Annotated in this window: 389 protein-coding genes, 3 tRNA genes, 13 pseudogenes, 2 riboswitches and 1 other annotated feature (1 of these 408 running past the window's edge); of the genes and pseudogenes, 188 read left to right on the forward strand and 217 right to left on the reverse strand. The window is 68.9% G+C overall.

The features are described 5' to 3' along the window. Positions 1 to 112 precede the first annotated feature (112 nt). Genes pdeM through bpln_RS28185 form a run of 4 tightly spaced genes read right to left on the reverse strand, consistent with a single transcriptional unit; the run spans position 113 to position 6456 of the window. The gene (gene pdeM / locus bpln_RS28170; RefSeq protein WP_055140656.1) at positions 113 to 787 is read right to left on the reverse strand and encodes a ligase-associated DNA damage response endonuclease PdeM; all 675 of its coding nucleotides are present in this window, start codon (positions 785 to 787) and stop codon (positions 113 to 115) included. Beyond that, entirely contained in the window at positions 774 to 3695 is a 2922-nt protein-coding gene (locus bpln_RS28175) for a ligase-associated DNA damage response DEXH box helicase (protein WP_063891347.1), read from the reverse strand. Before bpln_RS28175 ends, pdeM begins: the two co-directional genes overlap by 14 nt. Then, positions 3692 to 5359, reverse strand: coding sequence for an ATP-dependent DNA ligase (locus bpln_RS28180; RefSeq protein WP_055140657.1), 1668 nt, complete (start codon positions 5357 to 5359; stop codon positions 3692 to 3694). Before bpln_RS28180 ends, bpln_RS28175 begins: the two co-directional genes overlap by 4 nt. After that, positions 5356 to 6456, reverse strand: coding sequence for a ligase-associated DNA damage response exonuclease (locus bpln_RS28185; RefSeq protein WP_042628450.1), 1101 nt, complete (start codon positions 6454 to 6456; stop codon positions 5356 to 5358). The genes bpln_RS28180 and bpln_RS28185 overlap by 4 nt, the downstream gene beginning before the upstream one ends. Positions 6457 to 6871: 415 nt before the next feature. Between bpln_RS28185 and bpln_RS28190 the strand changes: the two genes are divergently transcribed. Then, a complete protein-coding gene (locus bpln_RS28190; RefSeq protein WP_055140658.1) occupies positions 6872 to 8353 on the forward strand; it encodes an aminotransferase class V-fold PLP-dependent enzyme in 1482 nt (493 codons plus the stop codon). A 32-nt stretch (positions 8354 to 8385) separates the two neighbouring features. On the opposite strand, the pseudogene bpln_RS38030 reads toward bpln_RS28190, so the two are convergent. Both bpln_RS38030 and bpln_RS28195 read right to left on the reverse strand, forming a co-directional pair. Continuing rightward, positions 8386 to 8517, reverse strand: a pseudogene (locus bpln_RS38030) (IS5/IS1182 family transposase); the annotation flags it as partial. 174 nt (positions 8518 to 8691) lie between these two features. Continuing rightward, entirely contained in the window at positions 8692 to 9396 is a 705-nt protein-coding gene (locus tag bpln_RS28195) for a TetR/AcrR family transcriptional regulator (protein WP_055140659.1), read from the reverse strand. A 142-nt stretch (positions 9397 to 9538) separates the two neighbouring features. On the opposite strand from bpln_RS28195, the gene bpln_RS28200 reads away from it, so the two are divergent. Continuing rightward, on the forward strand, positions 9539 to 10831 hold the full coding sequence (locus bpln_RS28200) for an NAD(P)/FAD-dependent oxidoreductase (RefSeq protein ID WP_042628453.1): 1293 nt from the start codon (positions 9539 to 9541) through the stop codon (positions 10829 to 10831). 333 nt (positions 10832 to 11164) lie between these two features. Here bpln_RS28200 and bpln_RS28205 read toward each other — a convergent pair whose 3' ends face one another. Then, positions 11165 to 12358 carry an NnrS family protein gene (locus tag bpln_RS28205; RefSeq protein WP_055140660.1) on the reverse strand — a complete coding sequence of 398 codons (1194 nt, stop codon included), beginning with the start codon at positions 12356 to 12358 and terminating at the stop codon, positions 11165 to 11167. Next, positions 12355 to 12645, reverse strand: a complete 291-nt coding sequence (locus bpln_RS36270) for a hypothetical protein (RefSeq protein ID WP_123863816.1) — start codon at positions 12643 to 12645, stop codon at positions 12355 to 12357. The genes bpln_RS28205 and bpln_RS36270 overlap by 4 nt, the downstream gene beginning before the upstream one ends. Here bpln_RS36270 and bpln_RS28210 point away from each other — a divergent pair. Continuing rightward, on the forward strand, positions 12644 to 13201 hold the full coding sequence (locus tag bpln_RS28210) for a chlorite dismutase family protein (protein WP_055140661.1): 558 nt from the start codon (positions 12644 to 12646) through the stop codon (positions 13199 to 13201). The two genes, bpln_RS36270 and bpln_RS28210, sit on opposite strands and share 2 nt — an antisense overlap. A gap of 47 nt (positions 13202 to 13248) precedes the next feature. Here the strand turns inward: bpln_RS28210 and bpln_RS28215 are convergent, their stop codons facing one another. The 6 genes from bpln_RS28215 to bpln_RS28235 form a co-directional block, all read right to left on the reverse strand. Continuing rightward, a complete protein-coding gene (locus tag bpln_RS28215; protein ID WP_055140662.1) occupies positions 13249 to 14145 on the reverse strand; it encodes a LysR family transcriptional regulator in 897 nt (298 codons plus the stop codon). A 225-nt stretch (positions 14146 to 14370) separates the two neighbouring features. Continuing rightward, positions 14371 to 14742, reverse strand: a complete 372-nt coding sequence (locus bpln_RS28220) for a YciI family protein (protein WP_244132027.1) — start codon at positions 14740 to 14742, stop codon at positions 14371 to 14373. Continuing rightward, entirely contained in the window at positions 14739 to 15800 is a 1062-nt protein-coding gene (locus bpln_RS28225) for an aldo/keto reductase (RefSeq protein WP_055140664.1), read from the reverse strand. The genes bpln_RS28220 and bpln_RS28225 overlap by 4 nt, the downstream gene beginning before the upstream one ends. Before the next feature lie 77 nt (positions 15801 to 15877). Next, positions 15878 to 16042 carry a hypothetical protein gene (locus bpln_RS36880; RefSeq protein ID WP_158512083.1) on the reverse strand — a complete coding sequence of 55 codons (165 nt, stop codon included), beginning with the start codon at positions 16040 to 16042 and terminating at the stop codon, positions 15878 to 15880. Between the two features lie 221 nt (positions 16043 to 16263). Beyond that, positions 16264 to 22194, reverse strand: a complete 5931-nt coding sequence (gene uvrA, locus bpln_RS28230) for an excinuclease ABC subunit UvrA (RefSeq protein ID WP_055140665.1) — start codon at positions 22192 to 22194, stop codon at positions 16264 to 16266. Between the two features lie 206 nt (positions 22195 to 22400). After that, positions 22401 to 22787 carry a MerR family transcriptional regulator gene (locus bpln_RS28235; RefSeq protein ID WP_055140666.1) on the reverse strand — a complete coding sequence of 129 codons (387 nt, stop codon included), beginning with the start codon at positions 22785 to 22787 and terminating at the stop codon, positions 22401 to 22403. An 86-nt stretch (positions 22788 to 22873) separates the two neighbouring features. Here bpln_RS28235 and bpln_RS28240 point away from each other — a divergent pair, with 86 nt between their 5' ends. The 4 genes from bpln_RS28240 to bpln_RS28255 all read left to right on the forward strand — a co-directional run bounded on the left by bpln_RS28240 (position 22874) and on the right by bpln_RS28255 (position 27317). Further along, positions 22874 to 23806: an alpha/beta fold hydrolase gene (locus bpln_RS28240; RefSeq protein ID WP_055140667.1), complete on the forward strand. Its 933-nt coding sequence runs from the start codon at positions 22874 to 22876 to the stop codon at positions 23804 to 23806. A 32-nt stretch (positions 23807 to 23838) separates the two neighbouring features. Next, a complete protein-coding gene (locus tag bpln_RS28245) occupies positions 23839 to 24588 on the forward strand; it encodes an alpha/beta fold hydrolase (protein ID WP_055140668.1) in 750 nt (249 codons plus the stop codon). 110 nt (positions 24589 to 24698) lie between these two features. Beyond that, positions 24699 to 25097 carry an FKBP-type peptidyl-prolyl cis-trans isomerase gene (locus tag bpln_RS28250; protein WP_055140669.1) on the forward strand — a complete coding sequence of 133 codons (399 nt, stop codon included), beginning with the start codon at positions 24699 to 24701 and terminating at the stop codon, positions 25095 to 25097. 438 nt (positions 25098 to 25535) lie between these two features. After that, on the forward strand, positions 25536 to 27317 hold the full coding sequence (locus bpln_RS28255; RefSeq protein WP_055140670.1) for a sensor domain-containing diguanylate cyclase: 1782 nt from the start codon (positions 25536 to 25538) through the stop codon (positions 27315 to 27317). 45 nt (positions 27318 to 27362) lie between these two features. Here bpln_RS28255 and bpln_RS28260 read toward each other — a convergent pair whose 3' ends face one another. Next, positions 27363 to 28907 (reverse strand): methyl-accepting chemotaxis protein, encoded by a 1545-nt coding sequence (locus tag bpln_RS28260; protein WP_055140671.1) that lies wholly within the window; start codon positions 28905 to 28907, stop codon positions 27363 to 27365. Positions 28908 to 29408: 501 nt separating this feature from the next. On the opposite strand from bpln_RS28260, the gene bpln_RS28265 reads away from it, so the two are divergent. After that, positions 29409 to 31370, forward strand: coding sequence for a glycoside hydrolase family 28 protein (locus tag bpln_RS28265; RefSeq protein ID WP_042629552.1), 1962 nt, complete (start codon positions 29409 to 29411; stop codon positions 31368 to 31370). A 271-nt stretch (positions 31371 to 31641) separates the two neighbouring features. Next, complete coding sequence (gene glgX / locus bpln_RS28270; RefSeq protein ID WP_244132028.1) at positions 31642 to 33897, forward strand: glycogen debranching protein GlgX; 2256 nt, start codon at positions 31642 to 31644, stop codon at positions 33895 to 33897. A 485-nt stretch (positions 33898 to 34382) separates the two neighbouring features. Here glgX and bpln_RS28275 read toward each other — a convergent pair whose 3' ends face one another. Continuing rightward, the gene (locus bpln_RS28275) at positions 34383 to 35855 is read right to left on the reverse strand and encodes an amidase (RefSeq protein WP_055140672.1); all 1473 of its coding nucleotides are present in this window, start codon (positions 35853 to 35855) and stop codon (positions 34383 to 34385) included. A gap of 143 nt (positions 35856 to 35998) precedes the next feature. Here bpln_RS28275 and bpln_RS28280 point away from each other — a divergent pair, with 143 nt between their 5' ends. Continuing rightward, the gene (locus tag bpln_RS28280; protein ID WP_055140673.1) at positions 35999 to 36907 is read left to right on the forward strand and encodes a LysR family transcriptional regulator; all 909 of its coding nucleotides are present in this window, start codon (positions 35999 to 36001) and stop codon (positions 36905 to 36907) included. A gap of 9 nt (positions 36908 to 36916) precedes the next feature. On the opposite strand, the gene bpln_RS28285 is transcribed toward bpln_RS28280, so the two are convergent. The 5 genes from bpln_RS28285 to bpln_RS28305 all read right to left on the reverse strand — a co-directional run bounded on the left by bpln_RS28285 (position 36917) and on the right by bpln_RS28305 (position 43710). Next, entirely contained in the window at positions 36917 to 39310 is a 2394-nt protein-coding gene (locus tag bpln_RS28285) for a PAS domain S-box protein (RefSeq protein WP_055140674.1), read from the reverse strand. A 544-nt stretch (positions 39311 to 39854) separates the two neighbouring features. Next, positions 39855 to 40568, reverse strand: a complete 714-nt coding sequence (locus bpln_RS28290; protein WP_055140675.1) for a substrate-binding domain-containing protein — start codon at positions 40566 to 40568, stop codon at positions 39855 to 39857. 15 nt (positions 40569 to 40583) lie between these two features. Further along, positions 40584 to 41267, reverse strand: coding sequence for a 4-carboxy-4-hydroxy-2-oxoadipate aldolase/oxaloacetate decarboxylase (ligK, locus tag bpln_RS28295; RefSeq protein WP_042628470.1), 684 nt, complete (start codon positions 41265 to 41267; stop codon positions 40584 to 40586). A 2-nt stretch (positions 41268 to 41269) separates the two neighbouring features. Next, positions 41270 to 42295 carry an amidohydrolase family protein gene (locus tag bpln_RS28300; protein WP_055140676.1) on the reverse strand — a complete coding sequence of 342 codons (1026 nt, stop codon included), beginning with the start codon at positions 42293 to 42295 and terminating at the stop codon, positions 41270 to 41272. 92 nt (positions 42296 to 42387) lie between these two features. After that, entirely contained in the window at positions 42388 to 43710 is a 1323-nt protein-coding gene (locus bpln_RS28305; protein WP_055140677.1) for a gallate dioxygenase, read from the reverse strand. Positions 43711 to 44027: 317 nt separating this feature from the next. Here bpln_RS28305 and bpln_RS28310 point away from each other — a divergent pair, with 317 nt between their 5' ends. Both bpln_RS28310 and bpln_RS28315 read left to right on the forward strand, forming a co-directional pair. Further along, on the forward strand, positions 44028 to 44927 hold the full coding sequence (locus tag bpln_RS28310; protein WP_042628472.1) for an NAD(P)-dependent oxidoreductase: 900 nt from the start codon (positions 44028 to 44030) through the stop codon (positions 44925 to 44927). A 133-nt stretch (positions 44928 to 45060) separates the two neighbouring features. Further along, the gene (locus bpln_RS28315; RefSeq protein WP_055140678.1) at positions 45061 to 46299 is read left to right on the forward strand and encodes an MFS transporter; all 1239 of its coding nucleotides are present in this window, start codon (positions 45061 to 45063) and stop codon (positions 46297 to 46299) included. A gap of 48 nt (positions 46300 to 46347) precedes the next feature. Here bpln_RS28315 and bpln_RS28320 read toward each other — a convergent pair whose 3' ends face one another. From bpln_RS28320 to bpln_RS28340, 5 genes are all read right to left on the reverse strand, one after another. After that, entirely contained in the window at positions 46348 to 48012 is a 1665-nt protein-coding gene (locus bpln_RS28320) for a GTPase (protein ID WP_055141260.1), read from the reverse strand. After that, positions 48009 to 49265, reverse strand: coding sequence for a GTPase (locus tag bpln_RS28325; protein WP_055140679.1), 1257 nt, complete (start codon positions 49263 to 49265; stop codon positions 48009 to 48011). The genes bpln_RS28320 and bpln_RS28325 overlap by 4 nt, the downstream gene beginning before the upstream one ends. Before the next feature lie 111 nt (positions 49266 to 49376). Then, on the reverse strand, positions 49377 to 50312 hold the full coding sequence (gene catA / locus bpln_RS28330; RefSeq protein ID WP_055140680.1) for a catechol 1,2-dioxygenase: 936 nt from the start codon (positions 50310 to 50312) through the stop codon (positions 49377 to 49379). Positions 50313 to 50356: 44 nt separating this feature from the next. After that, positions 50357 to 50647: a muconolactone Delta-isomerase gene (catC, locus tag bpln_RS28335; RefSeq protein ID WP_055140681.1), complete on the reverse strand. Its 291-nt coding sequence runs from the start codon at positions 50645 to 50647 to the stop codon at positions 50357 to 50359. 27 nt (positions 50648 to 50674) lie between these two features. Next, a complete protein-coding gene (locus bpln_RS28340; protein WP_055140682.1) occupies positions 50675 to 51811 on the reverse strand; it encodes a muconate/chloromuconate family cycloisomerase in 1137 nt (378 codons plus the stop codon). Positions 51812 to 51958: 147 nt separating this feature from the next. Between bpln_RS28340 and bpln_RS28345 the strand changes: the two genes are divergently transcribed. Both bpln_RS28345 and bpln_RS28350 read left to right on the forward strand, forming a co-directional pair. Beyond that, positions 51959 to 52840, forward strand: coding sequence for a LysR family transcriptional regulator (locus bpln_RS28345; RefSeq protein ID WP_055140683.1), 882 nt, complete (start codon positions 51959 to 51961; stop codon positions 52838 to 52840). Between the two features lie 43 nt (positions 52841 to 52883). Continuing rightward, a pseudogene (locus bpln_RS28350) lies at positions 52884 to 53176 on the forward strand (glutathione-dependent formaldehyde dehydrogenase); the annotation flags it as partial. Between the two features lie 9 nt (positions 53177 to 53185). Here bpln_RS28350 and bpln_RS28355 read toward each other — a convergent pair. After that, positions 53186 to 53383: a hypothetical protein gene (locus bpln_RS28355; RefSeq protein ID WP_055141261.1), complete on the reverse strand. Its 198-nt coding sequence runs from the start codon at positions 53381 to 53383 to the stop codon at positions 53186 to 53188. Positions 53384 to 53574: 191 nt separating this feature from the next. Between bpln_RS28355 and bpln_RS28360 the strand changes: the two genes are divergently transcribed. The 6 genes and pseudogenes from bpln_RS28360 (at position 53575) to bpln_RS28380 (ending at position 60332) form a co-directional block, all read left to right on the forward strand. Further along, the gene (locus bpln_RS28360) at positions 53575 to 54798 is read left to right on the forward strand and encodes a lytic transglycosylase domain-containing protein (RefSeq protein ID WP_055140685.1); all 1224 of its coding nucleotides are present in this window, start codon (positions 53575 to 53577) and stop codon (positions 54796 to 54798) included. Between the two features lie 436 nt (positions 54799 to 55234). Continuing rightward, positions 55235 to 56623 carry a glycoside hydrolase family 28 protein gene (locus bpln_RS28365; RefSeq protein WP_055140686.1) on the forward strand — a complete coding sequence of 463 codons (1389 nt, stop codon included), beginning with the start codon at positions 55235 to 55237 and terminating at the stop codon, positions 56621 to 56623. Between the two features lie 220 nt (positions 56624 to 56843). After that, entirely contained in the window at positions 56844 to 58016 is a 1173-nt protein-coding gene (gene mdh / locus bpln_RS28370; RefSeq protein WP_042628480.1) for an iron-dependent methanol dehydrogenase, read from the forward strand. A 240-nt stretch (positions 58017 to 58256) separates the two neighbouring features. Then, a pseudogene (locus bpln_RS38335) lies at positions 58257 to 58346 on the forward strand (GntR family transcriptional regulator); the annotation flags it as partial. 107 nt (positions 58347 to 58453) lie between these two features. After that, positions 58454 to 59698 (forward strand): LysR family transcriptional regulator, encoded by a 1245-nt coding sequence (locus tag bpln_RS28375; RefSeq protein ID WP_042628481.1) that lies wholly within the window; start codon positions 58454 to 58456, stop codon positions 59696 to 59698. 118 nt (positions 59699 to 59816) lie between these two features. Beyond that, positions 59817 to 60332: a GNAT family N-acetyltransferase gene (locus bpln_RS28380; protein ID WP_055140687.1), complete on the forward strand. Its 516-nt coding sequence runs from the start codon at positions 59817 to 59819 to the stop codon at positions 60330 to 60332. Positions 60333 to 60434: 102 nt separating this feature from the next. On the opposite strand, the gene bpln_RS36280 is transcribed toward bpln_RS28380, so the two are convergent. Both bpln_RS36280 and bpln_RS28395 read right to left on the reverse strand, forming a co-directional pair. Beyond that, the gene (locus bpln_RS36280; protein WP_148654212.1) at positions 60435 to 60842 is read right to left on the reverse strand and encodes a hypothetical protein; all 408 of its coding nucleotides are present in this window, start codon (positions 60840 to 60842) and stop codon (positions 60435 to 60437) included. Between the two features lie 71 nt (positions 60843 to 60913). Then, complete coding sequence (locus tag bpln_RS28395) at positions 60914 to 61810, reverse strand: LysR substrate-binding domain-containing protein (protein WP_042628484.1); 897 nt, start codon at positions 61808 to 61810, stop codon at positions 60914 to 60916. Positions 61811 to 61961: 151 nt separating this feature from the next. On the opposite strand from bpln_RS28395, the gene bpln_RS28400 reads away from it, so the two are divergent. The 6 genes from bpln_RS28400 (at position 61962) to bpln_RS28425 (ending at position 67973) form a co-directional block, all read left to right on the forward strand. Then, positions 61962 to 63302, forward strand: coding sequence for an NAD(P)/FAD-dependent oxidoreductase (locus tag bpln_RS28400; protein ID WP_055140690.1), 1341 nt, complete (start codon positions 61962 to 61964; stop codon positions 63300 to 63302). Between the two features lie 29 nt (positions 63303 to 63331). Continuing rightward, positions 63332 to 64057: an amino acid ABC transporter ATP-binding protein gene (locus bpln_RS28405; RefSeq protein ID WP_042629559.1), complete on the forward strand. Its 726-nt coding sequence runs from the start codon at positions 63332 to 63334 to the stop codon at positions 64055 to 64057. A gap of 81 nt (positions 64058 to 64138) precedes the next feature. Continuing rightward, positions 64139 to 64975, forward strand: a complete 837-nt coding sequence (locus bpln_RS28410) for a substrate-binding periplasmic protein (protein ID WP_055140691.1) — start codon at positions 64139 to 64141, stop codon at positions 64973 to 64975. A 50-nt stretch (positions 64976 to 65025) separates the two neighbouring features. Beyond that, complete coding sequence (locus bpln_RS28415; protein ID WP_042628487.1) at positions 65026 to 65805, forward strand: amino acid ABC transporter permease; 780 nt, start codon at positions 65026 to 65028, stop codon at positions 65803 to 65805. A gap of 42 nt (positions 65806 to 65847) precedes the next feature. After that, positions 65848 to 67185: an NAD(P)/FAD-dependent oxidoreductase gene (locus bpln_RS28420; RefSeq protein WP_042628488.1), complete on the forward strand. Its 1338-nt coding sequence runs from the start codon at positions 65848 to 65850 to the stop codon at positions 67183 to 67185. Between the two features lie 59 nt (positions 67186 to 67244). Further along, complete coding sequence (locus bpln_RS28425; protein WP_055140692.1) at positions 67245 to 67973, forward strand: SDR family NAD(P)-dependent oxidoreductase; 729 nt, start codon at positions 67245 to 67247, stop codon at positions 67971 to 67973. Positions 67974 to 68031: 58 nt separating this feature from the next. On the opposite strand, the gene bpln_RS28430 is transcribed toward bpln_RS28425, so the two are convergent. Then, the gene (locus tag bpln_RS28430; RefSeq protein WP_042628490.1) at positions 68032 to 69609 is read right to left on the reverse strand and encodes a methyl-accepting chemotaxis protein; all 1578 of its coding nucleotides are present in this window, start codon (positions 69607 to 69609) and stop codon (positions 68032 to 68034) included. Between the two features lie 404 nt (positions 69610 to 70013). On the opposite strand from bpln_RS28430, the gene bpln_RS28435 reads away from it, so the two are divergent. From bpln_RS28435 to bpln_RS28445, 3 genes are read left to right on the forward strand one after another with little or no spacing between them, the layout of a single operon-like run. Next, complete coding sequence (locus bpln_RS28435; protein WP_055140693.1) at positions 70014 to 70607, forward strand: cytochrome b/b6 domain-containing protein; 594 nt, start codon at positions 70014 to 70016, stop codon at positions 70605 to 70607. 2 nt (positions 70608 to 70609) lie between these two features. Further along, entirely contained in the window at positions 70610 to 71383 is a 774-nt protein-coding gene (locus bpln_RS28440; protein ID WP_042628492.1) for a molybdopterin-dependent oxidoreductase, read from the forward strand. A 47-nt stretch (positions 71384 to 71430) separates the two neighbouring features. Continuing rightward, positions 71431 to 72042 (forward strand): hypothetical protein, encoded by a 612-nt coding sequence (locus tag bpln_RS28445; protein WP_042628493.1) that lies wholly within the window; start codon positions 71431 to 71433, stop codon positions 72040 to 72042. A gap of 111 nt (positions 72043 to 72153) precedes the next feature. Here bpln_RS28445 and bpln_RS34645 read toward each other — a convergent pair whose 3' ends face one another. Continuing rightward, on the reverse strand, positions 72154 to 72312 hold the full coding sequence (locus tag bpln_RS34645) for a DUF3309 family protein (protein WP_042628494.1): 159 nt from the start codon (positions 72310 to 72312) through the stop codon (positions 72154 to 72156). A 128-nt stretch (positions 72313 to 72440) separates the two neighbouring features. Beyond that, a complete protein-coding gene (locus tag bpln_RS34650; RefSeq protein WP_080937466.1) occupies positions 72441 to 72587 on the reverse strand; it encodes a DUF3096 domain-containing protein in 147 nt (48 codons plus the stop codon). Between the two features lie 759 nt (positions 72588 to 73346). On the opposite strand from bpln_RS34650, the gene bpln_RS28455 reads away from it, so the two are divergent. Next, positions 73347 to 74465 (forward strand): branched-chain amino acid ABC transporter substrate-binding protein, encoded by a 1119-nt coding sequence (locus tag bpln_RS28455; RefSeq protein WP_042628495.1) that lies wholly within the window; start codon positions 73347 to 73349, stop codon positions 74463 to 74465. 28 nt (positions 74466 to 74493) lie between these two features. Continuing rightward, on the forward strand, positions 74494 to 75501 hold the full coding sequence (gene lhpH / locus bpln_RS28460) for a trans-3-hydroxy-L-proline dehydratase (protein ID WP_055140695.1): 1008 nt from the start codon (positions 74494 to 74496) through the stop codon (positions 75499 to 75501). A gap of 74 nt (positions 75502 to 75575) precedes the next feature. Here the strand turns inward: lhpH and bpln_RS28465 are convergent, their stop codons facing one another. Continuing rightward, positions 75576 to 76319 (reverse strand): FadR/GntR family transcriptional regulator, encoded by a 744-nt coding sequence (locus bpln_RS28465; RefSeq protein WP_042628497.1) that lies wholly within the window; start codon positions 76317 to 76319, stop codon positions 75576 to 75578. 244 nt (positions 76320 to 76563) lie between these two features. On the opposite strand from bpln_RS28465, the gene lhpI reads away from it, so the two are divergent. Continuing rightward, complete coding sequence (gene lhpI, locus bpln_RS28470; RefSeq protein ID WP_055140696.1) at positions 76564 to 77478, forward strand: bifunctional Delta(1)-pyrroline-2-carboxylate/Delta(1)-piperideine-2-carboxylate reductase; 915 nt, start codon at positions 76564 to 76566, stop codon at positions 77476 to 77478. 329 nt (positions 77479 to 77807) lie between these two features. On the opposite strand, the pseudogene bpln_RS28475 reads toward lhpI, so the two are convergent. From bpln_RS28475 to bpln_RS28485, 3 genes and pseudogenes are all read right to left on the reverse strand, one after another. Next, a pseudogene (locus bpln_RS28475) lies at positions 77808 to 78035 on the reverse strand (MFS transporter); the annotation flags it as partial. Positions 78036 to 78311: 276 nt separating this feature from the next. Next, a complete protein-coding gene (locus bpln_RS28480; protein WP_042628500.1) occupies positions 78312 to 78494 on the reverse strand; it encodes a CsbD family protein in 183 nt (60 codons plus the stop codon). A gap of 158 nt (positions 78495 to 78652) precedes the next feature. Continuing rightward, positions 78653 to 80215, reverse strand: a complete 1563-nt coding sequence (locus tag bpln_RS28485) for a PAS domain S-box protein (protein ID WP_055141262.1) — start codon at positions 80213 to 80215, stop codon at positions 78653 to 78655. Positions 80216 to 80540: 325 nt separating this feature from the next. On the opposite strand from bpln_RS28485, the gene bpln_RS28490 reads away from it, so the two are divergent. The 4 genes and pseudogenes from bpln_RS28490 to bpln_RS36290 all read left to right on the forward strand — a co-directional run bounded on the left by bpln_RS28490 (position 80541) and on the right by bpln_RS36290 (position 83461). Continuing rightward, positions 80541 to 81545, forward strand: a complete 1005-nt coding sequence (locus tag bpln_RS28490) for a YrzE family protein (protein ID WP_042628501.1) — start codon at positions 80541 to 80543, stop codon at positions 81543 to 81545. A 59-nt stretch (positions 81546 to 81604) separates the two neighbouring features. Next, a complete protein-coding gene (locus tag bpln_RS28495; protein ID WP_080937467.1) occupies positions 81605 to 81847 on the forward strand; it encodes a hypothetical protein in 243 nt (80 codons plus the stop codon). 94 nt (positions 81848 to 81941) lie between these two features. Next, a pseudogene (locus bpln_RS28500) lies at positions 81942 to 82496 on the forward strand (IS3 family transposase); the annotation flags it as partial. 425 nt (positions 82497 to 82921) lie between these two features. Then, positions 82922 to 83461: a GNAT family N-acetyltransferase gene (locus bpln_RS36290; protein ID WP_148654214.1), complete on the forward strand. Its 540-nt coding sequence runs from the start codon at positions 82922 to 82924 to the stop codon at positions 83459 to 83461. Positions 83462 to 83694: 233 nt separating this feature from the next. Here the strand turns inward: bpln_RS36290 and bpln_RS36295 are convergent, their stop codons facing one another. Then, entirely contained in the window at positions 83695 to 84435 is a 741-nt protein-coding gene (locus tag bpln_RS36295) for a hypothetical protein (RefSeq protein ID WP_148654215.1), read from the reverse strand. 827 nt (positions 84436 to 85262) lie between these two features. On the opposite strand from bpln_RS36295, the gene bpln_RS28505 reads away from it, so the two are divergent. Together bpln_RS28505 and bpln_RS28510 are read left to right on the forward strand one after the other, a co-directional pair. Continuing rightward, the gene (locus bpln_RS28505) at positions 85263 to 85949 is read left to right on the forward strand and encodes an ImmA/IrrE family metallo-endopeptidase (protein WP_055140699.1); all 687 of its coding nucleotides are present in this window, start codon (positions 85263 to 85265) and stop codon (positions 85947 to 85949) included. 115 nt (positions 85950 to 86064) lie between these two features. Beyond that, positions 86065 to 87039, forward strand: a complete 975-nt coding sequence (locus bpln_RS28510; protein WP_055140700.1) for a toll/interleukin-1 receptor domain-containing protein — start codon at positions 86065 to 86067, stop codon at positions 87037 to 87039. 140 nt (positions 87040 to 87179) lie between these two features. Here the strand turns inward: bpln_RS28510 and bpln_RS33410 are convergent, their stop codons facing one another. The 6 genes and pseudogenes from bpln_RS33410 to bpln_RS34660 form a co-directional block, all read right to left on the reverse strand. Next, on the reverse strand, positions 87180 to 89186 hold the full coding sequence (locus tag bpln_RS33410) for a DUF3732 domain-containing protein (protein ID WP_063891348.1): 2007 nt from the start codon (positions 89184 to 89186) through the stop codon (positions 87180 to 87182). 1 nt (position 89187) lies between these two features. Next, the gene (locus tag bpln_RS36300; protein WP_148654216.1) at positions 89188 to 89661 is read right to left on the reverse strand and encodes a three component ABC system middle component; all 474 of its coding nucleotides are present in this window, start codon (positions 89659 to 89661) and stop codon (positions 89188 to 89190) included. A gap of 8 nt (positions 89662 to 89669) precedes the next feature. Continuing rightward, a complete protein-coding gene (locus bpln_RS36305; RefSeq protein ID WP_148654217.1) occupies positions 89670 to 90968 on the reverse strand; it encodes an ABC-three component system protein in 1299 nt (432 codons plus the stop codon). Between the two features lie 277 nt (positions 90969 to 91245). Continuing rightward, positions 91246 to 91563, reverse strand: a pseudogene (locus bpln_RS34655) (integrase core domain-containing protein); the annotation flags it as partial. A 16-nt stretch (positions 91564 to 91579) separates the two neighbouring features. Continuing rightward, positions 91580 to 92665: an IS110 family RNA-guided transposase gene (locus tag bpln_RS28520; RefSeq protein ID WP_042624057.1), complete on the reverse strand. Its 1086-nt coding sequence runs from the start codon at positions 92663 to 92665 to the stop codon at positions 91580 to 91582. A gap of 290 nt (positions 92666 to 92955) precedes the next feature. After that, positions 92956 to 93875: pseudogene (locus bpln_RS34660) on the reverse strand (IS3 family transposase); the annotation flags it as partial. Then, positions 93478 to 93594: a sequence feature (AL1L pseudoknot), on the reverse strand. (Overlaps the previous pseudogene by 117 nt.) On the opposite strand from bpln_RS34660, the gene bpln_RS34665 reads away from it, so the two are divergent. Then, on the forward strand, positions 93874 to 94896 hold the full coding sequence (locus bpln_RS34665) for an IS110 family RNA-guided transposase (protein WP_082465473.1): 1023 nt from the start codon (positions 93874 to 93876) through the stop codon (positions 94894 to 94896). The pseudogene bpln_RS34660 and the gene bpln_RS34665 overlap by 2 nt on opposite strands. Positions 94897 to 95015: 119 nt before the next feature. Here the strand turns inward: bpln_RS34665 and bpln_RS28540 are convergent. The 6 genes from bpln_RS28540 to bpln_RS28565 all read right to left on the reverse strand — a co-directional run bounded on the left by bpln_RS28540 (position 95016) and on the right by bpln_RS28565 (position 101857). Further along, positions 95016 to 95091, reverse strand: a tRNA-Ile gene (locus tag bpln_RS28540). 137 nt (positions 95092 to 95228) lie between these two features. Beyond that, a complete protein-coding gene (rpoD, locus tag bpln_RS28545; RefSeq protein ID WP_080937468.1) occupies positions 95229 to 97646 on the reverse strand; it encodes an RNA polymerase sigma factor RpoD in 2418 nt (805 codons plus the stop codon). A 109-nt stretch (positions 97647 to 97755) separates the two neighbouring features. Then, positions 97756 to 99636, reverse strand: coding sequence for a DNA primase (gene dnaG / locus bpln_RS28550; RefSeq protein ID WP_055140703.1), 1881 nt, complete (start codon positions 99634 to 99636; stop codon positions 97756 to 97758). A 52-nt stretch (positions 99637 to 99688) separates the two neighbouring features. Continuing rightward, on the reverse strand, positions 99689 to 100135 hold the full coding sequence (locus tag bpln_RS28555; protein WP_055140704.1) for a GatB/YqeY domain-containing protein: 447 nt from the start codon (positions 100133 to 100135) through the stop codon (positions 99689 to 99691). Between the two features lie 184 nt (positions 100136 to 100319). Then, complete coding sequence (rpsU, locus tag bpln_RS28560) at positions 100320 to 100532, reverse strand: 30S ribosomal protein S21 (RefSeq protein ID WP_006479415.1); 213 nt, start codon at positions 100530 to 100532, stop codon at positions 100320 to 100322. 77 nt (positions 100533 to 100609) lie between these two features. After that, entirely contained in the window at positions 100610 to 101857 is a 1248-nt protein-coding gene (locus bpln_RS28565; protein ID WP_148654273.1) for a BaiN/RdsA family NAD(P)/FAD-dependent oxidoreductase, read from the reverse strand. A gap of 223 nt (positions 101858 to 102080) precedes the next feature. Here bpln_RS28565 and tsaD point away from each other — a divergent pair, with 223 nt between their 5' ends. After that, positions 102081 to 103121 carry a tRNA (adenosine(37)-N6)-threonylcarbamoyltransferase complex transferase subunit TsaD gene (gene tsaD, locus bpln_RS28570; RefSeq protein WP_042628507.1) on the forward strand — a complete coding sequence of 347 codons (1041 nt, stop codon included), beginning with the start codon at positions 102081 to 102083 and terminating at the stop codon, positions 103119 to 103121. A gap of 97 nt (positions 103122 to 103218) precedes the next feature. Here tsaD and folE2 read toward each other — a convergent pair whose 3' ends face one another. From folE2 to bpln_RS28590, 4 genes are all read right to left on the reverse strand, one after another. Continuing rightward, positions 103219 to 104025 (reverse strand): GTP cyclohydrolase FolE2, encoded by an 807-nt coding sequence (gene folE2, locus bpln_RS28575; protein WP_042628508.1) that lies wholly within the window; start codon positions 104023 to 104025, stop codon positions 103219 to 103221. A 154-nt stretch (positions 104026 to 104179) separates the two neighbouring features. Beyond that, entirely contained in the window at positions 104180 to 106084 is a 1905-nt protein-coding gene (gene dxs, locus bpln_RS28580) for a 1-deoxy-D-xylulose-5-phosphate synthase (RefSeq protein WP_042628509.1), read from the reverse strand. A gap of 85 nt (positions 106085 to 106169) precedes the next feature. After that, entirely contained in the window at positions 106170 to 107054 is an 885-nt protein-coding gene (locus tag bpln_RS28585; RefSeq protein WP_055140706.1) for a polyprenyl synthetase family protein, read from the reverse strand. Further along, entirely contained in the window at positions 107051 to 107344 is a 294-nt protein-coding gene (locus bpln_RS28590; protein WP_042628511.1) for an exodeoxyribonuclease VII small subunit, read from the reverse strand. The genes bpln_RS28585 and bpln_RS28590 overlap by 4 nt, the downstream gene beginning before the upstream one ends. Before the next feature lie 270 nt (positions 107345 to 107614). Here bpln_RS28590 and bpln_RS28595 point away from each other — a divergent pair, with 270 nt between their 5' ends. Then, entirely contained in the window at positions 107615 to 108721 is a 1107-nt protein-coding gene (locus tag bpln_RS28595) for an aromatic ring-hydroxylating oxygenase subunit alpha (protein ID WP_042628512.1), read from the forward strand. 103 nt (positions 108722 to 108824) lie between these two features. Then, complete coding sequence (locus bpln_RS28600) at positions 108825 to 109694, forward strand: sulfurtransferase (protein WP_042628513.1); 870 nt, start codon at positions 108825 to 108827, stop codon at positions 109692 to 109694. A gap of 15 nt (positions 109695 to 109709) precedes the next feature. Here bpln_RS28600 and bpln_RS28605 read toward each other — a convergent pair whose 3' ends face one another. The 3 genes from bpln_RS28605 to polA form a co-directional block, all read right to left on the reverse strand. Further along, the gene (locus tag bpln_RS28605; protein WP_042629561.1) at positions 109710 to 110585 is read right to left on the reverse strand and encodes a dienelactone hydrolase family protein; all 876 of its coding nucleotides are present in this window, start codon (positions 110583 to 110585) and stop codon (positions 109710 to 109712) included. 252 nt (positions 110586 to 110837) lie between these two features. Beyond that, entirely contained in the window at positions 110838 to 112214 is a 1377-nt protein-coding gene (locus bpln_RS28610) for an NAD(P)/FAD-dependent oxidoreductase (protein WP_055140707.1), read from the reverse strand. 210 nt (positions 112215 to 112424) lie between these two features. Next, the gene (gene polA, locus bpln_RS28615) at positions 112425 to 115175 is read right to left on the reverse strand and encodes a DNA polymerase I (protein WP_042628515.1); all 2751 of its coding nucleotides are present in this window, start codon (positions 115173 to 115175) and stop codon (positions 112425 to 112427) included. Between the two features lies 1 nt (position 115176). Between polA and bpln_RS28620 the strand changes: the two genes are divergently transcribed. Beyond that, positions 115177 to 115944 (forward strand): LOG family protein, encoded by a 768-nt coding sequence (locus bpln_RS28620; RefSeq protein ID WP_042628516.1) that lies wholly within the window; start codon positions 115177 to 115179, stop codon positions 115942 to 115944. Positions 115945 to 116127: 183 nt separating this feature from the next. Here the strand turns inward: bpln_RS28620 and bpln_RS28625 are convergent, their stop codons facing one another. After that, the gene (locus bpln_RS28625; RefSeq protein WP_055140708.1) at positions 116128 to 118278 is read right to left on the reverse strand and encodes an FUSC family protein; all 2151 of its coding nucleotides are present in this window, start codon (positions 118276 to 118278) and stop codon (positions 116128 to 116130) included. 553 nt (positions 118279 to 118831) lie between these two features. On the opposite strand from bpln_RS28625, the gene bpln_RS28630 reads away from it, so the two are divergent. The 7 genes from bpln_RS28630 to bpln_RS36315 all read left to right on the forward strand — a co-directional run bounded on the left by bpln_RS28630 (position 118832) and on the right by bpln_RS36315 (position 126447). Then, positions 118832 to 119071, forward strand: a complete 240-nt coding sequence (locus bpln_RS28630) for a hypothetical protein (protein ID WP_042628518.1) — start codon at positions 118832 to 118834, stop codon at positions 119069 to 119071. A gap of 98 nt (positions 119072 to 119169) precedes the next feature. Beyond that, positions 119170 to 119688, forward strand: coding sequence for a hypothetical protein (locus tag bpln_RS36310; RefSeq protein WP_148654218.1), 519 nt, complete (start codon positions 119170 to 119172; stop codon positions 119686 to 119688). An 816-nt stretch (positions 119689 to 120504) separates the two neighbouring features. After that, on the forward strand, positions 120505 to 122253 hold the full coding sequence (locus bpln_RS34670; protein ID WP_082465474.1) for an ATP-dependent nuclease: 1749 nt from the start codon (positions 120505 to 120507) through the stop codon (positions 122251 to 122253). 693 nt (positions 122254 to 122946) lie between these two features. Next, positions 122947 to 123201: a type II toxin-antitoxin system HicA family toxin gene (locus bpln_RS28635; RefSeq protein ID WP_055140709.1), complete on the forward strand. Its 255-nt coding sequence runs from the start codon at positions 122947 to 122949 to the stop codon at positions 123199 to 123201. After that, complete coding sequence (locus bpln_RS28640; RefSeq protein WP_055140710.1) at positions 123198 to 123557, forward strand: type II toxin-antitoxin system HicB family antitoxin; 360 nt, start codon at positions 123198 to 123200, stop codon at positions 123555 to 123557. Before bpln_RS28635 ends, bpln_RS28640 begins: the two co-directional genes overlap by 4 nt. 822 nt (positions 123558 to 124379) lie before the next feature. Continuing rightward, positions 124380 to 125231, forward strand: coding sequence for a hypothetical protein (locus bpln_RS34675; protein WP_082465475.1), 852 nt, complete (start codon positions 124380 to 124382; stop codon positions 125229 to 125231). Between the two features lie 529 nt (positions 125232 to 125760). Then, positions 125761 to 126447 (forward strand): hypothetical protein, encoded by a 687-nt coding sequence (locus bpln_RS36315; RefSeq protein ID WP_148654219.1) that lies wholly within the window; start codon positions 125761 to 125763, stop codon positions 126445 to 126447. 205 nt (positions 126448 to 126652) lie between these two features. Here the strand turns inward: bpln_RS36315 and bpln_RS28645 are convergent, their stop codons facing one another. After that, positions 126653 to 127705, reverse strand: a complete 1053-nt coding sequence (locus bpln_RS28645) for a phage portal protein (RefSeq protein WP_055140711.1) — start codon at positions 127703 to 127705, stop codon at positions 126653 to 126655. Then, positions 127705 to 129452: pseudogene (locus tag bpln_RS28650) on the reverse strand (terminase ATPase subunit family protein). Before bpln_RS28650 ends, bpln_RS28645 begins: the two are co-directional and overlap by 1 nt. A gap of 143 nt (positions 129453 to 129595) precedes the next feature. Between bpln_RS28650 and bpln_RS28655 the strand changes: the two are divergent. Further along, complete coding sequence (locus bpln_RS28655) at positions 129596 to 130261, forward strand: GPO family capsid scaffolding protein (protein ID WP_148654220.1); 666 nt, start codon at positions 129596 to 129598, stop codon at positions 130259 to 130261. A 69-nt stretch (positions 130262 to 130330) separates the two neighbouring features. Here bpln_RS28655 and bpln_RS28660 read toward each other — a convergent pair whose 3' ends face one another. Beyond that, positions 130331 to 131854 (reverse strand): AMP nucleosidase, encoded by a 1524-nt coding sequence (locus bpln_RS28660; RefSeq protein WP_055140712.1) that lies wholly within the window; start codon positions 131852 to 131854, stop codon positions 130331 to 130333. A gap of 142 nt (positions 131855 to 131996) precedes the next feature. Here bpln_RS28660 and bpln_RS28665 point away from each other — a divergent pair, with 142 nt between their 5' ends. From bpln_RS28665 to bpln_RS28685, 5 genes are all read left to right on the forward strand, one after another. Continuing rightward, positions 131997 to 132395, forward strand: coding sequence for a hypothetical protein (locus bpln_RS28665; RefSeq protein ID WP_042628522.1), 399 nt, complete (start codon positions 131997 to 131999; stop codon positions 132393 to 132395). A gap of 107 nt (positions 132396 to 132502) precedes the next feature. Then, positions 132503 to 133501 (forward strand): homoserine kinase, encoded by a 999-nt coding sequence (locus bpln_RS28670; protein ID WP_055140713.1) that lies wholly within the window; start codon positions 132503 to 132505, stop codon positions 133499 to 133501. After that, positions 133492 to 134298, forward strand: coding sequence for a BPSS1780 family membrane protein (locus bpln_RS28675; RefSeq protein ID WP_055140714.1), 807 nt, complete (start codon positions 133492 to 133494; stop codon positions 134296 to 134298). Before bpln_RS28670 ends, bpln_RS28675 begins: the two co-directional genes overlap by 10 nt. Before the next feature lie 133 nt (positions 134299 to 134431). Continuing rightward, complete coding sequence (locus bpln_RS28680; protein WP_042628525.1) at positions 134432 to 134884, forward strand: MarR family winged helix-turn-helix transcriptional regulator; 453 nt, start codon at positions 134432 to 134434, stop codon at positions 134882 to 134884. Between the two features lie 175 nt (positions 134885 to 135059). Then, entirely contained in the window at positions 135060 to 135479 is a 420-nt protein-coding gene (locus bpln_RS28685; RefSeq protein ID WP_055140715.1) for an organic hydroperoxide resistance protein, read from the forward strand. Between the two features lie 190 nt (positions 135480 to 135669). Here bpln_RS28685 and bpln_RS28690 read toward each other — a convergent pair whose 3' ends face one another. Both bpln_RS28690 and bpln_RS28695 read right to left on the reverse strand, forming a co-directional pair. Then, a complete protein-coding gene (locus tag bpln_RS28690) occupies positions 135670 to 135846 on the reverse strand; it encodes a DUF3563 family protein (RefSeq protein ID WP_070107630.1) in 177 nt (58 codons plus the stop codon). 94 nt (positions 135847 to 135940) lie between these two features. Continuing rightward, positions 135941 to 137053 carry an extracellular catalytic domain type 1 short-chain-length polyhydroxyalkanoate depolymerase gene (locus tag bpln_RS28695; RefSeq protein WP_055140716.1) on the reverse strand — a complete coding sequence of 371 codons (1113 nt, stop codon included), beginning with the start codon at positions 137051 to 137053 and terminating at the stop codon, positions 135941 to 135943. Positions 137054 to 137279: 226 nt separating this feature from the next. Here bpln_RS28695 and bpln_RS28700 point away from each other — a divergent pair, with 226 nt between their 5' ends. Then, complete coding sequence (locus bpln_RS28700; RefSeq protein ID WP_055140717.1) at positions 137280 to 137975, forward strand: phosphatase PAP2 family protein; 696 nt, start codon at positions 137280 to 137282, stop codon at positions 137973 to 137975. Between the two features lie 39 nt (positions 137976 to 138014). On the opposite strand, the gene bpln_RS28705 is transcribed toward bpln_RS28700, so the two are convergent. Further along, positions 138015 to 139829, reverse strand: coding sequence for a CHAD domain-containing protein (locus bpln_RS28705; RefSeq protein WP_055140718.1), 1815 nt, complete (start codon positions 139827 to 139829; stop codon positions 138015 to 138017). A 391-nt stretch (positions 139830 to 140220) separates the two neighbouring features. Here bpln_RS28705 and bpln_RS28710 point away from each other — a divergent pair, with 391 nt between their 5' ends. From bpln_RS28710 to bpln_RS28720, 3 genes are all read left to right on the forward strand, one after another. Continuing rightward, positions 140221 to 141150, forward strand: coding sequence for a DMT family transporter (locus bpln_RS28710; protein WP_055140719.1), 930 nt, complete (start codon positions 140221 to 140223; stop codon positions 141148 to 141150). 82 nt (positions 141151 to 141232) lie between these two features. After that, positions 141233 to 142021, forward strand: a complete 789-nt coding sequence (locus bpln_RS28715; protein WP_055140720.1) for a sensor histidine kinase — start codon at positions 141233 to 141235, stop codon at positions 142019 to 142021. Between the two features lie 79 nt (positions 142022 to 142100). Then, entirely contained in the window at positions 142101 to 143441 is a 1341-nt protein-coding gene (locus bpln_RS28720; RefSeq protein ID WP_055140721.1) for a hemolysin family protein, read from the forward strand. 90 nt (positions 143442 to 143531) lie between these two features. On the opposite strand, the gene bpln_RS28725 is transcribed toward bpln_RS28720, so the two are convergent. Continuing rightward, on the reverse strand, positions 143532 to 144437 hold the full coding sequence (locus bpln_RS28725) for an NAD-dependent epimerase/dehydratase family protein (protein WP_055140722.1): 906 nt from the start codon (positions 144435 to 144437) through the stop codon (positions 143532 to 143534). Between the two features lie 103 nt (positions 144438 to 144540). Between bpln_RS28725 and bpln_RS28730 the strand changes: the two genes are divergently transcribed. Further along, positions 144541 to 145455 (forward strand): LysR family transcriptional regulator, encoded by a 915-nt coding sequence (locus bpln_RS28730; protein ID WP_042628535.1) that lies wholly within the window; start codon positions 144541 to 144543, stop codon positions 145453 to 145455. Continuing rightward, positions 145442 to 146056, forward strand: coding sequence for a thiamine phosphate synthase (locus bpln_RS28735; protein WP_055140723.1), 615 nt, complete (start codon positions 145442 to 145444; stop codon positions 146054 to 146056). Before bpln_RS28730 ends, bpln_RS28735 begins: the two co-directional genes overlap by 14 nt. 167 nt (positions 146057 to 146223) lie before the next feature. Here the strand turns inward: bpln_RS28735 and bpln_RS28740 are convergent, their stop codons facing one another. Next, complete coding sequence (locus bpln_RS28740; RefSeq protein ID WP_055140724.1) at positions 146224 to 147885, reverse strand: DUF3459 domain-containing protein; 1662 nt, start codon at positions 147883 to 147885, stop codon at positions 146224 to 146226. A 354-nt stretch (positions 147886 to 148239) separates the two neighbouring features. Between bpln_RS28740 and bpln_RS28745 the strand changes: the two genes are divergently transcribed. From bpln_RS28745 to bpln_RS28755, 3 genes are all read left to right on the forward strand, one after another. Continuing rightward, complete coding sequence (locus tag bpln_RS28745; RefSeq protein WP_055140725.1) at positions 148240 to 148992, forward strand: alpha/beta fold hydrolase; 753 nt, start codon at positions 148240 to 148242, stop codon at positions 148990 to 148992. A 119-nt stretch (positions 148993 to 149111) separates the two neighbouring features. Then, entirely contained in the window at positions 149112 to 149402 is a 291-nt protein-coding gene (locus tag bpln_RS36885; RefSeq protein WP_055140726.1) for a hypothetical protein, read from the forward strand. A 216-nt stretch (positions 149403 to 149618) separates the two neighbouring features. Beyond that, on the forward strand, positions 149619 to 150293 hold the full coding sequence (locus tag bpln_RS28755) for a glutathione S-transferase family protein (protein WP_055140727.1): 675 nt from the start codon (positions 149619 to 149621) through the stop codon (positions 150291 to 150293). A 50-nt stretch (positions 150294 to 150343) separates the two neighbouring features. On the opposite strand, the gene bpln_RS28760 is transcribed toward bpln_RS28755, so the two are convergent. From bpln_RS28760 to bpln_RS28780, 5 genes are all read right to left on the reverse strand, one after another. Beyond that, a complete protein-coding gene (locus bpln_RS28760; protein WP_055140728.1) occupies positions 150344 to 151000 on the reverse strand; it encodes a DUF1345 domain-containing protein in 657 nt (218 codons plus the stop codon). A gap of 38 nt (positions 151001 to 151038) precedes the next feature. Continuing rightward, positions 151039 to 151740: an RES family NAD+ phosphorylase gene (locus bpln_RS28765; protein ID WP_042628542.1), complete on the reverse strand. Its 702-nt coding sequence runs from the start codon at positions 151738 to 151740 to the stop codon at positions 151039 to 151041. Next, complete coding sequence (locus bpln_RS28770; protein WP_042628543.1) at positions 151737 to 152159, reverse strand: MbcA/ParS/Xre antitoxin family protein; 423 nt, start codon at positions 152157 to 152159, stop codon at positions 151737 to 151739. The genes bpln_RS28765 and bpln_RS28770 overlap by 4 nt, the downstream gene beginning before the upstream one ends. Positions 152160 to 152625: 466 nt before the next feature. Beyond that, positions 152626 to 153543 carry a metal-dependent hydrolase gene (locus tag bpln_RS28775; protein ID WP_042628544.1) on the reverse strand — a complete coding sequence of 306 codons (918 nt, stop codon included), beginning with the start codon at positions 153541 to 153543 and terminating at the stop codon, positions 152626 to 152628. A gap of 535 nt (positions 153544 to 154078) precedes the next feature. Then, the gene (locus tag bpln_RS28780) at positions 154079 to 154801 is read right to left on the reverse strand and encodes a winged helix-turn-helix domain-containing protein (RefSeq protein ID WP_055140729.1); all 723 of its coding nucleotides are present in this window, start codon (positions 154799 to 154801) and stop codon (positions 154079 to 154081) included. Positions 154802 to 155127: 326 nt separating this feature from the next. Here bpln_RS28780 and bpln_RS28785 point away from each other — a divergent pair, with 326 nt between their 5' ends. Beyond that, positions 155128 to 156957, forward strand: a complete 1830-nt coding sequence (locus bpln_RS28785; RefSeq protein WP_055140730.1) for an ATP-binding protein — start codon at positions 155128 to 155130, stop codon at positions 156955 to 156957. Continuing rightward, complete coding sequence (locus tag bpln_RS28790) at positions 156947 to 157687, forward strand: response regulator (RefSeq protein ID WP_042628547.1); 741 nt, start codon at positions 156947 to 156949, stop codon at positions 157685 to 157687. Before bpln_RS28785 ends, bpln_RS28790 begins: the two co-directional genes overlap by 11 nt. A 36-nt stretch (positions 157688 to 157723) precedes the next feature. Here the strand turns inward: bpln_RS28790 and bpln_RS28795 are convergent, their stop codons facing one another. Both bpln_RS28795 and bpln_RS34685 read right to left on the reverse strand, forming a co-directional pair. Beyond that, positions 157724 to 158371, reverse strand: coding sequence for a nucleoside/nucleotide kinase family protein (locus tag bpln_RS28795; protein ID WP_042628548.1), 648 nt, complete (start codon positions 158369 to 158371; stop codon positions 157724 to 157726). Next, entirely contained in the window at positions 158368 to 158850 is a 483-nt protein-coding gene (locus bpln_RS34685) for a hypothetical protein (protein ID WP_175937993.1), read from the reverse strand. Before bpln_RS34685 ends, bpln_RS28795 begins: the two co-directional genes overlap by 4 nt. Positions 158851 to 159038: 188 nt before the next feature. Here bpln_RS34685 and bpln_RS28805 point away from each other — a divergent pair, with 188 nt between their 5' ends. After that, positions 159039 to 159380 (forward strand): FKBP-type peptidyl-prolyl cis-trans isomerase, encoded by a 342-nt coding sequence (locus bpln_RS28805; RefSeq protein ID WP_042628549.1) that lies wholly within the window; start codon positions 159039 to 159041, stop codon positions 159378 to 159380. Positions 159381 to 159436: 56 nt separating this feature from the next. Continuing rightward, complete coding sequence (locus bpln_RS28810) at positions 159437 to 160222, forward strand: AraC family transcriptional regulator (protein WP_055140732.1); 786 nt, start codon at positions 159437 to 159439, stop codon at positions 160220 to 160222. 230 nt (positions 160223 to 160452) lie between these two features. On the opposite strand, the gene bpln_RS28815 is transcribed toward bpln_RS28810, so the two are convergent. The 10 genes from bpln_RS28815 to bpln_RS28860 all read right to left on the reverse strand — a co-directional run bounded on the left by bpln_RS28815 (position 160453) and on the right by bpln_RS28860 (position 173552). Beyond that, positions 160453 to 161619 carry a glycosyltransferase family 4 protein gene (locus tag bpln_RS28815; RefSeq protein ID WP_042628551.1) on the reverse strand — a complete coding sequence of 389 codons (1167 nt, stop codon included), beginning with the start codon at positions 161617 to 161619 and terminating at the stop codon, positions 160453 to 160455. After that, positions 161619 to 162827 (reverse strand): glycosyltransferase family 4 protein, encoded by a 1209-nt coding sequence (locus bpln_RS28820; RefSeq protein WP_042628552.1) that lies wholly within the window; start codon positions 162825 to 162827, stop codon positions 161619 to 161621. Before bpln_RS28820 ends, bpln_RS28815 begins: the two co-directional genes overlap by 1 nt. Continuing rightward, positions 162824 to 164308 (reverse strand): glucose-6-phosphate isomerase, encoded by a 1485-nt coding sequence (locus bpln_RS28825; RefSeq protein WP_055140733.1) that lies wholly within the window; start codon positions 164306 to 164308, stop codon positions 162824 to 162826. The genes bpln_RS28820 and bpln_RS28825 overlap by 4 nt, the downstream gene beginning before the upstream one ends. A 13-nt stretch (positions 164309 to 164321) precedes the next feature. Then, the gene (locus tag bpln_RS28830; RefSeq protein ID WP_055140734.1) at positions 164322 to 165458 is read right to left on the reverse strand and encodes a glycosyltransferase; all 1137 of its coding nucleotides are present in this window, start codon (positions 165456 to 165458) and stop codon (positions 164322 to 164324) included. A 196-nt stretch (positions 165459 to 165654) separates the two neighbouring features. After that, entirely contained in the window at positions 165655 to 166605 is a 951-nt protein-coding gene (locus bpln_RS28835; RefSeq protein ID WP_042628555.1) for a glycosyltransferase family 2 protein, read from the reverse strand. Between the two features lie 38 nt (positions 166606 to 166643). Further along, positions 166644 to 168869, reverse strand: a complete 2226-nt coding sequence (locus bpln_RS28840) for a polysaccharide biosynthesis tyrosine autokinase (RefSeq protein ID WP_042628556.1) — start codon at positions 168867 to 168869, stop codon at positions 166644 to 166646. A gap of 58 nt (positions 168870 to 168927) precedes the next feature. Then, entirely contained in the window at positions 168928 to 170064 is a 1137-nt protein-coding gene (locus tag bpln_RS28845; RefSeq protein ID WP_141755229.1) for a polysaccharide biosynthesis/export family protein, read from the reverse strand. A gap of 116 nt (positions 170065 to 170180) precedes the next feature. Next, the gene (locus tag bpln_RS28850) at positions 170181 to 170624 is read right to left on the reverse strand and encodes a low molecular weight protein-tyrosine-phosphatase (RefSeq protein WP_042628558.1); all 444 of its coding nucleotides are present in this window, start codon (positions 170622 to 170624) and stop codon (positions 170181 to 170183) included. A 28-nt stretch (positions 170625 to 170652) separates the two neighbouring features. Beyond that, complete coding sequence (locus tag bpln_RS28855; protein WP_042628559.1) at positions 170653 to 172089, reverse strand: UDP-glucose dehydrogenase family protein; 1437 nt, start codon at positions 172087 to 172089, stop codon at positions 170653 to 170655. 86 nt (positions 172090 to 172175) lie between these two features. Further along, on the reverse strand, positions 172176 to 173552 hold the full coding sequence (locus tag bpln_RS28860) for an undecaprenyl-phosphate glucose phosphotransferase (RefSeq protein ID WP_042628560.1): 1377 nt from the start codon (positions 173550 to 173552) through the stop codon (positions 172176 to 172178). A 435-nt stretch (positions 173553 to 173987) separates the two neighbouring features. Here bpln_RS28860 and bpln_RS28865 point away from each other — a divergent pair, with 435 nt between their 5' ends. Further along, complete coding sequence (locus bpln_RS28865) at positions 173988 to 175568, forward strand: mannose-1-phosphate guanylyltransferase/mannose-6-phosphate isomerase (protein WP_055140736.1); 1581 nt, start codon at positions 173988 to 173990, stop codon at positions 175566 to 175568. A gap of 540 nt (positions 175569 to 176108) precedes the next feature. Here bpln_RS28865 and bpln_RS28870 read toward each other — a convergent pair. The 5 genes and pseudogenes from bpln_RS28870 to bpln_RS28885 form a co-directional block, all read right to left on the reverse strand. After that, positions 176109 to 176993: pseudogene (locus bpln_RS28870) on the reverse strand (transposase); the annotation flags it as partial. 476 nt (positions 176994 to 177469) lie between these two features. Further along, positions 177470 to 177724 carry a hypothetical protein gene (locus bpln_RS36320; RefSeq protein WP_148654221.1) on the reverse strand — a complete coding sequence of 85 codons (255 nt, stop codon included), beginning with the start codon at positions 177722 to 177724 and terminating at the stop codon, positions 177470 to 177472. 84 nt (positions 177725 to 177808) lie between these two features. Next, entirely contained in the window at positions 177809 to 179098 is a 1290-nt protein-coding gene (locus tag bpln_RS28875) for an RNA polymerase sigma factor (RefSeq protein ID WP_055140738.1), read from the reverse strand. Beyond that, positions 179095 to 179499 (reverse strand): YciI family protein, encoded by a 405-nt coding sequence (locus bpln_RS28880; RefSeq protein ID WP_042628564.1) that lies wholly within the window; start codon positions 179497 to 179499, stop codon positions 179095 to 179097. Before bpln_RS28880 ends, bpln_RS28875 begins: the two co-directional genes overlap by 4 nt. Before the next feature lie 151 nt (positions 179500 to 179650). After that, positions 179651 to 180004, reverse strand: a complete 354-nt coding sequence (locus bpln_RS28885; RefSeq protein WP_042628565.1) for a YciI family protein — start codon at positions 180002 to 180004, stop codon at positions 179651 to 179653. Positions 180005 to 180287: 283 nt separating this feature from the next. Here bpln_RS28885 and bpln_RS28890 point away from each other — a divergent pair, with 283 nt between their 5' ends. The 4 genes from bpln_RS28890 to bpln_RS28905 all read left to right on the forward strand — a co-directional run bounded on the left by bpln_RS28890 (position 180288) and on the right by bpln_RS28905 (position 185113). Next, positions 180288 to 182153 (forward strand): ExeM/NucH family extracellular endonuclease, encoded by a 1866-nt coding sequence (locus tag bpln_RS28890; protein ID WP_055140739.1) that lies wholly within the window; start codon positions 180288 to 180290, stop codon positions 182151 to 182153. Between the two features lie 695 nt (positions 182154 to 182848). Next, the gene (locus bpln_RS28895; protein ID WP_042628567.1) at positions 182849 to 183232 is read left to right on the forward strand and encodes an ElaB/YgaM/YqjD family protein; all 384 of its coding nucleotides are present in this window, start codon (positions 182849 to 182851) and stop codon (positions 183230 to 183232) included. A 52-nt stretch (positions 183233 to 183284) separates the two neighbouring features. Next, positions 183285 to 183872: a BPSL1445 family SYLF domain-containing lipoprotein gene (locus tag bpln_RS28900; RefSeq protein WP_042628568.1), complete on the forward strand. Its 588-nt coding sequence runs from the start codon at positions 183285 to 183287 to the stop codon at positions 183870 to 183872. 185 nt (positions 183873 to 184057) lie between these two features. Then, complete coding sequence (locus bpln_RS28905; protein WP_042628569.1) at positions 184058 to 185113, forward strand: AI-2E family transporter; 1056 nt, start codon at positions 184058 to 184060, stop codon at positions 185111 to 185113. Positions 185114 to 185266: 153 nt separating this feature from the next. Here the strand turns inward: bpln_RS28905 and bpln_RS28910 are convergent, their stop codons facing one another. The 3 genes from bpln_RS28910 to bpln_RS28920 all read right to left on the reverse strand — a co-directional run bounded on the left by bpln_RS28910 (position 185267) and on the right by bpln_RS28920 (position 189723). Then, positions 185267 to 185689 (reverse strand): hypothetical protein, encoded by a 423-nt coding sequence (locus bpln_RS28910; RefSeq protein ID WP_055140740.1) that lies wholly within the window; start codon positions 185687 to 185689, stop codon positions 185267 to 185269. 294 nt (positions 185690 to 185983) lie between these two features. After that, positions 185984 to 188041, reverse strand: a complete 2058-nt coding sequence (locus bpln_RS28915) for a TonB-dependent receptor (protein ID WP_055140741.1) — start codon at positions 188039 to 188041, stop codon at positions 185984 to 185986. Between the two features lie 953 nt (positions 188042 to 188994). Further along, positions 188995 to 189723 carry an SDR family oxidoreductase gene (locus tag bpln_RS28920; RefSeq protein ID WP_055140742.1) on the reverse strand — a complete coding sequence of 243 codons (729 nt, stop codon included), beginning with the start codon at positions 189721 to 189723 and terminating at the stop codon, positions 188995 to 188997. A 146-nt stretch (positions 189724 to 189869) separates the two neighbouring features. On the opposite strand from bpln_RS28920, the gene bpln_RS28925 reads away from it, so the two are divergent. After that, a complete protein-coding gene (locus bpln_RS28925) occupies positions 189870 to 190817 on the forward strand; it encodes a LysR family transcriptional regulator (RefSeq protein WP_055140743.1) in 948 nt (315 codons plus the stop codon). A gap of 314 nt (positions 190818 to 191131) precedes the next feature. On the opposite strand, the gene bpln_RS28930 is transcribed toward bpln_RS28925, so the two are convergent. After that, the gene (locus bpln_RS28930; protein ID WP_063891349.1) at positions 191132 to 192385 is read right to left on the reverse strand and encodes an MFS transporter; all 1254 of its coding nucleotides are present in this window, start codon (positions 192383 to 192385) and stop codon (positions 191132 to 191134) included. An 89-nt stretch (positions 192386 to 192474) separates the two neighbouring features. On the opposite strand from bpln_RS28930, the gene pdxR (bpln_RS28935) reads away from it, so the two are divergent. Further along, positions 192475 to 193998: a MocR-like pyridoxine biosynthesis transcription factor PdxR gene (pdxR, locus tag bpln_RS28935; protein ID WP_158512085.1), complete on the forward strand. Its 1524-nt coding sequence runs from the start codon at positions 192475 to 192477 to the stop codon at positions 193996 to 193998. Positions 193999 to 194022: 24 nt separating this feature from the next. Here pdxR (bpln_RS28935) and bpln_RS28940 read toward each other — a convergent pair whose 3' ends face one another. From bpln_RS28940 to bpln_RS28995, 12 genes are all read right to left on the reverse strand, one after another. Further along, on the reverse strand, positions 194023 to 195708 hold the full coding sequence (locus bpln_RS28940) for a helix-turn-helix domain-containing protein (RefSeq protein ID WP_055140745.1): 1686 nt from the start codon (positions 195706 to 195708) through the stop codon (positions 194023 to 194025). Positions 195709 to 196252: 544 nt separating this feature from the next. Continuing rightward, positions 196253 to 196795 (reverse strand): hypothetical protein, encoded by a 543-nt coding sequence (locus bpln_RS36325; protein WP_148654223.1) that lies wholly within the window; start codon positions 196793 to 196795, stop codon positions 196253 to 196255. 26 nt (positions 196796 to 196821) lie between these two features. After that, positions 196822 to 198018, reverse strand: a complete 1197-nt coding sequence (locus tag bpln_RS28950; RefSeq protein ID WP_055140747.1) for a hypothetical protein — start codon at positions 198016 to 198018, stop codon at positions 196822 to 196824. 20 nt (positions 198019 to 198038) lie between these two features. Beyond that, positions 198039 to 198386 (reverse strand): hypothetical protein, encoded by a 348-nt coding sequence (locus bpln_RS28955; RefSeq protein WP_042628579.1) that lies wholly within the window; start codon positions 198384 to 198386, stop codon positions 198039 to 198041. A 131-nt stretch (positions 198387 to 198517) separates the two neighbouring features. Beyond that, complete coding sequence (locus tag bpln_RS28960) at positions 198518 to 199129, reverse strand: RebB family R body protein (protein WP_244132098.1); 612 nt, start codon at positions 199127 to 199129, stop codon at positions 198518 to 198520. A 29-nt stretch (positions 199130 to 199158) separates the two neighbouring features. Then, on the reverse strand, positions 199159 to 199368 hold the full coding sequence (locus bpln_RS28965) for a RebB family R body protein (RefSeq protein WP_042628581.1): 210 nt from the start codon (positions 199366 to 199368) through the stop codon (positions 199159 to 199161). 66 nt (positions 199369 to 199434) lie between these two features. Further along, entirely contained in the window at positions 199435 to 199707 is a 273-nt protein-coding gene (locus bpln_RS28970) for a RebB family R body protein (protein ID WP_055140749.1), read from the reverse strand. A 36-nt stretch (positions 199708 to 199743) separates the two neighbouring features. After that, entirely contained in the window at positions 199744 to 200016 is a 273-nt protein-coding gene (locus bpln_RS28975) for a RebB family R body protein (protein ID WP_042628583.1), read from the reverse strand. 28 nt (positions 200017 to 200044) lie between these two features. Further along, complete coding sequence (locus bpln_RS28980) at positions 200045 to 200314, reverse strand: RebB family R body protein (RefSeq protein ID WP_015877691.1); 270 nt, start codon at positions 200312 to 200314, stop codon at positions 200045 to 200047. A 46-nt stretch (positions 200315 to 200360) separates the two neighbouring features. Further along, positions 200361 to 200630, reverse strand: coding sequence for a RebB family R body protein (locus bpln_RS28985; protein WP_042628584.1), 270 nt, complete (start codon positions 200628 to 200630; stop codon positions 200361 to 200363). Between the two features lie 43 nt (positions 200631 to 200673). After that, complete coding sequence (locus bpln_RS28990; protein ID WP_042628585.1) at positions 200674 to 200943, reverse strand: RebB family R body protein; 270 nt, start codon at positions 200941 to 200943, stop codon at positions 200674 to 200676. Positions 200944 to 200988: 45 nt separating this feature from the next. Then, a complete protein-coding gene (locus bpln_RS28995) occupies positions 200989 to 201279 on the reverse strand; it encodes a RebB family R body protein (RefSeq protein ID WP_042628586.1) in 291 nt (96 codons plus the stop codon). Positions 201280 to 201820: 541 nt separating this feature from the next. Here bpln_RS28995 and bpln_RS29000 point away from each other — a divergent pair. From bpln_RS29000 to bpln_RS29030, 8 genes are all read left to right on the forward strand, one after another. Then, on the forward strand, positions 201821 to 202261 hold the full coding sequence (locus bpln_RS29000) for a hypothetical protein (RefSeq protein WP_055140750.1): 441 nt from the start codon (positions 201821 to 201823) through the stop codon (positions 202259 to 202261). 23 nt (positions 202262 to 202284) lie between these two features. Then, a complete protein-coding gene (locus bpln_RS29005) occupies positions 202285 to 202602 on the forward strand; it encodes a hypothetical protein (RefSeq protein WP_042628588.1) in 318 nt (105 codons plus the stop codon). Between the two features lie 74 nt (positions 202603 to 202676). Further along, positions 202677 to 203375: a glycoside hydrolase domain-containing protein gene (locus bpln_RS29010; protein ID WP_055140751.1), complete on the forward strand. Its 699-nt coding sequence runs from the start codon at positions 202677 to 202679 to the stop codon at positions 203373 to 203375. A 100-nt stretch (positions 203376 to 203475) separates the two neighbouring features. Continuing rightward, positions 203476 to 203655, forward strand: coding sequence for a hypothetical protein (locus bpln_RS36330; RefSeq protein WP_148654224.1), 180 nt, complete (start codon positions 203476 to 203478; stop codon positions 203653 to 203655). A 106-nt stretch (positions 203656 to 203761) separates the two neighbouring features. Continuing rightward, positions 203762 to 203971, forward strand: coding sequence for a hypothetical protein (locus tag bpln_RS29015; protein ID WP_055140752.1), 210 nt, complete (start codon positions 203762 to 203764; stop codon positions 203969 to 203971). Between the two features lie 71 nt (positions 203972 to 204042). Then, positions 204043 to 205203 (forward strand): epoxide hydrolase family protein, encoded by a 1161-nt coding sequence (locus bpln_RS29020; protein WP_055140753.1) that lies wholly within the window; start codon positions 204043 to 204045, stop codon positions 205201 to 205203. Between the two features lie 543 nt (positions 205204 to 205746). Beyond that, on the forward strand, positions 205747 to 206526 hold the full coding sequence (locus bpln_RS29025; protein ID WP_055140754.1) for an MBL fold metallo-hydrolase: 780 nt from the start codon (positions 205747 to 205749) through the stop codon (positions 206524 to 206526). A 49-nt stretch (positions 206527 to 206575) separates the two neighbouring features. Beyond that, positions 206576 to 207316, forward strand: a complete 741-nt coding sequence (locus bpln_RS29030; RefSeq protein WP_055140755.1) for an SDR family oxidoreductase — start codon at positions 206576 to 206578, stop codon at positions 207314 to 207316. Positions 207317 to 207534: 218 nt separating this feature from the next. On the opposite strand, the gene bpln_RS37505 is transcribed toward bpln_RS29030, so the two are convergent. Beyond that, on the reverse strand, positions 207535 to 208533 hold the full coding sequence (locus bpln_RS37505; RefSeq protein WP_082465477.1) for a thiamine pyrophosphate-binding protein: 999 nt from the start codon (positions 208531 to 208533) through the stop codon (positions 207535 to 207537). Between the two features lie 53 nt (positions 208534 to 208586). Between bpln_RS37505 and bpln_RS29040 the strand changes: the two genes are divergently transcribed. Both bpln_RS29040 and bpln_RS29045 read left to right on the forward strand, forming a co-directional pair. Beyond that, positions 208587 to 209138: a hypothetical protein gene (locus bpln_RS29040; RefSeq protein WP_055140757.1), complete on the forward strand. Its 552-nt coding sequence runs from the start codon at positions 208587 to 208589 to the stop codon at positions 209136 to 209138. A 108-nt stretch (positions 209139 to 209246) separates the two neighbouring features. Then, the gene (locus tag bpln_RS29045; protein ID WP_055140758.1) at positions 209247 to 209696 is read left to right on the forward strand and encodes a hypothetical protein; all 450 of its coding nucleotides are present in this window, start codon (positions 209247 to 209249) and stop codon (positions 209694 to 209696) included. Between the two features lie 25 nt (positions 209697 to 209721). On the opposite strand, the gene bpln_RS29050 is transcribed toward bpln_RS29045, so the two are convergent. The 6 genes from bpln_RS29050 to bpln_RS29075 all read right to left on the reverse strand — a co-directional run bounded on the left by bpln_RS29050 (position 209722) and on the right by bpln_RS29075 (position 215612). Continuing rightward, entirely contained in the window at positions 209722 to 210747 is a 1026-nt protein-coding gene (locus bpln_RS29050; RefSeq protein ID WP_055140759.1) for an NADP-dependent oxidoreductase, read from the reverse strand. Positions 210748 to 210818: 71 nt separating this feature from the next. Further along, positions 210819 to 211613, reverse strand: a complete 795-nt coding sequence (locus tag bpln_RS29055) for an SDR family oxidoreductase (RefSeq protein ID WP_042628598.1) — start codon at positions 211611 to 211613, stop codon at positions 210819 to 210821. Positions 211614 to 211709: 96 nt separating this feature from the next. Continuing rightward, the gene (locus bpln_RS29060) at positions 211710 to 212480 is read right to left on the reverse strand and encodes an SDR family oxidoreductase (RefSeq protein WP_055140760.1); all 771 of its coding nucleotides are present in this window, start codon (positions 212478 to 212480) and stop codon (positions 211710 to 211712) included. 116 nt (positions 212481 to 212596) lie between these two features. Further along, entirely contained in the window at positions 212597 to 213316 is a 720-nt protein-coding gene (locus tag bpln_RS29065; protein ID WP_042628600.1) for a histidine phosphatase family protein, read from the reverse strand. Further along, positions 213313 to 214386 (reverse strand): phosphotransferase family protein, encoded by a 1074-nt coding sequence (locus bpln_RS29070; protein ID WP_055140761.1) that lies wholly within the window; start codon positions 214384 to 214386, stop codon positions 213313 to 213315. The genes bpln_RS29065 and bpln_RS29070 overlap by 4 nt, the downstream gene beginning before the upstream one ends. Beyond that, positions 214383 to 215612, reverse strand: coding sequence for an acyl-CoA dehydrogenase family protein (locus bpln_RS29075; RefSeq protein WP_055140762.1), 1230 nt, complete (start codon positions 215610 to 215612; stop codon positions 214383 to 214385). The genes bpln_RS29070 and bpln_RS29075 overlap by 4 nt, the downstream gene beginning before the upstream one ends. 138 nt (positions 215613 to 215750) lie before the next feature. Between bpln_RS29075 and bpln_RS29080 the strand changes: the two genes are divergently transcribed. Then, positions 215751 to 216680 (forward strand): LysR family transcriptional regulator, encoded by a 930-nt coding sequence (locus bpln_RS29080; protein ID WP_055140763.1) that lies wholly within the window; start codon positions 215751 to 215753, stop codon positions 216678 to 216680. 82 nt (positions 216681 to 216762) lie between these two features. Beyond that, on the forward strand, positions 216763 to 217560 hold the full coding sequence (locus bpln_RS29085; RefSeq protein WP_055140764.1) for an IS5 family transposase: 798 nt from the start codon (positions 216763 to 216765) through the stop codon (positions 217558 to 217560). Positions 217561 to 217790: 230 nt separating this feature from the next. Here bpln_RS29085 and bpln_RS29090 read toward each other — a convergent pair whose 3' ends face one another. From bpln_RS29090 to bpln_RS29120, 7 genes are all read right to left on the reverse strand, one after another. Beyond that, positions 217791 to 218354 (reverse strand): imm11 family protein, encoded by a 564-nt coding sequence (locus tag bpln_RS29090; protein ID WP_055140765.1) that lies wholly within the window; start codon positions 218352 to 218354, stop codon positions 217791 to 217793. 6 nt (positions 218355 to 218360) lie between these two features. Continuing rightward, positions 218361 to 222599, reverse strand: a complete 4239-nt coding sequence (locus tag bpln_RS29095; protein WP_055140766.1) for an RHS repeat-associated core domain-containing protein — start codon at positions 222597 to 222599, stop codon at positions 218361 to 218363. Between the two features lie 21 nt (positions 222600 to 222620). Further along, positions 222621 to 223079 (reverse strand): DUF1795 domain-containing protein, encoded by a 459-nt coding sequence (locus bpln_RS29100; protein ID WP_055140767.1) that lies wholly within the window; start codon positions 223077 to 223079, stop codon positions 222621 to 222623. A 51-nt stretch (positions 223080 to 223130) separates the two neighbouring features. Next, the gene (locus bpln_RS29105; RefSeq protein WP_042628607.1) at positions 223131 to 223565 is read right to left on the reverse strand and encodes a hypothetical protein; all 435 of its coding nucleotides are present in this window, start codon (positions 223563 to 223565) and stop codon (positions 223131 to 223133) included. Then, complete coding sequence (locus tag bpln_RS29110) at positions 223565 to 224434, reverse strand: ankyrin repeat domain-containing protein (protein ID WP_055140768.1); 870 nt, start codon at positions 224432 to 224434, stop codon at positions 223565 to 223567. Before bpln_RS29110 ends, bpln_RS29105 begins: the two co-directional genes overlap by 1 nt. Then, a complete protein-coding gene (locus tag bpln_RS29115; protein ID WP_055140769.1) occupies positions 224434 to 227424 on the reverse strand; it encodes a type VI secretion system tip protein TssI/VgrG in 2991 nt (996 codons plus the stop codon). Before bpln_RS29115 ends, bpln_RS29110 begins: the two co-directional genes overlap by 1 nt. Before the next feature lie 509 nt (positions 227425 to 227933). Further along, entirely contained in the window at positions 227934 to 228935 is a 1002-nt protein-coding gene (locus bpln_RS29120; RefSeq protein ID WP_244132099.1) for an FtsZ/tubulin family protein, read from the reverse strand. Between bpln_RS29120 and bpln_RS29125 the strand changes: the two genes are divergently transcribed. Then, positions 228919 to 229242: a helix-turn-helix transcriptional regulator gene (locus bpln_RS29125; RefSeq protein ID WP_226993704.1), complete on the forward strand. Its 324-nt coding sequence runs from the start codon at positions 228919 to 228921 to the stop codon at positions 229240 to 229242. The genes bpln_RS29120 and bpln_RS29125 overlap by 17 nt on opposite strands. A 386-nt stretch (positions 229243 to 229628) precedes the next feature. On the opposite strand, the gene bpln_RS29130 is transcribed toward bpln_RS29125, so the two are convergent. Continuing rightward, positions 229629 to 230657, reverse strand: a complete 1029-nt coding sequence (locus bpln_RS29130) for an extracellular solute-binding protein (protein WP_055140772.1) — start codon at positions 230655 to 230657, stop codon at positions 229629 to 229631. After that, positions 230654 to 232351: an ABC transporter permease subunit gene (locus bpln_RS29135; protein ID WP_158512086.1), complete on the reverse strand. Its 1698-nt coding sequence runs from the start codon at positions 232349 to 232351 to the stop codon at positions 230654 to 230656. The genes bpln_RS29130 and bpln_RS29135 overlap by 4 nt, the downstream gene beginning before the upstream one ends. A 541-nt stretch (positions 232352 to 232892) precedes the next feature. Here bpln_RS29135 and bpln_RS29140 point away from each other — a divergent pair. From bpln_RS29140 to bpln_RS29160, 5 genes are all read left to right on the forward strand, one after another. Further along, entirely contained in the window at positions 232893 to 233369 is a 477-nt protein-coding gene (locus tag bpln_RS29140) for a GNAT family N-acetyltransferase (RefSeq protein ID WP_055140774.1), read from the forward strand. Between the two features lie 31 nt (positions 233370 to 233400). Continuing rightward, entirely contained in the window at positions 233401 to 234396 is a 996-nt protein-coding gene (locus tag bpln_RS29145; protein ID WP_226993705.1) for an AraC family transcriptional regulator ligand-binding domain-containing protein, read from the forward strand. Positions 234397 to 234868: 472 nt separating this feature from the next. Then, a complete protein-coding gene (locus bpln_RS34690; RefSeq protein WP_055140775.1) occupies positions 234869 to 235192 on the forward strand; it encodes an Arc family DNA-binding protein in 324 nt (107 codons plus the stop codon). A gap of 362 nt (positions 235193 to 235554) precedes the next feature. Beyond that, complete coding sequence (locus bpln_RS29155) at positions 235555 to 235866, forward strand: hypothetical protein (protein WP_148654225.1); 312 nt, start codon at positions 235555 to 235557, stop codon at positions 235864 to 235866. A gap of 182 nt (positions 235867 to 236048) precedes the next feature. Beyond that, complete coding sequence (locus bpln_RS29160) at positions 236049 to 236453, forward strand: OsmC family protein (protein ID WP_042628616.1); 405 nt, start codon at positions 236049 to 236051, stop codon at positions 236451 to 236453. Positions 236454 to 236540: 87 nt separating this feature from the next. On the opposite strand, the gene bpln_RS29165 is transcribed toward bpln_RS29160, so the two are convergent. Beyond that, positions 236541 to 237425 (reverse strand): Dyp-type peroxidase, encoded by an 885-nt coding sequence (locus tag bpln_RS29165; RefSeq protein WP_055140777.1) that lies wholly within the window; start codon positions 237423 to 237425, stop codon positions 236541 to 236543. Between the two features lie 425 nt (positions 237426 to 237850). On the opposite strand from bpln_RS29165, the gene bpln_RS29170 reads away from it, so the two are divergent. Next, positions 237851 to 240214 carry a TonB-dependent receptor gene (locus bpln_RS29170; RefSeq protein WP_080937477.1) on the forward strand — a complete coding sequence of 788 codons (2364 nt, stop codon included), beginning with the start codon at positions 237851 to 237853 and terminating at the stop codon, positions 240212 to 240214. Between the two features lie 39 nt (positions 240215 to 240253). Here the strand turns inward: bpln_RS29170 and bpln_RS29175 are convergent, their stop codons facing one another. The 8 genes from bpln_RS29175 to bpln_RS37510 all read right to left on the reverse strand — a co-directional run bounded on the left by bpln_RS29175 (position 240254) and on the right by bpln_RS37510 (position 249479). Next, positions 240254 to 241141 (reverse strand): LysR family transcriptional regulator, encoded by an 888-nt coding sequence (locus tag bpln_RS29175; RefSeq protein WP_042628618.1) that lies wholly within the window; start codon positions 241139 to 241141, stop codon positions 240254 to 240256. 443 nt (positions 241142 to 241584) lie between these two features. Continuing rightward, positions 241585 to 242451: a DMT family transporter gene (locus tag bpln_RS29180; protein ID WP_042628619.1), complete on the reverse strand. Its 867-nt coding sequence runs from the start codon at positions 242449 to 242451 to the stop codon at positions 241585 to 241587. A 107-nt stretch (positions 242452 to 242558) separates the two neighbouring features. After that, complete coding sequence (locus tag bpln_RS29185) at positions 242559 to 243779, reverse strand: ATP-grasp domain-containing protein (protein WP_042628620.1); 1221 nt, start codon at positions 243777 to 243779, stop codon at positions 242559 to 242561. Between the two features lie 79 nt (positions 243780 to 243858). Continuing rightward, on the reverse strand, positions 243859 to 244200 hold the full coding sequence (locus bpln_RS29190; RefSeq protein ID WP_404991057.1) for a Rid family hydrolase: 342 nt from the start codon (positions 244198 to 244200) through the stop codon (positions 243859 to 243861). Between the two features lie 154 nt (positions 244201 to 244354). After that, positions 244355 to 245890, reverse strand: a complete 1536-nt coding sequence (locus bpln_RS29195; protein WP_055140778.1) for an asparagine synthetase B family protein — start codon at positions 245888 to 245890, stop codon at positions 244355 to 244357. 36 nt (positions 245891 to 245926) lie between these two features. Continuing rightward, positions 245927 to 247282: a 3-phosphoshikimate 1-carboxyvinyltransferase gene (locus tag bpln_RS29200; protein WP_055140779.1), complete on the reverse strand. Its 1356-nt coding sequence runs from the start codon at positions 247280 to 247282 to the stop codon at positions 245927 to 245929. 36 nt (positions 247283 to 247318) lie between these two features. After that, on the reverse strand, positions 247319 to 248620 hold the full coding sequence (locus tag bpln_RS29205; protein WP_055140780.1) for a 3-phosphoshikimate 1-carboxyvinyltransferase: 1302 nt from the start codon (positions 248618 to 248620) through the stop codon (positions 247319 to 247321). A 577-nt stretch (positions 248621 to 249197) separates the two neighbouring features. Next, positions 249198 to 249479, reverse strand: coding sequence for a hypothetical protein (locus bpln_RS37510; protein WP_148654226.1), 282 nt, complete (start codon positions 249477 to 249479; stop codon positions 249198 to 249200). Between the two features lie 310 nt (positions 249480 to 249789). On the opposite strand from bpln_RS37510, the gene bpln_RS29210 reads away from it, so the two are divergent. Both bpln_RS29210 and bpln_RS29215 read left to right on the forward strand, forming a co-directional pair. Further along, the gene (locus bpln_RS29210) at positions 249790 to 251691 is read left to right on the forward strand and encodes an ABC transporter ATP-binding protein (RefSeq protein ID WP_055140781.1); all 1902 of its coding nucleotides are present in this window, start codon (positions 249790 to 249792) and stop codon (positions 251689 to 251691) included. Positions 251692 to 252249: 558 nt separating this feature from the next. Next, positions 252250 to 253221, forward strand: coding sequence for a CPBP family intramembrane glutamic endopeptidase (locus tag bpln_RS29215; RefSeq protein WP_055140782.1), 972 nt, complete (start codon positions 252250 to 252252; stop codon positions 253219 to 253221). Between the two features lie 314 nt (positions 253222 to 253535). On the opposite strand, the gene bpln_RS29220 is transcribed toward bpln_RS29215, so the two are convergent. From bpln_RS29220 to bpln_RS29285, 15 genes are all read right to left on the reverse strand, one after another. After that, positions 253536 to 254840 carry a voltage-gated chloride channel family protein gene (locus tag bpln_RS29220; RefSeq protein ID WP_055140783.1) on the reverse strand — a complete coding sequence of 435 codons (1305 nt, stop codon included), beginning with the start codon at positions 254838 to 254840 and terminating at the stop codon, positions 253536 to 253538. A gap of 94 nt (positions 254841 to 254934) precedes the next feature. Then, positions 254935 to 255003: riboswitch (Fluoride riboswitch) on the reverse strand. 173 nt (positions 255004 to 255176) lie between these two features. Then, positions 255177 to 255362 (reverse strand): CsbD family protein, encoded by a 186-nt coding sequence (locus tag bpln_RS29225; RefSeq protein WP_042628628.1) that lies wholly within the window; start codon positions 255360 to 255362, stop codon positions 255177 to 255179. Positions 255363 to 255549: 187 nt separating this feature from the next. After that, positions 255550 to 257139: a helix-turn-helix transcriptional regulator gene (locus bpln_RS29230; protein WP_042629570.1), complete on the reverse strand. Its 1590-nt coding sequence runs from the start codon at positions 257137 to 257139 to the stop codon at positions 255550 to 255552. Between the two features lie 190 nt (positions 257140 to 257329). After that, positions 257330 to 258355: a chemotaxis response regulator protein-glutamate methylesterase gene (gene cheB, locus bpln_RS29235; protein ID WP_042628629.1), complete on the reverse strand. Its 1026-nt coding sequence runs from the start codon at positions 258353 to 258355 to the stop codon at positions 257330 to 257332. Beyond that, the gene (locus bpln_RS29240; RefSeq protein WP_055140784.1) at positions 258352 to 260919 is read right to left on the reverse strand and encodes a hybrid sensor histidine kinase/response regulator; all 2568 of its coding nucleotides are present in this window, start codon (positions 260917 to 260919) and stop codon (positions 258352 to 258354) included. The genes cheB and bpln_RS29240 overlap by 4 nt, the downstream gene beginning before the upstream one ends. Then, the gene (locus bpln_RS29245; RefSeq protein ID WP_080937478.1) at positions 260916 to 261665 is read right to left on the reverse strand and encodes a chemotaxis protein CheW; all 750 of its coding nucleotides are present in this window, start codon (positions 261663 to 261665) and stop codon (positions 260916 to 260918) included. Before bpln_RS29245 ends, bpln_RS29240 begins: the two co-directional genes overlap by 4 nt. Beyond that, a complete protein-coding gene (locus bpln_RS29250; RefSeq protein WP_055140785.1) occupies positions 261649 to 263331 on the reverse strand; it encodes a CheR family methyltransferase in 1683 nt (560 codons plus the stop codon). Before bpln_RS29250 ends, bpln_RS29245 begins: the two co-directional genes overlap by 17 nt. Further along, positions 263328 to 263843 (reverse strand): chemotaxis protein CheW, encoded by a 516-nt coding sequence (locus bpln_RS29255; protein ID WP_055140786.1) that lies wholly within the window; start codon positions 263841 to 263843, stop codon positions 263328 to 263330. The genes bpln_RS29250 and bpln_RS29255 overlap by 4 nt, the downstream gene beginning before the upstream one ends. 20 nt (positions 263844 to 263863) lie before the next feature. Then, positions 263864 to 265543 (reverse strand): methyl-accepting chemotaxis protein, encoded by a 1680-nt coding sequence (locus bpln_RS29260; protein ID WP_042628633.1) that lies wholly within the window; start codon positions 265541 to 265543, stop codon positions 263864 to 263866. A gap of 280 nt (positions 265544 to 265823) precedes the next feature. Continuing rightward, positions 265824 to 266921, reverse strand: coding sequence for a hybrid sensor histidine kinase/response regulator (locus tag bpln_RS29265; RefSeq protein ID WP_055140787.1), 1098 nt, complete (start codon positions 266919 to 266921; stop codon positions 265824 to 265826). Between the two features lie 482 nt (positions 266922 to 267403). Then, positions 267404 to 268837 (reverse strand): aldehyde dehydrogenase family protein, encoded by a 1434-nt coding sequence (locus tag bpln_RS29270; RefSeq protein ID WP_055140788.1) that lies wholly within the window; start codon positions 268835 to 268837, stop codon positions 267404 to 267406. A 55-nt stretch (positions 268838 to 268892) separates the two neighbouring features. Further along, positions 268893 to 270533, reverse strand: a complete 1641-nt coding sequence (locus bpln_RS29275; protein ID WP_042628636.1) for an acetolactate synthase large subunit — start codon at positions 270531 to 270533, stop codon at positions 268893 to 268895. A gap of 659 nt (positions 270534 to 271192) precedes the next feature. Then, on the reverse strand, positions 271193 to 272776 hold the full coding sequence (locus tag bpln_RS29280; protein WP_055141263.1) for a Na+/H+ antiporter: 1584 nt from the start codon (positions 272774 to 272776) through the stop codon (positions 271193 to 271195). A gap of 44 nt (positions 272777 to 272820) precedes the next feature. Further along, positions 272821 to 273117: a hypothetical protein gene (locus tag bpln_RS36340; RefSeq protein ID WP_148654227.1), complete on the reverse strand. Its 297-nt coding sequence runs from the start codon at positions 273115 to 273117 to the stop codon at positions 272821 to 272823. A 32-nt stretch (positions 273118 to 273149) separates the two neighbouring features. Beyond that, positions 273150 to 274439: a DUF445 domain-containing protein gene (locus tag bpln_RS29285; RefSeq protein WP_055140789.1), complete on the reverse strand. Its 1290-nt coding sequence runs from the start codon at positions 274437 to 274439 to the stop codon at positions 273150 to 273152. A gap of 418 nt (positions 274440 to 274857) precedes the next feature. Between bpln_RS29285 and bpln_RS29290 the strand changes: the two genes are divergently transcribed. Next, positions 274858 to 276489 (forward strand): phospholipase D family protein, encoded by a 1632-nt coding sequence (locus tag bpln_RS29290; RefSeq protein WP_055140790.1) that lies wholly within the window; start codon positions 274858 to 274860, stop codon positions 276487 to 276489. Between the two features lie 140 nt (positions 276490 to 276629). Here bpln_RS29290 and bpln_RS29295 read toward each other — a convergent pair whose 3' ends face one another. The 3 genes from bpln_RS29295 to bpln_RS29305 all read right to left on the reverse strand — a co-directional run bounded on the left by bpln_RS29295 (position 276630) and on the right by bpln_RS29305 (position 279173). Beyond that, positions 276630 to 277049, reverse strand: coding sequence for an HIT family protein (locus tag bpln_RS29295; RefSeq protein ID WP_055140791.1), 420 nt, complete (start codon positions 277047 to 277049; stop codon positions 276630 to 276632). A 155-nt stretch (positions 277050 to 277204) separates the two neighbouring features. Beyond that, the gene (locus tag bpln_RS29300) at positions 277205 to 278452 is read right to left on the reverse strand and encodes an ATP-binding protein (protein ID WP_042629573.1); all 1248 of its coding nucleotides are present in this window, start codon (positions 278450 to 278452) and stop codon (positions 277205 to 277207) included. After that, complete coding sequence (locus tag bpln_RS29305; protein ID WP_042628640.1) at positions 278436 to 279173, reverse strand: response regulator; 738 nt, start codon at positions 279171 to 279173, stop codon at positions 278436 to 278438. Before bpln_RS29305 ends, bpln_RS29300 begins: the two co-directional genes overlap by 17 nt. A 423-nt stretch (positions 279174 to 279596) precedes the next feature. Here bpln_RS29305 and bpln_RS29310 point away from each other — a divergent pair, with 423 nt between their 5' ends. Then, a complete protein-coding gene (locus bpln_RS29310) occupies positions 279597 to 279968 on the forward strand; it encodes a hypothetical protein (RefSeq protein ID WP_042629574.1) in 372 nt (123 codons plus the stop codon). Between the two features lie 142 nt (positions 279969 to 280110). Here the strand turns inward: bpln_RS29310 and cyoD are convergent, their stop codons facing one another. The 6 genes from cyoD to bpln_RS29340 all read right to left on the reverse strand — a co-directional run bounded on the left by cyoD (position 280111) and on the right by bpln_RS29340 (position 288424). Beyond that, the gene (cyoD, locus tag bpln_RS29315) at positions 280111 to 280452 is read right to left on the reverse strand and encodes a cytochrome o ubiquinol oxidase subunit IV (RefSeq protein WP_042628641.1); all 342 of its coding nucleotides are present in this window, start codon (positions 280450 to 280452) and stop codon (positions 280111 to 280113) included. Then, positions 280453 to 281064, reverse strand: a complete 612-nt coding sequence (gene cyoC / locus bpln_RS29320) for a cytochrome o ubiquinol oxidase subunit III (protein WP_042628642.1) — start codon at positions 281062 to 281064, stop codon at positions 280453 to 280455. Beyond that, the gene (cyoB, locus tag bpln_RS29325; protein WP_042628643.1) at positions 281064 to 283079 is read right to left on the reverse strand and encodes a cytochrome o ubiquinol oxidase subunit I; all 2016 of its coding nucleotides are present in this window, start codon (positions 283077 to 283079) and stop codon (positions 281064 to 281066) included. Before cyoB ends, cyoC begins: the two co-directional genes overlap by 1 nt. Positions 283080 to 283081: 2 nt before the next feature. Then, positions 283082 to 283972 (reverse strand): ubiquinol oxidase subunit II, encoded by an 891-nt coding sequence (cyoA, locus tag bpln_RS29330; protein ID WP_042628644.1) that lies wholly within the window; start codon positions 283970 to 283972, stop codon positions 283082 to 283084. A gap of 240 nt (positions 283973 to 284212) precedes the next feature. Next, positions 284213 to 285766: a complex I subunit 4 family protein gene (locus bpln_RS29335; RefSeq protein WP_042628645.1), complete on the reverse strand. Its 1554-nt coding sequence runs from the start codon at positions 285764 to 285766 to the stop codon at positions 284213 to 284215. A gap of 624 nt (positions 285767 to 286390) precedes the next feature. After that, positions 286391 to 288424 carry an NADPH-dependent 2,4-dienoyl-CoA reductase gene (locus bpln_RS29340; RefSeq protein ID WP_055140792.1) on the reverse strand — a complete coding sequence of 678 codons (2034 nt, stop codon included), beginning with the start codon at positions 288422 to 288424 and terminating at the stop codon, positions 286391 to 286393. 119 nt (positions 288425 to 288543) lie between these two features. Between bpln_RS29340 and bpln_RS29345 the strand changes: the two genes are divergently transcribed. Continuing rightward, positions 288544 to 289584, forward strand: coding sequence for an AraC family transcriptional regulator ligand-binding domain-containing protein (locus tag bpln_RS29345; RefSeq protein ID WP_042628647.1), 1041 nt, complete (start codon positions 288544 to 288546; stop codon positions 289582 to 289584). A 169-nt stretch (positions 289585 to 289753) separates the two neighbouring features. Further along, the gene (locus bpln_RS29350) at positions 289754 to 289939 is read left to right on the forward strand and encodes a hypothetical protein (protein ID WP_042628648.1); all 186 of its coding nucleotides are present in this window, start codon (positions 289754 to 289756) and stop codon (positions 289937 to 289939) included. A 163-nt stretch (positions 289940 to 290102) separates the two neighbouring features. Here bpln_RS29350 and bpln_RS29355 read toward each other — a convergent pair whose 3' ends face one another. Genes bpln_RS29355 through bpln_RS29370 form a run of 4 tightly spaced genes read right to left on the reverse strand, consistent with a single transcriptional unit; the run spans position 290103 to position 293584 of the window. Further along, entirely contained in the window at positions 290103 to 291254 is a 1152-nt protein-coding gene (locus tag bpln_RS29355) for an osmoprotectant ABC transporter ATP-binding protein OsmV (RefSeq protein ID WP_055140793.1), read from the reverse strand. After that, positions 291251 to 291904, reverse strand: coding sequence for an ABC transporter permease (locus bpln_RS29360; RefSeq protein WP_042628650.1), 654 nt, complete (start codon positions 291902 to 291904; stop codon positions 291251 to 291253). The genes bpln_RS29355 and bpln_RS29360 overlap by 4 nt, the downstream gene beginning before the upstream one ends. 13 nt (positions 291905 to 291917) lie before the next feature. Beyond that, on the reverse strand, positions 291918 to 292871 hold the full coding sequence (locus bpln_RS29365; RefSeq protein WP_055140794.1) for a glycine betaine ABC transporter substrate-binding protein: 954 nt from the start codon (positions 292869 to 292871) through the stop codon (positions 291918 to 291920). Next, positions 292868 to 293584, reverse strand: coding sequence for an ABC transporter permease (locus tag bpln_RS29370; protein WP_055140795.1), 717 nt, complete (start codon positions 293582 to 293584; stop codon positions 292868 to 292870). The genes bpln_RS29365 and bpln_RS29370 overlap by 4 nt, the downstream gene beginning before the upstream one ends. 423 nt (positions 293585 to 294007) lie before the next feature. Here bpln_RS29370 and bpln_RS36345 point away from each other — a divergent pair, with 423 nt between their 5' ends. Then, positions 294008 to 294253, forward strand: coding sequence for a hypothetical protein (locus bpln_RS36345; protein WP_148654228.1), 246 nt, complete (start codon positions 294008 to 294010; stop codon positions 294251 to 294253). On the opposite strand, the gene bpln_RS29375 is transcribed toward bpln_RS36345, so the two are convergent. Continuing rightward, on the reverse strand, positions 294228 to 295763 hold the full coding sequence (locus bpln_RS29375; protein WP_055140796.1) for an amino acid permease: 1536 nt from the start codon (positions 295761 to 295763) through the stop codon (positions 294228 to 294230). The two genes, bpln_RS36345 and bpln_RS29375, sit on opposite strands and share 26 nt — an antisense overlap. A 235-nt stretch (positions 295764 to 295998) precedes the next feature. Between bpln_RS29375 and bpln_RS29380 the strand changes: the two genes are divergently transcribed. The 3 genes from bpln_RS29380 to bpln_RS29390 all read left to right on the forward strand — a co-directional run bounded on the left by bpln_RS29380 (position 295999) and on the right by bpln_RS29390 (position 298106). Beyond that, positions 295999 to 296631, forward strand: a complete 633-nt coding sequence (locus bpln_RS29380; RefSeq protein WP_055140797.1) for a helix-turn-helix transcriptional regulator — start codon at positions 295999 to 296001, stop codon at positions 296629 to 296631. A gap of 300 nt (positions 296632 to 296931) precedes the next feature. Further along, positions 296932 to 297348 (forward strand): response regulator, encoded by a 417-nt coding sequence (locus bpln_RS29385; protein ID WP_042628655.1) that lies wholly within the window; start codon positions 296932 to 296934, stop codon positions 297346 to 297348. Then, positions 297342 to 298106 carry a helix-turn-helix domain-containing protein gene (locus bpln_RS29390; protein WP_042628656.1) on the forward strand — a complete coding sequence of 255 codons (765 nt, stop codon included), beginning with the start codon at positions 297342 to 297344 and terminating at the stop codon, positions 298104 to 298106. The genes bpln_RS29385 and bpln_RS29390 overlap by 7 nt, the downstream gene beginning before the upstream one ends. A 12-nt stretch (positions 298107 to 298118) precedes the next feature. Here bpln_RS29390 and bpln_RS29395 read toward each other — a convergent pair whose 3' ends face one another. Next, positions 298119 to 298508 carry a cytidine deaminase gene (locus tag bpln_RS29395; protein WP_055140798.1) on the reverse strand — a complete coding sequence of 130 codons (390 nt, stop codon included), beginning with the start codon at positions 298506 to 298508 and terminating at the stop codon, positions 298119 to 298121. A 480-nt stretch (positions 298509 to 298988) separates the two neighbouring features. Further along, positions 298989 to 299978: pseudogene (locus bpln_RS29400) on the reverse strand (pyridoxamine 5'-phosphate oxidase family protein); the annotation flags it as partial. 146 nt (positions 299979 to 300124) lie between these two features. Here bpln_RS29400 and bpln_RS29405 point away from each other — a divergent pair. Then, complete coding sequence (locus bpln_RS29405) at positions 300125 to 301024, forward strand: LysR family transcriptional regulator (protein ID WP_055141264.1); 900 nt, start codon at positions 300125 to 300127, stop codon at positions 301022 to 301024. 152 nt (positions 301025 to 301176) lie between these two features. Here the strand turns inward: bpln_RS29405 and bpln_RS29410 are convergent, their stop codons facing one another. Beyond that, positions 301177 to 301866 (reverse strand): TetR/AcrR family transcriptional regulator, encoded by a 690-nt coding sequence (locus tag bpln_RS29410; RefSeq protein WP_420807370.1) that lies wholly within the window; start codon positions 301864 to 301866, stop codon positions 301177 to 301179. Between the two features lie 101 nt (positions 301867 to 301967). Here bpln_RS29410 and bpln_RS29415 point away from each other — a divergent pair, with 101 nt between their 5' ends. The 4 genes from bpln_RS29415 (at position 301968) to dctA (ending at position 307390) form a co-directional block, all read left to right on the forward strand. Further along, positions 301968 to 302879 (forward strand): SDR family NAD(P)-dependent oxidoreductase, encoded by a 912-nt coding sequence (locus bpln_RS29415; protein WP_055140800.1) that lies wholly within the window; start codon positions 301968 to 301970, stop codon positions 302877 to 302879. Positions 302880 to 302926: 47 nt separating this feature from the next. Beyond that, positions 302927 to 304549, forward strand: a complete 1623-nt coding sequence (locus bpln_RS29420) for a flavin-containing monooxygenase (protein ID WP_055141265.1) — start codon at positions 302927 to 302929, stop codon at positions 304547 to 304549. A gap of 6 nt (positions 304550 to 304555) precedes the next feature. Beyond that, complete coding sequence (locus tag bpln_RS29425; protein WP_055140801.1) at positions 304556 to 305590, forward strand: alpha/beta fold hydrolase; 1035 nt, start codon at positions 304556 to 304558, stop codon at positions 305588 to 305590. 462 nt (positions 305591 to 306052) lie between these two features. Further along, positions 306053 to 307390 (forward strand): C4-dicarboxylate transporter DctA, encoded by a 1338-nt coding sequence (gene dctA, locus bpln_RS29430; RefSeq protein ID WP_055140802.1) that lies wholly within the window; start codon positions 306053 to 306055, stop codon positions 307388 to 307390. A 280-nt stretch (positions 307391 to 307670) separates the two neighbouring features. On the opposite strand, the gene bpln_RS29435 is transcribed toward dctA, so the two are convergent. Continuing rightward, positions 307671 to 309290: a methyl-accepting chemotaxis protein gene (locus bpln_RS29435; protein ID WP_055140803.1), complete on the reverse strand. Its 1620-nt coding sequence runs from the start codon at positions 309288 to 309290 to the stop codon at positions 307671 to 307673. A 305-nt stretch (positions 309291 to 309595) separates the two neighbouring features. Here bpln_RS29435 and bpln_RS29440 point away from each other — a divergent pair, with 305 nt between their 5' ends. Next, entirely contained in the window at positions 309596 to 309997 is a 402-nt protein-coding gene (locus bpln_RS29440) for a hypothetical protein (RefSeq protein WP_042628663.1), read from the forward strand. Between the two features lie 56 nt (positions 309998 to 310053). Here bpln_RS29440 and bpln_RS29445 read toward each other — a convergent pair whose 3' ends face one another. Beyond that, a complete protein-coding gene (locus tag bpln_RS29445; RefSeq protein ID WP_275472443.1) occupies positions 310054 to 311322 on the reverse strand; it encodes an aspartate aminotransferase type Ic in 1269 nt (422 codons plus the stop codon). 68 nt (positions 311323 to 311390) lie between these two features. Here bpln_RS29445 and bpln_RS29450 point away from each other — a divergent pair, with 68 nt between their 5' ends. The 12 genes from bpln_RS29450 (at position 311391) to bpln_RS29505 (ending at position 326080) form a co-directional block, all read left to right on the forward strand. After that, complete coding sequence (locus tag bpln_RS29450; protein ID WP_042629578.1) at positions 311391 to 312242, forward strand: LysR substrate-binding domain-containing protein; 852 nt, start codon at positions 311391 to 311393, stop codon at positions 312240 to 312242. Between the two features lie 307 nt (positions 312243 to 312549). Further along, complete coding sequence (locus bpln_RS29455; RefSeq protein ID WP_055141266.1) at positions 312550 to 314082, forward strand: sensor domain-containing diguanylate cyclase; 1533 nt, start codon at positions 312550 to 312552, stop codon at positions 314080 to 314082. A gap of 430 nt (positions 314083 to 314512) precedes the next feature. Beyond that, the gene (locus bpln_RS29460; protein WP_055141267.1) at positions 314513 to 315760 is read left to right on the forward strand and encodes an ROK family protein; all 1248 of its coding nucleotides are present in this window, start codon (positions 314513 to 314515) and stop codon (positions 315758 to 315760) included. Continuing rightward, complete coding sequence (locus tag bpln_RS29465) at positions 315747 to 317300, forward strand: sugar ABC transporter ATP-binding protein (RefSeq protein ID WP_042628665.1); 1554 nt, start codon at positions 315747 to 315749, stop codon at positions 317298 to 317300. The genes bpln_RS29460 and bpln_RS29465 overlap by 14 nt, the downstream gene beginning before the upstream one ends. Positions 317301 to 317339: 39 nt before the next feature. Beyond that, positions 317340 to 318377, forward strand: a complete 1038-nt coding sequence (locus bpln_RS29470; RefSeq protein WP_042628666.1) for an ABC transporter permease subunit — start codon at positions 317340 to 317342, stop codon at positions 318375 to 318377. Between the two features lie 82 nt (positions 318378 to 318459). After that, entirely contained in the window at positions 318460 to 319401 is a 942-nt protein-coding gene (locus bpln_RS29475; RefSeq protein WP_055140805.1) for an ABC transporter substrate-binding protein, read from the forward strand. Between the two features lie 371 nt (positions 319402 to 319772). Next, positions 319773 to 320135 carry a YXWGXW repeat-containing protein gene (locus bpln_RS29480; protein ID WP_042628668.1) on the forward strand — a complete coding sequence of 121 codons (363 nt, stop codon included), beginning with the start codon at positions 319773 to 319775 and terminating at the stop codon, positions 320133 to 320135. Positions 320136 to 320153: 18 nt separating this feature from the next. Next, positions 320154 to 320711 carry an RNA polymerase sigma factor gene (locus bpln_RS29485; RefSeq protein WP_055140806.1) on the forward strand — a complete coding sequence of 186 codons (558 nt, stop codon included), beginning with the start codon at positions 320154 to 320156 and terminating at the stop codon, positions 320709 to 320711. 13 nt (positions 320712 to 320724) lie between these two features. After that, positions 320725 to 321159, forward strand: a complete 435-nt coding sequence (locus tag bpln_RS29490; protein WP_055140807.1) for a hypothetical protein — start codon at positions 320725 to 320727, stop codon at positions 321157 to 321159. Then, the gene (locus tag bpln_RS29495; protein WP_055140808.1) at positions 321156 to 321638 is read left to right on the forward strand and encodes a periplasmic heavy metal sensor; all 483 of its coding nucleotides are present in this window, start codon (positions 321156 to 321158) and stop codon (positions 321636 to 321638) included. The genes bpln_RS29490 and bpln_RS29495 overlap by 4 nt, the downstream gene beginning before the upstream one ends. Positions 321639 to 321886: 248 nt before the next feature. Then, positions 321887 to 323593 (forward strand): DUF3300 domain-containing protein, encoded by a 1707-nt coding sequence (locus tag bpln_RS29500; RefSeq protein WP_055141268.1) that lies wholly within the window; start codon positions 321887 to 321889, stop codon positions 323591 to 323593. Between the two features lie 570 nt (positions 323594 to 324163). Next, positions 324164 to 326080 carry an acid phosphatase gene (locus tag bpln_RS29505; protein ID WP_171907396.1) on the forward strand — a complete coding sequence of 639 codons (1917 nt, stop codon included), beginning with the start codon at positions 324164 to 324166 and terminating at the stop codon, positions 326078 to 326080. A gap of 94 nt (positions 326081 to 326174) precedes the next feature. Here bpln_RS29505 and bpln_RS29510 read toward each other — a convergent pair whose 3' ends face one another. Both bpln_RS29510 and bpln_RS34700 read right to left on the reverse strand, forming a co-directional pair. Continuing rightward, positions 326175 to 326903: an MFS transporter gene (locus tag bpln_RS29510; protein WP_167352313.1), complete on the reverse strand. Its 729-nt coding sequence runs from the start codon at positions 326901 to 326903 to the stop codon at positions 326175 to 326177. Positions 326904 to 326926: 23 nt separating this feature from the next. Further along, positions 326927 to 327163 (reverse strand): annotated as a pseudogene (locus tag bpln_RS34700) (helix-turn-helix domain-containing protein); the annotation flags it as partial. A 209-nt stretch (positions 327164 to 327372) separates the two neighbouring features. On the opposite strand from bpln_RS34700, the gene bpln_RS29515 reads away from it, so the two are divergent. From bpln_RS29515 to bpln_RS36350, 4 genes and pseudogenes are all read left to right on the forward strand, one after another. After that, entirely contained in the window at positions 327373 to 327573 is a 201-nt protein-coding gene (locus bpln_RS29515) for a hypothetical protein (RefSeq protein WP_244132108.1), read from the forward strand. Positions 327574 to 327824: 251 nt separating this feature from the next. Next, complete coding sequence (locus bpln_RS29520; RefSeq protein WP_063891377.1) at positions 327825 to 328106, forward strand: hypothetical protein; 282 nt, start codon at positions 327825 to 327827, stop codon at positions 328104 to 328106. A 408-nt stretch (positions 328107 to 328514) separates the two neighbouring features. Beyond that, the gene (locus bpln_RS29525) at positions 328515 to 328718 is read left to right on the forward strand and encodes a cold-shock protein (RefSeq protein WP_042628673.1); all 204 of its coding nucleotides are present in this window, start codon (positions 328515 to 328517) and stop codon (positions 328716 to 328718) included. Positions 328719 to 329277: 559 nt separating this feature from the next. Continuing rightward, positions 329278 to 329492: pseudogene (locus tag bpln_RS36350) on the forward strand (IS3 family transposase); the annotation flags it as partial. Between the two features lie 384 nt (positions 329493 to 329876). On the opposite strand, the pseudogene bpln_RS34710 reads toward bpln_RS36350, so the two are convergent. Beyond that, positions 329877 to 330029 (reverse strand): annotated as a pseudogene (locus tag bpln_RS34710) (slipin family protein); the annotation flags it as partial. Between the two features lie 308 nt (positions 330030 to 330337). On the opposite strand from bpln_RS34710, the gene bpln_RS29530 reads away from it, so the two are divergent. From bpln_RS29530 to bpln_RS29575, 10 genes are all read left to right on the forward strand, one after another. Continuing rightward, entirely contained in the window at positions 330338 to 330796 is a 459-nt protein-coding gene (locus tag bpln_RS29530) for a zinc-finger-containing protein (RefSeq protein ID WP_055140811.1), read from the forward strand. Positions 330797 to 330953: 157 nt separating this feature from the next. Continuing rightward, positions 330954 to 331508: a hypothetical protein gene (locus tag bpln_RS29535; protein WP_244132109.1), complete on the forward strand. Its 555-nt coding sequence runs from the start codon at positions 330954 to 330956 to the stop codon at positions 331506 to 331508. Positions 331509 to 331723: 215 nt separating this feature from the next. Beyond that, the gene (gene otsA, locus bpln_RS29540) at positions 331724 to 333130 is read left to right on the forward strand and encodes an alpha,alpha-trehalose-phosphate synthase (UDP-forming) (protein WP_042628675.1); all 1407 of its coding nucleotides are present in this window, start codon (positions 331724 to 331726) and stop codon (positions 333128 to 333130) included. Between the two features lie 578 nt (positions 333131 to 333708). Next, the gene (locus tag bpln_RS38505) at positions 333709 to 335826 is read left to right on the forward strand and encodes a collagen-like triple helix repeat-containing protein (protein WP_082465482.1); all 2118 of its coding nucleotides are present in this window, start codon (positions 333709 to 333711) and stop codon (positions 335824 to 335826) included. An 88-nt stretch (positions 335827 to 335914) separates the two neighbouring features. Then, positions 335915 to 337183: an isoprenylcysteine carboxylmethyltransferase family protein gene (locus bpln_RS29550; protein ID WP_055140813.1), complete on the forward strand. Its 1269-nt coding sequence runs from the start codon at positions 335915 to 335917 to the stop codon at positions 337181 to 337183. A gap of 524 nt (positions 337184 to 337707) precedes the next feature. After that, positions 337708 to 341499, forward strand: a complete 3792-nt coding sequence (locus tag bpln_RS29555) for a nitrate reductase subunit alpha (protein WP_055140814.1) — start codon at positions 337708 to 337710, stop codon at positions 341497 to 341499. Continuing rightward, positions 341496 to 343034, forward strand: a complete 1539-nt coding sequence (gene narH / locus bpln_RS29560) for a nitrate reductase subunit beta (RefSeq protein WP_042628678.1) — start codon at positions 341496 to 341498, stop codon at positions 343032 to 343034. Before bpln_RS29555 ends, narH begins: the two co-directional genes overlap by 4 nt. Positions 343035 to 343114: 80 nt before the next feature. Continuing rightward, positions 343115 to 343876 (forward strand): nitrate reductase molybdenum cofactor assembly chaperone, encoded by a 762-nt coding sequence (gene narJ, locus bpln_RS29565; RefSeq protein WP_055141269.1) that lies wholly within the window; start codon positions 343115 to 343117, stop codon positions 343874 to 343876. Further along, complete coding sequence (gene narI / locus bpln_RS29570; protein ID WP_055140815.1) at positions 343873 to 344556, forward strand: respiratory nitrate reductase subunit gamma; 684 nt, start codon at positions 343873 to 343875, stop codon at positions 344554 to 344556. The genes narJ and narI overlap by 4 nt, the downstream gene beginning before the upstream one ends. Positions 344557 to 344806: 250 nt before the next feature. Then, positions 344807 to 346099: an MFS transporter gene (locus bpln_RS29575; RefSeq protein WP_055140816.1), complete on the forward strand. Its 1293-nt coding sequence runs from the start codon at positions 344807 to 344809 to the stop codon at positions 346097 to 346099. 217 nt (positions 346100 to 346316) lie between these two features. Here bpln_RS29575 and bpln_RS29580 read toward each other — a convergent pair whose 3' ends face one another. Together bpln_RS29580 and bpln_RS29585 are read right to left on the reverse strand one after the other, a co-directional pair. Further along, positions 346317 to 346730 carry a DoxX family protein gene (locus bpln_RS29580; protein ID WP_042628681.1) on the reverse strand — a complete coding sequence of 138 codons (414 nt, stop codon included), beginning with the start codon at positions 346728 to 346730 and terminating at the stop codon, positions 346317 to 346319. A gap of 219 nt (positions 346731 to 346949) precedes the next feature. Next, on the reverse strand, positions 346950 to 347675 hold the full coding sequence (locus bpln_RS29585) for a pirin family protein (protein WP_042628682.1): 726 nt from the start codon (positions 347673 to 347675) through the stop codon (positions 346950 to 346952). Positions 347676 to 347804: 129 nt separating this feature from the next. Here bpln_RS29585 and bpln_RS29590 point away from each other — a divergent pair, with 129 nt between their 5' ends. The 5 genes from bpln_RS29590 (at position 347805) to bpln_RS29610 (ending at position 351458) form a co-directional block, all read left to right on the forward strand. Continuing rightward, positions 347805 to 348713, forward strand: a complete 909-nt coding sequence (locus bpln_RS29590; RefSeq protein WP_042628683.1) for a LysR family transcriptional regulator — start codon at positions 347805 to 347807, stop codon at positions 348711 to 348713. A 96-nt stretch (positions 348714 to 348809) separates the two neighbouring features. Next, positions 348810 to 348886: transfer RNA gene (locus bpln_RS29595), tRNA-Val, on the forward strand. A 109-nt stretch (positions 348887 to 348995) separates the two neighbouring features. Continuing rightward, positions 348996 to 349072 (forward strand) — tRNA-Val (locus tag bpln_RS29600). Positions 349073 to 349360: 288 nt separating this feature from the next. Beyond that, positions 349361 to 350599 (forward strand): MFS transporter, encoded by a 1239-nt coding sequence (locus bpln_RS29605; protein WP_042628684.1) that lies wholly within the window; start codon positions 349361 to 349363, stop codon positions 350597 to 350599. 325 nt (positions 350600 to 350924) lie between these two features. After that, positions 350925 to 351458 (forward strand): flavin reductase, encoded by a 534-nt coding sequence (locus bpln_RS29610; RefSeq protein WP_042628685.1) that lies wholly within the window; start codon positions 350925 to 350927, stop codon positions 351456 to 351458. A gap of 174 nt (positions 351459 to 351632) precedes the next feature. Here bpln_RS29610 and bcmE read toward each other — a convergent pair whose 3' ends face one another. From bcmE to bpln_RS29640, 6 genes are all read right to left on the reverse strand, one after another. Continuing rightward, positions 351633 to 353060 carry a thiamine pyridinylase gene (bcmE, locus tag bpln_RS29615; protein WP_042628686.1) on the reverse strand — a complete coding sequence of 476 codons (1428 nt, stop codon included), beginning with the start codon at positions 353058 to 353060 and terminating at the stop codon, positions 351633 to 351635. A 52-nt stretch (positions 353061 to 353112) separates the two neighbouring features. Next, complete coding sequence (gene thiD, locus bpln_RS29620; RefSeq protein ID WP_042628687.1) at positions 353113 to 353910, reverse strand: bifunctional hydroxymethylpyrimidine kinase/phosphomethylpyrimidine kinase; 798 nt, start codon at positions 353908 to 353910, stop codon at positions 353113 to 353115. Positions 353911 to 354069: 159 nt separating this feature from the next. Next, positions 354070 to 354819, reverse strand: coding sequence for a class I SAM-dependent methyltransferase (locus bpln_RS29625; RefSeq protein ID WP_042628688.1), 750 nt, complete (start codon positions 354817 to 354819; stop codon positions 354070 to 354072). A gap of 13 nt (positions 354820 to 354832) precedes the next feature. Next, a complete protein-coding gene (locus tag bpln_RS29630) occupies positions 354833 to 355822 on the reverse strand; it encodes a thymidylate synthase (protein WP_042628689.1) in 990 nt (329 codons plus the stop codon). Positions 355823 to 355824: 2 nt separating this feature from the next. After that, on the reverse strand, positions 355825 to 356280 hold the full coding sequence (locus tag bpln_RS29635) for a nucleoside 2-deoxyribosyltransferase (RefSeq protein WP_042628690.1): 456 nt from the start codon (positions 356278 to 356280) through the stop codon (positions 355825 to 355827). Beyond that, positions 356277 to 356756 (reverse strand): NUDIX hydrolase, encoded by a 480-nt coding sequence (locus bpln_RS29640; RefSeq protein ID WP_042628691.1) that lies wholly within the window; start codon positions 356754 to 356756, stop codon positions 356277 to 356279. Before bpln_RS29640 ends, bpln_RS29635 begins: the two co-directional genes overlap by 4 nt. Before the next feature lie 508 nt (positions 356757 to 357264). On the opposite strand from bpln_RS29640, the gene bpln_RS29645 reads away from it, so the two are divergent. Together bpln_RS29645 and bpln_RS29650 are read left to right on the forward strand one after the other, a co-directional pair. Then, positions 357265 to 358059 carry a methyltransferase domain-containing protein gene (locus bpln_RS29645; protein ID WP_055140817.1) on the forward strand — a complete coding sequence of 265 codons (795 nt, stop codon included), beginning with the start codon at positions 357265 to 357267 and terminating at the stop codon, positions 358057 to 358059. Positions 358060 to 358096: 37 nt separating this feature from the next. Next, positions 358097 to 359263: a TauD/TfdA family dioxygenase gene (locus tag bpln_RS29650; protein WP_055140818.1), complete on the forward strand. Its 1167-nt coding sequence runs from the start codon at positions 358097 to 358099 to the stop codon at positions 359261 to 359263. A 30-nt stretch (positions 359264 to 359293) separates the two neighbouring features. Here the strand turns inward: bpln_RS29650 and bpln_RS29655 are convergent, their stop codons facing one another. After that, positions 359294 to 360130 (reverse strand): DMT family transporter, encoded by an 837-nt coding sequence (locus bpln_RS29655; protein ID WP_055140819.1) that lies wholly within the window; start codon positions 360128 to 360130, stop codon positions 359294 to 359296. A gap of 79 nt (positions 360131 to 360209) precedes the next feature. Beyond that, a riboswitch (TPP riboswitch) is annotated at positions 360210 to 360316 on the reverse strand. A gap of 150 nt (positions 360317 to 360466) precedes the next feature. Then, the gene (locus tag bpln_RS29660) at positions 360467 to 361345 is read right to left on the reverse strand and encodes a LysR family transcriptional regulator (RefSeq protein ID WP_042628695.1); all 879 of its coding nucleotides are present in this window, start codon (positions 361343 to 361345) and stop codon (positions 360467 to 360469) included. A 158-nt stretch (positions 361346 to 361503) separates the two neighbouring features. Here bpln_RS29660 and bpln_RS29665 point away from each other — a divergent pair, with 158 nt between their 5' ends. After that, complete coding sequence (locus bpln_RS29665) at positions 361504 to 362262, forward strand: TerC family protein (RefSeq protein ID WP_055140820.1); 759 nt, start codon at positions 361504 to 361506, stop codon at positions 362260 to 362262. 345 nt (positions 362263 to 362607) lie between these two features. Here bpln_RS29665 and bpln_RS29670 read toward each other — a convergent pair whose 3' ends face one another. Then, complete coding sequence (locus bpln_RS29670) at positions 362608 to 363297, reverse strand: hypothetical protein (RefSeq protein WP_042628697.1); 690 nt, start codon at positions 363295 to 363297, stop codon at positions 362608 to 362610. Positions 363298 to 363739: 442 nt separating this feature from the next. Here bpln_RS29670 and bpln_RS29675 point away from each other — a divergent pair, with 442 nt between their 5' ends. After that, positions 363740 to 364000, forward strand: a complete 261-nt coding sequence (locus bpln_RS29675; RefSeq protein ID WP_042628698.1) for a hypothetical protein — start codon at positions 363740 to 363742, stop codon at positions 363998 to 364000. 112 nt (positions 364001 to 364112) lie between these two features. Here bpln_RS29675 and bpln_RS38350 read toward each other — a convergent pair whose 3' ends face one another. After that, a complete protein-coding gene (locus bpln_RS38350; RefSeq protein WP_319424451.1) occupies positions 364113 to 364493 on the reverse strand; it encodes a hypothetical protein in 381 nt (126 codons plus the stop codon). Between bpln_RS38350 and bpln_RS29680 the strand changes: the two genes are divergently transcribed. Both bpln_RS29680 and pdxR (bpln_RS29685) read left to right on the forward strand, forming a co-directional pair. Continuing rightward, on the forward strand, positions 364459 to 365298 hold the full coding sequence (locus bpln_RS29680; protein WP_338025981.1) for a hypothetical protein: 840 nt from the start codon (positions 364459 to 364461) through the stop codon (positions 365296 to 365298). The genes bpln_RS38350 and bpln_RS29680 overlap by 35 nt on opposite strands. Before the next feature lie 281 nt (positions 365299 to 365579). Then, complete coding sequence (gene pdxR, locus bpln_RS29685) at positions 365580 to 367073, forward strand: MocR-like pyridoxine biosynthesis transcription factor PdxR (protein WP_042628700.1); 1494 nt, start codon at positions 365580 to 365582, stop codon at positions 367071 to 367073. 37 nt (positions 367074 to 367110) lie between these two features. On the opposite strand, the gene bpln_RS29690 is transcribed toward pdxR (bpln_RS29685), so the two are convergent. After that, entirely contained in the window at positions 367111 to 367953 is an 843-nt protein-coding gene (locus bpln_RS29690) for an SDR family oxidoreductase (RefSeq protein ID WP_055140822.1), read from the reverse strand. A 100-nt stretch (positions 367954 to 368053) separates the two neighbouring features. Between bpln_RS29690 and bpln_RS29695 the strand changes: the two genes are divergently transcribed. Then, the gene (locus bpln_RS29695; RefSeq protein ID WP_055140823.1) at positions 368054 to 368959 is read left to right on the forward strand and encodes a LysR family transcriptional regulator; all 906 of its coding nucleotides are present in this window, start codon (positions 368054 to 368056) and stop codon (positions 368957 to 368959) included. A 190-nt stretch (positions 368960 to 369149) separates the two neighbouring features. Continuing rightward, positions 369150 to 370010: an alpha/beta hydrolase gene (locus bpln_RS29700; RefSeq protein WP_082465547.1), complete on the forward strand. Its 861-nt coding sequence runs from the start codon at positions 369150 to 369152 to the stop codon at positions 370008 to 370010. 187 nt (positions 370011 to 370197) lie between these two features. Here the strand turns inward: bpln_RS29700 and bpln_RS29705 are convergent, their stop codons facing one another. After that, positions 370198 to 370983 (reverse strand): alpha/beta hydrolase, encoded by a 786-nt coding sequence (locus tag bpln_RS29705; protein ID WP_055140824.1) that lies wholly within the window; start codon positions 370981 to 370983, stop codon positions 370198 to 370200. Between the two features lie 523 nt (positions 370984 to 371506). Between bpln_RS29705 and bpln_RS29710 the strand changes: the two genes are divergently transcribed. Further along, a complete protein-coding gene (locus bpln_RS29710) occupies positions 371507 to 372280 on the forward strand; it encodes a carbon-nitrogen hydrolase family protein (RefSeq protein ID WP_042628704.1) in 774 nt (257 codons plus the stop codon). A 148-nt stretch (positions 372281 to 372428) separates the two neighbouring features. After that, positions 372429 to 373223 (forward strand): SDR family NAD(P)-dependent oxidoreductase, encoded by a 795-nt coding sequence (locus tag bpln_RS29715; RefSeq protein ID WP_055140825.1) that lies wholly within the window; start codon positions 372429 to 372431, stop codon positions 373221 to 373223. Between the two features lie 164 nt (positions 373224 to 373387). Here the strand turns inward: bpln_RS29715 and bpln_RS29720 are convergent, their stop codons facing one another. The 3 genes from bpln_RS29720 to bpln_RS38045 all read right to left on the reverse strand — a co-directional run bounded on the left by bpln_RS29720 (position 373388) and on the right by bpln_RS38045 (position 375669). Continuing rightward, positions 373388 to 373744 (reverse strand): outer membrane protein assembly factor BamE, encoded by a 357-nt coding sequence (locus bpln_RS29720; RefSeq protein ID WP_055140826.1) that lies wholly within the window; start codon positions 373742 to 373744, stop codon positions 373388 to 373390. A gap of 148 nt (positions 373745 to 373892) precedes the next feature. Continuing rightward, positions 373893 to 374963 (reverse strand): AI-2E family transporter, encoded by a 1071-nt coding sequence (locus tag bpln_RS29725; protein WP_055140827.1) that lies wholly within the window; start codon positions 374961 to 374963, stop codon positions 373893 to 373895. A gap of 244 nt (positions 374964 to 375207) precedes the next feature. Beyond that, on the reverse strand, positions 375208 to 375669 hold the full coding sequence (locus bpln_RS38045; RefSeq protein ID WP_082465484.1) for a rubredoxin: 462 nt from the start codon (positions 375667 to 375669) through the stop codon (positions 375208 to 375210). 84 nt (positions 375670 to 375753) lie between these two features. On the opposite strand from bpln_RS38045, the gene bpln_RS29735 reads away from it, so the two are divergent. The 8 genes from bpln_RS29735 (at position 375754) to ubiT (ending at position 383595) form a co-directional block, all read left to right on the forward strand. Further along, positions 375754 to 376332, forward strand: coding sequence for a TetR/AcrR family transcriptional regulator (locus bpln_RS29735; RefSeq protein ID WP_055140828.1), 579 nt, complete (start codon positions 375754 to 375756; stop codon positions 376330 to 376332). Positions 376333 to 376680: 348 nt separating this feature from the next. Next, positions 376681 to 377685 (forward strand): YVTN family beta-propeller repeat protein, encoded by a 1005-nt coding sequence (locus tag bpln_RS29740; protein ID WP_052498499.1) that lies wholly within the window; start codon positions 376681 to 376683, stop codon positions 377683 to 377685. 279 nt (positions 377686 to 377964) lie between these two features. Next, complete coding sequence (locus bpln_RS29745; protein ID WP_055140829.1) at positions 377965 to 379995, forward strand: ribonucleoside triphosphate reductase; 2031 nt, start codon at positions 377965 to 377967, stop codon at positions 379993 to 379995. 110 nt (positions 379996 to 380105) lie between these two features. Further along, entirely contained in the window at positions 380106 to 380312 is a 207-nt protein-coding gene (gene nrdD / locus bpln_RS29750; RefSeq protein WP_055140830.1) for an anaerobic ribonucleoside-triphosphate reductase, read from the forward strand. After that, positions 380309 to 381037, forward strand: coding sequence for an anaerobic ribonucleoside-triphosphate reductase activating protein (locus bpln_RS29755; RefSeq protein ID WP_420807371.1), 729 nt, complete (start codon positions 380309 to 380311; stop codon positions 381035 to 381037). Before nrdD ends, bpln_RS29755 begins: the two co-directional genes overlap by 4 nt. 130 nt (positions 381038 to 381167) lie before the next feature. Next, positions 381168 to 382193 (forward strand): ubiquinone anaerobic biosynthesis protein UbiU, encoded by a 1026-nt coding sequence (gene ubiU / locus bpln_RS29760; RefSeq protein WP_042629591.1) that lies wholly within the window; start codon positions 381168 to 381170, stop codon positions 382191 to 382193. A gap of 8 nt (positions 382194 to 382201) precedes the next feature. Next, positions 382202 to 383104, forward strand: coding sequence for a U32 family peptidase (locus bpln_RS29765; RefSeq protein WP_055141271.1), 903 nt, complete (start codon positions 382202 to 382204; stop codon positions 383102 to 383104). Continuing rightward, a complete protein-coding gene (ubiT, locus tag bpln_RS29770) occupies positions 383101 to 383595 on the forward strand; it encodes a ubiquinone anaerobic biosynthesis accessory factor UbiT (RefSeq protein WP_055140832.1) in 495 nt (164 codons plus the stop codon). The genes bpln_RS29765 and ubiT overlap by 4 nt, the downstream gene beginning before the upstream one ends. A gap of 112 nt (positions 383596 to 383707) precedes the next feature. Here the strand turns inward: ubiT and egtD are convergent, their stop codons facing one another. The 3 genes from egtD to bpln_RS29785 form a co-directional block, all read right to left on the reverse strand. Beyond that, positions 383708 to 384703, reverse strand: a complete 996-nt coding sequence (egtD, locus tag bpln_RS29775; RefSeq protein ID WP_042628713.1) for an L-histidine N(alpha)-methyltransferase — start codon at positions 384701 to 384703, stop codon at positions 383708 to 383710. Beyond that, positions 384687 to 385934 (reverse strand): ergothioneine biosynthesis protein EgtB, encoded by a 1248-nt coding sequence (gene egtB / locus bpln_RS29780; RefSeq protein WP_055140833.1) that lies wholly within the window; start codon positions 385932 to 385934, stop codon positions 384687 to 384689. The genes egtD and egtB overlap by 17 nt, the downstream gene beginning before the upstream one ends. Before the next feature lie 225 nt (positions 385935 to 386159). Beyond that, complete coding sequence (locus bpln_RS29785) at positions 386160 to 386543, reverse strand: DUF427 domain-containing protein (protein WP_042628715.1); 384 nt, start codon at positions 386541 to 386543, stop codon at positions 386160 to 386162. Positions 386544 to 387108: 565 nt separating this feature from the next. Here bpln_RS29785 and alr point away from each other — a divergent pair. Beyond that, on the forward strand, positions 387109 to 388236 hold the full coding sequence (gene alr, locus bpln_RS29790; protein WP_055140834.1) for an alanine racemase: 1128 nt from the start codon (positions 387109 to 387111) through the stop codon (positions 388234 to 388236). A gap of 149 nt (positions 388237 to 388385) precedes the next feature. Here the strand turns inward: alr and bpln_RS29795 are convergent, their stop codons facing one another. Further along, a complete protein-coding gene (locus tag bpln_RS29795; protein WP_055140835.1) occupies positions 388386 to 389210 on the reverse strand; it encodes an enoyl-CoA hydratase in 825 nt (274 codons plus the stop codon). A 388-nt stretch (positions 389211 to 389598) separates the two neighbouring features. On the opposite strand from bpln_RS29795, the gene bpln_RS29800 reads away from it, so the two are divergent. Together bpln_RS29800 and bpln_RS29805 are read left to right on the forward strand one after the other, a co-directional pair. Beyond that, complete coding sequence (locus tag bpln_RS29800; RefSeq protein WP_042628718.1) at positions 389599 to 389934, forward strand: hypothetical protein; 336 nt, start codon at positions 389599 to 389601, stop codon at positions 389932 to 389934. Beyond that, the gene (locus tag bpln_RS29805) at positions 389934 to 390152 is read left to right on the forward strand and encodes a hypothetical protein (protein WP_042628719.1); all 219 of its coding nucleotides are present in this window, start codon (positions 389934 to 389936) and stop codon (positions 390150 to 390152) included. Before bpln_RS29800 ends, bpln_RS29805 begins: the two co-directional genes overlap by 1 nt. Before the next feature lie 325 nt (positions 390153 to 390477). On the opposite strand, the gene bpln_RS29810 is transcribed toward bpln_RS29805, so the two are convergent. After that, the gene (locus tag bpln_RS29810) at positions 390478 to 391680 is read right to left on the reverse strand and encodes a porin (RefSeq protein WP_042628720.1); all 1203 of its coding nucleotides are present in this window, start codon (positions 391678 to 391680) and stop codon (positions 390478 to 390480) included. Between the two features lie 41 nt (positions 391681 to 391721). Here bpln_RS29810 and bpln_RS36355 point away from each other — a divergent pair, with 41 nt between their 5' ends. Then, positions 391722 to 391940, forward strand: coding sequence for a hypothetical protein (locus bpln_RS36355; RefSeq protein WP_123863828.1), 219 nt, complete (start codon positions 391722 to 391724; stop codon positions 391938 to 391940). Positions 391941 to 392219: 279 nt separating this feature from the next. Here the strand turns inward: bpln_RS36355 and bpln_RS29815 are convergent, their stop codons facing one another. Beyond that, on the reverse strand, positions 392220 to 393896 hold the full coding sequence (locus bpln_RS29815; protein WP_055140836.1) for a rhodanese-related sulfurtransferase: 1677 nt from the start codon (positions 393894 to 393896) through the stop codon (positions 392220 to 392222). Between the two features lie 151 nt (positions 393897 to 394047). Continuing rightward, a complete protein-coding gene (locus bpln_RS29820; protein WP_042628722.1) occupies positions 394048 to 394656 on the reverse strand; it encodes a cysteine dioxygenase family protein in 609 nt (202 codons plus the stop codon). Positions 394657 to 394718: 62 nt separating this feature from the next. Between bpln_RS29820 and bpln_RS29825 the strand changes: the two genes are divergently transcribed. Next, positions 394719 to 395645, forward strand: a complete 927-nt coding sequence (locus bpln_RS29825; protein ID WP_042628723.1) for a LysR family transcriptional regulator — start codon at positions 394719 to 394721, stop codon at positions 395643 to 395645. Positions 395646 to 395685: 40 nt separating this feature from the next. Here bpln_RS29825 and bpln_RS29830 read toward each other — a convergent pair whose 3' ends face one another. Then, complete coding sequence (locus bpln_RS29830) at positions 395686 to 396963, reverse strand: acyl-CoA dehydrogenase family protein (protein ID WP_082465485.1); 1278 nt, start codon at positions 396961 to 396963, stop codon at positions 395686 to 395688. 323 nt (positions 396964 to 397286) lie between these two features. Here bpln_RS29830 and bpln_RS29835 point away from each other — a divergent pair, with 323 nt between their 5' ends. The 8 genes from bpln_RS29835 (at position 397287) to bpln_RS29870 (ending at position 406100) form a co-directional block, all read left to right on the forward strand. Continuing rightward, the gene (locus bpln_RS29835) at positions 397287 to 398372 is read left to right on the forward strand and encodes an LLM class flavin-dependent oxidoreductase (RefSeq protein WP_055140838.1); all 1086 of its coding nucleotides are present in this window, start codon (positions 397287 to 397289) and stop codon (positions 398370 to 398372) included. 48 nt (positions 398373 to 398420) lie between these two features. Then, positions 398421 to 399260 carry a class II aldolase/adducin family protein gene (locus tag bpln_RS29840; RefSeq protein ID WP_042628725.1) on the forward strand — a complete coding sequence of 280 codons (840 nt, stop codon included), beginning with the start codon at positions 398421 to 398423 and terminating at the stop codon, positions 399258 to 399260. A gap of 168 nt (positions 399261 to 399428) precedes the next feature. Next, the gene (locus bpln_RS29845; RefSeq protein WP_226993709.1) at positions 399429 to 400487 is read left to right on the forward strand and encodes an ABC transporter substrate-binding protein; all 1059 of its coding nucleotides are present in this window, start codon (positions 399429 to 399431) and stop codon (positions 400485 to 400487) included. A 3-nt stretch (positions 400488 to 400490) separates the two neighbouring features. Then, positions 400491 to 401591 (forward strand): ABC transporter permease, encoded by a 1101-nt coding sequence (locus tag bpln_RS29850; RefSeq protein WP_055140839.1) that lies wholly within the window; start codon positions 400491 to 400493, stop codon positions 401589 to 401591. Continuing rightward, positions 401585 to 402403: an ABC transporter ATP-binding protein gene (locus tag bpln_RS29855; protein WP_055140840.1), complete on the forward strand. Its 819-nt coding sequence runs from the start codon at positions 401585 to 401587 to the stop codon at positions 402401 to 402403. Before bpln_RS29850 ends, bpln_RS29855 begins: the two co-directional genes overlap by 7 nt. A 330-nt stretch (positions 402404 to 402733) precedes the next feature. Continuing rightward, positions 402734 to 403999: a c-type cytochrome gene (locus bpln_RS29860; RefSeq protein WP_055141272.1), complete on the forward strand. Its 1266-nt coding sequence runs from the start codon at positions 402734 to 402736 to the stop codon at positions 403997 to 403999. A 58-nt stretch (positions 404000 to 404057) separates the two neighbouring features. Beyond that, entirely contained in the window at positions 404058 to 405038 is a 981-nt protein-coding gene (locus bpln_RS29865; protein WP_055140841.1) for an ABC transporter substrate-binding protein, read from the forward strand. Positions 405039 to 405230: 192 nt separating this feature from the next. Beyond that, positions 405231 to 406100, forward strand: coding sequence for an MOSC domain-containing protein (locus bpln_RS29870; RefSeq protein ID WP_055140842.1), 870 nt, complete (start codon positions 405231 to 405233; stop codon positions 406098 to 406100). Positions 406101 to 406116: 16 nt separating this feature from the next. Here bpln_RS29870 and bpln_RS29875 read toward each other — a convergent pair whose 3' ends face one another. Continuing rightward, positions 406117 to 407082 (reverse strand): IS110 family RNA-guided transposase, encoded by a 966-nt coding sequence (locus bpln_RS29875; protein WP_042624403.1) that lies wholly within the window; start codon positions 407080 to 407082, stop codon positions 406117 to 406119. A gap of 601 nt (positions 407083 to 407683) precedes the next feature. On the opposite strand from bpln_RS29875, the gene hpaR reads away from it, so the two are divergent. Next, complete coding sequence (hpaR, locus tag bpln_RS29880; protein ID WP_042628731.1) at positions 407684 to 408124, forward strand: homoprotocatechuate degradation operon regulator HpaR; 441 nt, start codon at positions 407684 to 407686, stop codon at positions 408122 to 408124. A 176-nt stretch (positions 408125 to 408300) separates the two neighbouring features. Here the strand turns inward: hpaR and bpln_RS29885 are convergent, their stop codons facing one another. Then, entirely contained in the window at positions 408301 to 409581 is a 1281-nt protein-coding gene (locus bpln_RS29885) for an SfnB family sulfur acquisition oxidoreductase (RefSeq protein WP_162487033.1), read from the reverse strand. Between the two features lie 340 nt (positions 409582 to 409921). Here bpln_RS29885 and bpln_RS29890 point away from each other — a divergent pair, with 340 nt between their 5' ends. Both bpln_RS29890 and bpln_RS29895 read left to right on the forward strand, forming a co-directional pair. Continuing rightward, complete coding sequence (locus bpln_RS29890) at positions 409922 to 410296, forward strand: DUF3564 family protein (protein ID WP_042628732.1); 375 nt, start codon at positions 409922 to 409924, stop codon at positions 410294 to 410296. Between the two features lie 634 nt (positions 410297 to 410930). After that, positions 410931 to 411332, forward strand: a complete 402-nt coding sequence (locus tag bpln_RS29895; RefSeq protein WP_055140843.1) for a winged helix-turn-helix domain-containing protein — start codon at positions 410931 to 410933, stop codon at positions 411330 to 411332. Between the two features lie 121 nt (positions 411333 to 411453). Here bpln_RS29895 and treA read toward each other — a convergent pair whose 3' ends face one another. Further along, positions 411454 to 413034 carry an alpha,alpha-trehalase TreA gene (gene treA, locus bpln_RS29900; RefSeq protein WP_244131991.1) on the reverse strand — a complete coding sequence of 527 codons (1581 nt, stop codon included), beginning with the start codon at positions 413032 to 413034 and terminating at the stop codon, positions 411454 to 411456. Positions 413035 to 413951: 917 nt separating this feature from the next. Between treA and bpln_RS29905 the strand changes: the two genes are divergently transcribed. Together bpln_RS29905 and bpln_RS29910 are read left to right on the forward strand one after the other, a co-directional pair. After that, positions 413952 to 415349 (forward strand): MFS transporter, encoded by a 1398-nt coding sequence (locus bpln_RS29905; protein WP_042628735.1) that lies wholly within the window; start codon positions 413952 to 413954, stop codon positions 415347 to 415349. Between the two features lie 472 nt (positions 415350 to 415821). Next, positions 415822 to 417042: a winged helix-turn-helix domain-containing protein gene (locus tag bpln_RS29910; protein WP_042629595.1), complete on the forward strand. Its 1221-nt coding sequence runs from the start codon at positions 415822 to 415824 to the stop codon at positions 417040 to 417042. Positions 417043 to 417071: 29 nt separating this feature from the next. On the opposite strand, the gene bpln_RS29915 is transcribed toward bpln_RS29910, so the two are convergent. The 4 genes from bpln_RS29915 to ftrA all read right to left on the reverse strand — a co-directional run bounded on the left by bpln_RS29915 (position 417072) and on the right by ftrA (position 420665). Beyond that, positions 417072 to 417290, reverse strand: a complete 219-nt coding sequence (locus tag bpln_RS29915) for a DUF1653 domain-containing protein (RefSeq protein ID WP_042628736.1) — start codon at positions 417288 to 417290, stop codon at positions 417072 to 417074. A 65-nt stretch (positions 417291 to 417355) separates the two neighbouring features. Continuing rightward, positions 417356 to 417844 (reverse strand): GNAT family N-acetyltransferase, encoded by a 489-nt coding sequence (locus bpln_RS29920; RefSeq protein ID WP_055140845.1) that lies wholly within the window; start codon positions 417842 to 417844, stop codon positions 417356 to 417358. Between the two features lie 190 nt (positions 417845 to 418034). Beyond that, positions 418035 to 419486 (reverse strand): M20 family metallopeptidase, encoded by a 1452-nt coding sequence (locus bpln_RS29925; RefSeq protein WP_042629596.1) that lies wholly within the window; start codon positions 419484 to 419486, stop codon positions 418035 to 418037. Between the two features lie 222 nt (positions 419487 to 419708). Then, complete coding sequence (ftrA, locus tag bpln_RS29930) at positions 419709 to 420665, reverse strand: transcriptional regulator FtrA (RefSeq protein WP_055140846.1); 957 nt, start codon at positions 420663 to 420665, stop codon at positions 419709 to 419711. A 109-nt stretch (positions 420666 to 420774) separates the two neighbouring features. Between ftrA and bpln_RS29935 the strand changes: the two genes are divergently transcribed. Together bpln_RS29935 and bpln_RS29940 are read left to right on the forward strand one after the other, a co-directional pair. Beyond that, positions 420775 to 421170, forward strand: a complete 396-nt coding sequence (locus bpln_RS29935) for a rhodanese-like domain-containing protein (protein ID WP_055140847.1) — start codon at positions 420775 to 420777, stop codon at positions 421168 to 421170. A 122-nt stretch (positions 421171 to 421292) separates the two neighbouring features. Then, on the forward strand, positions 421293 to 421616 hold the full coding sequence (locus bpln_RS29940; RefSeq protein ID WP_042628740.1) for a superinfection immunity protein: 324 nt from the start codon (positions 421293 to 421295) through the stop codon (positions 421614 to 421616). Between the two features lie 445 nt (positions 421617 to 422061). Here the strand turns inward: bpln_RS29940 and bpln_RS29945 are convergent, their stop codons facing one another. Beyond that, the gene (locus tag bpln_RS29945; protein ID WP_042628741.1) at positions 422062 to 422325 is read right to left on the reverse strand and encodes a YodC family protein; all 264 of its coding nucleotides are present in this window, start codon (positions 422323 to 422325) and stop codon (positions 422062 to 422064) included. Positions 422326 to 422492: 167 nt separating this feature from the next. Between bpln_RS29945 and bpln_RS36890 the strand changes: the two genes are divergently transcribed. Then, entirely contained in the window at positions 422493 to 422663 is a 171-nt protein-coding gene (locus tag bpln_RS36890) for a hypothetical protein (protein WP_158336120.1), read from the forward strand. A 64-nt stretch (positions 422664 to 422727) separates the two neighbouring features. Here bpln_RS36890 and bpln_RS29950 read toward each other — a convergent pair whose 3' ends face one another. Further along, positions 422728 to 423588, reverse strand: coding sequence for a MurR/RpiR family transcriptional regulator (locus bpln_RS29950; RefSeq protein ID WP_055140848.1), 861 nt, complete (start codon positions 423586 to 423588; stop codon positions 422728 to 422730). A gap of 333 nt (positions 423589 to 423921) precedes the next feature. Here bpln_RS29950 and bpln_RS29955 point away from each other — a divergent pair, with 333 nt between their 5' ends. After that, complete coding sequence (locus bpln_RS29955; protein ID WP_055140849.1) at positions 423922 to 424776, forward strand: alpha/beta fold hydrolase; 855 nt, start codon at positions 423922 to 423924, stop codon at positions 424774 to 424776. Between the two features lie 283 nt (positions 424777 to 425059). Here bpln_RS29955 and bpln_RS29960 read toward each other — a convergent pair whose 3' ends face one another. From bpln_RS29960 to bpln_RS29970, 3 genes are all read right to left on the reverse strand, one after another. Then, positions 425060 to 427657, reverse strand: coding sequence for a fimbria/pilus outer membrane usher protein (locus bpln_RS29960; RefSeq protein ID WP_055140850.1), 2598 nt, complete (start codon positions 427655 to 427657; stop codon positions 425060 to 425062). A 102-nt stretch (positions 427658 to 427759) separates the two neighbouring features. Then, positions 427760 to 428557 carry a fimbria/pilus periplasmic chaperone gene (locus bpln_RS29965; protein ID WP_052498501.1) on the reverse strand — a complete coding sequence of 266 codons (798 nt, stop codon included), beginning with the start codon at positions 428555 to 428557 and terminating at the stop codon, positions 427760 to 427762. A 96-nt stretch (positions 428558 to 428653) separates the two neighbouring features. Further along, positions 428654 to 429223 (reverse strand): fimbrial protein, encoded by a 570-nt coding sequence (locus bpln_RS29970; protein ID WP_123863829.1) that lies wholly within the window; start codon positions 429221 to 429223, stop codon positions 428654 to 428656. A 141-nt stretch (positions 429224 to 429364) separates the two neighbouring features. On the opposite strand from bpln_RS29970, the gene bpln_RS36360 reads away from it, so the two are divergent. Beyond that, positions 429365 to 429661: a hypothetical protein gene (locus tag bpln_RS36360; protein ID WP_148654230.1), complete on the forward strand. Its 297-nt coding sequence runs from the start codon at positions 429365 to 429367 to the stop codon at positions 429659 to 429661. A gap of 188 nt (positions 429662 to 429849) precedes the next feature. Here the strand turns inward: bpln_RS36360 and bpln_RS29975 are convergent, their stop codons facing one another. Continuing rightward, positions 429850 to 430740 carry a LysR family transcriptional regulator gene (locus bpln_RS29975; protein WP_055140851.1) on the reverse strand — a complete coding sequence of 297 codons (891 nt, stop codon included), beginning with the start codon at positions 430738 to 430740 and terminating at the stop codon, positions 429850 to 429852. Between the two features lie 127 nt (positions 430741 to 430867). On the opposite strand from bpln_RS29975, the gene bpln_RS29980 reads away from it, so the two are divergent. Beyond that, entirely contained in the window at positions 430868 to 431866 is a 999-nt protein-coding gene (locus bpln_RS29980) for an alcohol dehydrogenase catalytic domain-containing protein (protein WP_055140852.1), read from the forward strand. Positions 431867 to 432655: 789 nt separating this feature from the next. Here bpln_RS29980 and bpln_RS29985 read toward each other — a convergent pair. The 4 genes from bpln_RS29985 to mreB all read right to left on the reverse strand — a co-directional run bounded on the left by bpln_RS29985 (position 432656) and on the right by mreB (position 437927). After that, the gene (locus bpln_RS29985) at positions 432656 to 433138 is read right to left on the reverse strand and encodes a VOC family protein (protein WP_055140853.1); all 483 of its coding nucleotides are present in this window, start codon (positions 433136 to 433138) and stop codon (positions 432656 to 432658) included. A gap of 725 nt (positions 433139 to 433863) precedes the next feature. Then, positions 433864 to 434130: a hypothetical protein gene (locus bpln_RS29990; RefSeq protein ID WP_042628749.1), complete on the reverse strand. Its 267-nt coding sequence runs from the start codon at positions 434128 to 434130 to the stop codon at positions 433864 to 433866. A 182-nt stretch (positions 434131 to 434312) separates the two neighbouring features. Then, positions 434313 to 436580: an amylo-alpha-1,6-glucosidase gene (locus bpln_RS29995; RefSeq protein WP_042628750.1), complete on the reverse strand. Its 2268-nt coding sequence runs from the start codon at positions 436578 to 436580 to the stop codon at positions 434313 to 434315. Between the two features lie 312 nt (positions 436581 to 436892). Continuing rightward, the gene (gene mreB, locus bpln_RS30000; protein WP_042628751.1) at positions 436893 to 437927 is read right to left on the reverse strand and encodes a rod shape-determining protein; all 1035 of its coding nucleotides are present in this window, start codon (positions 437925 to 437927) and stop codon (positions 436893 to 436895) included. 316 nt (positions 437928 to 438243) lie between these two features. On the opposite strand from mreB, the gene bpln_RS30005 reads away from it, so the two are divergent. Continuing rightward, positions 438244 to 440859 carry a patatin-like phospholipase family protein gene (locus tag bpln_RS30005; protein ID WP_420807372.1) on the forward strand — a complete coding sequence of 872 codons (2616 nt, stop codon included), beginning with the start codon at positions 438244 to 438246 and terminating at the stop codon, positions 440857 to 440859. A gap of 212 nt (positions 440860 to 441071) precedes the next feature. Here bpln_RS30005 and bpln_RS30010 read toward each other — a convergent pair whose 3' ends face one another. Continuing rightward, positions 441072 to 442238 (reverse strand): ATP-binding protein, encoded by a 1167-nt coding sequence (locus bpln_RS30010; protein ID WP_055140854.1) that lies wholly within the window; start codon positions 442236 to 442238, stop codon positions 441072 to 441074. Beyond that, the gene (locus bpln_RS30015) at positions 442225 to 442932 is read right to left on the reverse strand and encodes a response regulator (RefSeq protein ID WP_055140855.1); all 708 of its coding nucleotides are present in this window, start codon (positions 442930 to 442932) and stop codon (positions 442225 to 442227) included. Before bpln_RS30015 ends, bpln_RS30010 begins: the two co-directional genes overlap by 14 nt. A gap of 433 nt (positions 442933 to 443365) precedes the next feature. On the opposite strand from bpln_RS30015, the gene bpln_RS30020 reads away from it, so the two are divergent. Continuing rightward, positions 443366 to 444280 (forward strand): glutaminase, encoded by a 915-nt coding sequence (locus bpln_RS30020; protein WP_055141274.1) that lies wholly within the window; start codon positions 443366 to 443368, stop codon positions 444278 to 444280. Positions 444281 to 444351: 71 nt separating this feature from the next. Here the strand turns inward: bpln_RS30020 and bpln_RS30025 are convergent, their stop codons facing one another. The 5 genes from bpln_RS30025 to bpln_RS30045 form a co-directional block, all read right to left on the reverse strand. After that, positions 444352 to 444984: a glutathione S-transferase C-terminal domain-containing protein gene (locus tag bpln_RS30025; protein ID WP_052498502.1), complete on the reverse strand. Its 633-nt coding sequence runs from the start codon at positions 444982 to 444984 to the stop codon at positions 444352 to 444354. 384 nt (positions 444985 to 445368) lie between these two features. Further along, positions 445369 to 446934 carry a methyl-accepting chemotaxis protein gene (locus bpln_RS30030; protein WP_080937485.1) on the reverse strand — a complete coding sequence of 522 codons (1566 nt, stop codon included), beginning with the start codon at positions 446932 to 446934 and terminating at the stop codon, positions 445369 to 445371. Positions 446935 to 447239: 305 nt separating this feature from the next. Further along, complete coding sequence (locus tag bpln_RS30035) at positions 447240 to 447557, reverse strand: hypothetical protein (protein WP_042628755.1); 318 nt, start codon at positions 447555 to 447557, stop codon at positions 447240 to 447242. A 178-nt stretch (positions 447558 to 447735) separates the two neighbouring features. Then, positions 447736 to 448884 (reverse strand): asparaginase, encoded by a 1149-nt coding sequence (locus bpln_RS30040; RefSeq protein WP_042628756.1) that lies wholly within the window; start codon positions 448882 to 448884, stop codon positions 447736 to 447738. A 725-nt stretch (positions 448885 to 449609) separates the two neighbouring features. Then, positions 449610 to 450251 carry a YukJ family protein gene (locus bpln_RS30045; protein WP_055140857.1) on the reverse strand — a complete coding sequence of 214 codons (642 nt, stop codon included), beginning with the start codon at positions 450249 to 450251 and terminating at the stop codon, positions 449610 to 449612. Here bpln_RS30045 and bpln_RS38510 point away from each other — a divergent pair. Then, the gene (locus tag bpln_RS38510; RefSeq protein WP_158512087.1) at positions 450250 to 450609 is read left to right on the forward strand and encodes a hypothetical protein; all 360 of its coding nucleotides are present in this window, start codon (positions 450250 to 450252) and stop codon (positions 450607 to 450609) included. The two genes, bpln_RS30045 and bpln_RS38510, sit on opposite strands and share 2 nt — an antisense overlap. 742 nt (positions 450610 to 451351) lie before the next feature. Here the strand turns inward: bpln_RS38510 and bpln_RS30055 are convergent. Both bpln_RS30055 and proP read right to left on the reverse strand, forming a co-directional pair. After that, a complete protein-coding gene (locus bpln_RS30055) occupies positions 451352 to 452521 on the reverse strand; it encodes a porin (RefSeq protein WP_055140859.1) in 1170 nt (389 codons plus the stop codon). Between the two features lie 259 nt (positions 452522 to 452780). Further along, the gene (gene proP, locus bpln_RS30060; RefSeq protein WP_055140860.1) at positions 452781 to 454286 is read right to left on the reverse strand and encodes a glycine betaine/L-proline transporter ProP; all 1506 of its coding nucleotides are present in this window, start codon (positions 454284 to 454286) and stop codon (positions 452781 to 452783) included. A 552-nt stretch (positions 454287 to 454838) separates the two neighbouring features. Between proP and bpln_RS30065 the strand changes: the two genes are divergently transcribed. Next, the gene (locus bpln_RS30065; RefSeq protein ID WP_082465486.1) at positions 454839 to 455894 is read left to right on the forward strand and encodes a GlxA family transcriptional regulator; all 1056 of its coding nucleotides are present in this window, start codon (positions 454839 to 454841) and stop codon (positions 455892 to 455894) included. A 208-nt stretch (positions 455895 to 456102) separates the two neighbouring features. Here bpln_RS30065 and bpln_RS30070 read toward each other — a convergent pair whose 3' ends face one another. Further along, positions 456103 to 456424: the 3' end of an SDR family NAD(P)-dependent oxidoreductase gene (locus bpln_RS30070; RefSeq protein WP_042628761.1), read on the reverse strand. 461 nt of this gene lie beyond the right edge of the window; only the last 322 of its 783 coding nucleotides appear in the window; its start codon lies off the right edge, out of view; it ends in the stop codon at positions 456103 to 456105.

Genomic DNA, 456424 nt, shown 5'->3' on the forward strand with positions numbered 1-456424 from the left:
GCCGCCCGCGCCCACTGCCCACGCCATGCCCGGCCACCCCAGCCAGGCCGCTCACCGACGCCCCATATGAGGCGCCAGGACGGTGGCGGGACTCTCCCACGCCAACGTCCGCTCAGCGCGGCACGGCCAGCACGCGGTCGCCGGCCACCACGTACAAGGCCTCGCCCGCCGCCCGCGCCGCCGCGCCCACTTCAAAACCGCCGGTGAATTCGCCGAAGGCCGGCAGCACGCCGGCCCGCGCGCCGAACCGGAAGCACGGCAGGCGCGCGCGGTCGGCGCCCGCCGCGAGCCGCAGCACCGGATGCTCGTGCCCGGCCAGCGCGTAGGCGCCGTCCACCACGCACGGATGATGGCAGAGCGCCCATGGCCCGAGCCGGTACGGCTCGCTCACGCATTCGACGCCGAATTCGTCCGGCAGCGCGCCCGCGTGCCGGTCGTGGTTGCCCTCGACGAGCACGAGCCGCAGCCCGGCATGCCGCAAGCGCCACGCGCGCAGCGCGCCCAGCAGCTCGTCGGCATGCGCTTCGCGCGCGTGCAGCAGATCGCCGAGGAACACGATCGAGGCCGGCCGATGCGCCGCGATCAGCCGGTCGAGCCGCGCCAGCGCCACGCCGGTGGCGCCGGCCGGCACGGGAATGCCGCGCGCGCGGAACACGGCGTCCTTGCCCAGATGCACGTCCGCCACGAACAGGCTGCGCCGCGCCGGATCGAACGCCGCGCGCCCGGCCGACAGCCGCAGCGCGTGCCCGTCCAGCTCGATCGTCAGCGTCCCGTCAGTCCCGGTCATGCGCCGCCTCGCGTCGCGCCGTGTTTTCGAGCGCGGCGAGCATGCGCTCGACGCGGTCGGCCAGTTGCTCGGTGCTGACCTTCTCGCGCAGGCGCGCGACGATCAGCGGGAACGCGAACGGCGTCGGCTTCGCCGGCTGCGTCAGCACCAGCCGGCTCTCGCGCATGCGTTCCAGCGCGTCCCGGATGCGCCGCAGCTCGAGCTCCTCGAGCATGACCTCGCGATCGGCCTGCACGAGCAGCAGGTTCGCGCCGTCGTGCTGGCGGAACACCTCGTAGAACAGGCTGCTCGACGCCTGCAGCTGCCGCGCGCTTTTCTGCTGCCCGGGATGGCCCTGGAATACCAGCCCCGAGACGCGCGCGATCTCCCGGAAACGGCGCGCGGCCAGCTCGGAGGCGTTGAGGCTCGCGAGGATGTCGTGCTCGAGCCCGTCCGGCGAAAACAGGCCGCCGTCGATCAGCGCCGGCCAGTCGAACGGCTGCGCCGACAGCAGCTCGAAGCCGTAGTCGTTCATCGAGATCGAGAACGTGCTGGGCCGGTCGCGCGCGACGCGCCAGGCGATCAGCGCGCCGAGCCCGACGTGCGCCATGCGGCCGGCGAACGGATAGCAGAACAGGTGGTGCCCCTCGCGCGTGCGCACGCGCTCGGCCACCAGCACGCCGGGGCCGGGCAGCGCGGACCAGCGCGCCTGCAGTTCCAGCAGCGGGGCCACCGCGCGCATCTCCGGTTCGCCGCCGGCCTCGCCGTCGCTCGCGCGCGCGAGCATCACCAGCACCGCGTCGGCCAGCTCCGACGACAGCGGCATCCGGCTGCCCGCCCATTGCGGCAGCGCGCCGCGCGAGCGGGCCGCGCGCCGCACGTAGGCCGTCATGTCGCGCACGCGCACGAGTTCGAGCGCACGGCCGGCGAACATGAAGACGTCGCCGGGCTTCAGGCGCGAGATGAACGACTCCTCCATGGTGCCGATGCGCCCGCCCGCCAGCCAGGCCACGTGGATGCTGGCGTTGGCCACGATGGTGCCGACGTTGTTGCGGTGGCGCCGCGCCAGGTCCTCGCGCGGCACGCGATAGACGCCGTCGGCATCGGCCGCCACGCGGTGATAGTCGGGATAGGCCGACAGCGAGGCGCCGCCGCGCTCGACGAAGGCCAGCGCCCAGTCGAACTCGGCCTGCGTGAGATCGCGATAGGCGTAGGCCGTGCGCACCTCGTCGTAGAGCGCGCGCGGCGTGAAGCCGCCGCCGATCGCCACCGTCACCAGATGCTGCACCAGCACGTCGAGCGGCTTGAGCGGCATCTCGCGCCCCTCGATGCGGCCCGCGCCGATGGCCCAGCGCGCGGCGGCGGCCTCCACCAGCTCCAGCGCGTGGGTCGGCACGATGGTCACGCGCGAGGTGCGGCCCGGCGCGTGGCCCGAGCGGCCGGCGCGCTGCATCAGGCGCGCGACGCCCTTCGGCGAGCCGATCTGGAACACGCGCTCGACCGGCAGGAAATCGACGCCGAGGTCGAGGCTCGAGGTGCAGACCACGGCCTTGAGCTTGCCGTTCTTGAGCCCCAGCTCGACCCAGTCGCGCACCGACTGGTCGAGCGAGCCGTGATGCAGCGCGATCAGGCCGGCCCAGTCGGGCCGCCGTTCGAGCAGCGCCTGATACCAGCTTTCCGCCTGCGAGCGCGTGTTGGTGAACACCAGCGAGCTGCGCGCGGCATCGATCTCGTCGGCCACGGCGCCCACCTGCCGCGTGCCGAGATGGCCGCCCCACGGGAAGCGCTCGATGGTCTCGGGGATCAGCGTATCGACCACCAGCGGCTTCGGCTGCGCGCCGCGCACGACCACGCGCGGCGTGCGCACCGCGTGCAGCAGCGCGTCGTGCGCGAGCGCGAGATTGCCGAGCGTGGCCGACAGCCCCCATACCTGCAATTCCAGGCGCCAGTTGGCGAGGCGCGCGATGGCGAGCTGGGTTTGCGTGCCGCGCTTGTTGCCGAGCAGCTCGTGCCATTCGTCCACCACCACCAGCCGCAGCCGCGCGAGCGTCTCGCGCGCATCGGCGCGCGTCAGCAGCAGCGACAGGCTCTCGGGCGTGGTGACGAGCGCCGACGGCATGCGGCGGTTCTGCCGGCCGCGCTCGGCGGACGGCGTGTCGCCCGTGCGCAGCCCCACCGACCACGGCACGCCGAGGCCCGACACCACCGCCTGCAGGGCGCGCGCGCTGTCGGCCGCGAGCGCGCGCATCGGCGTGATCCAGAGCACCGTCAGCGGGGCCGGCAGGCTGGCGCGGCGCACGGCGGCCAGCACGGCTTGCGCGGTGGGTTTGGCCGTCGCGGCTTGCCGCTTCGAACCTCGCGCCTTCGGGTCTCGCGGATCCGAGTCTCGCCTGTCCGAGGCTTGCGCATCCGGAGCTTGCTCATCCGGAGCTTGCTCATCCCGACGCTCCGCATGCGAATCCTCGAAGTCCGCGCCGCCAGCCTCCGGCGCAGCCGCGCCCGAACCTCGCCGCGCTTCCTCGCCCGCATAGGCAGCCAGCGCGCCGAGCCAGACCGCCCAGGTCTTGCCGGCCCCCGTCGTGGCATGCAGCAGCCCGCTCGCGCCGCGCGCGATCTCGCGCCAGACCTCCTGCTGGAACGCGAACGGCTGCCGGTCCTGCGCCGCGAGCCACGCGGCGATGCGCTCACCGATCGGCCGGCGCGCCGCGGCCGCGTCGAACGCGAACGGCGCGGGCCGAAACGCCTCGGCAACCGCGTCGAGCTTCGCCTGCGCCGCGCGCGTGCGCGGGATGCGCCGCCCCCGCGGCGCGCGCGACCGGCGCCGCTGCGCGTCGGGCGCATCGGGCGCATCGGGCGACGCGGCACGATCGTCACCGCCGTCGCCGCCGTCCGGCTCGTCCGGCTCGTCGAACCCGCGCGCCCCGCTCATCCCGGCGCCCCGTTCAGGAAGCCCTTCAACATGTCGAGCGTATCCGCCTCCTCGATCGACTTGTCGGTGCGCCAGCGCAGCATGCGCGGGAACCGCACGGCGATGCCCGACTTGTGGCGCGGGCTCGCCTGGATGCCTTCGAAACCGATCTCGAACACGAGCGTCGGCGTGACGCTGCGCACCGGCCCGAACTTCTCGATCGTCGTCTTCCTCACCACGGCGTCCACCTGGCGCATCTCCTCGTCGGTCAGCCCCGAATAGGCCTTGGCGAACGGCACCAGCGTGCGCACGCCGTCGGCCTCGTCCCACACCGCGAACGTGAAGTCGGTGTAGAGGCTCGCGCGCCGGCCGTGGCCGCGCTGCGCGTAGAGCAGCACCGCGTCGATCGCGTACGGCTCGATCTTCCACTTCCACCAGACGCCCGACGCCTTGGTGCGCCCGACACCGTACTCCGACGCCGCCGCCTTCAGCATCAGCCCCTCCACGCCGCGCGCGCGGCTCTCGGCGCGCCGCGCGGCGAGCGCCGGCCAGTCGCCGGCCGTCACGCGCGGCGAGACGCGCAGCAGGTCGACCGCGAGCGTGCGCGACAGCGCCCCGGCCAGCGCCTCGAGCCGCGCGCGCCGCGCCGTGAGCGGCTCGCCGCGCAGGTCGCGGCCGTCGGCCTCGAGCAGGTCGTAGGCGAGCAGCGCCGCCGGCGAATCGGCCAGCACCTTCTTCGTCAGCGACTTGCGCGTGATGCGCGGCTGCAGGCGCGCGAACGGCAGCGGCGCGTCGGCGCCGGGCTCCCAGGCGAGAATCTCGCCGTCGATCACGGTGCCGTCGGGCAGCGCCTCGCCGAGCGCGGCCAGTTCAGGAAAGCGCTCGGTGACGAGATCCTCGCCGCGCGACCAGAGCCAGACGCGGCCGGCGCGCTTGACCAGCTGGGCGCGGATGCCGTCCCACTTCCATTCGACGATCCAGTCGGCCGGCGGCCCGAGCGTGGCCGGGTCGGCCTGCAGCGGATGCGCGAGGAAGAACGGATACGGCAGGCCGAGGTCGCTTTCGTGCGGCGCCGCCGGATCGTCGCCGTCGGCCTCGGGCGCGACCAGCCGCAGATATCGCGCGGCGCTCGGCGCCTGGCGCGAATCGGTCCAGCCGACCATGCGCTGCGCGATGCGCTTGTGATCCACGCCCGCCACCTGCGCGAGCGCACGCACCACCAGCTGCCGCGACACGCCCACCCGGAAGCCGCCGCCGATCAGCTTGGTGAGCAGGAAGCGTTCGCTCCAGTCCAGTTCGTCCCAGTAGCCGGTCAGGCGCTCGCGCAGCGCCGGCGGATCGAGGCCGCGCAGGCCCAGCACGCGCTGCTCGATCCATTGCGCGAGCCCCAGCGCCGATTCGCGCGCGGGTGGCGGCAGCACGTGGGCGATCGTCTCGGCCAGGTCGCCCACGGCCTGATACGATTCCTCGAACAGCCACGCCGGCAGGCCGGCGCGCTCGCGCGCGGCATCGGCCAGCACGCGCGTGGGCACCGTCTGGCGCGGCTTGCCGCCCGCGAGGAAATACGAGGCCCAGGCCGCGTCCTCGGGCGCGGCGCTCGCGAAATAGGTAATCAGCGCCTCGAGCTTGACGTTGGTGGAAGTGGTCGCGTCGAGCGCGGCATAGAGCGTCGCGAAGCGTTTCATCGCGGCGTGCTCGCGGCCGGGTCCGGCGCATCCGCCGCGTCCTGCGGGTCGGGTCCGGCCGCTGCGTCGCCCGTGCCGCCCGCCTCGCCCGCGTCGAGCGCCTCGTCGCCGTACTCGGTCGCGAACGCCCCGGCGTCGAGCCCCTGCTCGCCGAGCCAGCGCACCATCGGCTCGATCTGGCCGTGCGTGACGATCACGCGCCCGGCGCCGCTCGCGCCGATCGCCTGCTGCAGCCCCGGCCAGTCGGCGTGGTCCGACAGCACGAAGCCTCGATCGACGCCGCGCCGGCGCCGCGTGCCGCGCAGGCGCATCCAGCCCGAGGCGAACGCGTCGCTGTAGTCGCCGAAGCGGCGCAGCCACGCGCTGCCCTGCGCGGACGGCGGCGCGATGATCAGCGCGCCGCGAAACGCGGCCTTGTCGCGCGCCGCGATCTCGCTGACGAGGCGCGTGGCGGGCAGATCGACGCCGGCCTCGCGATAGGCGCGGTTCAGCGGCTCGACGGCGCCGTGGCAGAAGATCGGGCCGATGCCGCGGTCGATCCCGGCCAGCACGCGCTGCGCCTTGCCGAACGCGTAGCAGAACAGCACCGAGGCGCGCGCCTGCGCCGCGTTGTGCCGCCACCAGGCGTCGATGCCGGCGAAGATGGCCGGCGCCGGCTCCCAGCGATAGATCGGCAGGCCGAACGTCGATTCGGTGATGAAGGTGTCGCAGCGCACCGGTTCGAACGGCGCGCAGGTCGGATCGGGCTCGACCTTGTAGTCGCCCGAGGCGACCCAGACGCGCCCACGGTGCTCGACGCGCACCTGCGCCGAGCCGAGCACGTGCCCGGCCGGATGCAGCGACACGCGCACGCCGTCGATCTCGATCCGCTCGCCGTAGGCGAGGCCCTGCACCTCGATGCCGGGCAGCCGCGAGCGCAGCACGCCGAGCCCCGGCTGCGCGGCCAGGTAGCGCCCGTGCCCGGCGCGCGCGTGGTCGGCGTGCGCGTGCGTGATCACGGCGCGCTCGACCGGCCGCCAGGGGTCGATATGGAAGCCGCCCGCCGGGCAGTAGAGCCCTTCGGGGCGGGCGATGATCAGGTCGGCGGCAGTGTCCACGCGAGTGCAGTCTCCAGTCGTCGATGCGGGCGAAACCCGGCGGGTCGAGTCTAGCCGATGCGGCTCGCGCGAGACGGGCGGTCAGGCGCGGGCCGGGGCGGCGGCTTGGCTTGACGAGCAGGGAAGCGAAAATCGTTCCCGATCGGACGAGCGACCGGCGGCGCGGTGCCGGCCCCCGCGCCCGCCCGCGTGGATGCGCACGGCCTGCCGCCCCGCGCCGCCTCGTGCGGCGTCGTGCGGCGTCGGAAGCGGCGATCCGGCGTGGCGGCGGCGCTGGCCGCCGGCTCTCGGCGTCGCGGCCGCATAGAAAATTCTTCTATGCATTGCACGAATTCATCGCAACTTTGGAGTTTTTTTCCGGGCCCGCGCTCGTATCATTTCCCATGCTTCAGACGAGTAATGGCACGCCACGGACATGACCGAGAACAACACACTGCACTACCTCGATTACGCCGCCACCACGCCGGTGGATCCGCGCGTGATCGAATCGATGGCCGCCTGCCTCGGTGCCGACGGCATCTTCGGCAACCCGGCCTCGAATTCGCATCGCGCCGGCCGGCTCGCGCGCGACAAGGTCGAGCACGCGCGCGCCCAGGTGGCCGCGCTGATCGGCGCCGGCGCCGACGAGATCGTCTGGACCTCGGGCGCCACCGAATCGAACAACCTCGCGCTGAAGGGCTACGCGGAGCACGCCGCCGAACGGCGCCACCTGGTGACGAGCCGCATCGAGCACAAGGCCGTGCTCGACACGATGGCGAGCCTCGCCGCGCGCGGCCTGCCGGTCAGCTACATCGCGCCGACCCGCGACGGCGAGATCCGCCCCGAGGACGTGGCGGCCGCGCTGCGCCCCGACACGGGGCTCGTCTCGCTGATGCTGGTGAACAACGAGATCGGCACGCTCACCGACGTCGGCACGATCGCGCGGCTGGTCCACGCAGCGGGCGCCCTGCTCCACGTGGACGCGGCGCAGGCGCTCGGCAAGACACCGATCGACGTGCAGGCGCTCGGCATCGACCTGCTGTCGATGTCGGCGCACAAGGTGTACGGGCCGAAGGGAATCGGCGCGCTGTACGTGCGGCGCGGCCTGGCCGGCCGGATCGCGCCGCAGATGCACGGCGGCGGCCACGAATCGGGACTGCGCTCGGGCACGCTCGCCACGCACCAGATCGTCGGCATGGGCCGCGCCTGCGAACTGGCGGCCCGCGAACTCGACGCCGACACGGCACGGATCGCCGCGCTCGCCACGCGCCTGCGCGACGCGGTGCTCGCGATCGGCGGCGTCGAGCAGAACGCGCGCGCGGCGCGCCGCATTCCGCATACGCTGAGCCTGACCGTGACCGCGCCCGGCTTCCACCCGTTCATGCTCGACGAGGCGCTCGCCGTGTCGTCAACCTCGGCCTGCAACTCGGCGGCCGGCGTGCCTTCGCACGTGCTGACGACGCTCGGCCTCGACGCCGCCGCGGCCGGCCGCACCGTGCGCCTCAGCGTGGGCCGCTTCACGGGCGAGGACGACATCGCGTTCGCCGTGGCAAGCTTCCGGCGCGCCATCGAGCAATGCCGCGCCACGGCCGAGAGCGGCTTCGCCGCCTCGCACCAGATCCTGCCGGACGACCTGAAGGCGATCCGCGGCGCCGGCTTTCGCGCCGTGATCTGCAACCGCCCCGATGGAGAGAGCGCCGATCAGCCGGCCTTCGCGGAGATCGCCGCGGCCGCGCGCGAGCTGGGCCTCGACGCGCGCTATCTGCCGGTCGAGGCGGCCGACCGGATCGGCGAGGCGCAGGTGGAAGCGTTCGGCGCGATGCTCGACGCGCTGCCGAAACCGGTGCTGGCGTATTGCGGCAGCGGGCGCCGCGCGGGCCTGCTGTGGGAGCGTCTGGCGCTGCGGCGCACGGTTTGAGGCGGTGGGCGGCCCGGCACTGCAACCCCGGTCCCCCTGACCATTGTTGGCTGGCGCGGAGCCCGTCCGCGTTTTCCTCGAACGGGAGGAATCGCCTCGACCAACGCCTCGAGTCGCGCAATGTCGTTGCCATTCGCGGCCGTCAAGATGACCGCGAGCGGGATCCAGGTTTCCGACATGCATGGACCCATGCGGGCCGGCGCGCCCGGCCCGACCGCGTCAGGCCCGTGTTCGGATCCCGGTGGTCGGGGCATGCCGAAGCTGTCTCGCCCGAATGGCGCCCGCGCCCGACCGGAGGACGGCGCCCGATCCCGGCCGTGAGCGATCGCCCTGCGGCGTCACCGTGGCAGGCGCGCCCCGCGGCGGCCAGGACCTCGACCCAGCATGGCGAGCGCGCTTGCGAGCACCGCCTGCCTGAATGCCTCGGGTCGCCTGGGCAGCACCGAGAACGGGCTCAGTACGTGGCCATACGAGACCGTCTTGCTGATCCCGTTGACGAGCAGCATGAACAAGATCTGCGCATCCTGCGGCGGCACCGCGCCGGACTCGATCGCGTCGGCGAGCAGCGGCACCAGGACGTCGTGATAAGGCCGCACGAGACGCTCGATCAGTACGTCCAGGCGTGCGCCGCTCTCGGTTGCTGCCGTCGAAAAGAACATGCCGACGTCGGGTGTCGAGAACACCTGATCGATCAGCAGCGACAGCGCCGCCTCCACGCGTTCGCGCACGCCTAGTCCGGCGGCGTCGCGCAACATCCCGGTCTGCTCGATCATCGGTGCGGCTTCGTCGGCGATCCGCTCCACCACGGCGAGCCACAACGACTCCTTCGAGCCGAAATGGTGCGCGACGAGCGCCGGGTCGACGCCCGACGCCTTCGCGATCTCACGCACGCTGGTAGCCTCGTAGCCACGCCGCGCGAACGCAATGCGCGCATTGCGCAGCAGCGCGTCGGCACCGCCCGCCTCGTTGGAAGCCGGACGCCCGCGCGCGCGACGCGGCGTGACGCCGGTGGCGGGTCGGGCGTGGTCGTTCGACGGTTTCATGGGTCGTAATCTGCAGCGTCTGGCCGGAACCCGAAATTCTAACCGCTGCCCGGCCCCGGATCGGCTCCGCTCCTTCCTGGTTTGACATGGGCACGTCCAAAACGTAGCATCGCCTAATTCATCACTTGAAGATTTATTTGCAATGGGCCGAACCAAGCGAATCGTGATCGTGGGTGGTGGCATTGCCGGGCTCCTGCTCGCGACGAAACTGGGCGACGCGCTCGGCCGCACTGGCCGGGCCCAGGTCACGCTGATCGACAGGAGCGCCACGCACATCTGGAAGCCGATGCTGCACACCATCGCGGCAGGCACTCGCGACGTGCAGCAGCAGCAGGTGATCTATCTCGCCCACGCGCGCGAGCACGGCTTCCACTACCAGCCCGGGGAAATGGAGGGGCTGGACCGTGACGCACGCGCCGTCAGGTTGGCCGAACTGCGGGCGCCGTCGGGGGAAGTGGTGATCGGCGCGCGCACCGTCGAATACGACGTGCTGATTCTCGCGCTCGGCAGCCGCGCGAACGACTTCGGGACGCCGGGCGTCCTGGAGCACTGCCATTTCATCGATAGCCAGGCGCAGGCCGAGGCCTTCAATGAAGCGCTACGTGTCCGGGTCTTCCAGAGTGTCGTGTCGAACAGCCCGCTGCGCGTGTCGATCGTCGGCGCGGGCGCTACCGGGGTCGAGCTGGCCGCCGAGTTGAGCCGTCTGCTCGAAGTGGCCGGAAGCTATGGCGATCCGGCAATCCGGTCGCGTCTGAAGCTGACGCTGTACGAAAGCGCGCCCCGCATACTCGCAGCGTTTCCGGCCGCGGTGTCGGAGTCGAGCGAGGCGCAGTTGCGACGCATCGGATTCGATGTCCGGACCGGCACACGCGTCACCGCCGCCGGCCCCGATGGCTTCGCGCTCGGCGACGGTAGCGCGCAGCCGGCCGATCTGATGGTGTGGGCCGCCGGCGTGAAGGCGCCCGAGTTTCTGGGCAAGCTCGACGCCATCACGTCGAATCGCTCGAACCAGATCTGCATCCGACCGACGTTGCAGTCGCTCGACGACGATCACGTTTTCGCGCTCGGCGACTGTTCCGTGCTGACGCTGCCGGGCGCCGAGCGTCCACTCGCGCCCACGGCCCAGGTCGCGACACAACAGGCGCGTTTTCTGGCGCGGCATCTGCCGGACTGGCTCGGCACCGGCAAGCTGCCCGACTTCGCCTTTCACGATTTCGGCGCATTGGTCTCGCTTAGCGACTACAACGCGTTCGGCACGCTCGGCCAATTCGGATTCTTCCGCGGCGGCTTCATCAAAGGACGCTTTGCGCAACTGAGTCACGCGATGCTGTATCGGCAGCATCAACAGGCGTTGCACGGGTTTCGCAAGGCGACGCTGCTGTGGACCGCCGAGCGCATCAACGCTCTCGTGCAGCCACGCATACGCCTGGTCTGACCCGGGCGCGTGTTTCGAAGCGCATGACGGCGGACCGATCGGATATCGGTCGCGTCGTCCCGCACCGGTGCCCGCCGTACCGGCGCGCCGCCTTCGCCGCGTATCGCCGCTTCGATCTCCATGCTGTCGTGACCGCGGGCTGGTCTCCGAACACCGCGGCGCCGCTCCCGCCTCGCGACCGCAAACCATCGGTCCCGGTTCGCAGGCATGCTCGCCGCGAGCAGCGGTGAGCGGCGGGAACGGCTCGCAAGCTCCGGCAGCCCGCGCGTCTGGCCGGCGACCTCGCCTTCCTGTCGGGCAAGCCCCGAACCGCCCGGCCGCCTGCGCCCGGCATCAATCCACGCGGCCATCGACGCGCGGCCCCATCAGGAACGGCGTATAGCGGATCGTGTAGACGAGGAACGCGACGATCCAGCAGCCGCCCGACGCGTCGATCCACGCCATGTACGGCACCGCCGGCACCAGCGGCCCGAACACGCGCAGCAGCGCCGCCGCGATCATCAGCCAGTAGCACGACCGTTCCCAGCGGCCGGCCACGAGCTTGCGGCCGGTGTGGCCGAGCGCGGTCCGCGTGACCATCGCGATGACCGCCCCGCCGATCGCGCCGACCGTCAGCGCATGCAGCGCCAGCGAATGCGGCACGACGCCGGCCGAGGCCAGCGCCAGCAGCGCGAAGCCGGCGGGAATCCACAGGCACGACACATGGAGGATCCAGAGGATCGGCCGGTTGCCCACGCGCCAGGACCGCCAGCCGACGATCCGGGCCGCATGCAGCAGCGCGGTGACCGCGCCCGCCGCGACCAGCAGCGCGGGCGGCGCGCCGGCGGCATCGGCGCCGAGCGTCAGCACGGCGGCCGGCGCGGCCAGCCTCTCCACCACGCGAAAGCGGCGCAGCGTGAAGCCGGGAATCGCGTTCATCGTGAACATCGGCACGACGCGCCCGGTGATCACCACCACGAAGAACACGACCAGCCCGGTCGCCGCATAGGCGGTGCGCAGCGCGAGGTCGGCGCGGCCCGCCGCGGCATACCACTGGAACAGCGCGTCGAGCACGCCGAACAGCGCCAGCACCACCGGGAGGAACACGTTGCGCCGGTTGCCCGCCGCCACCAGCACGCGCAGCAGCACGAGCGCCGTGATCGGCAGGAACAGCGAATCGACCACCGCCGCCACCGCCCACGGCCCGGACCAGATCAGCACGCGGCCCGCCGCCCACCACAGCCACAGCGCCGCCAGCGCGCCGCCGCGCAGCGTGTCTCGCGAAGTCCAGGCGCGCACGGCCGTGAGCAGGAAGCCCACCACGATGGCCGCCGCGAAACCGAAGATCATCTCGTGGACGTGCCACAGCAGGCCCGACATCGACGCCACGCGCCCCGCCGCCGGCACGCCGTGCAGGGCGGCCAGCCACATCAGCATCGCCAGCGCACCGAACGCGGCGCCGGCGGGATAGAACGGCCGCATGCCGAGCCGCAGCAGCGGCGGCACCGGGGAATGCGGCGCGGCCCGCATCGGTTCGCTGATCTTCATGCCGGCCTCCTGGATCGATGAATGCGCCGGCCAGCATAGCGCCGCTCGATTTGCGCGGGCGCCGCCCGGCGGCTGCCGGGCGCGGCACATCTCGCCATTCCATGATCGACGACAACACCGGGCGCGATTCGCCGCGACAATCGGCGCGCGTCCGTCGCTTCCGCTTCGTTCTTCGCCCCCACCTGTAACCGCCGCTGCGCGCGAAACGAATCCATGCCGGTGGCGCGATTCGCGGCGCGCGGCATCGCGGATGGCGCGCCGCCACCGTCCTGAAAGGAGAACGCCATGGACCGTCTGTTTTCTTTTGCCGGCGGCAGCGCCGGCACCTGGCATGTCACGTCGGCCCGCACGCTGGCCGGCGAAAGCCTGCCGCCCGTGGCGGCGCTCGCCGTCTCGCCGGCCGGCACCGGCGCGACGGCCGGCGCCGCGCCGGGCTGGCTGCTGCGCGGCATCACGAGTCACGAGCGGTACACGTCGGGCGACGAGAAGGCGCGCCTGACGGCTTCGCAGCAGGGGCTCGGCCGCGCCGCGTCCACCTGCGCGGCGCTGATTCCGCTGCGCAAGAACGCGGCGTGGTGGGCGCTGCCGCAGGACGCGCGCCGCGAGATCCTGGAGGATCGCTCCGACCACATCCGGATCGGGCTGCGCTACCTGCCCGCGATCGCGCGCCGGCTCTATCACTGCCGCGACCTGTCGGAATCGGAGCCGTTCGATTTCCTCACCTGGTTCGAATACGCCCCGGCCGACCGCGACCGCTTCGACGAACTGGTGGCGGCCCTGCGCGCGTCCGAGGAGTGGCGCTACGTCGACCGCGACATCGAGATCCGCCTCGAGCGGCGGTGAGCGAGGCCGGCGAAACCCGTCGCGTCGCCGGCGCCCGGCAACGGGCGCTAGGTTCGCGCGCCGCGCGCGGCGACGTCGAGCGAGACCTTCGTGACGGCGTCCGCCAGGAAATCGCCCACCGCCCGCACTCTCGCGGACGTGCTGATGTCGGGATGCACGACGAGCCAGACGTCGTTCGAAAAAAGCTGCGACGGCGGCAGGACCTGCACCAGATCCTCGTCGACGGCCAGAAAGTCCGGGATCACGGCTAGACCGAGCCCCGCCCGGACGGCCGCGAGCTGCGTGGGCAGGCTCGACGTGACGAGTGCGAGGTCCGCGTCCGGAGCGCGTCGGGCCAGCCAGCGCGCGGCGGGAAGGTGGTCGTGGGCCGAATCCCAGGCGATGAACGATCGCCCTTGCAGCGGATCCCGTCCGGCCGGCGGGTTGGCTTCCAGATAGTCGCGTCGTCCGTAGACGGAATAGGTCATGCGCCCCAGCCGCCTGATCTTCAGGTTGCCGCGCTCGGGACGGACGACGCGCAGCGCGATGTCCGCCTCCTGGCTGTCGAGCTCGGCCGTCATCGTGCTGGTCGTGATCTGGAGGCGAATCAACGGATATCGCTCGCGAAACGCCGGAAGCGCCGGGATCACGAGGTCGGTCGCGAGGTTCTCGGATGTCGCGAGGCGCACCGTGCCCGAGACGGTATCGACCAGCCCGTAGGCGCTGCGCTCGACCGCGAAGATCCCCGCCTCGACCTTCTCCGCGCCCGCCAGCACGCGCTCGCCTTCGGGCGTCAGCACATATCCGCTCTGGCTGCGGGAGAACAGCGTCGCGCCGAGATTCGCCTCGAGCTCGAGAATCCGGCGGCCGACCGTCGACACGCTCACGCCCAGATCGCCGGATGCCTTGCTCAGGCTTCCCGTCCTGGCCACGCAAAGAAAATAGCGCAGGTCGTTCCAGTCCATCCAGGGCCTCCTCACTGACGATCACGCCGACGATGATACAGAGGGACGGCGCCGGGAACGCGCCGACGGTACCCGGCACCGTCCGGACCGCGTGATCGCGCGGGCATGCCGGCGGCGCTCGGTCCCGCGACCGGGGAAAGGGGGCGAGGCGACGCCGGACCGCCCGGCCCGGCGTCATGCCCGCGCCACCGTGCAGCCGGCGTCCCGGTTGCCCGGTGGCGCCGGCTACCGCGGCCCGCCGTGGGGCGAGCCGGCCGGCGCGGCCGCGTCGGCGCCCACCGCCGTGGCCCGTTCCCGGATGCGCCATCGGACCACCGGGCAGGCGACATGCGGATCCTGTCGCACGGACTTCTCCACCGTGTCGATCGAGTCCGCCTTGCGCAGCAGCAGGCCGGCGTCGGGCGGATCGGTCAGCGCGCCGGCGAGCACCAGCTCGCCCCGTTCGCCGGCCGCCCATGCCACGCGCGGATGCGATTCACGATCGCGCTCGCGACGCGATGCGAAACCCGGTGCGAAATCGAAAAACAGCCGGACGTGCCGCATCGTTTCCTCCTGGTGATGGAACCAGCCCGAGGCCGGCGACCGTCCCGTGCTCACGACGCCTGCGCCGTCCTGTCCGACCAGAGATCGACCGGCTCGAGCCGGTCGGCGCCCTGCGTGGCCAGCATCCACCCCGGATATTCCGGCGCGAGCTGGCTGACTTCGTCGATCCGCTCCAGTTCTTCGGCCGTCAGCGTGATGTCGAGCGCCGCGAGGTTGTCCTCGAGTTGGCTCAGGCGCTTGGCCCCGACCAGGATCGACGTCACGACCGGCTTCGACAGGAGCCACGCGAGCGCGATCCGCGCCACGCTGCAGCCGCGAGCCTCGGCCATCGGGCGCAGCGCGTCGATGACGTCCCACGCCCGCGCCTTGTCGACGATCGGGAAGTCGAACGCCGAGCGGCGCGAGCCCTGCGGCGCCGGGTTGTCGCGGCTGAACCTGCCGGACAGCAGGCCCCCGGCGAGCGGACTCCAGACCAGCAGCCCCATCTTCTCGGCCTCCAGCAACGGCACCAGCTCTCGTTCGAGATCGCGGCCGGCGACGGAGTAATAGGCCTGCAGCGTGTCGAATCTCGCGAGATTCAGGCGGGCGGACACGCCGAGCGCCGTCGCGATTCGCCATGCCTGCCAGTTCGACACGCCGACATACCGGACCTTGCCCTGGCGCACCAGATCGTCGAGCGCGCGCAGCGTTTCGTCGATCGGCGTGAGCGTGTCGGTCGCATGGATCTGGTACAGATCGATGTGATCGGTCTGAAGCCGCGTCAGGCTCGCCTCGACCGCGTCCATGATGTGTCCGCGCGATGCGCCGACGTCGTTCGGGCCGGGCCCCGTCCTGCTGTACACCTTGGTGGCCAGCACGACGTCCTTGCGCGGGATGCCGAGGTTCCTGAGCGACTGACCGAGCATCGCCTCGCTCTCGCCGTCGGAGTAGACGTCGGCCGTGTCGAAAAAGTTGATGCCGGCCTCGATGCCCGCCTTGACCAGTTCGTCGGCGCGTGCCTGATTCATCTCGCCGATGTGCCGATAGACGCCGCTGCCGCTGCTGAACGTCATGGTGCCGAGACAGAGCCGGGAAACCAGCAGGCCGGTATTGCCCAATGTCTGATACTTCATCGTGGACTCTCCTTTGGGGTGTAAGGCCGGATCGCCGGCGACGCACGGTACCGTCGAGGCAACGTCATCGTTTCGCATCACGAATCAATACGAATGCCGTCCAGGCAGCAGCGTCCCGATCCGGCGAAGCGGCCGAGGCGCGCCGCGCCGGTTGCGCGATCCCGCATGGAAACCTTCCGGAAAGCATTATCGGCGGCTGCCGCCGACGGGTGAATGCAAAAAACCGGCCAGCCGCTTTCCATATTTGGAAAGCCTCGCCGGCGCGACGCCCGGATCGCCTTCGCCCCGGGGACACCGCGGGTTGACGCTGAACAATGCGGCGGGACGAAATGAAAACGGCGACCTGGCGGTCGCCGCGTGAAGCGCGAGCATGCCACCCGACAGGACGGCTGCCGCGGTCGGGGGCGGTCGGCCGACGAAGCCCGGCGGACCGGCGACGACGACGCCGAGCCGGCCCGGGTCCTCAGCCCGCATCCACCTCCGCGCCGCTCGCCACCGGCGCCTCGCCGGCGCCGCCGCGCGCCAGCACCGGCGCGAGCGCCTGCCCGGTGTGGCTCGCGCGCACGCGCACCAGCGCCTCCGGCGGCGCGGCCGCCACGATGGTGCCGCCGCCCACGCCGCCTTCCGGACCCAGGTCGATGATCCAGTCGGCCTCGGCGATCACGTCGAGATCGTGCTCGATCACCACCACGCTGTGGCCGCCGTCCACCAGCCGGTGCAGCACGCGGATCAGCTTCGCGACGTCGGCCATGTGCAGCCCGACGGTCGGCTCGTCGAGCACGTAGAGCGTGTGCGGCGGCTTCTGGCCGCGTCGCGTGACGTCGTCGCGCACCTTGCTCAGCTCGGTCACCAGCTTGATGCGCTGCGCCTCGCCGCCCGACAGCGTCGGCGACGGCTGCCCGAGCGTCAGGTAGCCGAGCCCGACGTCCTTCATCAGCTGCAGCGGATGCGCGATGTTCGACAGCGCCGAGAAGAACGCCACGGCCTCGTCGATCTCCATCGTCAGCACCTCGCCGATGTTGCGGCCGCGCCAGGTCACGGCGAGCGTCTCGGGATTGAAGCGCTGGCCGTGGCAGACGTCGCACGGCACCTTCACGTCGGGCAGGAAGCTCATGCCGATGGTGCGCACGCCCTGCCCCTCGCACGCCGGGCAGCGCCCGTCGCCGGTGTTGAACGAGAAGCGCGAGGCGGTATAGCCGCGCGCGCGCGCTTCCAGCGTGTCGGCGAACAGCTTGCGGATGGTGTCCCACACGCCGATGTAGGTGGCCGGGCACGAGCGCGGCGTCTTGCCGATCGGCGTCTGGTCCACTTCGAGCACGCGGTCGATCGACTCCCACCCGCTGATCGACTCGCAGCCCTGCCACGCGTGCGTGACGTCGAGCGCGGGCCGCGGCGCGCTGCGCGCCAGCACGCTGGCGCGGCGGTTGGCGGCCGGCGCGGTCTGCCCGGCGGCCTTGCGCGCGCGGCGCGTGGCCGGCGACGACAGCACCGAGCGCCCCACCGCGTCGAGCAGGTTGGCCATCAGCACGTCGCGCGCGAGCGTCGACTTGCCCGAGCCGCTCACGCCCGTCACCGCCACCAGCCGCGCGAGCGGAATCCCGACCGTGACGTCGCGCAGGTTGTGCAGCCGGCCGCCATGCACGGTCAGCCAGCGCTCCGGCGTGAGCTCGCCGCGCTTCGCGTCGGGCGGATTCACGGCGCGCCGCGGCTGCAGCGGGTGCGTGATCGGCTGCGCGAGGAAGCGGCCGGTCAGCGACGCCGGTTGCGCGGCCAGCTCGGCCACGCCGCCCTGCGCCACCAGCGTGCCGCCGCGCTTGCCGGCGCCGGGCCCGATGTCGATCACGTGATCGGCGCGGCGGATGGTGTCCTCGTCGTGCTCGACCACCACCAGCGTGTTGCCCTTGTCGCCGAGCTTGCGCAGCGCGTCGAGCAGGATCCGGTTGTCGCGCGGATGCAGGCCGATGGTCGGCTCGTCGAGCACGTAGCAGACGCCCTGCAAATTGCTGCCGAGCTGCGCGGCCAGGCGGATCCGCTGCGCCTCGCCGCCCGACAGGCTCGGCGCCGCGCGGTCGAGGCTCAGGTAGCCGAGCCCGACCTCCTCGAGGAACGCGAGGCGGCTGCCGATCTCGCTGACGATGTCGCGCGCGATCTGCGCGTCGCGTCCGTCGAGCTGCAGGCCGTCGATCCAGCGGCGCGTGTCGGACACGGTCCACTGCGCGACCTCGACGATCGGATGCGCGTCGAACGTGACCGCGCGCGCCGTCGGGTTCAGGCGCGTGCCGCCGCAATCGGGACACGGCTCGCTGCCCACGCCCTCCGGCTCCTGCTCGTCGGACGGCAGCGTCTGCTCGCGGCCGCGATCGTCGCCGCCGAGCACGGTGTCGTCGTAGGCCGCGCGCTGTTCGCGCGTGAGCGCGAGGCCGGTACCCACGCAGGTGTGGCACCAGCCGTGCTTGCTGTTGTACGAGAACATGCGCGGATCCAGCTCGGGATAGCTGGTGCCGCACACCGGGCAGGCGCGCTTGACCGACAGCACCTTGACCGTGCCGATCGCGCTGGTGGGCAAGCCCTCGGCGAGCGCGCGCTGCAGGCCGTCGAGCGGCGCGAGCAGATGCATCACGCCCTTGCCGATCTCGAGCGTCTCGTCCAGCCGCCGCCGCAGCTCGGCCTCGCTGTCGGGCGACACGACGAGGTCGGCCACCGGCAACTCGATGGTGTGCTCGCGGAAGCGGTCGAGCTTCGGCCACGGGTCCACCGGCACGAACGCGCCGTCCACGCGCAGGTGCGTGCTGCCGCGCGCCTTGGCCCATTTCGCCAGATCGGTGTAGACGCCCTTGCGGTTGACGACGAGCGGCGCGAGCAGCCCGACGTGCTGGCCGCGATGGTCGCGCAGCAGTTGCGCGGCGATCGACTCGACCGACTGCGAGGTGACCGGCGTGCCGTCGTGGATGCAGTGCTGCAGGCCCAGCTTCACGTACAGCAGCCGCAGGAAGTGCCAGACCTCGGAGGTGGTGGCCACCGTGCTCTTGCGGCCGCCGCGCGACAGGCGCTGCTCGATCGCGACGGTGGGCGGAATGCCGTACACGGCGTCCACCTCGGGGCGCCCGGCCGGCTGCACGATCGAGCGCGCGTAGGCGTTCAGCGATTCGAGGTAGCGGCGCTGGCCCTCGTGGAACAGGATGTCGAACGCGAGCGTGGACTTGCCGGAACCCGACACGCCGGTGATCACGTTGAACTTGCCGTGCGGGATGTCGACGTCGAGCGCCTTCAGGTTGTGCTCGCGCGCGTTGACGATGCGCACCACGTCCTCGCCCTCCACCTCGCGCCGCGCGCGCATCGCGCTGAGCTTCGCCTGCAGCGGCACGCCGTATCCGGCGGCGTCCTCGGCCGCCTGCAGGTCCATCGCGCGGTCGTACTGCAGCAGCGCCTCGCCCGTGTGCGAGCCGGCGCAGCCCTTCACGTCCTCGGGCGTGCCGGCGCACAGCACCAGGCCGCCGCCGTCGCCGCCCTCGGGGCCGAGATCGATCAGCCAGTCGGCGGCGCGGATCACGTCGAGGTTGTGCTCGATCACGACCAGCGAATGGCCGCTCGCGAGCAGCTTGCCGAACGCCTGCATCAGCTTGGCGATGTCGTCGAAGTGCAGCCCGGTGGTGGGCTCGTCGAACATGAACAGGCGCGCGTTGCGGGCCGCCTTCGCGGCGGCGTTGCGCCCGCCGCTGCGAAACGCCGCCGCCGACTCGGCCAGGAACCCGGCCAGCTTCAGGCGCTGCGCCTCGCCGCCCGACAGCGTCGGCACCGGCTGGCCCAGCTTCACGTATTCGAGCCCGACGTCGGCGATCGGCTGCAGCACGCGCAGCACCTCCTCGTCGGCCGCGAAGAACGACGCGGCCTCGCTGACGGTCAGCTCGAGCACGTCGGCCACGCTCAGCGCGCGGCCCGCGCGCTCGATCCGCACGTCCAGGATCTCGTCGCGATAGCGCCGGCCGTCGCAGTCCGGGCAGCGCAGGTAGACGTCGCTGAGGAACTGCATCTCGATGTGCTCGAAGCCGGAGCCACCGCAGGTCGGGCAGCGGCCCTCGCCGGTGTTGAAGCTGAACATGCCGGCGCCGTAGCCGCGCTGCAGCGCGAGCGGCGCCTTCGCGAACAGCTTGCGGATCTCGTCGAACGCGCCCACGTAGCTGGCCGGGTTCGAGCGCGTGGTCTTGCCGATCGGCGACTGGTCGACGAACACCACGTCGCTGACCTGCTCGGCGCCCGCCAGGCGCCGGAACGCGCCCGGCGACTCGGTGGCCTTGCCGAGCTGGCGCGCCATGGCCGGATACAGCACGTCCTGCAGCAGCGTCGATTTGCCGGAGCCGGACACGCCGGTCAGGCACACCAGCCGCTGCAGCGGGATCTCCACCGAGACGTCGCGCAGGTTGTGCTCGCTCGCGCCTTCCAGCACGATGCGCGGCGTCGCCGCGTCGACCGGGCGGCGTGCCCAGTTCGATGCGTGCGCAACCTGTTTGCGGCCGCCCAGGTATTCGCCCGTCAGCGTATCGGCCGCGCGGATCCCGGCCGGCGTGCCGTCGTAGACGATCGCGCCGCCGCGCTCGCCCGGCCCCGGCCCCATGTCGATCAGCCGGTCGGCCGCGAGCATCACGGACGGATCGTGCTCGACCACCACCAGCGTGTTGCCGGCGTCGCGCAGGCGCTGCATCGCCTCGACGATGCGGTTCAGGTCGCGCGGATGCAGCCCGATGCTGGGCTCGTCGAGCACGAACAGGGTCTTGGTCAGCGAGGTGCCGAGCGCCGTGGTCAGGTTGATGCGCTGCACCTCGCCGCCCGACAGCGTGCGGCTCTGGCGGTCCAGCGTCAGGTAGCCGAGGCCCACGTCGCACAGATATTTCAGGCGCGTGCGCACCTCGGCGAGCAGCAGCTTCAGCGCGTCGTCGAGCAGCGCGCTCGGCAGCGTGATCTCGTCGAAGAAGCGGCGGATGCGCTCGATCGGCAGCAGCATCAGGTCGTGGACGGTCAGGCCCGGCAGCGCCTCGAGCTGCGCGCGGGTCCAGTCGACGCCGCGCGGCAGGAAACGCGCGGCCGGCGCGAGCACGGCGTCGGCATCGGCCCGGCTGCCGAGCCGCCACAGCAGCGATTCGGTCTTCAGGCGCGCGCCGCCGCAGACCTCGCACGGCGTGTAGCTGCGGTACTTCGACAGCAGCACGCGGATATGCATCTTGTACGCCTTCGATTCGAGGTAGCCGAAGAAGCGCTTCACGCCGTACCACTGGCGCTGCCACTCGCCGTCCCAGTCGGGCGAACCGTTGATGACCCAGTCGCGCTCGGCCTCGGTCATCTCCGACCACGGCGTGCCGCGCCGGATCCCGGCGCGCTCGGCGTAGCGCATCAGGTCGTCCTGGCATTCCTTCCACGCGGGCGTCTGCATCGGCTTGATCGCGCCGCCGCGCAGCGTCTTGCGTTCGTCCGGGATCACCAGCCCGAGATCGACGCCGATCACGCGGCCGAAGCCGCGGCAGGTCTCGCAGGCGCCGTAGGCCGAGTTGAACGAGAACAGCGCGGCCTGCGGCTCCGCGTAGCGCAGGTCGCTGTCGGGGCAGTGCAGGCCGGTGGAGAACCGCCAGATCGCGGGCTCGGCGCCCGCCGGCGCCCCGGTCCCGGCCGCCGCGTCCGTCGCGTCGGGTGCCGCGGGCAGCACGTACACGTCCACGCGTCCGCCGCCGCGCTTGAGCGACGCCTCGATCGCCTCGACCACGCGCGCCTTGTCGGTGCGGTGCAGGCGGAAGCGGTCGGCCACCACGTCGAGCACCTTGCGCGTGCCGTCGGCCGCCGCCACCTCGCGCTGCGCCTGCACGCGCGTGTAGCCGCTCGCCGACAGCCACTGCTCGACTTCCTCGGGCGTCACGCTCTCGGGCAGCTCGACCGGGAACGTCACCACCAGCCGCGGATCGTCCGCTTCCGTGCGCGCGGCCAGCTCCGCGTAGATCGTCTCCGGCGTGTCGTGCCGCACCGGCTGCGCGGTCTGGCGGTCGAACAGCTCGGCGGCGCGCGCGTACAGCAGCTTCAGGTGGTCGTTCAGCTCGGTCATGGTGCCGACCGTCGAGCGCGAGCTGCGCACCGGATTGGTCTGGTCGATCGCGATCGCGGGCGGCACGCCGTCCACGCGGTCCACCTGCGGCCGGTCCATGCGGTCGAGGAACTGCCGCGCGTAGGCGCTGAAGGTCTCGACATAGCGCCGCTGGCCCTCGGCATAGAGCGTGTCGAACACCAGGCTCGACTTGCCGGACCCGGACGGACCGGTCACGACGGTCATCTCGCCCGGGCGCAGGTCGAGATCGACGTTTTTAAGATTGTGCTGGCGTGCTCCGCGAATGCGGATCAGATGGCTGGATGACAATTGGCCTGTCCGTATGAATGGGTTGACCGGTGTTCACGAGGCCGCGCGGCCGCGAAGAAGCCGCGGGCGCGAGGCGGGCGCGGCTGGCCGAGGCGGGAACGACGCGAGATTCGACGGCTACTATACTGTATATTCATACAGCTTGCTGGCGGGGCGGCGCACCCGCATGGCAACGGCGCCGGCCGGGGCGGCGGCCGCCGCTCACCTCAATCGACGGGCGGCACCGCGCCTTCCGACAGCGTCTTGATCAGGCGCGCCCGGCGCCGTTCGAGATCGGCGATCTGGCGCTCGATGGCCGCGAGGCGCCGGCGCTGCACCTCGCTCGTCTGCTCGCAAGACCGCGCGCCCTCGAGCAGCAGCATGCAGTCCGGAAAGCCGCGAATGTCCTCGATCGTGAAGCCGGTCGCGATCATGCGCTGGATCTGCCCGACCTGCGTGACGGCCTTGCCGGGAAACATGCGATAACCGTTGCCGGCACGCACCGAGGCGAGCAGGCCGTGCCCGTCGTAATGCCGGATCGAGCGCACGCTCGCGCCAGTGCGGCGCGCGAGTTCGCCGATCGTCAGCGGTTCGGGGGAAGGCATCGTGTTCATGCCGCGCAGGCTAGCACGATTCGCTTGACTCTCACATCGGTGTGAGGGTTCAGAGTGGCGGCTCCCTCGCTTCCCAAGGAATCGCCATGTTGTCCCGCACGCTCTCCCGTCTGTTGACTGCCGGCGTTGCCGCCGTCTCGCTGCATGCCGCCGCCGCCCCGGGCGACGCAAGCGCCGCGCCCGCCCCCACCCGCTACACCGTCACCTCGGCCGACGGCGTGAAGCTCGCCGTGCAGGAAAGCGGCAACCCCGACGGCGCGCCGATCATCCTCGTCCACGGCCTGCTCGGCAGCCGCCTGGACTGGGACGCGCAGTTGCAAGGCCCGGCGCTGCGCCAATACCGGATCATCACCTACGACCTGCGCGGCCACGGCCTGTCCGACCGGCCGTCCGGCGCCGAGCCGTATCACGACGGGCGCCGCTGGGGCGACGACCTGGCGGCCGTGATCGCCGGCTCGCACGCGCGCAGGCCGGTGGTGGTGGGCTGGTCGCTCGGCGGCGTGGTGATCTCGAACTACCTCGCCGCGCACGGCGATGCTGACATCGCCGGCGCCGTTTACGTGGACGGCGTGGTGGAGCTGACGCCGCGGTTGCTGGTCGCGCATCCGGACGTCTATCGCGACATGAATTCGCCGGACCTGAGGACGCATCTGGACGGCGAACGCGCGTTCCTCGCGCTCTGCTTCCAGCATCGCCCCGCCGCCGTCACGTTCGAGCGGCTGCTCGCCAACGCCGCGCTGGCGTCGTGGGACATGCAGCGCGAGATCCCGACCATGACCGCGTTCGCGGCCGAGGGGCTGGGCCGGGCGCGGGTGCCGCTGCTGTTCCTGTACGGCGGACGCGACGCGCTGGTCGACACGCCGGCCACGCTGGCACGCGCCCGTGAGCTGAACCCGCGCATCGCCAGCAAGGTGTATGCCGAATCGGGCCACGCGCCGTTCATCGAGGAGCCGGCGCGCTTCAACCGCGATCTGGCCGCGTTCGTGAAGACGGCGACCGCCCCGGCCGCCGGGCAATGAGGCATCATCGGCCTCGAGCAAAGGAGAACATCATGCCCCACCAGATCACGCCGGTCGACCCGCGGGACGCGTTTCCCGGCTTTGCCGCGCTCGACGCGGAAGCCGGCGGCGTCGCGTTTCGAGGCCGGATCGGCGGCGCCGGCGCGCCGGTGCTGCTGCTGCACGGCTATCCGCAGACCCACTTCGCGTGGCGCCGGATCGCGCCGGCGCTGGCGCGCTCGCACCGCGTGATCGTGCCGGACCTGCCCGGCTACGGCGCGAGCCGGATCCGCCACGACACGCCGCGCTGGACCAAGCGGCGCGTGGCCGAGGCGCTCGTCGCGCTGATGCGCGGGCTCGGCCACGAACGCTTCGCCGTGGTGGGCCATGATCGCGGCGCGCGCGCCGCCTACCGGCTCGCGCTCGATCATCCCGCGCGCGTGAGCGCCTGCGCCTCGCTCGCCGTGATTCCGACGCTCGACGCCTATCGCCGGGCGTTTCGCGATCCGGCCGTGCGCCACGCGATCTGCGAGGACTATCGCGCCGCCGCCGCGGAAGACCGCGAGCACGACGCGCACGATCTCGCGGCGGGCCGCCGGCTGGCCTGCCCGGTACTCGTGCTGTGGAGCGAGGCCGAGCGAAAGGCGGCCGCGACCTCGCCGGTCGACGTCTGGTCGCGCTGGGCCGACCGCGTGACGGGCGCCGCCCTGCCCGGCGGCCACCTGCTGCCCGAGGATGCGCCGAACGAGGTGCTGGCCCGGCTTGGCGCGTTCCTGCCCGGGGCATCCGAACCCGCATCCTGATCACTCGCCCCGAACCGCGCGCCACGCGCCGTGCGACCGGTCCCGCGCGCCGGCACGAGGCCGGCAGGCGCCGCGGCTATAATCGCTGCGCCATCCAACGAGGACATCGCATGAAATCAGTGATCGCTTTACTCGCCGCTTCCGCCTTCGCTTCCACCGCGTTCGCCGCCAACCCGATCGAGAAGCTGCCGTCGGGCGTGATCGTCGAACAGCTGAAGGCCGGCACCGGCCCGCAACCGACCGCGAGCGACGTGGTGCGCGTGAACTATCGCGGCACGCTCGCGAACGGCACCGAGTTCGACAGCTCGGCCCAGCATGGCGGCCCGGCCACGTTCCCGCTCGGCCAGGTGATCCCGTGCTGGACGCAGGGCGTGCAGAAGAGGAAGGTGGGCGGCAAGGCGAAGCTGACCTGTCCGGCCGCGACCGCCTACGGCAGCCGCGCCGTCGGCACGATCCCGCCGAACAGCGACCTGATCTTCGAGGTCGAGCTGGTGGGCATCGGACAGTAACGCAGCTGTCGACGCGAGCCGGCGGCCTTCCGCCGGCTCGCGGTCGAGACACGGCATGGACCGGTCGGCCGATCCCGCCCGGATCCAAGCGCTACCCCCATGCATCGCCGATCCCGTGATGACGACCGGCCTGCTCCGGAATAAAAAAATGCCCCCGGCCCGCAATCCGTAGGATTCCGAAAAGCCATCTCCCGGTTTCGCCGAACAGCGGGCAATGCATGCGCCCCACGCCCCCATCCACGAGCGGCGGTCGCGCAAGCGTCGGAGAATCGCACGGCCGCGCCTTGCCCTGTCGTCCCGGCCCATGCCGGCGCGGCCGAGCCGTCCGGATTCGGCATTTCCATATCGTTACCAAACCGATTTATCATTGCTCGTCCAACCGGCGCGCGGGCGGCCCTTGCCGTTCCCGCGCCGCGGTCGCTTCCCATCTCCTTTCGTATGCTGACAACCGAAACCGGCGGGACCCGGGTCGCGCCAGCCGGCAGCCCGCAGGCGGATGCCGAATGCATCGCGCTGCTGCATCTGGCCCGCGCGCATTTCGGTAGCGCCGCGGCGCTGATCGTGGTCCCGGCCGCCGGCGGTCCGCATCCGCTGGCCTGCGTCGGCGCGTGGCCGATGCCGATACCGACCGATCCGTTCACGCACGCCGCCGGCCATGCGGCTTCCGGCGCGGCGCCGGCCGTGCTGCCCGCCGCGGGCGAGGTCTGGCCGCCGCTGCCCACCGTCGCCTCCACCGAAGCTTCCGGCTGCTATGCCGCCTGCGCATTGCACGGCCGCCACGGCGGCCACCTCGGCACGCTGCTGCTGCTCGACACGGCGCCGCGCACGCTCGACGCCGCCCGGCACGCGTTCCTCGCGCAGCTGGCCACGGCGGCCGGCCCGGCGCTGGAGCGCGTGCTGGCCAGCCCCGCCGGTGACGGCGCCGACGCGCCGATCGCGCACGATCTGGTCGCACTGGCGCTGAAAGGCAGCGGCACCGGCATCTGGGATCGCGACATCGCCAAAGGCGAGATCCATTACTCGGCGGAATGGAAGGCGATGCTCGGCTACGAGCCGCACGAACTCGGCAACCGCATCGAGGACGCGGTGGAGCGCGTACACCCCGACGATCGCGCTTACGTGCAGGCCGAGATGCGCATGCACTTCGAGGGCGGCTCGGACCGCTACGAGGTGGAACACCGGATTCGCTGCAAGGACGGCAGCTACAAGTGGATCTGCAGCCGCGGCAAGGTGGTGAGCCGCGACATCGCGGGCCGCGCGCTGCGGATGGTCGGCGCGACCACCGACATCACCGCGCTGCGCGAGGCGGCCACGCGCCATCAGCAGACCATCGACCTGATCACGAACCTGACCGACGAGGTGGACGGCCTCGTGTTCCAGTATCGCGAGACGGCGGACGGCCAGCGCTTCTTCAGCTACGCGAGCCGCGGCATCGGGCAGATCTACGAACTCGAGGCGCGGGACGTGGCAACCAGCGCGGACGCGGTCGACGCGCGCATCGATCCGCGCGACCTGGCGGCCTACCGGCGCTCGCTGCGCGAGTCGGCCGCGAACCTCACGCCGTGGCGCCTCGAATACCGCGTGTGGCTGCCGCGCCAGGGCCTGCGCTGGCGGCAGGGCGAGGCGCGCCCGCGGCGGCTGCCCGAGGGCGGCACGCTATGGCACGGCTTCATCACCGACGCGACCGAGCGCAAGCGGATCGAGGCCGAGCTGCACGAGCTCGCCACCATCGACCATCTGACCGAACTCGCGAACCGGCGCGACTTCCTCGCGCAGAGCGAGGCGGAATTCGCGCGGCTGCGGCGCGTCGGCAACGGCGTGGCCGCCGTGCTGATGCTCGACCTCGATCACTTCAAGGCCCTCAACGACCGCTGGGGCCATGCGCTCGGCGATCGCGCGCTGCGCCACTTCGCGCAGCTGCTGAGGCAGGAGGCGCGCAGCAGCGATATCGTCGGACGTATCGGCGGCGAGGAATTCGCCGTGGTGCTGCCGGGCCTCGGCATCGACGCCGCGATCGCGTTCGGGATGCGGCTGCAGCGGCGCGTGAGCGCCTCGCCGCTCGTCGTCGACGACCTGCGGGTGGCGTTGACGGTCAGCATCGGCATCGACCGGATGATGCCGACCGATCCCGGCGTCGATCAGGTGCTCACGCGCTGCGACAAGGCGCTGTATCTCGCCAAGGCACGCGGGCGCAACCGCGTCGAGCTGTACGGCGAGTGAGGCGGGCGACGCGCGCTGCGTCGCGCGCGCCCGCGCATCAACCGATCAGGCCAGCCGGAACGACGATGCCGCGGCCTCCAGCTGGCGCGCCTGCGTTTCGAGCGAGCCCGCCGCCGCCGCGGCCTCCTCCACCAGCGCCGCGTTCTGCTGCGTCACCTGCTCCATCTGCGCGACGGCCTGACCGATCTGCACGATGCCGCTCGCCTGCTCGCCCGACTCCGTCGAGATCTCCTGCACGATGCCCGCCACGCGCTGCACGGCCCGCACCGTCTCGTCGATCGCGGCGCCGGCCTGGGCCACCTGCGTGTTGCCGGCCCGCACCTTGCCGAGCGAATCGTCGATCAGCACGCGGATCTCGCGCGCGGCACCCGCGCTGCGCTGCGCGAGCGTGCGCACCTCGCTGGCCACCACCGCGAAGCCGCGGCCCTGCTCGCCGGCGCGCGCCGCCTCCACCGCCGCGTTCAGCGCGAGGATGTTGGTCTGGAACGCGATGCCGTCGATCACGCCGATCATCTCGGCCATCCGCGAGGCGCTGCCGTCGATGCCGTTCATGGTCGAGACCACGCCGCGCACCATCTCGCCGCCGCGCGTCGCCAGCTGCGCCGCCTCGCCGGCGAGCGAACTCGCGGTGCGGGCGTTCTCGGCGTTGCGCGTGACGGTGGCGCTCAGCTCCTGCATGCTCGCGGCCGTCTGCTCGAGCGCGGCCGACTGCTGCTCGGTGCGCGACGACAGGTCGAGGTTGCCGGCCGCGATCTGCCGCGCGCCCACGTTCACCGAATCCGAGCTGCTCAGCACCTGCCGCACGGTGCGCGTGAGGCCGCCCTTCATCCGCTCGATGGCGCCGAACAGGCGGCCCACCTCGTTGTCGCCGGCGCGCGGGATCGCGATGCCGAGGTCGCCGTCGGCCACCCGGTCGAGCAGCCGCACCACCTCGTTCAGCGGCCGCACCACCAGGCCGCGCAGCGCGAAGTGCATGCCCACCACCAGGCCGAGCGCCGCCACCACGCCGAACCCGACCAGCCGGACCACCATCGCGTAGCGCGCCGCGCCGAGATCGGCCTCGGCCTGCGCGAGCCGGCCGGCCTGCTGCTGGAAGCGCTCGAGCGCCGCCGAATAGGCCGCGCCCGAGGCCGTGATGTCGGTGGTGTTGATCGCCGCGTAGCGGGCGGGGTCGTTGTCACGCAGCGCATCGAGGCCGCGCTGCACCGCGTCCGCATGGGTTCGCGCGAGCCGCACGATGTCCTGCCGCAGCGCCTCGTCGTGCCCTTCGATGGCCGGCGCGTCGGCGAACGCCTGCAGTTCCGCCGCCGACTTGTCGAGGCTGCCCTGCGCGCTGCCGATCGCGCCGGTATCGACCGAGGCCTGCTCGCGGGCGGTGCTGTAGGCACGCACCAGCGCGCTGCGCGCGCGCGTCATGTCCTTGTAGGCGTCGTTGAGCCGGATCACGCGTGCCGAGATGGCATGGACGCGGCTCGTCGAGCCGTTCGCCGCATGCAGCGACGCGATCCCCGTCGCGCCGCCGAACACGATCATCACGCCGAAGATCGCGAGGACGAACAACAACCCCATTCGTATGCTGATATTTCTCATGTTGTGAATTTCCTGAACGCCACGATTGCTCCCCGCGCGATGCTTCCCGACCCGCCGGCCCGCGAGCCGGCCCGGCGTCGTCTGCTGTCCGCCGCTGCCGCGGCCGTCGTCCGACCACTGCGTCCGGCCCTTGCCGGCAACGGCGAAATCCGCGGACCGATGTCGTTTTTGATATCGGACATCATACTTCTTTGCGGCCAGTCGTCTCGCTTTTTTCGTATCGTCGAATACCCTGCCCCGCCCGCGAGAAGGATTCGAATCTTCCGGACAATGCCGTTAATACGCGAAAAATTCACGCCGACGCGCCCCGTTTTCCTAGGGAAGACACGGAAGACGCGCCAATCGACGCCCGCGTATTATCGTCGTGTCATCGTATGACATAAGTAGATTGTCCAGCCGCATATTCCATCGACAAGATCACAAGACAGGACGGAGACAGCAGTGAGCAAACGCGAACTCGAGACGAATACGAGCGATTCGGCTCAGCAGGAAACGCTCAGGATGAGCAGGCGCAATTTCATCGGCTTCAGCGGTGCGCTGATGGGCAGCGCGCTGCTGGGCGGCTGCGGCGGCGGCGACGACGCGCCGGCCGCGACGACCGGCGCCGCCACGCCGACCACGCCCGCCACGCCGGTCGATCCGATCTGGGGGGCGAACGGCGCCGCGACCAACATCATCGCGTCGCTGAACGGCATCACGCAGTCGGCGTTCCGTGCCGTCGATTACGCGGTGGAGGCGTATGGCGCGCAGCCCTGTTCGGTGATCGCGCAGACGAGCCCCTACACGGACGCGACCAAGTCGCCGGTGAGTCCCGGGGCCGGCGCCACGCAGGGCACCGGCGCGTTCGACTCGCGGCCGGCCTTCCTCGCCGCGATCGCCGCCTGCGCGGCGGCGGGCGGCGGGCGCGTGGTGGTGCCGGCCGGCGCCTGGTATTGCGCCGGGCCGATCGTGCTGCAGAGCAACGTCAATTTCCACCTGAGCGCCAACTGCACGATCTTCTTCAGCCCCAATCCGGCCGACTACGCCAAGGACGGCCCGGTCAACTGCGGCGCGAACGGCAACCTCTACTACAGCCGCTGGCAGGCCAACGACTGCCTGAACTTCGGCGCGCCCGTGTATGCACGCAACGCCAGCAACATCGCGCTGACCGGCGAAGGCCCGACCTCGACGCTCAACGGCCAGGCGATGACGCCGTTCGCCGGCTCGGGCAACACGGCCACCTGCTGGTGGACCTACAAGGGCACCAACGGCGCCTATGGCTGCGCGAGTTCGAGCACGCCCTCGCAGGCCTACACGAACCCGAACAACGTCGACCTGAAGACCATCGCGCCCGGCATCTCCGACGCGCTCTACACGCTGCTGACCAACCCCGTCACGCCATGGCAGCAGGACCAGAACTACCTGCCCGCGCTGTCGGAGGCGGGCGTGCCGGTGGCGCGGCGGATCTTCGGGCTCGGCCACTTCCTGCGCCCCTGCATGGTGGAATTCATCGGCTGCACCAACGTGCTGATGGAGGACTACCACACGCAGAACACGCCGTTCTGGCAGCACCACCCCACCGACTGCACCAACGTCGTGATCCGCGGCGTGATGGTCGACAGCATCGGCCCGAACAACGACGGCTTCGATCCCGACGCCTGCAACAACGTGCTCTGCGACGGCATGGTGTTCAACACCGGCGACGACTGCATCGCCATCAAGTCGGGCAAGGATCTCGACACCGAATACGGCGCGGCGCAGAACCACGTGGTGCAGAACTGCACGATGAACAGCGGCCACGGCGGCATCACGCTCGGCAGCGAGATGGGTGGCGGCGTGGAGAACATCTACGCGCGCAACCTGACGATGCTGAACCAGTTCTGGGCCACCAATTCGCTGAACATCGCGATCCGCATCAAGACCAACATGAATCGCGGCGGCTTCGTGCGCAACTTCTACGTGAACGGCGTCACGCTGCCGAACGGCGTGAGCCTGACGGGCGCCGGCTACGGCAGCAAGCTGCTCGCCGGCAGCCCGATCAACGCCACGGTGCCGCTCGGCGTGGCCAGCGCGACGGCCGGCAACCCGTCGGCCTCGCAGGGCGGCCTGATCACGTTCGACTGCGACTACCAGCCGGCCGGCGACGCGATCCGCACGCGGCCGGCGCAGGTGCAGAACGTCAACATCGCCAACGTGACGGCCGGCAACGTCACGCTCGGCGCCGCGACCGGCTCGTGCTTCCAGGCGATCGTCGCGCAGGGCCCGGTGGCGTTCGACTACAACGGCCCGGCGCCGACGCCGGCGGTTCCCGCCATCACGGGGGTGACGATCTCGAACTGCGACTTCGGCACGCCGGTCGCGGCCGGCCCGGCCAGCGCCACCACGCCGGGGCCGATCTACGCCTGGAACGTCAACGGCATCACGCTGCAGAACGTCACGATCGCGGGGCAGCTCTACAACACGACGATCACCGACGCGCGCTGACGGTCAGGCGCCGGCGGCCGGTCCCGACGGTTCACCCGGATCGGGGCCGGCGCCGACGGCGTTCATGACGGCCCGGACCGGACCGATCCGGGCCGCCGCATGCCTCACGCCACCTGTGTACGGAGGGAACACGGCCGCGTCGCATTCTTGTATTTCCTACAAGGAGACGTCGCTCCCGGTCGAGGCACCGCGCCGTCCGGCGCGGCAATCGCGCCGCCATGGCGCATGGCCCGGATTTTGCTGTCATCACTGACCTTCCAGGAGCCTCGAAATGTCCACCACGTTCCATCTCCCGCAGCCCGGCCTCCACGACCCGGGCGCGACGGCCGCCGATTCCGAACGCCGGTTCGGCCGCTTCATACAGGAAGGGCAGCCATTTCCGCTGGGCGCGACATGGACCGGGCAAGGCGTCAACTTCGCGCTGTTCTCCGCCCATGCGACCAAGGTCGAGCTCTGCCTGTTCGACGCGGACGGCAAGACCGAGCGGGAGCGCATCGAACTGCCCGAATACACGGACGAGGTTTTCCATGTCTTCGTGCCGGGCCTGGAGCCGGGCGCCGTGTACGGCTACCGCGTGCATGGCCCCTACGAGCCCGAGCGCGGCCATCGCTTCAATCCGAACAAGCTGCTGCTCGACCCCTATGCGAAAGCCCACGTCGGCGAACTCGTCTGGGCGCCGGAAATCTTCGGCTACACGCTCGACTCGCCCGACGGCGACCTGTCGTTCGACGAACGCGACAGCGCGCCGTTCGTGCCGAAGTGCAAAGTGGTCGACTCGACGTTTTCCTGGACCCATCCGGACCGCAACGTCGTCGCGCCGGATCACGTGATCGTCTACGAAGCCCACGTGCGCGGCTTCACGAAAATGCATCCGGACGTGCCCGAAGCGATACGCGGCACCTTCGCCGGCTTCGCCCACGACAGCGTGATCGATTACATCCGCGGGCTCGGCGTCACCTCGGTCGAGCTGCTGCCGGTCCACACCTTCGTCAACGACAGCTATCTGCTCGACAAGGGATTGACGAACTACTGGGGCTACAACACGATCGGCTTCTTTGCCGCCGACGCGCGCTATTTCGCGGACAAGACGGCGTCCCTCGGCGAATTCAAGGCGATGGTGGACCGCTACCACCAGGCCGGGCTCGAGGTGATCCTCGACGTCGTGTACAACCACACGGCCGAGGGCAACGAGCTCGGCCCGACGCTGTCGTTCAAGGGCATCGACAACGCCTCGTACTACCGGCTGATGCCCGACCAGCCGCGCTACTACATCAACGATACCGGCACCGGCAACACCTTCAACCTGTCGTGCCCGCGCGTGCTGCAGATGGTCACCGACAGCCTGCGCTACTGGGTGGCGGAAATGAAGGTGGACGGCTTCCGCTTCGACCTCGCCACCATTCTCGGCCGCGAGCCGCACGGCTTCGACGAGGGCGGCGGCTTCCTCGATGCCTGTCGCCAGGATCCCCTGCTCGCCAGCGTGCGGCTGATCGCCGAGCCCTGGGACTGCGGGCCCGGCGGCTATCAGGTCGGCGGTTTCCCGCCGGGCTGGTCGGAATGGAACGACACGTTCCGCGACACGGTGCGCGCGTACTGGAAGGGCGACGACGCCATGGCGGCCGAACTGGCCACGCGGATCACCGCGTCAGGCGACAAGTTCAACCGGCGCGGGCGGCGCCCGTGGGCGAGCGTGAATTTCATCACGGCCCACGACGGCTTCACGCTGAACGACCTGGTGTCGTACAACGACAAGCACAACGACGCGAACGGCGAGGACAACCGTGACGGCCACTCGGACAACCGCTCCTGGAACATGGGGGTGGAAGGCCCGACCGACGATCCGGAGATCCGCGCGCAACGCGAACGCCAGAAACGCAACCTGCTGGCGACCCTGCTGCTGTCGCAGGGCACGCCGATGATCCTCGGCGGCGACGAGTTCGGCCGCACCCAGCGCGGCAACAACAACGCCTATTGCCAGGACAACGAGATCAGCTGGATCGACTGGAGCGGGATCGACGAGGACGGCCTCGCGCTCGCCGAATTCGTGCGCAAGCTGACCACCCTGCGGCGGCGCCTGCCGGTGCTGCGGCGCGGACGGTTCCTGACCGGCGAACACAACGAGGCGCTCGGCGTGACGGACGCGCGCTGGATCTCGCCGGCGGGCGAGGACCTCGTCCAGGCGCAATGGGACGATGCCTCGATGCGCTGCTTCGGGCTCGTCATCGACGGGCGCGCGCAGGCCAGCGGGATCGTGAGGGCGGCCTCGGACGCCACCTTGCTGCTCGTGTTCAACGCGCATTTCGACGTGGTGGACTTCACGCTGCCGGCGGTGCCGGACGGCGGGCACTGGACCTGTCTGCTCGATACCAACATGCCGGTGCGCCAGACGCTGCCCGAATTCCCGAGCGGCGACGTCTATCAGGTGACGGGCCGTTCGCTGCTGCTGTTCGCGCTCGAGGCGCCCAGCGCGGCCACGCAGCGCGTGTTCGACCGTCTCGAGACGGTATTGGTCGACAGCACCGACTGAACGCGGCCGGCGGGCGGCGCCGGCCCCGCCCGCGATGCGTTCACCGGTCGCGGACACCCGACCGACTCGCCCGCCGGCCAGACCGCATCCGGCCGGCGGGGCGATGGCGGCGTGAGCGGACCGGCACGCAATGTGAGCGTCGACGGACCACCCCGTCGCGTATTCAAAAGCAGACGGCCTGCTTCATCACGCGATCCTCGACGACGATCTCCGGCACGGCCTGCCCTCACGCGCCATTCACGGCAAGCCCGGTATCGGCCTCACGGCGCACGTCGTCCGGGACGGTGAGTTGCGGGTCGCCTCCGTTCAGCCGGTGAGATCGATCGCCGGACCGGACGCGACGCGCTACTTCGGCGAACTGGCGGGGCTGGCCGCACTTTCCCCGGCCGCGGCCGGCGCGCCGGCGCGCGAGCGGCCGGGCCGGCAGCCGGCGAGCCCCGGTCTCCGCATCGATCGGCGCGGCACCGATCACGGCCAATCGGCCGTCACGCCACCGCCCGCCCCGCCCACACGGCCGGGCGCCGCTGCGCCCACGGCCGCGCCTGCTCGAGCTGCCCGGCCAGCCGCAACAACACGGCCTCGCGCGCGAATCCCGCCGCGAACTGCATGCCGACCGGCAGGCCCGTCTGCGGATGGCTCGCGAGCGGCACCGACATGGCGGGCACGCCGGCCACGTTGAACGGCGGCGTGAACGGCGCCTGCCGGAACACATGCCCGGTCCATTCGAGCCCGCTCATCACCTCGGCGCCCTCGCCGTAGGCGCCGATCGGTGGCGGCATGCGCGGCAGCGTCGGCGTGAGCAGCACGTCGAACGTCTCGAACCAGCCGCCCACGGCGCGCGTCACGGTGTTGCGCAGCGCCAGCGCGGCGGCGAACGCGGCGGCCGTGCCGCTGTTGCCGTAATGGAAGCAGGCCAGCGTGGCCGGCTCCAGCGTCGTCGCATCGACCGGCCGGCCGGTGGCGGCGGCCAGCCCCTCGATCCAGCCCACCAGCGTGGCACACCAGATCGTCGCGTTCATCTGCACGAACGCGTCCCACGACACGCCGAGCGCGGGGCGCACCTCGAACACCGTATGGCCCAGTTCCTCGAGCAGCGCCGCGCTCGCCTCGACCTGCGCCGCGATGGCGGGATCGGTGCGCTCGCCGCTCCACGGCTCGATCATCATGCCGATCCGCAGCCGGCCCGGCTCGCGACCCACCTCGGACAGGAAGCCGCGCTCGGGCGCGGCGGTCACGTAGGGCTCGCCCGGCGCGTGGCCCTGTATCGCGTCGAGCAGGGCGGCGCTGTCGCGCACGCTGCGGCTCACGCCCAACTGCACGCCGAAGCCCGCGAACACCTCGTCGAGCGCCGGCCCGTTCGAGCTGCGTCCGCGCGTCGGCTTGAGCCCGAACAGGCCGTTGCAGGCGGCGGGCACGCGAATCGAGCCGGCCGCGTCGGTGGCATGCGCGAGCGGCACGATGCCGGCCGCCACCGCCGCCGCGGCGCCGCCGCTGGAGCCGCCCGCGCCCAGCGCCGGCTGCCACGGGTTGCGCGTGGCGCCCTGCAGCACGGATTCGGTGGTGGTGCTGAACGCCATCTCGGGCGTGGTGGTGCGGCCGATCGTGACCAACCCGGCCGCGCGAAAGCGCGACATCAGCCACGAATCGTCGGGCGCCACCATGCCGGCGGCGAGCCGGCTGCCGAGTTCCAGCCGCTTGCCGCGCATCGTCACCGCGAGATCCTTGATCAGGAACGGCACGCCGGCCAGCGGCCCGGCGCCGTGGGCAGGCTCGTCGCGCCCGCCGTGCCCGCCGCTCTCGCTCGCGGGCCAGTGCTCGATGACCGCGTTGAGCGCGGGATTCACGGCCTCGATCGCCGCGCCGGCGAGTGCCGCCAGTTCGGCCGCCGTGACGTCGCCGTCGGCCACCCGTTTCGAGAGCCCGACCGCGTCGTGGCTCGTGTATTCGTCGAGATTCATGTTCGCCTCCGTTGGAACAGCGAGACGATAAGCGCGGCGCGCGCCGCCGATTAGCCGCGCCGGGCGGCAAGGATTGCACCACCCATGGCACAATCGGCGAGCCGGCGCGGCCCGCCGCCGGCATCGACCGGAGGCGCGCATTCATGGCCAGGGATCTCAACGACACGCTCGTCTTCGTGCGCGTGGTGCAGGCGGGCAGCTTCACGGCCGCGGCGCTGGCGCTGCAGATGCCGAAGACCACCGTGAGCCGGCGCGTGCGCGAACTCGAGGCCCACCTCGGCGCGCAGCTGCTGCACCGGACCACGCGCAAGCTGCGCCTCACCGAGGCCGGCACCGCCTATTTCGAGCGCTGCGGCCCGATCGCCGCGCAGCTCGACGAGGCCGAGCAAGCGGTGCAGCGCATTCGCGGCAGGCCGGCCGGCTGGCTGCGCGTGACGCTGCCGTATTCGTTCGGCGCCACCTGGATCGCGCCGCTGATCGCCGGGTTCCGCACGCGCTATCCCGAGATGCGGCTCGAGATCCTCGCCACGCACGTGCCGCTCGACCTGTTCGAGGCGGACGTGGACGTGGCCCTGCGCCTGGGCGTGCCGCCCGATTCGAGCCTCGTGGCGCGGCGGCTCGGCAGCTTCCCGACCTCGATCTACGCGAGCCCCGCCTGGTTCGAGCGCCACGGCGCGCCGGACCATCCCGACGCGCTGCGGCGGCTGCCCGCGCTCGCGCTGCATCAGGCGCGCAGCGAGCGCGGCTACGACTGGCCGTTGCGCCGGGCGGGCCGCAAGGCAGTGCGTTATCCCGTCGAGCCGGTGATCGTCGCGAGCGATCCGGTGCTGCTGCTGGACGCCGCGCGCGCGGGCCAGGGCATGCTGCTGGCGATGGACGCGAGCATGGCGCCCGAGGTCGAGGCGGGCCGCCTGCGCCGCGTGCTGCCCGACTGGAGCGGGCCGCCGCAGGATCTCAACGCGCTGTTTCCGCGCGAACGCGTGGCGTCGCCGAAACGGCAGGCGTTCCTGAACTACCTGAAGGCGCAGCTGCGTTTCGCGCCCGCGCGCTGAACCGCGCGGCTAGCGCCGCGCGGCCTTCTGCACCGCGCTGAACAGCTGGTCGGCGTCGAACGGCTTGCGCAACGCCGTCCACGGGAAACCGGGGTCCTCGTCCTTCGAGACGGCGTGGCCCGAGGCGAAGATCACGCCGATGCCGGGACACAGCCGCACGGCCTCGCGCGCGAGGTCCATGCCGTGCATCCGCGGCAGCGTCAGGTCGGTCAGCAGCACGTCGAATGGCTGCGCGCGCAGCGCCTCCAGCGCCGCGTCCGGATCGGCCACCTTAACCGGCTCGTGGCCGCACATCGTCAGCAGCAGGCCGACCGCCTCCAGCGAATCGACGTCGTCGTCCACCACCAGCACGCGCGTGGCCGCCGGCTGGTTCTGATTTTGGTCCCGGCCTTCCCGGTGCGGCCCGGCCGCGTCCGCGCGCGATGCATCCGCCGCCCCTTCGGCCGCGTCCTCGCTCGCGCCCGGGCCGAGCATCAGCCGCAGCTTGTAGGCAAGCTGCTCGCGGCTGTAGGGCTTGCTGAGCAGTTCCACGCCAGGGTCCAGCCGCCCGCCGTGGACGATCGCGTTCTGCGTGTAGCCCGAGGTGAACAGCACCTTGAGGCCGGGCACCATCTGCACGGCGCGGCGCGCCATGTCGGGGCTGCGCACCGGCCCCGGCATCACCACGTCGGTGAACACCAGGTCGACGTGGACGCCGCTGCCGATCACGGCCAGCGCCTGCTGCGCGTCGTTGGCCTTGAGCACGGCATAGCCGAGCCCCGCCAGCATGTCGATCACGGTCGACTGCACCGACAGGTCGTCCTCCACCACCAGGATCGTCTCGCAGCCGCGCCGCAGCGAGCCGGAATGCGTCGGGCGCGGGTCGGCGAGCGCCTCGGTGGAGCGCGGCAGGTAGATCTTCACGGTGGTGCCGTGGCCCACCTCGCTGTAGATGCGGATGTGACCGCCGCTCTGCTTGACGAAGCCGTAGGCCATGCTGAGGCCGAGCCCGGTGCCGTGCCCCTCCGGCTTGGTGGTGAAGAACGGTTCGAACGCGCGGTCGAGCACCTCGCGCGTCATGCCGGCGCCGGTGTCGGTCACGGCCAGCATCACGTACTGGCCGGCCGGCACGTCGGGCACGCTCGCCACGTAGCCGTCGTCGAGCATCGCATTGGCCAGTTCGAGCGTGAGCTTGCCGCCGTCGGGCATCGCATCGCGCGCGTTGATGGCGAGGTTCAGCACCACGTTCTCGAGCTGATGCGGATCGACCTGGGTGTTCCAGAGGCCGCCCGCCACCACCGTCTCGATCTCGACCGGCTCGCCGAGCGCCTGGCGCAGCAGGTCGTCGATGTTGCGCAGCAGCCGCGCCGGGCTGATGACCGCAGGCTGCAGCGGCTGGCGGCGCCCGAACGCGAGCAGGTGGGACGCCAGCCGCGCGCCGCGATCGACCGCGCCGATCGCCTTGCCGAGCCGCTCGCGCGACCACGGGTCCGGTTCGTGGCGGCTCAGCAGCAGTTCGAGATTGCCGCGCATCACCTGCAGGACGTTGTTGAAATCGTGCGCGACGCCGCCCGTCAGCTTGCCGATCGCCTCCATCTTCTGCGCCTGGAACAGCGCGGTGCGCGTCTGCTCCAGCAGTTCGGCCGCCTCGCGGCGCTCGGTGATGTCGCGCGTGACCTTGGCGAAGCCGATCAGCTCGCCCTCGTGGCGGATCGCGTCGATCACGACGTGCGCCCAGAAGCGGCTGCCGTCGCGCCGCACGCGCCAGCCCTCGGCCTCGAAGCGGCCCTCGCGGCGGGCCGTCTCGAGCCCGCGCATCGGCACGCCGGCGGCGGCATCCTCGGCGGTATAGAAGCGCGAGAAATGCGAGCCGATGATCTGCGCGTCGGTGTAGCCCTTGATGCGCTCGGCGCCGGCGTTCCAGTTCGCCACGTAGCCATCGGGCGAGAGCATGAAGATCGCATAGTCCACGACGCCCTGCACGAGCAGGCGAAAGCGCCGTTCGCTCTCGAGCGCGGCGTCGTGGTCGGCCTTCTTGTCGGTGATGTCGCGGACCACCTCGACGAAGCCGGGCAGGCCGCCGTTGCCGTCGGACAGCGCCGTGATCACGATGTTGGCCCAGAACGGCTCGCCGTCGCGGCGCAGCCGCCAGCCTTCCCTGGCGTGCCGGCCGTCGGCGACGGCGGCGGCCAGCGCCGCCTCGGGCGCCCCGGCCGCGCGCTCCGCGTCGCGATACAGCACGCTCACGTGCTGCCCCACGATGTCCTCGCGCCGATAGCCGTGAATCAGCTGGCCGCCGCGATTCCAGCTGAGGATGCGGCCGTCCGGCGCCAGCGCGCAGATCGAGTAATCCTCGGTAGTCTCCATCCAGATGGCCGGCCAATGCGCGGCCAGGGCCGATCCGACTTCGATTCGATTCGTCATGATTCCGACAACCCCAGACACGTCGGCAACGGCGGCGGCAGACCGGCGTCTGTCCGCTCGACGGCGTTACCGGCGCGTTGCCATTTCGTTGCGCAAGCTGCGCTCCCCGGGACGGGGCGACGCCTCGCATCGAGGGCGCCGCCGTTCGTCCTTCCTCCGCATTCGTGATTTTCCGGACTCCGCCATCCGCAGCGAGCGGACGGTTGCCGTGTCGAGGGTCGTGACCCGGAACGGCATACCGAAAATTTCCCCGCATTGTGTCATTTTTTGGACGCCACGCCGACCGGCCCGCGCGGACGCGCCATGTTCCGAGGGCGCGCACGCCAGCCGGACGATCCGGGAATGCGTGCGTGGGGGGAGCGCGGCGCCGCGCGATCCGGCGAGGACCGGCGGCGGCATCGCGTCGGGGGAAGCGAAGACGAACCGGGAGAACGAGCGGCACGCCGCGCGCGAACCGCCGGCGTGCCGCGTCCGGCAAGGCGCCGGGTCGATCGAATCGAAACGGGACAAATCCCGGGCACACGCCGCGCCGGCGGCGCGCGGCCTACGCCGGCTCCATGCCGAACGCGCGCTTCGCGGCTTCGGCCTGCGGCGAGGCGAGGAAGGCCAGGAACCGGCGGGCCGCGCCCACGCGCGCCGGCGCCGCCGTCGTGCCCAGTGCCGCGCCGAACACCGTCACGGCCTGCACGGCATCCGGCAGCGGCCCGAGCACGACGATGCCGGGCTGGCCGAGCAGCTCGCTGCCCTGCTGGAAGCCGAGTTCGGCCTCCCCGCTCGCCACCAGGCTCGCCACCGGCACGCCGGGGCGCGCCTGCACGAGGCGCGCGGCGATCGCGTCGGCAAGCCCCCAGCGCGCGAACAGCGCTTCGAGATGGCGCCCGCTCGGCCCGGTCGAATATCCGATCGAACGGCTGTCGGCCACGGCCTGCCGCACCGCCTGCTCGGTGTCGATCGCGGGACGCGTCGCGCCTTCGCGCACGGCCACCGCGATCCCCGAGCGGGCCACCGCCACCCGGCTCGCGGCATCGACGCGCCCGGCCTGTTCGAGGCTCGCCAGCGCGTCGCCGGCCAGCGCGACGAGATCGAACGGCTCGCCCTGCGCGACGCGGCGCGCGGCTTCCACGCCGCCCACCGATTCGACGGCGACGCGCTGCCCGGTGAGCGCGGCATGCTGATCCGCCAGGCGCTGCAGGATCTGCCGCGTGGCCATGGACGAGATCAGCGTGAGCGGCGGCGCGCCGCCTTCGTGGGAGGTCATCGGTGCCGGCGCTCCCTAGTCGATGTAGCGCAGGCCGGCCTGCGCGAGCGTCTCGCGCATCTTGTACATGTCGAGCCCGAGCACGCCCGAGGCAAGCCTCGCGCGCTTGTCGGCCTCGTTGGCCTCGCGCGCCGCGGCCTTTTCCAGCACCTCGGCGGCACGCGCGCGCGGCACCACCACCACGCCGTCGTCGTCGGCCACCACCACGTCGCCGGGCGTGACGAACGCGCCGGCGCAGACCACCGGCACGTTGACCGAGCCGAGCGTCGCCTTCACGGTGCCCTTCGACGAGATCGCCTTGCTCCAGACCGGGAAGTCCATCTGCTTGAGCACGGCCACGTCGCGCACGCCGCCGTCGATCACGAGGCCGCGCGCGCCGCGCGCCTGGAAGCTGGTGGCCAGCAGGTCGCCGAAGAAGCCGTCGGTGGTGTCGGCGGTGCAGGCCGCGATCACCAGGTCGCCGGGGCGGATCTGCTCGGCGGCCACGTGCAGCATCCAGTTGTCGCCGGGCTGCAGCAGCACCGTGACGGCCGTGCCGCCCGCCTGCGCGCCGGGATAGATCGGCCGCATGTAGGGCTTCATCAGGCCGACCCGGCCCATCGCCTCATGGACGGTCGCGCTGCCGAGCGCGCCCAGCTTCGTCGCGACGTCGCCGTCCGCGCGTTCGATATTGCGATACACCACACCGAGTTCGTACATGGTCACATTCCCTTGCGTTTGAGCGCCGCGTCGAGCCGCGGATAGACGCGCCGCGCGTTGCCTTCGTAGATCTGCCGGCGAGTCGCCGCGTCGATGTCGAGCGCCTCGATATAGCGCCTGGTGTCGTCGTAGTAATGCCCGGTCTCGGGATCGATGCCGCGCACCGCGCCGATCATCTCGCTCGCGAAGAGGATGTTGTCGACCGGGATCACGCCGGTCAGCAGGTCGATGCCGGGCTGGTGATAGACGCAGGTATCGAAGAACACGTTGTTGAGCAGGTGGTCCTTCAGGAGCGGCTTCTTCATCTCCTGCGCGAGGCCGCGGAAGCGCCCCCAGTGGTAGGGCACCGCGCCGCCGCCGTGCGGGATCACGAACTTCAGCGTCGGGAAGTCCTTGAACAGGTCCGAGGTCAGGCACTGCATGAACGCGGTGGTGTCCGCGTTCAGGTAGTGGGCGCCGGTGGTGTGGAAGCAGTGGTTGCAGCTGGTGCTGACGTGGATCATCGCCGGGATCCCGTACTCGACCATCTTCTCGTAGATCGGATACCACGAGCGGTCCGACAGCGGCGGGCTGGTCCAGTGGCCGCCCGACGGATCGGGGTTCAGGTTGATCGCCACGTTGCCGTACTGTTCGACGCACTTCACGAGCTCGGGAATGCAGGTCCTCGGATCGACGCCGGGGCTCTGCGGCAGCATCGCGGCCGGCGTGAAGTGGTCGGGGAACAGCTGGCTCACGCGATAGCAGAGCTCGTTGCAGATCGCGGCCCAGGTGCTGGACACCTCGAAGTCGCCGACGTGGTGCGCCATGAAGCTCGCGCGCGGACTGAACACGGTCAGGTCGAGGCCGCGCTCCTTCATCAGGCGCAGCTGGTTGGTCTCGATCGACTCGCGCAGCTCGTCGTCGCTGATCTTCAGCTCCGACACGGCCGGCTTCCGGGCCGGATCGGCGATGCCGGCAATCTGCCGGTTGCGCCACGCCTCCAGCGCCTTCGGCGCGGTCGTGTAGTGGCCGTGAATATCGATGATCATTTGCATTCCTTATCGTGGATACGTCGAACCGGACGAACGGGGCGCGCGGGTCGGGCCATCAGACCGGGCCGCGCGCGGGCCGTCCGCGCCGGTCATGGCGTGGCGTCGGTCCCGCCCGCTTCGCCTGCTTCGTTCTGGTCCCATGCCAGCGCGCCGGCCGTCTTGCCGGCCACCGAGTACAGCGCGCCCGGCGCGTTGCGCGTGCGCTGGAACGCCTCCAGCGTTTCGCCGCGCATCGCCGCGTAGATGTGCAGGTTCGATACGCCCGTCACGGCGCCGAGCTTCTCCAGCACGAAGAAGATCACGCCGTAGTGCAGCAGGCCGCGCCAGTCGCGCCGGCGGATCAGGTCGCGTTCCTGCTCCGAGAGCCCGGCCGCCTCGAAGCTGGCCTCGGGGTCGGCCGTGAACGCCGCGCGATGCGCGGGCTCCACCATGCGGTGCAGGTACTCGTTGATGCGGTACGCCTTCACCGCGGTCTCGATCGAGAACGGATAGGTGCCCTCCAGCCGCTCGATGCCGTCGAGCTGCGCGGCCATGTGCCGACGATGGCGTTCGACGGCGGCAGGCACCGGCGCCTGCTCGACGCTCTCGAACACGGCCGTGGCGATGCCCGCCATCGACGGCAGGTAGTAGCTGCGATGCTTGCACTCGACGCTCGCCGACAGCGCGCCGCGCATGGTCAGCCACATGATCACCTCGGCGCCCTCGAAGCCGCCGAGCGTCGCGTATTCGGCGATCGTCATGTCGGCGAGCTGTTCGGGGTCGTGCTGGAACAGGTCGAGGAAGCGGTGATCCCAGTCGGTGTCGTTGAAGCCGGCGCGCTCGCCGTGAACCTGGTGGGACAGCCCGCCAGTGGCCACGATCGCCACGCGCAGATCCTCCGGGTAGCTCTCCACCGCGCGCCGCAGCGCCTGGCCGAGCTTGTAGAAGCGCCGCGCGCCCGGCACCGGCAGCTGCAGCACGCCCATCTGCAGCGGCACCAGCCGCACCGGCCAGGCGGGATCATGCGGGCACAGCATCGACAGCGGCGAGAAACAGCCGTGATCGAGCTTGCGGTTCTGGAAGAACGACATGTCGAACTCGTCGGCCATCAGCGACCGGCCGATGTGCGCCGCGAACGCGGGATCGCCCTGGATCGGCGGCAGGTCGCGCGCGCCGCCGCCCTCGTCGGCCACTTCCCACTGCGGCCCGACGCCGAGCGCGAACGCCGAGTAGTGATCGAGGAAGAACGACGTGACGTGGTCGTTGTAGATCAGCACCAGCACGTCGGGCCGCCTGTCCGCGAGCCAGTCGGCCAGCGGGGCGAAATTCTCGAAGATCGGCGCCCAGACGGCGTCGTCACGCCTGTTCCTGTCGAAGGCGAAGCCGATCGTCGGGGTGTGCGATGCGGCGATGCCGCCAATGATCCGGGCCATACTCGCGTCCTGGTTGGGCGTGCCCGACGCGACCGCCGGCGGGCAACAGATAAACGTATGAGATATGACGCGCCGCCCGGCGTCAACACACCGGATCGCGAAAAAGAACCGGAAAAAACCGCCACGAAGCGCCGCCGCGCCTCGCCCGCGCGGCGTTTAGGTGGATCGGCCAGACCGGGGTCGATAACTATTTTCGAAGGGTCCGCATGCAAAAGGCAAGCTTCGGCGCGGCGGTGCCGGGATAGCATTGGCCTTTCCGATATCGCCGGTGCCGCGCGGGCGATCGCCGCCGCGCCGCCCGGCCACCGAGCCTCGCCATGAACCACGCCGCCCCTTCCCCGCAGCCGGTCGCCATCGTCGGGTTCGGCGAAGTCGGCCCGATCCTCGCCCGCGCGTTCGCGGACCAGGGCCTCGCCGTCGCCGCCTACGACATCGAGCTGGATCACCCCGATACGCGCGAGCCGATCCTGCAGCGCGCGCGGGCCAGCGGCGCGCAGGCGGCCGACAGCCTCGCGGCGGCGCTGCACGGCGCGCAGCTGGTGTTCTCCGCCGTCACGGCGAGCCAGGCCGGCGCGGTGGCCGCCGCCTGCGCGCCGCTGCTCGGCGCGGGCCAGGTGTTCATCGATCTGAACTCGGTGTCGCCGGCCGTCAAGCAGCGCAACGCCGAACTGGTCGAGGGCGGCCACGCCGATTACGTGGAAGCGGCCGTGATGGCGCCCGTGCCGCCGCACGGCATCCGCGTGCCGATGCTGCTCGGCGGCGCGCGGGCGGCCGAACTGGCCGGACGCCTGAACGGCCTCGGGATGCGCACCGAGGCGGTGGCCGATGCGGTCGGACTGGCCTCGGCCATCAAGCTCTGCCGCAGCATCATGATCAAGGGCATGGAGGCGCTGTGCGTGCAGTCGATGCTCGCGGCCAACGCGTTCGGCGTCGATGCGCGCGTGCTGGCCTCGCTCGCCGCGAGCTTTCCCGGCACCGGCTGGGACAGCGGCCACGAGGCCTACCTGATCGGCCGCGTGGTGGAGCACGGGCAGCGCCGCTCGGAGGAAATGGACGAGGCGGCCGCCATGCTCGACAGCCTCGGCATGTCGGGCGCGCTCGCGCGGGAAGTCGCCGCGGTCCAGCGCGAGCAGGCCGCGCGGGCCACGGCGCTGCGCGCCGCGCTCGACGCACGCGGCGCGCTGCCGGCCTGGCGCGACCTGCTGCGCCGCGAATGATCGCGCGCCGTCGGCGGCGCCGGCGGTCGCCGGCAACCGTCGCCAACCGGCAGGAATCGGCACGAATCGGCCCCCTCGCGGGGCACCGCGCGCGACGCCGCAACCCCACATGAATCACGAGGAGACCCGTTTCATGGCTTCATGGCTGAAACAACTGACGACATCGGAAAAGCGCACGTTCTGGGCCTGCTTCAGCGGCTGGGGGCTCGACGCGATGGACACGCAGATGTACGCGCTGACCATCCCGACCCTGATCGCGCTGTGGGGCATGACGCGCGGCCAGGCCGGCATCCTCGGCACCACCGTGCTGATCATGGCGTCGATCGGCGGCTGGATCGCCGGCATCCTGTCGGACCGCTACGGCCGCGTGCGCATCCTGCAGCTGACGATCGCGTGGTTCTCGCTGTTCACGTTCCTGTCGGCCTTCACCGATTCGTTCTGGCAGCTGCTCGTCACGCGCAGCCTGCAGGGCATCGGCTTCGGCGGCGAGTGGGCGGTGGGCGCCGTGCTGATCAGCGAAACCATCAACCCGCAACTGCGCGGCCGCGTGGTCGGCGCGCTGCAGGCGGGCTGGGCGATCGGCTATGGCATCGCCGTGCTGCTCACCACGCTGCTGCTCAGCACGCTGGAGCCGAACCTCGCCTGGCGCGTGCTGTTCGCGCTCGGCGTGGTGCCGGCCGTGCTGGTGCTCTGGATCCGGCGCAACATCGAGGAGGCGCCGGTGTTCACGCGCGAGCGCGCCACGCTGGAGGCGGCCGCGCCGGTCGGCATCTGGGAGGTGTTCAGCGGGCCGAGCCGGGCCACCACCGTCAAGGCGATCCTGCTGACGCTCGGCATCTACGGCGGCAACTACGTGATGATCACCTGGCTGCCCGCCTACCTGAAGCTGGTGCTGAACCTGTCGATCACCCACGTCGGCGGCTATCTGGCGATCAACATCCTCGGCTCGTTCGCGGGCGCGTTCCTGAACGGCTGGATGGCCGACGCGTTCGGCCGGCGCAAGACCTTCGTGATCATCGCGTGCCTGCAGGCGGTGGCCGTCAGCCTCTACACGATGGCGCCGATCAACCTCGCCGCCACGCTGGTGCTCGGCTTCGTGCTCGGCACGCTGCAGTCGGGCACCGCGGCCGGCACCGGCGCCTACCTGGCCGAGCTGTTCCCCACCCGCATCCGCGGCGCGGCGCAGGGGCTGTGCGGCAACGCCGGGCGCGCGATCGGCGCGGTGATGCCGACGCTGGTCGGGCTCGTCAGCACGCGCACCGGCCTCGGCGCCGCGATGGGGCTGTGCGCCGGCAGCGCCTATCTGATCGTGGTGGTGGCGGCGCTGCTGCTGCCCGAGACGCGCGGACGCGACCTGGCGATGGTGGAGTGAGCCGGCGCGGTGGCGCTTGGGTCTGACGCGCCGCCGGTTACCCCGTGGCTATCGCCCGGGCGCGTGCGTGGCCGCCAGCCCGGCCGCCGGCCGCGCCGGCGCCGCGCGCAACTCGCGCCCGAGCGCATCGAGCCGCCGCGCGCCCTGCTCGAGCACCCGCTCCAGCCGCCGCGCCCGTTCCAGCAGGCGCTCGATCGCGGCGCGCGCCTGCCCGGCCGCGTGGTCGGCCGCGAGCGTGGCGCGCTCGAGCACGGCCTCGCGCAGTGCCGTGTAAAGGCGCTGGTAATCGACCTCGATTCGCTGCCCCGCATCGCCCACCACCCGTTCCTCGTAACCGGTGCCGTCGCGCAGCTCGATCCGCGCGCCGGACGCGTCCCGCGCGTCCGGCGGGCCGGGCACGATCAGGTAGTCGCCGAACTGCGCCGCAATCGCGTCGACGAGCGCGCCGTCGAGCGCCGCCGCCACCGAGCGGCACAGCGCCGGCACGTCGCGTGCCGCGGCATGGGCGTCGAGCGCGCGCGGCAGCGCCGGCAGCACGCGCCGCACGATCTCGCGCCGCGATTGCGCCTGCTGCGCGTCGAGCCGCCCGGCCGCCTCGTGTACGAGCGTCGTGAGCCGCGCCAGCATCGGCCGCAGTTCGTCATGCAGCGCGCGCGACAGGTTCTCGTCCAGATGATGCAGCGCCACCTCGGCGTGCTTGCGGCGCTTGTAGGCCAGCGCCGGCCCGCTCAACGCATGCAGCGCCACATAGAGCCGTTCGAATCCCGCCGCGGCCAGCGCTTCGCGATCGGCGTCGACACCGGCTCCGTCCGCCACCTCGGGTGCCGCCGGCTCGCGCGCCATGCGCACCGACACCGACACGGGCGCGGCCAGCCGCGACGCGTCCACGCCCAGCGCGGCGAGCTTGTCGGCCGCGCGCGCCGTCACGTCGGCCTCCTGCAGCGCGCGCCGCGTCGCGCTCTTGTTGGCGAGCTGCCTGACGAGCCGGCCGTCCCGTTCGTCCTCCTCGTATTCGTCGCTGCGCGTGAGCACCGGCAGCAGCGGCTTGCCGCGATGCAGTTCGAGGCCGAGATCGTCGAGCTCCTGCACCTGCCCCGGCGAGGCCGAGCTGGTCAGCCAGATCACGCCGTCCGCGCTCTCGATGAAGCGCCGCGTCAGCGCCGCGTTGTCGGGCGTCACGGAATGCAGGCCGGGCGTATCGAGCAGCACCAGCCGCGCGCCCAGATACACGCCCTGCAGTTGCGCGGTGGTTTCGGTCTCGCCCTCGCGAAAGCGTCCGGCGCTCGCCACGAGCCGGCCCGCCTCGACGCGGAAATACCGCACCGCCTTGCCGTGCGCGGCGAAGCGATCGGCCAGGAAATTGCAGAACGAACTCTTGCCGGCGTTGAACTTGCCGAACACGAGCAGCATCGCGCGATCCTCGAACTGCCCGGCCAGCGAGCGGGCCGCCTCGATCGACGTCCACGGCCGCGCGCAGGCCGGCGCGGCGGCCCGCAGCACCGCGTCGATCGCCGCGCCCTGCCTGGCGAGCGCGCTGCCCTCGTGCAGTCCGTCGGTGCCGAGCCGGGCCTCGCGCAGGCTCGTCTCGCGCTCGGCCAGCCACGCATCGAACGCATCGAACGCATCGAACAGGCCGGACAGGTCGCGCGCGCCGAACTCGAGCCCGTCGGCGGCGTCGATGAAGCGCCGCTCCTCGCTCGCGCGCGCCGTCATGCGCCGGCCCGCCATGCGTCGATGGCGGCCACCGCCCGGGCCGTCGCGGCACGGGCCTGCTCGCGCCCGGCCAGTTCGCCCGCGAGCGCCACGCGCTCCGCCGACAGCTCGTAGTAGTGCGTGAAGTCGCGCCGCAGCCGGTCGCGGCCGGCCGCCTCGCCGAACATGCGGCGCAGGTCCTCGCGGAATTTCACGGAGATCCCCATCACGGCGATCATCACCGAATGGATGCTGCTCGCCGCCTGCGCGCGCCCGGGCGGCAGCTCGGCCACGCCGAGCCCGGCGAGGAAGCCGTCGATCTCGATGCAGGCGCGCGAATAGGCGATCTGGATCTGCCCGCGCTCGCGCTTGCCGGCGGTGCTCGCATAGGCATCGCGCGCCGTGTCGGGCACGCTCGCGTGATCGGCGCCGAGCGTGTCGAGCATCGCGCAGAGCCGCGCGCCGACCTTGTCGATCACGCCGCGCAGGCCGAGGTCGAAGCTGTCGCGCTGCTGCCGCTGCCGCTCGCGCAGCGTCGCCAGCGCCGCGTCCTGTTCGGCGCGCAGCGCGTCGAGCTGCGCGGCGATCTCGGTAGATAGCCGCGTGGCCTCGTGGGTACGCGCGGCCGGCACGCGTTCGAGCGCGGCACGCAGCGCCGCCTGCAACGCCGGAATCCCGCTGCGCTCGATCAGCAGGCGCTTGCCGCCCTCCTGCCCGTTGCGATGCCGCGCCGACGACACCCACCACGGCTCGGCCGCCGGCACCTGCGCGCCGATCGCGGCGGCCACCCGGGCGAGCGCGTCGTCGTCGGCCAACTGGTCGATCTGCGACAGCACGAAGAAGGTCCGGCGTGCGGTGCGCGCGTCGTCGTCGAGCAGGGCCGCGAGCCACTGCCGCTCGCGCGCGTCGAGCTCGCCCTCCTTCGCGGCGTGAACGAACAGGCGGATGTCGGCATACAGCCGGACCGCGCGCAGCGCGTGGCGATCGTCGGCGCCGGCCACGTCGGCGTCGAGCCCCGGCGCATCGAGCCAGCGCACGCCGAGATGCCGGCCGTCCGCCAGCGCCACGGTTTCGCGCCGGTCGGAGACGGCGAACAGCGGCTTGCCGGCCAGCTCGTTGAGCAGGCTGCTCTTGCCGTGGTTGTACTTGCCGACGACCGTCACCACCGGCTCGCCGCCCTCGGCCAGCCGCGCGAGCCGCGCCAGGTCGTCTGCGCGCGCGGGCAGCACGGCCAGCACGTCGCGCAGCGCGGCGTCGTGGATATCAGTGGACACGCAGCTTCCTCCCCGGCGGACATCGATCGGCGGGCGGCGGCGGGACGCGCCGCCCGGTTGGGCCTCTGGTCCCGGGCGGCGGGATCAGGCCGCAAAATCCGGCAGCAAAAATCAGGCGGCGGCCGAGGCGCGCCGGCGCTGCACGATCTGGTTGTCGCGGCCGCCCACCAGCGCGGTCAGCACGATGTCGAACTCGATCGCCCGGTAGGCGTCGTCCTTCAGGCCGAGCGCCGCGCCGCCGGTCTTCTCAACCACATGCGGGATCAGCGACTCGCGCGTGGCATAGGCGAAATCATCCCAGATCAGCGGATCGCCCTCGATGTTGAACTGCGTGGTCAGCTTGCGGTGCGTGTCGCTGGTCACGAAGAAGTGGACGTGCGCGGGACGGTTGCCGTGGCGCCCGAGCCCGTTCAGCAACTGCTGGGTCGCGCCGTGCGGCGGGCAGCCGTAGCCGACCGGCATCAGCGTGCGGAATTCGTAGCGGCCGTCCGCGCCGGTGCGCACGGCGCCGCGCAGGTTGAACGCGGTCTGCGTGCCGGTCGGATCGAAATGCGAATAGAAGCCCTTCGAGTTGGCGTGCCAGCACTCGATCACGGCGCCCGCCACCGGCCGGCCGTCCGGCCCCTTGATGGTGCCGTGGATCACGAGCGGGCCGGCGTCCTCGTCGGCGTCGAGGTCCATCTTCGCCACGCCGTCCCGCACCGGCGCGCCCGCCACGTAGAGCGGGCCCTCGATGGTGCGCGGCGTGCCGCCCGCGATGCCGGCCTCGCGGTCCTCGGCGTCCATGCGGATGTCCAGGTACTTCTCGAGGCCGAGGCCCGCGGCCAGCAGCGGCGCCTCGCCGTCCCGGCCGAGCTGGTTGAGGTAGTTGATGCCGGCCCAGATTTCGTCGGGCGTGATGTCGAGCTCGTCGATGGCGTGGAACAGGTCGCCGAGCAGGCGGTGGACGATGCGCTTGAAGCGCGCGTCGCCGCCGTCGTCGTCGAGGTTCGCCGCGGCCCTGAGCAGGGCCTGCGCTTCCTGCGTCTGGGATACCTGAACGTTCATGGGCTTGTCTCCGTGTTGGTATGGGGGATGGCGCGCCGACGGCCTCAGGCGTCGCCGTCGCGGACCGACGACGGGTGCCGGCACAGCGGCATGACCGAGATCGTCATGTAGGGGAACAGTGGCAGCGCGCTCAGGATCTCGTGCAGCTCGGCGTTGCTCTCGACGTCGAACACGCTGACGTTCGCGTACTCGCCGGCGATGCGCCAGAGGTGGCGCCACTTGCCGCTGCGCTGCAGCTGCTGCGAATAGGCCTTCTCGCGCAGCTTGATCGCGTCGGCGACGTCGGCGGGCAGCCCGGGCGGCAGCCTGACGTCCATGCGCACGTGGAAAAGCATCGTGGGGTTCCTTTCGATCGGTGGAAATCAGCGGGTCACGCGAATCAAGCCGTCGCGCGTGAAGCGGCGCAGCTTCGCCTCGTCCAGCTCGATGCCGAGGCCGGGGCCGTCGGGCACCGTCAATTCGAAATCGCGATAGTCGAGCGGCGCGGTGAGGATCTCCTCGGTGAGCAGCAGCGGCCCGAACAGCTCGGTGCCCCATTGCAGGTTCGCGAAGCTCGCGAACAGGTGCGCCGAGGCGATCGTGCCGACCGCGCCCTCCAGCATGGTGCCGCCGTAGAGTTCGATGCCGGCCGCGTCGGCCACCGCCGCGACGCGCTGCGCCGCGAACAGGCCGCCGCTCTGCTCGATCTTCACGGCGAACACGTCGGCGCCGCGCTGCCGGGCGATCTCGAACGCGCTCTCCGGGCCTTGCAGGATCTCGTCGGCCATCAGCGCGACCGGATAGCGGCGCATCAGGCGCGCCAGCGCGGCGGGCGAGGCCACCGGCTGCTCGACCAGCTCGCAGCCCGCCTCGGCCAGCGCCGGGATCGCGCGGGCCGCCTGCGTCTCGCTCCAGGCCATGTTGACGTCCACCCGCACCGTGCCGCGCCCGGCCAGCGCGCGGCTGATCTCGGCCACGTGACGCACGTCGGCCTCGACCGGCCTCGCGCCGATCTTCAGCTTGAAGACGCGGTGGCGGCGCGCCTCGATCATCCGCTCGGCCTCGTCGATGTCGCGCGCGGTGTCGCCGGAGGCGAGCGTCCACGCCACCGGCAGCCGCTCGCGCCGGCGCCCGCCGAGCAGCTCGCTCACGGGCACGCCGAGCCGCTTGCCGTGCGCGTCGAGCAGCGCCGTTTCCAGCGCGCTCTTGGCGAAGTGGCTGACGCGCACCAGCTTGCCGAGATGGGCCATCAGCGCCTGCACGCGCGTGGCGTCGCGGCCGATCATGGCCGGCGCGAAATAGGCGTCGATGGCGAGCTTCATCGCCTCCGGGCTCTCCGGCCCGTAGGCCATGCCGGCGATGGTGGTGCCCTCGCCGATGCCGACCACGCCGTCGCTGCAGAATACCTTCACCAGCATCAGGGTTTGCCCGTGCATGGTGGCCACCGACAGCTTGTGCGGGCGGATCGTGGGCAGATCGACGAGGGAGGTCTCGACGCGTTCGACGGTGGCGCGGGGCATGGCTGAAGCGGCGGAGACGGCGGAAGCGGAGTTCATGGCACCGATTTATACGGCGCGCGGCGGCGGCCCGTCCAACACCTTTTTCATCCCGCACGATACCTTTAAGATATCGTGCGCCGCGTCCCCCAACCCGCCGCCTCGCACGCCATGGATCTTCGCCAGCTTCGTTATTTCGTCGCCGTCGCGCGCGAACGCAACTTCACGCGCGCCGCCGCGCAACTGCACATCGCGCAGCCGCCGCTGAGCCGGCAGATCCAGCTGCTGGAGGAGGAACTCGGTGTGCAGCTGGTGATTCGCGACAGCCGGCCGGTACAGCTGACCGACGCGGGCCGGCTGCTGCACGAGCAGGCGATCCAGATCCTCGGGCGTGTCGAGCAGACGCGTGAAGCCACGCGGCGCGTGGGCCTGCACCAGCGCGCCGTGCTGTCGATCGGCTTCGTCGCCTCGACGCTCTACGGCGGCCTGCCGGCGGTGCTGAAGATGCTGCGCGCGCGGGCGCCGGAACTCGAGATCCGGATGGTGGAACTGATGTCGATCGAGCAGCTCGACGCGCTGAAGGCGGGCCGCATCGATCTCGGCTTCGGGCGCGTGCGCCACAGCGATCCGGGCGTGGCCGGCATCGTGGTCCACGAGGAGCGGCTCGCGGTGGCGGTGCCGAAATCCTCGCCGCTGGCCGGCACCGCGCAGCCGCTGCCGATCGGACTGCTGGCGGGCCAGCCGCTGATCGTCTATCCGAAGGAGCCGCGCCCCGGCTTCGCCGACCAGGTGCTCGACGCGCTGCACGGGCACGGCGTGGAGCCGGCCGAGGTCCATGAAGTGCGCGAGATCCAGACCGCGCTCGGGCTGGTGGCGGCCGAGTTCGGCGTCTGCCTGATCCCGGCCTCGGCCTGCCAGATGCGCCACGATCTCGACTACCGGCTGATCGACGACGAGCGCGTGAGCTCGCCGGTGATCCTCAATTACCGGCTCAACGACCGCTCCCCCTACATCGCGCTGGTCGAGGCGCTGATCGGGGAAGTCTATCGGTAGCGTGCGCCGGCGCCGGGTACGCCGCCGGCGCTTGCGCTGCCAGTTGCGCGAGATGATCTACGTGTGCCGGCCGGCATCCTGTCGGTACCGGGCGTCCACGGCGGCGTGCTCGACACGATGCCGTTCGGGGCCGCGATGGACGAGGGGCTGACGCTTCGCATGGGGCAGACGCAGGTGAACCGCTGGACCGGCGACCTGCTTGCGCGCATCGAGCGCGGGCAGATCGATCCGTCGTGCGTCATCACGCATTCCGTCCCGCTCGAGGACGGCCCGGGGATGTACGAGACGTTCCGCGACAAGCGCGACGGCTGCATCAAGGTGGTCATGAAGCCGTGAGCGCGCGGGTCATTCGTCGCGATCGAAACTGATCAGATGATCGCTGCGGGCGATGCGCCCGCCCTCCACCTTCACCGTGCCGGTATAGCGTACCCGCAGCCCGCCCGGCGAGCCGGGGGTGGAGCCCGCATCGCCCGCCGGCGGCGGCGCTACCTCGCCGGTTTGCGGGCACCGTGCCTGGGACGATTTCGGTTCGACGGATTGCATGGGTTCCTCCGGATGGATGCGCGTGGCGCGCGGGCGGCATGCCTTCATGCAATTTCCGGGCCAAGGTGGCCACACGGCGCGTGCCCCGTCGCGACGGGGCGGCGCGCCACCGGCACGCCCGCGGCGGGCTTGGGATTTTTTCCAGGCCGGGTAAAATGCCGCTACTTCGTGCCGTCCCACCCAGAACAATCATGGCCATGCGATACCGGAAGATTGCGCTCCGCGGGGTCGCGCCGCTCTGTCTCGGCGCGCTGGCCGCGATCGCGCTGGGCCGCCCGGGCGTCGCGCGGGCCGACTGCATCGACGAGGCCGCCGCGTTCCAGCACGTACACGTGGGCCTGATGCGGGCGATCGCGCAGGTCGAGTCGGGCACCCGCACCAACGTGATCAACCCGAACAGCAACGGCACGTTCGACATCGGCCTGATGCAGATAAACAGTTCGTGGCTGCCGCGCCTCGCACGCGAAGGCATCACCGAACAGAGCCTGTTCGATCCCTGCACCAACGCCTACGTCGGCGCGTGGATCCTCTCGGAAAACATTCGCCAATTCGGACCGACCTGGAACGCGATCGGCGCGTACAACGCGAGCGCGCCCGACAAGCGGCTCGCCTATGCGCGCAAGGTCGTCGACGCGGCCCGGTCGATCGTCAGCACCGCGGACTCCCCGATGCCCATTCTCCCGCCCTCCTTCACGCCGCCGCAGACCTACAACCCGTTCGCGAGCCTGGAGGTCAACCAGGTCAAGCTGGCCGCGCCGCGCGCCGCGAACGCACCGGGCGGCCTGCCGGCCGCGGTGCCCGCCGGCGCGCCGCCGTCCCCGATGATTTCCGCGGCGGCGCCCGGCCAGTACAACTTCGGCTGGGACATCAGCGGCGCGCCCGACGTCAAGCCGGTGCAGGTGTTCGACGACGGCACGAAGATCTATGCGCAGTTCAGCGACATGAAGCGCGTCCCGGCGATCTTCGCCGACACGCCGCACGGCCGCGCGGTGCTGCGCTGGGAATCGCAGCCGCCCTATGCGGTGATCGCGTCGCTCGAGCCCTCGCTGGTATTCCAGCTCGGCGGCGCCGAGGCGAAGGCCCGGCGCCGGCCCGACAACGCACCGCTGCCGCCGGGCATGCGGGCGGCGGCAGCGGCCGCCGCGTCGGCGCCGAGGCCGCGCGCCGCCGGCCCGGCGAGCACCGACGCGCTGTGGTACGTGTCGACGCCGTCGACGGTGTCGGGGCCGACGAAGCTGCCCGACGTCGAGACGCCGGCCAATACGATCACCAACGCGGCCACCAACGCGGCCACGTATGCCACGGCGCAGACCGCGCCGGCACCGGCCGCCACGCCCGCCGCCCCCGCGCCCGCCACGAAGCCGGCCGCCGATGCCCGCAACAGCACCAGCGCGCTCTGGTATCTGACGAAGTAAGCCCCCCTCCCCCCGCTGCGCCCATCCGCTGCCTACCGCCTCGCGGCGGGCAGCGGCATTGTCTCCGGAACGGCGTCTTTTTTATATATGACATCGTATAACTAGATCGCTATGATCCAGACATCCAGGGGCGACACCCTCGTCACCTTGGTTAAATTGCTAAAAAATTACTTAATTTAGACGAATAAAAACTAAACAGACGGGTTTTGAAAGCAATATGGAATCCAGCAAGGTGCCGGCAGCCCACCGTGCAATCCAAGTTGTATGACATCCTACAATTAAGGAGACAGCCATGAACGCAGCCCACTTCGATGCAGCAGCGCCTGGTGTGCGTTCAGTAGAACTTAACAAATACCTGACACCCAACCCTCGGCCCCGGCACCTCACGCGACGGCCCAACCCGCTTTCCCTCTTCTACTCGACAACAAGGAACGACATGATCCCGAGAACCCGCATCCGCACGGCCGTCACGGCCACCTTCGGCACGCTCGCCAGCCTGCTCGCGTTCGTTGCCGCGCCGGCCGCCCACGCGGCCAGTTGCGCGACGCCGCAATGGAGCAGCTCGCCCACCGCCAACACGAGCGCCCTGCAAAGCGCGATCACCCAATGCTCGGGCTCGAGCAGCAGCCCCGGCCTCATCGACCTGACCGTCAACAACGGCGTCTCCACGGCCGTCATCACGAGCGTGAACCTCGCCAGCAACATCGTGCTGAAGCTGGAAAAGGGCTTCACGCTGAAGGGCTCGCCGGGCCAGCCGTCGGGCGGCGCGATGCTGACCGGCAGCGGCCTCGGCAACGTGACCATCACCGGCACCGGCGCGATCGACGGCGACGGCCAGAGCTACTGGACGAGCGCGGTCGGCCAGAACAACACGGCGCGGCCAAAGCTGATCGCGCTGACGGGCTCGAACCTGCAGATCGGATCGAACTTCACCGACGCGGGCAAGCCGCAGGCGATCGTGGCCTTCCCGAGCACGTCGAACGACCCGGGCAACGCGCTCATCATCCGCAACTCGCCGAAGGAGCAGCTCGTGATCGAGTCGGGCTCGAAGAACGTGACGATCGATGGCGTCTGGATCTACGCGAACCCGAATCGCAACGCGAACGGCGACGATCTCGCGCCGAACACCGACGCGATCGACATCATCGGCACCCAGACGGCCACGATCCGCAACTGCCTGCTCGACACCGGCGACGACGACATCGCCATCAAGTCCAACGCCGGCGGCGCGGCCACCAGCAACGTCACCATCAGCCACTGCGTGGTGGGCGGCGGTCACGGCATCTCGATCGGCGGCCAGGAGGCGGCGGGCCACACGCTCGCGAGCCCGGGCGTCTCGCAGGTGACGGTCGACACCGTGCAGTTCAGCGGCACCGACTTCGGCTACCGGATCAAGACCGACCAGACCGCGAAGGACAGCGGCGCGACCACCGGCGTGAACTACCGCAACACCTGCATGCGCAACGTCCAGCAGCCGTTCCTGTTCACCTATGCCTACGCCTCGGGCACCGGCGGCGACCTGCCGATCATCGCGAACGTCGGCATCGACAACGTGATCGCCACCGCCACCAAGACGCAGGGCGCCATCGTCGGCCTGTCGAACAGCCTGATCGGCGTGCCGAAGTCGGGCGACACGGGCATCCGCATCACCAACAGCCAGATCACCGGCGGCAACGCGTTCACGGTCAGCAACGGCGAACTGCAGGTGGGCGGCCACAGCAGCGTGACGACCTCGATCGGCAGCAACGGTCAGGTGGTGCCGATCACCGACACGGGCGCAACGCTCGCGTGCCCGGCCTCGATCACGATCCCGGCGCAACTCTGAGCGGCGCATCAGGCTCTTTTGCGTCGCGCGCGTGCCGCTCCGGCGGCGCGCCGCTGCGCCGGGCCTGCTCAAAAACGGCACAGGTGTCCTGATCGAGCGCACCCGCGAGCCGCTCCGGAATCGCGGCGGGCCTTGCCCGTCGCGCCTTCCGGCCGATGGTACGGTTCCTGCAACGGACCGGTGGCAGCAACACGATCCCCACCTACCATCCGGAGCAACCATGAGCTACCTGAGCATCGCCGACCGCACCGACAGCTTCTTCATTCCCTGCGTCACGCTGATCGGCGCCGGCTGCGCGCGCGAGACCGGCACGCGGGCGAAGTCGCTGGGCGCGAAGAAGGCACTGATCGTCACCGACGCGGGCCTGCACAAGATGGGGCTGTCCGCGACGATCGCCGGCTACCTGCGCGAAGCCGGCCTCGACGCCGAGATCTTCCCCGGCGCCGAGCCCAACCCGACCGACCTCAACGTCCACGACGGCGTGGCGCTCTACCAGCGCAGCGGCTGCGACTTCATCGTGTCGCTGGGCGGCGGCTCCTCCCACGACTGCGCGAAGGGCATCGGGCTCGTCACGGCGGGCGGCGGCCACATCAGCGACTACGAGGGCGTGGACAAATCGAGCGTGCCGATGACGCCGCTCATCTCGATCAACACCACGGCCGGCACGGCCGCCGAGATGACGCGCTTTTGCATCATCACCAATTCGCGCAACCATGTGAAGATGGCGATCGTCGACTGGCGCTGCACGCCGCTCGTCGCGATCGACGATCCGCGCCTGATGGTGGCCATGCCGCCCGCGCTGACGGCCGCCACCGGCATGGACGCGCTCACCCACGCGGTGGAAGCCTACGTCTCCACCGCCGCCACGCCGATCACCGACGCCTGCGCGGAAAAGGCGATCGCGCTGATCGGCGATTGGCTGCCGAAGGCGGTGGCCAACGGCGAATCGATGGAGGCGCGCGCGGCCATGTGCTACGCGCAGTACCTGGCCGGCATGGCCTTCAACAACGCCTCGCTCGGCTACGTCCACGCCATGGCGCACCAGCTCGGCGGCTTCTACAACCTGCCGCACGGCGTCTGCAACGCGATCCTGCTGCCGCACGTCTGCGAGTTCAACCTGATCGCGGCGCCCGAGCGCTTCGCGCGCATCGCCGCGCTGCTCGGCGCGAACACCGCGGGGCGGTCGGTAACCGACGCGGGCGCGGCGGCGATCGCCGCGATCCGCGCGCTGTCGGCCTCGATCGACATTCCCGCGGGCCTCGCCGGCCTCGGCGTGAAGGCCGACGACCACGAGGTGATGGCGCGCAACGCGCAGAAGGACGCCTGCATGCTCACCAACCCGCGCACCGCCACGCTGAAGCAGGTGATCGGCATCTTCGAAGCGGCGATGTAGGCGCGGCGGGCCGTGCCTGCATCCGGCCTCGCCCGTCCGGCGGCGGGGCCGTCGCCGCCGAAATCCTCCCCTGCCCCGGCGCCGTCCCTCATCCCTTTCCCGCCAATCACGAACCAGCCGCCGCGAACGGCCAACGGCACCCGCTCACGGCCCGCAACGGCACTCCCGCCGTGTCGCGGCATTTGACGCGGCCCGCGCGCACGGGGAACATGCGGGATCGGAGACTTTCCCACCGGCCGCATGAACAACACCACGCAGCAAGCCATCGTCCATCAGTTGCGCGAGAGGATCCTGAACGCGGAACTCTCGCCGGACCTGCGGCTCGTGGAGATCTCGAAGGACCGCCTCGACCTGGCGCCGAGCCACCCGCGCCTCGACGGCCGGCCGTCGTAGCCCCGCACGCCCGCGCCGCTCACGCCACCGACCTCGCCCCGCCCATGGAACCTCGCCGCGAACCGCCCAATCTCGCCCAACTGCGCGTCTTCAGGACGATCGCCGAGGTCGGCAGCGCGTCCGGCGCGGCTGCCCGGCTGCACCGCGCGCAGTCGGCCATCACGCGCTCGCTGCAGGAGCTGGAGCACTGGGTCGGCGAGAAGCTGTTCGAGCGCCGCGCGGCCGGCATGATGATGACGCCCGCCGCGCGCGTGGTGCTCAAGCGCGCCGACCGCGTGTTCCATGAACTCGAGGAAGTGGCGGCCTGGTGCCTCGCGCTGCAGAACGGCCGCCGGCCCACCACCGAGCGCCCGCTGCCGGCCTATCTGCTCAACACGCGCCGGCTGCAGTTGACGGTGTCGCTGGCGCGCCATCGCCACATGCCGAGCGCCGCGCACGCGCTCGGCATCAGCCAGCCGGCCGTGAGCAGCGCGATCCGGATTCTCGAGACGGGCGCCGGCATCCGGCTGTTCCACCGCCACGCGCGCGGCCTGGTGCTGACCACCGAGGGCGAGACGTTCGTGCTGCACATCCGCCGCGCGCTCAACGAGCTGCGCCATATCGAGGACGACCTGGCCGCCGCGCGCGGCGTGATCCAGGGCAGCGTGACGATCGGCGCGCTGCCGCTCGGGCGCACGCTGATCCTGCCCGCGGCGATCGCGCGGATCTCCGCGGCCTGCCCGCAGGTGCGGATCTCCACCGACGAAAGCGCCTACGAGACGCTGGTCGCCAACCTGCGCGCCGGCGACATCGACTTCGTGCTCGGCGCGCTGCGGCAGGACGATCCGGCCAGCGGCCTCGTCAACGAAAAGCTGATGTCGGAGGAACTCGTCGTGATCGCGCGCGCCGGGCATCCGCTCGCGAGCCTGCAAGACCTGACGCTCGCGCAGCTGGTGGGCGCGCAATGGATCCTGCCGCGCCCGAACGCGCCGGCGCGCGCCACCATCGACGGCATCTTCGCGCGCCAGCGCCTGAAGCCGCCGCAGCCCACCGTGGAGACGGCCGATCTCGCCGTGATTCGCGGGCTGCTGCTGGCCACCGACATGCTCGCGGTGCAGTCGGCCCAGCAGTTGCATTACGAATGCCGCTCCGGCGAGCTGAAGATCCTCGACATCGCGCTGAAGGGCACGCGGCGCGACATCGGCCTGATCATGCGCGCGGGCGGCACGCCGTCGCCGGCTGCGCGCGTGCTGATCGACTGCATCCGCGAGGCGCTGCGCGCCATGCCGAGCGCGGCGGCCCGGCCATAGCGGCCAGGTCGCCGGGCGCGTTGCCGGCGGCGGCCGGGATCACGTCGTTCGAGCGGAAGCAGCCGCGAAGCCGGGCCTTGGTAGAATCGGCCGGTTGCCACCCGACCGACGCCCGCCCGTGCCCGATCCCGTTCCTCATCTGCGCCGCGCCGGCGCCGCCGACGCCGGCGCGATCGCCGCGCTGCATACGGCGAGCTGGCAGGCCACCTATGCCCACATTCTTCCCGAGGACTACCTGCTCGGCGAACTGCCGGCGCTGCAGGCGCGGCACTGGCAAACCTGTCTCGACCGCGACGCGCGCGACCAGGGGCTCGTGATGCTCGCCGAGCACGACGGCGCGCCGATCGGCTTCGTCAGCGCCGAGCGGCCGACCGATGCCGCGCTCGGCGTGCTGCTCGATTCGCTGCACGTGCATCCGGCTCATCACGGACGCGGCGCCGGCACCCGCCTGATCGACGCGGTGCGCGGCTGGGCACGGGAACTCGGCGCGACGCGGGTCCATCTGTTCGTGCTCGAGGGCAACGCGCGCGCGATCCGCTTCTACGAACGCAGCGGCTGGACCCAGGCCGGCTCGGCGACGAGCCACATCGGCCGGACGCCGGTGACGGACCGCATCTACGTGATGCCGGCCTGATGCCGGCGTGAGCGCGATGAGCGGCACGGAGGCCGACGTCCCGACGGAATGAACCAACGCGGCCGGCGTCACCCACGCCCCGCTCCGATGCCCTTCCCCCGTTCACGCCGCGTCCGTTCGCGGCCACCCTGCGCCGCGCCGTGCGCCGGCCTGCCGGCCGTCCTGCTCAATGCCGCGCTGCTGATCGTGGTCGACCACGCCGGCATCGTCACCGCGCGCGGCGGGCTGCCCGGCCTGCTCGTCGAACTGGCCGGCCCCGGCCATCCGCCCATGCTGGGCGGCAACCGGGCGTTCCGGCAGCCGCTCCATATCGCCGCCGGCCGGCTGAGGATGGCGGCCTAGGCGTTCACGCCCGGCGCGTGGCGCGCGCCGCCCATGCTGAAGGGGCTGCTGGCCGCCGCGCTGGTCTGGCTGCTCGACGCCGTCGTGATCCCGCCGCTGCCGGGCCAGGGCTTCGCGGGCGCGCGCCTGCTCACGCCGCTCGGTCTCGCGAGATTCGCGGCCATCCACACGCTGTTCCTCGTCACGGGCGCCACGCTGTATGAGCGATGGCGATGGCGCCGCCGGTCACGCGCGACGCCTCACGCCGCCGCGGCCACGCGCGCCATCCGTGCCCGCGCCATCGCCAGGAACACCTGCACGATCGGCTTCTCCTGCTGCCACTGCGGACACACGATGAAGCCGCGAAACACGATCTCCGGCGCGAACGGCCGGAACACGATGCGCTGCGGATTGGTCTCCTCGATCGCGAGCGGATTCACGATGCCCACGCCGAGCCCGCGCGCGACCAGCGCGCAGATGGTGGCGCCATACGGCGTCTCGATGGTCGGCACCTGATCCGCGTGGGCCTGGCGCAGCACGCGGTCGACGCTCGCGCGCGTGTCGTCGGCATAGGACGGCAGGATCAGCCGCTCGCCACGCAGGTCGGCCGCCACGATCCGCTTGCGCGAGGCGAGCGCGTGCCCGGCCGGCAGCGCGCACACGCCCGGCAGCCGGTACAGCGCGGCGCTCGTCACGCCGACCACGTCGGGCGTGGTGGTGGTGAAGCCGATGTCGCAATTCGACGACGAGGCCCAGCGCTGGATAGTGCCCTCGCTGCGCATTTCGAGCGAGACCGCCACGCGCGGATGCTCGGCGAGGAAATCGTCGATCACCGCGGGCAGGAACGACAGCGCCATGATCGGCGCCGCCACGAGCCGCAGCCGCCCGCTGCCGAACTGGCGGATCTCGCGCGCGGCCTGCCCGAGCTTCTCGAGCCCCACGAAACTGCGATCGACCTCGCGATAGAAGGCGGTGCCGGCGTCGGTGGCGCGAATCCGCCCGCCGTGGCGCACGAACAGCGCGAGCCCGGTGGCCGCCTCCAGCTCGGCGATCAGCCGGCTCACGCTCGGCTGCGAGGTGTTCATTTCCTCCGCGGCGGCCGTCATCGAGCCACGCAGCATCACCAGTCGGAAGGCCTCGATCTGCCGTTGGTTCATCCGTTCCCCCCTCGCCCGGCGCGCCGGATTTGTCAGGATTCCATCGCAGCTTGCCATATCAAAATTGAATGGAAGCTGTTTTTGTCGCTATTTGACCGGATCTCGTCCACAAACCTAGACTGGTTCCAAGCTCAAGCCACGGGGAATCCAGATGCGGCCCGACGCCTTGCTGTTCCATGACGCGTTCCGTCTCGCGCCGTACTGGTGGGATGCCGCGCCGCCGGAAACCGATCACGCGCCGCTGCCCGCGGCGGCCGACGTGGTGATCGTCGGCAGCGGCTACTGCGGGCTGTCCGCGGCGGCCGAGGCCGCGCGCCTCGGCCTCGCGACGGCGGTGATCGACGCGGCCGAACTCGGCGCGGGCGGCAGCACGCGCAGCGGCGGGATGGTGTCGAGCGGCCAGAAGCTCGCGCTGACCAACGCGATCCGCGGCGTCTCGGCCGAGCGACTGCACCGGCTGATGCGCGAGTCGATCGCGAGCTTCGATTTCCTCAAGCAGCTGGTGGCCGACGAACGGCTCGACGCCGACCTGCACATCAGCGGCCGCTTCTTCGGCGCCTACACGCCCCGCCATTTCGACACGCTGCGCGCGCAGGGCGAACTGCTGCGCGAGAAGACCGGCGTGACGGTCCACCTGATCCCGCGCGAGGCGCAGCGCGCGCTGATCGGCACCGATTACTACTATGGCGGCATCCTGATCGACGATTACGGCGGCCTGCACACCGCGAAGTATCACCGCGCGCTGCGCGCGCTCGCGCGCCGGCGCGGCGCGACGCTGCATTCGCATGCCGGCGCGCGCCGCATCGAGCGGCTCGGCGCGACCGCCGCCGGCGGCGCGCGGTTCCGCGTGCATACGGCGCGCGGCACGATCGCGGCGGCCCACGTGCTGGTGGCCACCAACGGCTACACCGGCGACCTGCTTCCGTTCCTCGCGCGCCGCGTGCTGCCGGTGGCGAGCTACCAGATCGCCACCGAGCCGCTGCCGCCGGGCCTGATGGACGCGCTGAACCCGGGCCGCCGCATGGTCAGCGATTCGCGCCGCAACCTGTTCTACACGCGGCCCTCGCCGGACGGCACGCGCATCCTGTTCGGCTCGCGCCCGGCGATCCGCGATCTCGACGAACGCGACGCGGCGCGCCGGCTCTACGCGAAGCTCGTGTCGCTGTGGCCGGCCCTGCGCGACGTGCGGCTCACGCATGCCTGGAAGGGTTTCGTGGCAATGACCAACGACCGCCTCGCGCATCTCGGCGAAGCCGACGGCATCCACTACGCGCTCGGCTGCAACGGCAACGGCGTCGCGCTGATGACGTGGCTCGGCCAGCGCATCGCGCGGCGCATCGCCGGCGCGGCGGCCGAGGCCGGCCCGTTCGGCGAGGGCGCGTTCCCGCTCGGCGCGGCCTCGCTGGCCCGAGCGCTGGCGGTGCCGGTCGGCGCGGCGCTGTACCAGCTCGACGACTACTGGAGCGGCCGGCATCGCGCCGCGCTGGCCTGATGTCCCGTTCCCGTTCGCAGGAGTTCGCGATGATCGCAGTGCGCAAGGTTTCGAAATGGTATGGCGGGCACCGCGTGCTCGACGACTGCTCGGCCGAGGTCGGGCGCGGCGAGGTGGTGGTGATCTGCGGGCCGTCCGGCTCCGGCAAGTCCACGCTGATCAAGTCGGTCAACGGGCTCGAATCGATCCAGCAGGGCGAGATCGTGATCGACGGGCGTCGCGTGGGCGGCAGCCCCGCGCAGCTGTCGGCGCTGCGCGCGACGGTCGGCATGGTGTTTCAGCACTTCGAACTGTTTCCGCACCTGACGGTGCGCGAGAACCTCGTGCTGGCCCAGGTGAAGGTGCTGCGGCGGCGCCGCGACGAGGCCGCCGAACGCGCGCGCACGCTGCTGCGCCGGGTCGGCCTGCATGCCCACGAGGACCGCTTTCCGGCCCAGCTGTCCGGCGGCCAGCAGCAGCGCGTGGCGATCGCGCGCGCGCTGTCGATGGACCCGGTCGCGATGCTGTTCGACGAACCCACCTCGGCGCTCGACCCGGAGATGGTCCACGAGGTACTCGACGTGATGACGGAACTCGCGCGCGACGGCATGACGATGCTGTGCGTGACCCACGAGATGGGTTTCGCGCGGCGCGTGGCCGACCGCGTCCTGTTCATGGATCGCGGCGCGATCGTCGAGGACGAAACCAGCGAGCGCTTCTTCGAGCGCCCGCGTTCCGCGCGCGCGCAGGAATTCCTGTCGCGCATCCTGCATTGAAGCGGGCGCCGCCCGCGCCGTCGCCCGCCAGTCTCACCCGCCGCCTCACCCGCGTCTGACCCGATCCGAAGGAGTTCCGCCATGCGTTTCCGCCAGTTCCTCCGTGCCGTCGCCGTTGCCGTGCCGCTGTCCGTCGCGGCTGCCTTCACGGCGTTTTCCGCCGCGCCCGCGTTCGCCGACGATCTCGGCACGCTGGCCCCGGGCAAGCTGATCGCGGGCGTGGACGCGAACAACAAGCCGTATTCCTACGTCGACAACGGCAGGATGACGGGCTTCGACGTCGAGCTGCTGCGCGCGATCGGCGCGAAGCTCGGCCTGCAGGTCGAGTTCCGCGCGCAGGACTTCGCCAGCATGCTGCCCGGCGTGGCGAACCGCCAGCTCGACGTGGCCGCCGGCTCGATCTCGATCACCACCGACCGGCTCAAGATGGTCGACTTCTCCGAAGGCTACCTGACCGGCCTGCTCAGCGTGGCGACGCTGCCGGACAGCCCGATCACGGCGGACCTCTCGACCGTCAAGGGCAAGCGGATCGGCGTGGTGCAAGGGACCATCGAGGACACCTACGCCGCCACCTACATCCCCGGCGCGCAGGTGGTGCGCTTCCCGAACCTGAACGCCGGCTTCCTGCAACTGCGGTCCAGATACATCGACGGCTACTTCATCGACAAGACGCTCGCGGTCGGCCTGCAGGCCAAGTATCCGCAGCTGAACCTGCAGGACAAGCTCGACATCTCGGCCGTCAACCTGCCGGCCGGCTTCCCGCTGCGCAAGGGCAACGCGAAGCTCGCGGCGGCGCTGAACCGCTCGATCGACGCGCTGGTGGCCGACGGCACCTGGCTCAAGCTCTACAAGCAGTTCAACCCGACCTACCCGACGCCGGCCAGCCTGCCGCCCTACGCCATGAAGACGGGCGGCTGAGCCGCGCCGCCCTGCCCGCCCCGCCCGGCCACTTTCACGAGGAGTCCATCATGCAGGCCTTCATCGAGAATTTCCTCGACTGGCAATTGCTGACGTCGTCGCTGCCGACGCTGCTCTACACCGGTCTCGTCAACACGCTGGTGCTGTCGGTGTTCGCCACGCTGCTCGGCATCGCCGCTGGCCTCGTGCTCGCGCTGATGGCGGTGTCGCCGGCGCGCTGGCTGACGGTGCCGGCACGCATCTACGTGGACGTGTTCCGCGGGCTGCCGGCCGCGCTCGTGATCCTGGTGGTCGGCCAGGGGCTCGCGCCGGTCGGGCTCGCGCTGTTCGGGCCGAACCCGTACCCGCTCGCGATCGTCGCGCTCGCGCTGATCTCGTCGGCCTACATCGCGGAGATCTTCCGCTCCGGCATCCAGAGCGTCGGGCGCGGCCAGCTCTACGCGTGCCAGGCGCTCGGCATGACCTACTGGGCCGCCATGCGCTACGTGATCGTGCCGCAGGGCATCCGGCGCATCCTGCCCGCGCTCGCGAACCAGTTCATCTCGATCGTCAAGGATTCGAGCCTCGTCTATTTCCTTGGACTGCTGACCTCGCAGCGCGACCTGTTCACGATCGGCCAGAACAGCGCCGTGAACACCGCGAACCTCTCGCCGCTGGTGGCGGCCGGCGCCGTCTACCTGCTGATCACGGTGCCGCTCACGCACGCGATCAACCATCTGGACCGCTGGACCAACCGCCATGCCAATCCCGGCGCGCAGCGGCCACCCCGGGCCGCCGCGATGCGGCGCGTGGTGCGCGCGGCCGTCGCGCGCGTCGCGCCGCGCCACTGAGCGCCGCGTCCCGTTACTTCTGACCAGGAAACCCGATTCGACATGGGACCGACAGTCGACACCGTAGCCGACGACACCCGGCCGCCCGCGCAAGCGGACGTCGTGGTGATCGGCGGCGGCATCATCGGCATCAGCACCGCGCTCGCGCTCGCCGACAAGGGCCTGTCCGTGGCGCTCTGCGAGAAAGGCCAGATCGCCGGCGAGCAGTCGAGCCGCAACTGGGGCTGGGTGCGCGTGACGCGCCGCGATCCGCGCGAGCTGCGCCTCGCGATCGAGAGCCTGCGGATCTGGCGCACGCTCGACGCCACGCTCGGCATCGACACCGGCTTTCGCCAGTGCGGCATCCTCTATATGTCCGGGGACGAGGCCGCGATCGACGACCATCGCGACTGGCTGCGCCGCGCGCGCGACGAGGCCGGCGACACGTTCGACACGCGCGAGGTGGGCGAGCGCGAGATCGCCGCGCTGCTGCCCGGCGCCACCGTGCGATACCGCGGCGGCCTCTACACGCCCGGCGACGCGCGCGCCGAGCCGCAGAAGGCCGCGCCCGCGATCGCCAACGCGCTGCGCCGGCGCGGCGTGTCGATCCTCACGCCGTGCGCGGCGCGCGGCATCGAGACGAGCGGCGGGCGCGCGAGCGCGGTGGTGACCGAACACGGCACGATCCGCTGCTCGGCCGTGGTGGTGGCGGGCGGCGCGTGGACGCGCTATTTCTGCCGCAGCCTCGACGTGGAGCTGCCGCAGCTGCTGGTGCGCGCCTCGGTGATGCGCACCGCGCCGCTCGCGGGCGGCCCCGAGATCAGCGCGAGCAACAAGCACTTCGCGTTTCGCAAGCGCGCCGACGGCGGCTATACGATCGCGGCCGGCTTTCGCACCTGGACCGATCTCACGCCCGACGCGTTCCGGCTGTTCTTCCTCTATCTCGAGGCGCTGAAAAGCCAGGGCGGCGCGATGCGGATCGGCATCGGCCGACGCTTCGTCGACGAACTGCGCCGCCCGCGCCGCTGGGCGCTCGACCGGCCGACCGAGTTCGAGCGCGTGCGCACGCTCGACCCCGAGCCGATCGCGCGCTACGTGGACCCGGGGCTCGCGGAGTTCCTGCGCGTGTTTCCGCATCTGGGCGCGGCACGCGTCGCGCAGCGCTGGGCCGGCTACATGGACGTGACGCCCGACGCGATTCCGGTGATCTGCGGCGTCGAACGGATCCCGGGCCTCTTCATCGGCACCGGCTTCTCGGGGCACGGCTTCGGCATCGGCCCCGGCGCGGGCCGGCTGATGGCCGACCTCGTCGCCAACGACACGCCGCTCGTCGATCCGCGCGCGTTCCGGCTGAACCGCTTCTACGACGGCACCAAGATCGTGATCGACGCCGGCTTCTGACCCGGGCGGGGCGGCGCGCGTCCGCCCCTGCCCCCTCCCCCACTTCACGAGGCTCTCCCATGACGGACAAGGTGGCGATGATTTCGGGCGCGAATCGCGGCATCGGGCTCGCGATCGCCCATGAACTGCGACGGCGCGGCTACCGGCTGTCGCTGGGCGTGCGCGATCCGGGCGGCCTGGGCGATACGTTTGCCGACACGTTCGCCGATGCCGGCGGCGGCGCGCCCGCCCCGGAGGTGCTGGCGACCCGCTACGAGGCGCGCGACCCCGAGGCCGCGCGCGCCTGGGTGGCCGAGACCCTCGCGCGCTTCGGCCGGATCGACGTGCTGGTCAGCAATGCCGGGATCTGCCGCCACATCACGTTCGACGACGGCACCGACGCGCTGCTCGAGGAGACGCTCGACATCAACGTCAAGGCGCCGTTCCGGCTCGTGCAGGCGGCGCTGCCGCATCTGCGCCGCGCGGGCGGCGCGCGCTTCGTGCAGATCGCGTCGCTGTCGGGCAAGCGCGTGCGCAACGCGAACGTCGGCTACCAGATGTCGAAGCACGCGGCCGTCGCGTTGACGCACGCGGTGCGCCGCGCCGGCTGGGACGACGGCCTGCGCGCGGTGGCGGTGTGCCCCGGCTTCGTCAACACCGAGATGGCGGCCGGCATCGCCGACCTGCCCGCCGAGGCGATGACGCAGCCAGACGATATCGCCCGGCTGGTCGCGAACACCATCGAGATGCCCGATTCGGCGAGCATCGCCGAGCTGCTGGTGAACTGCCGGCACGAGGATCTGTTCTGAGTCACCGTGATGCGCGGCGGGCGCGGACGGCGCCTTCATCGCGACGCCGCGGGCTACCTCAGGCGAAGCGCATGCCGCCCGTGTCGGTGCGGAACACGGCCACCGCGTCCTTGAGCACGCGCGTCTGGTCCTCCAGCGACAGCGCGGCGGCCGAGGCTTCCTCCACCAGCGCCGCGTTCTGCTGCGTGACCTGATCCATCTGCGCGACCGCGCGGTTGACCTGCTCGATGCCGGTCGACTGCTCGACCGAGGCGGCGGCGATCTCGCCCATCAGGTCGTTGACCTTATTGACCGACACCAGGATCTCGCCCATCACGCTGCTAGCCTGCTCGACCTGGCGCGCGCCGGCATCCACGCGCGCGAGCGAATCGGTGATGCGCTCCTTGATCTCCCGGGCCGCGTTCGCGCTGCGCTGCGCGAGCGAGCGCACCTCGCTCGCCACCACCGCGAAGCCGCGCCCTTCCTCGCCGGCCCGCGCCGCTTCCACGGCCGCGTTCAGCGACAGGATGTTGGTCTGGAACGCGATGCTCTCGATCACGTTGGTGATGTCCGAGATCTTGCCCGACAGTTCCGAGAGCCCGCGCATGGTCGCGACCATCTCCTTCGAGGCCTGGCTGCCCTGCTCGGTCAGCGCCGCCGTGCCGTTCACGAGCTGGGTGGCCTGCTTCGCGTTGTCGGCGTTGTGGCGCACCGTGCTGGTCAGCTGCTCCATCGACGACGCGGTCTGCTGCAGCGCCGCCGCCTGCTGCTCGGTGCGCTGCGAGAGATCGGTGTTGCCGCTCGCCATCTCCTGCACCGCCGTCACGATCACGTCGCTGCCGCCCTGCACCGCGCGAACGATGCCCGACAGGCTGCCCTTCATCTCCTTCATCGCCACGAACAGCTGCCCGATCTCGTTCGACGACTCGCGCCCGGGCGCGATCGCGACCGTCAGGTCGCCGCGCGCGACGTGCTCGACCACCACCACCGCTTCCTTGAGCGGCTTCACGATCGCGCGCTCGAGCCCGACGTAGACCAGCACGATCAGCACGCACGACAGCGCGAGCAGCCCGATCGCGACGCCGATCAGCAGCGTGCGCGCGTTGGCGTTCTGCTCCTGCAGCGCCTTGGTCTGGCTCGCGGCGACCGTGAAGAACGCCTCGCTGCTCTTGCCGAACACCATGCTGGTCTGCGTCATCGAGCCTTCGTTGGCCTCGGCGTAGGCCTTCAGGTCGCCGCTCGAGATCGCCGCGAACAGGCCGTCGATGGCGCCGGAATGCGCGCGGAACGCGTCGACCACGGTTCCGGCCGCGCCGCGCAGGTCGTCGTCGTCCTTCGGGATCTTCTCGAACGCGGCGTCGGCGGCCTTCGCCAGATCCAGGTAGCGGCGCGCGTCGGCCAGCGCGCCGTCCTTGGCCGACGAGTTCGAGCTGATCGCGATGAAGGCGCGCGACAGCGCGCTGCGGGCCTTCAGGTTGTTGATGTAGACGTCCTTGAGGTCGATCACCTGCGCGTTCAGCGTGGCAATCTTCGCGGACAGCGCGTTGTTTTCGTTGAGCGAGACGATGCCGAGCAGCGCCATGACCAGCACCAGTGTCCCGAACAGCCCCAGCACCGCAACAAAACCCGTTCTCACGGGCAGGTTCTTCAGTTTCATCCGTTTCCCTTTCGAGGTTCCCCTTCGCGGACCTGCTGGCGCCGCGAGCCTCCTGCCGCCCGTCGCGACAATCTCCGCCCGTGCATTAACGGATTGCGCCGGCGGGACTTAAGGGATGCCGGCGTCGTTTCCTTGCCGTTGCCTTTCCGTCGGCTTATCGCCGTGCCTCGCCATACCTCGCCGCGCCTCGCCGTGCCTCCGCGTTGCCGAATCGCCGACCGGATTCGCGAACAATTCGCCGATCGATGCACGGTGGCCACTGTCCGCGAGCGGTCATGACATCAGGCCGCCACACGACACGGGCAGGCGGCGCGCGGCATGGATCGGTCATTCGACCGATACCGCCGCGCCCGGCCGGCTGCGATTCTTGTCATCAGGCCATCCGCCATGCCAACGAGGTTTCCTTGAAGTCCATCTCCATCCATCCCGTCTGGGTCCGCGCCTTCCACTGGATCAACGCCTGCGCGGTGATCGTCATGTGCATGAGCGGCTGGCAGGTCTACGAGGCGTCCCCCCTGTTCGGCGCGCTCCATTTCCCGGCCGCCGTCACGCTCGGCGGCTGGCTCGGCGGCGCGCTGCTCTGGCACTTCGCGATGATGTGGGTGCTGGTGGCCAACTTCGCCGCCTATCTGGCGCTCGGCGCGTTCACCGGGCGGCTGCGCCGGACCCTGCTGCCGCTGCGCCCGCGCGCGCTCGCCGCCGATTTCGGCGCGGCGCTGCGCGGCCGGCTCGGCCATGCCGCGCCGGGGCAGTACAACGCGGTGCAGAAGCTGGCCTATCTGGTCGTGATCGCTGACCTCGTGCTCGTGATCGTGTCGGGGCTGGCGGTCTGGAAGTCGGTGCAGCTGCCGGCGCTGCGGATGCTGATGGGCGGCTACGACGACGCCCGGATCGTCCACTTCGTCGCGATGAGCGTGCTGGTCGGCTTCTTCGCCATCCACGTCGCGATGGTCGCGCTGGTGCCGCGCACCTTGCTCACCATGATCCGGGGCCGCTGACCATGGACTCACGCAAACCACCCTATACGCCCGACGCCGCCTCGATCATCAAGGACGCGCACCGGGAGCTCGACTCGTCCACGCGCCGCCTGTTCGGCAAGCGTCTGCTGACGCTGGGCGGCCTCGCGCTGCTGAGCGGCTGCGAGCCGAGCAGCGACGGCGCGGTCAACCGGCTGCTGCGCACCATGTCCTCGTTCAACGACGGCGTGCAGGCGCGGCTGTTCGATCCGGCCAAGCTGGCGCCCACCTATCCGGAATCGATGATCACGCGGCCGTTCCCGTTCAACGCGTTCTACGACATCGACCAGGTGCCGGACGTCGACGCGCGGACCTATCGGCTCGAACTGTCGGGGCGCGTGAACGGCAAGCGCAACTGGACGCTCGGCGAACTCGGCGCGCTGCCGCAGCGCAGCCAGGTCACGCGGCACATCTGCATCGAGGGCTGGAGCGCGATCGGCAAGTGGGGTGGCGTGCGCTTCTCCGATTTCCTGCTGCTGGCCGGCGCCGACACCACGGCGAAATACGTCGCGCTGCACTGCGCCGACAACTACTGGACCAGCATCGACATGCCGAGCGCGCTGCATCCGCAGACGCTGCTGGCGCTGAGCTACGACGGCCAGACCCTGCCGGCCAGGTACGGCTTCCCGATGAAGCTGCGGCTGCCGACCAAGCTTGGCTACAAGAATCCGAAACACATCGTCGCCATCACGGTGACCAACGAATTTCCCGGCGGCTACTGGGAAAACCAGGGCTACAACTGGTTCGGCGGATCGTGATCCGCCCGCCGCATTCTCTAATCGCAACAGATCAACACGGAGTCATCATGTCCACTCGTTTCAAGCTCGCGGCATCGCTCGTCGCGCTCACGCTGGCCGGCGCCGCGCTCGCTCAATCTCCGGCGGCCAAGCCCGAGCGGATTCGCGGCGAAGTCGTGTCGCTCGCGGGCAGCACGCTGACGGTTCACCGCCGCAGCGGCGACAACGTGACCATCGAGATGAGTGATGCTGCGCACATCAACGCGGTGAAGGCGATCCAGCTCTCCGACATCAAGCCGGGCTCCTACGTCGGCGCGGCCGCCATGCCCGGTCCCGACGGCAAGCTGACCGCCCGCGAAGTGCTGGTGTTCCCCGAAGCCGCGCGCGGCATGGGCGAAGGCCACTACGCCTACGACCTCGGCGCGAACAGCTCGATGACCAACGCCAACGTGGACACGGTGGTGGACAGCACCAACGGGCGCGACCTGAAGCTCTCGTACAAGGGCGGCAGCAACGTCGTCACCGTGCCGCCGGGCGCGCCCGTGGTCACGCTGATTCCGGCCACGCGCGCCGACCTGACGGCCGGCAAGAAGGTGTTCGTGGTGGCGGTGCCGGCGAAGGGCAGCTATGGCGCCCAGTTCGTCGTGGTGGAAAAGGACGGCGTGGCGCCGCCGATGTAAGCGGCGCGGCGGTGCCGGGCACATCGCGCCCGGCACCGCCGCCCGGGTCGATTCGATGAATCGATCCCACACGGGCATGCCGCCGGCAAGCCGGCGGCATGCCCGTTGCGCCTATATCATCCCCAGCACGAACAGCACCAGCACGACGATCAACACCACGCCCAGCGCGCCGCTCGGCCGGTAGCCCCAGCTGCGGCTGTGAGGCCACGCCGGAAACACACCGATCAGCACGAGCACAAGCACGATCAACAGCAGCAGTTCCAGCGACATGTCGTTTCTCCGTTGAACAAGGTTGACGTCGTCCCGACGAGCCGGGGGCGTGGCCGCCGTCGCGCCCGTTGCGTGCGCAACCATTCCGGCCTGCCCTCCGGGCGCCTCATCGATGCTTGGTATTTGCGTCAGTGAATGTGGCCGCCGAACAGGCCAAGCAGGCCGATGACGATCAGGTAGATGGCGACGATGTAGTTGAGCAGGCGCGGTGCGGCCAGGATCAGGATGCCCGCGATCAGCGAAACCATGGGGCCGGCATGCGTGGTGATGTTCATGATGTCTCCGTTGGGATGGACCGGCGGGTTGGATGCGGTCTCGACGATGGTACGTTTGCTCCGTCGCCTATAAAACGGAAGATGTTACGAAACGTTGCCCGTCCCGCCATGCCGCCGGATGGCAAAGGTTTGACGCCGTGGTCTTCCGCGAATCAACCGGCGTGGCGGCCGGGTCAGCCGGCCAATCGCTTCCGGCATGACGGTGCCTGCTTTTCCGCGCTGCCATCGCGACGATGCGTCGTCGCTTGCCGCTCGCGGCACGCGAACAGCCGGCAAGCCGCGATCGCGCGGCCTGCGATCGCGGTGGTGGCCGGCTCGCGATGCGAGGGCCGCCAGCCGTTCACGTTCAGCAACGAATATGTCGGCGCTGTTACCGAAATCGCCTTCCGTTCACCGCGACAGTCCCGCCCGATCAAGACAGCTCACGACCGCTCACGCGCCCGTTTCGCCACCGTCGGAAGACGGAGGGCCCGCGCCCCGACCGGTGCTTTCGCAACGGCCGGGATCGCGCGTCGCGTTTCCATCCCATGGGGCTCCGCCCGACACCCCGGCCGCGAACGTCCCGCGCGCAAGACATCGGCGGCGACACGGAACGGCAACCCCGGCATCGGCCGAGTCCACCTTGCCACGAGCGCAGGGCGCCCCTTCCCCGAGTGGTGTTCAGGGATACCACCGAGCCGGCCTTTTTTGAAATCTGCTTGCACCGGTACCACCCATGCAATACATTGGTTTCTCTCAAACCAATTTGCGAGGCCGATCATGCGTCACCTTTCCATCGCACTGGCTGGCGCCGTGGCGTTCGGCGCCGTTGCCGCCCATGCGCAAGAAGTCGTCGTCATCGGGCATTCCGCGCCGCTGACAGGCCCGCAGGCCGCCAACGGCAAGGACAACGAAAACGGCGCCCGCCTCGCCGTCGACGAATTGAACAAGCAGCACGTCATGGTGGCCGGCAAGGCCGTGACGTTCAAACTGGACTCGCAAGACGACCAGGCGGACCCCAAGGTCGGCGTGCAGGTGGCGCAGAACCTCGTCGATCACGGCGTGGTCGCGGTGCTCGGCCCCTACAACTCCGGCGTCGCGATCCCGGCCTCGCGCGTCTACAGCGGCGCGGGCGTGCCGCTGCTGCCGGTGGCGTCGAATCCCGCGCTCACGCAGCAGGGCTTCACGAACATCTTCCGGATCGGCGCCAGCGACGAGCAGCTCGGCGGCACCATGGCCGAGTTCGCGGTCAAGACGCTCAAGGCGAAGACGGCGGCCATCATCGACGACCGCACGGCCTACGGGCAAGGCGTGGCGCAGCAGTTCGAGAAGGTCGCGAAGGCCAGCGGCCTGACCATCGTCGACCATCAGTTCACGAACTCGCAGGCCACCGATTTCCTCGGCATCCTCACCGCGATCAAGGCCGAGAATCCGGACGTGATCTTCTTCGGCGGCTACGCGGCGCAGGGCGCGCCGATGGCCAAGCAGATGCGCCAGCGCGGCCTGCGCGCGAAGCTGCTCGGCGGCGACGGCATCTGCTCGGCGGACATGGGCAAGGTGGCCGGCGACGCGGCCTCCATCGTCTATTGCGCGCAGGGCGGCGTGGCGCTGGAAAAGACCGCCCGGGGCCGCGACTTCCTCAAGAAGTACCAGGACGCCTATCACACGCCCACCCAGGTGTACGGCGTGAACTACTACGACGGCGTGAAGATGCTGGCCGACGCGATGGTCAAGGCCGGCACCACCACCGACAAGGCCAAACTGACCGCGCAACTGGCCCGCGAGCACTACCAGGGCGTGGCCGGCACCTACTCGTTCGACGCCAGGGGCGACCTGCAGGGCGCGCCGACCACCGTCTACGTGATCAAGGACGGCCTGCCCGTCCCCTACGCGCAGTAAGCCACTCCCCCACGAACGGCACCATTCGATGAAACCGACCCGTACCCTCTCGACAGTCGAAGTCCACACCGGCGGCGAGGCGTTCCGCATCGTCACGAGCGGGCTGCCGCGGCTGCCGGGCGACACCATCGTCCAGCGCCGCGCCTGGCTCAAGGACAACGCCGACGAGATCCGCAAGGCCCTGATGTTCGAGCCGCGCGGGCATGCCGACATGTATGGCGGCTACCTGACCGATCCGGTCTCTCCCGATGCCGATTTCGGCGTGATCTTTCTGCATAACGAAGGATATAGCGACCACTGCGGCCATGGCGTGATCGCGCTGTCCACGGCGGCGGTGGAGCTGGGCTGGGTGCAGCGGACCGTGCCGGAAACCCGGGTCGGCATCGACGCGCCGTGCGGCTTCATCGAGGCGTTCGTGAAATGGGACGGCGAACACGCCGGCACCGTGCGCTTCGTGAACGTGCCGTCGTTCCTCTGGAAGCGGGACGTGAGCGTCGAGACGCCGAGCTTCGGCACGGTGACGGGCGACATCGCCTACGGCGGCGCCTTCTATTTCTACGTGGACGGCGAGCCGTTCGGCCTGCAGGTCCGCGAGTCGGAGGTCGAGAAGCTGATCCGCTTCGGCGCGGAAGTGAAGGCCGCCGCGAATCTGGCGTTCCCGGTGCAGCATCCCGAGATCCCGGAGATCAACCACATCTACGGCACCATCATCGCGAACCGGCCGCGCCACGCGGGTTCGACGCAGGCGAACTGCTGCGTGTTCGCCGACCGCGAGGTCGATCGCTCGCCGACCGGCTCGGGCACCGGGGGCCGCGTCGCCCAGCTGTATCAGCGCGGCGAACTCGCGGCCGGCGAGACGCTCGTCAACGAGTCGATCGTCGGCACCGTGTTCAAGGCCAAGGTGTTGCGCGAGACGACCGTGCGGGGCATGCCGGCCGTGATCCCCGAGGTCGAGGGCGAAGCCTACGTCTGCGGCTTCGCGCAATGGATCATCGACGAACGCGATCCGCTCACCTACGGCTTTCTGGTCCGCTGAGGTTTCTCCCTGAATCTTCTCCCCCTACCAGGGGTTGGTCGGCGCGCGCCGTGGCGGCGCGCGCTTTTTTTTGGTCAGAGCGGAGCGATGTCGCGCTGCACGCGGTGGATGTGCTGCTCGACGTAGAACGCCGCCGCGTCCGCGTCGCCATGGACGATCGCCTCGTAGATCAGCCGGTGTTCCGCCACGTACAGCCGGATGCGCTGCGGATCGTAGATCCCGTCGTCCTTGACGCGCTTCCAGAGCGACTGGTCCATGGTGTCGGCGATCTCCTGCGCCAGCTTCACCAGCAGCGCGTCCCCCGTCATGATCGCGAGCTGCCGGTGGAACAGCCGGTCGCTGTTGTTCCAGAGCGCCTGCTGCTCCTTGTCGGTGACGTCGGTGAGCGTTTCCATCTGCGCCAGATAGTGCTCCGCCAGCGGATCGCGCTTCTTGTGGGCCGCCGCGCGCCGCGCGATCGCCGGCTCGAGAATCAGGCGCACGTCGAGCGTCGCGGACGGGCTGTAGTCGGCGGCATGAAACGCGGCGTCGCTTTCGGGCAGCACCGCGCGCGCCAGCAGTTCCGGCGCGTTGGCCGACACATAGGTGCCGGAATTGCGGCGCGTGACGACGAGCCCCTCGTTCTGCAGCGCGCCGATCGCCTCGCGCACCGCCGGCCGCCCCACGCCGAACAGCGCCGCGAGTTCGCGCTCCGACGGCAGGCGGGCATCGGGCGCATAGCGGCCCGCCCGGATCTCCGCACGGATCTTCTCCGAGACCTGCTCATAGATCTGCAGCGGGCGGAAAGTGCCGGGAAGCTCCAGTCGGGCAGATGCCATAACGATGTCCATGTTTCCAGTGTGGTCCTGAATATACCACCTGGCCGAGGGGATTCGAGGAGCCACGAAGCGGCCGTCGTCTCGTCGGTCGGGCGCCGCTAAATGGCCCCGATGCCGGTCCGGCAGCGTGAAAACACGAGCCGTTCTGGCTTGTTATAGTACCAGGCGTGGTTTAAATTCAAGCCAATATTCGTGGCGACCGAGATCGCCCGATGCCCCTTTTCCTCCAACCAGGACATCGCCCATGCATACCGCGGAGCTGAAGATTTTCGACGCGCAATCGACCGCGCAGCTGCTCGACTACTCCACGCTGATCCAGGTCTTGCGCGAGACCGTAACGGAATACGGCGCAGGCGGGATCGTCAGCCCGGAGCGCCTCGTCGTCCCGCTGCAGGCGGGCGGCCTGATGCTGTCGATGCCGTCGAGCGCCGCGGACATCGCCATCCACAAGCTCGTCAACGTCTGCCCCACCAACGCGCAGCGCCAGCTGCCGACCATCCACGGCCAGGTGATCGCCTGCGATGCGCATACCGGCCAGATGCTGTTCGTCCTCGACGGCCCGACGCTCACCGGGCGCCGCACGGCGGCCGTGACGGCGCTCGGCATCCTGGCGCTGCACGGCGAAGCGCCGAAGGAATGCCTCGTCATCGGCACCGGCAAGCAGGCCGCCAACCACGTCGAAGCGCTCGCCGTGCTGTTCCCGCGCGCGCGCATTCTGTGCCGGGGCCGCTCGTCCGAGAGCACCGCGCGCTTCGTGGAGCAGCAGCGCGGCGTGGCGCCGAACCTCGTGGCGCTCGACGGCGAGGTGCCGGCCGGCACCGACGTCGTGATCGCGGCGACCACGAGCAGGACGACGGTGTACGACGCGCCCGCCCGCGAGGGGCGCCTCGTGGTCGGCGTCGGCGCGTTCACGCCCGACGCGGCGGAAATCGGCAAGACGACGGTGGATGGCAGCTACCTCGTGGTGGACGATCCCCTCGGCGCGAAACACGAGGCCGGCGACCTGATCCAGGCCGGCGTCGATTGGGGCAAGGTCCACTCGCTCGCGGATGCGCTCGACGGCAAGCTCGATCCGCGCGCGCCGGTGTTCTTCAAGAGCGTCGGCTGCGCCGCCTGGGATCTGGCGGCCTGCCGGGTCGCGCGGCGGGCGATCGGCTAGGCGGCGGGTGAAGGCGGTCACGCCCATGGCGCGTCGGAACGGCGCTTGCCGGGCCGTTGAGCGCGGTTTTTCAAACTGCGCCCGCAACGCCCGATCGCGCCTGCCGGTTCGGCCCGGGCAGCCGCGGCAGGCCCACGCCCAGCCGCGAGGCCAACCTGCAATTCGCGACGCGGGAAGCCCTGGTGTGAAAGGGGCGGCTCCAATCGTTACGGCGTGAGCGGGATGCTCCGTCCGAACGCCTCGCGCGAGCATGGGCCTCGGACGCTTCGCCGCCCGCGCCGGGCAAGCGCCTGGTCGCGAAGCCAACGCGCCGCGACGGCAGCCGCCGGTCAACCCGTTCCGGCCGTATCGGAACGGGACGTCAGCCAGATCAGGGCCGCCGCGATCAACGGCAGCACGGCACTCGCGAGGAACGTCTCGCGGTAGCTGTGGCTGTCGAACAGCAGTCCACCAACCGTGGCACCGGACGCGATCGCCAGTTGCACGATGGCGACCAGCAGGCCGCCACCGGCTTCCGCGCTGTCGGGAAAGATTCTGGCGACCCACTCCCGCCAGCCCCCACGATCCCGGCAGCGCAAACACTGGAGCCTCCGATTCGACGGCTTCCACCTCTACTATCCGAGCCGACGCCAGCCGTCGCCGGCATGCTCGAAGGTGGTCGAAGCGTCGAGACCGCGTGACTGAAGCATGGTGATCCGCCACCCGCCACGGCACGACGTCGGGACGGGGGCGCTGCGCCGGGAATCAGCCTGGCCGCGCAACGCAAAACGCCTCGCCGGAGTCGATCCGGCGAGGCGTTCATGCACGCTGCAGCCTTCAGGCATGACTGCGCATTACTTCTTGAGCTGGTCCTTGACGGCGTCGCTCACCTTGCCGACATTCGACTGGACCTTGCCGGCCGTTTTCTCGGCGACCCCTTCCGCCTGAGTCGAGCGGTCGCCCGTGACTTTGCCGATCGCTTCCTTGATCGATCCCTTCACCTGCTTGACGGCGCCTTCAATGCGGTTCTTGTCCATGATGGGTTCCCTCCGGTTTGACGATAGAGATGGTCGGTGCCTTCCGGTGCAACCGCTTGCCTGCACACGGAATGGAACCAGTATCGTCACGTAGCGCACGGCGAACCAGAAGCGGATGCATTATCCGATCCAGTGCATTTGCCGCAGGTTCGGCCGGGTCACTTCTCCTTCGTCTTCCTCGACGGGCTCCGGTCCTGACGCGCCGCGATGGCCTTGCCGAAATGCCCGCGGGCTTGGGCCCAGACGATGGCTTCGGCACGGCTATGCACGTCGAGCTTCGCGTAGATGGTCGCGACGTGATTGCGCACGGTGGCGGGCGACAGCTCCAGCGCTTTCGCGATGTCCTTGTCCGAGAGCCCCTTGCACAACTGCTCGAACACGTCGCATTCGCGGGCGGTCAGATCCGAGAGATGCGCGCCCGCATCCGGCGCGTTGGCGCGGCGCACGTTGGCCAGCTTCTCGATGAGGGTCCGGCTGAACCACGACGCGTCCTGCATGACCGTCTCGATCGCCGACACCAGCTCCATCTCCGAGCGCTTGCGATCGGTGATGTCCAGTATCGCCATCAGCACGCATTCCGTGCCGTGAATGGTCACCGGTTCCGCCGACACCAGGCAATCGAGCACGCTGCCGTCCTCGGCGCGGATGCGGAACTCGACGCTGCGAACGTTGCCGGACTGCTGCAGTAGGTCGGCGATCGTCTGCGCGGCGTCATCGACCCATAATCCCACTTCATCGATGCGCTTTCCGACGATCTGCTCGGTGCCGAAGCCCGTCGTGGCCGTGAACGCATCGTTGACGTCCAGCGTCATGCCGCCATCGGTCGCATAGAGCACGGTCGGTATCGGGTTCATCCGGAACGAGCGCTCGAACCGCTCCTCGCTCTGCTTCAGCGCGGTCTCGGCGCGCTTGCGCGGCTCCAGATCCATGAAGGTGAAGAGCATGCAGGCTTCGTCGCCGATCTCGATCGGCTGCCCGGCCACCACGACAAACTTCGTGATGCCTTCGGGCAGCTTCAGCACGGCTTCCATCTGTGGAATGGTCGCGCCTTCCCTCAGACGCTCGATGGCGAGCTCGCGCCGGTCCGCCGCCTCGAACACGTCGAGTTCGAACACGGACCGCCCGATCACGTCTTCACGCACATACCCGGTCATTTCCAGGAACCCCTGATTGACCTTGATATAGCGTTGATCCTGCAGCCGGCAGATGAGCGCGGGCGCCGGGTTCGCATTGAACGTCCTCTCGAAGCGCTGTTCGGCGCTCGCCCAGTCGCTCGCGTCGTGGAGGATCAGCGCCAGGCAATCCGGCTCGTCGTTCGCGTTGGTCAGCACGAGGCTGCGAATCCGGTGCACCCAACGCGCGTCCTCTTCGTCGGCCCGGCTGACTTCGACGATCACGTCGCTGAAGCTCTCGCCCGCGATGACCCGGTCGATCGGATAGCTGCCCGGCTGCACCGTATGGTTGTTCCGGTAGCGCAGCCGGAAGCGTTCGCGGTACTCGTCGACATTCGCGCCGAGATCGGCGAGCGTTTCCGCGCCATGCATTTCGAGCGCGGCCTGATTCGCCCAGACGATCGTCTGGTCCGGCTCCGCCAGGATCACCCCTTCGGTCAGGCCGCTCATGATCTGGTGCAATTGCTTGCGGTCGGTCTGCCTGCGCAGGACCTTGTCGTCGATTCGTGCCTGCTCGGAGGCCTCACGATCCTGAGGGGAATCGCTCATCTTCTTTTCTCCCATGTCATCCCGGGCGAGCGCCGCATCGCGATGGCGGCGGCCCGCTGAAGTTTGACACCAGCCGCGCCGGACCGCAAAGCTTTGCACCACCGTGGCATACGCACCACGCGAGACAGTGCGAATGCACCATTCGCCCGTGGCCTCGCGTCCCTACACTGCTCCCAGTTTCCGCTTCTCCCGGCCGGGGTCGTCGTTCCGATCCAGGCCGGACCGACGGCCGGCCTCTCGCCCGAAAGCGCGAGGCGCATGCGCCCCGAGGGGCCCGCGAGCCTGCCGTCGCCAAGCGTCCACCCGACTACCAAGGAGAGTGTTGATGAACGCATTTGATTCGATCCGCCAACCCGTCCGCCGGGTCCCGGCACGCCCGTCATGGAGCGCGGTGTTCGTCGGCTTCGCGATTGCCATGTCCACCTACCTGTTTCTCGCCATCCTCGGCACCGCGATCGGCGCCAGTGCGTTCGACCCGCTCGGCGAACGCAATCCGTTCAGCGGATTCGGTACGGCCGCGAGCATCTGGGTGGCCGTGTCGACGCTGCTGGCGCTGGCGGCGGGCGGCTTTTTCGCCGGCCGTTCGGCGCCGGGTAAGGGTGCGTTGCACGGCTTCCTGAGCTGGTCGCTGACGACGCTGGCGACCGTCTATCTGGTGTCGAGCATGGCCAGCGGCGCGATCGGCGCGGTATCGGGCGTCGCGGGCCAGGGGTTGTCGATGGCCGGCCAGGGCATCGCCGCCGTGGCGCCGACGCTGGCATCCGGCGCGACGGCGGCGCTGCGCAGGAATGGCGTGTCGCCGAACCTCGACGATATCGAGGCGAACCTCGAAACCCTGCTGAACCAGTCGGGCAAATCGGCGCTCGCGCCGTCGCAGCTGGCTTCGGCCGCAAGCGCCGCCGCGGCGGATGCCGGCTCGACGGCGAGCCAGGCAGCGGCCAACCCGCAGTCGTCCGGCACGGATCTGAAGGATTTCTTCGCGCGGCTGAAAGCGAAGGCCCAACCTGCGATGGACGCGGCCGACCGCGATGCGCTCGTGAACATCATCGTCGCACGCACCGGCAAGTCCCGACAGGAGGCGGAACATATCGCCGACAACTACGTGCAGGCCTACCAACAGGCGCGGCAGCAGTTTCAGGAGCTGAAGCAGGCGGGCGAACAGAAGGCCCGTGAAGCCGGCGACGCGGCATCGGCCGGCGTGAGCCGGATGGCGTGGGCCGCTGTCATCGTTCTGCTGCTCGGGGCGATTGTCTCGGCCCTGGCGGGTCGGATCGGTCACCGCACGAACCGCGCGATCGCGACGCCCGCCGCCCGGGAAAGCGTGTCCTGACCCACGGCGAACGCGCCACCACGACCAGTCCGATTATCAAGTTCTCGAGGAGGATTTCCATGAAGCCGCGTATTGCAATGGTTGCTCTGCTCGCCGCGCTGCCCGCGTTGGTCCTGACGCCGCAAGCGTATGCCAAGGGATGTCTGAAAGGTGCCGCCGTAGGCGGCGTGGCGGGCCACGTCGCGGGCCATCATGCGATCGCCGGAGCCGCGATCGGCTGTGCGGTCGGCCATCATCAGGCGGCCAAGAAGGACAAGGCCGCCGCCGCGCAGCGCGCGTCGGACGCATCGAAGCCGGAATGAGCGCGGCTCGCTACCTGCCGCCGCGGCAACCGTTACGTCGCGCGGCGGTCACTACGTGATTGGACTCTACAGCGTCGTGCTACTCAAGGGCGGGAGGACGTCGTCAGTACATCGCACTCGGCCTCGGCCTGCCACTGCGGCCCGGCATGTCTGGGCCTACGACTTTGTGTTCGATGCCTGCGCCAACGGTCAGCAGTTGAAGTGTCTGACGGTGATCGACGAATATACGTGCGAATGCCTAGCCATCGACGTGGCAGGGTCGATTCGCTCGGAGCGGGTGATCGACGTGTTGTCACGACTGGTCAGCCTGCACGGTGCGCCACGTTATTTGCGTTCGGACAACGGGCCGGAGTTCGTGTCACGCGACATGCTGAAATGGGCGGCCCGGAACGGCATGGAGATGGCGTTGAGCGATCCCGGCAAGCCTTGGCAAAACAGCGCCGATGAAAGCTTCAACGGCAAGTTCAGGGACGAATGCCTGAGCCTGGAGTGGTTTCCGACACGGGTCGAAGCCAAGGTCGTCATCGAGCAGTGGCGGCGTCACTACAATGGCATCCGGCCGCATTCGAGCCTAGCCTACCTGACGCCAAACGAGTTTAAGCAGCGATACTGTTCAACTGAGGCAATCGAGGCCGTTCCCCAAGATTGAAGCGGTCCGAAGAAATCAGGCAGGTCAGTCGGCGGAACCATACCGGCGTCCCGGGATGTAGAACATCTCAATGTATTCGAACACGTCCGAGATAGCCGCAGCCCTATTCGGGTAGATGCGCCGCTTGGTTCCCTTTGTTCGACGCGCCGAAAAATCTTTCGGGAACGGCGCATCATGTGCCCATATCACAATTATTGCTGCCGCCAGTTCACTTCCTGCAGTGGGGGACGGTGATCGCCAGCGACTCACATTGCATCGGAATCAAATGACTTTCCAAGTCATTCAGGCTTCACAACAACCGACAAGCACATCGGACGCCGAAGATGACAATTTCGGCTAAAGCATTTACCCTCTCCAACCTGAGCAGGCTAGAATAAATTGACATTACACGCCAAATTCAGAACAATCAGACATCCATAAAATACGTGCGACAAAACATCTCCAACGACAACAGTTCATTTGACTTTACAATTAAAGGCCCCTCCGGTCAGCAACACGACATTTCCGTGCAAATCTCGGAACATCCGGAACGCTTCGAAATCAAAGCGACTTACGAAAATGGATGCTTAAGCAATCCACCGGGAAGCGTTATAGTTAACTGGATTTCCATCTATGAGCCTCCAAATTGCTACACAGAAGGCTACGTAGATATCGGCGCAGGAAGGCGACATATCGAGATCGCGGAGTTTCGGGGCATAGGTTTAGGCTCATATTTTATGAGCTTCATCATCAAATGGGCAAAGCATTTACCGGATGTACCTGTACTTCCCATCTTGCTATCTGCCGAAGATGCAAAAACGGATGAGGCCAAGGAACGCAGAAATCGATTTTGGAGAAATCTAGGGTTTGTATTGGATTTGGATAATGAAGAAACATTTGGCGAATCCGAGCCGTTGATGAACACTCAACTAACCGAGCCCAAATACAGATTAACCAACGGCTGGACAATAGAAAAACGCGAGTGAAATACCTCCTTACCCGAAAGATGTTTTTGGTAAGGCAACTGGATTACAATCCTCGCTCAATCGCCATCTGGCATGGGAACAAGAGAACCAGATCCAATTTTCGGCACGACAGAAAATGACAATTGCCACTGCATATGAAATATAATTGAGGTTGTGGCACGCAAGCCTCCGACCTCTAAATTACGCCGCCAGCCATCCAAAGCACCTAGCGTCCTTGCACAAATACTAAACGTTCAAAACAAAAGAACGATACAGAGAACGATGAGCAGTAGAGTCACCCCAAGGCAAAACACCGGATGGGTCGTTAGCCAATTCCAGGCATTCGCGGCCCTAGCCTCTTGCCCATAATAAGTCTTCCCCTCGTAAATCTCCGCCCTCCCATCAGAATAACTTATATTGGTCGGATAAGTAGCAGAAATCTTATTATCACCCACATAAAGGTACGTGATATCTACAACCGACCCAGGCATTATTGATCCAACCGAAATTACATTTTTTTGCTTGTTATTCTTCACTTCATCCCCGTTCATAATCCACAACGAAGGTGAGTTCCTAAGCTCAACTTGGACACCCGAAGCCTCCTTCTCCCCATCGTTCTGGATACTACAATACTCTCCGCTTTGCACCCAAAAATCCGAGTATTTGACATTCTCTTCCGAAAGCACTTTTAGGGATGGATATCGAGCCGTAATCGCTGCATTCACCGCATCAACATTCTCTGATTGGCATGCTGCGCCAATCTTGGAATTCAGCGCGATATCCGCCGACACCAGTTGCTTACACTGAGCCTCCTCTTTCACGTACTCACTCGCCATCGCATTGTAAAATACACCCACGTCGTAATTCCGCCGAACACAGTAGGCAGATAGACTCGCCTCATGAGGGAACACATAGGCCAAAATAGCCACAACACTTGCAAGAAACGCCGCAGCACCAACTACGACAGAAGCAAACTGCTTAAGTGTTAAATTCATACGTAATCACTGCAGAGTGAAAACACATTGGAAAAGTAGAATCTATCGAGCAGAAACTACTCACTTCCAAGTAAATCAACGAAATTAGAAATGTCAGTTGCCGCAGCTCAGCTGCAACCTACGCTTGAACCCGATTCGAACGCGCTGCCACCTGCAACGATCCGCATGGTGGGCAGCTCTCCCACGCATTAACGGTTGCCTGCGAGAAAAATTGATACCCCCCCGAGGCGAATTTTGAGGCATCCCCCAAAATATTTTTCCCTCATTTTGTTATAAGCTCCTCGGGAGATGTTTTAGGGCATTTTTCCCCGCTCGCACGTCACAAACGTTGCTGGCGCCTGCTACAGGCTTCGTCTGCCGCGACTCTTCGACACGAGCTCGACTCATGTCATGTCCGACATCGTGGATGCTCCAGTTGCAGCAGACCGTTTCGTCGCGTCTGAAATCTCGGCGTGCCTCGACGAACCGTGCGCCCTCCGTGCGTCGTTCCTCATGCATGGAAACGAGCCGTTGTACAAGATCCACTTTCGATGTGCTGGCACACCGAAAACGCATACGCCGCGATTACCGCGTCGCTAGTGATTCCCTTGACACCCGCAGCCTACGCTCGCCAACTGACGACGAAAGGAGAGTTAACACCCCCGGGCTCTAAAGCCTAGTTTTACTGAAAACGGGGAGACGTCGCGACGATCGCCCCGAGCATCACGCCATTAAGGGGTCCGATGGCAATTTTTGTTCTTGAGAATTACACCAGAAGTTGTATATATTGGCGCATGATGCACCATATCTAGTAGTGCCGAGAAAAATCGCCTGTGGAGGTCCCCCGCATGCAAGACATCGACAAAGTCGCCATTGCGCGTGAAGTGCGGCGTTTCCAGTACGAGATTTGGCAGCGCGCTGGGACCACTCACAAGACGATACCGCATCTGCTTCAGCTCTTCCGTCCTGACCATGCAGCTGCAGTCCACGGCATCGAATACGACGTCGCTGCGGGCTCACTTGGCGTGCACGGCGTGGGCGACGCTCAGTACCAGGTGGCTGGGCTAGTCGACGTTTCCCGCTCAACGATTCGTATAGCAGGGAACTTGCCCTACGAAGTCCAGCGCTTCACCGGCGCGCATGAGCTCGGGCACATCGTGTTGCATCCTGGGCTCCCGTTGCATCGGGACCGGCCCCTCGTGGGCGATGCACCGCTCCTCGACCGTGAGGAGCGCGAGGCCAACTACTTTGCCGCGTGCTTCCTAGCCCCGGAGAAGATGGTTCGGCAAGCGTTTCATGAACTCTTTGGCGTCAAGACTCTCCATCTCGGAGATACCGTCGCGTTCGCGCTTGCTGGCAACAACGGCATGCAGGAGCTCCTTCGGTCGAAAACCGGCTCGCTTGAATTCCCGCGTGCGGTGGCAACTGCGCGGAAATTCGGCTCCAGCCACTTCAAATCGCTCGCGAATGTGTTCGGCATGTCGCCGACGGCGATGGCAATTCGCATCCAGGAACTCGACCTGGTCAGCTACTGACGCCCCCTACACGGCCGGTAGGTAGCGCAGCAGGGAGCCCCGCAGGTTACGCCTCGATCACATCTCGGCGAAGCCCTTGCGGTCACATCAAAACTATCTTGATAGGGAGGATGGCATGGCATCGATTTTCTTTTCGTACACGCACGTCGACGAATCGCTGCGCGACCAGCTCGAGGTTCACCTTTCGCCGCTGAAGCGCGAAGGTCTCATCACGTCTTGGCACGACCGGCGCATTGTAGCCGGCGACAACCTCGATGATGCTATCGACAAGCACCTCGAGGAAGCAGACATCGTACTGCTGTTGGTCAGCGCGAACTTCATCGCATCGGAATACTGCTACATGACCGAGATGAAGCGTGCTTTCGAGCGTCATGAAGCCGGAACTGCTCGCGTGATTCCCGTAATTCTGCGTGCTTGCGATTGGCACGCAACACCGCTTGGAAAGCTGAAGGCTGTTCCGCGGGACGGTCGTCCGGTGACGTCTTGGCCCAATCAAGATGAAGCGTTTACTGATGTCACGAAAGAGATTCGGACTGCCGTCGCCGAGCTCGCGCGGACAACAGCATCGAGCCCGCGCGTCGCACCGATGGCCTCTCCGCCCTCTCGCCCGGCTCCCGCGCCCGCGTCGAGCAACATCCTGCCTCGCTCAAGCAACATGCGCGTACGGCAAGAGTTCTCAGACTTGGACAAGGACACCTTCGTCTCCAAGGCGTTCGACTTCATCACTCGCTTCTTCGAGGGCTCCCTTGAGGAACTCGAAAAGCGGCACGGCCAGTACCAAGGGCGGTTATCCCGTATCGACGGCCGTCGCTTCACGGCAAGCATCTACAAGGACGGAAAGAGCATTGCACAGTGCAGCATCGCCCATGGCGGAGCTTTCGGTGGAAACAGCAATCGCGAGATTACCTACTCGAATCAGGTTTCCTCGCACTCCAATGGTTTCAACGAAGCGCTCACTGTTGCCGAGGACAGCCAGACCCTTTACTTCAAACCCTTGATGAACGCCAGCCGGGGAGCATCGGACAAGCTGTCAGACACGGGGGCTGCCGAGTATTTCTGGTCGATGCTGATTGAACCTCTTCAACGCTAGTTCCTAGCAACTGCAGTCGGATGTGCGTCATCGGCATACTTCGGCTGCACCGCCCTTCGAGCAAGCTCCTCGATAGCGCGCTGGCAATCGAGAACGTTACGCCGTTATCAGCAAGGGCAGCCCCAAACTCCCATCCCGGGTTACCGGCGCTTGCGTCTCGATTCCTCCTCATCGCCGTCTAACCATGACTTTGGCACAAGCTTGATTCCGTTCCGCCATTCCTGCACAAAGTGAACACCGTTCTCACCTTCCCAAAACTGTTGTCCGGCATGGTCAAGGACAATCACCTGAAGGTGGTCTCGATATGCCGCGGGCGCTGCTCCGAAGGTTTTGAAGAAACGCTTCACCGCTTCAGAGTCCTCATCAGGGACCTGGTAATCGTCTTCGATATTGCTGTCCGTCAGCCGCCTCGGAAAATAGACTTGACTCGGTTGGTCGAGCACTAGCAAGCCGGGGACTGGAGAATGCTTTTGCTTTGAAAAAAGAAAATGGAGTGCCAAAAGAGCTGCAACGTGGTAAGTGAGCCAGTTTGCGCCACTGCCCATTTGCCACAGGTAGTCGAAGCCATCGGCTTCGTTACCAATCTTGACCGTCAGTTCTTTGATGTCGAGTTGCACTGCTGCGTTGGGGTCCTCGGGGTCGAGGGATTTGGCAATCTGCACCATCCACTTTGAAAGTTTCCGCTGAACGTTCTCCAGGCGCCCGCTATAGGAATGACCAGCGAGTTCTTTCTGCAATACGTCCATGCGATTCAACAGCTTCTCGAGCTCGCTTTTTGTGCCTTTATTCTCTCGGCCCTTATAGACATCTAGCGCTTGCTCCAGCGCTCCCAAAAAGCGGGCGGCTTGCGTGACCAGCAATTTTTGCTGCCGCACTCGCTGGTTTCGAGCCTCAATCCCCTTCTTGCTGACGGTAATAGCGCCAAGCTTATCTATCAGCGCGCGAAGCTCCTTATCCAAGTCAATCCAATCTCGGTCATAGACCGAGGGGGCGCGGGCCACACGCCGCGCTTCAGACTCGACAACTACAAGAGCATCAACAAGCGTCTCAACCTTCTCTTCTTGGCCATTGAGCGACTGACTGCACACTGGGCACGACGCGCCCTCCACCTCGTCCGTATGAGTTCTAAGCCACCTCGACAACCCCAACCGCTGCTGTCTCGTTTCGAGCGATAGCTCGAACTGCTTGACTGAAGCGCGCAAGTCGGAAAGACGGCTCATCCGATGTCGAACTTCAGCAATCTCCGCGTTCAACTCAGCCTCTCGCTTCGTGAGCGTCCCGTACTCGTCAACAGCTTTCGCGATGACATCGGCATTCGGGACTGGGTCAGGCAGGTTAGCCATAGTTAGCGCGGAGAGGGCATCCAGTATTTCCGGCTCTTGTGCATCTCTCAATGAATCAACAGGCAGAAATCCAAGCTCGTATGCCTCAGCAACCCAGTTCGACAAATTTGCCGTCCAGGTCGCCGAGGCCTTCTCATACGCCGCCAGTTCCCTCTCAAGCACGCGTGCATCTCTTCGGAGGTTCTCATACTCCCATTGCTTTTCAAGAATTTCCGGCGTCGTTACGCCCAGAACATACGGGAAAATAGCCCGCAGCTTCTCTCGGTAAACTGTCGTGTCTGCCCGATAGAAGAGCACGTCAGGATTTGCGACTAAGTTCTGCGGCTGAAAGCAAAAAGCCATCAGATCACGGAAACTCGGCCTCCCTGCAAAGCCACTCGTCGTGTTCTGAGCATCGGTCCCAAGCCGCGTCAGCCGAGCCAGTCGGTCCAATCTCGCCTTGACCTTGTCGACATCCGTGTTTGCCACGGGAACGTCTAGAGGCGTCTTTCCCTCCTCGACTTCTTTGATATGCATCTCGGTGGGTTTCGGCTCACGGCCCGGCTCAGGCCGAGCGAGAAGTATCAGCCCTTCGTCCGTGTCTACCACGATGCCAAACCAAGCTACTGACTCTCGGATGGTGCCCACCGGGATTGCACAACGCTCTGACGCCAAGCAATAGTCGATGATTGGAATAATCGATGATTTCCCAGTTTTCGAAGCGCCCGTGATGATGTTCGCCATGTTCCGAGCGAACGGCACCACTTGAGGAGCAAGCCCGGGTTTACGCGGCCACAGTATGAGTTCGATGATTTGCAGCTTCAATCTACAGCTCCAAACGAAAAATGAAGCAAAATTCCCGCAACGACACGCCTGCGGCCCAACGTCCGAGCTTCTCAGCTGCCTTCATTAGCTTTTTGGGCATCGCACCATCCAGTGCCGGTGGCTCAGTGGTACGCGATCGATAGCTAGCATCTTTGGGCTCGACAGAAACCAGTCCCGCGCGCACCGCTATAGCAAGACTCTCGCCAGAAAGGCCGCGCATGGCTAACACATTCAAGTGTGCCGTCGAGGCGATTGACTCATCATCTGTCAACTTTTCCTCGATTTTGCGTAATCCCTTCGTGGTCCTTGAGATGACCTCAAAAGTTGACATATTGAGGAGCAAGGGAACCACCAAGAACGCATATGGAAGCGGCACCGCCGCGTCTGACGCCGCACTAAACGCACGGCCAAACTGCCATATTAGTGCAGCTCCAAGTCCGGGATTTTGGACTTGCCACATTTCTCTCATGAGCATACAGAAACCTATTCGGCAGAGTTGTCAACGAGCGCCTTCCAATCAGGATGCCATCCAATTTTTGTTTCGTTCGCAATTTCGTGGAAGCTCCCACGAGAAAAATACGATGGGACATCAATCGCTTGAATTCGCATCTCCTTCTTCATGCAAAGGACAAGCAGCTTTATTCCCCGCCGAATAGGTGTCATATCTGCATCGAGCTCGACTTCAAGGGCCGTTTGTGTCCAGTGATCATGCAGCTCCTCCACAAATGGCCCAAGGCTATTCGGATTGAGATACCCACGAGCGGCCCATGACGTCCGAGCCGACGAGGCTCGCATGAAATCTTGTATGTATTTCTCGATATGGCTCTCACTGAGAGCAAGCAAGTTAAGTTGACGCACAAACATCGAACCAGCCAAGTGCTCGTCAATTTCGCTCCTCAGCGGCACAAACTGGTGCTCAGGGAATGCCTTCAACGCCCCCAAGACGCGCTCGTTGACAATGATTCGATGCTCCCTGAACGCATCGTAGGAAATAGCGACAACTCGACGTGCCTCGATCTGCTCCATGACTTGGGTCTTAGTCCAGCCAAGGAGGGACTCAGTAACTTCTTTGACGTGCTCGTCGCGGACGCTCTCGGCAATGATGCCTCGTACCTCGTTGACAGGAGATGACGTGCCTTTTTCGACGGAAAAATAGACCACGATAGAAGCGATGACGGCATCGTCATTGTCAAAAACCCGACAGAGCTGCTTGACGAGTGAGCCAGGACTATCGTCGCTGGAATCCTCCGATTTTCCTTCTGCAGCATCACGGTCAGTGGCTCTGCCGCTCTCTTTGGCCGTTTTCGTGGCTTTGCGGGCCATTTTTTGGTCGGCCCCTGCCTTCAGCTCATCAGCGAAATGTTCACGGAGTTTTGTTACCAGCCGGATAGCGTCCTCAGTCTTATTGCAGTGGTGAAGTTCATCTGCAATTGGTCCGTCGTACGGCTGGACGACATACAAAACATAGGCAGCTGCCGCCGGCAGCGTGCCATCGCGTCTCGCATCGATCCAGTTCGCGATGGTCTTCCAAAGCGAGGCGGCCCTATCGGCAATCGGGTTGTAGGTGAGTCCGCTCTTATCTTCTTCCGATAGGACTCGGCCGTCTGCAGTTTGAGTAGAAACATCGCCCACATGCTCGAACGCAACGACATCTCCTTTGCCCGCGCGCAGAAGATGCCTTAGAACCCGAACTTCCTGAACCAAGATGCCGTACGCTTGGCCAGGAACTGAAGGGCTCCTCTTCGCACGTGGCTTTTTTGCAACCTTCGGTTTCACGGTCATGCCAGAACTCTCACGAAAGCATCTTCCCTAGTATGAGGCAGGGGATGCCTTTTCCTTATGAACTAACAGACATGTGGCTTCCTCACGCAATCCCGCGACAACTCGCTCTTCCACGGAAGAACCTTCGCTCAGTGCGCCACAGTGCTGAAGCAACACAAATCGCACGCCCGGTAACAAAATGCGAAATCGTGTATGTACGAAGCTTTGAGTTTTCAGTCTCTTGGTATATGAATGCACGCGACATGAACCGCACCGGGAATCGTGGAGGCCGGTTGGTTTAAGTTAATGCAGGCACTTCAGCAGCATTTCTGAGTTGCCTGTAGTAGTTTGCCTCAGCTTCGGCAGGCGGGATATAGCCGAGCGGTTCCATCAGCCGATGATGGTTGTACCAGGCGACCCATTCCAGCGTTGCCAGTTCGACGGATTCCCTCGTTTTCCAAGGGGCGCGCCGATGAATCAGTTCCGTCTTGTAGAGACCGTTGATCGTTTCAGCCAGCGCGTTATCGTAGCTGTCGCCACGGCTGCCGACGGACGGCTCGATACCCGCCTCGGCCAAACGTTCGCTGTACCGAATGCTGACGTATTGAGCCCCCCTGACGCCCTTCTAAAGGTCAAGGGGTAATTTGAGTCTGTGCAATCTTGAGGTGGCATTGCTGGATTACGTAATAGACCTCCCTCGCGATGTAGCGCTTCAGGCAGCGGATCGCTTCGAGCTTCGAGTGCCCCTCGCTCACGCGTTTGGCCACATAGGCTTTTGTGCGCGCGTCGGTTCTCAAGCGACCGATGGCAATGATGTGCAAGGCGCTGTTGGCTGCGCGATCCCCTCCGCGATTCAGTCGATGTCGCGTCACCTTACCGGAAGAGGCCGGGACCGGACTCACGCCACAAAGGGCGGCGAAGCTAGCCTCTGACTGAAGTCGGTCGCTGTTGTCGCCGGCGGTCAGTAACAGTTGCGACGCCGACTCGTAGCCAATCGAATTCCGCGAGACAAGGTCGGGGGCAAGTTCGTCCACGAGCATCGCGATCATGACGTCGAGGTCAGCAATCTCGTCGTGCAACTCCAGATATCGACGTCCCAGCGACTTCAGTGCAATTCGGCAGGCAGAGGTCAGGTTCCGATAGTCGGACAGATCCGGACGCCACGCCGCCAATGTTCGGACGAGCTGCATCCGTGTCATCGCGCGTAGTGATTCACGTAGCTCATCCGGCGCACTGATGATGGTACTGTGGATCAGCTGCAAAGCAACGCGACGCGCCGAAATGGCCGTCTTCCGGCACACTTTCAGAACGCGCAGCGATTCGATCATGCCATCGCGCGTCTTGGGTGTGACCGTACGCACGCCGGCGAAGGCAGCGTGAGCGGCGTTGTAGGCATCCAGCGTATCGTCCTTGCCACGTTTGCGCCGGTCGCTTCTATCCGGCGCGGTGACCTCCAGCACAGTTACATGGGCTTGTTGGAGGTAGCGCAATAAGCCGGCGCCATAGCTTCCGGTGCACTCGACGCCCACCCGGACGAGTTCACCGAATGAGCGCATCCAAAGCAACATCTGCTTGTAGCCGTGCCGCGTGGTTGGGAACGATTCGCTGCCGAGAATGCGATCATGTTCATCAACGACAGCCGCAAAATGCAGATCCTTGTGCGTATCAACGCCGCCTACGATGCTACGACGGCTAGCAGTAGCCAGTTCTTCTGTCATACGGCCTCGCTCCGGTTACCGATGGGTATGGGCGATCTCACCAATAATCGAGTACCTGGACAAGACAGTAAAGTGACAGGGCGTCAGGCCCTTCTTGAGTCACACGTATCGACGAGATGAAATCTCGCCGTTCGGCAGTTCCAGAGGACCGACGGGTCAGGGGAAAGACATTGAGTCGATCGGAATGTGGGTCAGGTCGCCTGGAACGCTCTACGGCACCAGACCCTCCCGAAAGCCGCCTGTTTCAAAATGGTGATTGTCCGGAAATATCTGGTACGCGTATTCTTACTATCGGAGTGGTGTATCAAGGTCCCATCGTCGCCCGGTTGGCGCGCGTACAGCGCCTGTTCGAGCGCATCCAGAACGAAGTCCGTGCTCATCGACGAACTGACGCGCCAACCGACGATGCGACGGGCAAACACGTCGATCACGAACGCCACGTACAGCCAACCCTGCCATGTCGAGACATAGGTGAAGTCAGACACCCAAAGCTGATTTGGGCGCTCAGCCTTGAACTGCCGGTTGACCCGGTCCAGCGGGCGCGGGGCGCTCGTATCGGGATTCGTCGTGCGAACTCGCTTGCCGCGAACTGTGCCTCGCAAGCCCTGCAGCTTCATCAGCCGCCCGACCGTGCAGCGTGCGACCACAATGCCCTCTCGGTTCATCTGCTTCCAGACCTTCGGCACACCGTAGACCTGCATGTTGGCCCGCCAGACACGCTTGATCTCGGGTTGCAGGACCTCATCGCGTTTGGCACGAGCGCAGCGTTTGGACGGATCACGAAGCTGCGCAGCATGGCGTCGGTAGCCCGACGGGGCGATCCGCAATACCTTGCAGATCGGCTCGACCCCGAAGGTGTCGCGATGCTGATCAACGAAGGCCTTCAGGACTTGAATCGGCGGTCGAGCTCCGCCTGGGCGAAAAACGCGCTCGCCAGCTTGAGAATCTCGTTGGTACGGCGCAGTTCCTTGACCTCACGCTCCAGGGCCTTGATGCGTTCACGCTCGGCCGTGCTCACGCCATCACGTTCCCCACGATCGATCTCCTCGCGCTTGACCCAATCCAGCAGCGTCTGCGGCGTACAGCCGATCATCGGCGCAATCGATTCGACCGCCGCCCACATCGACGGATGTTCGCTACGCTGCTCACGTACCAGACGCACTGCGCGCTCCCGGACTTCCGGGGAAAACTTGGTTGCCTTCTTGTTCATGGCTCGATTCTCTCAAGAATCCGAGCCTCCACAAAATTCGGTGCGGTTCAGTATTGATGTTGCCAAAGCCAAGCTGGATTGCTGCCTGCTGGACATGACAAACGGCAAGCGTAGTACGAAGGTTGTTGCCAATAGCCGCGCCGGCCTAACCGATCTGTTGGGCTGGTTGGACAAGAGACACACCGAGCCGAGCCACGTACATGTCGCGCTCGAAGGTACCGGCGTCTATCACGAGATGGCCGCGTGTGGCCTGCACGATGCCGGGCTCTCCGTGTCTGTCGTTAATCCTGCGCAGGTGCGTGCTTTTGCGACGGGAATGGGCGTGCGCACGAAGAACGACATTGTAGACAGCCACGTGTTAGCGCGCTTTGCGATGCACGCACGGCCAATGCGCTGGAGTCCTCCAGCGCCCGAGGCTCGCATACTTCAAGCACTGATGGCGCGCCGTGAAGCGCTTGCACAAGATCTTCAGCGTGAGCGCAACCGGCATGAGAAAGCGGAAATCACGGCTCCAACGGCGCTAGTCCTGCATTCGATTCTCGAGACGATCGAGTTTTTGGAGCGCCATTTAGCCAGCCTGCAACGCGAGATCGATGATCACATTGCTGCCCATCCGAGCCTTAAAGCAAACTTGATGCTGCTGCAAAGTATCCCGGCAGTTGGTCCTCAGGTAGGCCGCACGCTGCTTGCCATCATGCACGCGCGCCACTTCGATTCTGCAGAACAACTTGCGGCGTATCTCGGCCTGGTGCCGGTGCAAAGGCAGTCGGGATCGTCGATCCAGGGCCCTTCACGTTTATCGAAGGCCGGACCGGCCAAGGTACGGGCAACTCTCTACATGGCGGCCGTCGTCGCTAAACGCTATAACCCCCACATCAAGACATTGTGTGAACGCTTGGCAGCGCGTGGCAAATCCACCATGTCTATACTCGGCGCTGCAATGCGTAAGCTTGTGCATCTGTGTTTCGGCGTTCTGAAGACACGACAGCCTTATCGGGCGAACTACGTCGCAATCGCTTGACGGGCAAGACGGTATCTCCACAAAACTCGGGGCGGTTCAGCTCTTGAACCTACTCGTGTCGTTTACGACATCTGTAGGGTGAAGGCACACATTTCCTTGGACAAACTTGGAAGCGAATTTGGTGGGCCCGGCGGGGTTCGAACCCGCGACCAATCGATTATGAGTCGACTGCTCTAACCGCTGAGCTACAGGCCCTGACTAAGACGCGATGGCGTATCGCATTGGCGCGCGTCCGCCGTTGCTATCGGGGACGGCATTGTACCGAACAATGGGGGAGAGAAGCACCGCCGCCGGCAACTGCAGCCGGCGGCGGCGCGGGACGCTGATGCCGATCAGTTCCCTTCGAGGAACGATTTCAGCTTGTCCGAACGGCTCGGGTGGCGCAGCTTGCGCAGCGCCTTCGCCTCGATCTGGCGGATCCGCTCACGCGTGACGTCGAACTGCTTGCCAACTTCCTCGAGCGTGTGATCGGTGCTCATCTCGATGCCGAAACGCATCCGCAGCACCTTCGCCTCGCGCGGCGTCAGCGAATCGAGCACGTCCTTCACGACGTCACGCATGCTCGCGTGCAGCGCGGCATCGGCCGGAGCAACCGTGTTCGAATCCTCGATGAAGTCGCCGAGATGCGAATCGTCGTCGTCGCCGATCGGCGTTTCCATCGAGATCGGTTCCTTCGCGATCTTCATGATCTTGCGGATCTTGTCCTCGGGCATCTCCATCTTCTCGGCGAGCGTCGCCGGATCGGGTTCGAGGCCGGTTTCCTGCAGGATCTGACGCGAGATCCGGTTCATCTTGTTGATCGTCTCGATCATGTGAACCGGGATCCGGATCGTGCGCGCCTGGTCCGCGATCGAGCGCGTGATGGCCTGGCGGATCCACCACGTCGCGTAGGTCGAGAACTTGTAGCCGCGGCGATATTCGAACTTGTCCACCGCCTTCATCAGGCCGATGTTGCCTTCCTGGATCAGGTCGAGGAACTGCAGGCCGCGGTTCGTGTACTTCTTCGCGATCGAGATCACGAGACGCAGGTTCGCCTCGGTCATCTCGCGCTTGGCCTGGCGCGCCTTCAGTTCGCCGGCCGCCATCTGGCGGTTGGTTTCCTTCAGGTCCTTCAGCGGCAGCACCACGCGCGCCTGCAGATCGAGCAGGCGTTGCTGCTGTTCATGGATCGCCGGGATGTTGCGCACCAGGATCGCGCTGTACGAATGGCTTTCCGACGCGACCTTCTCGGCCCACGTGAGATCGGTCTCGCTGCCCGGGAAACGCGCGATGAATTCCGAGCGCGGCATGCCGCACTTGTCGACGACGATGTGCAGGATCTGGCGCTCGACCTGACGCACCTCGTCCACCTGCGCACGCAGCGTGTCGCACAGGCGCTCGACGGTACGCGCGGTGAAGCGGATCGACATCAGTTCGTTCTGGATCGTTTCCTGCGCCTTCAGGTAGGACTTCGACTTGTAGCCCTCCTTCTCGAACGCGCGGCGCATCTTGTCGAACCACTCGCTGATCATCGCGAACTTCTCGAGCGAGGCACGCTTGAGCGCCTCGAGCTGGGCGGCGTTGGCGGTCGCCTGGGCGGCGCCGTCGTCGTCTTCCGCTTCCTCGTCCTCGCTCGCTTCCTCTTCGTCCTCGTCGGCTTCCTCGGCCTCTTCCGCTTCCTTCGCGTTGAAACCGTCGGTGTCCTCCGCGTTCGGATCGAGCAGGCCGTCGACGAGCTCGTCGACGCGGATCTCGTCGTTGGCGACGCGCTCGGCCATCGCGAGGATGTCGGCGATCGTGGTCGGGCACGCGGAAATCGCCATCACCATGTGGCGCAGGCCGTCCTCGATACGCTTCGCGATCTCGATTTCGCCCTCGCGCGTGAGCAGCTCGACCGTGCCCATCTCGCGCATGTACATCCGCACCGGGTCGGTCGTGCGGCCGAACTCGGAGTCGACGGTCGACAGCGCGACTTCCGCCTCTTCCTCGACCTCGTCGTCCGACGACGCGGCGGGCGCGTTGTCGTTCAGCAGCAGCGTTTCCGCGTCGGGCGCCTGCTCGTACACCGCCACGCCCATGTCGTTGAACGTACCGATGATGCCTTCCAGCGCTTCCGTTTCCGTGAAGTTGTCGGGCAGATGGTCGTTGATTTCGGCATAGGTCAGGAAGCCGCGCTCCTTGCCCAGCTTGATGAGCGCGCGCAGCTTCACGCGCCGCTCCTCGAGCTCCTCGGCCGTGCCGGGCTGGCTCGTCGCGAACGCTTCCTTCAGCAGCAGCTTTTCCTTCGCGCGGCGGTCGCGCGCCTTGGTCGTCTTTTCCTTGCCCGCTGCAGCGGCCGTCGGCTGCTCTTCGCTCTGGGTTGCGTCGTCATCGACGGATACTTCGTTCAGCTTTTTCGTCATGGAGTTCGCCGTACCGGCTAATTCGACTCGCGGCTGCTGGACAACAGCCTGTTGAACCGTGGATGCTTGAGTAGTGCGTACTGCCGTTTCGTCCGCGGCGGCAGCCGCTGCCCTTGCGCTATTCGCACTGATCCGTCTCGCCGGCGGCCTTGCCGCCGCACGCGATTCGGATTTCGCGACAGCTCGTGATGCGCGAGCCGTCGGCGCCGGCGCAGCCTTCGCGGTGCCGGCCACGGTGCGTTTCCTGCCAGCGGGCGACGCGCCGGACACTGACTTGGCGGAAGAAGCAGATCTGGCCTTCGTGACCTTGCCGGTCGGCTCGTCGGAGCCCTTGCCCACTGCTCTTTTCCCGCTTGTCGTCTTTGCCATTGCGAATCTCGCCTCTGTGCTTAGAAAACAAACCGCTGAAAACCTTGTATTATAACACGCTGGGGGTAAGCCTCTCCCTTCCCCCTCTCCCTTTCCATTAATGACTCGTTTACAGTCCGAGCCGCGCCTTCATTTCGGTGCGCGCGCGGTTCAGTCCGACGAGCTCGGCCAGTTCCTCCGGGGATGGCTTCGAGATCCTCGCCAGCTCGTTGCAGCGGTCGTTACAGGCGTCGTAGCGCATCTTCAGCACGGCCGCCTTCAGTTCCTCGCCCGCGATCCGCTCCCGTTCCCGCACGATTTCCTGCACGTCGCCGCCCTCGGGGGCCTCCGACATCAGGTCACGGACGTTTTCATCATAGTCGAGAATTTCGCGAATGATTTCGTCGAAGGTTTCCGCGTTCGCCGAACTGCGCAGAACGTCGGGCAACAGCCGGAATTCCGCCGCATCGCCCAGTTCGCGCGCGTGGCCGAGCACCTCGTCGAACAGTTCCCCATTTCTCGGCAGGCCGCGCAGCGTGCCGACCTCGTCGTCGTCGAGCAGCAGCGCGATGCGCGGATGCATGATCAGGTTGCGCAGCGCGCGCTTTTCGTGATCGGTCACACGCCGGCGGTCGTTGCGCGCGGGCGCCTGGCGCACCGGCGCGGGAATCCGCGAATCGACGTCGCTCAGGGCCGCCACTTCCTCGAATGGGATGTCGAGGCGGTCGGCGAACATGTGCATGATCTGCGCGCGCAGCGCGTTCGCGGGCAGCGCCTGCAGCAGCGGCTTCGCGTCGAACAGCGCCTTGGCGCGCCCTTCCGGCTGGTCGAGTTCCTTGTCGTGGATCGCCTCGTTGAGCAGGAATTGCGACAGCGGCATGGCGCGGCGCACCTGCTCGGAAAACGCGTCGGCGCCGAACTCGCGCACGTAGCTGTCCGGGTCGTGCTCGGCCGGCAGGAACAGGAAGCGGATCGTCCGGTTGTCGGCCGCGTGCGGCAGGCAGGCCTCGAGCGCGCGACGCGCGGCGCGGCGGCCGGCCGAATCGCCGTCGAAGCTGAACACCACGGTATCGGTCTGCCGCAGCAGCTTCTGCACGTGGATCGGCGTGCAAGCCGTGCCGAGCGTGGCCACCGCGTTCGGGAAGCCGAGCTGCGCGAGCGCGACCACGTCCATGTAGCCTTCCACCACGAGCACGTACTTGTGCTCGCGGATCGCGAGACGCGCCTCGAACAGCCCGTATAGCTCGCTGCCCTTGTTGAAGAGCGGCGTCTCCGGCGAATTGAGGTATTTCGGCTCGCCGGAATCGAGCACGCGGCCGCCGAAGCCGATCACGGCGCCCTTCACGTTGCGGATCGGGAACATGATCCGCTCCCGGAACCGGTCGTAGCGGCGCGCGGTGCCCTGCGCGTCGGTCTTCTCGCTGACGATCACGAGCCCGGCGTCGACCAGTTCCTCGCGCCGGTAGTCCTCGAACGCGCCTTCCAGGTTCTGCCAGCCATCGGGCGCGTAGCCGAGCCCGAAGCGCAGTGCGATCTCGCCGGTGAGGCCGCGCTTCTTCAAGTATTGGATCGCGTTCGGCGCGCCGCGCAGCTGCTTGCGATAGTAGTCGCAGGCGGTCTGCATCACGTCGGTCAGCGCCGTGGTCACCGATTTCGACGCGGCCGGCAGCGGCGCGCCCTCGCCGCCGTAACCGCCACCGCCTCCGCGCATCGGCGACGGCTCGCGCGGCACGCTCAGCCCGACCGATTGCGCGAGCTGCTCGACGGCCTCGGGGAACGTGAGCCCGGCGTGCTCCATCAGGAAGCCGATCGCGGTGCCGTGCGCGCCGCAGCCGAAGCAGTGATAGAACTGCTTGGTCGGGCTGACGGTGAACGACGGGCTCTTCTCGTTGTGGAACGGGCACAGCCCCATGAAGTTGGCACCGCCCTTCTTCAACTGGACGTAACGGCCCACCACGTCGACGATATCGACGCGGTTGAGCAGGTCCTGAAGGAACGAATGCGGAATCATGATGGCGGTATCGGCTGGGCGCGTCGGGCACGGCGCGCGTGCCCGGCCTCGCTCACTTGGCGAGCGCCGCCTTGGCGAGCCCGGCCACGGCCGTCATGTCGGCCTTGCCGGCCAGCCGGGTCTTGAGCGCGGCCATCACGCGGCCCAGGTCCTGCGGGCTGGACGCGCCGAGCTCCACCAACACTTCCTGCACGGCGTCGGCCACTTCGGCATCGGACAGCTGCGCCGGCATGTAGGCGATCAGCACCGCCATCTCGGCCTGCTCCTGCGCGGCCAGGTCGTCGCGACCGGCGGCCTGGAACTGCGAGATCGAATCCTTGCGCTGCTTCAGCATCTTGTCGACGATCGACGTCACGCCGGCATCGTCGAGCGTGATGCGCTCGTCGACCTCGCGCTGCTTGATCGCGGACAGCAGCAGACGGATTGCGCCGAGCCGCAGGCTGTCCTTCGCGCGCATCGCGGTCTTCATGTCTTCGCTGATCTGGTCTTTCAAACTCATGGATTCACCCGGGTGAGGAAAAAACATCGGACGCCGGAATGCCGGACCTCAACACAAAAACCCGCTTGAGAGTGTCTCAAGCGGGTTTGCTCGAATCCGGCATCAACAGCCCGCAGGATGGGACCACCGGCGCGCCGCCCGGCCAGCCCGGCGACGCTTCGATATACGGTGACTCGCGCCGCTCTCAGTAGAGCTTCTTCGGCAGCGTCTGGCTGCGAATGCGCTTGTAGTGACGCTTCACGGCGGCCGCTTTCTTGCGCTTGCGCTCGGCCGTGGGTTTCTCGTAAAACTCGCGAGCGCGAAGCTCGGTCAACAAGCCGTTCTTCTCGATCGTGCGCTTGAAGCGGCGCATCGCGACTTCAAAAGGCTCGTTTTCTTTAACGCGAATGATCGTCATGACCCGTCACAGAAAAAGGAGTTCACGGAGAAAGGATTCGGAGTATAGCAGACAGGTTGCACAAATGCACTATCCCGTCAAGCACTTCTCGCCAGCTCCGCGGCGGCCTGTCCGGCGGCCACGCCCGAGGCCCAGGCCCACTGGAAGTTGTAGCCGCCGAGCCAGCCCGTCACGTCGACCGATTCGCCGATGAAGAACAGGCCGGGCACCCGCGCGCTCATCATCGTCGCCGACGACAGCTCGCGCGTGTCGACGCCGCCCTTCGTCACCTCGGCCTTGCGGTAGCCCTCGGTGCCGTCGGGCACCAGCGTCCAGCGCGACAGCGCCGCGCCGACCTGGCGCAGCGCCTTGTCCGGCAGGTCGGCGAGCCGCGCGTCGGGGGCGATCCGCTGCGTCTCGAGCCAGACCTGGGCGAGCCGCGCGGGCACCCATTCGGACAGCAGCGCGCCGATCTGCCGCCTGGAGCCCGACTTGGCCTCGAGCAGCGCGGCGGTGGCGTCCTCGCGCGGCAGCAGGTCGATGTGGATCGGCTCGCCGGGGCGCCAGTAGCTCGAGATCTGCAGGATGCCGGGGCCGGACAGGCCGCGGTGCGTGAGCAGCAGGTCCTCGACGAACTCGCCGCCGTCCTTCCTGCCGCCGGTCGCCACGCGCACCTCCAGCGACACGCCCGACAGCACCGCAAACGGCGCCCAGTCGGCCGCCGCGAAGGTCAGCGGCACCAGCGCCGGGCGCGTGTCGATGAGCTTGTGGCCGAACTGCTTGGCGAGCCGGTAGGCGAAATCGGTCGCGCCGATCTTCGGGATCGAGAGCCCGCCGGTGGCGACGATCAGCGCCTTCGCGCCGATCGCGCCAGCGTTCGTGTCGAGCGTGAAACCGGCGCCCTCGGCGTGACGCACCGCCTCCACGGCCACCGGCCGCCGCCAGGCGACGCGGCCGGCGTCGCACTCGGACTTCAGCACGTCGATGATACCGTCGCTGAGCTGGTCGCAGAACAGCTGGCCCTTGTGCTTCTCGTGCCAGCTGATGCGATGCCGCGTCAGCAGCGCGAGGAAATCGCGCGGCGTATAGCGCGCCAGCGCCGAGCGGCAGAAGCGCGGATTCTGCGAGAGATAGTTGTCGGGGCCGGCGTTCAGGTTCGTGAAGTTGCAGCGGCCGCCGCCCGAGATCCGGATCTTTTCCGCCAGCCGCGGCGAATGATCGATCAGCACCACCCGGCGCCCGAGTTGTCCGGCCACGGCCGCGCTCATCATGCCGGCCGCGCCCGCGCCGATCACGGCGATATCGAAATTTTCCATGGCGCGGATTGTAACCGCCCTCACCACCATCACCGGCCGGCCGCGGACGGCCGGCGCCTCGTGTCCGTGGCCGGCATCGGCCGCCGAGACCGATCGGGAACGGCACTCACGGCCGACGACCACTTTTCGGCCCGGCATTGCCGCCGCCCGGCCGGCACGCCGGCCATGCGCGCCCTGGGCGCCGAACCGGGACGCGCTGGTATACTGCCCGGTTGCCATTGCCTATCCGGCCACCCGGCCGCTCCACCGAACCATGCTTGTCCTCGGCATCGAAAGCTCGTGCGACGAAACCGGCCTCGCGCTCTATGACACCGGGCGCGGCCTCGTCTCGCACGCGCTCCACTCGCAGATCGCGATGCACCGCGAATACGGCGGCGTCGTGCCCGAACTCGCCTCGCGCGACCACATCCGCCGCGCGCTGCCGCTGCTCGAGCAGGTGTTCGCCGAGGGCGGCGCGCGGCGCGAGGACATCGACGCGATCGCGTTCACGCAAGGCCCGGGCCTCGCGGGGGCGCTGCTGGTCGGCGCGAGCATCGCGAACGCGCTGGCGATGGCCTGGGACAAGCCCACCATCGGCATCCACCATCTCGAGGGGCATCTGCTCTCGCCGTTGCTGGTGGAGTCGCCGCCGCCGTTCCCGTTCGTCGCGCTGCTGGTCTCGGGCGGCCACACGCAGTTGATGCGCGTGACCGACGTGGGCGTCTACGAGACGCTCGGCGAGACGCTCGACGACGCAGCCGGCGAGGCATTCGACAAGACCGCCAAGCTGATCGGCCTCGGCTATCCGGGCGGCCCGGAAGTCTCGAAGCTGGCCGAACGCGGCATCCCGGGGGCGGTCGCGCTGCCGCGGCCGATGCTGCATTCGGGCGATCTCGACTTCAGCTTCAGCGGCCTGAAGACGGCCGTGCTCACGCAGATGAAGAAGATCGAGGCGAGCGGCGCGACAGGCGAGGCGCTCGACGCGGCGAAGGCCGACCTGGCGCGCGGCTTCGTCGACGCGGCCGTCGACGTGCTGGTCGCCAAGTCGCTCGCGGCGCTGAAGCAGGCGAAGCTGAAGCGCCTGGTGGTGGCGGGCGGCGTCGGCGCGAACCGGCAGCTGCGCGCGGCGCTGTCGGCGGCCGCAAAGAAACGCGGCTTCGAGGTCCACTACCCCGATCTCGCGCTCTGCACCGACAACGGCGCGATGATCGCGCTGGCCGGCGCGCTGCGCCTCGCGCGCTGGCCCGGGCAGGCGAATCGCGACTACGCGTTCACCGTGAAGCCGCGCTGGGACCTGACCTCGCTCGCGCGCTGAACGGCACGAACGCCAGCGCCCCAAAAAAACAGAACCCCTCGTCACGACGAGGGGTTTTTCGTTTCGGCACACCGCGGAGGCGGCGGCATGCATCGCGTCAGGCAATCCGCTTGTCGCGCTCGATCAGCGCGTAGGCGCTGTGGTTGTGGATCGACTCGAAGTTCTCGGCCTCCAGCACGTAGGCGGCGATCCGCTCGTCCGCGTCGAGCCGCTGCGCGACGTCACGCACCAGATCCTCGACGAACTTCGGGTTCTCGTAGGCACGCTCGGTGACGAACTTCTCGTCGGGGCGCTTGAGCAGCCCCCACAGCTCGCACGATGCCTCTTCCTCGGCGATCCGGATCAGGTCCTCGGCCGGCACGTCGGCGTTCAGTTCGGCGTCGATCGTCACGTGCGAGCGCTGATTGTGCGCGCCGTACTGCGAGATCTTCTTCGAACACGGGCACAGGCTCGTGACCGGTACGAGCACTTTCAGGAACAGCCGCGTGACGCCGTCGCGAACGTCGCCCGCCAGCGTCACCTGATAGTCGAGCAGGCTCTTCACGCCCGACACGGGCGCCGTCTTGCGCACGAAATACGGAAATGACACCTCGATACGGCCGGCCCGCGCCTCGAGCCTGACGAGCATCGACGCGAGCAGGCCGCGAAACACCCCGGCTGTCAGCGGCTGATCGTTTTCCTCGAGCAGCGCCACGAAGCGAGACATGTGCGTGCCCTTCTGGTCGGCCGGCAGATGCACGTCGAGGTTCCACGTCCCGACGCTCGGCTGAATCTCGCCGGCGGCGCCGCGCACGGTCAGCGGATGCCGCACCGCCTTCACGCCGACGCGCTGAATCGGGATCTGCCGCGTGTCGACGGTGCTCTGCACGTCGGGCATCGCGAAGCCGGGGTTCATCTGGTTCATTGGATTCGATCCTTGTTATTGCGTCGCGCGCCGGAGCCAACGCGCGCCATCACATGAAAACGGTACGCCGGAAATGCAACATGGGCCCGCAGGCCCATGTTTTCCGTTCCGGATGCGACGGAGGGGCCGCCGAGCGGCCCTGCCATCCGTTGCGTCAGGCCACCCGCTTCGCCTGCTTGGCGAGCTCGGCGGACTGGCTCAGGAAGCGCTCGCGAATTGATTTCGCGATGCCCGCCGCATCGAGGCCGCACAGCGACAGCAGCTTGGCCGGGTCGCCGTGATCGATGAAGCGATCGGGCAGGCCCAATTGTAGTACGGGCCGGATAACCCCACTTTCCATCAGGGCTTCCACGCAGGCCGAACCGGCCCCGCCCTGCACGCAGCCTTCCTCGACCGTCACGAGGTAGTCGTGCGTCTCGGCGAGTTCGCGGATCAGCTCCGCGTCCACCGGCTTCACGAAGCGCATGTTGGCCACGGTGGCGTCGAGCTCCTCGGCCGCCGCGAGCGACGGCGCGACCATCGTGCCGAACGCGAGGATCGCCACGCGCTTGCCCTCGGGCTGCGCCGAGCGGCGGCGCACTTCGCCCTTGCCGACCGGCAGCGCCGTCATCGCCTTCACGGTCGGCACGCCGGCGCCGGCGCCGCGCGGATAGCGCACGGCCGTCGGGTTCGGCTGCTGCACCGCCGTGTAGAGCATCTGGCGGCATTCGTCCTCGTCCGACGCGGCCATCACCGTCATGTTCGGGATGCAGCGCAGGAACGCGAGATCGTAGGCGCCCGCATGCGTCGCGCCGTCGGCACCGACCAGGCCGGCGCGGTCGATCGCGAACACCACCGGCAGGTTCTGCAGCGCAACGTCATGGATCAGCTGGTCGTAGGCGCGCTGCAGGAACGTCGAGTAGATCGCCACCACCGGCTTGAGGCCTTCGGTCGCGAGGCCGCCCGCGAACGTCACGGCGTGCTGTTCGGCGATGCCGACGTCGTAGTAACGGTCGGGGAAGCGCTTCTCGAACTCGACCATGCCCGAACCCTCGCGCATCGCCGGCGTGATACCGACCACGCGCGCGTCGAGCTCGGCCATGTCGCAGAGCCACTCGCCAAACACCTGCGTGTAGGTCTTCTTGGCGGGCGTCGCCGACGGCTTGATGCCTTCGGCCGGATTGAACTTGCCCGGGCCGTGGTAGAGCACCGGATCGGCCTCGGCGAGCTTGTAGCCCTGGCCTTTCTTGGTGACCACGTGCAGGAACTGCGGGCCGCGCAGTTCCTTGATGTTCTGCAGCGTCGGGATCAGCGAATCGAGGTCGTGTCCGTCGATCGGGCCGATGTAGTTGAAGCCGAATTCCTCGAACAGCGTGGCCGGCACGACCATGCCCTTCGCGTGCTCCTCGAGCTTGCGCGCGAGTTCGAGCACGGGCGGCGCGACGCTCAGCACCTTCTCCACGCCGGCACGCGCGGCCGCATAGAAACGGCCCGACATAAGGCGCGCGAGATGGCGGTTCAGCGCGCCGACCGGCGGCGAGATCGACATGTCGTTGTCGTTGAGGATCACGAGCAGCTTCGCGTCCTCCGACACGCCGGCGTTGTTCATCGCCTCGAACGCCATGCCGGCCGTCATCGCGCCGTCGCCGATCACGGCGATCGAGAAGCGGTCGTCGCCATTCAGCTGGCTGCCGATCGCCATGCCGAGCGCGGCCGAGATCGAGGTACTCGAGTGCGCGGTGCCGAAGGTGTCGTAGACCGACTCCGAGCGGCGCGGGAAGCCCGAGATGCCGTCGAACTGGCGCAGCGTGTCCATCTGGTCACGGCGGCCGGTCAGGATCTTGTGCGGATAAGTCTGGTGACCGACATCCCACACGATGCGATCGTTCGGCGTGTTGAACACGTAGTGCAGCGCCAGCGTCAGTTCGACGGTGCCGAGGTTGGACGACAAATGGCCGCCCGTCTTCGACACGCTGTCGAGCACGAACGCGCGCAGCTCGTCGGCGAGCGGTTGCAGTTGGCGGCGATCGAGGCGGCGCAGGTCCGCCGGATCGTCGATGGTTTTCAGCAGGTCGTACATCGTCGTTCCATTGTAGGAAATCAAACGCGCCCGCACTCCTTCGCGCGCCTTCTTGCAAGGCCAGGCGCGGCGGCGGGCTTTCGCGTCAGCTGACCCGGTTCACTACCAGGTCGGCGAGTTCGGCGAGGCGCTGCGCGCGCGCGCCGAACGGTTGCAGCGCCGCGTGCGCATCGGCACGCAGCTGCGCGGCCAGCTCGCGCGACGCATCGAGACCGATGATCGACACGTAGGTGGGCTTGTTGGCCGCCGCGTCCTTGCCCGCCGTCTTGCCGAGCGTGGCGGAATCAGTCGTGACGTCGAGAATGTCGTCGACCACCTGGAACGCGAGGCCGACCGCGGCCGCGTAGGCGTCGAGCGCGCGCATCGTGTCCTCGGTCGGCGTCTCGCCAGACAGCGCACCCATACGCACCGAGGCACGCAGCAGCGCGCCTGTCTTCATCCGGTGCATCGTCTCGAGCTGTTCGCGCGTCAGCGTCTGGCCGACGCTGGCGAGGTCGATCGCCTGCCCGCCGGCCATGCCGATCGAGCCGCTCGCGAGCGCCAGCTCGCGCACCAGCGCGGCCTGCTGCTGCGGCGAGAGCGCGGCGGCATCGGTCAGCGCGACGAACGCCTGCGACTGCAGCGCGTCACCGACCAGCAGCGCGGTCGGCTCGTCGTACTGCACGTGGACGGTCGGCTTGCCGCGACGCAGCGCGTCGTCGTCCATGCACGGCATGTCGTCGTGGACGAGCGAATAGACGTGGATCATCTCCAGCGCGGCCGACGCGGCATTGCTGGCCGCCTCGCTCGCGCCCGTCAGCTCACCGGCCGCATGGCACAGCAGCGGCCGCACGCGTTTGCCCCCACCCATCACGGCATAGCGCATCGCTTCGTGAAGCGTGCCGGGAACCACCGTCTCGGCCGGCAAATAGTGGCCAAGCGCATCTTCGACGCGCGCCAGCACCGCGCGCATCCATTGTTCGAATGTCATAGATCGTCGTCTTCGCCGTCCGTAGCGGCCACGCCGGTGGAGTGCGGCTTCAGCGCGGCCCCGTCGAGCACGCGCACCTGCTGCTCCACCTTGTCGAGCTGCTGTTGGCAAAACGCAACAAGGACTGCGCCGCGGCGATACGCGCCGAGCGAATCCTCGAGGCTCAGGGTCCCGCCCTCCATCCGTGCGACCAGCGTCTCAAGCTCCTCGAGCGCCGTTTCGTAGGAAGCCGGCGCCGAATCGGAGCCGGCGCCCGACGCCGCAGCGTCCGGAGTTGCGTTTTTCGCCATGGGACGAGGTGTCAAATTTAAAAACAAGTCGGACATTCTACGGCAAAAGCGGAATCGAGGCCCCGTCCGCGTGACCGATCCGCCCCCGTCAACGTGGCGCGCCCTACAGGGGCAAGGCGAAATGTCGCAAGCAGCGGTCGAAATTTTGACACAAATCAGGCACTTAACTTACCCCTCGGAGGTAGTCCCGGGTATAATCATCGGTTCCCCTAAATCGATTCTTCGATGGTTGGGTTGTTCACTGCTTTCACGCTTTCACCGGGAGTGGGAATGTCCAATCTGAGCGACGCGCTGCAGTTGAAGTCGGCATCCAGCCAACTTCCAGCCACGGCTTATTTCGACGAGGCGCTTCTGGCGCGTGAAGTCGAGACTCTCTTCAGGCAAGGACCTCGTTACATCGGGCACGAGTTGATGGTGCCCGAAGCAGGAGATTATTTTGCGCTGCCGTCCGAAAAGGAAGGCCGCGTGCTGGTGCGCAACCAGGAATCCCGCATCGAGCTGCTTTCCAATGTCTGCCGTCACCGGCAGGCGATCATGCTGAACGGCCGCGGCCACACGAACAACATCGTGTGTCCGCTGCACCGCTGGACCTACGATCTCGATGGCCAGCTGCTCGGGGCGCCGCACTTCCCCGACAAACCCTGCCTGAACCTGAACAGCACCCCGCTGCAGAACTGGCAGGGCCTGCTGTTCGAGGCCGAAGGCCGCAACGTTGCCAAGGATCTCGCGAACCTCGGCACGCGCCATCACTTCAACTTCTCGGACTACCTGTTCGATCACGTCGAAGTGCATGAATGCGACTACAACTGGAAGACGTTCATCGAGGTCTACCTCGAGGATTACCACGTCGTCCCGTTCCATCCGGGCCTCGGCAGCTTCGTGTCCTGCGACGATCTCAAATGGGAGTTCGGCGACTGGTACAGCGTGCAGACGGTCGGCGTGCATAACGCGCTCGCCAAGCCGGGCAGCCCGACCTACCAGAAGTGGCACGAGCAGGTGCTGCGCTTCCGCGACGGCGTGCCGCCGGAGTTTGGCGCGATCTGGATGGTCTATTACCCGGGCCTGATGATCGAGTGGTACCCGCACGTGCTCGTGGTGTCGTGGCTGATCCCGCGCGGCCCGCAGAAGACGACCAATATCGTCGAGTTCTATTACCCCGAGGAAATCGCGCTGTTCGAGCGCGAATTCGTCGAGGCGGAACGCGCGGCCTACATGGAAACGGCGGTCGAGGACGACGAGATCGCACTGCGCATGGATGCGGGCCGCCGCGCGCTGATGGAGCGTGGCGAGTCGCAGGTCGGGCCCTACCAGAGCCCGATGGAAGACGGCATGCAGCACTTTCACGAGTTCCTGCGCCGCAAGTTGGGCGCGATCTGACGCGCTAGGCATCGCATCGGCGGGACCCGCAAAAGACAGGCTTCGGCCTGTCTTTTTTGTTTAGACTTGTTGGTTCCCGCCCGTTTCCCCCGCAGGAGCTACCATGTCCCACACTCATTACACGACGCTCATCTCCGCCGACAATCTGGCGGAACGTCTCGCCGCCGCGCCGGACAGCGTCCTCGTGTTCGATTGCCGCTTCGATCTGACCGATTCCGACGCCGGCGCGCAAGCCTACGCGGCCGGCCATCTGCCCGGCGCGCGCTACCTGAACATCGACCGCGACCTGTCCGGCCCGAAGACGGGCAGCAACGGTCGCCATCCGCTGCCCGCGCGCGAAACGCTGGTCGCGACGCTCGCCGCGCAGGGCCTGCACGCGAACCAGCAGGTGGTCGCCTACGACGCGCACGGCGGCATGTACGCGGCGCGGCTGTGGTGGCTGCTGCGCTGGCTCGGCCACGATTCGGTGGCGGTGCTCGACGGCGGCCTGCAGGCGTGGCAGGCGGCGGGCGGCGCGCTCACGCGCGACGTGCCGGCCGAACGCGCCGGCGATTTTCGCGCGCAGCCGCCGCTCGCGACCGTGATCGACGCGGCGGCCGTGGTCGCCAACCTCGCGTCGAAAGCGCGGCTGGTGGTGGATGCGCGTGCCGCGGACCGCTATCGCGGCGAGAACGAGACGCTCGACCGCGTCGGCGGCCATATCCCCGGCGCCGTGAACCGCTTCTTCAAGGACAACCTGAACCCGGAAGGCCGCTTCAAGAGCGGCCACGAACTGCGCGACGAATGGGTGGGCGTGATCGGCGACCAGCCGGCCAACAACGTGATCCTGCAGTGCGGCTCGGGCGTGACGGCCTGCCATAACGCGCTGGCCATGGAAATCGCCGGGCTCCACAACCCGCTGCTGTACGCGGGCTCGTGGAGCGAATGGAGCGCGGACCCGTCGCGGCCGGTCGCGACCGGCCCGAATCCCTGATCCGCGCTCACGGCGTCACATGACGCCGTACTTGTGGAACCACGCGAGCGCGCGCTTCCAGCCGTCCTCGGCATCGGCCTTCACGTAGCTCGGCCGGTAGTCGGCGAAGAATGCGTGCGCCGCATCCGGATAGGCGAGGATCTCCGACTCGCGGCCGGCCTGCGTGCCGCTCGCGAGCAGCTTGCCGCGCATCTGGGCCAGAGTGTCCTGCGCAATGCTGTCGTCCTTCGCGCCATACAGGCCGAGCACCGGCCCCTTCAGGTCGGCCGCGTGGTCGATCGGATTGAACGGCGTCATCTCGTTGCGATCGCCGACCACCTTGCCGTACCAGGCCACCGCCGCGCGCACGTGCGGATTGTGCTCGGCGAACAGCCAGGCCTGACGGCCGCCCCAGCAGAAGCCGTTGACGCCGAGTCGCGTCAGATCCCCGCCGTTCTTGCCGGCCCACGCGACCGTCGCGTCGAGATCCTCGCTGACCTGACGATCGGGCACCTTGCTGACGATCGCCTCGTAGAGGCCCTGGATGGTCGGATATTTCGACGGATCGCCCTGTCGCGCGTACAGGTCCGGCGCGATCGCGAGATAGCCGAGCTTCGCAAAGCGGCGGCAGACGTCGGCGATGTGCGCGTGGACCCCGAACACCTCGTGGATCACGACGATCACCGGCAGGTTGCTCTTGCCGTCCGGCTGCGCGCGGTAGGCGGGCACGCTCGCGTCGCCCGAGCGGATCTCGACCGTGTCGCAGTCGAGGCCGTTGCTGTCGGTCGTGATCGTTTGTGCGGACACCGGCAGCACCGCGGCGGCGAACGAGCCGCCGAGCGCCGCCTGCACGAAGCGGCGGCGACTGAACGGGACGTGCGGAACGAGACTGTCCACTTCGGGTTTCAGCATGGAGGGCTCCTGGTTATTCAGCGCGGCGGTGGCACCGGGGCACGGCGGCGACACCGGGGATTCGAACGGGCGCTGACGGGAACGGCGGACATCCATCCGTCCCCGTTCGCCCGGAACCCGCACACGATGCCGAAACATGGCCGGCGCCGTCAACTGTTTCGCGCACGCCGTGCCGCCCGCCGGCCGCCTGTCAGCGCGCCGCCAGCCCGGCGTCAGCGAGGCGCCAGCCGGCGGCCGGCGCCTCGCGGCCGGTCAGTGCAGCTTCACGCGCGGCAGCGTCGAGCGGCGCAGCCAGTGCGCGACGGTGTCGAGCATCATGCGCGGATAGCCATGCAGCGCAGCAATATGAAGCCGGTACAGCGACATGTACATGAAGCGCGCGAACAGCCCCTCGATCAGCATGTTGCCGCCGATCAGGCCGCCCATCAGGCTGCCGACCGCGCTGAAGTGGCCGAGCGAGACCAGCGAGCCGAAGTCGCGATAGGTGAACGACGGTAGCGGCCGCCGTTCGAGCCGGCAGGCCAGCGCGCGCAACAGGAAGCTGGCCTGCTGGTGCGCGGCCTGCGCGCGCGGCGGCACGCCTCGATCGGAGCCGACCCAAGCGCAGGCGGCGCAGTCACCGAGCGCGAACACGTCGTCGTCGAGCGTGGTCTGCAGCGTCTGGCGCACCACGAGCTGGCCCAGTCGGTTCACCTCGAGGCCGTCGAGCCGCGACAGCAAGGCCGGCGCCTTGATGCCGGCCGCCCAGACCGTCAGGTCGGCGCGCACCGTCTGGCCGCTCGCGGTCCGCACGAGCCCCGGCGCGACCTCGGTCACGCGCTCGCCCATCATCAGCCGCACGCCGAGCTTGCCGAGCAGTTCGGCGGTCGCGTTCGACACGCGTTCGGGCAGCGCGGGCAGGATGCGCGGCCCCGATTCGATCAGCACGATGCCGACGTCATGCTTCGGGTCGAGCTTGTGCAGACCGTAGGCGGCCAGGACCTGGGCGGTGTTGCGCAACTCGGCGGACAGCTCCACGCCGGTCGCGCCGGCGCCGACGATCGCGACCTGCACGCGCGGTTCGGCCGGTGCCGCCAGCTGGAGCGACTCGGGCAGCTCCGGCATGACGGCCGTCTGTACGGGCTCCGGCTCCGGGACGCGGTATTCGGCGCGGATGCAGGCCGCGATCAGGCGCTTGCGGAAGCGCTCGGCCTCGCCCACGGTGTCGAGCGCGATCGCGTGCTGCTGCGCGCCGTCGACGCCGAAAAAGTGAGTGGTGCTACCGATCGCGATGACCAGCGTGTCGTATTCGAGCACGCGCTCGGGCATCAGTTCAAGGCCGTCGCTGTCATGTACCGCGGCCACCACGACGCGGCGCGCGCCGCGATCGATCGAGGTCAGCTCGCCCTGCTGGAACTCGAAGCCATGCCAGCGCGCCTGGGCGGCATATTCAAGCTCCTGTGTAAAAGGGTCCATGCTGCCCGCGGCCACCTCGTGCAGCAGCGGTTTCCAGATGTGGGTCGGATAACGGTCGACCAGCGTGACCAGCGCGCGGGCCTCGCGCCTGCCGCGCGCGCCGTAGCGGTCGCCAAGCCGGGTAGCGAGTTCGAGCCCGCCGGCGCCGCCGCCTACGATGATGAAACGATGCATCAATCCCCCTTTCGCGGTTCGGGAACGCATGCGGCCGGGCGGCGACGTGGCATCGCGGACGGCCGGCAGCCGGCGCGTCCGCTTCGCGGGATGGCGATGTGCGGTGCGCGCCCTGGGTGCCCGCCGCAGGAATCGTGCCTCGGGTATCAGGTGTCGTTCGCGCGGCGGCGCATCGGGCGGCGGCGTGCGCGGCGGCCCGTGCCATACCGGTCAGTGGGCTTCCTCCCAGTTGTCGCCGGCGCCGACCTCGGCCACCAGCGGCACCTTCAGCTTCGCGACGCCGCCCATCATCTCGGGCAGCTTCTCGCGCACCAGCGCCAGCTCGGCGTCGGGCACCTCGAGCACGAGTTCATCGTGGACCTGCATGATCATGCGCGAGCGCAGGCCGTCGCGCTCGAGCCAGCCGTCGACGGCGATCATCGACAGCTTGATCAGGTCGGCAGCCGTGCCCTGCATCGGCGCGTTGATCGCGGCACGCTCGGCCGCCTGGCGGCGCGGGCCGTTGCCGCCGTTGATCTCGGGCAGCCACAGGCGTCGGCCGAACACGGTTTCGACGTAGCCCTGCGCCTTGGCCGACGCGCGCGTGGTTTCCATGTAGTTCGCCACGCCCGGATAACGCGCGAAATAGCGGTCGATGTAGAGCTTGGCCGCGTCGCGCGTGATGCCGAGATTCGAGGCGAGGCCGAACGCGCTCATGCCGTAGATCAGCCCAAAGTTGATCACCTTGGCGATGCGGCGCTGGTCGGTGCTGACCTCGAGCGGCGTCACGCCGAACACCTCGGCAGCCGTCGCGCGGTGGATGTCCTCGCCCTGCGAGAACGCGCGCAGCAGCGATTCGTCGCCGGAGATGTGCGCCATGATGCGCAGCTCGATCTGCGAATAGTCGGCCGACACGATCTTGCAGCCCGGCGCGGCGATGAACGCCTCGCGGATGCGCCGGCCCTCGGCCGTGCGCACGGGAATGTTCTGCAGGTTCGGATCGTTCGAGGCGAGCCGCCCCGTCACGGCCACGGCCTGCGCGTAGTTGGTATGGACGCGGCCCGTGCTGGCGTTGATCATGCGCGGCAGCTTGTCGGTGTAGGTGGACTTCAGCTTCGACAGGCCGCGATGTTCGAGCAGCAGCTTCGGCAACGGGTAATCCTCGGCGAGCTTCTGCAGCACTTCCTCGTCGGTGGACGGCGCCCCGCTCGGCGTCTTCTTCACCACCGGCAGCTGCAGCTTCTCGAAGAAGATCTGGCCGATCTGCTTCGGCGAGCCGAGGTTGAATTCGCCGCCCGCGAGCGTGTAGGCCTCGCCTTCCAGCTCGATGAGCCGCGCCGCGATCTCGCGGCTCTGCACCTCGAGCCGGCCGCTGTCGATCAGCACACCGGTGCGCTCCATCCTGCGCAGCACGAACGACACCGGCAGCTCGATCTCGGCATAGACGCGCTTCAGGCCCGCTTCGCGCTCGACCTGCGGATACATGGCGCGATGCAGTTGCAGCGTGATGTCGGCATCCTCGGCCGCGTAGGCGGCAGCCACGTCGAGCGCCACTTCGTCGAAGCCGATCTGCTGCGCGCCCTTGCCCGCCACTTCCTCGTACTTGATCGTCTTGACGCCGAGATGGCGCAGTGCGAGGCTGTCCATGTCGTGCGTGCGATGCGATTCGAGCACGTAGGATTGGAGCAGCGTGTCGTGCTCGACGCCATTCAGCGCGATGTCGTAATTGGCGAGCACCTGCGCGTCGTATTTCAGATGCTGGCCGACCTTCTTGCGCGCCGGATTTTCGAGCCATGGCTTGAGCCTGGCGAGCACCTCGTCGCGCGGCAGCTGCTCGGGCGCGTCGGGGCCGCGATGCGCGACCGGCACGTAGGCGGCGCTGCCGGGCTCGGTCGAAAGCGACAGGCCGACGATCTGCGCGACCATCGGGTCGAGCGAAGTCGTCTCGGTGTCGAACGAGGTCAGCGCGGCCGCGTCGATCTTCGCGAGCCACGCGTCGAACTGCGCCCAGGTCTGCACGGTTTCGTAGTTGCGCTCGATCTCGGCGGCGGCCGGCACCGGATCGATGCCTTCGGGCGTCGGCTCGACGCCGTCCTCGGGCATCGCCTCGAGCTCGCGCCGCCAGGTCTTGAAGCCGTAGGTCTCGAAGATCGGCAGCAGCGCGGCGCGCGACTCGCTACCGGTGGCAAGCGACGCCTCGATCGACTCGACCTGCGGCTTCAGTTCGCAGGCCGTCTCGACCGTCACGAGCTTGCGCGCGAGCGGCAGGAAATCGAGCGCGCGGCGCAGGTTGTCGCCGACCACGCCCTTGATCTCGGCCGCATGCTCGACGACGCCGTCGAGCGTCTGGTATTGGGTGAGCCATTTGACGGCCGTCTTCGGGCCGCACTTCTCGACCCCGGGCACGTTGTCGACGGTATCGCCGATCAACGAAAGGTAATCGACGATACGTTCGGGCGGCACGCCGAACTTCGCGACCACGCCGTCGCGATCGAGCAGTTCGTTCGTCATCGTGTTGACGAGCGTGACATGGCCCGTGACGAGTTGCGCGAGATCCTTGTCACCGGTCGAGATCACGACCTTCATGCCATGCAGCTCGGCCGCGTGCGCGAGCGTGCCGATCACGTCGTCGGCCTCCACGCCCTCGATCATCAGCAGCGGCCAGCCGAGCGCGCGCACGGCCTCGTGGATCGGCTCGATCTGCAGCGCGAGATCGGGCGGCATCGACGGGCGGTTCGCCTTGTAGTCGGCATAGAGATCGTCGCGGAACGTTTTGCCCTTGGCATCGAACACGCACGCGCTATACTCTGCACGGACTTCCTTGCGCATGCGGCGCAGCATGTTGATGATCCCGTAGAGCGCGCCAGTCGGCTCCCCACCCGGCCCGCGCAGATCGGGCATCGCGTGGTAAGCCCGATAGAGATAGCTCGAACCATCCACCAATAGCAGGGTCTTACCTTCCAGGTTCCGTTCTTCAGGCATTATGAATAAGAGAAAAGTGATTCCGAGCTTGCGTTCGCTCGCAGATCAAGAACGCGCGACGGCCAAGAAAGCCCGCGCATCGTGGCAGATGTTCACGATTATGGCAGAGTTTATTGAGGCGACCGAGTACCTGTCGGAGATCCGCCCTGCCGTCAGCATCTACGGTTCGGCACGCCTGAAGGCCGATTCCCCGCACTATCAACTGACCATGCAGATCGCGCGCAAGCTCTCCGATGCGGGCTTCGCGGTGATCTCCGGCGGCGGTCCCGGCATCATGGAAGCGGCGAACCAGGGCGCCCACGCGGGCAAGGCGCCGTCGGTCGGCCTCAACATCGAGTTGCCGCACGAGCAGTCGGGCAACAACTATCAGGACATCTCGCTGCGCTTCCGCCATTTCTTTACGCGCAAGGTCACGTTCGTGAAGAATTCCGACGCGGTCGTCGTGATGCCGGGCGGCTTCGGCACGCTCGACGAGCTGTCCGAGGTGCTCACGCTGATCCAGACCAAGAAATCGCGCCTCGTGCCGATCATCCTGGTGGGCAGCGAATTCTGGCAGGGCCTGCTGCAATGGTTCCGCGACCAGCTGATTCCGATGGGGCTGATCAACCCGGACGACATGAACCTGATGCAGGTGATCGACGATCCGGACCAGGTGCTGGAAGCCGTGCTCGCCTTCTACGAGGACACCGGCGAGGACAGCAGCGCACCGGAAGCCCCGGAGCAGGAACGCGACGAGCGTGGCGACGACGACCGGATGTTCTATCTGTAACCGTCGAGCGGCTTGATCCGTCCGGACGGGCGACGCGCAACGCGTCGCCCGTTTTTTTCGGGCATGCGGCGGCGGGCAGTGGCGGGCTCGGTGGCGAAATATTTCGCACTACGATGTATTTCCGGGGAGGCGCCTCACCACGCGAGGGGGCGCGGCGTCCCGCTCGCCGCGCCGCATGCCGTTTCAGCCCGCGCGCCGCGCCGGCACCGCGCTGCGCCGCGCGAGCGGCCCGTCGTCGAGTTGCAGGTCGCCGATCAGGCGCTGCAGCAGCGCGATCTGCCCGACCGCGTCCATCTCGAGCTGCGCGAGCTTCTCGCGCGGCGGCAGCGGACGGCGCGGCGGCACGCGGCCGGTGGCGAGCATCGTGTCGATGTCGTCGCTCGCGGCGGCCACCCATTCGACCAGGTCGATCTCCATGCGCGGCCCACGCACGCTGGCGCGCAGATGCGCGGCGGTGCCGGCCATCCGGCGCAGCAGCCCCAGCACCGTGGAGGCGGCCGTGTCGAAGCGCGTGTCGTCGAGCCGTTCGAGACGAATCCGGTTGAACGCCTCTTCCGCGTTGTTGCTGGCGAGCCCCGCCTCGCGGCGCAGGCGTTCGGCCTCGCGGTTCGCGCGGCCCGGCGCCTCGATCGCGTCGACCAGATAGCGCAGGTTCGCCGCGATCGCGGCGGCCAGCTGGCCGCGAATGTCGATCTGCTCGCGCGTGGGCCACAGCACGAAGGTCGCGACGAGCGCGATCACGCAGCCGAGCACGTTGTTGCCGAGCCGCGTCAGCGCATAGGACAGCTCGTTCGCGGCCGGCATCGCGAAATCGGCCACCAGCACGAAGGTGGGCGTGAGGAACAGCACGAACAGGCTGTAGCTGACGGGCCGCAGCGCCATGGTCGCGCAGACCAGCGGGAACACCACCAGCGAGATGCCGATCGGCGAATGCACGGCGAGCCCGATCGCGGCCGCCAGCAGGCCGCCGACGATGCTGCCCGCGGCGCGCTCGACGCTGCGCGGCCAGGTGCCGGCGATCGACGGCTGCAGGATCAGCAGCGTCGCCATTGTCGTCCAGTAGCCGAACGGCACGCCGAGCAGCCGCACCACCAGAAAGCCGAGCGTGGTGGCCACCGAGACGCGTGCCGCGTGCCGCAGCCCGATCGACTTCCACGACAGGTTCGCGAGCAGCGTCACCCAGGCGCGCGCGAGCACCACGCGCAGGCTGCGCGTCCACGACATCTGCCGGCGCGGCAGGTGCGCGAGATCGGACGGATCGGGTTCCAGCTGCAGGGCCATCGTCATCGATTCGCCGAGCGCCGCGTCGAGCCCGCGCGCAAAGCGGCGCAGCCGGCGCTGCAGCGCGTCGGGCCGCTCCCACGGCGCCTCGTCGATCGCGTCGCCGGTACGATGCAGCAGCTCGGCGATGCCGGCCAGCACGCGCGAGGCGCGGCGCGGATCGCGCAGCGTCTGCCGGCCGCGCTGACAGACGCCCGCCACCGCGATCAGGTGCGCGAACCAGCGCTCGCCGTCGGCCACCGCGATCAGCAGGTTCGCATACGACTCGCGCCGGTCCGTCTTCGCCACCGGCATGCGCGCGAGCGTGCGGCGCGCCGCCTCGAGCGCCGAGCGCGCGTCGGAGCGGTATTTCGCGGCATGCATTTCCCACGCGCGCTGCGTCTGTTCCGCGTCCGTCAGCAGGCGCGAGGCATCGAGCGCGATATCGGCGAGCCGCACGTAGATGCCGCGCACCGCGGCACGGCTCTGCGCGAACGGATGGATGCGCCAGATCGTCAGGCTCAGCACGATCGCCAGCACGCAGCCGACGAAGTAGACGCCAAGGAAGGCGAGCCCGTCATGCCAGTCGTGCATTGGCCGATCGGCCATCACCACGCAGGCGGTGGCGGCCAGGATCGTCACCTGCGCGGTGGCGGCGCCCCAGATCCGGCCCAGCGCGCCGAGCGAGGTGAACACCAGCACCGCGAGCAGCGCGGCGACGGTGCCGACGCCGGAAGTGAACGCGGTGATGCCGCCGCAGAGCGTGGACAGCACCGCGAAACTCGCCATCGACGCGAAACGCGTGCGGTTCGAGCCCGCCGCGTCGGCCAGGCAGGTCCAGAACGCGCCGATCGCGGCCCAGGCGAACTCGGGCTCGTGCAGCAGGTTGCCGGCCACCAGCATCGCCGTCGACGCGCAGGCGGCGCGCAGCCCTTCCGCCAGGCTCGCGTCGTTGACCGCGAACGACACCATCCATAGCGGCCGGCGGCGCGACCAGGCGCCCGCGAGCACATTAAGCGTCCTCAGGCGGGTCGTGACGACATGCCTGAGGCGATGGTGTAGATGGCGAAGCATTGCGAATTCGATGAGGAAACGGGTGGTGGCGCGGATGAAAACCGGTGGAGGCGCGGTGCGTGTTCTTACACAACGGCCGACGCCCGAAATCGATGATAAGGGAAAACCCTTGATTTTCGTCAATCTTCGTCGACGGGGTGCATGACCGACAACCCAAGCAACCTCGGCAGCCTGTCAGGCAGCGCCATCGTAGCGGACCCGCGCGACGTTTTCATGGATTACCCGCTGAAACACTTGCCCGGATTCGTAACGAGGCGTATCCGGAGGTGCGTCCGTTTGCCGCCGAGGACTGGGCGTCCGCCGGCGCGGCCCGCTCCCGGCCTGTCGCGGGGACCGGCCGCCTTGGCGCGGGCCGAGCGGTCGTCAAACGGGGACCGATGACTGATCGTCCAAAAAAATCCAAGGTTACAAATCCACACGCCAATTAATCCGCCCCATCTCCAGACTGAATTCCGTGCCGTGACCGCCGCAGGCAGCGCAGCCGAAGCCGAGGCAGCCTTGCAAATTCGACGCGGCGGCCACCTTTGATCCACGTTTCGAGGAGAAAAAGACCATGAAACAACGCAATCTGATCGCCACGACGCTCGTCGCTGTTGGTATCGCGCTCTCCAGCGCCGCCGCGCACGCGGAAGTCGTCGTCACGCCGGGCGGCCCGACTGTCGTGATCGGCTGGCATGGCGACCGTTACTGGGACGGCCACCGCTACTGGGAACGCCAGGAGTGGATGGACCATCACCGCCACGACCGCCCGCACTGCCCGCCGGGGCACTGGGGCCACAATGAGTGCCGCTGACCGCGGCATGGTCGCGACGCGGTAAGCGCAGCGACTCCCCCGCCTGACAAAGCCGCCCGGAACGATCCGGGCGGCTTTTGTTTTGCGGCTGGTAACTGATGCAAGCCACCGGCCTCGCCATGAAGAACGCTGGAAACGCTGATGGCAGATCAAAAAATGGAATGGAACTGGGAGAGGCGGCGAACGCAATTTTCGCCGCGCAACGGGCAGATCAGGCAGGCAAACCGCCCGACACCGCCAATCATCACCCACGGGCAATCATGTCAGAGCAGATCGTCGGTTACCGGAACGGTTTCGAAGAGAACCCTCCGCTCATTCAGGATTTGCCGGCGGGAATCGATTTCATCAACCTGTTCCTCGTGGACTTCGCGGCCTCGGAAAATGATACGAGGTTGAAACACGAGTACATCACCACGGGTGGCTACAGTCTGGACCAGGTGCAGCAGGCCAGACAGGAACGTTCCGGCCTCAAGGTCTGCGCAACCATCATCCCGCCCAAGGATGGGTTGCTCTGGAGCAGACATTCCCGCTCCGGAACAATTCGCCCGCAATATTCACACGCTGATCGTCCAATGGGGACCCGACGGGGTCGACCTCGACACCGAGCAAGGCAATAGCCCCAATCCGGCACGCCGGAATCCGGCGCGGACCACAAGGCCTGCGCCGGATTCCAGGCTCGCCTCACTGGAACGCCACTTCCGCGAAGCTATGCAGCTTGCGGATGGAAAATCGCGTCAAACCAAGGCCTTCCATCATTTCGTCTAACTTTTAGCAAAAATACCGTCCACAATTTCACGGGGCTTTCGGTAGCAATCTGGGCACAAGTTAGACAACTCTTGGGGGCGGTCAAACGCTGCCTTCGGAGTTTTACCCGCGCACCACGACCCTTTATAATTCAATGCTTTGCGCAACTCGCAATTTGCAAAACTAAGGCTAAACAAGGTGAATCAGGGCAACCCAGGTTCGACCAAACTGTAATTTCACTGTACTTCTCTCAACGATCGTTGAAACAGTTTGCAGTTCTTCGCATCCATCGCTGTAACCTTCTCGTCATACTGCCCAGGAAACTCTTGTAGAAGAGTTACGCGCCTGGAGCACGTGTTGCCGGTGCCGAGGATTCCCGTGACGATTCGGCATTAGTTCATACTTTCATTGGCGAAAGCAACTCGACCGAGTGGGACGACCGCGCACACGCGTCCAGATTGACCAATATCATTTCGGGGCAATCATTCGGACTGGTGGGCGACATGTTGTTACGCCCCCGTTGACGCTGCGTCAACCCGACATCGGAATAACCTCCGGCACTAGGTATTTGCGATCGTTGATCCCCAAGCCCTCTCGTCGCAGAATGGCTTGCGGCTAGCCCCCATAGGTATGCTTGACGAATAGGCTTCCGCATTTTGAAAACGATCACAATATCTAGTGAGGACCACATGCGCCTAGACGAAGTTATAATCCACAATTACTGTTCGTGTTCAGCGGTTCGCGTTCCACTTTCCAGCTTCAACCCCATAATTGGATATAATAACTCTGGAAAATCCAATATATTGCGAGCAATTAGCTGGCTGCTTCGAAAATCTGTTCTTCCCGCGCATGCATTCTATGACCCTGCTACCGCCGTCATGGTCGAGGGATTGATTTCAGAAACCAACATCAACCTATTACCCGCGAACCAACGAACTCAAATTGATCCATACATTGTGGATGGGAAGCTGAGATTTCGACGGCGGCAGGATATTCCGAACGCCCCTGCAGCGCAGATAAGAGTTGACGTATTCAACCCCGCAATCGACCAATGGGTTGTAAATCCAACAGGATTGGATAACGCAATTGGCGTCCTGTTTCCCGATCCTCTTTACATAGAGGCCATGGATGATGCGGCCAACGATATTAGCCGCTTTGCCGCAAGAAACACAATCGGATTACTCTTAAAATATACACTCGATCAGATTCGCGCAAATAACGCAGCAGCCTTAAACAATGTCTTAACCGATTTGCAGTCAGTAGGCGCCCACCTTAACGGCCCTACTCGAATACAGGAACTGAACACTCTTGAGGGTGACGCGACTCAGGCAATTGGTGATTTTTTCCCTGGACTTTCACTCCACCTCGATATAGAAGCACCATCGTTTGACGATCTGATCAAGGGCGCGGCGATCTCCTTGTCGGACACTCCTGGCCTCCAGCGACCATTCACTTCGTTCGGGCATGGCGCACAGCGTACGGTCCAAATGGCTTTGATAAAGTTGTTGGCATCACAAATCAATCAACAGGCAGCAGCCGGCTCCATTACAGTATTGCTTATCGACGAACCGGAACTCTATTTGCACCCCCAAGCCATTGAGTTGTTGCGAGAATCTCTAAAACTTCTTTCCCAACAAAATTTCCAAGTCGTCTTCTCCACTCACTCCCCATTACTTCTAGGCATAGAAGATGTTCTCAATACGAGCATGGTCTATAAAACGGCGACCAATGGAACCGTGGTTCGTGACAAACTGGCCAATGCCACGCACATGATAGCCACAAACCCACATCAAGCTAGCGTAATTTTTTCTATACAACACGCCACATATCTAATGTTTTCCGAAACCGTCCTCCTAGTCGAAGGAAAGACGGAAATGATGATTCTACCAGCGCTCTACAAGACAATCACCGGTAGAACTATAGTTCAAGACAAGGCTTGCCTCGTTAGTGGGTCAAGCAGTAGCTCCATTCCTCCAATGATGCAAGTTCTTAGAGCTGTAGGTTTCGCACCCAAAGCAGTGGTCGATTTGGATTTTGCATTTAAAGTCGGACCTCAAGCCGGCTTGATAAGCAACACTGACGCGGACTTTATTGCATGTCACGCGTGGTTCGCTGCAAATCAACCGACAGTAAATTTCGAACTTGGCACAGACGGATTTCCAGCCAGAAAAAGCGCGACGGGAGTAGTTGCGGCAGTCGGGCCGGAGGAGGCATTCAGGCTGATGGCTGCAGCGATGCCTGGCGAGGTCGCACGACTATGCGCCATCTTTCGCACTCACGGAATCTGGGTGTGGGGGCGAGGAGCAATTGAAGCTCATCTGGGCATTCAGAAGAACGACCCGGCTCGCATGGCCTTCGTAGGAACCATGCAGGCAAACGGGAATGCCAGTCATGCAGCGCACGAGCAAGATCTTATCGATTTCGCGGCGTGGATTTGAAGTGGAGATAGAGAAACGACGGGGCACAATAAAATTGCCTCGTCGGTCGAAGCCTACCGGCGGGGTAAGAGCATGGCAGCCAGTCCGGCGCGGTCTGCGCTCCTCGTCCCATCGGATGCGTGATCAACCTGGCATGAGGTCGCCGTGCGGCCCACGCCGGGCGGCTCAGAACACCCGGTGTATGGTTCATAAAAACCGCTCATCTTTGCGGGCAGGTCGGGCGGGGCACAACGGCACGCGTCAACGTATCGATTTGCATCATCGCGCATCAAAACGCATGATTCCCGTGCATCGGAAAACGCCCAGAACTCCACACCACAAGGGCCACCGAGCCGGTCGGCCTAGTGCATAAAAACCGGCCCACCGAGCGAAGCCCGTAGGCGCGGAGGGGACTGCGAACTAGCTTCTCGGGCACCCCTGCCCGCCTGCTGCCCCCCTTTTCACTGATCGCGCACGCACGCGGCCTCACCACGCCGGTGATTTGGCGCGGGCAATGCTGGGGAACCCGGCGCCACTGCCGGCCGGCTACAGGAGCTGCATTCGCGTCTGCCGCGAACTCAAAAAACCGCGCTCGGTCATCAACCGGTGTGAGGTTCAATCCCCTCGTTGCACTTCGTCATCAAGACGTTGCGCTTGAGCATGTGACATCATTTTCTGATATCGTGCGATATCATATTGTGCTATCGTGTTCCCATGAAAACGAAACATGTTCGCACGCTCACAGCGATCTTCACGAAACCGACACTGGGCGGCATCGTGTTCGCGGATATCGAAGCTCTGGTTGTTGCACTGGGCGGCAGCATTCACGAAGGCGCCGGGTCGCGGATCGCGTTCGAACTGAATGAAACGCGCCGCTATCTGCACCGCCCGCATCCGGGCAAAGAGGCGAAACGCTATCAGGTCGAAGATATGCGGGACTGGTTCAACCAATTGGGGATCAAACAATGATCAACGCAATGACGTACAAGGGCTATTACGCCCGCGTCGACTTCGACGGCCGCGACAACATCTTTGTTGGGCACGTGCTCGGCATCGACGACAAAATTAGCTTTCATGGCGAGACTGTCGCGGAACTCACGCAAGACTTTCACGCTGCCGTCGATCATTATCTGGACGAGTGCGCGCGTATGAAGCGTGCGCCCCAAAAGCCCGCATCCGGCCGGCTCATGCTACGCCTCGCACCCGAAACGCACGCCGCAGTGGGCGTTGCTGCCGGCATCGCCAACGAAAGCATCAACCAATGGTCTGAGGAAGTACTGAAACGCGCTGCGCAGGAAGTGCTCGAACGCGCCGCACATGCTTGATTGCACTTCGCAGTGCGCTTGCACGCTGTTCCAGCGCAGCAACGCGTCAAACACCTCGGCTCACGTCTGTCACAAAAGCGTGTCGCGCTCGCGAGACGGCGCGTGGCGCCTTCGCGAGCCGCTGGCCGGCGCCGAAGTGCCAACCGGCGTGTTCGAGCGGCCAAAGTGACCAGTCGGAAACCAGTATTAGGTTGCAGCGCGAGCAACAATATCGAGGTTGCATAACCAAGGCGCATAAAAGTGCATAAAGGAATCGGCCTGCCGATCGCCGCACAGCCCGCGCCAGGTGGCCCCGAGCGCGGGGCGCATGAATGCATAAAAACGCTCGTTTTTGCGGTCAGGTGGGGCGGGGTCACAACTGCGCGCGCCGGGTCGAGATCACAATCATCCTGACAGGGTCCGCCCACCTGAATGCCTCTACGGCGCGGCAGAGGGCCAGCCACGCTCACCCGACAAGCTTGGCAGGCGGGGCGTGGGGGCGGCCAGCCCGGCAGCCGTTCTGAGGCGCGCTATTCCACCGCGCCCATGCATGGGCGCCAGAAGAAAAATTTTCTACGAATTCCGGGCAATGTGGGAAAGGCTGTCAGAGTTCAGCCATGAAGCGTCGTTCACTCGGCGCATAGGGCAATCGTTCGGACGCCGGTTCAGCGCTGGCAAACAGCCATTCAACTGGTAACGTCGAACGATTTTCATAGGCTGACTAGCCACTCGTGCGTCGTTCGCCCCCGACCTTGGGAAGCATGCTTCCCAACATGCCGTTGCACCCTACAGTTTGTCTTTGCGAGTAATATTGGAATTTCCACGTCTTCTGCACTTGTTCCCATGGCTCACTCCTACTACTCACAGCGCAAAGGAACAAATCCGAACCAGTCGGGACTACCGCTAAAAGATATTATTGATCTTTACGTTCGCGTGTACGATCAAATGTCCGAAGACGGATACTTCTCTGAAGCCTTTGGATATGAGTGTGTCGATGCAGGGCATATTAACGGCAACGTGCGCGACATAGATCTCGAAATACTCCTTACCGTTCGCAAGAAAGATCTATGGCCTTTGCACATCTTCGGAAAGGACTATAAAGAAGACGATTTTTTTGATATCATCGAATTTTTATTTCAGCAAGTTTCAAAACCGATAGACGGCTCCTTCCATAGCTACGCTCAATGTGGCATGCACTGGGAGACCTTCAATAAGCAGCAAGGTCAAATCGAGTACCGCGACAAAGTCAATGCTGTGCTGGGCCACTATGCTAGGCCATTTGAACTGTCAGAGAACGGCGAAATACTTCACAAACCGCAGCAGGGATTTGAGAAGATCTTTGACGCCGATATTCCTTCAAACGATTCCAATATATCAAATCGAATTAACGCTGCGATCCTACGTTACCGCCGCCATGGTGCGACGCTCGATGATCGCAGGCAAGCCGTTCGCGATCTCGCTGATGTACTGGAGTACACTCGTTCCGAGATCAAATCTCTTCTTACTTCCGCCGACGAGAAGGATTTATTCAATCTTGCGAACAATTTCGGAATTCGTCACCATAATGACCAACAAAAGACGGGGTACGACGCAAGTCTATGGCTGAGTTGGATGTTCTACTTTTATCTCGCAACCATTCATGTCGTTTTACGGAAGCAACAACAGAGTCGCGCAGGCCTATCTACAGAAGGATAGGCCACTGTTAAGCCACCAGTAGCACGCCCGCCCCGGAACACGACCACTTTACCGAGTAAGCTGGTCGTTGAGTGCTTGCGGAGTTGTAAAGAGGCTCAGGGTCGGAAGTCGCCGGTCAAGCCGCCCCGGGCGCCGCCGACCACCGACTTCCGCCCAGGAGCAGACCAAGGAAAAGTGCCTTGAAGCTGTCATTGGCAATCTATCTCAGCACATGAAATTCGACTTCTTTGCTGGCGGAATTCCCTCGTTATTGAAGGTGTGCCGCGTGTGACCGTCATCTACTCTCGTAGGCATCTTCAAGAAACTGCCAGATGTCTCAATTAGCAAGCCTTCCTGGGTGATGCCTTTTCCAGAATATACGGTACAATTCCTTTAGGGTGCGATTACATCTGAGATCGGCTTAAAAAAGTGATGATTCAAGCCCGTCTTGCAGTATCGAAACCAAACCAATCACTGCAGCCGACTGCCTCTGACGATGCTGTATTTCAACGCTATATTTTTAAGCGCGAGTTCCAATCATAGGTAAAGCATGGACGAAAATGATGATTTTGACTGGGATGCTTTTAATAAAGAGATGGAGGCCAACGAGCAAGAGCTAGAAAATTTATTTCAAAATCTTGACACTCTTTTTGATTGGCTTGATGTATTTGCAAGCCTAGAAAAAACGACCCAACAATTCAATTCAAATATGGAGTCAATAAATCAAGGAATTTCACTTCTTTCTAGACAAAACAAACCAAACGAGAACTACCTGAACGGTATTTTTTTAGTAGGAATTGTTTCTGCTTACGAAAGCTTCATCCATGATTTTTTTGATATTCTTTGCAGAAATCAAAGATATATATCACTAGCCTTAGTTAATTTAGATAAACTCTCGAACAAGGATAAAAACCATCTTCGATTGAAAAAAAATATTTCTGAAGATCATTTAATAAGCTCTCTAAAGAAAGCAACCCTATATGACTCCGTTCAGGTTGCCAGAATATCGGAAGCACTTTTCGATTTAAGAATACCTATTCTTAAAAAAGATCATACCGAAAAACTTTTGGAGCAAAGAAATATATTCACCCACCACGGAGGGCTTTCCGACGGAAAGCCCGTTGAGATAAGGCTAGAATATGTTATTAGTGTTTATGATGTGATTCTCAAGTTGATAAATGGGTATATAAACAAAACAAAAGAACATGCGGACCGGCATCTAGACGAAAAAACATAACAAATCGTTTGATATATTTCGCCTTGCTCACCGGCACCTATAAATTACGTTTTTTGACCCTTTAACTGCGGCATTGAATGTCCGATTTCCAAAGCTGCCAACTTCCGTACTGTGTCGACAAGCGACATCCACCGATATCCGCGAAAAAAAACCGCTGGCACCGAAGTGGCCGGCGGCTTTACTTTCCCAAGTGTGCGGCTAGACGTCAGCCCTTCGGCATCTCGAAGTCCCTGAACCGAACGACCTCGACCCCGAGCCAGTCGTTCACCTCCCGGAGCCGGGCCTTCAGCGGATCGATCTCGAGGCCGTTAAACACCCCGGCCGCCTTCTCCACGTCACCGAACCCACCCGCGTTCGACGGGATGATCCCCATGAGCTGCGGCGGCACGCGGTGCGCCGCGAGTTGGTCCTCGACCGTCACCTTCTTGATATTCCAGAACTCGTCCTTTGCCGCGACCTCGCCGATCGGCAGGAGCTGGATGCCGTCCTTCTTCCCCTTCGGCGCGTACATGAACAGATTCCGAAAGTTGCCCGGGCCCTTCGCGTTCTTCAGCGCCGAGCGCAGATTGTCTACGTCCTCCTGCCGTTCAGCCGCGTCCGTCATGTACAGGATGAAGCCCGCGTGGCTGCCGTTCTTGTAGTAGCGCCGGCGGAACAGCGTGGCGCTCTCGTTCAACCAGGTCGAGTTCAGGGCCGACAGATATTCCGGCAGCCCGTAGATTTCCTGGTTCAGGTCCGGCTCGTACAGGTGATAGACCGAGCCCTTCGGGAACGCATGCGGCTCACGCACGTTCGTCACGAACCAGTACTGATCCGGCTCGAGGCCGACCCGCGTGTATTTCGCGAGCGAGCACTTCAGCGCCATCGGCGTGCCGAGCCGGTTCGTGCGCAGCTCGAGGTAGCTGTTCGCGAAGACCAGGTACTCCAGCACGAATCGGCTGAAGTCCGCACGCGACAGTAGCGGATGCTCAACATACGACTGCACCAGGATATTGCGCTTCACGTAGATGGCCGAGCTATGGTGCGGCGCGGCTCGGAACGAGCGCGCGAGCCCGTCGAGGGGTAGCGGCGGCTCGTACCAGTTCCCCATCCGCATGCATTCAACGTACTCAAGCAGTTCGCGCCGATCCATCACCTCGACCGGATCGCCGAACGAAAAAACCTCCGCGCGCGGCGCTGGCGCCCTCATCGCACCAGCCGCCGGCTCGGCGCGATCATGCTTGCGGCGCCTGGCGCCGCGTCGATACTTACGTGACATCAGAAAATCTCCATGAATCCGGTATTGGCGCCAGTCACGCCCTCGAGCGGCTCGTTCGCGAGCGCGTGCATGCATGCCCAAGCCAGGTCGCCGTGGCTCGCCTCTTCCGAGCGGCTCGCCTTGTACGTGACCTGCAGCCCGCTGGGCGTGATCGTCTTCTTGATCGCCATGAACGAGGCGGCGAGATCCTTCCAGCCCGTGTCGAACTCGAGCCGGCCCTTGCGGATCACGTTCTGCGCCTTCATCACGAGTGCGGTCTTGATCTCGACCGAGTAGTGGAACGGCGTCGCGGCCGGGAAAAACTTCGTGACGAGCTGATAGACGCCCTGCCCGATCCCGGTCGTGTCGATGCCGATGTACGTGACGCGGTAGCGCCTGGTCAGTGCCTCGATCTGCGCGGCCTGCGCTTCGAAGTCGAGCCCGTGCCACTGGAACCGCTCGAGCACGCGGAATTTCCCACCGGCATATCTGGGCGGCGCCAGCACCACACAGCCAGCGCTATCGCCCGTGTGCGAGGGGTCGTAGCCGATCCACACCTCTTCGTCGCCGAATGGGCGCAGATACAGCGGCTTGAAGTCGTCCCACACCTCCCAGGTGTCGACCATGCACGGCTGCAGAGTCGACAGCGGGAGACCGACAGCGAATCGTCGATGAACTGGCACAGCAGCAGGTTCGCGTATTCGTCGGCGCTGTATTCCAGCTTCAGGCGCTCGAGGTCGAACAGGGTGCAACCGCCGCGCACGGCGTCCTCGACGGTCACGATCTGCCGATACTGGCCGTCCGCGCACGCTCGGCCGGCCGCTAGCGCCGCATTCGAGATGTCGATCGAAACGCGTTGATCCTTCGGTCGGCCACGGTTGAACAGCGCACCGGACCAGAATGGATAGGCGTCGTGCGCGAGGCTCGACGGTGTCGAGAAATACGTCTGGCGCCACTGCGAATGAATCGCCATGCCGGATGCAACGTTGCGCAGGTCCTGGAAGCGCGGCACCCAAAAATACTCGTCGAAATACAGGTTGCCGTGATAGCTCTGCGCCGTGCGCGCATTGGTGCCGAGGAAGTACAAGGTCGCGCCGTTGGGCAGCACCATCGGATCGCCCTTCAGCTCGACGCCGACCGCGTCCTTGGCGAACTGGACGATGTACTGGCGGAACACGTGCGCCTGCGCCTTACTGGCCGACAGGAAGATCTGATTGCGCCCCGTGTTCAGGGCATCGAGCAGCGCCTCGCGCGCGAAGTACCAGGTCGCACCGATCTGCCGGCTCTTCAGGATGTTGCGAATCCGTTCTTTGAAGCCGGCCCGATACCAGGCGCGCTGGTAGTCGAAAATCGATTCGAGAAACGCATCGTTCAACTGCTCGATCTGCGCTTCACTGAACGCGTTGCGGCCGTCCGAGCTGCGTGATCGGCGCGTACCACCGCTCCCGGATGCGCTCACCTTTGCATCGTTCGCTGATCGCGAGCGCAACCGTTCGAGCTGCCGCGTCAACAAGTCGATTTCCTTGAAATCGCGCCCTTCCTTCGCTTCCTTCGTGACGAGCTTTATCAGTTGCGCCTCGATCGTCATGTTGACGCGATCGACCGGCTCGGTCTCGTCCCACCCATCACGCTTTTTCCAGCTATAGAGCGTGGCCGGCTTCACGCCGAGCAGCTCGGCGATGCGCGCGATGCGATACCCCTGCCAGTACAGGTCGCGTGCGCGTCGGCGCGGGTCAAAGTCGGATGAATCGGCGGGAAGTGCAGTCATGCAGCAAGGCTACCGACGCGCGCGCGTAGACCCTATTTCATACGGTTGTATCGGTTGCCCCCACAACCAAGATGCGTTGCCACACCGGTTCCAACTGCCGAAACTGAAATCCCTGAACACAGCCCCTCTCGGCGGATTCGCACATGGCACAGGACGCAAAGAAGACGAAGTTTTTCTGCATCGCGACGGAAGGCGCAACCACGGACGGTCGAAAGATCGACCGCCAGATGCTCGAGCAAATGGCGAGCAGCTACGACCCGAAGAAGTACGGCGCCCGGATCAACATGGAACACATTCGCGGCATTTATCCGGACAGCGCATTCCGCGCATACGGTGACGTCATCGCGCTGAAGACCGATAAGCACGAGGGTATTTCGTTTCACCCGAGCAAGACCGTCAACAGCAGCGGCGTGCGCCTGCTGATCGAGATGACACCCGACCTCAGAGAAACATTGGATCGAGCCCGCGGCGGCAAGATCACCGCCATCGGGCCAGTGATTTGCACGCATGCCGGTGGCCGCTTCACCTATATCGGCGCGTACTCAGGCTGGAAGCGCGCCTGCCAACGCGCACGATTGGCCTACGAGAAAGACTGTGAAGAAAAGCGAATCACTCCGGACCCGCGCTACCTGATCGGCATGCATTTCCACGATCTGCGGGCGAAGGCACTGACCGATCTGAAGCGGCAGCGGGGAGCGGCGGCCGCGCAATCCCTGGCCGGCCACACGACCGAAAGCATGACGGCGCATTACACGAAATCGCGAGAAGTCGAACGCGTCCAACCCGTTCCATTGGCCCGTCTAAGTTAGACACTGGCGCTCAAGTTAGACAATAAGGCTTCCCGGATCACCCGGAAAGCCTTATGCCACAAGGGTTTGTCACTGAAACGCCACTTCCGCGAAGCTACGCAGCTTGCGGCTGTGCAGCTTCGCCAGCCCGTTGGTGCGCAGGATCTCCATCGCCATCACGCCGATCTGCAGATGCTGATCGACCTGCGCGCGATAGAACTGGTCAGCCATCCCCGGCAGCTTCAGCTCGCCGTGCAGCGGCTTGTCCGACACGCACAGCAAAGTGCCGTAAGGCACGCGGAAGCGGAACCCGTTCGCGGCGATCGTCGCGCTCTCCATGTCCAGCGCGATCGCGCGGCTCTGCGAGAGCCGCTGCACCGGCTCGCGGTGGTCGCGCAGTTCCCAGTTGCGGTTGTCGACGCTCGCCACCGTGCCCGTGCGCATCACGCGCTTCAGTTCGCTGCCGTCGAGCCTGGTGACCTGCGCGACCGCCCGCTCCAGCGCGACCTGCACCTCGGCCAGCGCCGGGATCGGCACCCAGAGCGGCAGGTCGTCGTCGAGCACGTGGTCCTCGCGCACGTAGCCGTGCGCCAGCACGTAGTCGCCGAGCCGCTGCGTGTTGCGCAGCCCCGCGCAGTGGCCGAGCATGACCCACGCGTGCGGGCGCAGCACGGCGATGTGGTCGGTGATCGTCTTGGCGTTCGACGGGCCGACGCCGATGTTGACCATCGTGATGCCGCTGCCGTCGGCGCGCTTCAGGTGATAGGCGGGCATTTGCGGCAGTCGCGGCGCCGGCGCCCCCTCGACGGGCTCGTTGCCGAGATTCGCGTTATAAGTGATCGCGTCGCCCGGCTCGACGAACGACGTGTACTGGCTGCGGTACTCGCGCACGGCCGGATCGTCGCTCGCCGACATCATGGTGCGGCCGAGCTTGACGAATTCGTCGATGTAGAACTGGTAATTCGTATACAGCACGTAGTTCTGGAAATGCATCGGCGCCGTGGCCGTGTAGTGGCGCAGCCGATGCAGCGAGAAATCGACGCGCGCGCCGGTAAACAGCGCGAGCGGAAACGGCCCGCCCGGCTCCGGTTCGTAGGTGCCGTTGACGATCCGGTCGTCGAGGTTGGCGAGGTTCGGCACGTCGAACACGTCGCGCATCGCCAGCAGGCGGTCGCGGTCGAGATCGCCTTCGAGGTGGATGCCCTCGGAAAACGCGAAATGGATCGGAATCGGCTGCTCGGATACGCCCACCTCGATCTTCGCGTTGTGATTGCGCGCGAGCAGGCGCAACTGCTCGCGGTAGTAGCTCGCGAACAGGTCGGGACGCGTGACGGTGGTCTCGAACACGCCCGGGCCGGCCACGAAACCATACGAGCGGCGCGAATCGATGTGGGTGTTGACGTCGGTGCGCACCCGCACGAACGGGTAGCAGGCGCGCACATGGCCGCCAAGCGGCTCGTTGCGCCGGTAGCGCGCGAACGCATCGCGCAGGAACGCGGTATGGGTTTCGTAGATCGAGGACAGCCGGGCGACCGCGGCAACGGGATCGTCGAACGCTTCGACGGGCGGATTTTCAGGCGAGAGCGGACGTTGGCGATTGATGTCGTTGTTCATTGTCATTGCCTCTTCGGTTGCTTGCGACATTATCACAGGAACCCCGCGATTCCGGCGACGCGGAGCCGCCACACCAGCGTTACGACAAGCCCGGCACACGGTCCGGTTTTGCTAGAATCCTGAGGTTAAATTGGAGAAACCCATGAAGCCGCTCATTTTCGCCGCCGCGCTCGCGACGGCCGTCGCCTTGGTCGGCCCCGCGCATGCCGACGGCCCGCCGCCAAGCGACGAGGCCAAGGCCCGGGCCGCACAGGACGAAGCCGCCGGCCTGCCCGATCTGACCAAGATCAACCGGCCCGGCGCGGAAGTGACGTCGAAGATCGATTTCGCCGATATCCAGCGCACGCCGAGCTTCCACGAGAAGAGCGTGAGCGGCACCGAGGTGACCGAGTTCCGCGATCGGGGCAAGCCCGTCGAGATCGACGTGCGCTCGAACTTCGGCACCCGTTACCAGATGAGCTCGACGCCCGACATCTCGCCGCGTCCGCACAACGGCAACGTGCCTGTCACGCGCGTGCCGTCGATCAACCTGAATTACTGATCCACCGCGCCCGGCATCGCCGGCCCGACGGGGCGGCGAGCCCGCTCCTTCCGCAGCCGCCGGCGTACACGCGCCGGCCTGCCAACCCGTTTCGACGTCCCCCCCGCATGGCCGTTTTCACCGCAGTCTCCGACTCCGATCTCGCGCAATGGATGCGCCACTACGATCTCGGCGAAGTCGTCGCGTTTCGCGGCATTCCGTCCGGCATCGAAAACAGCAATTTTTTCCTGACGACGACGCGCGGCGAATACATCCTCACCCTGTTCGAGAAGCTGACGGCCACCCAGTTGCCGTTCTACCTCGAACTGATGCGCCATCTGGCACGGCACGGCGTGCCGGTGCCCGACCCCGTGGAGCGTGCCGACGGCACGCTGTTTGGCGAGTTGCACGGCAAGCCGGCCGCGATCGTCACGAAGCTCGACGGTTCGGCCGAGTTCGCGCCGGGCGAGGCCCACTGCATCGAGGTGGGCCAGATGCTCGCGCGCATGCACCTGGCGGGCCGCGACTACGCGAACCGCCAACCGAACCTGCGCAGCCTGCCGTGGTGGCGCGAGAACGTGCCGGCGATCGCGCCGTTCATCGACGCCGGCCAGCGCGCGCTGCTGGAGGGCGAACTCGCGCACCAGCAGCGCTTCTTCGGCTCCGATGACTACGCGGCGCTGCCCGACGGCCCGTGCCACTGCGACCTGTTCCGCGACAATGTGCTGTTCGCCGGCGCGGCGCCGGACACCGGCCAGGCGGTGCGCCTCGGCGGCTTCTTCGATTTCTATTTCGCCGGCTGCGACAAGTGGCTGTTCGACGTGGCCGTGACCGTCAACGACTGGTGCTCGGACCTCGCCACGGGCGCGCTCGACGCCGAACGCGCCGACGCGCTGCTGCGCGCCTACCAGACCGTGCGCCCGTTCACCGACGGCGAGCGCCGCCACTGGCCCGACATGCTGCGCGCGGGTGCGTACCGTTTCTGGGTGTCGCGCCTGTATGATTTCCACCTGCCCCGCGCCGCGGAGATGCTCAAACCGCACGACCCGGGCCATTTCGAGCGGATCCTGCGCGAGCGCATCGCCCACGCGCAGCCCCTCCCCGAACGACACGCCCCATGCAACTGATCGAAGTCCCCGCCAAGACCGGCTACGTCTGGTTCCGCCAGGGCATCTGGCTATTCCGCCGCAATCCGCTCGCGTTCATCACGCTGTTCTTCAGCTACCTGCTGGCGATGATGATCGTGTCGCTGGTGCCGGTGATCGGCGCGGCGCTGCCGCTGCTGTTCATCCCCGGCATCTCGGTCGGCTTCATGGCCGCCTGCCGCGACGCGGTGGCCGGCAAGCCGGTGCTGCCGACGATCCTGCTCGACGGCTTCCGCTCCTACGGCAGCCTGACGATGCAGCGCCTGTTCACGCTCGGCGGCCTCTACGTCGTGTCGATCGCGATCGTGTTCGCCTGCTCGGCGTTTGGCGACGGCGGCACGCTGCTGCGGATCATGTTCGGCCTCGGCGTCGACGGTCTGGACCCGGCCACGATCCTCACCACCAACACCCTGGTCGCGCTGCTGATCTCGGCGCTGCTCTACGTGCCGGTGTCGATGATGTTCTGGTTCGCGCCGGTGCTGACCGCCTGGCACGAGATCCCGCCCGCCAAGGCGCTGTTCTTCAGCGTCGTCAGCTGCTGGCGCAACCGCTGGGCGTTCACGCTGTACGGGCTGCTGTGGTTCGCGGTCGCGATCGGCGTGTCGTTCGCGCTGGCCTGGCTGATGCACGCGATCGGCGCCGGCCCCTACGCGATGACGGTCATGATGCCGGCCTCGGTGGTGGTCACGGCGGCGCTCTACTGCTCGTTCTACGCGACCTACCGCGGCTGCTTCGGCGTGCAGGAGCCGGGCAGCCCGGCCGTGCCGCCCGCGCGCTGAGCGCGGCGCGCCTCACGCTCCCGGTCCACGCGCCGGCGCCGGGTTTCCCGGCGCCGCGCTCGCCAGCCGACGCAGTTCGGTGCAGAATCATTAGCGTGCAAGTTTTTTGTGCCTGAACGACAGGCCTTCGCTCATGAACGATCTCCCCGCCGTCCCCACCACGCTCGACGAGCAGCTCTGCTTCGCGCTCTATTCGACCTCGCTCGCGATGACGAAAGCGTACAAGCCGTTGCTCGAGCGGCTCTCGCTGACCTATCCGCAATACCTGACGATGCTCGTGCTCTGGGAAACCGACGACATCGCGGTCAAGGACATCGCCGCGCGCCTGAACCTCGACTCGGCCACCGTCACGCCGCTCCTGAAGCGGCTCGAGGCGCTCGGCTATCTCGAACGGGTACGCGGCACGGCCGACGAGCGCCTGGTCCACGCGCGGCTGACGCCGGCAGGCGCCGCGCTGCGCCAGGCAGCGCGCTCGGTGCCGACCGAACTCTTTTGCGCGATGCAGCAAACACCGGACTTCCTGATCCGCCTGCGCGAGGAATTACGGCAACTGCGCGACGCGCTGAAGGACCACAACGGCGACTGAACGGCGAACCGGGCCGGCTCCGAAACGGGCTCGGCCAAGAGTTCGCCATGCGTCATCGCAATTTCATTTGCACACTAATCATTTGTTCGATATATTTTAGTCGTGGCAGGCGAATCCAGGCAAGGCAACCGATTCGTCGCGCCAGTTCCCCTATCGACATGAACAGGAGTCCACCATGAACATCCTCTACCAGACGAGCGCAACGAGCACGGGCGGCCGCGACGGCCGGGCGGTTTCGGCAGACAACAAGCTGGACGTGAAGCTGGCGGCGCCGCGCGAACTCGGCGGCACGGGCGCGGAAGGCACGAACCCGGAGCAGCTGTTCGCCGCCGGTTATTCGGCCTGCTTCCTGAGCGCGATGAAATTCGTCGCCGGCCAGACGAAGCAGACGCTGCCGGCCGATACGACGGTGACGGGGCAAGTGGGGATCGGCCCGAACGACCAGGGCGGCTTCGGGCTCGACGTCGAGCTGCGCATCTCGCTGCCTGGTCTCGAGCCGGAAGCGGCGAAGGCGCTCGTCGACAAGGCGCACGAGGTGTGTCCGTACTCGAACGCGACGCGCAACAACGTGCCGGTGCGACTCGTGATCGCGTAAGGCCGCCGGCGGGCACGGCGCCCGAGTCGACCCGGGTGCCGCGACGCAACCGCCGCCGGGCGAGAGAGACGTGCAGGACGCGCAGCACGCAAGGCAAAGGCGTGGCGACCGAAAGGTCACCACGCCTTTTTTTGTCGGCGGACAATGCCGCCGGAATCAGGCTTGCCGGACGAATCCGGCCGCGCGGAACTCAGCGCGCTGCCATCCACGAAGGCGCGCGGCGCGCGGCATCGTGATCGAGCTTGCGGATGCGAAATTCGAGATCGTACAGATCGGTCGCGTCGGCCAGATAGGCGTCGGCGCGCTCTTTCGCGATCTGCTCGGAGGATTTCGTCAGGAACAGGAACAGGCGGCTCAGCAAGTACATCATACGAACTCTCCAATCCAAGGGTTATCGCTTAGGTATTAACCCGGATTATAGGGAAAACCCGTAGGGGCCGCCAGCGTTTCAAAAATACTGGTCAGATTGTCGCAGCTTGCCGTTGTTTGTCCGCGAAAAAGCCCCAGATCATCGCGCTCGCGTCGGGACCGGTCGAGGCATGGAACGGCACGGTGTCGTCGCCGCCGGCCCAGGCGTGGTCGAGCCCGGCGACGTGGCAGACTCGTACCACCGGCCTGCCACCGCGCCGGTAGTCGACCAGTTGCGTGTCGTCCGCCAGCGTGTCGATCCGCTCGACGCCGCACGGTTCGCCGTCGGCGTCGGCCAGGCCGTTCAGGCGCAGGAATTCGATCGCGAGATGGCCGGCGTTGGCCGGCGACACCACCGAATCGTCGTCGCCATGCACGATCAGCGCCGGCATCCCCGGGTAGGTGCCGGGCGCGGCGTAGCTGTCGGCAAGCGCCGCCGGCGCGCGATGCAGGCCGCGGCGCATCACGTCCATCGCGGTGATGCCCGAATGCGCGTCGCCGAAGGCCGGCCCCGAATGCAGCGCAATCGCTGCGAACCGCTCGGGGAAATGCAGCGCCAGCAGCGTCGCCAGCCCGGCGCCGGCGGACAGGCCGGCCACGTAGACGCGCGAGGCATCGAAATGGCGCGCCGCCGCCAGCGTATCAACCAGGTCGACCACCGCACGCGCCTCGCCGCGTCCGCCGCGCTCGGTATCGTCGTACCAGTGCCAGCAGCCATGCGAATGCGCCTGGATCGACTGCTCGGGATAGAGCACCGCGAACCCATGGCGATCGGCCAGCAGGTTCATCCGCGTGCCCTGCGCGAACTGCCCCGCATCCTGTTTGCAGCCATGCAGCATCACGACGAGCGGTGCCCCCTCGGGCAGCCCGTCCGGCACGTAGAGCGCGTAGCCGAGATGGCTCACGAAGCGCCCGACCACGAACGGCAGCGGGTGATCGCCTCGCGACCACTCGCCCCTCGCCCAGGCGGCCGCGCGCGGCCGCACGCGCGATTCGCGCGACGGATGGGGCCGGGCCCCGGCGTCGGCCGCGCGGGGCGGGTGGGCTTCAGTGGCGGGAGGGGCGGAAAAGATCGCGTCCGCGATGCCGGCCGGCAGCCGCGGCGTTGGCGTACGCAGCATTTTCTTCATACCGCCCAGCCACAGTTTGGTCAGACTCTTGGTCATCAGTGGGGCTCGCAGTCGAATCGGGGCATGACAATATGCCGCCGGGATGATTTTGTGCATTGCACAATAACATCATTTTCGAAGCTTTACCGGGGGCGCGATCATGACAGCCCGCGCGGCGAGCCCGGTATACTGCGCGAGTGACAGCCGCCTGCCGTGCGCCGTCGCCCTGGCCGGGCGACACGCGCCGGCTCCGTTTTCCGCCCGACCTGGCCGCCGATTCCCGATGTACGACCTGCCGCTTCGCCTCTGGAACTGGATCACCTACTTCGGTAGCGCCGGCATTACGCTGCCGCTCGCCGCGACGCTGGCCGTCTGGCTCGCGCTCGGCTATTCGGCCCGCCTCGCGTTGACCTGGCTCGGCGTGCTCGGCGTGGCCATCTCGGCGGTCGCGCTGACCAAGATCGCGTTCCTCGGCTGGGGCATCGGCATCCGCGCCTGGGATTTCACCGGCTTCAGCGGCCATTCGATGCTGTCCACCTCGGTCTATCCGGTCGCGATGCTGATCGCGCTCACGCGCGCCCATCCCGCGCTACGCGCGACCGGCGTCGCGTTCGGGCTCGCGCTCGGCGTGGCCGTTTCGCTGTCGCGCGTGGTGCTGTCCGCGCATTCGCCGTCCGAGGCGATCACCGGCTGCGTGGTCGGCGCGCTCGCGGCGCTGTCGTTCGTGCTGATCGCCTGGCGCGCGCAGCCGCACCGCTGGTCGGTGCCGGCCGTGGTGGCCAGCCTCGCGATCGTCACCATCACGCTGCACGGCATTCCGGTGCCGTCGCAGCGCTGGGTCACCCAGGTGGCCCTGAAGGTATCGGGCCATGAGCGCCCCTACGTGCGGGCGCGCTGGAAGGCGAACCCGAACTACCGGCCGATGTCGCGGCCGACCTCTACCACGCTCGACCCGAACGCGCCGCTGCATCGCATCTGAGTGGCGGCGCCGCGGCCGCTTCTCTCGCCATCGCGTACGTCACCGCCGCCCGCCTCGTGCGGCGCGAATCTTCGGCCGCCACAGGCGGCGCAATTGCGCTTCGGCCGCGATCGCCGCGTAGCGCTGTGCCGCCGCACCGTAGCCGCGCGCGAAACCGAGCTGCTCGGGCGGCGCGGACAAGCGTTCGAGATGGTGCAGCGCGACCTGCGCGTCGTTCGCGTCGCCGAGCGTGCCCTGCACGCGCGACACGCGCTTGACGAGCTTGTCGCGCGTACTGCGCGAGGAGATCGAGGCGAAGAACTCGAGCGCGTAGCGCAGCCGTTTCGCGTCGATGCGCACGCGGTGGCGCTCGGCCGGATCGAGGCTGGTCAGCTTCGGCGCGCCGTAGAGCCGCGCGAACAGGCGGTCGACGCGCTTCGTCGCGTGCCGCCTCAGCGAACGGCGCTGCTTGCGCGTGGCGTCGTCGTCGGAGCCCAGCGACAGCACGCAGAGCCATTCGATCCAGCCGAGCACGAGCCGCGCGTAGCGCGACGACGCCACCGCCTGCCGCAGCTCGCCGCGCGCGATGTCGCGCTGCCGGGCCGCGGCGTCGAGCGTCGCGGCCCAGCCCGGCGCCCCGGCGATGTCGGTATCGGCCCCGGCCAGCCCGGGCAGCGTTTCGCTGACGCTGACGTCCCAGTCGCGCACCACGCCCAGCTGCGTGCCGAGCCACTTCATGTCGGCCGCGAACGCGTCGCGATAGGTCTCGTCGGTGAAATCCTCGAACAGCCGCATCAGCGTGCGCAGGCGGCGCAGCGCGACACGCATCTGATGGACGTATTCGGGATCGTTGCTGTCGCGCACGCCGGCATCGTTGCCGAGCCATTGCGCGGCCACGTTCGTGCCGAGCACGAACAGCGCCTCGCGCTGCGTATGCAGCCGGCCGAGCTCGATCGAGGCCGCGTAGCCCGGGCCGTCGTCGTGATCGGGCAGGCGGCCGGCGCAGGCCAGATCGACGAGCGAGGCGGGCTTTAGGAACGCCGGCCCCGCGCCGCTCAGCTCGCGCGCCGCGTCGAACAGCGCGTGCAGCGCGGCGATGCGGCCGGCGGCATCGCCGGGATCGGCCACCGCGAGACGCAGCTCGCAGTGGCGGCCGGCGCCGGCGGTGGTGCGCCAGGTCAGGTCGTCGAGCGTCAGTTCGACGGGTGCGCGGTCGCCGCGCTGCCAGCGGCCGCGGCGGCGCTCGCATTCGAAGCGGAAGGACGCGCGCGCGGGAGCGGCGGCAGGTTCGGTGGATGGCGTGGGTGAGGGTTCGGCCGGCGCGTCGCCGCCTTCGATCGCGGCGGGGACGGTCCGCGCCGCCCCGGCTTCCGCGCGCTCGGCCATCACCGCCGCCGCCACGGATGGGCCGCCGGCTTCGTCGGCCGGTGCCTCGATCTCGCAACCGTGGACCGCGCCGTCGGCCAGCGCACGACGTATCCGGCTCGCCCGTTCATCCTCCTTGTGATCGTCCGCGCCATCGCCGTCGGCTCGACCTCCGGCGGTGCCGCTCGACGGCAGGTCGAGCCGATCGCGCACCGCCACGCCCGGCGCGAACGCCGTCGCGTGCACGGCCATCGTCGATTCCCCCGAAACGCCCGCCTCGTGCCACGCGATCCAGCCGGCCGCGTCCGGCACGGCGTCGGCCAGCGCGAGCGAGCGGATCGTCACGCGTTCGTGCCCGCGCTTCATCCGCACCGGTGGACAGATCCGCCATGCGCGCACCAGCTCCGCGCCGAAGTCGCGTACCGCGCGGGCGGCGCCACGCCTTCGGGAAGCCGGCACGCCGCCTCCCGGCAGCGGCAGCCCGAGCACGATTTCGAGGACACGCGTCATGTCACCTCCGTTTGCCGGCCCGCCCGTCACACCCGTGCAACCGCCGGCGGCCGTCGATGCCGTCCATGGTACACGGCACGCGCCGGTGCGCCCGCCCGCGCGCCGCGCGCCATGCAGGCCCGTCAAGCCGCCGCTGGCGCGAGGCGCGAGACCGGCGGCGGGACGCGGCGCGCGCGCCCCGCGAAGCCGGCGCGGGCGCGGTCAGCCGACGCGCGGACCGGCACCGGGCGCCCTCGGCAAGCCGCCGCGGGACACGGCGATCGCGTCGCCCGGCCAGCGGCGCGCCCGCCCGCACCGCCGCGGCCGACGCCTTTGCGCCAGTTCACGACGGCCCTCCCCGCCTGGGCATACACTGTCGCGCTTTCCTTTTCCTTTCCATTCCGGTTTTCCGATGACGCCTGCCGCCCGCCAACACCTCCGCGCGAACCTGCTGATGCTCGGCGCCGCCGCGATCTGGGGCTCGGCCTTCGTCGCGCAGCGACTCAGCCTGGCCGTGATCGGCCCGTTTCTCTACACCGGCCTGCGCTTCCTGCTCGGCGCGCTGGTGCTGGTGCCGCTGCTGCTCGCGAGGGCGCCGGCACGCGCGGAACTCGCCGCGCTCGCGCGGCGTCCGGCCGGGCTCATGCCGGGACTGCTGCTCGGCTCGCTGCTGGCCGTGTCGATCTCGCTTCAGCAGATCGGCCTGCAATACACGAGGATCGCCAACGCCGGCTTCATCAGCTCGCTCTACGTCGTGCTGGTGCCGCTGATCGGCGTGCTGCTGCGGCACCGGGCCGGCTTCGGCACCTGGTTCGGCGCGACGCTAGCGGCCATCGGCCTCTATTTCCTCAGCGTCGACGAGCATTTCACGGTGATGCTCGGCGACGGCTTCCAGCTCGCCTGCGCGGCGCTGATCGCGGTCCACGTGATCGCGGTCGGCCATTTCGTGCGGCGCCACGATCCGCTCGTGCTGGCATTCCAGCAGTTCGCGGTCTGCGGCCTGCTGTGCGGCGCGCTCGGCCTCGGCCTCGAAACGCTCGATGCGGCCACGCTCAGGCACGCGCTGCCCACGCTGCTGTATGGCGGCCTGCTGTCGGTGGGCGTCGGCTATACGCTGCAGGTGGTCGCGCAGCGCAACGCGGCGCCCGCGCACGCGGCCGTGATCTTCAGCATGGAAGGCGTGTTCGCGGCGATCGCAGGCTGGGCCGCGCTCGGCGAGACGCTGGGCCCGCGCGCGCTGATCGGCTGCGCGCTGATGCTGGCCGGCCTGCTCGCCTGCCAGCTGCTGCCGAACCGCGCAGACCGCGCTGCCGCGCGCGAAAGCCCGCAACTGCCGGCCTGACGGCGGCTCGCGTCGGGCCGCGCGACGGTTCGCCATCCGGTCCCTATAATGGCGGTTCCACCATCCTCCTCACGTCCGCCTCGTGACCCTGTCCCACGACGATCCCGCCGCCGCCCTGCTGCGCGAGCGCGCCGCCCGCTACGTCACGGAAAACGCGCTGTTCGCACGCGAGCAGGCCCTGTCGGTCGCCTCGCACGACCTGCGCAGCCCGCTCAACGCGATGCACAGCTGGGCCTACGTGCTCGAACGCCAGCTGCCGCCCGGCGACGCGGCGCTGCAACGCGCGCTCGACGGCATCCGGATCGGCATCGAACAGCAGACGAAGCTGATCGGCGCGGCGCTCGACGCGCCGCGCGCCGATACGCGCACGCTCGCGCTCGCCCATCAAAGCTGCGCGCTGGCGCCGCTCGTCGACGAGGTCGCGGCGCTGGCGCGCGTGGCGCTCGGCGATGCGCGCGCTGTCGATCTCGCGACCGCGCTGGAAGCCGCGCCCGACGCGTCGCTGAACGCCGATCGCGAGCGGCTCGCGCAGACGCTGTGGTCGATGACGGTGTTCGCGATCGAGGCCGGCGCGCCCGGCGCGGCCGTCACGCTCGCCTGCGACGCGCGGCGCGCGGCCGACACGGTCAGTTTCGAGGTCAGCTTCACGCCGGAGCCGGCCGCGCTGGTCGAGCCCTCGCTGCCGCACGCGCTCGACAGCGGCGCGCGGCGCGAGGCGCTGCTCGAACGCGACGCGCGCCGCCCGCCCTGGGCGCTCGCGCTCTGCCATCGCGTCGCGCTCGCGCACGGCGGCAGCTTCACGCCGCCCGTGCTCGAAGCCGGCAGCGCCGCGCGCATCGTGCTGACGCTGCCGCGCACGGCCACCGCGTGAGGATTTTTCCGAACGGCGAACTTTACGTTCACCTTTCCACCTCTATACTGACGCTTCCCTTATTTCCGGAGTTGCTGCGTTGACACAGATCATCGCGCTGATCAGCGCGTTGCTGCTGGTAGCCCTGAACGGATTTTTCGTCGCCGCCGAGTTCGGTCTCGTCAAGCTGCGCGCGACGCGCGTGAAAACGCTGGCGCGCCAGCACGGCGTGCGCGGCCGCATCCTGCGCATCGTGCATGCGCGGCTCGACGCCTACCTGTCGGCCTGCCAGCTCGGCATCACGCTCGCCTCGCTCGGCCTCGGCTGGATCGGCGAGCCGGCCTTCGCCGAGATCCTCTCGCCGCTGCTCGACGCGCTCGGCATCCACTCCGTCGAACTGGTCCACGGCATCTCGCTGGTGTTCGCGTTCTCGGTGATCTCGTTCCTGCACATCGTGGTCGGCGAACTCGCACCGAAATCGATGGCGATCCGCCAGCCCGAGCAGGTCGGCCTGTGGCTCGCGCTGCCGCTCTATGCGTTCTACTGGCTGATGTATCCGGCGATCTGGGTGCTCAACACGAGCGCCAACGCGGTGCTGCGCATCGTCGGCCTGACGGCTGAGCACGGCGGCGACTCGCACTACTCCACCGACGAGCTGAAACTGATCCTGCGCAGCCGCCGCAACGCGGCGAGCACCTCGAAGGCGCCGATCGCGGCCTACAGCCGGGACGAGTGGAACACGCTCGCGCATTCGCTCGATTTCACCTCGATGACGGTCTCGGACCTGATGCGCCCGGCCAACGAGATGGTCGGCCTGCGCCGCGACCTGCCGCTCGTCGACAACATGGCGGTGGTCGCGCGCCACCGCTTCAGCCGCTATCCGCTGTTCACCGACGCCTCGCGCGAGCACGTGTCCGGCCTGATCCACCTGAAGGACCTGCTGCTCGCGCGCCACGCGGGCGCCGCGCTCGAGGACCTGTCCGACTACGTGCGCCCGGCGCAGTACGTGAAGCCCGACATGCCCGCGCTCGAACTGTTCCGGCGCTTTCGCAAGGGCGCGCCGCATTTCGCGCTGGTCGGCAACAAGCACGAGAAGCCGATCGGCTTCCTCACGCTCGACAACCTGCTCGGCGCGCTGGTAGGCCAGATCCACGACGAATTCCGCCAGGGCGACGCCGACTGGGCGCGCCTCGACGACGGCACGCTGATGGGCAAGGGCAGCCTGCCCGTGGTGTCGCTCGAACAGGCGCTCGGCATCGACATCGACGAAGGCCGCGCCGAATCGGTGGGCGGCCTCGTGATCCAGGCGCTCGGCGACCTGCCCACCGAGGGCCAGCGCGTGTCGTTCGAGCGCTTCGACGTGGTGGTCAAGAAGATGAACGGGCCGCGCATCGTGCTGGTGCGCGTCTATCCGAAAGCATTCAAGGAAGCCGACGAGTAGGCGCGGCGTTCCCGCCTGTTTGTCCCTCACGCCCGCGCGGGGCAAGGCCATCGCGCGCGGGCGTGCCGTTTCACCCAGGTGTCGGTCCGCTCAGGCGCCGCGCACCATCTCGCCCGTGATCCAGTCGATCACCGACGCGTGCTTCGGCTGCCAGCCGAGCAGGCGCCGGGCGCGCTCGCCGCGCACGCGGCTGTTCGAGCCGAGCCCGTAGTTCGCCATCTCGTAGCCCCATTCCGCCTCGGCCTCGGCAAGCGGCCAGTCCTCGGCCGCGCCGAGCCCCATCGCGGTCGCGATCGCGGCCGACATGTCGCGAAACGCGGCCTCGCCGTTCTCGATGAAGTAGAACGTGCCGTCGGCCGGCGTGCGTTCGAGCGCGAGCCGGTAGACCTCGACCACGTCGTCGATGTGAACGTTCGACCAGATGTTGCGGCCCGGGCCGACGTGGCGCACCACGCCACTCTTCTGCGCCTGCCGTACCAGCCGCGGCAGCTGCACGCTCTCGCGCGGCAGCCCGCGGCCATGGCCGTAGATCAGCGTGTTGCAGAGCACGGCAGGGCGAATCCCCGCCTGCGCGGCGCCCAGCACGAGCCGGTCGATCGCCACGCGCGGCGCCTTGTCGGCGGTCGGCTCGGGCAGCGCGTCCTCGTGGTAGACCTGCTCGCCGGCTTCGCCGCCCGACGCGTCGCCGACGATGCTCGATCCGCTCGTATGCAGCAGCACCTTGCCGGAATCGCGCAGGCCCTCGATCAGCGCCTCGACCGCGCCGCGATGGTCGCTGTCGGCCGCGTTGATCACGGCGTCGGCCGCCTGCGCCTCGCGCACCAGCAGCGCGCGGTCGTCGAGCGAGCCGACACGCGGCTCGACGCCGATCGCGCGCAGTTCCGCGGCCTGCTGCTCGCGCCGCACCAGCCCGCCCACGCGATGGCCGTCGGCGGCAAGCCCCGCCGCGATCGAACCGCCGATGAAACCGCCCGCTCCCGTGATGAAGATCTTCATGCTGGACTCCTTGTCCGATTCGTTGGGTGACGGCCAGTGTGAGGGCGGACGAGGCGCGCAAAAACCATGTTAGGCTCAAGTCATTCTTGAATCCGGATCAACAATGAAGACGTCGACCGAAGAGTTGCAGACCTTCGTCGCGATCATCGACAGCGGCTCGATCACGGCCGCCGCCGAGCAGCTCGGGCAGACCGTGTCGGGCGTGAGCCGCGCGCTGAACCGCCTCGAGCGCAAGCTCGGCGTGACGCTGCTGCGCCGCACGACGCGCAGTTCGCAGCTGACCGACGAGGGCGAACTGCTGCTGGCGCGTGCGCGCGACATCCTGCAATCGGTGGAGGAAGCGGAGACGGCGGTCTCGCTCGGCCGCGTCAAGCCGGCCGGCAAGCTGCGCGTGGACGCGGCCACGCCGTTTATGCTGCATGCGATCGTCCCGCATCTGCCGGTATTCACGGCGCGCTACCCCGACATCGAACTCGAACTGACCAACAACGAACGGTTCGTCGACCTGATCGAGCAGCGCATCGACATCGCGATCCGGATCGGCGCGCTGCCCGATTCGACGCTGCATGCGCGAGCGCTCGGTTCGAGCCCGCTGCACGTGCTGGCGAGCCCCGCCTATCTGGCCGCCCACGGCACGCCGCGCAGCGTGGCCGACCTGGCCGCGCATCGGCTGCTCGGCTTCAGCGATATCGAGGCGCTGAACCGCTGGCCGCTGCGCCGGCGCGCGGGCGACGGCGGCAAGCGAGACGACGACGGCGCGGGCCTGACGATCGATCCCGCGCATACGGCCTCCAGCGGCGAGACGCTACGGCATCTCGGGCTCGCGGGGGTCGGCATCGTCTGCCTGTCCGATTTCATGACGGCGGCCGACATCGCCGAGGGGCGGCTCGTGCCGCTGCTCGCCGAGCTGATGACGGACTACCGGCAGCCCGTCAACGCCGTCTACTACCGGCACGCGGCGCTGACGGGCCGTGTGCAGGGTTTCCTCGATTTCCTGAGCCAGCATGTGCGGCTCTGAACCCGTGCCGACGATGCCCGCGCTACCGCCCTTCTACCTGATCACGCCCGAGCCGGCCTCGGACGCGCGTGCCGATCTCGACGCGTTCGTCGCGCGGCTCGACGCGGCGTTCGCGACCGGCATCGCGCTCGTGCAGCTGCGCGTGAAGACGCTCGATGCCGACCGTTACGCGGCGCTCGCGGCGCGCGTGATCGGCCGCGCGCGGGCAGCCGGCGCGCGCGTGATCTGCAATGGTTCGATCGCGCCGGAGGCGGCGCGCGCGCTCGGCGCGGCCGGCGTCCATCTCGGCCACGCGGCGCTCGTTGCCGCCGCGGCGCGGCCGGTGGCGGCCGACCTGCTGCTGTCGGCCGCCTGCCACGATCGCGAATCGCTGCGCCATGCGGACCGGATCGGCACCGATCTCGCCACGCTGTCGCCGGTGAAACCGACGCTGTCGCATCCGGGCGCCCCGGTGCTGGGCTGGGAGCGCTTCGCCGAGTGCGTGGCCGGCACGCGGCTGGCCGTCTATGCGCTCGGCGGCATGACGCGCGACGACCTGCCGATCGCGCGCATGCATGGCGCGCACGGCATCGCGGGCATCCGGGGAATGGTGGAGGGATAACGCGCGGCGGCAGGCCGGAGTGGATCGTTCGTCATGCCGACTGGATTTCGCCGCCTCAAGCCCGATCGCAGCCCGGCGCGCGAACGAGCGGCGAACGAGCGGCGAACGAACGGCCTTCGAATCGCGGCACCGCCGCCGCGCCCGACGCGCGCGGCGGCGGCCGGCGTTCAGGCATCGAACGCCGCCGCGCCGGCACCGGCACCACCCTGCGACAGATATCGCGCGCCGTGCGACAGCGCATAGCGATTGACGTCGCCCGTGACCCAGGCGACGAGCGAGAACGGCGGCAGCTCGCCGAACAGCACGCGGTCGCGCGCGCGCGGCGGCGTCTCGAACACGATCGTCCCGCCCGGCAGCCGGTCGAACGCCAGCGGTTCCGGCGACAGGTTCAGCGCGAGGCTCAGCACCTCGCCGTCGCCGAGCCGCCAGACGGCCACGAGCGCATCGGCCTCGCCGCCATCGGCCACGCGCAGCAGATCCGCCGATTGCGGCCGTGAATCGATCAGGCGCGGCGCGATCAGCTTGGCGCGCACGGCCAGCGCCGACTGCACGAAGCGCTGGCTGGCCGCGTCGGGCGCCGCCTCGTCGAACACGAGCGGAATCTGCGGCGTAAGCAGCGACAGCGCGAGCGCCGCGAGCCCGGCCTCGCGCGTCGCCGCGGTTGGCCGGCTGGCGCCGTCGGACAGCACCAGCGAGGTCATCGGCAGGCCGCCGTCCCAGCCGCCGCCGGCCTCGCCGCCGCCCGGGCGCTGATAGGCCGAACCGTCGGCCGTCAGCGCCCGGGCCAGCGTATGGATGGTCTGGCGCGTCGAGATCGCCTCGCGATACGGATAGGCGGCACGACCCGTCAGCCGGTGCAGCGCACGCTCGCCGCATTCGTTCCACTGCGCGTCGAAGTGCGTGTCGGCGAGATGCGAGGGATTGCGCTCGCTGCCGAGCACCAGATGCACGAGCCGTTCGCTCGGCACCGCCGCGCGCACGCGGTCGGCGATCTCGCGCAGGCCCGCGTTGCCGATCCGGTCGGCCGCGCGCAGCCGCAGGCCGTCGCAGCGATATTCCTCGATCCAGTACAGCGCGTTGTCGCAGAAGAAGTCGCAGACCTCGGGATGGTCGAGCGCGAGCGGCGCGTGGTGCGGGTCGTCGCGCGTCTGGAAGAACGGCGCCGCGTAGCGGCGCAGCGCTTCGCTGCCGCCGCCGAAGCGCGCGTAATCGAGATCGAGCAGCACCGCGAGGCCGAGCCCGTGCGCGTCGTCGATCAGCGCCTTCAACGCGTTCGGGCCGCCGTAGGCGGCGATCGGCGCGAACGGCAGGCTGTCCTGCGCGGGGTCCGTCGAGGCCAGCAGTTCGAGCGCCGTCACGCCGAGCCGCGCGAGCTGCGGCAGGCGGCGGCGTACCTGCTCGTAGCCGCCGATCGCGTCGGGCCGGATCGCATAGAGCGCGATCTCCTCCCAGGGCCGCCCGCACCACGACGTGTTGCGCCACACGAATGCGCGCGGGTCGATCACCTCGCTCGCCGCCTCGATGCCGTCGGGCTGCGAGCGCGACGCGGGATCGGGAATCACGAGCGCCGCGTCGAGCCGGTAGCGATAGCGCGTGCCCGGCCCGCACTCGACGAAGGTCTCGAACCAGCCGGCGCCGGCATGCGCCATCTCGATGGCCGGCTCGGCCGCGCCGTCCACGCCGAACTCGAGCCGCACCTCGGCACTGTCCGGTGCCCACAGACGGAAATGGGTGCGCAGCGTGGCCGCGGCGGCGCTGCACGGCTGCGCGCCGAACGCGAGGCAGTGCGTGTAGCGGTGTGAGTAAGGGTCGAGCGGGCAATCGGACATCGGTGCGCTCCTTGTCGGGTCTCGGGTCGGAGGCATGGCCGGCACTCGCAAACGTCGTGCCGGGCGCTAGGGATAACCAGTATGCGCCGAATCATCTGGCGGTGCGAGTGCCGGACACCGCTTTTAAATACGTCTCGACCCCGGCCGTCAGCGCCTCATCGAGCACGCGTGGACGCGCCAACGACGGCGCTGCTCGATCGCCTGCTCCGCTCGCGCGCTCGTGAAGACCGCGCCATGCATCGCGCCGTCATCATCGCGACCGGCGCTGCGTGCGATCCCACATCACGCCGTTTCGTGCTATCCGCGCGGCACGGTTTTCGCTACGATGGCTGCCCGTCCTTTCGGTGCGCGCCCATGTCCGATTCTCCCCGCATCCTGCTCGTCCACGGCTTGACCGGCCATCTGCACGCGCCCGCGCTGCTCGAGGCACTGCGGCCCGCCACCGTCGTCGCGCCCGATCTGCTCGGCTACGGCGCCTGCACCGATGTCGATCCCGTCTCGATCACGCTCGCCGCGCAGGTCGACGTGCTGCGCGAGGCGATCGACGAGGCCGCGGGGCCGGCCGATCGCTGGCTCGTCGTCGGGCATTCGGTGGGCGGCGCGATCGCGCATCTGTTCGCGGCGAAGTATCCCGACCGCGTCGAGGGCGTGGTCAGCGTCGAGGGCAACTTCACGCTCGACGACGCGTTCTGGTCGCAGCGCCTCGCCTCGATGCCGCTCAAGGAAATCGAGGCGCATCTGCAGCGCGACCTCGCCGATCCGGCCAGCTGGCTCGCGCGCGCCGGGCTGCGCACCGACGCCGCGCTGATCGCCGCGGCGGCCGACCAGCTCGCGTTCCAGCCCGCCAGCACCCTGCAGCGCATGGCCATCTCGGTGGTCGAGACGACCGGCGCGCCGGCCTACCTGCAACGCGTCGCCGGCTGGCTCGACAAGGTGCCACTGCATCTGCTCGCGGGCGAACGCTCGGCGCGCGACTGGCACGTGCCGGACTGGCTGCGCCCGCGCGCGAAAAGCGATCGCATGCTGGCGGGCCGCGGCCACATGATGATGATCGAGGACCCGCGCCAGTTCGCGAACGCGATCCTCGACATCGCGCTGGCGCGCTGACGCGCCGCCCGGGCGTTCGACGGGCTCGACGGCGCCCGTGCATCCCTCGGGCGTGGGCGTCGTCCGCCTGCATCGGCGGGGACCACGCTGCCCTCGGGATCGGTGCCGTCGCGGAGCCGATGGCGGAAGCCGTCGTGGCACCGGATCACGCGCATCGGGACGCCGGCCCGCACCAGCACGGCATGGCGCGCCTCGATGTCGTCGTCGACGCGGAACACGAACTTCGCGTTCGATCCGGCTCCGGCCACGCCGCCGGCGGCATGCCGGTACGGCTTGCCGGCCCGATGCAGCGCGTGTTCGATCCCGCCGGCATCGAGCACGCCCCGTTCGCCGGCGATGACCTCGATCGTCGGCAGTCCAAAGTGGGTTTGGTAGAAAACCTTCAACCGGGTCGCGTCGTCCGTGTATAGAATCACCCGGGTCGTCGGCAGCGGCATCGGCAGGTCTCGCCGCGGTGGAGGCGCGAATGCGCCGGGCGGCTCGCGCGGTGGAAGGTTCACCGGCAGGATACCCGCCGCGCCGCCGGCCGCTCGCCGCGGGTCACTGCCGCTCGCGGCACGCGCCGATGCGAACGCCGCTCCGACTCGCCCACCGTCCCGCTCACCGTCCCGCTCACCGACAGGCCCATGCTGACCGTCCACCATCTCAACAATTCCCGCTCGCAGCGCGTGCTGTGGCTGCTCGAAGAACTCGGCGTGCCCTACGAGCTGAAGCGCTACGAACGCGATCCGAAGACGATGCTCGCGCCGCCCGCGCTGCGCAGCGTGCATCCGCTCGGCAAGTCGCCGGTGCTGACCGACGACGGCGAGACCATCGCCGAATCGGGCGCGATCATCGAATACCTGCTCGAACGCTACGACACCGGTTCGCGCTTCGCTCCCGCGCCCGGCACGCCCGAGCGGCGGCGCTTCACCTACTGGCTGCACTACGCGGAAGGCTCGGCGATGCCGCCGCTGCTGCTCAAGCTGGTGGCGATGCGGATCGCCCAGGCGCCGATGCCGTTCTTCGCAAAGCCGATCGCGCGCAAGATCGCGGCGACGCTGCAGTCGAGCTTCGTCGATCCGCAACTGAGGCTGCATCTCGGCTATATCGAGGAATCGCTGCGCGCCACGGGCTGGTTCGTCGGCGACGCGTTCAGCGCCGCCGACGTGCAGATGAGCTTCCCGCTGGAGGCGGCCGCCTCGCGCGCCGATACCGTCGCGCAACTGCCGGCGATCCGGGCGTTCCTTGAACGGATCCATGCGCGGCCGGCCTACCATCGCGCGCTGGCGCGCGGCGGTCCCTACGACATGGCACGCTGAGGCGAAACACGACCGGCGGCGGACACGGCGCGGCGGCGGCGCGGAACCCGCTAGCTGCCGAGCAGCCCCGCCGCGACGTTGATCGACAGGCCGAGCACGGCCATGTTGAAGTAGAACGACAGGATCGACTGCGCGAGCCCCGCGCGCCGGATCGAGCGGCTGTTCAGCGTCACGTCCGAGGTCTGCGAGGCCACCGCGATCGTGAACGAGAAATAGAGGAAATCCCAGTAATCGGGCGTGAGATCGCGATCGGGGAACTGCAGCGCGCGCGCCTCCTTCGGCGACTGGTAGTAGAGCCGCGCGTAATGCAGCGTGAAGATGGTCGGGATCAGGAACCACGCGCCGAACAGCGTCGCGCCCGTCACCGCGTAATGCTCGAGGCCGGCGCGCAGCGCGAGGCTCTTCGCGCTCGCCAGCTCGACGGCGATCGCCGCCACGCTCGCCACCGTCGCGAGGCAGATGATCGTCAGCACCGTGGTCGCGCTCTCGTCCTCGCGCACCGCGATCTCGCGCACCTTGTCGTAATGCGCGCGCGACATCTGCAGCCACATCATCGCCAGATACAGCCACACCGCGAGATCCCAGCCCACCAGCGCGCGCGCGAACGGATGATGCAGGCCCGGCACGACGCAGGCGACCGCCACGCCGATCACGAGCGCGATCCACATCCGCGGGCGATTGCGCAGCAACATCGGGAGATTCTTCATCGAGCACTCCGAAAGTGAGAGGACCGCGGTCGGCCAGGTCAGCCGATCTGGTTCAGTTCGAACACGGCGTCGATCGCCGTGCCGTTCCAGCTGTATTCGAGATAAGCCGCGTGATGACAATCGCGCAGCATCGAGGTGCGGAACGCGGCGAGGCAGTCGCCGCCCGGGTCGCGTACCGACGGATAGACGAGCCCCGCGAAGCCGGCGCCGCGCACCATGCGGCCGAACGCCTGCCCGACCGAATAGTCGACCGGGTCGAGCAGCGCCGGATCGCGGCCGGGCCAGTCGCGGATGTCGGCCGCCTCGCCCTGCGCCAGCACGGTGTAGAGCCGCATCTGCTGGCGCATCGGCGCCTCGCGCGTGGCGGCGAGGAACAGGCCGGTGTGGTGGCGCGTCTCGGCGATCGCGGTCTGGCGCGAGCGCGCGCAGTAGAACACGCCGTAACTGCCGTCGGAGAAGCGGCTGCCCTGCGGGTTCAGATGCGTGAAGGCGGCCATGATCGGGCCGTAGCCGGGGCCGAAGCGGCGCTCGCCGGCGGGCACCAGGTCGAGGTGGCCGACCTCGGCGCGCACGCGGTCGTTGGTCATCGCCTCGAGCGCGTAGAGCGCCTCGAAATCGTCGGCCGACGCGACACGGTCGAACAGGTTGATGGCGGGAAAACGGGTGGGAATCACACGATAGGCGGGCGCCCAGTCGAGCCTCGAGACGGGCCAGCGGGTCGAGCAATCGGCTGAAGTCACGCCCAGCCTCCCCGCACCGCGTCCAGGTACTGCCGCACCGCGAGCAGGTCGCCGACGTTGCCGGCCAGCATGCGGTCGAGCGCGCGGCCGCCGTTGAACGGCGCGGCCTGGTTCGGCCGCTTGAGCCAGCCGTCCGCCGCCTCGGGCGGCAGCAGGATCTGCAGTGCCTTGTAGATGCCGAGCACGAGCGACAGGCGCTCCAGCGTGTCGCGCGCGAGCCGCGCCGTCTGCGGCGAGGCCTTCCATTTGAAGAAGGTCGAGCGGCCCGGCGAGCCGAGCAGCACGATCTGCTCGTCGGTCGACAGATCCCAGTCGCGAGCGATATTGAAGAACGCACGCAGGCCGGCGGCGGACATTTGCGCGGGCGTGGCGTCCGGCTGCGGAGCGGACGGAAGCGGGGTCGATACGGGTAGAGACATGGCTGTTAGTCTCAAAGTGAATTGACTAACAAGATTAGTCCATTTTCGGATGATTGCAAGGGACCGATGCCGGCGAATCGATGCGTGCGGCCGTGGAAAAGCGCCGCACGCAAATGGAGGCGGCAGATCCTTGATATGGGGACAGTATCGCGCAGACAGCAAAAACACGGTGGCGCGCGCCGATCAAATCGGGGCACATGATCGGATCGCGCGGCGGCGGCGCGGTTCCGCTGCCGGGCCCCCGGGCGGTCGGGAAAACGAAAACGGCGGCGACACTCGCCGTGTCGCCGCCGTCTGGTTCAGCCTCCGCCCCGCCTGCCCGGTGCCTTTTCCACCGTCACCGGCCGGCTCTGGCCCGATCGCACCCCGCGCGGCCGGACCGCCCGCGTGGCATGACAAATCGTGTCATCGAACCGTCGCGAGCCGCCTGGGCCGCTCGAACCGCACCGCAGCCGCTTCGGCCGCCTCAAGCCGTGCCGAGCCGCCGCCGCACCGCCGGGACCGACGGCTCGGCCCACGCGGCCTGCCGCGCCTCGTTCTCGGCCACCAGCTGCGCGACCTTCGCCAGATGATGGCGATTGTCGTGATCCCACGGATGGAAATCGGCCCGGAAGAAGCTCAGCCACTCGCGCGCGATGCGCGGGAACACGCCGTGGCGCGGACCGTACAGGAAGCGGATCACGCGCCCCATGCCGCGCACGCGGTGGTCGGCGGTGCGGTCAGCGCGGATCAGCCGCGTGTGGATCAGGAACACCGTGGGCCAGAACGTCAGCGTGGTCAGCAGGTAGGTGCCGATGCGGATCAGGTAGCGCTTCGGCCCCGGCGCCATCACCGCGTTCCAGACGTCGAACGACACCGCCTTGTGCTCGGTTTCCTCCAGCGCGTGCCAGATCCACATCTGCCGGTAGCCGTCCTCGGCGCCGTCGAGTCGCGACGGATCGTCGAGCAGCAGCCCGGCCAGCATCGCCGTGTAATGCTCGGCGGCCACCGTGTGGGCGAGCTGCATCGAATGCGGCATCACCCGCTTCATCCAGCCGAGCACCTTCCAGACGCGCTGGTCGAGCTTGCGCGCCGGCAGCCGGTTGGCCTGCAGCATCTCGTTGTATTCCACGTGCTCGCGCGTATGCATCGCCTCCTGGCCGATGAAGCCCTGCACCTGCTGCCTGAGCACGGGATCGTCGATGCGGTCGCGGTAATTGCGCACCGAATCCATGAAGAAGCGCTCGCCGGCCGGAAACAGCAGCGACAGCGCGTTGAAGAAGTGCGTGACGGCCGGCCCCTGGCCGTGCCAATCCTTGGCGCGCTCGACCGGCAGCGGAAAGCGCAGGTCCCGACGCACGGGCATGATGCCGGCCGCGACGGCGGCGGCGGACGAATCGGACATCGTCGAGGCTCCTTGCGGCACGCGACGCGTCCCGCCGCCCGGGCGGCTGGCCCGGGTCGCGGGGCGGATCGCGCGCCAAATCGATTACATTGAACAATGTAAAGATACGGCGATTCGTCGCATCCGCGCAAGTCCCGGCTTAGTGCCGTGCTTCCAAACGGCGCGTGCCGCGCGGGGGCCCGCCGGGCCTGGGCGGCAGGCCCGGCTTGAAACCGGCGAGGTCTGGGGAACGGTGTCGGGCCGGGTGGCGCGCCGTGAAAAATCGGCGGCGGCGGCAAAAATACAACGCCCGGCTCATGGGTCGAACGCCAGGCGGCTCGGCCGTGCCCGCGATCGGTGCCGGTTTGCCGGCGGCGAACCCGCGCGGCGCGCGCCGGACACGCGAACGCCACCGCCGAACGCCGGCGGCTCGCCTCGCTCGCGCGAAACCGGCGCAGCGGGCCCGCCTCCTCCGTTCGGACGGCCCCCGACATCGGCGCGGCGTCCCGCCCGGCGTCGCCCCGGTCGTGGCCCCCGCGGCGGCGCGCGCCGCCGCTCAGGCCGCCGCGGCCTCGCCCTCGACGGGCGGCACGAAGATATAGCCGCGCCCGCGCATCGTCTGGATATGGCGCGGCCGGTCGCGATCGTCCTCGATCAGCGCGCGCAGCCGGAACACCAGCACGTCGAGACCGCGCTCGGAGCGCGATTCGTCGCCGACCTGCAGCAGGCCCAGCAGCGTCGAGCGCGACAGCACCTGCAGCGGATGGCTCACGAACGCCTTCAGCAACGCGAATTCGCTGGGCCGCAGCCCCAGGTCGCGGCCGTGCTTCCTGGCGCGCCGGCCGGCGAAATCGATCTCGATCGGCCCGATCGTGCGCGGCGGCGGCACCACCATCACCCCCGCCGAGGGGCCGACCGGCCGGTGCAGGATGGTGCGGATCCGCGTCGACAGTTCGAGCAGGTTCACGGGTACGGCCAGATAGTCGTCGGCGCCGAATTCGAGCGCGACCACCTTGTCGCTGACGTCGGGCTCGTCGCCGACCACCACCACCGGCATCGTGTAGCCGGCCGCGCGCAGCTGGCGCAGCGCAGCGTAGGTGTCGGGAATCATCGGCCCGGCGCGCATCACGATCGCCGACGGGCACTCGCGCTGCACGCGCTCGACCAGGGTGGCGGCCGAATACCAGACGGACATCTCCATCCGGTGCTTGCTGAAATGCGTGCGCATGGCGTCGCGCACGGCTTCGTTCGACTCGATGACGAGAACGTTGATACTCATGGACGATCCGTTTTTATCAATGGCGTCGAGGCGGATTCAAGGCGAGACGGCGCCCGGTGGCGCCGCTGCCGCGCGACGCCGTCCGGGACGTGGCGCGAGCGGTTCGAGACTAAATCCGCAATGCGCATCAAAAATGGGGGAATTGAGGAGAAAATATGGAATCGGCCACCGTGCCGCCGCACGCCGCGCGCAAAAGACGGACAATCCGCGGCTGACCACGACGGCGCGCGGCCAGGTTTGGCCCGCGCCCGCCGGCCCGGGCCGGCCGCACCGCCCCGCCATCGCGCGCCACCACCGCCCGCCATCGCTCGCCTCGCCCATCCAGCATGAAAGTCGGACTCACGTCGAAACTGTTCCTCGCGATCCTCGTCACCTGCATCGCCGTCGCGCTGGCGATGAGCGCAGCGATGCGCTACAGCTTCGAGAGCGGCTTCGGCCGCTACCTCGTGGGGCGCGACGACGAGCTGGTGGATCGCGTGACGAAGGCGCTCGAACACGATTACGCGGAACACGGCAACTGGGCGTTCGTCACCGACCGGCCCGCCGCGTGGCAGACCTTCATGCGTTCGGTCGCGCCGATCCTGCCGCGCGCGGCGAGCGGCGCCGAGCACGCCGACGAATGGGATCCGGCGGGCTGGGGCGGCCTGGCGCCGGACGGTCGCCACGGCCCGCGCTGGCCCGGCGACGGGTTCGCCGCGCCGGACGGCGGCGGCGCGGGCTGGCCCGGCGCGGCGGGCGGGCCACCGCGCGCCGCCGGCAGGACCGAAGATCGGGGTGGTGAGCGAAGCGGCGGCCAAGGCGATGACCTGAACGGCGGCGGCAATGACGGCGGCCGGCCCGGTGCGCCGCCGCATGACGGCGCCGGCCACGACACCCAGGATGCCGCCCGCCCCGCGCCGGCCTCGACGGCCAACGCGCCCTGGCCGCCCGACGCTCGCGGCGGCACCCGTCCGGCCTGGAGGGACGGCGCGCCGCACGAGCCCGGCTGGCCGCCCGGCGCGCCCGCCTTCGCGAGCGGCGCCGTCCCGCGCGGCGGCTGGCACGGCGGCCCGCCCGGCTTCCGGCATCCGCCGCCGATCGCGCTCTACGACGCCGCCAGGCACCGCATCGCCGGCTATCCGCCGCCGCCCGACACGCCGCTGCACGCGTTGCGCGCGAACGGCGCGGTGGTCGGCTGGCTCGCCGTCGCGAAGCCGGGCGGCTTCTTCTACGAGGCCGACCGGCGCTTCCAGACCCAGCAGCTGCGCGCCACCTGGCTCATCGCGATCGCGGCCGTGCTGCTCTCGGCGCTGGTCGCGATCGTGCTGGCGCGGCGCATCCTCGCGCCGGTCCGGCGCATCGTCCACGCCACCCACGAGCTGGCCGACGGCCACTACGCGGTGCGCGTCCCCGAGCACGGCGGCGACGAGCTGGGCCGGCTCGCGGCCGACTTCAACCGGCTCGCGGCCGCGCTGGCGGCGGCCGAGCGCGCGCGCCGCGACTTCTTCGCCGACATCTCGCACGAGCTGCGCACGCCGCTGGCGGTGCTGCGCGGCGAGCTGGAAGCGCTCGAGGACGGCGTGCGCCGCCCCGATGCGGCCACCTTCGCCTCGCTGCAGGCCGAGATCGCGCTGCTCAGCAAGCTGATCGACGATCTGCACGAGCTGTCGCTGGCCGACATCGGCGCGCTCTCGTTCGAGATGATTCCGGTCGACGTCGCGCGGGTGGCCGAGATCACGGCCGAATCGTTCGGCGAGCGGTTCGGCGCGAAGCGGATCACGCTCGACGCACGGATCCCGCGCGAGCCGGTGCCGATCTCGGGCGACCCGCACCGGCTCGCGCAGCTGCTGCAGAATCTGCTGGAAAACGCGCTGCGCTACACCGACCCGGGCGGCCAGGTGCGGATCACGGTGGAGGCCGACGGCGAGCAGACCCGCGTCGACGTGCTCGACTCGCATCCGGGCGTGCCCGACGCGATGCTGCCGCGCGTGTTCGACCGGCTGTTCCGCGTGGACGTCTCGCGCAGCCGGCAGAGCGGCGGCTCGGGCCTGGGCCTCGCGCTCGGCAAGCACATCGTCGAGGCGCACGGCGGCAGCATCGCCGCGCGCCGTTCCCCGCTCGGCGGTCTCTGGATCCTGATGCGGTTCCCCTCCCTGAAGCCCGACCATGAACACTGACCGTCGCGGCCCGTCGATCCTGATCGTCGAGGACGAGCCGAAGCTCTCCGCGCTGCTCGTGGACTACCTGCATGCGGAAGGCTATGCCACCGCGATCGTCGCGGACGGCCGCGAGGTGGTGCCGCACGTGCGCGCGCATGCGCCGGCGCTGGTGCTGCTCGACCTGATGCTGCCGGGGCGCGGCGGCCTGGACATCTGCCGCGAGCTGCGTACCTTCTCGACCACGCCGGTAATCATCCTGACCGCGCGCGTGGACGAGATCGACCGGCTGCTCGGCCTCGAACTCGGCGCCGACGACTACGTCTGCAAGCCGTTCAGCCCGCGCGAGGTGGTGGCGCGCGTGAAGGCGATCCTGCGCCGCATCGACAACGCGACGAAGCCGACGCCCGGCGAGCCGGCGGCAACGCCGTTCGAGATCGATCCGGACCATCACGTCGCGCGGCTCGACGGCCGCAACCTGCACCTGACGCCGGTGGAGCTGCGCCTGCTCGCGCTGCTGGTGGACAACCCGGGGCGCATCTATTCGCGCGACTTCCTGCTGCGGCGGCTCTACGACGACCATCGCGTGGTCACCGACCGCACCGTGGACAGCCACGTGAAGAACCTGCGACGCAAGCTGCAGGCGGTGCGGCCCGAGCGCGACTTCATCCGCTCGATCTACGGCGTCGGCTATCAGTTCGAACTCGAGGGGGAAACGGACGAGGCGGCGCGGCGCGCGCCAGGCCGCTGACAGCGGCGCCCCGTCACGAGAAACCGGAACGGCGCGTCAATGCTGGCCGTTGACGACGCAAAAATCGGCCGGCACCGAGCCGCCCAACACGAGATCGACGTTCGGCAGGTCGTTGCCGTCGAGCTTGGCGAGGATCGCCGCTTCGTCCATCCCGTAGCCGTGCCAGCGCGCGGCGAGCCGCTCGACCAGCACCGCGCGCGGCACCTCGAGCATCACGGTGGTGTCGAACGCGGCGCGCAGCGGCGCCCAGGCGGCATCGTCGAGCAGCAGGTAGTTGCCCTCCACCACCACGATGCGCGCCGCCGCCGGCACGATCGCCGCGCCCGCGCGCGCGATCTCGATCTCGCGATCGAACACCGGCACGGCGACATCGCGGCCGTCGTCGGCGGCGAGCCGCGCGAGCATCGCGGCCAGGCCGTCGACGTCGAACGTATGCGGCGCGCCCTTGCGCGCGCGCTGGCCGCGCGCGTTCAGCACGCGATCGTCGTAGTGGAAGCCGTCCATCGCCAGCAGCGCCGCGTGGCCGGGCGCGCCGTCGTTGAGCGCCGCCACCAGCCGCGCGGCGAACGTGCTCTTGCCGGCGCCGGGCGGCCCCGCCACGGCCACCAGCCGGCGCGCGCCCGGCGCCGCGTCGCGCAGTTGCGCGAGCAGCGCCGCGAACCCGATCTCGCGTGTCGTGCTCATGGCAGACGGCCGCGTCCGGCCTGCCGGAGCGCCTCCCGCATGGACCTCGGCCGGGCGCGCGCGCAGCGCAGCGCGTGCGAGACCGGATCGCGCCCGTCTTCCCGGAGCTTGCGCCCGCTCGCGTGGATTGCTTCGAGCGGCTGCCCGATCGCACGCGACGAAAAGCACTCGCGCGGACTCGGCCCCGCGCGGCCCGAGCACACCGGCGCGCGGAACACCTCCGCGAAGTCGATGCTGCCCGAGCCCAGGTGGCCGCGATGCGGATCGCCGCCATGGACATCACCGAGATGCGCGCCGGTTTCGCGTATCGCCGTCATCACGTCGGATTCCTCGATGTTCATATGACACAGGGGTGCAGGTGGACTGTCACGCTCGGCCGGCCGATCCGCTCGCACGCAGCGGTTGACCACTTCGGGGCCGCGCATGATGCCGTCGCGCGCGGCGGCCCCGGCGACCCGGCCGAGGATCTCCACCGACATCGCCACGCCGGCCGCCGTGGCCGGCACGAAGTTCTTCCGGAACGCGGGGTAGAGAATACCGCAGACGTGGCGCGCGCCGCATTCGAACGCCCCGCCCGCGCATGCCGGCGGGCACGGAAACCGAAGCCGCGACGCCCGCGCCCGGCTCCCCTACAATGGCGGTTTTCCGTTCAATTCAGGAGTTGCAGATGACCGTCGTCACCACCGATTCGGGCCTCAAGTATGAAGAACTGACCGAAGGCACGGGCGCCGAGGCCAAGAGCGGCCAGTCCGTCACCGTCCACTACACGGGCTGGCTGACCGACGGCCAGAAGTTTGATTCGAGCAAGGACCGCAACGACCCGTTCGTGTTCGTGCTGGGCGGCGGCATGGTCATCAAGGGCTGGGACGAAGGCGTCCAGGGCATGAAGGTGGGCGGCACGCGCCGCCTGACGATCCCGGCCGCGCTCGGCTACGGCGCGCGCGGCGCGGGCGGCGTGATTCCGCCGAACGCCACGCTGGTGTTCGAAGTCGAGCTGCTGGCCGTCTGAGGCCGGCGCACCGGGCCGCTCCTCGCGCCTTGTCGCCGCCTCACGCGCCATCCACGATGCATCCGCACCCCGTCGCCGGTCCGTCCGTCTCGCTGCGCCGCTACGGCGTGGCCGAGGCGTCGGACCTCCACGACTTCCATCAGGTCGTGCTCGGCGTGGACGGCACGATGGTGATGGCCGTCGACGGCGTGGCCGAGCGCATCGACGGCCGGTGCGCCTGGCTGATTCCGGCCGGCGCGCGCCACGACTACGCGGGCCTCGGCCCGAATCGTCAACTGGTGCTGGATCTGCCGGTGGCCTCGCTGGCCGTGCCCGAACGGCTGTTCGACCGCGCGCGGCCGTTCGTGCTGACGCCGGCGCTCGGCGCGCTGGTGGATGAACTGGCGGGCGCGCTGGTGGACAGGGGCGCCGCGCGCGGCGCCGAAGCCGCCATGCATGCGCCGCCGCCCCGGCTCCACTGGCAGGCCGCGACGCGACTCTGCGAGGCGCTGCTCGGCACGCCGCCCGGGCGCGGCGGCGGCGCCGGCCTCGATTTCGCGCGGATCGACCGCTGGCTGCGCGCGCGGCTCGCCGAACCGCTGCGCGTGGCCGACCTGGCCGCGCATTGCGGCTTCGGCCCGCGCCGGTTCCATCAGCTGTTCGTCGAGGCGTTCGGCGAGACGCCGCATCGCTACCTGCTGAAGCTGCGGCTCGACGCGGCCGTGCTGCGGCTCGCGAATCCGGCCCACCCGCTGGCCGCGATCGCCGCCGACGTCGGCTTCGCCGACCAGAGCGCGTTCACGCACGCGTTCACGCGCCGCTTCGGCATCGCGCCGGGGCAATGGCGCGCCGGGCGGCATTGAGGCCGCGCGGCACGTCTTCAACACGCTCTCGCCATACCCGATGCTCCGCGCGCCGTCCGGCCGCGACGGGCTTTTCGCTTCCGGCCGCCGGAAATTCCCTGATGCAACGTAACGGACCGAACCACGCCCGCCGGCTGGCGCGATCAGCTCGCACTTCGTAGCATCAATCCGCGTCGGGCGGCGTCGCGTGGCCCGGCGAACGACGCGCCCGCCGAACCGAACCCGCCGCCTCAACCCGCCCGGATCGCCTCGTCATACACCTGCGCGACGCGCTTCGCGATCACGGCGTTGTCGAAGTGCTCGCGCGCGTAGCGCCGGCAGGCGTCGGCGTCGGGCAGCTTCAGCGTCCCCGACAGCGCGCCTTCGAGCCCCTCGGCGATCGCCTCGGCGCCGGTGCCGCGCAGCACGAGGTCGGGCGAGAGCCCCGAGACGGCCTCCGGCAGCCCGCCCACCGGCGTGACCAGCACCGGCGTGCCCGAGGCCAGCGACTCCACCGTGATCAGCCCGAAGCCTTCGAGCGCGACGGTCGGCACCACGCTGACGGTGGCCGCGCGGTACAGCGCGGCCAGATGCTCGTCGGGCACGAAGCCGAGCAGCTTGACGTGGTCGCCGAGCCCGGCGGCGTCGATGCGCTGCTGCAGCTCCTCGGCCAGCCGCCCCTTGCCGGCGATCAGCAGCAGCACGTCCGGATGGCGGCGCCGCACCGTGTTCACGGCCTCGATCAGGTCCTCGAGCCCCATGCGCCGCACGAGCCGCCGCACCGCCAGCACGATCGGCCGGCCCACCGGCAGCTGCAGCTTGCGGCGCGCCTCGGCCTGCGTGATCGGCAGGTCGAACTGCGCGGTGTCCACGCAGCCGGGCACGATCCGCACCTTGTCCTGCGAGATGCCGTAGCGCGAGGTCAGGATCTCGCCGAACGCGCTCGACAGCACGATCAGCCGCGAGGCGCGCGCGTAGACGGCCTGCTCCAGGTAGCGCTTGGCGCGCTGGCCGAGCGAATCGGCGCCCTCCACCTGGCTCTCGTCGGCCCACGGCCCCTGGAAGTGCGAGACCTGCGGGATGCCGCGCGTGACGTCGAGCCCCGGGAACGTGTAGAGCGCGAAATGCGACGACACCACGTCGGGCCGCTCGTTGCGGATCACGTCGCGCAGCGCGCTGCGCGCGGCCATCATGCGGCGCGGCAGCGACTGCGAGGCCGGCCCGAAGCCGCGGATCGCGCCGCCGGTGTCGGCCGCCACGCGCCCCGAGCCGGCCACCACGCCGCGCACGGCCACGCCGGCGCCGGGCAGCGCGCCGACCAGCGAGTAGTACATGCGGTCGAGGCCGCCCGCGCGTTCGGGGAACCAGTGCATGCCAATCTGCAGCGACTTGATCGTCGAGGGGGAAACGTCTTTCATCACAATGGCTCCTGCGTGGCGACGGGGGCGGGTCCGGCGACCGCGGCGGGGCCGGGCGCGCCGTGCGCCGATGATTGGGAAGACGGCATCAGCCGCCGGTACAGCGCGAGATACTGGGCGCCCATCTGCGCCCAGCCGAACTGGTCCATCAGTTCGCGGGCCGCGGCGCCCATTTCACGGCAGCGCTCGCGCGAGCGCGCCAGTTCGCCGATCGCGCCGGCCAGCGCGTGCGGATCGTCGGGATCGTCGAGCACCACGCCGCAGTCGGCCGTGATGATCTCCGCGCCGCCGGCGGTGCGCGCGGTCACCACCGGCAGGCCGGCCGCCATCGCCTCGAGCAGCGACAGGCTCATCGCCTCGTAGCGCGACGGGAACACGTAGGCGTCCACCGACGACATCAGCGTCGGCATGGTCTTCACCAGCCCGAGGAAATGCACGCGCCGCTCCAGCCCGAGCGCGCGCGCCTCGTCCGGATACGGGCTGCCGGGCAGGTAGCCGGCCACCGCCAGGTGGACGTGCTCGGGCAGCTTGGTGAGCGCCTTCAGCACCGTGCCGAGATTCTTGCGCGGCGTGCGCAGGTCGCCCACGAACAGCAGCAGGAACGCGTCGTCGGGCAGCCCGTAGGCGGCGCGGTCGGGCCGCGCGCCGGCGAACGCGCGCGTGTCGACGCCGTTGTAGATCACGCCGACGCGGCTGCCGTCGATGCCGATCCGGCGGATCTCGTCGGCCACCTTCCCGGAGACCGCCACGATCGCGCGCGAGCGCCGGTAGGCCCAGCGCTCGAGCACGGTGTTGGCGCGCGTGTAGACGTACTGGTAGGCCGACCACAGCCCCTTGGTCAGCGCGAACGGGTAATAGCGGCTCGCGAACCAGCCGCCATGCACGAAGTGAGCGGTGTTTACGTCGGCGCGCACCCACGAGATGAAGCCGTTGACGTGCAGCACGTCGTATTCGGCGCGATGGCGCGACAGCCACAGCGCGCTCTTGAGCGCGAACACCTGCTGGCGCAGCAGGTTGGTGGGCCAGAAGCGGCCCGGCCGGACCGGAATCCAGCGCACGCGCGGATGCTCGAGCAGCTCCGGCGCGACGTGCGAGGCGACGAGCGTGACGTCGCACTGCTCGGCCAGCGCCGCGCGCGCGATCTCGTAGTTGACGCGCCCCTGCCCGTCGTTGTGGCGTACCACGTGGGTGACGATGGCGATTCTCATTGGTCTACTCCCCGTATGCGTCCGGCGGCGGCTCGCTGGATCTTCTGCCAGTGCGACGCGGACAAGATCGAAAACAAACTCATGAACAGCAACGACCCTCCCGTACCGATCAGGGAGTTGGTGAAGACGAGCATCGCGAAGATCGAGATCGCGAGACTCACGCAGGCGGCCACGTACTTGTCGTCCTTGAGCCGGAACGAGACGCGCAGCGCACGCGCGAGCAGCCAGAGCGTGCCGGACAGGTAGAGCAGCGTGCCGGGCCAGCCGAGCACGAACGGCACGTTCATCACGCCGCTGTCGAAGCTGCCGTATTTGCCGAGTTCGCCGCTGTCGCTCGACAGCTTGGTGGACGAGCCGGTCGCGCCGAGCCCCTCGCCCGCCACGTCGGTGAACGCGGTCTGCGCGAAGGTGGCGTAGAACTTGTTGCGATCGTCGTAACTGCGATCGTCCTTGAGGTTGGTGATCGATTCGAGCCGCTGGCCGAGCCGGTCGGCCACCGGGCCGACGGTGAGCAGCGGCACCGACAGCCCGGCCAGCACCATCGCGCCCACCACCATGCGCACCCGCACGCGGTTCGACGACTTGGCGAGCTGCACCGCGAGCGCGATCACCCAGCCGCCCCAGGTCGAGCGCACCAGGCACAGCATGAACGCGATGAAGCCGGCCGCGCCGGCCAGCCAGCGCACGCGCTGGGTGGCGGCCAGCATGAACACCAGCGCGCCCATCATCGCGAACGCGAACGGCCCCGACGAATTCATGGTGCTGAACACGCGCACGCCGTAGGCCACCGGCTCGCCCTGCGAGGCCATCTGCGAGCCGACCATCCACAGCACGTCCCAGCTCGGCATGATGAAGAACTGCACCATCCCGTAGGCGCCCATCACCAGCATCCCCCAGATGAAGGTGGACATGATCACCTCGCGGTACTCGGGGTAGTCGCGCGCGTTCACGGCGATGTGGAAGCCGATCAGCACCGGGTAGATCCAGTTCGCCAGATCGTAGGTGGCGGCCAGCACGCCGGCCGACACCAGGCCGATTAGATAGGCATAGCCGAGCCCGAGCAGGATCATCAGCATCGGCAGCCCGCGCCGCTGCGCGAGCACGCGATAGTGGCGCAGCAGGCCGAGCCCCGCGATCATGGTGACCGCGAGCGGCGCGATCTGGATCAGGCTGGTGGGCGTGTAGGCGCCGCGCGACCAGTCGGCGAGGCGGCGCACCTCGGGGCCGAGGAACCACATCCACCAGAGGAAGCCGACGTAGCGCGCCGGGCTGCGGAAGTACAGCCACAGGCCGGTGGCGATCGACAGCGCCGGGAACGCGAGCGTGAGCACCGAGCCCTGGTGGGCCAGGATCAGCAGCGCGGTGATGGTCCAGAGGCCCGTCTGCGCGGCCCAGTGCTTCGGCTCGCTCAGGAAGCGGCGCGCGCGCTTGCGCGAGCGAGCCCGCAAAGGCGCGGCGGCGGGGACGGCGGGCGTACTCATGGCGGCGGCGGGCTCAGTTGGACGGTGTGCGCGAGTCGGCCAGCGGCAGCGGCGCGGCGGCGCCGGCCGGCGCGCGGCGGCGCTGCAGCAGCTCGCGCGTGATGCGCGCGTGCTGGGCGGCGAACTGCCCGGTGGTGAGGTCGCGTTCGACCAGCCGCGTGGAGGCCGCGCGCGCGAACCCGAGCGCGCGCTCGGGCCGCTCGACCATGAGATCGGCGGCGCCGCGCATCGCGCTCGCGTCGAAGGCCGGCACGTAGGCCGCGCAGTCGCCCGGGAAATAGTCGGCGAGGCCGCCCACGTCGCTGACGATCATCGGCTTGCCCACCGCCGCCGCCTCCAGCATCACGGTGATGCCCGAGGCGTGATGGTTCGGCCGCAGCGGCACCACGATCACGTCGGCCCAGTCGTAGAACTCGCGCTGGCGCGCGATGCCCGACACCGAGGCGATCTCGACGTTGTCGCGATGCAGCTCGCGCGGAATCCGGCGCCGCGTGGCGAGCTTCACCTCGTAGCGCGGCAGGCCGCCGAACGCCTCGATCAGCGTGGTCCAGTCGCGGTCGCGGTCGTTGCCGATCGCGGCGATCCGCAGCGGCCGGTGCGGGGTCCAGGCCTCGGGCCAACGCACCGGGAAATCCTGCGTGTTGAGCCCGTAGTAGACCTGCACCGCGTCGCGCTGCAGGTATTCGCGGCACAGCAGCGCGTTGTCGCGCGCGAGCGTGGTCAGCACGTCGGCGCGCGCCAGCAGCTTGCGGTAGACCCAGCGGCGCAGCGCGCCAAAATGCGGCCAGCGGTCGAGCAGCCAGACGCTCTGCGCGAGCAGCAGCGCGCGCGTGCCGCGTGCGCCGGCCAGCTTCAGCACCAGCGCGGCGGCCAGATGCTCCTGCTCGGTGTGCGTCCAGATCACGTCGGCCGCCAGCAGCGCCTCGCGATTGCGCCAGGCATGGATCGCGTCGAAGCCGAGCGCGGCCTTCAGCGCGCGCCGCGCGAGGCCGACGAAGCGCGACTCGCGCGCGTCGCGCGAATAGCTCATCGCGAACTCGTCCGATTCGGCATGGTGATAGCCGTACAGGCAGCCGATGTTGTCGCCGGGGCGATAGGTGCGCGGATCGGCGCCGTAGAACAGATGAACGTGGACGTTCGTGGCGGTCATGCGAGGGCTCCGGGTTCGGATGATCGGGGGGTGCGCGGCGGCGGGCCGGGGCGCGTCGTGCCGGGCTGCGTGGCGCCATGCGTCGCTTCAGGCGCTACCTCGCGACGCAACCGCGGCGCCGGACGCGACGCACGGCGGGCAACGAGGCGGACCAGCGGCGGGCGGCTCACGCGCGGCTCCGGTTCGGGCGGCGGGCTCAGGCGGCCGCGAGCGGCTGGCTGCGCGCCGGCGTGTCGCGGCGCGCGGCGCTCGCGCCCTGCCGCACCGCCCGCCAGCGTTCGCGCACGCGCGCGCCGTTGCGCGAGCCCAGCGACAGCACCACGTGCGCGAGCCCCGGATAGACGCGCGTGCCGACCAGCAGGTACCACCACCAGGCGATCTCGCGCTTCGGCTCGGGCAGGTGCTCGCGCAGCGTCAGGTGCAGGTTGTAGGCCGCGTTGACGATCGCGTTGCGCGAGGCGGCGTCGCGCCGGTCCTCGTCGAAGCGCTCGGCCGGGTAGTGGTCGACCGCCACCGCCGGGTCGTAGACGAGCTTCCAGCCGCGCCGTTTCACGGCCATGCTGAACGCCATGTCGTTGTGGGTCTGCGCGCCGGCGCCGCGCAGCCGCGTGTCGAAGCGCAGCCCGTCGATCGCGTCGCGCCGGTAGATCATGTTCGCGCCCTTCAGCATGTCCACCTCGCGCGCGCCGCCGACGCCGAGATGATGGTTGCCGACCAGCTTGCCCGACAGCGTGACGCGGCCGACCACCGGCCGCGCGTCGTCGATCACGCGGCCGCGCTCGTGAACCCAGTCGCGGCCGCCCAGCGCGCCGAGCCGCGAATCGGCGTCGAACGCGGCGGCGATCCGCTCGAGCCAGTCGGGACGCGGCGCGGCGTCGTCGTCGGTGATCGCCAGCACGTCGCCGTCCGAGCGTTCCAGGCCGCGATTGAGCGCGGCCACCTGGCCCGGCACCTCGATCGGGGCCACCTTGAGCGGCAGCGCGCCGCGCACCGCGGGGTCGGCCAGGCAGTCGTGGGTCGCGACGTCGTCGGGGCGCGCCACGACGATCACCTCGTCGGGCGCGCGCCGCTGCCGTTGCAGCGCGATCAGGCAGCGCGCGAGGTCGGTGGGACGCCGGTAGGTCGGCACGAGTACGGAGAGTTTCATCGGATCGGATCCTCGTCGTGGTCGTGGTTGGGTTTGCGTCAGGCGCTCAGGTATTCGTGGACCGACGCATAGCCGCGGCCGTAGCCGCGCGCGCGCGCCGGCACGCCGTTGAAGATGCCGCCCTGCACGTGCACGCCGGCCGTGCGCAGGCGCTTGATCGAATCGCTGATCTCGCCCTCGGTATGCATGCCCGAGCGCAGCACCAGGAAGGTGGAGCCGGCCAGCACGCCGAAGATGGTCGCGTCGGTGACGGCGAGGATCGGCGGCGAATCGACGATCACGGCGTCGTAGCGCTTGCCGAGCCCGTCGAGATAGAGCGCGAGGCGCGGCGACATCAGCAGTTCGGACGGATTCGGCGGACGCTGCCCGGTGGGGATGAACGACAGCCCCGGCACCTGCGTCTCGCGGATCGCCTCCTCCAGCGCGATCTGCCCGCTCAGCAGCTCGGACAGGCCGTTGCGTCGCGGCACGCCGAAGTAGTGGTCGAGGCCGCCGCGGCGCATGTCGGCGTCGATCAGCAGCACCCGCTTGCCCGAATGCGCGAGCAGCGCGGCGAGGTTGACGGTCAGGAAGCTCTTGCCGATGCCCGGCGTGGGGCCGGTCAGCACCATCACGCGGTTCCTGGCGTCCATCAGCGCGAACTGCATCGCGGTGCGCAGGCTGCGCAGGCTCTCGACGCTGAGGTCCTTCGGCCGCGCGACGGCGAGGATCGGCCGCAGGTCGCTGCCGCTCTTCCTGGCCTCGGCGTCGAGCCGTTCGAGTTCGGCGCTCTTCGGGATCAGGCCGTACATCGGCAGGTTGAACATGCGCTCGACGCGCTCGGCATCCTCGATGCCATGGAACATGTTGCGGCGCAGGAACACCACGCCGGTGCCGACGATCAGGCCGAGGATCACCGCGGCCGACAGGATCAGCACCTTCTTCGGCTTGACCGGCACGCCGGGGCGCAGCGCCGCGTCCACCAGGCGGATGTTGCCGCCGGTGCCGGCGCGCTGCACCGACAGCTCCTGCACGCGGTTCAGCAGCAGTACGTAGATGTCCTCTGCCACCTTGGCGTTGCGCTGCAGCGCCACCGCCTTGACCTCGGTGGCGGGCAGGCTGCGGAACTTGTCGGCGTACTTGTCGCGCTCGTGCTGCAGTTCCGCGAGCTGCTTGTTGGCGGCCACCACCATCGGGTGCTCGGGCGTGAAGCGCTGCTCGAGCGAGGCCAGTTGCAGGCGCTGCGCGGCGATCTGCTGCTCGTACTGGATGCTGCCCTCGAGGTAGACCTTCGCCTCGTCGCTCGCGTTGATCGAGCCCGAGGTGCTCTGGTAGTCGGTCAGCGCGGCCTCGGCGCGCTCGAGATCGGACTTCAGGCGCGGCTCCTCGCTCTTCAGGAAGTCGAGCATGCGGTTCGCCTCGGCCTGCTTGCTGTTCACGTGCTGATGCAAGTACGACTGCGCGAGCGCGTTGGCGATCATCGCGGTCTGGTCCGGGTCCTTGCCTTCGAGCGAGATCTGGATCACGCCGGTCTGCTTGCCCTGCTCGGCCACCTGGATCGCCGACTGGAACGCCGTGATCGCGTCGAGATCGTTCTGGCGCACCACGGTGAACTGCGTGCCGGGCCGCGCCACCAGCTTGCTGACCGTCAGCGCCACGCCGTTGCCCTCGTCGCGCTCGCCCACGCGCCCGCGCAGCAGCAGGCCGCCATCCTCGTCGGCGAGCGTGTAGGTGCCGTTCGCGCCGGCCGTCAGCTTGAGCTTCTTGCCTTCCAGCGCCTGCGTCACGTCGATCGAATCGACCACCGCCGATTCGCCGCCCCAGGCATACGAGGTGAGGCCGAACCACGGCGCGGCGAGCTTGCCCGGCGCGGCCAGGCGCGCGGCGATCGCGCCCAGCAGCGGGAACGTGTTCGGCGTGACCGAGAAGTTCAGCTTGCACTGCTCGACCACCGGGCCGACCACGCCGCGGCTCTTGATGATCTCGATCTCGGCGTCGGTGGCCGGGGTGGCCGGCCCGCTGTTGATCATGGCGCCCGTCTGGGTCTGCGTGAGCGCCTGGGACGTGTTGTCCGCGGCTTCGACCCGCACGTGCGCGTCGGCGGAATAGATCGGCTTCGCGAGGTAGCAGTAGACGCCCGCGAGCGCGACGATCAGCGCCGCGATACCGAGCAGCAGCCAGATGTCGTCGAGCACGACCTGGATCAGCTGGCCGAGGACGACATCCTCGTCGTCGGGCTTCGCGGCGAGATCCGCGTAGGGGTGTTTGACTTGCGTATTCACGATGGCTTGTCCGCTCCAGGTTCGGTCGCCGGCATCGGGTGCGATGCCGGCGCGGTCCAGATCAGCGCGTGATCTGCTTCATGTAGTAGACCGACTGGATCGTCGGGAAGATCTGCTGCAACAGGCGGTTGAACTCGACCGATGCCGCCGTGCCCACGTAGACCACGTCGAGCGGCTTCAGCTGGAAGCGGCTCGACAGCATCAGCGCGTCGGGCTGGGTCATGTCGAGCCGGTAGATGTCGGGCGAGTCCGGCTTGTCCTGCATGTCGCGCAGCACCAGGATCTGGCGCGGGTTGGCGTCGGTATCGAGAATCCCGCCACCCGCCGTCAGCGCGTCGGCGATGGTCAGGCGCCCCTTGAGCATCGGCACCGTGGCGGGCGTCTTCACCTCGCCCATCACGAAGATGCGGCTGTCGCTGCGGTCCGGCACGTTGACCACGTCGCCCGGCTGCAGCATCACGTTCTGCGCCGCGTCGCCGCGATCGAGCATGGCGTTCGCGTCGAGCACGTAGAACTTGCCGTCGCGCGTGAGCCGCACGCGCTGCAGGTCGGCCTCGGTGGTCGAGCCGCCCGAGCGCGTGATGGCGTCCACCAGGCGCAGCGGCACGTCGGTGATGGCCAGCGGCCCCGGGGTCTTGACCTCGCCCGTGACCTGCACCTTCTGGCTGCGGTACGACAGCACGCGCACGTCGATCTGCGGATCGCGCACGTACTTCGCGAGTCGCGAGGACAGCTCGTCGCGCAGCTGCTGCGCGGTGCGGCCCGCGGCGCGCACGCGGCCGACGAACGGGAAATAGATGGTGCCGTCGGCGCCCACGGTCTGGCCGTAGGGGTCGGCCTGGCCCGGCAGCGCGTTGGTGTACGGCTGCTGCAGCGCGCCGGCGATGGTCTGGGTGGTGTTGCCGCCCGCCGAGAACGTCTGGCCCTGCGGCGTGGTCAGCTCGGGGTGATCCCAGACCGTCACGCCGAGGATGTCCTGCGGTTCGATCCGGTACACGTACTGGTTCGGATCGCTGAACATGTCGGGCGGCAGCGGCCGCTCCTTGTGCTGCGCGAGCGCCTGCGCCACCACCAGCTGCGGCGTGATCAGCCTGACGTTGTAGTGCGTGTCGGGCGTGGGATCGTGATCGTCGAGGCGCGCGGTGTTGATGTAGTTGCCGGGCGCCGTCGAGCAGGCGGCCAGCAGCAGTGCCAGCATGGCGGGCGCGGCCCGGCGGGTGGCCCAGTGAGCGGCCCGACGAGCGGCGCGGGGGGCGATGCGGGAAGCGGTGCCATGAGCGGGGCGGAGCGCGGGATCGCGCGGGAGCGGGCGTTTCAGCATAGTTTGTGCAGCCATCCTTGGACCAGACGTTCGATCAACCGGCAGCTTTCGCGGTACGCGGATTCGCTGCCGCCGTGCGGATCGGAGATTTCCGCGTCTTCCCATTTGCCGAGCAGGAACACCTTGCCGCGCGCGAACCGGTCCACCGATTCGATCGCGTCGATCTGGTGGCGCTCGGTGGCGAGCACCAGATCCGCGTCGCGCACCAGCGCGCTGCTGAGGCGGCGCGAGCGGTGCGTCGAGGCGTCGACGCCGCGCTCGGCCAGCAGTGCCTGCATCACCGGGTCGATGCCGTCGCCGTCGTTGGCGTCGATGCCGGCCGAATGGAACGCGCAGCCCTCGCCGAGCGCGGCGCGGCCGTGCGCGCGGAACAGGATTTCGGCGGTCGGGCTGCGGCACACGTTGGCGTGGCAGACGATCAGCACGTTGTGGAACATCGGTTCTCCTCCTCTCGGTTGGCGCCGCTCAGAGGCGAGCCTCGGCGGCCGGGCGACCGCTGCCGCCGTCGATGCCGGCCGCCGCGGCCGGCGTGCCGCGCTGCGCGCCGGCGCGGCCGATCGCGTGGTATTCGATGCCGAGCTCGCGCATCGCGAGCGGCTCGTACAGGTTGCGCCCGTCGAAGATCACGGGCGTCTTCCAGCGCGCGGCGAGCGCCGCGAAATCGGGGCTCTTGAACGCGGTCCATTCGGTGACGATCGCGAGCGCGTCGGCACCGTCGGCCGCGTCGCCGGCGTCCTCGGCGAAGCTCAGGCGCGCGAGCTGCGCGGGCTCGCCGGCCAGATCGAGCGCGAACACGCGGCGCGCCTCGGCGGTGGCCACCGGGTCATAGGCGGTCACCCGCGCGCCGCGCGCGAGCAGCTCGCCGATCAGCGCGCGGCTCGGCGCCTCGCGCATGTCGTCGGTGTTCGGCTTGAACGCCAGGCCCCACACGCCGAAGCGGCGCCCGCTCAGGTCCGCGCCGAAGCGCGCGACGATCTTCGCGGCCAGCACGTGCTTCTGCGCGGCGTTGACGTCCGACACCGCGCGCAGGATCCGCAGCGACTGGCCGCTCGCGTCGGCGGTGCGAATCAGCGCCTCGACGTCCTTCGGGAAGCACGAACCGCCGTAGCCGGCGCCCGCGTAGAGGAAGTGGTAGCCGATGCGCGGGTCGGAGCCGATGCCGCGCCGCACCGCCTCGATGTCGGCGCCCACGCGGTCGGCGAAGTTGGCCAGCTCGTTCATGAACGAGATGCGCGTGGCCAGCATCGCGTTGGCCGCGTACTTGGTGAACTCGGCCGAGCGCACGTCCATGTAGAGCGTGCGCTCGTGGTTGCGGTTGAACGGCGCGTAGAGCTTCTTCATCAGCTCGCGCGCGCGCTCGCCCGGCACGTCGTCGTCGCAGCCGATCACGATCCGGTCGGGCCGCGCGAAATCGTCGATCGCCGCGCCCTCCTTGAGGAACTCCGGGTTCGAGACCACCGAGAACATCGTGTCGGCGCCGCGCGCGGCCAGCTCGGCGGCCACCGTCGCGCGCACGCGCTCGGCGGTGCCGACCGGCACCGTCGACTTGTCGACGATCACCTTGAAGCCGGTCATGTGGCGACCGATGTTGCGCGCCGCGGCCAGCACGTACTGCAGGTCGGCCGAGCCGTCCTCGTCGGGCGGCGTGCCCACCGCGATGAACTGCACGTCCCCATGCGCCACGGCCGCCTCGACGTCGGTCGAGAAGCGCAGCCGGCCCGCCGCGCGGTTGCGCGCGATCAGCTCGGCCAGGCCCGGCTCGTGGATCGGCACGCCGCCGTCGTCGAGGATGCCGATCTTCACGGGATCCACGTCGAGGCAGAACACGTCGTGTCCGATGTCGGCAAGGCACGCGCCCGTGACGAGGCCCACGTAGCCGCTGCCGATGATGGTCAGATTCATTTGTCAGCCCTTGCGGCCGTTGCCGGCCGTCACTCGTTGATCGATCAATCGGGAAAAACGGAAAACGGGAAAGCGAAGCGCCGCGCTCAGTACGCGTTGCTGCCGGTGAAGCCCTTCCAGAGCGTCAGCACGACGATCTTGATGTCGAGCCAGAACGACCAGTTCTGCATGTAGTACAGATCGAGCTTGACGCGGCCGGACATCTTCTCGACGCGGTCGGTCTCGCCGCGAAAGCCGTTGATCTGCGCCCAGCCGGTGATGCCGGGCTTGATCCGGTAGCGGAACATGTAGCCGCGCACCAGGTCCTTGTAGATGTCGTCGTGTTCGAGCGCATGCGGGCGCGGGCCGACCACCGACATCTCGCCCTTCAGCACGTTGATGAACTGCGGCAGCTCGTCGAGGCTGGTGCGCCGCAGGAAGCGGCCGATCGGCGTGATCCGGGAATCGTTCTTGCGCGCCTGCGTGACCTGCCCCTTCGCCTCGGCGTGGACTTTCATCGAGCGGAACTTGTAGATCCGGAACTCGTGACCGTCGATGCCCTTGCGGGTCTGGCGGAAGAACACCGGCCCCGGCGAAGTCAGCTTGACGAGCGCGGCGATCAGCAGCATCAGCGGCGAGAGCATGGCCAGCGCGACCAGCGCGAACATCCGGTCGAACACGAATTTCGGCAGGATCCGCACGTCGGTGATCGGCGAGGCGGCCAGGTTGATGGCCGGCACGCCGAGCAGCTCGACCACCTCCTGGTTGAAGAACGACAGGCTGCGCACGTCGGGAATCAGGCGGATATTGACGAAGTCATGCTGAAACTCCTTCACGATCCGGTGGATCTGCTGCTCCTCGGTGATCGGCAGCGTCAGCCACAGCTCGCGCAGGTAGCGGCCGCGCACCAGCCGCACCAGCTCGGAGAAGCGCCGCTCCACCGGCACGCCGTCGAACTCGCGCGTCTCCACCTTGCCCGTCACGTCGAAGATGCACGACGGCGTGAAACCGGCCTCGGGGCGCGCGCGCATCTGCGCGATCAGGCGCCGCGTGTCGCCGGTGTCGCCGACCAGCCCCACCACCTTGTGGTTGTAGCCCTCGCGGCGCAGGCGCCGCAGCACCCAGTGGACCGACGCCTTCGAGGCCACCAGCAGCGCGGCCGTCACCACCGCCCAGTAGCCGAGCCAGAGCCGCGACAGCTCGCCGGAGTGGTGGAAGCTGAAGCTCATCAGGATCCCGGCCATCTCCACCACCAGCCAGGCCGTCGCCACGCGCCACAGCAGCGAGCGCACCGGCTTGCCGCGCCACGACTGGTAGATGCCGAAGGCCGGGAAGAACGCGACGATCAGCATGCCGTTGAACAGCACCATCGACCGCTGCAGATCGTCGAGCGCCACGATGCCGCCGCGGTGCAGCCCGGCCGCGACGAGCGCGCCGGCCACCGCCATCGCGATATCGATCACTCTCGCCAACACGCTCAACATGGGTTGCTCCTTCGCCTGACAGATGGTCGGATCGCAGCGCGGGACCGGACCGTGCGGGGGCCGGTCCGTCTGCTGCAGGTCCTATTGAAGCGGCAAGAATATTGTTGCTGCAAGTGCGCAAGTATTTCTAAAAATATTCGGAATTTATTACGTTTTTACTGCGAATTTTTCTCGGCACAATTTTCCGAATCCGAATGTGTTGCGTATCCACCAATGCCGGCTTTTTACGAAAATTCCTTTTAAATCAACGATCACTGATCCATCGGATCCTATTTTTTACATTTTCTTACCGGTCGAATTTTGATGTTTCGGTCCGTGGCACTTTTTGTTTTTCGTTGAAATTGTTTGATGGTGCGGTGCGGAATTCCGGTTTTTATCATTATTAATGACGTGTTAAAAACTGGACGACCGATCCACGTTTTCGAGGAGTACACGATGAATCCTCCCTCCGCCGTCGGCCTCGCGCCGAACGCCGCCGCGCCGTCCGCGGCTCCCGCCTCCGCCCCCACCGCCGCGCCCGCGGGCGGCACGCCCCAGGGCGCCGCGACGGCCGCCCGCGTGGCCGTGCAGCCGGTGGTGCTGGCGGGCGGTTCCGGCACGCGGCTCTGGCCGATGTCTCGTGAACAGTTCCCGAAACAGCTGATCGGCCTGCTCGGCGACGAATCGCTGCTGCAGTCGACCACGCGCCGCCTCGAAGGCTATGACGGCGATCATCCGGTCTCCGAACGACTGATGGTGGTGTGCGGCGACGATCACCGCTTCACGACCGCCGAGCAGCTGCGCCTGGTGGGCAAGGACGCGTCGATCGTGCTCGAGCCGTTCGGCCGCGACACCGCGCCGGCGCTGACGATCGCGGCGCTGCGCGTAGTCGCCGAGCAGGGCGATGCGGTGATGACGGTGATGCCGGCCGACCATGCGGTGGCCGACCTCGCGCGCTTCCAGGCCTCGCTCGACGCCGGTATCCGCCACGCGATGCAGGGCCGGATCGCCACCATGGGCATCCTGCCAACGCATGCCGAAACCGGCTACGGCTACATCCGCGTGGGCAGCGTGATCGACGCCGCCGGCGAAGGCGCGGTGGAAGTCCGCAAGCTCGCGCGCTTCGTCGAAAAACCGCATCTGGAACTGGCGCAGCAATACGTGAGCGCCGGCGACTACTGGTGGAACAGCGGCATCTTCATCGTGCGCGCGTCGGTCTGGCTCAAGGCGATCCGCCACTTCCAGCCCGCCATCCACGAGGCCTGCGCGCAGGCGGTGGCGCTCGGCGACGACGACGGCACGTTCTTCCGCCTGCACCGCGAGAGCTTCGCGGCCTCGCCGGCGAACTCGATCGACTATTCGGTGATGGAGCCGCTCGTCAACGCGCCGGAGGTCTGCGAAAGCGTGGTCGTGCCGCTCGACGCGGGCTGGTCCGACGTCGGCTCGTGGGACGCGCTCTGGCAGATCTCCGAGAAGGACGAAGGCGGCAACGTGGCGCGCGGGCCGGTGATGCTCGAGGGCGCGGCGTCCACCTTCGCGCACTCCGAGGGCCGGCTGATCGCCTGCGTCGGCACCCGCGACCTGATCGTGGTCGAAACGCCCGACGCGGTGCTGGTGGCCGACAAGGCGCGCGTGCAGGACGTCAAGAAGATCGTCGGCCGCCTGAAGGGCGACGCGCGCGTGGAGGCGTCGAACCACCGCAAGGTGCATCGCCCGTGGGGCCACTACGATTCGGTCGACATGGGCGAGCGCTTCCAGGTCAAGCGGATCGTCGTGAAGCCGGGCGCGCAACTCTCGCTGCAGATGCACCACCACCGCGCCGAGCACTGGATCGTGGTGTGCGGCACGGCGCGCATCACGCGCGGCGAGGACACGTTCCTGCTGTCCGAGAACGAATCGACCTATATCCCGCTCGGCGTCACGCACCGGCTCGAGAATCCCGGCAAGATGCCGCTCGAACTGATCGAGGTGCAGTCGGGGTCGTATCTCGGCGAGGACGACATCGTCCGCTTCGACGACACCTACGGCCGCGGCTGATCGCGCTCCGCGCGCCGACAGTCCCTCCTTTCTTCCGTTTCACCCGCACCGCCGCCCGCGCCCTCCTCGGCGCGGGCGGCGGTTTGCCATGGCGCGGCCGGACAAGCCGCTTTCGCCGATGTCCAGACGGTGCCGGCGCGCTGGCTCCCCTACCCGTTTTCCGCTCGAAAAAAAATCAAAAAAAATGCGCCGGCCGCCCGAAGGCGCCGGCGCCGTGGCCGAGTCCCGGGCCGTTCGTCATGAACGGCCCCGTCAGGTCTCCTAACCGATCTGATAGGCGAATTCGCGATACGTGGGCTCGTGGGCGCGCGCCGCGGCGTCGGCCAGCTCGAGGCGGCGCTCGCCGATCAGGTGCCGGGCCACCTGGCGGTCGGCCGCCAGCGACGGCAGCGTCGCCAACACGGCGCTGGCCGGGCGCACCACGCGCATCTGCGGCGGCAACGCCTGCGCGGCGGCGGCCGGCGCCTGGTCGGGAGCGGTGGCCTCGGCGGCCAGGTGCTGGTCGACCCACTCGCGCCCCCAGGCGATCGCATGACGCTCGGCCGCCTCGGGGTCGGAGAAGCGCGGGCCGATCAGCCCCGAGCGCTCGATGCGGCGGCCGTCGCGGGCGATCTCGGCCCAGGCGCGGTACATCATGTTCTGCACCGGCTGCGCGGTGCCGTACAGCGTATAGCCGCGATACGACTCCGATTGCGGCGCGACGGTGGCGAAGCGCACCGACATCGGCCGCGCGTGATCGCCATGCTCGGTCTGATCGGCATGATCGGCCCGCACCGCGGTGCCGGCCTCGCTCGTGGCTGGTTCGAGGCCGGCGACATCGGCGACGTCCGTCGCCTGCGGCATCGGCGTAAGCGCATGGGCGGCATGGGCGTGGCGCGTGACGGCCTGCACGACGTGCACGGCCTGCACGACGTGCACGGCCTGCATGACCGGCATGGCATCAGCCGCCGGCGGCGCGTCGTGGACCACGCGATGCGCGGCGCCGTCCTCTTCATCATCCTCGTCGTGCCAGTCGGCGGCATCGGCCACCGGCAGGCTCCACGATTCGGGGTTCTGCCAGAACACGCCGCGCAGGCGGTCGTGGTTGGCCACCGGCTCGGGGCGCGGCGGCGGCGCGACGAGTTCGGGCGGCGGCGGCACGTAGGCAAAGCTGCGCCCGCTCATCTCGCCGAGCATCGCGACCATCTCGCCGAGCGTGCCGCAGGCGAGCCACTCCTCGAAGCGGCGGCGGCAGGTCGGCCCCGACGGATAGCGGCCGGGCAGCTTCGACCACGGCTCGCCGGTGGTCAGGATCCACAGGATCGCGTTCGCCACCACACGCGTTTCCGCGCGCGGACGGCCACGACGGTTCAGCCGGATCGGCTCGTCCGCGATCAGTGTCGACACGCGTGTCCATTCTTCATCGCTCAGCTCATCGAAGAACATAGATATCTCCACAACGCAGCCAGGCCGGGGCTGCGATCGAGGCGACATGATCGGAGCATGCGGGATGCACGATCATGGCCGGGTTGCACATTGGACGATTACCGGTGTGCCGCGTCGATGCATTGCGCACTGAAGCAGTGCCGCGATTCACGACGCCGATGCACGAAACCGCTTTTTAGAGGGATGCGGAATTTAATGTGCATGAAGCATACCACCATCAGGGTTTATCTCAATATGACAATCTCGCATTGTTACCCACTGAAACAAGAGATCCTCTCGGCCCCTTTCAATCAATCCAACTACCCTTGAAATATCTGTCCTAATCTGCGAAAACCCTTGCTGGTAAAGGATTCTCCTTACGTCACATTTGCTTACGATTTGTTGCAGCTCGTGCCAACTCCGAACACGATGCATGATTTTCCGATTAGCATCCGCAATCGGTAAATTATCCAAAAATTCTATAAAGAATATCGAATTTAATTGCATCCCATGCATCCATTCCACCTGCCGATGGCACCGTCGCCAATGGTGTCGACGGCGGCTTCCACGACGCGCGTGACGCGCGCCGCACGCATGGCCCTCACTGCGGGCAGCGCGCGTGACGAATGGCGTTCGGAAAGTGAGGAAAGCGAACCAGCGGAACCGGCGAGGCAGGAGCGAGAGGCGATGCCGGAGGGCAATGACGCCCGGAACTTCCAGAGCAGGTTGCCGGGCATCGCGTCGTCGCGCATGTCGCCGTACCGGCCGCTAGAGGTCAGGCTTCGTGGCGGGAATTGCAGGACTTGGAGAGTGCGGGGGCCTTCGGGCTGCGGGGATCAGGCGCGATCCGGGCCGGGCGACAGCGCCTCGGCGCGCTCGAGCAGCAGTGCCCGATCGCGCGCGTTGCGCGTCATCGCGGCGGCGCGGTGGAATTCGGCGCGCGCCTCGTCGCGGCGGCCGAGCCGCGCGAGCAGATCGCCGCGCACGCCCGGCAGCCACGGGTAATGCGCGAGCGCGGCATCATGGGCCAGCGCGTCGACGAGCGCGAGCCCCGCCGCCGGCCCCGACGCCATCCCCACCGCCACCGCGCGATTGAGCGCGATCACCGGCGACGGCGCGACTCGCGCCAGCACGTCGTAGAGCGCGACGATCGCGGCCCAGTCGGTGTCGGCCGCCGTGCGTGCCCGCGCGTGGCAGGCGGCCAGCGCCGCCTGCAGCGCGTAGGGGCGATGCGCGCCGCCGAGCGCCCGCGCGCGGTCGAGCGCGTCGAGCCCGCGCCGGATCAGCAGCGGGTCCCAACGGCCGCGATCCTGGTCGGGCAGCAGCACCGGCCGCCCCTGTCCGTCGACGCGCGCATGCATGCGCGACGCCTGCAGCTCCATCAGCGCGACCAGCCCGTGGACCTCGCTGTCGCCCGGCGCGAGCGCGGCCAGCACGCGGCCGACGCGCAGCGCCTCGTCGGTCAGCGCGGGCCGCATCCAGTCGTCGCCGGCAGTGGCCGCGTAGCCCTCGTTGAAGATCAGGTAGATCACTTCGAGGACCGAGGCCAGCCGCGCCGCGCGCTCGCTCTCGCGCGGCACCTCGAACGGCACGCGCGCTGCCGCGAGCGTGCGCTTGGCGCGTACGATCCGCTGCGCGACGGTCGGCTCCGGCGTCAGGAACGCGCGCGCGATCTCGTCGGTGGAAAGGCCGCCCAGCAGCTTCAGCGTCAGCGCCACGCGCGCGTCCCTCGACAGCACCGGATGGCAGGCGATGAACACGAGCCGCAGCAGGTCGTCGCCGATCTCGTCGTCGCGCGCGGCCGCCACCGTGTCGGCCACGTCGGGCGTTTCCCAGGCGCCGAGCGCATCGAGTTCATGGCCGAGCTGCTGGTGCCCGCGCGCGTGGCGCGCGTCCTGCCGCAGCCGGTCGAGCGCGCGGCGCTTCGCGGCGGTCATCAGCCAGGCGCCGGGATTGTCGGGCACGCCGTCGGCCGGCCAGTGTTCGAGCGCGGCGACGAGCGCGTCCTGCGCTACCTCCTCGGCCGCGCCCACGTCGCGCAGCATGCGCGTCAGATACGCGACCAGCTTCGCGGCCTCGATGCGCCACACGGCCTCGATCGCCGCGGCCACCGGCGGCAGGCTCACCCGGCCGTTCCGGCCGGCGGCCCGAGCACGCCGCCGGGCTCGAAGTCCTCGGCCTCGTAGAGCCGCCGCACCTCGATCGTGCCATCCGCCAGCGCGCCGAACGGCGCCGGGAAGCGTCGGGTCCATTCGAGCGCCTCCTCGCGCGAGCGCACCTCGATCAGCGTGTAGCCGGCGATCAGTTCCTTCGTTTCGGCGAACGGCCCGTCGATCACGCGGCGCCGGCCGCCCGCATGCTCGACGCGCCAGCCGTCCGAGGTGGGCCGCAGCCCGGCCGCGTCGAGCAGCACGCCGGCCTGCGCCAGTTCCTCGTGATAGGCGCCCATCGCCGCCAGCAGTTCGTCGTCGGGCCGCCCGCCCGCCTCGCTCGCGAGCGTCGCCCGCACCTGGATCATGAATCGCATCGCACCGTCTCCCGTTGGGCCGAATCGTGCCGCGCCGTGTGGCGGGCTCCTGTCACGACGACGCGCGAGGCCGCGCGATTTCGACAACGCGGACGCGCACCGAGGGAAAACCCCGAGCCCGCACCGGGCGGCGCGCCCCGCCGTCAGGCGCTCACAGAAAACACGGGCCGATCTCGCGCACCTCGACCGTGCACCACTCGGCGGCCGGACAGGTCTTCGCGATCGCCACCGCCTCGCCCTCGGTGGCGACGTCGAGCAGGAAGAAGCCGCCGATCATCTCCTTGGCCTCGGCGAACGGCCCGTCCATGACGCGCGCCTCGCCGTTGCGGATTTGCACGCGCGTGGCCTGGGCGTCGGACACCAGCGATTCGGCCGCGCGCAGCACGCCGCGCGACTGCAGTTCGCCGCTGAAACGCAGCATCCGCTCGTACAGCGCGCGGCCCTCGTCCTGCGTGCGCTGCGCGCGCTGGCCAGCGGGTTCGGCAATCAGAAGCATAAAAGCCATGGTGTTCTCCGGGATCGGACGACGATGACGTGGAGCGCGGCCCATACGGATCAAATGGGCCATGCGGGACGTGCCGCCCATTCTGGGCGCGCTGGCCGCGAGCGTCCACCTCGGCGCGACCGCCGGCTCGCGCCACGGCATCGAACGATGAGGAACAGCGTAACCGCGGCGCGCGTTCACGACACCCTGGCCGAATGGCCAGCGCACGCATCTCGATATTTACTGCGTTCATCATGCCGACACGGTCTCGTGAATCCTCTTCCATCGTTTCCATGTCGACACCATGAATCGGACCATTGCACGTTTCGTATCGATCTGCTGGCTTGCCATGCTGCCGGCGTTCGGCGCCCCCGTCTCCTTCGCCGTCGATGCCGCTTGCGGCGGCGATGCGACGCCGATCGCCGAGGTCCGCGCCGGCCCGGATTCGCCGGCCAACCGGCGCATCGTGTCGATCGAGGCCGTCGTCACCGCCGACTACGGCGGCTCCGGTGGCCTCGGCGGCTTCTTCGTCCAGCAGGCCGACGCGCAACGCGCGTTCCGGCCGGGCGTGTCCGAGGGGCTGTTCGTCTACGCTCCACGCGCGCGCGCCACGGCGGGCGATCTGGTCCGCGTGAGCGGCACGATCGAGCGAAAGTATGGCCAGACGCAGCTGACGCTGGCCGGCCCGATCGCCGTCTGCGCGCATGGCCGGACCGTCAGCCCGGCGACGCTGACGCTGCCGGTGGCCGACGCGGACGCGTTCGCGGCCGTCGAGGGCATGCTGGTGCGCCTGCCGCAGACGCTGACCGTCAGCGAGGTCCACGAACTCGGCCGCTACGGCAGCATCTTGCTCAGTCGCGGCCGGCTGCCGGTGCCGACCCACGTGATCGATGCGGCCGACACGGCCGGCGTGAAGGCGCAGGCCGTGGCGAACACGCGCAACCGCCTGATCCTCGACGACGGCTCGAGCCGGCAGAATCCGGCCGTGGTCCCTTATCCGGCGCCCGGCCTGTCCGCCGCGAATCCGCTGCGCGTCGGCTACACGGTCCGCAACGTCGAAGGCGTGATGGAACGCCGCTTCGGCGCATGGCGGCTGCAGCCCGTGCCGGGCGCACCGGCACCGGCCTTCGATGCGGCCGCGAACCCCCGTGTTGCGGCGCCCGCGCGCGACGCGCGGGCCGACCTGCGCGTGGCCGCGTTCAACGTGCTGAATTATTTCAACGGCGACGGGCGCGGCGCGGGCTTCGACGCGCCCGATCATCGCGGCGCGCCGAGCTACGCGGAATTCCTGCGGCAGGAGGCGAAGATCGTCAGCGCGATCACGGCGCTGCGGGCCGACGTGGTCGGCCTGATGGAAATCGCCAACAACGGCCACGGCGAACGGAGCGCCGTGCGGCGGCTGGCCACGAGGCTCGGCGACGGCTGGCGCGTGGTGGAGCCCGGCGTCGAGCGGCTCGGCGGCGACGCGATCAAGGTGGCGCTGCTCTACGACGGCCGCACGGTCGAGCCGGTCGGCCAGCCGGCCACGCTCGCGAGCGACGGCCTGAGCCGCGCGCCGCTCGCGCAAACGTTCCGGCGCAGCGGCGGCGCACACGCGCTGACGGTCGTGGTCAATCATCTGAAATCAAAGCGCTGCCGCGGCGCGAGCGGAGCCGATGCCGACCGGGGCGACGGCCAGGGCTGCTGGAATCCGGCCCGCGTGCGCGCTGCACAGCGCCTCGCCGACTGGCTCGACGGCGCTCCGACCGGCGCCGGCCACGCCGGCGTGCTGCTGATCGGCGACCTGAACAGTTATGCAAGGGAAGCGCCGATCGCGCGCCTCGAAGCGCGCGGCTACGTGAACCTCGTTGCGCGCTTTCTCGGCGACGGCGCCTACAGCTACGTGTTTCGCGGCGAATCGGGATACCTCGATCACGCGCTCGCGTCGGCGTCGCTCGTGCCGCGCGTGCTGGCCGTGCATCACTGGCACATCAACGCGGACGAGCCGGGCGCGCTGCAATACACGTTCGCCTACAAGAGCGACTGGCAACGGACCGCGTTTTATGCACCCGATGCGTATCGTTCATCGGATCACGATCCGGTGATCGTCGACCTCGTGCTCGACGGTTCCGCCGCGCCGGGCGCGCCCTCGGGCGCCGGCGTCGCGCCATCCGGCCCGCCCGGCGCATGACCGCCACTCGCACCGGCCACGGGTGCGGTACTCGCGCCGCAGCGCAGAACCATCCCGCGCGATCCCACGCGCGAAGGCACGCCGACGCGAGCCGTGAAGCCGGCTGCCGACCGCTGCGCGCGCATCGATACGCAGCGCGCCGCCGCGCCGAACGACGCTCCCCACGCCGGGGCCGGGAGGCCACCCGCGACACCTCCCCCGCATCGCGATCCGCCACGCAAGCGGCGCATCGAACCGCGCCGCTACGGAAAAAACTACAAGCCTTCGCGCGCGATCGTGCAAAAAAGCACCATCGGCACGCCGTGCCGCGTCGAGCCGGAAAACCGGGCACCCACACTTCGCGCGCCTCGCAACAGCATGCAACAGGCCGGCTCCTCGCCACGCGCCGGCATCGCGGCAGCGCCATGCGCGGCAACGGTTCCCGGCCGATCGCAACCATCGCGCCCGCTCGCGGCCGACCATTCTTACCGATTCCGGGCAAGCCGAAACCGGCAATTTCTCCCGGATTCGACGCCGTTCCGCAAACGTCTGCCGCAATCTTTCAACGCGACGCCAAGTCCCTGTCGCGAAACGACTTTCCTGATTCGCGACACAAGGTGGCACACGAATTGCGAAACTCTCCGCGAGAATGCGAATCACATCGGAGCAGCTCTCGCATCATCGACCTCATATCGATCCTAAGGAGAACGACAATCATGGCATTCACGAACAGCCTCGAAGACAAGCTCGATCGCGGCCTCCACGAAGTGCGCCGTACCGGCCGCCGCGTCGCTCGCGACACGCGCCACGCCGCCCGCGACCTCAATGCCGACGTCAAGGACGATGTGCGTTCGCTCGTCGAGGAACTCGAGGATCTGCTGAAGAAGGAAGACGCCGACGTCGACTCGCTGCGCAAGCGCCTGCACAGCCGCCTCGACGAAGTGCGCGGCACGCTCGACGACGCCGCCGACGATGCGCTCTACCGCCTGCGCGCCCAGGCCGAGCGCGTCTCGCAGGCCGTCCACGAGAATCCGTGGCAAACCGCCGGCGTCGTCGCCGGCCTCGCCTTCATCGCCGGCCTGCTGCTCGCACGCCGCTGAACCCGATCTCTGGCCTAGTACAAAACCCAACCTGCAACGAGGAGAAAAAACCATGCGTCAAGCATTTGTGATGAAAGCCGCAGCAGCCCTGGTCGTCGGCAGTGTCGCCCTGGCCGGCTGCACCACCACGCCGCCGAACGAAAAGCAGACCGCGGCGGAAAATTCGTCGAAGCGTCAGGCGATCAATTCGAGCGTCGACGCGACGCTCTCGCGCCTGTACTCGACGGTGCCGGGCTCGCGCGAACTGGTTGCCAAGTCGCGTGGCGTGCTGGTGTTCCCGAGCGTGCTGCAGGCCGGCTTCATCCTCGGCGCACAGACCGGCAACGGCGCCCTGCGCGTGGGCGGCAGCACGGTCGGCTACTACAACACCTCGTCGCTGTCGCTCGGCCTGCAGGCCGGCGCGCAGTCGAAGGCGGTCATCTTCCTGTTCATGACGCAGGACGCGCTCGACAAATTCCGCAGCACGGACGGCTGGTCGGCGGGCGCCGACGCGTCGGTGGCGGTCGTGAAGATCGGCGCGAACGGCGCGGTCGACTCGAACACGGTGCAGTCGCCGATCGAGGCGATCGTGCTGACCAACGCCGGCCTGATGGGCGACTTGTCGGTCAACGGCACGAAGGTCACGCGTATCAACCCGTAAGCGGCCCGTCCGCCTCGCAGCGCCGCGGCTCACGCCGCGGCGTTTTTTATTGCCCGCGCGCGACGCGGCCACGGCCGCCGCTACCCGCGCGCCGCGGTTGCAGGCATACTCGCGAAACTCCCATACCAACCGGGACACGCCGGCCCGCGCCGGTGTCGGTTCCTCACCTGCCGTTCGGGCGCCACATGGAAAGCGCGAAAGACCACCAAAAATTCTTCCAGTTCCTGCTGGCAGTCGTGACGATCGGCTTCTGCTGGATCCTGATTCCATTCTTCGGCGCGATCTTCTGGGGCACGATACTCGCGATCCTGTTCCAGCCCGTGCAGCGCTGGCTCGCCGCGCGCTTCGGCAAGCGCCGCAACCTCGCCGCGCTCGTCACGCTGTCGGCGATCGTGCTGATCGTGATCCTGCCGCTGACGTTCGTGGCCGCCACGCTGGTGCAGGAAATCGCCTACGCTTACCAGCAGATCAAGACCGCGCAGCCGAACATGACGCTCTATCTGCAGCAGGTCGTGCATGTGCTGCCGACCTCGCTGCAGCGCGTGCTTCACAGCTACGGGCTGGCCGACATCGCCGGCATCCAGAAGAAGCTGACCGACGGCGCCGCGGCGATCAGCCAGTTCGTGGCCACGCAGGCGTTCAGTATCGGCCAGAACACGTTCCAGTTCATGGTCAGCTTCGGCATCATGCTGTACCTGGTGTTCTTCCTGCTGCGCGACGGCGGCGAGATCGGCCGCCGCGTGCGCCGCGCGCTGCCGCTCGACGAGGACCACAAGCAGCTGCTGCTGAGCAAGTTCACGACGGTGGTGCGCGCCACCGTGAAGGGCAACATCGCCGTCGCGCTCGTGCAGGGCGCGCTGGGCGGCGTGATCTTCTGGATCCTCGGCATCGAGGGCGTGCTGCTGTGGGGCGCGCTGATGGCGTTCCTGTCGCTGCTGCCGGCAATCGGCGCGGGGCTCGTGTGGGGGCCGGCCGCGATCTATTTCGCGGTGACCGGCCAGTTCTGGAAATGCGCGATCCTGGTCGTGTTCTGCATCGGCGTGATCGGCCTCGTCGACAACCTGCTGCGCCCGATCCTGGTCGGCAAGGACACCAAGATGCCCGACTGGGTCGTGCTGATCTCGACGCTCGGCGGCATGGCGCTGTTCGGCATCAACGGCTTCGTGATCGGGCCGCTGGTGGCCGCGCTGTTCATGGCGAGCTGGGACATCTTCGCGCGCGCCGACCAGGCCGGCAGCTGACGGCCGGCGCCGCACTGCAGCTGTTGCCATGACGGCTGCGCGGCATCGCGGCCGCCGCGCTGGCAATGCAAAACGAACGGCCCGCGACACCCTCCGAGAGGAAAGGCGTCGCGGGCCGTTTGCCGTTCGAGGGAACGTCGCGGTCGCGCGGCGTTACTCGAACCGGAAGCGCATGTCCTTCACCAGCGCCTGCTGCCCCCAGACGAACGAGCAGACGCGCCCCGTCTCGACGCTGACAGCATCATTGCCGTTGCCCTGCGATTCGACGAGCGGCCGGCAGCCGCCCGTGATCGTCACGCTGTGCATGCCCTGCCTCGACAGCGGGAACTCGTTCGAATCGTCCTCGGGCACCGTGTGTGTGAGCGAGATGTTCTCGACGTAGTCGTCGGGCAGCATGAAGACGGGCGCGTCGTCCACCCAGAGCGTGTAGTAGTCGTGCTTGAACGGCGTCTGCTCGATGCAGAGCTTCGAGGTGTGGCTGCCCTGCGTCTGCGTCTGGCAGAGCGGCGCGGCCAGGCTCGCGCCGGCCATGCCGAGCAGCGCGGCGCTCAGGCAGATACCGAGACAGGCGCGCATCGCACGCCGTCCCGTCATGCTTCGTCTGGTCATGATTCGTCCCGGAAGGAGAGGCGGAGGAACAGTGATCCGGCGTGGCCCCCGGCGCTCGCGCGCCGCGGGTTGCCGTGATCCGCTTTCGGCGCGTGCCATCTTACCGAATTCGCGGCGCCGTCCGGCACGGCGCGTGTCGCGACGCGTATCGCGACATGCGTTCAAACGCACATGGCAACGCGTCTCACGCATCCGCGCGCGGCGCGCGAATCCGGATCCCCGACAACGCGCCGCGCCCGCCCCTGCGCCCGCAAGCAAGCGTCAGAACGTGGTGCGCAGGCCCACCATCACGCTGCGCCCACCCTCGGGCGCGAAATCGCGCACCACCGAGCTGGCGAGACGGATGTCCTGGTTGGTCAGGTTGTCGCCGCGCACGTAGGCGAGCCAGCGCGTCGCGCCGACGTGGAAGCGGTAGGTCAGCACCACGCCGAGCGAGGTATACCCGTCGGTGGCCAGGTCGTTCTCGGGCACGCGGTGCTGCGCCCAGGCGTGCGTGACCTGCGCGCGCGCGCCGAACGGCCCGTAGCCGTAGTCGGCCGCGAGCGTCGCGCGCAGCGGCGAGATGCGCGGCAGCGGCTCGCCGGTCTCGGCGTTGCGCGCATGCGTGTAGTCGCCCGTCAGTTCGAGATCGAGCGTGTGGGCGCCCTTCTCGAACGCACGCCACTTGCCGCTGAACTCGAAGCCGTAGAACTCGGCGCGCACGCCGCGATAGACGGCCTCGTCGAGCGCGTCGTCGGTGCCCGGCGCGACTGGTTCGCCGTCGTCGTCGACGAGCCGGCCGGTGTTGAACTCGGTCAGATAGTTCGAGAAGCGCGTGTAGAACACGCCGATGCTGCCTTTGTTCGGCCCGCTCGCGTAGCGCAGCGAGAGATCGGTGGAGACGGCCTTCTCCTTCTGCGCCGACGGATTGCCGATCAGGTACTGGCCGGTCGCGTCGTGCGGGCCGTTGGCATACAGCTCGTAGAAGGTGGGCGCGCGTTCGGTGTACGACACGCTGCCCGCCACCGACCAGACCGGATCGAGCTTGTAGAGCGCGCCGAACGACACGCTGCCGGTGGTGAAGCTGCGCGACTCGGCGCCGGCGAAGCGCTCGTTGCCGGCCGGCGTCGGATCGACCTTCACATGCTCGACGCGGCCGCCCAGGCTGAACTTCAGCGCCTGCGTCGCCTGCCATTCCTCGAGGCCGAACAGCGCGACGTTGGTGGTCTGCGTGGTGGGCACCAGCGCCTCGTCGCCGAGCGCCGAGAACGTGTTCTGCGAGGCCTGCACGCCGAACGCCCCCTCGAACGGCCCGATCCTGCGATGGCGCGCCTCGACGCGGAACTCGTAGCCGTGGTTGCGGAACGTGGTGGCGGTCTGGCCGTCGTCGATTTCCTTGTGCTCGTAGTCGCTGTAGCCGAAATCGAACTTCAGCTGCGAGATCGGTCCGGCGATGTTGCGGATCTCGGACGACGCGGCCACGCGCTGCTGGCGCATCCGCAGGCGCACGTCGCTCTCGGCCACCGAACCGTAGTTCGATTCGAAGCCGCTGTACGACAGGCCCGCGTAACCGTCCGCCCAGGTGTACGAGCCGCCCACCGCGCCACCGTGCGAGCGGCCGTCGCTGTTCGGCAGGCTGCCCGAGGGCTGGTCGGCGTCGGGGCCGTCGAGCGCGCGCTGGCGGTCCGAGCGCGCGAAGCCGGGAATCCGCAGCTTGCTGGCCTCGTCGTCGAACGCATCGACGTGGAACGCGAAGCGGCCGTTGCCGCCTTCCACGAGCGCCGCGCCCGCGCGCGCGTCGTTCGCGCCGCCGTAGCTGGCATCGACGGCGCCCGACACGCCCTTCAGCGCCTCGCGCGGAATCCGGTTGTCGATGGTGTTGACCACGCCGCCGATCGCGTTGCCGCCGTAGAGCAGCGCGGCCGGCCCACGCACGATCTCGACGCGCTCGACCGACAGCGGATTCTGCGGCACCGCGTGGTCGTAGGACAGCGACGACGCATCGTAGGACGCCACGCCGTTCTGCAGCAGCCGGATCCGGTCGCCGTCCATGCCGCGGATGATCGGGCGCCCCACCATCGGGCCGTAGGTCGTGGTGGACACGCCGGGCAGGCCGTCGAGCGTCGCGCCGAGCGAATTCGCGCGGCGCAGCGCGAGCGCGTCGCCGCCGAGCAAGGCGGTGGGCGAGATCAGTTCGGTGTCGCCGGTCGGGTTCGCGGTCACGAACACCGGCGCGAGCGTCGGCGTGGGCGTGACGATGGCCGGCGCGGGCGCCGCCGCGCCGGTGGCCGTGGAGCCGGTGGCCGCCGATTGCGCGCAGGCGAGGCTGGCCACGAACATCAGCGTCAGCGGCGGCAGCCCGCGCGCGGCGGAGCGAGGTGAAATACGGGACGAGACATGGGACGAAAGGCGGGACGAAAGGCGGGATGAAAAACGGGCGGAGTCGCGCATGTTGATCGAGAGTTGTCGTAAATGAGCCGGAATCCGCGCGCGTGCCCGCCATTCTCGACACGATATAACGTATCATTTCGCGCATGCGGTTCGGCCCCGATCAGATGGGCGTCACCGGCGCGAGAACCGGCCGGCGTGCGCGGGAGCGAGGGAATCACCGGACCGATATGTTATATCATTTCAAATTGTAACAACACACTTCCGAAAGGAAGATGCGACGGGATCGAAAGGAAGCTGCGGCAGGCTTCGGTGAGATGCCGAAACATCGCCGAAACAGGCAGCGCCGGGCCGCTGGGGGGCAGGCGCGTCAAGCCCGGCGGCGCTCGAGCGCTACCGGGCGGCGTCCGGGAACGCGACCGGTCATCGGTGCGGCGCCGTTCCGGCAAGATTCCGTAAGTCTCCTTAACCGCGCTTAACTGCCCGAAATTGACTCGCGGGCGCATCGACAGAAGAATGGGATCTGTCTCGCGATCATCTCCCCGGCCACCCCGGCACCCGGTGATCAGAGGCGGCCAGACGCCAGTCATACCCCCCCTCTTGACTGGATAATTATCGCCACGGAGCAATCCGTGGCTTTTTTTTGGCTTGTCGGTGCCGCGGCACGCCATGCATGCCGCCCCCAACGGTCGCCACGGCCCGACTTGCTGGCTGGCCGTTCATCGCGCCGCCGGACGGCGTCGGCGGACCGTGCGCGGCAACCTTTCGCCGAACGGCGTCGAGACCATCCGCGCCGGCGCGGGAACCGGTACGGGCCGCAAGCGCGGCGCAGTGACCGACGCGCGCGCTGCCGATACCACCGCGCGGTGCCGGCCGCCAGAACGCCGCTTCGTACCGACGCGCCATTACCAGCGCACGGTCCGGCCGCGATAGTCGAGATATTCGAGGCCGGGGCGCCCGCGCTTGTCCAGCAGCACGCGCACCACGCCGGGCACGCTTTCCTCGATCGACAGCCGCCCGTCGGGGCCGCCCAGTTCGGTGCGCACCCAGCCCGGCGCCATCAGCAGCATGGCGCGCGGCGTGCCGGCCTGACGCGCCGCGAAGCTGCGCATCAGCTGGTTCAGCGCCGCCTTGCTGCCGCGATAGACCTCGCGCTGGCCCGACTCGTTGTCGGCCACGCTGCCCTGCCCCGACGACATGACACCGATCAGCCCGTCGGCCGGCACCAGATCGCACAGCCGCTCCACCACGCGCATCGGGCTCAGCGCATTGGTGATCATCAGGTTCGTGAAATCCTCGGTCGAGACTTCGCCGATGGTCTGGTTCGGATCGGGATTGGTGGTGCCGGCGTTGACGAACAGGATCTCGAAACGACGGCCGGCCAGGCGCGCGCGCAGCGCCGCGAGTTCGTCGGGCCGCGTGATGTCGAGCGTCTCGATGCCGACGCGGCCCGGATGCGCGTCGGCCAGCTCGTGCAGGCGCGTGCGGCCGCTGCCGGCGCGCACGGTGCCCACCACCTGCCAGCCCTGCTCGACGAATTCCGCGGCCATCGCGTGGCCGAGGCCGCGCGAGGCACCGATCAGCAGGATCGTCGGCATCGTGGGTGAATGGGCGGAAGTCGGTGACGGTTGCATGGTGGCTCCTTGCCTGAGTGATGGAATGCGAGGGGATGCGATGCCATCGATTCTGGCCGCCGGGCACGCTTTGCACCAGACGCCGTGCCTGCAATCCATGCTTGCGCCGGACGCCTTCCGCCATGGCTTTCCGCTATGCTGCGGGAATGTCACGCGTCGATCTCAACCTCCTCACCGCGCTCGATGCGCTGCTGGCCGAGCGCAGCGTCACGGCGGCCGCGCGGCGCCTGAACCTGAGCGTGTCGGCCATGAGCCGCACGCTCACGCGCCTGCGCGCGGCCACCGGCGACCGCCTGCTGCTGCAGGCGGGCCGCACGCTGGTGCTGACGCCCTACGCCGAGCAGCTGAGCATGCGCCTGCCCGAACTGGCGCGCGAGGCGCAGGCGCTGCTGAGCCCCGCCGCGCATCGCTTCGACGCGGCCACGCTCGAGCGCGAGTTCACGCTGCGGGTCGGCGAGGGCTTCATCGACCTGCTCGGCGCGGCGCTGATGGCGCGCATCGCGCGCGCCGCGCCCGGCGTGCGGCTGCGCTTCACGCCGAAGCCGGACTGGGATGCCCGGCCGCTGCGCGAGGGCGGGATCGATCTGGAGATCGGCACGGTGCGGACCTCGGCGCCGGAGATGCGCACGCGGCGGCTGTTTCGGGACCATTACACGGGGGTGGCGCGGCTGGGGCACCCGCTGCTGGAGGGCGCCGCCGTCGGCGCCGCGAGCTGGGCGGCCGGCATGCACGTGATGGTCGCGCGCGCCGGGCAGGCCGACAGCCCGGTGGACGCCGCGCTCGCCTCGCTGGGGCTGCGCAGGACGGTGTCGATGGTGGTGCCGTCCTATCCCGCGGCGATGCAGGTGGCCCGTTATTCGGACCTGCTCGCCGTGGTCCCGCACTCGTGCCTCGGCAACGCGTTCGCCCCCGATCACGCGGCCGCCAACGGCCTGCAAGGCTTCGCGCTGCCGCTGTCGATGCCGGCGTTCGACATCTCCGCGATCTGGCATCCGCGCCTCGACCAGGACCCGGCGCAGCGCTGGCTGCGCGGCGAGGTGCTGGCGCTGGGGCGGGCGGCCTATCCGCGCGAGACCGCGGGGGAAGCGCCGTAGGCGCATGAGCGCGCCATGGCCCCGCGCCAACCACCCGGCACACCGCTCACGCTCAAGGCCGGAACATCGCCCGCGCCGCCGGGCACGCTCAGGTCCATGATCGTGGCGAGTTCGCCGACCGGCAGCCCGGTGGACGCCTTCGACGCGACACGGTCGGCGCGCGCCGCGGCCACGTCGGGACGGTGCAGCCTCGCGCCGCCCGGCTGGCCGACGCAGCCGGAAAGGCGGCGACGTCGGGACGGAAGAAACGGTTCGGTTGCGGCATGACCCGGAACGCCATGCGGTGAAAAACGATCCGGCCGCGAGGCGGCCGATCAGCCGCGCGCGCGCTCGTCGGGCGTCGCCACGGCCGGCAAGGCCGAAGCGATCCGCCCTGCCGCGTGCCGGCGCCGGGCGGCGCGCGACGCATGCGGCGCGCCATCGCCGCGCGCGCCCGCGAGCAGGATCGACAGTTCGAGCAACGCGGCCAGCAGCAGCACGCCCAGCAGCGCGCCGCGTCCGCAGTGGACCAGCAGCCACGCGCCCAGTACCGGAAAGCCGAACACGCCGACGAAATAGGACAGCACGAACCAGGTCAGCGCCGCATGCCGGAAGGCGGCTGGCGCGTCGTTGACGGCGCGCGTCTGGATCAGCGAATAGACGAGCCCGTAGCCGACGCCGACCAGCATCGCCGAGACCATCTGGAACACCGGATGCACGGCCACCGCGAACATGGCGGCAACGCCGAGCGCCATCGCGACCAGCAGCCCGGCCGCCAGCGGCCGCGGCGGCAGCGAGGCCAGCACGCGGCCGAGCAGCAGCCTCGCCGCCACCACCGTACAGGCATTGACGGCATAGAAGACGGCCGCCGGCGCGGCGGTGCCGGCCACCAGCGAGGACTGGAACGTCAGCAGTCCCGAGAACACGCAGGCCCCGCAGCCCGCCATCAGAATCGGGCGCAGCGCGGCGCCGCGCGCGATCACGGCAAGCGGACGCAGCCAGGCGCGTACCGCCCGCGAGCGCGGCGCATGCGGCGCGTGCAGGCCGAACCGCCACAGCGCCGCGGCGGCCAGCAGACAGCCGGCGCCGACCAGCCGGAAAGCGAAGTCCACCGGCAGGCCCGCCTGCTGGACGGCGAACTGCAGCGCCACCGGGCTGCCGCCGATGCCGGCCATCTGGAACGCGCCGAAGTGCGAGAACCAGCGCGCGCGCTCGTGGTCGGCGATGCGCTCCGAGAGCGCCAGCGGCGCGCCGAGATAGAACATGCCCCAGCCGAGCCCGATCAGCAGCCCGGCCGCCAGCGACACGCCGCGCGCGAGGCCCGGCGTGCCGGCGAGCCACTCGAAGCCGGCCGCGATCGCGCAACAGGCCAGCGCGCTCATGCGCGCGGCGTCAAAGCGCGCCGAGAACCAGCCGACCAGCGGCACGCCGACGAAGGTGCCGAGCATCGCCGCGCCGAGCGTGGCGCCGGTGTCGAGATCGCCGCCGCCGCGCACGCGGTAGTAGCCGGACAGCAGGAACGTGGCACCGTAGCCGGAGGCCGCGAGCAGCGTGGCGGAGAACAGCAGGGAGGCAGCGAATCGGCGCATGGCGGGTGACGGCGAGCGAACCGGTGGGCAAGAAGTGGTTTGATAATATCGGCGAATTTTCCATAATCCAGAGCCACTTTCCCATGCCGATGCGAACCACTTCGAATCCGGGCGCGCCGCGCTCGCCGCGCTCGCCGCGTCGGCGCGAAAGCGCGGCGGCCGGCTTCGCTCCCGCCCTCGATACCGCGTCGCCCGTGCCGGCGGTGCGGCAGCTCTATCTGCACCTGCGCGACGGCATCGTCGGCGGCGTGCTGCGCCCGGGGCATCGCCTGCCCGCCACGCGCACCGCGGCGCTGGAATGGGGCGTCTCGCGCGGCGTGATCACCGAGGCCTACGAAATGCTGATCGCGGAGGGCTACGCGCTCGGGCGGCACGGCTCGGGCACCTACGTCGCCGCCGGCCTGCCGGCGCTGCCGATCCATGGCGGCAACCTGCGCGCCGCCGCCTCGGCGGGCGGCCCGCGCACGGTTTCCGTGGCGGCGCGGCTGGCCCGACGGCTGGAGACGGCGTTCCCGGCGCAGATCGCGTTCGCGACCGGGCGCGTCACGCACGACGCGCGCACCGCGAACCTGCTGAAGCGGCTCGCGCACCGGCATCTCGACTACGCGCGCGACGGCTATCGCGATCCGCAGGGCGAGCCCGCGCTGCGCGAGGCCGTGGCCGCCTATCTGACCGCCTCGCGCGGCGTGTGCTGCACGCCGGCGCAGATCTTCATCACCGCCGGCACCCAGCAGGCCATGGATCTCGCGATCCGCACGCTGCTCACGCCGGGCGACACCGCGCTGGTGGAGGACCCCTGTTATCCGCCCGCGCGCCAGGCGCTGGTGCTCAACGGCGCGCGGCTCGTGGGCATCCCGGTGGACGACGACGGCATCCGCACCGCGGCGCTCGACGCGTACCGCGGCACGCCGCCCGCGCTCGTCTACGTCACGCCGTCGCATCAGTACCCCACCGGCGCCGCGCTGCCGCTCGCGCGCCGGCTCCAGCTGCTGGCGTTCGCGCAGCGCCACGGCAGCTGGATCATCGAAGACGACTACGACAGCGAATTCCGCTACGAGGGCCATTCGATCGCGTCGCTGCAGGGACTCGACGCGAACGGCCGCGTGATCTACGCCGGCTCGTTCAGCAAGGCCCTGCTGCCCGGCCTGCGCGTGGGCTACCTGGTGGTGCCGGACGATCTGGTGGCGGCCTTCCGCGCCGTGCGCCCAATCATCGACCGGTTCGCGCCGCCGCTGCCCCAGCGGGTGGTGGCCGACTTCCTCAACGAAGGCTATTTCCCCGCCCATCTGCGCCGGCTGCGCGAAAGCCATCGGAGCGCGCGCGACTTCCTCGCCGAATGTCTCGCGGCACGGCTGGCCGCGCATCTGGTGGCGCCGGTGCCGCGCCAGGGCGTGCATCTGAGCGCCGCCGGCACCGGCACCTGGCACGACGATCGCGCGCTCGCGCGCGCGGCGCTGGCCGCCGGCGTCGTCGTCACGCCGGTCTCGCCGATGCATCTGCGCGCGCCGGCCGTGCCGCGGCTGCTGCTCGGCTTCTCCGGCCTGAGCGAGGCCGAGACCGATCAGGCCACGCGGCGGCTGGCCCGCGTGTTCGAGACGCACGCGCGCGGCTGACGGCCGCGCGCGCGCCTCGATCCGTCACGGCGCGAACCGCATCCGGTATTCGCGCGGGCTGCAGCCGGTGATGCGCTTGAAGCAGCGCTCGAAGTGGCTCAGGTCGGCGAAGCCGAGCCGGATCGCGACGTCGGACACGCGCACCATGCGCGATTCGCAGAGCAGGTCGCGCGCGCGCTGCACCCGCATGTGCTGGAGCAGGGTCTTGAAGTTCACGCCGAGATGGCGCCGGAACAGCGCGGTGAGATGCGAGGCGCTGGTACACGCGGCGGACGCGAGGTCGGGCTGGGTCAGCGGATCGCAGTAGTGCGCCGCGAGATGGCGCAGCGCGCGCACCAGCGCCCGCGGCAGCATCGCCTCCGCCTCGCCGCCCGCGCCGTGCTCGGTCTGCAGCACGTAGTGCGCCCACGACGAGGGCGTGCGCGGCAGCGCGCGCGCGTCGGCGCTCGCGTGGCGCTCGCCGGATCCGGCAGCCGGACTCGCGACGACGGGCGCGTCGCCCGCGAGCGGCGCCGCGTCGGGCGCGGCCGGCGCCAGCAGCAACGGGGCCGGCGCCGCCAGGCCGCGCGCGCGATCGATCGCGGCAACCGGCGCGGCCGCGGGCGCGAGGTCGCTGAGCCGCACGCTGCGGTCCTGCACCGACAGCGCCAGCTGCGCGGCCAGCCGCGTCAGTTCGAGCTGGTTTTCCGGCCAGGCGCGGCGCTCGAGCGACTGCCACGCGTCGTCGTCGCAATGCAGTTCGATGTCGTGGCCGACGCACTGGCAGACGTGCGAGAACAGCGCGCGCAGATCGTCGATGCGCGCGCGCAGCGGCGGCACGTGGAGTTCGACGAGACTGAGCTCGGCCATCAGCGCGCGCGGCAGCGCCAGCGCGCTCATCAGCTGCTCGGCGCGCGCGAGCCCCGACGAGACCAGATGGCAGGCCTCCCCCTTGGCGGGCGAACTCGCCCACTGCCCGAGCCGCGACGGCAGATAGCCGGGCAGCTCGCACAACAGCGCCGGGTCCATGTCCTGGATGCCGTTGATGTAGAGCGTGCCGCCCTTGGCGCGCGCGAACCATTCGGCCGGCGAGCCTTCGGGATGCGCGCCGCGGATCTCGACGAACGGCGCGTCGACGCCGCAGCGAAACACATGCAGCGCGCCTGCCACCGAACTCGGGTCGGTGCCGAACTCGCCGGCGAGGTAGACCGGGAAATGGCTGCGCACGGCCACCTCGAGATGCTCGGTGAAGCGCTGGATCGCGCGGCCCGCGCCCACCCACAGCGTGGAGCGCGCCATCGGCCCGAGGTTCGCCGCCTGGAACGTGTGCCGCAGCACCACCCAGCGCAGCCGCCGCACCAGCTCGGCGACCAGCGCCGAGGTGTTCGCGTCGGTGCCCGCGCCCGGCAGCCAGAACAGCTGCAGCGTGCCGAGCCGGCGGCCGGCGAAGCGCAGCACGAGCGTCTCGGCGGCGCGCTCGGCGAGCGTGCCGGCGCCGCAGGCCATGCCGGTGGCCGACCAGCACAGCGGCGGCTGGGCCACCGTCGGGCCGGGCGGCGCCCAACTGCTGCCGGCGCCGCCCTGCTCCAGGTTCAGCATGATCTCGCTGACCGGCAGCCAGCCCTTCACGTTGCCCAGCAGCGTGGACAGGAACGCGCTGTTGTCCCCGCCCCGCGCGACCGATTCCTGCCATAGGGCTTCCAGTTCGTCCGTGGTTGGCAGAGGCAACATCGCATTCGTCTCCGAAATGATCTGCCTTGGTCTCTCGTACTCAAGCTGCGTCTTCATCATATGGCCCCGTAACACGCTTCGTGCCGATCGCACCGCAACGTTCCGGAGTGCAGAACAGTTCACGCGACGACGTCGGCATGATTCATTTGATTCCGTCCGATCTCTCTCACCTCGAACGGCAGCTCCGGCCAGACCATGCGAATGCGCACAACGATGCCGATCGCGCTCGCAAGGCGGCAACTCCCAGGACAATCAGATCGCCGGCGTGCGCAGGTGATCGGAGTGTGACGTCCGCGCCCGCTCCGGGCCGCCGCTCGGGCCGCCGGTGCCGCGCGGTCCGCCGGTGCCGCGCGGTCCGGCGTTCGCGCCGCGGCCGGATCGGCGTGGCATGGCACACACGCCACGCCGATCCGGCCTCCCGCGATCACGCGCGAGGCCCGCCGTCATGCGGATCGCCGGCACCGGCGCCGGTATGCGACGGCCAGCGGCGCGCCCCGCGAGCACGACGACGATGCTCGCGCCGCCGCGAGGCCGGGCGCGCGCCTCAGCTCCGGCCGCCTTTACCCGTGCCCGAACCCGCCCCCGAACCGGCGGTACCCGCCACCGCGTTCTGCACGCTCTGATCGCTGCCTTGCGTGGCCGTCACCGCGGCCGGTACCCCGCCTGCCGCGTTCGACGCGAGTTTCTGCGTCACCTGCGTGAGCTGCTGCTCGGTCATCTGCATCGCGCTCGTGATCTGCTGCCGGGCGGTCTGCATCGCCTGCGCCATCGCGCTCTCGTACTGCCGGATGTTCGCCTCGACCAGCTGCTGCGCGCCGGCGACCGCGACCTGCGCCTGCCGGGTCGCCGCCGTGACGGCGGCATACGGATCGGGCACGGCGGCCGGTGCCGAGGTGGCGGGCGCGGCGGGGGCCGAGGCCGCCGTCGCGGCATCGCCCGACGGGGAAGACGACGCGGACGACGACGGCGGCGCGGACGAGGCCGGCGACGAAGCCGGCGCGGCGGCCGGCGGCGACTTCGCGGCCGGTGCCGTGGCGGCCTGCGTCGCCGCCGACGGCTTCTGACTGGAGGAACTGGCTTTGGTCATGGTGGCCTTTCGGAACAAGGAGAGAGTCATGCCGCGTACCCGAGCGCGAAATCATCGAGCGAGGCGCTCGACGACGGGGTGGTTTGCGATTGCGTGCCGCCGCTCTTGTCGGCGCTCTTGCCGCCGGGCGCGGGCGTCGCGCCCGACGTGCCCGACGATCCGCCGGACGCCGCGCCCGGCGAGGTGTCGGCGATGAAATCGTCGAGCGAGATCACGCCGTGCTTGTCGAGGCACAGCACCGCGCCCTGCGTGCCGCGGCGCAGCTCGTAGGAACAGGTGCGGCCGTCCTGCCCCATCCGCGCGGACACGCTGGTGACCGACGACAGCAGGATCTGCGCCGCCGTGGTGTAGCGCCAGAGCGCGGTGCGCACGTCGGGCTCGCTGCCCCCCGGATAGCCGGTGCGCTGGATCATGCGCAGCGCGCCGAGCGAGAGCCGTGAAAAACCGAGCTGGCGCGATTGCGCATACCAGTCGCGCACCACCTGCACGACCGTGTCCGGCGTCGGCAAGCCGCGCAGCTGCGGCCCTTCCAGGCTGCCGAACAGCTCGGGCAGCGTGGCGTGCAGCAGCGTCTGCGCCTGCGCGGCGAGGTTGCGGGCCGACAGCACCTGGTGAAAGCGCAGGTAGTCGACGAACTCCATCGGCGTGCGCGCCTCGGCGGCGGCGAACGCGGCCGAGGCCTGCGTCCCGGCCGGCGTGCTCGGCGCCTCGTTCGCGTCGGCGCTGGTGCTGCTCGGCACCGTGCGCATCAGTTCGACCAGCGCGCCGGCGTCGTCGAGCGACAGGCACTGGAACACCGGGCTCGTGTCGATGCCGAGCTGGCCGAGCCAGGTCGGCAGCGCGGCGAGGTCGGCGCGGCGCACCAGCTTGTGCCGCACCAGCAGGCTCGCCAGCTGGTTCTCCAGCACCGGGTCGGGCCCGGCCTTGCCCTGCGCCTCGACGCTCGTCAGCGTCTGCAGGTCGTTGCCGTCCATCGTCATCAGCTTGGCGGGACTCACCAGCAGCTCCGACACCGGCAGCAGGCACAACGGATCGCCATGCAGGCCCTGCTGCACGGCGCACAGCATCTGGGTTTCATCGGGCAGCCTGAAATGCTGCCCCGGCGACTGGATCGCCCATTGCAGCCACTGGACTCCGCCGTCGATCAGGCTCAAACAGGAGCGCGCCGAAGCGGATAGCCGGGAGGGCTGCTGGATTTGGCTCGCAGCGATATGCAGCGTCATGGAAACGTCTCCGTCGTCGATCAGCCTGCGGGGAATTCTTTGAGCAGCGCCGCCGCGGTGCTGCTGATCTGGCCGAAATCGCTCGACGCGGAGGTGACGAGCGACTGCGCCTGCTGCAGCACCGTGACGTATTTCGCGTCGCCGGTGGCGAGCAGCTGCGCCATGGCCACGCCGGCCGCCGTGGTGGCGATCGTGGCGATGTTGCGCAGCGCGTCGGTGGCGTCCTGGATCGCGATCGCCGACGATTGCGCGACCGCCTGGTAGGCCTTGCCGGCGCCGCTCGTGAGCACCACCTGCGGGCTCATCGTCGCCAGTTGCGACTGGTTGATCACATCGACCACTTGAGGATTCACATTCGGGGTACTCATCGATAACTCCGTAGCGTGGGCATCGCGCCGGACTTCAGCCGGGCCGCGGCATCACTGCGATGACGAATTCGGCGCCGGCGTTCATGTCGCGCCATTGCCGGACGATTGTCGGTTCGGGCCGGACCCGCTTCCTATTTCCCGGTCGAAGTCGACGTGCTCGACGCACTCGAGGTGCCCGTCGAGGTGGAGGTGCTCAGCGACGTCGACAGGCTCACGGAACTCGAGGCCCCCGTCGACGCCGAGGTGCCCGACGAGGTCGACTGGCTCGTCGAGGTGGAGGCGGACGACACGCCGCCCTGGAGCTTGGTCGACAGGTTCTGCATGTCCTGCTGCGCCTGGGTGGCGGTGATCTGCGCCAGCTGCGCCTGGGTCTGCAGCGTGGCCAGCGCGGCCTGCGCCTGCGCGTTGGCCGCGGCCACCACGGCGGCGGGATCGGCCGGCGCGGGCGGCCCGGGCAGCGGCTCGATGCCCGGCGGCGGCTCGGCGGCCGGCGGCGGCGCCGGCTTGAGGTCGAACGGCACGCTCAGCATCTTCGCGCAGGCCGTCGTGACGGCGGCCGCGCTCATCATGCCGGAGCCCTGCTGCCGGTTGACCGCGTTGTACATCGCGATGCCGAGCGTTTCCAGCAGCACCGCGTCCAGCATGCCGAACGCCTGTGCCGGCGCCTGCCCGGTGGCGAGCGTAACGATGCTGGCGTTGGCATCGATGATCTGACTGTTGACCGTATCAGGCACGTTGCTCATGTTCGATTCCATTCAATGAGGTTGATCCATCACGACGACTGCCCGCCCGAGGCCGACGCCAGTATCTTGGCGAGCACCTGCGCCAGCGCCGCTTCGCCCAGCACCTGCCCGCGCTGCTGGCTGGCGACGGCGTTGGCCATCGCCAGCGCGATGCTGTCGGCCATGGCGAGGTAGGTCATCCCCATGGCGGCGGAAGGCGCCAGCGCGACCGGCAGCCCGTCCGGTTCGGCGATGCTCATGATCGCGGCGTCACCCGCCGCCCGATTTCACGGCCGGGCCGGGACCTTGCATGGCGTCCGCGGGCGTCAGACCAGGCCGAGGATCTTCTGCGAGACGACCCCCGTGGTGGCGGTCTCCATGCCCAGCAGCGTCGAGATCCCCTGCGTGGTGCTGGTCTGCATCGTCACGTAGGACTGGTTCTGGTTGTTGGTCGCGTTGTGCGCGGCGTTCGACAGCGCCTGGCCGGTGGCGACGAACAGGTTGCCCATGGCGACCGCCGGCGCGGTGCCCACGACCTCGGTATTGGCCTGGGAAACCGAATCGGTGATCTGGCTGTTGACTGCGGTAGGAAAAGCCATCGTGATTGCTCCGTTTCAAGAGAAGGGGGACCGGACTCAGGCGGCGGCGAGAACCTTCGCCGTCGCCATGCCGGTCGCGCTCGTGTCCAGCGAATACAGCAGCGAGACGCCCATGGTCGTCGCGGCCTGCGCGGTCACGTACATCTGCTGCTGCGCCATGGTCGCGTTGTGCGCGGCGTTGGCCAGCGCCTGCGCCGTGGCCTGGTAGAGATTGCCCATCGCGATGCTGGCGGCGACGCCCAGCACCTGCACGTTGGACTGGGTGACCGAATCGGTGATCTGATCGTTGACGGTGGTCGGGAAGGCCATGAAGACGTCTCCTGGTAGGCGCTAGGCGTTACGCGTTGAGGATCTTCGTCGTCGCCACGCCGGTGCTGGCCGTATCGATCGAGTACAGCGTCGCGACGCCCATCGTGGTGGCCGTCTGCGCCGTCACGTAGCTCTGCTGCTGCGCGTTGGTGGCGTTGTGCGCGGCGTTGGCGAGCGCCTGCGCCGTGGCCTGGAACAGGTTGCCCATCGCGATGGCCGGCGCGTCGCCGAGCACCTTGGTGTTGGCCTGCGTGATCGAATCGGTGATCTGGTCGTTGACGGCGGTCGGAAATGCCATGGTCTGACTCCTTTCTTCAGTTAGGTGGATACGACTGCGGGACTACTCAGCTGTTGAGGATCTTCGAGGTCGCGATGCCGTCGGCCGCCGTGTCGAGCGAATAGAGCGTGGACACGCCCATCGTGGTGGCGGCCTGGGACGTCACGTAGCTCTGCTGCTGCGCATTGGTGGCGTTGTGCGCGGCGTTGGCCAGCGCCTGCGCCGTGGCCTGGAACAGGTTGCCCATCGCGATCGCGGGCGCATCGCCCAGCACTTTGGTGTTGGCCTGCGTGACCGAATCGGTGATCTGGTCGTTGACGGCGGTCGGGAATGCCATGGTGTGACTCCTTTCAGTTGGGTGAGGACGGTAACGGCGCTACTCAGCTCTTGAGGATCTTCGAGGTGGCGATGCCGTCGGTGGCCGTGTCGATCGCGTAGAGCGTCGCGACGCCCATCGTGGTGGCGGCCTGGGACGTCACGTAGCTCTGCTGCTGCGCGTTGGTGGCGTTGTGCGCGGCGTTCGCGAGCGCCTGGGCCGTGGCCTGGAACAGGTTGCCCATGGCGATCGCGGGAGCGTCGCCCAGCACCTTGGTGTTGGCTTGCGTGACCGAATCGGTGATCTGACTGTTGACTGCGGTGGGAAAGGCCATGTGGGGTCTCCTGGATTAAGCGTTGGTTACAAAGATGCCGGCGAATCAGCCGCCGAGGCCCTTCACGCCGGTCTTCAGGATCTGGCTCGTGGCGACGCCGTCGGTCGCCGTGTCGATCGCGTAGAGCGTGGCCACGCCCATCGTCGTGGACGACTGCGAGGTCACGTAGCTCTGCTGCTGCGCGTTGGTGGCGTTGTGCGCGGCGTTGGCGAGCGCCTGCGCCGTGGCTTGGTAGAGGTTGCCCATCGCCATGGCCGGCGCGTCGCCCAGCACTTTCGTGTTGGCTTGCGTGACCGAATCGGTGATTTGATCGTTCACGGAGGTGGGAAATGCCATTTGCAGCTCCTTGTGTAAGTCGGAATGGATTCACCGATATCGGCGAAGAATTCGACACGCGGCGAATTTTCGTTCCGGCGATGTCTTGGGGCAAAGTCTATGAATTGAGCCCCGGCAAAGCTTGAAGAAACCAATGGATATGGCGAACCGGGAATTCGCGCGAAAACGCGTCGCCGCCACGAAAATGCGGTTTCGGCAGTGCATGGATTCGTCGGATGTGATGATTTAGCGCGAAACTAATTGATCCGCGCCCCGAATGGCGCCGCCGCGAGCCCCGACCGTCAAGGCGCGGGCCCTTTTTGATTTGGCCGACGCGGGCGGATTTCGCCATCGCACGCGCCCTCCGGCCGGCGCGAAACCGCCGCGCGGCACGGCCCTTGCCATGCAGCACGCCATTTATTGGCAAACGCGCTTATTTCGACGGCCTTTCACACGCCGCATTCGCAAGAAAATGCCCGAGGACAATCGATTCGTTCAAGACCTGAATATCGACGGTCCCTAGACTGAGCCCGGTGATATGTCATTTACCGAGCGAACGACCATGAAACGGCATGCCCCCTTTTGTCTCGTCCTGTGTTGCGCGATCGCCGGCGGATGCAGTCCGATTCCCTACGACGCCCGCGCCGACCAGCAGATCGAGACGCTGACGCGCGACCTCGATTCCCGCGTGATCGCCTGGCGCATCCGGGCCGAGGACGGCGGCGCCGCGATTCCCTACGACGCCGGCTTCTACGCCGCGATCGAGGCGCAGCTGGCCGGGCTGCGGATCAGGATCGGCGCCGCCGCCGGCCGCTCGAACCAGGACATCGGCACGACGCTCGCCAGCCTCGGCGACCAGATCGACCGCCTGCGCCGCCTGCATCGCCAGCAAAACACGCTCGACGCGCCGTTCCTCGCCGCCGAGCTGCAGCTGCTGAACGCCCAGCTTTCCACCCTCACCACCTATGAGCTGGCGCTGAAGAACGGCGCGCCGGCCCGCTGACCCCCACCAGGAAATCCGCCCTCATGACCACCAACTGGAACACCGCCCTCGACGACGCCACCCGCGCGGCACGCACCAGCCTCGCGGGCGCCTGGGACGCGGTTGCCGAAAGCGCCCCGCCCCGCATCGCGGAACTGACCGCCGCCGCGCAGTACATCGCCGAGCACGAACAGGAGATGACGCGCGACGAGGCGCAGCTGCTCGCGAGCCAGTATCAGGAGGCGCTGCGCAACGTGCTGCTCGCCGGGCAGGCGATCGACGAGGCCGCCGCGCACAACGCCGTGGTGGCCGTGATGTGCAGCCTCGCGGGCGCGGCGCCCGCGCTCGCGCGCTTCGTCTAGCGGCCGGGCCGGCGCCGCGTGCGGTTTTCAACCAATCATTTCGTTTTACTTATTAAAAATCAGGAGGATACAGGATGAACTTCCATGCGGGATTCGACACCGACCAGTTCCCGGGGCTCGCGCAGCTGCAGTGGCTCAAGTCCAACACCAACCTCGCCTGGTGCGGCTACTACCTCGCGCCGGCGCCCAGCCACGACGACCGGAGCTGGATGGGCAACCGCGCCGCGCTGCTCGCGCAGGGCTGGGGCCTGCTGCCGATCTTCCTCGGCCAGCAGACCATCGGCCCGGGTTCGCACGACGTACACGGCGGACAGGGCAGCACGGACGGCCTGGCCGCCGTGCAGCTGATGCACGACGAGGGCTTTCCCGCGCGCAGCTACGTGTTCATCGACTGGGAGGACGGCAGCGCGCTCGGCGCCGACTCGAAGGACTACCTCACCGCATGGGTCACGGCCGTCAACGCCGCCGGCTATCAGCCGGGCATCTACTGCTCGCACGACCTGGCCGGCGCGATGGCGGCGATTCTCGCCGGCGTGCAGCCGCCCTGCGACGGCCGCATCTGGGCCTGGAAGGTGGGGCAAGCCAATACGCATGACTACGCCTGCGCCCCCGACGGGTTTCCGTGCGCGGACCCGACGCTGTGCGGCTACGACGCCGCGGTCGCCTGGCAGTGCGAGCAGAACTGCGTGCTGTCGCTGCCGGGGGCGCCGAGCGAAACGATGTCGGCGGACCTGAGCACGTCGAGCCTGGCGGACCCGTCGGCGGCGGCGTAGCGCTCCCGGCCGGGCGGCGTCGCGGCCGGGCCGGCCGGCCATCGATCGGGATGACAAGGTCACTCCCGCATCGCTTCATCGTTCGACATGGAAAACCTTCATGCCAGCCCGCAGGAATTTCTTGCCCGAGCGCGCCGCCAGCAAGAACGACGCCATCGACCCGCACATTCCGGGCAACGTCATCGTCTACCGGTTCGGCGACATCAACAAGGCAGTCGACTGGCCATCCCGCAAACGCCAGGCAAGCGGAGGCAATTCTGCGCGCCCTTCCGATAGATAACGATCCGGGCAACTTCGCGCTCCTGCTGGCGTCCTTCGGCTCCCAATCCGGGGACAGCGCCGGCAATCCGTTCATCCCGGTGGCCACCAGCCCCGACGATCCGCTCATGAACGGAGAAGGGTGGGTCCAGGCGATTCTCGAGGCCGTCTCCAATCTCGTGACATTTTCCGTTCCGTTCACCTCGTTGTTTCGCTCTTCGCCGGCCAAGCCGCTTTCCAGGCGTGAGACGGAGTGGCTTTGCCACGACGCCGATCAGATGCCGAGCCACTACCAGGCCGAGGTGCAGGCCAACCCGCACAAGGCGCGGGCCGGGTAGCGCGCGTTCGGCTACCATGACTCGCCGCCCCGGCCCCATGCCATGCATCGTGACGAGACAGGAACCGCCCCATGCCCCCGCGAACCTTCAGGATCGACATCCCGCAAGCGCAGCTCGACGATCTGCACCGGCGCCTGCGCGCCGCGCGCCTGCCCGCCGCGCTCGATGCCGAACGCTGGGACGACGGCGCGAGCCTCGCGTTCATGCGGCGGCTGGCCGACCACTGGCTGCACCGCTTCGACTGGCGCGCGCAGGAGGCGCGGCTGAACCGCCTGCCCCACTTTCTGGCGAACATCGACGGCCTCGACATCCATTTCATCCACCAGCGCGGCACCGGCCCGGCGCCGCTGCCGCTGGTGCTCACGCACGGCTGGCCCGGTTCGTTCGTCGAGATGGAGCACGTGATCCCGATGCTCGCGGACCCCGCCGCGCACGGCGGCGACGCGGCCGACGCGTTCCATGTGGTGGTGCCGTCGCTGCCCGGCTTCGGCTTTTCCGCGCCGCCGGTCGGCCCCGGCATGGGCGCGTGGCGCGTCGCCGGCCTGTGGCGCGCGCTGATGCAGGCGCTCGGCTATGAACGCTTCGCCGCGCAGGGCGGCGACATCGGCGCGGCGGTTTCGATGTGGCTCGCGCGCCGCTTTCCCGAGCAGCTGATCGGCCTGCACCTGAACTACGTTCCCGGCAGCTACCGGCCGCCGCTCGGCGCCGGCATGCCGCCCGTGACGGGCGCCGAACAGGCCTACCTCGATACCGCCGCCGCGTGGTCGGCCAGCGAAGGCGCCTACGCGGCCGAGCAAGGCACCAAGCCGCAGACGCTGGCCTATGCGATGACGGATTCGCCGCTCGGCCTCGCCGCCTGGATCGTCGAGAAATTCCGCGCCTGGAGCGATTGCGACGGCGACCTCGAACGCGTCTTCACGCTCGACGAATTGCTGACCGACATCTCGATCTACTGGTTCGGCGGCATGCTCGACGCCTCGTTTCGGATCTACAAGGAGAACCGCGCGCGCCCGCTCGCATTCGACACGGCGGAGCGCGTGATCCCGCCGCTCGGCATGGCCGCGTTTCCGCGCGAACTGCCGACGCCGCCGCGCGCGTGGCTCGAACGCGTGTTCGACGTGCGGCGCTGGACCGCGATGCCGCGCGGCGGACACTTCGCGGCGCTGGAGCAACCCGGGTTGCTGGTGGAGGAGATCCGCGCGATGTTCCGGCCGCTGCGCGACGCGAACTAACGGCGGGCCGCGTCGGAATCCGTGCCATGCCGGCGACGCCGTGGCCCGGCGCCGCCGCAGTTTCCCGCAGTTTCCCGCCGGGCCATGCCGCCACCGGGCCGCGACGGGCCGGGCTGGCGCGACGGCGATCGGTCCCGGTCGCACCGCGCCGGCACATGCCTCGTTTCCGGCCCGCCGTCGTTCGCGAACGAACAGGCGGGCCGCGCCGGCCCGATCTGCCGCCGACCTCCCCGCCGGCTCGCCGCCCCGTCGGACCGCTCCACATCCTCGACCCGCCCGGTCGTGTCGATCCTCCCGGCCGCGCGCCGCGATGCGGGGCGGGCCACGCGGACGATCGCGCCGGCGTTGAACGAAATCGATCAGCCGGTGTTCGAGTTTGGGGAATTCTCGAAACGGCACCCCGTTGATTAGGATGGTGTCGGGTCACGGCGCAGCGGCGATCACGATCGCCAGGCCACTGCGCCGGACGTTTCGAGTCCGTCCATCGCGGTTCGTCGGGCACTCGGATGCCGCGGCTGCGAAATCGAGTTGAAGGAACACACCATGACAATCACAAACGTCACGTTGATCGGCGGGCCGACCGTCGTGATCGAAATCGGCGGGTTTCGCCTGCTGACCGATCCGACATTCGATCCCCCGGGGATCTACCACCCCTACAAGGACAAGCCGATCGAATTTCACAAGACCACCGGCCCCGCCCTGTCGCCGGAGCAAATCGGTCAAGTCGATGCGGTTCTGCTCAGCCACGATCACCACTTCGACAATCTGGACAACGCCGGGCGCGCCATGCTCCCGTCCGTCAAGCTGGCGTATACGACCCGCTCCGGCGAGCAGCGCCTGCAAGGCAACGCCGTCGGTCTCGCCCCCTACGAAACGAAGTCGCTGCACGGTGCCGACGGCCGGCACCTTTACATCACCGGCACCCCGGCCCGTCACGGGCCGGTCGGCATCGAGCCGCTTTCGGGCGATGTCATCGGGTTCCTGATTGGCGAGAACGAACCCGGCGACGCCGTCTACGTCACCGGCGACACGGTCTGGTACGAAGGCACCGCCGATATCGCCCGGCGCTACTCCCCGAAGCTGGTGATCCTGTTTACCGGTGCCGCCGAACCTCGCGGCCGGTTTCAGATGACCATGGACAGCAACGATGCACTCGCGGCCGCGCATGCGTTTCCGAACGCGTCGATTCTCGCGGTCCACAACGAAGGCTGGCGGCACAACACGGAAACCGCCGACGAACTCGCGGCGGTGTTCCAGACGCTCGGCGTCGGCGCCCGCCTCACGGCGCTGGAGCGCGGCAAGCCCAGCCGCTTCGAGTGGTGAGCGCAGGCCGCGCACCGACAAACCTTTCCTGATCCCGACAGAGGGCAATGTGAACGAAGGCATCGAAAACAAAGTTATCCTGATCATCGGCGGCGCGGGCGGTATCGGCGCGGCATCGGCACGGCTGCTCGCCTCCCGGGGCGCACGCATGGCGATCGCCGATCTGCATGAGGGGCGGCTCGCCGCGGTCGTCGAATCGATCGGCGAGGCGGGCGGAGACGTCAAGGGCTATCGCGTCGACGCCACCGACAAGGATCAGGTCAGGTCGATGGTCGACGCGGTGGTCGCCGACTTCGGCAGGCTGGACGTGCTGGTGGGCTGCGCCGGCGTCATGTACATCAGGCCGATGGCGGAGTTGAACACCGACGAGTGGGAAACCACGATCGATCTCAACATCAAGTCAGTCCTTTGGGGAATCGCCGCGGCGCTGCCGATCTTTCAAGCGCAGCAGTCCGGCCATTTCATCAACATGGGATCGGTGGCGGGCGTCAAGGTGTTCTCGCCGGGCGGCGCGGTCCATTCCGGCTCGAAATTCGCGGTCCGCGCCATCTCGGAGGGATTGAGATCGGAAGTCGGGGACGCGATTCGCGTGACCACCATCTCGCCGGGCGCGGTGGATAGCGGCATGCAGAACAAGACGACCGGCACCGACTCGCGGCGCATCCTCGAGTTGTACAGGAAGGCGATCCCCGTCAGCGCGGTGGCGAACGCGATGGCTTACGTGATCGAACAACCCGCCAATGTCGACGTCAACGAGATCGTGATTCGCCCCACTTCCCAGGTGCAGTAGCCGGCCGGCGCCGGCGCGGCGGCCCGGCGGACGGGTACGGTTTCCGCTGGAGCGGCCCGTGGGTTCGGTCGGCCATCGCGCGCTTGGCCATTCGAACCGTTCCTCGCCGTCCATCACGACTCGCCTCGCGGCGCCCCGGCTCGATTCGCGGGCCGCCTCGCACCGCTGATGTCGGACCGGCGAACCAGGCACACGGCGGCCGGCAACGGCCGCGACACTCAGGCCGTGGCGGCGGCGGAGCGGCGCTCGAAGGCAAGCCGCGATCGATGCCCGGCCGGCAACGTCCCGGCCGGGCGCAGCCGTGCCGCCGCACAAAGATCGGCCTGCGCGGCCGCGTTCTCGAATGCGCCCACCGCCTGAAACGCGGCGGCCGCAACCGCATGCACGCGCCATTGCGCGAGCGGGACGTGCATGCCCGCCTCGAGCGCCCGCGCCGCGAAGGCGACCGCATCGTCGGGCGCCCCCGCCATCAGTGCCACTCGCGCGCGCGCCTCCCATGCCAGCGCGTGCCACGCGCGCGCGTCGGCTGCCGCCGCCAGACCGACCAGATGCTCCGCGTGCCGCAACGCGGCGGCGGCGTCGCGATTCGCCAGATGCGCATGCACGCATCCCCATTCCATCGCGAGCCGCCAGTACCAGTCCAGATGAACAGGCAGGCGGTTCATCTGCCCGCGCGCCTCGTCCAGGTGACCCAGCGCCGTCGCGCCGTCGCCGAGCCCGATGTCAGCCAGACCGCAGAAGATCGGCGAAATCCGTCGTTCGACCGGCAACACGTGATCGCCGGACGGCGCCGGCTGCATCGCCGCATGCGCGGCCTGCCCGCACGCCAGTATCACGGCGGTAAGCCTGCCCGTCGCCAGCGCCTCTCCCTGCGCGGCAAACGCCCCGGCTTCCTCGTGGCGCATGTGAACCCATTCGATCGGGCTGTCGCTCATCGCATGGACCAGCCGGTTGAGCGTGTCGCCGACGATACCGTGGCAGCGCCTCACCCCGGCCGCCTGGAGGACGTCGACAATCGCTTCGGCAACTTTCGTACTCGTCCCACTCCCCGTTGGTTCGCTTCGATCTCCGAAGCCTGAATGAACGGGTGGAAACCGCCTATCCCCCGCTTGGGAGTACGTGGCGAGCGCACGTGCCGCCACGGCACGGCCACGCCCCGCTCGGGTTTTGACGCCCGCGTTCCGGCACGATTGACAGCGCCGGGACAACTGCCGCATCGTATCGCCACCAATCGATCGACCCGAACAAATATCGCCCCGGAGACAGCGGCATGAACCATCGCGTGTTGACCTATTGCCTGTTGGTCGACGTCGGCATTTTCGGCGTCGTGATCTGGCTCACGCTGCTGTGGGGCGTGCTGCCTGGCATGCGCGCGGCCCGGCAGTGGAGCGACGTCACCACGATCGCGGTGTTCGCCGCGGCCCACGGCGTGCTCGGCCTGGGTTTCAGCCTCGTCATCTACAAGAGCTTCATGCCGCTGCACCGCGCGCTCACGCGGCAGCGCGCGCGCCCGGTCGGCACCGGCAAGCTGCGGGCGCGCGGCGGGCGCCGCCTGCTCGCGTTCGCGCTGCTGGCCGTGCCGGCCGCCGCGGCCGCCTGTTTCGGCTACGATATCGTGCGCAACCTGGCCACCGGATCGATTTCGTTCTGCGGGGAGCACGGGCCCTGCGACGCGATCGTGCGCGCCAAGGCACCCGCGGCGTTCAACGGCGCGATCGCGCTCGAAGGCTTTTTCGCGGTGTTCATGCTGTCGATCGTCGTGATCTGCGCGGCCATGATCCTCGATGGTCGAAAGCGGGCTATCGCAATGGCACGCGCGTGATGCGCCGCGGGGCTGCACCGATGAATCAGGCCCGGTGCACCGAGCCCGACGAGTTCGACCCGATGAACCGGGACCGGTGACGCGCGCGCCGGTCCGAACCGGAACGACATGACACGCTTTTTCCCCGCCGCGCTCGCGGCCCTCGCCGTCACGGCGGCCACGCTGTTCCCGCCGGCCGCATCGGCCCAGACGAGCGCGCCCGGCCCGTTCGCGGCACCGTGCGGCAGCCTGCAATTCCAGCGCGTGGAGCACGACTTCGTGGCCAGTTGCGGCGGCGCGCCGTTCGATCGCTTCGGCGCGGACGCGCTCGTCCACTTCGACGATCCCTCGGACGGCGCCGACGGCGTCACGCGCCTGCTGGTGCAGACCGACGCCGGCCCGGTGCTCTACGACCTGCGTCACCGTCCGCCGCTGGTGCAGCGCGCGGGCCGGCGCCTGGCCGTGCGGCGCGTGTTCTGGCAAGGCGACGAGGTGGTGATGCAAGGCCCGCAGGGCTGGTTCCGGCTGCAGCACGGCACGCTGACGAGGCTGCAGTCGTCCACCACGGTCTATCACTGATCCAGCACGGCGGCGCCGCCGCGCGTCACCCTCGGGCGTCCCGGGCCACGCGCAGCACGAGCTTGCCGCGATGGCTGCCGTCGAACAGCCGGTTCAGCACCTCCGGCGCGTTCTCGAGCCCCTCGGCCACGGTTTCCTCGGCCTTCAGGCGGCCGTCGCGCAGCCAGCCCGCCAGTTGCTGCACGGCCTCGCGGTTCTTGCGGTAGTCGAGGATCAGGAAGCCGCGCATGGTCAGCCGCTTCGAGATCAGCACGCCGAAATCGTCGCTGGCCCGGCCGCCGTTGTTGTAGTTCGAGATCACGCCGCACAGCGCCACGCGCCCGCCGATCACCATGCGCGACAGCACCGCGCGCATCACCTCGCCGCCCACGTTCTCGAAGTTCACATGGACGCCGTCGGGCGTCGCGGCCTTCAGCGCGGCCTTCCAGTCGGGCGCCTTGTAGTCGACGGCCGCGTCGAAGCCGAGCGTTTCGGTCAGGTAGCGGCACTTCTCCTCGCCGCCGGCGATCCCCACCACGCGCGCGCCGTGGATCTTGCCGATCTGCCCGGCGATCGAGCCCACCGAGCCCGCCGCCGCCGACACCACCAGCGTCTCGCCCGGCTGCACCGGCGCGATCTCGGTCAGCCCGTAGTAGGCGGTCAGCCCGCTCATGCCGCACGCGCCGAGCAGCGTCGGCAGCGGCAGCCCCGATTCGGCCGGCAGCTTCAGCAGCTTCGGCACTTCGTCGGCCGCGACGTGCGCGTAGTCCTGCCAGCCCACCAGGCCCTGCACCAGGTCGCCCACCGCGAACTTATCGCTGCGCGAGGCGCTCACGCGGCCGATGCCGAGCGCGCGCATGGTCTCGCCGATCGCCACCGGCGGCAGGTACTGCGGAATGTCGCTCATCCAGACGCGGTTGGTCGGGTCCATCGACAGGTACAGCACCTGGACCAGCACCTCGCCCTCGCCCAGCTCGGGCAGCGGCGTCTCGACCAGCGAGAAATGTTCGGCGCCCACGCGCGCGTCGGGGCGCGCCTTCAGGCGCAACTGGCGGTTCACGGTTTCGGACATGCTGGCTCCTCGGAGTTCACTGGAATGCGGATGGGATCGGCGCGCGGCGCGCGCTGCACGGCGGGCCTGCCTCACATCGCGCACAGCCCGCCGTCGATCACGAGTTCGGCGCCCGTCACGTAGCGGCTCTCGTCGCTGGCCAGATAGAGCGCGGCGTAGGCCACGTCGTCGGGCTCGCCGAGGCGCCCCATCGGCACGCCGCGCACCAGCCGGCGCGTGGCGTCGCGCTCGCCGAGCTGCTGGAAGAACGGCTCGACGATGCCGGTGCGGATGAACGACGGATGCAGCGAATTGCAGCGCACGCCGGTCTGCTTGCGCGCGCAGTCGACGGCGATCGACTTGGTCAGCGAGGCCACCGCCGCCTTCGACGCGTTGTAGGCCGTGTACTCGGGCTCGTGCTTGAACGCGGCCACCGACGACACGTTGATGATCGAGGCCGGCTGGCTCTCGCGCAGGAACGGCAGCGCGTGGCGCACGCCGAGGATGATGCTCTCGACGTTGATGTCCATCACGCGCCGCCATTCCTTCTGCTCGATCTGCTCGACGCTGCCGATCGAACCCACCCCGGCGTTGTTGACGAGTACCGACAGCCCGCCCATCGCGGCGTGGGCCTCGGCCACCAGCACCTGCCAGCGCGCGTCGTCGCGCACGTCCTGCTCGGCGGCCCAGGCCACGCGCACGCCGGCCGCGTCGTTGAGTTCGGCCGCGAGCGCGGCGAGCGCCTCCTGGCGCGCGGCCACGTCGGTCACGAACACCTTCGCGCCGTGCTCGGCCATGCGCCGCGCCATCGCGTTGCCGAGGCCGCCCGTCGCGCCGGTGATGAACGCGCATTTGCCCGCGAGCCGCGGCGTTCCGATCGTCGTCATCCCTGCTCCTCCCGATTCGATTGCGTTGTCGATTCCGTCATCGATTGCGTTGTCGTCGCTTGCGTCGTCATTTGCATCGCGCGCCGCGCGTCGCCACTATACCGACAGATAGCCGCCGTCGACGTTGAGCACGGCGCCCGTGGTGTAGCTCGACGCGGCCGAGGCGAGAAACAGGATCGCGCCGGCCATCTCGGAGGGCTGCGCCACGCGCCGCATCGGCACGTGAGCGAGCACGCGTTCGAGCAGCGCCGGCGTGCGGGTCAGCGCCGAGGCGAACTTCGTGTCGGTCAGCCCCGGCAGCAGCGCGTTGCAGCGCACGCCGCCCGCCGCGCATTCGATCGCGAACGCCTTCGTCATCGAGATCACCGCGGCCTTCGTGATCGAGTAGATGCCCTGCTGGTCGCCGGGGATCACGCCGTTCACCGAGGCCACGTTGACGATCGCCCCGCCGCCGTTCGCGGTCATCCGGCGCGCGCCGTGCGTCGACATGAAGAAGTAGCCGCGAATGTTGACGTCGACGGTCTTCTGGAACGCGTCGACGCCGGTGTCGACGATCGGGCCGTAGTACGGATTCGCGGCGGCATTGTTGACGAGCACGTCGAGCCGGCCGTGGCGCGCGTCGATGCCGGCGTAGAGCGCCTCGATCTGCTCCAGTTCGCCGATATGGCAGGCGGCGGCCTCGGCCGAGCCGCCGTCGGCCGTGATCGCCTCGGCCACGCGCCGGCAGTCGTCGAGGCGCCGGCTCGCGACGATCACGTGCGCGCCGAACGCGGCGAGCAGGCGCGCGGCTTCCTCGCCGATGCCTCGGCTCGCGCCGCTGACGAGCGCGATCCTGCCGCTCAGGTCGAACAGATTGGGGGCTGTCATCGTGTCGAATCCCGTGGTGAACAAATGGAGAAACTCGCGCGGCGGCACCGGCATGCCGCCGCGCCGGCATGCGTGGATCCGGCTCGGCGCGGCGGCCGTCGGCATCGCTCGCGTGCTCACCGGTGCGTGACGAGCGCGGCGTCGGCCGCCGCGTCGAGATGCGGCCACGCGTTGTAGGTGACCAGCAGCGCGCCGCGCCGCCCGGCCCGGATGCGCGACACGCTGGTGTTGACGAGTGGCCAGGCAAGATCGAAGGTGCGCGCGGGATCGGCGCCGAGCAGCGCCGCGACGATCACCGCGATCGGGCCGCCCGACGAGACCACCCAGGTCTCGCCGCTCTCGCCACGCCCGCCTCCGCGCTCGCCGGCGTCGCGCACGATCGCCTCCCAGGCCGCGTGGACGTTCGCGCGAAACGCGGGCCAGGCGAGCGCGTAGTCGCCATCGGCCGCGCCCGAGGTCCAGCGCGCCACGGCGCCCGCGAACAGCGCCTGGAACGCGCGGCGCGGGTCGGCCGCGCGCGCGAGTTCGGCCAGCAGCGCCTCGCGCGCGGCCAGCTCGGGCCGGTGGCGCGCGATCAGTTCGTCGGAGTCGAGTTCGTCGAGGCCGGGCAGCACGCGCAGCGGCGCGTCGGTGCAGCCGGCCGCGGCGGCGCAGAGCGTGGCGGTCTGCGCATGGCGGCGCAGCGTGCCGGTGACGATCGCGGCGGGCCACGCGCCGCGCGCGGCCATCCAGGCGCCGAGCTTGGCGGCCTGCGCCTCGCCGCGCGGCGAGAGGCGGTCGTAGTCGGCCGCCTCGAAGCTGGCCTGCGCGTGGCGGATCAGGACGATCTCGCTCATGCGCCTGCCCCGCCCTGTTCGATGCGCGCGCGGCAGCGCCGGGTCAGGTAGCGCACCGCGTCGCCGAAGCCCGCGAACGCCGGGTTGGTGGTCTGCCCGTGGACGTAGCGTCGGTAGATCTGCTGGATGATGCCCATCAGGCGGAACAGCCCGAACACCTCGTAGAACGCGAAGCCGCTCACGTCGAGGCCGGTGCGCGCGCCGTAGTACGCCACCACCTCGGCGCGCGTCAGCATGCCCGGCGCGTGGGTGGGCTGGCGCCGCATCGCGCGGAACGGCGCCTCGTCGTCGGCCTGCACCCAGTACGCGAGCGAGCCGCCGAGATCCATCAGCGGATCGCCGAGCGTGGCCATCTCCCAGTCGAGCACGCCCACGATCCGCAGCGGGTCGGCCGGATCGAGCACCACGTTGTCGAGGCGGTAGTCGTTGTGGATCACGCAGCGCCGGCCGTCGCGCGGCTGGTTCGCGTCGAGCCAGCCCGTCACGTCCTCGCAGGCGTCGGTGCCGTCGGTCAGCGCGCGCTGCCAGCGTTCGCGCCAGCCGGCCACCTGCCGCGCCACGTAGCCCTCGCCGCGGCCGAACGCGGCCAGCGCCGGCGCCGTGGCGTCCACCGCGTGCAGCTCGACGAGCCCGTCGACGAAGCGTTCGCAGAGGCGCCGCGCGCCCGTCGCGTCGAGCCCGAGTTCGGGCGGCAGGTCGCGGCGCAGGATCACGCCGGCGATGCGCTCCATCACGTAGAACTCGGTGCCGAGCACGGCCGTGTCGTCACAGCGCGCGACGATCGCCGGCACGCGCGGGTACGCGGGCTTCAGCGCCGCCATCACGGCCGCCTCGCGCAGCATGTCGTGCGCGGAGCCGGCCTTCGCGCCGGCGGGCGGGCGGCGCAGCACGAGTTCGCGGTCCGGATAGGCGATCAGGTAGGTCAGGTTCGAGGCGCCGCCATGGAACTGGCGAATTGCCGGCTCACCGGCCAGGCCGGGCAGCCGCGCCTTCAGGAACGCGTCGAGTCGCGCGGCGTCGAGCCGGTCCTCGTCGCGCACCTCGCGCGCGGCGTCGAGCGGCGCGCTCATTGCGCCGCTCCGGCCAGCTGGCGCTTCATCTCGAGCTTCGCCACCACGCCGCGATGCACCTCGTCCGGCCCGTCGGCCAGCCGCAGCACGCGCGCGTAGGCATACAGCAGCGTCAGCGGCACGTCGTCGGACACGCCGGCGCCGCCGTGGATCTGGATCGCCGCGTCGGCGGCCTGCTGCGCGACGGCCGGCACGGCCACCTTGATCTGCGAGATCAGGCTCAGCGCGGCCTTCACGCCTTGCGTGTCGATGGTCCAGGCGGCCTTCAGCGTCAGCAGCCGCGCCTGGTCGATGGCGATGCGCAGGTTCGCGACGATGTCGGCGTTGCCGCCGAGCGCCGCGAGCGGCTTGCCGAACGCGTGGCGCCCGGCGGCGCGCGTGCAGAGCAGCGTCAGCGCGCGTTCCGCGGCGCCGAGCGCGCGCATGCAGTGGTGGATGCGGCCCGGGCCGAGCCGCCCCTGCGCGATCTCGAAGCCGCGGCCCGGCCCGAGGATCACGTTCGCGGCCGGCACGCGCACCTGCTCGAAACGCACCTCGCCGTGGCCCGACGGCTCGTCATAGTGATGGAAGGCCGGCAGCATCCGCTCGATCGTCACGCCGCGCGCGTCGAGCGGGCAGATCACCATCGTATGGCGCCGATGCGGTTCGGCCTGCGCGTCGGTCAGGCCCATGAAGATCACGAAGCGCGCGTGCGGATGGCCGATCCCGGTGGACCACCACTTGCGCCCGTTCAGCACGATCCCGTCGCCGTCGAGCGTGGCGGTGGCCTGCATGTTGGTGGCATCCGACGAGGCGACGTCCGGCTCGGTCATGCAGAACGCCGAACGGATCTCGCCCGCCAGCAGCGGCGCGAGCCAGTCGCGCCGCTGCTGCTCGCTGCCGTAGCGCGCCAGCACTTCCATGTTGCCGGTGTCGGGCGCGCTGCAGTTGAACACCTCGGGCGCGATGAACGAGTGGCCCATGATCTCGGCGAGCGGCGCGTATTCGGCGTTGGTGAGGCCCGCGCCGCCGAGTTCGGTCTCCGGCAGGAACAGGTTCCAGAGGCCGGCCGCGCGCGCCTTCTGCTTGAGCGCCTCCATCACGGCCGGCTGGCGCCAGCGCCGCCAGTCGGCGCCGCCCGTCAGCTCGGCCGCGTAGCGGGCCTCGGCGGGCACGATCTCGTCGCGCATGAAGCGGGTCAGGCGATCGGCGAGTGCCTGGCTGCGGGCGGTGGGCGTGAAGTCCATGGTGTCGATCCGGATGAGGTACGCGCCAGCCTACGCCGATTGATCCGATCGATGAAATGAATGTTCTTCATGTCGGGTCATCAGTGGAAGTAATATGCAGGATCGTCTCTTTTCGCGGCCTTCGCGAGCCGTCCACCCGTGCCCTCCGACCTGCGTCTCGACCTGAACCTGTTCCGCGTGCTCGACGCGATCTACGTCCACGGCGGCATCAGTGCAGCCGCACGCGCGCTGCATCTGACGCAGCCGGCCGTCACGCACGCGCTGAACCGGCTGCGCAGCCACTTCGGCGATCCGCTGTTCGTGCGCCAGGGCAACCGCGTCACGCCCACCGAGCGCACGCGCGCCGTGATCGCCGACGTGCAGCGCCACCTGAAGGGCCTGCAGGCCGCCGTCCACGCGCAGGCCAGCTTCGTGCCGGCCACCGTCGAGCAGCGCTTCGTGGTGGGGGTGCGCGACGTGCTCGAATCGATCGCGCTGCCGCAGCTGGTCGAGCGGCTCGCGCAGGAGGCGCCGCGCGTCACGCTGGTGAGCCGGCGCGTGGCGCTGGCCGACGTGGGCCGCGAACTCGCCAGCGGCCAGCTCGACCTGGCGGTCGAGCGGCGCGTGCCGACCGGCCCGCACGTGGTGCGCGACGAGCTGGCCGACGACGCGCTGGTGGTGGTGCTGCGCCGCGATCATCCGCTCGCGGCCGGGCCGCTGCGCCGCGCCGACTATTTCGCGGCGCGCCACGTGAGCGTCTCGCCGCTCGGCGAGCCGAACTCGCTCGACGTGCTGCTGGCCGCCGACGGCAAGTTCCGGCGCATCCAGCTGACCTGCCAGCACTACTTCGCCGCCTGCCAGATCGCGGCGGCCGGCGACCTGCTGCTCACGCTGCCGCGCTCCTACGCGCTGCGGATGACGGGGCTGCTGCCGATCGTCGTCAAGCCGGTGCCGCTGCGCGTGAAGCCCTACGCGATCCATGCCTACTGGCACGAATCGCGCGACGCGGACCGCATGCATCGCTGGTTTCGCGAGCGCGTGGCCGCGATCGTGCGCGAGGCGGCGCGCGGCGACGACGGCCTGCCCTGACTCCGTCCCGAGTCTGGCCTGGCGCACGCGCGTGCCTTAGAGCGTGTTATGCAATTTTCTAGCTGACCTTGGTCGAAGCTGGATGGAAAAACGCCGCGCTTACCCAAGCGATGTAACGGATGAAGAATGGGGCTTCGTGGCGCCCTATCTGACCTTGATGAAAGAGAACGCCCCGCAGCGGCAATACGAACTGCGAGAGCTGTACAACGCGCTGCGCTGGCTGGCCCGCGCAGGCGCGCCGCGGCGGTTGCTGCCAACCAATTTCCCGCCGTGGGAAGCCGTTTATCAGCAAACACAGCGATGGCTTCGCGCCGGGTGTTTTGAAGCGATGACCGACGATCTGCGCTCGATCATTCGCGTCGCGCAAGCGCGTCAGGGCCAGCCCAGCGCGGTCATTCTCGATGGGAGAACGCTTCAGTCCACATGCGAAAGCGGTCAGCGCGCAGGATACGACGGCTACAAACGCAAGCGTGGCAGCAAAACGCATATCGCTGTCGACACATTGGGACATCTGCTGGCCGTCTACATCACGCCAGCCGACGAGCAAGAGTGGGCCAAGGTTCAGGAACTGGCGCAACAAGTCCAGCAAGCCACGGGCAACACGGTAAAACTCGCTTTCGCGGACCAAGGCTACACCGGCAAGGATGCGGCATCGGCCGTGAGCGCCGAAGGCATCGAGTTGCAGATCGTCAAACTACCCGAAGCGAAGAAAGGCTTTGTGCTTTTGCCACGACGCTGGGTGGTCGAGCGCAGCTTCGGCTGGCTCAATCGCTTTCGCAGGCTGGCGCGTGATTACGAGCGTCTGCCTGAAACGCTGGCCGGCTTGCACTTCGTCGTCTTTGTCTCGTTGATGCTCGCTCGCGCTACTCAGTATTTTTGAAAGTGCATAACACGCTCTAGGGTTCCCGAAGTCGTCGAACAGGTAGCGATTCGAGGCGGGCCATACCTTCGAATCGGGCACCTTGCAGAACACCAGGTAGACGGTCAACAACTCGGAGGACGTGATCAAGCGCTGCCGCCCCTCGTCCAGCCCGGCTCGCCGTGTTTATCGAACGCAGCCTCGATCAAGGCCATGCCGCCTCGTGGCCTTGAGAAGCGGAAATGAAACACCTAACTTTCAGAAGAAATTGATACCACTTCTCCGAAATCGAACCCCTTCAGCTTGCTTTCCTCAACGAGGCCTTTGAATTTTTCGGAGACAAATACTGTCGCGGGGCTTTCCTTCAGCCTGAATATATCGACATCCCGAACCTGATGTTCCAAAAGAACAATTTTATTGAAAATCGTGGCTTGAGGATAGACCTTGTATTTGGACTTCTCCATGTCGACGGCGCCCTCAAGCGCTCTGGTCACGTGAAAACCCAGCATGTCTTCCGCTGGCGTCTCGACCGGCAGCACTTCTCCTGCCCCTTGAAGCAGCGGGCTCAATGCGTCGAAAGATTTCTTGCTGAATACAAGAAATGGCGACAGCAGGGTGTGAATATCACTGTTTTTCTTTCGTCGGGGAGAACCCCATGAAAGCTCGACGGGCTTGTACTCCTCCCCGAACGCTCGTCCACACCGGGCAGTTGCACGTATGGCTATGCTCGTGTCGTACGCAACTTCGCCCTCGCTGTCGACCTGCACCAGCGCCTGATATGCATCGTCCTGCCTCAAACCATATACAGTAGTCATACGCACTCACAATTCAGAAAGAACGGACTTCCATGGCATATCCCTGGAGGCATTTTGCAACGTCTCCCTTATAGTTTGAAGCTGATCAAGAACGGCTTGTTTGCCGCCCAAGTCGGCATTCTGAATAAGTTGGTTGACCTTTTGGAAGTAAGTATTTGGATGCTTGCCATTGTGCAATATCCCCGCGAGATCGTCGGAATTGTTTCGATTCGGCAAGAACACGCCATTCAATTCGGAATCTACATCAATGCCATATTTTGAGAGAATGGCGCGAGCCGGCGCAGCTTCTTTCGAAGTATCTCCCACGATATGGTGTGCTGCCGAGTTTGCCGGGCGCGTGACGCCCGATTTCTCCATATTGTTGCTCAATTTGACCGAACACCAACCCCACGGATCGATCCATCGTTGGGCGTTGCGGCCGTAGGCGTATAAATTCTCCCCGCCGTACAACCCGATCGGGTCCTGACCGACAAACCGCCCGACATCCGGATCATAAAACCGGAATGTGTTGTAGTGCAGCCCCGTGCTTTCGTCGGCGTACTGCCCAGCGAATCGCAGCGGTTGCTCTGTCCGCGCGGTCGGCAGCAGGCCCGCATCCGTCTCGACCCTGCCCCAGGCATTGTAGCGCCCGGCCCAGGCGAGCTCACCCGCCTCGTCCGTCATCTCGAGTGGCGCGCCTACCAGGTCGGTATGGAAGTGATAGATCCGGGCCGGCCGCCGCGCCTGCTCGATGGCGGCGGCGGCCATCGCCTCGGCCAGCATGGCATCGACCCGCGCCGCAGGCGTGTAAGGCGCATCCGGGCTGTACACGTAGCTGCTCACGCCGGTGTCGCGCACCTCCTGCGCGAGCCGCAGCCCTTCCCATACGAACCGCTTCGTTTCCTCGCGCAGCGTTACGCCGCGCACGTCGAGCGTCGTATCGGTCTTGGCGATGCGCCGCCCGAGCGGATCGTAGGCGAAACGCGTCTCCACCACCCCACGCGCGCCCTGCGTGCGCACGGCCACGAGCCGATCCTGCCCGTCGTACGTGAACTGCTGGCGCTGATTCGCGCCGCGCAGCTTGGTCGCGAGATTGCCGAACGCGTCGTAGTCGAAGCGCAGGTTCTGCCACATGCGCAGCCGGTTGCCCTCGACATAGCCGCGGCTGCTGCGTTGCGCATCGTCGAGCAGGTTGCCGGCGGCGTCCCAGGCGAACGATTCGAGCTGCCGGTCGGCGGTGTTGACGCGCTGCGTCAGATAGCCGGCCGGATCGTAGCTGAACTGCGTGCTGCCGCGCAGGCTGTCGTGGCTCTCGGCCAGTTCGCCGGCGGCGTCGTAGCCATAGTTGCGCCACAGCTGGCCTTGCCCCCGCGCAAGCGCGTCGGGCCGGAAGCCGGACGATTGCCAGATCTTGCGGCCCAGCAGGTCATAGGCGGTGCGCTCGGTCAGGCGGCCCTGCGTGCGCGTCAACTCGCGATGCAGGTCGTCGCGCTCGAAATCGCTGACGACCTGGTCGCCGTGGCGAATCTGGTGCACGTGCCCCGAGCCGTAGCGCAGCATCTGCAGCGTCTGCTCGTGTGGCAAGGCGAGCTTCATCACGTGGTCGAGCCCGTCGAGCGTGTATCGGACGCTGCCGTTCGCGCCGTGTTCGGCGGTCAGCCGCCCGGCCTTGTCGTATTCGAACGTCAGCGTGTCGGGCGCGATGCCGAGCGCCAGCCCGGCCGCGGTCGGCACGCTCGCGACTTCGAGCAGGCGGCCGCCGGTGTCGCGCGCGTAGCGCGTCACCTCGGTAGGCGTGTGCTGCACGCACAGGTTGCCCATCCGGTCGCGTTCGAAGCGGATCGTGCGCACCGGGCGATCGTTTGGAGCGCGATCCTCGGCCGTACCGACGATCTCGAGCGCCACCAGATCGCCGGCCTCGCCGTATTCGAAGCGGCGCAGCACGCCGTCGGGCCGCGTTTCGCTGGTGAGCCGCCCGCCTGCGCTGTATGCGAACGCGTAGCGCGCGTGCCCCTGTTGCAGCTCGCGCAGGCGCCCCTCGGCGTCATAGTGGTAGCGGGTTCGCCGCCCGGCCGGATCGACCGCCTCGACGAGTTGCCCGCGCGCATTGCGCAGCAACGTCTGCGTCCGGCCGCCCAGCCCGATGTGCCGGATCATCAGCCCGGCGGCGTCGTATTCGTAGCTTTCGGAACTGCCGTCGGGATAGGTGACCCGGCGCGCCTCGCCGGTCGGGCGCAGGTCGAACGACACGCGGTGCCCGAGCGCGTTCTCGCGCGCGAGCGGCAGGCCGAATGCATCGAAAAAATTGCGCGTGGTCTTGCCCGAGCAATCGGTGTAGGCCACCAGCTCGCCGAGCCGGTTCCACTCGAACGTCTTGCGCCCGCCCAGCGCATCGACATGCGCCACCGGCAGCGCGCTCAGTGCCTTCGGATATTCGTAGCGATTCTCCCGGTCGAGCGGATCACGGGTGGCCAGCAGCCGGCCCTGCCGGTCGTATTCGGCGTGCCAGGCGCTGCCGTCGGGCAAGATGATTTCGACGGGCCGCATGCTGTTGCCGTCGTAGCGCGTTTTCGTGGTGCGACCGAGGGGATCGGTTTCGGCAACGATGCGGCCGGCGTCGTCGTACTCGAACATCACGGTTCGTTCGCCGGGCAGCGTCAGCATCACGGGCATGCCGGCATCGTTGTACTTGAGCCCGTAGCGACGGCCGTCGAAATCGAGGTACTCGACGATCTGGAATTGCGCGTCGTAGCGCCATTGCGCGTGGCGGCCGTCGGCATGCCGCACATGGGTGCGGCGGCCTTCGATGTCGTACTCGAACGCCCAGGCCTCGCCCTCGCTGGTGTGGGTGGCGACCACTCGCGGCGTGCCGTCGATGGCCTTCCACGTATAGCCCGACGTGAAACCGAGCGCGTTCGAATGGCTCGTCATGCGCCCGTCGGCATAGGTGAAGCGGCGCACTACCGCGCCGTTCGCGTCGGTCACGGAGGCCATCTGGCCGTTTTCGTCATAGCCGTAGGCCACGACGAGGCGGCGCTGATCGCCGCTGACGAGCGACACCTCGGCGAGCCGCTCGTGCGCCGGCTCGTAATCGAGCACGGCCAGCAAGCCGCCGCAGGTCTGGATTTCACGCACGCGGCCACGGCTGTCGCGCTCGAACTGGCACCACTGGCCGGCCTGATCCTCGATCCGGCGCACCCAGCCGATGCGGCCCGAGCCCGGCTCGTAGCGGCCGAAGTCGTAATAGGTTTCGCCGACGTCGTGCAGGATGTAGCGGCCATCCGGCGTGCAGGTCAGATAGCGCTGATCGGCCTCGCTGAACGCGGCCTGACCCGGCTTCAGGATCGGGAAGCCGGCCTCGCGGCCCTGCGCGTCGGTGTACCAGAGCCGACCGTCACGCGCGTGCAGCCGCAGTTCCCACGGCAGCACCCAGCCGCGCCCAAGCGTGCCGACGTAATCGAGGTCGCTCGAATAGAAGCGCCGGATCGCCACCGGCATCGGGCTGGGCACGACGTAATCGGTTTCCGATTCGGCCGGGAGGATCTTGCGCCCAGTGGTGACGTCTACCGGGTTGCCGAACATCCCGCCGATCGCGCTGTTGATGGCCGGGCCGATCACGTAGCGGCTCGCCGCCTCGCCGAGCACGTAGCCGCCGATGAACTTCGCGGCGCACGGCATCACCGCGCGCGATAGCCCGCCCGCTTCCTTGAGCAGGCCCCCGAGCCCGCCCACCAGCCCCGCCAGCGCGAACGCCCAGTCGGTGGCGGTGCGCAGCCACGGCGGCACTTCATCGTCGATCGGCAGGCAGGTCTGGGTGCCGCCGTGGAAGTAGGTGTCGTGCGAGCCGTCCGAGATGGCCGCGCCGCAGGTGATCTTGTCGTCCTTGCGCGCGGCCGGCTTGCCGTTGATGAAGATGTTGGTGGAACCCTGCGCGACGAGCGGCGTCGGGTTGTGCTTGCTGCACGTCACGCTGCTGAGCGTGGCGTAGGCGGCCTGCTTGCCGTTCACGTAGACGTTCGGCGAGCCGAGCGTGATCGCGCCGGATTGCGAACTGAACATCTTCCCGATCGATTCCCCTAACGACAACAGCACCTGCGCGCCGATGCCGGCGGCCATGCCGGCCAGCAGCGCCACGCCGAAGCCGCAGGTGAAGGTGGCGAACGCCACGGCAGCGATCAGGGCGATGCCAAGGACGGCGCCCACCAGGAAGCCGGCAAGCGCGCTGGTGTGCTCGATCGGATCGGTGACGCGGGCCGCTTCGTACACGATACGTCTCCTTCGGCCCGGTCAGGCCTGGGCCGGCGCATCCGGCCGATAGCCGTCGAGCCAGTCGCGCCAGAACGCGTCGTAGGTGTCGCCGAAGCTCCTCCCGCTCGACGCCGTGAAGATCAGCACGCGCCCCGGCGCGACGACGAACGCCGCTTGCCGCTGGAACACGGTTTTCGCGCCGTTGCGGTAGGCGGTGTCGATCCGTTCGCCGGCGATGCCGCCGTCTTCCGCGCCAAGCCGCTCGGCCGCGCGCGCGATCAGGCGATAGCCCTGCAGCCGCGATTTGAGCAACCCGCTCTGGCGATTGACGTAGGCGTCGAGCGCTTCGCCGTCCTTCAGCCAGTCACGCGCGACGCTGAGGTTCGGCTGCGCGGCCAGATCGGCCGGCACGAAGAGATTGGTGGTCCGATCCTCGAAACCGGCCGGCAGCGCGATGCTGCCTTCGTGGATGCGGATACGGTTGTCGGAATCCGTCATGCAAGCTGCCCATGTCAGAAAAATCGAATGCGTCAAAGGCCCGCGTGGCACTCAACGCGTCGCGGCGGCGCTCCGGCGCAGGCGCAGGCTGCCCAGCAGCAACGCCGCCAGCGCCAGCAGCCACACGTAAAAACCGATCCCGAGGCCGGCGATCGGCGTCGCACTGGCCTCGTTGAAATACCAGTCCTTCGTGAAGAACGAACACAGCGCGCACGCCAGCGCGGCGCCGCCGAACGCCGCGGCTCGGCCGTCGCGGCGCCGCGCGAACTGCACGGCCGCGAACAGGTAGAGCGGGTTGGCCAGCCACGCCGGATTGAGCGTCAGCAGACCAAACCAGCCCTGCCCGAGCAGCGCCAGTCCGCTCAGCGCCGGCTCCTTGTCGAAATACATCGCCGGCAGCAGCAGCGACAGCAGATAGCCGACCACCGACGCGCCGAGCACCGCGCGCCGGCCAACGGCCGGCAGCGCCTCGATCGGATCGGCCATCAGTCCGCCTGACCGGCCGGCGTCACGACCTTCTCGCCGCGCGCGCGCATGGCCGCGCGCTGGGCCTTCGGATCGAGCGGCGGCCACGGCGCGCCGGCCGCAACGATCTTGCGGCGGATCTGCTCGATGCGCGCGGCGGCCGGCGAATCCGGCGTGGCGTGATTCTTCAGTTCGTTCTGCAATACCCAGCCGTACGACACACCCAGTTCGCTGGCGACTTTCGGATCGGCGCCGTGCGCAAGCAGGTAATCGACGGTGTCCCACTGCTGGATCATCGTCGCCTGGAACAGCGCCGTCTTGCCGAGCGAATCGCGCGCGTTGACGTTTGCCTTGTGTTCGATCAGCACCTTGAGTTGCGGCAGCAGCTTGTTCTCGGCCACCTCGAACAGCATCGGCGTGTCGCCGTTATAGAGCCAGTTCGGATCCAGGCCGCCGTCCAGCAGCAGGCGCAGCAGGTTCGGCGTATCGGCGCGCAGCGAGAGCTCGGCGACCGACCCGCCGTCGGGGCCGAGGCTCGCCTTCGGATCGGCGCCGTTCTTCAGCAGCACCGAGATGATCTGGTAGCGCGGGCTGGACGCGTCGTTCTTGACCGGCACGATTTCCTGCACGGCATACGACAGCAGCGTGGCGTGCTTCGCGCCGGGCGTGTTCAGATCCGTCTTCGGCGCGAGCTGCTGCACGCTGCCGAGGTTGCCGTCGTGAATGGCCTGGGCCAGCGTGAGCTGCTGCCCCGAAAAGAATTCTTCCGGCGCATAGCGTTTGAAGCCAGTCATGGTGATCCCTTGCGCTTGAGTGGGCCAGCCGAGCGGCAGCGCCGCGCCGATCAGCGCGGCGACGGTGCCGGCGGCGATTGCATTCTTGTATCGCATCAGTTCGATGAGTTCAGATGGGAGGCGAGATTCAGTTCGTCCTTGGAAACCTGCTCACCCAGGCCGTTCGACACCTCGCCCATCAAATGGCGGCCGACGGTGGTCACGCTGGTCCCGTCGAGCGTCACCGGGGTGCCGACCGCCTTCGGCATCAGCGTGGCCGTGGCGTCGCTGATCGGGCCGAGGCGGCCTTCCTGCATGCCCGTCAGGATATCGCCGTCGACGCGGTAGGCGGTGATGTTGCTCGCCTGCGCGGCGCCGCCATATTGCGCGACCGTGCCCGGATCGAGCCCCGCCGCGTTGAACGTGATGGCAGACGAGCCGCTGGCTTCCGAGGCCGCCGAGGCCAGCCCGCCGCCGAGCGAGTGGCCCGTTAAATCGACGCCCGACGCTGCGCCCGAAGCCTGAAGGTCCTTGCCGATCGTGACGGCATTGCGGTAGTACGGCGAATCGTCGCCGAGGCCCTGCGCGAGGTTGTTGCTCATGTCCTCGCCGAACAATTGCTGCGTGCCCTTGAACGCGATGGCCGGCTTCATGGTGTCGCCGAACACGGCCGGATCGGGCGCGTACATCTGCGCGCCGAAGTTGCTGCCGGGCTTCTGCAGGTCGCTCGGCTTGAGGCCGTAGGCCTTGAGCGCCTCGGGATCGTTGCCGATCGCCTTCCAGCCGGTGGGCGGCGGATCGTTCGGGTGATAGACGTGATCGGCCAGCTTGGCGAGCTGCTGCGCCTTGAGTGACTGGGCCAGCTTCGAGGCCGCCGCGCGCGTGGCCGGGTCCGAGCTGGCGAGGCCCTGAGCGATCATGGCCTGCGCGGCGGCCCACTGCAGCGCCAGCGCCTGCTCGGGCGTCTGCACGCTGCCCTGGTTCAGGTGGATGACCGGGCCGTCGAGATAGATACCGTTCGCGTTGATCAGGATCGTCGACGGGCCGTGGCTCAGCTTGATGCTGTCGGGCGTCATCGTCACGACGCTTTCGCCCACGCGGTGCTCGATGCCGTCACTGGCCTGGTGGCTCTGCATGCCGGGGCCGGCCTTGCTGGCGATCGCCTTGGTATTGATGACGTTCGCCGAGGTGTCGCGGGTCAGCGCGATCGTCTCGGTCATGCCGCCTTCGAGGATCCGCTTGGATTCGCTGCCCTTGAGCAGCGAGACGGTGCGCGGGCCGGCCTCGACGGTATGCGTCTCGGCGTCCTTGATGACCGTGTTCATGTCCTTCTGGGCGTGCAGGAACACTTCCTGGCTGCCGTTCACGTCGGAGAAGCGCAGTTCGTTCGAACCTTCGCCCTTGTGCGTCTGGCTCTTGATGCCCATCGTCTGGCCAGCCGCGCCGTGGTACGGGTTGCCCTGTTCGCCGTTGAACACGCGGCCGACGATCACCGGGTTGTCCGGGTCGCCCTGATTGAACGCCACCAGCACTTCCTGGCCGATCCGCGGAATCGCGGCCGCGCCCCAGCCAGCGCCGGCCCATGGCTGCGACACCCGGATCCACATCGAATCGGAGCCATCGAGCTTGCCGCGCCGGTCCCACAGGAAATGCAGCTTCACGCAACTGCCGTTGGTATGGATCTGCTCGCCCTTCGGGCCCACCACGATGGCCGATTGCGTGCCCTGGATCAGCGGCTTGGGCGTGACGCGCCGCGCGCGGTAGGAGACTTTCTGCGGCAGCAGCACGAAGCTGTTGCGGTACGGCAGCTTGGCCGCGTGCGCGGTGTAGTCGTTGACCGCCTCGTGGCGCACCTGCAGGATCACGTAGGCCTGATTGTCGGCGGCCACCGGGTGGCCCGTCACGCTAACGCTGCCGGCCGTGGTCATGCGCCATGCGTAGCCCTGGCCCGTGTAGCGCTGTCCCTCCGCCTCCTCGGCCTCGATGGCCTGGAGCGCATAGCGGTCGCCGTCCGCGGCGTGATCGTAGAGCGATTGATGTTCGAAACGCTCGGTCGTGGCGAGCCGCGCGTATTTGAGCGTCGATTCGACTTCCACCATCATCAGCGGCGACGACGGCGTCTGATGGTTGAAGTCGCGATAGACGATCTTGCCGACGCCGAAATGGCCGCCCTGGTTGAGCTGGTCGATGCCGTTGTATTCGCTCGACGCGCTGTCGGCGTAAGGCACGCTGACCAGCCCCTCGATCGGGCGGAACATGGCGTTGCCGTCGCCGATCACGAGGAGGTGCCTGTCCTTCTCGTAACGGTGCGTCCAGATCAGCCCTTCCTGCTCCATCAGCCGGGCGCAGAAGTTGTAATAGGACTCCTGGTACATCACCACATATTCGAGCGGCTTTTGCTCGGAATGGATGTCGAACGCGAAATCGCTGAAGCCGTGATCGGCAAACACGGTCGACAGGATGGCTTGCGCCGTCTGCTCCTGGAAGATCCGGCAATCGGTCGAGCGCGTCAGGAACCAGAACCACGGCACCACCGACATGTGGTACTGGGTCACGCTGCCCGGATTGCCGACGCGGTCGAACGACGCCACGAAGCCGTCGAAATACCGCGTCTCGTCGCCGCTCACGGCGGTGGCGGCGGCCAGCAGCGATTGCCGGGATTGCGGGTCGAACCTGAGCCGGACCTGCTGGCCGATCAGGTCGGCCGGCTTCAGATCGTTGCGGTGCGAGAGCAGATCGAGGTGCATCTCGGGTAGCCGGTTGACGTGCTCGTCAACCACCGCCACGCTCACCAGCAGCACGTCCTCGCCGAGCGGCGTGTCGAGCGTGACGTAGCGGTTCATCTGCGTGAGCTTCGCCGTGCTGCCCACTGCCTGATTGATCGAATCGGCAATCGCGGCCGGGGGCCGCTGCAACAGCGAGAAGCCCGTCTGCGCCAATTGCGCAGCGCGCTGCACGGTATCGACGTGACCGGCAAGCGCGGCCACCGGGCCGACCTGGCTAGCGATATGGGTGGCAAGCGAACCCGCCAGTCCGCCAAGTCCCGCCGGTGCTCCCTGCGGGCTCGCAAAGCTGGACAGGACGCCGCCTGGCGACGCCGTACTCATGTCTTTCCTTCTTCTCAGGTTCTGCCCCGTAGGACCCTTCTCTGCATGGCACCGAAACTTTAGGGGAAAAACGAAAGAAACGGTAAACGTTGAATTGATGATTCAATCGATTCGGCAATTTTGACTTGATGCCAATTGAGTGGCGGATTATCTCGGTACGATTTTCCGCGCAGCAGCCGATAAAATCCTCATGGTCTCAACGAGATTGATTTCGAGGCAGTCGATAATCTCCGCGCGATGACACGCTGCGACGCAACATCGGATTAATGGACTATCAGCACCATTAACAGCAATCGACGAAAGCCGCGTTGTCGGCGGCCTCTCCGTGCAGATTTTTCGCCGGCGCCACAATATCCGCCGCGCCCGAGCAGCTTCCTCGTATGACACCCGCCTTCTGCCAAAAACCGACGATGTTGAGTCTTCGTTAGGATCGACGCTTCTGCTGATCCACAGCATTCCCGAGGGCATTGTCAAATTGCAATGCGGAAACGCACCGCGCAGCCGGATCTCTATATTGCCGCGACGACAGTCACACGCACGAGACCTCCCATTCGGTCGTCGTAGTGAGACGCAAGGACCGCTTCCGTGTCGCCGCGAGTCCGAGCATGGACCTGATAGAGGACCGACGCGACCTCCCCTAGCCTAAGCGTCTCCGCACCGCTGACGATCACCAAAATGCCTGAAGCCGTGCTCAACGACATTTCGCTGGTCGCCTCGATGGCGTCGCTTGTCGCTTGGAAAATGCGCTCCGGACCGGCAGCGAAGCCGGCGCCCAGGACGCCGCGGCGGCCGGCCTTGAACACCCCCCTCACGTCCCAAAACTCGCTGCCGGCGGGCATGGCAACCTTGCGGCGCCCCGTTGGGTCGCCCCCAGTCGCGGTCCGGTAAATCTGAAGAAGGGAGTCGAGAACGCTAAGGTGAGGGAATTCGGGAGTGACGACGATGGCATCGACCACGGCTGCGAGACCGGCAGTCGCGCTCTGGACTGTCTCCCGGTCTGCGGCCGCTCCGTGCATCACGATCGCAACGGTGCGCAAGCCAATCGCCCGTCTGGCGGCGCCAACATTCTCCCCGAGTTGAAGCGCGCGGGGCTCGCCGGACGCGATGAGCAAGAACACAAGATCTCGCTGCGACTCCAGATCCGGCCCGGGCTGGGCTCGCCGAAGCGTTGCATTGGAGAGCGTGTCGGCATCGCGCTCGCCGTTCGACTGCGCGATGGCGCGCGAGCTCGCGTGCCTGGCCAGCGCCCGAGCGAACGCGGCGCCAATGCGGCCGACGCCCACCAGATCGCTCACCGGTCGATATGAATCGGATCTGCCGTTCGGCTCCGCCGATACGGCGCCGTCCTGCACCGGCTTTCCCGCGTTCTCATCGCATGCTGACATCGTCATATCCTCGAAGCGCACCGGGTGCGCGCAATGCAAGGTTAAATTAACAAATAATGAATGGTTCATATTATGGATTTTGTACGGTTCGCAATGCATGCTCTCGAGCATGAACGCATCTGCCAAAACCCCAACTTTCGAGCGCAACCCAATCACCCAGGCCGTCGGCCGGCGGTTGAAGGAAGTGCGCCTGCAGGCCGGCAAGAGCCAGGAGGACCTGGCTCACGAGGCGTCCGTCTCCAGGGTTGCGATCAGCGCAGTCGAATCCGGCGCTGCCAACACAACGGTCTTGACGCTCGCCGCGTTGTGCCGGCCGCTTGGGATATCGCTTTCGGAACTATTCGCTCCCTTGACCATGCCGCTCGACGCCCAAGAACCGAGGCGAGTCAACGCTGCCAAGCCGCCTAAAATCGGACGGTCGCGCCTCCGTTAGCAGCCCAGATCAGGGCAAACAGACGGCAGCGTGTGGCAGGGACGCTCCGTCCCGACGCTTCGCGCCCTCTCCTTGCGTGTTTGCGCGGCCGCGCGCCGACCACCGACTGCGCTTCGCAGCCGCGACAATATGCATTCCTAAAAATAAGAATCTCCGAGCACGTCGTGATGTCGCTTTCCGTGTTCCGAGCATTGAATAAAAAACGCGATCGGCGCGAGCGCAAACCGCGAGGCCGCCTGCAACGAGGCACGAGAAAAGTGCAGGCGGAGAAAAGCTGCGAGCCTTACGGAAGCTCGCGAATTGGGTGATTTTTCAAAACCGTCTGCCGACTGTATTGCCCTGAGGAAGGCGCAATACAGCCGCAGAAATCTCGCGATCCAGAATGCCTAGTTAGACTTGAGCATTTCCCATACTTTGTTTCGCAACTTAATCGCTTGAACCGAGCACGCCTTATAAGGCTTCAACCGCGATTTCAGATTCTCTGGTGTCGCGAATGCCGGATTCGACAGAAGCGATTTATCAACAAAACGCTCGGACCCGACAATCTCGTTTCCATACATGTATGTGTTGGAAACAACCGCTATGTTCTCCGGCCGCATCATCCAATTGACGAAGGTGTAGGCCGAGTCGAGATTCTTCGCCTTCGCCGGGATGAGCAAGCTGTCCATGAACAGCCGGACGCCTTCGCGCGGGTAGACGAACTTGACCGATGGCAGCGCCTTTTCGGCACGCACCGCGGCGCCGTTCCAGATCTGCTGGACGATGACCTGCTTCGATGCCATCCGATCGACCGGGCCGTCATTGCTATAGAGCTTGACCGCGGGCTTCTGCTGTTTGAGCACTGCGAGCACCCGCTTCGCGTCCTCTGGGCTCTCCGTACATTCGTCCTGCCCCAGGAACCAGCTCGCGGCCATGTAAAGCTCCTCCTGGACATCGAGGTCGGCCACCTCCCCTCGCAAGCTCGCGGGCGGGTTGAAGAACGGTCCCCAGGAATCGTCGAGGTGGCCGCCCGGGACACGTGCACTGTCATAGGCATAGCCGGTCAGTACGATCGTATAGGGCATGGCATAGTCGCGATTCTTGTCGAACGAAGGATGTTGATACTCCGGCCGGATGTTCGAGGCGTTCGGCAGCTTGGCCTTATCCAGCCGTGTCAGCAGCCCGTCCTTGGCCAGGATCGGAACGTAGTAGTCGCCGGCGACCACTACGTCATAGGTTCCGCCACCGGCCTGCAGCTTCGTCAGCAGGCTTGCGTCGCTGTCGTAGGTGTCGAGGGTCGTCTTGATCCCCGTTTCCTTCTGGAACTTTTGAAGCAACGCCGGGGGGAAATAGTCCGGCCAATTGCCAATGTGCAGCTCTGCGGCCTGCAGAGGGAGCGAGATCGCGATCAGCGTCGCCAGCAGTGTCGTTTTCACAGTCGGCCTCCTGCGAACGTTTCCCAGTTCGGACCGAATGTCTCCGCACGGCGAGTTGCTTCGCCTCCCGGGATCTTGACCTGCGCGAGCCAGTATCCGGCCGCGACGATACCGCATGTCGCGATCGCCAGAAGCGTGGACGCGGCGTTGATTTCCGTTGTCATCTCGAGCTTAAGCATGCTGTAAATGTAAGTAGGCAGCGTGGTTCCCCCCACGCCGGACAAAAAATACGACGTCACGAAGTCATCGAGCGAAGTGATGAAGGACAGCATTACCGCGGACGCGATGCCCGGTGCGACACACGGCACCACGATGCGAGCCAGCACCTGGAACGGCGAGGCACCTAGGCCCTTGGCGGCATCCAATACCGCGTCATCGATAGCATCCATACTGGCTCGAATCGGGATGAAGGCTACGGGTAGGCAGAAGACCACGTGCGCGAACAGGACCACGCCGAATCCAAGGTCGATCGACAGCGCGGCGAAGCCAAGCAGTGTCGACACGGCCAGGACAATTTCCGGCGCCACCAGCGGAACGTGGATCAGCGCGCTCAATGCAGACGCTCTCGCTCCTTGGGTGGCTTTCGAGCGAATCGCCCACGCAGCCGACAATGCCAAGACAACCGTGATCAGCGAGGTGAGGACCGCGAGCTGAATCGAGTTCCACGTGGCGCTTTGCAGCGCCGAGTTCGACATCAAATCCCGATACGCGCGCAGCGAAAACCCCGTCCAGATCAGCGCCGACTTGCCGAGATTGAAGCTCATGACCACCACCGCGACGATCGGCAGATAGAGAAACAGCAGCGCTGCCGCACCCACCAGCCCGGCGCCGCGAAACTTGGTCGGCACGCCCAGCTCACCCGATCCCGGGCCGCCTGGACGGCGAGAGCGCGCTGCCCAAGCAACCAGCAGCGAGAATGCCAGGACGACAATCGCGAGTGCAGCGCCCTTGGGCCAATCTCGGTTGGGGCCGAAGGCCAGCTGGATGAGGTTGCCGACCATCATCGATTTCGCACCGCCCAGCAAATCCGACACGACATACGACCCGAAGGCCGGGATAAAGGTTAGGCCGATGCCGGCTCGAATGCCCGGCATACTGGCGGGCACCACCAGTCGAGTCAGCACGGCCCACTTCGATGCGCCAAGACTGGTTCCGGCGTCTACCGTCTCCCAGTCCAGGCGCCGCAACACCGAGTAGATCGGGAAAATCATGAAGGGGATGAACACGTTGGTGAGGCCAAGTACCGTCGCCCAATCGGTATAGAGGATGCCTAATGCGCCCTCGACGCCGAGCCCGTTCAGGAGCCGATTCACGAGCCCGTGGTCCGCGATCAGCAGCATCCAGCCATAACACCGCACGACAAGGCTCACCAGGAACGGCACGATCAGTAGCAACAGGCAAAGCCGTTGATATCGCGTCCGCAAACCCACGACCCAGAGTGCGGTCGGAAACGCGACGAGCAGGCAGGTCGCGGAGGTCAGCACCGCGAACCAGACCGACCGGGCGAATATCCGTGCATATCCCGCCTGCCAAACCCACTTGCCATCGAAATCCTGGTCGAACAGCAAGCGGGCGTAGGCCGACCACGAGTGCGCGTGCCAGTCGACCCCACCGAAATCGAGCGGCAGGCACGACGACACGAATCCAATGATCGCGATCGGGTATAGCACGCCCGTACCGAGTACGAGCCACACTGCGGTCCTTCCCATAGGAAATCGAATCTCTCCGTTCGATCAAAACCGAATGCCATTTCGGCAGTTCTTTTCGTTATTGTGTCGACGACCCGAATACACGAATACACGAATACACGAATACACGAATACACGAAGGCATTCTTAGCGAACGGCCTTCACACTTCAACCATGCAGCCTAGACAAATTACGCCAAGGCTTCTGCTGTCTGCCGGCGGCCCGCCGTGCCAGTTGCAGCGTGCTCTTGACTGGACTATCTCCTACCGGGAAACAAAAGTCGGAAATATCAGACAATCAGTACGTATTCGGCGACTTTGTCCACCTATCAAAATAAACAATCTCGCCATTTATTTGCATTCGGCACACGATGACCGGCCCCGCGCCCGCGATTTTTCCACACTTCATTTTGATATCCGCTTGGGCGACTACACATTTCGCGCCAATTAAGATAATCTTATCTCGAACAGGCGCAAAAATATCTCCTTAAATCATCACTGAAACTAAGGTGATATTGTCATTTTCCACAGGTAAACCTGACGCATTTATGGCAAATCTCGACACCGAAAACTTCTTGATCCGGCGAATCGTTCCAAGCGACATCGGCGACTACTACGACATTCGATTCTCGGTCACTGAAAACCGCATCCACCCTCACCAGATACACCTGCTGCAGCGCGAGGTCGTCTTGGAGAACATCAACACTTCAGGCGGGGCAATTTGCGTCGATCGACATTCAGGTGTTGCGGCAGGCGCAATGATGATTCTGATTACCTCGAAGCCGATGATATCAGCGCTCTTCGTTCGCCCGGTATACCAGGGTCTGGGGATCGGCAAGGCATTGCTGGACCGCGCGATCGAAATGAGCCGCGCAGCGGGAGTGGACGTCCTTACGCTCGTCACGGATCCGGGCTCCCGAGCCGACACGTTCTATCAACGGCAGGGATGGACGCGGGGCGGCCTGGACGAGTACGGCACCCAGGTCATCTTCACCAAACGCATCTTGGACGGGCGCGATGACTAGGCGGCCGACTCTCGGGGCCGACCTTGCTAGCGTGCGACCCGCGCCGCTTCACACGGCCATCATCGCGATCCGGCTCCTCCAAAAGCGCGGTGTCCCGGTCTCGGATCTCATTGCGGAGAGCGGCATCACGGAAAGCGACCTGAGCCGGCCGGACATGATCATTTCGCACGAGCAAGAGATGATCGTCTTCGCGAATGCGCAGCGGCTCACCGGGACGGAAATCACCGGCGCGCTGATCGGCAAGGCAATACCGATCACGGCGTACGGCGTGCGCGGCCACGCCATGCTCGTCGCCCCGACTCTCCGCGCGGCCATGAGCCTTGGTTTTTCGTACCCCCTGTTGGCAATCTCCTACTTCAAGATTTCGTTTCATGAGATTGGAAGCGATGCGGTCTTCCTGCTGGACGGCTATGCCTACCGTCAGGACCTCAGGGTATTTTCGTCCTTGATGTGCCTCGCCGCGGTGCAGCGGGAGATACTCGACTCCACCCGAGCTCCGGTGGAGTTCATCCGCGCTGAGTTCGACTTTCCACAACCGGACGATCACGAGGAATTGACGCGGATTCTGGGCTGCCCGATCGTGTTCAATGCCCAGTCCACCTCGCTGTCGATTCCCAAGCATTACCTCGACACCGAGCTCCCCTTTCATCACGAGATCGAATTCGAAATTGCCCGGGGGGAGTGTGCCAGGCAGGAACCGATGATGGCGACCTGGCAGCCGGAGCATATCGTTACCCGGGCGCTGCAAACGCTCCATCGTCTCGATGGGCGACTCGACGCTCACGGACTCGCCGCGGAGCTGAACATGTCCCTGCGGTCAATGCAAAGAGAACTCGGCCACGCAGGCCTCAGCTTCCGAACGCTGCTCGACCAAGTGCGGCTCGCGCGCGCACTGGATCCGCTGTTTCAATCGGGGAAGTTTGGCCCGGAGGCTCACTCCAAGATGTTCGGCTACTCGACCAAGTTCGCGTTCGAGCGCGCCAAGGATCGGTGGACCGCGAAGAGCAAAAGCAAGATCAGTGGCTAGCCGCCTTTCGATCAGTTGTCCTCCCGATTTTTTACCGAGATTTCCTGCTCGGGGCAGTCCTCTTTGGCCTGACCTAACGCGCGGCCTCGACGACATCGCGCACTTTGTCTTCGGCTCATCGCATCAGGCGTGCCCCCGCAGTCGCCACCCCAAGTCGACCCGCTCTCGGCCGGCGGCCATCCATTGTGGCTTGACGGGCTGCATGCTTCCCGATCCCGTTGAACCTGCTCGACGCATTCGGCCGCTGTGCGCTCGCTGACACGGTGCGAGCAGACGAAAAAACCCTTCGCGAAGGAAGGGCCAAGCCCTGCTTACCGCCGCAGGGGCCTGCGGACGACGCGGTAGGCAGGTCACGACGCGGTCGTCGAACCGCGTCGCTCCGAGAAACGCAAGCGCACCGCGAGAGCGACGCGCAAATGTTACTACTAGTGTCGCTATACGATTTCTGCGCTCGTAGTGTCAAATCCGGCGGATGGAAGACACACATCGCTCGCAATACCGGCTCCCCTGGTCCCTCTATGAACAGCTCAAGGCCTCGGCTGAAGCGCAACGTCGATCGATCAATGCGGAAATCGTCAGCCGCCTCACGATCAGCGTGGCGCAGAGCGAGCAATACGACCAACAAGTGAAGGCGGCCAAGCAGCGACGCAAGGACGGCGGGCGCCCGGTCGCTGAACCGGTACCGTCGGTCGAGCAGATCCTGGCGGTTTTACGCGTCGCTTTCGGGCCAAACGTGTTCACCGAAACCGAGTTGTTGTCCGCCGCCGCCCGCATTGAAGCGACGATGCAGAAGTAACCCCCTTGCTCTCAAAGATAGCCCGCCGAAGCGGGCTTTTTCATTTCGCGTCGACCAGTTTCGTTCACTGCCAAGCCAGGTTCGCGGCACTTTAGGGCGCAATCGCGGGCGCGCTTAGCCTCCTCGAGCAGCGGCGCGCGCCACGCTATACCAAGCGGCCGGCATATGCTTGGGTCTGGCCATCGGTCCAGCTACGCGCCGCTGATTCCGCTGCCTACAGTAAGTCCGGCCCAAGCGGATATAAACACCTTGGGTTACACGCGCCAGCCCTCTCCGAATGCCCGCCTGCCCGCCGCAGTTCGAGTCGGCTCGGTCAGCGGACGGTCCGCTGGCTCAACCCAACCTATCGCATGGAGACCAGAATGCAGAAACCCGAAGACGCGCTTCGCCAGTCTCGCCCGTTGCGCAGCCCCGAGCAGATTGGCGCTGACACGACGCCCTCGTATTTGCCGATGCCGGCTCTCCTTATTGCGCCCATTAAAGCGAAAATCCTCCTCGCCGCGGAGTGTTCGCGCAACGGAATCATCGACCGACCTGTGGCCGACGACCGGAAATTCCGCGAGGTGCTTTGGCTGCTCCAGCGTTCCGATTATCAATTGGGATATTTCGACGTCCCATTGGCGTCGATTGTCGCGCTCCAGCACAAAAATATGGCGGACAACGCGTCCACCTAGCGCGAGTTGTTCGGTGGCCGGCTTGCACTTCGTCGTCTTTGTCTCCTTGATGCTCACTCGCGCGGCCCAGTATTTTTGAAAGTGCATAACACGCTCTTAACGACAGGCGCGCGGCGAGGCGTTTATGCTGTCGCTGTCGGACAGGCACCCGCCTTCATCCGTTTTCCGAATCGAGGATTCTCATGCCGCTGATCCATGCCGCAGCCGGAATGGCTGCCGATGCGCCGAACTACGTCGTCGACATCCAGGCCGGCGCCCACCGCTTCCAGGGCGACGAGGCCGAACGCGAGGGCGGCCAGGGCGTCGGCCCGGCGCCGTTCGAGCTGCTGCTCGCGAGCCTGTGCGCCTGCACCGCCGCGACGCTGCGGATGTACATGCAGCGCAAGGAATGGCCGGCCGTGCCGCTGCACGTGCATGCCGAACTGCACGCGGACCGCGAGGGCGCGCAATACGTGCGCCGCACCATCACGATCGAGGGCGACACGCTCGACGAGGCGCAGCGCGCGCGGCTCGGCGAGATCGGCGAGAAGACGCCCGTCACGCTGTTCATCAAGCGCGGCACGCGGATCGAGACGACGCTGCGCTGAGCGGCGGCGCCGCCGCGCGCCCGCGCATTCGACGCGACCGTGCCGCGTCGAATGCGCCACCGCCATGAAATGCGCCGCGCCGGCCGCTCAGATCCCGAGCGCGGACAGATCGAGCCGGCCGTCGGCCGCCACCGGCGGGCACCAGAAGAACGCGCCGGTGATCGGCTGCGTGAAGCGGAACAGCCCGTCGAGCACACCGTCGGTCGCGCCCACCATGCGCCGCATCTGCACCTCGAAGGCGCGGAACGTGTGGCCGAACGCGACGAAGTAGAGCCCCGCGCGGCGTTCGTCCGCCCACGGCGCCGAGCGCCGCAGCACCTTCGCCTCGGGGTTGAAGCTCTCCTGCTCGGTGCGCTTGACGTGCGAATAGGCCGGCGCGTCGTCGAGTTCCTCGTTGTCGGACTTGCGGCGCCCGACGATGCGATCCATCTCGTCGCCGTCGATCGCGCCCATCGCCGCGAAATCGTGGACCCACTGCTGGACCGCCACGAAGCTCGCGCCGTCCAGGCCCGGCCCCTTGCCGGTCACGAACGCGGTCTCCACCGCCTCCTCGCCCTCCGGATTCTCAGTGCCGTCCTCGTAGCCGGACAGGTCGCGGTCGTCGGCGTAGCGGAACGCGTTGGCGGCGCTCTCCAGCGTGAACGCCGGCGCGAGCAGCGCCTCGATCGCGCGCGAGCGCAGCGTGATCTCGCCGTGATCCTCGCCGCGCAGCCAGACCCACAGCGCGACCTGCGTCGAGGGCACCGGCGCGCCGGGCCTCGAGAGGTCGGGGAACGGCTTCAGGCCGTCGATCTCGCGGTCGAGGCCATGCACCAGCGACGGGCCGACGCCGACCACGGCATGCGTGCCGTCGGCCGCCTCGCGCAGCGCGGCGAGTGCGGCGGCGGCCTCCTCGGGCCGGGCGGTCTGGAACGACAGGTAACGGTTGGCCGACGGAAGCGGCGCGAGAATGCCTTGCTGGATGGTACGCATCGTAGGGTTCGGGTTCGTCGAATCGGAGTTCGGTGATTGGCGGGGACAGCGCGAAATCGCGGGCGCGATTGTCCCATACGACGCGCGCCGGCCCAAGGCGCGGCGCGGTCGTGGCGCGGACGGCGCGCGCCGAGCGCTTCTTCCCGGCGTTTTCCCGGCCCTCGGCCCCTTTCCCGCCGTCCGGCAAGCCGATACCCAAGCCGTTCAGCTTCCTTTCCAATGCAATTCGACACGCGTTTCATCGAATGAAATTGCAAGGAAAAAGCTTTCAAAATCAATGCATCGGCCGATTTACCGGGGGTTTGCATTAATCCTTTGTATTGGTTTTGATACGTTATATCATTGCGCTCCCAACCCGTTCACAACCCGTTCCAAGCCCGCCACCGGCAGCGCGAACCCGACGCCGCCACGGCCCGGCCTCCAACATGACCACACTGACTCCGATCTCGCGCGCCGTGCTGCTGGCCGCGCTCGCCCTTGCCTCCCTCCCTGCCCGCGCGGCCGCTCCGGGCGTCGCGCTCGGCGGCACCGTCACCGATACCGCCGGCGCGCCCGTCGACGCGGCCGAGGTGGTGCTGACCGACGCGGCCGGCCATCAGGTCGCGCGCCTCGCCACCGACCCGGCCGGCCGCTTCACGGCCGCGCCGGTGGCGCCGGGCACCTATTCGCTGTCGGTGTCGTCGCCGGGCTTCGCGGCCGTCACGCGCACCGTCAGCCCTGCCGCGGGCCATCCGGCCGAGATCGCGGTGACGCTGCCGGTGGACGTCACCGCGCAGAACGTGCCGACCATCAGCGTGACCGCGAGGCGCCTCGACGCGGCCCGCAACGGTCTGCTGCCCGAGACCGGCAGCAGCATCTACCGGATCACCAGCAAGGACATCGAGGCGATGCCGCAGGGCGCCGACACGCCGCTCAACCGCGTGCTGCTGCAGGCGCCCGGCGTGGCGAACGATTCGTATGGCCAGCTGCACGTGCGCGGCGATCACGCGGACCTGCAATACCGGATCAACGGCATCCTGATCCCCGAGCCGATCAGCGGCTTCGGGCAGTCGCTCGACACGCGCATCATCGATCAGGTCAACCTGCTGACGGGCGCGCTGCCGGCCGAATACGGCTACCGCACGGCCGGCATCGTCGACATCCGCACCAAGTCCGGCGACGCGCTCGGCAACGGCGGCGCGATCGACGTCTACGGCGGCAGCCACCAGACGCTGAAAACCAGCGCCGACGTGTACGGCAACCAGGGCAACCTCAGCTACTTCTTCACCGGCTCGCTCGGCGTCAACAACCTCGGCATCGAGGCCCCCACCTCGTCGGCCGATCCGCTGCACGACCACACGCGCCAGGGCGACGCGTTCGGCTACCTGTCCTACGTGATCGACCCGCGCACGCGCGTGAGCCTGATGTTCGGCACCACCGCGAACCAGTTCGAGATCCCGAACACGCCGGGCCTGACGCCGAACTTCACGCTGGCGGGCACGCCGGCCTTCGATTCGGCGAACCTCGACGAGACCCAGTCGGAGCTGAACAACTTCGCCGTGATCGCGTTGCAGGGCACCAACGGCGCGGCGCTCGACTACCAGGTGGCGTTCTTCACGCGCTACACGCGGACCCAGTTCAATCCCGACCCGATCGGCGACCTGATCTACAACGGCGTGGCCTCGCAGGACTTCCACAGCGACACCGCCTACGGCCTCCAGGCCGACACCACCTACCGGCTGGGCGATCACCACACGCTGCGCGCCGGCGTGTTCCTGCAGCAGGAACACGCGCAGTTCCGCGACAGCGTCTCCGTGTTTCCGACCGATGCCGACGGCAACCAGGCCTCGGACGTGCCGTTTCCGATCGCCAGCGCGAGCAGCAAGACCGGCTACCTCTACAGCGCGTACCTGCAGGACGAGTGGAAGCTCGATTCGCGGCTGACCGTCAACTACGGCGTGCGCTACGACGGCATGGACCAGTACGTGACGGCCAACCAGCTGAGCCCGCGCGTCGGCCTGGTGTTCAAGGCGACCGAGACCACCACGCTGCACGCCGGCTACTCGCGCTACTTCACGCCGCCCTCGTTCGAGCTGGTGTCGAACTCGACGATCGGCGCCTACACGGGCACCACCAACCAGAGCGCCGTCACGCAGAATTCGGCGGTGCAGCCCGAGCGCGACGACTATTTCGATCTCGGCGTGATCCAGGAAGTGGGCGCCATGACGTTCGGCCTCGACGCCTACTACAAGAAGGCCCACAACCTGCTCGATCTCGGCCAGTTCGGCAGCGCGCTGATCTACACGCCGTTCAACTATCAGTACGGCCGCGTCTACGGCGTGGAATTCACCGCGAACTACAAGCACGAAAACGTCTCGGCCTACCTGAACGTCGCGTTCAGCCGCGCGATGGGCAAGAACGTGAACTCGGCGCAGTTCAACTTCGATCCCGACGAGCTCGCCTACATCTCGAACCACTGGGTCAACCTCGACCACGACCAGCGCGTGACGATCTCGTTCGGCGGCGCCTACAGCTGGCGGCGGACCACCTTCTCGTTCGACGGCATCGTCGGCAGCGGCCTGCGCGAGGGCTTCGCGAACACCGGCAAGCTGCCGGTGTACGAGCAGGTCGACCTGTCGGTGGTGCAGCATCTGGACCTGCCGTGGCTCGGCAAGGCGGACGGGCGGCTCGTGCTGGTGAACGCGTTCGGCAGCAACTACGCGCTGCGCGACGGCTCCGGGATCGGCGTGTTCGCGCCGCAGTACGGCCCGACCCGCGCGGTGTACGCGGGCGTCACGAAGTACTTCTGAGGTTCGCGCCATGCGTGGGGCCGGCGCCGGAGGCCGGCCTCAGAGCCGCAACAGATGCTCGGCCACGTAGTCGACGAACACGCGCAGCTTCGGCGCGAGCTGGCGGCTGGACGGCCACATCACACGGAACGTGGTCACGTCGCTGTTGTAGTCGTCGAGCACGCTGACCAGCGATCCGCTGGCCAGTTGCTCGCGGATCGCGATGTCGGGAATGCAGGTCACGCCGAGCCCCTGCTCGGCGAAGCAGACGAGGGGCGCCAGCGTGTTGGCCACCATGCTGACCGGCAGGTCGGCGCTGAGGAAGCGCGCGCTCTCGCCGAGCGGCCAGACATCCAGCTTGCCGGTACTCGGATAGCGGTAGAGCAGGCAGGCGTGCCGCACCAGATCCTCGGGCCGCTCCGGCTTGCCGGCGCGGGAAAAATAGTCTGGATTCCCGACGATCACGCGCCGGTAATTGCCGATGGTCCGCGTGATCAGCCGCGAGTCGGTCGGCTCGCCGGTACGGATCACCACGTCGAACCCCTCTTCGATCATCTCGACGTACCGGTCGCCGTAGTCGATGTCGAGCTCGATCTCGGGATACATGGCCTTGAACGCGGCGATCTTCTCGATGAACAGCATGCCGATCGACGGCAGGCTGATGCGCAGCTTGCCGCGCGGGCTGTTCTGCAGGTGCTGCAGCTCGCATTCCGCCGCCTCGACCTCGCCGAGGATGCGCCGGCACCGCCCGAGGAACAGCGTGCCCTCGGGCGTCAACGCGACGGTGCGCGTCGAGCGGTGAAACAGCCGCACGCCGACGCGCGTCTCGAGCCGGACGATGGCCTTGCTGACGGCCGACGTGGAGAGGCCGAGCTGCTGCGCCGCCGCCGTGAAACTGCGCGCCTCCGCCGCCCGCACGAAGACGTCCAGCGATCCGAGATGTTCCATGAACTCGCCCGTGATTCATGACGGCACCGTCATGAGCGTTGTGAACTCCATCCCGTTGTTACCGGGGCCGTTTTCAGCCAGTCGGTGCCGTGCGGGCCGCCGCGGCGTCGGCGGCGCGCCGGACCGGAGCCGGCCTCCCGCGCCCGGGCGCCGGCCGAGGGGCAATCCGGTGCGAGCGTCGGGATGAGCCGCTTGCATGAGCCGCCTGCATGAGGCGCCTGGATGCGCCGCATGACGGCGCGCGGCACTCGACGCGGGTGCCGGCCGCAGGCCGGCGACGCGATGGCGCGGCACCCACGCCGTCGCGGCGCGGCCGGCCGACCACGCGGCGCCGACACGGGCGCCGACCCGGGCGACGGCACGCCGCCGGCCATCCGGTCGGCGCCCCGGGGGCCGCGCCCCGGACGCGGCGCGCGCGGCAGCCGCCCGAAGCGCGCGCCGGCTCAGGCCGCCAGCAATTGCGGCGTGAGCTTCAGCAGCACCACGCCGACGATGATCGCGACGATCCCGGTCCACTGCGCCTGGCTGGGCCGCTCGTGGCGGATGAAGAAGCCGAGCAGCACGGTGACGCCGCTCGCGAGCGAACTGAGCACGGTGACGATCGCGACGTGGCCGGTGGTGGCGCCGAACGCCAGCGAGAAGAAGCCGACCAGGCTGAACAGGCTGATCGACATCAGCAGCACCACGATCGAGCCCGGCGGCGCGACCAGCTTGCGCTTGCCGACCAGCAGCAGGAACAGGATCACCACCGCGGTGAGGTAGTAGATCCACAGCGCGCCGAGCACGCCGAGGCTCTTGACGGCGAACGCGCCCTGCAGCCAGAAGCCGAGCCCGAACGCGAGCGCCGAGAGCATCGCGAAGCCGATCGAGCCCGGCGATTCGGCCTTGCCGCCGCTCGATTTCGACATGCTCGCGAGGCTCGCGCCGACGATGCAGAGCGCGAGGCCCGCCACCGTCATGCCCGTCACCGACTGCCCGCCGAGCACGGCCAGCAGCGTCGTGACCGCGCCGTACAGCGAGACGATCGGCGCCACCACCGAGGCCTTGCCGATCGACAGCGCCTTGAGCAGCGCGGCCATCGCCACCAGGTTGCAGATCGCGGCGACGATCGCGATCAGCAGGCCCGTATCGATCGCCGCGATCCGCAGCGAGGCCGGCCGAAACGCCAGGACGGCGGTCAGCAGCAGGAAGCCGAACGACTGGCTGTAGAACAGCGAACGCGTCACGCCGACCTGCCGGGCGGCCTGCCCCGCCATGAAATCGGTACTGCCCCAGCACAACGCGGAAATCAAGCCCATCAGGATTGCCATGTCGCCTCTCATTTTGTTTTCGGATGCGGGCCGCCGAGGCCGGGATGGCCCCGCATCGGCCAGCACTGCGAAGATAGTGCATTTGCGCCGGGAATGGGTACCACGCCTCATTCGACCTCGACGCGCACGCTGGCGGCGAGTGCCCGCGCGTGCCGCATCGCCTCGTCGCAACTGGCGCCGTGGGCGAGCACGTAACCGATCACGGAGCCGAAGTTGCGCGAGCCGGTGGTGGAGACGAACGGCAGCTTGCGGAATCCGCTCGCGATGTAGTGCGGATCCGACGACGCGAACCGGATGTCGCGAATCGTGCCGGCCTCGGGACAGAACACGAACGCGTCGGCCACGTAGGCGTGGGCACGCTCGACGCGCGGCTCGACCGGCGCCGCGCGGCCGAGGCAGAAGTCGATCAGCAGGCGCACCATGTCGACGCCCGAGGTCAACGCGATCTGCCGTACCGCGCGCGCGCCCGCGATGCGCAGGTTGATCTCGACCAGCATCGGCCCGCGCCCGGTCAGGATGAACTCGACGTTGAGCGCGCCGCCGCTCAGGCCCAGCGCGGCGATCCAGTCGAGTATCACGGCCCCGAGCGCGTCGGCGTCGGCCGGCGACAAATCGGACGGATGCGAGATGCCCGTCATGCACAGGCCGTCCTCGGGCGCGACGAAGATCCGGTTGATGCCGAGGATCCGCCAGGCGCCGGCGGCATGGATCAGTTCGGCGCCGTAGAAGCGGCCTTCGAGAAATTCCTCCGCGAGATAGGTGGCCTGCGGCCGCCCCAGCATCGAGCGCACGCCGCCGGCCCGGATCCGCTCCACCGCGGCCGCGTAATCGTGTTCGTCACGGCACAGGCTCACGTTGTAGGCGCCGGCGTCGCGCAGCGGCTTGATCACGCACGGAAAGCCGATGCCGGGCCGCGCCGGCAGCGCGTCGGCCCGCAGCAGCTCGTAGGCCGGCTGCGCGAAGCCATGACGGACCAGCACGTCGCGCACCTGCTTCTTGCTGAACGCGTTGCGCAGCCCGTCGAGCGACGGATGCGGCAAGCCCAGCGCCGCCGCGACCTCGGCCGCCGGAATCACGAAATCGTCGAAGCAGCCGAGCACGCCCGCCACCTCGAGGCCGCGCCCGGCCACGAACGCCAGCATCGCGGCCACGTCGCGCGTGTCGACTTCATGCACGGCATCGAACAACGACAGGTCGAGATCGTCGTAAAGCGTCTTGTTCATGCGGTTCAGCGAGGTCAGCAGCACCGGCGAGAGGCCCGCTTCGCGCAGGTAGGCGATGCCGGCGCATTCGATCGGCCGCGCCTCGATGAACAGGAATGTCTTCATGTCTGCCGCTCCTTCACGACGTGCGATGGGGGGGGAGATGCGCGCGGCGGCCGGGCCGCCCGCCGCGCGGGACGGCGCGTCAGTCGTCGACGATCGCGATCGCGGTGATCTCGACGACGTGCTCGGGCCTGACGAGCGACTTCACCGCCACCGTGGTGTTGACCGGGCGGATCTCGCTGAAGCGCTCGCTGAACGCGCGGCAATAGCCGTCGAAATGCTCGAAGCCGGTCAGGTGGGTCGTGGTGCTGACCACGTCGTCCAGCCGGGCGCCCAGCTGGTTCAGGTACTTCTCGATCTTGCCGATCACGAATACGGTCTGGTCGTAGGCGTTGTCGCCGATCACCTCGGCGTTGCCGTCCGATGCCACGCAGCCGGCGATGAAGACCTGGTTGCCGACGCGCTTGCCGCGCGCGTAGCCCATCTTGTCTTCCCAGAAGGACGGGCTGAACACGGTGTTTCTCGTTGAATCGAGACTGGTGGACATGGCTGTTTCACCTCATGAAGGATGGAATGAAAGGATGGGTGCCGCGCCGCGCCGCGGCCGACGCGAGCCGGACGGCGCGCGCACGGCGGGCTCAGGACACGAAATGGAAGTACCCCGATTCGGAATAGTCCTTGCCGGCTTCCTTGAAGCGCCGGGTCGGGAACGGATAGCCGCTGGACAGATACTTTTGCGCGAAGTACAGCGCCGGCCGGTCCGACAGGCCGATCTCGCGCAGCCGGTCCGCCACCACGATGTCGCCCGAGGCGGCCTCGCCGAGCCCCTCGATGTGATCGATGATGGTGTTCTTCACGCCGCTGCCGTCGGGCATGCGGATCTTCGGGCGATCGATGATGTAGTCGGGCAGCGCGTCGCGGAACGCCTCGCGCAGGATGTATTTCTCGACGCCGTCGCGCAGCTTGTACGAGAAGTCGAGGCCCAGCACGTAGTCGATCAGCGCCGCGTCCATGAACGGCACGCGCGCCTCCACGGTGTTGCGCATGCTGGCGCGATCGACGCGCTGCAGGTCGGTGCGGTGCAGGTTGTTGAGCCGGTACAGCGACAGCGCGTCCGGCGCGGCGTGGGTCTTGAACAGGTCGTAGCCGGCGAAGATCTCGTCGCTGCCCTCGCCGCACAGCGATACCTTGAAGCCGAGCCTGCTGGCCACGTAGTAGCCGAAGTGCGCGATGGTGGAATCGATCGCGTCGATCTTCTCGAAGAACTCGCCGTAGTAGACCGCGTCGTCGATATTGGCGATCAGGTCCTGCTTCGTGAACGTGTAGGTGACGAGCCGGATGTCGTGCTCGGCGCAGTAGCGCTGCGCGACCTCGGTGTCCTTCGAGCCGGGCAGGCCGAACGTGATCGCCGTGACGTCGGGGTGGTACTGCTTGGCCAGATACAGCACGATCGCGCTGTCGATGCCGCCGCTGAACATCACCGCGACCGGCAGGTCGGTATCGACGCGCCGCCGCACCGACTCCTCGAGCAGGACGCGCACGCGCGCCCTCGCAACCTCGAAGCTGTCGCGGCTGGCCGGATGGTTCTCGTCGTAGCGCGCGTAGCGGTACGGCGCGGCGCCGTCGAACAGCGTGCCCGGTTCGAGCGTCTGGATCTCCACGCCGAGCCCGGTCAGCGACTTGATCTCGGAGGCCACGTACCAGACCTGGTCGCGGCTCGCGTAGTAGAGCGGCTTGATGCCGACGTGATCGCGGCCGATCAGGAAGCTGCCGTTGCGATTGTCGTAGATCACGAAGCTGAACATGCCGTCGAGCCTGGTCGCGAAGTCGCGGCCGTACTCGATGTAGGCCCGCAGCAGCACCTCGGCGTCGCCGCCCTGGAAACGATGGCCGCGCGCCTTCAGCTCGTCGCGGATTTCCCGGTAGTTGTAGATCTGCCCGTTCAGCACGGCATGGATGTCCAGCTCGTGATCCGAGGCGGGTTGGCGGGCATGGTCGCGCTCGAGGATCGCGAGCCGGTTGGTCGACAGGCCGAAACGCGGCCGGATCAGGTTCTCGTTGAAGCGCGAAGCGTCGCCGCGATGCGCGATCTTGGTCATCAAGGCGGTCAGCGAAGGCTCGAGATCGTCGATCGACGAGCGCTGCGTCGTGAAAATGGCGCCGATTCCACACATGGCTTTCTCTCGGGAAGGTTGTCGGGGCGAGCGCGCTCAGGCGCGTTCGAGGGCGGCGGCGGGATAGGTCAGCTCGGCGACCTGCGCGCCCAGCGACGCGATGTCGGCGAAATACCCGGGATAGGTCTGGCCGACGTGGAACGGCTCCCTGATCAGCACCGGCTCCTTGCAGTGCAGGCCGATCGTGGTCAGGCCCATGATCAGCCCGTGATCGTAGTGGCCGTCCAGCACCACGCCGCCCGCGTAGCCGCGCGGATTGCCGTGGATGATCAGCTGGTCGAGCTTCTCGTCGGAATGCACGCCGAGCTTGTCGAGTTCGCGGCGGAAGTCGGAGATCCGGTCGGACTCCTTGTAGCGGATGTGCTCGATGTTGTGGAACACGCTGGTGCCGTTCGCGAACGCGGCGCGCGCGGCCAGCGCCGGCACCGCGTCGGGCGCGAGCGAGCCGTCGAAGTCGCGGGCCCGGATCTGGGTGCCGCCCTCGACGCGGATGCGGTTGTCGTCGAGCGGCGTGATGCGCGTGCCGGTGTCGGTCAGGTACTGGATCACCGCGCCGTTGCCCAGCTCCTCCTCGAAGAAGCCGTTCAGCGTCACGTCGGCCGTCAGCGAGCCGCACAGCGCGAGGATCGCCGCGGTGCTGGCCGGGTCCGCGCCGACCGTGAAGCTGCTGGCGCCGAAGCGGCTCGCGCCCTTCACGAAGAAGCGGCGAAACGCGTCGTCGTACTCCACCGGCACGCCCGCGTGGCGCAGGTTGTTGATCGTCGTGTGGACCATCGACGGCGCCGTGATGTGGTCGGTCACCAGGATCTCGAGATCGCCGTCGCCGACCGCGCCGAGATACAGCAGGCCGCTCAGGAATTGCGAACTCTTGCGGCACGACACCTCGGTGTAGCCGCTCAGGCGCCGGTCCGAGCGGATCCGGATCGGCAGCCGCGCGTCATCGCCCACCGCCTCGCACTGCACGTTCAGGCGACGCAGCGCGCTGATCATCTCGGCCTGCGAGCGCACCCCGAGCGAGTGGCGATACTGCGTGACGAACTCGCTGTCGGGCAGGTAGCCGGCCACGCCCATCAGCAGGCGCAGCACCACGCCCGAATTGCCGGGATCGAAGCTGATCGGGCGCTCGACGTGGCGCACGTCGATACCCTTGACCGTCGTGTGGCCGCCCTCGCTGCTGAACGACGCGCCGAGCCGCTCGCAGTTCTGCTTCATCGCCGTGGCGTTGAAGCCCGAGGCCAGGTTGCGGATCGAGCTGATGCCCGGCGTCAGCGACGCCGTCAGCAGCGCGCGCGTCGACGAACTCTTCGAGGCCGGCAGATCGAGGGTCCCGCCCAGCTTCGCGGTTTGACTGATTTCGAAGAAACTCGGCGACTGATTGCTTCGTGTTGTCATGGCTGTTCCATTGGCAGGGAGGGGAAGGACGCGCGCTCAGGCGATCTCGGCGCCCAGGGCGCGCAGCGTCTCGATGAAGCGGGGGAAGCCGTCGTCCAGCTTGTCGGCGTCGTGGACCACCGTTTTCTGCTTCGCGCCCAGCGCGGCGATGATGTTCGCCGCGCAGATCCGGTGATCGCGGTAGCTCGGCAGCTCGGTGCCGCCGGCCAGCGGCCCGCGCCCCTCGATCTGGATCCGGTCGAACATGCCGATGCTGTTGAACAGCAGCGAACTGCGACCGCCCATGGCGCGGATGTTCTCGCTGATCACGAAGGCGCGTTGGCACTTGTGGTTGTTGATGCCGCTCACGCCGGCGAAGCGGATCCGCTCGCCGAGATTCGAGGTGGCGGCGATCAGGTTCGCCGCCACCGAAGGCAGCTCGCTCAGCGAGATTTCCTCGCTCGCCCCGCGCGGCGGCGCCTCGCGCGAGACGCGCAGCGCGCGGCCTGCCGCGTCGTAGTCGAGCGCGAGCCCGAACTGCCGGTAGAGGCCGAACAGCCGGCCTTCGTTCAGCGTGTGGCCGGGGTAGTAGCCGCCGATCGTCACGCCGCCGGGCCGGCCGATGCTGAGCACCGACGAGGCGAGATAGCTGAGCGAGGTGAAATCGGACGGGATGTCGATCGTGATGTCGCCGGGCCGATAGGCGCTCGCGCTCATGCGGCCGGGCTCGTGCGTGACGGTGCTGCCGAGCAGCGCCATGGTCCGGACCGTCATGTCGATGTAGCCGGCCTGCCCCGCGTAGGGCTCGACGAGGATCTCGGGCCGCTCGCCGAACGGCGCGACGAACAGCGCGAACGAGGCGAACTGCGTGCTCTTGCGCGTGGTCATCGGGATGCGCGCCGGATACGGCTTGCGCGTGATCTCGACGAGATTGCCGTCGCGGCGGCGCGCCTGCACGCCGAGGTGGGAGAAGAACGCCTCGTCGAACACGCTGTCGCGACTGAACAGCGAATCGTTGCAGCGAATCCGCACCGTACCGCCCGCCAGCGAGGCCAGCGCCACGCTCATCCGGAACAGCATGCCGGAGCCTTCCGCCTCGATCGGCGCGCCGGCCTCGAGCCGGCGCCCCACTCCGCGCAATCGCAGCGCATGCGCTTCCCGGGTCAGGATCTTCAGACCGAAATGCTGCAGGGCAGCCAATAATTTTTCGGTTTCGGTACACCAGGAGACGTTATTGATACACGTTGTTTCGGAATTGAGCAGAGCCAGCAGCAACGCTCTCTGCATATGCGGCTTCGAGGCCGGAATCGCGACCCTGCCCGCGAGTTCAGCTCCCGGATAAACAGTCACTTTGCTCACAATCACACTCCCGCACGAAGCTTGAATGTTCGTGAAAATGGCACTCCACCAGTTTGCCGATCGAATCCCGTGATTCCGGAGGTGTCACGAATGACACCATCGCGACTATTTGACGGCGACTACGGATGCGGCACCGCCACCGCCCGGCGGGATGCCGCCCCAGCGCCATCCGTGAAATCAAGGCATGCCTTGGGAAACCGGCGGATGCCGGCCGGGCACCCGCACCCGTTTTCAGGATGGACGCGAGCCGGTTCCCGGCGATTCATTCATGAATGATTGGCACGAATCAATCACTCGAATATTCAAAAATAAAACACCTCCGTACATAACCGGCGCCATTGTTTCGACATCACCGGAAATTCGCAAAATCAACCGATCCCGTGATTTGAAATCGCAATATTAACCGCAATCAAAAACCGATTCGAATTTCAGAAATCCGCGACCAGAGACGATGCGAGCGTCAGTATCACTTCACATACTTTCAGGCCGCAAGCAATTTTTGATGAAAATCCGTCACAAGTTTGATTCCGGCCTGGAATCCATTATTCGGGATATTGATTTGACAATTCGAGATTAATTAATAATCACGTAAAACCATATGGGCGGCTTCGATAAATGCATTGCGGCCCCGCTGATCCGGCATCGCGAATGTCGATTCCCCGAGACACATCGGCTGCGTCATGTCGCGCTTCGAGGCCGCCGTGCGCGGCGAACCGGCGAGCCGCCGCGCCGTCTCGCTTCGGCAACACCACCCGCGCCGCGATGCTTGGCAACGCCGCTCGGCTGCGCTTAGAATCACCGGACGGGCGACAATTCGCCCGGTCACGCGGCGGGCGCCGGCCCGTTTCGTGTTCGTCAACGCTCCATCCATTCGCGTTCAAGGGAGGTCGAGATGCTCAAGCTGCCATCGCGTAGTGCCTTCCTGAACGGCGTGCGGCACGGCACCGTCTAGGTCCGCTGCCGGCGGCCGGCTCCCGGAGCCTTCCGCCTGTTTTTCCCGATCGCCCCTGGTTCCTGTTCCGCGCCTTGCGCCGGACGCGAGCGTGTCCTTGCGGTTTCGCTCGCCGTCCGGATCCGTCGTCATGGCGGCGCGGCACGCGGAGCCGGCGATCCATCCGTCACCGACATCGAAACCGTCCGGCGCTCACGAGGCGACCGGGCCACGACACATGACCCAATCTACCGATCGTCAAGGCAGCCGGCCGTTCAGCGACGTGCTCGGCTTCACGTTCCGCCGCTGGCGCGACCAGCCGCTGCGCTTCACCGGCGTCACGCTGTTCGCGCTGCTCGCCGCGCTCTGCGACGTGCTTACCCCGATGTTCGCGGGCCGCCTGGTCGACGCGATCTCGCTCGGCCTGACCGACCGCGCCGCCGCCCTGGCCGCCGCGCTGCACGCGTTCGCCGCGCTGGTCTCGCTCGGCGTGGCGGGCGCGCTGCTGCACCAGGTGATGTTCATGAACCTGATCCAGCTGACGCTGCGCATGATGAGCGAGGTGGCGGCGGGCGCGTTCCATCGCGTGCAGCGCTTCTCCACGGACTGGCACGCCAACAGCTTCGCCGGCTCCACGGTCCGCAAGATCACGCGCGGCATGTGGGCGCTCGACCTGCTCAACGACACGCTGCTGATCGCGCTGCTGCCGTCGGTGGTGATGCTGGCCGGCGCGACGCTGCTGCTCGGCCTGCACTGGCCGGTGATGGGGCTGGTGGTGGGGGTGGGCTCGCTGCTGTTCATCGCGGTCACCGTGTCGCTCTCGCTCGGCCTGATCGCGCCGGCCGCGCGGCTCGGCAACGCGTGGGACACGCGGCTGGGCGGCGCGCTCGCCGATTCGGTCAGCTGCAACGCGGTGGTCAAGGCGTTCGGCGCCGAGACGCGCGAGGAAGCGCGGATCGGCCGCGTGATCGGCAAGTGGCGGCTGCGCACGCGGCGCACCTGGCTGCGCGGCACGCTGAGCGGCTGCGCGCAGGCCACCCTGCTGGTGCTGATGCAGGCGGCCATGCTCGGCAGCGCGCTGTGGCTCTGGACGCACGATCGCGCGAGCGTGGGCGACATCGCGTTCGCGCTGACGATGTTCTTCATGCTGCAGGGCTACCTGCGCGACATCGGCATGCACATCCGCAACCTGCAGCGCTCGGTCAACGACATGGAGGAACTGGTCGCGCTCGACAGCCAGCCGCTCGGCATCGACGACGCACCCGGCGCGCCGCCGATCACGATCACGCGCGGCGAGATTCGTTTCGAGCACGTCACGTTTCGCTACGGCTCGCGCGGCGCCCCGCTCTATTCGGACTTCTCGCTGCGCATCGCGCCGGGCGAGCGGCTCGGACTGGTCGGCCACTCGGGCTCGGGCAAGACCTCGTTCATCAAGCTGATCCAGCGGCTCTACGACGTGGACGGCGGGCGCATCACGATCGACGGGCAGGACATCGCGCAGGTCACGCAGGCCTCGCTGCGCAGCCGCATCGCGATCGTGCAGCAGGAGCCGGTGCTGTTCCACCGCTCGCTCGCCGACAACATCGCCTACGCGCGCCCCGGCGCCACGCGCGAGGAAATCGTGCATGCAGCCACGCTGGCGAGCGCGCACGGCTTCATCGCGGCGCTGCCGGACGGCTACGACACGCTGGTGGGCGAGCGCGGCGTGAAGCTGTCGGGCGGCGAGCGCCAGCGCGTGGCGATCGCGCGCGCGTTCCTGGCCGACGCGCCGGTGCTGATCCTCGACGAGGCCACCTCGAGCCTCGACAGCGAGAGCGAGCTGCTGATCCAGCACGCGATGGAACGGCTGATGGAGGGGCGCACCACGATCGTCATCGCGCACCGGCTGTCGACCGTGCGCTCGCTCGATCGCCTGCTCGTGCTCGATCGCGGCCGCGTGATCGAGGAAGGCAGGCACGACGCGCTGATCCGCATCGAGGGCGGCGTCTATCGGCGCCTGTTCGAGCAGCAGGCGCTCGAACTCGCGAAGGGGCTGATCGAGCAGACGGGCGGCTACGGCATCGACGGGCTGCGCACGCCGACGCCGGGCGCGGACGGCCGTGGCAACGGCGCGCGCGATCCGGCGCTCGGGGCGTCGTAGCGGCGCGGCCGGGACACGCTTCTGGCGGCGTCGCATCGCGCGGCTTCGGCGGCTTCGGAGGCTTCGGAGGCTTCGGCTGCCTCGGCTGCTTCGGCTGCTTCGCACCCGCGCGCCGCCTGCCTCGGCGAAGCGGCATCCGGCGCGACGCATGGCGTGGCGGCAGGCATCGCTTGCCGCCACGTTTTCTTTCGTCCCGCGCAGCCAACCTTTCAGCAACCCGTCATCGCCGCCTCGCGCACGCGCGGTGCGGGAAGCCGCGCGCCGGCATCGGCCCGTGCATGCCGCGCGTTCCGTGTCGTTTCGTTCACACCGCACGGCCCGCGAGGCATACGCGCAGGGTCCGCGCAACGCGCCGTCCGATGCGGCCCGGCGCGCGCCGGGCGCAACGTGCCGCACGCGGAACGATTCCACGCGCGCCGATGCGGCTATACCATTCGGCGCCGATGCTCCACATAATCACGAAGGTTTGCCGAAGCGCGTCGAACGGTCTTCAACCGGCCTGCGACGCGCCCGGTCATCCGTTGGCTCGCGCATGACAAAAAAACGAGGACCTACCCGGTGAAAGACGTCTCCCGCACCGACCGATCCCGCGTCGCCCCGCCCTTCCGCTTCCGCGATCTGTGGTTCGGCGCGGCCGGGCTGCGCAGCGGCTGGGCGGCCCTGCTCTACGCGGCGATCGTGGCCGCGCTGATGGCGCTCGCCGATCTCGCCGCCGCGCGTTTCGATCTGCCGTTCCGGCTGCAGGGCGAGCTCACGGCGGCCCATCAGTTCGTGTTCGAACTCGCGATGTGCGGCGCGGTGCTGGTCGCCACGCGCGTGATGAGCCGCGTCGACCGGCGCTCGTGGCTCGACTTCGGCCTGCGCGCGTCCGGCCGCGTCCGGCACCTGCTGCTCGGCAGCCTGTGCGGGCTCGTCGCCGTCTCGACGATCATGGCGCTGCTGGTCGCCACGGGCGGCACCACGCTCACCTATTCGGGCGGCAGCCTGACGGCCGCGCTCGAGGCGGGCCTGACCTGGGCGCTCGCGTTCGCGCTGGTGGCCGCCGCCGAGGAACTCGCGTTCCACGGCTACGTGTTCTTCCGGCTCGCGCGCGGCACGCATCCGGCCGCGGCCGCGGTGCTGACCTCGCTCGCGTTCGGCCTCTCTCACATGTCGAACCACGGCGAGAACCTCGGCGGCATCGTGCCCGTGGTGATCTACGGCTTCGTCGCCTGTCTCGCGATCTGGCGCACCGGCTCGCTCTGGTGGGTGTTCGGCATGCACGCCACCTGGGACTGGGCCGAGTCGTTCCTGTTCGGCGCGCCCACCAGCGGCCTGATGCCGGCCCGGAGCCTGCTCGAAAGCCACGCGATGGGGCCGGTCTGGCTCAGCGGCGGCACGGTCGGCCCCGAGGGCAGCGTGCTGGTGTTCCCGGCGCTTGGCGCGCTCGCGTGGTTCGTCTGGCGCGCGCTGCCGGCGCGTACCGGCACCGCGCGCGACGCGGCCGCGCCGCATCCGTCCGTCCACGGCGGCACCGGCCACGCGGGCTGAGGTCCGCCGCGCGCCGGCCGGCGCGAATGCGTCGCGCAAGCCCGCTTCGTGGGTGGACTCAACCGGTCGACTCAACCGGCCCACCCAGCGGGTCGCCACCACGAATCGACGCCACCCGCCCGGCTTCACGGGTCGCCGCGGCGCCCCGGTCATGCGGACCGGCCAGGTGACCCAGCCGCCGCGCCCGCCGCGAAGATGGCCGGCCGGCACCGACCACCCGCGTGAATCGCCAGCCATCACCCGTCGCGCGCGCCATCCGTCCACGGCACGGCGCCAGCCGCAACCCGCGCCGGCCTGCCGATGCGCGTTCGCGCTCAACCCGCCACATCACGCTCGCGCTTCATCGCCACGCGCCGCGCCGCCACGTCGGCGAGCCGCCCGCCCGCGTCGAGCCACGGATGCTTCGCATGGCCGATGCGCTGCGCGTGGTAGATGCCGGTATGCCCCGAGAACAGGTAGGCCACCACGCAGGCGAGCGCCGCGAACACGCCGATCGGCGCGCCGAACAGCTCGATGGCCATGATCGTCGAGGCGATCGGCGTGTTCGCGGCGCCGGCGAACACGGCCACGAAGCCGAGCCCGGCCAGCACCGGCAGCGGCAGCGCGAGCAGGTGCGAGAGCGCGTTGCCGAGCGTCGCGCCGATGTAGAACAGCGGCGTGACCTCGCCGCCCTTGAAGCCCGAGGCGAGCGTGACCACCGTGAACGCGAACTTGCCGGCGAAGTCGCCGGCCGGCAGCGGCCCGCGAAACGCGGCCTCGATGGTGGGAATGCCGAGCCCGAGGTACTGCGGCACCGCGAGCGCGGCGCCCGCCACCGCCACCAGCGCGCCGCCCGCCACCGGCCGCAGCGGCCCATACGGAATCCAGCGCTTGAAGCGCGCGCCGAGCGCGTGCGTGGCGTCGGCGAACAGCATGCCCACCACCCCGAACGCGATGCCCGCGACGATCGCCGAGGCCGCCGTGGCCGCGCTCACCGCCGGCACGAACGGCACCGGATAGACCGGGTGATGGATGCCCCACCGGCGGCACACCACGTCGGCGACGATCGCGGCGGCCACGCACGGCAGCAGCGCGTCGTAGCGCAGGCGCCCGATCGCCAGCACCTCCAGGCCGAACACGGCGCCCGCCAGCGGCGTGCCGAACACCGACGAGAACCCGGCGGCGATGCCGGCCATCAGCAGGATCCGGCGCGTCTCGGCATCCACGCCCAGCAGCCGCGCGATGCGGTCGGCGAGCGCGCCGCCCATCTGCACGGCGGTGCCCTCGCGGCCCGCCGAGCCGCCGAACAGGTGCGTGACGACGGTGGCGATCATCACCAGCGGCGCCATCCGCGTCGGCACCGCGCGCGCGGGATCGTGGATCTCGTCGATCAGCAGGTTGTTGCCGCCCTCCACCGCGCTGCCGAAGCGCAGGTAGAGCCAGCCGGTGGCGAAGCCGGCCGCGGGCAGCAGCCACAGCAGCCACGGATGCGCGAGCCGCGTGCCGGTGGCCAGGTCGAGCAGGTAGAGGAACAGCGCGGACGCGGAGCCCGCCAGCGCGCCGACCACGGACGACAGCGCGAGCCAGCGGCCGAGCGCGCGCAGCATCGCGAACTGCTCGACGGTTTCGAAAGCTTTCATGGTTTTCAGGTTCGACAGGACATCAAACCCGGGCGGCAGGGATGCCGCTTGCGATCGGCTTGCGATCGGGACGGCCTACGACCTCCTGCACCCAGGATCCGTAGGCATCATCAGCCGGCTGACCGGCGGTTGGGGGCGGAGGCATGCCATCTCCGAAGCGCGGATTGTACGTGAGCCACCACGCACGCGGCAACCGGCCGCCGTCTTCCGAACCCTGTCCTCCACGCCTCGCCCGACATGAAAACGTCCCGCCGCGCGACGCGGCGCGGCGGGACGTGAGCGGTGCGGTCCGGCCCGCCGCCCGCTACCAGGGCGGCCGGCGGGCCGGCAGTGGCGTCAGTGCAGGTTCGAGTGCTTGCGGATCGCGTCGGCGGTCTGGCCGGCCTTCTCCTGCAGCTTGCCCTGGGTCTTCTCGGCCACGCCTTCGGCCTCGGTCTTGCGATCGCCCGTCACCTTGCCGAGCGCTTCCTTCACCGAGCCCTTCACCTGCTTGAGCTTGCCGTCGATTCGGTTCTTGTCCATGGTCGACTCCTTCGAGAGATTCGTCGGGGGAACCGGCCACGCTGGCCGTGGGCCGCGAGCCGGGAGTCACCATGATCGCGCCGCCGCGCCCGCCGCGGCAGGTGCAGATGGGCCAGCACCGCTAGTGCATTCGCACCGGAGCCCCGTGTATTTTTTTCAACTCCGCCGCCTTTCATTCAATCGCCTTTCAGCGTCGTGCCGGCCGGCGCGGCGTGCGCCCGGACTTCGACGCGGATCTCGGCACGGCGTCGTCGGCGCTGCCCGCGGCCGGATCGGCGCCGACGATGCCGCGCTCGCGCGCCCAGACGATCGCCTCGCCGCGGCTATGCACGTCGAGCTTGGTGTAGATCGTGGCGACGTGGTTGCGCACCGTGTTCGGCGCGAGCCCGAGCCGGTTCGCGATCTCCTTGTCGGGCAGCCCGTGGCAGAGCAGGTCGAACACGTCGCGCTCGCGCGCGGTCAGGTCGGCGAGCTGCCCGCCGGCGTCGGGCGCCTTGGCGTGGCGCACGTTGGCGAGCTTCTCGATCAGCGTGCGGCTGAACCACGAGGCGTCCTGCATCGCCGTCTCGATCGCCTGGACCAGTTCCATCTCGGTGCGCTTGCGTTCGCTGATGTCGAGCAGCGCGATCAGGATGCAGTCCTGGCCGTGGATCGCCACCGCGTCGGCCGACACCACGCAGTCGCGCAGGTCGCCGTCGCGCGTCGTCACCTGCACGTCGCGCATGCGCACCACGGCCTCGCCCTCCAGCGCCGCCGCGATCTCGCGCAGCGCGCCGGGATCGGCCCACAGCCCGATCTCGTCGGCCGCGCGGCCGAGCAGCTCGCCCTGCTCGTGGCCCGTCATCGCGACGAACGCGTCGTTCAGGTCGAGGATCTCGAAGCGCCCGGCGGTCAGCATCGCCATCGCCACGGGCGCCATGCGGAACGCCTTGGCGAAGCGCTCCTCGCTCTGCCGCAGCGCGGTCTCGGCCTGCCGGCGCGGCTGCAGGTCGGTGAACGTGAACAGCATGCAGGCGTCGTCGCCCATGTCGATCGGCTGGCCGGCCACGATCACGGCGTGGTCGCCGCCGTCGGCGGTGCGCAGCAGCGCCTCCATCGGCGGGATCGTCATGCCGTCGCCGAGCCGCTCGATGGCCAGCTCGCGACGCTCGGCGCGATCGAACACGTCGAGCTCGTAGACCGAGCGGCCGATCACGTCGTCGAGCGCGTGGCGCGTCATGTCGAGAAAGCCCTGGTTCACCTTCACGTAGCGGAAATCGCTGAGCCGGCAGATCGCGGCCGGCGCCGGGTTCGCGTTGAAGGTGCGCTCGAAGCGCTGCTCGGCGCTGGCCCATTCGGTGGCGTCGTGCAGCACCAGCGCGAGACAGTCGGGCTCGCCGGCCGCGTTGGTCAGCACCAGGCTGCGAATCCGGTGGACCCAGCGCTGCGATTCGTCGGCGGCCGATTCCACCTCCACCGTCACGTCGCTGAACTGCTCGCCGCTGATCACGCGGTCGATCGGATACTGGCCCTGCCGCACCGGATCGTGGTTGGTGTCGCGCAGCCGGAAGCGCTCGCGGTATTCGGTCACGTCGGCGCCGAGCTCGGCGAGCGTGGCCACGCCGTGCATCGCGAGCGCGGCCTCGTTGGCCCAGACGATGCGCTGGTCCGGCTCCACCAGGATCACGCCCTCGGTCAGCCCGGCGATGATCTGGTGCAGCTGGCGCCGGTCGGTGTGGGTCTTCAGCGCCTGCTCGTCGGCCGGGGCGGGTTGGTACTCGTTGGCGGGTTGGGTCATCGACAGGTGCATTCGGTTGGAACGCCGGGCCAGGCCGGAAACGAGGGGGATGCGCGACATGAAGAGCACCGAGCGTGGAAAACCTCCACGGGGAGCACGCCGCGTGCCCGCCCCGCGGCCGCCGCCCACGCTTGCCCGCCTTGGCCCGCCGGGCGAGCCCCTGGCGGCCCCGCAAGCGGCGTGCCGCGGATCAGCGCGGGCGCGGCACGCGCTGTAATTGCGACATCAGGCGTTCCGAAATACGCTCGAGCGGCAGGATCGCCGAGGCCGCGTCGATCGCCGCGGCGGCCTTTGGCATGCCGTAGACGGCGCTCGTCGCGGCGTCCTGCGCGATGGTGTAGAAACCCTTGGTGCGCATCGCCTTCAGGCCGAGCGCGCCGTCGCGGCCCATGCCGGTCAGCAGCACGCCGAGCGCCTCGCCGCGCCAGGACTCGGCCACGCTGTGGAAGAACACGTCCACCGACGGCCGGTACGGCGTCTCTTCCGGATAGCGCGTGTAGCCGAGCTGGCCGCGCGCGTTCAGGTGCAGGTGATCGTTGGTGGCGGCCAGCAGCACCTCGCCGCGCTGCGGCACGCCGCCAGCCCTGGCGATGCGCACCGGCAGCCGCGTGAAGCCGTCGAGCCACTCGGCCATGCCGATCGCGAACGCCTGATCGACGTGCTGCACGATCACGATCGCGGCCGGGAAATCCTCGGGCAGCGGCTTGAGCAGCGCCGCGAGCGCGGTCGGCCCGCCCGCCGACGCGCCGATCGCCACCAGCGGCGGCTGCGCGAGCGCAGCCGGGCCGGCCGGCTGCGACGACGGCGTCAGCGGCCCGCGCGTAGCGAGCAGCCGGCCGATCTGGTCGATCTTCGCGAGCAGCGGCTGCGATTCGTTGGCGATCATGCCCTGCGCGAGCGTGGGCGTGTCCACCGCGTCGAGCGCGCCGGCGCCCATCGCCTCGTAGATGGTGGCCTTGTTGGCGTCCACGCTGGCGGTGACGATCAGGATCGCGCACGGCGAGCGCTCCATGATGCGCCGCGTGGCGGCCACGCCGTCCACCTTCGGCATGACGAGGTCCATCAGCACCAGATCGGGCGGGTTCGCCTGGCAGAAATCCACCGCCTGCTCGCCGTCGGCGGCCACCCACAGCACGCGGTGGTCGGGCCGGTGCGCGATGGCCCGGCGCAGCGCGGCGACCGCGAGCGGCAAGTCGTTGACGATGCCGATGTTCATGACGCCGCCTCCCCGATCAGGTCGTGGACGGCGTCGAGCAGCGCCTCGTCGTGGAAGCTGCCCTTCGCCAGGTAGTAGTCGGCGCCGGCGTCGAGCCCGCGCCGGCGGTCCTCGTCGCGATCCTTGTACGACACGATCATGACCGGCACGCCCTTGAGCAGCGGGTCGCGCTTGATCAGCGTGACGAGCTCGATGCCGTCCATGCGCGGCATGTCGATGTCGGTCACGACCAGGTCGAAGGTGTCGCTGCGGATCGCGTTCCAGCCGTCCATGCCGTCGACGGCGATCGTCACCGCGTAGCCGCGCCGCTCCAGGAGCTTGCGTTCCAGCTCGCGCACCGTCAGCGAATCGTCCACCACCAGCACCTGCTTGCGGCGCCGCGCGAGCGCTTGGTCGGCGCCGCTGCGCAGCTTGGTGAGCTGGCCGCCGCGAATCAGCTTGTCGATCGAGCGCACCAGATCCTCGACGTCGACGATCAGCACCGGATCGCCGTTCTCGAGCAGCGCGCCGGCCGCGATGTTGCGGATCTTCTGCAGCCGCGCGTCGAGCGGCTGCACCACCAGCATGCGCTCGCCGAGGAAGCGGTCCACCGCCACGCCGTAGGTCTCGGGCTCGGTGCCGACCACCACCACCGCCGTGCTGGCGCGAGCGCCGTCGGGCTCGCCCGCGTCGAACAGCTGGTGCGCGGTGACCAGCCCGACGCGGCGCTCGTCGAGCGAGAAATGCTGCTGGCCCTCGAGCACGTCGATCGAGGCGCGTTCGAGTTCGAGCGCGCGCCGCACGTGGACCAGCGGGAACGCGTAGGGCTCGCCGCCCACCTCCACCAGCAGGCTGCGGATCACCGACAGCGTGAGCGGCAGCTGCAGCACGAAGCGCATGCCTTGACCCGGCTCGTTGAAGATCCGCACCGCGCCGCGCACGCGCTTGACCATCTCGTGTACCGCGTCGAGGCCGACGCCGCGCCCCGACACGTCGGTCACCTGCTCGCGCATCGAGAAACCGGGCAGCAGCAGGAATTCGAGCACCTCGGCGTCGGTCAGCCGCGCGGCGGTCTCGGCGTCGGTGAGCCGCTGGCGCACGATCGCGGCGCGCACCTCGGCGAGATCGGCGCCGGGGCCGTCGTCGGCCACGCTGACGAGCAGCGAGCCGGCGCTGTGGCGCGCCTCGAGCGTGATGGTGGCCTCAGCCGGCTTGCCGCGCGCGAGCCGCGTCTCGGGCGGCTCGACGCCGTGGTCGAGCGCGTTGCGCAGCAGGTGGCCGAGCGGCGCGTCGAGCAGGTCGAGCAGGTCGCGGTCGACCTGGGTGGTCTCGCCGACGATCGCGAAGCGCACGCGCTTGCCGAGCGAGCGCGCCAGATCGCGGACCACGCGCGGATAGGCGCGCGTGGCGTCGCCGAACGGGCGCATCCGGCACTGCAGCGCCTCGTCGTAGAGCTGCTCGGCGAGGTGGGTGCTGCGCCGCTCGAAGCGGTCCAGGTCGTCCATGCGGGCCGCGAACGTGCGCTGCAGGTCGTTGAGCATCTGCCGGACCTCGCTCATCGCGGCCTCGCGGGCCGAGTCGAGATCGTCGGCGAGCGCTTCGTACAGCGAATCGAGCGCGCGGCCCGCGTCGCGCTGGGCGCGCCGCATGCGCTGCATCGATTCGGCGAACGGCTTGAGCCAGCGCGATTCCACCAGCGATTCGCCCGACAGGCTCAGCAGCCGGTTCAGGCTGTCGGCGCGCACGCGGCGCATCTGGCCGGCGTCGCCGCCCGGCTCGGCCGGCGGCGGCGCCTCGGACGGCGGCGCCGCCAGGCCCGCGGCCGGCGGCGGCGCGTCCGCATCGGGCGCGCCGGCCGGCGTGAGCGCGGCGTCGGCGGCGAGCCGCAGCTGCGCGGCGAGATCGGCCGGCACCGCCGCCCCGGCGTCGCGCGGCCCGGCACCGCCGCTGGACGGTGCGTCGGGCACGCCGAACGCCCCGGACGCATCGGCGGCCGGCGCGTCCAGCCGCAGCTGCGCGGAGAGCTCGGACAGATCGGGGAAATCCGTGGCGTCGGCGGCCGACGCCGATGCCGCGGCCCCGAGCGAGCCCGGCGTGTCGAACGACACCGCCGAGGCGGCCCCCGACGCGAAACCCGGCGGCAGCGGCGCGGTCTCGTCCGGCGCCGCGCGTCCGGCGTCGCCGGCGCCGGCGCCGTCGGCGTTGGCGAGCGCGACTTCGAACGCATCGATCTGGATCGGCGTGACCGACGCGGCGCTGCGCGGATCGCCGACCCGCACCAGCAGGTCCACGCCCATCAGCAGCGCGTCGATGTGGCTCGCGCCGAGCACGCGCTCGCCGCGCTGCGCGCCGACGAAGCAATCCTCCATGCGGCCGGCGATCTCCACGCCCTGCGGCACGCCGACGATGCGCGCGGCCCCTTTCAGCGAATGCGCCGCGCGCATGCAGGCCTCGAACGCGGCCGCGTCCTGCGCGCCGTGTTCGAGCGCGAGCAGCTGCCGCGACAGCGCCTCGGTCTGGGTCTGGGTCTCCTCCTGGTACAGCTCGAGCAGCGACTGGCGGCTCAGGTCGTCGTCTTGGCTCATCGCAGGCTCCGCAACAGCGATTCGAACAGCCGGTCCTCGTCGAGCAGCCCGACGATCCGGTCGAGCCAGACGAACACGCCGCGCGTGTGCGCGCTGCCGGCGCGCGCCACGGTGGCCGGGGTCGCCGCGCGGTCGGCCGCGCCGAAGCGCAGCACGCCCTCGACGTCGTCGACCGGGAACACCACCGGCTCGCCGCGATGCCCGACCACCAGCATGCGCCGGAAGCCGGCGCGCGCGCCGCCGGCCGCGCGCGGCGTGCCGGCCTCGAGGCCGAGCAGCTCGGCGAGCGACACCGCGATGCGCAGCGTGCCGCGCACGTTGACGATGCCGAGCACGGCGCGGCTGCGGCGGTCCGGCAGCGAGTGGATCGGCAGATCGTCGACGATCTGGCGGACCACCTCGGTGGGTAGCGCGAGCCATTCGTCGGCCACGCGGAACGCCAGCACCGCCTGGCGCGCGCCCGCCTCCGCGCCGCCGTGCCCGACGCCCGGCGCGACCGGCTCCGAGACGCGCCGCGCGGCCTGCGCGAGATCGTCGGCGGACAGCGGGCGGTCGAGCAGCAGCGCCGCGTTGCGCGCGAACACGGGGCAGTTCAGGCAGCGCGAAACCTCGGTCAGGCGCTCGCACGACTTGTCGCCGCGCACGCCGATGCGGTTCCAGCAATCGTCGATCGCGCCCGGCGTCAGGTCCGCAAGCCGGTCCCGGTTCGTGTCCGGGCCGCGCCCGATTTCAGCGGCGTCGTGCATGGCCGCGTCCTCCCGGTTCGCCGTGCTTGCCGGCCTGCGCGTCGGCGCGGCGCGCGCGCTCCTTCAGCCAGCGCGCGCCTTCGTGGTCGCCGGCGATGTCGAGCAGCGTCGCCAGATGCGTGAGCGCCTCGCGATGGGTCGGCGCCAGATACAGCGCCTTGCGGTAATACGTGACGGCGGCCGGCCGCCCCTGCGCGTCGGCGATCAGGCCGAGCAGGTAGTAGGCGTCGGCGCTCGGGCCGGCCCCGTCCATCGCGGCGTGGACCGCGCGCTCGGCCGCGTCGAACTCGCCGGCGTCGGCCAGCGCGCGGGCCGCGTCGAGCGCGCCGGCGCCGTCCGGCGCGTCGAGCGGGCCGGGCAGGCGCGCCGGCGCGGCCGCGGTCGAGATCGAGGCCATCGACGAACGCATCGAGGCCATCGCGGCGGGCGCGCGCGTCGCGAGCGTGCCGCCGCCGCGCAGGGCGCCCGCGCGGGCGGCCGGACCGGTCCCTTCGGCTGCGAAATCGGCACCGGCAACGGCGCCGGCCCCCGCGCGAGGCACGCGGGCCGGCGCGCCGGCCCGGCCCGCCACCGCGCCCGCGAAACCGGCGCCGCCGTGAGCCGCGCCGTGAGCCGCGCCGGCCGGCCGCGCGGCCGAGCCGGGCAGCGGCCACGGCATGTCGCCGAACCATTCGCGCGCGGCCGGCTCGGGTGCCGCGACGAGCGTCGGCAGCGCGCCGACCGGCGGCAGCGGCGCGGTGCCCATGCCGGCGCGGCTCGCGGCCACCGGCGCGGGCGGCGCGGGCGGCATCGCGCCGGCGCCGCTGCCGCCCTCCGTCCCGCGGCGAAAGCCGAACGCGAGCGGAATCCTCACCGAACTCATCCCGTGGCGCATCACGACGCCGGTCTCGGCGGGGCCGACGAACAGCAGGCCGTCGTCGGCGAGCAGCGCGTCGAGCGTGCGCAGCACGCGCTCCTGCGCGCCGCGATCGAAATAGATCAGCACGTTGCGGCAGAAGATGAAGTCGTAGCGCAGCTCGCCGCCGGTGCCGAGTTCGAGCAGGTTGGCATGGCGGAACTGCACGCAGTCGAGAATCCGCTCGTGCAGGCGCCAGCCGCTGGCGGTCGAATCGAAGTGGCGGCCGCGAAACTCGAGCGCGTGGCCGCGAAACGAGTTGCGGCCGTATTCGCCGCGCCGCGCGTGATCGATCGCGCGCGCGCTGATGTCGAGCGCGTCGATCCGCAGCTGGGTCGCGTCGAGGCCGGCATCGACCAGCGCCATCGCCGCCGTATAGGGCTCCTCGCCCGTCGAGCATGGCGCGCTGAGCACCCGCACCGGCTGCGAGGGCCGCGTGCGCAGCCGCTCGACGGCCAGCGCGGCGAGCGCGGCGAACGCCTCGCGCTCGCGGAAGAACCAGGTCTCCGGCACCACGAACAGCTCGATCAGCGCGCGCCGCTCGGCGTCCGACGCGTTCAGCAGCTGCCAGTAGGCGTCGATCTCGGCCGGCGACGGCTGCCTGGCGCGCGCCACCGCCGCCGGCTCGCGCGCGGCGTCGCCGCCGAACGCCGCGCCGATCCGCTCGGCCAGCGCGCGCGCGACGAAATCGGCGCCGAGCGAGGCCGGATCGATGCCGGTCTCGCGCGACAGCCATGCATGGAAACGTGCCTCGAAATCGCTTGCCGTCATGCCTCGCCTCCCGCCGGTGCCTGCCGCGCCTCGTGCGCGGTCATGAACAGCAGCGCGCGCGCCTCGGGGCCGAGCAGATGGCGCACCGTCACCCGTTGCACCACGCCATGCGCGTCGTGCGCCACCGGCCCGAGCCAGCGCGCATGCGGAGTATCGACGCCGCCGTCGCGGAACGCGGCGCGCTCGAAGCGCGCCGTCTGCGTGCCGTGCTCGACGATCAGCCCGAGCCGGCGCTCGCCGTCGGCCGGCGCGGGCTCCGCGTCGCCGGCCAGCGGCACGCGCACCCGCACGATCACGAGCCGCGTCGAGCGGATCCGCGCCGAGGGCCGGCCGAGCGCGAGCCGCGTCACGTCGATCACCGGCACCGGCTCGCCGCGATGAATCAGGATCCCGGCCACCCAGTCGGGCGCGCCCGGGACCGGCTTGGTCTCGGCGAGCGGCAGCACTTCGGCGACGTCGGCGACGTCGAGCGCGTAGCGCGCGCCGTCGAGTTCGAACAGCAGGAACAGCATGGCGTGGCGGGCCTCGGCGCTCACGCCTCGACCTTGAAGCGCGACACGCTGGTGCGCAGCGCGTTGGCCACCAGCGTCAGGTCGTCGATCGCCTGCGACGACTGGCGCAGCGATTCGGCCGTCTGCTGGGCCGCCTCGGACAGCTGCGAGAGCGCCTGGGTGATCTGCTCGGCGCCGCTCGCCTGGGTCTGCATGCCTTCGTTGACGAGCTGGAAGCGCGGCGCGAGCGTCTGCACCTCGTGGATGATCTGCGAGAGCTGCGAGCCCACCTGCTGCACGTCGAGCATGCCGCGCCGCACTTCCTCGGAGAACTTGTCCATGCCCATCACGCCGGCCGACACCGCCGACTGGATCTCCTTGACGGTCTGCTCGATGTCGTAGGTGGCCACCGCGGTCTGGTCGGCCAGGCGGCGGATCTCGGTGGCGACCACCGCGAAGCCGCGGCCGTATTCGCCGGCCTTCTCGGCCTCGATCGCCGCGTTCAGCGACAGCAGGTTGGTCTGGTCGGCGACCTTGGTGATGGTGGCCACCACCTGGTTGATGTTGAGCGCCTTCTCGTTGAGGATCGCGAGCTTCGCGTTGACCGAGCCGGCCGCGTCCATCACGCTGCGCATGGTCTCGCCCATCTGCGTGAGGCCGCTCTGGCTCAGGCCCGCGAGCGAGGCCGACTGCTCGGCCACCGACGACACCTCGTTCATGGTGCGCAGCAGGTCGCGCGAGGTCGCGAAGATCTCGCGCGAGGTCGCGCCGATCTCGGTGGTGGTGGCGGCCGTCTCGTTGGCGGTAGCCTGCTGCTCGCGCGAGGTGGCGGCGATCTCGGCCACCGAGGTGGTGACCTGCAGCGACGACTGCTGGGCCTGCGCGACCAGCGTGGTCAGCTCGTCGGCCATCCGGTTGAAGCCGGTCTCGAGCATGCTGAACTCGTCGCGGCGGCGCAGGTCGAGCCGCCTGGTCAGGTCGCCCGTGCGCATCACGTCGTGGACCTCGACCAGCTCGGTCATCGGCCGCATCACGGCGCGGTACAGGAACCAGCCGAGCAGGGCCGCGCACACCAGCACGACGACGAGCACCGTGGCGAGCGTCGCCTCGGTGCGGAACACCGACTCGCGGATCTGCTGCGCGGACTGGTCGGCAAACGTGCGGTTCTCGGTGACGAGGATGTTGGCGTTGCGGATCACGTCCTCCCAGACCGGCGTGACGCGCCCGTAGGCGATCACCGCGTCGGCGTGCGAGCCGTTGCGCGCCTTTTGCATGGCATCGTTCAGCAGCGGCAGGTAGCGATCGTAGACGCCGCGGAAGGTCGCGAAGCGCGCGCGGTCGTCTTCGCGGAACGTCGCGTTCTGGTATTGCAGCGACAGCTTCTCGAAGGCCTCGAGCGAGGCCGGGAGCTTGTCGATGTCGCGACGCACCGACTCGGCGTCGGGATCGACGAAGATCGCGCGCTGCATCTCCGAGTACGACTCGGCGGCGGACGCGCGCAACGAGGTGGCCAGATAGACGCCCGGCAGCGAATCGCGCTGGATGCTGTTGGTCTCCTCGTCGATCACGCGCAACTGCTTGTAGGAGATGCCGGCCATCACCACCATCAGCACGAACAGCACGCCAAAGCTCAGCAGGATGCGGTTGCCGAGCGTGATCCGCGCACCGGCGGCGGACGGGGAGGAGCTTTCGGTGCTTGCGCGAGGCGACACGTTGACCATGTTTCGATGTGGGTAGTCTGCTGATGCGTTCAGGAGCCGCCGGCGCACGCATGGCCGGAGCGGCGGCCCGGTGCCGGACGCCGTACCGCTGCGGCCGCCGCGCCGGCGGGCGCGAGCCAGCAGAGTGTACTTTCTTTATGGCCGCCGAGACAGCCCGGGCCAGCCCGGCGTGGCGGCCAGGCCGCATTCCGGCACTGGCCGGTCAGGGCGTGCCGGCCGCCGCTACGTCGCCCGCCGCGCGCCATCACGCCGGCAGGCGGCCCCGCCGCCCGGCGCCGGCTCAGCGCGCCGCGCGCGCCTTCGGCAGCCCGAGCCCGGCCATGAACCCGCGCGGCGTGTAGCGCATCATCAGCGCGCCGCCGTGCTTCGCGGCGGTGGCGCGCACGAACGCGAGGCCGAGCCCGAAGCCGCCCGTCTGCGAGTCCGGGCCGTGCGTGAGCCGCACGAACGATTCGGTCGCGCTCGCGCGCTGCGCCGGCGCGATCCCCTCGCCCTCGTCCTCCACGCCGATCAGCCAGCGCTCGCCGTCGTCGGCGATCAGGCCGCGCACCTCGGAGGCGGGCGGCGCGTACTTCAGCGCGTTGTCGATCAGGTTCGCCAGCGCGCGCGTGAGCATCATCCGGTCCCCGACGCAGAGGCACTCGGTCTCGGGCAATTCCACCTTCACGCGGCTGCCGGCGGCGGCGGCCTTCTCCCACAGCTGGTCGGCCGCGTCGAGCAGCACCTCGTTGAGGCACACCAGCTCGCTCGGCCGCTTCTCCGACTGCGCGCGCGTGAGCTGGATGAAGCCGTCGGCCAGCGCGAGCGCGCGCCGCGCATGCATCTCGATCCGTTCGAGCAGCATCGGCATCGCGCCGTGCGCCGCGCGGTAGGCCTCCAGCAGCGAGAGGATCGAGGCCTGCGGCGCGCGCATGTCGTGCGAGAGGAAGTCGAGCACCTCGTCGCGCTGGCGCAGCATGTGGTACGAGTTCGAGTGATAGCGGATCCGCGCGATCATCTCGATCGGGTCCGGCAGCTTCACGAGGTAGTCGTTCGCGCCGGCGAAGAACGCCTCGCGCTTGGCGAGCGGATCGTCGTTGATCGACAGCACGATGATCGGCACCTGCGCGGTGGCCGCCTCGGCGCGCCACGCGCGCACCAGATCCAGGCCGTCGACGTCGGGCATCACGAGGTCCTGCAGGATCACGGTGGGGCGCAGCGTGCGGCCCAGTTCGAGCGCGCTGCCCGCATCGACGCAGACATGCAGCGCGATGTCGGTCTCGGCGGCCAGCAGGCGGCGGATCACCTCGCCGACGAAGGCCTGATCGTCGACGAGCAGCACGGAAATGCCGGATTCGTATGAATCCGATGCGTAGTTCGTGTGAGTCATTCCATTCATCGCATCGCGAGTGCCATCGCCTTGCGGCCGCGGCGGACGGCGGGTTCGTCGGGAGCGGGCACACGCACCGCCGACGTCCTTGCTGGCGCATTCCCGGTTACGAATCGCCGGATTTGCACGATATTGATTCTTTTAAGTAAATATAAGCCGATGATTTTAAATGATTTTCCTTCCATCCATACAACAACGACGGAATCGGGCCGCAAACGGTCGGATTACCGCGACATGGCGTGGGGTGCCGCGCGCGCGACTTGACGGGCGCGGGAAAGGCGGCGGGCGCGGTGCAAACCGCGGGAAAAACGCGGCGGCGCGGACCGCCCGAAATGTCCGGGAAGCGCCCGGGAAGCGCCCGGGAACTGCCCCGGCGGCGCCCGGGCGGCACCCCGGGCCACGCCGGCGAACCGGACCGCCCCCCGGGACATGGCGGTCCGCATCGGGAGCCCCGGGCACGGCCATCCCGGTGCGAACCGCCCGCGCGATGCTCAGGACGGCTGGCGGATCACCATCAGGCGCGGCTCGGTCATGTCCTCCATCGCGTAGCGCACGCCCTCGCGGCCGAGGCCCGAATCCTTGACGCCGCCGTAGGGCATGTTGTCGACGCGGAACGACGGCACGTCGTTGATCACCACGCCGCCCACCTCGAGTTCGTCCCAGGCGCGGTGCGCGTGCGCGAGCGAATCGGTGAACACGCCGGCCTGCAGGCCGAAGTCGCTGTCGTTGACGCGCGCGAGCGCCTCGTCGAAGCGCTCGAACGGCTCCAGCAGCGCGACCGGCCCGAACGCCTCCTTGCGGTATAGATCCTGCTCGCGGCCGACGTTCTCGAGCAACGTGGCCTCGAACATCACGCCGTCCACCTTGCCGCCCGCCACGATCCTCGCGCCCGCGCCGACCGCCGCCTCCATCCAGCCAGCCAGCCGCTTCGACTCGGACTCGGAGATCATCGGCCCGACGAAGGTCTGCGGGTCCTTCGGGTTGCCCATCTTCAGCGCGCGCGTCTTCGCGACCAGCTTCTCGCGCAGCGCGTCGTAGAGGCTCGCGTGGGCCAGGATCCGCTGCACGCCGATGCAGCTCTGGCCGGACTGGTAGAACGCGCCGAAGATCAGCCGGTCCACCACGTAGTCGAGCCGCTCGCGCTGGTCCGCGTCGACGATCGCGGCCGCGTTGCCGCCCAGTTCGAGCACCACCTTCTTCTTGCCGGCCTTCTGCTTCAGGTCCCAGCCCACCGCCGGCGAGCCGGTGAACGACAGCAGCTTGAAGCGCTCGTCGGTGGTGAACAGGTCCGCGCCGTCGCGCCGCGCGGGCAGCACCGAGAACGCGCCCTTCGGCAGATCGGTCTCGGCCAGCACCTCGCCGATGATCAGCGCGCCGATCGGCGTGCGGCTGGCCGGCTTCAGCACGAACGGGCAGCCCACCGCGAGCGCCGGCGCGACCTTGTGGGCCGTGAGGTTCAGCGGGAAATTGAACGGCGAGATGAACGAGCACGGCCCGATCGGCACGCGCTTCGTGTAGCCCGAATAGCCCTGCGCGCGCGGCGAGATCTCCAGGTTCACCAGTTCGCCGCCGATCCGCACCGATTCCTCGGCGGCCACGCGGAACGTGTCGATCAGGCGCGTGACCTCGCCCTTCGAATCGTTGATCGGCTTGCCGGCCTCGATGCAGAGCGCGTCGGCGAGTTCGTCGAAGCGCTCGCGAAAGCGCGCGACGCAATGGTCGAGCACGGCCTGGCGGCGGAACGCGGGCCATTCGCGCAGCGGCTTCCGGGCCTCGACGGCCGCCGCGATCGCGGCGTCGATCGCCTTCGCGTCGGCCAGCGCGACGCGCGTGGCCACCTTGCCGCTGAACTTGTCGGTGACTTCGAGATCGGTGTTGGCGTACACGGCCTCGTTGGCGAGGTAATACGGATAGGATTCCTTCATGGGGGATGCCTCCGTGCGGTAAGGACAGCAGGAAAGAAAACGGCGTGGCGGCCGCTCAGAGCTGCGCGGACAGGCGCGGGATCTCGCGGTTCAGGATCTTCTCGTTGTCCGAGTAGTCGATCGGCACGTCGACCAGATGCACGCCCGGGCTTGCCAGGCAGCGCGCGAGCAGCGGCGCGAGCGCGTCGGCCGATTCCGCGCGATGGCCGTGCGCGCCGTAGCTTTGCGCATAGGCGACGAAGTCGGGGTTGTCGAGCGTCATCGCGTAGTCGGGGAAGTTCATGTTCTCCTGCTTCCAGCGGATCATGCCGAACGCGTCGTCGCGCAGCACCAGCACCACCAGGTCGAGCTTCAGGCGCACCGCCGTCTCCAGCTCCTGCGAATTCATCATGAAGCCGCCGTCGCCGCAGATCGCCACCACCTTCCTGTGCGGATGGACGATCTTGGTGGCGATCGCCGAGGGCAGCCCGGCGCCCATCGAGGCCAGCGCGTTGTCGAGCAGCAGCGAGTTCGGCTCGTGGGCGCGCCAGTAGCGCGCGAACCAGATCTTGTACATGCCGTTGTCGAGGCAGGCGATGCCGTCCCCGGGCAGCGCGCCGTACAGGTCATGCACCACCCGCACCGGGTGCAGCGGGAAGCGCGGGTCGTCCTCGCCCTTCTTCAGATGCGCGTCGAAGCGCTCCTTGATCAGCATGAAGCGCGAGAAGTCCCACTTCGGCGGCTCGGCCAGCGCCTGCTTCATCTGCCAGACCGCGTTGGCGATGTCGCCCACCACCTCGATCTGCGGGAAATAGACCGGATCGACCTGCGCGCCGAGGAAGTTGACGTGGATGACCGTCTTGTCGCCGCCGCGCATGAAGAACGGCGGCTTCTCGATCACGTCGTGGCCGACGTTGATGATGCAGTCGGCGTGGTCGATCGCGCGATGCACGAAATCGCCGTCGGACAGCGTGGCGTTGCCGAGCCAGAGCGGATGCGATTCGTCGATCACGCCCTTGCCCATCTGCGTCGTGAAGAACGGGATGCCGGTGGCGTCCACGAACTCGCGCAGCATCTTGCAGCTGGTCTTGCGGTTGCCGCCCGCGCCGATCATCAGGAGCGGATGGCGGGCCTGGCGGATCGCCTCGACCGCGCGCGCCACCGCCTTTTCCTCGGCCACCGGGCGGCGGCTGTAGCTGGCCGGGATCGGCTTGCCGTCCCCTTCCTCGTGCGCGATGTCCTCGGGCAGTTCGAGATGGGTCGCGCCGGGGCGCTCGTCCTCGGCGCGCCGGAACGCCTCGCGCACCGCCGACGGGATATGGCCGATCGACACGATCTGGCGCGTGAGCTTGGTGAGCGGCTGCATCATGTCGACCACGTCGACGATCTGGAAATGGCCCTGCTTGCTGGTCTTGATCGGCTTCTGGCCGGTGATCATCAGCATCGGCATGCCGCCCAGCTGCGCGTAGGCAGCGGCCGTGACGAGGTTGGTGGCGCCCGGGCCGAGCGTGGAGAGGCAGACGCCGGCGCGGCCGGTGAGCCGCCCGTAGGTGGCGGCCATGAAGCCGGCCGCCTGCTCGTGGCGCGTCAGCACCAGCTTGATCCGCGAATGGCGGATCGATTCGAGCAGATCGAGATTTTCTTCGCCGGGGATGCCGAATACGTATTCGACGCCCTCCGCTTCCAGTGCCTTGACGAACAGATCGGATGCTTTCATGGGGACGCTCTCGGTGGATGCCGCGTGCCGGTTTCCGGCGCACGGCGTGGCGGACACCTGCGTCGGCCTACGACGCGGGCGGCTCGTTACCTGCAGATTGACCAATGCAAAAGCATGCCGTCGCGCGCGGCGGGAAGCGGGGGAGCAAGGCGGGAAGCGCACGGCCACCGACGTGAAACCCGGCGCGCGGTGCGGCGAGCGATGGGTTCGATTGTAGAAGATCGGCGCGCGGGCTGCTGGCGGGCGCAACGAGTAAGGCAATCGTCAGCGCGCGCGGAACCGGAGCGGAGCGGGAATCCGGAAGCGGGGTTGAAGGGGGATTTGAAGGCGGATCGGACGACCGACTCGATGCACGGCGATGGCGGGCATGTCGAGCCCCGCCCCGCCGTGCCGGGCGCTCACCACTTGCCGCTGCCGTAGCGCACGTAGCCGCCCGACCAGTCCGGACCGGAATCGTCGAAGGCGCGGAATTCGAAGTGGATCGCCGCGGCGGCGGAGCGCAAGCAGCGCGTCCGCGGCTCGATCCCGGCGTGCGCGGTGCCGGCGAAGAGGCCGGCCAGCAGGCCGGTGGCGATGGTGGCGATGGCGGACCGTTTCGTCGGTGACGCCCCGGGTTCGTGGTGGAGGTTCGCAACAGCTCCAGGCCCGGCTCGCGCCGTTCATTCCATGGCGTGGCGCGCCGTGACTTCCTGCAGGTCGAGATCGCGTTCGAGCACGTGCAGGATCTCGTCGTGGATCAAGCCGCCGCGATGCATCTTCAGCATCTCGGCGCGCCCGGCCGAGACCGCCGCGAGCACCACGTCGTAGTGCGCGTGGACGTCCTGCGCCGGGAACGCGGTCTCGTGCTGGAAGCGCTCGGCCATCGCCGCGCGATAGGTGTATTGCTCGAGCAGGCGAGGATGCACGACGTTGCCGGCGGCGTCGCGCACCAGCGGCTCGATCGCCCCGAGCTGCGCGCGCGCGAGCCGGCTCCAGGCCTGCGGCTCGCTCAGGTGGCGCGCATCGGGCGCATGCGCGTCGCGCGGCGCGACCAGCCGGATCAGCGGGCCGATGGTGGTGCCCTGCAGCAGCACCGTGACGAGGATCACCGCGAACGCGGCCACCAGGATCATGTCGCGGCCCGGCATCGCCTCGGGCAGCGACAGCGCGATCGCGAGCGTCACCACCCCGCGCATGCCGGCCCAGCTCATCACGGTGGCCGCGCGCCAGTCCGCGCGCGGTTCCGCATGGCCGAGCCAGCGGCGCGGCAGCTTCAGCGTCTCGACCGCGAACACCCAGACGAAGCGCGAGCCGATCACGGCCGCCAGCACCGCGAGCACGGCCGGCGTCATGGTGGCGAACACCTCGCCGAAGCCGCCCAGGCGCAGCATCACGCCGCGCAGCGACAGCCCGATCAGCACGAACACCAGCGCCTCCAGCAGGAACACCATGATCTGCCAGAACGCCGTGGAGCGGACCCGCACCGTGGCGCTGAAGATCTCGTGCTGGTGCCAGCCGAGCATCATGCCCATCGTGACGGCCGAGATCACGCCCGACACCTCCAGCGTCTCGCCGGCGATGTAGCTGACCCACCCGCCGAGCACGGCGGTCGTGACGATCAGGTATTCGTCGGACAACAATCGAATGAAGCGGATCAGCAGCCAGCCGATGATGAAGCCCACCGCCACGCCGCCCAGCCCGAGTTCCGCGAAGCGCACCACCGCGCCCTCGAAGCTGAACGCGCCGGTCAGCGCGGCGGCCACCGCGAAGCGGAACAGCACCAGGCCGGCCGCGTCGTTGAGCAGGCTCTCGCCCTCGAGCAGCACCATCAGCCGGCGCGGCAGCGCGACCCGTTCGAGCACGGCCTTGGCGGCCACCGCGTCGGGCGGCGAGACGATCGCCCCAAGCGTGAAGCAGGCGGCCCACGGCAGCGCCGGCACGACCCAATGCACGGCCGCGCCGACCGCGAGCGTGGTGAACACCACCGCGCCGATCGCCAGCAGCATGATGCCGCCCAGGTTGCGCTTGAACTCCTCCCAGACCGAGAAATACGCGCCGTCCACCAACAGCGGCGGCAGGAACACGATCAGCACCAGATCGGGATCGAGGTTGACGGGCGGCAGGCCCGGCACGAACGCGATGCCCGCGCCGCCCACCAGCAGCGCGGCGGCCGGCGGCAGCCGCAGCTTCTTGGCGACGAGCTCGAGCACGACGATCGCGGCGAACGACAGCAGGACGAGTTTGAAGACGGACACGGGAGACACGGGCACTCCTTCACGCGGATGAATGGCAGCTTACGGCCGCGCGATTACACCACAACGCCGCGCGCGACGGTGATAAGCGTCGGCGAGGGGGGCGCAGGGGCGGGAAACGGCACGAAAACAGCCTCGCTGCGGCGCGGCGCGGCCCCGGCGGCAGCGGGCTGGCAGCCTGGAAGCGGCGCGGCGATGGCCTGCTGGCGATGGCCCGGCGGCAGCCCGCGCGCGGCCGGTCGATGCCCGGCAAGCAGCCGTCCGGCCCGTCTCGGCGGCGCCTGATGCTGGCGGGAGGCCAATGCGGCATCGGCCGCCGCTCCCATCACATCGGCATCCTCATCGTGCCGCATCGAACCACCGGCGGCGCCGGCCCGCGCCGCGCTCAGTGCGGCGGCACCCAGGCGCCGGCCCAGCGCGCCGCGCAGGTCACGAGATACAGCGCGAGCCCGATCAGCCCGCCCACCACCGTGCCGTTGACGCGGATGCTCTGCAGGTCGCGGCCGATGTTGAGCTCGACCTGACGCGACATCTCCGCCGTATCCCAGTTGCGGACCGTGTCGCTGATGTGGCGCGTGAGGAACACCGCGAACTCGGGCGCCATCTCGGCGGCGGCCTTCTCGACGTGCTCGTTCATCGAGGCGCGCAGCGCCGGGCTCGCCGCGAGCCGCTCGCCGAGCCAGCCGCCGAGCGCGGCGGCCTGCCGGTGCAGCACCGAATCCTCGCGCGCGAGATCGGCCTTGAGCCAGTCGCGCAGTTGGGTCCAGAGCTCGGCCACGTAGCCGTTGAACGCCTCGCCGTCGCGCAGGTAGCGCTTCAGTTCCTCGCCCTTTTCAAGGAACCGCGGGTCGGTCTTGAGCCGCTCGACCAGCCGTTCGGCGGTGGCGTCGAAGCTGCGCCGCAACTGGTGGTCCGGATCCTCGCCGATCTGCCCCAGCATGCGCGTGACCGTGTTGGCGATCAGCTCGGCGCCGCTCTCGCTGATCCAGGCGGTCGGCATCACGCGCTCCATCTTCGGATAGCGGCCCTTCAGCCATTCGACGATGTAGGCGGCGATCGCGGCGCGGTTGTCGGGCTCGCGCAGCAGCGCGACGAGCTGCGCGATGCCGTCGTCGAGCAGTTGCTGGTGGCGCCCGTCGTGCGTCAGCGTCTCGAGGATCGCGCCGGCCGAGCGCGACAGGTCGATCCGGTCCAGCGCGGCGCGCAATGCGTCGCGAATGAAGCCGCGCACGCGCGCGTCGTCGACCATGTCGAGCGCGAGGCTCGCGAGCCTCGCCACGTAGCCGCCGAGCAGCGCCTTGTTGGCCGGCTCGACGAGCCACTGCGCGAAGCGTTCGGCCGGATCGTGGCGCCGGATCAGCGCGACGATCGAGGCCGGATCGAGAAAGCGGTCATGCACGAACTGCGCGAGATTGTCGGCGATGCGTGCCTGATTGCGCGGCACGATCTCGGTATGGCGCGACACGATCGGGATCGGCACACGCCGGAACAGCGCCGCCACCGCGAACCAGTCGGCCAGCGCGCCCACCATCGCGGCCTCGGCCACGGCCTTCACGCCGTCCACCCAGACGCCGCCCGGGAAACCCAGCGTGACGATGAACACGGCCGTCACGCCGATCAGCAATCCGAGCGCGCGCCGCTTGCTCGCCTTCAGTTCCGCCGCCTTGTCCCGCATCGGGTCCCGTCCTGGATCGTCCGCATCACGCCGCCCGCGCCGGCGGGCGGCCCCTGGTTGTCGCGCGTTCGCGTGCCGTGGCTGCGCGTGGCATCGCGGCCGCCACGCTGCGATGGCGGCCGCCGTCCGATGGTACACCGAGGCCGCGGCATGCCCGCCGGCGCCTGCCGCAGCAGTTCCCCGCAGCGCGCGCCGCCGCTCGCGCGCAAACGGCGTTCCCGCGCCGGCAGCCGGCAACGGGACGCGGGCTCGCGCGACCGCGAGCGGCACGGGCCGCCCTCCATGTGGCGCGGGTCGCGCCGGATCGCCCGCCGGTTGCCGCCGGCGGGGCTCGCCCGTAGAATCGTTGCGCACACCGCGCCCGGCGTTCCCGCCCGCCGGCGCCCCACTCGCCTCGCATCCCCAAGGAGTCCGCAGCGTGCCGGCCACCCCCGTCCGTCGCGAGCCGTGCGTCCGCCACCCGGCGCACGCGGCTCGCCGCTTCGCCGTAGCCGCCCTGGCCGCGCTGTGGCTAGCCGGCTGCGCCACGCATCCGCCCGCCACCACGCTGTCGCGCCCCGTCTCGCACGCGCTGCCGCCGGATACGCCCACGCCGCTGCGCGACGCGCTCGCGGCGCCGGAGCGCGCGCATCCGGGGCAATCGGGCTTTCGCGTGCTGTCGGTCGGCACCGACGCGCTGCAGATGCGCATCGCGCTCGCGCGCGCGGCCACCAAAACGCTCGACATGCAGTACTACATCGCCACCGAGGACACCACCGGCAAGCTGCTGCTGGCCGCGGCGCTCTACGCGGCCGATCGCGGCGTGCGGGTGCGGATGCTGGTGGACGACCTGAACTTCAAGGACATCGGGCAGGTGATGGCGTCGCTGAACGCGCATCCGAACATCGAGATCCGCGTGTTCAACCCGTTCGGGGCGACCGGGCGCGGCGTGTTCGCGCGCACCGCCGATTTCGTCTCGAAGATCGACCGCTTCACGCGGCGCATGCACAACAAGGCGATGATCGCCGACAACCAGCTCGCGATCGTCGGCGGCCGCAACCTCGGCGACGAGTATTTCAGCGCGAGCCCGACGCTGCAGTTCCGCGATCTCGACGTGCTCGCGGCCGGCCCCGTCACGGCCGACATTTCGCGCAGCTTCGACACCTACTGGGCGAGCGCGAGCGCCTACCCGCTGCGCGTGCTCGATCACCAGCATTTCGATCCGCAGGATCTCGATCGCACGCGCGACGCGCTGCGCGAGCACTGGCGCGAGAACGCCACCCCCTACGACGCGAAGCCGCTGAACGCCACGCCGCTCGCCGACCAGATCGCACGCGAGCAACTCGGGCTGGTGTGGGCCAATGCGACGTTCGCGGTCGATTCGCCGGAAAAGATCGCGATGGCGGCCGGCACCTACCAGAGCCCGCCGATGCAGCAGCTGGCGATGCTGACCAAGGAGGCGCGCCGCGAATTCCTGCTGATCTCGCCATACTTCGTGCCGCACGACGCCGGCGTCGAGGCGCTCGGCCAGCTCGTCGCGCGCGGCGTGCGGGTGGCCGTGCTGACCAATTCGCTCGCGGCCACCGACGCGGTGGCCGTGCAGGCCGGCTACGCGCCCTACCGCGTGCCGCTGCTCGAACGCGGCGTGGAGCTCTACGAATTCCGTGCCGAGCAGCCGCAAGGCTCGACCATGCGGATGTTCGGCTCGCAGTCGCGCGCGAGCCTGCATGCGAAGGCCTACGTGGTGGACCGCAGCACGCTGGTGATCGGCTCGCTCAATCTCGATCCGCGCTCGGCCTACCTCAACACCGAACTCGCGCTGGTGATCCGCAGCCCGCAGCTGGCCGGCGAAGTCGCCACGCTGTTCGACCACGTCACGGCGCCGACCGAGAGCTACCGCGTGACGCTGGCCGATCCGTCGCCGTCGCCGAACGGCTGGCATTCGCCGCTGGTCTGGACCGACGTGGAGGATGGCCAGCAGCGCACCTACAGCGTCGATCCGCACGCGGGGCTGCTGCGCAACGCGCTGACGGGGCTGTTCCGGATGCTGCCGGTGGACGGCCAGCTGTGAGGTGGCGGATGGGGTGCCGACGCGAGCCGCGCCGCCACGGCGAACGGCCGCGCGAGGCCGCCTGACGGCGAACCGGACGCGGCCGGCGGGTGGGTGACGAGAACGTGACGGGACGGCGTGGCCGGCCCCGCCGCCCTCCCTTACTTCAGCGCCGCGCGAATCCGCTCGGCCATGGCCGTCAGTTCGGCGGGATCGGCCACCTCGCGCGAGTGCGCGCCGAGCGGCTGGGTGGCCCAGCGCGGGATCAGGTGGAAGTGGACGTGCGGCACCGTCTGCCCGGCCGCCTCGCCGTTGAACTGGCCGACGAACAGGCCGTCCGGCTGCAGCGCCTCGCGGATCGCGAGCGCGACGCGCTTGCTCATGCGAATGCACTCGGCCGCCGCTTCATCGGACAGCTCGTAGAGCATCACCGCCGCTTCCTTCGGCACGATCAGCACGTGCGCCGGCGACTGGGGCATGATGTCCATGAACGCGATCGTCGTATCGGTCTCGCAGACCTTCGTGCAGGGCAGCTCGCCGCGCAGGATCTTCGCGAAGATGTTGTTGTCGTCGTAAGCCATGAGGTCGCTCGTCGTCTGGGTTCGGTTGAACGGGAACGACGATTCTCGGGGCTCGCGCGCGAACGCGCAAGCACGACCGGCAAGCTGGCCGCGCATCGCTGTCGGGCCTTCCAGCGCAATGGCGGAGCGGTGCCGCCGGCCGCCCGCTCGTCGCGTCACGCCGCCGGAAACGTCATGGTGACCACGAAGCCACCGTCGTCGGCGTTCGAGGCGACGAAGCTGCCGCGCCGCTGGCGCACCAGCCGCTTGACGATCGCGAGCCCGAGCCCGCAATGCGCGTCGCCGCCGCGCGCCGCGTCGAGCCGCACGAACGGCCGCTGCGCGCGCTCGAGTTCGGCCTCGGGAATGCCCGGTCCGTGATCGCGCACCACCAGCCGGTAACCCTGGGCGAGCGCCACCGTGGAGATCTCCACCGGCGGCTCGCCGTAGGTCATCGCGTTCTCGATCAGGTTCGACAGAATCCGGTCGAGATCGACGAGCGGCAACCGGAAACCCTCGCCGGCGCGCAGGTCGACGCTGACCAGCGCGTCGTCGAGTTCGCCGCCGTAATGCTGGCGGCAATGCGCGTCGACGCTCGCGGTTGGCGACGGCTCCGCGCCCTCGCCCGCGAAATCGAGGAACTGCGTGACGATCCGCGAGAGCGCCTCGGCATCGCGCAGGAAGCCGTTGCGCGTGGCCTGGTCGGGCAGCAGGTCGGCACGCACCTGCATGCGCGTGATCGGCGCGCGCAGGTCGTGCGCGAGGCCCGCCAGCATCACCGCGCGCTCCTGCTCGCCCTGCGCCAGCTCGCTCACCATCTCGTTGAAGTTCGCGATCACGTCCTTGACCTCGCGCGGGCCGCCGACCGGCACCGCCGGCTGCCGGTTGCCGAGCCGGAAATCGCGCACCGCCTGCGCCAGCCGCCGCAGCGGGCGCTGGATGCGCCACGCGCCGAAGATCGCGAGGCCGATGCCGATCAGCATCGTCAGCGACGAGGCGCCGATGAAGCGCGTGACCGACGGCATCGTCGAGGGCAGCGTGATCCAGTAGCGCGCGCCCGGATAACGTGCCCAGATGGTGCGCGAGCTGCCGTCGCCGACCACGTGCGTGCCGGGCGGCATCGCCTCGCGCAGATGGCGCTCGAACGGCCCGTAGGTGTCGACGCAGGGCTTCGGGCAGCCGAACGCCACGGCGTCCTTCACGTCGACGAACGAGGTGCCGAGCATCGCGCTGACCGCCAGCCCGAGCGCGCTGCCGCTCGCCTGCGCCTGCGTGGACAGCGCGATCACGCGGCGCGTCTGCTCCACTTCCAGGCGCAGCCGCTCGCGGTCGAGCAGCATCAGGCCGATCGCGTGGACCACCAGCACGAGGCCGATCGCCATCAACGCGAGCCGGACGAACAGCGTGTCAAACCGGCGCTTCATCACCATCGCCGCCGGGCACGAACATGTAGCCGACGCCGCGCATCGTCTGCACGTAGCGCGGCTGGGCCGGGTCGTCTTCCAGCAGGCGGCGCAGGCGCCAGACCGGCACGTCGATGCCGCGCTCGGTCAGGTTCGAATACGGCCCGTGCAGCATGTCGAGCAGCCGCGCGCGAGAGAGCGTCTCCATCGGATGCATCGCGAACACTTCGAGCAGCGCGTATTCGCCGCCCGTGAGCTTGAGCGCCTCGGTGTCGCGATACAGCGTGCGGGTCGTGAAGTCGAGCCGGAACGGGCCGAAGCGCAGCGCCTCGCGCCGTTCGGCGGCGGGCCGCGCGAGGCCGGCCGGCGCGTGGCGGCGCAGCACCGCGTGGATCCGCGCGAGCAGTTCCTGCGGCATGAACGGCTTGCCGAGATAGTCGTCGGCGCCGAGTTCGAGGCCGATCACGCGATCGACGCCGTCGGCGCGCGCCGTCAGCATGATCACCGGGATCGTGTCGCCGCTCGCGCGCAGCTGCTTGAGCACGGTCAGCCCGTCGATGCCGGGCATCATCAGGTCGAGCACGATCACCGACGGCCGCTCGCGCTCGAGGCGCCGCTCCAGCGTGGTGGCGTCGTGCAGCACCGACACCTCGATGCCACGTTGCTGGAAAAAGGTGCGGAGCAGATCGCGCAGCGCGGCATCGTCGTCGACCAGCAGGACCTGGATGGGCGTATCGGACATGTGCTCGGGATAAACGGAAAGAAACGGAAACGAACGGCGAAACGCGGCAACGGCCCGCCGCGCCGGCATGCAATCCGGTGACTATAAGCGAAGCCGGTGCGCTCATGCTTGCTTCGCCTTAAGACGGCTTACGGAGTCTTACGTGCGCGCGGGGGCCGCCGCCGGCGGGGCGCGTCGTTTGCCCGATAGCGGAATCGCTGTTTCCTTCGCATTTCCCGTCGTTTCACTCGATCGCCCCGATTCCTTGCCGGCGATACTGGATTCCGTGAACCACGAGTCTCGCATCGCGTGGCGTGAAGCCCACCACATGCGCCACCTCCCGTTCACGGCCGTTGTCTCCAGGGACAAACCTCGCGATTGGCGTGCATGCCGGGCATGGCCGGCCAGGCAATCACGCGTTCAACCCAGACCAAGGAATCGATCATGCCGGACGAGATCATGTCGTACCCGAAGAACGTGTTCACCAATGACGGGCAATCCGACGTCGATGGCTTTGCCCCGAAGCTGGGAGCGGTGGCCGCGCAGATCAAGGCCGCCGGGAAAATCACCGTCTACTATGGTTTCCATGGTGACGACAACGGCAGGCTTTTGGTCGTGTTCTCGGCCGACGAATTGGAGAAATCGCGGGACATGGCAGCCGGATTTCCGGATGCCACCCTGGTGCAGGTCAACGGCCCGAATGACCCCAAGATCGATTACGCCAAGCACAACAAGGACGGGCAGGCGCTGTTCACCTGGTGCGACAGCGACACGTACATCAAGGCCAACAAGCTGCTGCCGGACATCATCCCGTGAGCGGCACGGCAGCCGGCTACGGCTGCCGGCCGCGAGCCCGCGCGGCACCGTTTCCGCCGCGCAAACAAAAAAGCCGCCCCGAAGGGCGGCTTTTCTTCGACCGCCTCACCCGTCAATCCAGGCGAGGCAGGCCGGCGCTCGATCAGCGCGACATCATGTTGATGCTGACGTTGTGCATGATCCACAGCGAACCGACGATCAGGATCACCACCGTCAACACCGTGTAGGCGAAGGCGGTCACGTTCCAGCGCTGGCTCGACGAGCCGTTCATGTGCAGGAAGAAGATCAGGTGAACCACGATCTGCACGGCGGCCAGCGCGGCCAGCACGAGGATCTTGACTTCGTTGGTCGAGAACCAGCCGCCGAGCACCACGCCGAACGACGCGGCCGTCAGGATCACCGACAGCACGAATCCGACCAGGTAGCTGCTGACGGTGCCGTGCGAGGCGTCGTCGTGCGACGCATGCGTATGCGAATGGGCCATTTAGATCACACTCACGAGGTAGACGAACGTAAACACGCAAATCCAGACGATGTCCAGAAAGTGCCAGAACAGGCTCAGGCACGTCAGGCGACGCACGTCCTGCTCCGACAGCTCCGGGTTGCGAGCGATCTGGACCACCAGCACGACCATCCAGATCAGGCCCATCGTCACGTGCAGACCGTGAGTGGCCACCAGCGTGAAGAACGACGACAGGAAGCCGCTGCGGTCCGGACCCGCGCCGTCGGCGATCAGGTGCGTGAACTCGCGGATTTCCATGAACAGGAACGACGCGCCGAGCAGGAACGTCACGGCCAGCCAGCCGAACACGGCACCGCGGTTGTTGCGGTGCGCGCCGATCATGGCGAAGCCGTAGGTGATCGAGCTCAGCAGCAGCGCCGCCGTTTCGAGCGCGACGCCCGGGATGTCGAACAGATCCTTGGCCGTGGGGCCGCCGGCGAACTCGTGCTGCATCACCGCGAACACGGCGAACAGCGTGCCGAACAGGATACAGTCGGTCATCAGGTACAGCCAGAAGCCGAACACCGAGTGCGACGGCGGATGGTGATGCTCTGCCGCGTGATGGTGATCGGCAGTCAGGGTGCTTTGTGCCATCAGTTGGCCTCCAGTTCCACTTCAGCAGGACGCGGTACCGCGACGCGCGCGCCGCCACGCTGCTCTTCGATCTTCCGCACCGTGTCGGCCGGAATGTAGTAGCCCTCGTTCTTCTGCGAGCTGTAGATGATCGCGGTCGCAACGATGCCGACGAAGCCGAGGATGGCCAGCCACCAGATGTGCCAGACGCCGGCAAAGCCGAGCACCAGCGAGAACATGCCGATGAAGAAGCCCGCGCTCGTGTTCGAGGGCATGTGGATGTCCTCGTACTGCTGGCCCTTCTCGAGACCGAAGCCGAGGCCGCGTTCCTTGCGATACGACACTTCGTCGAGCTCGTGGATCGTCGGGATGATCGCGAAGTTGTACGAAGCCGGCGGCGAGGACGTCGCCCACTCGAGCGTGTGGCCGTTCCACGGATCGCCCGTCAGGTCACGGTTGCCCGGCAGGTTGCGGTCGCGGATCGACACGTACAGCTGCAGCAGCTGGTGGACGATGCCGATCAGCACCAGCACCGCGCCGAACAGCGCGATCTGCATCCACGGATGCCATGCGGGGTTGTCGTAGTGGTTCAGACGACGCGTCACGCCCATGAAGCCGAGCACGTACAGCGGCGTGAAGGCGAAGATGAAGCCGAACTGCCAGAACCAGAACGCGCGCTTGCCGAGCTTCTCGTTGAGCTTGAAGCCGAACACCTTCGGGAACCAGTAGTTGAAGCCAGCCAGGTAGCCGAACAGCACGCCGCCGATGATCACGTTGTGGAAGTGGGCGATCAGGAACAGGCTGTTGTGCAGCACGAAGTCCGCGCCCGGGATCGCCATCATCACGCCGGTCATGCCGCCCACCGTGAACGTGACCATGAAGCCCAGCGTCCAGAGGATCGGCGCGCTGAATTCCAGGCGGCCACGGTAGATCGTGAACAGCCAGTTGAAGATCTTCACGCCGGTCGGGATCGCGATGATCATCGTGGCGATGCCGAAGAACGCGTTGACGTCGGCGCCCGAGCCCATCGTGAAGAAGTGGTGCAGCCACACGAGGAACGACAGGACCATGATCGCGCAGGTTGCGTAGACCATCGTCTTGTAGCCGAACAGCGGCTTCTTCGCGTAGGTCGCCACGACTTCCGAGAACACGCCGAACGCCGGCAGGATCAGGATGTACACCTCGGGGTGACCCCAGGCCCAGATCAGGTTCAGGTACATCATGACGTTGCCGCCGCCGTCATTCGTGAAGAAGTGCATCCCCAGATAACGGTCGAGGCCGAGCAGCGCGAGCGTGACGGTCAGGATCGGGAACGCCGCCATGATCAGCACGTTGGTGCAGAGCGCCGTCCACGTGAACACCGGCATCTTCATCAGCGTCATGCCGGGCGCGCGCATCTTGATGATCGTCACGAAGAAGTTCACGCCGGTCAGCAGCGTGCCCACCCCGGAGATCTGCAGCGCCCAGATGTAGTAGTCGACCCCCACCCCTGGACTGTATGCAAGCTCCGAGAGCGGCGGATACGCGAGCCAGCCGGTCTGCGCGAATTCACCGATGAACAGCGAGATCATCAGCAGCACCGCGCCCACCGCCGTCATCCAGAACGACAGCGAGTTCAGGAACGGGAACGCCACGTCGCGCGCGCCGATCTGCAGCGGCACCACCAGGTTCATCAGGCCCACCATGAACGCCATCGCCATGAAGAAGATCATGATGACGCCGTGCGCGGTGAAGATCTGGTCGTAGTGGTGCGGCGGCAGGTAGCCCGGCGCGTCATACGCGAACGCGAGCTGGGTACGCATCATGATCGCGTCGGCGAAGCCGCGCAGCAGCATGACGAGGGCAACGGCGATGTACATCACGCCAAGACGCTTGTGGTCGACGCTCGTCAGCCACTCGGTCCAGAGATATTTCCACTTACCGAAGTAAGTGACGAGGCCCAGCACGAGCGCCCCGACGATGCCGACGCCGAGCGCCGTGATCACGAGGATTGGCTCGTGATACGGGATCGAGTCGAGTGTAAGTTTTCCGAACATGCTTACCCCTTCGTCGTACTGCACGACGCGTCATTGAATTCCATGACGTGGCCGTTGTTGTACTTGCCAACGATGTTATTGAACAGGCGCGGATCGACGGTCGAGAAGAAACGCACCGGATCCTTTTCGCTTGGCTTCGCGACGCTCGCGTACTCGTTCATGTCGAGGCGCTGCGACGAGGCGCGGACCTTCTGCACCCATGCATCGAAGTCACCCTGCGACGTGGCGAGCGTACGGAACTTCATGTCCGAGAAGCCGCGGCCGCTGTAGTTCGCGGACAGGCCGGCGAAATCGCCCGCTTCGTCGGCGATCAGGTGCAGACGCGTCTGCATGCCGGCCATCGCGTACACCTGCGTGCCGAGCTGCGGGATGAAGAACGAATTCATCACCGAATCGGACGTGATGCGGAAATTCACCGGCGTGCCGACCGGAATCGCGAGCTGGTTCACCGATGCGATACCCAGATCCGGGTAGATGAACAGCCATTTCCAGTCGAGCGCAACGACTTCGACGTTGATCGGCTTCACGTTCGAGGCAAGCGGCTTGTACGGGTCAAGCTCGTGCGTCGATTTCCAGGTGAGGATGCCAAGGTACAGGATGATCAGCGTCGGAATCGTCCAGACGACGACCTCGACTGCGTTCGAATGCGACCATTTCGGCGCATACGTCGCGTTGCGGTTGGACTCGCGATAGCGCCACGCGAACAGCAGCGTCAGCACGATCACGGGGATGACCACGATCAGCATCACCCACGTCGAAGTCCAGATCAGTCCTTTCTCGGCCACACCGACGCTGCCCTTCGGATCCAGCAGGTCGTAGCTGCAACCGGATAGACAGACAAGCAACCCGGCGCCCAATAAAAGCAAGAAGCTTCTAAAAGCCTTTCTATTCATCACATTTGCCTGATTTACGCGTGGACGATAAAGCAAACCGGCTATGCCCCGATTCGCCAAGCGCCAGCATCATAAGTCCATCGAAGTGGGAAAAAGCGGTGAATCTTAGCAAATCATTTTTACCAAAAGCCACCGTGCGACAGGTTGCCACATCATGCAACTTGTCAGCCGGCCCCTGCGCAGTCCGGGAACCGGCTCGCCACGCCCGCCCCGCGGGGCTTTCAGGCGTGGCGTCGACGTTCAGGTCGGTGTGCGCGGGATGCGCGCATCGGTCTGAACGCTGATCGTGGAAGCCGTCGGCGCGGCGCCCGCCCCGTCGTCCGCCGGCTTCGCGCGCTCGAGCTGCGCGACGATATTGGCGGCGGCCGGGTCGATCACGTCGGTGAACGGCTTCGGATAAATACCGATTGCGAGCACGATCACGGCCAATGCCGCGAACACGATCGACTCGCGACGGCTCAGATCGATCAGTTTGCCGACGCGATCGTGCTTGATCGCGCCGAAGATCACGCGCTTGAGCATCCAGAGCGTGTAGGCGGCGCTCAGGATCAGGGTAAGCGCGGCGATCGCGCCGATCCAGAAGTTCACGCGCACGGCGCCCATGATCACGAGGAATTCGCCGACGAAGCCCGAGGTGCCCGGCAGGCCGACGTTGGCCATCGCGAACAGCACGGCGAACAGCGCGAGGCGCGGCATGGTGTTGACCACGCCGCTGTATTCGGCGATCGCGCGGGTCCGGGTGCGATCGTAGAGCGCGCCGACGCAGAGGAACATCGCGCCGGCCACGAAACCGTAGGAGATCATCTGCACGATCGCGCCGGTGATGCTCATCTGGTTGAACAGGAACACGCCGAGCGTGACGAGGCCCATGTGCGCGACCGACGAGTAGGCCAGCATCTTGGCCATGTCCTTTTGCGCCAGCGCCAGCAGGCTCGCGTAGACCACCGCGATCAGCGACAGGCCGATCATCACGGGCGCCAGGTAGTGGGCCGCGTCGGGCGTGATCGGCAGCGCGAAGCGCAGGAAGCCGTAGCCGCCGATCTTGATCATCCCCAGCGACACCGCGGCGCCGGTCGGGCCGTCGGTGTAGACGTCCTGCAGCCAGGTGTGGACCGGCCACATCGGCACCTTGACCGCGAATGCCGCGAAGAAGCCGAGGAACACCAGCAGCTGCGGCGCGAAGCCGAGCCGGGTGTGCTGCCAGACGGCCATGTCGAAGGTGTGCGTGAGGCCGAACAGGTACAGCATCGCGGCCAGCATCAGCAGCGAGCCGGCGAACGAGATGAAGAAGAACTTGATCGCCGCGTACGAGCGGTTCGCGTGGCCCCAGGTGCCGATCAGCACGAACAGCGGGATCAGCGTGGCCTCGAAGAAGATGAAGAACAGCATCCCGTCGAGCGAGGTAAACACGCCGATCATCAACCCCGACAGGATCAGGAACGAGCCGTGGTATTGCGCCACGCGTGTCGTGACCGATTCCCACGAGGCGATCACGATCACCAGCGTGGTGAACGCCGACAGCACCACCAGCCACAGCGACAGCCCGTCCACGCCCATCCGCCATGCCGAACCGAACGCCGCGAGCCACGGCTTGTATTCGGTGAACTGCACCGCCGCGTTGTGCGCGTCGAAACCGGTGACGAGCGGCACCGTCAGCAGCAGGCCGACGATCGCGCCCACCAGCGCGAGCCACCGAGCCCGATGCGGATAACGATCCGATCCGATGCGCAGGACGGCCACGCCGAACACGATCGGCGTCCAGATCGCGAGGCTCAGGAATGGTACAGATTGCATGGCAGCAAAAACCCTATGAAAACCCGGTCAGAGAGTCGGTCGACTGAGACGAAAGAAACGTAAGATTTGTAATGTCAGCTCGCTCGCGGCGGCGACGCACTCGCGATGTAATTTGATTGAAAGCTATGTAACAAAAGAAATCACACCGCGCCGGGTTAACGAGGATAAAGGGAAGTGCGACCTTTTGCATCGCAACATTCAGTTGCGTTTTTTTCGCACAATCAAGCCGTTGTTTTTACTAGATTTTTTTTCACGACTGTGACGGACGCGGGGTGGTCAGACTGCATCAAAGTGGGGCTTGACAAATCAAAATCTATACTAATTTAACGTTTTGGACGCGAAGCTGAAGCGATCCATGGCTTCGCCAAAACTTCCAAAAACCTTACATTTTATATTACAAAATACTTTCACTTATGAGGAAAGCGGCCATCGGCGAGGCGCTCCCATCGCAACGAAACTGAAAGCTTTGTATTCCTAAACCGTCAGTGTCGCGCGACAGAATACCGCCCATGTAGGGCGCCCGTCCAGCCCGCTGCGAGCCGCGCTCGCAGCGCGTTTGCCTCGTGCTCGTGGCCCGGCTTGCGGTCCGTTCTCCGCCGCACCCGGCCGCGGCCGGCGCCGCGCTCAGAGCCGCGCGGCCAGCCAGGCGCCCTGCTCGATCGCGCGTTTCGCGTCGAGTTCGGCCGCCAGCTCGGCGCCGCCGATCAGATGCACGGCGAGGCCGGCAGCCAGCAGCGGTGCGTGCAGGTCGCGGCGCGACTCCTGCCCGGCGCACAGCACGATCGTGTCGGCTTCGATCAGTGTCGGCCGCTCACGCTTCTCGCCGAACGTCACATGCAGCCCGCTCGCGTCGATACGCTCGTAGTTGACGCCGCCGACCATCTCCACCGCCTTCATCTTCAGCGTCGCGCGGTGGATCCAGCCGGTGGTCTTGCCGAGCCCCTTGCCGAGCGGCGCCGGCTTGCGCTGCAGCAGCGTCACCTGCCGTGCCGGCGGCGCCACGCGCGCCGGCGCGATGCCGCCGCGCGCGAGCGCCGGGTCGGTCACGCCCCACTCGGCCCGCCACGCGGCCGCGTCGAGCGACGGCGAGGTGCCGGCGTGGACCAGGTACTCGGCCACGTCGAAGCCGATCCCGCCCGCCCCCACCACCGCGACGCGCGCGCCCACCGGCCGCCGGCCGCTCAGCACGTCGGCATAGCCGAGCACGTTCGGGCCGTCGCCGCCGGCGATGCGCGGGTCGCGCGGCGCCACGCCGGTGGCCAGCACGATCTCGTCGTAGCCGCCGGCGATCAGCTGGTCGGCGTCCACGCGCCGGGCCAGCCGCAGCGTCACGCCGCTCAGCTCGATCTGCCGCGCGAAGTAGCGCAGCGTCTCGTGGAACTCCTCCTTGCCGGGAATCCGCTTGGCCAGATTGAACTGGCCGCCGATCTCGTCGGCCGCGTCGAACAGCTCGACCTGGTGCCCGCGCCGCGCCAGCTGCGTCGCGCAGGAAAGCCCGGCCGGCCCCGCGCCCACCACCGCGATGCGCTTCGCGCGCGCGGCCGGCGCGAAGTTCAGCAGCGTCTCGTGGCAGGCGCGCGGATTGACGAGGCACGAGGCGATGCGATTCCTGAACGCGTGGTCGAGGCAGGCCTGGTTGCAGCCGATGCAGACGTTGATCTCGTCGGCGCGCCCGCTCGCCGCCTTGCTCACGAACTCGGGGTCGGCCAGGAACGGCCGCGCCATCGACACCATGTCGGCCGCGCCGTCCGCGAGGATCTGCTCGGCCAGCTCCGGCCGGTTGATGCGGTTGGTGGTGACCAGCGGAATGCCGACCTCGCCCTTCATCTTGCGCGTGACCCAGGCGAACGCGCCGCGCGGCACCGAGGTGGCGATGGTCGGCACGCGCGCCTCGTGCCAGCCGATGCCGGTGTTGATCAGCGTCGCGCCCGCGCGCTCGACGGCCTTCGCGAGCCGCACCGTCTCGTCCCAGTCGCTGCCGGCCGGGATCAGGTCCAGCATCGACAGCCGGTAGATGATGATGAAGTCGCGGCCGACCGCCTCGCGCGTGCGCTCGACGATCTCCACCGGGAAGCGCATGCGGTTCTCGTAGCTGCCGCCCCAGGCGTCGTCGCGCCGGTTGGTGTGCAGCGAGAGGAACTGGTTGATCAGGTAGCCCTCGGAACCCATGATCTCGACGCCGTCGTAGCCGGCCTCGCGGGCCAGCGCCGCGCAGCGCACGAACGCGCGGATCTGCCGTTCGACGCCGGCCGCCGACAGCGCGCGTGGCGTGAACGGCGAAATCGGCGACTTGATGCGCGACGGCGCGACCGCGAGCGGGTGATAGCCGTAGCGGCCGGTATGGAGGATCTGCAGCGCGATCCTGCCGCCTTCCGCGTGGACCGCGTCGGCGATCGCGCGATGGCGGCGCGCCGCGGCGCCGGTGGCCAGCGTGCCGCCGAACGGCTTGGTCCAGCCGGCCAGGTTCGGCGCGAAGCCGCCGGTGACGATCAGCCCGACGCCGCCGCGCGCGCGTTCGGCGAAATAGTCGGCGAGCCGCGGCAGCGTCTTGCGGCTGTCCTCGAGGCCGGTATGCATGGAGCCCATCAGCACGCGGTTACGCAGCGTGGTGAAGCCCAGATCGAGCGGCGCGAGCAGATGCGGGAACGGAGTGGTCATGATGGCGGGGCGTCTCTTTTTTGTGATCCGCCGATCGTAGGCGCGCGGCGCCTTGAGCGTGAGGGGTCAAACAGCCATAATGCTTGTCATTCGTGGCCAGAATCGAGGCGGTGACCGGCATGGGAAACAAGGACGGCCTCGGGCTGCGGCGGCCGACGATTCCGGTGGCCTACCCGCGCCTGCTGCTGCAGGTGTTCGACGAATGCGGGCTCGACGCGCGCGAGGTGCGCGCCGGCACCGGCCTGCGCGACGAGGTGCTGGCACAGCCCGACGCGCGGGTCGCGCCGTCGCAATGGGCGCGGCTGGTGCTGAACGCGATCCGGCTGACCGGCGACGAGGGGCTCGGCTTCGCGCTCGGGCTGCGGCTGCGGCCGTCGGCGCACGGCTTCCTCGGCTACGCCACGCTCACCGCGCCCGACCTGCGCACCGCGCTGGCCGTCAACGCGCGCTACTTCCGCACCCGCAACCGGCAATACACGCTGACCTACGCCGAGCACGGCGACGGCGCGACGCTGACGCTCGCCGGCGTGCAGGCGAGCCCGGTGCTGCGCCATCACACCATGTTCGAGTTCGTGTTGACCGGCATCGCGCAGAGCCTGCCGCTGCTGACCGGCCCGCGCGCGAGCGGCGGCACGCCGCCGCTCGAACTGCGTTTCGCGTGGCCGCAGCCGCCCTGGTTCGCGCGCTATCGCGAGCGCCTGCCGCCGGTGCGCTTCGATTGCGACGCGCACGCGCTGTGGGTGGCGCGCGAGGCACTCGACTGGCCGCTCGCGATCGCCGACGAGGTCGCGCACCGCCAGGCGCTCGCGCAGGTCGAGCGCGATTACGCGGCGGTGCGCCACGACGAGGGTGACTGGGTCGAGCGCGTGCGCGCGGAGCTGGTACACGGCGCCGACGGCTATCCGGACCCGGACGCGCTCGCGCGCCGCCTCCATGTGTCCACGCGCACGCTGCGGCGCCGGCTCGACGAGGCCGGCGCCGGCTATCGCGCGCTGCTCGACGACGCACGCCACCGCGATGCGCGGCAGCTGCTGCGCGCCTCCGACCTCGACCTGAAGACGATCGCCGCGCGCCTGCAGTTCAGCGACCCGGCGAACTTCACGCGCGCGTTCCGCAAGTGGGCCGGCATGACGCCGAGCGCTTACCGGCGCGGCGCCTGAGGCCGTCCCGGCGCGGCGGAAACCGGCGCCATCTCCAGCCATTCCGATATCCAGACGCCGCCGCGCGATCGACAATCGCTCGTTTTCCATCGGCCGGCCTTGCCCCGCTCCGCGCGCGTGGCGCCGGCCGCTCCGATCGACGCGCGGCACTGAAGGGAATCGAATCTCGATGTCGGACAACGAACGCACCTCAAGGCATAGCGCCGTGGCCATCCTGCGCGGCGCACCGGGCTGGATCGACTGGGACGCGGCGCGCAATCGCCCCAACTGGGTCGGCGGACGCGTCACGCTCGACGGCCGCTTCAGCGTCGACGAACTGCTGGCCCTGTTGACGCTGGCCCGCGTGCCGCACTGAGCGGCGCGGCGGCCGCCATGGCCGCTTCGTCCGTCCCGGCCGGGTTCCCCAGCCCCGAAAACGAAACCGGCCCGGATCGTCCACATTCGGGACGATCCGGGCCGCGATGAACCGCGACGAGCCGCTCGGGGGCCGGTGGAACCGCCGGCGCCGCCTATTTCGCCTACGCCGTCACGATGCGCGGCGGCTGGCCGGTCTGCTGGCGCGAACGGCCCGAGCTCAGATAGTCGGCGATCGAATCCTGCGTGACCTCGCCGAGATAGGCGCCGTCGCCGTCAAGCACCGGCATCCACGACGAGCGGTACTGATACATCTTCGACAGCACGATCCGCAGGTTGTCCTCCGACGAGACGGTGGCCGGAAACTCGCTGAGCCGCTCGCCGCAGGTGCCCGTCGCGCCGCGCGCGACACGCCGCGCGACGAAGCCGAGCGCGTGCCGCGCGTCGTCCACCACGGTCAGGTAGCGGCTGTCGTTGTCGTCCATGATCGAGAACGCCTCGGCGAGCGGCGTGTCGGCGCGCGCGGTGGGCGGCTGCGCGGCCGCGTCGCCGGCCTTCACGAGCAGCAGGCGCTTGAGCGTGCTGTCCTGGCCCACGAACTGGCCCACGAACTCGTCGCGCGGATGCGCGAGCAGCGTGTCGGGATGGTCGTACTGCACCAGCTTGCCGCGCCGGAACACGGCCACGCGGTCGCCGAGCTTGATCGCCTCGTCGATGTCGTGGCTCACCATGATCACGGTCTTCTTCAGCTGCCGCTGCATCTGGAAGAACTCGTTCTGGATCGATTCGCGGTTGATCGGATCGACCGCGCCGAACGGCTCGTCCATCAGCAGCACCGGCGGATCGGCCGCCAGCGCGCGCACCACGCCGATGCGCTGCTGCTGGCCGCCCGACAGCTCGCGCGGATAGCGCTTCAGGTACAGCTTCGGATCGAGCGCCACCATCGACATCAGCTCGGTCGCGCGCTCCTTGCAGCGCTTCCTGTCCCAGCCGAGCAGGCGCGGCACCACCGTGATGTTTTCCTCGATCGTCATGTTCGGGAACAGGCCGATCTGCTGGATCACGTAGCCGATGCGGCGGCGCAGGTCCACTTCGTTCAGGCTGGTGGTGTCCTCGCCGCCGATCAGCACGCGCCCGGAGGTCGGCGTGATCAGCCGGTTGATCATCTTCAGCGTGGTGGTCTTGCCGCAGCCCGAGGGGCCGAGAAACACGCAGATTTCGCCTTCCGGCACGGTCAGGCTCACGGAATCGACGGCGCGCACCGGCTGGCCGTCTTTCTGCGAGAAGGTCTTCGTCAGTTGGTCGAGTTCGATCATGTCTTCTGCACTCCCTTCGGTGTCAACGCGCGCTGCAGCGCCTGCAACAGCAGATCCGCGACGATCGCGAGCACGCTCACGAGCACCGCGCCCACCAGCAGCTTCATCATGCTGCTCTGTCCGATCGCGCGGACGATCAGCGAGCCGAGCCCGCCCGCGCCGATCACGGCCGCGATGGTCATCACGCCGATATTCATCACCACCGCCGTGCGCACGCCGCCGAGGATCACCGGCACCGCGAGCGGCAGCTCCACGAGCCGCAGCCGCTGCCACGACGTCATGCCGATGCCGAGGCCGGCCTCCTTGATGCCGGCGTCGACGTTGCGCAGCGCCAGATAGGTGTTGCGCATGATCGGCAGCAGCGAATAGAGGAACACGGCGGTGATCGCCGGCACCGCGCCGATGCCCTGCCCGAAGCGCGAGAAGATCGGGATCATCAGCCCGAACAGCGCGATCGAGGGCAGCGTGAGGATCACGGTGGCGATACCGAGCACCGGCGGCGCGAGCCATTCGTGGCGGCTGATCACGACGCCGAGCGGCACGCCGGCGACGATCGCGCAGCCCACCGCGATGCCGACGAGATAGATGTGCTGCAGCGTGAGCTGGAGCAGTTCGGGCCAGTTGGCGGCCAGGTAGTCTTGGACGGTCATGGTCGTCTCCCGGTCACGGTAAGGGGTGCGTGCGCAGGAAATCCGCGGCCACCTGCTGCACCGAGGCCCCGTCGATGTCGACGCGCTTGTTCATGTCGAGCATCACGTCGTTGTCGAGCGCGGCCGACAGCGCGTTCAGCTGCGTGGCGAGCTTCGGATTGCGCGCGAGCACTTCCGCGCGCACCACCGGCGTGGCGTTGTAGGGCGGGAAGAAGTGCAGGTCGTCCTCGAGCGGCACGATGCCGAAACCGCGCACGCGGCCGTCGGTGGTGTAGACGAGGCCGATCGTCAGCTGGTTGTTGTGCAGCGCCGTGTAGACCAGCCCCGCATCCATCTGCTTCGTCTCCGAGCGGCGGAAATGCAGGTGATAGGCCGCTTCGAGCGGCTTCAGGCCGTCCGGGCGATTGGCGAATTCCGCGTCCATCCCGAACGTGTGGCGGGTCCCCTTCGGGTCGCTCGCGATCTTCGCGGCCAGCTGCGAGATGGTGCGGATGCCGGTCTGCTTCGCGGCCTCGGCCGGCAGCGCCAGCGCGTAGGTGTTGTTGAGCGGCGATGCGTCGAGCCACACCAGGCCCTGCCTGCCGTCGATCTCCTTGACCCGCTGGTACATCGCCTCGGGCGAGAGCTTGTCCTTGATCTTGTCGTAGACGAGCGCGGCGGTGCCCGTGTAATCCCACATCACGTCGACCTGGCCGTTCACGAACGCGCTGCGCAGCAGCACGCTGCCGAGGCCCGTGCGGGTCTCGATGGTGTAGCCGCGCGAGCGCAGGTACTGCGAGGTGATCTCGGCCAGCACGTACTGCTCGGTGAAGTTCTTGCCGCCCACCGTCAACGACTGCGCCGCGGCCGGCGCGCTCGCGAGCGCGCCGAACGAGGCCAGCGAGACGAGCGGCACCAGCGCGACGGCCGCCGCGAAGCGGCGCGCCAGCGTGGCGCGGGCGGCCCGGGCGAGTTTCGCGAAACTCATGCGGCACCTCCGTTGCGGGCAAACACATGGCGGCTGCCGGCCGCGACGATGCCGTCGAGCAGCAGCGCGAGCACCGCCGTGGAGGCCGCGCCGAGCAGCAGCATCTGCTGGTTGTCGAGATAGATGCCAGGGAAGATCAGCGTGCCGAGGCTGTCGGCGCCGATCAGATAGGCGAGCGGCGCGGTGCCGACGTTGATCGCGAGCGCGGTGCGCACGCCGCCGATGATGATCGGCAGCGCGTTCGGCAACTCGACGCGCGTGAGCGACTGCCACGGCGTCATGCCGATGCCGCGCGCCGCCTCGCGCAGCGCGGCGGGCACGTTGCGCATGCCTTCGTAGGCATTGCGCGTGATCGGCAGCAGCGAGGCCAGGAACAGCGCGACGATCGCGGGCACGTCGCCGATGCCGAAGATGCCGAGCGCGATCGCGAGCACCGCGAGCGAGGGCACCGTGTTGCCGATGTTGAACACCTGCATGAAGCGCTCGGCGTGGCGCGAGGCGGACGGACGGCTCAGCGCGACGCCGGCCGGAATGCCAGCCAGGATCGCGAGCGCCATCGAGCAGCCCACCAGGATCAGATGCCGGCCGGTGTAGTAGACGAGATCGCCCGAGTATTGCCGCCATGTGTCGGCGCCGATCGCATGCGCGATCCAGCCCAACAGGATGATGGCCAGCAGCAGGCTGCCCGCGAGACGGACAGTGCGTCGAGTCATGAAAAGTGCCTCCTTATCGGAGCGGCGCGCGCGAACGGCCACACGCCGCGAAAACGCCGTGAGGCGTCGCGAATGGAAGGTACGGATCCCGGGCGTGCCGGGATCGAACCGACAAAAACGGCATCGCATCCGGCCAGCGATGCGATGGTCCGGAGTCCTGCTTGAACGCTACCGCGTTCGTTCGATTGTCATGTTCAGCCAGCACAGCGCGCGTGCGCTGCCCAGGCCAGGCACCGTCTGACGACGGCCAGGATGCGGCTGCAAGAAGCTGCTGACGCCGCAGGAGCAGGTTGCTCCGGTTGACGGGATACTTGAACCGACTTTCCGGTTGCAGCGATCATGCACGCATCGGCGTGTAATTCACTGGGAAAAGTCAGCGACTTGCTGCGCAGTATAAGGGAATTTCCAAGAAAGCGTCTACCCTTGAAGGGTACGATCGCACAAAACCCGTTCCCGCGCGGCGGCGGAAATGAAATCGGGCGCGAAGAAACCGGGCGCGAGGCGGCCAGCCCCGTTTGCCTGGGGCGAGGCGGGAAAATCGATCAGGAAAACGAAGCGATCGGCCTGCTCGTAGCAAACCATGTGCCACGATCCCTACGCGCCGCGCGGCCGGACAACCGGGCCGCGCAGCGCACGGCGGCGCTTACGCCGCGTGCGGTTTTTCCTTGAGCTGGCGCGCTTCGCGGCGCGTGTCGTCGTCGAGCCACGGCGCGATTTCCATGTCCTCGTAGCGCACCAGCCGGCTGTCGCGATGCGTCAGGCGATAGCCGAGCCAGACGAGGAGGAACAGCGGAATGCCGACGTAGGTGGCCAGCACGCCGACCCAGTCGATCCGGTTCGAGAGGAACGCCTGGTAGTCCTGCCCCAGCGCGATCACGAGACAGAGCACGAACGCGAAGATCGGCCCGTACGGAAACAGTCGCGAGCGGTACGGCAGGCTCGACAGCGCGAAGCCCTGCTTCACGAAGCCGCGACGGAACCGGTAGTGGCTGACCGCGATGCCGAGCCAGGCGATGAAGCCCGTCATGCCCGAGGTGTTCAGCAGCCACAGGTAGACGGTCTTGTCGCCGAACAGCGAGGACAGGAAGCAGAGCGCGCCCACCGCCGTGGTGGCGATCAGCGCGTTGCGCGGCACGCCGCCCTTCGAGAGCCGCGCGAAGAGGCGCGGCGCGCGGCCTTGCCTGGCGAGGTCGTAGAGCATCCGCGTGGACGCGTACATGCCCGAGTTGCCGGCCGACAGCACGGCGGTGAGGATCACCGCGTTCATCACGCCGGCCGCGAACGCGAGGCCCGCGTGGCGAAACACCAGCGTGAACGGGCTCACGCCCACGTCGGTGACGTCGCTCTTGAGCAGGCTCGGATCGGTGTACGGCACCAGCATGCCGATCACGAAGATCGCCAGCACGTAGAACAGCAGGATGCGCCAGAACACCTGGCGCACCGCGCGCGGGATCGTGGTGTGCGGGTTCTCCGATTCGCCGGCCGCGATGCCGATCAGCTCGGTGCCCTGGAACGAGAAGCCGGCGATCATCGCCACCCCCATCATGGCCGGCAGGCCGCCCGCGAACGGCGCGTCGCCGATCGTGAAGTTCCGCCACGCCGGCGTCGGGCCACCCGTCAGGATGCCGAAGATCATCAGCAGGCCGATGGCGATGAACGCCACCACCGTCACCACCTTGACCAGCGCGAACCAGTATTCGGCCTCGCCGAAGCCGCGCACGGTCAGCACGTTGAGCAGGAACATCACGGCGAGGAACGCCGCGCTCCACCACACGCCGGGCACGTGCGGGAACCAGTAGCCCATCACGAGCTGCGCGGCCACCAGTTCGACCGCGATCGTGACGGCCCAGTTGTACCAGTAGTTCCAGCCGAGCGCGAAGCCGAAGCCTTCCTCGACGTATTTCGCGCCGTAGGTGGCGAACGAGCCGGACACCGGCATGAACGCGGCCATCTCGCCGAGGCTCGTCATCAGGCAGTAGACCATCAGGCCGATCAGCAGATAGGCGAGCATCGCGCCGCCGGGGCCGGCCTGCGAGATCGAGGCGCCCGAGGCGACGAACAGACCCGTGCCGATCGAGCCGCCGATCGCGATCATCGTCAGGTGGCGGGCCTTGAGACTGCGCTTGAGTCGGGGAGAAGAGGCTGCGGTGTGCTCGGAATTCGGATCTTGTAATGACATAACGGACGGACAGAGGGCGGGCGGGCGGCGTCGGTCGCGCGTGCCGTGGGCCGCCCGGGTCGGGCGGCGTGGCCGCGAACGGGCGCCGGCGCGTCTCGCGCGCAGCGCGGATTCTACCCGATTCGCCGGGCGCGCCCGCTGCGCCCGGAGCGCGCGGCGAACGCCCGGCGCGGGATCGCGAGGCGACACCGGGCGGTGGTTACAATACCGTCAAATTCCGGATAAAACGTCCAATATGACCCGAAAGACTTCTGCGTCGGAACAGGCTTCGCTGATCGAGCAGGTCCGCGCCATCGCGCAAGGGCTCGGCGAGATGTTCGCGCCGTTCACCGAGGTGGTGGTACACGACCTGCGCACGCCCGAGAACTCGATCATCGCGATCCACAACAACCTGTCGGGCCGCGCCGTGGGCGATCCGACCACCGAACTCGGCCTCGCGCGCATCGCCGACAGCGATTACCCGCCGCTGCTGACGAACTATGCGAACCGCTTCGCCGACGGGCGGCCCGCGAAAAGCACCTCGATCGGCATCAAGGACACCAACGGCGACTACGTCGCCGCGCTGTGCATGAACGTCGACGTCACGCTGTTCCGCGGCATCCAGAGCCTGCTGAACCAGTTCTGCCAGACCGGCCCGGACAACGTCGGCGAGACGCTCGACCCCGCCAACGCCGACGCGATCCGCGAGCGGATCGACCGCTTCGCGATGACGCTCGCCACCACGCCGCGCTCGCTGAAGACCGAGCAGCGCCGCGAACTGATGCAGGCGCTGCGCGGCGAGGGCTACCTCGAGGTGCGCCGCGCCATGGAAGTCATCGCGCAGCATCTCGGCGTGTCGCGCGCCACGGTCTACAACGACGCGAAATAAGGCGCCGGGCGCGGCCGGCTGCCCTCGGCGCCGGTTTCCACGTCGGCTTCAGAGCCGGCTTCGCGGCCGGACTTCGAGCCGGCTGCCGCCCCTCCGTCGCCCCCCGCCCGCGCGCTCGACGCCGGGCCCGACAGCCGGCCCCATCCGCGGGCTCCCGGCCCGGCCGCGCCCCCGGGCACCCATTCACCGACCGGTGCGTCGCGTTTGTAGGAAACGGCCTACAAATTTCAGCGAAACACCTACCGCGATTTCATACGTCGCTGATTTCATTCGGGGCGCGCGGCTGTGATACTCGCCCGCATGGACGCTACCCTTCTTCGTGTTTACGTCGTCGAACCGGCCATCGCGATCCGCCGGCGCGTCGCGGCGTTGCTCGAACCGCTCGCGGGTGTGTCGGTGGTCGGCGAATCGGAGGATCACGCGATGGCGTTCGCCGGCATCGTGTCGAGCGGCGCGGACGTCGCCGTGATCGAGCTGCGCCTGCCTTCCGGCAGCGGGCTCGAACTGCTCGGCGCGCTGGCCCGCTTTGCGCCGCACGTGACCACCGTGATCCTGACGAACCTGTCCGGGCCGGCCTTCCGGGCCGCGAGCCACGACGCCGGCGCGCACTACTTCTTCGACAAGACCACGGAATTCGAGCTGGCATGCCGCACGATCGACGCGCTCGCCCATGCGCGCCGCCCTCAACCTGCCCCCGAACGAGCCCCATCATGCTGACCGCCACGAAGCCCGCTCCGATCGCCCCCGACGTGCCACCGCCCGCGGCCGCGCAGCTCGACGCGCTGAAGCAGCCCGGCGCGCGCTGTTCGAATTGCGCGACGCGCAACGTCTGCATGCCCGCGGGACTCACGCACGCCGAATTCCGCCGGCTGGACACGCTGATCTGCATGACGCGCCACGTCAAGCGCGGCGACGCGCTGTTCCGCGCCCAGGCCCCGTTCACGAGCCTCTATGCGGTGCGCACCGGCTCGTTCAAGACGATCGTGATGCATCGCGACGGCCACGAGCAGGTGACCGGCTTCCAGATCACGGGCGAGACGCTCGGGCTCGACGGCCTCGGCGACGGCGAGCATCACAGCGACGCGATCGCGCTCGAGGACAGCACCGTCTGCATCATCCCGTTCGCGCAGCTCGAAGTGGCGTGCCGCGAGATGCGGCCGCTGCAGCAGCACCTGCATCAGTTGCTGAGCGGCGAGATCGTGCGCGAATCGCGCGCCATGATGCTGCTCGGCACCATGACGGCCGAGCAGCGCGTGGCCTCGTTCCTGTTGAACCTGTCGGCGCGCTTCAAGGCGCGCGGCTATTCGTCGGCCGAATTCAACCTGCGGATGACGCGCGAGGAAATCGGCTGCTATCTCGGCATGACGCTCGAGACCGTGAGCCGCATGCTGTCGAAATTCCAGCGCAGCGGCATGATCGATTCGCGCGGCCGGCAGATCCGCATCACCGACGCGCAGCGGCTCGTGCAGGTCTGACGCGCGCCGCGCTCAAAGACGGAACGCGCCGGGCAGCAGCTGCGCCGCCGTGGTTTCCTGCCGCGCGCCGGCCAGGTTGGCCAGCACCACCGGCAGCGCCGGCCCGCCGAGTTCGACCATCACCTGCCGGCACGCGCCGCACGGCGCGATCGGCCCGGGCGTGTCGCCGATCACGGCCAGCGCCGCGAATTCGCCGGGCCGGCAGCCGGCCGCGATCGCCGTAAACAACGCCGTGCGCTCGGCGCAGTTGCTCAGGCCATACGAGCCGTTCTCCACGTTGCATCCCTCGAAGACGCGCCCGTCGTGCGTCACCACCGCCGCGCCGACCTTGAACCGGGAGTATGGCGCGTAGGCCTGCTCGCGCGCGCGCCGCGCGGCTTCGATCAGGGTGTCGTGGTCCATCGTTTTCTCCTTGCCGCTTCGGGCCGTGTCGGGCGGGCTGCCGCCGGGTGCGCATCGGATGCCGATCCTGAACGGATCCCGGACCGACGCGCTCCGCCGGCATCCTAGCCGCGCCGATCGCCGCACGCCAGGGATCGGGTACCACGCGCGCCCCGCCCGACGCCCCGTCGGTCCCGATGCGGCCGGGCCGCGCGAGGCAGGCGAACGCCCGGGCCTCGTTCGTCCGCGCGGCAGCGGCAGCCGTCGCGTCGCCGGATGCCGGGAGCGAGAAACCGTGCCGTCGATGGCGGGAACGCCAGCCGGGGCCGCTATCCTCTCCCTTATCAGCCCGGCCGCGGCGTTCGATCACCGCGGCGGCAGGCACACTCGCGTCGCCGTCGCGAGCGCGGCCAGCGGCGCCGCCTGGTCGCCACGCCGCGCGGCGCGCTCCGAACCATCGTCGCCCCCCGCACCGGTCCGCTGCCCCGGCCCCGCCCCTTGCGCACCTCCGCCGGCCCCGCCCGCCCCCGCCCGCGTGAACTGCGGCGCATATTCGGCCGCCGACCAGCGAAACGGCAGTGCCGCCTCGCTGCGCCGCACCTCGCTCAAGCGAAACCGCACGAGCCGCTGCGCGCCCTCGAACGCGGCCAGATCGGGCCCGTCCCAGACGATCTCGGCGCGTGCCGCGACGTAGAGCAGGTCGCCGCTCTCGAAATCGACGAACAACAGCCCCGCGCGCGGATTCGAGACGAAGTTGCCGAGCGTGTTGAAGTAGCGGTTGCCGCTGTAGTCGGGCACGGTCAGCGTCCGGGCGTCGTCGACGCGCACGAAGCCGGGCAGCCCGCCGCGATGCGACACGTCCACCCCGCGCGCGTGGTGCGCGTCGGGATCGAGATTCGCGCTCGCCACGAAGAACGTGTCGGCGCGCGCGATCAGCGCCCGGTCGGCCTCGTCGAGCGCGCTCGCGCGCCGCAACGGCACCGCCGGCCAGGCCGGCGCGACCGGCTCCGGCGCGCGGCGCTGGATGTATTTCGGACAGTTGCCGAAGCTCTGCGTGACGGCGACCGACAGCACCGCGCCGTCGAGCGCCGCGACCGTGCCGTTCACGCGGTTGCGGCGCCGCGTGGGCAGCTCGATGCCGAGGCCGCCGAACGGCGCGCCGGGGCGCCACGCGTCGGCCAGCGGATCGTCGCGCAGCGCGCCGCCCGCCACGCGCAGCGTGACCGGATCGGGCGCCGCGACGAACCCAGGTTCGCCCGCGCGCAGCGTCGCCCACGGCTGGCCGCCGGCGTCGACGCCGCCGACGATGAACCACGGCAGCTGCGCGAAGAACGTGCGGTGCTGCTCGGGCATGAAGCCGCGGATGCCGATGCGGCCGGCCACGTCGGCGTGTTCGGCGACGCCCGCGCGCCGCTGCACCGCGAGTTCGCCCGCATGGAACGGCGAGGCGCCGGCCGCCTTGCCGGGTTCGATCATCGTGGGTCCGTTCATCGCCGTGCGCCTCCGTCGTTGCGCGCCAAGGGCCAGGCCGGCCGACTGGCCGCCAACCCGACGCGAACCGACAGCCTAAGCCCGCCGGTTCGTTCACGAAAGACGGATAATCGAAGAAACACAATCCACTCATCATGGACAATGCGATGGCCGATACGCGCAACGTGAACCTGAACCGCCTGGCGATCTTCGCGGCGGTGGTCGAGACCGGCTCGCTGACGGCCGCCGCCGCGCGGCTCGGCATCGCCAAGACGATGGTCAGCACGCACATGCAGCGGCTCGAGACCGAGGTGGGCGCGAACCTGCTGGTGCGCACCACGCGGCGGCTGAGCGTGACCGACGCCGGGCAGACGCTCTACGAGGCGGCCGGTGAGATCCTGCGCACCGCCGAGGCCGCGCTCGACGCGGTGGCGGGCGAAGCCGGGCCGCTGCGCGGCACGCTGCGGGTGGGCGCGCCGATCGACTACGGCGCGCTGGTGGTCGCGCCGGCGCTGGTGGCGCTGCGCGACGCGCATCCGGCGCTCGACGTGGAACTGATCTGCGACGACCGCCGCGTCGATCTCGTTGCCGAACGGATCGACGTGGCGGTGCGCTTCGGCCGGCTGTCCGATTCGAACCACCGCTCGGTGCGCATCGGCGGCTTCGAGCGCTGGGTGGTCGCGCCGCCGGCCGCGATCGCGCGCTGGGGCCGGCCCGCCGAGCCGGCCGCGCTGGCCGGCTGGCCCCACGCGTCGCTGTCCACGCTGCAGCGGCCCGAATTCGAGCTGCAGCACGGCGACGGCCGCCGCGCGCGGGTCCGCTGCCGGCGCGCGTTCGCCTCGAACTCGATGCCCGCCGTGCATGCGGCGCTGCTCGCCGGCTGCGGCTTCGGCATCGCGACGAGCTTTTCCGTCGAGCACGACATCGCCGCGGGCCGGCTGGTGCGCCTGCTGCCCGACTGGTCGATGCCGGAGGCGGACATTCACGCGATCTATCCGTCCACGCACCATCCGTCCGCGAAGGTGCGCGCGGCGATCGACGTGTTGAAGGCACGGCTCGGCGGCTGATGGAGAAGGCAGGCGTGAAGCAAAAGCGGCCCGCGCTCGGGCGGCGGGCCGCCATCGGGAAGATTCAGCGCGACCGGTTCCGCGATCGAACCGGCACGGCTCGCACGCCGCCGCCCCGCTCACCCGCCGGCCGCGCCGCGCGCGCTGCCGCGTCATGCATCGGCATCAACCCCGGAATCGGCCCGCGCCGCGTCCCGATCGGCATCGAACATCGCCAGCGTGCCGAGCAGCACGCGCCGGCAATTGCGCACCATGCGCGCCTCCGGATCGCGATAGCCGGTCAGCAGCCAGGCCGCGCCGGCGTTCGTCATCGCGCCCACCAGCGCGAGCCCGGTCAGCCGCGCGTCGGCGCGCTGCTCGGGATCCTCGGCGTCGCCCGCGCGCGCCACCGAGACGATCTGCCGGCCGAATTCGAGCAGGTTGCGCTGGTAGGTCGTATCGGTCTCGGCGCTCACGCCCATCACCTCCAGCAGCAGCACGCGCGCGGCGCAGGTGTCGCGCAGGAACGCGAAGAACGCGCGCAGCCCCGCGTCCACGCGATCGTCGAGCCGCTCGCCCGCCCCGTCGAGCGCCTCGCCGATCGCGTCGCGCAGGCGCTGCGCGTGATGCTGGTAGGTGGCCTGCAGCAGCGCCTCGGTGTTCGGGAACGCCGCGTAGAAATACCGGTCGTTGAGCCGCGCCTCGCGGCAGAGCGCGCGCACCGTGGTCCGGCGAAAGCCCTGCGAACCGAACAGCCGCGTGCCGGCGCCGATCAGCGCGGCGCGCCGTTCCGCGTCGCGCGCCTCGCGGGCGACGCCGCCGTAGGGGCGCCCCTTGCCGGCGGTTTCGAGGGATTTCTCCATTTCGCTATTTGACATCGCACAATGGCATCATTAAATTGGTGACGCTCAACACCACATTTAAGCCACGTTTCGGCAAGGCGGCAAGCCCGCAAGGAGCGTCGATGAAGGATTTTTCCAACAAGGTCGCCGCCATCACCGGCGCGGGCTCCGGCATGGGCCGCAGCCTCGCCGTGGAGCTTGCGCGCCGCGGCTGCCACCTCGCCTTGAGCGACATCAACGAGATCGGCCTCGCGCAGACCGTCGCGCTGTGCAGCGCGCACGGCGTGCGCGTGAGTTCGCAGCGGCTCGACATGGCCTCGCGCGAGGCGGTGTTCGGCTGGGCCAGGGCCACGCGCGAGACGCACGGCCGCGTACACCTGGTGTTCAACAACGCGGGCGTGTCGCTCGCGGCGCCGGCCGAACAGGTCCGCATCGAGGATTTCGAGTGGATCATGGGCATCAACTTCTGGGGCGTCGTGCATGGCACGCAGGCGTTCCTGCCCTACCTGCGCGAATCGGGCGACGGCCACGTGATCAACACCTCGAGCCTGTTCGGGCTCGTCTCGATGCCCACCCAGAGCACCTACAACGCGAGCAAGTTCGCCGTGCGCGGCTTCACCGAGGCGCTGCGCATGGAGCTGGAACTGGAACGCGCGCCGGTCAGCGCGACCTGCGTGCATCCGGGCGGCGTGGCCACCAACATCGCCACGGCCTCGCGCATCGACGAGCGGATCGTCACGCTGACGGGCCAGAGCCCCGACGCGCACCGGCGCGCCGCCAACAAGCTGATCGACGCGACCAGCGCCGACGAGGCCGCGCGGCAGATCCTCGCCGGCGTGACGCGCAACGCGCGCCGCGTGCTGATCGGCGCCGACGCGCGCCGGCTCGACCGGATCGCGCGGCTGTTCGGCGCCGCCTACCAGGTGTTCGTGCTGCGCTTCGTGCGCCAGTCACGCGAACGCAATCTGCGGCGGCACGGCGGCGCCGCCGACGCGGCCGCGAGCCGCTCGACCGACACGAGGGACGCGGCATGAGCACCACCCACCTGCCGGGCGAGGCGGCCCGCCCCGCCACCGGACGCATGCCCGGGCACGCGCGGCAACATGGACAAGACGGCGAACCGGAAACCACGCGCCGCGCGAGCGGCGGCGAGCCGGTCCAGGCGGCTGCCGATCTCGACGTGCTGATCGTGGGAGCGGGCCTGTCCGGCATCGGCGCGGCGCACCATCTGCGCGAGCGCTGCCCGTGGGCGAGCTTCGCGATCCTCGAAAGCCGCGCCACGCTGGGCGGCACCTGGGACCTGTTCCGCTATCCCGGGGTGCGCTCCGACTCCGACATGTTCACGCTCGGCTACAGCTTCCGGCCCTGGCACAGCGACAACGCGATCGCCGAAGGCGCGACGATCCTCGACTACATTCGCGACACCGCGCGCGAGGCAGGCATCGAGCGCGCGATCCGCTTCCACCACCGCGTGACCGGCGCGAACTGGGACCCGGCCACGGCGCGCTGGCAGGTCGAGGTGCTGCGCGGCGACGGCGGCGACGGCCAGCCGCCGCGGGCGCTGCGCTTCACCTGCCGCTTCCTCTACATGTGCAGCGGCTACTACGACTACGAGAACGGCCACGCGCCGAGCTGGCCCGGCATGGAGAGCTTTCGCGGCCGCATCGTGCATCCGCAGCACTGGCCGCGCGATCTCGATTACGCGGGCAAGCGCGTGGTGGTGATCGGCAGCGGCGCGACGGCGGTCACGCTGGTGCCGTCGATGGCGCGCGAGGCCGCGCACGTGACGATGCTGCAGCGCTCGCCCACCTACATCGTCTCGATGCCGGCGCGCGACAAACTCGCGATGCGGCTGCGCCGCTGGCTGCCGGCCGGCCTCGCGCACCGGCTGGTGCGGACCCGGAACGTGCTGCTGACGATGTACGTGTACCGGTTCGCGCGGCGCCGCCCCGAGGTGGCGAAGCGCTTCATCCTGCGTGCCGCGGGCCGCCAGCTCGGGCCGGGCTTCGACGTCGCGAAGCATCTGACGCCGCGCTACGCGCCGTGGGACCAGCGGCTCTGCCTGGTGCCGAACGGCGACCTGTTCAAGGCGATCCGCGCCGGCGACGCGTCGATCGCCACCGACGAGATCGAACGCTTCACGCCCGAGGGCCTGCTGCTGAAAAGCGGCCAGACGCTCGCGGCGGACCTGATCGTCAGCGCCACCGGGCTCAAGGTGCGCATGCTCGGCGGCGCGACGCTGAGCGTGGACGGGCGTCCCGTCGAATTCGGCGAGGCCGTGTCGTACAAGGGCATGATGGCGAGCGGCGTGCCGAACCTCGCCACCTCGTTCGGCTACATCAACGCCTCGTGGACGCTGAAGGCCGAACTGATCGCGCTGTACGTCTGCCGGCTGCTCAACCACATGCGCGCGCACGGCTACGACAGCTGCACGCCCACGCTTGACGACGCGGCCATGCCGCTCGCGCCGGCCGTCGACCTCAGCTCCGGCTACATCCAGCGCGCCGCCGCGCTACTGCCGAAGCAGGGCCTGCGCAATCCGTGGAAATCGCATCAGAATTACGCACGCGACCTCGCGCTGCTGCGCTTCGGCTCGCTCACCGACGGCGCGATGCGCTTCGCGCGCCGGCCGGCCGCGAGCAGCCCGGCCACCGCCGCGGACTCGCGCCACGCCGCTTCCGAACCCGCCTATGAGAGAAGGTGAGAAATCATGATCGTCCAACTGATCGCCATCGTGGTCGCCCTCTACGCCGTGCTGTTCGCGTTCACGCTGTTCACCGCGCATCAGGTGCGCCGCCGCTTTCCGCCCGAGGGCAAGTTCGTCGAGATCGACGGCGACCGCCTGCATTATGTCGACTACGGCAGCGGGCCGCCGATCGTGATGGTGCATGGCCTGTGCGGGCAGCTGCTGAACTTCGCCTACCTCGATCTGGCGCGGCTCGCGCAGTCGCATCGCGTGATCCTCGTCGATCGGGCCGGCTCGGGACGCTCGACGCGCGGCCCCGCCTCGCGCGCGAACGTCTACGCGCAGGCGCGCGGCATCGCCCGCTTCATCGAGACGCTCGGCCTGGAGCGGCCGGTGCTGGTGGGCCATTCGCTCGGCGGCGCGATCGCGCTCGCGGTCGGCCTGGACTACCCCGAGCGCGTGAGCCGCATCGCGCTGATCGCGCCGCTCACGCACACCGAGACCGAGCCGCCCAAGGCGTTCCGCGGGCTCGCGCTGCGCCCGGCGGCGCTGCGCCGCTTCGCGTCGCTGACGATGGGCATCCCGATCATGATCCTGCAAAGCCGCAAGGCGATCGACGCGATCTTCGCGCCGGAGCCGGTGCCGCGCGATTTCCCGCTGAAGGGCGGCGGCATGATGGGGCTGCGGCCCGAGGCGTTCTACGCGGCGTCGTCGGACCTGGTCGCCGCGCCCGAGGACCTGCCCGACATGGAGCGCCGCTACCCGACGCTGGGCGCGCCGGTCAGCATGCTGTACGGGCGCCAGGACGCGATCCTCGATTTCCACAAGCATGGCGAGGGGCTCAAGCGCAAGCTCGACAGCGTCGAGTTGAGCGCCGTGGAGGGCGGCCACATGCTGCCCGTGACGCAGCCGGCCGCCACCACCGACTGGCTCCTCGCGGTGGCCGCGGCGGCGAACGCGGCGCCGCAACACGATGGGGCGCGGCCGGATCCGGCACCGTCCGAGGTCACGCAGGCCGGCGCGTTGCAGCCGGCCGCGCGCCTCGCCACGGGCCGCTGACGCCGCCGCGCGCGGTCTCGCCCTGGGCGCGGCATCGCACCGAGCCGCCGCGCGCGCCGCCGCCGGGCCTGCGCGCGTACTCGCCGGCCCGCATCACCATTCACGTTACGTCACGCGCCGCGCCTGCGGCGAGCAAGCCCACCGCCCGGCCACCGCTTTCGGCCCGCTCGAACGCCCCGCGCCTCCCGCCACGATCCCCCGGCACCGCCCGGCGGCCGGCATCCCCTGCCCGATCCCGATCGCGAACAAACCGCCATTCCAGTTTTCACCTTGAGTGAAAAATGAAATGAATGGCGGTGAATTGTCGGGTCGCGGCGCGGGACTATGCTAGGCCGTCTTAGGTACGACAAAAGATCCAGAAGGACTGCAAGGCGAAACCCGCGCACGCATTTCGCCGCGACGCGCCTCGCGGGCAGCCGCGCACGGGTTTCCCGTGAACCGCGCCACGCACAGGAGACAGGCATGCTGGCATCCCGCATTCGGAAGTCGCTTTCCAGGCTTTACGTCCAGGTTCTGATCGGCATCGTCGCCGGCATCCTCGTCGGCCACTTTCTCCCCGATGTCGGCTCGCAGTTGAAGCCGCTCGGCGATCTGTTCATCAAGCTGATCCGCATGCTGCTCGCGCCGATCATCTTCGCCTCGGTGGTGGTGGGCATCGCGCGCATGAGCGACCTGCACGAGGCCGGCCGCGTCGGCGTCAAGGCGATCGTCTACTTCGAGATCGCCTCCACGCTGGCGCTCGCGATCGGCCTCGTGATCGTCAACCTGGTGCGGCCCGGCAGCGGCATGAACGCCGACCCCGGCCATCTCGACGGCGCCGCGATCGCCAGCTACACGCACGCGGCCAAGCAGCATGGCGCGCTCGACTTCCTGATGAGCATCGTGCCCAACAGCGTGGTGGGCGCGTTCGCGAACGGCGAGATGCTGCCGATCATCTTCTTCTCGGTGATCTTCGCGATCGCGCTGGCCAGGCTCGGGCCGCGCACCGCGCCGCTCGTCGACATGCTCGACATGTTCCTGCAAGGCATGTTCGGGGTGGTGCGGATCGTCATGTACGTCGCGCCGATCGGCGCGTTCGGCGGCATGGCGTTCACCATCGCCAGGTACGGCATCGGCACGCTGGCCTCGTTCGGCCAGCTGATGCTGTGCCTCTACGCCACCTCGATCCTGTTCGTGGTGGTGGTGCTCGGCACCGCGATGCGGCTCTGCGACCTGTCGCTGTGGAAGTTCCTGCGCTACATCCGCGACGAGATCCTGATCACGCTCGGCACCGCCTCGACCGAGGCCGTGCTGCCGCAGATGCTGCTCAAGATGGAAAAGCTCGGCTGCTCGCGTCCGGTGGTCGGGATGGTGCTGCCCACCGGCTACACGTTCAACGCCGACGGCACCGCGATCTACCTGACCATGGCGGCCGTGTTCGTGGCGCAGGCGTTCAACCTCCACCTGTCGATCTGGGACCAGCTGCTGCTGCTCGGCGTGATGCTGCTGACCTCGAAGGGCTCGGCCGGGGTGGCCGGCGCCGGTTTCGTGGCGCTGGCCGCGACGCTCGCCTCGATGCACCAGATCCCCGTGTCCGGGCTGGTGCTGCTGCTCGGCGTGGACCGCTTCCTGAACGAGGCGCGCGCCGTCACGAACCTGATCGGCAACGGCGTGGCGACGGTGGTGGTGGCGCGCTGGGAAGGCGCGCTCGACATGAGGACGGCGCGCGCGGTGCTCGACCGCGAGCCGCAGCCCGACGAGCGGCCGGCCACGCTGCAGCACGAGCCGGCGCCGCTGGCCGCGCACGAAGGGCGTTCGTAGTCGTCATGGACACGCGGCCGCCGGCTGCGGTGCCCGGGCGGGTCGTCGAAGAGGATCGAAGCGGCCGGGCCGCGCGCCGTCACGCGTCGCGGCAAGCGCCGGGACAATCGGAAACGTCGCGGGGAATGAACGACACGACCGTCACGTCAGCCGCATGACGCCGACCGCATCCCGCATGAAGGGAAACGGCGGAAGAGGATCGTCGCCGTCGCAAACAGGTATCGCGACGGCGACGATTCGATGATCACCCGGCGAAGGCGCCCGGGCAATCACCGAGGACTCAAGCGATGCGCGGCTCCGTGCCCGCGAAGCGCGCGCCGGCGCCGAACGGCGAGGCCGCCGCCGGACGCAGCACCGCGTCGGAGATCTGGAACACCGATACCGCGTCCTTCAGGCGCTGCGTCTGCTGGTGCAGCGAGGCCGCCGCGGCCGCCGCTTCCTCGACGAGCGCCGCGTTCTGCTGGGTCATCTCGTCCATCTGGTTGACGGCCTGGTTGACCTGCCCGATGCCGGTGCTCTGCTCATGCGACGAGGCGCTGATGTCCGACATCATCTGCGCGACGCGCTCGATCGACATCGACACGTTGCGCATCGCCTCGCCCGCGTTCTCGACGAGCTGCGAGCCGCCGCGGATCTGGTTCACCGATTCGCTGATCAGCGACTTGATCTCCTTGGCCGACTGCGCGCTGCGCTGCGCGAGCGCCCGCACCTCGCCCGCCACCACCGCGAAGCCGCGGCCCTGCTCGCCCGCGCGCGCCGCTTCCACGGCCGCGTTCAGCGCGAGGATGTTGGTCTGGAACGCGATGCCGTCGATCACCGAGATGATCTCGGCGATGCGGTCCGAGCTTTGCGCGATGCCGCGCATCTTGTCCACCACCTCGCCCATCACCTGGTTGCCGGTGGAGGTGGCCGACAGCGCGCTCGCCGCGAGCTGGTTCGCCTCGCCGGCGTGCTGGGCGTTGTGATGCACGTTGGTGGTCAGTTCTTCCATGCTCGCCGCCGTTTCCTCCAGCGAAGCCGCCTGGCTTTCGGTGCGCGAGGACAGGTCGGCGTTGCCGGTGGCGATCTCGTCGGCGCCGAGGTGGATCGCGTCGGCCGCCTCGCGCACCGTCTTCACGGTCCGCGCCACGCTTGCCTGCATGTTGGCGAGGCCGGCGTAGAGGTGGCCGATCTCGTTGCTGCCGCGCAGCGCGACCGGCGTGTCGAGGCGCCCGGCGGCGATCCGGTCGAAGTGGCGGCCGGCTTCCTCGAGCGGTTCCACCAGGCCGCGGCGCAGCATCAGGTGGACGACGGCGGTGACTGCCAGCAGCACCACCACGATGCCGATCGCCACGTCGGTGAACAGCGCGAGGCGCGTGTCGATCGCGTCGATCGAGGCGTGGTTCGCGCGGTCGCCGAACTGCGTGAAGTTGTGCAGCTCCGCCAGATAGGCATCCTGGAACGACTGCGTCGGCTGGTCGAGGAACGCCTGGATGTTGCCGGCGTCGAGATACTGCGCGAGTTCGCCGAGCGCCTTGTGATAGGCCTGGTAGCGCTCGTCAAGCGCGGCCGCGCGCGTGGTGTCCTCGTCGTTGAGCTTGGCCGAGGCCATGAAGTTCGCGAAGCTGCGATCGGAGGCCGCCAGCGAATCGCGCGCGTGCTGCACGATCGGCACGGGCTCCTCGCCGCCCTTCACCATCCGCGTGCCGGCGCGCGACAGGTTGATGCGCGCGTCCATCAGCAACTGCGTGGCGTCGCTGGCCGCGTTGGACTGCTTGAGTGCGATGTTGGACAGGTCGGCGACGTCGTCATGGGTGCGCGAGAGCGCCCAGTAACCGAAAGCCGCCGTGGCGATCTGGAACACGCAAAAAGCGACCAGAACGCATAGCAGGCCGGATGCAACCTTGATCTTGCTGAGCATTTTTGACACCAGGGGGGAATACACGATTCGGGAGAACGACGACAGGGTTAACGGCAGGCGCGGGCCGCTTCTTGACCCGCTTCTTGACCCGCTTCTTGACCCGCTTCTTGACCCGCTTCCTGACCCGTCTCTCGATCATTCGCCGCGACTTCCCGGCCACGCCCGCCCGGCAAGCCTCGCGCGCAAACGTCGGACGAAACCGTCGTGCCGCGCCGCCGCGATCGGGCGGCGCCCCCGGCTCGCGGACGTCGATCGCGCGCTCCGATTACAATTGCGCACTTCGATCCGACACCGGTATTCGCACCATGAAGCAATCGATCGCGGCGGCCTGCGCCGCCGCCCTCACGCTGACGGCCCTGCCCGCGCTGGCCGATGCGCCGGCCATCGCGGCGACGCCGGGCGAGCCCTGCGCGATCGGCTACGTGACCGGCGTGGCGGGCAGCCCGCAAAGCCTGCGCGAGTATCTGGCGAGCCCCGAGAAGGACCGCTTTCGCTACCTGACCGGCAACCCGCTGCAGTGCAAGGTCTCCGACGAAGGACGCGTTTCGGCCTGCGTCGGCGTGACGAGCCTGCGCCACGAGCGCGTCAGCGTCTACGACGACAGCGGCAGCACGACCACTTCCGTGGTCGCGCGTATCGAAATCGACCAGGGCACGTTCCCCATCATCGTCGACGTGCGCAAGCAGGATCTGAGCTGCGAGAAATGAACGCCCGGCGATGCACGTCCGGTGACATGCCGCCCTGCGTAAGGCGGCCGTAATCGTCAGTCCAGTTCCAGCGCCCGGCGGACCGACACCGCGATCCCGTCGGCGGCCGATTGCACTTCCTCGAGCGACGGGAACGACGGTGCGATGCGCAGGTGGCGATCGTCGCGATCGTCGCGATACGGATACGCGGCGCCGGCCGGCGTCAGCACCAGCCCCGCCTCGGCGGCCAGCGCGACCACGCGCTTCGCGTGCCCGGGCGGCACCTCGAGGCTGATGAAATAGCCGCCCTGCGGGCGCGTCCAGGCCACGCCGGCCAGCCCGGACAGCCGCGCCGCGAACGTCGCCTCCACCGCCTCGAACTTCGGCCGCAGCAGCGCGCGGTGCCGCGCCATCAGCGCCTCCACGCCCGCCCGGTCGCGTAGCGCATGCACGTGCCGCAACTGGTTCAGCTTGTCCGGCCCGATCGAACGCGCGCCGGCATGCCGGGCCCACCATTCGACGTTGCGCGGCGACGAGGCGAGGAACGCCACGCTCGCGCCGGCCAGCGTCACCTTCGACAGCGAGGCGAACACGATCGCGCGATCGGGATGGCCGGCCGCCGCGCAAGCCTCGATGACGTTCGGCGTGGTGTGCGGCGTGTCGCCGAGGTGGTGGAACCGGTAGGCGTCGTCCCACATCAGCACGAAGTCGGGCGCGGCGGCCGGCATCGCCGCGAGCCGCCGCACCGTCTCGGCCGAATAGATCGCGCCGGTCGGGTTGCTGTAGAGCGGCACGCACCAGATCCCGCGGATCGACGCGTCGTCGCGCACCAGCGCCTCGACCACCGCCATGTCGGGGCCGTCGTCGCGCATCGGCACGGCGATCATGCGGATGCCGAGCGTCTCGCAGATCGTGAAATGCCGGTCGTAGCCGGGCACCGGACACAGCATCGTCACGCCGCCGTCGCGCCACGCGGCGCCGCCCGGCAAGCCGTGCAGCGTGGCGAACGCGAGCACGTCGTGCATCAGCTCCAGGCTCGAATTGCCGCCCGCGACGACGCACGCCGGCTCGACACCGAGCAGCGCCGCGCCGAACTCGCGCGCTTCCGGCAGGCCGAGTCCGAACCCGTAGTTCCGGCAATCGGCGCCGTCGCGCGCGAGATGGCCGGGGTCGCCCGCCGCCGCGAACAGGCGCGTCGCGAGGTCGAGCTGCTCGGGCGCGGGCTTGCCGCGCGACATGTCGAGGCGCATGCCTCGCTGCCGGAATGCGTCATACGTCGAAAACATCGATCGGATCTCCTGCCGCGTCGCGGCGTCTGAAGGGCTGGCCTGGAACTGCCGGGCCAGTATGCGCGGCGGTCACCCATCAGGCAAACGAGTTATATTGACGCTTTCAATCAGTTTTTCTGATGATCATGAAGGCACTGGACCTCGATGTGCTGGCCATGGTGGTGGCCGTGGCGGAAGCCGGCAGCTTCGTGCGCGGCGCGGCGCGCGTGCATCGCTCCCAGTCGGCGCTGAGCATGCAGATCCGCGCGCTGGAGCAGTCGCTCGGCAAGTCGCTGTTCGTGCGCGGCCCGCGCAGCGTGATGCCGACGCCCGACGGCGAGACGCTGGTCGCCTACGCGCGCCGCCTGCTCGCGCTGCGCGACGAGGCCTGGGCCGCGATCGTGCATCCGGAGGTGAAGGGGCGCGTGACGATCGGCGTGCCCGACGACTACGCGTCCTCCCTGCTGCCGCCGGTACTGCGCAAGTTCTCGGCGCGCTACCCGAAGGTGGAGATCCAGGTGGTGGGGCTGCCGAGCCGCGCGCTGGCGCCGCTCCTGAAGGACAACAAGATCGACCTGGCCTGCGTGACGCGCATGCGCGGACTGAACGGCGCGTTCGTGCGCGCCGAGCCGATGGTCTGGGCCGGCCCGCCGTCGGGCGGCGCCGTGTGGGACGAGCGGCCCCTGCCGGTGGCGCTGTTCGGCACCGGCAGCGTGGCGCGCGCCAACGCGATGCGCGCGCTCGAGGCGGCCGGCATCGCGTTTCGTACCTCATACGAAAGCCCGAGCCTGATGGGCCTCTTCAGCATGGTGGAGGCGGGGCTCGCGGTGGCGCCGCTGGCGCGCTGCGCGGTGCCCGCCCACTTCTCGCAGCAGGGGCCGGCGCACGGCCTGCCGCCGCTGCCCGATCTCGACATCGTGCTCGCGCGCAGCGCCCGGTCGAACCGGCCGCCCTGCGATTTCCTCGCCGACCAGCTGCTGTCCGACCTAAGCCTCTGACCCGGGCGCCGGCGGCGGGCCGGCCGTGGCGCGCGCAACGATTCCCGGCGCCGCCGGCCGCCTCGGCGGACGAAAGCAGGCGGCACCGGGCGCATCGAGCCGTCCCCGGCCCGCTCGCGGGCTCCCAAGCACCGCGCCGCGCTCATGCTGCGATGCATCAACGTAAAACTGTGTGTCGCACGCACCACTAAGTGTGTCGGGTCGATCTGAAACGCCCGATTTGCTCCGATAATCGAACCGTATGCACGCCGCCGCGGCACGCATGCCACGCGCCGCGACGTTGCCCGATTCGTTTCGCTTGCTACTCATGCCCGATCGCCAGTCCGATTCGCCGCGCCGTCTGTCGAAGATGCATCCCGCGCGCCTGCTGACGCCGAATGGCGTCCTGATCGCCGGCGCGCTGCTGCTGATGTTCTTCTGGACCCTGAGCGCGCTCGTGCTCTACCAGTCGCGCTCGGATGCCTATCAGCGCGCGGAGGGCAACGCGCGCAACCTCGTGCTCGTGCTCGAACGCGACATCGCGCGCAGCATCGAGCAATACGACCTGTCGCTGCAGGCCGTGGTGGACGGCATGCGCCAGCCGCAGGTGATGGCGCTGCCGCCGCATCTGCGCAACCTCGTGCTGTTCGATCGCGCCACCACCGGCCGCTATCTCGGCACCATCTACGTGGTCGACGCGCATGGCGACGTCGTGCTCGATTCGCGCTCCGACACGCCGCCGGCCGGCAACTTCGCGATGCGCGAGGACATCGCGATCCATCGCGACCAGCCCGACCTCGGCCTCTACATCAGCCGGCCGCTGCCCTCGCCGATGCATCGCGGCATGTCGATGCTCACGCTCACGCGGCGCATCGACAACGAAGACGGCTCGTTCGGCGGCGTGGTGGTGGGCGCGCTCAGCGTCGACTATTTCCGCTCGCTGCTCGACGGGCTGTCGGTCGGCCCGCACGGCTCGGCGTCAGTGATCGGCACCAACGGCGCGCTGATCACGCGGCTGCCGTTCGACGACGGCATGGTGGGTCGCGACGTCAGCAACACCACGGTGTATCGCGACGCGATGGCCCGCCCGACCGGCTCGGTGGCCGGCTTCGCCAAGCTCGACGGCACGCGCCGGCTCTACGTGTTCCGCCGGCTGCCGACCCTGCCGATCATCGTCAACGTGGCGCCCGCCGAGGACGACATCTACGTGGAATGGCGGCACCGCGCCGGACGGCTCGGCGTGATCGTGGCGGTGTTCTCGCTCGTCGTCTCGGCCGGCGCGGTGCTGCTCTCGCACGAGCTGCGCCTGCGCCAGAAGGCCGAGCTGCAGCTGCACCAGCTGGTGCGCACCGACGCGCTGACCGGGCTCGGCAACCGCCGCGCGTTCGACGCCACGCTGCACGGCGAATGGTTGCGGGCGCAACGTACCGGCAAGCCGCTGTCGCTGCTGTTCGTCGACATCGACCAGTTCAAGGCCTACAACGACCGCTACGGCCACCCCGCCGGCGACGACGTGCTGCGCGAGGTGGGCCGCGTGCTGACGCGATGCGTGCGGCGCCCGTCCGACAGCGTGGCGCGCTACGGCGGCGAGGAGTTCGTGGTGACGCTGCCCGACACCGACGCGGCCGGCGCCACCCATATCGGCGAGCACGTTCGCAGCTCGATCTACGAACTCGCGATCCCGCACACGACGAGCCGCCACGGCCGCGTGACCGTCAGCATCGGCATCGTCACCTCGGGCGACACCTCGGTGGCAAGCGACGCGGCGTTCGTGAGCCTCGCCGACACCGCGCTCTATCACGCGAAAACGGCGGGCCGAAATCGAATCTGCGATCCGGACGGAAATCTCATCACCACTTGACGGCACTCATTTCGCCGCAGCCAGGCCGGGGGCGCCGCCGTCTCGAGCGAAGCGGCGGGATCGACTGAACCGCCCCGGGAATCGACCGGGCCGGTTGGGGTGGATGCGTGCGGGCATGCCGGCGGCATCGGTCCGCGGCCTGCAGCCCGGCATCGGCGCAACCGGCTCGACCGCCGCCCGCCACGGCAGGTGCTCGCCGCGCGGCTCCCGTCCCGGGCGCGCCGGGCGCATGCAGTTCCGGCGAAACTTGCCCGGCGTCCCGTTCCAGGCGCGACGCGCTCGACCCGAGCCCCGCCAAACCCGATGCGTTCACGCCCGCCTGCCGTCACGCAGGGTTTACCAAGATTGACGCGATATGGCTTCGCTATTTAAATAAATCAACTTGATTTATTTAATATGCCATCGGCCCGACCCCATGGAAGGACACACCATGCGACGCCCGCACATCGGGCAAGGCAGCAATTCGGCCAACGTGCGTCGTTACAACGAGCGTTTGCTGCTGCAGATGCTGCGGCGCACGGGCAGCGCGTCGAAAGCCGAACTGGCGCGCCGCGCGAACATGACGGGCACGGCGGTCGGCAGCATCGTCGCCTCGCTGGCCGACGCGAAGCTCATCGAGTTCGCGGGCCGTACCGAAGGCCAGCGCGGCCAGCCGGCGTCGCTGATCCGCCTCGATCCGAACGGCGCGTTCGGGATCGGCGTGCGCGTGGACCGCATGCGCATCGAAACCGCGCTGGTCAATTTCGCGGGCGATGTCATCGGCTGCCGCTCGCACGACATCTTTCTTCCTCCGCCCGCGATCGTGCTCGAGACGGTGCGCGGCGATATCGAGGAACTGCAGCGCCAGCTTCCCGCCCATGGCCGCGACCGGCTCACGGGCGTGGGCGTGGCCCACCCGTTCAACCTCGGCAGTTGGTTGCGCGAGCTGGGTCTGCCGGCCGACGCATTCCGCGCCTGGGCCGAAATCGATCTGGCCCGGGAGCTCGCCGGCGTCACGCCGCTGCCGGTGTTCAGCGAGAACGACGGCAACGCCGCCACCATCGCCGAGCTGTTCTACGGCTGCGGCCGTCAGCGCGACCATTTCGTCTATCTGTTCCTCGGGCCGGTGATCGGCGGCGGCATCGCAATCGACGGCGACTGCCTGCACGGCCGCACCGGCAACGCCGGCGATTTCGCGGTGATGCCGGTGCGGCCGAGCCGCCTGTGCTCGGCACCGGCCCCGCACGGCGCCTGGGACATCCTGCTCACGCGCGCGTCGCTGAGCGCGCTGATCCGGCACCTGCGCCATTGCGGCGAGACGGTCGACAGCCGCGCCGCGCTGAACGATTGCATCGCGCGCGGCGTACACGCCGTCGACGAATGGATCGACGATTGCGTGGATGCGCTCGCGTTTGCGCTGCGCTCGGTGCTGTCGATCCTCGATCTGCCGGTGGTCGTCCTCGATTCGGACGTGGACGCCGGCCTGCTCGACCGTCTCATGCCGCGCCTGCGCGAGGCGCTCGCCGCGATCACGCCGGAGGCGCGCGGCGTGCCCGAACTCGTGCGCGGCTCGTTCGGCGCGGACGCCGGCGCGATCGGCGCCGCCACCCTGCCGATGTTCTTCAACTTCTCACCCCGCTCCGGCATCCTGCGCGGGGCGGGCCCGGACAAGCAAGAGGTTGCCTATGTCTCTTTCTAAGGCGTCCCCGCCGCTGCTCGAGATGCGCGGCATCAGCAAGACCTTCGCTGCCGTGCGCGCGCTCGACAACGTCGGCCTGACCGTCTATCCCGGCGAAATTCATTCGCTGATGGGCGAAAACGGCGCCGGCAAGTCGACACTGATGAAGATCCTGTCCGGCGCGTATCGCGCCGACCCCGGCGGCGAGATCCTGATCGACGGCCGGCCGGCGGACATCGACGGCACGCTCGCCGCGCGCGATGCCGGCATCGCGGTGATCTACCAGGAGCTGTGCCTGTCGCCGAACCTGAGCGTCGCCGAAAACATCTACATTGGCCGCGAACTGCGGCGCGGCAACCGCCGTTGGGGCACCATCGACCGCGCCGCGATGGCGCGCGGCTGCCGGGACGTGCTCGCGCGCCTCGGCGCGCCGTTCGGCCCGGACGCGCTGGTCGGCACGCTGTCGATCGCCGAGCAGCAGCTGGTCGAAATCGCGCGCGCGGTGCATACCCGCGCGCGCATCCTGGTGATGGACGAACCCACCACGCCGCTGTCGTCGCGCGAGACCGAGCACCTGTTCGCCCTGATCCGCCAGTTGCGCGAGGAAGGGTTCGCGATCATCTACATCAGCCATCGAATGGCCGAGATCTACGAACTTTCGGATCGTGTCTCGGTGCTGCGCGACGGCACCTATGTCGGCACGCTCGAGCGCGACGCGCTGTCGGCCGACCGGCTCGTCTCGATGATGGTGGGCCGCGACATCTCGGGCTTCTACAAGAAGGCGCACGCGCCCTACGATCCCGGCCACCTGCTGCTGTCGGTGCGCGACGTCGCCGACGGCGGCCGCGTGCGCGGCTGCAGCCTCGATCTGCACGCCGGCGAGGTGCTCGGCATCGCGGGGCTGGTCGGTGCGGGCCGCACCGAGCTGGCGCGGCTGATCTTCGGCGCGGAGCCGCGCACGCGCGGCGAGGTGAAGCTCGGCGACCGCACGTTCGGCGCGCACTCGCCGCGCGAGTCGATCGACGCCGGCCTCGTCTACCTGACCGAGGACCGCAAGCGCCAGGGCCTGTTCCTCGACATGAGCGTGCGCGACAACATCAACATCGCGGTGTGCAGCCGCGACGCGCGGTTCGGCACCCTCGATCTGCCGCGCGGCGCCGCGCGGGCGCGCGACGCGATCGCCGCGCTCTCGATCCGCGTGCCGCACGCGAACACCCAGGTCGGCGCGCTGTCGGGCGGCAACCAGCAGAAAGTCCTGCTGTCGCGCCTGCTGGAGACGAAACCACGCGTGCTGATCCTCGACGAGCCGACGCGCGGCGTCGATATCGGTGCGAAATCCGAGATCTATCGCATCATCAACGACCTGGCCCGCGCCGGTGCCGGCGTGATCGTGATCTCGAGCGAGCTGCCGGAAATCATCGGCGTGGCCGACCGCGTGCTGGTGATGCACGAAGGCGAAATCGCCGGCGAACTGGGCGGCCACGCGAATACGCCCATCACGCAGGAAGCGATCATCGCCCTCGCCGCCGGCTCCCAGGCCGAACCGGCCGACGCGCACTGATCCCGCCCGCCCCTCTTCCCCTTGCCTTCAGGTATCGACATGATCAACCCGACCAAGCAGCGGAACCTCGCTTCCGCGACGGCCCATACGGCGGCCGACCGTACGCCCCCGATGCGCGGCGCCGACCGCCGCGCGCGCATGCAGTCGCTGATGCGCACCGCCGGCATGCTGCCGGTGCTGCTGGTGCTCTGCCTCGGCTTCGGCTTCCTGACCGACGGCTTCTTCACGCTGCAGAACCTGTCGATCGTCACGCAGCAGGCTTCGATCAACATCGTGCTCGCCGCCGGCATGACCTTCGTGATCCTGACGGGCGGCATCGACCTGTCGGTCGGCTCGGTGCTGGCCGCGTCGGCCGTCGCCGCCCTGCTGGCCTCGACGATTCCGGGCTGGGGCTGGCTGGGCGTGCCGATCGCGCTCGGCGTCGGCCTCGCGTTCGGCGCGGCCAACGGCGTCCTGATCTCGTTCCTGCGCCTGCCGCCGTTCATCGTCACGCTCGGCGCGATGACCGCGGTGCGCGGCGTGGCCCGCCTGATGGGCAACGACACGACCGTGTTCAATCCGCAGCTGCCGTTCGCCTTCATCGGCAACGGCACGGTGTTCGGCCTGCCGTGGCTCGTCGTGATCGCGTGCGCCGTCATCGCGCTGTCGTGGTTCATCCTGCGCCGCACCGTGCTCGGCATGCGCATCTATTCGGTCGGCGGCAATCCCGAAGCGGCCCGGCTGTCGGGCATCAACGTGCGGGCCATCAACCTGTTCGTCTACGCGGCGTCGGGGCTGCTCGCCGGGCTCGGCGCGGTGATGTCCGCCGCGCGGCTCTACGCCGCCAACGGCCTGCAGCTCGGCCAGTCCTACGAACTCGATGCGATCGCCGCGGTGATCCTCGGCGGCACCAGCTTCGTCGGCGGCGTCGGCTCGATCGTCGGCACGCTGATCGGCGCGCTCATCATCGCGGTGCTGACCAACGGCCTGGTGCTGCTCGGCGTGTCGGACGTCTGGCAGTACATCATCAAGGGGCTCGTCATCATCGGCGCGGTCGCGCTCGACCGCTACCGCCAACGCGAATCGGCCCGCACCTGACAGGCCGCCAACGCTCCCCGCACGGGTGCGGGCAGGTCCTCCCGCACCCAGCCGCCAACGGACCTTCCGGAGACACCACGACATGTTCAAGCAAAACGCCACGCTGACCCTCCTCGCCTGCGCACTCGCCTTCGGCGCGGGCACCGCCGATGCCGCCGACAAGCCGCTGAAATCGATCGGCGTCACGGTCGGCTCGCTCGGCAACCCGTACTTCGTGACGATCGTCAAGGGCGCCGAAGCCCGCGCCAGGCAAATCAACCCGAACGCGCGCGTCATCGCGGTCTCGGCCGATTACGACCTGAACAAGCAGTTCACGCAGATCGACAACTTCATCTCCGCGCACGTCGACATGATCCTGCTCAACGCCACCGATCCGAAGGCGATCGAGCCGGCGGTGAAGAAGGCGCAGGCGGCCGGCATCACGGTGGTCGCGGTGGACGTCTCGGCCGCGGGCGCGAACGCGACCGTGCAGACCAACAACGTGAAGGCCGGCGAGCTGGCCTGCGATTACCTTGCGAAGAAGCTCAACGGCAAGGGCAACGTCGTCATCGAGAACGGCCCGCAGGTGTCGGCCGTGATCGATCGCGTCAACGGCTGCAAGACCGAGCTGGCGAAGCACGCCGGCATCAAGCTGCTGTCGAGCGACCAGGACGGCAAGGGCTCGCGCGAAGGCGGCATGAACGCGATGCAGGGCTACCTGACGCGCTTTCCGAAGCTCGACGGCGTGTTCACGATCAACGACCCGCAGGCGATCGGCAGCGATCTCGCGGCCAAGCAGCTGAACCGCGCGAACATCGTGATCACGTCGGTGGACGGCGCGCCCGACATGGAAGTGGCGCTGAAGACGAACACGCTGGTGCAGGCGTCGTCGAGCCAGGACCCGTGGGCGATGGCGCAACAGGCCGTGAATGTCGGCTACGGCATCATGAACGGCAAGGCGCCGGCCAACCCGATGATCCTGATCGAGCCGACGCTGGTCACGCGGGACAACGTGAAGGACTACAAGGGCTGGAGCTCGCACTGAGCGACGCCGGCGCGGCACGCGCCGCATGACCGGTCACGCGCGGCGCGCGTGAGGCCGCCGGCGCGCCGTGCCCCGCCCGGGTTCCGCGCCGGCCATCGCGCCGCGCCCCGCCGCCGCCCCGCCGCCCCGCCGCAGATCCGCCGCTCGCGCGGCCCCGTGGTACCGGTTTCCCGCCGAGGCAGGCGCTTGCGCGAGCGGCCGGCGCGCATGGCGACAACGCCGGGGAGGCCGAGCGCATTCAGGCCGCCCGCCGTCGCCCGAAAAAATATTTTGAAATATGCGACGGATTCCGTCAGGTGCACCGGTTTAAGCAGCGTGTGGCCGCCCGATCGGCGACACGCCCCTCGACTCCGGACCAACCTGACGATTCCATGACGCCAAACCGGCTTACGCTCCGCGCGACGATCCTTTCCCCCACCCGCGCGCCCCTGCGCGCTACCTTGCGCGCCTGCTGCGCCGCGCTGCTGCTCGGCAGCGCGCTGTCCGCCTGCGTGGTGGCCGAGCCCGCGCCCGTGGTGGTGCGCACCGCGCCGCCGCCGCCGCGCGTCGAGGTCGTGCCGGCGCCGCGCGTCGGCTACGTCTGGGATGCCGGCCACTGGGCCTGGCAACACGGCGCCTATGTCTGGGAGCCCGGCCACTGGCAGGCGGTGCGTGTCGGTCATCACTGGGAGCCGGGCCACTGGGCGCCGCGCGGCGACGGCTGGGTCTGGATTCGCGGCCATTGGGTGGCCTGAACCCGCCCCTGCGCTCGCGTGTTCTTCAAGACCGACCCGGACGCGGCACTGATCGGGCGAATCGCGCAGGGCGACGACAAGGCGGCAGCCGCGCTGGTGACACGCAAGCTGCACCGCATCGTCGCGCTCGCCTATCGCATGCTCGGCGACGCGGCGGAAGCCGAGGACGTCGCGCAGGAAGTATTCGTGCGCGTGTGGAAGTACGCGCGCTCGTGGCGCGAGGAGCGCGCGCGGGTCGATACCTGGCTGCATCGCATCGCGCTCAACGTCTGCCATGACCGGCTCGAGCTGCGCTCGCGCCGCCGGGAGACGGACGCGCTCGACCCGGGCCTGCAGGCCGATACCGGCCCGACGCCCGTGGCGCTGTGGCTCGCGAAATCGCTGCGCGAGCGCGTGCAGGACGCGCTGGCCACGCTGCCCGTGCGCCAGCGCGAGGCCCTGGTGCTGACCTACTACCAGGAACTGGGCAATGCCGAGGCGGCCACGGCGATGGCACTCAGCGTCGAGGCGGTCGAAAGCCTGCTGGCGCGCGCCCGCAAATCGCTGCGCCAGCGCCTGCTTGACATCCAGGCATGAAGGAGTCCGCACGATGACTGCCGACGAGTTTCACGATCTGATCGACCGGTACGGCGCGAACCCGCGGCGCTGGCCGGCGCCGCGCCGCGAAGCCGCCTCGCGCCACGCCGACGCGCTCGGCGACGCGCTGCGCGACACGCTCGCGCCGGCTCGCCTGCTCGACGCGCTGCTCGACGCGGCCGACGCGCCGCCGCCCGGCGAGACCCTGCGGCGCCGTGTACTCGCTTCGTTCCCGCGCCGGCCGCCGCGCTGGATCACGCGTCATCCGTGGTGGTCGGGTGCGGGCCTGGTCGGTATCGCGGCAGCCGGCTGCACCGCCGGCTTCATGCTGATGTCGATGCTGATGACCATGCCGCCCGGCCACCCCGCGCCGGGTTCGCCTTATGACGCGGGCACCTTCCGCGAGAATGCTTTCGATCTGCCGACATCCAGTAAGGAGAACGAATGAGATGGCCGTCATGCCGGACGCTGCTGGTGCTGTCGCTGGTCTTCAACGTCTTCCTGCTGGGCGGGATCGGCGGCGCGCTGTATCGCTGGCTCGGCGACGAGCACGCGATCGTCGCGCAGCGCAACCGCAATCTGCGCTTCGCCGCGGACGGCTTGCCGGCGGCGTACAAGCAGGCCTTCGCGGCAATGCTCAAGGCCCAGCGTCAGGAAGCGAAGCCGCTCGCGCAGGCAGCCCGGGACGGCCGGCGCAGCGTGGCGCAACTGCTGGTGGCGCCCGGCTTCGATCGCGCCGCGATCGAAGCGGCGCTGGCCCGCACGCGCGAGGCCGACTTCGAGCAGCGCCGCCGCCTGGAGGAGAGCATCGTCGGCTTTGCCGAGGCGCTGCCGCCCGCGGAACGCGCGGGCCTGGCCCAAGGCCTGCAGCGGCGCGGCTCGTTCCAGCTGCCGGCGCCGGCCTCGACGGCGCAGACTTCGCATTGATCGCACAGACTGTTACACAAACCGGGCGGGCCCTCGTCCACGAAGCTTCGCCAGGAGCCGTTACTGTGAGTGTGACCGCCGCGCCGAGCTTTCATTTCCGTCAGCTCGGCATGGCAAGCACGCCGTAACCGGATGCCGTCTTCCACGGCGCGAAGCTGATCAAGCGAAGCATGCCGAATCGTGCCGGTTCCACACCGCACCGCTGATGCAAGTCTTGAGCTCCCCTGATGAACGACACGCACAAGATCATGAAACGTACCCTGCCGCCTCGTCACCACCCCGTCCGCGCGCTCGTCGCGTCCTCGCTCGTGATCGCCCTGCTGGGCCTCGCCGCCTGCAACAAGCAAAGCGACGACACGCCGCCCGCGGCCGGGGCGGCCAGCGCCGCGAGCGCGCCGGCCGCCCCGGACACGCAGCCGGCACCGGCTGCCTACACGCCGCCGAGCGCCGACCAGCTCTATCAGATGGTCGCGCCGATCGCGCTGTTCCCCGACAAGCTGGTGGCCCTGGTGCTGGCCGGCTCGACCTATCCCGACCAGATCACGGCCGCCAACACCTGGATCGGCCAGAATCCGACGCTCAAGGGCGCCGACCTGACCGCGGCCGCCGATGCGCAGCCCTGGGATCCGTCGGTCAAGGCACTGACCGCGTTCCCCGCCGTGCTCTCGCAGATGGCCGGCAACATCGCGTGGACCACCGCGCTCGGCCAGGCCTATTTCCACGATCCGAACGACGTGCTGAACGCGATCCAGGTGATGCGCCAGCGCGCGCAGAAGGCCGGGCACCTCAGCTCGGGCAGCAAGCTGCACGTGAGCCAGGTCACGCAGGCCGCGCCGCCGTCGTCCTATACGCCGGCGCCGAGCGGCCCGGCGATCTACGAAGGCCCGCCGATCGTGCCGCCGCCGCCGCAGACCATCGTGATCGAACCGGCCCAGCCCGACACCGTCTACGTGCCCACCTACAATCCGGCCGTGGTGTACGGCGCGCCGGTGGTCTACCCCGGTTACGTCTACCGGCCGAGCTACGACACCGGCGCGGTGGTGACGGCGGGCGTGCTGTCGTTCGGCGTGGGGATCGCGGTCGGCGCGCTGTTCAGCCATCACGACTGGGGCTGGCACTCGTGGGGCGTGAACTGGGGCGCGCCGCATCCGGGCGGCCCGGCCTGGGGCAACTGGCAGCGGCCGGCGGTGGTGTACAACCACACCACCTATATCTCGAAGTCGACCACCGTGATCAACAACGTCAACACCATCCATAACACCCGGATCACGAACAACGTCACCAACAACTACGGCAACACCACCAACCGCGTCGGCAACCTGATCAATCGCGGCGCGCCGCCGGCCGGCATGGCCGCCGCGCAGCAGATGCACGCGCAACAGATGCGCGAGCAGCAGGCCGCGCGCGAGAATCCCGGCGCGCCGCATCCGGTCCCGTCGGCGATGTCGATGCCGCATTTCGGCGCCAACGATGCGCGGCCCGGCGAGCGACCCGGGCCGCATCCGGGCGAGAACCGCCCGAACGAGTTCGCCGCGCACGCCGGCCCGGGTGCTTCGCATCCGGGCGCCGAGATGCATGCCGAGCGCAACGCGCCGGGCGCGCATCCGCCCGTCGAGGGCCGCGCGCAGGAGAGCGTGCCGCACCCGCCGGCCGGGGAGATGCACGGCCCGAACCACGAGAACGGGATGCGCGAGATGCCGGGCATGCCGATGCGCCAGCAGGCCGAGCCGCAGCACGCGCCCGAGGCCGAAGCGCCGCCTCGGCAGCACGAGGCGCCGCCCCAGCAGCACGAGGCCTTCCAGCAGCAGCACGAAGCGCCTCCGCCGCAGCAGCACGAGGCACCGCGCCCGGCACCGCAGCCCCACCCGGCCCAACATGCGCAGCATGCGCCGCAGCCGCATCCTCAACATCCGGCGCCGCATCCGCAGCAGCACGAGCAGCGGGAGCATCGCTGACCGGCAGCCGGGCTGGCGTCAACGCATCGAGAGCCGGACGAGGCCGGCTCTCGCCGTCATCCCCCGCGCCACGCCGTTACGCAAGCGTCGGCGTCGCCCGGCGCTTCGAATTAACGCGGGTTCACGCGCCCGCCGCGCAACGGCCGCTCGGGCCACCAGCCTCTTCGGCCGCGCGGCCCCTTCCCGCCACGACCTCGGCGCGCGTCCCCCGCCGAACGGCGCACCGGCGTCGTGCCTGCTCCATCGACGGGACGCCTGTTCCGACCTGCCGGCTTGCCGGATCGCGTCGGCCGGCGGCGCGCCCGGCCCGGCTGGTTTCGGCCTCGCCATCCTCCCCCTGGTCGAAAAGCGTTTCCGTTTCATGACAAACCACGTCCCGGCTCGGGGCAACGCTTGCCGCAAACCTCGCGCTCGGCTCGGTCGACGATTCCCCGCACGCGTCAATCTCGACGTAAGCCTGTAACAAAACAAACGTATGGTTCAGTCTCCGAAAAAATACAGGGAAACACTCAAGTGTTCGCGTCCGTGCCTCGTTTCGTCCGTCTCCATGGCATCGCCTCCGCCATCTCGATGTCGTTCCTGCTGGCCGCCTGCGGCGGCGGCGACGACAACACCGGCAATCCATCGCCCGCGGTGGTCTCGCAGGTGCCCGCGCCGCCCGCCGACCCGGGCTTTACCGACAGCGCGCCGGTGCCGTCGGTGACGGCCTTCGTCGACACCGCCTATACCAACCAGCGCGGCGATGCCCGCTATGCCACGATGAGCACCAATGCCGGGGTTCGCGTGCTGGCCGGCTTCCGCGCCCTCTGGCAGCCGCTCACCGATATCGTCGACGCGGGGGTGAGCGCGCCGGCGGCGGGTGGCTTCCCGGCGGTGGTGGCCTCGACCTGGACGGGCCTGCCCACCGACGGCACGCCCAACGGCACGGCGCTGAATCCGGCGGTGCTCGGCGCCAACGTGCAGTACGTGGTCTCCGCCACCACCACGCGCTCCGCCGCGCAGGCCGACGCCGCCTACTACGACGACCGCCGCGGCAAGGGCTACAGCGTCACCGACGGCATGGGCCCCCTGACGACGGCATGGCGCAACGCGGCCCAGCAAACCACGTCCATCACCTCGATTCCGGCGGACGCCACCACCACGCTCTACAACGACAGCGGCAACAACACCGGCGTGGGCGGCACGGCCAACACGACCTTCGGCAGCGTGGTGGATTTCGTCAACGCGATGGGCAACAACGCATCGACGGAGCCGGCCAAGCGCTTCTACAAATACGAACGGCCGTTCCGCTGGAGCACGAGCGTGGTCGTGGTCCCTGCGCTGGTGCCGGCCGAAAGCACCACGCCGGCCACCGACGGCGGATTCCCCAGCGGTCACTCGGCCGAGGCCATGCGCGACGCCATCGCCATGGCTTACGTCGTGCCGGAGCGGTTCCAGGAAATGCTGGCCCGCGGCCTCGAACTCGGCGAGAACCGGATTCTGGCCGGCATGCACTCGCCGCTCGACGTGATCGGCGGGCGCATCCTGGGCGAGGCCGCGGTGGCCGCCAACCTCGCGGACCCCGCCAACGCCGCGCTGAAGGCGACGGCGTTCGCCCAGGCGCACACCGCGCTGTACGCCGCGACCAACACGAACGCAGCAAGCTTGCCCGCCCTCGCCCATTCGGCGCCCGCCTCGAGCGACCGCTTCGCGGACTACGCGACCAACAAGGCGAACTTCCTGCGCCGCCTGACCTTCGGGTTCGGCCAGATCAACCCGGCAACCGCCCCCGCCGTGGTGCCCAAGGGCGCCGAGGCGCTGCTCGAGACGCGCCTGCCGTACCTGAGCGCGGACCAGCGCCGCGTCGTGCTGAAGACCACGGCACTGCCGTCGGGCTATCCGGTGCTGGACGACGCCGAAGGATGGGGCAGGCTGAACCTGTTCTCGGCCGCCGACGGCTACGGCCAGTTCAACGGCAACGTGGCGATCTCGATGGATGCGTCCAAGGGCGGCTTCAGTGCGTCCGATACCTGGCGCAACGACATCGGCGGCAGCGGCAAGCTCAGCTTCGCCGGCACCGGCACCCTGACGCTGGCGGGCAACAACACGTATGGCGGCGGCACCCAGGTGACGGGCGGCACGCTGGCAGCCGCGGCACCGAACGCGTTCGGCAACGGCGACGTCTATCTGGGCGGGGGCACGGTGGCGATCGCGGCGGCGTCTCGGGCGGTCATTGCAGGCCGGTTCACGCAGCTCTCGGGCAGCACGCTCGAACTCGATCGCGGCACCGGTGACGCCGGCCGCGTCGCGGTGGGAGGCCCCGTCGCGATCGTCGGCGGCACCCTGCACGTGAAGTTCACGCAAGGCTACGCTCCCAAGCCCGGCGATACGATCAACCTCATCGATAGCGGCAGCTTCGCGGGCCGCTTCGACGCCGTGACGGTCGACGGCCACAAGGCGACGCCGCTGTACGGCACGTCCGGGGTACAGATCCGCATCGACGGCTGAACACCGGCCCGGCCTTCGCTTCCCGCAGCCGATCCGGCATTCGCCGGACGGCGCGGGTGCCCCCGGGCCAGCCCGCGAGCGCGAGCGTGCGCATTCACGTGCCGTGGGCGACGCGCTCGAATCGACCCGTCGTGCCTGCAAGCGACCGGCAGGCGGCTCCTCCATTCGAGCGCCAGACGACAGCGGGTGGCCGGGTTCGATCACCATCGATCGATGGAACCCCTCGGCCATATCCCGCCCGGCCGCAGCCGACGAAGCCCGGCAGCCAGGGGAGAACCGTCGCGAGGCGCATGCTTTTCAGGCTCAGGTGGCGGTCCATCGTGGGGAAGCTCGGGAACCACGCGAGAAAGAAGAAAAGGATGTCGCGATAGCCGAAGGACGAAATCATCGCCGCGAGAATGGCGGGCTGCTTCAGGTAGAACCCGAGCCGCTGCACGTTGGCGGGATCTTCGGAAACGCGGTGGTCGGATTCGATCACGCGGCGCTCGTCGCCCGAGACGCGCGGATGCTGATGCGGCCTGTCGGCGGCCAGGAAGTGCCAGAAGATCAGCCATATCAGCCCGAAGCACGCCACGCCCGCGAACGCGACGCGCCAGCCATACGCGGCCGTCAACAGGCCGACCACCGGCCCCGCCGGCGCGCCGCCCAGCGGCGGTCCGCGATGGGCGAAACCGAAGGCGGCGGCCGACTCCTTGTGAGGGAACCCGTCATTGACCATCTTGTTGATCGTGGTCGCGAGCGGTCCCTCGGCCATGCCGAAGAGCGTGCGGATCGCCAGCAGCGAGCCGAAACCGGTGGCGAGGCCGGTCGCGCCGCGCAGCAACGACCACGCTTCTCGATGCGGCGCGACAGCGCCGACGCCGAAAGAGGCAACGTGTCCGCGGCGGCACGAAGGCTGCCCAGGTCGGCGGTCGCGACGAAGGCGCGCAAATCGGATATCTCGAAGTTCTTGCCAATGGTCTCACCGGCCGGCGAAAAGGGTCGCTCGGTGCCGACGCGTCGGTGCATGGTGTCGATTCGTGCACGCGGCGCTCGAATCGGTCGATTTTTGCGCCAATCCGTTGCATCCGGCCCATCGGACATGAAGCACGTCGTTCAGCCAGGGCCCCGGCGAGACGCGGGCACGGCCTTGCGCCGCACGCGCACGGCGCGGCCAGCCGTTCGACGTGACCGGCACCAGCACTGCGCGCCATCGTACCGACTTTCCCTCTGCACCCAGCCATGCTGAGTCATCGTGCATGCACGGCTGCCATCGCCGCAAGCACGAGCATCGAACTCACGGGAGCCGGCACATGAATACCGCCAAGCACAGGGACAACGCCAGACAACAGCGCCACAAGTACGAGCAGGACAGCGCGACGGACGACGGCATGCCCGCTGCCCCTGACAAACCGACGGGCGCGCCGCCCGGCGCTCGCGAACGACTTCGGACGACGAAGCAGCGGATCGCCGAATCCAGAAAGCGCTGGGGGATGGCCTGCCAGCCGCGCTGATCACGCGTCCTGCCCTTGACATCGCCCGCGCCGCGATCATCGAACCCGCGAGAAGCGGATCGTGACCTGCTCGCAGCGGTGTAGCGCCACCGAGTCCTCGAATCTTGACGTCAGTCACCCCATCAGGAGTCCATCATGACCATCCCCGCGCTCGAGGTCTGACGAGCAGGACGCCGCGCGATGCGCGCCACACTCATTGACGCTTCGTCCGTGTGCGGGACTTCATTCTCTCCAGCCTGACGGAGGCTCACATGAAAAAGACGATCGATTACCGAGGCTTCGAAATTCACATATATACGAAGCCTTCGACAGCGAAGAAGGTCGATGTTTGGTACTACGTAGAAATAGCAAACAAGTTCGAGGGTATTGCCGTAACCGGAAAGCGGATGATGGTTCACGACGGGCCATTTGCCGGGCGTCGGGCCCTCGTCGTCGGGCGTATCGCCGGGCAAGCCGTGGTCGACATGATCCTCGATCCCTTCACGGATACACCGGGCGAGATTCAATACGGGCATCACCATATTCGTGCATAGTCCCTGCGGCGAGTGCGCCAGAAGAAATAACCACGGGCAACGCTTTTTGTCATATACGGTTTCGTAAAGACCATGAGGTCGAGCGGATCGACTTGAAGCATCCGTCGGTTCGCCTTGCTGACCCGACCCACCGGGCACGGCTGAACGCAGCAGATGACCCTGCCATCCGAGTTTTCGGGGCGGCGCGCAGCCAGGCCGTGTTACTTCGCTTCCTCCGGTGAAGCCGTTACAAGATAAGTATTGACGGGGGCAGCGCCTGGCGGATACCGTGATACCTGAAGTTCAAGAAGTTCGAGTGCTGCTCATCAATTGTCCGCTTCTCAGGCGGTATTCGTTGTCCTCTCTCTCCTTGATGCTTCACATGCCCATTTACAGGGCGACTCTTTTTATTTTTCTCAAGGATTTTTCATGGATACCGGTATCGTCAAGTGGTTTAATGACAGCAAGGGTTTTGGCTTCATCACGCCGGACAACGGCGGCGAAGATCTGTTCGCTCACTTCTCCGAAGTCAGCGGCGAAGGCTTCAAGACGCTCGCTGAAAATCAAAAGGTCAGCTTTGAAACGAAGCGCGGCCCGAAGGGCATGCAAGCGGCCAACATCAAGCCGCTGTAAAGGTTGAAGACCCGGCACCCGGCAACGGGTGCCGAAGCACCACGATCCCGTCGCGGTGCGCTTTCTCCCCTCCGGGCTCGGTACAATCGCCCCTGGCTGTGTCCTGTCATGCGGTAGTTCACCGGGCGCCGCACACCTCATTGCGCTTCATTTCCTCTCGCTGGCTTCAACGCCATTTCTCGCATTTCGCCTGCTTCAGATCCAGCTTTGCTGCTCGAGCAGAGGCGACCTCGCTCGTTCGAACCATTTTCTGAGATTTTTAAGTGGAGCGGCCGCGGCAATCATGCTGCCGGGTTGATCGCGGGCGGCGTCGCGAGGCATGCCTCATCCGGCGTCGGCTCCGCCAAGCTCGAATGGGGCCGTTTCCGGTTGCACAACTGATGGAGTCGGCGGTGGAGCGCCGGGCGTGGCTGACCGGCTCGCAGGCGCGCAAATGAACTGCTTCGTCCTTGATGCTGCGCCAGACCGGCTCGACAAACCCGTCGTCGCGTCAGGCGCCTTTGCCGTCCACGACAAGCGAGCACCGCGCCCCGGCACCGTGTCGGTGAACGCGCCCGGCGAAAGGCTGGCCGAAGCGCGCATAGAACCGTCGGTCGGCAACCGGGGCGACAGCCATGACACCCCCCTGGCGGAAACGATCGACGGCCGGTACAAGGCTGAGCCGATTCATCGCCACATCCGGAAAACACGGGAATCCGTCGAACCGGCAACCCTGGAACGGGTGGCCTCGATTGTCATCGATTGACGGAGCCTCTCGGCCATCTCCCGCCTTCCGCGTGCTCGAAGACGAACCGCCAGGCCAACGGCGCTCGGTTCGACCTCACCGCGGCTTGCCGGATCCGGCTCGCGACAGTATGGATTCGACGCGAGCCCGCCACCTCCTGCGTCGAGTCGCCCGCGGGCTTGACCACCGCCTCGTTGACCTTGTCCTTCACGTTCTCGGCCGCGTCCTTGATTCGATCTTTTTCATGTTTTCCCTCCGATATATGGATGCTGCCAGACGGATGGAATCCCGCCATCACGGGAATGCCCCGCATTCGATACGCCACGCACGATATGCATGCGGCTCGAGTTCTTCCCTGCAGGGCGGCCTTGCCCGCCATCAAGATGACGGACAAGGAAGATCGAACCCATGCGACGTCCGATTCGGGCAGTGCCGGCGACGATGTTGCCGATGATCGGGATGATCATGAAAAAGCCCGCACCCTTGACGCTCTGAGGTTTTCCGACCCGCAAAATCACGAATTTTTCCCAGGCATTGGCAACCCTTACGGACAGCGCGATGGCGATGATGAAAAGCGGGGCGACGAGGCCATGAGTCCTCGTTCGTCGGAACGCGGTGACTGCCTCGCTTGTTGCGCCGGAAAGGTCCGCGGCCGGCCGGCGGTGCGTGCATAGACGGATGACGCGTATGGGCGTGGAAGCGCCGCGCCGCAAGCCGGACACGAGCCGCCGCGACGCGCAGCGCAAGGTCTGACCAGCCGGCCAACTCGCGCGGCCGGCATGATGCGGCGCACGAACCGGCGGCATGCGCCGCGCTCCCCCGTTCGGGCCTCGCGACGAGATCCGTATACTGTGCGCTGGCTCCACTCCGATCCCGCTCGCCCGATCCCCCCGACATGCGCGTTGGCCGCCCCGTTCCCGCCCTGCCTCAACCCGTCTGCGACTATTGCGGCGCGAAAGCGCAACTCGCGCGCTTCGGCGACGCCGCCTATCCGTATCGCGACGAGCACGGCGAGCTGTGGATCTGCCCGCCCTGCGACGCCTGGATCGGCGTGTTCCCGCGCAGCCGCCGCCACGTGCCGCTCGGCCGCCTCGCCAACGCCGAACTGCGGCAGGCGAAGTCGGACCTGCACGCGGCGCTCGAACCGCTCGTCGCCGCCAAGGTGCGCCGCGACGGCTGCAACGCGTTCGAGGCCCGCGCGCGCGGCATCCGCTGGCTCGCCATCCAGCTCGGCCTCGATCCGGCCAGCTCGATCCACAGCTTCGACGCCGGATCCTGCCGCGCGGCGATCGCGCTGGTCGCGGAATTCCTCGCGAACCGGCAACGCGGCGAGACGCCCGATCCGGCAGGCTGACGTACCGCCATCTCGGGCGCCCAGGCAGCCCCCAAAAAGCCGCCGACAATCCCATCTTTCAGGCACGCAGCTTGCTGCATGACGCAGTCGTCGGCGCGCGGCACCGACTCCCGCGGCCCGCCGCGCCTGCCTCGCACCGATCGATCCGGCGTTTTCGATGCATCGCACCATCGTCGCGTCCTCACCGACTTGCCGCTTCGTCGCCGCCGCGACCGCCGCCCGTGCAACCGCATCTTTGCTGCGCGCGGCCGTTTTTTTGCGGGCCGTTTACGCGCATCCGCGTAACGTGGGGGCGTGTTCGTTACCGCGGCTCGCCGCTTCCGTCATGCCCGTCCATCGCACCGCCACCTCGTCCTCCCCGTCCGCCTCCGCCGCGCCGGCCCTGCGCGCGCCGCTCCCGGCCGTCGCCATCGGCCCGACGCGCGCCGCCCGGCCCGCGTCGAAGCCGGCCATGGCCGCCGCCCGCGACGGCGCGCCCCGCGTGCTGCTGCCCGTCACGCTCGAAGGCACCGCCGACTACCTCGGTAGGCAGCGGCGCGCGCTGCTGCGCTCGCCGATCGGCGTCTACGTCTCGCATATCGACGCGCATCGCGACCGGATGGCCGTCTGGTTCGACCTCGCCCGCGCCGATTTGAACTTCGCGATCCACACGCTGCTGACCACGGTGCCCGATGCGACGCTCGGTTGCTTGCGCAAACGCGCGCCTTATTGATGGTGTACGCTGAGCCCATCCGTCGTCCGCTCGCGGCGCGATGCATCGTGTGTCACGCCGTGCCAGCGTAACGGCACACCCCGCGGCCGTCACCGTCGTGCCGGCCCCCGCGTCGCCGGCCGCTCCGCCCGACCCGCCTCATCCGGCCCGCCCGCGCGACGTGTTCCGCGGGCCGGTCGCGCCATCATTCGCCATCGCTATCAGGAGGTATACCTGTGGGCCGTCTCATCGTCGTATCGAACCGCACCACCGATCCGGACAACGAAGCGCCGGGCGGCCTGGCCGTCGCGCTGAACGAGAGTCTGCAGCAGCGCGGCGGCATCTGGTTCGGCTGGAGCGGCAAGCTCACCGAAGCCGACCCGGCAACCCAGGAAGTGCAGACGCGCGAAGTGGGCAACATGCAGCTCGCGACCATCGACATGTCGCAGCGCGACTACGACGCGTTCTACCTCGGCTACTCGAACAACGTACTGTGGCCGGTGTTCCACTACCGGCTCGACCTCGCGAACTTCGACGTGCAGTTCAGCGACGGCTACCGCCGCGTGAACCGCCTGTTCGCGCAGAAGCTGATCCCGCTGCTGCAGCCCGACGACGTGCTGTGGGTCCACGACTATCACCTGATCCCGCTCGCCACCGAGCTGCGCGCGCAAGGCTGCCGCAACCGGATCGGCTTCTTCCTGCACATCCCCGTGCCGCCGCCGCAGATCATGGCCGCGATCCCCGAACACGAATGGCTGATGCGCTCGCTGTTCGCCTACGACCTGGTCGGCTTCCAGGCGCATACCGACGTCACGCACTTCGTACGCTACGCCGAGGCCGAGGCCGATGCGCAGCTGATCGACGGCGAGCGACTGCGCGCGTTCGACCGCACGATCCGCGTCGGCGCGTTCCCGATCGGCATCGACGTGGACGGCTTCTCGCAGATGGCCACCGACGATGACGGCCTGAACGTCTACGAGCAGATGCGCGACGAGTATTCGCGCCGCAAGCTGCTGCTCGGCGTGGACCGGCTCGACTATTCGAAGGGGCTGCCGCAGCGCGTGCAGGCGTTCCGCGAGATGCTCGACCGCTACCCCGAGATGCGCCAGAGCGCGACGCTGATCCAGATCGCCGCGCCGAGCCGCGAGGACGTGGACGCCTACGACCAGCTGCGTCAGGAAATGGATTCGCTGTGCGGCTCCGTGAACGGCGACTACGGCGAGCTGGACTGGATGCCGGTGCGCTACATCCACCGCAGCCTCGATCGCACCTCGCTGCCGGGCCTCTACCGCGCGAGCCGCGTCGCGCTCGTCACGCCGCTGCGCGACGGCATGAACCTGGTGGCCAAGGAGTTCATCGCCGCGCAGGACGCGAAGGACCCGGGCGTGCTGGTGCTGTCGCGCTTCGCCGGCGCCGCCGAGCAGCTGACCGACGCGCTGCTCGTGAACCCCTACGACATCCAGGGCACCGCGCGCGCCATCCACGCCGCGCTGACGATGCCGCTCGACGAGCGCGTGCGGCGCCACACGGCGCTGCTCGAGGAGATCCGCAAGCACGACGTGCATTGGTGGAGCAACGGCTTCCTCGACGCGCTCGACGACGCGCCGATCCCGCCGACGCGGCGGCCGGCGGGGCTGGTTTGACGGCGTAACGACGCCGCGATCAGGCGCGGCGGCGAGTGGCCGCCGTGCGGGTCGCGGCTCCCTCCGGAGCCGGTTTGCCCGTGCCTGTTCCGTGTCGCTCGCGGGGCCGGGTGCGCGTTCTCCTTGCCTCCCCTGTCGCGCCCGCGTCGCGTCCGCGCCTCTCGTTTCCTCCCCCGCTTTCGTTGCGCTTGCCTCGCCCGCCGTCGGTCCGCTGGTGTAGCGGCCGGGAGCGCATGGCCTGGTTCGCCCTGCGTGGCGCGGCCGGATGACCGCCGATCGTGCCTGCCGCATTGCATCGCATTGCATCGCATCGGCGAGCGCGGCCTGCGATCGACGGCTCCGTTATCGGCAACATCCGCGCATCGGACCGTTACGGGGTCGTCATGCGTGTTACGTAGCACGGCCGGAACATCGGGCCGCCGCCGTTGACGATTTGCCATGGAATCCGCATCTTTCACCGGATATCACGTCTCGGAAAGCAGGAAATTCGACAAATCGCGGCATCCTTGACGCGTGATCAGCATGGCTCGACTTTTGCAGCTTGTCCCTCGGGAAAATCTCTTTTCTGCGAGGACGCCATGCACACGCTACTCAACAAAACCGCGATCGCAGTCGGCATATCGTCGATGCTCGCCCTGCAAGGCTGCGGCGGCAGCGACGCGCTGACGACGCCGAGCGGCGGCAACCTCGGCGTGCAGTCGACGTCGGGATCCACCTCGGGCACGACTTCCGGCACGACGTCGGGCGGAACTTCGGGCGGAACTTCAGGCGGGTCGTCGGGAGGGTCGTCAGGCACTTCCGGCACCTCTGGTACTTCCGGTACTTCGGGCACCTCCGGTACTTCCGGTACTTCCGGTACTTCCGGTACTTCCGGTACTTCCGGTACTTCCGGTACTTCCGGTACTTCCGGTACTTCCGGTACTTCCGGTACTTCCGGTACTTCCGGTACTTCCGGTACTTCCGGTACTTCCGGCACGTCGGGCACCTCCGGTACTTCGGGCACGTCTGGCACCTCCGGCACATCGGGAACTTCCGGTACCTCGGGCACTTCCGGCACCTCGGGCACCTCGGGCACCTCGGGCACCTCGGGCACCTCGGGCACCTCGGGCACCTCGGGCACCTCGGGCACCTCGGGCACCTCGGGCACCTCGGGTACCTCGGGCACCTCGGGCACCTCGGGCACCTCGGGTACCTCGGGTACCTCGGGTACCTCCGGGACTTCAGGCACCTCCGGTACTTCGGGCACGTCGGGCACGTCGGGCACTTCCGGCACCTCGGGTACTTCCGGTACTTCGGGTACTTCCGGTACTTCGGGCACCTCCGGTACTTCGGGCACGTCTGGCACGTCTGGCACGTCTGGCACCTCCGGCACGTCGGGCACCTCGGGTACCTCCGGGACTTCAGGCACCTCGGGTACTTCAGGCACCTCCGGCACCGCCAGCAACCCGCTCGGCACGCTCGTCACCCAGCTCGGCAACGTCGTCACCGCGACCGGCCAGACCGTCGTCGACGGCGGCCAGGCCGTGGAAGCCAGCTCGCTGCCGCTCGCCGCCGGCACGACGGCCAACGTCGGCAGCGCCGTGTCGAGCCTCGGCAGCGGCGTCGTCTCGCTCGGCAACGGGCTCGCGGCCGGCCTCGGCCAGATCGGCACGTCGGCGAACCCGCTCGGCCCGACGCTGGGCTCGGCCGCCAACCTCGTGTCGGACGCCGCGACCGCGGTCCAGTCGCTCGGCAACGGGGTGGCCCAGCTCGGCGGCGGCCCGCTCGCGCCGCTCGCGCCCGTCACGCAAACGCTCGGCTCGGTCGTCAGCTCGGTGGGCAGCGTGGTCGGCAGCGTCGGCACCGGCCTCGGCACCACGCTTTCGAGCACGCCGGTGCAACAGATCGAGACGCAGGTCAGCTCGCTGATCAACCCGATCACCAACGCCGTCTCCAGCGTGACCCAGACGGTGGGCACGGCCACCGGCCTTGGCGCCCCCGTCAACAGCCTGCTCGGCACGCTCGGCGCGGGCCTCGGCAGCGCCGGCACGGCGGTGGCCAGCGCCAGCGACAACCCGGTCGGCAAGGATCTCGGCAACGTGGTCACGCAGCTCGGCAACACGGTTACCAACACGGGCGGCCTGCTGACGGGCTCGACCACCAATCCGCTCTCGCCGCTGCTGAACCTGACCGGCTCGCTCGGCCTGAACCTCGGCCTCGGCGCCACGATCGGCGGCAGCAGCAGCGGCACCAGCGGCAGCAGTTCGTCGGGCTCGACCTCGGGCGCGGTCCCGGTGGCCGGCCTCGGCGCCCTGCTCACGCCGGTCACGAACCTGCTCGGCGGCCTGTCGGGCAGCGCCGGCGGCTCGGCCAGCGGCGGCGCGTCGGCGGGCCTCGGCGGCCTGCTCTCGCCGGTCACGAACCTGGTCGGCTCGCTGACAGGCGGCGTGCAGGGCTCGCTCGGCGGCACCAGCGGCGCGGCGGCCGGCGTGGGCGGCACGCTGACGGGCGCCGTCACGGGCGCGGCCGGTACCGTTGCGGGCGCAACCGGTTCGGCCACCACCACGGCCACCGGTGCGGTGACAGGCACGGCCGCCGGCGCCACCGGCACGCTGGCCGGCACCACCACGGCCTCGGGCAGTGCCTCCACGGGCCTGCTCTCGCCGGTGACGAACCTGGTGGGCGGCCTGCTCGGCGGACTCGGCGGCAAGAAGTAGCGCAACCGCCGCGCGGCACCCGGCGGCCGGACACCTACACCAACAGCCCGGCCGCCGCATCGCAAGATGTCATATCACGAGGCATGACATGAACTCCACCATCGACGGCGTCGCCGACGCCCGGGCCCGGCCGCCCCGTTCCGCCACCCCGTTCGGCGTCGGCCTGGCCGGCATCGCCGCCGCGCTCGCCACGCTCTGGTTCTCGCGCGACGGCACCTTGCTGAGCGGCGCCGGCCGCGGCTTCGCCGCCTGCTTCGCGATCATCGCCGTCGTCGCCGCCTATGAGCTGTTCGTCGCGCGCGCGTATCTGCGCCCGAGCGCCGGCATCGCCGACGACGCGCTGCGCCCGCTCAGCTTCGCGCGCGTCGCGCTGCGGCTGGCGGCACTCGGCTCGATCTATGCCGGCATCGCGTTCATCTACTGGCTGCTGCCCGAGTATCACGGCGATTTCTACCGGCCGTTCTGGCAGCTCTGCGCGATGCTCGCGCCGTACTTCGCGGTGGCCACGCCGCTTTATTTCGCGTGGATGGACACGCGCCAGCGCGAGGTCGACGACGCCTACCTGGCGTGGGCGCGCTTCGTGTTCCGCCAGCAGCGCCCGGACAGCTGGGCGCCGGTGCGCGAGCTGCTGGCGGGCTGGGCCGTGAAGGCGTTCTTCCTGCCGCTGATGTTCGTCTACGTCTCGACCAACGCCGACCACCTGAGCGCCTCGCTGCTGGCGATGCAGGCCGCGCCGCAATCGCTCGCCACGTTCCGCTTCCTCTACGAGCTGGCGTTCACGATGGACCTGCTGTTCGGCTCGGTGGGCTATCTCTGCACGTTCCGGATCCTCGACAGCCACGTGCGCACCGTGGAGCCGACCACGCTCGGCTGGCTCGTCGCGCTGCTCTGCTACCAGCCGTTCTGGTCGCTGATGTCGGATCACTACATCCGCTACGAAGGCACGCTGTTCTGGGACAACTGGCTCGCCCACGTCCCGGCGATCCAGTTCGCGTGGGGCGCGGTGATCATCGCGCTGGTGCTCTGCTACGCGATGTCGACGATCTCGTTCGGGCTGCGGTTCTCGAACCTGACGAACCGCGGCATCATCACGTCCGGTCCGTACCGCTTCACGAAGCACCCCGCCTACCTGACCAAGAACCTCTCGTACTGGATGATCTCGGTGCCGTTCGTCGGCGCGCTCGGCTGGCAGGTGGCGGTGGCGCACTGCGCGGCGCTGCTCGCCGTGAACGGCATCTACTTCCTGCGCGCGAAGACCGAGGAGCGCCACCTGATGCGCGACCCCGACTATCGCGCCTACGCCGACTGGATCGCGCAGCACGGGTTGCTCGCGCGCCTGCGGCGGCTGGGCGGCTGACCGGCCGCTCACGCGACGGCCCGCTCCGCGCGGGCCGTCGATCCGCGGGCGGCCGCCCGCGTTTTCCTCCCCCATTCACGGCGCGGCGCGCCACCCCGCCGCCGCGTCGACGCGCCTCGCTTCGCGCGACCGCCTCCGTCCGCTCCCCGTCCGGTTTCCTCATCATTGACTGATGTAAATCAATTGCGACATCAATCAATCTCGAATTTCGCTTCTTCATCCGCGACGCATTTCATCAAGTCCTCACCCCTCGAAAAATCGAATAAAAATCCGCACGCCAATTCATTCATCGGCATGTCGCCATATACAAAAAAACATGTCGAAACACGCTCGCGGCGTCACGCCAATTTCACGGATTGTCTATCTATCCCGGCACAATCTGGCGAATTGATCAAACTTTGATATATCTCCCGTCTTGTTGCGGAGCACAACGCCGAGCCGTCGGCGCTCGTTATATCGTCGAATTCGCATTAACCGAAACCAACAAGCGAAGTCTGGCAAACGTACCCGCATACGAGGTTTTCATGAGTCATTTCGTCGATCGCCTGCGGTATTTCACCGCAACTCGACAACCGTTCTCCCAGGGCCACGGCACATCGACCGACGAGGACCGGACCTGGGAGGACGGCTACCGCAAGCGCTGGCAGCACGACCGGATCGTCCGCTCGACGCACGGCGTGAACTGCACCGGCTCCTGTTCGTGGAAGGTCTACGTGAAGGGCGGCATCGTGACCTGGGAAACCCAGCAGACCGACTACCCGCGCACGCGTCCCGACATGCCGAACCACGAGCCGCGCGGCTGCGCGCGCGGCGCCTCCTACTCCTGGTATCTCTACAGCGCGAATCGCCTCAAGTACCCGCTGGTGCGCGGCGTGCTCATGAAGCTGTGGCGCGAGAAGCGCGCGACGCTCGCGCCCGTCGAGGCATGGCGCGCGATCGTCGAGGACCCGCAGGCGCGGCGCGCCTACCAGGCCCGCCGCGGGCTCGGCGGCTTCGTGCGCGCGGGCTGGAGCGAGATCGAGGAACTCGTCGCGGCCGCCAACGTCGACACGGCGAGCCGCCACGGCCCCGACCGCATCGCCGGCTTCTCGCCGATCCCGGCGATGTCGATGGTGTCGTACGCGGCCGGTTCGCGCTACCTGTCGCTGCTGGGCGGCGTGTGCCTGAGCTTCTACGACTGGTATTGCGACCTGCCGCCCGCCTCGCCGCAAACCTGGGGCGAGCAGACCGACGTGCCCGAATCGGCCGACTGGTACAACTCGACGTTCATCGTGATGTGGGGCTCCAACGTCCCGCAGACGCGCACGCCCGACGCGCACTTCCTGGTCGAGGCGCGCTATCGCGGCACCCAGGTCGTGTCGATCTTCCCCGACTACGCGGAAGGCGCGAAATTCGGCGATCTCTGGCTGCACCCGAAGCAGGGCACCGACGCGGCGCTCGCGCTCGCGATGGGCCACGTGATCCTCAAGGAATTCCACCTCGCCGGTCGCAGCGCCTATTTCCTCGACTACTGCCGGCGCTTCACCGACATGCCGTGCCTGGTGCGGCTGGTGCCGCATCGCGACGGCGGCTACGTGCCGGAGCGGCTCGCGCGCGCGAGCGACTTCGACGGCGCGCTCGGCGAGGCCGACCGCGCCGACTGGAAGTGCGTGATGATCGACGAGGCGAGCGGCGATTTCGTCGTGCCGAACGGCTCGATCGGCTTTCGCTGGGCCAGGGACGGCGAGGCCGACCGCGGCAAGTGGAACCTGCGCGAGCAAACCTCCGGCGGCGCCGCGTTCGCGCCGCGGCTGTCCTGCACGATCGACCACGACGACGTGGTGGACGTGCTGTTCCCCTACTTCGCCAACCAGCCGCACGCGCATTTCGCCCCCACCTCGCACGGCTCCACGCTGTCGCGCCGGATCGGCGCGCGGCGCGTGGCGACACCCGACGGCGAGATGCTCGTGACCACCGTCTACGACCTGTTCGTCGCCAACTACGGGCTCGACCAGGGCCTCGGCGGCCGCGACGTGGCCGCCAGCTACGACGACGACCTGCCCTACACGCCGGCCTGGCAGGAAGCGATCACCGGCGTGCGGCGCGAGGATGCGATCGCGGTGGCCCGGCAGTTCGCCGCGAACGCGCACCAGACCGAAGGCAAGTCGATGGTGATCGTCGGCGCGGGGCTCAACCACTGGTTCCACATGGACATGTCGTACCGCGCGATCATCAACATGCTGGTGATGTGCGGCTGCATCGGCAAGTCGGGCGGGGGCTGGTCGCACTACGTCGGGCAGGAGAAGCTGCGGCCGCAGACCGGCTGGACCGCGCTAGCGTTCGCGCTCGACTGGTCGCGCCCGCCGCGCCAGATGAACGCCACCTCGTTCTTCTACGCGCACACCGATCAATGGCGCTACGACACCATGGACCCGCGCGCGCTGCTTTCGCCGCTGGTCGAGCGCGACGGCTTCGATGCCACGCCGATCGACTACAACGTGCGCGCCGAACGGATGGGCTGGCTGCCGTCGGCGCCGCAGCTCGCGGCCAACCCGCTGCACGTGGGCGCCACGCTCGGCGATGCGGCCCAGGCCGGCGCCGAACTCGCGCGGCAGCTCGCGGCGGGCACGCAGCGGCTCGCCTGCGAGGATCCCGACGCGCCCGCCAGCTTCCCGCGCAACCTGTTCGTCTGGCGCTCGAACCTGCTCGGCTCGGCCGGCAAGGGCCACGAGTATTTCCTCAAGCACCTGCTCGGCACCACGCACGGCGTGCAGGGCGAGGACCTCGGCGCGACGGGCGGCACACGCCCGGGCGAGGTGAAGTGGCACGACGAGGCGCCGCGCGGCAAGCTCGACCTGCTCGTCACGCTCGACTTCCGGATGTCCACCACCTGCCTCTACTCGGATGTCGTGCTGCCCACCGCGACCTGGTACGAGAAGGACGACATGAACACGTCCGACATGCATCCGTTCATCCATCCGCTGTCGGCGGCCGTCGATCCGGCCTGGCAGGCCCGCAGCGACTGGGAGATCTTCAAGGGCATCGCGCGGCGCTTCTCCGAACTCTGCGAAGGCCACCTCGGCGTGGAGCGCGACGTGGTGCTCGCGCCGATCGCACACGATTCGCCGGGCGAGCTCGCGCAGCCGCACGACGTGCGCGACTGGAAGCGCGGCGAATGCGAACCGGTGCCGGGCCGCACGATGCCGGCCGTGACGGTGGTCGAACGCGACTATCCGGCCACGTTCCGGCGCTTCACCTCGCTCGGCCCGCTGATGGACCGGCTCGGCAACGGCGGCAAGGGCATCGGCTGGGACACGCGAGACGAGGTCGCGCTGCTCGGCGAACTGAACCGGCGCACCGCCGCCGCGCCGACGGCTTCCGCCACGGCCGCCGACGCCGACGCCGCGCGCGGCCGGCCGCGCATCGACACTGCGATCGACGCGGCCGAGGTGATCCTCTCGCTCGCGCCGGAAACCAACGGCGAAGTCGCGATGAAGGCATGGCGCGCGCTGTCGGCCGTCACCGGCATCGACCACACGCACCTGGCCGTCGCGCGCGCCGACGAGAAGATCCGCTTCCGCGATATCCAGGCGCAGCCGCGCAAGATCATCTCGTCGCCGACCTGGAGCGGGATCGAATCGGAACACGTCTCGTACAACGCCGGCTACACCAACGTCCACGAACTGATTCCGTGGCGCACGCTGTCGGGCCGCCAGCAGCTCTACCAGGATCACGCCTGGATGCGCGCGTTCGGCGAATCACTGTGCGTCTACAAGCCGCCCGTCGACACGCGCAGCTACCAGGACCTGCTCGGCACGCGCCCAAACGGCAACCCCGAGCGCGCGCTGAACTTCCTCACGCCGCACCAGAAGTGGGGCATTCACAGCACCTACACCGACAACCTGCTGATGCTGACGCTCTCGCGCGGCGGCCCGATCGTCTGGATCTCGGAGGACGACGCGCGCGCGCTCGGCGTGGCCGACAACGACTGGATCGAGTGCTTCAACACCAACGGCGCGCTGTGCGCGCGGGCCGTGGTGAGCCAGCGCGTGCCGGCCGGCATGGCGATGATGTACCACGCGCAGGAGAAGATCGTGAACGTGCCGGGCTCGGAGATCACCGGCACGCGCGGCGGCATCCACAACTCGGTCACGCGCGTCGCGCTGAAGCCGACCCACATGATCGGCGGCTACGCGCAGCTCTCGTATGGCTTCAACTACTACGGGACCGTCGGCTCGAACCGCGACGAATTCCTGATCGTGCGCAAGATGAATCGTATCGACTGGCTCGATGGCGAAACCGCCACGGCCGACCTGCCTGCCGGAGAAACGCGATGAAAGTCCGTGCCCAGATCGCGATGGTGCTGAACCTCGACAAATGCATCGGCTGCCACACCTGCTCGGTCACCTGCAAGAACGTCTGGACGAGCCGCGAAGGCGTGGAGTACGCCTGGTTCAACAACGTCGAGTCCAAGCCCGGCGTCGGCTATCCGGACGAATGGGAGAACCAGCGGCGCTGGCACGGCGGCTGGCAGCGTCACGCCGACGGCCGCATCACGCCGCGCGGCGGCAACCGGCTGCGCGTGCTCGCGAAGATCTTCGCGAACCCCGACCTGCCCGAGCTCGACGACTACTACGAGCCGTTCACGTTCGACTACGCGCACCTGCACGACGCCGGCCCCACCAGCGCGCCGCCGGTGGCGCGGCCGCGCTCGCTCGTGAGCGGCCGGCGGCTCGAGAAGATCGAGGGCGGCCCGAACTGGGAGGAGATCCTCGGCGGCGAGTTCGAGAAGCGCGCCCGCGACGCGAACTTCGAGGCCGTGCAGAAGGAGATCTACGGCCAGTTCGAGAACACCTTCATGATGTACCTGCCGCGGCTTTGCGAGCACTGCCTGAACCCGGCCTGCGTCGCGTCGTGCCCGTCGGGCTCGATCTACAAGCGCGAGGAGGACGGCGTGGTGCTGATCGACCAGGACAAGTGCCGCGGCTGGCGCATGTGCGTGTCGGGCTGCCCGTACAAGAAGATCTACTACAACTGGAAGAGCGGCAAGGCCGAGAAGTGCATCTTCTGCTATCCGCGCATCGAGGCCGGCGAGCCGACCGTCTGCTCGGAAACCTGCGTGGGCCGCATCCGCTACCTCGGCGTGCTGCTCTACGACGCCGACCGGATCGGCGAGGCCGCCGCCGTCGAGCACGAAACCGATCTCTACGAGGCGCAGCTCTCGGTGTTCCTCGATCCGCACGATCCGCTCGTGATCGCGCAGGCCGAGCGCGACGGCGTGCCGGCCGCCTGGCTCGACGCGGCGCGCCGCTCGCCCGTCCACCGGATGGCGATCGACTGGAAGATCGCGTTCCCGCTGCACCCGGAATACCGCACGCTGCCGATGGTCTGGTACGTGCCGCCGCTCTCGCCGATCAACGCGGCCGCCAGCGGCGGCACGCTCGGCATGCACGGCCTGCTGCCCGACGTCGGCGCGCTGCGCATTCCGCTGCGCTATCTGGCGAACCTGCTGACGGCCGGCGACGAGGCGCCGGTGAAGCTCGCGCTCGAACGGCTGCTGGCGATGCGCGGCTTCATGCGCGCGCGCCACGTGGACGGCGCGAGCGACGCCGACGCGCGCGCCGTGCTCGACCAGGCCGGCCTGTCGGTCGCGCAGGTCGAGGAGATGTACCGCTACCTCGCGATCGCCAACCACGAGGATCGCTTCGTGATCCCGAGCAGCCACCGCGAATACGCGGAGGACACCTTCGACCTGCGGGCCGCCTGCGGCTTCTCGTTCGGCAACGGCTGCTCGGACGGGCGCTCCGGCACCGGCCTGTTCGGCTCGGCGAAGCCGCGCCAGACGATCCCGATCCGCGAGGTGACGCCATGAACCCGCTGCCTTCCAGCGCCGGGCGTTCCAGCGCGGAGCCTGCCGTCGCCGTGCCGTCCATCACCTACGCGGCGCTGTCGATGCTGCTCGACTATCCCGACGCGGCGCTGCTCGACGCGCTCGATTCGATCGACGCCTGCCTGCGCGAGCAGTTGGGCGCGCTACCGGCCACGGCCGCCAGCCTGGCCGGCCTCGCGCGCTTTCACGCCTATCTGCGCGGCCACGACCTGCTGACGCTGCAGGAGAACCACGTCGGCCTGTTCGATCACGGGCGCGCCACCTCGCTGCATCTGTTCGAGCACGTCCACGGCGAATCGCGCGACCGCGGCCAGGCGATGGTGGACCTGCTGCAGACCTACGAGCGCCACGGGCTGTCGCTGAACCCCGGCGAACTGCCCGACTACCTGCCGGTGTTCCTCGAATATCTGTCGCGGCTGCCGGCGCCGGAGGCGGCCGCGCTGCTCGGCGAGACCGCCGCGATCCTGCTCGCGCTGGCGCGGCAGCTGGCCAGGCGCGGCAGCCATTACGGCTTCGTGCTCGGCGCGCTGCTGCCGCTGGCCGGCATCGCGCCCGGGCAGGTGCCGCCCGCGCCGGACGCGCCCGTGGACGACGCGGCGGCCCCGCCAACGCCGGCCGATCTGCACGAACTCGATGCGTCCCATGCCGACGCGCCGGTGCGCTTCGGCGGCGCGGGAGCCGCGGCGCCGAAGCCGGCACCCGGCGGCGAACCCACCTCGGGACCGTGCGCCGCCGAACCCGACACGCAGCCGATCCATTTCCACGCCCGGCGGCCGGCCGCCGGCCACGACCCGATCCGATCCTCCTCGAGGGGACAATCATGAGCGCCTATTCGACCTACTTCCTGTTCGGCATCTATCCGTATCTCTGCCTCGCGGTGCTGCTCGTCGGCAGCCTGATCCGCTTCGATCGCGACCAGTACACCTGGAAGAGCGACTCGTCGCAGTTGCTGCGGCGCGGCGCGCTGCGGGTGGGCAGCAACCTGTTTCACTGGGGCGTGCTGGTGGTGGTGGTCGGGCATTTCGCCGGCTTCCTGATGCCGCACTGGCTCGTCTCGCCGTTCCTGTCGGCCTCGCAGCACCAGCTGATCGCGATGGTGGGCGGCGGCACGGCCGGCCTCGCCGCGTTCGTCGGCATCACGATCCTGATCGCGCGCCGGCTCGGCGACGCCCGCGTGCGCCACCACAGCCGCCATCGCGACGTCCTGATCGTGCTGATGCTGTGGGCGCAGCTCGCGCTCGGGCTCGGCACGGTGGTACTGTCGACGCGCCACATGGACGGCGCGATGTTCGTCCAGCTGACCGACTACGTGAAGGGCATCGTCACGTTTCGCCCCGACGCCGCGAACCTGCTCGCCGGCGTGCCGCTCACCTACCGGCTCCACATCCTGCTCGGCTTCACGATCTTCCTGGTTTCGCCGTTCACGCGGATGGTCCACATCTGGAGCGGCATCGCCTCGCTCGGCTACCTGCTGCGCCCCTACCAGCTCGTGCGCAAGCGCTGAGCACGGGCATGCGCGTCCGGCCCCGGTTCGCTCCCGGCGCGTGCGCGGCGGCCCGCCCGCGGCCTCGCGGCCGGCGCGGGCCACCGTTGCTGGCGGTGCAGGCGGTGCGGCGCCGCGATCGTCGCGCCGGCCGAATCCACCTCGACCGAATCCGCAGTACCCGAATCCACGCCGGCCGCCGCGCCGCGAATACGTCGCGGGCGCGGCGGCGGCCTGGCGAACCTCGCCTCAACCACACGGAGTGTCGTGTATGACTCGTCAACTCAACGCCGGCTCGTCCCCGGATGCGCAGACGATCCCGCTGCGCGCATGGTCGGTGCTCTTCGCGAGCACGCTCGCGTTCATGGTCTGCTTCGTCGTCTGGATGATGTTCGGCGTGCTCGGCGTGCAGCTGCGCGCCGACCTCGCCCTCAACAACTTCGAATTCGGCCTGCTGACCGCCACGCCGGTGCTGACGGGCGCGGTGATGCGCCTGCCGCTCGGCATCTGGACCGACCGCTTCGGCGGGCGCGTGGTGATGACCACGCTGCTGGTGGTGTGCGCGGTGCCGGTGTACGGCATCAGCTATGCGACGCAGCTCTGGCAGTTCCTCGTGATCGGCCTGTTCCTCGGCTGCGTGGGCGCCTCGTTCGCGGTCGGCACGCCCTACGTGGCGCGCTTCTTCCCGCCCAAGCGGCGCGGCTTCGCGATGGGTTTCTTCGGCGCGGGCACGGTGGGCGCGGCCGTCAACCTGTTCGTCACGCCGTCGCTCGAGGCGGCCTACGGCTGGCGCTTCGTGCCGCGCGCCTATGCGGTGGCGCTGCTCGTCACGGCGGTGATCTTCTGGTTCGCCGCGGCGCGCGACCCGGGCGCGGGCGCGAAGGGCGGCTCGCTCGTCGCCTCGTTCCGCACGCTGCGCGACCCGCGCGTCTGGCGGCTCTGCCAGTACTACTCGGTCACGTTCGGCGGCTTCACGGCGCTCTCGCTCTGGATTCCGCAGTACCTGACGCGCGAATACGGCATCTCGCTGGTGGCCGCCTCGGCCTTCGCGGCCGGCTTCTCGCTGCCGGGCTCGGTGCTGCGCGCGCTCGGCGGCGCGCTGTCGGACCGCTTCGGCGCCCACTCGGTGACCTGGCGCGGCCTGTGGATCGCCTGGGTCTGCCTGTTCCTGCTGTCGTATCCGGCCACCGATCTCGTGATCCACACCATCGACGGCACCGCGCAGCTGCGCATCGCCATGCCGCTCGCCGGCTTCGTCGCGCTGACCTTCGTGCTCGGCGTGGTGTTCGCGTTCGGCATGGCCTCCACGTTCAAGTACGTCGCCGACGATTTCCCCGACAGCATGGGCGTGGTGACCGGCATCGTCGGGCTGGCGGGCGGCCTCGGCGGCTTCCTGCTGCCGGTGCTGTGGGGCGCGCTGCTCGAGTTCATCCCCGTGCGTACCACCTGCTTCATGCTGCTCTACGGCATCGTATGGGTGTCGCTGATCCTGCTCTACGTGTCCGGCGTGCGACGCATCCCGCTGACCGGCGCGGCGCAGCCCACGGGCGGCGAGGCGCGCTGAGCCCGTTCGCGACGCGGCCCGCCGGCGCGGGATCGCGCGGGCGGGCCGATGGCCAGCTAGCCGACAGTGGCGGACCGGTGCTTGCGGACCGGTGAACGTGGCCGGTGAACGTGGCCCGTTGAATGCGGCCCGCTGGATGCGACTCGCCAGGTACGGGCCGATGGATATGGCCCGGCAAGCGCGGCCCGCCGAACGCGGCCGGCCGCCGCGCGCCGCCTCAGCGGCCGTCGATCGAGAAACGCCCCGGGCCGGTCACGGTCAGCGCGAGCAGGCCGCCGACGATGCTGACGTTCTTGTAGAAGTTGATCAGGTTCGCGTAGTGCTCGGCGCCCGTCATGGTCCAGTAGTGATGGCCGATGAACGCGGTGCCGAGCGTGTAGAGCGCGAGCAGCAGCGCGAGCGGGCGCGTGTAGAAGCCCAGCACGATCAGCAGCCCCACCGCGAACTCCATCACCACCGCGATGACCGCCGACAGCTCGGGCGCCGGCGCGCCCACGCTCGCCATGTAGCCGACGGTGCCGGCAAAGCCGGTCAGTTTCTGCCAGCCGAACAGCACGAACAGCACCATCAGCAGCACGCGGGCGAGCAGCAGCACGCCGTCTTTCTGTTTGTCGAGGGAGAGGTAACGCATGGTCTTGATCCTTGGTTTGACGATGTCGAATGACGCATTGCGCCGATGACGGCCCCGGTTTCGAGACAAGGAACGCGAGGTCGGCCCCGCGTCACGCCATCATCAGCCGCTTAGTCCTGCAAATCAATAACGAAACACGATGGGCCGGGTCGGGCCACCCCGGGGCCGGCCGTGCCACGCCGTCGTGCCGCGGCGCGGCCGGCCCGGGCCAGGTCGTACTCAGGCCCAGTCGGCCGTCACTTCGAGCGGGCGCAGGTCGAACACCAGCACCTCGGCGTCGCGGCCGGCCGAGAACGTCAGCGTCCGCTCGTCGCGAATCCGGGCGCCGTCGCCCTCGCCGAGCGTGACGCCGTTCACCGTCACGCTGCCGCGGGCCACGTGGACGTAGCCGAAGCGGCCTTCCGGCAGCGCGAGGCTGGCCGTTTCGTCGCCGTCAAACAGCCCGGCGTAGATCCGCGTGTCCTGGCGGATCGCGAGCGAGCCGTCGGCGGCGTCGGGCGACACCACCAGCTGCAACCGGCCGCGCTTGCGCGCCGCGTCGACGCTGGTCTGCTGGTAGCGCGGCTGCGCGCCCTTCTCCGACGGCCCGACCCAGATCTGCAGGAAGTGGACGCCGTCGTCACGCGAATGGTTGAACTCGCTGTGCGCGACGCCCGTGCCGGCGCTCATCAGCTGTACGTCGCCCGGCACGATCACCGAGCCGGTGCCCATCGAATCCTTGTGTTCGAGCGCGCCTTCCAGCACATACGAGAGGATTTCCATGTCGCGGTGCGGATGGGTGCCGAAGCCGCGGCCCGGCGCGACGCGATCGTCGTTGATCACGAGCAGGTCCGAGAAGCCGACCTGCTGCGGATCGTAGTAGTTGGCGAACGAGAAGGTGTGGCGGGAGCTGAGCCAGCCGTGTTCGGCACGGCCGCGGTCGCTGGCGTTTCTGACTTCGATCATGATGAATCTCCGGTTGAGCCCGCCGCGTCCCGTTGACATGGCGTTGCTCGATGGGATGCATCTTAAGTCAACCATCTTGATGAATAAATCGCCCATGAGATAATCATCGTCCTATTTTGGTGGACAATCATGCAACTCGACGATCTCCGCATCTTCATCGCGACGGTGGACGCCGGCAGCTTCACCGGCGCGGCCGACAAGCTGCTGCTGTCCAAGCAGTTCGTCAGCCGCCGCATGGCCACGCTCGAGGCGGCGCTGCGCGTGCGCCTGCTGAACCGCAACACGCGCAAGCTGGCCGTGACCGAATCGGGGCAGACGTTCTACACGCACGCGCAGCGGATCCTGGCCGAGGTCGCGCAGGCCGAGGAAGCGATGTCGGCCCGCCATACCGAGCTGCACGGCTCGCTGAAGATCAGCGCGCCGATGTCGTTCGGCATGAGCCATCTCTCGCCGCTGATCGCCGAGTTCCTGGCCGCGCATCCGGCCGTGCGGCTCGACGTCGAGCTGAGCGACCGGCGCGTGGACCTGATCGGCGAGGGCTTCGACCTCGCGCTGCGGATCGGCGCGCTGGCCGATTCGACGCTGGTGGCGCGCACGCTCGGCACGCTGCGCATGATCGCCTGCTGCAGCCCCGCGTACTGTCGCCTGCACGGCGAGCCGGCCACCCCGGCCGACCTGCACGGCCACGCCTGCCTGCTCTACGGGCAGGAGTTGCGCGACGGTTGGGAATTCGACACGCCCGGCGGGCGGCGCGCCTACGACGTGCAGGGGCCGCTGGTGGCCAACAACGGCGACGTGGTACGCGACGCGGCGATCGCCGGGCTCGGCATCGCGCTGCTGCCGCAGTTCATCGTCGGCCCGGCGCTCGCGCGCGGCGAGCTGGTGGCGATCCTCGGCGCGCACGCGAGCCCGCCGCTGCGGCTCAGCGCGGTCTATCCGCAGCACCGGCAGGGGTCGACCGCGATCCGCACGCTGCTCGCGTTTCTCGAGACGCGCCTGGCCGACGCGCTCGGCGCGCAGCCCGACACGGCGCACTGAACGGCGCCGGCGAAACCGGCGGCGGGCGGCCCGCGTGAAATCGCGACCGGGCGCTTGCAACATCGCACGGGCCTCTCTATAATTCGCGCCTCACGCAGGCTCGTAGCTCAGTTGGTTAGAGCACCACCTTGACATGGTGGGGGTCGTTGGTTCGAATCCAATCGAGCCTACCAACGCATTCGGACATGGACGGCAGGCGCCGCGCTCCACGAAAAGCGCGCGATTCGCTTGCCGTCCATTGTCTTTTCAGGCAGCACCGCCACGCTTCACGCGCGGCACTCCAGGCTCGTAGCTCAGTTGGTTAGAGCACCACCTTGACATGGTGGGGGTCGTTGGTTCGAATCCAATCGAGCCTACCAACGCATCCGGCAAGGCCGGCAGGCGCCGCGCCTCACCAAGGCACCGCACCTGCCGGCCGGTGCCCTTCCCTTCGGTTTCCCGTCGCGCCCTGCCGTTCCGTTCGCCGTATCCGCCGCCCGGACGACGTCCCGCGCATGCGCCGCGCCATGCCTGCGCCGCCCGGCCGCGAAACATCATCCATCGTTCCGCAAGCCCGCGCGAACTCATCTACACTTGCCGTTTTGCGATCTGCGGCAAGTCGTCGCATATCGTTCCACGTTTCGTTTCGCGTCGATCGCCTTTCGTCCATGCCCGAGTCCACCGACCTGTCCGGCCCTTCTCCCCACGCGCTTCGGCAAGCCACGTTCCAACGCTTCTGGAGCGCGCGCGTGCTGTCCTCGATCTCGTTCCAGATGCTGTCGGTCGCGATCGGCTGGCACATCTACGCGCTGACGAAAAGCGCCTACGCGCTCGGCCTGGTCGGGCTCGCGCAGTTCCTGCCGATGTTCGTGCTGACGCTGGTGGTGGGCCACGTCGCCGACCGCTACGACCGGCGCCGCATCGTCGCCACCTGCCAGACGCTGCTCGCGTTCGCCTCGGCGATGTTCCTCGCCGGCACGCTCGGCGGCTGGCTCAACGCGCCGATGATCTACGCGCTCGCCGTCTGCCTCGGCGCGGCGCGTGCGTTCGAGAACCCGACCGTCGCCTCGCTGCTGCCGGCCGTGGTGCCGCGCGCGCAGCTGCCGCGCGCCACCGCGCTGTCCACCTCGGCGACGCAGACCGCGCTGATCATCGGCCCGGCCGCGGGCGGCCTGCTGTACGGCGTCGGGCCGAACGTGGTGTACCTGATCGGCATCGTCTGCTTCGGCTGCGCCGCGTACCTGATGGGCACGCTGAAGCTGACCAGCAAGCCGGTGCCGCGCGCGCCCGTCACGCTCGAATCGGTGTTCTCGGGCATCGCCTTCATCCGCCGCGAGCCGGCGATCCTCGGCGCGCTGTCGCTCGACCTGTTCGCCGTGCTGTTCGGCGGCGCCGTCTCGCTGATGCCGATCTACGCGCGCGACATCCTGCATGCCGGGCCGTGGGGGCTCGGGCTGCTGCGCTCGGCGCCCGCCATCGGCGCGCTGGCCGGCACGCTCTGGTTCGCGCGGCACCCGATGCGCAAGCGCCCGGGCATCGCGATGTTCGGCGGCGTGGTGGTGTTCGGCCTCGCCACGCTGGTGTTCGGGCTGTCGACCTGGCTGCCGCTGTCGATCGTCTCGCTCGCCACGCTGGGCGCGGCCGACGTGATCAGCGTGGTGGTGCGCTCCTCGCTCGTGCAGCTGCGCACGCCCGACGAGATGCTCGGCCGCGTCAGCGCCGTCAACGCGCTGTTCATCGGCACCTCGAACCAGCTCGGCGAATTCGAATCGGGCATCACCGCGGGCTGGTGGGGCGCACGGCCGGCCGTGCTGATCGGCGGCGCCTGCACGATCGCGATCGCGCTGCTGTGGACGCGAGTGTTCCCGTCGCTGCGCACCATGCGCTCGCTCGAGGCGGAGAAGTAGACGGCGCGCGGGGCCCGGACATCTCAAAGGCGCTTCCCCGCCGGCTCCGCGAGCCCTCGCCGCCCTCGCCGCTTTCCCGCGCCGCTTTCCCGCGCCGACGCGCTCACGCAGCGCCCACCGGTCACCGGCCGGCGCGCTTGCCCGGCATCCCTCAGCGCGGCGCGGCACAGGCGCGGCCCGGCGTCGACCAAAACCCCGGTATGCAAGGGGTTTCCCCGATTTTTTCGACGAGACGCGCGACACTGCCGGTCCGGCCGGCGAATTCCGCGGCGCAGCATTTCATGCCGCCCGTCGTTTCGTCATGCTTTTCGATTCAGGAGTTCTCATGACCGCCCCTTCGCGCGCGAGCGCCGACGACGATGCCCGCACGCTGTTCCGCCACGCGATGGCGCATCTGGGCGCCGCCGTCAACGTGATCACGACGGCGGGCCCGCACGGCCGCTGCGGCGTGACCGCGAGCGCCGTCTGCTCGGTCACCGACACGCCGCCGACGCTGCTCGTCTGCCTGAACCGCAGCAGCAGCACGCACGCGACGTTCACGGGCCACAGCTCGCTCTGCGTGAACGTGCTGCCGGCCGAGCACGAGCCGCTCGCCCGCCACTTCGCGGGCCTCACCAACCTGCCGATGGACGCGCGCTTCGGCCAGACCGGCTGGGACGAAGGCCCCGGCGGCCTGCCGGTGCTGCGCGACGCGCTGGCGAGCGTGCAGGGCACGATCGTCGAGATGAAGGACGTGGGCTCGCACACGGTGCTGTTCGTCGAGGCGACGGCGATCCGCGTGCGCGGCGAAGGCGACGCGCTGATCTACTTCGGGCGCGCGTTCCATCGCGTCGGCAAGGCGCTGGCCGAGCAGCAATGAACGCGGACGGCGCCCGGACGGGACGGCGTGTTCCGGCACACGGACCGCCGCCGCATGACGTCCCGGCAACCGGCGCACCGCCCCTTCCACTCCGCTGAAGGCCCCCCCTCCGCGAGCGGTGGCCGCGCCGTCTCCGCGCCCAGCCAGCCGCCTCCCGCCAGCCGCGCCCGCCCGTCAGTGCGCGAACTTCCCGAACTTCAGCGTCCGCGCCGCCGGCACCATCGAGGCCGTCGGCGCCGAGGTCGGGCAGGCGTTGCAGCCGCACGCCGAGGTGCCGGCCGGCGCGGCCGGCTGACGATTGGTCCACTGCCCGTTCCAGCCGCCCTGGGCCGAGCACACGGCCGGGCAGACCGCCTGCGCCGCGCGGTAGTCGGCGATCGGCCGCGTGGTGTCGATATCGCAGCCGCACACGTAGTTGGCCTGCGCGCTCTGCTGGATCGGCGGGCTCATGGTGTCGAGCCAGTTGCGGGCCTGCGCGTCGAGCTTGAACATTTCCGGCTGGCCGGCGGCGTCGAGCAGCGCGTTCATCTTCGCGTACAGCGGATAGCTGGCCGCCAGCGTGTCGAGCACGCTGCGCCGCGTGGCGAACAGGTATTGCGGCACCGCGCTGGCGTCCGGCCCGATGCTCTCGAGCATGGTCGTCGAGGCGGCGATCAGGTTGGCGAGCTGCACCGCCAGCGCGCGCGTGCCGCGCAGGTTGGTGGTGGTGTTTACGCCGATCACGTCGGCGTAGAACAGCGGCGGCTCGGCGTGGTCGGACAGCGGCATGATCTTGAAGTCGATGTCCTGACGCGTCGCCTCGCTCATCGCCGACATCGATTCGGAATAGCCGATCACCGCGCGCCCCTCGCCGTTGCTGAACCAGACCGAGCGGTCGTACTGCCCCGGCAGGCTCGCCGTCGCGTTCGGGAAGCTGGCCATCGCGAGCAGCGTGCGCAGGCTCGCCACCGCGTCCGGATCGAGCTGTGCCGCGCTCCACGGCAGCGGCAGCGGATACGCGCCGTTCTGGCTGTGCGCCGCGTCGAGATACAGCGCGCTGCTGGTGGTGCCGCCCGACATGTCGAACATCAGCCCGCGCCGGTCCGGCGGCATCTCGCTCGTGTAGGTGCATTGCTGCAGCGCCGCGTGGACCTGCGTGAGCGTGGTGGCGGCCGCGAGCGCCGCGTCGTGCTTGTGATAGAACAGCAGGTTCGCGCAGCCCAGCTGCGGCAGGCTGTAGTAGCGGTCCCCCACCTTCACGCCGTCGATCGCATAGGGCAGGTAGTCGCCGATGTTCTGCACCTCGCTGGCCGCGAGCGGTTCGAGCCAGTTCTTGCTGCGGAAGTAGTCGAAGAAAATCGCGTCGTAGATGTAGACGTCCGCGCTCGCGGGCGGATCACCCGAGTAGCCGCCGTCCCACTCGCTATCCGGCACGAACTGCAGCGCGATCTCGGGGTGGACCTTCTTCCATTCCGTCTCGATCGCCTGCTGGAACTGATCGACGCGGGGCACCCAGGGATAGAGCGCGACCGTCAACTGCTGGGGCGCGCCGGCGAACGCGTAAGGCAGGATCGCGAGCCAGCATCCCACGGCAAGCATGAAGCGGCAGAACATTCGACGCATGATTTTTCCTTGGTCTTTGATGCGCCGGTACCCCCGGCAGGATTGTCCGGCGCTAACGCCAGAGCGCGTGAAAATGGTGGGTCGGCCCGCGGCCATGGCCGACCTCGAGCCGCCAGGATTCCGCCAGCGCGCCGTTCAGATAGGCCTTCGCGCGCCGCACGCTCTCCTCCATCGGGTGATGCGGCAGCAGCGCGGCCACCGCCGCCGACAGCGTGCAGCCGGTGCCGTGATCGTTGCGTGTCGCGATGCGCGGCGCGGCCAGCTCGGTGGTGCCGCTCGCGCCGAACAGCAGGTCGGTGCTGTCCGCCCCCGCCAGGTGACCGCCCTTGAGCAGCACCCAGCGCGGGCCGAGCGCATGCAGCGCGGGCAGCGCCTCGTGCATCGCCGCCGGCGAGGCGGGGGCCGGCCGGTCGAGCAGCACGCCGGCCTCGGGCAGGTTCGGCGTGATCAGCGTGGCGATCGGCACCAGCCGTTCACGGATCGCCGCCACCGCGTCGGGCGCGAGCAGCCGGTCGCCGCTCTTGGCCACCATCACGGGATCGAGCACGATGGTGGTGACGCGATGGCGAGCCAGCGCCGCGGCGACGGCCTCGACGATCTCCGCGGTGGCGAGCATCCCGAGCTTCACGGCATGCACGGTCACGTCGTCGAACACCGCATCGATCTGCTCGACGATGAAGGCCGGGTCGAGCGTCTGGAAGCCGCGCACGCCGCGGGTGTTTTGCGCGACCACCGCCGTGATGACCGACATCCCGTAGGCGCCGAGCGCCGAGAATGTCTTCAGGTCGGCCTGGATGCCGGCGCCGCCGGTCGGGTCGGTGCCGGCGATGCTGAGCACGTTGGCGATCATGGGGACGGCATCCGCTGCGCCGGCGCGCGCCGATGCGGGCGCCGCAACCTGGTTGCCCGCGCAACCAGGCGGGCCGGGCCGGCAAAGCCGGCGCCGCACCGCCTGCGTGGCCGCATCGCGCGACGCGCCGGCCGCCGCTTCAAGGCTCGCATCGGTGCCTCAGCCGCGCGGCTTGGTGGCCTGGAACAACACGAACGGCGCGTAGCCGCCGAGGTCGTCCACCGCCGGTTCGCCGTCGAGCGCGGGTGCCGTGTCCACCACGCTGAGCGCCTTCGCCGAATCGATCGCGAAGCCGGCCGAGATCAGCATCTCGCGGTAGGTGGTGGTGTCCCAGTGGGTATCGACGATCTCGAACACGCCGTGCCCCGGCACGTCGAGGAACACCGGCCGCTCGTCGCCGTCGTGGTACACCACGCCCGGATGGCCGTTGCGGAACGTCGGGTAGCTGACGCCGGTGGTGCGCGGGTTCGTGTCGAGGATGTAGAACCGGCCGCCCGGCTTCAGCACGCGGAACACCTCGGCGGCGATGCGGCCCAGTTCCTCGCGCTCGGGGACGTTGATGAACAGGAAGCACGACACCGCGGCGTCGAAACTGGCCTCCGGAAACGGCGTGCTGCCGCTGCGGATCAGCGCGTAGTCGAGCCCGTCGCCGTCGGCACCGCCGGCGGCCCGGGCCTTCTCGATCATGGTCGGCGCGATGTCCACGCCCGTCACGTGCGCCACGCCCGCGGCCTTGAGCCGCCGCGAGACCTTGCCGCCGCCGCAGCCGTAGTCGAGCACGCGGATCGCGGTGCCCTGCGTGCCGGTGAGCGTGGCGATCAGCGGCTGGTAGCCGAAATGCGCTTCCACGCGATCGTCGTAGGCATCGAACAGGCGCGAGACCTGGTCCTCGGTCCAATCGGTTTTCATCGTGTATGCCCTGTCAGTGCAGCAATGCCAGCGTCTCGCCCCAGCGATTGAACAGATAGTCGCGATGGAACGGGTGAAGGAAGCTCAGCGAGCGGTCGGGGAGCGGTGCGTCGGAGCGGATCTGCCGGTACACCCAGAAGAGCCCGAGGATGTCGCGCCAGTACGGGTCGAGGTCGATGTCCTGCAGCGTCGCGAACGACACCTGCCCCGCGCGGATCCGCGCCTCGTGATCGAGTACGCGGCGGATCGTGGCCGGCCCGCAGCCGGGCGGCATGCGCGGCGGCGCCACCGCCGTGACGGCCGTGCCGGGAGGCCCGAGCAGCGCCTCGGCCTGCAGCAGGTTCTGGTCGTAGATGTGGACCGAGCCGACGTGGTGCGTGTAGGTGCCGAGTTCGCAGCCGATCGCCGAGGCCAGGTATTCCTGCAGGAACGTGAACGAGAACACGTCGTTGAGCAGGCCGACGTAGGCGTCGTTGGCGCGCATGAAGGCCACCATGTTCAAGCGCCCGTCGCGCAGCAGCAACTGCAGGCCGAGCGTGCAGGACACGTCGATGTTGCGCTTGTAGAGGTCCTCGCGCCCGTCGAAGATCTGCAGCACGACGCGCTTGCTCTCGGCGTCGTCGCGCTTGAGGATGTCGATCGCGCGTTCGATCTGGTCGATGCCGTCCTCGCCGAGATGCAGCAGCCGCGCACCGTAGCCGGTGCCGGGCAGGGTCTTGCCGTCCGCGCTGTAGCGCGCCATCGACGGCGCGTAGTACTCGATGAACGCGAGGTCGTTGCGCCCCGACAGGTACCACAGCGCCTCGGCGTAGTTGAACACCACGTTCTGCTTGCGCGAGGCATGGCGGCAGAAGCGCGCGAGCGGATCCTCGATCCGCGCGCTGTAGCCGATGATCTCGCGCTCGGCCTGGCCGCGCGGCGCGTTGCGGTATTCGTAGGCGGTGCAGACGTCGCGCAGCGTGGCGAGATACAGCTCGTCGAGATTCGCGAAATGGGTGCGCATGATCAGCGCCCGTCTTCCAGGCGCCCGATGGCCGCCTCGATCGTGCCCGGATCGAGATCGCCGTTGCGATACTCGACGCGCTCGAGACGCGTGACCGTGTGCAAGCCCTGCACGAGGTAGGCGTAGTCGCGGCCGGCCTCGAGCAGCAGCACGATCGGCTTGCCGAGCGCCGAGGCCCAGCCCAGCTCGATGTGCGTGCCCGGCGACGCGGGCGCGCCGGGAAACGCCACGAAGTAGTCGCACTGGCTGATCTGCTCGTAGTCGATGCGCGTGCATTGCTCCGGCGTCATGAATTCGCGGCCCCATTTCTCGCGCCGATGCGCGCAATGCACGTCCCAGCCGCGCCCCTCGAAATGCTCGATCACGCGGCCGAACTGGTTGATGTGCTCGGCGGACATCGTGCCGGTCGCAGGATCCACCAGGGACTTGAACGGACCACCCAGGAACATTCGTTTCATCGCTGTCGTCTCTCTCGATTGGAATGATTGATCTCGTGAGCACGCAGGCCGACCCGGCCGACGTGATCCGCCAGAACTCCGGAAAACCCGTGAATGCCGTCCGGCATCCGTACCCACCGGCAATCGACCGCGTCGTCGCCGGGCCGCGGCTCGCCGCTCAGGTGGCGGCACAGCAGTGCGATCAGCACGTAGTGGTGATGCCGGCCGCTCGCATCGAACTCGCGCACCTCGACCACGTCGACCAGTTCGCCCACCTCGGCCTGCACGCCCGTTTCTTCCATCAATTCGCGCCGCGCGGCGTCGTGCAGGCTCTCGCCCGGCTCGACCGAGCCGCCGGGAAAGCCCCAGCTGCCCTTCTGCGGTTCCTTCCCGCGCTGCACCAGAATCAGCTCGTCGCCACGGAACACGATCGCGATCACCGCGACGCGCGGCCAGGCGGCCGGCGCTTGCGGGCCACCGCCCGGTTGCTCGCCCATCAAGTTTCGCTCTCCTTCGGATTGCCGGCGACACCCGATGCGCTTCGCTGATGCGCGGCGAACGCGCCGCCGGTCACCGGAAAATCGCCTGTCCGGATTCGCCGGTTTTCAAAAAATAACACATCGATTACAGTCGCGTCGTATCAAAAAGACATTAAATCAATTTCCCGAAGCAGTTAATATCCCACCTATCAAAATCAACCCATCAAGTAATTGACACATCACCGCGCTGGTGATTCCATATCGCTCACCTGCAAAAAGACGGCATCGGCACTAACCTGCCAGATATTCCAGTCTTTAACCAAAATGACCGATCGAAAATGTTGCAGCGCAATTTGAATCGGCCTGGATCCTTTTACCGGGAAGGGTTTTCGATGCATTGAACGAATTACCGGATACAGTCGTGCCGAATCATCCGGGCTCCCCGGCTGGTATCCGGATTATGCCAATTCGTCCCACATCGAATTCCCGACCCGCCACCGAGGTATGCCAATACGAGAGGCGAATAATGCACGCAGCCACCACGGGATTTTCCAGGGCCTATGAGGCGCAACGGTATACGGATCCGCATAATATTCTCCGTTCCGAAATTATCTACGGCGAAGGTTTCCAGAGTCCCGGCGGCCTGGCCGGCTTCAAGGCCATGCTGGCGGACCGCATGGCGCTCACGCCGGGCATGCGGCTGCTCGACATCGGTTCGGGGCTCGGCGGCGCGGCGTTCTATCTGTCGGATCGCTACGACGTGGAAGTGGTCGGCCTCGATACCGCGCCGCGCATGACGGAACTGTCGGTGATCCGGCAGACCACGCGCGATCCGCACCGGCGCGTGCTTTTCGTCAACGGCGACGTCCACGACGCGCAACTCGACGCGGGCGGCTTCGACCTGATCTATTCGCGCGACGTGCTGATGTACGAGCACGCCAAACCCGCGCTGTTCGCGCGCTGCCACGCGCTGCTCAAGCCGGGCGGCCGGCTGTTCGTCACGGACTTCTGCCGGCACCGCAGCTCGGCCGAGTTCGACGACTACATGGCCGCGTCGGGTTACGACCTGAAATCGATCGACGACTACGCGCGCATCATCGCCGGGGCCGGCTTCGCCCACGTCGAGCAGAGCGACCTGAGCGCGCTCGCCGAGGCCCAGCTCACGGCCGACCTGCGCCGCTATCGCGCGCGGCAGGCCTCGGGCGATCCGGCGATCGGGGACGCCGACGCCGAGCACATCGTCGAGCGCTGGCAGCGCAAGATCCGCTTCATGAAGGCCGGCTGGCTGACACAGGGCCTGTTCGTCGCCGCCAGGGCGTGAGCGTCGTCGCTTGGTAGTCCTACCGGAGATCCGTCACATGCTGACCTCGCATCACGAGCATCTGGAAATCGCCTGGCCCGACGGCCGCGCGAGCCGCTATCACTGGGTCTGGCTGCGCCAGGCCTGCCAATGCGACGGCTGCTTCAACCGCCATTGCCGCCAGCGGCACTTCGATCCCGGCGCGGTGCCGGCCGACCTCCGGCCGGCCGCCGTCAGCGCCGACGACGCGGGCCTGCGCATCGTCTGGCCGGACGGCCATCCGAGCCACTACGGCTTCGACTGGCTGCGCGGCGAGGACTACGACCAGCCGGGCCGCGCCGCGCCGGCCGAGGCGCGCCCCGCCTGGCGCCACTGGCCCGACGGCGCCCCGCCGGCGCTGCGCTTCGATCTCGCCGCGACGCTCCGCGACGACGCGCTGCTGCATCAGGCGCTGCGGCACCTGTTCGAATACGGGCTGGTGGTGCTGAAGGCCGAGCCGTCGCGCACCGTGGAGTTCGGCGCGGTGTATCGGCAGCTGGCGGGGTTTCTCGATCGCTCGTATTTCGGGGAGTTCTTCGATCTGGAGGTGAAGGCCGACGAGGAAACCGACAGCGTGTCGTTCAGCACCAGGGCGCTGCCGCTGCACACCGACATCCCGTACTGCTCGCCGCCGCCCGACTACCAGTTCCTCTACGGCCTCGACGTCAGTTCGCAATGCGCGCGCGACGGCATCGGCAGCACGCGTTTCGTGGACGGCTTCACGGTGGCCTGCGAGCTGCGCGACGCCGAGCCCGAGGCGTTCGCGCTGCTGGCCCGCACGCCGGTGCTCTATCGCGCCGAGTATCCGCAGGCGCGCAAGCGCTACGAGCATCGCACGCCGATCGTGCGGCTCGCGCCGGACGGCTCGATCGAACGCCTGATCAACAACCCGACGAAGATGTTCTTCGAGGGCATCGGCTTCGACGACATGCTGCCGCTGTTCCGGGCCTACCAGTCGCTCAAGTCGCGGCTCGTGGCCACCGGACGCTCGTATCTGCATGCGTGGTCGCAGGGCGACATGGTGGTCTGGGACAATCGCCGGATCTTCCACGGACGCGGCGATTTCGGTGCGTCGGGCTTCACGCGCACGCTGCGCGGCGGGTATTTTCGCGAAGGCGAACTGCAGGCGCGCGCACGCTTCCTGGCCTCGCGCGCGGTCGGCCGGCGCGCCGTGGCCCACGCGTGAACGCACGGCGCCGGGCCTGCCGGGCATGCCTCAAGCGTGATACGTGAGGCACCCGGCGCCGACCACGACCGCCGCGGCGGCCGCGATCCGCTGCCCGGTCGGGCGCTCGCCCAGGCAGGCCCAGCCGATGATCAGCGAAAACACGATGCTGGTCTCGCGCAGCGCCGATACCGGCCCGATCGGCCCGAGCGAGAGCGCCGCGACCGTGGCCGTGTAGCCGATCATCGAGATCACGCCGCCCGCCGCCGCCTTCGCGGTCTCGCGCCACGCGTGGCCCGTGCCGAGCCGGCGCCCGTGCAGCGCGAACGCGGCCGGCATCAGCACGCCGTAGACCACGAAGATCCAGACCGCGTAGGCGCGCGGGTCGCCGGCCAGCCTCGCGCCCACGCCGTCGGTGGTGACGTAGCCGGCGATGAACAGGCTGGTGGTGAGCGCGGCCAGCAGCGGCCGCCGGGCGATCCGGCGGCGCCCCAGCACCAGGCTCGCGATGCCGCCGGAGATCAGCAGCACGCCGGCCAGCGACCCCGCGTCGAGCCGCTGACCGGCCCACCAATAGCCGCCGAGCGCGACCAGCAGCGGCACCGTGCCCCGCACCACCGGATACACCTGCCCGAGTTCGGCGCCCTGGTACGCATGCGCCAGGAACACGCTGTAGCCCACCTGCAGCAGCGCCGAGAGCCCGAGGCAGGGCCAGCTCGCGCGCGCCGGCAGGGGCAGCCACGGCGCGCAGGCGAGCGCCGCCGCGGTGGTCGCGAAGCTCATGACGGTGAGGGTCCAGAGGCGATCGACGCCGCTGCGCAGCACGGCGTTCCAGGTCGCATGCAGGATCGCGGCGAACAGCACCAGCGCGATGACGGGCGGCGTCATCGGCGCGAACGGCGAACGCGCGGGCGGAACGGCACTGGCGAGGCGGCCGGCGCAAACGCGGCCGCGATGAAGGGAATCGACACGTGGGTGACCTCATTCCTACGCCGGCATTATCCGGATCAGGTTTCGGGGTCGTTCCGCGAGCAGAACCTCTCAGCCGGCGCGCCGGCTCCCCCTGATGGCCGCCTCATTATGGGGACGAAACTGCGGGCCGGCAAGCACGCGAGCGCAGGTTCGGACGGCTCGCCAGGCCCTCGAAACGAGGAGGTCGCGAGTCGCGAAACAAAGCCGGAAACCGTGCAGCGAAACGTGCCGGGAAACCGTGCATTCAACCGTTCATGCCGACGCGCGGCGGAGCTTTTCGGCCAGCGGATGATGCTCGCCGCGCCGCGAGCGGATCGCGTAGATCTCGTCGACCACGCCCGGCGCGCGCCCGAGCCGGCGCAGGCCACGCAGCAGCGCCGCGTCGCCGGCGCCCGCCTCGGCCAGCGGGAACACGCCGAGCCCGCGCGCGCCGAACACGGCCATCAGCGCGCTGTCCTCGAATTCGCCGACGATCCTCGGCCGCACGCCGAGCGCCTCGAAGCCGCGCTCGAGCTGCGCGCGCAGCGGCGACTGCGCGGTGGGCAGCAGCACCGGCAGCGTCGCGAGATTGCCGGGAAAGCGCTCGCGCGCCGCCGCGCTGACGATCGAGGCCGGCCCGTACCAGTCCACCGCCGAGGCCGCCAGCCGCTCGCTCGTCAGCCGCAGCGTCGGATGCGGCGGCGCCGGCTGGCTCGCCAGCACGAGGTCGAGCCGGTGCAGCGCCAGCTCCGCGAGCAGCGCGTCGAGTTCGCCCTCATGGCAGAGCAGCCGCAGCGACGGCGTGTCGAGCGCCGGCGCGAGCACCGCGTGCGCGGCCAGCTTCGACACGCCGTCGGTCAGGCCGATCGCGAACCGCGCCAGCTCGCCGCCGGCCGCCGCGCGCACGTCGTCGGCGATCCGCGCGCCGATCCGGAACATCTCGTCGGCGCGCGCGAACGCGGCCTGGCCCGCCTCGGTCATCGTCACGCCGCGTCCGGCCGGCTTCAGCAGCGCGTGGCCGAGCGACCGCTCGAGCTCGCGCACCTGCGCGCTGATGGTCTGCACGGCCATCCCGAGCCGCCCGGCCGCGCGCGCGAAGCCGCCCTCCTGCACGACCACCCAGTAGTAGTACAAATGACGGAAATTCAGCATGATGGACCCGGCATCGACGCGAGACGGCATGAAGGACGAAATGAAATATTCGGAAAAACCGAAGCATCATTCAGCTTGAAGCTGGTTTTTCCGAAGTTGAAGATCGCCGATCATAACAAGCCCGATCATCTTCCACTGGATTCCGGAACCCGCCCGCCATGGACCACCTGCTGACACTCGCCGCCGATCCGGCCGTCTGGGCCGCCCTCGTCACGCTGGTCACGATGGAAATCGTGCTCGGCATCGACAACCTGATCTTCATCTCGATCCTCAGCAACAAGCTGCCCGAGGCGCAGCGCGCGCGCACCCAGCGCATCGGCATCGGGCTCGCGCTGGTGATGCGGCTCGCGCTGCTCGGCACCGTGGCCTGGATCGCGCGCCTCACGCAGCCGGCCTTCACGCTGTTCGATCACGCGTTCTCGTGGCGCGACATGATCCTGCTCGCGGGCGGCCTGTTCCTGGTCTGGAAGGCGACCCGCGAGATCCATCACCACGTCGCGCCGGGCGGCGGCGAGCCCGGCGCCGGCGGCGCGGGCGCCGCCCTGCTCACGCCGCTCGCGGCGATCGGGCAGATCCTGGTGCTCGACCTGGTGTTCTCGATCGACAGCATCGTGACCGCGATCGGCATGACCGAGCACGTCGCGATCATGTTCGTGGCGGTGATCGCCGCCGTCACCGTGATGATGTTCGCGGCCGGCCCGCTGTCGCGCTTCATCGACCGCAACCCGACGATCGTGATGCTCGCGCTGAGCTTCCTCGTCGTGATCGGCATGACGCTGATCGCCGAGGGCTTCGGCAGCCACGTGCCGAAGGGCTACATCTACGCGGCGATGGCCTTCTCGGCGTTCGTCGAGGGCATGAACATGCTGTCGCGGCGCGCGAAGGCGAAGCGCTCGCCGGGCGGCGGCGGGCATTGAGCGACGCGTGACGGTGCGGTGGTTGGGCTCGGCGCCGTGCCGGCCGGGCCGCCGCCGGGCGCGGGACGATCGCGGCTACGACGGCGTGCAGCGGACCCCACGGTTTCCGATGACGAAGAAGCCGACGTGACGTGACGTGACGCGGCGGGTGCGGGTGCGGGTGCGGGTGCGGGTGCGGGGCGGGTGCGGGGCGGGTGCGGGTGCGGGGCGGGTGCGGGTGCGGGGCGGGTGCGGGGCGGGTGCGGGGCGGGTGCGGGCAGGATATCGTCGGGCCGGGCTGCTCGCCGGCATGAGGCCGGCGGACGGTGGCGGGAGCCACGCGGCGGCCGGCGCCGCCGCGGCGTCTCAGTGCTCGGCCGTCTGCAGCCCGCGAATCCGGCCAAGGCGCTGCGCGGCGAGCCGCTGCGCCTCGCGGCGCGCGCCGGCTGCCTGCACCGCGCGCTCGATCGCGAGCGCGGCGTGGGAGCCGCCCGGCTCGCCCGCGGCCAGTTCCGCGTAGTTGCGCGCATCGGCGGCCCACTGCGAGGCCAGCGTCGCGTAGCGGCGCGCGCGCCGCGCGCGATCCTGCAGGCGCAGCGCAAGCGCCTCGGAGCCCGACACGTTCGGCCGCGCGTTGCGCACCGCCTGCGCGGCGCGCTGTTCGAGTTCGACCGCATCGGCGTCGGCGTCGCGCGCGTCGCGAATCGCGGCGCGGGCCGCCGCCTGCGCGTCGCGCAAGGCGGCGCCGGCGGCACCGGTCACGATCACGCGCATCGCGGGCGCGGCGAGTTCGTCGTTCGTCTCGGCCGGGTGCGGGGCGGCGCCTTCGGCCGCGGCCGGCACCTCGCCGAACGCGGCGAACTGCACGGCCCGCAGCGCGGACGGATCGGCGCCGCCGCGCGGCTCGCGGCCGTCGAGCGGCACCGTCTGGCGCACGAACGCATGGCGCGAATACGGATTGCGTCGAGCCTGACGGCCAGCGAACCAGACGCCGACGGCGAGCGCGGCGATCGCGAAGCCGATCGACGCGGCGATGAGCAACAGAATGTCTTGCATCGTCCGGGGTGAGATCACGGGGGGCGGCCAATTCGCCGACGATGTTGCCGGCGTGGAGACTGGCGCCGGCGAGCGCGCCTACTATACCGCCAATGTTGAGAATTGTAGGTATTCTCCCTGATGTCGCCGAGTATTTTTTCCGAGCAGACGCGAGCCGAAACGCACCGGAGCTGGCGCCGGCGGCCCGCGTTTGCGCATCGCAGCACGGCGCGATCATCAACTTTGCCGGACACAATTCAGCTGATTGTTGCAGCCGTTTGCTGCGTCGCAAATGCGTGTCGCGAGCAACGGCATCGCCGGCATTCCGTGACGTTTTTTTGGCACATCAGCGCCCGGGCGGCCGGCGCGATCGACGCGATATGTCGGATCGCCAACGGCCGGGCAAACCGCGTCCGCCACATCGCGACACGAAGCGAAAACCGATTCCGGGTAGACTTTGCGAATGGAACAATGCCGCTACTGCGAACGCCTGCGCGACGAATGGGAATGCCACGGCCCGGCCTGCCGGCGTGCGATCGCGCGCGCGCTGAAACGGCAGCGCGCCGGGCTGCCGGCCGTGGCGAAGGTCATTCGCAATGAAATCCCCGCCAACGCGAGCACCGGCGAAGTGATCTCGGTGCTCTCGCGCCAGCGGCTGCGCGCCCGGCGCGGCAACGAGGAACGCCGCGAACGCAAGGAAATCGACGACGCCGATCTCGGCTGACTCGCTCGCGCTCCGTTGTCGGCCGTCTTTCGGCCATCTCGCTCCGACCCCGCTTACAAGTCGTCACAACCGCGCCGGCGCTCGCGGCGAACGAAATCGGGTCAGCCTTGCCTCACGAAGGTCGACGTTCATCACGAGGCCACTCGATGCGAGATTTTGCAGTCCCCGCCTTGCGGCGGCCCATCGCCTCGCGCGCGCGCCGGATCGGCGCGATCGCCGCCGCCGCGGCCATCGTGTCCGGCACGCTCGGCGCGAATGCGCCGGCGCTGGCGGCCGGGCCGTCCGCCGACGGCGCGCGGGCCGGCAGCGGGTCGCCCACGTTATCGGCATCGTCCGCCACGCCCGCTTCTGGTGCCGCCGCTGCATCATCTCCTTCGGCCGCGCACGCGGCTTCCGCTTCCCCGGCTTCCGCGCCCGCCTCGGGCGCCTCCGCCGCCTCATCGGCCGAGGCGCCCGAAGTGCCAGCCGAACTGCCGCCGCCGGTGTTCCACACGCCGCCGGCCGACGCGCAGCAGGCCACCGCCATCACGCGGCGCGCGTTCGCGATGCGCGACGCCTATGCCCACGAGGTCACGCGCCGCCTCACGGTGCCCGAGGCCGCGCAGCGCGAATACGCGGCGCGCCTGCAGCAGGCGCTGGCCGGCAAGGGCCTTGGCGAGCTGGCCGGCGAATACGTCGTGCTCGTCGACCGCGCGCCGAACGTGCAGGCGCTGTTCGTCTACTTCCGCACCACCGCCCGCAACGAATGGCAGTGGATCGGCGCGTCGCCGGTCGGCACCGGCTGGCCCGGCCGGTACGATCACTTCCTCACGCCGACCGGCGTGTTCGAGCATTCGCCCGTCAACATGGATTTCCGCGCCGAGGGCACCGAGAACGACAACCGGATTCGCGGCTACGGCGCGCGCGGCCGGCGCATCTTCGACTTCGGCTGGGTGGACGGCCAGCGCGGCTGGGGCAAGGGCGGCAGGTCGCCGATGCGGTTCCAGATGCACTCGACCGATCCCGACAAGCTCGAGCCGCTGCTCGGCATCCGCCATTCGAAGGGCTGCGTGCGGATTCCCAGCTCGCTGAACGCGTTTCTCGACCGGCGCGGCATCCTCGATGCCGACTACGAGACGCGCGCCGCGCAGGGTGACGTGCCATGGATCCTGCGCGACGCGCCGCGCGAGCCGACGCCCGACGCGGGGCGCTACCTCGTTGTGATCGACACGGCGAAGGCGAAGCGCCCGGCATGGTCGCCGCCGCCGGGGCACGCCGCGTGGACGAAGTTGCCGAAGGGTGGCGACACGGCCGATTGAGGCGGCCGATCGAGGGGCGGTGGCCGGCCCGGCCGGAATCACGCGTCAACGACTCACGGGCCGCCACCGCCCCCGCGTCAACGCCCTCGGCTTCCCGTCGAAGCGACCGCGCCACGGCGCGCGCGCCTTCCCGTCCTCCGACATCCCCCTCCGCGCGCCGGCCTGGTCCGCCACGCGTCGGGGCACTTCGCCGCTCCCCGCCGGCATGCGGGAAAGCCCGACCGGGCCGGTATTCATGGCACCATGCACAGCTTCGATCTTCAACAGGATCTGGAGCCACGATGGATTACCGTGTCCTGCTCTCGGCGTTCTCGCGCGACGCCGGCGGCGAGGGCGCCGGCTCGGGCCGGCTCAGCCAGCAGCAACGCCTCTACGCCTGCCTTCGCGAGGCGATCCTGCGGCGCACACTCGACGCGGACACGGCGCTGCCCTCGTCGCGCACGCTGGCCGAGGCACTGCGGATCGCGCGCAACACGGTGCTCTACGCCTACGAGCGGCTCGCCGCCGAGGGCTTCGTGGTGGCGGACCGGCAGGGCACGCGCGTGGCGCGCACGCTGCTGCCGGCCGAACGTGGCGCGAGCGTCGCGCCGCTCGCGCCGCCGCCGCTGTCACGTCGCGCCACCAGCCTCGGCCGCTTCTCCGATCGCGCCAGCGAGACCGGCGCGTTCGTGCCCGGCGTGCCGGCGCTCGACGCGTTCCCGCTCGCGGCGTGGCGGCGCGCGGTCGAGCGCGCCTGGCGCCGCGTCGGCCCCGCGCAGCTCGACTATCAGCCGTCGGCCGGCAACCTGCCGCTGCGCCATGCGATCGTCGACTACCTGCGCGTTTCGCGCGGCGTGGCCTGCGACGCGGACCAGGTGCTGATTACCGACGGCACCCAGCACGGGCTCGACCTCTGCGCCCGCGCGCTCGCCGACGCCGGCGACATCGCCTGGATCGAGAACCCCGGCTACGGCGGCGCCCGCGTCGCGCTGCGCGCGGCCGGGCTGCGCCTGGTCCCGGTGCCGGTGGACGCCCACGGCCTCGCGCCGGCGCCCGACCTCTGGCGCACCGCGCCGCCGCGGCTCGTCTACATCACGCCCTCGCATCAATATCCGCTCGGCGCCGTGATGTCGCCCGAGCGCCGCATCGCGCTGGTACGGGCCGCGCGCGACGCCGGCGCCTGGATCGTCGAGGACGACTACGACAGCGAGTTCCGCCATCACGGCACGCCGCTCGCGGCGCTGCAAAGCAGCGTGCGCGATGCGCCCGTGATCTATCTCGGCACGTTCTCGAAGGTCATGTTCCCGGCGCTGCGGATCGGCTTCGTGGTGGTGCCGGCCGCGATCGCGATCGAACTCGAACGCGTCTCGGCGGCGCTCGCGCCGCGCGGGCGCCTGGCCGACCAGCTCGCGCTCGCCGAGTTCATCGAGGCCGGCCATTTCACGCGCCACCTGCGCCGCATGCGCCGGCTCTACGCCGAGCGCCGCGACCTGCTGCACGATACGCTGTCGCGCCGACTCGGCGGCCTGCTGACGGTGTCGGCCGGCGACGGCGGCATGCATCTGTCGGCGCGGCTCGACGCCGAAGTCTCCGACCTCGACGTCTATCGCGCCGGCCGCGCGCACGGCCTCGTGATCCGGCCGCTCTCGCCGTTCTGCGCGCCGGGGACCGACGCGTCGGCCTACAACGGCCTCGTGCTCGGCTACGGCAACGTGGCCACCGAGACGATGGACGGCGCCGTGATCCGGCTCGAACGCGCGATCGCGGATGCGCGTCGCGCGCGACGCGGCGCCTGACGCGGCCCGCGCGCCCGGTGCCGCCGCGCGGCACGGCTCACTGCGTCTCGGGAAAGTCGGTCGAGAATGCAAGATCGCGGCCGGCCTCGACGGCCGCGAGCCGCTCGGCCAGCGCGTTGCGGATCATCGTGTAGGCGTCGCGGCCGAGCACGATCCGCTTCGGCGCCGGCGTCTCGTCGACGCTCGCGATCATGATGTCGACCATCTTCGCCGGATCGCCGCGCGCGACGAAGCCGGGGTCCGCAAGCCGCGCGCGCAGCGCGCCGACCGGCGTGTCGCGATAGGCCTCCACCTCCGCGCCGAAGTGCCTGCCCGCCGCGCGCCGGAACCCGGTGCGCGCGCCGCCCGGCTCGACGATCGTCACGCCGATGCCAAACGGCGCGACCTCGGCCGCCAGCGCGTCGAAGAATCCCTCCATGCCCCACTTGCTCGCGTGATAGAGCGCCGCGCCGGCGTGCGTCGCCTGCCCGCCGTAGCTCGAGATCGCCAGAATCCGGCCGCCGCCCTGCGCGCGCAGTCGCGGCAGCGCGGCGCGCGTGACCTGGATCGGCGCGACGAGATTGGTGTCGAGCTGGTGGCGCACCTGCGCGTCATCGAGCCCCTCGGTCACGCCGAACAGCCCGTAGCCGGCATTGTTGACGATCACGTCGAGGCGGCCGAACGCGTCGAACGCCTGCGCCACGACGCGCGCGATCTCGTGCGCGTCGGTCAGGTCGAGCGTCGCGGTCCACAGCCGCGCACCGTATCGCTCGCGCAGCGGCGCGACGGCCGCGGCGTCGCGCAGGGTGCCGGCCACGCGCTCGCCGCGCGCGAGCAACCGGCCGGCCATCTCGCGGCCGAAGCCGCTGCCGATGCCGGTGATGAACCAGGTTCTGGACATGAACGCTTCCTCGCATATCGAATCAGTGGAATGCCAATGTAGCGGCGATAATCCATGGCGATAAGCCACCTGAAACCGGATGCCCTGATGGGAAAAAGCCATGAATGAGCGCGTGAGCCTGACCGAGCTGCGGGCGCTGGCCGCCGTGGCCGCGCACCGCAGCTTCCGCAAGGCGGCCGACGAAATGGAGCTGGCCCCCTCGACGCTGAGCCACCTGATGCGCGAACTGGAAGCGCGGCTCGGCATGCGCCTGCTGAACCGCACCACGCGCAGCGTCGCGCCCACCGAGGCCGGCGCGCGGCTCGTCGCGCAGTTGCAGCCGCTGCTGCGCGGGCTCGACGACGCGCTGTCCGATCTCAGCGCGGCGCGCGACGAACCGGGCGGCCGGCTGCGGCTGACCGCATCCGAGACGGTCTCGATGCTGCTGGTCCAGCACGTGATCCCGGCCTTCCTCGCGCGCCACCCACGGGTGGAAGTCGATCTGGTGGCACAGTCCGAGTTCGTCGACATCGTCGCCGAGCGCTACGACGCCGGCTTCCGGCTCGGCGACGAGGTGCCGAGGGACATGGTCGCCGTGCGTTTCGGCAGCCCGTCGCGGATGCTGACGGTGGCCTCGCCCGCCTACCTGAAGCGGCATCCGGCGCCGAAGACGCCGGACGATCTCGCGCGGCACCGCTGCATCCGCTCGCGCACGCCGGCCGGGCGGCCCTATCGCTGGGAGTTCGCGCGGCACGGCCAGCCGCATGTGCTCGACGTACCCGGCACGCTGACGCTGAACCGCACCGAGCTGATGATCGAGGCCGCCCTGCGCGGGCTCGGCATCGCGTTCGTGCCGGAGCTGCTGGCGATGCCCTACCTGCGCGACAGGTCGCTGCGCGCGGTGCTGTCCGACTGGTGTCCGGCCTACGTGGGCCTGTTCCTCTACTACCCGGGCCACCGCCAGGTGCCGGCCGCGCTGCGTGCGTTCATCGAGGTGCTGAAGGAACTCGACGTCACGCGCGTCTGAGGCACCCCGTGCCTTTGCGCAACGCGTCGGCATGCCTGCCGATCGACCGCGCCGACGCGCCGGCATATCCGCAACGTATCGCGGCGTGGTCGAAAATGTATTGGTCGCGCACCGCCCCGATGCCTTACGCTTGGCGTCCCCGTCACGGCCGCGGCCGTGCTTTTGTCCAGCCAGCTCGGTGCATATGGAAATGAATCGTTGGTTCCGGTTGTCGGTGGTTTCGCTCGCGCTCGCCGCGCTCGCTCATGCCGGCGTGGCGAGCGCGCATCGCGCTCACGCGGACGACGCGCCGCCCGCCGGCGCGATGCCCGGCGCGGCCCCCGACAGCGCGCCGCGCATCGCCGTGCAGGACCTGCCGCTGCCCGGCGGCGAGCATCAGCGCGTGATGTTCTACGGCCCGGCCGGCCCGATGCGCGGCGTGATCGTGATGTTCCCCGGCGGCGCCGGCGACGTCGACATCGAGCGCGACGGCACGCTGCGCCACGACAACAACTTCGTGGTCCGCACGCGCACGCTGTGGGCGCGGCTCGGCTACGGCGTGGTGATCGTCGATGCGATCGGCAAGCGCTCGCTGCGCGGCGAGCGCAGCACCGAGGCGTACCGGCAGGTGATCCGCGAGATCCTCGACTACGCCCGCACGCTGACCGACCGCCCGCTCTGGGCGATGGGCACGAGCCAGGGCTCGATCGCCGCGATGGCGGCCGGCGCGAGCGCGCGCGACGGCGAGCTGGCCGGGATCGTGCTGACCGAATCGGTATCGGTGGTCGGCCATTCGGGCGAGACCGTGTTCGATGCGCATCCCGAGCGCGTGCGCGCGCCGGCGCTGGTGGTGGCCAACCGCGACGACACCTGCACCGTCGCGCCACCCTCACGCGCGGCCGAGATCGCGCGCGCGATGACGCAATCGGCCGCCACCGTGCTGCGCGTCGAGGGCGGCGTCGATCAATCGTCGAATCCGTGCAGCTCGCTGTCGCCACACGGCTATTTCGGCATCGAGACGAAGGTGGTCGGCGACATCGCGCACTGGATGCGGGACGTCACGCCGCGCTGAGCGCCTTGGCGAGTCTTGCCGCCGTCCGTGCGGTGAATCACGCGGCGACTCGCGGCCTCGCCCCGCCCCGCCCCGCCCCGCCCCGCCCCGCCAGATCGTTGCACACGCAACCTTGACGAGCGCCATGCCACGCAAAAAGGGCGGGCACCCTCGCCCGCCCCGCACGGCATCGCTCTCGCGCGCCCGCTTAGTTGGTCTGGCCCGCCGCCTCGAGAATCAGGTTCGCGACCGCCGCCGGGTGCGAGAGCAGCACCGCGTGGCTCGCCTGCAGCTCGATCGTGTGCGCGTGCATGCGCTTGGCCATGAAGCGTTCGAGGTCCGAATTGATGGTGCGGTCCTCGGTGGACACCACGTACCAGCTCGGCTTGTCGTGCCAGGCGGCGACGGTGGTCTTCGCCATCGTCACGGCCTTGCCCACCGGCTGCTGCACGGCATAGTAGACGCGCGCTTCCTCGGGCGGCAGATCGCCCGCGAAGTCCCTCACGAAGGCCTGCTCCGAGAGCTTGCCGTAGCCGTCGGCCGACCATTGCAGGCCGGCCGATGCCGGCGCGGCCGGGAATTTCTTCGTCAGCGCCGGGTAGTCCTCGCCGGCATCGGGCGCGCGCGCGGCGACGTAGACGAGGCCGGCGACCTTCGGATCGTCACCGGCCTGACTGATCACCATGCCCGCGTAGGAGTGGCCGACCAGCAGCGTCGGGCCGTCCTGTTGCGCGAGCACGCGCTTGACCGCGTCGACGTCGGCGTCGAACGAGGTGGTCGGGTTCTGCACCGCCGTGACGTGCAGGCCCTTGGCCTGCAGCAGCGGAATCACCTTGGCCCAGCTGGAACCATCGGCGTACAGGCCATGCACCAGCACGACGTTGTGGATCGGCGCGGCCGGCGCGGCGGCCGGGTTGTCCTGCGCGAAGGCGGCGGTGGCGCCGAACGTGGCGGCGGCGGCCAGGCCGGCGGCGACGAGCGATTTCAATTTCATTCGAATTCTCCAGGGGCGTTGCATTGACGGGACCCGGCCACCCGCGTTGTGGTGTGCTGGCAGCGGACCATACCCAGGCTGTCGCTCCGCGCGGCGGCACGACGAGCCGCGCGCCGAGCGTCCGATTTCGCAATTCGATGCTGAACGCTGGTGTACGAATGGGCGAACACGGCCCGATCGCGGTTATTCCATCGGTCCGCGAAATTTTTTCGCACCGCGGCGAACGGCCGGGCGGCACCCCGCGAAAGCCTTGCCCGCAGGCTGGCTTGCGACGGCGGCGCCCGCCTCGCGAGGCCCTCGTCGCCGTCAAAACCGGCTCGCCCCGCCGCCCGCTCACGGCATGCCCGGCGACACGGCATGCGCATCACCGCGTATGCTGGCGCGAATCATGACGCGACTCTCGGTGCCATTCCTGGTGCGATTCGTGGTGCCATTCCTGGTGCGATTCGTGGTGCGATTCGTGGCGCCGACCACGGCGCCTGCCCGCGCCGGCACGGCCGCTTCCGTCCCCAAGGAAAATCCCATGTCGAAGGCAAGCCTGCTCTACGTTCAATGGCCCGACGGCCTGCTGCCGCATGGCGCGGCGTGGGACGCGATCCGCCGCGCGGTCGACGCGGCCGGCGCCGACCTGCTCGTCACCAACGAGATGCCGTTCGGCCCGTGGTTCCCGCTCACGCCCGACTACGACGCGGCCGCCGCCGAACGCAGCGTGGCGCTTCACGAGGCGGCGCTGGACGCGCTGGCCGGCCTGCAGGTCGGCGCGGTGGTGTCGTCGCGGCCGGTGCCGTTCGGCGGCCGGCTCGCGAACGAGGCCTTCGTGCTGGAGGGCGGCCGCTATCGTTATTTACATCACAAGAAATTTTTTCCCGAGGAGCCGGGCTGGCACGAGGCGAGCTGGTTCGCGCGCGGCCGCGACGGCTTCGAGTGCGTGCGGGTGGGCAAGCTCACGCTCGGCGTGCTGCTCTGCACCGAGCTGTTCTTCAACGAACACGCGCGCGGCTACGGCCGCGCCGGCGCCGACGTGATCGTCACGCCGCGCGCCACGGGCCTGCGTAGCGCGCACTGGAAGACGGCCGGCGCGATGGCCGCGATCGTCTCGGGCGCCGTATTCGTCAGTTCGAACCGGCGCGGCGCCGTCGGGCCGTCGCCCGAATTCGGCGGCACCGGATTTGCTATGTCCACCACGGGCGAGTTGCTCGGGGAAACGAGCGACGCGGCACCGCTGCGGGCCGTCACCGTCGATCTCGATCTCACGCGGGCGAGCAAGCTCGACTATCCGTGCTACGTGAGGACCTGATGCCGACAGCCTGTTGCGGAACCCGAAGCGGCAGCGACGCTGTCATGGCACGGCGATTCGTCTAAGCTGTCCCGATCCATCCGTCGAGCGTGCCGCGCCGGCCGCGGCACGTCTCATGTCCTAGCGTCCTTTCCGGAACCCGACACTCATGCAGATCAATCTGACTGGCAAGACCGCCCTCGTCACCGCGTCCACCGGCGGCATCGGCTATGCAATCGCGGAAGGCCTCGCGCGCGCGGGCGCGACGCTGATCGTCAACGGCCGCAGCGACACCTCGGTCAATGCGGCGCTGGCCACGCTGCGCTCGTCGGTGCCCGGCGTGAACGCCGCCGGCATCGCGGCCGACCTGTCCGGCGCGGCCGGCGTCAAGGCGCTGATCGAGGCGGCGCCGAACGTGGACATCCTCGTCAACAACGCCGGCATCTACGAGCCGAAGCCGTTCTTCGACATCGACGACGACGAATGGGAGCGCTATTTCCAGACCAACGTGATGTCGGGCGTGCGGCTCTCGCGCCACTACCTGTCGCGGATGATGGAGCGCGACTGGGGCCGCGTGGTGTTCATCTCGTCCGAATCGGCGCTGAACATTCCGGTGGACATGATCCAGTACGGCTTCTCGAAGACGGCGCAGCTGTCGATCGCGCGCGGCCTCGCGAAGCTCGCGGCCGGCACCGGCGTGACGGTCAACTCGGTGCTGCCGGGGCCGACCATGTCGGACGGCGTGAAGTCGATGCTGAAGGACAGCGCGGACCAGCAGGGCAAGACGGTGGACGAGGTGGCCGTGGAATTCGTGCGCACGCAGCGCCCCAGCTCGATCCTGCAGCGCCCGGCGACCACCGAGGAAGTGGCGAACCTGGTGGTGTACGTGTGCTCGGCGCAGGCCTCGGCGACCACCGGCGCCGCGCTGCGCGTGGACGGCGGCGTGGTCGACACGCTGGCCTGAGCGCAAGTCGGCGCGCCGGCATGCCGCCGCGCCGGTCGATCGCGAATCCGACGCGGCCGCCGGCGCGCGTGGCGCCGACATGAGCGCACGGCACGGCAAGCGAATCGAAGGGTGGGTATCGCGGGGGAAGCGCCCGGGCGTGACGCCCGTGCCCGCGGCGACCGTCAGCGCAGGTCGCCGTGGCGATCGGCGTCCATGCAGGACGCGAAGCCGTGACGCGTGACGGCGCCGCGAGAATCGAACACGACGTAATAGGGGCGATGCTCGCTGCCGTGCGTGAGCAGGTAGTTGTAGCAAACGCCGGTCCCGTTGCGCACCATCCAGACGCTGGCCGGATTGCCGCCGGCGCGCACCACCTTCTGCTGCGTGGCGCCCGGCTGCGAGGCCGCCTTCGGCACCGGCAGCCGCGCATACGAGAACGACGGGTGATGGAGCCAGCCGAACCACGAGCAGCCCGACAACAGCAGGCTCGCGGCGAAGGGCAGCGCGGCGGTGGAGGAACGCGGGAGCGAGGCAAGCATGCCGGTCAGTCTCCGGGCAACACGATCGGTCGTCATTTGCGCATCCTAATCCACCTCGCTCCGATTCATGTGGAATTCTGTAAAGTTACCCGCGCCGTGACCGGCGCGAGCGGTGCGACGCGTGCGCGCGCAACCATCGGCGCGCCGCCTATTCGACCCACTCGGTCCAGAGCACGGTCAGCACCGTCATCAGCGCCGGCCCGATGAACAGGCCAAGCAGGCCGAACGTCTCGGCGCCGCCGAGGATGCCGAACAGCACCAGCAGGAACGGCAGCCGCGCGGAGCCGCCGATCAGCACCGGCCGCACGAAATGCTCGGCGATGAACACCACCACCGCGCCGAACACGGCGAGGCCGATCGCCCAGGCCGCGGCGCCCTTGACGAGAAACAGCCACAGCGCCGCGCAGCAGAACACGATCGGCGCGCAGAACGGCAGCATCGCGGCCACCGCGGTAACCAGGCCGAGCAGCGCCGCGTGCGGCACGCCCGCCACCGCGTAGGCGATGCCGAGCAGCGCGCCCTCGCCGAGTCCGACCACCACCAGGCCCGTCACGGTACCGTAGACGGCCGACACCATGCGATGCGTCAGCGACGCACCGTTCGCGCCGAACGCGCGCTGCACGCCGCGCATCAACGACTCGGACATGCGCGGGCCGGCCTGGAAGATCACGAACAGCGTGACGAGCATGAAGCCGAATAGCACGGCCGCATGCACCACGCGCGAGCCGAACGCCTTGCCGTAGGAGACGAACGCCTCGCCGTTCATGCCCTTGACGCCGGCCGGCGCGTGCAGCGGCTGGGCCAGGTTGGCCTGCCACCAGGCGGCCACCTGCTGCGAACCGAAGGGCAGATGATAAACCGCGTCAGGCATCGGAATGCCGTTGAGCCGCGCGTCGCGCACCCACGCGAACACGTCGTGGATCTGCCCGGCCGCCTGCGCCACGGCGATCGCCACCGGCACCACCAGCAGCAGGCCGACCGCCGAGGTCAGCACGATCGCGACCACGGTCCTGCGTCCGCTCAGCCAGCGAATCGCGTCGAGCCGGCGCAGCGCCGGCCACAGCGCGATCGCGATCACGCCGGCCCAGGCGATGGCCGGCAGGAACGCGCGGATTATCCACAGCGCGAGGGCGACGAGTACCGTGTAGAGCACGCCGAGCGCGATCGCCTGCGCTTTCGGGCGGCCGGAGTCCGGCGTGGAACGGGAAGACTGGATCATCGGAACACTCTCGTCAGGACGGAAGAAGCGGGGATGCCGCTGCCGCCATCTTAAAGGACGTTCACGATCGGCTTGCGGACGGCTTGGGCGATCACGCCCGGGCGAGGCGCGGCCACGGCGGCCGGCATGCCGTCGGGCAGACGTGGAGGATGCAGGGGAAGGTGACGCCGACGACGGAAGCCGGGTACGACAATAACGCGGCGGGGCAACGGCCGGCGCCGTCGCCGCGGACCATGCCGCAGGCTCAAAACTCGGCCAGCACGAAATCCTCCTTGCCGACGTCGCAGAGCGGGCAGCGCCAGTCGTCGGGGACCTGCTCCCAGCGCGTGCCGGGCGCGATGCCGTGCTCGACGTCGCCGCTCGCCTCGTCGTAGATCCAGCCGCAGATCAGGCAGACGAACTGCCGGAAATCGCCGGGCGGCGGCACGGCGGGTGCTGCCCGCGCGAGCGCGGGTTCGACCGCCGCGCCCGCCCCGTCCGTTCGCGGCGCGCCGGCGGGCGGCTCGGCGGCGGTCGGCGCCGCGTCGAGACTCACTACCAGCGGCCCGGCGCCCGGCGCGCGGTCGGCGGCCAGACAGGCGTCGAGTCCACGATAGAGACGCTCGACGTCGTCGGCCGTCAGGTCGATGCGCAGCGGTTCGACGCCATCGGTCACGAGCCGGCGCGGAGCAAACTGCAGTTCGAGCGCGGTTCCTTTCTTGTACATGAAGCAGGCGGTTTCAATTTTCAGATACTGAATGGTATCTGTATACTTCCGGGCATTCAACCCGCATCCCGAATGGAGACACGCATGGCGAGGCTGACGCGCGAGGAAAGCCAGGCCCAGACCCGAACCCGGCTGCTGGAGGTGGCGGCCGCCCTGTTCGCGCGCGACGGCTACGCGGCCACCTCGCTCGAACGGATCGCCGAGGTGGCGGGCTTCAGCAAGGGCGCCGTCTATTCGAACTTCCAGGGCAAGGAGGCGCTGTTCCTGGAAATGCTCGAGGCGCACGGCCAGCAGAGCGTGGCCGACCTGCACGCGGCGATCGGCGAGGCCGCGACGATCGACGACGCGATCGAGCGGATCGCGGCCTGGGCGGACCGGCATTCGCGCGAGGGCAACTGGCCGCTGCTGGTGCTCGAATACGCGCGCCACGCGAAACCGGCCGAGACGTTTCGCGAATCGCAGGAAGCGGTGCTGCGCTCGCACTGGGGCGCGCTCGGCGAGCGGCTGCTCGCGCTCGCGCCCTCGCTCGCGATCGAGGCCGAGACGCTCGGCGCGCTGATCTTCGAGCTGACCTACGCGCCGGCCATGAGCTTCGTGAGCCGGCCGACCTCGGGCGACCTGCTGCGGGCCACGCTCGGCGGGCTGTTCGGCACGCGGCGCTGAGCCTTCAGGGGCATGGCACCCCCGCCTCGCAATCCGTTGCGTGCGCAACGAATATCCCATGCCCGGCGACATCGATTGCTGCGCCCGGCGGCACTTCGTTGCATGGCGCGCGGCGCATTATTCCACTCATGTCCGCGGCTCATCCGGTCATCCGCACAATGCATTGGACGTCTCGCGGCCACACCGGCTAACGTGCGTCACTGCCGTTCGCGCGACCGCGCGCCGACACGGTCCGGCTGACGAAACGCTTCGGCGCGCCTTACGGCACGCGGCAGCCACATCGACAGGCCACCGCGGGCCGCGCCCGGACGGCCTCGTTTTCGCCACACTCGCTCCAGGAAGTCCAGGATGTCCCGCTCTCCCGCCGCGCGCCTGCGCGTGCTGCTGCTGTCGCTCGCCTGCGCCGCCGGCGCCCCGCTCACCGCCCGCGCCGACAACGTGATCGTGCTCGATTCCGCCGAGGCCAAACTGAACCTGATCGACGAAGCCTCGCGCAAGGTCGTCGCGACGCTGCCGGCCGGCAAGGAACCGCATCACCTGATGATCACGCCCGACGGCCGCACGCTGCTCGTGGCGAACTCGGTGTCCGACAACCTGATGTTCGTCGATCCGCCCACCGGCCGCGTGACGGGCACCTTGCAGAACATCGAGGATCCGTACCAGCTCGGCTTCTCGCCCGACGGCAAATGGTTCGTCACGAACGCGCTGCGGCTCGACCGCGTCGACATCTACCATTACGGCGCGCCGCTGCATTTCACGCTGGCCAAACGCCTGCCGCTCGCGAGGATGCCGAGCCACATGACGTTCTCGATGGACAACCGCACCGTCTACGTGTCGCTGCAGGAGTCGGGCGAAGTGGCGGCGATCGACCTGCCGACCCAGACCGTCGCCTGGCGCGCGCAAGTGGGCCGCGACCCGGCCGGGCTCTGGATGACGCCCGACAACCGCCACCTGCTGGTGGGGATGACCGGCGAGGACGACGTCGCCGTGCTGGACTGCGTCACGCACGAGGTCGTGAAGCGCATCCATACCGGGCGCGGCGCGCACAACTTCCGCTCGCTCGATGACGGCCGCCACGTGGCCGTCACCAATCGCGTGGACAGCACGATCAGCGTGCTCGACTACACGACGCTCACCAGCACCGGCGACATCACCGGCCTGATGCCCGGCCCCGACGACATGGAGCTGAGCGCCGACAAACGCTTCCTGTGGGTCACGTTCCGCTTCTCGCGCCACGTCGGCGTGATCGACCTGGGCACGCGCAAGCTCGTCACGACGATCGCGGTGGGCCGCTCGCCGCACGGCATCTTCTTCGCCGACCGCGCGCCCGTGTACGCGCCGAACCCGGACTGACGCGCAGCCCGCGAGAATCGCCGCGCGGCAGGCGGCCATTCGCGACGATGCCGCGCGGCGTGCTCGACACGCGCCGAAGTCGCGCAACGGGCCCACCGGTAGCGAAAGATCGCCACCGCCGCGTGCGGGCGCGACGCGCCCCCCACGAAGCCGATCGTCGCGCACCGATGCCCGGCATGACGTGGAGCAAGCCCGGCGCCCGGCCGGCGCTCCTTCCGGCATGGATACCACATATAGTTATTTCCATTGCGAAATACACTACATGTTGGATATCAGCTCATGACCGTCGGACCCACCCATGTCAGCAAGCGCGATGGCCGCATCGTGCCGTTCGATCCGGCGCGCCTCGCCCGCGCGCTCGCAGCCGCCGCGCACGCCACCGATGAATTCGACGCGGCCGCGGCCGACACGCTCGCGCGCCTGATCACGTCGCGCCTCGCGGCCCGGGCCGGCCGGCCCGACACCGCGGCGGTACGGGCCGCCGCGCGGCAGGCACTGCTGGAACACGGCCATCGCGCCACGGCGCAAGCGTTCGAGTCCGGCCCGAACGGGCAGGCGGCGCCCGCCGCCGACACGCGCATCGAGGTCGGCGCCACCCTCGACGAATACCTGAACCGCTCGGACTGGCGCGTGAGCGCCAATGCCAACCAGGACTGGAGCCTCGGCGGCATGATCCTGAACACGAGCGGCAAGGTGGTGGCCAACTACTGGCTCGATCACGCCTATCCGCGCGAGATCGGCGCCGCGCACCGCTGCGGCGCGATCCACATCCACGATCTCGACATGCTGTCGGGCTATTGCGCGGGCTGGTCGCTGCGCCGGCTGCTGCACGAAGGCTTCAACGGCGTGCCGGGCAAGGTCGAGGCCACGCCGCCGAAGCACATGTCGTCGGCGGTCGGCCAGATCGTCAACTTCCTAGGCACGCTGCAGAACGAATGGGCCGGCGCGCAGGCGTTCTCGTCGTTCGACACGTACATGGCGCCGTTCGTGCGCGTCGACGGCCTCGACGAGGCGCAGGTCCGGCAATGCCTGCAGGAACTCGTCTACAACCTGAACGTGCCGAGCCGCTGGGGCACGCAGACGCCGTTCACGAACCTGACGTTCGACTGGACCTGCCCCGCCGACCTGCGCGACCAGGTGCCCTACGTGGGCGGGCGCGAGATGCCGTTCACCTACGGCGAGCTGCAGGCCGAGATGGACATGATCAACCGCGCCTACCTCGAGATCATGATGCGCGGCGACGCGAACGGCCGCGTGTTCACGTTTCCGATCCCCACCTACAACATCACGCGCGAGTTCGACTGGGATCATCCGAACACCACGCTGCTGTTCGACCTGACCGCGCGCTACGGCGTGCCGTATTTCCAGAACTTCATCAACAGCGAGCTGCAGCCGCAGGACGTGCGCTCGATGTGCTGCCGCCTCCAGCTCGACCTGCGCGAGCTGCTGCGGCGCGGCAACGGCCTGTTCGGCTCGGCCGAGCAGACCGGCAGCATCGGCGTGGTGACGCTGAACTGCGCGCGCATCGGCTACGAGTTCCGCCACGACGAACGCGGCCTGTTCGCGCGCGTCGACGAACTGCTGGAACTGGGGCGGCACAGCCTGGAAATCAAGCGCGCGCTGATCCAGCGCCTGATGGACGGCGGCCTCTACCCCTACACGCGGCGCTATCTCGGCACGCTGCGCAACCACTTCGGCACGCTCGGCGTGAACGGCGTGAACGAGATGATCCGCAACTTCACCGGCGACACCGACGACATCACCACGGAGGCCGGCCATCGGCTCGCGCTGCGGCTGATCGCCCATATCCGGGACCGCATCGCCGGCTTCCAGGAACAGACGGGCCACCTCTACAACCTCGAGGCGACGCCGGCCGAAGGCGCCACTTACCGCTTCGCCCGCGAGGACCGGCGCCGCTATCCGGACATCCTGCAGGCCGGCACGCCGGCCCAGCCGTACTACACGAACTCCACGCAGCTGCCCGCCGGCTTCACCGACGATCCGTTCGAGGCGCTCGCGCGCCAGGAGCCGCTGCAGGCCTGCTATACGGGCGGCACCGTGCTGCATCTGTACATGAACGAGGCCGTGTCGTCGGCCGACGCGTGCCGCGCGCTCGTCAGGCGTGCGCTGGAGCGGTTTCGCGTGCCCTACCTGACCGTGTCGCCGACGTTCTCGATCTGCCCGACGCACGGCTACCTGAGCGGGCGGCATGAGTTCTGCCCGAAGTGCGACGCCGAGCGGCTCGCCGACAAGGCCGCGCAAGCCGCGCGCCGCTGCGCCGAATTCGACGGCGCCTGCCCGCCGTCCTGACGCGCGGGGCCGCCGTCCATCCCGCGCGCCGCGCGCGCCCTCGCGCTCGCCCTTTTTACCGGCCATCTTTCGTCGGCCACTTTCATCGGCTTTCTCAAGGGTCATCCACCATGCACGATCACACCACTTCAACCGCCTCCCTCCCGGCCCTGCGCGACCACCCGGCAAGCCCGCCCGCCGTCGCGCTGGCCGATCACGAGCGCACCCGCTGCGAGATCTGGACGCGCGTGATGGGCTATCACCGCCCGGTCTCGGCGTTCAACACCGGCAAACAGGGCGAATTCGCCGAACGCTTGTTCTTCGTCCAGCCTCGTTGACGATGATCATTGAGCTGGCGCATGCCCCGAAACTTGGTGGCGTCGTACCGTTCTCGACGTGCGACTACCCGGGGCGGCTGGCCTGCGTGGTGTTCGTCTCTGGCTGCCCGTGGCGCTGCCATTACTGCCACAACCCGCATCTGCAGACGCGTGCCTGCCATGCCGGCCCGCAAGCCTGGGACGACACGCTGGCGTGGCTCGCGCGCCGCACGGGCCTGCTCGACGCCGTGGTGTTCTGCGGCGGCGAGCCGCTCGTGGAGCGGCACCTGCCGGCGATGATCGCGCAGGTCCGGCGCATGGGCTTCGCGGCCGCGCTGCATACGGGCGGCGCCTATCCGGACCGGCTCGCGCAGTGCCTGCCGATGCTCGAATGGGTCGGCTTCGACGTCAAGGCGCCGTTCACCGCCTACCCGCGCATCACGCAGGTCGCGCGCAGCGGCGCGGCGGCGGATCGCTCGCTCGGCCTGATCGCCGGTAGCGGCGTGGCGTTCGAATGCCGGATCACGATTCACCCGGCGCTGCTCGACGACGCCGACCTGCTGGCGGTCGCGCAGACGCTGGCGCAACGCGGCATCACGAAGCTCGTGCTGCAGCCGTTTCGCGGCACCGGCTGCACCTCGGCGCCGCTGCTGGACGCGCCGCTGCCGGCCGGCTACCCGGGGCCGGCGCTGCTGGACCGAATGCGCGCGGTGCTGCCCGCCGTCGAGGTGCGCCGTCACGCATGAGGCCCGACGCAGCGCCGACGCGGCAAGGCGCGCCACCGACGGGGCTGGGCGCGCCTTGCCGCGTACCCGCGCATCACCGATCCGGCGGGCTCGCGCGCGCCGGCCACGATCACGATCGACCATGAATGCCATGCCTGAGCTGAAGATTCCCGAACTCGTCTGCCCCGCCGGCAACCTGCCCGCCCTGCGCGCGGCCGTGGACGGCGGCGCCGATTGCGTCTACGTCGGGCTGAAGGGCGACACCAACGCGCGTGCGTTCCCGGGCCTGAATTTCGACCGCAACACGCTGGCCGACGGCGTGCGGCATGCCCATGCGGCCGGCAGCAAGGTGCTGCTCGCGATCAACACCTACGCGAGCGGCGCCGACCTCTCGCACTGGACCCACGCGATCGACCTGGCGGCCGGGATCGGCATCGACGCGATCATCGTCGCCGATCCCGCGCTGATGGCCTACGCGGCGCGCGTCCATCCGTCATTGCGGCTGCATCTGTCGGTGCAGGGCTCGGTCACGAGCCACGCCGGCATCAACTTCCTGCGCGACGAGTTCGGCATCCAGCGCGCCGTGCTGCCGCGCGTGCTGTCGCTCGAACAGATCGCGAATACGGTGGCCAACACTTCGGTTGAGATCGAGGTGTTCGGCTTCGGCAGCCTGTGCGTGATGGTCGAGGGCCGCTGCGCGCTGTCGGCCCACGCGAGCGGCGCCGCGCCAAACCTCGACGGCGTCTGCTCGCCGGCCCGCCACGTCCACTGGATCGAGCGCGAGGAAGCGGGCCAGACCTGGCTCGACGCACGCCTCGCCTCGGTGCTCGTCGACAGCTATCGCGCGGGCGAACCGTCGAGCTACCCGACCATCTGCAAGGGGCGCTTCGAGGTCTGCGGCCAGCGCTACCACGCGCTCGAGGCACCCACCAGCCTCAACGCGCTGTCGCTGCTGCCCGAACTCGCGCGCATCGGCGTGCGCGCCGTCAAGATCGAGGGCCGGCAGCGCGGCCCGGCCTACACCGCCGCCGTCACGCGCGTCTGGCGCGCCGCGCTCGACCGGCTCGCACAGCAAGGCGACGCGATGCGTTTCGATCCCGCCTGGTCCCGCTCGCTCGGCACGCTCGCCGAAGGGCAGACCGACACGCTCGGCGCCTACTCGCGCCCATGGAAATGATCCCCGCGATGAAACTCTCCCTCGGTCCGATCCAGTACTACTGGAGCCGCGACGACATCATGAAGTTCTACGACGAGGTGGCGCGCACGCGCGTCGACATCGTCTATCTCGGCGAAGTGGTCTGCTCGAAACGGCACCGGATGCGCACGGCGGACTGGCTCGACGCGGCCCGCATGCTGCGCGCGCGCGGCAAGGAGGCCGTGCTGTCCACGCTCGCCATGCCCGAGACCGAAGCCGACCTGCGCCGCATGCGCTCGCTGGTGGAATCGGACGCATTCCCGATCGAGGCCAACGACATGTCGGCGCTCGGGCTGCTGGCGCGCCGCAAGCCGTTCGTGGCGGGGCCGCACGTGAACTGCTACAGCGCGCCGACGCTCGACTGGCTGGCCGGACTCGGCGCGCGCCGCTGGGTCGCGCCGATCGAATGCACGCGCGACACGCTCGACGCGATCCGCCGCCAGCGCCGCTCGGCGGGCGAGATCGAATGCCTCGCGTTCGGCCATGCGCCGCTGTCGTTCTCGGCGCGCTGCTTCACGGCGCGACACCATCAGTTGCAGAAGGATCAATGCGAGCACCGCTGCGCCGACTACGCGAGCGGCCTCGAAGCGGCGACGCTCGACGGCCGGCCGTTCATTCGCCTGAACGGCGTGCAGACCCAGACCTCGCAGGTCGTCAATCTCGCGCGCGCGGTCGAGGGCATGGCCGAGGCCGGCGTGTCGGTCCTGCGCATCAGCCCGCAGGTCGAGCACACGGCCGCGATCATCGAGACCTTTGCCGACCGGCTGCAGGGCGCGCTCGCGCCCGACGACGCCTACCGCGCGCTGTGCGGCTGGCAGGACGCGGCGCCCTGCGACGGCTTCTGGTTCGGTCAGCCCGGCGTGGCGGCCGCGGCCGGCGTGGAGGCACGATGACGGGATTCGCCGAAGCGTTCCTGCTGCCGCCGCTGCGCCGCGGCCTCGCCCTGCTGCCGGTCAGGCCGCCGGCCACGGTGCTGTGCCTGCTGCTCGACCGGCATCTGCTGCCGCAGCTCGACGGCGACGCGCGCACGCGCATCGCGGGCCGCCGCTTCGTGATCGAGGTGAGCGATCTCGGCATCGCGATCGGCCTCACACTCGGCGACGGCGGCTTTCGCGTCGCGTCGGCCACATCGGGCGCAAGCCCGGCGCCCGAGATCCGCATCGCCGCCACCAGCCGCGACTTCATCCGGCTCGCCGCGCGCGAGGTCGACGCCGACACGCTGTTCTTCAACCGGCGCCTGATCATCCAGGGCGAAACGGAACTCGCGCTGATCGTGCGCAACGCGATCGACGCGATCGATTTCGGCGCGACGCGCAGCGGCACGGTGCTGCACGACATGCTGCGCCGCGTGGCGCGGCGGCTCGCGCCGGCCCCCCGGCCCTGACGTCGACAAGCGGCAGCGCATGCACGCCGGGCAAGCCGCCGCGTGCTTCACCTGGCGGGGCCGGCGTCGCCGCGCTCGCCGCGCACGCGAACCGGCCCCGCGCCGCCCCCGCTCAGCGCGCCGGGCTTTCCAGCCAGTGCAGGCTGAACAGCCGGGCCTCGTCGGTCCACACCGCCGCCGGCACGAAGCCGGCACGCGTGGCGAGTTCGCGGAACCCGTCGATCGTGAACTTGCGCGAATTCTCGGTATGCAGCGTCTCGCCCTCGGCGAACCGGAACGCACGGCCGCCCACGTGGACGGTCTGCTCGCGGCGGCTCACCAGATGCATCTCGATGCGCTGCAGGTGGCTGTCGTAGAACGCGCGGTGCGCCCAGTCGTCGAGTTCGAAATCGGCGCCGAGTTCGGCGTTGGCGCGCGCGAGCAGGTTCAGGTTGAATGCCGCCGTGACGCCGGCCGAATCGTTGTAGGCCGCGTTGAGGATCGCCTCGTCCTTCACCAGATCGACGCCGATCAGCATCCCGCCGCCCGCCAGCAGCGTGGCCGAGCGGCTCAGGAACGTGTCGGCCTCCTCGTTCGAGAAATTGCCGATCGTCGAGCCGAAGAAGATGCCGATGCGCCGCGCCGGCACGTTCGCGAGCTCGCGCATCGATTCGGCCTGCAGGTAGTCGGCCGCCACCGGCTGCACGTCGAGGCCCGGATACTGCCGCCGCAGCGCCTCGGCCGATTCGCGCAGATAGGCGGCCGAGATGTCCACCGGCACGTAGCTCACGGGCGGCACGCTCGCGATGCAGGCATCGAGCACGAAGCGGATCTTCGACAGCGAGCCGGCGCCGAACTCGATCAGGTTCGCGTCGGCGCCGATCGCGGCGGCGATGTCGGCCGCGTGGCGTTCGAGGATCGCGTGCTCGGTGCGCGTCGGGTAGTACTCGGGCAGCTCGCAGATCCGGTCGAACAGCGCCGAGCCGGCCGCGTCGTAGAAATACTTCGGCGAAATGCTGCGAGGCGTCGCGCTCAGCCCTTCGATCAGATCGCGGCCGAACGGGCTCGGCTCGCGGGCGCGGGCGGCGGAGCCCGCGTTGGGTCGGAACAGGTCAGAGGTCTCGTACAAGGCGCACTCCTGTGAATTGCCAGCGCGCGGCCGGCGGGAAAAAGTTGCGGTAGGTCGTCCGCGCATGGCCGCGCGGCGTGGCGAGGCTGCTGCCGCGCAGCACCTGCTGGCCCACCATGAATTTGCCGTTGTATTCCGAGGCGATGCCGGGCAGCGGCCGGAAGCCCGGATACGGGTCGTAGGACGAGCGCGTCCATTGCCAGACGTGGCCAAGCATCTGCTCGACGCCGGGCAGCGCGCAGGCCGCCTCCCATTCGAACTCGGTCGGCAGCCGCGCGCCGGCCCATTCCGCATAGGCCGCCGCCTCGAAGAAGCTCAGGTGCGCCACCGGCGCATCGGGGTCGAGCGCCTGCAGGCCGTCGAGGCCGAACGCCTGCCAGCCGGCCACGTCCCGCGGCTCGGCGCCGGCTTCGCGCGCGTGCCAGTAGGCCGGCGCGCCCCATCCTTCGCGCTGCACGGCCGCCCAGCCGTCGGACAGCCACAGCGCCGCGGTCGAATAGCCGCCGTCGGCGATGAAGGCCGCGTAATCGCGGTTGCTGACCAGCCGGTCCGCGATCTCGAACGGCCGCACCAGCGCCTGGTGACGCGGGCCTTCGTTGTCGAATGCAAAGCCGTTGCCATCGTGGCCGATCTCGACGATGCCGCCCGCATGCGCGAGCCAGCGCGGCGCGCCCGCCACCGGGCCGGCGGGCATGCGCGGCGCGGCGCCGTCGGCGCGGTAGGCGGGCAGCAGCGGGTTCAGCGAGAACGCGTGCAGGATGTCGGTCAGCAGCAGTTCCTGGTGCTGCTGCTCGTGATTGAGGCCGAGCGTGATCTCCGGCGCGATCTCGACCAGCAGCGGCAGATCGGCGCCGGCCACCAGCTCCAGCAGCCGCGCGTCGACGTGGCGCCGGTACGCGTGGACCTCGTCGAGCGACGGCCGCGACAGCATCCCGCGCTGCGGGCGCGCATGGCGCGGGCCGAGCGCCTCGTAGTAAGAGTTGAACAGGTAGGCGAAGCGATCGTCGAACGGCACGTAGCCGGGCACGTGGCGCGCGAGGATCACGGTCTCGAAGAACCAGGTGGTGTGGCCGAGATGCCATTTGGTCGGACTCGCGTCCGGCATCGACTGCAACACCTGATCCTCGGCGCTGAGCGGGCTCGCGAGTTCGACGCTGTGACGCCGGACTTCAGCGATCTCCCGCTCCAGGGTCGACGCGAGCGTGCGCGCCGAGAGTTCGTTCTTGGTCATCTTGTGGGGTCTCGGGGGGTGTCGGCCGGCCCGCCGCGGCAGGTCGGCCCTGGATCACGATGCATCCCGCGCCGCGCGGCCGGCCCGGGCGCGCGGGATGCCGTCGGCAGCCGGCGCGGACGCGGCACCGGGGCCGGCGCGGTGGCCGGCCCGATACGGGGCGCAAGGGTACGCATGCCAGTTCGCGCGCGACGCGGTAACGGTTACAGCGGCGGCGGCAGAAAATTAAGGCGCGATCTCGATGGCGTCGACACGGTCCGTGTAGAACGCGAAATGGCCGGCGATCGGCGCGACCGCGTCGTAGGGCGTCTCATACGACCAGATCGCGTTCTCGCCGCGTTTGCCGAGCTCGGGAATCGAGTAGTAGACAGCCTCGCCCTTGTAGGGGCAATAGCTGGTGTGCGTGCTGCGTTCGACGCGCGTGAGGTCGACGTCGGCGCGCGGCACGTACTGGACCGGCTCGTAGGCAGCCTCGCGCAACGTCAGCGCGCGATGCGTGTCGGCGAGCGGCGCGGCGCCGGCCTTGACCAGCACGCGCGCGCCGGTCGGCGCGATGGAAATCGGATGATCCGGGCCGGGAACCCGGACGGGGCGATCAGATGAGGACATGGGCTCGCTCCTTCGGCGGACATCCCGATTGAAATGATTCACGCATCCTACGTCGAATTCGTGAATGACGTGCGGCACCGCTTCGGATCGGCCGCGGCGGGCTTCACGGCGGCACCTCCGTCTCGCCCGCGCGCCGCTCGCGCGTGCCCTCGCCGCGCGCCGGCCCGGCCGCCGCGCCCGGCCTCGTCCGGCATGCCGTCACGCGGGAAACCGGCCGCTACCCGGCTCTCGCCTCTCGGGCAAAACCCGCGCCGCGCGCGGCAAGCGCGCCGGCCGGCCGCCCTCGACGAGCGCGCAGATTCCATGCCCGCGACGGGCGCCGGATGCCGTCGATCGGCCGATTTTCCGCGCAGGTTCGGCGACGTTTGGCCCGCTTTACGCGAGGCGACGCGCCTGACAAAACAGGCGATCCCTACCAAAAAACGGACAAATACATTAAATAAAACTGCCTCAAAGTCAATATGATGGCGGCCGAACCCAAGTTTTCTCAATAAAACGCGATCGACAACCGGCCAGCCGCGAGGCAGTCCGGCCCGTACCGCCCACGCCATCGTCCGAGACAGACATGCCCCGTCCCATCGTCGCCCAGATTCGTCCCGCCGCCGTTCGCCACAATCTCGCCATCATCCGGCGCAAGGCCGCCGGAGCGCGCATCTGGGCCGTCGTGAAGGCGAACGCCTACGGCCACGGCATCGAGCGGATCTATCCGGCGCTCGCCGACGCCGACGGCATCGCGCTGCTCGACCTCGACGAGGCCGTGCGCGTGCGCGAACTCGGCTGGACCCGGCCGGTGCTGCTGCTCGAGGGGCTGTTCGACGCGTCCGACCTCGCGATCGCGGACCGCTACCGGCTCACGGTGGCGGTCCACGGCGACGAGCAGCTCGACATGCTCACGAACGCGCGCCCCGCCCGGCCGATCGACATCCAGCTCAAGATGAATTCCGGCATGAACCGCCTCGGCTTCCGGCCGCATGCGTTTCGGGCAGCGTGGGAGCGCGCCTCGGCCACGCCGTCGGTGGGCCGGATCGCGTTGATGACGCACTTCGCGAACGCCGACGAAGGCGAGGTGGCCTGGCAGACCCAGCAGTTCGACGCCGCCACCGAGGGCCTGCCCGGCGAGCGCTCGCTGTCGAACTCGGCCGCGGTGCTCTGGCATCCGGACGCGCACCGCGACTGGGTGCGGCCCGGCACGATCCTGTACGGCGCCTCGCCTACCGGCGCCGCGCGCCACATCGCCGACACCGGCCTGGTGCCGGCCATGACGCTGACGAGCCGGCTGATCGGCGTGCAGACGATCGAGGAGAACGAGACGGTGGGCTACGGCCGGCGCTTCGCGGCCAAGCGCACGATGCGCATCGGCGTGGTGGCGTGCGGCTACGCGGACGGCTATCCGCGCCACGCGCAGACCGGCACGCCGATCGCCGTCGACGGCATCATGACGCGCGTGGTCGGGCGCGTCTCGATGGACATGCTGACGGTGGACCTGACGCCGTGCCCGAACGCGCAAGTGGGTTCGCCGGTCGAGCTGTGGGGCGAGCAGGTGCGCGTGGACGACGTGGCCGAGGCGTCGGGCACGATCGGCTACGAGCTGATCTGCGCGATTGCGCGGCGCGTGCCGGTGGTGGTGGAACCGCTGGTGGACGCGCCGCCGCTCGACGTGCCGGTGCTGCGCACCGGCAGCTACGGGCGCTGAGCGGCGCGCAGGCGGCGCCGAGCGCCCCGGCCGGCAAGCTGGCTCGGCCGGGCCGGGTCCCGATCGCCAACTTGCGGCGCGAGGCGCGCCGCGGCTTCATCGCCGCGCCAACCGCTGCCGGTTAACGAACGCCGGTTGACGAACACCGGTTAACGCCCACCCTCTCCACCACGGCCCGACCTGTCGAGGAACGCGTCGATCCGGCCGGCCGTCTCCTCCTCCATCAGGTTCGCCGCCATCACGTCGGCCGCATAGAGATAAGCGTCGTCGAGCAGCATCTCGCGCTGCCGGTAGAACATCGCCTTGCCGCGGCGCACGGCGGCCGGCGCCTTCGCGACGATCGTCGCCGCGCGGCTGGCCACGGCCGCGTCGAGCGCGTCGGCCGGCACCATCTCGTTGATCAATCCCCAGTCGAGCGCCGTGGCGGCGTCGATGAAACGGCCGCTCACGAGCATGTCGAATGCCCGCTTCGGCGCGACCGCCCTCGACAGCGCGACGGCCGGCGTCGCGCAAAACAGCCCCACGTCGATCCCCGACACCGCGAAGCGCGCGGTGTCGGCGGCCACCGCCAGATCGCAGGCCGCCACCAGCTGGCAGCCCGCCGCGCTCGCCGTGCCCTGCACGCGCGCGATCACCGGTACCGGCAGCGCGCGGATCGACAGCATCAGGCGGCTGCAGCGCGAAAACAGCGTCAAATAGCGGGCATGATCGGGATCCGCGCGAAGCTCGCGCAGATCGTGGCCGCCGCTGAACGTGCGCCCCTCTGCCGCCAGCACCACGCAGCGCAGCCGCGCGTCGTCGGCGAGCGCGTCGAACTCGGCCTGCAGCGCGCCGAGCATCGCCTCCGACAGCAGGTTTGCCCGTCCGGGCCGGTTCAGCCGCAGCGTCGTCACGCAATCCGCGTCGCGGCGCAGGACGAGCCGTTCGGCGCTTGCGGTATCGGCAGTGGTATCGGTTGCGAGATCGGCGGCCATCGCGGCTCCTGTTCGTCACGGATCGCATCGCCGCGTCGCGCGGACGCGACGGTCCCGCGCCACACCTTACACCGGAACGCGCGATGCCGAACGCCGCCCGGCCGGGCCGGCGAAACCCGCGCCGCGTCTGACGCCGCGCCGGCGCCGCGTGTTTGCGTCTCCCCCACGCACCGAAAATACTGTATATTCATACAGCATTTTGCCTCCCGCCCGCCGGTAAAAATCGTCGGTCGGGCGGGTGGTCCATGCGACAATCACGCGTTGGCCGAACCATCACGCACGGCGGGAAAATGCGCGGTACCGGCCAACGAGGAACCGGACGGCGCGGCAGTCGCGCCCCGTTCCGGCGCCATACGGAGAATACATAGTGAAACTGGTTGGATGCGGGTTGCTGCTGCTGGCGTGTACGTCGCCGGCGTTCGCGGGCGACCACTACGTCGAAATCTGGAATCCGCCCGAAGCGCGCGGCGGCGCGCATCACGATTCGGCGGCGGCGAAGGCCACGAAGCACAAGCACGTCGCGCCGCGCCTCGTCGATGCGGGGGTCCGCCCGCCATCGATCGACGCCGCGCCGAAGGCCGGCCAGACCAAGCCGCATGCGCTCGACCACGACCTGCGCCGCCCGGCTCCGGGCGCGCCGGACATCCCGCGCCTGTTCACGCCGGACGGCAACGTGCTGCGCGTCGGCACGCATGGCGCGTCTGGCGTCGAGGTGGTGCGCTGATGGAAGCCGAGAGCTACCAGGGCTATCAGATCTGGGGCCACGCGATCCTGCAGCAGGACGAGATCATGCAGCCCGACCGCTATGCCGCGAGCGGCACGATCACGCGCAACAACCGGCTCGTCGAGGCATCCAGCGTGCTCGGCGTGTTCGACACCGATGACGAGGCGCGTCTGGCCGGGCTCGAATGGGCGCGCGCCTGGGTCGACAGCCACGGTTGAACGTCGTTGTTTCGTGGCTGCCCGCCACGCCGCCAGCGTCTGCGCGGTGACCACGGCGCCATGTATTTCACGAATCGCTCCCGCCCCGCCGCCGGTTTCATGCGGCCATCCCGCCCAGTCGCCCGATTCAGCGGCTTCTCGTCCCTTCGCTTGCTTTCCCCCTCGCATCCCCAAGCGGTTCCGCTTCGCGTTCCCTGCCGTCCCCTTCGAGCGCGCCGGTGCCATGCCGCCGTGCGCCGGCACTCGTCTGCACCCCGACGCCAAACGGGCGGCCGCGCTCTCGCGCCAGCCGCCCGACCATGCACCCGCCTGCGACGCGGTGCGCTCAGAAGCGATGCACCATGCCGACGCCGATCGCGATCTGGCTGCTCGTGGTGGACGGCGTGAGGTTGAAGCCGTCGCCGATCGATGCCGTGGCCGCGATCACCTTGCCGTCCAGCAGCGTGTTGCCGCCCGCGTGCTGATAGGCCTCGATCGCATAGAGGCCGGTGCGCTTCGACAGGCTGTAGACCTGCGACAGCGTGAGCTGGTGGTACTGCGCGGCCTTGTCGACGCCGTTGGCGAGCGCGGCGCGCGTGTAGCTGTAGCCCATCGCGAGATCCCACACGGCCACCGGCCTGAAGTGCAGCACCGCGCCGGCCGTGTTGAAGATCGCCGTGTCGCGGAACGCCGAGCCGGAGCCGGGGATGTACTGGACGTTCGAGTAGGACGCGGTCACGTCCCAGCGCGACGTGAGCTGATAGCCGGCCGTCACGGCCACGCGCTGCTGTGCCTGGGCCGACACGTAGCCGTTGTTGATCGCCGAGACGGAGGTCTGGGCGCCACCGTTCGAAGCCGTCGACGCCGCGCCCCACGCGCCGCCGCCCGGCGTCGAATTGTTGATGCGCAGAAAGCCGGCCGCGATGCCGAGCGGCCCGTTCGCGTACTGAAGGCCGGCGCTCCAGGTCGCGCCCGCATTCACGCTGCCCGGCACGCCGCCGAACGAGTACGAGCCGCCGACCGTGAAGCCGTGGTATTTCGGCGAGAGATAGACGATCGAGTTGTTGGCGCGGTAGCTGGTGTCGAGCGAATCGATGTCGCCCGGGTGCGCGCCGAAATAGCCGGTCAGCCAGGTGGTCGGGCTCCACGGCGCGAGCAGCGTGTAGTACGCGGTGTACTGGCGGCCCGCCGTCAGCGTGCCGTACTTCGCGTCGGACAGGCCGACGAAGGCCTGCCGCGTGAAGATGCCGCCCGGGAATTGCGAGGTGCCGTTCGCGGTATTGATGCCGGCCTCGAGCGTAAACACGGCTCGCGTGCCGCCGCCCAGATCCTCCACGCCGCGCAGGCCGACGCGGCTGCCCGCCGTGACGCCCGTCGACATCTTCAGCGACGCGTGGCCCCCCGAGGTCTGGCCGAGCGTGCCGCTGCTGTTCTGGTAGGCGAGCCCCGTGTCGATGATCCCGTACAGCGTGACGCTGCTCTGCGCGTGCGCGGCCGTGGCCGCCATCAGTCCGGCTGCCGTCACGGCAACCACCACGTGTGTCTTCATTGCTTCTCCGTCCTCAGATTTCTTTGTCTATGGCTTGCGGCATGGGCGAACTCCATGCCGCCGCCATTCTGGACGATCGCCTGACGATTCCCTATCGACGTGGATCTCGTAGTTTGGCGCGGCGCGACGCGGCGATGCGCCGGACGGAAGGCACCGATTCCGCGCCGCACAACGCGCGTCTGGTGGCGGCAACGCAACGGCGCAAGCGCCTGTTTTTCCGATACCGATGCGCTTTTTGCGGTGCGGGCAACCCACGGTGAAGGTCGGGATTGCTGCGTTGCGACAGTCGCTTCGGCAGGCGAATTTCGACAGAGTGCGTCTCGATGTCCCGCGTCAAAAACTTGCGGTTTCCTTGTTGTATTCGGACATCGAGACATCGACGCAAGGATGACGACCGAGGCTGGGCCGCTTGGCCCGATCGATCGTTTGGACTGCTTGATACCGGCTTCGCATCGCGAGCAGATGGCAACGCCGCGAACCGGATGAAGCGGGCGGGCGCCGTGCGCGCCGGCCCGCCGCCTTCGCCCGGATCACATGGCTCAGATCACCTGGAAATGATGCGTGCCGTCGCGGCCGAGTTGCTCGACCAGGCCGAATTCCCAATCGAGATAAGCCTGCATCGCGGCCGCCGCGTTCTGCGTGCCCTCGTAGGGGCGCCGGTAGCGGTCGTCGCGTTGCGAAGCGAGACGCGTCTCGCCCTGTTCGAGCGGCAGGCCCGCGTCGATCCAGGCCTGCGTGCCGCCGTCGAGCACGAACACGTCCACGTCGGCCGGCAGCAGCGCGCGCAGGTCCGCCGCCGCGAACGCGGCCAGCTGCGAGGTGCCGCAGGTCAGCACGTAGCGCCGCGCGGCCGGAATCGCGGCCAGCGCCTCGCGCAGCCGCGCGCGAATCGCGTACCACGCGCCCGGAATGTGCCGCTTCACGTAGTTCACGCTCGCGGTCACGTCGATCACGGCCAGCGCGTCGCCGCCGCGCTCCGCGTCGAGCCACGCCGCGAGCGTGGCCGGCGTGACGCGTTCCACCGGCGCCGCCTCGGGCGCGCCCATGCGCGGCACGCCGGCCTCGCCGCGCGCCGAGGCCGGCGCCGGCTCGACCACGTAGACCTCCCAGCCCATTTGCGCGAGCCACGAGGCGCTCATGTCGGCGCGCACGCCGTCGTCGTCGGCCAGCACGATGCGCGCGCCGCGCACCGGCGCGTGGTGGTCGGTCTCCTGCACGAGCTGGCCGCCCGGCGCGCTGGCGAAGCCGGGCAGATGGCCGGCCGCGTATTCTTCGGGCGGGCGTACGTCGAACCGGTAGACGGTGCGGTGCCCGCCCTCGTCGAGCGCGCCCACCTCGGCCGCCGCGACGCGCTTGACGCCGGCCTTCGCGGCCACCTCGCGCGCGCCGTCCCGCGCGGCGGCGCGATGCGCGTCGGCCACCGCGTCGGGGAAGCGCCGCGCGGCGCCGTGGTCGAGCGTCTGCCCGGCCAGCGTCCAGCCGATCGTGCCGTTGCGCAGCGCGGCCACCGGGTTCGGCAGCCCCGCGTTGACGAGCGACTGCGTGCCGATGATGCTGCGCGTGCGGCCCGCGCAGTTGACGATCACGCGCGTGGCCGGATCGGGCGCAAGCTCGCGCACGCGCAGCACGAGCTCGGCGCCGGGCACGCTGGTCGCGGTCGGGATGCTCATGGTCTGGTATTCGTCGAAGCGGCGCGCATCGACGATCACCACGTCGGCCTTCGCGTCGATCAGCGCCTGCACCTCCTGCGCCGACAGCGACGGCGTGTGGCGCTGCGCTTCCACGTATTCGCCGAACGACTTGCTCGGCACGTTGACGTCGATGAACAGCTCGCCGCCCATGCGGCTCCACGCCGCGAGGCCACCGTCGAGCAGATGCACGCGCGTGTAGCCGAGCCCGGCGAGCACGGCCGCCGCGCGCGGCGCGAGATCCTCGCCGTCGTATTCGCCGTACAGCGCGATCGTGGTGTCGCGGCGCGGGATGCGCGACCACGCCTCCAGCTCGAGCTTCGACAGCGGCAGGTTCGCGGCCCAGAGCGGATGGCCGGCCGCGTAGGGCGCCTCCTCGCGCACGTCGACGAACGCGATTTCCTCGCGCGCGAGCAGCGCCGCACGCACCTCGGCGACGGACAGACGGGGAAACGCCGCATCGGACGCGGCGGCGGCGGAGCGAGCGGGGAAAGCAGCGGAGGCAGCGGAATCGGACACGGTGTTCATCGGCAGGGACAGGAAAGGGAAAACGGACTCGGGCGGCGTGCAACGGCACGCCACACGATAACGCGGATCAGGCGGGGGGACGCAATTGATGGAAACGCGGCAGGCGCCGGCCGCGACCGAGGCGGGCCGCCGCCGGGCACGGCCGGCGCGCTCACGCGCCGCCGGCCGGCAACGTATAGCCGGACACGAACGGCTTGCGCGTGCCGTCCTCGCGATAGACCGAGCGCTCGATCGCGCCGATGTCGCCGCCATAGACGTGGATGCTGATCGACACGCGGTCGTCGTAGGCGTTGCTGACGCGGTGGACGTCGCCGAGCGCCGGCGACACCGCCTCGACCTGCCCCGGCGCGAGCCGCACCGGCTCGCCGTCCGGCACCGGCACGCCGGCGCCGGTGAACGCGTAGGGCTGCGAATATTCGGCGCCGCGCAGCATGCCGATCAGCCCCCAGACGGTGTGATCGTGGATCGGCGTGACCTGCGCCGGCCCCCAGACGAAGCTGACGATCGAGAAGCGCGCGTCGGGATCGCGGTGCAGCAGGAACTGCTGGTAGCGCTCGGGATCGGGTTGCGCGAACGACTCGGGCAGCCAGTCGTCGCGCGCGACCAGATCGGCCAGCAGCGCGCCGCCGTCGCGCACCACGCGCGCCTCGTCGGGCTGCGTGTCGATCAGCCGCGAAAACGCGGCAACGAACTCGGCCAGCGGCGGCGCGGCGCGCTGCGCCTCGGCCGCGCGCGTCTGGTGCAATCCATGCGAACTCATCGGAAGCCTCTTCGAATATGATGTATGTTCATAACGTCGAATCCATTACATGCAAAAGTAACATGAAAATCGGTGATATCGATGCCTTCGCGGCGGTGATTCGCTGCCAGTCGCTGAGCCAGGCCGCACACGAACTCGGCATCACGCAGCCGGCCATCACGCGCCGCGTGCAGAACCTCGAGGAGGCGCTCGGCGCGGCGCTGCTCGATCGCAACACCAAGCCGCCGCGCCCGACCGAGCTGGGCCGTCGCGTCCACGACCAGTGCCGCGCGGTGCTGCGCGAGGTGGATGCGCTGCGCGAGCTGGCGCGCGCGACCCTGCCGCCCGCCGGCGCGTTCCGGCTCGGCATCACGCACGGCATCGGCGAACTGATGCTGCCGGGGCTGGTGGCGATGCTGCGCGAGCGCTGGCCGTCGCTCGCGCCGGGCGTCGAGACCGGCTGGGCCGGCACGCTGCTCGACCGGCTCGCGCTCGACGAACTCGACGCGGCGCTGGTGTTCGCCGCCCGCGACACGGCGCTGCCGCCGCGCGTGACGGGCGAGCGGCTCGCCGCCACGCGGCTCGTGGTGGTGGCCGCGCGCGGCAGCTGCCCGCGGCGCGCCTACCGCCTCGCCGATCTTCATGCGCGCGGCTGGATCCTCAATCCCGACGGCTGCGGCTTTCGCGCGAGCCTGAAGCGCGCGCTCGACGCGCAGCGGCTGCCGCTCGCGGTCACGCTCGACGCCTACGGCCGCGACGTGCAGTTGCAGGGCGTGGCGGACGGCTTCGGGCTCGGCCTCGTGCCGCTGCCGCTGGTCGGCGCGAGCCCGCTGCGCGACGCGCTCGAGATCGTCAACGTCAGCGATTTCCGCCCCCCGGTCGATCTCTGGCTCACGCAGCGCGACGGCGTCGAGCGGCTTGCCGAACCGGTACGCGCGGTCGGCGACGCCGCGCGCGCGCTGTTCGACGCGCTCGGCGCCACGCACGCGGTCGAGCAAGTAGGCGGCTAGGCGGCGCCCGCCCCTTTCGACCTTCCCGCGTTGAACCCGCTCAACGCGCATCGTCGCGCAGCCAGGCGCCCAGCGCCTCGCGCCCGGCCGCGACCAGGATCGCATCGTTCTGCGGCGTGTGAATCCGGCTGCACAGCACGTCGCGATGATGGCGTTCGAGCGGATGATGGCGGCTCAGCCCGTGATTGCCCGACAGCTGCAGCGCCAGCTCGGTCACGCGGATCGCATGGGTGGTGACGGTGTACTTGACGAGCCCGCAGGCCGCCAGTTCCGGCGGCGCGCCGGCATCGGCGCGGCCGCTGAGGTCGTCGAGCAGCACGCGGTTCGCGTGCAGCAGCGCGTCGATCTCGCCGATCGTCTCCTGCACGCGCGGCAGCGCGGCAAGCGGCGTACCCAGGCTGGCCGGCACGCGGGTTCCGACGAACGCCGCCACCCAGTCGCGCGCGGCACGCGCCACCGCGTCGTAAAGGCTGCCGAGCAGCACGATCATCCAGGCCTGCTGATCGAGATGGCTGCCGACGTCGGCCTGCGTCGCGCCCGAGTTCGCCCATTGCGCCGGCACGCGCAGATCGACCGCGTTCGCGGCCGGAATCCACACCTCGTCGAACACCACCTCGTGGCTGCCCGAGGCGCGCAGCCCCAGATGGTTCCAGCTTTCGATCACGCGGATGCCCGCGCCGCCGTCGGCGCGGCGCGCCTCGCGCGGCACGAGGAACACCCCGGTACGCGGCGCCGCCTCGTCGGTGCGCGCCCACACGGCCAGCCAGCGCAGCGCCGGCACGCCGGTGCTGTAGAGCTTGTGGCCCGAAAGCCGCCAGCCGCCGCCGGCATCGGGACGCGCCACGGTGGCCGGCAGGCCGCCGCGCGACGGCGAGCCGAGTTCGGGCTCGACGCGCAGCGCGTTGATCAGCGCGCCGTCGGCCACCGCGCTGGCGAACACCGCGTCGCGCAACGCGGTCGGCCAGCGGCTGTCGGCCCGACCCAGCGCGCGATGCTGGAGGTAGGTCATCGTCAGCACCAGCGCCGTGGCCGCGTCTGCGCGCGCGACGCCGGCCACGATGCGGCGCGCGCGCGCCAGCGAGGCACCGCCCCCGCCCGCCGCGCGCGGCACGACCTGCGCGATCAGGCCGTGCCGATGCAGCAGCGCGAAGTGATCGTGGGGAAAGCTGCCGTCGGCATCGTGCCGCGCGGCGCCCTCGGCCAGCGTGGAGGAGAGCGAGGCGAGCAGCGCGTCGAGCGCGGTGTCGTCGGGTACGGCGTCGCGGGACGCCGCCGCAGCGGCATCGGCGAAGGCGAAATCGGTCGGCAAGGAAGCCATCGGCACGGAAATCCTGGGAACGCGAAGGGAAACACGGCCGCCGCCGGCGCGGCGCGCGTCGGGCTGCGAGCCGCGTGCGCCGGCCGTGGGCGAAGCACCGGAACATCAGCCTAAGGGGGCGGGCGAGCGCGTCAAACCATGCAAATTCGATATTCTTTGCGCGATTTATTATTTCCGATTTGCATGATCCTGAGGCTAATCTGGCCGCCATGTTCCGGCTCGCGCCAGCGATCGATCGACTCGCCCGATCGCCATGCATCACGCGCCGGCCCTCGCCATTTCCGCCCGGGCAAAGTCCGGGCCGTTCGCACCGGAGCCCCGCGATGAGCGTCGAATTCATCGGCATGATCCAGAGCCAGAAGCAGTCCGAGATCCATCCGGGCGACGGCAACGCCGTCGATCGCGATTATGTCCGCGCGTTCGCGCAGGCCCACGAGCAGGCGGGCTTCGACCGGATCCTGGTGCCGCATCATTCGACCGGCCCGTCGGCCACGCTGACCATCTCGTATGCGGCCGCCGTCACCGAGCGCGTCCATTTCATGCTCGCGCACCGGCCCGGCTTCACGGCGCCCACGCTCGCCGCGCGCCAGATCGCGACGCTCGACCAGTTCAGCGGCGGCCGGCTCGGCGTGCATTTCATCTCGGGCGGCTCGGACAGCGAGCAGCAGCGCGACGGCGATTTTCTCGATCACGACCAGCGCTACGCACGCACCGACGAATATCTCGGTATCCTGCGGCGGATCTGGACCGAGGACCGGCCGTTCGATCACGACGGCACCTATTACCGCTTCAAGCAGGGCTTCTCCGAGGTCAAGCCGGCGCAGCAGCCGCATGTGCCGATCTATTTCGGCGGCGCCTCGGCAGCCGCGCTGGAAGTGGCCGCGAAGCATGCCGACGTCTACGCGCTGTGGGGCGAATCGCTCGACCAGGTGCGCGAGCTGACCGGCCGCGTGCGCGCCGCCGCGGCCGCGCAGGGGCGCCAGGTGCGCTTCTCGGTGTCGTTCCGGCCGATCCTGGCCGCCACCGAGGACGCCGCCTGGGCGCGCGCGCAACGCATCCTCGCCGAGACGCGCCGGCTGCGCGAGGCGGCCGGACTCGGCACGGGCGGCCCGCAGCAGAGCGAAGGCGCGCGGCGCCTGCTGGCCGCGGCCGAACGCGGGCCGCGCGTCGACAAGCGGCTGTGGACCGAGATCGCGCAACTGAGCGGCGGCCGCTCGAACTCCACGGCGCTGGTCGGCACGCCCGAACAGGTGGCCGAGGCGCTGGCCGACTACTACGACATCGGCGTGACCACGTTCCTGATCCGCGGCTTCGATCCGCTCGACGATGCGATCGACTACGGCCGCGAGCTGATCCCGCGCGTGCGCGAGCTGGTGGCCGGGCGCCACGCGAGCCGCGCGGCGGCCTGAGCGCGGGCCGCTCCGCGCCTCCTTTCCTCAACTTTTCACGAGCCGCCCATGTCCGCCGTCCTGTCGTTGCCGTCCCTCACGCCGTCCGGTCTCGCGATCAACCCGCAGCCGCGGCAGAAATTCTGGTTCGATCCGCCCGCACCGCGCACGAGCGTCGCCGCCGAGCGGCGCCATCGCCAGGAGCGGCTCGCCGGCGCGTTCCGGATCTTCGCGCGGCACGGCTTCGCGCAGGGCCTCGCGGGCCACATCACCGCGCGCGATCCCGAGCTGCCCGACCACTTCTGGGTCAATCCGCTCGGCGTGCATTTTTCTCGCATCAAGGTGTCCGACCTGCTGCTCGTGAACGGCCGCGGCGAGACCGTGATCGGCGAGCGTCCGCTCAACAAGGCCGCGTTCGCGATCCACGCGGCGATCCACGAGGCGCATCCGGAACTGGTGGCGGCCGCCCACACGCATTCGACCTACGGCAAGGCCTGGTCGACGCTCGGCCGCGCGCTCGATCCGCTGACGCAAGACGCCTGCGTGTTCTACGAAGACCACGCGCTGTTCGACGACTTCACCGGCATGGTGGTGGACACGAGCGAGGGCGAGCGCATCGCGCGGGCGCTCGCGAAACCGGACGGCGGCACGCACAAGGGCGTGATCCTGAAGAACCACGGCATCCTCACGGGCGGGCCGAGCGTGGAGGCCGCCGCGTGGTGGTACATCGCGCTCGACAACGTTGCGCACACCGCCCTGCTGGCCGAGGCGGCCGGCACGCCCCAGCCGATCGACGCGGCCACGGCGCGCCACACGCACGGCCAGATCGGCAAGCCCGACGGCGCGCGGCACGCGTTCGAGGCGCTCTACGAAGGGCTGCTGGCCGCCGAGCCGGATCTGCTCGACTGAACTGGACGCTCGCACGACGCGCCGGTGCCTCGCGCGACGCCGTCGTTCAGCGCATCGTCGCACCCTGGTTGCCTCTCGCCGCGTCCTGTTTCGTCGACGATTCACATTCATGCCGCGTGGCCTCGATGCCGCGCCACCACCACCGCTTGCTGCATTGAGGAGTCCGACATGTCCCGCCCGTTTGATGCCGATCCACGTTCGGCCGCCGCCGCGTCCACTGCCAGGCCGGCGCAGCCGGGCCGGCGCCGCGCGCTGCGCGCCACCGGCGCGGCCGCGCTGGCGGGCGCGTCGATCGCGCTCGGCCGCACCGCGTGGTCCGCGCCGCCGCTCAGGAAGCTGAAGTTCGCCTGGAACCAGACCGCGTTCTGCCTGACGCCGATCGTGGTGGCGCAGGAGCGCGGCATCTTCGAGAAGAACGGCCTCGCGGTCGAGCTCGTCAACTACAGCGGCTCGACCGACCAGCTGCTCGAATCGATCGCCACCGGCAAGGCCGACGCGGCGGTGGGCATGGTCCACCGCTGGCTCAAACCGCTCGAGTCGGGCTTCGACGTGAAGATCATCGGCAGCTCGCACGGCGGCTGCGTGCGGCTGCTCGGCGCCAACCAGGCCGGCGTGACCTCGCTGGCGGCGCTGAAGGGCAAGACCGTCGGCGTGAGCGACCTGGCCTCGCCGGGCAAGCACTTCTTCGCGATCCTGCTGGCCAAGCACGGGCTCGACGCCGAGCGCGACATCAGCTGGCGGCAGTATCCGGCCGACCTGCTCGGCGTGGCGGCCGACAAGGGCGAGATCCAGGCGATCGCCGACGGCGACCCGAACCTCTATCTGCTGGAAAAGCGCAGCCCGGGCAAGTACACGCAGCTCGCCAGCAACCTGTCCGACGAGTATCAGCACAAGGTCTGCTGCGTGATCGGCGCGCGCGGCGAGCTGGTGCGCAACGACCGGCCGGCCGCCGCCGCGCTCGCGCGCTCGATCGTCGAGGCGACCGAATACACGCGCGAGAATCCGAACGAATCGGCGAAGCTGTTCGCGAAGTACACGCCGAGGATCGGTATCGACGATCTGCGCAAGCTCTACGCGACGCTGACCTACGAGCACCATCCGACCAACGTCGACCTGCAGCAGGAGATCGCGTTCTACGCCGACGATTTCCGCCGCATCGGCGTGATCCGCAAATCGACCGACCCGCAGCGCTTCGCGCAGCAGGTCTACGTGAACGTGCTGGGCTGAACGATGGCAAGCTTCGATTCCGCGACGCTGCGGCAGGGACCGCGGCATGCCGCCGGCGCCAGCGATCATGACACCTCGCCCCGTGCCGAAGCCCCGCCGGCTGCCTGCACGGCCTGCTCGGCGGCCACGCCGCGCGCGGCACGGGTGTGGGCCGGCGGCCTGTACGCGGCGCTCGCCTGGGCCGCGTTCGGCGGCATCGCCCGGGCCTGGCCAAACCGCGTGTCCGGCTTCACCGACTGGGCCTATACCGACACGATCGGCCTCGCCGCGTTCGTCGTCGCGGCCGTGCTCGCGCTGCTCGCGCTCGCGGGCCCCACGGTCGCGCCCGGCCGGACGCTGGTCGCCGCGCTGCGCCCGGCCGGCCCGTGGCTCGCTGCGATCGCGCTGGGGCTGGCGGCCTGGGAGATCGCGACGGCCAAGACGGGCTGGCTGCCCACGCCGTTCTTCGCGCCGCCGCAGGCGCTGATCGAGGTCTATCTCGACGACTGGCCGCGGCTCGCGGGCAGCGCGTTTCACTCGCTGAAGCTGCTCGCCGTGGGCGTGCTGAGCGGCGCCGCGACCGGCTTCGTGGTGGGCGTGGCGGTGGGCTGGTCGCGCGCGATCGGCTACTGGGTGCATCCGGTGCTGCGCGTGGTCGGGCCGCTGCCGGCCACCGCGCTGCTGCCGCTCGCGTTCTTCGTGTTCCCGTCGAGCTACTCGGCCGCCGTGTTCCTGATCGCGCTCGCGGCCGGCTTCCCGGTGGCCGTGCTGACCTGGTCCGGCGTGGCCGGCGTCGGCAAGGCTTACTACGACGTCGCGCGCACGCTCGGCGCCAACGCGCGCTTCCTGGTGCTGCGCGTGGCGATCCCGGCGGCGCTGCCGCAGGTGTTCGTCGGGCTGTTCATGGGGCTCGGCGCCTCGTTCACGGTGCTGGTGGTGGCCGAGATGATGGGCGTGAAGTCGGGCCTCGGCTGGTACCTGACCTGGGCGCAGGGCTGGGCCTCGTACACCAACATGTACGCGGCGCTCATCGTGATGGCGCTGCTGTTCTCCGGGCTCATCACGCTGTTGTTCGCGGTGCGCGACCGCGCCCTCGCCTGGCAGAAGGGAACCGTCAAATGGTGATCGCCGCCTCGCATTCCACGGCGCCGGATTCGCATGGCACGCTCGCCGTCGAGCCGCCCGGCGCGCGCATCGAGATCCGTCGCGCGAGCCACTGGTTCGACACGCCGAAAGGCCCGCTGCACGTGCTCGACGACGTCTCGCTGTCGGTCGCGCCGGGCGAGTTCGTCGCGCTCATCGGCCCGAGCGGCTGCGGGAAATCCACGCTGCTGCGGCTCGTGGCCGGCCTCGAGCCCGCCACGCGGGGCTCGCTGCGGCAGGACGGCCACGAGATCGAACGGCCCGATCCGTCGCGCATCGTCGTGTTCCAGGATCCGACGCTCTACCCGTGGCGGCGCGTTCGCGCCAACGTCGCGCTCGGGCTCGACGCGCGCGGCGTGCCGAAGCACGAACGCGCGCGCGTGGACGAGGCGCTCGCGCGCGTCGGGCTGACCGAGTTCGCCGACGCGTTTCCGCACCAGCTCTCGGGCGGCATGGCGCAGCGCGTCGCGCTAGCCCGCGCGCTCGTCAACGATCCGCGGCTGCTGGTGCTCGACGAGCCGCTCGGCAAGCTCGATTCGCTCACGCGGCTCGCGATGCAGGGCGAACTGCTTTCTTTGTGGCAGCGCGCGCGATTCTCGGCGCTGCTCGTCACGCACGATGTGGAGGAGGCGCTGTACCTCGCGCAGCGCGTGATCGTGTTCGGGCCGCGGCCGGCGAGGATCGTCGCGACGCTCGACGTCGATCTGCCCTATCCGCGCCATCGCGGCGATCCGCGCCTCGCGCAGTTGCGCCGCACGGCGCTCGCGCATCTGGGCCTCGATGCGAGCTGGTAGCACGCCGCCATGCCGCGCGGGCGGCGCGATCGGGCCACGCGGCGTGATGGCCGGTGACGGCGGGCCGCACCGGGGCGGTTCGTGCGTGCGGTCGCTTGCAGCAGGACTCGTGGAGGACTTTCGCCGTCGAGTGCGGCGCGGTGCGGGCGGACCTCGCACGCCGCATGAGACGTGCCCGCAGTCGCTTGCGTGCGCAACCATCGTTTCGGCTTCGGCAGCTTCGTCGACACTGCTGCCATCAACCGAATCGTCGACGCCAACACCAGCCGCGTCCCTCCCCCGGCGCCGAGCGTCCCACTCGCCTCGCTCTCGCCACGGCGCGTCCACACCATGACCGCAGCCTGGCTCGACCCCCTGCTCGCGACGCTGCACGACGGCGAGGTCGCGCTCGGCTGGCTAACCGCCCGGCTCGGCCTCGCCGGCACCAGTCACGGCCAGCCGGCGTGGCCATGGGCGCGGCGCATCGCGATCGAGACGCTCGCGATCGATCCGGGCCTCACGCGCCGGCTCGGCCTCGCGCTGCTCGCCAGCGTCGGCGCATTCGGCTGCGCGCTGGGCGCGCTCGTGCCGGGCCGCGCGCGGCTGCCGCTCGCGGCCGCGGCCGTCGCCTGCGCATGGCTCGCGCCGTGGCCGCCCGCCTCGCTCTGGCTCACGGCCGCCACGCCCACCAGCTTTCAGTCGTCACCGGCCCCGTTCTCGGTCGCCACGGCCACGCACGGCGCCTCGTTGTACGCGCAACATTGTCTCGCCTGCCACGGCGCGACGGGCCGCGGCGACGGCCCGCGCGCCGGCTCGCTACCGGTCTGGCCGCCCACCATGGCCGGCCCGCTGCTCGCGCGCCGGCTCGACGGCGAGCTGTTCTGGCACATCGCCGCCGGCCTGCGCGACCGCGACGGCGCCGTGACGATGCCGGGCTTCGCCGGCACGCTCGGCGACGGCGACATCTGGGACACGCTCGCCTACCTGCGCGTGCTGTCGGCCTCGGGCGGCAGCGCGAGCGGCGAGGGCTGGCCGGTGCCGCTCGCGCTGCCCGCGCTCGACGTGCGCTGCGCGGACGGCGCGGCGCGCCCGCTCGCGCGCTGGCGCAGCGGGCAGCGCGTCTACGTGGTCGCGCTCGGCGACGGCGCCGCGCCGCCGTTCGAGGACGCGCGCTGGCAGACGCTGCTGCTCACGCGCGACGGCCGCCCGCCGGCGCGGGTTCCGGCCGACGGCCCGCGCGCGACCTGCACGGCCGCCACGCCCGAGGCCTGGTCCCTCTTCGCGACGATCGCGGCGCGCGCGCCCGACCGCTTCGCCGGCACCGCGCTGATCGCCGACCGCGCCGGCTGGCTGCGTGCCGTGGCCGCGCCCGGCACGCGCTGGTCCGACGCGAATCTGCTCTGCGGCCCGGCTCGCGGCACCGCGGCGGCACCGGCCCGCGCGTCGCGCGACACGGCCGGCGCCGCCGCCACGAACCCGACCCGCCCGCGCGCGTCGCCCGGCACCAGCGGCATCGACGACGCCTCCGGCATGCGCGACACGGACGGCATCGACGCGCTGCTCGCGCGCATCGACGCCGAGCCGGTGGCCGCCACGGCCGGCGGCAACCCCCATTGACGCGCCGCCGCCCCCGCGGCGGCCGTCCGCTTCCCCTCCGATCCAAGGACTTTCGACGATGAATCACCGCCCGCCCGTCAACCGACGACGTTTCCTCCAGTCCAGCGCCGCGCTCGCCGCGTTGCCGGCGCTCGGCGCGCCCGCGTTCTCGCGGGCCGCCACGCGCGTGACGCTCAGGGCCGGCGACCAGAAAGGCGGCGTGCGCGCGCTGCTGGAGGCGGCCGGCGCGCTGACCGGGCTGCCCTACGACATCGAGTGGACCGAATTTCCGGCTGCGGCGCCGCTGGGCGAGGCGCTGAACGCGGCGGCCGTGGACTGCGGGCCGATCGGCGACGCGCCGCTGATCTTCGCGCTGGCCTCGGGGGCGCGCGTGAAGGCGATCGCGGCGAACCGCTCGGACGCCTACGGCACCGCGGTGATGGTCGGCCCGAACGCGCCGCTGCGCGGTGCCGCCGACCTGAAGGGCAAGCGCATCGGCACCATGCGCGGCTCGATCGGCCATTACGTGGCGCTGAAGGCGCTCGACTCGGCCGGCCTGCCGCCCACGGCCGCCGATTTCCGCTTCCTGCCGCCCGCCGACACGATGCTCGCGCTCGCCACCGGCTCGATCGACGCGTGGGCGACCTGGGAGCCCTACACGGCGCTGGCCGAGACGAGCGGCCGGGCGCGCGTGCTGGTGAACGGGCGCGGGCTGTCGTCGGGGCTCAGCTACCTCGCGGCGACCGACGCCGCGATCGCCGCGAAACGCGACGTGCTGCAGGACTTCGTGCGGCGCGTGGTGGCCGCGCAGGTCTGGTCGTACCAACACGCGGACGCGTTCTCGGCCACGCTCGCGCGCATCATCGGGATTCCCGAGACGGCCGCGAAGCTGCAGTTCGAGCGGCGCAACACGAAGTGGCTGCCGATCGGGCCCGGGCTGATCGCCGAGCAGCAGGCGACCGCCGATTTCTACCTGCGCATGGGACTGCTGCGGCAGCGCCTCGAGGTGGGGCCGACCTTCGACCGCGGCTTCGCGCTGGACACGGCGCACGCGGCCTGAACGCCTCGCCGGGCCCGCAACGCGGCCCGCCGAACGGCCCGAATGCTGCCGGCCGCGCCGGCAACGCCGCCGCACGAAACACGCACGACGGCATCGGCATCGGCGAGACGACCGATGCCTGCGCCACACCCGGCGCCATCGATCTGGCAAAATCCGGACTCCCGCCTCTCCTGACCTCCACGCGCCACCGCCATGCCGATCCTCAGCGAACTGTTCCTCTATCCGATCAAGTCCTGCGCCGGCATTCCGGCCGCGCGCGCGCGGCTGCTGGAAAGCGGCCTCGAATACGATCGCGGCTGGATGGTGGCGGAGCCGTCCGGCACGATGGTCACGCAGCGCGAGCAGGCCCGGCTCGCGCTGGTGCGCGTGGCGATCGGCGAGACGGACCTGCTGGTGGACGCGCCCGGCATGCCGACGCTGCGAACGCCGCTCGACGCGCGCGCCCACGACGGCGCGCCGACGCTGCGCGTCACGGTATGGGGCAGCAGCTTCGACGCGCTCGACACCGGCGCGACCACGGCGCAGTGGTTCAGCGACTACCTCGGCCTCACGGTGCGGCTGATGCGCTTCTCGTCCGAGGTACGCCGTGAAGTGAGCCGCGAGTGGACCGGCGAACTCAGCACCCACACGCAGTTTGCCGACGGCTTCCCGGTGATGGTGGTCGGCCAGTCCTCGCTCGACGACCTGAACGCCCGGCTCGCGCAGCGCGGCGTGCCGGCGGTGGGCATGGACCGCTTCCGCCCGAACCTGGTGATCTCGGGGCTCGATGCCTACGAAGAGGACTTCGTCGAGCATCTCGACGTGGCAGCCGCGTCGGGGCCGATCCGGCTCAGGCTCGTCAAGCTCTGCACGCGCTGCCCGATCCCCGACATCGACCAGACGCTCGGCGGCCCGCATCCGCAGTGGCCGCACGAGCCGCTCGACACGATGAGCGCCTATCGCGCGAGCGCGCGCTTCAACGGCGCGCTGACGTTCGGCAAGCACGCGGTGCTCGCGAGCGCCGGGGCCGGCGTGCTGGAAGTCGGCCAGTCGCTCGAGGCCGAGATCGGCTTCGACGACTGAGTAACCGTGTCTCGAGTCAAGCGAGATGAAGCGAATCGTCCCAGGGGGTGTTGGATTTGACCATGGCATTGAGCATGGTCAGGAGCTTGCGCATGCAGGCAACCAGCGCGACCTTGGGCAGTTTGCCGGCTGCTTTGAGACGTTGATGGAAGGCCTTGATAGCCGGGTTGTGGCGGGTTGCAGTGAGCGTCGCCATGTACAGCACGCGGCGAATTTCAAAGCGCCCGCCCTGCACACGTCGTCGTCCTTGGCGCGAGCCCGAATCGCAAGCGACAGGGGCAACGCCCACGAGTGCCGCAATCTGGCGACGATTGAGCTTGCCCAGTTCCGGCAGTTGAGCAATCAGGCAGGCACTGGATACCGGGCCGATGCCGCGAGTCGATTGCAGCAATCGGTCGAGTTCAGCAAAGTGTTCGCGAACGTGGCCGACCATTTGAGCATCGATGTCGTCGAGCTGGGCCTGAATGGCGGCGATGATGGCCTGCAAACTGGGATGCAAACGCTCGGGCGTGATTTGCAGCCGCTGCCGCTCGGATAAGAGCATGGTGATCAACTGGCGCCTGCGCGTCAGCAGAGCAGCAAGCCACTGCTGGCGCTCGTCGGAGACGGGGCGCAGCAAGCGGGACAGATCTTCACGACGCACCAGCACCGAGGCCATTTCGGCGAGCATGCGGGCGTCGATGGAATCGGTCTTGGCGAGCTTGCCCATGGCACGCGCGAAGTCACGAGCCTGGCGGGGATTGACGACGGCCACCGGCAAGCCAGCACCTTGCAGAGCGCAGGCCAATTCGGCTTCATAGCCACCGGTCGCTTCCATGACGACCAGATCGATGCCCAATGGCTGTAATGCCGTGGCCAGCGCCGTATGGCCGTCGGCGTCATTGTTGAAGCGTTGAGCGTCCAGACGGGCGCCCAGCAAGGCGACATCGACGTGGGCTTTGGCCACATCGATGCCAACCGTGACGAAGGAAGGAGCAGACATGATCTTCGGATCCCATGCTTGTACATGCGCACTCGGCGGTGCCGGGGCGCGTAACCGTTCGGGTTTCGGGAAGACCAGCACGGCGACCGTGCGCTCTTTACTCAGTCACGGGCTCGAACGCCCAAGCGGCGGACAAACTGCACGGTCTTGTCTGGCTACCGTCAGACTTTACCGTACTGGTCTGGTTTAAACATACAAGTCGGCCCGCGCGGCGCCGGCCCGCTTTCGCGGTACGCCGGACGGCTACCAACAACATCAGGAATCCTCTCTTTCCCATCGTGCCGGCCATCTGCCGACGGCCCGTGAGGCGGTGCGCCCACAGGGTTTTCCCGGATCGTCACGCCGGGCCGATATCCCCCGATTCAGCCGCGCGGGCGACGCTCGCCGCCCTGCCGGCGGCCACCCCGCTCTTGTCGTATCGACAACGAACGGCACGTAAGCGGGGCGAAAACTGCTGCGTCGTTTTCCGTCGAATTGCTTAATTCATTCACGAATTCACGCGTATCGACACACGAATTTCATCGAAACAGGATGAGTCGGAAACATTTCGTCCTGTTAAGATTGTTGCCTTGCCCGCAATACCGACACCGAACCGATTTACATGAATCGCACGATTGACCATCGCAATCTAACGATGTTGCTGCTGGAAGCTCGCGAGGCGCTGGTCGGCCGCTTCCGTCCGATCCTCAAGGAAGTGTCGCTGACCGAGCAGCAATGGCGAATCATCCGCCTGCTCGATGGCGAACCGCGTGGTGAACTCGAAGCCGGCCAGATCGCCAAGCGCTGCTGCATCCTGAGCCCAAGCCTGACGGGCGTGCTCGAACGACTCGAGCGCGACGGCCTGATCACGCGCATGCGTTCGACCGAGGACCAGCGCCGGCTGCTGGTGGCGCTGACCGAGCGCAGCCGCCAGCTGGTGCGCAAGATCGGCCAGCGCATCGACGATCAGGACCGCCAGCTCGAACAGCAACTCGGCCCCGACGGCCTGCGCGACATCTACGTCGCGCTCGACCGGCTGCTCGAAGTCACCTCGGTTCACTAGCCGGTCCATTTGCACGCCGCGCGGGGCCGCGCCTCGCGAATTGCCTTCGGCACCGGGCCTGAACCTTGCTCCGCCGGCCCGCTTCCGTCCGTCAGGACAGCCGATCAACCGCCGCCCGCTAGACCGACGTGTCTGTCCACCGCCTGTCCACCCTTGCGCGCCGGCCCGCATCGGCATCAATTCCACGCATGCCGCGCCGGCTTCACGCCGTTCAGGTAGTAATTGCCGACCAGATGGTATTTCCAGCGCACCGGATCGTGCAGCGTATGCGTGCGTGCGTTGCGCCAGTGCCGGTCGAGGCCGTACACGGCCAGCGTGGCCTGCGTGCCGGCCAGTTCCAGCAGCTTCTGGCTCGCGAGCAGCGCCGTCTCGGTGGTCAGCACCTTGGCCTCGCCCACCTCGACCGATGCGCGCGCAACGTCGTCGTCGCCAAGCTGGCCGCGCGCGGCCAGTTCATCGAGCGTGCGCGCGGCGCGGTCGAGCAGCGCGTCGGCCGCGTGCAGCGAGATTACCAGCCGGCCCGTCTCGCTGAGCGTCAGCGGATCGTCCGCGGCGCGCGTCACGCCGCTGTCCACCCACGGCCGCGAGCGTTCGCGCACGAAGCGCAGCGTGTCGTCGAGCGCCGCCCGCGCGATGCCGGCGTCGATCGCGGCCTGGAGGATCTGCGAGATCGGGCCGTTCAGCGTCGGCTGGTCGGTCACGCGCTGCGCGGGGAACACGTGCGAGTCGGGCACCACCACCTGTTCCAGCCGCACCGTGCCGCTCGCGGTGGTGCGCTGGCCGAAGCCCGACCAGTCGTCGATCACGGTCAGCCCGGGCGTGCCGCTCGGGATGTAGGCGAGCCACGCCTGGCGGTCGGCATCGAGGCCGAGCACCGGCACGTAGTGCGCGAACAGCGCGCCCGTCGAATAGAACTTGGTGCCGTCCACGCGCCAGTGCGCGCCGTCGCGCACGATCGTCGTCTTCAGATCGAGCACGTGCTTCGTGCCCTTCTCCGAGAAGCCGTTGCCGAAGCGCCGGCCCGCCAGCACCTCGGCAAAAAACGCGCGCTTCTGCGCCTCGCTGCCGGTCAGCGCGATCACGTCCACCAGCCCGAAGTGGTTCTGCGGCAGCTGGCCGAGCGACGGGTCGGCCGCCGAGATCAGCCGGATCACCTCGACCAGCGTGACGAACGACACGCCCGCGCCACCATAGGCCTTCGGCACCGTGATCGCCCACAGCCCCGAGCGCGAGAACCATTCGATCTCCTCGCGCGGCAGCCGGCGCTCGCGGTCGCGCTCGATCGCGCCGGCCGCGAGCCGCGCGGCCAGCTCGCGGGCCACCTCGATCGCTTCCTCGTCGGACGCGATCCGGTGCGCGGGCGCCGGCGCGGCATCAGGCAGGACGCCGGTCGCGGCGGCGCCGTCCGGTCCGCCGGCGGCCGGCGAACGGGGCGTGGTGAGATCGGGCGTGGACATCGGGCATCTCCGGGCGGGAACGAAGCAGCCAATCTATCAACGGCTCGCGGCGTGCCAAAACGATCGATTCGGGAATCGATATTCCGGCGGCCCGGCGCCGTTTTCGCCTGCCGCCGGCGGCGTTACACGATGCGATATTGATTACGCGGCGCGCGACACGATCGATCCGATCGTGCCGGAAAACGCGCACACCCTGCCGCGCGGCAGGGCCGATGCAGCGACGCTATGGTCCGCGCGCGGGCAGTGCGGCAATTTCATTGCGTGCGCCCCTTGTGTTTGGTGGGGGGGCTTCTAGACTGTTTATTCGATCGTTTTCTCATGCCCCGCTTCAGGAGTTCTCATGCGCCTCACGATTCGGATCAACGGAACCAGTCAGACCACGCGCCAGCCGTCGTATGCCGTGCTGTGGGTCGATACCGACGAACAGCTCTGGTCGCGCGAGGCGCATCAGGGCATCGATCTGCCGTGCTGGGGCAAGGTGAAGCACGTCGAAGGCGCGGTGGCGCTGTGCGCGGCCGACGGCGACGAGGCGCTGTGCCGGCTGCAGGGGCTGTCGATCGAGCAGGCGTCGGCCACGGCGTCCGTATCGCGCGCCGACAGCCACGGCACCGCCGTGCTCGGCGGCGGCGAGCCGAGCGGCGCGTGGCGGCTGCAGGCCGTCGATTGCTGCGCGACGACACCCGAAACGCAGGGCTTCACGGTCGTCGAACGCTGAGCGGCCGGCGCTTCGTCCCGGCGTGACGCGGCGCCGGTGGCGCGAGCGGTTGCGCGCCGCCTGCGCCGGACCACGGGCCGCCGACGGCCCGCGCCTCTCCGGCTTCCCGCCTTTCCTTGCCGCTCTCTGCCACGGTTCCGCCGCCACTCCGCTCCAATCCCCGTTCCAGTCCCCGTCGCGCTCCCGCTCGAATTCCGCCGCGCTCTCCCGCGTCTCGCGTCGTCGCGTTCCGCGGCGCCGGCTTGGCCTTCCGATCCACGGCTCCCACCGTTCGCGATCCCGCCGGCAAGAAGCCCACACGGCCATCCCTCGATGCCCCGCACCGATTCGCCCCACGACCCGATCGGCCCGATCGTTTCGCCGCGCGCGGCATGCCCGGCGCGCACGCCGTTACGAGGACGTAACGAGTCCGTAACGCGCACCCGGGTGCTACGTAACACTTTGTCATTCTGTGACGGGAACACGCCTTTCCCGCAAGCTTTCACTCACGGGTCGCAAAGAATATTTCCCTTTAAAATCATGCGATTACCGACACAGACCGAGGCCGACACACCGCCCCGACCCGCGTGGCCCGGATATTGCAGAGTGTTAAGCGTTCCGCTCCGGGGCCACCAGACAATTTGCGAGGACCATCATGGATTGCAAGTATCTGTACATCGACAACATAAAAATCAACTTCATCCGCCGTTCGATCGACATCGACGGCGAGCCGATCGACATGACGCCGCGCGAGTTCGACGTCGTCGAATTCCTGCTCGACAACATGAACAAGGTCGTGCCGCGCCAGGCGATTCAAGAAGCCGTGTGGGGTCGCGAACTCGGCGTGTCGTCGCGCACGCTGGACACGCACATCTCGCGGATCCGCTCGAAGCTCAAGCTCGACAACGACAAGAACATGCGCATCATCCCGATCTACTCGATCGGCTATCGCCTCGTGCTGTTCGGCGCGGCCATGACGCACGTGGAGCCGCACGACGAGCCGACGCTGCGCCGCATGCCGCAACCGGGCGCGCCGGCTTCGCACGCGTTTTTCTGAGCGCGGCGGCACGCGCCGCGCCGGCGCACCCGGCTCATGCGGCCCGCATCGGGCGGACCGCATGGCCGGCGCACCGGCCATCACCGGCCCGCTACCGGATTCCGGCGGCGGGCCGGTTTCATTATTGACCGTAGCGGTCGAGCAGCTTCGCGGTCACGCCGTTGGTCCAGCCGAAGCCGTCCTGCAGCGGATATTCCCCGCCCCCGCCACCGCCCACGCCGGCGCCCTCCACCACGTACTTCTCGACCAGCTTGCCCTCGCGCCCGTACACGCCCTTCACGTCGGCCAGGAAACGCTTGCCGATCTCGTCGGCGAGCGGGCCTTCGCCGTAGCGCGTGAGGCCCTGGATCGCGATCCATTGCAGCGGCGCCCAGCCGTTCGGCGCGTCCCATTGCTGGCCGGTGTTGTGGGTGGTGGTGGCGAGGCCGCCCGGCTGCAGCAGCGTGTCACGCACGTGCTGCGCGGTGGAGATCGCGTGCTCGGGCGTGGCCACGCCCGCGTAGAGCGGGTAGAGCGCGGCCGCGCTCAGTTCGTCGCGCGGCTTGCCGAGCTGCCAGTCGTAGTCGCCGTAATAGCCGGCCGGATTCCACAGATAGCGGTTGATCGCGGCGTCGCGGCGCGCGGCGCGCGCGGAGAAGTCGGCCACGCAGGCGGCGTCGTGCGTGACGTCGCAGCCCTTCACGATGGTCTTCTCCAGGTGGTACATCAGGCTGTTCAGATCGACCGGCACGATCGCGGTGGTGCGGATGGTGGCGAGCGTGCGGCCGTCGCCGAGCCAGCGCGAGCTGTAGTCCCAGCCGCTCTCGGCCCCGGCGCGCAGGTCGCGCCAGACCTCGGCGGCGGGCCGGCCGGCGGCCGCGTGCGCGGTCTGCACGTCCTCGAGATAGGACTCGTCGCGCGGCGTCGCGCTCGCATCCCAGTAGCGGTTCAGGATCGAGCCGTCGGGCATCGCCACCACATGCGCCGACGCGCTGCCGCGCGGCGTGTTCTGCTCGCCGTGCATCCAGTACGCGTATTCCTTGCGCAGCGCCGGCAGGTATTTCTGGTAGACGCCGTCGCCCTCCTTGCGCGCCGCGAGCTCGACCATGTAGGCGAAGAACGGCGGCTGCGAGCGGCTCGCGTAGTAGGTGCGGTTGCCGTTCGGCACGTGGCCGACCGTGTCGATCAGATAGGCGAAGTTGTCGAGCATCGCGTCGACCAGATCCTCGCGCCCGGCCTCCTGCAGGCCCAGCATCGTGAAGTAGCTGTCCCAGTAGTAGCCTTCGCGGAAGCGCCCGCCCGGCACCACGTAGGGCTTGGGCAGCGCGATCAGCGAACCGTAGCGCGGCGCGCCGTCGGTGTTGCGCGTCAGGCGCGGCCACAGCCAGTCGATGTGGGCGCGCAGCGTCTGGTGCGCGGGCGGCGTGACCACGCTGTCCACCGGCGGCGCGAAGTGCTTCGTGACGAACTCGCGCAGCGAGAAGCCCGGCGTGTCCTTCTGCTGCGCGTAGAGCTGCTCGATCGTGGACGGGTCCGCGTCGGGCGTCGAATCGACGAAGGTCTTCTGGTCGGGGAACAGCTGCGCGGTCTGCACGGCCACGAACAGGTCGCCGTAGAGCTTGCTCGGCGGCGGCAGCACGCCGGTCGGCTGCGCGGCGGCGGCCGCGGCGTCGTCGCCGGTGCGCTGCGCGGCCGGTGCCGTGGCGGACTGCGCCGTGTTCATGTCGGAACAGGCGGGCAGGGATACGCACGCGGCCGCCAGCACGAGCGCGGTACTCGCGCGATGGCCGATGGTGTGCCGCGTGCGGCGCCGGGCGGCCGTCTTCGTGACGGTGGCGAGGGAGACTTCGACCGCCGGTTCCGGCGCGGGGTTCGAGGTGTGCTGCTCGGGCAGGGTCGTCATCTTCGCTCCTTTTTTCTCGACTATCCGGAGGCCCGATGATGCCTGACGGACTCCGATGCCTGCGTGACGCACCGCGTCACCCGCGCGCACGAGGCACGCCGGAAGCGGCGCCGCGCGCGGGCTTTCGCGCGAATGGCCGGCACCGGGCGGGCAGACCCGCGAGCGGCGCCAGGCGCAGGCACGACCGCGCGCGGCGCGCCATGCGGGGCGTTCACGCGGGCACGAGACAGGCGCGTCGGGCACGCCCGCCGTGCCGGTCACGCCGCGCGCCGTGCCTAGCACGTCGCGTGCCGCGACTTTCGGCATCGCGAGGCAGGCGCGCGGGGCTTGCCGCATGACGCGGCGGGCGTCGCCGGCCGGTTTGCTCGTGCGCGGCGATCATGCGGCGCGCCGCCGGCAGGCGGCGCGACTCGCAGTCGGGCAGACGCCGGAACCCGAGGCCGGCGCGTCCGGTGCATGACGGCGGCGGGAATCGGCCGGTCGCGTCACACGGCATTGATGTCAACGCACTCACAGGGCACGCGTGCGACTCGCGCGATCCGTCAAGCCCCCGCCGCGCCGTGCCCTCCCCCGATCGACGTCACGAACCCTGCAGGACCAACGAGGCAAGCAAGCATGCATGCCGTCCGCGGCAGGCGCTCCATCGGTCGTCCAAATAATTAGACGACGACGGTTCCGCTAACGCGGGGGCGGGGATCGATGCAATAATGGCGTCTTTGCCGCGCGTCGCTCCCCCAATGCCGCCCGTCGTCCATCCCTTCATCGCACCGCTGATCGTCGCCTGCGCGTTGTTCATGGAGACGGTGGACGCCAACATCATCGTCACCGCGTTGCCCGCGATGGCCCGGGCCTTCGGCCACAGCCCCGTCACCCTCAACATCGCGATCACCGCGTACGTGGTGGGGCTCGGCGTGTTCATCCCGATCTGCGGCTGGCTGGCCGACCGCTACGGCGCGCGCACCGTGTTCCGCACGGCGATCGGCATCTTCGTGGCCGGCTCGCTGATGTGCGCGGCCTCCACCAACCTCGAGCTGTTCACGTTCGCGCGCTTCGTGCAGGGCGTGGGTGGCGCGATGATGGTGCCGGTCGGGCGCATCATCATCTTCCGCGCGGTGCCGCGCTCGGACCTGATCCGTGCGATGAACTACCTGAGCCTGCCCGCGCTGTTCGGCCCCGCGTTCGGGCCGCTGCTGGGCGGCTTCCTCACCACCTACCTGCACTGGCGCCTGATCTTCTTTATCAACGTGCCGGTGGGCATCTACGGCATCTATCTCGCCAACAAGTACATCGCCAACACGCACGAGCCGAACCCGGGGCCGCTCGACTGGTTCGGCTTCATGCTGTCGGCCGCGGGCGCCTCGCTGCTGCTGATGGGGCTCACCATGCTGGACGGCGCGCTCGTCAGCCAGCGCGCCGCGTTCCTGATGTGCGTGGCGGGCGGCCTGCTGCTGAGCATCTACGTGCTCTACGCGCGGCGCGCCGAGCAGCCGGTGCTCGATCTGCGGTTCCTGAAGATCCCCACCTTCCATGCGAGCGTGGTGGGCGGCTCGCTGTTTCGCATCGGGCTCGGCGCCGTGCCGTTCCTGCTGCCGCTGACGCTGCAGGAAGGGCTCGGCATGAGCGCGTTCACCTCGGGGCTCGTGACCTGCGCGTCGGCGGTGGGCGGCGCGCTATCGCGGCTGCTGTCGCAGAAGCTGCTGCGCCAGTACGGCTTTCGCCGCGTGCTGATGGTGAACGCCGCGCTGGCCGGCCTCGCGATCGCGATGTACGGCACGTTCTATCCGGGCATGCCGATGTGGGCGATCTGGGTGATCGTGCTGGTGGGCGGCGTGTTCCCCGCGCTGCAGTTCACCAGCCTCAACTCGGTGATCTACGCCGAGATCGCGCCGCGCGACATCGGTCGCGCCACCAGCCTCGGCAGCGTGGTCCAGCAGATGTCGCTGGGCCTCGGCGTGACGGTGGCCGGCATCGTGCTGCATCTGTCGGTGGCGCTGCGCGGCCATCCGTCGGTGCAGTGGTCGGATTTCTGGCCGGCGTTCCTGGTGGTGGGGCTCTGCTCGTTCGCGTCGATCCCGGTCACGCGCCGCCTCGCCCCGAACGCCGGCGACGAGATCGCGCGCGGCAAGCGCGGCTGATGCGCGGTACGGTTCGGCGCGCCGCGGCGCAGACGAGCAACGGAATGAAAAGCGGAACGGGAAGCGGCAGAACGCCGTGAGAAGCTGAAGCCGTTGCGGCCGAGCCGCCAGCCACCGGTGCCGGACACCATCCCGCGCACCAAAAGAAATCGGCGGACATCCACGTCCGGTCGAAGACCGTTCGGATGTCCGCGTCAATGAGTCCGGGTTTGCGACAGCGTCACGACGCCCGGATTCGCGCCCTGCGTGCCATTGACATATGTGCGTCGGGAGCGAACCGATGACGATGAACCGTCACGGCATGCTTGCCACTATAGGGAAACTCGCCGCGCCGATCTGTCAACGATTGTCAGATGTGTGGCGCGAGCGTGTCGCGCGCGCCGCGCCGCGCGTGCGGACGGCGTCGCCGAATTTCGCCGAATCGCGCTACAGTGATGCCTCCCGTTCCCACGCCCGCCCCGCCCTCGCCGCCGTGACCGCACTCCCTTCGCTCTCGCTCAACGCCGCCCGTTCGCTGCACCTGTCCGCCCAGGGCCTGCTCACCGCGCCGCGCCGCAAGGCCGTCAAGGCCGACGTGCTCGACGCGATCCGCCGCATGGCGCAATTGCAGATCGACACGATCCACGTGGTCGCGCGCAGCCCCTATCTCGTGCTGTTCAGCCGGCTCGGCCCCTACGAGCCGCAGTGGCTCGACGAGCATCTGGCCGAGGCGAGCCTGTTCGAATACTGGTCGCACGAAGCCTGCTTCCTGCCGATCGAGGCGTTCGGGCTGATGCGCCACCGCATGCTCAACCCGCAGGGCATGGGCTGGAAATACGCGGCGGGCTGGCACGACGAGCATCGCGACGCGATCGACGCGCTGCTCGAACGCGTGCGCGCGACGGGGCCGGTGCGCTCGGCCGATTTCGCGCGCGAGGCCGGCGAGAAGGGCAGCGGCTGGTGGGACTGGAAACCGGAGAAGCGGCACCTGGAGGTGCTGTTCTCGACCGGGCAGCTGATGGTGGCCGCGCGCCGCAATTTCCAGCGCATCTACGACGTATGGGAACGCGTGCTGCCGCACTGGGACGACGCGCGCGACCTGCCCGCGCCCGACGGCGTGCTGCCGCAACTGCTGCGCAACACCTGCCGCGCGCTCGGCATCGCGCGCGCGGACTGGGTGGCCGATTACTACCGGCTGCCCAAGCGAGCCTATCGCAACGAGCTGCATGCGCTGGCCGACGCGGGCGAACTGCTGCCGGTGGCCGTGGAGGGCTGGAAGGAGGACGCGTTCGTGCATCGCGATCTCGCGCCGCTGCTCGCGCGCGCGGCCGACGACACGCTGCGCTCGTCGGTGACCACGCTGCTCTCGCCGTTCGATCCGGTGGTCTGGGACCGGCGGCGCGCCTCGCAGCTGTTCGACTTCGACTACACGATCGAGTGCTACACGCCCGCGCACAAGCGCCGCTACGGCTACTTCTGCCTGCCGGTGCTGCATCGCGGCAAGCTGGTCGGGCGCGTGGACGCCAAGGCGCATCGCGCACAGGGCGTGTTCGAGCTGAAGGCCGTGCATGTCGAGCCGGGCGTGAAGCTCGGCAGCGGGCTCACGGCCGACGTCGCGCGCGCGATCCGCCGGCTGGCGGACTGGCACGCGACGCCCGAGGTAGCGGTGGGCGACGCGCCGCGCGAACTGAAGGCCGCGCTCGCCGGATGTTGAGCGCGGCGGCCGGGACCGGCGGCCGACAACTAGTCGCGCAGCTTGAGGAAGCGCGGGCGGCCGTCGGCCAGCGTGTCGTGAAAAATGGATTCGGGGCGCACCCACAGGCCGCGCTCGTGCGGCCAGAGATGTTCGTAGACGACGTGCGGCTCCTCCGTCTCCGAATGGCGCGCGGTGCCGATCACGCGGTAGAGGCCGCCCTTGTAGTGGCGGTGGGTGGCGATCTGTTCGGCTTCCTGCTCGGTCATGCTGGTCGATGCTCCATCGAAATGCGAGGACCGCATTGTAGAGGCAGACGCGCCGTGCGCGACGCTCAGCGCGGCTCGATCGGCGGCGGGTCGGTCCGAACCTCCGCCCGTGCGTCGGCCCGATAAACGTCGGGGCGATGCAGTTCCATCCAGCGCTCCGGATGCGCGGGCGCCGCGAACCCGGCCGGCGCGTAGAGTCCGTGCGCGTCGCTCGTGACGAGCGCGACGCGGCGCAGCTTCGTCACGCGCGGATCGGCGAATATCGTGTCGATCAGCACGCGCGCATAACCGTGGCCGCGATGCGCCGGCAGCACGAACACGTCGCAGAGATAGCCGAAGGTCGCGAGATCGGTGACGAGTCGCGCGAAGCCGACGAACGTGTCGCCGACGAACGCGCCGAAGCAGAGCGAGCCGTCGATCGACTGCCGCACCACCTCGCGCGGGATGCCGAGCGCCCAGGGCGCGTGGTCGCGCAGGAACGCGTGGATCGTGTCGACGTCGAGTTCGCGCCGGTCGGTCGAAATGCGCAGCGCGGGCGATGAAGAAGCGCTCATCGGGAAGACTCCTTGGAGATCACGGCGCGCGGCGGCGGAAAACGGCGAGATCGCGAGATCCCGCGGCTGGCCGGCGATCGTCGCGGCATGTAAATGGCGGCCGGCGACGACACCGGCCGCCGCGAGGCACGACCATCATGACGGGTACCGGCCGGGCAACGCGGCAGCCGCCACGCCCCGGCCGCGCCGCTCAGCGCGTGGCGGCGATCACGTCGGCCACGGCCGCCGTCAGCTTCTTCGCATACGGCACATGCAGGAATTCGTTCGGCCCGTGCGCGTTCGATTTCGGCCCCAGCACGCCGCACACCATGAACTGCGCGGACGGGAAGCCCTCCTGCAGCACGTTCATCAGCGGGATCGTGCCGCCCAGGCCCATGTAGGCGCAGTCGGCGCCGAAGTGGCGGCGCGACGCCTCGTCGAGCGACGCGGCCAGCCACGGCGCGAGTTCGGGCGCGTTCCAGCCGGTGGCCGCGCCCGCGTCGGGCTTGAACGTGACCTTCGCGTTGTAGGGCGGATCGAGTTCGAGCAGGCGCTTCAACTCCTGCACCGCCGGCGCCGCGTCGACGAGCGGCGGCAGCCGCAGCGACAGCTTGAACGCCGTCCTCGGCCGCAGCACGTTGCCGGCGTTGTCGAGCGGCGGCAGGCCGCCCGCGCCGGTCACGGCCAGCGAGGGCCGCCAGGTCGAATTGAGCAGCGCCTCGCGCGGATCGGTGGTGGTGGGCAGCACCGGGCGGCCGTCCTGGCCGCAGGCCCAGGGCAGCCCCTTCCAGACCAGGTCGCCGAGGATCGCCGCGGCCGCGTCGGTCTCGCGCACGCGGCCGGCCGGCACCTCGCAATGGAAGACTCGCGGCAGCAGGCTGCCGCTCGCGGCGTCCTCGAGCCGCTCGAACAGCTGCCGCATGATCCGGAAGCTCGACGGCGCGATGCCGCCGAACACGCCCGAGTGCAGCCCTTCGTCGAGCACTTCCACCTGCAGTTCGCCGGAGACGAGGCCGCGCAGCGAGGTGGTCAGCCACAGCTGGTCGTAATTGCCGGCGCCCGAATCGAGGCAGACCACCAGACCGACCTTGCCGAGCCGGTCGCGCAGCGCATCGACGTAGGGCAGCAGGTCGAAGCTGCCCGATTCCTCGCAGGTCTCGATCAGGCCCACGCAGCGCGGGCGCTCGATGCCCTGCGCGTCGAGCGCGGCCAGCGCCGTCAGGCTCGCGTAGATCGCGTAGCCGTCGTCGGCGCCGCCGCGGCCGTAGAGCTTGCCGCTTTCGTACTTCGGCGTCCACGGGCCCAGATCGGCGCGCCAGCCGTCGAACTCGGGCTGCTTGTCGAGATGGCCGTAGAGCAGGATCGTTTCGGTGGTACCCGAGCGGGTGGCCGGCGCGTCGAAGAAGATCACCGGCGTGCGGCCGGGCAGCCGGACGATCTCGAGCGTGAGGCCGCGCACCGGCTGGCGCTCGGCCCACTGCGCGGCGTCCACCACCACGCGTTCGAGCAGCCCGCGCTGCTGCCAGTCGGGGTCGAACGCGGGGCTCTTGGCCGGGATCGCGATGTAGGCGGTCAGCTCGTGAACGATCTCGTCGTTCCATTTGCGCTCGATGAAATCGGCCAGACGGCCGTGATCGATCGTGGTGTCGGCGGGGCTTGTCATGATCGTGTCGGAATCGGTGGGGGCGAAGCAACGATGATAGCGCCGATGCGGGGGCTGGCGGCCGGGAAGGAACATCGCGGCGGGTCCGGCGATGACGGGGCGCAGCGCCGGCGCGAATCGGGCGTGGCCGGCGAAGCGGGTGCGAGGCGACAGCGGCAAGGCGAACGGAACCCGGTGAGCGAAGCGGTGCCGCGCGAGCTTCGAGATGACGGGCCGTATCGATCAGCGCGCGTCGAACCCGCGCCGGTACGCGGCCGGGCTCGTCGCCGCGACGCGCCGGAAATGGCGCCGCAGCGATTCCTCGGAGCCGAAGCCCGCGAGCGCAGCCACCTGCGCGAGCGGCAGCGCGGGATTCATCTCCAGCATCTCCTTGGCGACCCCGACGCGCTCGCGGATCAGCCACGCATAGGGGGCGAGCCCGGTCGCGTCGCGAAACTGCCGCTGCAGCGTGCGCGGGCTCATCGCGGCGCGCCGCGCGAGCGCGGCCAGCGTATGCGGCTCGGCCGCGTGCTCGCGCATCCAGTCGATCAGCTTCGCGAGCCGGTCCTGGCCGTCCGGCGCCACCGGCCGCGGCACGAACTGCGCCTGCCCGCCGTCGCGGTGCGGCGGCAGCACCAGCCGCTGCGCGACGCGGTTGGCGATCGCGCTGCCGTGGTCGCGGCGCACCACGTGCATCAGCATGTCGAGCCCCGCGGCCGAGCCGGCCGACGTGATCACGCGCCCCCCGTCCACGTACAGCGCGTCCGGATTCACGCGCAGCGCCGGATAACGCGCGCGCAGTTTCTCCACGTAGCGCCAGTGGGTGGTCACGGTCAGGCCGTCGAGCACGCCCGCCGCCGCCAGCACGAACACGCCCGAGCAGATCGAACAGAGCCGCGCGCCACGCCGGTGCGCCGCGCGCAGCTTGCGCAGCAGCGGCTCGGGCGGCACCTCGTCGGGATCGCGCCAGCCGGGAATCACGATGGTGTCGGCGCGGTCGAGCAGCGCGAGCCGGTGCGGCGCGGCCACGGTGATGCCGCCCGCCGCGCGGATCGGCCCGGTCTCGGCCGCGCAGACCGCGAAGCGGTACCAGGCGACCTCGAGTTCGGGACGCGGCAGCGCGAACAGCTCGACCACGCAACCGAATTCGAAGGTGCAGAGACGGTCGTAGGCGAGCGCGACGACGAGATGATCAGGCATGGCGCGATGTTACCGGAAGTTGTCGATCGCGCCAGTGTCGCCGCGATCGTGCGACCCCGATACTGGCACGCAGTCACCCGGCCTTTCGCCACCACCAGGAGCCCCAAACATGTCGTTCGTCACCGAGATTCCCGCCGCCGACAGCGCGGCCGCCGCCGAGCATTTCGCCGCCACGCTGCGGTTCGAGACCGATTGCTGGGACGTCCGCCATGCGCTCGCCTCCGGCGCGCCCGATTTCGTCCTGCTCGACGTGCGCAGCCCCGATCTGTTCGCCGCCGGCCATATCGAGGGCGCGATCAATCTTCCGCACCGCAAGATCGTCGCGAGCCGCCTATCGAATTTTCCAATCGGGACGATATTCGTCGTCTATTGCGCGGGGCCGCACTGCAACGGCGCGGCCCGCGCGGCACTGCGCCTGGCGCGGGCCGAAAGGCCCGTGAAGCTTATGGCAGGCGGGGTTACGGGGTGGCTCGACGAGCGCTTCGAATTGGTGACCGAACGGTAGACCGACCATGATCATCTACGGAAACGCAACAATTAGTTGCCGGCACAACATCCGAAAAAGCGCGACAATCTGTCCCACTTCAGTCGACTTCGTCGCACTGCAACACGGAAGGAGAAGCACCCATGCAGATGAAAATCCTGATCCAGATCGTCGGGGCCGTAATCGCAATCGCGGTCTACTTTCTGCCGGCCATCGTCGCCGACCGCCGCGGTCGACACGACAAGCTGACGCTCGCGCTGTTCAACGCCCTGTTCGGCTGGACCGTGGTGGGCTGGGCGATGACGCTCTATTGGGCGCGCCAGCCGAACCCGGCCAAGAACCTCGCCGGGGCGATCGTGCAGACGCGCCGCTCGATCAGCATGAGCACGTTCTCGACGGGCCTCGTCGACCGCGTGCAACGCCGCGTCGCCCTCCAGCAAGCCTGGATCGAAAAGCAGGACCGCTGAGCCCGCCGTCCCCGGATTTCCCCGTGGCACCGACCGCGTAGCGCCCGCCCCGCGTCACCCACCGAAGCCCGAACCGCCCGCCTCGCCCGCCCCCGGCGCCGGAGTCCGCCGCCCGCGCCTAGCGATGGCATGGCCGCGCCAGCCGTCCCGCCGGCGGTCAGGCGCGGGGCAAGCGGCCGTCGCGCCGCGCACCTGCGCGAGTTCACGGCGGCTGGAACCGCGAGCAGGGAAATGCGGTCGGGGAACAGGGCCGCGCGCGAGGCCATCCCCAATGAAAACGCGCCCTGAACGGGCGCGTTTTCGATTCGTTTCGACATGGCGGTCGGTCCGCCGGCGCCCGCTCGGGCGGGCAGGCGCATCGATGCCGCGGCTTACCGCACGGCGTGGCCGGATGTGTCGTACACGTGCTTGCCCACGCGCGACGCCCGCACCGGCCGTGGCGCGCTCAGAGCGCCATCCCGTCCGGGGTGCCGAACCGGCGCAGGCTCGCGCGGCCGGCCGTGATGGTGGTCGGCTCGCGCACGACGGCGTCCACCGCGAAGCGCTGCTGGCAGAATTCGCCGCTGGCGTCGAACCACTGGCAGGTGAGGTATGGCTGCTCGCCGGCGATGCCGACGTAGGTGACCGTCATCCGGGCTCCGCCGGTCTTGAGCGTCACGACGTCGCCAATGCGCGGCGACGCGGCACGGATATCGTGAAGTGTTGTCATGGCCCTAATCTCTCTCGTAACCCGATTATCGGGCGAGCGCTCGATTTGTCGGTTTCGAGCAGACTAGCAACGAAATTATTCGAGGACAAGCGGTCTTTTCTGCTTCACTTAGACGAACTGACGGAAACCCGGTCACCAACCTGTCTTCCTTGCCAGCAAAGCGTTTGATGGACGCCATCGTTGCCGCTTCGACCTGTCCGGATTGCCGGGTTTTGATCCGGCTTTTTCGTAATACCGAATCGCCGAATTGGATTATTCCGTTGAAATCGTTCCGCTCGAAAATGTCAAAGTTTGAAAAACGCGACGCTGAAAATATCGCCGGGGTTTTCTCGCCATGACATTTGGCTGCCACGAATGGAACGGTTTCCGACGACGGGTCGCGGACTCGGGGGGCGGCCCGTCTCAGCCCGTATAGGCGCCGCGCGCATGCAGTTCCGATTCCGCGCGTTCGAGCGCGGCCACGGCCTCGCCGCCCTCCAGCGCCAGCAACTGGGCGACCAGCGCCTCGGCCAGCGCGTGCGCGGCCACCAGCGACGGGAAGAACGACGGGCTGTCGTGCCCGAAGATCAGCGTCGCGTCGGCGGCCAGCGCGACCGGCGACGCGGCGCTGTCGGTGATCGCCACGATCCGGCTGCCGCGCTCGCGCGCGATGTTCGCCACGCGCGTGGCCTCGGTCGAGTACGGCGCGAAGCTGACGATCACGGTCACGCCGGTCTTGCCGATCGCGCGCAGGTCCATCTCGAGCGAACCGGCTACGCCCGCGAGCAGCGACACGCTGGGCCGGAACAGCCGGTACGCGTAGACGAAGCCGAACGCGACCGGATAGCAGGAGCGAAAGCCCGCCACGTGGACGTGCCGCGCCTTGCGGATCAGCCGCGCCGCCTCGGCGATCGCGCGCTCGTTGCGCGTGGCCGTGTCGGCCAGGTTCTGCTGCTGCGCGGCGAGCAGGTCATGCGACAGCGAGGCCTTCGCGCCCGGCTTCACGAGCGAGCGCGCGCGCTGCGTCATCGGCGCGTGGCGCGTGCGCACGCGCGCCACGAACAGGTCGCGCAACTCGTTCCAGCCGGGGAAACCGAACTGCTGCGCGAGCCGCACCAGCGAGGCCGGCTGCACCTGCGCGCGCTGCGCGAGCTTGCGCATCGACGACACCGCGACCTCGTCGGGATGATCGAGCAGGAACGCGGCGCCCACCTGGAATTGCGGACTCAGTTCGGAAAATTGCGTCCGGATCAGGAGCGCGAGTTCGTCGAAATTGGCGGGCATCGTCACGAGGGGCAGGAGCGGGCGCCCATGGTATCACCGGGTCGCGCGCCGCCCGCCCGGGGGCCGCTGAACCCGCGAACGGCGCGGCGGACCGCGGGAAAACGCGCCGCGCGGGCATCGGCGAAGCCTGGCGGCGCGGCGTGACGCGCGGCGTTTCTGCTACATTGCGTCGAGCCCGGCCGGCCGTGGCGGCGCCGCCAGTTATCCCCGCTTTTTGTTGGCAAGCTTGTGGATATCCTGCGCACCGGCGCGCCAAGCCCCTGATGCAAAACGGTTTCCCGGCCGATGTCAGCAAGCAGGCAATGCGCCGGCCCGGATCCGGCCAGACTTTCGATGACCGACGAGATTCGCAGGATCGCCACGCCGTCAGGCCAGCTGTTCGCGCAGCGCTGGCCGGCCGCTCAGGCCACGCGGGGCGCCCCGCCCGCCCAACCCGCCGGCGAGGCCCGCCGCCTCCACACCGGGCCGGACCTCAACGACGCCGCCGCGCCGATCGTGCTGCTTCACGACTCGCTCGGCTGCGTCGCGCTCTGGCGCGACTTCCCCGCCGCGCTCGCGCGCGCCACCGGCCGCGACGTGATCGCCTACGACCGCGCCGGCTTCGGCCGCTCGGCGCCGGCCCGCGGCCCGCTCGCCGCGAGCTTCATCGAGGACGAGGCGCGCCTCGCGCTGCCGGCGCTGCGGCAGGCGTTCGGCTTTTCGCGTTTCGTCGCGCTCGGCCACAGCGTGGGCGGCGGGATGGCCGCCGGCTTCGCGGCCGCCGAACCGGCGTGCTGCGAGGCGCTGGTGACGATCGCGGCGCAGGCGTTCGTCGAGGACCGCACGCTCGACGGCATCCGCGCGGCGCGCGAGGCGTTCGCGCTGCCCGGGCAGTTCGAGCGGCTGCGGCGGCATCACGGCGAACGCGCGCGCTGGGTACTCGACGCCTGGATCGACACCTGGCTCGATCCGGCCTTCGGCGGCTGGACGCTCGACGCAACGCTCGCGCGCATCCGCTGCCCGGTGCTCGCGCTGCACGGTGAACACGACGAATACGGCTCGCCGCGCCACCCGGCCCGCATCGCCGAACGCGTGCCGGGGCCGGTGCGCGTCGTGCTGTTGCCCGGCTGCGCGCACGTTCCGCACCGCGAGGCGATGCCGGCCGTGCTCGAGGCGGTGGCGGCGTTTCTCGGCGAGGTCGGTCGCTGAGCGGCCTGGGCGTATCGGCGTATCGGCGTATCGGCGTATCGGCGTATCGGCGTATCGGCGTATCGGCGTGGCGGCGTATCGGCGTGGCGGCGTGGCGGGCGGGCCGCTCTCCGGCAGGCAACGCTGCAGCCGCCCCATCCGCACCCCGGTGCCCGGGACATCGCCCGCTCGCCCGGCAACCCGCCGCGCCACGAGCCCGCAAGATTCGCACGCGCTCGGACCGGCCGCACCAAGCGCCGGCCGCAGGCCATCGTCAACCGCGTCGCCCCGCCTCCGCCACCGACTACTTCCCCTGCACCGCCGGATCGGCCACGCACACCGCGTGCGTGGCCGTCCAACGCGTCGCGGGCTCGTGCTTCGCGACCGGCAGCTGGTACGACACCGTGCAGCCCTCCGAAGCCGCCGTCCCCCACTTCACCCGCAGCGTGCCCGCATTCGTCTTCACGCCGCGCAACACGACGCTGCCCATCTGCGCGACGGTGCCCGCGTGCTGCCCTTTCGCGTCGAACACTTCGGCGCCGAACGGCACCGGCTTGCCGTCGCGGGTCCGGATCCGCATGATCACGGACCGCCCGCCGCCCTCCGTCTTGAAGCGCAGCCGCACCACCGCACCCGCCGTCGGCACCGCGTGCTGCGTAGTCGATTTCAGTTCGACGCTCATCGGCAGGCCCTTCGGGTCGATCTCGACCTCGTTGGTCTCGAACGGCATCAGGCTCGACACGATCGCGTGCCCGAACGGATCGATGCGCAGGCCGCTGCCGGACGTCACGCGCGCGCCGCTCGCGCCCTTCGCCTCGACGATCGCCACCGTCTCGCTCATGCTCGGCGTGAACGCGACGCCGCCCGCGTAGGCCACCACGCCGCCCGACATGCCGCCGCCGTATTGCGTGAAACCCGTGCCTTTCGACGCGTTCACCGTCAGCGTCGCGTAGCGCGACAGATACGACACGTTGCCGCCCACGTTGACGGCCGCGCCCCCGCCGCCGCCGCTCGCGCGGCCGAGGTTGACGCCGTAGTTCAGTTGGTTGGCCACGCCGAGCGTGCCCGCCAGCGACTGCTGCAACGTGGTCTCGCCGCTCGAATCGCGCTGCAGGTTGGTCGACGCGTAGACCGGACGGCTGCCGCCGCCAAGCGGCATCGAGACGTTCAGCATCACCCGGTTGTCCCAGCGGCGGCGCGTGGCATCGAACTGGCGCGCCACGGCCACGCCGAAGTTGATGCGCCGGAAGTTGTTGTTGTAGCCGGCCTGGAACTGCGTGTCGGTGCCGTGCCGGTTCCAGTAGCTGACCGTCGAACCCGACGCGTAGAACGATCCCCATCCCGACGGCAGCGCCTGGTTCACCGTGACCTGCAGTTGCCCGCGCAGGATGCCGCCGCGCCACGGCCCGTCGGTCCGGTCGGTCGACGGATCGCGCAGCTGCATCGCGTCGCGCAGGCTCAGGTAGCCGCTGCTCGAATAGCGGTAGGCGGCCACCGTGATGTTGGTGGAGGTCGGGGCGATCAGCTTGCTGTACGAGAACTTCACGCTCTGGCCATGGCGCGTGCTGCCGCCCGGCAGGCTCGTGTTGGCGCGCGTGACGTCGAGGCTGAACGCGCCGAAGCGCGTGTTGAGCGCCACCCCGATCAGGCCGGCGACATAGCCCGGCGTGGCCGTCACGCCGCCGTAGGCCGTCAGCAGGTTCGTGAAGCCATGCCGGATGGTGGCCTGGAACAGCGCGGGCCGGCTCGACAGCGCCGCATCGCGGTATTGGCCGGCCGTCACGCTGAAATGCGTGATGCCGGGCCGCAACGCATCCACGGTCGAGGCATACGGCACCTTGAACGTGTGGATGCCGCCGTCGGCCTCGGTCACCACGACCTCGAGATCGCCGCCGTATCCGGTTGGATAGAGGTCGTCGATCACGAACGGGCCGGCCGCGACGTTGGTGCTGTAGATGATGTTGCCGTTCTGCCGCACCTGCACCAGCGCGTTGCTGTTGGCGATGCCATGCACGGTCGGCGCATAGCCGCGCTGCGACTCCGGATACATGCGCTCGTCGCTCACGAGCCGCACGCCGCGGAACCCGACGCTGTCGAACATCGCGCCGTCGGTGTATGCCTCGCCGATCACGAGCTGGCTCTTGAGCCGCGCGATCGAGCGCTGCACGTTCGTCTGGATCGACTGGTAGTGCGTGCCGACCCGCGAGCTGTAGGTCAGATTGCCGTTGTGCCGGAAGCGCCACGGCCCGACATTGAATCCGGCGGTCATCCCGAGGTAGGCCTGCGTCGACGCCTCCCCCTGGCCGTCCGAACGGTAGACGTTCGCGTTGTATTGCAGCAGCGCGGCCGGCACGCCGTCGTCCCAGTAGCGCGGATCGACGTAGCCGCGCGCGTCGCGGCTCTGGAACGCCTGCGGCACGCTGACGTCGAGCCGCTGCGCACCGTTGTCGAACACGGCGCTGGCGTCGGGTACCAGTTCGTCGAGCGTGACGCAGGCGCCGGTCCCGGCGGTGGCCAGTTTCGCGCTGGCCTGCGGCGACAGCCGGGCGAGCGCCACCCCCACCCGCTGCAGCAATTCGCGGTCGAAGCAGGCCCGCACGTCGTCGGGCCGGCCGCCGACCTGCTTCAGCGTGACGTCGGTACGGCCGAGCCAGTTCTGGTTGACGTAGAGATCCGCGAGGTAGGTGCCCGGCATCGCCGGATTGCCCTTGTCGAAGCGGCTCACGTCGATGCGCGGCGCCCCGGGGCGCCGCAGGAACGTGTCGTTGAAGCGGACTTCCGCGACCTGCGACGGGTTCGACTGCGCCGCCGCCGCGGCGGACACGAACAGCGACAGCGCGAGCAGATGACACGGACGCGCACGGCAGCGTACCGGCAAGGGCAATCTGTAGGAACGCTGCATGACGATAGCCGATCGATTGCTTGCAGGCACGCTCGCATCCGGCCGAACGTCGTGCCTGCAACGAAAAATGAGCGAACCCGGACCCGGCGGCGAAGCCGGCCGCTAGTCGTCGCGACCGCTCCCGCGGGACGCCTGGCCCGCCCGGATCGGCGCGCTCCTCTCGGCCACGCCGCCGAAATCGTTCAACGTGTCGTAGCGCACCGTCAGGTCCGGCGCACCGGGCGCGACGTCGAGCGCATCGCCATGCAGCGCGAACCGATGGGTGCCGTGCGGATCGATCATCGCGCCGTCGTCGAACGTCGCGGTCTTGTCGCCCTCGATGACGCTCAGCTTCGTCAGCGAGACATGGAACGCCGTGGGGTTGTGCGCCTCGGCGACGAGCGCGCCGCCCACGCGCGCGAGCCGCCACGTCAGCCGCGACGGCGCGCCGTTGGCCGTCCCCGGCAGATGCTCGGGGCGATAAAACAGCTTGATGCGCGAACGGAACGCCAGCTGGAGCCGATGCGATTCGGCGTCACGGGTGGCCGGTTTCGGCGGTACCTCGAGCACGTTGAGCCAGAACACCGACTCGCGATCGCCGGGCAGCGCCTCGCCCGTATAGATGATGCGCAGCGTCTGCGACTTCGACGGATCGATGCGCGCGATCGGCGGCGTCACCGTGAACGGCACGCTGATGTCGGACGGCGCGCTGTAGAGTTGGCCGGTATCGATCCACGATTGCACCAGCGCGGGCGACTGCCCCACGTTTGACAGCCTGAGCGTGACTTCAGGCTCCGGCGCGTCGTAAATCACGCGGGTCGCGCCGATCACCACGGAGGCCGACACCGGCGCCGCGGACTGCATCAGCCAGGCGGCGCATCCCGCGAGCCACGCGAGCCGGACGGTCTTCCTCCATACCATGGTCAGCTCCAGATGGTTGCAGACGAAACGGCCGGGTGGCGCGCCAGCCGCTGCGAGCGGGCGGGCGCCATCCGGCCCGAACCGAAGGACACCGGATTACTGGTAAGCGATCGAATACATCACGCTCGAATTCGCCGAGCCGCCGCTCGCCGTGCCGGTGGCCACGTACTCCGCGAAATACGACAGGGTGGCCGCGCCGCTCTTGTCAATCGGGACGGACTTCGAATTCTGCGAAGCGTCGGGCGCACCGAGCTGGATCTTGGTCTGGTCGCCATTGAGCAGCGAGATCTGGACGTTGTCGGCGACGTCGGTGGCATCGGGCTGATCGCCTTTGACCAGGACGAGATTGCCCGTCGAAGGATCGATGGTCGGCCCCGCTTCGAAGAACGTGTGGACGTTGCCCGTTGCCGGCGTACAGTTCGTCAGCGCGATGCTGAAGCCGGTGCGCCCCGCCGTTGCGCCGGCCGCGGCGAGCTGGCTGGCCGACACGTTCGGCAGTGCCACCGTGAAATCCTTCGAGCTGCTGCCGCCGCCGTTGATCGTGCAGGTCTGCGCGTTGACCTTACCGGTGAACATGATCGTGCCGTCCGCCGCGAACGCGGGGCCGACAACCCCCACGGATGACACGGCAACCAGGGACGTGACGATTTTTGCGATTTTTCCCATTTTCAATCTCATGAAAATAAACTTCCACCACTCGACAATCGGCCGCGAGACATAGAAGACTTCACGACCATCCGGCTCAACCGCGACATCCGTTCAATGAAGATTCACCATTAAAAAGCCCTCCAATCAACACGCCGGACAATGCGTGAAAATGAAAAAAATTCTCGATCAGAATTAGCGCGACAACGCGTTGGCCACTCAACGACCGACGACGGCATCGTCCTGGATAAAGCGGCATTCGCCGGCTTGCCTGCCGCCGCCAGCATCGACATCGCCTGCAAGAAGGCAAGTAGAAAATTGAAAACCATGATCATGCGGGTGGCATGTGAATGCAAAACGACGCATCGCCCAAACGACAGTCACGCCATGCAATGGAATCGCGACGCGCGCAAGGCGGCTTCCGCCGCGGCAACATCACGCCAGCGCCTCGTCATTTGAAATTAAAAGATTGACATTTAGCCGAATTGCAACGTTGATGCAAGTCATGCCGCATGACATTTTTCTAACTTTTTTTATTTAAATTTCTTTACTGAAAGACCAGTAACACAAATCCACTTTCATACACATTGGATCATTGAATTATTTCGAAAATATCGAGAAATTTCGAGATGCCAAGCCGGCCGCCATCACGGCTGCCCGGCAAACACCTCCACCAGATAGTCGATCAACACCTTGACGCGCGCCGGCACGCGACGCCCGGCCGGATAGGCCAGATGCACGTCGAGCGGCTCGGGCTGCCATGCCGGCAGCAGCACCGTCACCGCGCCCGCGTCGATCTCGTCGGCCAGCAGCCATCTCGGCACCTGCGAGATGCCGAGGCCGCACAGCACGGCGGCGCGCACCTGCTCGGCGTCGCCGGTCGTGAACGCGCCCTGAGGCAGATACGACAGTGGCTGCCCGTCCACGCGGAACGACCACGCATAACGCTCGCGCCCGTGCGCGAACACGATGCAGCGTTGCGCGTCGAGGTCGGCGACGACGCGCGGCAGGGGCCGCGCGGCGAGATAGTCCGGGCTCGCCGCCAGCACCATCGGCGATTCGTAGAGCTTGCGCGCCGTGATCGACGAATCGGCCATCCGGCCATGGCGCACGGCCAGGTCGATGCCGTCGCCGATCAGGTCGACATGGCGCTCCGACACCGACATCTGGATCTCCACGTCCGGATAGCGCCGGAAGAATTCGGGCAGCAGCGGCGTGATGCAGAGCCGGCCATGGCCGGGCGCGGTGTTGAGCCGGATCAGCCCGCGCGGCGCGCGCTGCCGCGTGCCGACCGAGGATTCGACCGCGTCGAAATCGTCGAGCAGCGTCTTCGCCGAATCGTGGAACGCGTGGCCGGCATCGGTCACGACCACGCGCCGCGAGGTGCGCGACAGCAACTGCACGCCCAGATAGCGCTCGAGCGCGTCGATCTGCTTGCTCACGGCCGGCTGCCCGATGCCCTCCGCGCGCGCGACGGCGGTGAAGCTGCCGCATTCGACGAGCCGCACGAACAGGCGCATCGCATCCAGTCGGTCCATGGTTCGCTCCCCATCAATTCCGAAATGGAATCGATGGTATGCATGGATCGGCATTTCGCGCAATCAATGCTCGTGATGAAGTCATGCCCGGGCCGACTGGCGGCCGAATCCACTGGAGTACACACCGATGAAAGCGATTTGCGTGACCCCGAGCCGGGAACTGGAAGTCCGAGAGATTCCCGCCCCCGCCGAACCGGCGCCGGGGCATGTCCTCGTCGACATGACGGCGGCGGCGATCAACCACGGCGACAAGACCTTCCTCCGGCAGCCGGGCGCGGCCGGCGCGGCGCTGGCCGCCACGCGCCACGACGTGTGGGGCGCCTCGGGCGCGGGCACGGTGGTGGCGGTGGGCGCCGGCGTGCCCGCGCGCCATGCGGGGCGGCAGGTGGCGGCATACCGCTCGCTCGGCCGCAGCGCCGACAGCATCGGCCTCTGGTGCGAGCGCGCGCAGATGCCGTACACGAACTGCCTGATCCTGCCCGACACGGTGCCGGCGCGCGACTACTGCGGCTCGCTCGTGAATGTCATCACGGCCCATGCGTTTCTCGAGGAAATCGTCGCGGCCGGCCATCGCGGCGTGATCGCCACGGCCGGCAACTCGGCGACCGGCCTGGCGCTGGCCGCGCTCGCGCGGCGCCGCGGGCTACCGGCGATCCTGCTGGTGCGCAGCGCGGCGGCGCGCGACGCGCTGCGGCTGCGCGGCGTCGAGCATGTCCTCGTCACGGGCGAGGCGGGTTTCGCCGACGCGCTCACCGATCTGTCGGCGCGGCTCGCGGCCACCGCCGTGTTCGACGGCGTGGGCGGCGCGCTGGTGGGCGCGATCGCGCCGAGCCTGCCGGCCAACACGACGTTCCATTTCTACGGCTTTCTCGGCGGCGCCGAGCCGGTGGCGATTCCGTCCGCGCTGTTCATGATGAAGAACTTCGTGATGCGGCGCTTCAGCAACTTCGAGAGCGCCACGGTGAAGGCGCCGGGACGGCTCGAAGCCGCGCTCGGCCTGCTCGAGGGCGTGATCGACGATCCGCTGTTCGCCACGCACCAGGGCGAGACGTTCCGCTTCGAGCAGATCGAGGCGGCGATGGCCTATGCGCCGGCGGACGCGAGCAAGGCAATTCTGGTGCCGTGACGGCGGTGGCGCGGGGGCCGTCACGTTCGTGCGAAGGATCGGGAGGGCGATGCGCCCGCCATCCCGTAGACGGCCGCCTCCGCCGCGCGCGACGTTATCCACAGAAAATGTTGGCAAGCTTGTGGATGACTTGCGCATGCCTTCCATAAGCCATTGATCAAACGCGTCTTTTTCTCGGCGAGCACGAATCGGTCACGGTTGTTGCGAGCGCGGCCCGATGCCGTGCTTGTCCACAGTTTTTGTTGGCAAGTTTGTGGATATCTTCAGCGTGACTTCGCCAACCGTTTGATTCGATTGACCTATTTTTTACGACACCGGTATTCGGCAGGCTCTCCGGGCGCCTGCCCACATGGCGGACATCGCACCCACGGCACCAAAAAGCCGTTTCGGATCAACGCCCGCATGGGCAGTTAGTTGTCTTTGCAACCATTGTCGGCAGGCGGTTTCGGCCACCGCCGCTGCACGCCGCGCCGGTGCAATGGCGCCTTCCACCCCGCGCGAAGCGCCGCCGCCGGGCCGCTCCGGCCCGCGAGCCAGGCGCCCATGTTGTCCACATTTTTTGTTGGCAAGCTTGTGGACATCCTGAGGCCATTCACCTCAAGCCATTGATCTTCCGAGGTTTCTTCGGGTGGGTCACGAAAGCGTCACCGCCGCCGGGCACGCCGTCGGCCGCCTGTTGTCCACAATTTCTGTTGGCAACTTTGTGGATTTCCTGCGCATCCGCGCCGCAAGGCATTGATCGGGCACGGTTTATTGCCGGGCACCACGGATGCGGCAGCCGGGCGGCGTTCAGCGTGCCGGCGGCGCGTCGCGCATGCATTGCGCCATCCCCTCGCGCACCTGCTCGGGCGTGAGATCGCGCAGGTGCGTGGCCACCGACCAGCGATGGCCGAACGGATCCTCGAGCTGGCCGTAGCGGTCGCCCCAGAACATCTCGGCGACGGGCATCGTCAGCGTCGCGCCGGCCGCGATGGCACGCGCCATCACCGCGTCGGCATCCTCCACGTACAAGTGCAGCATCACGGGCGAGCCGTTCGGCGTGCGCGGGCCGGCCACGCCGCAGCCGGCGATCTCGTCGGCCAGCATCAGCGTCGAATCGCCGATGCGGATCGACGCGTGCATCAGCTTGCCGTCGGGGCCGGGCAGCCGGCTCGTCTCGACCGCGCCGAACGCATCGCGGTAGAACGCGATCGCCGCGGCGGCGCCGTTGCAGATCAGGTGCGGGGTGAGGCTGTGCATGCCTTCGGGAATCGGTTTGACGGCGGCGGACATGATGTCGGCTCCTTGGCGCGAATGAATCGTCGGTGACGGAGGACGGGCAAAAGCACCGGCACGACACCCCGGCGGCGCGCTCGCCCGATACCACGACGCGCGGGCCCGTCCGAAATCGACACGGCCAGCGAAAAAACCTCGCGCGCCGGCGCGCGTCGACGCCACGAGGCGGGATGACCCGATGGAGGATGGCACCGCGGCCGGGTACCGGTATCGGCGGTCGGTCTTGACAATCGGTATCGGGTACCGATCTCGATGGCGCGGCAAAGGTAAAGTTATCCACAGTTTTTGTTGGCAAACCTGTGGATATCAGCGAGCCCGCATCGCCAAGCCATTGATCGGAAGAGGATTTTTTTCGACCCTGTCGGAACGCTCACGACTTCGTCACGAAATGGCCCGGATCGGGGGCCGCGCGGAGCCCGGCGCGACGGCGGCAGGGGCTTGCGTACACGCCTCGCCGGGCAGCCGCCGGCGGGCACCAAGCCACGACCTGCACGGCTTTTCGGCGGACCGCCGACGGCCGCGAGGCCGGCGTCGGCTGGCGGCCGGCACCCGGCCGAGCGTCGAAAAAAAGCGACCGGCGCGAAAATCGCACCGGTCGCCGGGTTGTCAACAGATGATGTGCGCAAGCGTGTGGATATCAGCCGGATCGCCAGCCCAAGCCGTTGATCCGACAGGTCTTTCCGTTCGCGCCTCACGGACGGGCAGCGGCCTGCGCCGCCGGTTCAGTGCCGGTCGAGCGAGGACATCAGTTCGTCGGCCTTGGCGCGCAGCGCCTCGTAGCCCGAACGCGCATGCTCGGGCAGGTCCGGGTCGCCGATCAGCGTGCCGAGCGTCTCGATCAGGCTGAACGCGAGCCCCTTGGCCGCGCCCGTCGCGATCGACTGCGAGGCGACCGACGCATGCAGGTGGTCGATCGCCGCTTCCATCTGTTCGAGCTGCGCGTCGCGGTCAAGCGGGCGGCCTTCGTCGGGCCGGGTTTCCTGGGTCATGGTGCCATCTCCTTGAACTGAACGATGCGCCGCCGGACGCGGCGCGCTCCATCGATTCGACCACGCGGTGCCCGCGTGATTCCCGCGCGGGCCGGGCGGGCGGGCGGCCGGACCGGACGCGGCGGCTGGCCACGGCCCGTTCCACTTGCTCGACCGCTCCCGCCGCCCGCCGGGCCGCCTGCCTACAGCGCCGCCACCACCTTCACGCGCCCGTTGCCCTGCGCGGCCGCCACCACCTGGCCGCCGACCCGGCGGAACGTCAGCGAGACCGTTTCGTCGCCCACGCGCAACCCGTCGAGATCGAGCCAGGCGATCCCCTCGGGCAGCGCCGGGCGCTCGATGCGCACCTCGCCGCGCGCGGCGTCGACGCTCACGCCGAGACAGGCCTGCAGCATCATGAACGGCGAGCCGGCCGCCCAGGCCTGCGGCAAGCAGGCGACCGGATAGGCCGTGGGCGGCTCGCCGCGCCGGCGCGGGAAGCCGCAGAACAGCTCGGGCAGGCGCATGTCGAAGCTGACCGCCGCCTCGAACAGCGCGCGCAGCAGCTCGGTGGCGGCCGTCTTGTTGCCGTAGCGCGCGAAGCCGCGCGCGGCCAGCGCGTTGTCGTGCGGCCAGACCGAGCCGTTGTGGTAGGCCATCGGGTTGAAGCGCGGCTGGCCGGCCGCGAGCGTGCGAACGCCCCAGCCGGTGCGGAACAGCGACGAGTCCAGCGTGGCCGCCACGGCCTCGCCGCGGCTCGCCTCGGGCAGCCCGAACGCGAGCAGGTGCCCCGCGTTCGACGCCAGCACACGGCACAGCTCGCCGCGTCCGTCCAGCGCGATCCCGTAGAAATTCGCCTCCGGCATCCAGTAGTGCGTCTCCACCGCCTCGCGCAGCTTCCGGGCGCGCGCCGCGTAGCCGGCGGCCCGTTCCGCGTCGCCGCGATGCGTGGAGAACGTCGCCATCGCGTCGAACGCCGCGCAAGCGTAGGCCTGCACCTCCACCAGCGCGATCGGCCCTTCCGGAAAGCGGCCGTCGGCGTGGAACACCGAATCGTGGCTGTCCTTCCAGCCCTGGTTCGCGAGGCCGCGCTCGGAGGTCTTCTGATAGTCGAGCAGGCCGAGCGGATTGCGGTCGCAGGCGCGCGCGACCCAGTCGGCGGCGCGCTCGAGCGCGGGCCACAGTTCGTCGATCAGCGCCGCGTCGCCGGTCTGCTCCAGGTAGGCGCCCGCCAGCACCACGAACAGCGGCGTGGTGTCGACGCCGCCGTAATAGAGCGCGAACGGCACCTCGCCGGTGGCCGCCATCTCGCTGCGGCGGAACTCGTGCATGATCTTGCCCGGCTCGGCGTCGCGGAATGCCGACGCCTCGCGCGCCTGGTGCTCCGCGAGGAAGCGCAGCACGCCGCGTGCGAGCGACGGCTGCAGCCACAGCATCTGCAGCGAGGTGATCACCGCGTCGCGGCCGAACGGCGTGGAGAACCACGGAATGCCGGCATACGGATACGGCCCCGTCTCGAGCTGGGTGGTCAGCAGGCCGAGATCGGCGAGCGAACGCTCCAGCCAGGCGTTGAACAGCGGGTTGCTGGTGCGCACGCGCGCGGTCATGCGGCGCCGTTCGCGCATCTTGCGGTGGACCTGCACCAGCGCGCGGCGCAGGCCGGGCCGGCCCGCCTCCGCGAGCGGCTGCGACGGCTCGGCCGGCTCGCCGTCGCGCTCGATGCGCGCCTCCACCGTCAGGTAGATCGACACGCAGGCCTGCGCGGCGATCGTCTGCGTATAGTCGGCGCGCTCGGTATCGAGCCGCACCGGCGCCGGCGAGAAGCCGATCCGCACCGTGCGCGCGACGCCGTCGAGGCCGTCGTAGCGCAGCCGCACCTGGCCCGCATCGACGTGCGGCGCCGCCACCTCGCCGCGTCGCTCGCGCGGCGTGCCGCGCACCTCGAACATGTCGAGGAAATCGGCGGCGAACGAGATCGACAGCGGCACCTCGGCGTCGGTCGTGCCGTAGTTGGTCAGCGTCAGCGCCTCGTAGAGCACGTTGTCGGAAAGCACGCGCATCCGCTCGATGTGGATCATGCCTTCCGGCATCTCGTGGCCGCCGAGCGGCGGCAGCGGCCGGTTGGTCAGATGCGCGGTGAACGAGGCGTTGTCGGCGCTGGTCGCGCCCGACAGCAGCGACGGCGCGCGGCCGCCGAACGTGAGGCGCCAGCCCGACAGCACGCGCATGTCGTCGACGAACAGGCCGTCGTCGTGACCGGAGATGTCGCCGAGCGCGTCGCTGACGACGAACGCGTCGCCCGACTTCAGCACGTGCTGGCTGCCGCGCACGGGTTTCTGCGAGCCGGGTTCGGGGGCGATGAAGGGGGGCGCCGCGGCGCCCGCGGGCGGCGCCACCGGCGGCGCGGAGGAGGTGGCGGCAACAGCCTGCGCGGCCGTCGAGGAAGCGTGATCTGCTGGAATACCGGGCATTGCGACTCCTGACTGCGGTCCACGGGAAAGGGGCGGCGAACCGGTCTCTGCTCGCACCCCGATTCGCCACAGGATAGGCCAGAATGTGCCCGCCACGCAGCGTCGCGAATCCGGCGCGGTGGACGGCAGGACGCGCCGCCGCCCGCGGGCGGGCGTCAGGGAACGGGCCGTGGATGATGGGGAGCCAGCCGGTGGCGGCCCGGATCGCGCGCGGGTAGCGGTGGATGGGCGCCCGCTCCGGCAACCGCCCGCCGTGCCGGGCCGGCGTCGCGCCGGCCAGCCGGACGGCGGGACAAAACGAGATAACGACCGTCAGTGATCGACGTCGGCCTCCAGCCGGCCCATCGCCTCGCCGGCACCGCGCACGGCGCAGCTCAACGGCTCGTCGGCGACACGCACCGCGAGGCCCGTCTCGTCGAACAGGCGCCGGTCGAGATGAGCAAGCAGCGCGCCGCCGCCCGTCAGCACGATGCCGCGATGCGCGATATCGGTCACGAGTTCGGGCGGCGCCTTCTCGAGCGCGGCCTTGACCGTGGTGATGACCTGGTTCAGCGGCGCCGCGAGCGCCTCGGCCACGTCGTGGTTCGACAGCTCGATGGTGCGCGGCAGGCCGTCCTCGACGCCACGCCCGACCGCGCGCATCGATTCGCGCGGCACCGAGCGGCAGGCCGAGCCGATCTGCTTCTTGACGTGCTCGGCGGTCTGCTCGCCGAGCAGCACGTTGTAGAGGCCGCGCACGTGGTTGATGATGGCCGCGTCGAACTGGTCGCCGCCGACCCGCACCGACTGCTGGTAGACCACGCCGCCGAGCGACACGACGCCGACCTCGGTGGTGCCGCCGCCGATGTCCACCACCATCGAGCCGACCGCCTCGGTGACAGGCAGCCCCGCGCCGAGCGCGGCCGCGAGCGACTGGTCGATCAGGCTCACGCGCGAGGCGCCGGCCGCCATGGCGGCCTCGCGCAGCGCGCGCCGCTCGACGGCGGTGGCGCTCGACGGCACACACATGGTGAACGCGATGCGCCGCCCGAACAGCGAGCGCGCGTGCGACATGCCGACGAACTGGCGGATCATCTGCTCGGCCGCCGGATAATGCGCGATCACGCCGTGCCGCAGCGGGCGCACCGCCTCGAGATGCTCGGGCACGCGCCCGAGCAGCGCCTTGGCCAGTTCGCCGACCGCCTCGACCCGCGCCTTTTCGGCATGCGCGCCCGATTTGCGGAAGCAGACCACCGATGGCTGGTTCAGCACCACGCCGCGTTCCTGCGTGTAAATAAGCGTGCTCGCGGTGCCCGGATCGACCGCGACGTCGTTCGAGAAAAGCCTGCCCAGCATGGGTGTCGACATTGTGTGCCCCGACGAACTGACCGACGAATACGCGCGAACCCGGCCCGATCCGGCATTTCCCCGCGCCGGTACCGCTCGCTCGTTGCCCGCTCGCGCGCGCATCGATGATGATGCGCCGTCGACCGGAAGTTTCTACTGTAGGTAATTCCGGGTCAATGGAGAATATTCCGATGTCCAATTGACAATTTGACGGAAAAGTCGGGACTCCCTGACATCGACCGCATGAATTGACGGCGGGCGCAAAGTCTGTACTCTTTCGGCTGGGGCCGCGCATTCACCGCCGCGCAACCACGCCATACCGATATCAACAGTAGAAATGCGCCTCATCGCCTCCTCCGCCTCGCACCGCGAATCGTCCGCCGACCGCCTCGCTGCGCGCGCGCCGCTGCCGGCTGCCGGGCCTGAATCCGTCTCCTCCCGCGATGGCCGCCATGGCCCGCTTGCCGCGCAGGTCGTGCGCCTCGCGTTCGCCGCGCTCGGCTGGGCCTGCTGCGCGCTGCCCGCCACGGCGCGGGCCGAAGCGGTGAACGGGCCGGCCGCGCAGGCCGCCTTGGCGGCACCGGGCGCACCGACCAACCCGACGGCCTGGGCCGCGGCGCTCGCGGCGATGCAGGCGCAGCGCAATGCAAACGGAGAAAACGCTGCCGCGCCGGCAATGGCAGCAGAAGCCCCGGCGGCGGCCCCCTCGACGACCGTATCGCCCTCAACCACCGCCCCCACCGACGACAGCGCCCCCACCCACGCCTGCGTCGCGAACGGCGGCCCGCCGGGCCGGCCGTCGATCGGCCTGGTGTTGTCAGGCGGCGGCGCGCGCGGCTACGCGCATTTGGGTGTCCTGAAGGTGCTGGAAACGCATCGCATCCCGGTCGACTGCATCGCGGCCACCAGCATGGGCGCCGTGGTCGGCGGCCTCTACGCGAGCGGGATGGGCGCCGACGAGATGGCGCGGCGGCTCTCCGGGGTGAACCTCACCGACATCGCGTTCGACGTCGTCGATCGCGCGGACCTGCCCCAGAAGCGCCGCGAGGACGAGGAGCACTACATCGGCGGCCTGACGGTGGGCTTCGGCCCGAACGGCTTCAAGGCGCCGGCCGGGCTGATCCAGGGCAACCGGCTGCAGGCGCTGCTGGCCGACTGGACCGCAGCGGTGCCCGTCAACCAGTCGTTCGACAAGCTGCCGGTGCCGTTCCGCGCGGTCGCCACCGACCTCGGCAACGGCCACATGGTGGTGCTCGACCACGGCTCGCTGCCGCTCGCGATCCGCGCCAGCATGGCGCTGCCGGGCCTGTTCTCGCCCACCGAGATCGCGGGCCGCACGCTGGTGGACGGCGGCCTCGTCAGCAACCTGCCGGTCAGCACCGCGCGCCGGATGGGCGCCGACCTGGTGATCGCCGTGGACATCGGCTCGCAATTGCGCCCGCTCGATTCGCTCGCCTCGGCGGCCGACGTGATCCAGCAGATGCTCGGCATCCTGATCCGCCAGAACGTCGCGCAGCAGCACGCGCAGCTGCACCGCGGCGACGTGCTGCTCGAACCCGATCTCGGCTCGCTGTCGTTCATCGATTTCCAGAACGCCCAGCAGGCGATCAAGGCCGGCGAGGCGGCGGCCAACGCCGCGCTGCCGCAACTCGAACGCTACGCGCTGTCGCCGGCCGACTACGCGGCCTACCGCGCCGCGCACGCGCGCGCGCCGGCGCCGCCGGTGCGGCTCGCCGAAATCGAGATCCGCGCGGGCGGCCCGGTGCCCAAGCGCGTGGTGGCCGACGCGCTGCACGTGAAGCCCGGCGACATCTACGATCCGCAGGCCATCAACCGCGACCTGCTCGCGCTGTCGACCAGCGGCAACTTCGATTCGGTCACGCAGCAGGTGATCACCGACGGCAACCGCAACACGCTGCTGATCGACGCGCGCGAGAAGAACTGGGGGCCGAACTTCCTGCTGTTCGGGCTCGGCATGTCGAGCAGCTCCAGCGACGAGGGCGGCTTCCGCTTCCACGTCGGCTACCGGCGGCCCTGGCTGACCGAATCGGGGCTCGAATTCCGCGCCGACACCACGCTCGGCAGCGACCTGCAGGCGCTGCGCACCGAGCTGCGCCAGCCGCTGTCGAGCCGCTACGGCTTCTATCTCGCGCCCTACGCGGAACTGGAGCGGCGCTTCGCGAACGTCTACTACGACGACTACAAGCTCACCCAGTACCGGCTGCAGACGCAGCGGCTCGGCCTCGACCTGGGCCTGCCGATCGCGCGGCTCGGCGACTTCCGGGTGGGCCTCGCCTACGCGCACGGCAGCGCCTCGGCCACCTACAACCTGCCGCTCGACACCACGCCCGACGGCCGGCCGATCGGCGAGGCGTTCCAGCCCTACAACGGCCACGAGCTCACCGCGCGCGCGCGGCTGCTGATCGACCAGCTCGACGATCCGATGCTGCCGCGCCGCGGCTATTACCTGGAGATGCGCGTCGACCGCTCGATCGTCGCGAGCGAGCGCACGCGCTATACCGAGCTGTTCGGCAAGGCGATGATCGCGCAGGAGTTCGGCCGGCACAGCCTCAGCGCGAGCATCGAGGGCGGCAAGAGCCTCGGCGGCGTGAGCCCGGTGAACCTGCTCGCGTTCACGCTGGGCGGCTTCCAGCACCTGTCGGCCTACGCGGCCGACCAGCTGAGCGGCGACGCGCTCGCCTACGGCCAGCTCACCTACATGAACCGGCTGATGACGTTCAACGCGTCGCCGATCAAGGCGTTCTACGTGGGTGCGAGCGCCGAGGTCGGCAACGTCTGGAGCGCCGACGACTCGATCAGCAGCGGGCCGCTCAAGCAGAGCTACTCGCTGTTCGCGAGCTTCGCCACCTCGTTCGGGCCGATCTACGTGGGCGTCGCACTGGCGCCGGGCGGCGTGCGCAACCTGTATTTCCAGCTCGGCCGGACTTATTGAGCGCCGGTCGAGCGTGGTTGAACCCGCTCGATGGCGCATGGATCGATCGCGGCGGCCGGAACCGCCCGGCCGCGAATCCACGGCGGGCTGCCGTTCGAAGCGCGGGCGAAGGCCGGACCGCAGCCGCGCGGCGGCGGCCACGCCCTGGCCCGCCACCATCACCCGCCCTCACCTCGTCCTCACCTCGCCGGGCCATCACCGGCCGGCAACCGTCAGCCCGGCCAGCCGATCTCGAAACGCGCGCCGGACAGCACGCGCGCGTCGGTCACGACGATCCTGCCGTGGTGCGCCTGCAGCACCAGCCGCGTGATCGCGAGGCCGAGCCCGTAGCCGGCCGTATGGCGGTCGAGCCGCACGAACGCGTCGAAGATCCGCTCGCGCTCGATGTCGGGCACGCCCGGGCCGTCGTCCTCGACGAACACCGTGATGCCGCCGTCGGTGCCGGTCGCGGCGCCGATCACGATGCGCGACAGCGCGTACTTGCCGGCGTTGCGCAGCAGGTTGCGGATCGCGTAGGACATCAGCCGCGTATCCATGTGTACGCGCAGCTCGCGCGGCACGCCGATGCGCATCTCGATGCGCTTGGTGGGGTCGAGCTGGGCGACGTCGCGGACCTGGGTTTCGAGCCAGATGGCCAGCCCGGTCGGCTCCAGGTTCGATTGCAGCGAACTGTATTCGAGCCGCGCGTAGGTGAGGCTCATGTCGATCAGCTCGTCGAGTTCGGTCACGTCCTGCGCGATGCCGTCGAGCGCGGCGTGGCGCTCCGCCTCGGAGGCCGGATCGCGCAGCACCTCGAGCGCGAAGCGCACGCGCGCGAGCGGCGTGCGCAGTTCGTGCGAGATGCCGTTGGTCAGGTCGCGCTGGGCCTCGATCAGGCGCTCCATGCGCATCGCCAGCGCGTTCAGGGTGCGCGCGAGCGGGCCGAGGATCACGCTGTGCGATTCGCGCGCGCGCGTGTGGAAACGCCCGCCGCTGAAATCGATGGCGCGCTCGCGCACCATCACGAGATCGCTCCAGGTCGGGCGCGCCCAGCGCCAGGTGGCGAGCGCCGGCACCACGATCACGAACAGCGCGACGCCGAGCGCGCCGCCCGGCAGTGCCTCGAAGCCCGCCAGCACGACGCGCGGCGACAGCGTGGCCGACAGCGCCAGCAGCGGCACCGCCACCATCGTCAACACCAGGCTCATCAGATGCAGGTAGGCGCGCAGGTAGAGCCGCGACCAGCTCGGCATGCGGTCGGCACGCGTGTCGGTCCACGAGCGCCGGAAGCGCAGCCAGCGCCAGCGCAGGTAGCGCAGCGCCGGCAGGCGCGAGGGCGGCGACAGCGGCGGCGGGCAGGCCGCGCCGCGGCGGGTCGGGTCGATCCTATTCCCACTCATGGGTGCTGAACTGGTAGCCCTTGCTGCGGATCGTCTTGATGCGCCGCGGGTGGCTCGCGTCGTCCTGCAGCTTGCGGCGCAGCTTCGAGATGCGGCCGTCGATGGTGCGGTCGAGCCCGTCGAACTCCACGCCGCGCAGTTGCAGCATCAGGTCGTCGCGGCTCACCACCTCGCCCGCGCGGCATGCCAGCGCCCACAGCAGGTCGAACTCGGCCGAGGTGAGATCGGGCGACGAGCCGTCCGGCAGCCGCACCGAGCGGTTGCCCCGATGGATCGAGAACTTGCCGAACGTGAACGCTTCCGGCTCGGCCCCGAACTCGGCCGTGCGCGCCGGCGAGCGCCGCAGCTGGGCCTTGATGCGCGCCAGCAGGATGCGCGGCTCGACCGGCTTGCGCACGTAGTCGTCGGCGCCGAACTCGAGCCCGAGCAGTTCGTCGTAGGGCTCGTCGCGCGCGGTCACCATCACGATCACGCCGTCGTAGTGCTTGCGCGCCTCGCGGCAGATCTCGAAGCCGTCCTTGCCCGGCAGGTTCACGTCGAGGATCACGAGGTCGGGCCGCGACGAGAGAATCGCGGGAACGGCCGCGTGGCCGTCGAGCACGGTGTCGACTTCGTAGTCGTGCTTGCGCAGATAGCCGGTGATCAGGGTGGACAGACGGCTGTCGTCCTCGACGAGAAGAATCCGGAAAGGCATGGGCGAGATCGTTACGTGTTGCGTGCGGAAAATCGGGGATGGCGGGGCGCAGGTCGGGCCGCGTACCGACCGGTAACCATCGGTAATATTCGAGAATAATCCGAATCATACTGCCGCCGGCGCCGGATATCCGCCCAATTCAGGGCGCGCGACAAGGATTTCGGCAGCGCGGCGGCCAGACTGGTCGGACCAAAACGGCGCCAGGAACTGCCGCGCCGGTCACGCACCGAGTGCGGAAGCGGCACGGCATCCGTCCGGTAAGCGCTTACCGCGTTGAAACGGGCGCCGGTTTGCGCGCCGCCAACCCGTCCGGAAGCCGCCCCGGTTCGCGTGCGTCGCCACGGCAGCGGTCCGGCGCTTGACGAATCGCGGCGCAGACGGTTCCATACGGGCTCGCTGAATTCGGCGCCCCGTGCGCCGCCCGATCGCCGTCATGAATTACCCATCGATACTCGAACGCATCCACACCGAAATCGCGCCGTGGATCGGCGCCGGACGCGTGGCCGACTACATCCCCGAACTCGCGAAGGTGCCCGCCGAGCGCTTCGGCATCGCGATCGTCACGCTCGACGGCCAGACCCACACGGTGGGCGACGCGCACGAGCGCTTTTCGATCCAGAGCATCTCGAAGCTGTTCGCCTGCACGCTCGCGTTCCAGCTGCTCGGCGACGAGCTCTGGCAGCGCGTGGGCCGCGAGCCGTCGGGCACCGCGTTCAATTCGCTGGTGCAGCTCGAAAGCGAGCGCGGCAAGCCGCGCAACCCGTTCATCAACGCCGGCGCGCTGGTGGTCACCGACGTGCTGAGCCGCCGCTTCGTGCGCGCCGAGACGGCGCTGGTCGAATTCATCCGCCGGCTGATCGGCTCGAACGAGATCGACTACGACTCGCGCGTGGCGCAGTCCGAATGGCAGCACGCCGAGCGCAACCGCGCGATGGCGCATTTCATGGCCAGCTTCGGCAACATGTGGATGCCGCCCGACGCGGTGGTGGAAGCCTACTGCCGGCAGTGCGCGATCTCGATGAACTGCGTGGAGCTGGCGCAGGCCGCGCTGTTCCTCGCCAACGGCGGCGTGGCGCCGGTGACCGGCGAGCGCGTGGTGGACGCGAGTTCGGCCAAGCGGCTGTCCGCGCTGATGCTGACCTGCGGCACCTACGATGCGGCCGGCGACTTCGTTTATCGCGTCGGGCTGCCGGCCAAGAGCGGCGTGGGCGGCGGCATCGTGGCGGTGCTGCCGGGCGAGATGGCCGTCTGCGTCTGGTCGCCGGGGCTCGACGCGAACGGCAATTCGCTGGCCGGCGTGCTGGCGCTGGAATGGCTGACGAGCTACACGGAACGCTCGATCTTCTGAAGCCGCGCGGGGCCGAGGTTGCGGCGGGCGGGCGGACGCTTCGACCGCCGCGGATCGGTCATGCCCCGCCGTCACGACGCGGCGCGGCGCCCGCTCTCGAACGGCTCGCGCGCGCCGGGCGCGGTCGCCGCCATGACCGGTCGCGTCGACAGCGGCGCGAGCCACTCGGCCAGCGCCGGCGCGCGTTCGCGCCAGGCGCGCCCATAGCGGAAATCGGCGTATTCGAGCGCGACGGCCACCGCGATCTGGGTGCCCGAGACGCGCCCGTCGCGCTCGGGCGTCAGCTCGTCGAGGCGCGCGGCGAGCGTATCCACCGAGCGCAGGATGCGCGCCTCGAGCCTGGCGAGCGTCGCGTCGTCCTGGCGCGCGGGATCGCGCACCGACTCGACGCGGCGCGCCAGCGTGGCCTCCATCATCCCGTCGGCGAGCGCGAGCATCGACAGCGCGGCCACGTCGCCCGTGCGTACCAGCGGCGCATGCGCGTGCAGCGTGTCCAGATGCAGCATGATCGCCATGCTGTCGTAGAGCCCGGCCGTGTCCGACAGCGCGAGCGCCGGAATCTGCCATAACGGATTGAACGGCGCGAGCGCTTCGGGCCGCTTCATGTCGATGAACAGCTCGCGCACGTCGAGCGCGCGCTCGTGCGCCGCGACGACGACCTTGCGGCCGAACGGCGAGGTCGCGTCGGTCAGGATCTTCAGCATGTTTCGGTTTTCCCTGGGGCAGTGCGTGGAACGGGGGCTGCCGGCCTCGCGTTCACGGCGGCGTCGAGGCCGACTCCGATCCACGCGAGCACCGCGATCAGGCCGGGCGCCTCGGGCGCCGGATCCGCCGGATCGATCAGCAGCGTGATTCTGGCCGATTCGCCGACGGCCTGCAGGCTCGCGCGCGGCCGGAGGCCGGCGTCGGCGGAGGCGTCAGGTGCGAAAGCGCCGGGGCGCCGCGCCGAGCGATGGATCGAGGCCGCCCGGCGCTTGCGGCAGCGCGGGGCGCACCGCCGCAAGCGCGGCTGCGGGGTGTCCGGGGCGCGTACCGCTCACCCGCTTGTCCACTCGCTTGCCCGACCGCTCGCTTTCCCGACCGCTCGCTCACCCCGCCGCACCGTCCGCCACCCGGAACCACGACACGGCCGAGAACAGGCTCTCGCTCTGCCGTTCCAGCGACGCCGAGGTCACCGACGCCGTCTCGATCAGCGCCGCGTTGTGCTGCGTGGTGGCCTCCATCTGCACCACGGTCGCGTTCACGAGTTCGATGCCGGCCGACTGCTCGCGCGAGGCGAGGCTGATGTCGGCCATGATCGCGTTGACGCTGTTCACGGCGGTCAGGATCTCGTCCATCGTCGCGCCGGCCCGCATCACCAGCGCGCTGCCCTCGTCGACGTTGGTGGTGGAGGCCGAGATCAGCTCCTTGATCTCCTTGGCGGCGGCGGCCGAGCGCTGCGCGAGCGAACGCACCTCGGCGGCCACCACCGCGAAGCCGCGGCCGTCCTCGCCGGCGCGCGCGGCTTCCACGGCCGCGTTCAGCGCGAGGATGTTGGTCTGGAACGCGATGCTCTCGATCGTGCCGACGATGCTGACGATGCGCGCCGAGCTGTCCGAGATCGCGTCCATGGTGCGGACCACCTGCTTGACCACCGCGCCGCCGCGCGAGGCGATGTCGGAGGCGCGCGTGGCCAGCTCGCTCGCGTCGTGCGCGTTGTCCGAGTTCTGCCGCACGGTGGCCGTCAGCTGCTCCATGCTCGCGGCGGCCTGCTGCAGCGACGCGGCCTGCTGCCCGGCGCGCGAGGACAGATCGCGGCTGCCGCCGGCGATGCCGCGCGCGTCGAGCAGGATCGCCTCGGTGCCCTCGCGCACCTTGCCCACCACCTGCGCCACGCGCTGGCGCATCTCGTTGAGCGCGCCGAGCAGGCGGTCCATCTCGTTGCCGCGCCCGGTGTCGATGCGTCCGGTCAGGTCGCCCGCGGCGATCTTCGCGAAATGCCCGACCGCCGCGTCGATCGGCCGGACGATCGCGCGCGCGAGCGCCCGGTGCGCGACGAAGCCGGCCACCAGCGCGAACACGCCGGCCGCGCCGAACGCCGTGAGCGCCACCCCGAAGCGCCGCGCCGCCGCTTCGTAGCGCGCGCGCTGGCGGTCGACCTGGAACGCCTCCAGCGCCGTCAGCGCCTGCTGGTAGTCGTCGAACCAGGCCGCCGACATCTCGCGCTGGGTGCCGAGAAAATCGACGAGATTGTCGGCGTCGAGCTGCTTGATGCCCTTCTCCAGCCCCTGCGTGAGCAGCTGGGCGCGCTTCGCGAGCATGGTGTCGAGCAGCGCCTTCTCGGCCGCGTCCGGCGCATGCAGCGCGCGATAGGCGTCGAGCTCGCGGCTGCTCTCGTCGAGCAGCGCGTGCAGCCGGCGCACCTCCGCGGTGGCCGGCTTGCCCGCGCTGATGATCTGCTCGACGTTGCCGAGGCCGATGCGCAGCATCAGCATGCGCTCCGAACTCGTCTTCAGGTGGACGACGGACGCGGTGTCGTCGCGATACATCGCGTCGAGCGCGCCGTTGCTCTTCACGAGCGAGAACGCAGCCGCCCCGATCACCAGCATCAGCAGGACCGTACAGCCGGCAATCGTGGCGGCGAGCCCGCCGCGGATCGTGATGGTTCGAGACATGGTCGGCAAGGGAAAGAGGCGCGCGCATCGGGCCTGGCGGCCGCGGCGCACGCGGGGATCGGACGGAACGCCGGACGCGCTCGCCCGGCACATGACCGCGCGGCCGGCATGGGGCCGGATTCGCGCGCTTCATGTCGGGCTATCGGAAACGCGAATTTTTGACTTGAGCGGCGAAGCGACGGGAACCCGTCGAAAACCGCCATCGCCGGCGCGTCCGGTGAAAGGACGCGACAGGAATGGGGGCGCCGCGGCGCGTGGATCGCCTGCGGGCCGCCCGCGGGGGCGGGCGCGGCGGGCCGGAGCGCTCAGCGCACGGCGGCGACGCGGTACGGGGTGGGCCGGCCGGCGGCCTGCCAGGCCGCGATCGCGACCGCGACGCGCGCGTCCACCTCGGTGAGCGGGCGCGGCTCGCGATCGCCGTTCATCAGGTACCAGTGCCAGCCGCCCTGCGCGTCGCGCACCGACAGCGGCAGGATCGCCGAGCCGCGCATCAGCGGGCTCACGGCGTCATGCAGGTCCTGGAAATTCGGACGCGTGGTGTGGATCACGGCCACGTCGCCGTTTTCCAGATCGCGGCACACCGCATCGACGTCCACCGGCTCCGCATAAAAATCGATCTGCATCGCGTTTCATCCGGCTGGTCGACGAGAGTTGTAGTCTAGTCGGTGAACGGCGGCTTACAAAGGCCGGCGAAGGCCCGGCGGTACGCGCAAACGCGCGGCGCCGCCCGGGCAGGACCTGCCACGGGCGGCGCCACGTGCAACGCGCAGCCGAAACACGCGGCGGCCGCGAGCCGGCGCCTTACCAGGTCGCCGAGAACGCGCGCTGCACGTCTGCCGGCGAGGTGATGCCGTTCGAGATCAGCAGCTGGGTGAGGATCCGCGCCTTCTGCGGGTTCAGGTCGAGCGACACCGCGAAGCCGCGCTGATCGTCGTTCACTTCCACGTTCCGGTTCACGAAGCCGCTGCCGACGCGCGTCGAGCGCACCACGAGGATGCCTTGCCGCGCCGCCTGCTGCAGCGCATCGAGCGCCTTGCCGGAAGTGTTGCCGTCGCCCACCCCGGCCAGCACGATGCCCTTCACGTGATCGGCGATCGCATGGTCGATCTGCTGCGCGTCCATGTTGCTGTGCGAATAGACGATCTCGACGGGCGGCAGCTTGCCGTCGGCCGGCAGCGCGTACTTTTTGCGGGAATCGGCCGTGGCCGGCGCGAGGAAGCGCACGCTCGCCGGATCGACGTAGCCGATCGGGCCGCTGTTCGGCGAGACGAAGGTCTGCACGCTGGTGGAGTTGGTCTTGGTCGCGCCGCGCGCCGAGTGGATCGTGTCGTTCAGCACGATCATCACGCCGCGGCCGCGCGCATGCGGATCGGCCGCCACTTCCACGGCTTCGTAGAGGTTGGCCGGGCCGTCGGCGCTGATCGCCGTGGACGGCCGCATCGACCCGACCAGCACCACCGGCTTGTTGGTGTGCAGGACGTTGTCGAGGAAGAACGCGGTTTCCTCGAGCGTATCGGTGCCGTGCGTGATCACGATCGCGTCGGCCTCGTTGCGATCGGAGATCTCCTGGATGCGCTTCGCGAGCTTGAACCAGACGCCGTCGTTCATGTCCTGCGAGCCGATCGACGCGACCTGCTCGGGGCTCAGGCGCGCGAGCTTCTCGATGCCGGGCACGGCGTCCACCAGCTGCTGCGCGCTGACTGCGCCCGCGTTGTAGGCATTCGCGGCGCGCGCGTCGGCCTTGCCCGCGATGGTGCCGCCGGTGGCGAGAATCGCGACGCGCGGCAGCGAGACGGCGGCCTGGGTGCCCGTCGCGACGGGTGCCGCCGCGTCGGCGGCGAACGAGGCCGGCGCGCCGAGCGCGACGAAGGCGGTCAGCGCCGCTGCGGCGGCGAGACGAAGCAGAGCATGGCGAGACCCGGTTTTCCCGAAAGCGGAAATGTCGTTCATTTTAGACTCCATACATTTTTGATTCGCTGAATTGCACTTCGCAAACATCATTCGATGTTGTTTTCATTTCCGATCGCTCGCAGCCAATCGGTCACGCTGCCGCCGGCCCGCCTGACCAGCGTGCAGTCGATGCTTCGAGCGGGGTGGGCGGCATGCCCGGGGGCGCGCCGATTCGCGAGAATCGCGACGATTCGGAAGGTGGTTTTCAGATGATGTCGTAAGTCATCCTAAAACCAATTTCATTCGCCGTCCTTCGATTTGACCAAATTTGACTTAAATTCTCCGGGGCTCGCTGATGCGCGTCAAACTGGCTCCAGCACGGCGAATCGGCATGATCACCGGGCCGGGGCGGCCGGCGTTTGCGGGGAACACGGCAGACGTGCCGCCCGCATTGTGCTGACGCAAGGAAACATCGAGCGCGGGAGATGCCGGCACGCGGCCCGGATGGCGCGATGCATCATCGCTTCCCGGCCTTGAATAATGATTCGCCATCCTATTGAAATGGCATGATTGTCAATCGATGGCCATCTACCCCAAACAAGGCTTCACGGAATGGCCGCATCACATCCCGATCGATTCGAATAGCGGGAAAATCAACGAATCAGGAAAGGCACATCAAACGCGGACCGATCCGCGGCATGGTCTCGAGTCTTTTTATTTATCCCATGCCGACGGCGGTACCGGCACGGCCGGCACCGCCGCCATCAAATCACCTGCCGCCGCGCTCAGGCCGGGTTGCCGTGATTGTCGGTATCGAAGGTCTGCGACTGGAACGCGATGAACACCGCGAGCCACGCGCCGTCCGGGTAGCGCAGCATCAGGCAGCCATCCTGATAGACACCGTTGTCTTTTTCATACGAACCCGAGTTGCCCTGGTTCATATGGATGTCATGGATGCCCTGGCCCGGCACGAACTTGAAATACTGGTCGGGCTTGTCCTCGGGGCCCCACTTCGCGCCGAACGCGAACACCAGCGAGCCGGCCTCGTCCATCGCCTTCACGACGGCGCTCTCCAGCCGGTCCTTCAGGTCGTTGCTCTGCCCCGGCACGTCGGGCGGCACCGGCACCATCGCCTTGGTATCCACCAGGCCGCCGCGCACGAAGTCGATCGCGAGGCCGCCCGGCTTGCTCGCCAGCTTCGTGAAGCCGGTGTCGGCCGCCATCAGCTGCGTGGTCAGCGAGTCGGGCAGCGTCGTCGTCGATTCGAACAGCACCGTCGAGGGCGCGTGCGGCGCCGACGATTTCACGTTCACCGCGATCCGGAACACCTCGTCGCCCGCATGCACGAGGATCTGGTAATGATCGTCGTCAGCGTTGCGCAGATGTCCGGTAACGGTGCCTTTCAGCAAGCCATAGTTCAGTGACATGGGATCGTCCTGTGGTGGGTGGAAAGCGATTCTGCCGTTCGCGACTGACAGTTTTGCGAAACGCGAGTTGCATGCGCAGGGCGTTTTCCCGCCTGCTTTGAACGTGGCGGCCACGCGGCGCCGCGGATCGGTAAGCGCTACCGCGCACGCGCATCGCATTCGGCAATTTCGTGCGGCGCGCGAGGCGGCCGGCGCCGCGAACCTCTTCCACCAGCGCGACACGCCGGGCGGCGAGAGCCGCACGCCGACGCCGTATCACCTCGACGAAACGAAGGGCAACGCGCGGCGCGCTGGCTGCACCCCGCACGAGTGGGCCGCCGCGCAGGCCGCCTGGGACCATGGCCGCAGGTCGGCGTGACCGACCGCGACGCCGCCGCTCTCGCCCGGCTACCACGAGGCGGCCGAGGCGCCGTTCCCTCGCGCGCTGCCGACGCGTTCCCGCTCTGCGACGCCTGCCACTGCGGCATGCATATCGGCACGATCCCGAACCGGCTGTGCGGCCGGAGCGGCACCCGCGGCCCGAACGGCCGGAGCCCGGCCGACCGGCACCCGCTGCGCGTGGCCGCGCCGAACAACGAATTCCATCTCGGCAGCGGCAGCGGCGCGTCGAACGCGGGCCGGACCTGGACCGCCCGTGCGGACCGGCTGCAGCGGGCGGCGCGAGCGGGAAGGTCTGCCAGAGCCGGGGCGACAACGTCGGCTGCAGCGAGATGATGAGCTTTCGCCACTGGCGTGCCGCGTTCGAAGGCATGGCGGCCGGGCGCCGCCCGGTGTTCGTCCCTGACCGTCGACATCAGGCAGCCGGCGACGACGGCCCGTGGACGCCGAAGCTGGCCGGCCACGGCGCGGGCGAGCGGCGCGGGACGATGGCCGCGCGCGGCCGCTGCCACGACTTCACGGTGAGCCGCGACGCGTCGGCGGTGTTCCGGCGGCGCTTCGCGGGGCATCGAGACCGGCCGCGCTTCCGTGTCCGGTCCGGGAACGGGCACCGCATGAAACGTCCGCCCCTTTCCCGCCCTGCATGAAAAACGGCCGGCCACCGCGAAGCGCGATGGCCGGCCGTCTCGTCTCGTGCGGGCCGCGTCGCGGCCCGCCGCGCGTCAGAACTTGTGGCGAATCCCGACCACGGCCAGTTCCTGGCTGTCGGTGCCCGAGTTCACGCCGTAGCTGCCGATCGAGGCGGCCGCCGCGATCTGGCCGCCGGCGGCGTTGAGCGTCTTGCCGCTCGCCTTCTGGTAGCCCGCCAGCGCGTAGAGGTCGGTGCGCTTGGACAGCGAATAGACCGCGCCGATGTTGACCTGGTTGTAGTGCGCCGAGGCCGGCCCGGTCAGCGAGGTGTAGCTGTAGCCGACGCCGGTGTTCAGCGCCGGCGTGAAGCGGTAGTTGAAGAACGCCGAGCCGCTGTTGAACTTCGCCGTCGACTGGAACGTCGAGAGCGTGTCGCCCGCGTATTGCGTGTTCGAATAGCCGATGCCGAAGGTGGCCGCGGCGATCGAATACTGGGCGCCCGCGCGCACGATCTGGATCGACTTGGCGCTCGCGAAGCCCGAGTTGATCACGGTGTTGAACAGCGTGTCCGAGGTGCTGGTCCAGCTGCGCTGGCCGCCCGCCACGGTGCTGCCGCCGTTCGCGAAGAAGTAGCCGGCGCCGAGCTGCAGCGGGCCGTTCGCGTAGGCCGCGCCGAAGCTGTAGGTCTGGCCGCTGCCGGTCGCGCCGGCCACGCCGCCGAAGCCGTACAGCGCCTCCACCTGCAGGCCCGCGATCAGCGGGCTCGTGTACTTCACCGAGTTGCTCACGCGCAGGCTGTTGTCGTAGTTGTCGAGGTCGCCCGGCGTCGCGAAGGTGCCGCCGAACGGGCCGTCTTCGGTCAGCCCCTGCACGAGATCGACGATCGGATCGTACTGGCGGCCGAGCGTCACCGTACCCCAGCGCTGGTCGGCCAGCCCGACGATCGCCTTGCGGCCGAACTCGCGGCTGCCCTGGCCGAGCGCGCCGGTGCCCACGTTGAAGCCGTTCTCGATCTGGAAGATCGCCGCGAGGCCGCCGCCCAGATCCTCGGTGCCGCGCAGGCCCCAGCGGCTGCCCGACATGTTGCCGCTGCTGAACTTCAGCAGCGAGGACTGGTTGGCGCCGTTGGCGCCCTGCGCGTTGTGGACGTAGGCGATGCCGGCGTCGACGATGCCGTACAGCGTGACGGAGCTTTGCGCGTGGGCGGTGCCGCCGGCGAGCGAGGCGATGGCGGGCAGCGCGAGGAGGGACAGGCGTTTCATTCCGGTTTCTCTGGTGTGTTTTTGGAAGAGTTCGAACGTTATCGAAACCGATATCGGCGGGAAACCAAGGAATTCTTTGAAGAATATGAAAACAACAGATCGGAACGGCATGCCCCGGACGGATTGACGGCGGCGCATCGAACGGGGCCGGCCCAATTGCGCACGCAACCGGTTCGAGCGTGCCGCCCGACACCTGCCGGCGCCGCGCGCGGGCCCGGGAATGGCTCGGCTACCCGGCCGGCCTGGCGATGATGGCGGTCTACTTCCTGATGTTGGTCAAGCCCGCCTGAGCGAGCCGGCCCGCGCCGGCACGGCGCAGCCGCTGCGCCTCGGCCCGGGTCGCCACGCACGGCGCCGAGCCCGGCAGCGGCCGCCCCGCGCTCTCGCGCGCCGCCAGCACCGCCACCGCGCCGAGCGCCGCCGCGCCCATCAGGTAGTAGGCCGGCATCATCAGGTTGCCGGTGGCGCCGACCAGCCACGCCGCCACGAGCGGCGTGGTGCCGCCGAACAGCGAGACCGACACGTTGAAGCCGATCGCCAGCGCGCTGTAGCGCACCGAGGTGGGAAACAGCGCGGGCAGCGCCGACGGCATCACGCCGCAAAAACAGCAGAGCAGCACGCCGAGCAGCATCATGCCGGCGAACAGCGGCACGCCATGGCCGCAGCGAATCAGCAGCAGCGCCGGCACCGCCAGCACGATCAGCCCGAGGCAGCCGGCCAGCAGCACCGGGCGCCGACCGACCCGGTCCGACAGCCGGCCGGCCGCGAGCGTGAGCGGCATCATCGCCAGCATCACCAGCAGCACGACGAGCAGGCTGCTCGCCTGCGCGACGTGCAGCGTGGCCGACAGATAGTTCGGCAGGTAGGCGAGCACCATGTAGTCGGTCACGTTGAAGATCAGCACGAGCCCGATGCAGACCAGCAGCGCGCGCCGCTGCCCGGCCAGCAGTGCCACGAACGACGGCCGCGCATGCGAGCGCTCGAACCGCTCGCGGCGCTCGGCCTCCTTGCGGAACGCCGGCGTTTCCTCGAGCCGGGTGCGGATGTAGAGGCCGATCAGCCCGAGCGGGCCGGCGATGAAGAACGGCACGCGCCAGCCCCAGTCGAGCATCTGCGCGGGCGAGAGCGCGGCCGTGAGCGCCGTGACGGTGCCCGCGCCGAGCAGGTAGCCGGCCAGCGTGCCGAACTCGAGGAAGCTGCCCATGAAGCCGCGATGCCGGTCCGCCGCGAACTCGGCGATGAAGGTGGCCGCGCCGCCGTACTCGCCGCCCGTCGAGAAGCCCTGCACGAGGCGGGCGACCAGCAGCAGCACCGGCGCGAGGATGCCGATCGAGTGATAGCTCGGGATCAGGCCGATCGAGAAGGTGCCGAGCGCCATCATGATCATGGTCATGGCGAGCACGCGCTGACGGCCGATGCGGTCGCCGAGCGGGCCGAACACCATGCCGCCGAGCGGGCGCACCAGGAACGCGGCCGCGAACGTGCCGAAGGTGGCGATCAGCTGCACCGAACCGGCGGTGGACGGGAAGAACACCTCGCCGAGCGTCACCGCGATGTAGCTGTAGACGCCGAAATCGAACCACTCCATCGCGTTGCCGATCGCCATCGCGCCCACCGCGCGCCGCAACAGCACGCGATCGACGACGGTCACCTCGTCGTCGGCGAACGCGGCCGCGCGCGCTTCATACGGACGCGGCGGACGGGGCTGCGCGGCGCGCGCGCTGCCGGCTGGCTCGGCGGAGGGTCTGCGGGTCGATGGGCTCAATGGCACACTCCTGTAGGAATGGCGATGCGCCGCCTGGCGGCGGCGTGTCTCGTCGCGCGATCGGGCGGCCCGCCCGGTCGTCGTCGCCTGTTGTCGGATACGGTGATGGCGTCCGCGAGTTTGCGCGTGCGCAAGCGCGCGAGCCTGCGCGCAAACGTCCCGAAGCCGACTGGAAACGACAGCGTTGCCGCCCCGCCATTCTCGCCTCGCGGCGGCCGCCGCGCGCCTGCCGTGAAGTCGCGTCGGAGGGCGCCGCCGCCGCGCGCAAGGCGGCCGCGCGCCGGTGTCGGGAATAGGCAAGCGGCCGTCGCAATTGCGCGATCCCGGGCGCGCGTTTATCGCAATGATTCGGAGGTGACGCCACCGGCCGTCCGGGCGGCGCGGCAGGTGCCTGCCGCGTCGCCGGACGTGCCGCGATCGTGCCGGACGACGGCCCGGCCGCGGGCCGGTGGCGCCGGTCGGCGATGCCAGGCCGGTCGCCGACCGGCGGCGCCGGCGGCGTCGTCACGCACGGCCCAACCTCGCGCATCGGCTCGCACCGATGTTGAATCCATGCCCGCACCCACGCTCCGCCACTTCGGTTTCCTGACGCTGCCGTCGTTCTCGATGATCGCGTTCTCGAGCGCGATCGAGGCGCTGCGCATGGCCAACTACGCCGATCGCAGCGAGTTCTACCGCTGGTCGGTCTATTCGATCGACGGCGGCGCGGTGCCGGCCAGCAACGGCATGGTCGCGCGGCCCACCCGGCGGCTCGACCTCGACGCGCCGCTGCCGGACCTGCTGATCGTCTGCGGCGGCACGCGCGTGCGCGAGGCCGTGGACGCCCCGCTGCTCGACACGCTGCGCGAACTCGCGCGGCGCGGCGTGCCGCTCGGCGGCATCTGCACCGGCGCCTACGCGTTGATGGCGGGCGGCCTGCTCGACGGCTATCGCGGCACGGTCCACTGGGAGAACCTGTCGGCGCTGCATGCGGAATTCCCGGCCGTCTCGATCGTCGACGCGCTGTTCGTGATCGATCGCGACCGCGTGACCTGCGCCGGCGGCACCGCGCCGCTCGACCTGATGATCGGCCTGATCGCCGCCGAGCGCGGCCAGCCGCTCGCCACGCGCGTGTCCGAGCAGTTCGTGCTGGAACGGATCCGCGGCGCGAGCGATCCGCAGCCGATCCCGGTCGACGCGCGGGTCGGCTTCTCGCGCGCCGAACTCGTGGAGGCGGTGCGGCTGATGGAGGCCAACATCGAGGAGCCGCTGCCGCTGGCCGACCTGGCGCGGCTGATCGCGCTGTCCGAGCGCCAGATGCAGCGGATGTTCAAGCACTACCTGAGCACTTCGCCGACCCACTACTACCTCGCGGTCCGGCTCAAGCACGCGCGCGAGATCCTGCGCAACAGCGACCTGTCGATCGCGCGCGTCACGCCGCTCGCGGGCTTCCGTTCCGCCTGCCATTTCAGCAAGGCCTACCGCTCGCAGTTCGGCCACGCGCCGAGCCAGGAGCGGCGCGCGCCGAAGCCCGACGGCGGGCAGGCGGGCGCGCCGCGCGGGGTGTTGCCGGCGAGCGCGGAAGCGGAGGCGCCCGGGACCGGCGGCACGGTCCCGCAGCGTGGTTGAGCGGCCGGGCCGTCTGGCAAGATGGACGGCGCCCGGCATCGATCGCGGCTCGGCGCATGTCTCGCGGCGAGCATGGGGTCGTTTGCGAAAGGCGAGCGCAATGGCCACCGATCGCGGCGCCGCGCTGCCGATCCACTGGCGCCGCGCCGGCCAGGCCCCGATCCGGGAGACGGGAATGTCCGTCGCCGTTCTCGGCGCGCCCGCCCCCTCAGATCATCAACCCGCCCGACGCCTCGATGCGCTGCGCGTTGATCCAGCGGTTGTCGTCGGCCAGCAGCGAGGCAACCAGCGAGCCGATGTCCTCGGGCTGGCCCACGCGGCCGAGCGCCGTCATCTCGGCGATGCGCCGATTCAGGTCGGGGTTGTCGCGCACCATGCCGCCGCTGAAGTCGGTGGCGATCGCGCCCGGCGCGACGGTGTTCACGGCGATGCCGCGCGCGCCCAGCTCGCGGGCCAGGTAGCGCGTCAGCACTTCCACGGCGCCCTTCATCGACGCGTAGGCGCTGCTGCCCGGGAACGACAGGCGCGTG

This window comes from Burkholderia plantarii (genome assembly GCF_001411805.1).
Taxonomy (GTDB): Bacteria; Pseudomonadota; Gammaproteobacteria; order Burkholderiales; family Burkholderiaceae; genus Burkholderia; species Burkholderia plantarii.

What these genes read in the sequence shown, in the direction of transcription:
- bpln_RS28505 (WP_055140699.1), top strand. Translation starts at nt 85,263, where the DNA reads ATGCAAGACATCGACAAAGTCGCCATTGCGCGTGAAGTGCGGCGTTTC.
- bpln_RS29025 (WP_055140754.1), top strand. Translation starts at nt 205,747, where the DNA reads ATGACAATCACAAACGTCACGTTGATCGGCGGGCCGACCGTCGTGATC.
- bpln_RS28310 (WP_042628472.1), top strand. Translation starts at nt 44,028, where the DNA reads ATGAACCACGCCGCCCCTTCCCCGCAGCCGGTCGCCATCGTCGGGTTC.
- bpln_RS29635 (WP_042628690.1), bottom strand. Translation starts at nt 356,280, where the DNA reads ATGAAACGAATGTTCCTGGGTGGTCCGTTCAAGTCCCTGGTGGATCCT.
- bpln_RS29985 (WP_055140853.1), bottom strand. Translation starts at nt 433,138, where the DNA reads ATGTCCGCCGCCGTCAAACCGATTCCCGAAGGCATGCACAGCCTCACC.
- bpln_RS28195 (WP_055140659.1), bottom strand. Translation starts at nt 9,396, where the DNA reads ATGAAACCGTCGAACGACCACGCCCGACCCGCCACCGGCGTCACGCCG.
- bpln_RS29555 (WP_055140814.1), top strand. Translation starts at nt 337,708, where the DNA reads ATGAGTCATTTCGTCGATCGCCTGCGGTATTTCACCGCAACTCGACAA.
- bpln_RS29650 (WP_055140818.1), top strand. Translation starts at nt 358,097, where the DNA reads ATGCTGACCTCGCATCACGAGCATCTGGAAATCGCCTGGCCCGACGGC.
- bpln_RS36885 (WP_055140726.1), top strand. Translation starts at nt 149,112, where the DNA reads ATGGCGGAAGCCGTCGTGGCACCGGATCACGCGCATCGGGACGCCGGC.
- bpln_RS38045 (WP_082465484.1), bottom strand. Translation starts at nt 375,669, where the DNA reads ATGTACAAGAAAGGAACCGCGCTCGAACTGCAGTTTGCTCCGCGCCGG.
- bpln_RS30015 (WP_055140855.1), bottom strand. Translation starts at nt 442,932, where the DNA reads ATGCCTTTCCGGATTCTTCTCGTCGAGGACGACAGCCGTCTGTCCACC.
- bpln_RS29975 (WP_055140851.1), bottom strand. Translation starts at nt 430,740, where the DNA reads ATGGACCGACTGGATGCGATGCGCCTGTTCGTGCGGCTCGTCGAATGC.
- bpln_RS28300 (WP_055140676.1), bottom strand. Translation starts at nt 42,295, where the DNA reads ATGATCATCGATATTCACGGCCACTACACGACCGCGCCGAAGGCGCTG.
- bpln_RS29395 (WP_055140798.1), bottom strand. Translation starts at nt 298,508, where the DNA reads ATGGACCACGACACCCTGATCGAAGCCGCGCGGCGCGCGCGCGAGCAG.
- bpln_RS28630 (WP_042628518.1), top strand. Translation starts at nt 118,832, where the DNA reads ATGAAACAACGCAATCTGATCGCCACGACGCTCGTCGCTGTTGGTATC.
- bpln_RS28420 (WP_042628488.1), top strand. Translation starts at nt 65,848, where the DNA reads ATGGGACCGACAGTCGACACCGTAGCCGACGACACCCGGCCGCCCGCG.
- bpln_RS29950 (WP_055140848.1), bottom strand. Translation starts at nt 423,588, where the DNA reads ATGCCCGCCAATTTCGACGAACTCGCGCTCCTGATCCGGACGCAATTT.
- bpln_RS28480 (WP_042628500.1), bottom strand. Translation starts at nt 78,494, where the DNA reads ATGGACAAGAACCGCATTGAAGGCGCCGTCAAGCAGGTGAAGGGATCG.
- bpln_RS29050 (WP_055140759.1), bottom strand. Translation starts at nt 210,747, where the DNA reads ATGTCCGAAACCGTGAACCGCCAGTTGCGCCTGAAGGCGCGCCCCGAC.
- bpln_RS29105 (WP_042628607.1), bottom strand. Translation starts at nt 223,565, where the DNA reads ATGGCCGATCCGATCGAGGCGCTGCCGGCCGTTGGCCGGCGCGCGGTG.
- bpln_RS29115 (WP_055140769.1), bottom strand. Translation starts at nt 227,424, where the DNA reads ATGAGTACGGCGTCGCCAGGCGGCGTCCTGTCCAGCTTTGCGAGCCCG.
- bpln_RS28555 (WP_055140704.1), bottom strand. Translation starts at nt 100,135, where the DNA reads ATGAGTTTGAAAGACCAGATCAGCGAAGACATGAAGACCGCGATGCGC.
- bpln_RS28255 (WP_055140670.1), top strand. Translation starts at nt 25,536, where the DNA reads ATGCTGACAACCGAAACCGGCGGGACCCGGGTCGCGCCAGCCGGCAGC.
- thiD (WP_042628687.1), bottom strand. Translation starts at nt 353,910, where the DNA reads ATGATCGCCAACGTGCTCAGCATCGCCGGCACCGACCCGACCGGCGGC.
- bpln_RS36325 (WP_148654223.1), bottom strand. Translation starts at nt 196,795, where the DNA reads ATGACCAAAGCCAGTTCCTCCAGTCAGAAGCCGTCGGCGGCGACGCAG.
- bpln_RS29745 (WP_055140829.1), top strand. Translation starts at nt 377,965, where the DNA reads ATGACCGTCGGACCCACCCATGTCAGCAAGCGCGATGGCCGCATCGTG.
- bpln_RS29185 (WP_042628620.1), bottom strand. Translation starts at nt 243,779, where the DNA reads ATGAAGACATTCCTGTTCATCGAGGCGCGGCCGATCGAATGCGCCGGC.
- bpln_RS29075 (WP_055140762.1), bottom strand. Translation starts at nt 215,612, where the DNA reads ATGGACTTCACGCCCACCGCCCGCAGCCAGGCACTCGCCGATCGCCTG.
- bpln_RS29265 (WP_055140787.1), bottom strand. Translation starts at nt 266,921, where the DNA reads ATGAATGGAATGACTCACACGAACTACGCATCGGATTCATACGAATCC.
- bpln_RS29740 (WP_052498499.1), top strand. Translation starts at nt 376,681, where the DNA reads ATGTCCCGCTCTCCCGCCGCGCGCCTGCGCGTGCTGCTGCTGTCGCTC.
- bpln_RS29335 (WP_042628645.1), bottom strand. Translation starts at nt 285,766, where the DNA reads ATGCAATCTGTACCATTCCTGAGCCTCGCGATCTGGACGCCGATCGTG.
- bpln_RS29575 (WP_055140816.1), top strand. Translation starts at nt 344,807, where the DNA reads ATGACTCGTCAACTCAACGCCGGCTCGTCCCCGGATGCGCAGACGATC.
- bpln_RS28320 (WP_055141260.1), bottom strand. Translation starts at nt 48,012, where the DNA reads ATGACGGCGCGCGCGAGCGAGGAGCGGCGCTTCATCGACGCCGCCGAC.
- bpln_RS29715 (WP_055140825.1), top strand. Translation starts at nt 372,429, where the DNA reads ATGCAGATCAATCTGACTGGCAAGACCGCCCTCGTCACCGCGTCCACC.
- bpln_RS28730 (WP_042628535.1), top strand. Translation starts at nt 144,541, where the DNA reads ATGAAGACGTCGACCGAAGAGTTGCAGACCTTCGTCGCGATCATCGAC.
- bpln_RS28710 (WP_055140719.1), top strand. Translation starts at nt 140,221, where the DNA reads ATGACGCCTGCCGCCCGCCAACACCTCCGCGCGAACCTGCTGATGCTC.
- bpln_RS29260 (WP_042628633.1), bottom strand. Translation starts at nt 265,543, where the DNA reads ATGGTCAACGTGTCGCCTCGCGCAAGCACCGAAAGCTCCTCCCCGTCC.
- bpln_RS28890 (WP_055140739.1), top strand. Translation starts at nt 180,288, where the DNA reads ATGAATCGGACCATTGCACGTTTCGTATCGATCTGCTGGCTTGCCATG.
- bpln_RS28690 (WP_070107630.1), bottom strand. Translation starts at nt 135,846, where the DNA reads ATGTACTTGCTGAGCCGCCTGTTCCTGTTCCTGACGAAATCCTCCGAG.
- bpln_RS29010 (WP_055140751.1), top strand. Translation starts at nt 202,677, where the DNA reads ATGAACTTCCATGCGGGATTCGACACCGACCAGTTCCCGGGGCTCGCG.
- bpln_RS28660 (WP_055140712.1), bottom strand. Translation starts at nt 131,854, where the DNA reads ATGAACAACGACATCAATCGCCAACGTCCGCTCTCGCCTGAAAATCCG.
- bpln_RS28635 (WP_055140709.1), top strand. Translation starts at nt 122,947, where the DNA reads ATGAAAACGAAACATGTTCGCACGCTCACAGCGATCTTCACGAAACCG.
- bpln_RS28415 (WP_042628487.1), top strand. Translation starts at nt 65,026, where the DNA reads ATGCAGGCCTTCATCGAGAATTTCCTCGACTGGCAATTGCTGACGTCG.
- bpln_RS28410 (WP_055140691.1), top strand. Translation starts at nt 64,139, where the DNA reads ATGCGTTTCCGCCAGTTCCTCCGTGCCGTCGCCGTTGCCGTGCCGCTG.
- bpln_RS28810 (WP_055140732.1), top strand. Translation starts at nt 159,437, where the DNA reads ATGCATCCGCACCCCGTCGCCGGTCCGTCCGTCTCGCTGCGCCGCTAC.
- ubiT (WP_055140832.1), top strand. Translation starts at nt 383,101, where the DNA reads ATGACGGGATTCGCCGAAGCGTTCCTGCTGCCGCCGCTGCGCCGCGGC.
- bpln_RS29530 (WP_055140811.1), top strand. Translation starts at nt 330,338, where the DNA reads ATGCGCGTTGGCCGCCCCGTTCCCGCCCTGCCTCAACCCGTCTGCGAC.
- bpln_RS28925 (WP_055140743.1), top strand. Translation starts at nt 189,870, where the DNA reads ATGTCACGCGTCGATCTCAACCTCCTCACCGCGCTCGATGCGCTGCTG.
- bpln_RS36270 (WP_123863816.1), bottom strand. Translation starts at nt 12,645, where the DNA reads ATGGCGTTCTCCTTTCAGGACGGTGGCGGCGCGCCATCCGCGATGCCG.
- bpln_RS29045 (WP_055140758.1), top strand. Translation starts at nt 209,247, where the DNA reads ATGACACGCTTTTTCCCCGCCGCGCTCGCGGCCCTCGCCGTCACGGCG.
- bpln_RS28405 (WP_042629559.1), top strand. Translation starts at nt 63,332, where the DNA reads ATGATCGCAGTGCGCAAGGTTTCGAAATGGTATGGCGGGCACCGCGTG.
- bpln_RS28400 (WP_055140690.1), top strand. Translation starts at nt 61,962, where the DNA reads ATGCGGCCCGACGCCTTGCTGTTCCATGACGCGTTCCGTCTCGCGCCG.
- ftrA (WP_055140846.1), bottom strand. Translation starts at nt 420,665, where the DNA reads ATGCCTGATCATCTCGTCGTCGCGCTCGCCTACGACCGTCTCTGCACC.
- bpln_RS29480 (WP_042628668.1), top strand. Translation starts at nt 319,773, where the DNA reads ATGACGCCAAACCGGCTTACGCTCCGCGCGACGATCCTTTCCCCCACC.
- bpln_RS29810 (WP_042628720.1), bottom strand. Translation starts at nt 391,680, where the DNA reads ATGAAGACACACGTGGTGGTTGCCGTGACGGCAGCCGGACTGATGGCG.
- bpln_RS29070 (WP_055140761.1), bottom strand. Translation starts at nt 214,386, where the DNA reads ATGAGCGCGCCGCTCGACGCCGCGCGCGAGGTGCGCGACGAGGACCGG.
- bpln_RS28820 (WP_042628552.1), bottom strand. Translation starts at nt 162,827, where the DNA reads ATGAGAATCGCCATCGTCACCCACGTGGTACGCCACAACGACGGGCAG.
- mreB (WP_042628751.1), bottom strand. Translation starts at nt 437,927, where the DNA reads ATGTCGACACCCATGCTGGGCAGGCTTTTCTCGAACGACGTCGCGGTC.
- bpln_RS29835 (WP_055140838.1), top strand. Translation starts at nt 397,287, where the DNA reads ATGAGCGTCGAATTCATCGGCATGATCCAGAGCCAGAAGCAGTCCGAG.
- bpln_RS29660 (WP_042628695.1), bottom strand. Translation starts at nt 361,345, where the DNA reads ATGCTGAATTTCCGTCATTTGTACTACTACTGGGTGGTCGTGCAGGAG.
- bpln_RS28760 (WP_055140728.1), bottom strand. Translation starts at nt 151,000, where the DNA reads ATGAAGAATCTCCCGATGTTGCTGCGCAATCGCCCGCGGATGTGGATC.
- bpln_RS28180 (WP_055140657.1), bottom strand. Translation starts at nt 5,359, where the DNA reads ATGAAACGCTTCGCGACGCTCTATGCCGCGCTCGACGCGACCACTTCC.
- bpln_RS29435 (WP_055140803.1), bottom strand. Translation starts at nt 309,290, where the DNA reads ATGCTCAGCAAGATCAAGGTTGCATCCGGCCTGCTATGCGTTCTGGTC.
- bpln_RS29535 (WP_244132109.1), top strand. Translation starts at nt 330,954, where the DNA reads ATGCATCGCACCATCGTCGCGTCCTCACCGACTTGCCGCTTCGTCGCC.
- bpln_RS36295 (WP_148654215.1), bottom strand. Translation starts at nt 84,435, where the DNA reads ATGAATTTAACACTTAAGCAGTTTGCTTCTGTCGTAGTTGGTGCTGCG.
- polA (WP_042628515.1), bottom strand. Translation starts at nt 115,175, where the DNA reads ATGCCTGAAGAACGGAACCTGGAAGGTAAGACCCTGCTATTGGTGGAT.
- bpln_RS29940 (WP_042628740.1), top strand. Translation starts at nt 421,293, where the DNA reads ATGCAGATGAAAATCCTGATCCAGATCGTCGGGGCCGTAATCGCAATC.
- bpln_RS29305 (WP_042628640.1), bottom strand. Translation starts at nt 279,173, where the DNA reads ATGTCCGATACGCCCATCCAGGTCCTGCTGGTCGACGACGATGCCGCG.
- bcmE (WP_042628686.1), bottom strand. Translation starts at nt 353,060, where the DNA reads ATGCGTCGAATGTTCTGCCGCTTCATGCTTGCCGTGGGATGCTGGCTC.
- bpln_RS28950 (WP_055140747.1), bottom strand. Translation starts at nt 198,018, where the DNA reads ATGACGCTGCATATCGCTGCGAGCCAAATCCAGCAGCCCTCCCGGCTA.
- bpln_RS29090 (WP_055140765.1), bottom strand. Translation starts at nt 218,354, where the DNA reads ATGACTACTGTATATGGTTTGAGGCAGGACGATGCATATCAGGCGCTG.
- bpln_RS28680 (WP_042628525.1), top strand. Translation starts at nt 134,432, where the DNA reads ATGAACGATCTCCCCGCCGTCCCCACCACGCTCGACGAGCAGCTCTGC.
- cheB (WP_042628629.1), bottom strand. Translation starts at nt 258,355, where the DNA reads ATGAACATCGGCATCGTCAACGACTTGCCGCTCGCGGTCGCCGCGCTG.
- bpln_RS28375 (WP_042628481.1), top strand. Translation starts at nt 58,454, where the DNA reads ATGGAACCTCGCCGCGAACCGCCCAATCTCGCCCAACTGCGCGTCTTC.
- bpln_RS29925 (WP_042629596.1), bottom strand. Translation starts at nt 419,486, where the DNA reads ATGACAAGCCCCGCCGACACCACGATCGATCACGGCCGTCTGGCCGAT.
- bpln_RS29525 (WP_042628673.1), top strand. Translation starts at nt 328,515, where the DNA reads ATGGATACCGGTATCGTCAAGTGGTTTAATGACAGCAAGGGTTTTGGC.
- egtB (WP_055140833.1), bottom strand. Translation starts at nt 385,934, where the DNA reads ATGACCAAGAACGAACTCTCGGCGCGCACGCTCGCGTCGACCCTGGAG.
- bpln_RS29700 (WP_082465547.1), top strand. Translation starts at nt 369,150, where the DNA reads ATGAATCGTTGGTTCCGGTTGTCGGTGGTTTCGCTCGCGCTCGCCGCG.
- narH (WP_042628678.1), top strand. Translation starts at nt 341,496, where the DNA reads ATGAAAGTCCGTGCCCAGATCGCGATGGTGCTGAACCTCGACAAATGC.
- bpln_RS29885 (WP_162487033.1), bottom strand. Translation starts at nt 409,581, where the DNA reads ATGTCCACGCCCGATCTCACCACGCCCCGTTCGCCGGCCGCCGGCGGA.
- bpln_RS29995 (WP_042628750.1), bottom strand. Translation starts at nt 436,580, where the DNA reads ATGCCCGGTATTCCAGCAGATCACGCTTCCTCGACGGCCGCGCAGGCT.
- bpln_RS28930 (WP_063891349.1), bottom strand. Translation starts at nt 192,385, where the DNA reads ATGCGCCGATTCGCTGCCTCCCTGCTGTTCTCCGCCACGCTGCTCGCG.
- bpln_RS29845 (WP_226993709.1), top strand. Translation starts at nt 399,429, where the DNA reads ATGTCCCGCCCGTTTGATGCCGATCCACGTTCGGCCGCCGCCGCGTCC.
- bpln_RS28290 (WP_055140675.1), bottom strand. Translation starts at nt 40,568, where the DNA reads ATGACCTCCCACGAAGGCGGCGCGCCGCCGCTCACGCTGATCTCGTCC.
- bpln_RS29110 (WP_055140768.1), bottom strand. Translation starts at nt 224,434, where the DNA reads ATGCGATACAAGAATGCAATCGCCGCCGGCACCGTCGCCGCGCTGATC.
- bpln_RS29610 (WP_042628685.1), top strand. Translation starts at nt 350,925, where the DNA reads ATGACCGCCCCTTCGCGCGCGAGCGCCGACGACGATGCCCGCACGCTG.
- bpln_RS28440 (WP_042628492.1), top strand. Translation starts at nt 70,610, where the DNA reads ATGGACTCACGCAAACCACCCTATACGCCCGACGCCGCCTCGATCATC.
- bpln_RS28585 (WP_055140706.1), bottom strand. Translation starts at nt 107,054, where the DNA reads ATGACATTCGAACAATGGATGCGCGCGGTGCTGGCGCGCGTCGAAGAT.
- bpln_RS29935 (WP_055140847.1), top strand. Translation starts at nt 420,775, where the DNA reads ATGTCGTTCGTCACCGAGATTCCCGCCGCCGACAGCGCGGCCGCCGCC.
- bpln_RS36355 (WP_123863828.1), top strand. Translation starts at nt 391,722, where the DNA reads ATGGGCGAACTCCATGCCGCCGCCATTCTGGACGATCGCCTGACGATT.
- bpln_RS36315 (WP_148654219.1), top strand. Translation starts at nt 125,761, where the DNA reads ATGGACGAAAATGATGATTTTGACTGGGATGCTTTTAATAAAGAGATG.
- catA (WP_055140680.1), bottom strand. Translation starts at nt 50,312, where the DNA reads ATGAACGTTCAGGTATCCCAGACGCAGGAAGCGCAGGCCCTGCTCAGG.
- bpln_RS30025 (WP_052498502.1), bottom strand. Translation starts at nt 444,984, where the DNA reads ATGCTGAAGATCCTGACCGACGCGACCTCGCCGTTCGGCCGCAAGGTC.
- hpaR (WP_042628731.1), top strand. Translation starts at nt 407,684, where the DNA reads ATGAATCGCACGATTGACCATCGCAATCTAACGATGTTGCTGCTGGAA.
- bpln_RS29195 (WP_055140778.1), bottom strand. Translation starts at nt 245,890, where the DNA reads ATGTGTGGAATCGGCGCCATTTTCACGACGCAGCGCTCGTCGATCGAC.
- tsaD (WP_042628507.1), top strand. Translation starts at nt 102,081, where the DNA reads ATGCTTGTCCTCGGCATCGAAAGCTCGTGCGACGAAACCGGCCTCGCG.
- bpln_RS29425 (WP_055140801.1), top strand. Translation starts at nt 304,556, where the DNA reads ATGATCGTCCAACTGATCGCCATCGTGGTCGCCCTCTACGCCGTGCTG.
- bpln_RS34650 (WP_080937466.1), bottom strand. Translation starts at nt 72,587, where the DNA reads ATGAACATCACCACGCATGCCGGCCCCATGGTTTCGCTGATCGCGGGC.
- bpln_RS29250 (WP_055140785.1), bottom strand. Translation starts at nt 263,331, where the DNA reads ATGACGGCAAGCGATTTCGAGGCACGTTTCCATGCATGGCTGTCGCGC.
- bpln_RS29140 (WP_055140774.1), top strand. Translation starts at nt 232,893, where the DNA reads ATGGCAAATCTCGACACCGAAAACTTCTTGATCCGGCGAATCGTTCCA.
- bpln_RS29475 (WP_055140805.1), top strand. Translation starts at nt 318,460, where the DNA reads ATGTTCAAGCAAAACGCCACGCTGACCCTCCTCGCCTGCGCACTCGCC.
- bpln_RS29920 (WP_055140845.1), bottom strand. Translation starts at nt 417,844, where the DNA reads ATGAGCGCTTCTTCATCGCCCGCGCTGCGCATTTCGACCGACCGGCGC.
- pdxR (WP_158512085.1), top strand. Translation starts at nt 192,475, where the DNA reads ATGCGAACCACTTCGAATCCGGGCGCGCCGCGCTCGCCGCGCTCGCCG.
- bpln_RS28645 (WP_055140711.1), bottom strand. Translation starts at nt 127,705, where the DNA reads ATGTCACGTAAGTATCGACGCGGCGCCAGGCGCCGCAAGCATGATCGC.
- bpln_RS29295 (WP_055140791.1), bottom strand. Translation starts at nt 277,049, where the DNA reads ATGGCTTACGACGACAACAACATCTTCGCGAAGATCCTGCGCGGCGAG.
- bpln_RS28955 (WP_042628579.1), bottom strand. Translation starts at nt 198,386, where the DNA reads ATGAGTACCCCGAATGTGAATCCTCAAGTGGTCGATGTGATCAACCAG.
- bpln_RS28795 (WP_042628548.1), bottom strand. Translation starts at nt 158,371, where the DNA reads ATGAGCACGACACGCGAGATCGGGTTCGCGGCGCTGCTCGCGCAACTG.
- bpln_RS29230 (WP_042629570.1), bottom strand. Translation starts at nt 257,139, where the DNA reads ATGACCCAACCCGCCAACGAGTACCAACCCGCCCCGGCCGACGAGCAG.
- bpln_RS28445 (WP_042628493.1), top strand. Translation starts at nt 71,431, where the DNA reads ATGTCCACTCGTTTCAAGCTCGCGGCATCGCTCGTCGCGCTCACGCTG.
- bpln_RS28775 (WP_042628544.1), bottom strand. Translation starts at nt 153,543, where the DNA reads ATGTCCGATTCGTCCGCCGCCGCCGTCGCGGCCGGCATCATGCCCGTG.
- bpln_RS28395 (WP_042628484.1), bottom strand. Translation starts at nt 61,810, where the DNA reads ATGAACCAACGGCAGATCGAGGCCTTCCGACTGGTGATGCTGCGTGGC.
- bpln_RS29955 (WP_055140849.1), top strand. Translation starts at nt 423,922, where the DNA reads ATGACCGACGAGATTCGCAGGATCGCCACGCCGTCAGGCCAGCTGTTC.
- bpln_RS28970 (WP_055140749.1), bottom strand. Translation starts at nt 199,707, where the DNA reads ATGGCTTTTCCTACCGCAGTCAACAGCCAGATCACCGATTCGGTTTCC.
- bpln_RS30030 (WP_080937485.1), bottom strand. Translation starts at nt 446,934, where the DNA reads ATGTCTCGAACCATCACGATCCGCGGCGGGCTCGCCGCCACGATTGCC.
- catC (WP_055140681.1), bottom strand. Translation starts at nt 50,647, where the DNA reads ATGCTTTTCCACGTGCGCATGGACGTCAGGCTGCCGCCCGGGCTGCCC.
- cyoA (WP_042628644.1), bottom strand. Translation starts at nt 283,972, where the DNA reads ATGAATAGAAAGGCTTTTAGAAGCTTCTTGCTTTTATTGGGCGCCGGG.
- bpln_RS29820 (WP_042628722.1), bottom strand. Translation starts at nt 394,656, where the DNA reads ATGAGTTCGCATGGATTGCACCAGACGCGCGCGGCCGAGGCGCAGCGC.
- bpln_RS29825 (WP_042628723.1), top strand. Translation starts at nt 394,719, where the DNA reads ATGAAAATCGGTGATATCGATGCCTTCGCGGCGGTGATTCGCTGCCAG.
- bpln_RS38510 (WP_158512087.1), top strand. Translation starts at nt 450,250, where the DNA reads ATGGGATCGTCCTGTGGTGGGTGGAAAGCGATTCTGCCGTTCGCGACT.
- bpln_RS29360 (WP_042628650.1), bottom strand. Translation starts at nt 291,904, where the DNA reads ATGACCGTCCAAGACTACCTGGCCGCCAACTGGCCCGAACTGCTCCAG.
- bpln_RS29705 (WP_055140824.1), bottom strand. Translation starts at nt 370,983, where the DNA reads ATGAAATTGAAATCGCTCGTCGCCGCCGGCCTGGCCGCCGCCGCCACG.
- folE2 (WP_042628508.1), bottom strand. Translation starts at nt 104,025, where the DNA reads ATGAACCAGATGAACCCCGGCTTCGCGATGCCCGACGTGCAGAGCACC.
- bpln_RS28965 (WP_042628581.1), bottom strand. Translation starts at nt 199,368, where the DNA reads ATGAGCATCGCCGAACCGGACGGGCTGCCGGTCGCGCTGGCGCCTTCC.
- rpoD (WP_080937468.1), bottom strand. Translation starts at nt 97,646, where the DNA reads ATGGCAAAGACGACAAGCGGGAAAAGAGCAGTGGGCAAGGGCTCCGAC.
- bpln_RS28850 (WP_042628558.1), bottom strand. Translation starts at nt 170,624, where the DNA reads ATGTTCCACAACGTGCTGATCGTCTGCCACGCCAACGTGTGCCGCAGC.
- bpln_RS36340 (WP_148654227.1), bottom strand. Translation starts at nt 273,117, where the DNA reads ATGCGGCACGATGAGGATGCCGATGTGATGGGAGCGGCGGCCGATGCC.
- bpln_RS28885 (WP_042628565.1), bottom strand. Translation starts at nt 180,004, where the DNA reads ATGGCTTTTATGCTTCTGATTGCCGAACCCGCTGGCCAGCGCGCGCAG.
- rpsU (WP_006479415.1), bottom strand. Translation starts at nt 100,532, where the DNA reads ATGACGATCATTCGCGTTAAAGAAAACGAGCCTTTTGAAGTCGCGATG.
- bpln_RS28825 (WP_055140733.1), bottom strand. Translation starts at nt 164,308, where the DNA reads ATGAGTACGCCCGCCGTCCCCGCCGCCGCGCCTTTGCGGGCTCGCTCG.
- bpln_RS28855 (WP_042628559.1), bottom strand. Translation starts at nt 172,089, where the DNA reads ATGAATCTGACCATCATCGGCAGCGGCTACGTGGGCCTCGTCACGGGC.
- bpln_RS28225 (WP_055140664.1), bottom strand. Translation starts at nt 15,800, where the DNA reads ATGAAGTATCAGACATTGGGCAATACCGGCCTGCTGGTTTCCCGGCTC.
- bpln_RS28785 (WP_055140730.1), top strand. Translation starts at nt 155,128, where the DNA reads ATGAAAGTCGGACTCACGTCGAAACTGTTCCTCGCGATCCTCGTCACC.
- bpln_RS29125 (WP_226993704.1), top strand. Translation starts at nt 228,919, where the DNA reads ATGAACGCATCTGCCAAAACCCCAACTTTCGAGCGCAACCCAATCACC.
- bpln_RS29005 (WP_042628588.1), top strand. Translation starts at nt 202,285, where the DNA reads ATGACCACCAACTGGAACACCGCCCTCGACGACGCCACCCGCGCGGCA.
- bpln_RS29365 (WP_055140794.1), bottom strand. Translation starts at nt 292,871, where the DNA reads ATGAGTTTCGCGAAACTCGCCCGGGCCGCCCGCGCCACGCTGGCGCGC.
- bpln_RS29220 (WP_055140783.1), bottom strand. Translation starts at nt 254,840, where the DNA reads ATGAAAGCTTTCGAAACCGTCGAGCAGTTCGCGATGCTGCGCGCGCTC.
- bpln_RS29100 (WP_055140767.1), bottom strand. Translation starts at nt 223,079, where the DNA reads ATGACGGATTCCGACAACCGTATCCGCATCCACGAAGGCAGCATCGCG.
- bpln_RS29805 (WP_042628719.1), top strand. Translation starts at nt 389,934, where the DNA reads ATGGAAGCCGAGAGCTACCAGGGCTATCAGATCTGGGGCCACGCGATC.
- bpln_RS29470 (WP_042628666.1), top strand. Translation starts at nt 317,340, where the DNA reads ATGATCAACCCGACCAAGCAGCGGAACCTCGCTTCCGCGACGGCCCAT.
- bpln_RS28845 (WP_141755229.1), bottom strand. Translation starts at nt 170,064, where the DNA reads ATGCTGGCACTGCTGCTGGCCGCCTGCTCGACGGCGCCCGGCAACTAC.
- nrdD (WP_055140830.1), top strand. Translation starts at nt 380,106, where the DNA reads ATGCACGATCACACCACTTCAACCGCCTCCCTCCCGGCCCTGCGCGAC.
- bpln_RS28995 (WP_042628586.1), bottom strand. Translation starts at nt 201,279, where the DNA reads ATGGCATTTCCCACCTCCGTGAACGATCAAATCACCGATTCGGTCACG.
- bpln_RS29020 (WP_055140753.1), top strand. Translation starts at nt 204,043, where the DNA reads ATGCCCCCGCGAACCTTCAGGATCGACATCCCGCAAGCGCAGCTCGAC.
- bpln_RS29440 (WP_042628663.1), top strand. Translation starts at nt 309,596, where the DNA reads ATGAAGCAATCGATCGCGGCGGCCTGCGCCGCCGCCCTCACGCTGACG.
- bpln_RS28655 (WP_148654220.1), top strand. Translation starts at nt 129,596, where the DNA reads ATGGCACAGGACGCAAAGAAGACGAAGTTTTTCTGCATCGCGACGGAA.
- bpln_RS28900 (WP_042628568.1), top strand. Translation starts at nt 183,285, where the DNA reads ATGCGTCAAGCATTTGTGATGAAAGCCGCAGCAGCCCTGGTCGTCGGC.
- bpln_RS28670 (WP_055140713.1), top strand. Translation starts at nt 132,503, where the DNA reads ATGGCCGTTTTCACCGCAGTCTCCGACTCCGATCTCGCGCAATGGATG.
- ligK (WP_042628470.1), bottom strand. Translation starts at nt 41,267, where the DNA reads ATGTACGAACTCGGTGTGGTGTATCGCAATATCGAACGCGCGGACGGC.
- bpln_RS36360 (WP_148654230.1), top strand. Translation starts at nt 429,365, where the DNA reads ATGCGTGAAAATGAAAAAAATTCTCGATCAGAATTAGCGCGACAACGC.
- bpln_RS30005 (WP_420807372.1), top strand. Translation starts at nt 438,244, where the DNA reads ATGCGCCTCATCGCCTCCTCCGCCTCGCACCGCGAATCGTCCGCCGAC.
- bpln_RS28205 (WP_055140660.1), bottom strand. Translation starts at nt 12,358, where the DNA reads ATGAAGATCAGCGAACCGATGCGGGCCGCGCCGCATTCCCCGGTGCCG.
- bpln_RS28640 (WP_055140710.1), top strand. Translation starts at nt 123,198, where the DNA reads ATGATCAACGCAATGACGTACAAGGGCTATTACGCCCGCGTCGACTTC.
- bpln_RS36330 (WP_148654224.1), top strand. Translation starts at nt 203,476, where the DNA reads ATGCCAGCCCGCAGGAATTTCTTGCCCGAGCGCGCCGCCAGCAAGAAC.
- bpln_RS28605 (WP_042629561.1), bottom strand. Translation starts at nt 110,585, where the DNA reads ATGCTGAAACCCGAAGTGGACAGTCTCGTTCCGCACGTCCCGTTCAGT.
- bpln_RS28265 (WP_042629552.1), top strand. Translation starts at nt 29,409, where the DNA reads ATGAGCAGGCGCAATTTCATCGGCTTCAGCGGTGCGCTGATGGGCAGC.
- bpln_RS29830 (WP_082465485.1), bottom strand. Translation starts at nt 396,963, where the DNA reads ATGGCTTCCTTGCCGACCGATTTCGCCTTCGCCGATGCCGCTGCGGCG.
- bpln_RS28975 (WP_042628583.1), bottom strand. Translation starts at nt 200,016, where the DNA reads ATGGCCTTCCCGACCACCGTCAACGATCAGATCACCGATTCGGTCACC.
- dctA (WP_055140802.1), top strand. Translation starts at nt 306,053, where the DNA reads ATGCTGGCATCCCGCATTCGGAAGTCGCTTTCCAGGCTTTACGTCCAG.
- bpln_RS29550 (WP_055140813.1), top strand. Translation starts at nt 335,915, where the DNA reads ATGAACTCCACCATCGACGGCGTCGCCGACGCCCGGGCCCGGCCGCCC.
- ubiU (WP_042629591.1), top strand. Translation starts at nt 381,168, where the DNA reads ATGCCTGAGCTGAAGATTCCCGAACTCGTCTGCCCCGCCGGCAACCTG.
- bpln_RS29450 (WP_042629578.1), top strand. Translation starts at nt 311,391, where the DNA reads ATGAAGGCACTGGACCTCGATGTGCTGGCCATGGTGGTGGCCGTGGCG.
- bpln_RS28360 (WP_055140685.1), top strand. Translation starts at nt 53,575, where the DNA reads ATGGCCATGCGATACCGGAAGATTGCGCTCCGCGGGGTCGCGCCGCTC.
- bpln_RS28985 (WP_042628584.1), bottom strand. Translation starts at nt 200,630, where the DNA reads ATGGCATTCCCGACCGCCGTCAACGACCAGATCACCGATTCGGTCACG.
- bpln_RS28345 (WP_055140683.1), top strand. Translation starts at nt 51,959, where the DNA reads ATGGATCTTCGCCAGCTTCGTTATTTCGTCGCCGTCGCGCGCGAACGC.
- bpln_RS29665 (WP_055140820.1), top strand. Translation starts at nt 361,504, where the DNA reads ATGGACCACCTGCTGACACTCGCCGCCGATCCGGCCGTCTGGGCCGCC.
- bpln_RS29990 (WP_042628749.1), bottom strand. Translation starts at nt 434,130, where the DNA reads ATGACCCAGGAAACCCGGCCCGACGAAGGCCGCCCGCTTGACCGCGAC.
- bpln_RS28590 (WP_042628511.1), bottom strand. Translation starts at nt 107,344, where the DNA reads ATGGCGAAAAACGCAACTCCGGACGCTGCGGCGTCGGGCGCCGGCTCC.
- bpln_RS28245 (WP_055140668.1), top strand. Translation starts at nt 23,839, where the DNA reads ATGCCCCACCAGATCACGCCGGTCGACCCGCGGGACGCGTTTCCCGGC.
- bpln_RS28705 (WP_055140718.1), bottom strand. Translation starts at nt 139,829, where the DNA reads ATGACGCGTGTCCTCGAAATCGTGCTCGGGCTGCCGCTGCCGGGAGGC.
- narI (WP_055140815.1), top strand. Translation starts at nt 343,873, where the DNA reads ATGAGCGCCTATTCGACCTACTTCCTGTTCGGCATCTATCCGTATCTC.
- bpln_RS29860 (WP_055141272.1), top strand. Translation starts at nt 402,734, where the DNA reads ATGACCGCAGCCTGGCTCGACCCCCTGCTCGCGACGCTGCACGACGGC.
- bpln_RS29285 (WP_055140789.1), bottom strand. Translation starts at nt 274,439, where the DNA reads ATGCGGGACAAGGCGGCGGAACTGAAGGCGAGCAAGCGGCGCGCGCTC.
- bpln_RS29310 (WP_042629574.1), top strand. Translation starts at nt 279,597, where the DNA reads ATGCCGGACGAGATCATGTCGTACCCGAAGAACGTGTTCACCAATGAC.
- bpln_RS28790 (WP_042628547.1), top strand. Translation starts at nt 156,947, where the DNA reads ATGAACACTGACCGTCGCGGCCCGTCGATCCTGATCGTCGAGGACGAG.
- bpln_RS29300 (WP_042629573.1), bottom strand. Translation starts at nt 278,452, where the DNA reads ATGAAGCGCCGGTTTGACACGCTGTTCGTCCGGCTCGCGTTGATGGCG.
- cyoB (WP_042628643.1), bottom strand. Translation starts at nt 283,079, where the DNA reads ATGTTCGGAAAACTTACACTCGACTCGATCCCGTATCACGAGCCAATC.
- bpln_RS36300 (WP_148654216.1), bottom strand. Translation starts at nt 89,661, where the DNA reads ATGCTCATGAGAGAAATGTGGCAAGTCCAAAATCCCGGACTTGGAGCT.
- bpln_RS29370 (WP_055140795.1), bottom strand. Translation starts at nt 293,584, where the DNA reads ATGACTCGACGCACTGTCCGTCTCGCGGGCAGCCTGCTGCTGGCCATC.
- bpln_RS29465 (WP_042628665.1), top strand. Translation starts at nt 315,747, where the DNA reads ATGTCTCTTTCTAAGGCGTCCCCGCCGCTGCTCGAGATGCGCGGCATC.
- bpln_RS28865 (WP_055140736.1), top strand. Translation starts at nt 173,988, where the DNA reads ATGAATCCTCCCTCCGCCGTCGGCCTCGCGCCGAACGCCGCCGCGCCG.
- bpln_RS28595 (WP_042628512.1), top strand. Translation starts at nt 107,615, where the DNA reads ATGTCCAATCTGAGCGACGCGCTGCAGTTGAAGTCGGCATCCAGCCAA.
- bpln_RS29735 (WP_055140828.1), top strand. Translation starts at nt 375,754, where the DNA reads ATGGCGAGGCTGACGCGCGAGGAAAGCCAGGCCCAGACCCGAACCCGG.
- bpln_RS28425 (WP_055140692.1), top strand. Translation starts at nt 67,245, where the DNA reads ATGACGGACAAGGTGGCGATGATTTCGGGCGCGAATCGCGGCATCGGG.
- bpln_RS29355 (WP_055140793.1), bottom strand. Translation starts at nt 291,254, where the DNA reads ATGATCGAACTCGACCAACTGACGAAGACCTTCTCGCAGAAAGACGGC.
- bpln_RS28685 (WP_055140715.1), top strand. Translation starts at nt 135,060, where the DNA reads ATGAACATCCTCTACCAGACGAGCGCAACGAGCACGGGCGGCCGCGAC.
- bpln_RS29160 (WP_042628616.1), top strand. Translation starts at nt 236,049, where the DNA reads ATGCCGCTGATCCATGCCGCAGCCGGAATGGCTGCCGATGCGCCGAAC.
- bpln_RS28745 (WP_055140725.1), top strand. Translation starts at nt 148,240, where the DNA reads ATGTCCGATTCTCCCCGCATCCTGCTCGTCCACGGCTTGACCGGCCAT.
- bpln_RS28700 (WP_055140717.1), top strand. Translation starts at nt 137,280, where the DNA reads ATGTACGACCTGCCGCTTCGCCTCTGGAACTGGATCACCTACTTCGGT.
- bpln_RS29275 (WP_042628636.1), bottom strand. Translation starts at nt 270,533, where the DNA reads ATGAAAGCATCCGATCTGTTCGTCAAGGCACTGGAAGCGGAGGGCGTC.
- bpln_RS28260 (WP_055140671.1), bottom strand. Translation starts at nt 28,907, where the DNA reads ATGAGAAATATCAGCATACGAATGGGGTTGTTGTTCGTCCTCGCGATC.
- alr (WP_055140834.1), top strand. Translation starts at nt 387,109, where the DNA reads ATGCCCCGTCCCATCGTCGCCCAGATTCGTCCCGCCGCCGTTCGCCAC.
- narJ (WP_055141269.1), top strand. Translation starts at nt 343,115, where the DNA reads ATGCTGCTCGACTATCCCGACGCGGCGCTGCTCGACGCGCTCGATTCG.
- bpln_RS29255 (WP_055140786.1), bottom strand. Translation starts at nt 263,843, where the DNA reads ATGCTGTTCCTGCTGTTCGAACTCGACGGCGCGCGCTACGCGCTCGAC.
- bpln_RS34665 (WP_082465473.1), top strand. Translation starts at nt 93,874, where the DNA reads ATGGCTCGATTCTCTCAAGAATCCGAGCCTCCACAAAATTCGGTGCGG.
- bpln_RS36880 (WP_158512083.1), bottom strand. Translation starts at nt 16,042, where the DNA reads ATGGAAAGCGGCTGGCCGGTTTTTTGCATTCACCCGTCGGCGGCAGCC.
- bpln_RS29415 (WP_055140800.1), top strand. Translation starts at nt 301,968, where the DNA reads ATGAAGGATTTTTCCAACAAGGTCGCCGCCATCACCGGCGCGGGCTCC.
- bpln_RS28880 (WP_042628564.1), bottom strand. Translation starts at nt 179,499, where the DNA reads ATGCGATTCATGATCCAGGTGCGGGCGACGCTCGCGAGCGAGGCGGGC.
- bpln_RS28365 (WP_055140686.1), top strand. Translation starts at nt 55,235, where the DNA reads ATGATCCCGAGAACCCGCATCCGCACGGCCGTCACGGCCACCTTCGGC.
- bpln_RS29055 (WP_042628598.1), bottom strand. Translation starts at nt 211,613, where the DNA reads ATGACGACGATCGGAACGCCGCGGCTCGCGGGCAAATGCGCGTTCATC.
- bpln_RS29375 (WP_055140796.1), bottom strand. Translation starts at nt 295,763, where the DNA reads ATGTCATTACAAGATCCGAATTCCGAGCACACCGCAGCCTCTTCTCCC.
- bpln_RS29000 (WP_055140750.1), top strand. Translation starts at nt 201,821, where the DNA reads ATGAAACGGCATGCCCCCTTTTGTCTCGTCCTGTGTTGCGCGATCGCC.
- bpln_RS28250 (WP_055140669.1), top strand. Translation starts at nt 24,699, where the DNA reads ATGAAATCAGTGATCGCTTTACTCGCCGCTTCCGCCTTCGCTTCCACC.
- bpln_RS28275 (WP_055140672.1), bottom strand. Translation starts at nt 35,855, where the DNA reads ATGAATCTCGACGAATACACGAGCCACGACGCGGTCGGGCTCTCGAAA.
- bpln_RS28830 (WP_055140734.1), bottom strand. Translation starts at nt 165,458, where the DNA reads ATGACCGCCACGAACGTCCACGTTCATCTGTTCTACGGCGCCGATCCG.
- bpln_RS29970 (WP_123863829.1), bottom strand. Translation starts at nt 429,223, where the DNA reads ATGGGAAAAATCGCAAAAATCGTCACGTCCCTGGTTGCCGTGTCATCC.
- bpln_RS28805 (WP_042628549.1), top strand. Translation starts at nt 159,039, where the DNA reads ATGACCGTCGTCACCACCGATTCGGGCCTCAAGTATGAAGAACTGACC.
- bpln_RS28240 (WP_055140667.1), top strand. Translation starts at nt 22,874, where the DNA reads ATGTTGTCCCGCACGCTCTCCCGTCTGTTGACTGCCGGCGTTGCCGCC.
- bpln_RS29165 (WP_055140777.1), bottom strand. Translation starts at nt 237,425, where the DNA reads ATGCGTACCATCCAGCAAGGCATTCTCGCGCCGCTTCCGTCGGCCAAC.
- bpln_RS29190 (WP_404991057.1), bottom strand. Translation starts at nt 244,200, where the DNA reads ATGGGCTACGCGCGCGGCAAGCGCGTCGGCAACCAGGTCTTCATCGCC.
- bpln_RS29410 (WP_420807370.1), bottom strand. Translation starts at nt 301,866, where the DNA reads ATGGAGAAATCCCTCGAAACCGCCGGCAAGGGGCGCCCCTACGGCGGC.
- bpln_RS28740 (WP_055140724.1), bottom strand. Translation starts at nt 147,885, where the DNA reads ATGTCCGATTGCCCGCTCGACCCTTACTCACACCGCTACACGCACTGC.
- lhpI (WP_055140696.1), top strand. Translation starts at nt 76,564, where the DNA reads ATGCATACCGCGGAGCTGAAGATTTTCGACGCGCAATCGACCGCGCAG.
- bpln_RS29155 (WP_148654225.1), top strand. Translation starts at nt 235,555, where the DNA reads ATGCAGAAACCCGAAGACGCGCTTCGCCAGTCTCGCCCGTTGCGCAGC.
- bpln_RS29580 (WP_042628681.1), bottom strand. Translation starts at nt 346,730, where the DNA reads ATGCGTTACCTCTCCCTCGACAAACAGAAAGACGGCGTGCTGCTGCTC.
- bpln_RS38505 (WP_082465482.1), top strand. Translation starts at nt 333,709, where the DNA reads ATGCACACGCTACTCAACAAAACCGCGATCGCAGTCGGCATATCGTCG.
- bpln_RS28625 (WP_055140708.1), bottom strand. Translation starts at nt 118,278, where the DNA reads ATGCTTCGCCATCTACACCATCGCCTCAGGCATGTCGTCACGACCCGC.
- bpln_RS30045 (WP_055140857.1), bottom strand. Translation starts at nt 450,251, where the DNA reads ATGTCACTGAACTATGGCTTGCTGAAAGGCACCGTTACCGGACATCTG.
- bpln_RS29200 (WP_055140779.1), bottom strand. Translation starts at nt 247,282, where the DNA reads ATGACAACACGAAGCAATCAGTCGCCGAGTTTCTTCGAAATCAGTCAA.
- bpln_RS28215 (WP_055140662.1), bottom strand. Translation starts at nt 14,145, where the DNA reads ATGGACTGGAACGACCTGCGCTATTTTCTTTGCGTGGCCAGGACGGGA.
- bpln_RS29625 (WP_042628688.1), bottom strand. Translation starts at nt 354,819, where the DNA reads ATGAAAACCGATTGGACCGAGGACCAGGTCTCGCGCCTGTTCGATGCC.
- bpln_RS29675 (WP_042628698.1), top strand. Translation starts at nt 363,740, where the DNA reads ATGGAACAATGCCGCTACTGCGAACGCCTGCGCGACGAATGGGAATGC.
- bpln_RS30010 (WP_055140854.1), bottom strand. Translation starts at nt 442,238, where the DNA reads ATGAGTGGGAATAGGATCGACCCGACCCGCCGCGGCGCGGCCTGCCCG.
- bpln_RS29345 (WP_042628647.1), top strand. Translation starts at nt 288,544, where the DNA reads ATGGGAAACAAGGACGGCCTCGGGCTGCGGCGGCCGACGATTCCGGTG.
- bpln_RS28770 (WP_042628543.1), bottom strand. Translation starts at nt 152,159, where the DNA reads ATGTCTCTACCCGTATCGACCCCGCTTCCGTCCGCTCCGCAGCCGGAC.
- bpln_RS28980 (WP_015877691.1), bottom strand. Translation starts at nt 200,314, where the DNA reads ATGGCATTTCCGACCGCCGTCAACGACCAGATCACCGATTCGATCACG.
- bpln_RS29640 (WP_042628691.1), bottom strand. Translation starts at nt 356,756, where the DNA reads ATGGGCGAGCAACCGGGCGGTGGCCCGCAAGCGCCGGCCGCCTGGCCG.
- bpln_RS29460 (WP_055141267.1), top strand. Translation starts at nt 314,513, where the DNA reads ATGCGACGCCCGCACATCGGGCAAGGCAGCAATTCGGCCAACGTGCGT.
- bpln_RS29670 (WP_042628697.1), bottom strand. Translation starts at nt 363,297, where the DNA reads ATGCAAGACATTCTGTTGCTCATCGCCGCGTCGATCGGCTTCGCGATC.
- bpln_RS29785 (WP_042628715.1), bottom strand. Translation starts at nt 386,543, where the DNA reads ATGTCCTCATCTGATCGCCCCGTCCGGGTTCCCGGCCCGGATCATCCG.
- bpln_RS29695 (WP_055140823.1), top strand. Translation starts at nt 368,054, where the DNA reads ATGAATGAGCGCGTGAGCCTGACCGAGCTGCGGGCGCTGGCCGCCGTG.
- cyoD (WP_042628641.1), bottom strand. Translation starts at nt 280,452, where the DNA reads ATGGCCCATTCGCATACGCATGCGTCGCACGACGACGCCTCGCACGGC.
- bpln_RS29870 (WP_055140842.1), top strand. Translation starts at nt 405,231, where the DNA reads ATGCCGATCCTCAGCGAACTGTTCCTCTATCCGATCAAGTCCTGCGCC.
- bpln_RS28695 (WP_055140716.1), bottom strand. Translation starts at nt 137,053, where the DNA reads ATGACCAAGAGTCTGACCAAACTGTGGCTGGGCGGTATGAAGAAAATG.
- bpln_RS29455 (WP_055141266.1), top strand. Translation starts at nt 312,550, where the DNA reads ATGCCCGATCGCCAGTCCGATTCGCCGCGCCGTCTGTCGAAGATGCAT.
- bpln_RS29350 (WP_042628648.1), top strand. Translation starts at nt 289,754, where the DNA reads ATGTCGGACAACGAACGCACCTCAAGGCATAGCGCCGTGGCCATCCTG.
- bpln_RS28175 (WP_063891347.1), bottom strand. Translation starts at nt 3,695, where the DNA reads ATGAGCGGGGCGCGCGGGTTCGACGAGCCGGACGAGCCGGACGGCGGC.
- bpln_RS29420 (WP_055141265.1), top strand. Translation starts at nt 302,927, where the DNA reads ATGCCCGGGCACGCGCGGCAACATGGACAAGACGGCGAACCGGAAACC.
- bpln_RS28610 (WP_055140707.1), bottom strand. Translation starts at nt 112,214, where the DNA reads ATGCATCGTTTCATCATCGTAGGCGGCGGCGCCGGCGGGCTCGAACTC.
- bpln_RS29915 (WP_042628736.1), bottom strand. Translation starts at nt 417,290, where the DNA reads ATGACCGAGCAGGAAGCCGAACAGATCGCCACCCACCGCCACTACAAG.
- bpln_RS28990 (WP_042628585.1), bottom strand. Translation starts at nt 200,943, where the DNA reads ATGGCCTTTCCCACCGCAGTCAACAGTCAGATCACCGATTCGGTCACG.
- bpln_RS29085 (WP_055140764.1), top strand. Translation starts at nt 216,763, where the DNA reads ATGGAAAAACGCCGCGCTTACCCAAGCGATGTAACGGATGAAGAATGG.
- mdh (WP_042628480.1), top strand. Translation starts at nt 56,844, where the DNA reads ATGAGCTACCTGAGCATCGCCGACCGCACCGACAGCTTCTTCATTCCC.
- bpln_RS28340 (WP_055140682.1), bottom strand. Translation starts at nt 51,811, where the DNA reads ATGCCCCGCGCCACCGTCGAACGCGTCGAGACCTCCCTCGTCGATCTG.
- bpln_RS30020 (WP_055141274.1), top strand. Translation starts at nt 443,366, where the DNA reads ATGAATTACCCATCGATACTCGAACGCATCCACACCGAAATCGCGCCG.
- bpln_RS28315 (WP_055140678.1), top strand. Translation starts at nt 45,061, where the DNA reads ATGGCTTCATGGCTGAAACAACTGACGACATCGGAAAAGCGCACGTTC.
- bpln_RS34685 (WP_175937993.1), bottom strand. Translation starts at nt 158,850, where the DNA reads ATGTCGGTGGAGATCCTCGGCCGGGTCGCCGGGGCCGCCGCGCGCGAC.
- bpln_RS29815 (WP_055140836.1), bottom strand. Translation starts at nt 393,896, where the DNA reads ATGAACACCGTGTCCGATTCCGCTGCCTCCGCTGCTTTCCCCGCTCGC.
- bpln_RS29340 (WP_055140792.1), bottom strand. Translation starts at nt 288,424, where the DNA reads ATGACCACTCCGTTCCCGCATCTGCTCGCGCCGCTCGATCTGGGCTTC.
- bpln_RS28895 (WP_042628567.1), top strand. Translation starts at nt 182,849, where the DNA reads ATGGCATTCACGAACAGCCTCGAAGACAAGCTCGATCGCGGCCTCCAC.
- bpln_RS28280 (WP_055140673.1), top strand. Translation starts at nt 35,999, where the DNA reads ATGGCCAGGGATCTCAACGACACGCTCGTCTTCGTGCGCGTGGTGCAG.
- bpln_RS34690 (WP_055140775.1), top strand. Translation starts at nt 234,869, where the DNA reads ATGGAAGACACACATCGCTCGCAATACCGGCTCCCCTGGTCCCTCTAT.
- bpln_RS28430 (WP_042628490.1), bottom strand. Translation starts at nt 69,609, where the DNA reads ATGAAACTGAAGAACCTGCCCGTGAGAACGGGTTTTGTTGCGGTGCTG.
- bpln_RS29065 (WP_042628600.1), bottom strand. Translation starts at nt 213,316, where the DNA reads ATGAGCGAGATCGTCCTGATCCGCCACGCGCAGGCCAGCTTCGAGGCG.
- bpln_RS29180 (WP_042628619.1), bottom strand. Translation starts at nt 242,451, where the DNA reads ATGGCAATCCTGATGGGCTTGATTTCCGCGTTGTGCTGGGGCAGTACC.
- bpln_RS30035 (WP_042628755.1), bottom strand. Translation starts at nt 447,557, where the DNA reads ATGCAGATCGATTTTTATGCGGAGCCGGTGGACGTCGATGCGGTGTGC.
- bpln_RS28860 (WP_042628560.1), bottom strand. Translation starts at nt 173,552, where the DNA reads ATGTTGAGCGTGTTGGCGAGAGTGATCGATATCGCGATGGCGGTGGCC.
- bpln_RS28735 (WP_055140723.1), top strand. Translation starts at nt 145,442, where the DNA reads ATGTGCGGCTCTGAACCCGTGCCGACGATGCCCGCGCTACCGCCCTTC.
- bpln_RS29605 (WP_042628684.1), top strand. Translation starts at nt 349,361, where the DNA reads ATGCCCGAGTCCACCGACCTGTCCGGCCCTTCTCCCCACGCGCTTCGG.
- dxs (WP_042628509.1), bottom strand. Translation starts at nt 106,084, where the DNA reads ATGTACGACCTGCTGAAAACCATCGACGATCCGGCGGACCTGCGCCGC.
- bpln_RS30055 (WP_055140859.1), bottom strand. Translation starts at nt 452,521, where the DNA reads ATGAAACGCCTGTCCCTCCTCGCGCTGCCCGCCATCGCCTCGCTCGCC.
- bpln_RS36305 (WP_148654217.1), bottom strand. Translation starts at nt 90,968, where the DNA reads ATGACCGTGAAACCGAAGGTTGCAAAAAAGCCACGTGCGAAGAGGAGC.
- bpln_RS29630 (WP_042628689.1), bottom strand. Translation starts at nt 355,822, where the DNA reads ATGCGCACCCATTTCGCGAATCTCGACGAGCTGTATCTCGCCACGCTG.
- bpln_RS29690 (WP_055140822.1), bottom strand. Translation starts at nt 367,953, where the DNA reads ATGTCCAGAACCTGGTTCATCACCGGCATCGGCAGCGGCTTCGGCCGC.
- bpln_RS29765 (WP_055141271.1), top strand. Translation starts at nt 382,202, where the DNA reads ATGAAACTCTCCCTCGGTCCGATCCAGTACTACTGGAGCCGCGACGAC.
- bpln_RS29890 (WP_042628732.1), top strand. Translation starts at nt 409,922, where the DNA reads ATGCGCCTCACGATTCGGATCAACGGAACCAGTCAGACCACGCGCCAG.
- bpln_RS36310 (WP_148654218.1), top strand. Translation starts at nt 119,170, where the DNA reads ATGCAAGCCACCGGCCTCGCCATGAAGAACGCTGGAAACGCTGATGGC.
- bpln_RS29380 (WP_055140797.1), top strand. Translation starts at nt 295,999, where the DNA reads ATGACCCGAAAGACTTCTGCGTCGGAACAGGCTTCGCTGATCGAGCAG.
- lhpH (WP_055140695.1), top strand. Translation starts at nt 74,494, where the DNA reads ATGAAACCGACCCGTACCCTCTCGACAGTCGAAGTCCACACCGGCGGC.
- bpln_RS36890 (WP_158336120.1), top strand. Translation starts at nt 422,493, where the DNA reads ATGGACGCCATCGTTGCCGCTTCGACCTGTCCGGATTGCCGGGTTTTG.
- bpln_RS29505 (WP_171907396.1), top strand. Translation starts at nt 324,164, where the DNA reads ATGTCGTTCCTGCTGGCCGCCTGCGGCGGCGGCGACGACAACACCGGC.
- bpln_RS28755 (WP_055140727.1), top strand. Translation starts at nt 149,619, where the DNA reads ATGCTGACCGTCCACCATCTCAACAATTCCCGCTCGCAGCGCGTGCTG.
- bpln_RS29385 (WP_042628655.1), top strand. Translation starts at nt 296,932, where the DNA reads ATGGACGCTACCCTTCTTCGTGTTTACGTCGTCGAACCGGCCATCGCG.
- bpln_RS28665 (WP_042628522.1), top strand. Translation starts at nt 131,997, where the DNA reads ATGAAGCCGCTCATTTTCGCCGCCGCGCTCGCGACGGCCGTCGCCTTG.
- bpln_RS29500 (WP_055141268.1), top strand. Translation starts at nt 321,887, where the DNA reads ATGAAACGTACCCTGCCGCCTCGTCACCACCCCGTCCGCGCGCTCGTC.
- bpln_RS29905 (WP_042628735.1), top strand. Translation starts at nt 413,952, where the DNA reads ATGCCGCCCGTCGTCCATCCCTTCATCGCACCGCTGATCGTCGCCTGC.
- bpln_RS28495 (WP_080937467.1), top strand. Translation starts at nt 81,605, where the DNA reads ATGAAGCCGCGTATTGCAATGGTTGCTCTGCTCGCCGCGCTGCCCGCG.
- bpln_RS28485 (WP_055141262.1), bottom strand. Translation starts at nt 80,215, where the DNA reads ATGAGCGATTCCCCTCAGGATCGTGAGGCCTCCGAGCAGGCACGAATC.
- bpln_RS29390 (WP_042628656.1), top strand. Translation starts at nt 297,342, where the DNA reads ATGCTGACCGCCACGAAGCCCGCTCCGATCGCCCCCGACGTGCCACCG.
- bpln_RS28200 (WP_042628453.1), top strand. Translation starts at nt 9,539, where the DNA reads ATGGGCCGAACCAAGCGAATCGTGATCGTGGGTGGTGGCATTGCCGGG.
- bpln_RS29945 (WP_042628741.1), bottom strand. Translation starts at nt 422,325, where the DNA reads ATGACAACACTTCACGATATCCGTGCCGCGTCGCCGCGCATTGGCGAC.
- bpln_RS29585 (WP_042628682.1), bottom strand. Translation starts at nt 347,675, where the DNA reads ATGATCGAAGTCAGAAACGCCAGCGACCGCGGCCGTGCCGAACACGGC.
- bpln_RS29655 (WP_055140819.1), bottom strand. Translation starts at nt 360,130, where the DNA reads ATGACGCCGCCCGTCATCGCGCTGGTGCTGTTCGCCGCGATCCTGCAT.
- bpln_RS29720 (WP_055140826.1), bottom strand. Translation starts at nt 373,744, where the DNA reads ATGCTTGCCTCGCTCCCGCGTTCCTCCACCGCCGCGCTGCCCTTCGCC.
- bpln_RS28455 (WP_042628495.1), top strand. Translation starts at nt 73,347, where the DNA reads ATGCGTCACCTTTCCATCGCACTGGCTGGCGCCGTGGCGTTCGGCGCC.
- bpln_RS28235 (WP_055140666.1), bottom strand. Translation starts at nt 22,787, where the DNA reads ATGAACACGATGCCTTCCCCCGAACCGCTGACGATCGGCGAACTCGCG.
- bpln_RS34645 (WP_042628494.1), bottom strand. Translation starts at nt 72,312, where the DNA reads ATGTCGCTGGAACTGCTGCTGTTGATCGTGCTTGTGCTCGTGCTGATC.
- cyoC (WP_042628642.1), bottom strand. Translation starts at nt 281,064, where the DNA reads ATGGCACAAAGCACCCTGACTGCCGATCACCATCACGCGGCAGAGCAT.
- bpln_RS28725 (WP_055140722.1), bottom strand. Translation starts at nt 144,437, where the DNA reads ATGAAGATCTTCATCACGGGAGCGGGCGGTTTCATCGGCGGTTCGATC.
- bpln_RS28675 (WP_055140714.1), top strand. Translation starts at nt 133,492, where the DNA reads ATGCAACTGATCGAAGTCCCCGCCAAGACCGGCTACGTCTGGTTCCGC.
- bpln_RS28940 (WP_055140745.1), bottom strand. Translation starts at nt 195,708, where the DNA reads ATGTTGCCTCTGCCAACCACGGACGAACTGGAAGCCCTATGGCAGGAA.
- bpln_RS28510 (WP_055140700.1), top strand. Translation starts at nt 86,065, where the DNA reads ATGGCATCGATTTTCTTTTCGTACACGCACGTCGACGAATCGCTGCGC.
- bpln_RS28815 (WP_042628551.1), bottom strand. Translation starts at nt 161,619, where the DNA reads ATGAAAGACGTTTCCCCCTCGACGATCAAGTCGCTGCAGATTGGCATG.
- bpln_RS28210 (WP_055140661.1), top strand. Translation starts at nt 12,644, where the DNA reads ATGGACCGTCTGTTTTCTTTTGCCGGCGGCAGCGCCGGCACCTGGCAT.
- bpln_RS29015 (WP_055140752.1), top strand. Translation starts at nt 203,762, where the DNA reads ATGAACGGAGAAGGGTGGGTCCAGGCGATTCTCGAGGCCGTCTCCAAT.
- bpln_RS28915 (WP_055140741.1), bottom strand. Translation starts at nt 188,041, where the DNA reads ATGTTCGTGGCCAGCCTCGCCTGCGCGCAATCGGCGGCCACCGGCTCC.
- bpln_RS28520 (WP_042624057.1), bottom strand. Translation starts at nt 92,665, where the DNA reads ATGACAGAAGAACTGGCTACTGCTAGCCGTCGTAGCATCGTAGGCGGC.
- bpln_RS29405 (WP_055141264.1), top strand. Translation starts at nt 300,125, where the DNA reads ATGGCCGATACGCGCAACGTGAACCTGAACCGCCTGGCGATCTTCGCG.
- glgX (WP_244132028.1), top strand. Translation starts at nt 31,642, where the DNA reads ATGTCCACCACGTTCCATCTCCCGCAGCCCGGCCTCCACGACCCGGGC.
- bpln_RS29895 (WP_055140843.1), top strand. Translation starts at nt 410,931, where the DNA reads ATGGATTGCAAGTATCTGTACATCGACAACATAAAAATCAACTTCATC.
- bpln_RS29590 (WP_042628683.1), top strand. Translation starts at nt 347,805, where the DNA reads ATGCAACTCGACGATCTCCGCATCTTCATCGCGACGGTGGACGCCGGC.
- bpln_RS29495 (WP_055140808.1), top strand. Translation starts at nt 321,156, where the DNA reads ATGAGATGGCCGTCATGCCGGACGCTGCTGGTGCTGTCGCTGGTCTTC.
- bpln_RS29040 (WP_055140757.1), top strand. Translation starts at nt 208,587, where the DNA reads ATGAACCATCGCGTGTTGACCTATTGCCTGTTGGTCGACGTCGGCATT.
- bpln_RS36320 (WP_148654221.1), bottom strand. Translation starts at nt 177,724, where the DNA reads ATGCGCGACGACGCGATGCCCGGCAACCTGCTCTGGAAGTTCCGGGCG.
- bpln_RS28285 (WP_055140674.1), bottom strand. Translation starts at nt 39,310, where the DNA reads ATGACGAATCGAATCGAAGTCGGATCGGCCCTGGCCGCGCATTGGCCG.
- bpln_RS30040 (WP_042628756.1), bottom strand. Translation starts at nt 448,884, where the DNA reads ATGAACGACATTTCCGCTTTCGGGAAAACCGGGTCTCGCCATGCTCTG.
- bpln_RS29240 (WP_055140784.1), bottom strand. Translation starts at nt 260,919, where the DNA reads ATGAGCCAAGACGACGACCTGAGCCGCCAGTCGCTGCTCGAGCTGTAC.
- bpln_RS28490 (WP_042628501.1), top strand. Translation starts at nt 80,541, where the DNA reads ATGAACGCATTTGATTCGATCCGCCAACCCGTCCGCCGGGTCCCGGCA.
- bpln_RS29725 (WP_055140827.1), bottom strand. Translation starts at nt 374,963, where the DNA reads ATGATCCAGTCTTCCCGTTCCACGCCGGACTCCGGCCGCCCGAAAGCG.
- bpln_RS29865 (WP_055140841.1), top strand. Translation starts at nt 404,058, where the DNA reads ATGAATCACCGCCCGCCCGTCAACCGACGACGTTTCCTCCAGTCCAGC.
- bpln_RS37505 (WP_082465477.1), bottom strand. Translation starts at nt 208,533, where the DNA reads ATGCGGCAGTTGTCCCGGCGCTGTCAATCGTGCCGGAACGCGGGCGTC.
- bpln_RS29245 (WP_080937478.1), bottom strand. Translation starts at nt 261,665, where the DNA reads ATGCACGACGCCGCTGAAATCGGGCGCGGCCCGGACACGAACCGGGAC.
- dnaG (WP_055140703.1), bottom strand. Translation starts at nt 99,636, where the DNA reads ATGATTCCGCATTCGTTCCTTCAGGACCTGCTCAACCGCGTCGATATC.
- bpln_RS34675 (WP_082465475.1), top strand. Translation starts at nt 124,380, where the DNA reads ATGGCTCACTCCTACTACTCACAGCGCAAAGGAACAAATCCGAACCAG.
- bpln_RS29850 (WP_055140839.1), top strand. Translation starts at nt 400,491, where the DNA reads ATGGCAAGCTTCGATTCCGCGACGCTGCGGCAGGGACCGCGGCATGCC.
- bpln_RS29060 (WP_055140760.1), bottom strand. Translation starts at nt 212,480, where the DNA reads ATGACAGCCCCCAATCTGTTCGACCTGAGCGGCAGGATCGCGCTCGTC.
- bpln_RS28565 (WP_148654273.1), bottom strand. Translation starts at nt 101,857, where the DNA reads ATGGTGGTGAGGGCGGTTACAATCCGCGCCATGGAAAATTTCGATATC.
- bpln_RS28190 (WP_055140658.1), top strand. Translation starts at nt 6,872, where the DNA reads ATGACCGAGAACAACACACTGCACTACCTCGATTACGCCGCCACCACG.
- bpln_RS29170 (WP_080937477.1), top strand. Translation starts at nt 237,851, where the DNA reads ATGACCACACTGACTCCGATCTCGCGCGCCGTGCTGCTGGCCGCGCTC.
- bpln_RS29490 (WP_055140807.1), top strand. Translation starts at nt 320,725, where the DNA reads ATGACTGCCGACGAGTTTCACGATCTGATCGACCGGTACGGCGCGAAC.
- bpln_RS29875 (WP_042624403.1), bottom strand. Translation starts at nt 407,082, where the DNA reads ATGTCTGCTCCTTCCTTCGTCACGGTTGGCATCGATGTGGCCAAAGCC.
- bpln_RS28910 (WP_055140740.1), bottom strand. Translation starts at nt 185,689, where the DNA reads ATGCGCGCCTGTCTCGGTATCTGCCTGAGCGCCGCGCTGCTCGGCATG.
- bpln_RS29965 (WP_052498501.1), bottom strand. Translation starts at nt 428,557, where the DNA reads ATGGTATGGAGGAAGACCGTCCGGCTCGCGTGGCTCGCGGGATGCGCC.
- bpln_RS28620 (WP_042628516.1), top strand. Translation starts at nt 115,177, where the DNA reads ATGAATAAGAGAAAAGTGATTCCGAGCTTGCGTTCGCTCGCAGATCAA.
- pdeM (WP_055140656.1), bottom strand. Translation starts at nt 787, where the DNA reads ATGACCGGGACTGACGGGACGCTGACGATCGAGCTGGACGGGCACGCG.
- bpln_RS28920 (WP_055140742.1), bottom strand. Translation starts at nt 189,723, where the DNA reads ATGCAACCGTCACCGACTTCCGCCCATTCACCCACGATGCCGACGATC.
- bpln_RS29960 (WP_055140850.1), bottom strand. Translation starts at nt 427,657, where the DNA reads ATGCAGCGTTCCTACAGATTGCCCTTGCCGGTACGCTGCCGTGCGCGT.
- bpln_RS29710 (WP_042628704.1), top strand. Translation starts at nt 371,507, where the DNA reads ATGTCGAAGGCAAGCCTGCTCTACGTTCAATGGCCCGACGGCCTGCTG.
- bpln_RS29175 (WP_042628618.1), bottom strand. Translation starts at nt 241,141, where the DNA reads ATGGAACATCTCGGATCGCTGGACGTCTTCGTGCGGGCGGCGGAGGCG.
- bpln_RS28960 (WP_244132098.1), bottom strand. Translation starts at nt 199,129, where the DNA reads ATGAGCAACGTGCCTGATACGGTCAACAGTCAGATCATCGATGCCAAC.
- bpln_RS28835 (WP_042628555.1), bottom strand. Translation starts at nt 166,605, where the DNA reads ATGAAACTCTCCGTACTCGTGCCGACCTACCGGCGTCCCACCGACCTC.
- bpln_RS29520 (WP_063891377.1), top strand. Translation starts at nt 327,825, where the DNA reads ATGAAAAAGACGATCGATTACCGAGGCTTCGAAATTCACATATATACG.
- bpln_RS28905 (WP_042628569.1), top strand. Translation starts at nt 184,058, where the DNA reads ATGGAAAGCGCGAAAGACCACCAAAAATTCTTCCAGTTCCTGCTGGCA.
- bpln_RS28355 (WP_055141261.1), bottom strand. Translation starts at nt 53,383, where the DNA reads ATGCAATCCGTCGAACCGAAATCGTCCCAGGCACGGTGCCCGCAAACC.
- bpln_RS28305 (WP_055140677.1), bottom strand. Translation starts at nt 43,710, where the DNA reads ATGGCCCGGATCATTGGCGGCATCGCCGCATCGCACACCCCGACGATC.
- bpln_RS29210 (WP_055140781.1), top strand. Translation starts at nt 249,790, where the DNA reads ATGACCCAATCTACCGATCGTCAAGGCAGCCGGCCGTTCAGCGACGTG.
- bpln_RS29980 (WP_055140852.1), top strand. Translation starts at nt 430,868, where the DNA reads ATGAAAGCGATTTGCGTGACCCCGAGCCGGGAACTGGAAGTCCGAGAG.
- bpln_RS28465 (WP_042628497.1), bottom strand. Translation starts at nt 76,319, where the DNA reads ATGGCATCTGCCCGACTGGAGCTTCCCGGCACTTTCCGCCCGCTGCAG.
- bpln_RS28780 (WP_055140729.1), bottom strand. Translation starts at nt 154,801, where the DNA reads ATGAGTATCAACGTTCTCGTCATCGAGTCGAACGAAGCCGTGCGCGAC.
- bpln_RS29855 (WP_055140840.1), top strand. Translation starts at nt 401,585, where the DNA reads ATGGTGATCGCCGCCTCGCATTCCACGGCGCCGGATTCGCATGGCACG.
- bpln_RS29795 (WP_055140835.1), bottom strand. Translation starts at nt 389,210, where the DNA reads ATGGCCGCCGATCTCGCAACCGATACCACTGCCGATACCGCAAGCGCC.
- treA (WP_244131991.1), bottom strand. Translation starts at nt 413,034, where the DNA reads ATGAACACGGCGCAGTCCGCCACGGCACCGGCCGCGCAGCGCACCGGC.
- bpln_RS28600 (WP_042628513.1), top strand. Translation starts at nt 108,825, where the DNA reads ATGTCCCACACTCATTACACGACGCTCATCTCCGCCGACAATCTGGCG.
- bpln_RS29225 (WP_042628628.1), bottom strand. Translation starts at nt 255,362, where the DNA reads ATGGACAAGAACCGAATCGACGGCAAGCTCAAGCAGGTGAAGGGCTCG.
- bpln_RS29645 (WP_055140817.1), top strand. Translation starts at nt 357,265, where the DNA reads ATGCACGCAGCCACCACGGGATTTTCCAGGGCCTATGAGGCGCAACGG.
- bpln_RS29840 (WP_042628725.1), top strand. Translation starts at nt 398,421, where the DNA reads ATGTCCGCCGTCCTGTCGTTGCCGTCCCTCACGCCGTCCGGTCTCGCG.
- bpln_RS34670 (WP_082465474.1), top strand. Translation starts at nt 120,505, where the DNA reads ATGCGCCTAGACGAAGTTATAATCCACAATTACTGTTCGTGTTCAGCG.
- bpln_RS30065 (WP_082465486.1), top strand. Translation starts at nt 454,839, where the DNA reads ATGCCCGCACCCACGCTCCGCCACTTCGGTTTCCTGACGCTGCCGTCG.
- bpln_RS29270 (WP_055140788.1), bottom strand. Translation starts at nt 268,837, where the DNA reads ATGAAGGAATCCTATCCGTATTACCTCGCCAACGAGGCCGTGTACGCC.
- bpln_RS29515 (WP_244132108.1), top strand. Translation starts at nt 327,373, where the DNA reads ATGAATACCGCCAAGCACAGGGACAACGCCAGACAACAGCGCCACAAG.
- pdxR (WP_042628700.1), top strand. Translation starts at nt 365,580, where the DNA reads ATGGATTACCGTGTCCTGCTCTCGGCGTTCTCGCGCGACGCCGGCGGC.